The following is a 461,373-nucleotide window of genomic DNA, read 5'->3' as shown; positions in this document are numbered from 1 at the left end:
TTTTAAAATGTGAAAACAATTAGTTGAAGGTTATAGGATACACATTTTTCAAGGGCGAATGGCAAGTGTTTAAGAAAGATACATATTATTAAATATATAAGGAGAGTTTCATGAAAAAAATCATTTCAGGTATGTTAATTTGTACCGTATTATTAAATAGTTTTAGTGTGATTGCATCAGGAGAAGAGCTTGTAAAAACAGAAACAACGGGGGAGACTGGCTTGGTCACTCAAGCTACGTCAGAAACAACGACTAATTCAACGGAGGATACATCTTCTGTTACAGAAGAAAATACCTCTGAAAGAGATAGTTCTGCTTCAAGCACAAAAGAAGAGTCTCTTGATTCTTCAACAAATAGTACAACGGAAGAACATTCTTCTGTTTCAGAAACAAACACAACAGATAGTAAAACAGAAGCATCACAAAGCTCTGAAGTAGAAAAAAAGACCATTGACCAAGATGAAGCGGATTATCAAGAAGCAGCACGTGAAGGAACGAACCATAAAAAAGGAACATATGCTATGAAAAACGGCCTTTCTTCTAGGGTAGCGCGAGCAACAGTTGCGAACGTCTATGCGAATGATCCTAATTTGCCTGGCAAGAATTTTATTGACGTTTCTAGTTGGAATGGAGACATTTCAGTAGCTGAATATCAAAAAATTAAAAGCTATGGTGTAACAGGTGTCTCGGTTAAATTGACAGAAGGAACTTGGTATGTTAATCCATATGCTGCGGGCCAAATTAGAAATGCCAAAGCTGCTGGCTTAAAAGTTTCAGCATATCACTATAGTATGTATGTCTCTGCTGCGACAGCACAAGATGAAGCAAGATATTTTGCTCAGGCGGCGGCTAACTCTGGCTTAGATAAAAATACCATAATGTTTAATGATGCGGAAGATCCAACGCTTACAAACAATGGACGAAACGCCCATGCTAATTCTATTGCATTTAACCAGCAATTAAAGGCACTGGGGTATAAAAATGATGCGTTGTATGTCGGCAAATGGTGGTTAACAGCTGGTTATATCGATACTTCCGCCTTCGGAAGAGACAGAGTATGGGTAGCGCAATATCCATATACTCCAGATAGTTCCATGCAGTGGAATAATGACCATGGTGCTTGGCAATGGTCTTCGCAAATGTATTTCCCTGGCTTAGCTAACTATGAAGGGCGTCCATTTGATATTTCCATGACCTATAGTAATTTTTTAAATATGGGTAATAGTATTGGCCCTGACTTAAGTAAGTATTACACAACTAATCCAAATAAGGTAGTAGCATTAAACAATGGAAATTATTATACAGATACTTCTTTCAGTGCCAAGAAATCTTCCTATAAAAAAGGAGAGATTATGACTGTTCTTGGAATTGAATACAGCAATAATGGTTATCCAAGGTTATTGACAAGTTTAGGATATGTTAATGCAATTAAAACTAATGTTTTACAAGTGACAACTACTATCGATAATTATATTACTGATAACGTTTCTAAAGTATTATTTTTACAAAATGGAAACTATTATATTGATCCTAATTTTACTAATGTGGTAGGTAGTTACCAAGCAGGAGAAATAGTTGATATTTTAGGAATTGAATATAGTACAAGTGGCTATCCTAGATTAAAAACTAACAAAGGGTATATAAATGGTATTAAGAGTAATGTTGCACCATTAGTACCAAACTATAACGATTACTATTATTTAAACCCGCAAAAAGTGGTCGCCAATATAGAGCTTAATGGATATACTGATGTTAATTTTTCCAAAGTTAAGAGTATTTTGAAAAAAGGAGAGTTACTTGATGTAATAGGGATTGCTTATACAGACAAAGGTTATCCTAGATTAATTACTAACCAAGGATATATAAATGCATCAAAAGCATATGTGCAGAAAGTAATTCCTAATATAAATGATTATATTACAGATATAGATACACAGTTTGTTTATACTTTAAAAGAAGGATCATATTATAATAATTTGGATTTTGATAAAAAAGTTGGTTATTTTAAAAAAGGAGAAGTTATTCCAGTAAAATCAATAGAGTTTACAAATAAAGGTTATCCACGTTTGAAAACTGATTTTGGGTATGTTAATCCACAAAGAACGAACTTAAGTAAATTAGTACCTAATTATACTTCTTACTTTTATGAAAACCCTGAATTACTAGCCAGTTTAAAGGATTTTAATTATTACCAAGATATTGATCTTAATATAAAAAAAGGAACTTATAACAAAGGTGAACTTATAAATGTTCAAAAAGTTGAATTTACTAGAAATGGTTATCCACGGTTAGTGACGGATAAAGGATACATTAATGGGATAAAATCAAATAGTGTAAAGGTAACGCCAACAATTAAAAACTATATTACAAAGGATGTACAAAAAGTATTATTTAAATCCACAGGAAACTATTTTAATAATGTAGCATTTAGTCAAGTTATTGGCTCCTATACTAAAGACGATGTTGTAGATGTAAAGGGAATCGAATATACTACAAATGGTTATCCGAGGTTATTGACAAGTAAAGGATATGTCAATGCTATAAAAGATAATGTGCAAAAAGTAATACCAAATATTGAAAATTATTATTATAAAGATGTCAACTATGTAGTAGCTCTCAAGAATACGAATTTTTATACAGATGTTGAATTTTCTGAACCTGTACAAATATTACCTAAAAATAAATTGATTAAAGTAGAAAGCATTGAATTCACAGAAAAAGGCTATCCGCGTTTAAAAAATGAACAAGGATATTTAAATGCTGTAAAAACAAATGTTGTTAAAGTTATTAATAATTTAAATGATTATTACTACGAAGATGTAAGGACTGTCGAAGCGTTACATGAAGGAGTCTTTTTTGATGATGTTGATTTCACAAAAAAAATAGGAAACTACAAAAAGGGAGATAAATTAGTTGTAAACAAGATAGAGTATAGTCAAACTGGCTATCCTAGGATATTAACGAATATGGGATATATTAATAGTATTAAAACTAATGTTAAGAAGATTAATTAGTTTTAATAACTAAGAACTAATTTATTACCTTGATATGTCTGACTTGGTTAACCAAATCTTACTAAGAATATAGGAGGAAATCCCGGCTCTTTGTCAAATAATGTTGTTAAAGAGAAATTGTAGAATTATGTCGAGTCCAGAGGAGAAAATTCTCTGGATTTTTTTATTTGGTTTGTATGGCTTGTCCATAATTATTTTATTGACGGAATTATAATTTAAGTGCAACACAAAAAATCATAGATAAAATTCTAGCATAATGGTATGGACTAACAAACGCATTAGGAGGGATTTTATCTATGATTTTATATATGCATCTTACTACACAAGAGCGAGAAATGATATTTTTATATCATAGTTTTGGTTTTTCTTTCAGAAGAATAGGGCGGTTAATCAAACGATCGCCTTCGACAGTGATAAGGGAAATCAAACGGAATTCTACAAAAGTAAAACTATATTCACCTTCTTTAGCACAGAAATCCTATCATAAAAATAAACAAAGTGTGGTAGAAAACGAATATTAGATATGGCACCGCTGAAGGAAACGGTGTGTAAACTTTTCCTTGAACACCAATGGTCTCCTAAACAAATAGCGAATAGAATTAAAACGGGAAAACATACAACGCTATGTACCGTTCCATTTATCGCGGTTTGTTTAATAAAGAATTCACTAAAGACAGTCGTGGTGCTCGCAGAAAACTTAGACGAAAAGGAAAATCTAGATTTCTATTAACTTCTAAAGCCGTCAAAAAGGATGCTTTAGCTATTTCGAACGTTATAATTAATCTATTCTCTGAGTTGCCTTTGGATAAAAGAAGAACGATAACTCCTGACAGAGGAAGTGAGTTTTCTTTTTATCAGAAGTTCAATAAAGCTGTTAATATTAATTGTTATTTTTCTGATTCACAGGCTCCTTGACAACGCGAAACCAATGGAAATATGAATGGACTATTACGAGAATACTTGCCGAAAGGGAAAGGTATGACCTTAATTCCAGATAGTTATATTCAATCCTTTATGCATAAATTAAACACTAGACCGTGAAAATGCTTAAAAAGGAAAACACCGTATGAAGTTTTTACGATAAAATGTTGCACTTAATTTGACAATTTGAGTTAAAATAACGAACAAAAATATTTACAGTTCGATTAAGGTCTACGATAAATTATTGAAACTTACTGATAGTTATGAGAAAATGTAAAAGATTGAATGCAGTTTTGGCTGTGTTGATGAATATATAAGTTAAACAAAATTGAAATAAAACTAGTGGTTGACTAGTTAGAGAAAGGATTTTGTATCAAATGATTACAGCTTTAATTATTGCCGGTGGGGTCGGTAAACGAATGGGGCAGGAGATTCCTAAACAATTTATTATGGTAGAGGAAAAACCGATAATTATCTACACATTGGAATCTTTTCAAAAGCATCCACTCATTGATCGAATCTTAGTTGTGTGTAAAAAAGGTTGGGAACAAACACTAGATGCCTATGCAAAAGAGTACCATATTGACAAATTACAATGGATTATTCCAGGAGGAAATTCTGGTCAAGAATCAATTAACAATGGGGTTAATTTCTTAAAAGAACATTCAAACCCAGAAGATACTATCGTTATCCATGACGGAATTCGCCCATTAGTTGATGAATTAGTTTTATCTGATGTAATTGTTAAGTGTCAAGAATACGGAAATGCAGTGACTTCGTTGCCATATAATGAACAAATTTTTGTAAAAGAAACTGAGGAAACAACTCGACAATATATTAATCGTGAAACATTACGTCGCGTGTCAACACCACAAGCCTATAAATTTGAAAAATTAACTTGGGCTTACGAAAAAGCATTCCGTGAGAATATTGGTATTTCTGAATCGTCATACACAAATACTATGATGGTGGATTTAGGCGAAACATTGTATTTTGCTTTAGGCTCAGATAAAAACATTAAGTTAACCACACAAGATGACTTACAGTTATTTAAAGGCTTCTTGAAAATGAAAGAAGAGTAGTGGAGGGATACCATGTTATTTACAGACGATAATTATTTATCAGACGTTGAACGAGTTTTAGAGAAGACACCAGATTGGACGAAAGTAACTAATAAATCTGTTTTTATAACTGGTGCTTCAGGCATGATTGGGACCTTTTTAATTGATGTGCTTATGTACCAAAATAAAACGAGAAATGCGAATATTTCGATCTGGGCGATGGGACGAACATTGTCGCGTTTAGAAGAGCGATTTACTAGTTATCTAGAAGATCCGTTATTCCATATAGTTATCGGAGATGTCACAGAAGAAATTCAGATAGCAGAAGCTTGTGACTATGTGTTGCATTGTGCTAGTAATACACATCCTAAATCATATGCCAGTGATCCAATTGGAACGATTATGACCAATATTGCTGGTACGCAGCATATTTTAGATTATGCGGTTAAAGCGAATAGTGAAAAAGTGTTATTTTTATCAACTGTTGAAATCTATGGAGAAAATCGTGGAGATCTTGATAAATTTACAGAAGACTATTGCGGTTATATTGACTGTAACACGCTACGGGCCGGTTATCCTGAAGGGAAACGAGCAAGTGAATCATTATGTCAAGCCTATATTCAAAAATATGGTATTGATGTTGTTATTCCAAGAATTAGTCGTACGTTTGGACCTACGATGTTACTTTCGGATAGTAAAGCTTCTTCTCAATTTATTATGAATGCAGTCCATAAAGAAAACATTGTGCTAAAAAGTGCAGGGACCCAACTATACTCTTATGCATACGTTGCAGATATTGTATCTGCTCTTCTGTTCTTATTAGTTAAAGGGCAAAAAGGGGAAGCTTACAATGTTTCAAACGAACATTGCGATATTACGTTACGTACTTTTGCGGAAACATTAGCCAATGTGGCTGGAACAAAAGTGATTCATGGAGAAGCCACCGCCCAAGAAAAACAAGGGTTTTCTAAAGCAACAAAAGCACTACTAGACAATCAAAAAATCTACGCATTAGGTTGGCGGCCACTGTACGACAGTATGGAAGAACCATTAAAACATACAATTAAAATTTTAGAAGGTAGCGGAAATTGATATGCCCAAAATTAGTATTATTGTTCCTGTATACAATGTAGAAAAATATTTAGAAAAATGCGTACGCTCTATTTTAGCTCAAACGTTTACTGACTTTGAATTAATTCTGGTGGACGATGGCTCTCCAGACAGTTCTGGAGCAATGTGTGATCAGTTTGCTGAACAAGATCAACGGGTAAAAGTTATCCATAAAGAAAATGGTGGGCTAAGCGATGCTCGCAATGCTGGAATTGAGATAGCGACAGGTGAGTATTTAGGTTTCGTAGATAGTGATGATTACATTGCGGATGATATGTATGAATTATTATATACAAATATCGTAAAAGAAGATGCCGATTTATCAATCTGTGGTATTTATGATGTCTATGAGGGGAAAGAGCCTGTAAAAAAACAACAGCAATATATAGTACTAGATAAAGTAGCAGCAATGAAAATGATTTTAGAAGCTAAAGTTGTATCTGTTCATGCCGTGAATAAGTTATATAAAAAAGAAATTTTTGAAGATATCCGATACCCTGTAGGCATGATTACAGAAGACGGTGCAGTTATTTTATCTATCCTAGAGCATACAGAGAAAATTGTGATTGATACGCAACAAAAATATTATTATTTTCACCGTGCCAATAGTATTTCAACCAATCTTTTTTCTCAGAAAGATTTAGATACAATCAATGTTTGGAAAGAAAATGAAAAATATATCTTAGGCCGGTATCCTGAATTATCTGATGTTGTTCATACACGTGTGTGTTGGGCAAATTTCATTGTTTTAGATAAAATGGTTACTAGTCAGTTAACGGAAGAAGAAGAAATAATTCAAAAAGAGATTATTTCTTTTTTGAGGAAGAATTTTCTGTTCATTATGAAAAATAAATATTTTACTAAGGCTAGAAAGATAGCCATGTGTGCTCTACAATTTAGTAAGTGTGCGTATTCTTGTTTCCCTAAATTACAAGAAGCAAATAATAAAAAGAATAGCTAAAATTTAAAAAGTTGTTAGGAGAATATTATGAAAAAAAAGCTTAAACTGGATATATATACAATTACTCAAACCATCTGTATAATTGTATCGATTATTCTTTTTTTCTATGGTAAAGCTAAGATGTTGTATAATTGGCAACTATTTGGTGTAATGTTTTTTTGGACAGGCAATTTGGTTTATTCATTTAAAAATTTCGGACAAAAATCAGTTTTTTTCTTTTTTAATATTACTATTTTTGTCTTCTTATTAAGTCGTCCATTTATTAGTTTCTTTCGCAATAGAATTTGGTGGCATTGGGGGTATGCAGGATCAAATTTTGCGATGAATGTTCTGTATCTAACTTTAATTGGCATTTTAATAGGTGCGATGTTATTTCAAAGGTTTGGACTTAAAGATTTTGATTCTAAGCTGGAAAAACAAAAGTATCCTACTTATCGAATATATTTAATGAAATTTAGTTTAGTCTTTTATTTCATAACATTGATTGTAAGTGTTTATGGTGATCTGGAAAAACTAATGTTTGTACGTAGTACGTCATATGAAGAGTTCTATGCATCTTTTTCTTCGAACTTGCCAACATATGTGCAAGTATTAGGTTTAATGATGCCTTATGTTGTGTGCATTTATTTAGCTTGTATGCCCAAAAAAGGCATTAGTTACGTGGTACTAGGAAGTTATGTGATAAGCTCTTTTCCAACTTTTTTTATGGGACAGCGAGGCCCGTTAATTTTAAAAATTATCTTTGCGTTACTTTATTTTATTATTAGAGACTATTTACAAGATTCTCAAAAATGGATAAGTAAATTTGAAAAAATTGTAATTATTCTAGCGACACCTTTAATGATTGTATTGATGGGAGCATTTAACTACATTAGAGCGAATTCTTCAATTGAAACAAACGGATTTTTTTCATTAATTGTTGATTTTTTCTTCAAACAAGGAACCTCTTTTGATACAATTATATTCGGGCATGATTTTTTGGACAAACTACCATTTGTCGATGTAAAAAATTATACATTTGGAAGTTTTATTGATTCTTTTAAGTATGGATTTATTGGTCAAAAGCTATTCAATGGTATCGGATTGCCTAGCACTAATAGTCCGGAAAAAGGCATGATTAGTAATAGTTTGGCACATAATTTGGCATATGTTTATCGTAAAGATGAGTATTTAGCTGGAAATGGAAATGGTTCTTCTTATCTATTAGAAATATTTGCAGATTACGGATATTTAGGGGTTTTTATAGCTAGTATTTTATTAGGAATTATTTTGATTTTTCTTGTAGTAAGTTTTAAAAGAAACAATTTACTTTTATCTACGATTGCATTGATTTGTATTTCTAATATTTTGTTTATTCCACGTAGTGATGCTACTAGCTGGTTACAATTTATTATGAAACCAACATTTATTGCACCGATGGTTATATGCTTTGGCAGTTCATTTTTACTTGCTAAGTTAGATAGGTTAAGGAAGGTAAGTCGTAAATGAAAAAAATAATTGGGACAATTCTAACAGTTATTACAGTAAGTATTTTATTGAGTGGATGTAGTAAAGCAAAATATCCAATTATTCATTTCACTCAAAAGGAATTTGTAGCAGATGGCAACGGTGTAGTAGAGATCAAAGGGCAATTTTTGAATGGTGAACCAGGTACTTTAGAAGCTAACATAAACAGGAAAGCAGGCAAAGTTAAAGTCGATAAAGATCAGAATTTTCATATTCGATACCAAATGGATTCCATCAAAGATACAGATTTTTATTTAGGCATTAAGGATGAAAAGAATCGTATTGCTGTGGGGACAACTAAAATTGATTCTTCTGAAGTAGAAGCTGTCCGAGACGATTTTGAAGTTATAAGAACAAGTGATATCATTAGTTATTTTAATAAATATGATATAAAATTTTTAGACTATAATGAGAACAACGTTGCAGAGCTATCTGGTTTAACTAGTTCTGTAGTTTTTAATGTAGGAACAAGAATGGATGGGACTTCAATAAAAGAAGGAGTTTATTTATTTGAAGACCCAGAGTCTTGGAATAAGGCTAATTTATCGATTTTAGATTGGTGGAATAAAAAAGTATCCAATTCATTAAATAAAAATTATAATGATTTAGATAAAGATTCATCTGTAAATTTTTTATACGGACCTAATTTTATCGATTCAGCGGAAGAAAAAATGATTAAACAAATTGATTTTTTTGATAATAATCGTTTTTTATGGACGTATAGAGATAAAGAAAAATTTTTAATATTAGTTTCGGATCCAGAATTAACAAGTATTGAACGCGGCAAGAGTATGCTTGCCATTCAAAGCTTATTAATAGATAAAACTTTTAGTTTAGACAAGGATGAAGAAGATTCAGAAAGAGGATAATTTAGCAAAAATCTATTGAATTTTGTACACATTATTATCATGTTTAAAATCTAAGAAATTATTTAAAATAAAAAGACACTCCTGTGACACAAACGAATATAGGGGTGTTTTTTTGCTCTTTGTTAATAAGGGTTGATGAGTTGTAAAAATGAGCCTGGGACAAAAATCCAAAGTGATTTTTGTCCCAGGCTTAAAAATTGATAAAGAGCGGGAGCAGAAGCAATTCTTTCGGAAATAAGCCGAAATTCTCCAAAAATTAAAGAACAATTTTCGAAAATTCCTTCTTATTTCTCGCAGTTAAACACTTCTGTCCCGACCTCTTGCTACGATTCTACAATATTTATTTATTAACATTTAATAAAAAGCTTTTTTTCATCATATAATAAATAAAACGTATTAATGCCTTTTTTTGAGCTTAGTGATAAGGCTGTTAAAAATACTTATTACAAATTTAAATTCAGCTGTGCGATAAAATAAAATAACGAAGACTATTGCTCCAATAACAATTCCAGCTAAAGATCTCAATATAATACTTAAAAGAGTTGTAGCAGATATCAAACTAAATAATGGATAAGTAGCTAGAATACCTAATCCTAAGGCTATGCAATACTTTAAAGTGACAAACAAATACTTGCCAAATCTATCATGAATACCATATTTTAAGACTACATAAGGTTCATACCAAGAAACTGAGGTTAGAGAAGATAAGATAGTGGCTAAAATAACTCCAGCGATACCCATATCGAAAATTAATAAGAAAATTAAAGAAAATACGATGTTTAAAATGGACTCCACAACAGATTTCCATCTTTGAATCCAAGCTAAACCATATGCAGCTATGAATACTTGCGCAGAATTTCTAAAAACGCCAATAACAAAGTTTAAGATGATTAAAGTGAAAATGAAATTATCTAGTTGGTAAGAAGAGCCTACCCACCAAGATATGAATGGTTGTATAGATAAGAACATAACAATCGTTGCAAAATAAATCAGAATAAAATTTATAAAATAGTGTCTAAAAAATATTTCACGACCATTTTCTCTGTCATCTGAGACGGCTACGCTTCCAATGCTGGCTGTTATAGAATTAGTAAACTGGTTGAAAATACCTTTAATACTATTTACAATTAACACATAGTTGGAGTAACGCCCTACTGCAGCTAAATTAACAAATATGGAAATTAAGATATTATCTGTACTCAAAACAACGACAGAACCAATTTTATTAGAAAGATTTCCAATGGTATTTTGTTTTAAAATCTTAATAGTTTCTCTATCCAATTTTTTTATTTCTTGATATTGAAATACGTGTTTGTATCTTTTTTTTACTCGCAGAGAAATATCAATGTTTGAAATTACTGTACAAATAATTTGAATAAGTAAATAAAGTGCGTAATTGCCCGTTGTGTATAATACGAACACCTGAATAACTGTAGCGACAACTAAATAAGCAAACGTGTTAATCACATTGAGGTATCCAAGCTGATCTGCATTAAGCAATGAGCGATTATAAGTAAAGAAATAGCTGAAAACAGAGTTGGCTAAAAATAATAAATATAAAAGCTGAATATTCGGGATACCTACATCTTTACCGACTATCACAGGTAAAAAAGGAATGAGTAAACAACCTATGATACCTATTGCTATACCGATTATATTGTATATTTTTTTATATAGATGCATTAAAGCTTTAATTGTTGCAGTATCCTCTTGTTGCAATGGTTTGTATAATGAGAAAATGATTGAGGTTCCAACACCTAATTCGGCTAATGACAACATACTAAGTATATTTGTAAATAAGCCGTTTAGTCCTAAGTATTCAATTCCTAAAAAGCGAATGAATATCGTTCTAGAAATAAACTGAATTCCTATGGTCAAAATAAATATTATTGTTGAGATGCTAGAATTAATAATAGAATATTCTAAACGTGATTTTTTTTGCATAATGTTCTGTTCTCCTTATTAAAATGGTTCTACTAAGATAAATAAAAACTTTATTCAGTTGCAATCATAACTTAATGAAGAAAGAATATCAATTCTCTAAGAGATTTTTTCGTAATATATTAATAATTGTTATTCGTTAAGGAACGATGTTTTATGGTTAAAAATATGATAAAATACAATAAATTAATCATTTTAGAAAGTAGGGACAAAAGTGGAATCATTCCTAATCACAGGCGGTGCCGGCTTTATCGGCTCAACCTTAGCAAATTATTATAGTAAAGACAATCAAGTTGTGGTCATTGATGATTTATCAATGGGCCAAACTGAAAATTTAAACACATCTGAAAATATCACGTTCATTGAAGGTAGCGTGATTGATCAACAATTAATGGAAAAAGTACTGCAAGAGTATCAGTTCGATTACATTTTTCACTTAGCAGCGATTGCTAGTGTAGCAGATTCAGTAGCACGTCCAGTGGAAACACACCAAGTGAATTTTGAGAGTGTGTTACAATTACTGGAATTAATTCGGAAATACCAGAAAGATTTAAAACGTTTGGTGTTTGCTTCTTCTGCAGCGGTTTATGGTGATGAGCCAACTTTACCAAAACAGGAAGAATCAGTAATTCGTCCATTAACGCCTTATGCAGTGGATAAATTTGCTTCTGAAAAATATGTTTTAAACTATTGTCATTTATATGATGTTCCAACAAGCGCTGTTCGCTTCTTTAACGTTTATGGGCCAAACCAAAATCCTAATTCGCCTTATTCTGGCGTTATTTCGATTGTGATGGACTCTTACAAACGCTTATTAGCCAATCAAGAAGTGACATTCAATATCTTTGGCGATGGAAAACAATCCCGTGATTTTGTCTTTGTTGAGGACGTGGTTCAAGCGTTGAATCTTGTCGCTCATTCTGACCAATCACTTGGGGAAGTGTATAATGTCGGAACAGGGAAAGCAACCGATTTAAATGAGTTAATTTCTTCTTTAAATGATATTATGAAAGTCACTTTGCCAGTTGAATACAAAGAAGCGCGAGCTGGGGACATCAAAGATTCCTTAGCGGATATATCTAAATTACGTGCCATTGGTTATGAACCGAAATATAGTATTCAGTCCGGTTTGGACAAATATGTTAAGTATGAACTAAAAGATTAAGAGAATAAAAAGACGGATTTGAGACTAAATTGTTTATAAGACTTAGAGAGTGGGACATCATCAGTCGCTTTGATTGATGTCTTGCTCTTTCTTTTCTTTTTCCTATATTTGAACCCACCTCACTCCAATGGTACAATAAACAAGATTGGAGTGAGAGCATGACAGATATTATTGCACATCGAGGAAGTAAGGGCACCCATCCTGAAAATACGTGTATTGCTTTCAGAGAGGCTGTTCGTGTTGGTGCTGAAGGAATTGAATTAGATGTTCACCTTTCTAAAGATGGTTATTTAATCGTTATGCACGATGAAACGGTGGATCGTACGACAGATGGTCATGGTGAAATCCAACAGTTAACATTAAACGAATTAAAACAACTAGATGCTGGAAGCTGGTTTCAGAAAAATCCTTCTGTTCAATGTGTTCCAACATTGGAAGATGTTTTAAATTGTCTTGTAGAAGAACAATTCAATGGTTTTTTGAATATTGAACTTAAAACGGACATTATCCATTATGAAGGAATTGAGAAAAAAGTCGTCCAACAAATGAAGCAAAAAAACTGGCCGTTTCGTTATTTATATTCTAGTTTTTATTTTCCGAGTTTAGTTAAATTAAAAAAAGCTGATCCTAAGACAGAAATTGCCTTTATTTATGAATTTGCAGAGGATTTAAGTCAAGCGGGACCGGCATTCGCGCTTGTCGATAGTTTACATCCAAAAATGTCTTGGGTGTTGGCTCATGAAAAAGAACTTATCACAATTGGGAAACCGCTGCGGCCGTGGACTGTTAATCGGATGGAAGAAATGGAAAATTGTTTTCAGCTAAAATTGGCGGGTGTTCATACGGATTTTCCTGAAGAAGCAAAATTTGCTCGTCAAAATTGGCAAGAAGAAGGAGAAACATAATTGGAGAAAGTATTAGTTATTGTAGGACCCACCGCGGTGGGGAAAACAGCATTAAGTATTGCTTTAGCAAAAAAATTTAATGGTGAAATTATTAGCGGTGACTCCATGCAAGTTTATCGCTCGTTAGACATTGGCACCGCTAAAGTCACAGAAACAGAAAAAGAAGGAATTCCTCACTATTTAATTGATTGCCGTGAAGTCAGCGAAACATATTCTGCCGCTGATTTTCAGAAAGAGGGTCGTCAAAAAATCAAAGAAATTACTGAAAAAGGGAAACTACCAATTATCGTTGGAGGGACAGGGTTGTATATTCAATCACTCCTTTATGATTTTCAACTAGGAAGTCGTGAGATAGATGACTCGCCTGAAATTAGAGAAACGTACAATTTATTTGCGGAAGAAAAAGGGAATCAAGCCTTATGGCAGTTATTACAACAAAAAGATCCTCTAGCGGCTAACAGCATTCATTTTAATAATCGCAAAAAAGTGATTCGTGCGTTAGAGGTCTTTGACAAAACCGGTTATAGTATTTTGACCCCAAAGGAAAAACCAGCTCGTCTCTATGATTATTATTTGTTAGGTTTGGAAACAGATCGCGCTTTATTATATGAACGTATTAATCAGCGGGTGGATCAAATGATGACAGAAGGGCTGTTGGAAGAAGCAAAACAGATGTTTCAGCAACCACATGCACAAGCAGCTCAAGGTATTGGCTATAAAGAATTTTTCCCGTATTTTTCCGGTGAACAATCATTAGAGATGGCGGTTGAAACAGTCAAACAGCAATCGCGGCGATATGCCAAACGTCAATTGACTTGGTTTAGAAATCGAATGGCTGCGCATTGGTGGGATTTGGTTCAGCAGCCAACAGATTTGCCCAAGTTGGAAAAAGAAGTAGCGGAATGGCTACAACAGAAGGAGAGTGAGTAGGCGATGACCACTCATGAAAAAGTTATTTTAGTAGGAGTTGAGACGGAAAAAAATTATCAGACATTTTCTGCATCAATGGAAGAACTGGCGAATTTAACGGAAACCGCTAATGGAGAAGTGGTGTTTGTTTTAACACAAAAACGACCACAAGTCGATCGACAAACCGTAATTGGTAAGGGGAAATTGGAAGAATTAATTCAATTAACAGATGCCTATGAAGCGGATCTTGTGATTTTTAATCATGAGCTCACACCGCGTCAAAATCAACTGTTATCTGAAGCGTTAGCTGTGCGAGTAATTGATCGTGTACAATTAATTTTGGATATCTTTGCTTTGCGTGCGCGCTCCAAAGAAGGAAAGTTACAAGTTGAATTAGCACAATTGGATTATTTATTGCCTCGCTTGGCTGGGCAAGGAAAACAGTTGTCCCGACTTGGAGGAGGTATTGGGACACGCGGGCCTGGTGAAACGAAATTAGAGTCGGACCGCCGACACATTCGGAATAAAATCTTAGGCATCCGTCGTGAGTTAAAAGAAGTCACTGCTCATCGTGAACGAAGCCGTCAGAAAAGACAAAATTCAGAACTATTTCAAATTGGCTTGATTGGTTATACCAATGCTGGCAAATCAACCATTCTCAACATGTTGACAACAGCAGGAACTTATTCAGAGGATCAATTGTTTGCAACGTTAGATCCTTTAACCAAAAAATGGCAATTGCCTCAAGGAATGGAAGTTACGCTGACCGATACGGTTGGCTTCATTCAAGATTTACCAACACAACTGATTGAAGCCTTTCAGTCGACATTGGAAGAAAGTCGGACGATGGATTTACTGCTCCATGTGGTGGATGCAAGTGCGCCAGATCGTTTACAACATGAACGCACAGTTCAAACATTGATGAAAGAATTAGCGTTGGAAAATATTTCATGCTTGACGGTTTATAATAAAAGAGATCAAGTGGACAGCAAAGAATTTGTCCCAACCTTATTTCCCAATGTATTGATCTCAACTAAAATTTCTGAAGATAAAGAACGACTGGTTCAAGCTATCCGTGCCCAAATGATGGAATTACTCGAGCCTTATCAATTAGAAATTAGCCCAACTGACGGACAACTATTAAGTGAACTTCGCCGGATGACACTAATGGTTTCAGAAGAATATGCTGAAAATGAAAATCGGTATATCGTGAAAGGCTTTGCGAAAAAAGAGTCTAAATGGTTGGCTGAATCCGAAAAAGAATAAAAAATGGTAAGTTGATTAGAAATGATTTGTAAAAACAAATCATTTCTATTTTTTTGGTTAGCAGGAGAAAATCAGCCATGAAAAGATGGGAAAGTCCATATTTATCAGGTTTTTTGTTTTATGTTAGAAAATCTAACATAAGTTCTTGACAATTTGTCATTCTATTGTTATTCTAAGAAATAACTAAGAGAGGAGGATGGAGATGAGAGAAAAAGAGTTACGCCGTTCCATGTCGGTTTTTCCGATTGGTACAGTTATGAAACTAACGGATTTGACCGCTCGACAAATTCGCTACTATGAAGAACAGGGATTGATTCATCCAGAACGTAGTGAGGGCAACCGACGCATGTATTCTTTAAATGATATTGATGTTTTGTTAGAAATTAAAGATTATTTATCTGATGGATTGAACATGGCAGGGATTAAGCGTGTGTATGAAATGAAATTAGAGGAACAAAAAAACACCGCCGAGGCGACTCGTCCGTTAACCGATGCAGATGTTCGTCAGATTTTATACGACGAAATCCTTTCGCAAGGAGGACTTACTCAGCAAAATCCGTTCCAATCGAATGTACCAAGGCTTTAACGTTTCAGCAGCCAATAAAAATGAAGGATGGGGATCAGACCGATGACAAGAAAAGCCAAAACGGCAGAAGAGATTAAACATATTGCAGAAGAAGAAAACGTACGTTTTTTACGACTAATGTTTACCGACATTATGGGAACAATTAAAAATGTTGAAGTTCCTGTGAGTCAGCTAGATAAAGTATTAGATAATAAAATGATGTTTGATGGGTCATCCATTGAAGGATTCGTTCGTATCGAAGAAAGTGACATGTATTTATACCCTGATCTATCTACATGGATGATTTTTCCGTGGGAAAGCGACCATGGAAAAGTTGCGCGCTTAATTTGTGATATTTACAATCCTGATGGTACCCCTTTTGCCGGAGATCCCCGCGGTAATTTAAAACGTGCCTTAGCAGATATGAAAGAATTAGGCTTTACTTCTTTTAACTTAGGACCAGAACCAGAATTTTTCCTATTTAAATTAGATGAGAATGGTGAAATTACCACTGACTTGAATGATAAAGGTGGCTATTTTGATTTTGCGCCAACCGATTTAGGTGAAAATTGTCGCCGTGATATTGTTTTAGAGTTAGAAAGTTTAGGCTTTGAAGTGGAAGCTTCACATCATGAAGTAGCACCTGGTCAACATGAAATTGACTTTAAATATGCTGATGTAGTTGATGCTTGTGACAATATTCAAACGTTCAAATTAGTTGTGAAAACTATTGCGCGTAAACATGGCTTGCATGCAACATTTATGCCAAAACCTTTGTTTGGAATTAATGGTTCTGGTATGCACTGCAATATGTCATTATTTAATGAAGAAGGTAATGTTTTTTATGACGAGTCAGGAGAGATGGGCTTAAGCCAAACTGCGTATCATTTCTTAGGTGGTTTATTAAAACATGCCCGTGCCTATACTGCGGTATGTAACCCAACAGTGAACTCTTATAAACGCTTGGTACCAGGTTATGAAGCACCTGTTTATGTAGCTTGGAGCGGCAGAAATCGTTCACCACTCATTCGAGTTCCTGAATCTCGTGGTTTATCGACTCGTTTAGAATTACGTTCTGTCGATCCTTCAGCGAATCCGTATTTAACAATGGCTGTCTTATTACAAGCAGGTTTGGATGGTATTCGTAATGAACTTACGCCACCGCCAGCAGTTGATCGTAACATTTATGTGATGAATGAGGAAGAACGTCAACATGCACAAATTGAAGATTTGCCATCAACCTTACACAATGCCATCAAAGAATTACGTAAAGATCAAGTAATGATTGATGCATTAGGTCGTCATATTTTTGCCAATTTTGTAGAAGCGAAACGAATGGAATGGGCAGCCTTCCGTCAAACCGTTTCTGAATGGGAAAGAGAACAATATTTGGAGTTGTACTAAAAGCTGTTACTTTTAATAATCTTAATGTTTAGAAAGAGGGAGATAAGTCGAAACGCTTATCTCCCTCTTTCATTTTTTAGTTTGTGAACGAATAGATAATTTCTATTTCACAAAATAAAGTAATTTTAATTCAGTGAAATAGTTTGTTTATAGGGGGGAAGGGGGTTTTTCTCAATTTCTCTTTTATTTTTAAGCAAAAAAATTGACAAAATCTTTCATAATTTGTGAAATTCCGCTATAATAAACAAGGATATGCGTGCAACTATTCTATTTTTTAGATATAAAGGATGAGAAAAACATGCGGAAAATGAAAACAATGGATGGGAATGCAGCAGCAGCTTATATTTCCTACGCCTTTACAGAATTAGCAGCCATTTATCCAATAACACCAAGTTCAACAATGGCTGAGCTTGTTGATCAGTGGTCGGCCGAAGGTAAGAAAAATATCTTTGGTCAACCTGTGAAAGTAGTCGAAATGCAATCGGAAGCTGGTGCTGCCGGCGTGGTCCATGGCTCTTTAAAAACAGGCGCGCTTACCACGACCTATACGGCTTCACAAGGGTTACTTTTAATGATTCCTAATATGTACAAAATAGCTGGAGAACTATTACCATCTGTTTTTCATGTGGCGAGCCGAGCTTTAACTACGAATGCTTTAAATATTTTTGGTGATCAAGGAGACGTAATGGCCGCACGCCAAACAGGCTTTGCTATGTTGTCAGAAAGCAGTGTGCAAGAAGTGATGGATTTGGCGCCAGTGGCTCACTTGGCTTCGATTGAAGCGAGTGTTCCATTTATGAACTTTTTTGATGGATTTAGAACAAGTCATGAAATTCAAAAAGTGGCAGTTCTTGACTATGAAGAATTAGCACCCTTAGTAAACCAAGAGAAATTAGCCGAATTTCGTCGTCGGAGCATGAACCCGAATCACCCTTCCGTTAGTGGAATGAACCAAAATCCAGATATTCACTTTCAACAACGAGAAACAATAAATCCTTATTATGAAAAATTACCTGGTATTGTTCAAAAATATATGACAGAAATTAACCGGTTACGGGGAACCAATTATGATTTGGTGACGTATTATGGCGCAGAAGATGCAGAAGAAGTGATTGTTACGATGGGTTCAGTTGCACAAACAATTGAACAGACGGTTGATTATTTACAAGAACAAGGAAGAAAAGTCGGCTTTCTTAATGTCCATCTTTATCGGCCATTTCCAGTTGAAACATTTCTTGAAAAAATACCACAATCAGTTAAAGCAATTGCTGTCTTGGATCGGACGAAAGAGCCCGGTGCTGGTGGCGAACCGTTATTATTGGATGTCCAAAGTGCGATGTATGAAGCGGACATTCGCCCAACAATTATTGGTGGGCGCTATGGTTTAGGTTCTAAAGATGTGCTGCCAAATCAAATTGTTGCGGTTTTTGATGAATTAATGAAAGAACGTTCTGCCATGAAGAAGCGTTTTACAATTGGGATTGATGATGATTTAACTTATACTTCATTAGAAGTTGGCAAACCACTTGATTTGACGAATCCGAAAACCTATCAAGCTAAATTTTGGGGCTTTGGTTCTGATGGGACAGTAGGGGCGAACAAGTCAGCAATTAAGATTATCGGTGATCATACAGACAAGTATGCACAAGGCTTTTTCTATTATGATTCAAAAAAATCAGGCGGGTTGACCGTTTCTCATTTACGTTTTGGCGAGACACCCATTCGTTCAACGTACCTCATTGAACATTCTGATTTTGTGGCTTGTCATACAGCCGCTTATTTGCATACCTATGATTTAGTAAAAGGGTTAAAAAAAGGCGGGACTTTCCTCTTAAATACCATTTGGAATGATGAACAACTAGCACGATTTTTACCCAATCAATTAAAACGGTATCTAGCTGAAAATGAGATTCAGTTTTATACAATCAATGCAGTGAAATTAGCTAGTGAAGTCGGACTAGGCGGGCGAATTAATACCGCGATGGAAACAGCTTTCTTCAAATTAGCGGAAATTATGCCTTTTGAGCAAGTGTTGCCAATTTTAAAAGACGAAGCATTGAAAAGTTATGGTCATAAGTCCATGAAAGTTGTCGAAAAAAATATTCAAGCAATCGATAAGACCGTTGAATTGTTGCATCAGGTACCTGTTCCAGCAGAGTGGAGAACGCTTGAAGTTCAACCGCGAAAACGTTCAGAAAATGTTAGTGATTTTGTTCATGAAATTGTTGAACCGATTAATCGTCAAGAAGGGAATGCGTTATCTGTTGCGACACTAGCGAAAAATGGGATGACAGATGGGCGGATGCCTTTGGGAACTGCGGCAGTTGAAAAACGTGGAGTTGCATTAGAAGTACCTGAGTGGATTAGCGATCGGTGTACTATGTGTAATGAGTGTGCCTTTGTATGTCCTCATGCGGCGATACGACCATTCTTAGCCGATGAAGAAGAAATGACTGAAGCGCCAGAAGGATTCATTGTGCGTGATCTACGTGGTGCCGACGGCTTGAAGTATCGTATCCAAGTCTCAGTCAAAGATTGTACTGGCTGTGGTCTTTGTGTTGAAGCCTGTCCAGCTAAAGGCAAAGCTTTAGTAATGAAACCTTATGAAGAAGAAAAAGAGCAGGCTATGAATTGGGCGTTTGCTATGACGTTACGTCAAAAGGAAAACCCAGCAAAACCGAATACTGTTTTAGGTTCGCAATTTAATAAACCTTTATTAGAGTTTTCTGGTGCTTGTTCTGGTTGCGGCGAAACGCCTTATGTTAAATTATTGACGCAAATGTTTGGTGACCGAATGCTGATTGCTAATGCAACAGGTTGCTCATCGATTTGGGGTGCTGCAGCGGGTGTGACACCTTACACTACTAATGAACAAGGACAAGGTCCAGCTTGGTCAAATTCTCTTTTAGAGGATAATGCCGAGTTTGGTTATGGCATGTTGTTAGCAACGCAAGCGCGTCGCGAACGTTTAGCTAGTAAAATGACCAAAGCTTTTTCTGTAGCCAGTGATTCTTTACGTTTATTGATGGAAGATTGGATAGCACATCTGTCCGAAAGTGAAGGTACGCAACAACGTGCAGCTAAATTACGTGCAGCTTTGCTTGAAGAAAAAACGAATCAACCTTTATTGGAAGCAATTTATGACGATCAAGATCTTTTTGTTAAACCAAGTCAGTGGATGATTGGTGGGGACGGCTGGGCTTACGATATTGGCTACGGCGGGATTGACCACGTGTTAGCTAGTGGCGCGGATGTAAATATGTTAGTTCTAGATAATGAAGTCTATTCCAATACAGGTGGCCAAACTTCCAAAGCAACTCCGGCATCAGCGATTGCGAAATTTGCTGCCAGTGGGAAATATGCCTCTAAAAAAGATTTAGGGATGATGGCAATGACTTATGAAAATGTCTATGTCGCTCAAATTGCCTCAGGTGCAAACCAAATGCAGACGATTAAAGCTTTTGAAGAAGCAGAAAAATTCCCTGGACCATCGATTATTATTGCTTATACACCATGTATTACACATGGTTTAGCAGGTGGGATGAGTCAAACGTTGAAAGAAGCGAAAGACGCAGTTCATTCAGGTTACTGGTCTTTATATCGCTATAATCCATTATTGCGAGAAAAAGGCAAAGAACCAATGACATTGGATTTCAAAAAACCAGATTTTTCATTAATGAAAGAGTTTATGCGCCAACAAGTTCGCTTTGCATCCTTAGAATCTAGTCAACCAGATACAGCGGAATTGTTATTTAATAAAACAATTAATGATGCTAAGAGACGGTTCTATAATTATGCTCGTTTAGCTGGTCAAGAAGAAAAAATTCGAGCAAAACTAGAAAAACAAAGTGAACCAGAAATAACTGCGCCAGAGAACGAGAAGCCGCGAGTGAAAAAAGAACGCGTAGTTGATCCGGAAGCGGAAGCAAGAAGGGCTGCCCGTCGCGCTGAACGAGCAGCCAAGAGAAAACAACGTGGGCAAGATTAAATAGAAATCAAAAAAACGTGTCTGAGCTTTTTGCTTAGACACGTTTTTTAGTTAGAAATGCGATTTTTTGATGAAAAATTTCAGGTTATTTGAAAAAGTTCCTAAATTTTTTTGATGTTTCCGCTTGCGTTCTGTGATGAAAGAAAATAATGTGGTATACTTGTTAGGAAATCTTGAGAGAGAAGTGAGGGGTATGATGTCGTTTCAATTGAATCAATTATTAGATTTGAATTATTGGCAGCAAGTCATCTCAACGGATTTCTTATCTAAGGATTTTGTTATCAATATCATAGATATCCTAGTCGTATGGTACCTCGTTTACAAATTAATCATGCTTGTTCGTGGAACAAAAGCAGTTCAACTATTAAAAGGTGTCGCTGTTTTTATCATTATCCGCATTCTAAGTGAGATAATTGGTCTACATACATTATCTTGGTTAATGAATCAAGTCATCATGTATGGTGTAATCGCCGCGGTTGTTATTTTTCAACCAGAAGTGCGAAGAGGGCTGGAACATCTAGGGAGAAGTTCGTTTTTCCGCCCGAATAAAGGTGCGCAACAAGAAGATGAGCGTATTATTCAGGCCTTTGACAAAGCCATTCAGTACATGTCAAAACGGAAAATTGGTGCTTTGATAACCATTGAACGCAATACCGGTTTAGATGAATACATTGAGACAGGTATTGATTTGGATGCCGATATTACTGGTGAATTACTGATTAATATTTTCATTCCAAATACACCACTACATGATGGTGCGGTGATTATCAAAAATGAAAAAATTGCTGTTGCTAGTGCGTATTTACCGCTATCAGAAAGCAATTTAATTCCAAAAGAATTTGGAACGCGCCATAGAGCCGCAGTCGGTATCAGTGAAGTCAGTGATGCCATTACGATTGTTGTTTCTGAAGAAACTGGTGACGTTAGTTTGACGTTGAACAATGAATTAATTCCTGGTCTAACGCAAGAAGAGTATTTAACAATTTTGCGTAAGGAGTTAATTTCGGAATCATCGGAAGATAAAAAAAGTGCTTTGCAGCATTTTATCGATGATGTAACAAAGGGGGTTAAACGCAAATGAGAAAAGCCTCCCAAAAAAGCTGGTTTAATGGTTTGCTTTCATTGCTGTTTGCATTGTTGTTATTTTTTAATGCCAATGCAACAGGCAATAATCCCTCCAATTCAGGTTCAAGCCAAACGTATAGTGAAACATTGAATAATATTCCGGTCCAAGTCCAATACGATAAAGACAAATATTATGTCTCTGGATTTGAAGAGAGTGTAAATGTTCATTTACGTAGTGCGAACCGCATTCAATTAAACATGGAATCAAATGCTGACACACGAAATTTCCAAGTGGTCGCAGACTTAACCAAATTGCCATTAGGGACTTCGGAAGTGCCTTTGACAGTTCGGGGACTAAGTTCAGCTGTTACAGCTGAAATTGAACCGAAAACAGTGACTGTAACGATTGAAAAGAGAGTAACAAAAAAATTCGATGTAGAAGCACAACTTTCTGATAACATTGAAAAAGAAGGCTACAAAGTAAAAAATATTTCTGTAGATCCAAAAACTGTAGAAGTAACAACTGGAGAAGAAACAGCGAAAGCAATTGACAAAGTGATTGCGCCAGTCTCAAGTGCCAAACAAACAATTGATACGATTAAACAAACGGTAAATGTCCAAGCGCTAGATGCCAAAGGTCAAGTCCTAAGTATCGAAAATCCAGCACCACAAGTCAAAGTAACAGTAGGCTTAACCGCGCCAACGAAAGATGTACCACTGAATGTTAGTATGACAGGTACGCCACCTGCTGGGATCGCTCATTACAATTATAGTTTATCAACGTACCAAGTTAGGGTCAGTGGCCCGCAATCAATTTTAGATACGCTAGAATCAATTGAAGTACCGGTAGATATTTCTGATATTCGCAAAGAAACAAAACAATCAGTGACTATTCCTGTTAATGGAGAATACGTAGTTACACCAGATGAGGTTGACGTTTCTTTGAGCCCCGTGTACAATCAACAACAGTCGTCAAATACAAATGAAACTTCAGGGGAACCTGCAAGTTCAACAACGGTTGGCTCAGGTAGCCAAGCAGTACAACCAAGTACATCCAGTCAAGTAGAATCAAATACTTCTGAAACAACAAGTGAGGGATCAACAGTAGAAAGTACAACTGCTGGTTCAACTGAAAATACAGAGAATCAAGTGACTAAGGAGAATCAAAATGGGTAAATATTTTGGAACAGATGGTGTAAGAGGAATTGCAAATAAGGAGTTAACACCTGAATTAGCTTTTAAATTAGGGCGTTACGGTGGTTATGTGTTGAGTCAACATGAAGATAGTTCAAGAAAACCTCGTGTTCTCGTGGGCCGCGATACACGTATTTCAGGTGAGATGTTGGAACAAGCATTGATTGCTGGGTTATTATCAGTCGGGATTGAAGTTTTCCAATTAGGGGTGATTTCAACACCTGGTGTAGCGTATCTAACTCGTTTACAAAAAGCATCCGCTGGCGTAATGATTTCAGCTTCACATAATCCTGCGGAAGACAATGGGATTAAGTTTTTTGGGGCAGATGGCTTCAAATTAGTAGACGATCAAGAAGCAGAAATTGAAGCATTGTTAGATGCAGAAGAAGACACCTTACCAAGACCTTCTGCAGAAGGCTTAGGCTCATTAGATGAATTTCCAGAAGGCTTACTAAAATATTCGCAATTTTTAGTTCAAAGTATTCCTGGCGATTTAGCAGATATGACTGTTTGTTTAGATGCGGCCAACGGAGCAACTGCAACAGCAGTCAATCGTGTCTTCGCGGATTTAGAGACAGATTTCTATACAATGGGAACAAGTCCTAATGGATTGAATATCAATGATGGTGTGGGTTCCACTCATCCTGAAGCTTTGGCAGAAATGGTTGTTGAAAAAGGCGCAGATGCTGGTTTGGCTTTCGATGGCGACGGTGATAGAATTATTGCAGTCGATGAATTAGGACGAATTATCGATGGTGATAAAATCATGTATATTTGTGCCAAATATTTAGCTGAGAAAAAACGTTTGAAAAAAGATACAATCGTTACAACAGTGATGAGTAATCTAGGTTTCCATAAAGCTGTAGAAGAAATTGGCTTAAAAGATGTGGTAACGCAAGTGGGTGATCGCTATGTTGTAGAAGAAATGCGTAAAAATGATTACAATTTTGGTGGCGAACAATCTGGTCACATGATCTTTTTAGATTACAACACAACAGGTGATGGTATGCTTTCAGGGATTCAATTGTTGAATGTTATGAAGCAAACGGGCAAAAAATTATCTGAATTAGCGGATGAAGTGACGATTTATCCACAAAAATTAGTCAATATTCGTGTCACAGATAAAAATGGTGCAATGGAAGTTCCGGCAATCAAAGCAGTTGTCGAACAAGCAGAAGCAGAAATGAATGGCGAAGGTCGTATTTTAGTTCGTCCTTCTGGAACAGAACCATTGTTACGTGTGATGGCCGAAGCGCCAACACAAGAAAAAGTTGATTATTACGTTGATAAAATTGCCGAAGTAGTACGTGCAGAAATCGGCGTTGAATAAGAACCAATTAGAAACCAGACACTTAATGCTAGCTTGCGTTAAGTGTCTGGTTTCTTTGTTGGAAATCAAAAAAAGAAAATAGCTAATAAGCTCCGTCTATCATTGACATAGAGCGGTTAAAAGGGTACTATTTTAGAAGTAAGATGCACCGCGTATCTTCTTTTTTTATTCGATAAAATCAAGAAGGGAGCGGCTGTAAATCAATGGAGTTATAGAATGGAGGAGCGAAATGAAAGAAAAAATGTCTGTCAAGACAATTGTAGCAATTGGAATTGGCTCTGCAGTTTTTGTTATTTTAGGTCGATTCGTTGTAATTCCAACTGGGATTCCTAATACGAACTTAGAAACGTCGTATCCATTTCTTGCTTTAATGTCAGTTGTTTTTGGACCAGTAGCTGGAGGGCTAATTGGTTTGATCGGTCACACGTTAAAAGATTTTACCACGTATGGTAGCGCTTGGTGGAGCTGGATTATTTGTTCAGGAATTATTGGTATTATTTTTGGCTTCGCTGGTCGTAAAATGGATCTTCAACATGGTGAATTTACAACAAATGACATGGTGCGTTTCAATATTTTCCAAGCCTTTGGTAATATCGTCGTTTGGGGCTTAATCGCGCCTAGTTTGGATATTTTGATTTATAGTGAACCCGCAAGTAAAGTGTTTACACAAGGAGTATTCGCGACTGTTTCAAATATTGTCGCTGTGGGGATTATTGGAACATTGTTGATGAAAGCTTATGCATCAACAAGAACAAAGAAAGGCAGTTTATCAAAAGATTAAGAAACTGTCGAAATAATTTAAATGGTTAAGGGTCTGCCCTAGTAATTACTTTGCTAATGCTCAGACCCTTTCTTTTATGGAGAAACTGAGGTGAGGCCGAATGAAAAAACCAATCATTACTTTTAATAATTTTTCCTTTCAATATCATAGCCAATCTGAACCAACATTAAAGGGGATTCAATTAACCATCTATGAAGGAGAAAAGGTTTTAATCGTTGGGCCTAGTGGTAGTGGTAAATCAACATTGGCGCAATGTATCAACGGGTTAATTCCCAATATTTATGAAGGTGAGATTCAAGGAACAGCTACGGTTGCTGGTAAAAATATCCAAGAAACAAGTCTATTTGATTTGTCTTTTGATGTAGGAACTGTTTTGCAAGATACCGATGGGCAGTTTATCGGTTTAACGGTTGCTGAGGATATTGCTTTTGCTTTAGAAAACGATGCAGTTGAACAAGCAGAAATGAAAAAAGCGGTCCACAAATGGTCCGAGATTGTTGAGCTGAATCAGTTATTGCAACACCGTCCACAAGATTTGTCAGGTGGTCAAAAACAACGTGTATCTATGGCGGGCGTTCTAATTAACCAATCAAAAATTTTACTTTTTGATGAACCTTTGGCTAATCTTGACCCACGAGCGGGACAAGAAACAATGACTTTGATTGACACCATTCAACAAGAAACAAAAGCAACTGTTTTAATAATAGAACATCGCTTAGAGGACGTTCTTTGCGAATCAGTTGATCGAATTATTGTCATGAATGAGGGCGCAATTATTTCTGATACAACGCCAGATGAATTGTTACGTCAAGATACGTTGACCCAACAAGGGATTCGTGAACCTTTGTACGTTACAGCCATGAAATATGCTGGGATTGATTTAACACAAGTTAGTCATTTAGACAAATTAGCCGAAGTATCAGGCGAAACGGTTTTGCCTAAAATGACACAGTGGTCTGTCCAACCTAGTTCAGTTAGTGCAGTCAAAGGAGCTGAACTATTACGTTTGGAACAAGTGTCCTATCAATATGATCGTCACGGTGAAAAAGTGTTAGATGACTTCTCAGTAACTATTCATCATGGAGAAATGATCAGCATTGTAGGAAAAAATGGTGCCGGGAAGTCTACACTTTCTAAAATAATTTGCGGGTTCATCACGCCTCAATCGGGTAAGATTTTATGGGAAGGACAGGATTTTTCCAATTATTCAATCAAAGAACGTGCAGATAAAATTGGTTATGTGATGCAAAACCCCAATCAAATGATTTCTAAAAAAATGATTTTTGAAGAAGTAGCTTTAGGATTAGTTTTACGAGATGTGCCACAAGCAGAAATTGAGGAACGTGTGACGAATATTTTACATATTTGTGGGCTGTATCCCTTCCGGAACTGGCCGATTTCTGCGTTGAGTTTTGGGCAGAAAAAACGGGTAACTATTGCATCGATCTTAGTTTTAGAACCTGAATTATTAATTTTAGATGAACCAACAGCTGGGCAAGATTTTAAACATTATACAGAAATGATGACATTTTTAGAAGAATTGAACCGCTTAGGTGTGACTATTTTAATGATCACTCACGATATGCACTTAATGTTGGAATATACAACACGTGCGTTAGTAGTTTGTGATGGACGTTTACTAGCAGATGCGACTCCAGTTGCTGTTTTAACAGATGAAAAATTAATTCAAGCAGCTTCTTTAAAAGAAACGAGCTTGTTTACCTTTGCTAAAGCGTTAGGCTTGGAAAATCCCTTGCTATTTACGGAAAAATTTGTTGCTTACGATCGTGAGGTGCGTTTTGGATGAGTGAACGACAAATGTTAGGCTATCATCCTGATTCAACCTGGATTCATCGCTTAAACGGCACAAGCAAATTAGTCTTTTTAATCGTTGTCTCTGTGGCTTGTATGACCACGTATGATACTCGTTATCTGTTAGGAATGTCTGTGGTTTCGCTTGTTTTGTTAAAATTATCAAATATTAAATGGCATCAAATATCTTTTGTTATTAAATTTATTGCTATTTTTTCTTTGTTAAATATCTTAACGGTTTACCTTTTTGCACCTGAATATGGGGTTGATTTATATCAATCACGTACCGTGATTTGGGAAGGAATCGGACGGTTTACTTTGACACAAGAAGAATTATTTTATGAATTTAATTTAGTTTTAAAATATTTCTGTACGATTCCGTTGGCATTAATCTTTTTATTAACAACAAATCCTAGTGAATTTGCCTCCAGCTTGAATCGAATTGGTGTGAGTTATCGGATTAGTTATGCAGTAGCGCTGGCTATTCGTTATATTCCCGATATCCAAGAAGATTTTTTTAATATTTCTTTAGCACAACAAGCGCGAGGCTATGAGATGTCTAAAAAGGGACGGTTAGGCCAACGAATCAAAGGCGTAGCACAAATCGTTTTACCCTTAATCCTATCTAGTTTAGATCGAATTGAAACTGTGAGTACCGCTATGGAATTAAGGCGTTTTGGTCAAAAGAAAAATCGAACGTGGTATGCGCAACAACCTTTTCATCTGCGTGATTTTTCGGTAATGATACTTGCCTTATGCTTATTAGGAATCAGTTTCTGGTTGTTCCATGTGAATGGTGGCCGGTTTTATAATCCATTCCAATAAATAACAAATTGATAAGGTTCTATAAATAGAACGGATATTTTTTTATTATTAAGAATCTAGTACTTTCTCTTACTATGAGTGTACTAGATTCTTTTTTTACAACTTTAAAGAACTAGACCAATTTTCGGTTTTTAGATTTTTGTTGACAAGTACCTACTTTTAATTGTATGATTGTTTATGTTTCTACGGAATATATTTACAAAGGAGGTATATAGACCAATATCGGATAGCGCCAGACCTGAACGTTCAGGTGACGAGGAGAGAGCTTATCGAAGATTCGGCGGGTGGCTCTAGGGACTGCACTCTACAGATAACAAAGAAAAACTAATTGTGAAGTTAGAACAAAGCGGTTATCACGCAGGTAGAAACATATAATGGGATTTGCTAGTTAAACAGGACCTAGTAAATACAGAATTTCAATTGGAAAGTAGGAATTAGCATTATGTGTGGAATTGTCGGAATGATTGGAAAAGAAAATGTCACGGAAAGTTTGATTCAAGGATTAACAAAATTGGAATATAGAGGTTATGATTCTGCTGGGATTTGTGTGAATGATCAAAGCCAACAGCCCCATGTAGTTAAGGCAGTTGGGGGCATTGCCGATTTAGCAGCAAAATTAACGCCAGAAATCGATGGAACAGTTGGTATTGGTCATACTCGTTGGGCCACTCATGGCGAACCAACTGTCGCCAATGCACATCCCCATGTTTCAAGCGATCAACGCTTTGCATTAGTGCATAATGGTGTCATTGAAAACTTTGAAGAATTAAAAGAACAATTTTTAAGTGGTGCTCACTTAATTGGTGATACAGATACTGAAATCGTCGTTCAATTAATTGCTCATTTTGCTGAAAATGGTTTTTCAACAAAAGATGCTTTTAAAGCGGCTTTAGCCGAAATTAAAGGTTCATACGCTTTTGCATTAATGGATAAAATGGACCCCAATACTATCTACGTAGCGAAAAATAAAAGCCCGTTACTTATCGGTCTAGGTGAAGGCTTTAATGTTATTTGTAGTGACGCGATGGCGATGATTAAAGAAACCAATCAATTTGTTGAGATTGTTGATGGTGAAATTGTAACTGTTACAGCGGACAAAGTAGTAATCGAAACGCCAGAAGGACAAGTAATCAACCGAGAACCTTTTGAAGCGCAATTAGATTTAAATGACATTGAAAAAGGAACATATCCGTTTTATATGCTCAAAGAAATTGATGAACAACCTGCAGTGATGCGCAAAATTGTTCAAGCGTATACTCAAGGTGAAAAAGTGACTTTAGATGAGGCGTTACTTGAAAAAATTAATCAATGTGATCGAATTTACATTATTGCTTGTGGAACAAGTTATAATGCAGGTTGGGTCGGAAAATCTTTAATTGAAACGATTGCCAGTATTCCTGTGGAAGTTCATTTATCAAGCGAATTTGGCTACAACATGCCTATTTTATCTGAAAAACCGTTCTTCATTTTCTTAAGCCAAAGTGGTGAAACGGCAGATAGTCGCCAAGTACTGGTACAGGTTAATGAATTAGGGCATCCATCACTTACATTAACAAATGTTGCTGGCTCAACATTATCACGTGAAGCGGACGATACCTTGTTATTATACGCAGGACCAGAAATTGCTGTCGCTTCCACCAAAGCTTATACTGCTCAAATCGCTGTCTTAGCTATTTTAGCAAAAGCAATTGGCGAAGAACGCCAAACATTAGCAGCCGTCTCATTTGATGTGGCTCACGAATTGAGCGTGGTAGCAGCTGTCATGGAAACCTTGATTGATGAAAAACAACAAATGAAAGCCTTGGTGGAAGATTATCTGACGTATACTCGAAATGCCTTCTATATCGGGCGAGGAGTCGACTATTATGTGTCGATGGAAGCGGCCTTGAAGTTGAAAGAAATTTCCTACATTCAAGCAGAAGGTTTTGCGGCAGGTGAATTGAAGCATGGAACGATTGCCTTAATTGAAGAAGGAACACCTGTGATTGGGATTGTGACAGATGCCAAAGTCGCAGCCCATACAAGAGGCAATTTAAAGGAAGTCGAAAGTCGTGGAGCAAGAAATATTGTAATTGCCTTGGAATCCTTGGCAAAACCACAGGATCAACTGATTATTCCAGATGTGCATCCGTTACTTTCTGCCTTAGTTAGCATTGTTCCAGGCCAATTATTAGCGTACTATGCAACCTTACAAAGAGGCTACGATGTTGATAAACCAAGGAACTTAGCCAAAAGTGTAACTGTTGAGTAAATCAAGAACCTGAGAGAAAGATGTTTAACGGGTTCTCATAAGTTTTAATATCTGAGGTCGGGACAGAAGCGTTTAACTCCGAGAAATAAGAAGGAGTTGCTTCTGTTCCCGCCGTTTATAAGTTTTTGAGCGTGGAGCAAAAATCCAAAGTGATTTTTGTCCCACGCTCAGATATTTTTTATAAAAGAAAGATATTCAGTCAAAAATGAAAGATTCCAAAGAAATTCTTTTTTTCCGTTGAAAACTGTTTGCATTTTAGCAAAATTAGATATAATTAATAAGAACCGAAAAATAAGAATTAGCCAGTGAGGTAACTTTGTTTGAAAGAAAGCAAAAAGTAGGTTAAGCTGAAAAGTGCTAATTTATTTAACAAAAAAAGATTGTGAGTTGTTTGATATGGATCAGTTTAGTACATTAACTGAACAAGAATTTACTACCTTTGCAATGACACATCCTGCAGGTAACTTTTTAGAAACACCCGAAATGAAACATTTATTGGAACGACGTGGCTGGCATTGTGAATACGTTGGCGTCAAACGAGAAGGCCAACTAATTGCTGCGTGTATCCTAAGCAAGAAAAAAGTCAAAATTGGTTATGCTTTCGACATTGACGGCGGAATTTTGATGGATTATACAGATAAAAAATGTGTAGAAGCCTTTTTCACAGGCTTAAAAAAATATGTGAAAAAAAATGATGGCCTTTATTTAACCTTTACTCCCAATAAACAAATTTGTTTACGTGATTTTAATGGCGGTGAAGTTGAAAAGGTCAATCAAGAAACATTTGACTATTTCACATCAATTGGTTTTGAACACCAAGGGTTTGATGTGCACAATTTTGATGGCGCGCCACGTTGGCTGTTTGTCAAAGATATGGCTGGATTAACAGAAGAAGATCTTTGGAAATCTTATGGAAAAGATGCTAAATATGACATCAAGAAAACATGGGAATATGGAGTGACAACCCGAGAACTTCGTTACGAAGAGTTACCTCTCTTTAAGAAATTAACGGAAGAAACAAGTGCACGACGTAATTTTGAAGATAAGGATTTAGCTTATTACCAAGCTGTTTATGAAGAGTTTGGTGAACGAGCGAAATTTATGGTAGCGGAACTAAACTTTGCTACTTATTTAGAAAATCTTCATGAGAAATTACGCAAATTACAAGAGACGCTCAACGAAGTCAATGAAGCGTTAATTGCCAATCCTAAAAGCCGTAAAAAAAATAACCAGAAACGTGAATTTGAAGATGAAGTTCGTACCGTGCGCAAACGGATTGACGAGGCTAAAGAAATGAAAACATCAGATGAACCTGAAATTTTAGCAGGCGCCTTATTCATTGTTCATCCACAAGAAGTTGTTTACTTGTTTAGTGGTACGTATGAAAAATATAAACAATACTATGCACCGTATTTAATTCAACATAAAATGTTAACTTACACAGTAGAAAATAACATTCCCAAATATAATTTTTATGGCGTTGACGGTGTCTTTGATGGAAGTGATGGGGTTCTTAAATTCAAACAATCCTTTGGCGGTCATGTCGAAGAATTAATGGGCAATTTCCAATGGAAAGCCAAACCAATGAAATATGCCTTATATCACGCATTAAAAACAATTAAAGAAAAAGTCTAAAATTAAAACCCAATCCTTAAAAAGGAATGGCAAAGTGAGGCGTTTAAATGGAAAATCAAGTCGAGGTTATGACGTATGCACAGTTAAAAGAAATTATGCAGGCGTTAGAAGCAAACGAAGCGATTACAGAAGATACAAAAGTCTTTATTGATACAGGCTGGGATAGCGTACAAGAAGTAGCACCAGATGCAGTCAGTATTGAAAAAGTTGCTAAATTTACAGTAGCAGATGTTTTAACAAACGAAAGTTTTGCTGGGTATAGTTTAGAAGAAAAGGCGGAGAAAATGAACGCTGAGGGCGACCTAGAAACGGCAATTATTATTCGTAATCTTTACTAAAAAAGTCCGTTTGAATAGTTAAAATCGAGGTCGGGACAGAACCGTTTAGCTCCGAACAACGCGTAGTGTTGGTTCTGTTCCCGCCGGTTATCAGGTTTTGAGCCTGGAGCAAAAATCCAAAGTGATTTTTGTCCCAGGCTCATCTGCTTTATAAGAAATAAAGGAGGTTAGATATGAGTACCATTCATGAATTTCCAAAAAACTATGAACGTTTTATTGCACAAGGAGAAGAAGCACTTGTAGAACATAATCAGATTGCCGCTTTAGAAAATTTTCAACAAGCCTATCAGCTACAACAAACGCCGCCAGTAAACCAAAAAATTGTCCAATTATTGTTGGAAATGGGTGAAGCTGACGAAGCACTAGCATTGGCAGAAGCGTTCCAAGAGACTTATTTTGAGAACCTTGAAACAGCGGCAATTTATATGCAAATTTATAGTCAAAGTCGTCGCTTTATTGAAGGGTATATTTTATTGAAGCAATTACTTCAAACTAAAAAAATAACGCTAGCACAACAAAAAACGTTAGAACAGCAATTAATGCAAGTGGAAGAGGCGTATCAACAATTAGAAACGCAGCAAATTCAAGCAATTAAAAGGAACTTGTTAGTAAGCGATCAATTGCCCGTTTATCAACAATTAGCGAACATTAAAACCAGTTTATATTTGCCTAAACCAGTATTTGTGGAAGTCGCAAAAGATTTAGTTATGAACCAAGCACTTAGTTATTTTGCTCGGGAATGGTTTATTGAAGAATTAGCACTGTTGAAATTTTCAGAACCACTGACTTTTCTTTGGTATAGCAATCAGCCTCAGACAGTCTTACTAGAAGGAAAAACTGGACCGTTAAATACGCCGATCTATTCCGAAATTTGTACTGAACTTAGGAATCGTTTAGAAAATGATGATCCAATTATGCTGCAGCATTTGGAAGAAGAAATTCGGTTGCATCTTGCCTATTTGTATCCATTAGCAGAGACGGTTATTTCAGATCCAACTATCTGGGTCTTGGGTTATTTGGCAACCTACTATCCTAAATATATTGAAAAAGAATTGACTGAAGCAAAAGGTCATCAAATCGATGCTGTTCAAAATGTTCAACAGGCGATACGAACGGCTTTTACACAAATAATGCTTTAAAAAATGGCACGTCCTAAAAACGAGGACGTGCCATTTTTTCGGTTTCAGAAATTTGCTGAATCTGCTCTAATTGCTTTTCTTGACTGATTATTGCGGATAATAGAAAAAAGCAAGACAGAAATAAGTAAAAAGGATTCCTTGAATCAAGCAAATCACAACGAACAATGGCGTTGCTCCTGGAAAAGAATCAGAAATCCGTGTAATTAAAAATTCAACCAACCACAAAATCATTGAAAATAAAAATAATTTTTTCTGACGAGTTCTCATAGTCCGCAACAACCTTTCTGGTGATTTTCACTTCTCTATCATAACATAGAAAACGAGCTGTTTTTTCTCAAAAATTTTGTTACTTCATAAGAAAAATGGGAAATAAACAAGTTTCAGGAAGTACTAGCTTTATCCGAAAAGAATACTTAATCCATCTTAATCAAACCATACAGTCACGTTTATTGCAAAAGAAGTGTTTTTGGATGGAACAAATTATTTCATAAACACAAATATTTCTTTGTTGTTTGTATAAATGTCATAAAAGTGATTACTTACTACTTTTTGATTTTTAGACATATCCGTATCGGTCAGTGGTGCCATCTCTACTCCTAAATTCGATGAAGTATTGAACCAAACGTAATTAGGGAAATATAGACCGTCATTTGGTGGCACAATTTTTGAAAGAATTGGGTAGTTTCGACTTGTATTAGCATAAACAGTTGAATTTTTGAAAAACGTATTTAAATAAACTTTTTTTCGTTCGTTTGTTACAACATTTTTTAAATCATCTGTTAAAACAGCTGCTTGGCGATTGAATGCTTCTTTTTGATAGTTTAATGTGGAAGAATACACCAAAACAAACGATAAAATATAATAAGATAACAAGCTGGCCACAAGTAACGAAGTTAGATAAATTGCTTTCACTTGTCGATTGTTAAATAAACTTAACATGCTGATTGTAACAAAAACAGCAAATCCGTAAATATAGCGAGGCGCATCACCTGCGATATTTCTTGAATAGACAATAAAAATACCAAAACTTAAGAGAGAAGCAAGTCCTAAATACAAGATACAATAAAGGAAACTTAGGCCTAAGTTGATTTTGCTATTTGATAGATGACTAATAAAAAATAAAACAAGCAGTAGGAGCAGTAATAAGAGCCATAAACGATTACTCTGGTTCAATAGCTCTGAAAAATAATGGTAACTATTTTGATAAGCCACACTGGGAATATCATGCAAACTTGGTAAGGCCTGACTGCCCCCAATGTTGTTTGTTGCGGAAGGTACAAATTTTAACTCTATAAGGTAGCTCACTATAGAAAGTAGATAAGCGATAGCAGCAAGTGCGACTTTTTTACAAAGAGCAATGAAATTTTCTCCAGCAAGCAACTGCTTGAAAGTAAGGAATAAGACGATAACTATATAAATTCCTGACGAGGCTTGGTAAGTATTAAACATAACAAACAGTGAAAAGACAGAAACCAAGAAAAACGTAAAAGAATTACGCTGCCACCAATAAAAAGGAAGAAACGAACAAAAAATACTCAATGCCATATAGGGACTATCAAACCTGAAACTAAGACATTGGAGGAACCAAGGATTGAGGCCAATTAAAGTAGCTACTAAAGAGGAACCCCAGCTAATTTTTTGGTCATTGATGATATAAATAGCTAGTATGCTTGTGAGAGATAAGATAAGACCTGTCAGAATCGGTGTGGTCAAGCCCAGATCTGTCAAATGACGACTTCCTTGAACAAACCATGAGAGAAATTCACTGCCCCAACGTGCGTAAGTCGTACCAAAATCTGTCATTCCAGCGACTTGGCGAGCATTATCATCTAAATAAGGGAAATTGATAATGCCGATGGATAAAACTGCCACTTGATAAATTAAAATGATCAATAGAAGATAGGTTTTATTTTCAATACACCAATTCTTTAAATCAAATTTTTTTGATTCTGTAGGTAATTGTTTCATGATTGTACTCCACTCCAATAATTATTTAACAATTAAAATATACCATAACGAGTGGAATGAAGAAATTGCTTTTGTTATTTTCTCATCTTGACAGAACACTAAGGGTAGGCAAAACAAAAAAATCCCAACTCTTTATTAAAGAGTTGGGATTTTACCAAAAAGCCACCTGCCGGGCTTGAACCGGCGACCCCCACCTTACCATGGTGGTGCTCTACCAACTGAGCTAAGGCGGCACTTTCAAAGGCTAAACTAACTCGAGGATTGCAACGAAGTGAAACCCATAGAGTTCATTTTCAAAGGCTACACTGCGACGAGTAATCGTCAAAGTTCCTTTTGAAAAATCGTACAAATCTCGTGCACAAGAAATAGAATAACGTATAGACGAAAGTTTGTCAATTGCTCTTTCGTAAAAAAAGAAAAATGATTTTTTTCTAAGAAAAACTGTTGACAATCTCTTTTTTCTCTAGTAAAGTGTAAATCAACATCACAGATAACTATTCATTCGTTGAAGAGAAGAGTAAATTTTGATGACCTTCAAAAGAGAGTCCTGATTGGTGAAAAGGGACAAGGTTCAGAAAAGTTGAAGATGGCCTCTGAGAATAAATTGCTGATAAGTAAGCAATTTCGGCTAAGCACCCGTTACCATGTGCACCAAGTTAATAAAGACTTGGATAAGAGATGAGATATAAAGAATCAGTTATATTTCGAAAAAAGGTGGTACCGCGAATCATTCGCCCTTTACTAGCAAAACGCTAGTGAAGGGCTTTTTGCTGTGAATCACTACGACTGGCGCGAAGCGACAGAGCAGATGATGTCTGCGATTACTCGACGCAGGATGGCCTTTGTGAGTGATGAACAGTACAAGGTGACCGAAGGGCAAGTTGTGTCATTTGCACGAAAGTGTTCCTACGATTCTCGTCACAGTCAAATCCTGTTGAGCACTACGACTGATGCAAAGAGAGAGAGTAGCTATTATCTGCGATTACTCGATGCTTGAAGGGGTAGTAACTCTAGTCTGTTTGATTTTGAAAATAAACGAAAATCAGTTTAAAATGAATAGAAATAAAAAAGCAGTGATATAGTAAGTACAAGACTTGATTTGTCTAACAGAGAGCCTAGGTAGCTGAGAATAGGTGACAAAGACGTTTTGGAAAATGGCTATTGAGCAAGCGCTCCGAGTGTTAAACACAAGGCGGCGACGGGGGCTCCCGTTATCGAGCTAGGGTATCGAACATATTGTTCCGTACTTGAAAAGGGAATTTGTGTGAGCAAATTCTGAACATGAGGTGGTAACACGCAAAAAAGCGTCCTCAACGATACAACTCGAGTTGTGTCGTTGAGGATGCTTTTTTCTTTTTTATGAAAAAATGCAGGTTGGTAAGAATGAAGGGGGATAAAGAATGATTGAACTAAAAAATATCAGTGTGACATTTCAACAAAAAAAACAAGAAATTCAGGCTGTCCAAGATGTTTCTTTGACAATTGATAAAGGGGATATCTACGGAATCGTTGGTTATTCCGGTGCTGGAAAAAGTACGCTAGTACGGGTAATTAATTTATTGCAACGACCAACAGCGGGCACCGTTATTATTAACAAAGAAAATATTTTAACTTTTTCTAAAAAGGAATTACGACAACAACGAAAAAAGATTGGAATGATTTTTCAACATTTTAATTTGATGAAAGAGCGGACTATATTTAGTAATATCGATTTTTCATTAAAATATTCTGGGCTAAGTAAAAGTGAACGGCGTCAAAAAATCAGCCATTTATTAGAGCTAGTTGGACTAAGTGAAAAACGGGACGCTTACCCCAGTCAACTATCAGGAGGGCAAAAACAGCGGGTTGCGATTGCCCGCGCTTTAGCAAATGATCCTGAAATTTTACTTTGTGATGAAGCGACGAGTGCGTTAGATCCAAAAACAACGGGACAGATTTTAGCCTTGTTAAAAAAGTTAAATCAAGAACTGAACTTGACGATTGTCTTAATCACCCATGAAATGCAAGTGGTTAAAGAAATTTGTAATAAAGTCGCGGTGATGGAAAATGGCTGCGTTGTCGAATCAAACGATATTGTTTCGATTTTTAGTCAACCCCAACAACCTTTAACCAAAGATTTTATTCGGACAGCAACTCATATTGACCAAGCATTAACCACGATTCTTGAACATCCTAAATTAGCTGATTTAGATAAAAATCAAGAATTAATTGAATTTTCTTATGTGGGAGATCAAACGAACGAGCCATTAATTGCACAATTGTATAGCCAATATCAGGTATATACAAATATCCTTTATGGCAATGTCGAAATTGTTCAAAACGTTCCTATTGGCCATTTAATTGTGGTGCTTTCTGGTGATGAGGCCCAGCGTCAACAAGCCCTTACTTATTTAGCGAAACAAGGCGTGCGAACCAATGTTTTGAAAACCTATCAGCAAACGAAGCAAAAGCAGAATTTACAGGTGATTTAAAAAAGGAGTGAACTGAGAATGTATCAATTATTTGAGAAATATTTTCCGAATGTCGTTCAATTAAAACAAGAGTTTCTTCAAAGTACATGGGAAACATTATACATGGTTTTTTGGACAGCCTTAATTGCTGGTGTGTTAGGAGTCTTGTTGGGTGTTGTGCTTGTCAGTACTGGACCCAGTGGTGTTTTGAAAAATCCACCCCTGTATAGCGTCTTAGAAAAAATTATTAATGTTTGTCGTTCTATTCCTTTCATCATTATGCTCGCACTGATTCAACCATTAACACGAATTTTGGCAGGAACGACAATTGGTACAACCGCAGCGTTAGTCCCATTAGTTATTGGCGTAATTCCGTTCTTCGCGCGCCAAATTGAAAATGCGTTATTAGAAGTGGATCCTGGCGTTATTGAAGCGGCAGAAGCCATGGGGACGAGTCCCTTAGGGATTATTTTTCGGGTTTATTTAATTGAAGGGTTACCAAGTATTATTCGTGTTTCAGCAGTGACAATTATTAATTTGATTGGATTAACAGCCATGGCAGGAGCGATTGGAGCCGGTGGTCTGGGCAACTTAGCGATTACTCGAGGATACAATCGGTTTCAAACCGATGTGACATTTATGGCCACGTTAATTATTTTAATTATGGTATTTATCAGTCAAGCCATTAGTAATCAATTAATCAAAAAAACATCACATTAGAAAAAAGGAGAAATGACAAATGAAAAAATTTAGTAAATTAATTGGACTTATTGGGGTATTAGCTTTTACGATTGCAGGTTGTGCATCGGGGTCTGCGAAGGATACTAAGGCAGAAACCGTTAAACTAGGGGTTGTAGGAACAAAAAATGATGAATGGGAATCGGTCAAAGACCGTTTGAAAAAGAAAAATATTGATCTACAATTGGTAGAATTTACAGACTATACGCAACCAAATGCAGCATTAGCAGAAAAAGAAATTGATTTAAATGCCTTTCAGCATCAAATCTTTTTAGACAATTACAATAAAGAACATGGGACGAAATTAGTATCAATTGGCAATACAGTCAATGCACCATTGGGAATTTACGCTAATAAATTGAAAGATATCACGAAAATTAAAGACGGCGGAGAAATTGCTATTCCTAATGACCCAACGAATGGTGGGCGGGCGTTAATTTTATTACAAACTGCAGGACTGATAAAAGTTGATCCTGCGAAACAGCAACTACCGACTGTCAGTGATATTACTGAAAATAAACGCCAATTGAAAATAACTGAATTAGATGCTACGCAAACAGCGCGCGCTTTACAAGATGTCGATGCTTCAGTGATTAATAGCGGCATGGCTGTCGATGCTGGGTATACACCAGATAAAGATGCTATTTTCTTAGAACCTGTAAACGAAAAAGCGAAACCTTATGTGAACATTGTCGTGGCTCGAGAAGAAGATCAAGAGAATAAACTTTATCAAAAAGTTGTAGAAGAATATCAACAAGAAGAAACGAAAAAGGTCATTGCGGAAACATCAAAAGGCGCCAATGTTCCGGCCTGGGAAACATTTGGTAAAAAATAAAGGAGGCATTTATAATGAGTACAACAACGATTCAAATAATCCAAGAAGCTATTGCTACAGAAAAGGAATGGATAATCCATTTAAGACGTCATTTTCATCAATACCCTGAAGCAAGTTTAAAAGAATATGAAACGATTAAGCGAATTAAAGAAGAACTACTAGCCTTAGCTATTCCTTTTGTAGAAGTAGGGGAAACGGGTGTTTTAGCAACCATTGAAGGAAGTCTTGGCGCTGGCAAAACGATTTTGTTACGTGCAGATATTGATGCGTTGGAATTGCCAGATGCAACAGGTGCTGCCTATGCTTCTAAAAATCCAGGACTCAATCATGCTTGTGGACACGATGGTCATGCGGCAGCATTGCTAGGTGCAGCTAAAGTGCTCAAAAAACATCAGGATACCTTTTCAGGAACGATTAAACTGGCCTTCCAGCCAGCTGAAGAAATTGGTGCAGGCGCTCGACAATTTGTGGAAGGAAATTATTTAGAAGCAATCGACCAAGTGTTTGGGATTCATTTAGATTCCAGTGTGCCGGTCGGAAAATTAGTCGCTACCAAAGGCGCCACCAACGCCTCTTGTGATATTTTTAAAATTGAAGTCAGTGGTCAAAGTAGTCACGTCGCCCAACCACAGAATGGCCGGGATGCTGTTTTAGCAGCGGCCAGTATCGTTGTGGAATTACAAAAAATTGTAGCTCGCGAGATTGATCCTTTAGATTCTGTCGTAGTAGGAATTGGCGTTTTACAAGCAGGAACACGCTATAATATTGTAGCAAACCAGGCAACCATTGAAGGTACTGTTCGAACATTTAGTCAGGAAACGCGCCAATTTGTTTTACAACGAGTCGAAGAAATTGCCCATGAAATTGCCCAGTCTCATCGCACAGAAATTGCTGATTTTTCTGTTTATGCGGCAGCGAATCCATTAATTAATGAAGAACAAGCAACCAACCGTGCACAGCAGGTAGCCAGTGAAATTGTTGGTTTTGAAAATGTTGTGACCGATCATCCTAAAAGTTTAGGGGCGGATGATTTTGCTGATTACTTAGCGGTAATTCCTGGTATCTATGGACGGGTCGGTTCACGAAACCCTGAAAATCCTGCTACTCATTTTGGACACCATCATGAACAATTTGATATTGATGAACGTGCCTTACTTTTAGCAGCAGAGTACCACGTACGCTATGCATTAAACTATTTGTCAGAATAATAGGGATAGGGAGCCGACAAAATGATTGTTTGTGGGCTCCTTTCGTTATAAACCAACGTGGCTTGCTTTCTTGTCATTCTATGGTAGAATACAAGCATAAGAAAGGTGATTCACATGTTTTTTGTTTTAACTGATAAATTAACAAGAAAAGTAGCTCCCGATAGTTTAAGAACAGATGAAGCACTGTTGTGGAGCCGAGCAATTAATTTCTTCATCGCTTGATAGGACATTTTTTGACTAGAAAAGCTAGTCTTATTTGAGTGTACGTACAAGCGGTTGTCGGGATTTCTGTCAGGATGGACGACGTGCATACGTGGTTCTTTTTTTGTTGTCCCAAAATAATCAGTTAACAAGAAAGAAGTGACGAAAATGAGTATTTTAACTATTGAACATTTAACGCATCGATTTGGCGAAAAGGTCTTGTATGAAGAGGCTTCATTGCAAGTGAATAAGGGGGATCATTTAGGCTTAACTGGCCAAAATGGGGTCGGCAAATCCACCTTAATTAAAATTTTAACGGGGGAAGTATTGCCAGACGAAGGAACGATTCAGTGGCAAAAAAATTGCAAGATTGGGTACTTGGATCAGCATGTTTCTGTAGAACAATCACTAACGATGGTTGATTTTTTGAAACAAGCCTTTCAAGAACTTTTTGATAAAGAAGCGAAACTGACAAAACTTTATGAAGAATACAGTCAAACGGCTTCGGAAAAACTTTTAGAACAAGCAGGCAAATTACAAACAGATTTAGATGAAAGTAATTTTTACCAAATCGACACGATTATTCAGGATTTAGCCAATGGGTTAGGACTACAAGCAATTGGTTTGGATAAAAAGTTAGGGGAGCTAAGCGGTGGTCAACGTTCAAAAGTGATTTTAGCAAAATTATTGTTAGAGGCCCCTGATGTGTTACTTTTAGATGAACCCACCAACTATTTAGATGATACACATATTCAATGGCTTGTTCGCTATCTGAATAATTTTGAAGGAAGCTTTCTATTAGTCTCCCATGATTATCAATTTTTAAATGAAGTGACGAATTGCATCGCAGATATTGAGTTTGGCAAATTAACCAAATATACTGGAAATGTAGAAAAATCTTTTGCACAAAAAGAGCAGAATAAACAAACCTATTTGAAACAGTATCAGGCCCAACAAGAAAAAATTGAAAAAATGGAAGCCTATATTCGTAAATACAAAGCTGGAAATCGAGCAACGATGGCTAAAAGTCGACAAAAACAATTGGACCGGTTGGAACGATTGACTCCGCCAGGTTCCTTGACTAAGCCAGCGATTGAATTTCCTTATCAAGGGTTAGTTGCAACGCAAGCACTAACGACCCAGAAGTTAGTTGTCGGCTATCCGGAACCTTTGTTAGAACCGTTAGATTTAATGGTTCATGTCGGTGAAAAAGTCGCATTGAAAGGCTTTAATGGGATTGGCAAATCAACATTAATTAAAACATTGACGAAAGTGATTCCTTCATTAGATGGAGAATTTCATTATCCGCTGAATACAAAAATTGCTTATTTTACCCAAGACTTAGCGTGGCCTAATGAGCAGTTAACGCCGCTAGACTATTTATCAGATCGTTTTCCAGATACAACGATTAAAGAGCGAAGAAGTCATTTGGCTAGAGCAGGTTTACCAGATAAGTTAGCAATGCAGTCGTTAGCCCTGTTAAGTGGTGGTGAGCAAACAAAAGTAAAACTAGCGGAACTAATGATGCAAACTAGTAATTTGTTATTTTTAGATGAGCCAACCAATCATATTGATGAAGCGGCCAAAAAAAGTTTACAAGAAGCAATTCACGTTTACCCAGGAACGGTTTTTCTGGTTTCCCATGAAGCAGATTTTTATGAGGAAATTGTGGATCGAGTAATTGATATTGAGGAATTAGTTAAATAAAGAAGAAAGAACCAAGTTGAGGGGGAGTCAACTTGGTTCTTTCTTCTTTATTATTTATTTACTCATTAAGCCATCATGGATTTTTGTTAAATTCCAGTTCATCATGCTGTAGTACGTATCGCCTTCTGTTCCTTCTTTGGCAAGAGAGTCTGTGAAAAGTGTATCGTAAATTGGTCGTTTCACTTCTTTTGAGACCCGTTCCATACTACGTTTATCGACACTGGTTTCAACAAATAACACAGGTGCTTTTGATTTCTTAATGGTATCAATAATCGTGGTCATTTGTTCAGGTGTTCCTTGACTTTCTGTGTTAATTTCCCAAATATAAGCGGCATTTAAATCATAAGCTTTGGAGAAATATTTAAAGGCACCTTCACTTGTAACTAATAATTTTTTATCATCAGGAATATCAGCAAATTTAGCTTTGGCTTCCTCATGTAGTTTGCTAAGTTTTTCGGTATAATTTTTCGCGTTTTCTGTATAGAAATCTTTATTTTTTGGATCTTTTTCTACTAACACGTCACGAATGTTTTCTACATATTTAATGCCATTTTCAATGTCTAACCAAGCATGTGGATCTTCTGTTTGTTCTTGACCGGCACTTGTTAAATATTGTGGCGTAACATTTTTGCTTGTAGAAAAGTAATCTTTATTCTCAACTTTTTTGGCCGTTTTCATTAATTTGTTAAACCAGCCATTTCCGCCTGTTTCTAAGTTCAAGCCGTTAAAGAATAAAATGTCCGCTTCAGAAGCTTTCGCAATGTCTTCTGGTAACGGTTCATATTCGTGAGGGTCTGTCCCAATTGGCACAATACTATGCAGCTCAATTTTGTCTTCCCCAACATTTTTCACTAAATCGGATAAGATCGAGTTCGTTGTCACAATTGCTAATTTTTCTTTCTTTTCAGCGGCTTGATTCCCGCAAGCAGCTAACGTTAACCCTGCTAAAAGTGTTAAAAAAAATAAACTAAATTTTTTCATTCGTTGATTCCTCCATTTCTTTCTCACGGTTTACAAATACTAGGCCTTTCTTTGGTGAGAAAAAGAAAGCCAATAAAAAGAATAAGGCGGCGGTTAAAACAATCGTCGCACCAGAAGCTAAGTTATAAGAATAACTAAAGAATAGGCCAATCACTGAACTTAAAATCCCAAAAGTAGAGGCTAAGCCAATCATTGTCGGTAAGTGATTTGTTAATAGATAAGCTGTTGCCGCTGGCGTAATCAGCATGGCAATGACTAAAATAGTTCCGACGGTTTGCAAAGAAGAAACAGCGACTAATGTTAGTAAAAACATCAATGCATAGTGGAAAAATTGAATATTTAAACCATAGGCCTGAGCCATTGTGGGATCAAAAGAAGTGAGTTGCAACTCTTTATAAAACAATGCCACAAAAATCAAAACAATCACGCCGACGACACAAGTAATTAAAATATCGGTATCTGCGACCGCTAATACATTTCCAAACAGAATATGATATAAATCGGTGGAACTTTTTGCAAAAGAGATAAAAATAATCCCTAAAGCAAAAAAAGAACTAAAGACAACACCAATGGCAGTATCATTTTTTAGTGGACTTTTTTGGGTAATAAAGCCAATCGATAATGCAGCTAATAAGCCAAAAATAGAAGCGCCAAAAATATAATTAAAACCAAACATATAAGAAACAGCGACCCCTGGTAAAACAGCATGGGAAATCGCATCACCCATCAAAGACATCCCACGTAAAATAATGAATGAACCAATTACCCCTGAAATGAGTCCGACAATTACAGACGTCAAAAGGGCATTTTGTAAAAATTGATAACGGAATAAACCATCAATAAATGCAGCAATCATTTTGCAACCCCCTGTATTAATAAATCACCTAACAAATCACCGTATGCTTCTTGGAGCGTTTCTGCAGTAAACGTTTGTTCAACAGGACCCGCAGCAATTAGCCGGTTTTTCAAAACGATTAATTCATCAAAATAGTGGGACACTTTGTGCAAATCATGGTGAACAATGATAATCATTTTACCTTGATTTTTTAATGATTTAAGAATATCCATAATCACTTTTTCACTAGACATATCAATGCCGACGAAAGGTTCATCTAAAAAAATCACCTCAGCACCTTGGGCCAAAACACGGGCAATAAACACACGTTGTAATTGGCCACCAGAAAGTTCGCCAATCTGGCGTTGCGCATAGTCTTCTAATTGCACCATTTTTAATGCAGCCATGGCTGCTTGCTTTTCTTTCTTTCCTGGGCGTTTTAATAGTCCCAAGTTTGGATAGGTTCCTAGCAAGACCGTTTCAAAAACGCTAATTGGGAAACTAAGATCCAAGGCGCTACGTTGTTCTACATAGGCAATGGTTGTTTTTTGTTGGTCAATCGCTTGATTATTTAACAAAACATCACGTTCCTTTGTTTTAATCAAGCCTAATAACCCTTTAATAAATGTTGACTTTCCAGCACCATTTGGTCCGATAATTCCAGTAATTTTACCGGAGGGAATAGTAACGTGGATATTATTTAAAGCGGTCCGTCCTTGATATTGAACGGTTAACGCTTGAACAGCTAAGTTAAAGCTTTTTCTCATGAAATTCCTCCTTTTTAGGTTTGCCTTAAAATCAGTATAAGGGATAGTTTAAGAAAATGCAAATAATTTTTAGGTGCACCTAAATACAAGCGCTTTTTTCACAAAGAAAACCGTTTCTTTCAATAAATTAAGGAGGATCCCATGATTTTTATGACAAAAAATGGTAGAATATGAATGAAAACGACTATTATTTTATATTGACGGAGGATATCATGACCGAAAACTATCAAGATGACACCTTACGCATCTTCAGTTTAAATGCAAATCGACCACTTGCTGAAAAAATCGCAGCATCAGTAGGAACAGAATTAGGAAAAAGCACCGTGCGCCAATTTAGTGATGGCGAAATTCAAATTAATATTGAAGAAAGTATTCGTGGCGATCATGTCTACATCATCCAAGCAACGAATGCTCCTGTAAATGATCATTTGATGGAATTGCTTATTTTAATTGATGCATTAAAACGTGCTAGCGCAAAAACAATTAATGTTATTTTGCCTTACTATGGTTATGCTCGCCAAGACCGCACAGCGAAACCAAGAGAGCCCATTACTGCGAAATTAGTTGCTAATATGTTGGTAGAGGCAGGCGCAACACGTTTGTTAACATTAGACTTGCATACTGTTCAAGTCCAAGGATTTTTTGATATCCCAGTAGATAATTTATTTACAATGCCTTTGTTTGCTCATTATTATCGTCAACAAGCATTAGTAGGGGAAGAAATTGTGATTGTTTCGCCTAAAAACAGTGGCGTTCAACGCGCACGTAGTTTATCGGAGTACTTAGATGCGACCTTAGCAATTGTCGACCATGAAGAGATTGATGGGGTGCGTCAAGAAGGTTACGTTATTGGGAATGTCGCTGGGAAAAAATGTATTCTTGTTGATGACATTTTGAATACTGGTCAAACGTTAGCCACAGCGGCGGAAGTTTTAATGAAAAATGGTGCGCAAGAAGTGTATGCTTGCGCCTCGCATGGTTTGTTATCAGAAGGCGCAAAAGCAACCTTAGAAAATGCGCCAATTAAGGAAATTAGTATTACTGACTCTGTTTATACGACAGCAGACCGCCAACCAGCAACCTTGAATATTATTTCTTGCGCTGAGTTAATGGGGGAAGCGTTACTTCGTATCCATGAAAATAAACCAATGAGTCCATTATTCCGTTTAGAACCAAAAGGAGAATAAGTGATTCCTTAAACTAGAAATAGGTCTAACAACTTTAATAGTGTTGGGCCTATTTTTCTTATCTCTTTTATAAATAGAAGAGAAAGTATTCTGATTTTGTGTTTTAAGCTTTTTATGCTAGAATAACGCCAGAACATAAGGAAAGGGACGAGTCATTTGGAACCCATTTATTTAGATCATGCGGCAACAACACCGCTTCATCCAACGGTCATTCAAGCGATGACTGAAAATATGCAAACGACTTTTGGCAATCCATCAAGTATTCATCAGTTTGGACGAAAGGCACACGGCCTTCTGGAAGAAGTGCGTCAAACGATTGCCGAGAGCTTACAAGCCAAACCCCACGAAATTATTTTTAATAGTGGTGGCACAGAAGGGGATAACACAGCCATCTTGGCAGTTGCTTTTTCTCGTCAAAAGGAAGGAAAACATATTATTACTACGGCAATTGAACATCCCGCTGTGTTACGAACGATGGAATACTTAGAAACGTTAGGCTTTGAAGTGACTTACTTACCTGTGAATGAAAATGGTCAGATTTCAATGGATCAATTCAAAAAGTCTTTACGCGAAGAAACGATCTTGGTTTCAATGATGTATGGCAATAATGAAATTGGAAATCGATTACCGATTGCTGAAGTTGGTGCAATTCTTAAAAATCATTCGGCGATTTTTCATACAGATGCCGTCCAAGCTTATGGAAGTGAAGTCATTTTACCTCATGAATTAGGGATCGACTTATTAAGTATTTCCGCTCATAAAATCAATGGTCCAAAAGGCGTAGGTTTTTTATTTAAAAGCGATGCAATCCAATTACCACCTCTTTTACATGGTGGGGAACAAGAAGAAAAACGACGTGCGGGCACGGAAAACTTAGCTGGAATTATTGGCATGGGTACTGCCGTTTCATTACTAACTTCTGCAGAAAAGCAAGCAAGAAAAACAGCCTATCAAAGTTTTCAAACGATTATTTTAAAAGCGTTAGAAGAAGCCAATATTGATTTTTCAATTAATGGTGAACCAACGAATCGTTTAGCGCATGTCTTAAATCTTCATTTAAAAGGAATTCCCAGTGATTTGCTCTTAATGCATTTGGACTTAAGAGGTATTGCGATTTCAACAGGCTCGGCTTGTACAGCGGGAACTGTGGATCCTTCGCACGTGTTGACAGCGATGTATGGAGAAAATTCCTCAGCTATTAAAGAATCAATCCGGATTAGTTTTGGCTACGGGAACACACCAGAAGAAATTGCGACTTTTTCTGAAGTACTAGTTGCAGTGATTCAACAATTGAAAAAATAATCTGATTGCGGCAGCTACAGGTTTTCGCTATAATGAAGATAACAATGAAAATAATGAGGTGGAACCCATGGCATTTACAACAACGGCTGCTGTTGAAGGCTCAACAGTTTTTTACAAAGTACATCCTAGTGCAAAACGCTATACATTAAAAGATAACGGCTTTACTGAAACAAAATCAGGGAACTTTCAATTGATTCGTTCCTTAGATCCAACGCCTCAGAGAAATGAAGGCTTCAAATTGAAAATTACGATCACTGCTGATCTAAAAGAGTTGAAAATGTCCATTACAACGGCAAATGGTTTAAAACCAATGAATATTTTCAAGAATGAACAACATGAAATGAGTAAAGAAAAATACTTTTTCTTAATGGATGGCTTAATTAGCCGTGGTGTATTAGAGAAAGTAGAATAATTTAGAGAAACCTGAAGAAACAAGTGAAAGTAGCTTGTTCCTTCAGGTTTTCTGTTTATTTGAAAGCAATAGCTTGTTGGCTGTGTCTTTGTTCCAAGTGTTTTCTCATTATACGCCCGGCTTGCTTTACTTATTTCAAAAAAATAGTATAATGAAAAGCACTGAAAAGTTACGACCTTCAAATCGTGGATGATTTCAGAATCTAATTGAAATGATGGTGATAAAATGGCAGATAACAGCAAAACGCGTGTCGTGGTAGGCATGAGTGGCGGTGTCGATTCATCTGTCACAGCGTTGCTTTTAAAAGAGCAAGGCTATGATGTAATTGGGATCTTTATGAAAAATTGGGACGATACAGACGAAAATGGTGTCTGTACCGCAACTGAGGATTATAAAGATGTCGCAAAAGTAGCGGATCAAATTGGGATTCCGTATTATTCGGTCAATTTTGAAAAAGAATATTGGGACCGTGTGTTTGAATATTTTTTAGCAGAATATCGGTTAGGACGGACACCAAATCCAGATGTCATGTGTAATAAAGAAATTAAATTTAAAGCATTCCTAGATTATGCTATGCAACTAGGCGCTGACTATGTTGCAACTGGCCACTATGCGCAAGTAGAAACGGATGAAAATGGCGTAGTGCATATGTTACGTGGAATTGATAATAATAAAGACCAAACCTATTTTTTAAGCCAATTATCACAAGCCCAATTGGCAAAAACAATGTTTCCATTGGGTGGCTTGGAAAAATCAGAAGTTCGTGCAATTGCTGACCGTGCTGGATTAGCCACAGCCAAGAAAAAAGACTCAACGGGCGTTTGTTTTATTGGTGAAAAGAATTTCAAAGAATTTTTGAGTAATTATTTACCAGCTAAAAAAGGCAACATGGTGACAGAAGATGGCGAAATCAAAGGACAACATGATGGTCTGATGTATTATACTATCGGTCAACGCCAAGGCTTAGGAATTGGTGGCGGCGGTAAAACACAAGAACCATGGTTTGTGATTGGGAAAGATTTAACTACCAATACATTATATGTGGGACAAGGATTTCACCATGAAAAACTATATGCAACACATTTAGAAGCCAGTGAGGTTCATTTTACTGTTGATACACCAATGCCAAAAGAGTTTGACTGTACGGCTAAATTCCGTTATCGTCAAGCAGATATTCCAGTGCATGTTTCCTTATCTGAAGATGGCACAAAAGCAACCGTTACGTTTAAGGAACCAGCGCGCGCAGTTACTCCAGGCCAAGCTGTTGTTTTTTATGATGGAATGGAATGCTTAGGGGGCGGCTTAATTGATCGCGCCTACCAAGATGAAAAAGAACTACAATACGTCTAAAAAGTTTCACGAGTTGTGAAACAAAAAGGATGAAGTTAACCAAAAGAAAAGCAGATATGCTGGTCATAAAACCAGTAAATATCCGCTTTTCTTTTTTGTTTTATATGCCTATTTTTTTTGAAATAAGAAAAAGAGAAAAATTAAAAATTCAAATTGTGGATAACTTTTCTGTGTATAACTTAGTCATCATTTTTCTCTTTTTTTAATTCGGCGGTGCTTCGACGAACCCATAGAAGGTTAAGGAGAACCAGACAAGAAGTGGAAATAAAGACCCCACGATAACCGAAAGCGGCAGATACGCTTGAACCAATCATAGGACCAATCACATTTCCTGTCGCTTGGAAAGATTGATTGTAACTGAAAATACGACCTGCAGCGTCACTTGGGGAATAACGAGTGATCAACGTTTGAACAGCTGGTAGTAAACAGGCATCGGAAATCCCAACTAAGAAACGAAGCATGGCAAGCTGCCAGACATTTTGAACAAAGGCCATTGGTAGGTAAACGAAAATGGCTAAAATTAAGCCAATTGTCAAGATGCGTTCACTGCCAATACGATCGCCTAACCGGCCGAAACGAGGGGCGGCTATTAACGTTGCAATCCCTGGAATAGAAGCAATGACTCCGCTAATTAAGGTGACATTTCCGTGACCACCCAACAATTGTTGAATATATAAACTGATGATGGGACTAATTGAATTATTGGAAGCTTGAATGATTAATGTCGTAATAAACATTCCAAGAATCACGTGGGGATGTTCTAGTTTTTTTAAAATTTGTTTCCCAGATGCGGCTTGATTTTTTTCAATTGGCACAAACTCTTCATGAACAAAGACGAGACTCAAAACAAAAACGAGTAATAAAATCGTACCAGTAATGAAAAAGGTTGGCCGATAACCGAAAATAGACGCAGTGACACCGCCCAAAAGAGGACCAAGCAACGTTCCGGTAACAGAACCAGTGGCTAAAGTACCAAGCACTTGACCGCTTTTTTCCTTAGGTGTGCCTGTAGCAACTAACGCAGTTGCATTACTGATATAACCGGAAAAAACACCTTGTAATAAGCGCAAGCCAATCAATTGATAAACACTTGTGACTGCGCCCATTAAACTAATGACGATAGCCATCCCTAATGAAGCACGTAATAACATTAACTTGCGTCCTTTTCGGTCGGCTAAACGGCCCCACCAAGGAGAAACAATGGTCGTGACTAAAAAAGTGGAGGAGAACGTGATTCCGCTCCAAAAATTCAATTGTTGGTGGGTAAAAGTACCTAATGTGTTGATATAAAGAGGCATGAATGGCATCACTAAGCTAAAGCCAATACCAGCCATAAATGTGCCAAACCATAAAACAAGCAGATTTTTTTCCCAAGGTTGTCTTGGACGGAAAATTTTACTTTTAATTAATTCATACATTCTATTTCCTCACTTTCTAGTAAAGAAATTCAAATTTGGCTTTGGCGAGTAGTTGATCATTCAATGCTTGATGCAATTCATTCGCAAAAAAGCCTTCTTTTAAATTTAGTGGATTTTTTGTAGCGTACACATATAACGTATAGGTGTGCACACCAGAGCGAGGGCTTAACCCCAGATAACGTTCGGTTAACTCAGGTAACGTTTCAGTGGCAAGCGCAGGAATCATCTGTTTCCCCAAAGGAGAAGCAAGACTATTTTTTCCTTGAATGGTAGGCTTGAGTGCTGTTCGACTAAAGTCTTCAGGAATCTCATTGGTTACAGGAACATTGGCAGCTAACCAATGAATAAAAGGGAAACCGATTAGAGGAATCGTGTCATAATCAATTAATTCCCAGGATAAATAGCGGGCTTCTTTAGGAATGGCCGCTAAAGAAATAGGAAAAGATAAAATAGGACGTTCGTGTAATAAAAATTCTGCACTGGTTCGTTTGCCATAACGATCGGCCAAATGAGAACGGTTGGTAATATGCATGCCAAACAGCCTTCTTTCAAAAATAATGTTTACAAATTATTATTATAAACTATAATTTATAGTTTAAAAAGAGTCAATAGATATGATAAACTAATACTTGTCCAAAATTTAAGAATTGGAGGCGTCAGAAAGATGGCAAAAAAACGGAATTTAACGAAAGCCAAAATCCTTGAAAGTGCCCGCAACCTAGCGGAAGAATTGGGCGTTCAACAATTAACCTTTCAAAATTTAGCCGTTGATTTAGGCATCAAGTATCCTTCACTCTATAATCACTTTAAAAATATTGCTGAAGTAAAAAATGCTCTAGTGGACTTGTTAATTCAAGAATTAAATGATGCATTGAGAAGAGCCTTAGTGGGTAAGAGTGGCGCAGAAGCAATTCGGATATATGCTGAAACGTACCAACAATTTGCTTTTGAAAATTCTGCAGTCTATGAATTACTTATCAGTGTGCCGAAAACGCAAAACCAACAATTAATTGAAGGCATCCATGAAACCAATCAAATTATCTTACAACTTTTAGCTTTTTATCCATTTAATAATGAAGAACGACTGCATAAAAGCCGAGAATTACGTAGTTTAATCCATGGCTATATTACCTTACGTTTTTTAGGTTATTTTCAACGCGAAGAAGCCACGCCGGAAGAAAGTTATCGTCGCATGATTGAAGATTTTATTGCTTCTTTAGAAGTGGCAAGATAAAATAAATTTCAAAAATTTCTCAGTCCGAAACCAAATCCTTGCAACTTTTTCAGAAAGTGACTATGATACCTACAGTAGCAAAAAAAGGAGCGGTTCAATGTATCAAGTAATTACAATGTATGGCGACAATGAACCTTGGTGGTTTTTTGATGATTGGCAAGAGGACATTGTTCAAGAAAAAACCTTCGATAACTTGACCGATGCAGAGACATATTATGTGGAAGTTTGGCAAAAACTTTCTCAGAATTATACATACGTCAACACAAAGCCTAATTATTTAACGGCTTTCTGGAATGATGGGGAAGAACGCTGGTGTGAAGAATGCGATGAAGATTTACAACAATACTTCGGTTTAGCATTACTAGAAAATCATCATGCAGTTACTTTTGAAAATAAAGCTGAGTTTACCACAATATCCAATCATTTTGGCAAAACAAAATTCTGCAAACGGAAAGTTATTTGAAACGCATGAGTTTAAAGAAAAACCTCAGGGAATTTTCTTTAAACTCTTTTTCTATTCTCGGAATTTAGAGAAAATCGAGCTAATATTTGGTATAATACGAAAAGATAGCACTCAAAAAGGAGCGAAACTAGTGGTTGCAAAACAATTAATTATTGCTGAAAAACCTAGCGTAGCAAAAGATTTAAGCCGCGTTTTAGGAGCAAATCAAAAAAATAAGAATTATTATGAAGGACCCAACGTGATTGTCACCTGGGCTTTAGGCCATCTCTTAGGACTAAAAATGCCAGAAGATTTAAACAAAGAATGGCAAACGTGGCAAATGGAAACTTTACCGATGATTCCTAAGAATTTAGGGATTAAACCGTTACCGAAAACGGGACATCAATTAAAAGCGATTAAACAATTAGCTAATCGTAAAGATGTTTCTGAAGCCGTGATTGCCACCGATGCTGGTCGTGAAGGTGAATTAGTGGCCCGCTGGATTTTAGAATATGTCCGTTTTAACAAACCAGTCAAACGCTTATGGATTTCATCTCAAACAGACAAAGCCATTAAAGACGGGTTTAAGAAAATTCGCCCAGCGAAAGACTACGATAATTTGTATTACTCTGCCTTGGCGCGCGCAAAAGCTGACTGGTTAGTTGGGCTAAACGTCACACGGGCCTTGACAGTTAAATATCAAGATAACTTATCCGCAGGTCGTGTTCAAACACCAACTTTAGCAATGGTACGCCAACAAGAAAAAACGATTGAACAATTTAAGCCTCAAACTTATTTTACTATCTCGTTAACTGTTGAATCAGAAAAAGCAAAGATGACCCAAAAAAATCCATACGCTTTAAAAGAACGGCAGGAAGCAGAACAATTAGTCAAAGAACTCTCAAAACAAAAGGGCTTAGTTACCGATATTCAAGAAAAAGTTAAAACAGAAAATGCGCCGTTACCATATGATTTAACCGAAATCCAGCGTGAAGCCAACCAGCGATTCCAATTTTCTGCAAAGAAAACGTTGTCTCTTGTACAAAGTTTATACGAAACCCATAAAATTGTTTCCTATCCTCGAACTGACAGCAAATATCTAACAACGGATATGAAAGGAACGATGAAAGAACGACTTCAAGCCATTGCTGATTTTTCACCTGAAGTGAAAGGCTACCTTAAAAATGGGGCTGTTGTTAAACAACAAAAAGTTTTCCAAAATGCAAAAGTCACGGATCACCATGGGTTGATTCCAACTGAACAACGTCCTCGTTATGAAAAGCTAAGTAATGATGAACAAAAAATCTATCAAATGATTGTTCAACGATTCTTAGGTTTGTTTGCTGAGCCAAACCAAACCAAACAAACAAAAGTTACAGTCGCTTTTGGAAAAGAAATATTTGTCTTTCATCAAAATAAAGTAGTTGTTGCTGGCTGGAAAACAACAGCCGAACAGCCGCTATCAACTGTCCAATGGCAAAAAGGCATGACCGTTGCGCCAAACTTTACCATTAACAAAGAATTAACGTCGCCGCCAAAACCATTAACCGAAGGAACGTTGTTAGGAAAAATGGAGAAACACAGTTTAGGCACACCGGCAACGCGAGCTGAAATCATTGAAAAACTGATTAAATCAGAATTGATGGAACGAACCAATAGCGGTTTAAGTGTGTCTGCCAAAGGAAAGCAACTATTAGACTTGGTGAATCCATCACTTGTGACACCTGAACTAACGGAAAAATGGGAAAAGTCGCTCGAAGCAATCGCTTCGGGTCAACAAAAGAGTCAACTTTTCTTAAAGGATATTGAAGAGGATACGAAAAAATTAGTCCGTGAAATTAAACAAAGCGAGAAAAAATATCAAGATTTTTCCATTACGCAAAAAAAATGTCCAGATTGTGGCTCAAACTTACGGGAAAAAAATACGAAAGATGGGAAGATTTACGTTTGTACAAACCAAGAATGTTCTTATCGTCGGCGAAAAGATCCTAAAGTATCCAATCACCGTTGCCCACAATGCCATAAAAAAATGGTCATCATAGAAGGAAAAAATGGTCGTTCTTTCAAATGTAAATTCTGTTCGATTACTGAAAAAATTCCCGATAAAAAAGAACGAAAACAAAAAATGACTAAACATGAAGAACGTCGTTTGATGAAAAAATATTCACAACCAGACGAACCAGAAGAAAGTGCTTTAGCGCAGGCCTTAAAAGCCGCTATGAATCAAGAGTAGCGACTTGACGAATGTTGGCTCTAAATAATCAAGTCATCCATGTTGGTCTTTAGTAAACTTTCAAATAGAAAGAGAGGGACACGGATGCTCGCAAATTTAAATCAAGCAATGGATTATATTGAAGAACATTTAACGGAAGAAGTATCCTTCGATGAATTGGCAAAAAAGACAGGGATTTCTGTTTACCATTTTAAACGAACTTTTTCGTTTGTTGCGGGGATGAGTCTGGCTGAGTATATTAAAAAGAGACGTTTGGCGGAAGCAAATTTAGCATTACTTGCTGGTGAAAAAGTGACAGATGTAGCTTTTAAATATGGTTATCAAAGTATTGAAGGATTCTCAAGAGCCTTTCGCGATTGGTCAGGACAAGCCCCTTCTGAAGTAATGAAAACACAAATCCAAAAAACGTTCCCTAAATTCTCTTTCTATATTGATATTAAAGGAGGACAATCAATGGATGTTAAATTGATTGAAAAACCAGCGTTTCAAATAGTCGGAGTTAGTCAGAAGGTTCCCTTGCAGTATCAAGGGGAAAATCAAGCAATCATGGAATTAGCACAGCGCATTACACCACAACAACGAGCGGAAATGCATACATTTGATGATGTATATCCTCATCAAGTAGTAAATGCTTCTTTTGACTTTCAAGAGGGACGAACAACAGAAGGTGGAGAAATGACACACATGATTGGCTTTGCCACTTCGCAAGAAAATACCTATGAAGATTTGGAGCAACTAAGCGTACCTGCTCATACATGGGCGGTTTTTCCAAATGAAGGTCCTTTCCCACAAACTTTACAAGAAACCTGGGCAAGGATATTCTCTGAATGGTTGCCTTCATCTGGTTACCAAGTCGTTGCAGCACCAGAAATTTCGTTTATGCAATATCAAGGACCAGCAGAAGCTAAGTATAGTGAAATCTGGCTCGCTGTTACAGCTACTAAATAAAGAAAACCCACCATTGAATAATGGTGGGTTTTTCCGCCAAGAAGGAGAAAGTTTGGTATAATAAACGTGAAGAAAAAATTCAGACCTTCTAAACTGAAATCTAGCTATGGATAAGTGATGCGAATACGGAATCATGGAGAAAAAAATAATTCTCCGAGGTTTTAGAGTCATGTTGTTTAGAATGGTACCAAAACTTTTATTCTTCGATTAAATATTCTAATTCTGTTTTAGAGTCATGTTGTTTAGAATGGTACCAAAACACCAGAAAGAGTTTTACGATACTATGATGAGTTTTATAGCCATGTTGTTAAAAAACAAACTATCACCACAAGCAATCCGTAATTTTCATCACAAGATTAGAATTTTTATCATCAAAGACGAGCTGCTTCAATTTTCGAAAACTAATCAAGTGATAAGTCAAAATGTTGATAGATTGAGATTAGTTCTTCCTTTTTTTAGGAAGGGCTTTTTTTATTGATAGAAGAAAGGGAAGAAATCTTGGGAGCACCTAAAAAAATTGTGAGAAATGCTTCTGTATTGTTTGGTTTCTGCCTCAGAAAGTTGTATACTTAGATTGGAATTATTCTATATTACATGCATTTTCACACTTTTTGGAAAAGTTCACTTGAATTTTCTTTTAGTTTCGTAGATAAAAGGAGTCATCGCTAATGGAAATGAACAATTCAGGTAAGCTTGTTTCTTTGTGTGGAGGCAAATCAGGGAGGAAATAATATGTTTGATATTGTAACATTGGCGAGAATCCAATTTGCGATGACAACAGTTTTCCACTTTTTCTTCGTACCGTTTTCAATAGGATTAGCACTTGTTGTAGCAATTATGGAAACAATGTACGTTGTGAAAAAAGAGGAACGTTATCGTAAAATGGCCAAGTTTTGGGGAAATATATTCCTATTAAGCTTCGCTGTTGGGGTTGTAACCGGGATTATTCAAGAATTTCAGTTTGGAATGAACTGGTCTGATTATTCTCGATTCGTCGGAGATATTTTTGGGGCACCGTTGGCGGTAGAAGCGCTCTTAGCTTTCTTCTTAGAGTCAACATTCTTAGGTTTATGGATCTTTACTTGGGATAAAATGAATCCAAAAGTTCACGTAACGTTTATCTGGTTAGTCGTATTCGGTTCAATGATGTCTGCTTTCTGGATTTTAGTTGCCAATAGTTTTATGCAACATCCAGTAGGTTATGTCATCAATAATGGCCGTGCTGAAATGGTGGACTTTGTAGCTGTCATCAGCAATCCAAAAGTTTGGTATGAATTTTCACACGTTATCATGGGCGCCTTTACATTGGGCGGCATGGCAGTAGCTGGTATGGCTGCTTTCCAATTGTTGAAAAAACGGGATATTTCATTCCACAAAGCATCTATGCGCATTGGCTTATGGGTTACTTTGTTCGGTTCAATCGGCGTTTTATTAGCTGGCGACTTGCAAATGAAAGCTCTAATTGAAGGACAACCAATGAAATTTGCGGCGATGGAGGGGGCCTATGAAGACTCTGATGATCCTGCTGCTTGGACATTGATTGCTTGGGCAGATGAACGAGAACATAAACTAGTTTTTGGTATCGATATTCCATATATGCTAAGTATTTTATCGTATAACAAATTATCAGGTTCGGTTGATGGGATGGATACAGTCAACAAGCGCTTGGTAGAAAAATATGGGGATGATAAAAATTATTATCCACCAGTTAACACTTTATTCTGGAGCTTCCGTATCATGGCTGGTTTTGGTGCCTTAATGTTATTGGTTGCTGCCTTAGGACTATTCTTTACAAGGAAGAAAAAACCATCTCTGTACGAGAAGAAATGGATGCTGTGGATTGTTGCTTTATGTACGTTCGCACCATTCCTTGCGAATACAACAGGTTGGTTAGTCACTGAATTAGGTCGTTATCCGTGGACTGTCTATGGATTATTTACGATTGAACAAAGTGTTTCACCAAATGTATCGGTTGCTTCATTAATTACGTCAAATGTCATTTATTTCTTATTATTTGCTGGTTTAGGTAGTGTCATGGTTTACTTGGTCATTTTAGAATTACGTAAAGGACCAGACTATGAAGCGAAAAAATTAGCGAAAGAAAATGAACCAGCGTTGGATCCATTTGATAAGGGGGTATTTGGCGAATGAGTACACTACAATTATTATGGTTTGTCCTTATCGGCGTCTTGTTCTCAGGTTTCTTCTTCTTAGAAGGATTTGACTTTGGTGTTGGAATGGCCGTTCAAACGTTGGCACACAATGACGACGAAAAAGATCAAGTCGTTGCAACAATTGGACCTGTCTGGGACGGAAACGAAGTTTGGCTATTAACAGCGGGCGGCGCAATGTTTGCCTCTTTCCCATATTGGTATGCTTCATTATTTAGTGGCTACTATTTAATTCTATTTACGATTTTATTTGGCTTAATTATTCGCGGAGTTTCCTTTGAATTCCGCCATAACATGCCGGAAGGTAAACGTCGTCGGATGTGGAACTGGACGCTATCAATTGGTAGTTTCCTTGTACCGTTCTTCTTTGGTATTTTGTTTATCAGCTTAGTCCAAGGAATGCCTTTAGATGCAAACGGCAATATGCATGCGCAATTTACGGATTATTTTAATCTGTTTTCAATTGTTGGTGGAGTAGCCTTAACATTACTTTGCTACTTACACGGCATGAACTATATTGCTTTAAAAACAGAAGGCCCAATTCGCGAACGTGCTCGAAATTATGCAGAAATCTTATACGGCGTTTTATATGTCGGTTTAGTTGTTTTTGCAGTGTTGATGTACTTCAAAACGGACTTTTATGAAAAGAACTTTGCGGTCACTTTAATTTTAACGTTAGCAATTGTGGTCTTAACGGTCATTGCTAATGTTGGGGTGTTTAAACGCAAAGAGATGTTAGCTTTTCTAGCGAGTGGTTTAACATTAGTTGTACTAGTTGCTCTCTTGTTCAGTGGCTTGTTCCCACGTGTTATGATTGGTAGTGAAGGTTTTGATTTGTTGATTAAAGATGCAACAAGCACACCATATACACTAAAAATTATGACGTGGATTTCTTTAAGCATTTTACCATTCGTGTTAGCTTATACTGCTTGGTCCTATTATATTTTCAGAAAACGTATTTCACAGACAGCCGTACCAGAGGGGTATTAAATCTATGATTGATAAAGACATCTTACAGATGCCTAAAATCAAAAAAATTCTTGTCTTGCTTGCAGGTTTTTCTTTCCTGCAAGCAGTCTTTATAATTGGGCAAGCTTTTTTTCTTTCAAAAGCCATTGTCGGCCTTTGGAGTGGCGGGCATCTTAACCAACAACTACAGAGTATTTTACTCTTTTTTATTTTTTATCTTGGTCGACATGTTATTACGTATTTTCGTGAGAGAATGCTCGATACATTTAGTTATGAACGCTCGAAAGAATTACGCGAACAATTATTAACTAAAATTTTCCGTTTGGGGCCAAATGTTGTTCAAAAAAATGGAACTGGAAATATGGTTACCATGGCTTTAGAAGGCATCAGTCAAACCGAAAATTATTTACAATTGATTTTGACAAAAATGATGAATATGATGATTATTCCTTGGATTATTTTGGCCTTTGTTTTTACACAAGATATTCGTTCAGGCGTAACATTGCTGATTGTTTTTCCGATTATTATTATTTTTATGATTGTGTTAGGTTATGCAGCACAAAGTAAAGCGGACAAGCAATATGCGGCGTTTCAAATGCTTTCCAATCATTTTATTGATTCCTTGCGAGGAATTGACACGCTGAAACTGTTTGGGTTGAGCAAAAAATATGCTGGGAGTATTTATCATACAAGTGAACGATTCAGAAAAGCGACCATGAGTACATTGAAAATTGCTATTTTATCAACCTTTGCGTTAGACTTTTTTACGACATTATCGGTAGCTGTTGTGGCAGTTTTCCTTGGATTAAGTTTATTAAACGGCACGATTTTATTATTTCCTGCCTTGGTTACTTTAATTTTAGCACCTGAGTTCTTTTTACCGATTCGTGATTTTTCAAGTGATTATCATGCAACCTTAGATGGAAAAAACTCTTTTCAAGCGATCCAAGCGGTATTAGCATTGCCAGAAGCAGAACAGACCGATGTGCTCACGTTAGATGATTGGCATCAAGAAAGTCAGTTGTCAGTCACAGCGTTAAATTTTTCCTATGAAGATGCAACGCAAGAAGCAATTCAATCGTTGCAATTCTCTGTTGATGGTCGCAAAAAGATTGGAATTATTGGGGCGAGTGGTTCTGGTAAGTCAACGTTAATTAATTTATTAAGTGGCTTTTTATTGCCAACAGAAGAAACGAGTCAATTGGCGATAAATGGCCAAACGATTCCACATTTTTTACAAAAAGACTGGCAAAAACAAATCCTTTATATTCCGCAAGCACCATATATTTTCCAAGATACTTTGGCAAACAATATTCGCTTTTATACACCTGAAGCGACAGATGAGGCAATTCAGCAAGCGATTCAGTTAGTTGGCTTAGACGAGCTAGTTAAAGACCTTCCCGAAGGAATTCATACCTTAATTGGGGAAAGTGGTCGAATGTTAAGTGGGGGACAAGCGCAACGAGTAGCGTTGGCCCGCGCCTTTGTTGATCAAAAACGCCACGTCTTGCTGTTTGATGAGCCGACAGCGCATTTGGATATTGAAACAGAAGTTGAAATGAAAGAGCGCATGTTGCCATTAATGAACAATCATCTCGTCTTCTTTGCGACACATCGTCTTCATTGGATGGAAGAAATGGATTACATTTTAGTGATGGAAAAAGGTCAATTAGTGGAACAAGGAACGCTAGCAGAGTTGATTGAAAAAGATGGCTACTATGTTCAATTAATGAAGCAAATGAGAGGAGGACGCCAATGATGGAAAAACAGCCGACAACGAAAGACGTTTGGAAAAACGATCAATGGGTTCGTCCTTTCTTAAAACGCTATAAAAAAACCTTGTATTTTGCCTTACTTTTAGGCTTCTTGACGTTCTTTAGTGCAGGGGCATTAATGTTTACGTCTGGTTACTTAATCAGTCGTGCGGCTTCCTTACCAGAGAATATTTTATTAATTTATATTCCCATTGTTTTAACAAGAGCATTTGGGATTGGCCGTCCTGTTTTTCGTTATGTGGAACGTCTAACGAGTCATAACTGGGTGTTAAAAATGACCTCTGACCTGCGCTTGAAACTTTATAATGTGCTAGAAAAAGATGCGATTTTCTTTAAGACAAAATATCGCACTGGGGATATCTTAGGTTTGCTTTCGGAGGATATTAATCATATCCAAAACTTGTATTTACGAACGATTTTCCCAACCGTTATTGCTTGGATTTTGTATATCTTTTTAGTGATTGCATTAGGTTTCTTTTCTTGGTGGTTTGCTTTATGCATGTTACTGATGTTAGGAGTGGTTGTTTTTCTATTACCACTTGTTTCAGTTCTAGTGAATGGTGCGCGTCAAGAAAAACATAAATATGCCAAAAATGAGTTATATCAAACACTAACCGACAATATTCTAGGTGTGTCTGATTGGGTATTTAGTCAACGTGGCTCTGAATTCGTTGCTCGTTATGAAACAGATGAAGCGAATGTTCGTGCATTAGATGAAAAAATGAAGCAATTTAACCGTGGCCGAGACTTTGTTTTACAACTTCTGTTTGGCGTGATTGCGATTGCTGTCTTAGCTTGGACTAGTGTGCGGTTTCCAGGTAATCATGGGGGCGCAGCCAATTGGATTGGTGCCTTTGTTTTAACCGTTTTTCCGTTAATTGATGCTTTTGCTCCGCTACCTGCTGCAGCACAGGAAACAACGATTTATAAGGATTCCATTCGTCGTTTTAATGAGCTTCCTGAAGGGGAAGATGACTCAACAGAAGCGCCTGTTCAGCCAAATGGCACCAGTTTATCGATAGAACATTTGTCTTTTGCATATGAAAATCAAGAGAAAAAGGTATTAAATGACTTATCGTTAACAATTCCTGAAAAACAAAAATTAGCGATTTTAGGGCGCAGTGGTTCCGGAAAGAGTACGTTGGCTTCGCTCATTCGTGGTGATTTACGGCCTACTTCGGGAGAAATCCTTTTAGGAAATATCCCAACTGAGGCATTTGGTGAGACGATGACTGAATATATTGGGGTTATGCACCAAGCACCGTACCTATTTCGAACAACCATTTTAAATAATATTCGGATTGGTAGAGAAGAAGCAAGCGAAGCAGAAGTTTGGGCAGTTTTAGAAAAAGTTGGCTTAAAAGAAATGGTTACCCAATTACCAGAAGGTTTACAAACAATGGTGGATGAAGCAGGTTTGCGTTTTTCTGGTGGCGAACGACATCGCTTGGCACTAGCGCGGATTCTTTTGCAAGATACACCGATTGTGTTATTAGACGAACCAACTACTGGTTTAGATCCAATTACAGAACAGCAATTGCTGGAAACCTTTTTTGAGGCATTAAAAGATAAAACCGTCATCTGGATTACCCACCATTTGCAAGGCGTAACTTTGATGGATCAAGTGATCTTTATTGAAGATGGCCAATTAGAGATGAGTGGTACGCCAGAAGAATTACTTGCAACCAATGCGCATTATCAGAAACTTTACCGAATTGATCGTGGCATTAGTTCTTTCGAGGAATAAAAAAACGACTGGTTGTTGATTAAAGCAAACAATCAGTCGTTTTTCTATTTCAATTAATGGCAATTCTTCTATAAAACGTTTAAAATGAACGATGTAATAAGAGCTCAGTTAAGGAAAGTAAGGTTTCTTTTGCTGTGCCATCAGGCAATTGTTGAATATCAGTGATTGCTTTGTTGGTTACTTTTTTAGCAAAAGCTTGTGCTTCTGTAACGCCATGATAGTCATTGACTAGCGCCGCAACTTCAGCTGCCTCTTCTAAGGTAATGGCACGTCCTTTATCCAAATAAGGGCTGAATACGTCAGGTGCTGCTTGATAAGCGAAGAGAAGAGGTAACGTATAAACACCTTGTGACAAGTCTTCTAAAGCGGGCTTTTTCAAGGTTTCCGTGTCGGCAGTATAATCTAAAATATCATCATAGACTTGAAAAGCAATGCCAATATGACGGCCAATTCGTTTAGCTAAACGTTGGACTTCTTTTGAACTATGACCGAAATAGGCCCCTTCAAGACAGCTTAGTGAAAAAAGTTCGGCTGTTTTGCCGTTGACACTTCTTAAATAAGCAGGAATCGACATGCGGCGGTCAAATCGATGACTCATTTGATCGAGTTCACCAAGTAATAACCGTTTCATTCCTTGTGCATTGATTTTCATAAATTCAGAGCCATTCATGGCATCTGCAATCAAAGTAAAGAATTCAGTGAATAGTAAATCACCTGTGTAAACAGCCACGTCTTTACCATATTGTGATTGAATAGTCACAGCGCCTCGGCGCAATGGAGAATCGTCAATAATGTCATCGTGAATCAACGTAGCCATATGTAGGATTTCCAAAGATGCAGCTATTTTTAATAGTTGTTGTTTCTCTTGTTTTTCTTCATCACCCAGTTGAGCAAAAAGAAAGAAAAAAGCGGGGCGTAATAATTTGCCGCCAGAACGAGCCAAAGTTACTAAGGCTTCTTCAATGTCTTCGTTGCGTGTATGCAACGTTTGTTCAATTAATTCACATGTTTCCGTTAAAGAACGTTCAACGTCAGGAAACGACTTCCAAAATGTGTTCATAAATATACTACGATCCTTTCAGTGGTTCAATACTATTTGATTGTATACGAATTGGCGACAGAAATACAGTAATTAAGTTTTAAAAGTAACAAAGTTTGTAAAAAAGTAGCGGAGGGATAGTTTGAATCGAGAAATATTTTTTGAATTAGTAGAATTAAAAGCAAAAACAGCTAGTGTTTTGCCATTTTTGTTAGGAATTTGTTTTAGTTGGTACCAATATGGGCGGCTCCATGTTGGTTATGTTTTAATTTTTTTCATTGCGATGTTTATTTTTAATATGGCGGTCGATATTTTAGATAATTATAATGATTACCATCATGCCACAGAAGTTCATGATTATAAGGAAAAAACGAATATTATCGGTCGAGAAAATTTATCTTTGCCATTAATACGCAAAATGATTTTTTGGATGATTCTCGTTTCTGCTTTGATGGGGATTGGGTTGTCATTCATTGTCGGCTGGCCGCTATTAATTATGGGTCTTTATTGTTACTTAATTGGTATTTTTTATTCATCGGGACCGAAACCTTTGTCCAGTCTACCATTAGGGGAAGTTTTCTCAGGATTTACAATGGGGTTCATGATTACCCTTATTTGTGTCTACATTAATACGTTTGAAGTTTTCAATTGGTCAGCAGCTAATTTATGGGGGATTTTCTTAGTCGCCTTACCTAACACTTGTTACATTGCTAACTTAATGTTAGCAAATAATATCTGTGACTTAGAGGAAGATGAAAATAACAAGAGATATACATTAGTTCATTACCTTGGCAAAGCAAGTTCTTTGAAATTATTCGTCGGATTAAATACAATAGCAATGTTAGCCATTTTGTTAGCTGTCGGTTTAGGATTAACCCCGCCAACAATGTTACTCATGCTTTTAACTTTACCTTTTGTACGGAAACAAACCCAAGCCTTATTGAAGGAACAAGTGAAGAGTAAAACATTTGTTTGTGCTGTGAAGATCTTAGCTGTGGGAGCAACTGCACAAGTGCTATTTTTTGCCATAGGTTTGTGGTGGCTGTAAATTTTTTATAGAGTGGAAGGGAATCAAAATGAATAAGAAACATGTTGTTATTTTAGGTGCTGGTTACGCAGGCTTAAAAACATTACGCGAATTACAAAAAGGCGCCAAAGACGTCGAAATTACTTTAGTGGATCGTAACAACTATCACTACGAAGCAACGGATTTGCATGAAGTTGCTGCTGGAACACAACCAGCTGAAAAAATCACATACAATATTATGGATGTTGTCGATGAAAAAATGACAACCTTTATCCAAGGAACAGTTAAAACAATTGATGCTGCAACACAAACAGTTGCTTTAGAAGATGGCCAAACAATCAATTATGATTACTTAGTTGTTTCTCTTGGGTTTGAATCAGAATCATTTGGTATCCCTGGTGTGCAAGAACATGCTCTACAAATGGTAGATGTGAAAACGGCTTTAAACGTGTATGAACATATCCAAGAACAAATGCGTCAATACAAAGCAACTCAAAACGAAGAATTCTTAAAAATTGTTGTCTGCGGAGCAGGCTTTACAGGGATTGAATTATTAGGTTCTCTTGTTGAAAACAAACCAAAATTTGCTGAAATCGCAGGTGTCTCAGCAGATCAAATCCAAATTTATTGTGTCGAAGCAGTTACTCGCCTATTGCCGATGTTTAACGAAAAACTTGCGAACTATGGTGTGCAATTATTAAAAGATTCAGCTATTCATTTATTATTAGGTAAACCGATTAAAGAAATCAAACCAGGCGCAGTTGTTTATCAAGATAACGAAGCAGGCGACTTGGCAGAACTTTCTGCCAAAACAATTATTTGGACAACGGGTGTTAGTGGAAGCCACGTTGTAGGCGATTCTGGCTTTGAAGCTCGTCGTGGTCGTGTCATGGTTCAACCAGATTTAACAGATGCGAACCATAGCAACGTCTATATTATTGGTGATTGCTCAGCAGTTATGGATACAGAAACCAATCGACCTTACCCAACAACAGCACAAATCGCCTTGAAGATGGGCGCTCATGCTGCTAAAAATATTCAAGCACAATTGAAAGGGGAAGCAACTAAACCTTTCAGCTTTAAATCACAAGGTTCTGTTTGTTCTGTCGGAAATACACGTGCTTTAGGAATTGTTGGTAAAACAGACATTAAAGGATACCCAGCTTCATTCATGAAAAAAATTATCATGAACAAAGCGCTCTTTGAAACAGGTGGTACCAAAGAAATGATGGCTAAAGGTCGTTTCGACTTATACCATTAAGAATCAGCAAAATAAGAAATAATGAGGTCGGGACAGAACCGTTTAGCTCCGAGAAATAAGAAGAAATTTCCGAAAATTGCTCTTTAATTTTTGGAGAATTTCGGCTTATTTCCGAAGGAGTTGGTTCTGTTCCCGCCGTTTATCAGTTTTTGAGCGTGGAGCAAAAATCCAAAGTGATTTTTGTCCCACGCTCATTTTTCTTAAATGAAAGTTTTTAAAAAATTTCCATGATTTTTCAAGTAAAATGAGGTGGGCACTTTTGTTCGATTCCATTTTTATGTATAATGAGAAGTGATGGAAAGAGGGAAGTTAAATGGCACAAAAAAGAGCAACAAATAAGAAAAAAAGTACGACAAAGAAAAAGACTAAAAAACAACAGCAACAACAAGAACGTTTAAATTATATGTTTCTTGGCCTGATTTTTATTTTATTCGGTGTCTTTGGACTCTTTCGCTTAGGGTTTTTAGGCACGTTATTAGCGAATTGTTTACGCTTAGTTGTAGGTAATACCTTTCCATTTGCAGCGATTTTACTAATCCTGTATGGCTTATTAGTCATGATTTATGGGAAAGATTTTCCGTTAAAAAGAGGGCGCCCTATTTTTGGGGCTGTTCTGATTTATATTAGTGTTTTGTTATTTTTCCATGCCTTTATGTTTCGAAATGTTAGTGGCAGTCAACCAGATATTTTAGGTAACACTTGGGAGTTTTTGCAAAGTGATTTAAAAGCCAACCAAGTGACGCAAAACGTAGGGGGCGGTATGATTGGCGCGCTGCTTTATCAAGGAACGTACTTTTTGGTGGCACAATTTGGCAGCTATTTAATTGCTACATTGCTACTGTTAGCGGGTATTTTCTTGATGAGTATGTGGGATTTTCAGCAAATTGTTGATCATTTCCAAAGTATTCAAGATCGCCTAAGTCATGTTTCGGCAAAATCACAGGCGCGACAAGAAGAAAAAGAGGCGAAGCGAGCAGCGAAGAAAGAAGCCAAAGCTGCAGAACGCCAAGCAAAAATTGAAGCCGCTGCCCAACAAAAATTACAAGAGCGGGAACGTATGGAACAAGCGGCAGCCGAGCGCTTAACAAAAACACCAGTTGAAACCCACCAACCAATGGTGGAAGAACCGGCTGCACCAACGCCTGTTCAAATTGATTCGTTTCAACAGCAAAATCAGGCGATGCCTGTACCACCAATTGCAGCAACAAAACCGCAACGAGAGCAGGAAGAAGAGGCGGCAGATGAAGCTGGTGTTCTCGAATTTGAAATTTCTGAAGAAGCGGAAGATCGTGATTATCAACTACCACCAACTGATTTGTTAGATACAATTCAAGCAACGGATCAAAGTGGTGAATATGAAAAAATCGAAAAAAATATTGGCGTCTTAGAACAAACTTTCAAGAGTTTTGGCGTTGATGCTAAAGTGGTCAAAGCTAGTTTAGGACCATCTGTCACAAAATTTGAAGTTCAACCCGCTGTTGGGGTAAAAGTTAGCAAAATTGTTAACTTGACGGATGACATTGCTTTAGCGCTTGCGGCCAAAGATGTTCGTATGGAGGCCCCGATTCCTGGGAAATCACTAATCGGGATTGAAGTTCCTAATAGTGCAATTAGTACAGTATCCTTTAGAGATATTGTTGAGGCACAACCAAGTCATCCAGATAAACTATTAGAAGTACCTTTAGGTCGAGATATTTCAGGGATGGTTCAAACTGCGGATCTATCAAAAATGCCGCATTTATTAATTGCGGGATCGACAGGGAGTGGGAAATCGGTTGCTATCAATGGCATCATCACAGGTATTTTGATGCAAGCGAAACCCCATGAAGTAAAATTAATGATGATTGACCCGAAAATGGTGGAATTGAATGTGTATAACGGGATTCCTCATTTATTAACGCCAGTGGTTACTAATCCGAGAAAAGCGGCACAAGCCCTACAAAAAGTAGTTCAAGAAATGGAATTTCGTTATGAAAAATTCGCAGCAACAGGCGTCCGAAATATTACTGGTTACAATCAACTAATTCAACAGAAAAATGCGGAAGATGGCGAAAATCGTCCGATTCTGCCATTTATTGTTGTCATTGTTGATGAGTTAGCTGATTTAATGATGGTGGCAAGTAACGAAGTAGAAGATGCGATTATCCGCTTAGCCCAAATGGCACGGGCAGCGGGTATTCATATGATTTTAGCGACACAACGGCCAAGTGTGGATGTTATTACAGGAATCATCAAAGCAAATGTCCCTTCTCGAATGGCTTTTGCGGTCTCAAGTGGGACAGACTCGCGTACCATTATTGATACCAACGGGGCGGAGAAACTATTAGGTCGAGGCGATATGCTCTTCTTACCAATGGGAGAAAATAAACCAATTCGTATCCAAGGGGCCTTTATCTCTGATCAAGAAGTCGAACGAGTGGTTGCGTTTGTAACGGACCAACAAGAAGCTGAATATCAAGAAAGCATGATGCCAACAGATGAACCGACCACTTCAGGCGGTGGCGAAGCTCCTCAAGATGAGTTGTTTGAAGAAGCGAAAAACTTGGTGGTTGAAATGCAAACAGCTAGTATTTCATTGCTACAAAGACGTTTTAGAATTGGCTATAATCGTGCGGCTCGCTTAGTAGATGAATTGGAAGCACACGGAGTTATTGGACCATCAGAAGGTAGCAAACCAAGAAAAGTCTTTCTACAAGCGGAATCAGAAGAGGCAGCACCTGAAACACCAGAACAATAAACAAAAAGAACAAAAATAGATAAATTTATCTATTTTTGTTCTTTTTTTATAATTTCAGCAAAGCATCATGTTATAATCATCATTTTCTGGTAAAATAGAAAGGAATAGTGCGGTTGGGAGGGAGCGTATCATGAGAAGAAAGAGCGTGCTTTATTTAGAAGTAGCAGATCAGATTAAAGAAGATATTTTGAGTGGCAAGTATCCAGTAGGAACGTTTTTACCAACAGAAACAGAATTGGAAGAGATGTTTAACGTTAGTAAAATTACGATTCGGCGGGCAATCGAAATGTTAGCAACAGAAGAATTTGTTGAGAAAAAAAGTGGCCGAGGCACAACTGTGTTAAGCAATCGTCCCTATAATAAACTATCAAAAGCAGGGACATTCACTGAATTTTTGAATGAATCAGGTCAGAAAGTAACCAAAAAAGTTTTACAAGTTGAAAACTTGACGTTGTCAAAAGAGATGCCGGCTTATCAATTTTTAGGAGAAGAAGTGGTTCACCTTTCACGGTTATATCTAATCGATGAACAACCCTATATTTATTTTAATTACTATTTGCCAGCTGCCATGAAAGACGTATCATTGACTGAATACAAAGAAGAATCCTTGTATCGTTTGATGGATCGACATGCCATTGAAATTTATAAATTTGAAGACCGTTTTGAAGTTGCAACTTTGACAGAAGCAGAGCAAAAGATGTTGCAAACAACTGAAACAACGGGCTTAAAAAGAATTCGGCGTTCGTTAAGCCCAACAGGTCGTTGCGTAGAATATTCAGAAGCTATTTATAATACGAAGATTCATCCTTATGTGATTGAATATGAAGCATAACTTTTAAAAGAATAACAGTGCACTTACAGTAATGTAAGTTCATTGTTATTCTTTTCTATTGTCGTTTTTTTTCGTTTTCGATACACTAAATGAGTGAGAAGAATAGGAGTGGAAAATATGTTAGAAGTACAAAATTTGAAAAAAGTTTACGGAAACGAAATTAAATATGAAGCTTTAAAAGGGATTAATTTAACTGTCCAAGATGGTGAATTTATTGGTATTATGGGACCTTCTGGAAGTGGGAAAAGTACACTTTTAAATTTATTGGCAACAATCGATAGTCCAACAGACGGTGAAATACTTTTAAATGGAAAAAATCCAAACAATTTGAATCAAGAACAAATTGCTAAATTCCGTCGTACAGAATTAGGATTTGTTTTTCAAAGCTTTAATTTAATGCCAACATTAACTGTTGAAGAAAATATTATTTTACCATTGACACTTGATGGAGAAAAAGTCTCTGTAATGAAACGACAATTAGCAGAATTAAGTGAGCGTTTAGGTATCAATCATCTGTTGAAAAAACGAATTGCAGAAATTTCTGGTGGACAAGCACAACGGGTCGCCGTTGCTCGGGCAATGATTCATCATCCACAATTATTATTGGCTGATGAACCAACAGGAAACTTAGATACGAAATCATCTAAGGATGTGATGGGCTTGTTACAACAATTAAACGAAGAAGAAGCGGCGACTATTTTAATGGTGACCCATGATCCGCTAGCCGCAAGTTATTGCAAGCGCATTGTCTTTATTAAAGATGGTGAATTAATTGATGAAATTATCCAAAACGGCAACCAAAAAGAGTTCTACGATTTAATCATGGTGAAACTGGCTGAGATTGAAGGTGTCGATAATGAATTTTAATCAGTTTGTTATAAGAAACACGATTCGAAATAAGCATTTATACTTGGCTTATTTCCTAAGTACAATGTTTTCTGTGATGATCTTTTTTACGTTCACTGGTTTTGTCTTTCACCCAGCCTTAGCTAATGGTTTAAATCCTAAAGCACAAATGGGAATGACGGCTGCGGCAATTATAATCTATGGTTTCTCTTTCTTATTTGTTTTATACTCGATGGATGTCTTTATCCAATCTCGAAAAAAAGAGTTTGGAACCTTGATGATTCAAGGGATGAGTCCAAAACAGTTAAAGAAAATGATTTTTATTGAAAACTTAGTGATTGGTTTCTTTGCTACAATTTTTGGTAGCATTTTAGGTGTTGGATTTTCACAGTTTATTTTATGGATTAGCAATTTATTGATGCATCTAGGTTTAGGTTTTTATTTGCCAGTGATGCCGTTTATCATTACTGTCATTTCATTTGCGGTCTTGTTCTTAGTAATTTCTTTCTTTATTCAATTCCGCTTGCCAAAAGCGACACTTCAAGAGCTATTAAAAGCAGGGGAAATGGGTAAAGGTGAAATCAAAAGCTCTAAAGTTAAATCTTTCTTAGCCGTGTTGCTTTTAGTTGTCGGTTATGGAATTGCTTTAGTTGCTAAGGGACAGTTAGTTTTAATGGTGATGTTCCCAGTAATTTTCTTAGTTATTTTAGGGACAAAATTCTTATTTGACCAATTGAGTGTTTCTGTCATTGAACGTTTAAAACGGAAACCAAAAATCTTTTGGAAAAAAACCAATATGGTCGTTTTATCAGATTTAGCATTCCGCATGAAAGATAATGCACGTTCGTTCTTCTTGGTTTCGGTGATATCAACGGTTGCTTTTGCTGCCATTGGAACGTTATACGGCGTGAACGAGATGATTTTTAAAGGAATAAGTTCTGTACCGTACGAACTGACATTGTCTGATTCGACCAACCCAGAAAATCAAGAAATGAAACAATTTGCGACAAAAACATTCCAAGAAAAAAATATTCAGTTTGATCAGATTGATTACACAATGTACAAAACAAGTGCCGGTATCCAATTAATCAAAACATCTGAATATAATAAACTCGCAAAATTTATAGATGAACCAACTTTAACAGGTGAGAAAGTAGTTAATTTATCACAAAAAGATGCTCCTTCTGCTGCATCAGTAGATGTCAAATCTGTTCAATTGGGAAATGATCAAGTTTTAAACATTGATAAAACAGAAGAAACCAATGTATTACCGACTTTTGGCGGTGTGGTTGTTATCCCAGATAGTACCTCAACAGATGGAATTAAAGAGGAAACAGAAACAATTTGGCAACCAAAAGAAGGCACAGATAAAGATAACTTAATTGATGCTGAAAATATTATTGGTGAAAAATACCCAATGTTACTAGGAACCGCGGCTACAGTTGCAGGTATTACGCAATTTTATACGCCAGTTCTTTTTGTCGGACTATTTATCGGTATCGTGTTCTTTGTTTCGGCGGGTAGTTTCTTATACTTCCGTTTATACAGTGATATGAATACGGACGTTGAAAAATTCAAGATGATTTACAAACTTGGCTTGACGAAAAAAGAATTGAAGAAAATGATTTACCAACAAGTAGGTATTTTATTCTTTACCCCAATTGTTGTTTCATTTATTCATGGAGCTGTTGCTTTGAAAGCAATGTATGCCGTGTTAGATCAGCCAATGCAATTAGCTGGCTGGCAAGTTTTAGGCGTTTTCTTATTGATTCAGGTCGTTTACTATTTAATTGCCAGAACGTTCTACTTCAAAAAAGTTTATCACTTAGTGAAAGATTAATTATAAAAAATCGTTAAGCATGTACGCTTAACGATTTTTTTTTGAGGTTCTTCGTGATATTGCATTCAAAGTGAGAATACGTTATAGTTATGAAGCGAATGTAATAGCAGAAATGAGGAAAAGAAATGCAGAAAGAATCCATTTATGGACTGACGAGAGAACAGCTTGTGGACTGGTTTTTAGCCCATGGCGAGAAGAAATTTCGCGCAACACAAGTGTGGGAATGGTTGTACACAAAACGTGTTGCTTCATTTAGTGAAATGTCGAACATTTCTAAATCGTTGATGACTTTATTAGAAGAAAATTTTTCATTAAATCCATTAAAACAAGTCATTGTGCAAGAAGCGCAAGATGGTACCGTGAAATATTTATTTGAATTACCAGATAAAAATATGATTGAAACAGTCTTGATGCGTCAAGAATATGGATTATCTGTTTGTGTGACCACTCAAGTTGGCTGCAATATTGGGTGTACATTTTGTGCTAGTGGGCTATTAAAAAAACAAAGAGATTTAACTGCTGGCGAGATTGTTGCCCAAATTATGTGGGTGCAACATTATTTCGATGAACGTGGGTTGGATGAACGTGTTAGCCATGTCGTTGTGATGGGAATTGGTGAACCATTTGATAATTACGCCAATGTCATGAACTTTTTACGAACGATTAATGATGATAAAGGTTTGGCCATTGGTGCCCGCCATATTACAGTTTCAACAAGTGGTTTAGTGCCAAAAATTCGTGAATTTGCAGACAGTGGACTACAAGTAAACTTAGCAATCTCATTACATGCTCCTAACAACGAGGTCCGTACATCAATTATGCGGATTAATCGTAGTTTTCCAATTGAAAAATTAATGGCATCAATTGATGAATACATTGAAAAAACCAACCGACGTGTTACATTTGAATATATTATGTTGAGTCAAGTGAACGACCGACCAGAACATGCTCAACAATTAGCAGATTTACTACGGAATAAGAAAAAACTTTCTTATGTTAATCTGATTCCGTATAACCCAGTGAGTGAACACGATCAATATAGCAGAAGCTCTAAAGAAGCGGTTTTAAAATTTTATGATGTACTCAAAAAGAATGGCATCAATTGTGTTATTCGTAAAGAACACGGAACAGATATTGATGCGGCTTGCGGACAATTACGCAGTAAACAAATGAAAAAAGAAAAAGTCAAAAACCAATAACGTAGTTAAAATCGGATCAGAAAGGTTTCTTTTTGATTCGATTTTTCGTTTATTTAATAAAAAATCGTCGGTTTTTCAATTCTTGTTTATAAACAAAAGATGAATGCTCTAAAACTTTTATGACAAATTTTCTTTTTGTGGTTTTCAAACTTGAAATTCTAAAAGAAATAGCTATACTGAAAAGAGATCGTTACAGAATTTTTCATGAAAACAGCTATTATTTTCGTTATCTTTTCAAAAAAGTGGAAATTTTGTTACGCTTGTTTAGTTTAAATGAAATGAGGGAGTCTATGGAGAAAAAGCAATTAAAAAGAGAGATAACAACGTTTGGTGCGTTATCCACGGTAATGGGTACGGTGATTGGCGCTGGTGTTTTCTTTAAAGCTGCGAGTGTCGTTGGACACGCACAGTCAGCTAGTTTAGCTATTTTTGCTTGGGTGTTAGGTGGTGCCTTAACCATTTGTGCAGGATTAACCAGCGCCGAACTTGCTACAGCAATCCCTGAAACAGGTGGCGCAGTGAAGTATATTGAATATACATATGGTAAATTAGCTGGTTTTCTTTTAGGGTGGGCACAAAGTATCATTTATTATCCTGCCAACATTTCGGCGTTATCCATTATTTTTAGTACACAACTAATCAATTTGTTTCATTTATCGGCAAATTTATTGATTCCAATTGCCATTCTTGCGGGAACCAGTATCACGATAATTAATTTATTAGGAACAAAAATTGCTTCTTTGGTCCAATCAACGACATTGGTAGTAAAACTGATTCCAATTGCCTTGATTTCTTTAGTAGGATTATTTACTCCAGGACAGGTAGCTGTTTCACTTTTTCCTGTTGAAACAACAGCGAATACTGGCTTTTTAGTTGCTTTTAGTGGCGCCTTAGTCGCCACCATGTTTGCTTATGATGGCTGGTTAGGTGTGGGTAACGTGGCTGGTGAAATGAAGCGACCAGAAAGAGACTTGCCTAAAGCCATTATTTTTGGTTTGTTATTGATTACTTTAATTTATGCTTTAATTAATTTTGTGTTTTTAAAAACATTACCAATTGAGCAAATCGCTGGGAATTTGAATGCAGCTTCCGATGCTTCTGTGGCTATTTTTGGACCAATTGGCGGCAAAATCGTAACTATTGGGATTTTAATCTCTGTATATGGTGCGTTAAACGGCTACACAATGACAGGGATTCGGATTCCTTATGCCTTAGCCTTAGATAATCTGATGCCTTTTAGTCGTCAGTTTCAAAAGTTGTCTAAACGCTTTGTTGTTCCTTACGTTGCTGGAATTTTCCAGTTAGCTGTAGCCATTATCATGATGTTTTTCGGGACCTTCGATTTATTGACGGATATGTTAGTTTTTGTTATGTGGCTGTTTAATCTATTAATTTTCTTAGCCGTTTTTATTTTAAGAAAACGAGAACCTGAATTAAAACGACCGTATAAAGTTCCTGGCTATCCAATTATTCCAATTATCGCAAGTCTAGGTGGTATCTTCATCTTGGTTACAACAAGTATTACACAGCCTATTCTAGCATTGATTGGTATAGGGATTACGCTTTTAGGAATTCCAGTTTATTTAGTTAATAAACAAAAAACGAAGCCAAAAACGTAAACGATCCGATCTGATTCTGATAGTTTTTCTCAAAAATTTTGTGATTCAGAGAAATTTTTGAAAACTAAACGCAAGATTTTTTTAGTATAATATTAAGTGTCTAGGAGTTCCACTATTTTGGGGAAGATAGATGGACAGCGCAAACTTCAAAAAAAGAACCTTCATCTTATTGGTGAAGGTTCTTTTTTTTGCTGAAATCATAAAATAAATGCGTAGTTTATTAGTGAGAGGAGGAAATGAATGACTGAAAATGTAAAAAAATTAGCCCATCAATTAATTGAATGGGGCGTCCTTCATGGGGCGCAAGACGTTTATTTTTTACCCAATGATACCGAAATAGCCATCTCTTTTCGGACAGGGATGCAACGGACACTTTACACACAAGTTTCCGCAGAAATAGGCGAAAAGTTAATTTTCCACTTTAAATTTATAGGCGGCATGGATGTCGGAGAAAGACGAAAAGCACAATTAGGCGCGACAACTTATCTAATTGGCGAGACGAAGCAACGCTTGCGTTTATCATCTGTGGGAGATTTTCAGAATCGAGAGAGCTTGGTAATTCGTTTTTTGCACCGATTTGGTGAACAAGCTGAACATTTTTTCTTTCCCCACCAGCTGAATGAAATTGAAGCATCTTGTCAGAAACGAGGACTTTATTTATTCAGTGGGCCAGTTGGTTCTGGGAAAACAACAACCATGTATCGTGTGGCTAAACAAAGAAGTGGCGAACAACAAGTGATAGCGATTGAGGATCCTGTTGAAATTGAGGAAAAGCAGTTTTTACAGTTGCAAACAAATGAAAAAATTCAGTTAACGTACGAAGCCTTGATAAAAGTTTGCTTACGCCATCATCCTGATATTTTGATTATTGGTGAAATTCGTGATGGCGAGACGGCTCAAGCAGTTATTCGAGCCGCCTTAACGGGTCATACTATTTTTGCGACAATTCACGCCCGTAACTTATTGGGGGTGCAACGGCGTTTGATAGAATTAGGTGGCCCAGAGCATGAATTGGCTGAATGCTTGCAAGGTATCATTTATCAACAGATTTTGACAACCACGATTAATAAGGAACAAGTAGCGGGAATTCTTTATGATTATTTCTTCTTTAAGGAAGCCGTTATAAAGAGTAGTTGGCAAAAGAATCTAAGAAAGGCGTGGGCGTATGGGTTTATTACAGAAAAAACGTATTTTCAAGCCATCGAATAAATTAACGAAAAAACAACAGCAGCTTTTTCTGAAACTATTAGCGGATTTGCTTGCAAATGGTTTTAATATACAAGAAAGTTTTTCCTTCATGAAAAAATCAAACGCCTTACCTCAGCACAGTATAACTTTTTTAGTTGAAGGCTTTTCCTCAGGCATTGCCTTACAAGCTTTAGTCGAAGAATTAGGGTTTTCAACAATGGTCTCGGCACAATTGTCGTTTGCTACTGCACACGGGGATTTGTTAGGGACACTACAAGCGATTTCCGAACATTTTTTTCAAACGGAAAAATATCGGCAACAGTTCTATAAAATAATTAGTTATCCGCTGCTCCTGATTGTTTTTTTGATTCTCGTCATTGTTGGTATTCGGCAATTTTTATTGCCCCAATTAATGGAAAATGATGCCAATAGTTATTCTAAAAATATTGGGATTCTTCTGATTGTTTACAGTCCATACATTCTGGTTACCTTAGTTTTTGTCCTCTCATTTAGTTTCTTCATTTTAAACCGTTATTTGAAGCATCAGTCTGCTATTCAGCGGGCCTTCGTATATCTAAAACTGCCAATTATCCGTGGCCTCTATCGGGAATACGTCAGTGCTTTTTTTGCACTAGAATGGGGGAAGTTGCTTGCACAAGGATTAGAAATGAAAGAGGTCATCGATTTGATGCGCCATACAACCAATTACCCCTTAATGAAAGAATTAGCTGGAGCAATTAGTGAAGGACTGCTAGTTGGTGAAACTTTACATAGACAATTAGCTGCTTATCCTTTTTTTACGAAAGCATTGGGTTTAATGATTCGACAAGGGGAAGTAAAAGGAAAATTAGGCAAGGAGTTGATGGTTTATAGTAATGTCTGTTTCCAAGGTTTTTTCAAAAAAATTGAACGAGTCATTACCCTTGTTCAACCATTTATTTTTATCATAATTGCTTGTTTAATTATCGGTGTCTATGGGGCAATGTTGCTGCCTATTTATGGCAATATGGAAGGAGTTTTATAATGAAAAAGAAACAAAAATACGCAGGGTTTACATTATTAGAAATGTTGATTGTCTTATTGATTATTTCCGTATTGATTTTACTTTTTGTTCCTAACTTAGCGAAACATAAAGAAACAGTTGATAAAAAAGGCAATGAAGCAATCGTAAAAATTGTAGAATCACAAATCGAGCTCTATACACTAGAAAAAAATAAGACGCCTTCTTTAAATGAATTAGTCAACGAAGGCTACATTACTAAAGAGCAGTTAGATAAATATACAGCAGAAAAGCAATGAACAAGTCAGCAGGATTCACATTAATGGAAACACTTGCTAGTTTAACGATTGTTTGCTTTATGACTATGCTCCCAACACTCGCTATTCACCGCTGGCAAGAAACATTAAAAATTGAACAGTTTCTTGCTACGGTAGAAAAACAACTTCGTTTTGCGCAACAGCAAGCAATTGTTTTAGAGGAAACACAAGAAGTTTGGTTTTTTGAAGAACAACAAAGCTTTTCATTTCCTGATAAATTGAACCAATCAGCTCGAAGGACTTCGCTAGCTGTACCTGAAAAAATGACAGTGAGTGGCCCAACCAAACTCAGTTTTCTTCATTCGTCAGGGAACAATGGCCGTTTAGTAGAATATATTTTTACTTGGACTGAAAAGAAACAGCAACTTATTTTACAATTTCAGATGGGGAGTGGTAGAGCGTTTATATATCAATGGTTTTGAGTGTTTTTGCCACAGATTTACCACAAATCACAAGTTCTCAATAAGTTTATCCATCATATCAGCTGTTTCTTTTTCTTCTTCTTTTAGCACATCGCTATAAACATCCAAAGTTATATTAATATTCTTGTGTCCTAACCGAGTTGAAACGTACTTAATGTTTGCTCCTGCTTCAATTAAAAACGTTGCATGGGTATGTCTTAGGCCGTGTACGGTTATGTTTTGAACTTCTGCTTTTTCACATAACAGGCGAAACATATACGTAATTCTTGATTGTTTGATAGGTAAATTTCGAGAACTTAAAATAAAATAGTCCTTATCGCTTAAAATTATCCCTTCTCTAAAAAGCCGTTCTTTCTCATGATTTTTGTATTTTTTTATTAAAGTGAGTAATGAGTTGTCAAAATAAACTTTACGAATACTAGTTTTTGTTTTCGGCTTATTTTCACCATAATCGCCACGTGTAGAATTGATATCGAAATATTTTTCGTTTAAATCAATATCACTCCAACGCAGCCCCATCAATTCACCTTTTCTCATTCCAGATTTTAGCAGAGTCAAAAATATAACTTGCGTTTGAATATCTTCGTTTTCTAAAACCGCTATAAATCGCTGTAATTCCTTTTTAGAGAATGAACGAACATTATTACTTAAATCAAATTTAAAGCCTGTTAGCGTGTTGCTAGGGATGATTTGATTGTGTACCGCAGCGTTAATCATCCTCATTACAATTTTATGCCACGTTTGAATCGTGGATTCTGTATATTTGTTTTCTTGTCTTAATTTGTCAATAAATTCTCGCTTATAGGTAATCTTATTTAAAGAAGATAGTTTCTGATTTCCAATTAATGGTGATATGTGAAATTTGATAGCAGATTCAATATTTTGTTTTGTTGAAACACTCCAATTGTCTTGGGCGTAAGGTATCCAGACTTTGATCCATTCATCTATGGTGAGTTGTTTATTTTCGATGAAGGAAGTATTTTGTGTTTCTAAATCATATTGGATTTTTAGCAATGCTTTATTCGCCGCTCTTTCACTTTCAAATCCACGTTTGCTAGCTTCTTTTCGGTGTTTTAGAGAGTTGTAATAAGGATAGCGATATCCCCAAAAAGTTCCTTTTTTGTTTGAGTACGAAAAAACATATTTGTATTTTTTGGACCAATTTAGTTTCGCCATAGTTTCACCTCCAATATTCATTTAAAGCCCCTAACATGAATCGAACATGCTAGAACTCACCAGAGAGGGGAGAATTATTTTTTATCGAAAGTAATTATCCAAGACCCCATAAGGTTTTCAACTTTCTTTATTTTTGCAATTACTTTATCCCCTGTTCTTACATCTGGATTTTTGCTTGAAACAAAGTTTAAATGATCTCCAGTTTGAATTGTATATCCTAATGAGCCATCAGGAACATATTTATCAACTGTAAATTGCACAGTTTTACCTGTTAAATCTTCGCCGTTATTTAGTGCTGTTTCAGCTTCTTTACTAGTATAATCAGGCTTAACTTCTTTAGTTCCGCATGCAGTAAATACAATAAGCAATAGTAGTGTATAAATAAAATATTTAATCTTTTTCATAAAAGTTCTCTCCTTTATTTAATTCTTAGTGGTTGACCAGGATAAAAAACAGAGGTGTCAATGCCTGGATTTAGTGCAAATAGTTGTTCTAAGGTTAATCCATTCCTCTCAGCTACTTGTCGAGCTCCTTCGCCGCTTCGTACTTTGTCATATACGGGTTGTTCAACTTCAGAGCTTTGAGGTTGTTCAATTGCTGAAGATGATTGAGTAGATGGCAATGGTTGTTGTGATGTAGAAATTTCCGTGTTAACAGCAGCTAATTCGGTATACAAGTCTGTTAACTTATTTGCTTCAGCAGTATAAACATCTGTTAGTTTATTTGCCCATGATTCATATAATGAATAGTCGTCTTTATTAGAAAGTTGTATGCTTGCCATTTCCGAAATTCCAGCATTTGAAATATCTGCTAATTTTCCTATTTTAGAGTTTAAAACCTCAGCTAATGCTGAAACATTGCCTTTTATAGGTTCTCCTTCATTTCGCAGTTCTTCAATCAATATAGGTGTAGTTGTAGTCAACTTTTGAGTATAAGTCTCTAAAATTTGGGAATAGGTAGACCCACCTAATTCCATTTGAGTTGTTTCATCTGTTTGTGTACTTGAATAATGTATAGTTGATGACTCACTACTTGAGCTATTAATTTTTTTAGAATCAGAAATATCTTTCTTTTCGGATGTAATTGTGGTAGAGCTTGAGTTTTGCTTTGAAACCTGTTTAGTTTCGTTAGAACAAGCAGTCAGCAGTAATAATGATAAACTTAAAGTAACAATTTTTTCATTTTTAAATTAATCCTCATTTCTGTTATAATATACTTGTCAGTAAATCTCAAAATGAGGTTTAAGTCCGTGTGCCCAGCACGGACTTTTTTTGTTTTAATTTTACCATTGCTAAAAATCTATAAAACCATCTTCACATAACTAATTAATTTTGTTGAATCATAGTTATATCTATATTGATTAATAGCTGATCTAGCTAAGCATGGATTTAATAAGAATATTTTTGTTAAAAAATCATATAACCTTACGTATAGTGCTGCAGCACTCATTTCAAATTCTTCGCAAATTTGACGGAAAGACATTTGTTTTTGTAAACATTCTTTCAATGCTTCATTGTTTATTAAAGCAAGGGATGCAAATATATTAGCTCTTATTTCTTTTGGTTCATCTTCGCTAGTGTATCCTTTTCCAGTAATTAAATCTGAAAAACTTTGAGACTTGCATTCCTTATTCATATCAAAAAAATAATGTGCAGATTCATGAAGTATTGAGAAATTTTGCCTTCCTTTAACCATTGTTGAATTATAGGAAATTCCGCATTTATCGTGAAATCTTATTATATTTCCTGAAAATATTTTTCTTGAAACATCACCGAAACTATAGGGAATTATGTCAACATTTTCTACGTCAATCATATAATCTTTGTAGTGTTTCCATCTTAACTCTTTTAATTCAATTCCATAGTAATTAGCAACTTTTTCAATAATAATATATGTCTGGTCATGATATTCAAAATAAGTATCGTAGTCTAAATACATAGGGGTCATCCAATCATTTGTTTTTAAGTCTTGATTTCATGAATTCTAAGTACTCTTTTAACTCTTCTCTGAGCTGATCTTTTTCGGATTCGGTTAAATCTTCTGTATTTACACGGAAGAAAGTTGCAATTTCATCTTCTTCTAAGTTATCAGAATTTGGATTATCAGTTCGTCCAAGCAAATAATCTACAGAAACATTAAAATAATTGGCAATTTCTTGTAGTTTTTCTGCGGTTGGTTGTTTTCCTGCATTTAAACTATAAAAATAATTTTCACCGTATTTTAACTCTCTAGCAACTTGTTGAAGGCTTTTGTCTTTTTGTTTTGCTAAATTTTTTATCCTTTCAAATGTTGTCATATCAGTATTCCTTTCCAACACGAAAAAATAATTTACTAAAAAGAGTAAAAAAGTCTTTACAAAATTACTCTATAGAGTTATTATTGATTCGTAAGTTAATTTGATAGAAAAGAAACAAACTAAAACACACCTTATTAGCATTGAGTTTGGCGACCAAGTGCATATGAAAGGCTTTGTTATAGGTTTATTTCTTTATGTATCCATTTTACTCTATAGCGTAAAAATGTCAACAATATTTTTTTATTTCTATCAAATTAACTTATTTAATACTAAAGAAAGGAGCATCAAAAATGCCAGACACATCAGTAAGTCGTCAAAAAATTCGTGATTACTTTGAAAGTAAGGGAATTTCGTTGGTTAGTGTTGCTACCTATTTTGATATTCCAAGACAAGATTTGATCGATTATCTGAACGGAAAAAATAAAAGTAAAAAAGCACACGAAACACTTTTGGCAATTATCGACTTTTACAAAATCAGATAGGAGGAATGAAAATGGAAAATTTCTTAGATACATCTTCAAAAAACTTTCTATACAACATTATTGAAAAAATCCTGAGAAAAATGTTTGAACAAGTCATAAATGAAGCTAGTCAAGGATTAAATGAACGTGCTGAGTATTTAGACATCAAACAATTATCGTCTAGATATTCAATGTCTGTTCCTGAAGTTGAACAAAATTTTGTAAAAGACAAACGTATGCAAATAATCGAAAAAAGAAAGCCTGGTACTAGCAAGGGAAAAAGATATTGGCCTGCTAAAGAAGCTATAAAAATTTGTAATGACATCATGAATCATTGGGATTAAAGGAAAGAGCAATACAGAAACAATTTAAGGAGGAAAAAATGGACAACTTAGTAATTATGAAAAACCAACAAGCAGTAACAACTAGTTTACAAGTTGCTGAAACGTTTAATAAAAATCATCGTGATGTTTTAGCAGCGATTGATGATCTAAAAGAGGGGGTTGCGGAAAATTACGCAGACCTATTTTACGAAGATAGTTATATTCATCCACAAAACAAACAAAAATATAGACAAATCATTATGAACCGTGACGGATTCACACTGCTAGCAATGGGATTCACTGGTCAAAAAGCTCTTAAGTTTAAACTGAAATACATTGAAGCTTTCAACCAAATGGAGGAACTGCTCAAAACTCAATCAAACTTACCGATGAATAACACAGAATTGTTATTAGAAGCTGCGTTAAAACATGAACGTGGATTGACTCTTGTAAATCAACGTTTAGATAAGCTAGAAACAGAAACAACAATTAATAGAAGCCAACAACGAAAGATACAAGGCCTAGTTTCATCAACTGTTATCAAAGTATTAGGTGGCAAAAAAACATCGGCTTATAAGGATTCAAGTATTAAGCAATCAGCATTTAGTAATTGCTATAAACAATTGAAAGCATTATTCGATGTAGCCTCTTATATAGATATTCCAAAAGTTCGATATGAAGAAGCATTAACTCTAATTCCTAAATGGAAGCCTGACTTGGAATTACAAGCAAGAATTGATATGGCTAATGGAAACGGAGATATGTTTAAAGAAGTGAGCTAGATCAGTAAATAAAAATAAAAGGATAAGCCTAACTTATCCTCAGTTAAAAGTAGTATCAACAATGATTGCTTTTGGATTCATATCATTCTTAATGGATTCAATGATTTCTAAAACAGAAGATTTGTAGTAGTAAGTTTTGCTTGATGCGATTATTTCATTTTCTTCAGTTTTAATCAAAAAATAGTATTTTTTATCAGAAGCTCGTTTAATCACAAAAAACATTTTTGCACCTCACTTTCAATTGAATTATATCAAAATATAGGAGGTTAACAACATGAAAGCAATCCGAGAAACACGATTAGTAGGCGCATTTTTATTGATGATTGTACTAGGAGTATTGCTGAAAAGCCACTTTTCAATGCCAATACTAGCAACACTAAGTGCACCTTTCTTTATCCATTGGTTTTTTAACTGGGATGAAGCAAAGTATCAATACTCTAAAAAAGGAGGCGATAAAAAATGTATGTAGCTATAGGCGAAGCTAGTAGAGAAACATATGTGATTGGAGAAACACAAGCGGAAGTCATGCGAAAGTTGTTTGAAGAATATCCGTATGTTTCAGCTGATAAAAACGTTTATCCAGAGAGATTAAGCATAGTACAAAAAGAGCCCCGAACGTCTGCAAACGAACAGGGCAAATATTGAACAAAAAAATTCAAAATTTATTAACTAAGGAGAGTATATCAAAATGAACGATAAAATTCAAAATTTATTAATGGAACTTGTTAAAGAATGTCGGAAAGGAAAAGTTACGATTGTTTTGTCAACTGTTGATTCAGAAATGATGGAAGCATCCAGTGTTTTACTTGCAGGTTCTTTGCCTGAACAAGCAATTGCATTTAGTGAATTATTTGAAAAATTTAAAGAGGAAGCACTTGCTCATGATTGTGATTGTCCGCAATGTAAACAAATAAAAGAATCATTTATTGGTGCAGAATCATCTTCAACTAAACAAAATAATGAGGAAAAACTAGATATATTGTTAAAAGATTTTTTACGAGGTGAGTTGTAATGATTGAAGTAAGAGGTTTAGGTAACGACATTTACGAATTAATGCTAGCAAACGCACAGAATAACATTATTCAATCTGTTCGGACATCTGCATCTTATGGCAATACAAGTTGTGTGGTAAGCAGTAAAGGAGCTACAAAACCATTTTTAGATCAATTACAAATGCAAGGTGTCGATTATATCGAATTGGAAGATGAAAAAATAAAACTATTTTGGGAGGGATTGTAATGCCTGAATTTGATTCGCTAGGGGCAAGACAAGAGCCACCTGAAGAAAAAGAAGTGTTAGAGCTAACGTGGGAATACGATGAGGAGGAAGACGAAAGATGATTCAATCTACTTTATCCATGAGCCATCAAGAATGGCTTGAGGATAGGCGTAAAGGAATTGGAGGATCAGACGTTGCAACAATTTTAGGCTTGAATCAATATAAATCAGCTTATCAATTATGGCTAGAGAAAACAGGTCAAGTTGAGCTGAAAGATACAGAAAGCGAGCCAGCCTATTGGGGAAATGTTTTAGAAGAAGTTGTTGCGAAAGAGTTCCAAGAAAGAACAGGAAAAAAAGTTCGTCGTAGAAATCAAGTCTTCGAACATTCGCTCCATCCTTTTTTAAGAGCAAATATTGATAGAGAAGTGGTTAGAGAAAATGCCATTCTAGAATGCAAAACTGCAAATCAATTTTTAGCGAAAGAATGGGCAGGAGACGAAGTGCCATTGAGTTATCTTTGCCAAGTTCAGCATTATATGAATGTTTTGAATAAAGACTATTGTTATATTGCAGTTTTAATTGGTGGTCAGAAATTTATTTGGAAACGGGTAGAACGTGATCAGGAATTAATCGATGTACTGACCGAGCAATTAGTTGATTTTTGGGAAAATAACGTAATCAAAGGCGTTGAACCTATTATTGACGGAAGTAAGGCAACAGCTGACTTTTTAAAGGATAAGTATAGCGACATAGAAGAAACGCAAACTACTTTACCTGCTTCGTTTGATGAATTGTTAGACCAAAAAAATGAAATGAAGAAAACCAAAAAAGAGTTGGATGTAGCTATTAGAAAAATTGAAAATGAAATAAAAAGCGAATTGGGAAAAAGAAATGCAAGCATTGGTATTACTAAAAAACATATTGTTGAGTGGAAGGAAATACCTACTAAAAGATTGAACAGTAAAAAGTTTGCTGAAAAATATCCTCAAATTGCAGAAGATGAAGAAATATATATGGTTACTACGCCACGAAGATTAATAGAAAAGGAGATTAAGTAATAATGGCAACAAACGAGACCTTAAAAAATCAATTATCACAACAAAATCAAAAACAAGTTCCTGCGAATCAATTAGGTTTAAAAGGATTAATGAATACTCCTACTATGAAGCGGAAATTTGAGGAAGTTCTTCATGAAAATGCTAATGCTTTTATGTCAAATGTCATGACCTTAGTTTCTAATGATAGCTACTTGGCAGAAAGCGAGCCAATGTCTATTTTAAGCGGGGCTTTAACAGCTGCTACATTAAATTTAGGATTAGATAAAAATCTAGGTTATGCCTATCTCGTACCATTTAATACTAAAAATAAGCAGACTGGCAAATGGGAGAGGAAAGCCCAATTTATTTTAGGATATAAAGGGTATATTCAATTGGCTCAACGGTCAGGTAAATATAAAGCATTAAATGTTATTGAAGTCTACGAAGGAGAGTTACTGAGTTGGAACAGGTTAACGGAAGAATTTGAATTTGATCCAAATGGTAGACAATCAGACGATGTAATCGGATATGTTGGATATTTTGAACTATTAAATGGATTCAAGAAAACTGTTTATTGGACCAAACAAGAAATTGAAGCTCATCGAATTGCAAATAGCAAAGACAAAGAAAAAACAAAATTGAGCGGTGTCTGGGCTACAGATTATAATGCGATGGCTCGTAAAACAGTATTAAGAAATATGTTATCAAAATGGGGGATTTTGTCCATCGAAATGCAAGAAGCGACAACTTCAGATGAAAAAGTTCAACAAATGCAAGAAGATGGAAATATTATTTCCGAAACGGAAGTAGAAGAAAATACTACGATGAAAACAGCAGAAGTAATTAATGAAGCTGATTCAGATTCATTGAATCAAACAGATTTATTTGATACTAAAAATCCACCATTAGAGTAAAGAAGGAGATGTAATGGCAAGACCTGCAAAAGAAGGTTTGGATTATTTTCCTCTTGATGTTGGAATTTTTGAAGACGAAAAAATAGAAGCTATTGCTGGGGAATTTGGTATTAAAGGAGAACTTGCGGTAATCAAACTGCTTTGTGCGATATACAAAAAAGGATATTTCATTTTGTGGGATGATTTATCGCAAGCAACTCTTTTAAAACGCCTGCCTGGAGTAAGTAAGGAAATGCTCAATCAAATAGTGAACCGCTTAGTCTTATGGGGATTTTTTGATAAAGAACTGTTTGACTCGGTCAAGGTGCTTACGAGTGAGAATATCCAAGCGACATTTTTCGAAGCGACAAAAAGACGGAAAACACCAAAACCAACTAAATATATAGTTAATGTCAACAGTAACTCTCAAAATGAAACAGTTAATGCTGACATTAATACACAAAGTAAAGTAAAGGAAAGTAAAGTAAATAAAAGTAAAGTAAACAAAAAAGAAACAGAAAGTTGCATCAATCCGTTGTCACCTGAAACGTCGGTTGAGAAAGCATTCTTTGAAGAGCCGTTAGGTGAAGAAAAACTAACGGAGTTAATCCGCTATTATTCACAGAATGTAAGTCCTGCTACTCCTGTTAATATCACTGATTTACAATATGATCTTGCTGATTTTGACGGAGACCTCGAGTTATTGAAAGAGGCTGTTAATATCTGTGCTAGAAATAATGAACGAAGATATAGCTATTTTGCTGGTATTTTGAAAAATTGGCGAGCAAATGGTGTAAAAACATATGCTGATTATCTAAATAACGAGAGAGAACGAGCAGATAAAAAAACACAAAATAAGCAATATCAAAATAAACCTGTTCGGCAAGAAAAGGTGCCTGAATGGATGAATCAAGCGAACGGTGAAGAAGAAAAGCTATCACCAGAAGAGCAAGCTGAATTTGAAAGACAAATGCAAGAATTGTTGGGAGGAGAGTAAATCATGATTGAAATGAGAGTACTTGATTATCGAATTACTAGTGATGATAAGCAAGTAATCGTAAATAAAGCGAGACGAAACGAACACGGAGAGTTAACCATTTTGACTGATAAAGACGGTACACAAAAAGAATCACTCGCTTTGATTGGTTATTATGGCAATTTAAGTAAGGCTCTCGTCGCAATAGAACGCGATTATGTGCTTTCTAGTGGTAAAACAATACAAACAGTCAAAGAATACAAAAAAGAGCTAGAATCGATTCACAGCAAGCTAAAACGTGAATTAGATTTCGGGGAGGAATTTTAGATGAATGAATTAGTTAAATTAGTGGAAGAATGGGCGAAAGAAAAGCGTTTAGATAAAGCGGAACCTGAAAAGCAAATGCTAAAAGTGATTGAGGAAGTCGGAGAAGTTGGCGCTGCATTGGCAAGAAACAACGAAAACGACTTAAGAGATGGTATCGGGGATATGGTTGTGACGTTAATTATTCTCGCTATGCAAAATAACATGGATTTATACGAATGCTTAAATCAAGCATATAGCGAAATTAAAAACCGCCAAGGAAAAATGGTAAACGGAGTATTCGTCAAAGAAGCCGATTTGTAAGGTTCGAGGTGGAAGAGATGCGAATTATTCTACCGATTGAGCCCAAGCCACAAAGTCGCCCGAGATTTGCAAGGCGTGGAAATTATGTTAAAACTTACGAAGATCGAGCGATGAAAGAATACAAAAATCAAGTAAAGAATTATTTTCGTAAATCAAGAGCAAAGTTGATTGAAAAAGGGCCAATTTCCGCACATGTGACGTTTTACATCCATCCGCCTAAATCTGCCTTAAGTAATAAACAGAAACGCTTAGAAGTGGAATTAGAGCGAAAATATTGCGATAAGAAACCTGACTTGGACAACTATTTCAAAGCAGTCACTGATGCTGCCGAAGGTATTTTATATAAAAACGATGGTCAAATTGCTGTGATGGTTTGCCAAAAGTTGTACAGTATGCGACCACGAACAGAACTAGAAATTACAAGTTTGGAGGAACAAGTGTAGTGGGTAAAACGGGTAAACAGATCAAAGAGAATTATTCGGTTAGAAAGCGAGTAAAGAAGATGATTAAATTTAAAGAATTTAATATTCAATTATTCGACGTTCACATTTATATAAAAAGGCTAAGTAGTTTTAAAACCAACAAAAATAGTATAAAAAAACTAACTAGTTTCCGCTAGCTAGTTATAGATACATTTTCATCTCAGATAGAGACAATTAATAATACATTACTATGAAATTTAAGGCAACAAAAAAAGCCAGCTGACCACTAGCTGACTTATGTGGTAGAAACAACTGTTTTCCGCCAGTTGTTCTTTAGGTGTGAGTTAGCACTTTCCCCAAATAAAGTGCTATTAAATAGCCGATTAAAAATCGACAATAAATCTCTTGTAGAGACGTGTACTACTATTAACTGTTTACCAGAAGTTAATGTAGAAAAGGAGGAAATTTATTTCATAAATAAAATCCCCAAGAAAGTTAAAGTGATTATACCATTGAAAAATAGATTTGAAAATACTTTCTATGCCAAAAATATTTATTAGATGGAAAATATCAAATGAATAAAGATGATGTGAAAGATGACGAATGGAAGATTGTAAAATACTGTAGAATTATTATTGTTTTCTTTATAGTCAACCAATAATTTGTTGACTACAAACATGTATGAGTGATGAATATTTTGATAAATAAATAGCCAGTCGGTTTCCGCCGACTGGCTGAGAAGTGAATAGCTATTGGAATAGTATTCTTAGTATAATTTATATCATATAGAGTCGCTGATGAGCAAAGGATAAGCATTACTTATATATATTTGGATAAATAAAAAAAGCTACTTAGTTTCCGCTAAGCAACTCTTAAATGATGATATGTTTATTATAAATTATTATACCACAAAAGGAGCGATTTCACTTGATTAAATTGCTAAGAGAAGTAGATTTTCGACAAACAAAAGCGAATGCCAGAAATGTGTTGAAGAACTTTAGACGTTTAGAGCGAATAGCTGGTCGCTCTTTGATAGATTTAAAATCACCAATTATTACAGATATGCCTAAAAGCCAAAGTCACGGGAATAAAGCAGAAGATGCGCTAGTACAATTAGCAGATGCAGAAGCAGAAAGAGACGCAATTTTATCTGCGCTTATGGCATTGAGCCTAACTAGCAGACAAATTTTGCATTATAGTTTCTGTGTGCAGGATCATTACTCTAATTACAAGATAGCTAGGGAAGTTGGATATTCCGAAAGAAGTATTCAACGAATGAAATCAGAGGCTTTAATTGAATTTGCCGAAGCGTATCGAAATGGAAAAATAATTGCATATAAATAAAATTTTTGGCGGTTTTTTGGCGGAAAGTTGGCGGTTTTTATCAATATTTAGATGTTACTATGGTAGTGTCGAAAGATAAGGAAACGAGGTAAGGCATGCATTACCTATCTTAGCTCCGTTTCGCTTATCTTTGGAGGCTACCTACAAAAAAATAAAGAATAAGGATGTGGAAAGTCCAGTTCTTTCTGTCTCGTTTAGTCTAGGTAGCAAATATTGCAATAAACTTGGCATTAAGCTTACACGTAGACGTACGCTGAAAGCACTTGTCAAGATAGCGCTATGTAAGTTTAAGTTGCAATGATCACTCACAAATCAGACGTTCTCAAACTAAAAGAAATGGGGTGTAATTCCTCTCTCTTTTTTCTACAGGTTTGTGAGTGATTACTATTAAAAATTGAAAAATCAATAGATTTAAACCTAGTGAAGAGCATTTGAACAATGTGCTAGGGTAGTATGGGATAAGTCGATAACTAAAATGAATTGGGATACTGATTGATTTTAGTGGTGGATTTTACAGCAATGTAAAAAGGACTAATAGTAAAAGCTATTAATCGCAAAGTACTACGTGGAATTTGTGCAGGTGTAAGGTACGAAACTTTCGAGTGTGACAATAGACGCTCCAGTGGAGAATAATCTAAGTTAGGTGGAAGTGTGAGAAGCTTGGCAGACCTTAGAAAACTCAAACCAAGCGCTTTGCAGAGAAACTGAGAAATCAGTGTTTAACGAAAGAAGTCGGTACGAGTAGCTTAATGCAGCAATTTATTTACAGATGACAAATAATAAAAATGGGACTCTTATGTAAATGCTGAATGTTCAAGTGAAAGTTATTAGCCAGTAGAGCTAGATCATACAGAAAAAGCAAAGAGAAGCTATTGGGTAGCGCCCGATAGTTCAGCCTCTTTGGGTATGTGACTGAATAACACTGTAAACAAAGGAAGCAGGAAGAAAAGCCTAAATCTGTTGATTTTTGAGTTTTTAATCATTGCTGTGGCGGAATAGGTAGACGTTACTACGTAGAATAATCGGCTTTGGTGTTCGGTGTTTATATAGGCGTTAGTCTGTAAGAGTATAAGAGGACAATCACAAGAGCCTGTAAACAGCTGAGTAATGCGGTTTGAGAGAACCTCCTATACTCCATAAAATATATAATCTTGTGATCATTTGGTGCGGAGGCTTTAAACATTATTCGGTGATATCCGATGTAAATCTAAAGGGAGATAAACGGTAAAGATTATTCATGCAAGGTGCAAATCCTTGCCAGCGATATTGAGATTACGGTAGACAATCTCAAAAATGGCATAGTGGGAAAATCCTTTCGGTTGGCGTGTAGCATCTGGGATGCAACGAGCATATTGTGAGATAAGAGGCAGGTTCGATTCCTGCCACGCCAATAGGTAGCTTTGCTACTTAAATAAAAGAATCGTCAATAGATGTTTCTGCTACATTCACGTGAGGCACTAGCTTAAAAGTGCCTCTTTTTGTTTGGAGGTATTGTTATGTTTAAGTTATTTGAAATCATTAAGCAAGAAGATGCAAAAAAACTAAATCGTTTGAAAAAAGAATTAAAGCAGGCTACTCAACGTAAATGAGTGGTCTTTTTTTCGTACATAAAAAAACCACTAGACTATGGGTTCTAGTGGCTAGGTAGCATTCGTGAAAAATTAGTTGGTTGCTATTTACAAAAAGGAGTTGCTACCTAAAAGAATTATATCAAATAAGAATAGAGAATAAAAGAGTGCTTATTCACACCAAAACTTATTTTTATATAAAAAACCACTAGAAATGGGATCTAGTGGCTAGGTAGCGTTAGTGAAAATCTCGTGTCATTTGTAGTTTATGAACTTTAGCTATTATGAAAGAGTGCTACCTAAAACAAGTGTAACACAGCTGTCAAGTTTTGTCGGATATTTGGATTGTTTTCGCATGAAAAACCACCAGATAAAATATCTAGTGGCCAGACAGCAGATTATGTTTTGAAATAACTGGAAGTGTTACATGAAGCAAAAAGGAGTTGCTGTCTTGCAGTGAGTATAACAGGAATTGAAGCGTTTGTCTTACAATAAACAAATATACATAAAAACAATTAGGAGAGAGAACATGAAAAGTTATTGGTATGTATCGTTAACACATAAATATCCACAGCCGAACCGCTCAACTGGTTCAATGCGTGTTGTAATGTCTGTGCAGATAAAAAAGAATGTATCTATTGTCGAAATGACGAGAGAAGCCACACCAAAGGAAATTGATGCGTGCAAGCTTGTTTATTGTGGGCATGGTAGTTGGAAAGATAAGCATATACAAGAGAATGTAGAGAGGTATATTTAAATTACAAATAAACGTTGTAAGATGTTACTGATTTAATATTGAAATATATTTCAAAGTAAGATATTCTTTTTCTAAAAAAGGGGAGTATTATAATGGATATTCTTACTCTAATTCTACTTTTACCATTAATGTTTTTATTGTGTAGTCTTTTGTTTATTGTGTGTTGGCCAATTTATTTTGTAATAATAATGACTTATTATTACATTCGTTTGTTTTGTAAAATTATCAAAAAATTAGTTAGTGAAGAGTGGACCCCTCCAAAAATAGTTTTGGAAAGATATTATAGTTTATTTCGAACACCGTTAATTTTTTATTTTAGTTTACCAATGACAGGTGCAATTTTGGAAGAAATAATAACTACGTATTTTTTTAAACATAATTATGGGGGAGGTTCAAGTTTACGAATGTTTGTGGAGTGTGTAATTGTGTTAGCTATATTTTGGGGAAGTGTCTATTTGGTTTTTTCTTTTGAAAATAAGAAAAAAGAAATTAAAAAGACGACTAAAGCACATAAAAAATTTATAAAAGCTACTATGTTTCCATTGGGATTACTTAGCATTCTAGTATCAGTAACTTCAGTAATTAATATGTTTATTGATGCTGAAGTTAAGAAAGAATTTTTATCGGAACTTAGCAAGGCTGATTTTAACCCATTATATGTAGCATTTTGTATATTATTTATTATTATTCTATTACTGGAGGGAATTAGCTTAGTTTTTATTGAATTGATAGAACATTTTTACGACAATGAAAAGGAGTATGGATACTATATAAAAACTGTGTTCAATTGTCTGAAAAGACTAATTTAACAAAACAAAACTTAACTTAAAAAGAATGCGAGGTGGTGTGTATTGAATGGCAAGGAAACGTGATCCTAGACGTGACAAAGCTAAAAAGATTTGGCTAGAATCCAACGGAGAGAAGCAATTAAAGGAAATTGCTTCTGAGTTAAATGTTTCAGATTCTCAAATTAGAAAATGGAAATCGATTGATAAATGGAGTGCTGAATTGAAAGGTAATGTTACCAATGCAAAAGGTAACGTTACTAATCGAGGAGGCGCTCCTTTTGGTAATCAGAACGCAGTAGGCAACAAAGGTAATAGCCGAGCCTCGCCACCACTTGGTAATAAGAACGCTATTAAAACTGGCGAATACGAAATAATATTTGCCGATATGTTATCTGATGAAGAAAAGGACATCTATTCTAATCTGAATGATGATCCTTTTTTTATTTTGAATGATGAGATTCGCTTATTAAAGGTACGGCAGTTTAGAATGATGAAACGTATCAAAGAAGCTGAAAAAGGACTAAATGATGAAGAAGTTGAACGGTTACAACAGCTAAGGAAAATTAAAACACCGATTGAAAAAGACGGTAGAAAGCTAGAAATAAAACGTGAAGTTATGCAAGACGTTCAAGTAACTCGTAAAACATTTAGAAAGTTAGATGACATCTTAGCTATTGAAGATGCGTTGACTAGAATTAGCAATCAGTTAACAAAGGCTGTTAAGCAACAGAATGCCTTGCTAGCAAATGATGCCAAATTACAATTGTTGAAAGTTCAAACTGAAAAAGCTAAAGCTAGTTTAGGTGCTACAAGTGGAGACATGGATATGCCAGTTTTTATTGATGATATATCAGGTGATGGATATGAGTAAAAAACTATCTGAATTTCTTCCTAAAGCATTTCATACTACTTGGAAGGTAGCATTAAACTCAAATATATTACATGTTGTTGAAAAAGGTGGCCGTGGGTCAGGTAAATCATCTGGCATAGCGCACATAATCGTTCAATTGATTATGAGATATCCTGTAAATGCTGTGGCCATTAGATACGTTGATAATACGATTGAGCTATCTATTTTTGAACAGATTAAGTGGGCAATTGAAGAACAAGGTGTGTCTAAGTATTTTAAAGTAAATAAAAGTCCTATGAAAATCACCTATAAGCCTAGGGGGAATTATATTGTTTTTCGTGGCGCACAGAATCCAGAAAGAATTAAGTCATTAAAGGATTCAAGATTTCCATTTGCTATAGCTTGGATTGAGGAATTAGCCGAGTTTAAAACAGAAGATGATGTAAAAACCATAACTAACTCATTGCTACGTGGTGAATTAGCAGATGGTCTTTTTTATAAATTCTTTTATTCGTACAATCCTCCTAAGCGACGACAATCATGGGTTAATAAGAAATATGAATCTAGCTTTCAACCTGAGAATACTTTCGTTCATCATTCAACATATAAGGATAATCCATTCATAGCTCAAGCATTTATTGAAGAAGTTAATGCTACGAGGGCTAAGAATCCGAAACGTGCTGAGTGGGAGTATGACGGCAAAGCTATTGGTTCAGGAGTTGTTCCTTTTGATAATCTACGAGTAATAAAAGGATGTATTACTGATGAAATGGCTGCTAACTTTGACAATATCAGAAATGGTCTTGACTTTGGTTATGCTACTGATCCATTAGCATTTGTTAGATGGCATTATGACAAAAAGAAAAATGGCATCTATGCTATTGATGAAATTTATGGTGTGAAAATTAGTAATAGGGAATTTGCTAATAAAGCTAAGTCTAAAGGATATATATCAGATAGAATTGCAGCTGATTCAGCAGAGCCTAAATCAATAGCAGAGCTAAACAGTGAACATGGTATGCCACGAGTTTTCGGAGTAAAAAAAGGTCCTGATTCTGTTGAGTATGGCGAAGAATGGTTAGGCGATTTGGATTTTATTTGTATTGATCCATTAAGAACTCCTAACATTGCTAAAGAATTTGAGAATATTGATTATCAAACTGATAAAGACGGTAATCCTAAACCTAGGTTAGAAGATAAAGACAACCATACAATTGATGCGACAAGATATGCTTTCAGTGAAGATATGGATAAAAATAATGTGAGATTTATCCAATATTAGGAGGTGGGAAAATGTTTCAAAACAATTTAAGTTTGAAGCGGTATAAAAGAGTGCGAACAAAATATTCTACACAAATTAATGAAGAAGTTTTCGATCCTAATGATTTTATTACTGAAATGAAGCCATTTTTTGATGATAGAGAGCGTAAGTACAAAGCCTATACAAGCGAACAAAATGAGATCGATAGAAGACCTAAACCAAACACAGAGATTATAAAAGTGAATAATAAACTTCATGCTGGTTTATACAATACTATTGTCGACCAAGCAGCTGACCATTTCACAGGCATTCCAATTAAGTGGGATTATGATATTACCGAACAACGCAAATCTATATTGCAAAAAATGGGTTCAAAGGTAAAAGACTTGTTTTCAGGGAATGTCAGAAATGAGACAAAAACTCCTGAAGAATTCGACAAATTAGCAGAGTTAGTAAACGATATGCGGTTTGCCATGCTTGATTCTGATACAGCTCGGTTTCAAGGAGCTTGTGGTGTTGCTTTTCGTTTGTTAGAACCTGTTGAAACCGTGGAAGGTTGGCAATTATGGGCGAGCAATATCGAACCATGGAAAGCTGAAAAATACGAAAATGCAGATATCTTTATTCGTGAAAAATACGATACACATCAAAAAAAATTTTTCGAAGAAATGAAAGTCATTACTAAAAAAAGAATATGTATATATAGCAGATATGTTGAATCTAATTTAGTCAGTGCATCTGGAACATTTAAATTGATTGAGGAAGTAGAAAACCCGCTAGAAACGTTTTACTTATCAGAATTTAAAAATAACACGAATCGTTATTGCGATTTTGAAGTGGCGGAAGAACTTTCTGATGCATTTGATAGAAGCTTATCAGACCAACAAAACGAAGTTGAACAGTTTAAACTTGCTTATATGGCCATTAGTGGCTCACGATTAGATGAAAAAGAAGCACAAAGAATGATGGAACAATTAGGTATTATTAATTTGCCAGATCCACAAGCTAAGGTTGGGTATGTAACGAAAGACATTAATAAAGATTTCAACGAGTATCATCTTGATAAGCTGAAAAAGCTTTATTACACGGTAACTAAGTCAATCGATTTCAATGATGAAGTATTTAAGTCTAATAGCTCTGGCGAAGCTCGCAAATGGCAAATTATTGCACTAGAAGCTAAAACAAATACTAAAGAACAGTATTTTAAAGAAGGATTGAAAGAAGCAGCTGAGACGATGTCTGCCTTTATTAAATTTAGGGATAAATTAGATGTTGATGTGTCAAAAATTGTATTCACATTCAGTCGTAGCTTGCCAACAGACATCGGTTATCTTGCTGATGCATTGCCTAAACTTTCACCGTTTGTATCCAAACGAACAATTATTAATCAGATTCCATTTGTTAAAGACCCAGATTATGAAATGGACTTGATGAATTTAGAACAAGGTCAAGATTATCCTAGCGGTGAATATGATGAACTAGGTGGTGCAGGTAATGACGAAGAAGAAAACAACGGCTAGTGAACGTTATTGGGAAAAACGTCGTGAATTAGAAGATAAAGCACGTTTGAAACTGGAAAAGAAAACTCTTAATGAGCTAGAATCTGTTTTCGAACGTGCTTTAGTTAAAATTCAAAGACAGCTGTTGTCACAAGCAGATTTACACGATATCACTCAAAGTGAAATGCTAGAAGACTTTAGCAAACAAGATCAAGAGAAGTACCGCAAGTATATCGAAAAAAACTATGAAAAGTTGATGGAATCAGATGAAGCTTATAAACAATTCATTGATGAATATTTTCCATCCTTTGACTATGCGAAAGTTAATCGCTTGTTACAATTACGAGCAGACATTTTTTCTACCCTTGCAGGTGAAGCAATAACTAGTGATGTTAACGGTAAATTTAATAACGACTTAGAGAATATCACAAAACGAATCTACAATTCTAATTCTAATGCGTTGATACAATTATTAGGCGGTTCAGCACCTGGTTTAACTAAGAATGAACTAGAAAACATCATGAACTATCCGTGGAGCGGAAAAACATTTTCATCTCGTTTATGGGGCAATATATCAACCTTAGAGCAACGTTTGAGCAATTCCATTATTAATTCATTGGCAAGTGGTGAAGGAGTTGTGGAAGCTCTTAGAACGATGAAAAACGATGGTGTTATTAGCGGTATGTTTAAGTTGGAACAAGGAAAGTTTAATCGTTCGATTGAAAATCTTGTTAGAACGGAATATTCACATTTTGCGGTAGAAGGTGTAAGAAAATCGCTAAAGGATATAGGTGTTAAGCAAACACAAAGCTGGTCGGCAGAAGATGAGCGTGTTTGTTCTATTTGTGGTGGACGTCATGGAAAAGAGATTAAAGATGATTGGCATCCACCGTATCATGGACGTTGCCGTTGTACTGAAATACCAATTGTTCCTGAAATTAGCGATGACATAGATAAATTGTATGAAGAGATGTTTGGTGATTTATTGGATGAATTCGCAAGTAAGCAGTGGGGTATTAAATTAAATCATCCAAAAGTTAGTGCAACTAAACTCGATTTAAAATCCGTATTAGACAAAACAAACATGCAAGAAGCTTTAGGAAAAGAAAATTATTCTAATTTTTTAGATCATTTAGATGGGATAACTGACCAAAGGGTGCTAAACTTAATAAATGTGATAGGGCATAAGTTGGAGTTTAAAGACATCAAAGAAGTAAGAGCATTTGCACAAGGAAAATCAATTCAACTTAGTCAAAAATCATTTGATGGGGATAGGGGTGTTAATCCTTATCAAACAGTTTATCATGAGATAGGACATGCTTTGGATCATCTTGGGCTTGAAGTATTAACAGGAAAAAATACGATGCCGACAGGAAAACTGATAAAAAGAAAGCTAGGAAGACGAACCACTTTTATAGAAGTGCATATAACACACGCATCGTCACTTTCTGAGTATAACATTAAAGAAGCGCTAGAACGCGATTTTTGGAAATATGTAAACGGAGATTTGCCATCCTATAATGATTTAGGTAATAGACCTAGAAATGCGGATAAGAAAAAGGCTTATGATGACTTAAGGGCGGAAATTTATAAAAAAAATACAGAGAACTTACAAAAAACTAGAGAACGATTATCAAAAATAGTTAGGGAAAATCCTAACTCAGTATCCGCTATTTCAGATATGATTGAATCTATAGGTTCTCTAGGAGACTATCCGTTAGGTTTTGGTCACGGCAAGCGCTATTGGCAAACAACAGGTAGCACAGAAACGGAATTTTTTGCACATATGACAGAAGTGGTTGCTAACGATAAGTCAAGAGAATTAATGAAAGAGATTTTTCCGACAGCAGTAAGCCAATGGGAAAAATTAGTAGATGATATTTTAAAGGCGGTGAAATAAGTGTTTAGTTGCGAAGATGGCGCATGGTCTATTATTGATGATGCAGTTAAAAAGTATGAACAACATTTCCATGATGAGTTTCCAATATATGAATATATCGATGTAACAAAGAGTGATGACTTCGATTTTTCTATTCTAGGTGCAAAAAAATTAGCGAAATTCATTGATGAGCATATTAAAGAAAATAAATCGGTCCACGTCCCGTCAGATTACCATAGCAGACTTTACTAAGCACTTAAAGGATAACTTTGAGTGCTATTTTTATACCCTAAATTGGAGGTGAGATCATGAAAGGATTATTCGAAGCAGTATTAAATCTAGAAGTTACCAATGGTACAGAAAAAGCCTATAAAAAAGCTTTTGAACAAGAAAACGAACGATACTTAACCAAACACACTTTGAGAGATGGCAACGGTAATATCGTCAAAGATGAGCTTAAATCAGTTTGGGGTGGTAATTATTGTCACGTTGATATTTTGTATTCGTTACCAGGTAAAAAAAGTAAATTAACTATTTCGATTGTGTCTAGGACTCTGCAAAACGTAAAAGATGCTGTCACTGATTATCAAATGTTAGGTGCTGAACTGGTCCATAAGAATTGGAAGTGATTAGATGGATCCCTATGATTACTTAGATGCAGATTATGAAGAGCATTTACTAAGAGAAGAAAAGCAATTAAAGTCTGACGAAAGTTAGGCTTTTTATTTTGTCCGAAATGACGTTAAACTAGCGCAATGCTGGGCTTAATTGAATGGTGGGGCGCAATAAATAAATCTAAAGCAATGCGGGGCGATTAGTCGAATCGTGGAGCGAAAGGAGAAACAAAATGAAACCAAACCTATTACCAATGAATTTACAAATGTTTGCTGAAGAAGACGGTGGTACAAACTTCACTTTCGATGATTTTAAGGCATTTGTAGAATCAAATGAGGAAGCACAAAAATTTGTACAATCACAGTCACAATCAGCTGCAGATAAACAATTAGAAGCTTGGAAACAAAATAATCTTGAAAAAATCAAGGAAACAACAATCAAGGAGTATGAAGAATCTAAGAAAAATAAAACTCCTGAACAAATTAAATTAGAAGAATTACAGGCTGAATTTGAAGCTGAAAAGGCATTACGTGTGACTAGTGATAATAAGGCTTTTGTTGCAGAAAAAATTGCTGGCTTAGATTGGGACGGGGATTTGAAAGATTCTATTTCTCAATTTATGTTAAATAATCTTGTTAGTTCAGATACTGAATTTACTAAGAAGGCTGTAGAAGGCTTTACAGAGCTTTTAGAAGCAATAAATGATAAGCATGCAGAAGCTATTAAAAATGTAGAAATGACTAAAGCTTTTGGTAATAAATCGCAACAAACCAACATGGTAACTGGTAATCAAACAAAATCGTTTGAAAATCCAAAGGCAGCATTAGGACAAAAATTACAAGCATTTATCGATTAGGAGGAAACTACAAATGAAAAAAAGTTCATTAAATAATCTTGAGTATTTAGATATTTCACAGGAAGTTAATGCATTACAAGTTCCAAATACACCATTTTTAAGCTATTTGTTAGGCGCAGGCAAAGTTGAAGCTGCCAAGTCAACTGAGATTAAATGGCGAGAATACGGCATGAATAATGATGATTCATCTGCTCAATTAGAAGGCGGAGAATACGCAGATGCGGAATCTGATCGTACATGGTTTAACAACTATACTGAAATTTTCAGAAAATCAACTTCTGTATCTGGCACATTAGATGCTATTAATGTAGATGGTGTAGGAAATGAATTGAATAGCCAAGTAGCTCTTCGTGCTACAGAAATGAAAATTGACTTAAATCGTAAATTGATTGTTGGTGTAAAGGCTGATGAATCTGGTTCTAAAGGTCGTCAGATGAACGGAATTTTAAATTTGATTAGCTCAACGAATAAAGTCGAAACAGCAGCTGCGGGGGCAGTAACAAGAAAAGATATTGATGCCTTATTTAAAACAATGTTCCAAAAAGGATACATGGGCGAAAAATTATGTTTAGTAGCACCTGATATGCAAGAATTAATGACTGATCAGTTGGATGAAAAATCAACAAAAATTGTGCAATTTGGCGATAAACTTACTTTTGGATTGCAACTTGGAAATATTGTCTCAAATTACGGCTCAGGAATTGCGTTAATTGAACCTAATTTACCTAATGGAACAATCGCAGCTATTGATACTAATTATGTAAAATTACGTCCACTACGTGAATGGCGTGCGGAAGAATTAGCAAAAACAACAGATTCAAGACGGATTGGATTAGTTGGTGAGTATTCAATTGAATACAAAGCTTCTAATTCTGGAGCAATCTTGAACTTGAAAGCCTAAAATATAATAACGAAGGAGGAAATTAAAAATGGCAACAGCAAAAAAAGAAGTAACCTATCGTGTGCTTGACAAGAAAAACTTTGTGGGCTTTATGCATCCTAAAACAAAAAAATTTATCACAGCAAACGAAAATAATGAATTTGTAGTTTCAGAAGATGACAAAGAAGCTATTGAGATATTAGAACGTGCTGCAGATACTTTTAAAGTTTAGGTAATGATGCTTTATGGTTGATGAAAAAAAAGAAGAAATCGTTGAGAAAATTCAATTGATGCTACCTAACGCTTCTGAAGATAGGATTTTGTCTGTTTTAAACCTTGTTATCTTTGAAATCAATTCTTACAATACTTGCAAAATTGATATTGCTTGGGACGAGTTTGAACAACTTATAATTGAGGTTATCTACAAAGCTTTAAAAAACGAAATAGATAAGTCTGTAGCTAGTGTAAAACGTGGTGATACATCAATTAGTTATGTAGTTGAATCAAAAGACATACAATCACTCATGAAGAACTATAGCAGTGCTATTAAACGTATTTTAGGCTGTGATAGCGGGGTGTTTTTCTATTGAATGAAGCAGAAATTTTAGCAGCTACTTATTTTGATACCTGTGTTATTGAGAGAATGAGCGATATTGAAAATACGGAAAGTGGGATTACTGAACAAGTTTATTTTCCAATTCATGTTGGCAAGTTACCCTGTGCTTTCTCTCAAGGAAGTATGGGGAACTTACCTGTAATAGAAAACAAAGAAGCGTTTAATATCTCTTATGAAGAACAAAAACTTTTTTTAGAACCTAATATAAAAGTTAAAAAAGGAGATAGAATAACTATTACTCAAGGTACAGGTCAAAAACATGTGTTATTTTCAAAAAAACCTTTTTATTATCCAAGCCATATAGAAGTAGTGCTATCAGGAAGTTCAATTGATGAGTAAAAGCGATCTTAGAATGAAATCAAATGCTGATAAAGTTATTGCAAATTTAAAGAAAATGACACCCATTGCTGAAAAAGAAGGTGCTGCAATGGTGAATGATTCGTTAGCTAAAATTTATCAGTTAATTGTACCTATGACACCAATTAAATCGGGTGATTTAAGACGAGGCTATCGAATCATTAAAGCTAGAAAGTTGTCTAGTGGTCGTATCGTGGGAGCATTGATTAATAATGAAAAATACTTTAGATATGTAAACGATGGCCACCGAACAAAAAATGGCGGATTTGTTAAAGGCAGATTTATGTTGCAAAAATCTAATAAATTAGCTAATGCAACATATATTCCGAAACGATTTAAACAAATGGCGATTATCATTGTTAAGAAAGGTTAGATATGTACGATAAAATTTTAAAAATGCTTACTGACACAATAAAACAGTTCTCGAATGCGCCTATCTATCTTGATGATGTAATGCAATCGTCAGAACCGTTTTATTTTGTGTTAAGTCTTGAAGAGAGTCTGACTGATAATGTAGGTCAAAACGTTCAAAATAAAGCATACAATGTTGATATTGCACTGGTTGATAGTAAGAAAGATAAACAATTAGTAACAAGCCTAACAGAAAGCTGTGGGGCTTTTTTTAATGTGTTGAATTTGGACGGAAATGAATTGTTTCCAGAAGATTATCAAACGTTTAAAACAGACGGAATTCAACATATCAATTTTAATGTTGCGTTCCCACAATTAATTGAATGGAGTGAAAAATAGATGGCAAAAATGAAAAATGTAAGTGTCATTTCTGTAGAGAAGCCAACGTGGTTCCCACTAAAAGACGAAACGGGCGCTTTTCCAGTTTACGGAACGCCAATTACAATCGGTACTGCTGTCAGTATCAAACCAGATGTTACAACAGAAACAACGCCTGACTATGGCGATAGTGTAGTTCAAGATCAGTATGTTGCATTTGGTGGTGCAGAAGTTACTTTAGAAACAAACGGCTACCAAAATGAAGTTTTAGCTGAAATTACAGGGGGAAAAAAATTAAAGGGTGGCGTATTGCGGTCTGCGGATGATATTGCATCAGATGGAGCATTTGCTTACCGTCGCCGAAAATCGAACGGTAAATATCGCTATACGATTTTCTATAAAGGAAAATTTGCTTTAACATCTGATGAAACATCTACATTAGAAGGAAGTTCAGTATCTTATACTCATCCAGAATGGACGGGGTCTTTCGTTGATGTTCCAGGGTTGGGTTATATGTATTCCGTGGATGAAGACGATGAAGGTGTCGACTTAGAGATGATTAAAAACTGGTTTACTGAGGTAATGGATCCACGTAAAGAAAATACTACTGCTGTTACTGGTGTAACTTTAGACCAAACAGAGTTAAATTTAAAAGTTGGCCAAACAGCAACCTTAACACCGACAATTACACCAGATAACGCCTCAAATAAAAAATATCAGTTCCGTTCAGAAAGTGAGGCTATTGGAACTGTAACACCAATTCAAGGGAAGGTTACTGCTGTAGGAGAAGGGACAACGGAAATCGTAGTCACAACAGAAGATGGTAACTTTACCGCAAAATGTACATTAAATGTAACAACAGCAGATTAAAAATAACAGTTTAGGACGACCTTGTCGTCCTATTTTATATGGAGGAATTAAAATGGCAAGTAAATTTCAACAAAAAATTAAATTAATGATTAAAGATGGAAGCAAATATACTACAAAACAATTCACGTCGGCAGAATTTTTACCAGGTTCAGTCATGGATACAGGTACGGATTTACAAATCAGGTTAGAAGAAGCAACAAAAACAAATGATATGGAAGCAATTCGTCCTATTTTAAGAGAATGCTATGACTTTATTGCTGACGTTATTTTTGAAAAACAGTTTACTGGACAAGAATATATTGACGGTATGGATGCTCGTGAATTATTGAAAATTACAGCTCAATTGTTAGGTTCTGTTACTTCTGGTTATGATGCAATTTATTCTGAACAGAAAAAAAAGTAACGGAACTTTTATATCATCCTCATTTTAAGTACACGCCACAATATCGAGAAGCAGAACTAAAAAGTTCGCTTCTTGAGAATGGGTGGACTTTAAATGAGATCGAAAACACAGATTTAAACGAGCTTTTGAAAATTTATGCATTTAAAGATGCTGTAGACGAATTTGAAAATATCAAATATCTTGATGAAAATACTATGTTCTAAGAGGGAGGGGGTACTTTTTGAACAATGAAGACTTAGTCTTAAAAATGATACTGGATGAATCTGGCTTTTCACAAGGATTAAATTCAGCAGTAAAAAAGTTACAAGGCTTTGATGTTGAAGTTGATAGAACAGGACAAAAAGGCGGCCGATCTCTTGGGAGCATATGGACGTCTTTTGTTGGTAACTTTTTAGCTAGCGGAGCAACTAAAATTATCTCTAAAGGTATTGGATTGATTACCAGCAACATCGACGGGGCCATTAATCGTGTAGATACGTTAAATAACGCAAATCGTGTGTTTGAAAATATGGGCTTTTCAGCTGGTGAAACATCTAAAACAATGGATAGCTTAAAGAAAAGTATCCAAGGGCTGCCTACGCCGTTAGATAGCGCTATTAAAGGTGTTCAATTAATCGCTTCATCAACAAATGATTTAGGGAAGTCAGAACAGATTTTCGCAGCTTTAAATAACGGTATCCTCGGTTTTGGTGGTTCTGCTGAAATGGTAGAAAATGCTATTATTCAGCTTTCACAGTCATTTTCTAATGGTAAAGTAGATGCGCAAACTTGGAACTCAATGATTAACAGTGGTTTGGGTCCAGCGTTGAATGCTTTGGCGAAACAAATGGGATTAACAGCTGGTCAGATGAAAGAAGGTCTTTCCGATGGCTCAATTTCAGTTGAAGAATTCCAAGATGCTTTAATCAAATTAAATAAAGAAGGCGGTGGCGGTCTTAAATCATTAGAACAGATTGCTAAAGATTCTACCGCTGGTATTAAAACAGGTTTAGCTAACATGAAGACTGCAATCGTCCGTGGTGTGGCCAACGTTGTAACTAAAATTGACGAAGGTTTAAAAAGTGCGGGTTTTGGAAGTATAAGTGAAATCATTGCTGACAAAGGGGCAAAAATGGAAGCAGCTTTATCTAAATTTGCCGAGATGATTCCGCCAATGATAAAAACAGCCAAAACATTGTATGATACGTTAAAACCTTATGCACCATTGCTTGCAGGTTTAGCTGGCAGCATTGGAACGTTGATGCTTGTGAATAAAGTGAATGCAGCATTTAAAGCTTGGAGGGAAGGTACAGAAGCACTTTCGATAGCTCAAGCAATTTTAAATAAGACAATGCTATCAAATCCTTTTGTCGCAATCTTAACTGCTGTAGTAGGGTTAGTCACAGCGTTTATTTATCTATGGAAAACTAATGAAGGCTTTAGAGATGTTGTCAAAAACATTTGGAAAAATATACAGGAGGTCATCTCAAGCGCTGCTGATGTAGTTGTAAAAGCCTGGAATTCCACAATGGAATTTTTCAGCAACATGTGGGATGGCACAAAAGAGGCTTTTTCGAATGCTGGCACATGGATGAAAGAAGCACCTGGAAATGCAGCCGACTGGGTTAAAAATAAGTGGAACGGTACCAAGGAATTTTTCAGTGGACTTTGGAATTCAACAAAAGAAGGCTCAAAAAATACATGGGAAAATATTAAACAAAGTGCTGCTGACAGTGCTAAAAGTGTTGGAGAAAGTTTTAAAAATGGCTTTGATAATGTGAAAGATTGGTTTAAGGGTGTTGGAAAATCAATATCAGATGTTTTCACAACAGCATTTGATTTTGTTTGGAAATATATTGGTCCATATGTAACAGGAATCAAAAATGCGTTTAAAATGGTTGTTAACGCTATGAAAGCGAACATTGAAAATGTCAAAATGATCGCTGAAAATGTCGTCACCATTCTAAAAAATGTTCTATTAGCTCCAATTCTTTTCATTACATCAATGATCACAGGTGGATGGGAAGAGGCAAAAGAAAACATGATTGCCGTTTGGGATAATATTGCTGAAGCTGCTCAGACTATTTGGTTCGGGATTAAAAATATCTTTTATAACACTGTTACAGCTATTTCCTATTCAGTCACTTCTATTTTCAATGGATTGATGTTGACAATTAAAAAGATTTGGATTGATGTGAAGTTATTTTTCACCTTACTCTGGATTGACATTAAATATGGAGCAATCAACGTTTGGATTGAAATTAAATATTCTATCATCGAAACGTGGATAAATATTAAATTTGAAGCAATTAGAATATGGGAAAGTTTGAAAACTTGGTTCTTTGAAACAGTAGAAAACATTAAAAATGGTGTAATTGATGGTTGGAATAGCTTAAAACAAGGCACAGTTGATACATTTAACGCAACTGTTCAATGGTCAAAAGATACCTGGAATAATTTTAAACAGTGGATTGTTGATCTTGTGACAGGTATAAAAGACGGCATCATTAACGGTTGGGAAAACTTAAAACAGGGAACAGTTAATATTTTCAACAATTTGGTACAAGGTGCTAAAAATGCGTGGAATAATCTTAAAAGAAGCGTTAGTGATACAGTTGAAAATGTGAAGCAAACCTTTAATGATATGCGCCATATCGATTTATTTGAAATTGGTAAAAATATTATCCAAGGATTAGTTAACGGTATTGGTTCAATGATTGGTGCTGTGAATAAAAAAATTAAAGAAGTTGCTGGTAATATTAAAGAAAAAATCAAAGGTGCTTTAGGCATTCATTCACCTTCAAGATGGATGCGGGATATGATTGGTAAAAATATTGTATTAGGTGTTGTAGCTGGTATTGACCAAGAAAAAGGAACGCTTGACAAATCAGTGAAAAAAATGACTGATTTACCAACAGAGTTACCAAATTTTTCTACTACTGGCAGATATATCAACCAACAAGGAGCTCAAACAGAAAGCTTAGCTAAAAATAAAGGTAATGCTACGACTAATATTGGCGGTGATACTTTCAATATCAATATACAAGCTATGGGAAAATTAAATGAAAAACAATTAATGGATATGGCTAAAGACCTCGTTAAGTATATTCAAATTGTTAAAAATAGAGATAGTGATGCAACGGGGGGTGCTTTTGGTGGAATTTAAAAGAGGACAGTTTTTTCTTAATGGAAAACATAGTTCTGAATTCAATGTATTTATGAGAGAAAGACCTGAACGACTTTCTGCAGGACGTGTGGTAGAGCTTAGGGAGCGAATGGGTAATGATTCAATAGCCGTTGATTTTGCATATTATAAAAATGTAGAACGTACCATTACATGCTATGCGAAAGCAAATACTTTACAAGAAGTTTCTTTTTTAGAAGATGAAATTTCCTTTTGGCTCGATATGGGAAACTATTCTGATTTTATTGTCTATTTTGATGAGCATTATATTTATCAGGCGATTGTAACGAGTCCACCAAAATTTACAGGAACAAGAAAAAGCGGGGTTTTAATTCCTTTTGAATTTACTGTAAGTATCCGACCTTTTAAGAAAAATCGTATTGGCCAATATTGGATAAGTAATCCTAATCAGTTAATCAATACAGAAAAATATCCTTCAGAACCCATTATTCATATTTTGGGGTCTGGGGATATTTCTTTTTTTATCAATAATCAATCATATTCATTAAAAGCAATTAACGGTGACATCATTATAGATTCAGAAAAACAAGAAGCTTATAGAAAATCAGGTGGAGCATTTGAAATCTTGGATCATAAAACACTTTTTAAAGATTATCCGATTTTAAAATGTGGAGAGAATAATTTTCGCTGGACTGGTAAAGTAACAGAGTTTAAGGTTCAGCCGAATTGGAGGCGAAAGGTTTGATTCCAGTTATTTTTAAACCTGGAGAAAAAGATTTTTCAACAAATGGATTAGGACGTCTTGTTGATGCGACACGTTGCGAAATCACTGAAGAAGCAAACGGAAAATATGAACTAGAAATGGACTATCCAGCGATTAGCAGATTTAGTGATTATTTCGAAAATGGCTATCAAATTAAAGCAAAGCCAAATGACTTAGAAGAATACCACATTTTTGAGATCAAACAAACGTTTAAAGATACTTTTACTAATAGCATTGTTATTTATGCCCAATCTCGTACTTATAAGCTAGGAAACAGACAAGTGAGGCTAGTAACAGTTGATAATCGTAATGGTGCAGAAGCAATGAAATTAATCGAACAGAACATGGACGAACCTTGTGATATCAAACTATATTCTGATATAAATACAGCTTCTAGCACTACATTTGAAGCTAGAAATGTATTGAATTGTATTGCAGGGGAACAAGGTTCTCTACTTCAATACTGGGGCGGAGAAATAAAACGAGAGCCTTTTAAATTATCTTTGCTAAGGCGTAGAGGACGAGATAACGTTGGAACTGTTCGTTATGGTAAAGATTTAAAAGGATTAACCATTAAATTTGATTGGCAATCAATTGTTACTAAAGTTTTGCCATTTGCAGAGCTTCAAAGTGGAGCAGACGGAACTTCTCAACGGATTTATGGAAATGCAGTTAAAAGCGAATATATCAGTAAGTATCCTGATGTTTACGCTCAATACATTCAGTTTACTGAAGATCAAGGAGTAAAAGATATAGCTAGCTTAAATAAAGTGGCAAGTAAATACTTCACTACATTATATCCAGGAAGTGATAAGCCTAAAGTTTCTATTGAATTAGAAATTGAGAAACTTACAGATTCAGAAGAAGCAAAAGAATTTGCTAAGATGCGTAACTATAATTTATTCGATACATTCACTGTATACCACAAGCTTTATGATATTGACATTCAAACGAAAGTTACAGGAATTGTCTATGATGCTTTAGCAGAAAAAACAATAAAAATCACTGCGGGAGATATCCAAGTTGCTTTTTATAAACAGCAAAGCCAAGACTTTCAAGAAGCTATAAAAACATTGACAAAAAAAGAGTATATGAGTGATTTTGTAGATTATATTACTAATTTGATTAACGGTGTTGAAGGTGGAAGTATACTTCAATATCCTAAAAATCGACCTAATACCCATTATTACTTAGATACGGAATCCACGGATACTGCAAAAGATGTGATTGCAATTAATAACAAAGGAATTGGATTCTCAAGAACTGGCTGGAAAGGTCCATTTAAAAATGCGTGGGGAATTAATGGAGTATTGAATGCGGACTTTATAGGAGCTGGCAAAATAAAATCTAATATTTTTGAAACATCATTTAATAGCTGTGGAGATATTTTACGTATGGTAAACGGTACTTTACAAGCTTGGAATAATAAGAAAAAAATCATGGAATTAACTAAAAAAGGGATGGAGTTTTGGAATGGTAATAGTCACGTTGGCACGATGGGAACAAAGGGAAATCCTTTTCCAGGGTTAGCAGATAAAAATGGAAATCCTGTAGTTTCTGATGGGAATTCATTACTATTAGTCGCAGATAATCCCCAAAAAATTATTGGTTTGTCTAACCAATCAGGCACAGGACATTTAATTACTGGTCCTACACAGTTTTTTGTTGGAAATAATTTTAACTTTTTTGGTCCAAATGGAAGTAAAGCAATTCTGACAGTTGATCGATTGATTGTGGGCGGCAAAGAAGTTATACCTGGTCAAAATGGTGGTGGCGGTTCTGGAGCTGGAACAGGTGGTTATCCATCAGAAGTTACAAGCGATGCAGATAAATTTGCTTGGGACTTATGGAGTTACCTATTAGCTAACGGATACAGCAAAGCAGCTGCTGCAGGTATCCTTGGAAATGTACAAGGAGAAGTTGGTCCAAGTATGAACCCAGATACCGAACAAATAGGCGGTCCAGCTTACGGATGGGTTCAATGGGACGGTTCAGCATATCCATTGGTAGGTGCACCAACTTGGAATGGCCGAGAATATGTACAACGCTTAATCGCAGCTGCAGGTATCAAACAAGACTATAGGACGTCATTAGCCCAAGCTCAATTAATTAATTGGTGTATGTTCAATGGGCAATGGTTAGGACAAGTAAGTCCATTAACAGTTGATGAATTTAAAGTTGTCAGCTCGCCTAAAACAGCTGCTTATGCGTTTGAATTAAACTTTGAACGTCCAGCTGCAGCACATCCAGAAAGACAAACCTATGCACAAGTATGGTATGACAAATTCAAAGATTTGAAAGCTTCTACTGCAACAGGAAAAGCTGGCATAGAACATTTGGAGACCTTAATGGGCAAATGGCTTGGTAATGGGCAATGTTATGCCGTTCCAGCCGAATATTCTGGTTTTATGGGCGGCTGTGGTTTAGGTGCAGGAACAATTTATGGCTTTTCACATGTAATTGGTGATACATCATCTGCTGCAGATATTGGTGAAGCATATGATTGGAATGCGGTAGGTTGGCGAGTAATCCAAAATCCAACGTATCAAGATTTAGTGGTAGGAGCAATCGTCAATATTAGACGAGGTGGCCAATGGGGAACAGGTTGGACAGTAGACCCAACATATGGTCACACGGGCGTGATTTACGGCTTAAATAACGGACGTATCCAAACCATAGAACAGAACGCCGAGCAAGGGCAAATTGTCGCAAAATATGACCGATTATATTTTGCTAATTCTATTCAATCGATTGTTATTCCACCAAAATAACGAAAGGAGGATTTTTCAATGGTTAAATGGCAAGCAACGCTAAGTACAACTGAACCTTACAATTACATTGGGATTCAGAATGTACGACAAGGAAATCGAAACACAGAAGTCTTAGAAGCCATACTAGTTGAAAATGCTTGGCCACTTGATTTAACAGGTTGCGAAGTTTTTTTTGAATCGGTTATTGATAATAAATATCCGATTCAACGTTCAGCAAAAATTGTGAATGCCAAAAAAGGGATTATTCAGTATACCTTTGATGAATATTCTATGCAGTCGTTACACAGACAAGAAGCATATTTCAGTATTCATAAAGGTGATAACCTGATTGGTGCAACGCAAAACTTTTCTTACTTTGTAGTGAATGCTGCTTCGAAAACAGAAGGTGAAATGGGTTCTTATTGGCAGTCCATTGAAGATTTAATCGCGGACATGAACGCTTTTATCAACGAAAATAAGGGTGATTTTACTGATTGGATGAATGCTAGAAAAGAAGAGTTCGAAGCGTGGCGAGATGCGCAAAAAACAGATTTCACTTCATGGTTCGAATCAATCAAAGATATTTTAAAAACGATTGATCCTGGCGGTACGATGTTAGCCGAGCTAATGGATGCACGTGTAGACATTCAAGGAGTGCGCCATAATTCAATTTCTGAACGTTTATTGGCAGATATGGAATATTTGTATCAGAAATTAGAGAAACGCTTATATACGTTAGAATATGGCGAAATAAGTGACTTGATTATTTTACAAGATGATGCTTTTTCACTGAATCATGAAACAGAAATTGTTGGAACAGTTGATTATCCTGCGATCGATGGGGCATTGGTTATCGCAACAGTTGATGATACAAAACAGAACGCTTATGTGTTTGAAAAAGTGGGTGAAATAAGTGGTTAAAGCAAAACGAATGATGGAAACCGATGAAAATGGCGTGGAACGTCAGTTTTATCCTATTACACATGCATCCGCTGTTCGAGGATTAGAAAAAATTATTGCGGGTCAATCAAAAGTATTATCTGTTAATGGATATACTGGGGCAGTAATTATCACTAAAGCAGATCTAGGCTTAGAAAATGCACTGACAGAACTTCCTTATGCGACAGAAGAAACAGACGGTATTATCACTGCTGAAATGTTTCAACGGTTGTCAAATGGCGAGGGAGGCGTGTACATTCTTCCAATCGCTACCGCAGATGAACTGGGCGGAATAAAGGTTGGCCAACTGTTAGAAATTACAGAAGACGGAACGTTGTCTGCGGTAAAGCAAACAGATCAAAATTTCACCACTGAACTAAAATCGAAACTGGAAGAGTTGAAAGGTTATACTGCTGGAGCGAATATTTCTATTTCAGAAGATGGTGTTATTTCAGCAACTGGTGGTGGCGATGGCGGCGGAGTGAATCAACAATATGTTGACCAAAAAGTTCAAGAAGCCATTGACAGAATACCTGATATTACGTTTGAGAGAGTAGGGGAAGTTGAATGACAGATATTGTTAAAGTAAAACAAGGAGGAACACAGGTATTTCCTCAAACACATTGGAATGCTGTGGAAGGGAAACCAGAAGTATTGAAAGGTGAAAAGGGAGACCCAGGTCCACAAGGTCCAAAAGGAGATAAAGGAGACGTTGGTCCGCAAGGTCCAGCAGGGCAAAATGCAACAACGACAGACGTTGCAACCTCAATAAAAAATGGCTTGATGTCTAAAGAAGATAAAACAAAGCTAGATGGATTGCCAGCAATTACGTTTGAAAAGGTAGGGGAAGTGTAATGACAACAGATATTGTTCAATTAAAAGAAAAAGGAAAACCAGTCTATCTTAAAACACATACTGCCGCAATTGATGGGCTTGAATCTTATATAAAAAAAATAGATGCGGACAAAGCATATCAAAAAATTACCAAAAAAGAACCGTTGTGGACAGGTGCATGGTATGGCGGAGCTGCAGGAAATGGGCAAGTACCTTCTAAGTCTCTTTCACAGTGTGAGAATGGTTGGATTTTACAATGGCAAGAATATACCAAAGAAGGAGCTTTGAACGGTGCGTGTTATCACTTTTTCTTAGTGCCTAAACAGCATGCGCAGAATCCAGGTTCTGGGGGAGTTATTTTCCTTTTACATGGATACTATACTAATTTAGTACGGAAATATTTATATATTAAGGATACTAAAATTACTGGAAACGACTTAAATGCCTCTTCTAGTGATACGGCTGGTTCAGGCAGTAAAATGTTTGCGTTAAGTGCGATTTATGAATACTAGGAGGAAAGAGAACATGAAAATTTGGATTGATGATATTCAAGGTTATTTAGACGGATATTCCACAATGGAACAACCGAATAAAATTGAACTTGAAGTAGAAAAAGAGCCAACAGATTTTTTTAATTATCGCTGGGACGGAACAAGCTTAATATACGATCCTGATAATGTGCCAGAACCAGAGCCAACGCCACCTACGGAATTGGAACTTTTACAAAAGCAAAATGCGGAATTAATGAAGCAAGTTTCTCAGCAGAATCAAGTTATTCAACAAACACAAAGAATGACTGGCGAATTGATGAAACAAGTCGCTGAACTTACGAAAGGAGCGGAATAAGATGAAAACGAATGCTTTTCCAGGTTTCGATAATATTAAACAGTTGTATGATTGGAATTGTTATACAAAACAAGATTTAGTAGATTACGTGAATATGAATTGCTTAACAAAAGAAGAATACACAAAAATTTGTGGGGAACCGTTTAGCGAAAGCTAAGCGGTTTTTCTTGTAAGTAGAAAGTAGGTGCAGGATGAACTTAACAGTAGAACAATGGTTAGCAGTGATTACATTCTTAGGCGGAATTATTTTCGCATTAATGAAATTTTATCATGTCTTTTCTCAATTAGAAGATAGCATGAAAGAACTAAAGGAAGCTGTTGAACGTTTAAATAACCATGAAATACGCATTAGCCGATTGGAAGAGCAAAATAAAACCCTCTTTAGAGGGATTGGAGGAAATAAAAATGATTAATTGGAAATCAAGAATAAAGAACAAACAATTTTGGCTTTCGATTATTCCAGCAGTTCTATTATTAATTCAAGTAGTAGCCGTTCCTTTTGGATATAAATTTCAAATTGAAATGATTAATAAGCAACTGCTAGATGTTGTTAATGCATTATTTGTTGTGCTAACTATTCTAGGTATTGTGACAGATCCCACAACACCTGGATTATCAGATAGGAAAGGAGATAAATAAATGAAAAAGAAACTATTGGCAACATTACTGGTAGTCTTATTTTTTGTATCACCAGTTAGCACATTTGCTGCAAAAGGAGACCAAGGCGTTGATTTGTCTATTTGGAATGGGTATCAAGCAACATTTGGTTATGCACATGATAAATTCTCAATTTCACAAATTGGTGGGCAAAACAACTATGGGATTTATGATCAAGTTACTTATTCTAGTCAAGTAGCTAGTACGATTGCTCAAGGTAAACGAGCGCATACGTATGTATGGTGGCAAAATGTTCTTACCTATGAAAATGCAAAGCAAGTATTAGATTACTTTTTACCTAAAGTTCAAACACCAAAGGGATCAATTGTCGCCTTAGATGCGGAAGACGGCGTTCAATCGACGGATGTAACGCTATGGGCGTTAGACTACATCAAAGAGGCTGGATATACACCGATGCTTTACGGATACAAAGGGTATCTTACTTCAGCTTATGATCTATCACGAATTGCAAAGAAGTATCAATTATGGATGGCAGAATATCCAGATTATGAAGTGACACCTTATCCAAATTACAATTATTTTCCTTCATTTGAAAATATCGGTATTTTTCAGTTCACGTCAACCTACGTTGCAGGAGGGCTAGATGGTAACGTTGATTTAACAGGTATTACCGATAATGGTTATACAAAAAATAACCAACCAGAAACAAACACACCAGCTATTGAAGAAGGTAAAGAAGTTGAAAAAACACCTACTTCTGCAGTAAAAGTTGGTGATACCGTCAAAGTAAAATTTAATGTAGATGCTTGGGCAACTGGCGAAGCTATTCCAGATTGGGTAAAAGGAAACAGCTATAAAGTGCAAGAAGTAACTGGAAGCAGAGTATTGCTAGAAGGTATCTTGTCATGGATTAGCAAAGGCGATATTGAATTATTGCCAGATGCGGCAACTGTTCCTGATAAACAACCAGAAGCGACTCATGTGGTACAATATGGCGAAACATTATCAAGCATTGCTTATCAATACGGAACAAACTATCAAACATTGGCTGCATTAAATGGATTGACAAATCCAAATCTTATTTACCCTGGCCAAATTTTGAAAGTAAATGGATCAGTAGTAAGCAACATTTACACAGTTCAATACGGTGATAATTTATCAAGTATTGCAGCTAAGCTTGGTACGACTTATCAAACCTTAGCTGCATTAAACGGATTAGCAAATCCTAACTTGATTTATCCTGGTCAAACATTGAGCCATTGATTTTTTGCAAAATCAGTTGAAATTTAGAGGTAGCTCATTTACAATAGAGTTACCTTTTCATATTATGACTCTTTTCGATTTAGAAAAGAGGTGCTCCTATCTTATGACAAGTTCTTAGGTAGGAGCATTTTAATTTTACTAATAAGTAGCTTAGTTTAAAGCTATTGTATTACATAAGAAAACACCTACCACAGATGCACGTACTTCCCCAAGCAGTTGACTGTGCGGTAGGTGTTTTTTTTAGATTTTACTTGTTAATCATAACCGATTTTCTTTTTTTATAACAAGGTTAAGCTTGAATTTATGAAAAGGATAATGTGTACGGAATTTATCCTAATAAAAATAGAATTAGACTATTTCTAAGCTACTATTACTTGAGAACAGTTTCCTTTTAAATAAGTGGAAAAGTGTAGTATAGCTACTTTAGCGATATTCCTTAATATCCCAGTTCTAATTTAAAGCCAAACACAATTTTGTTAATAAGTCGTGAATGATTTTATTGGTTGAATTAACAAAACTAATTTGCTAGAATAATAAAGCAATTACTTGTAGTAAAAGACTACAGGCCCCTTGTATCATAATTGTGCAAGGGGGTTTTTGTATCGTATATTTATATTTCATGTCTAGAGTAGATGGATTATAACCTTTTTATAGTATTGGTCCATCATGTTTTAATACACTCATTTGCTTTATAGGAAATAGTATGGTATTATAAATAAGTAATCAATTTTGACATGTAACGAGAGCGCTATACATAAGACTATAATTCTCCTTTTGCTTATCAAACATTTTTTGCAACAAATCGCATACAGGGTATGCACAAGGAGGAAACATATATGAACAACGGTACAGTAAAGTGGTTTAACTCAGACAAAGGTTTTGGATTTATTACAGGTGAAGATGGCAATGATGTATTTGCTCATTTTTCAGCAATTCAAGCGGATGGTTTTAAGTCATTAGAAGAAGGACAAGCAGTAACTTTTGATATTGAAGAAGGACAGCGCGGTATGCAAGCTGTTAATATTTTTAAAGCATAATAAAGGTTTTGGTAAAACGTTCCAATTTAATTGGAACGTTTTTTTTATAAGATTAAATTGATAGGCTCTGAATGTTGAAAACGAAAGGAGATCATCATATGGGATTTGGAACATGGAAAGAAGTTATACCATCAGATAAAAGTAAACAGTTTGAAGAAGGACAGAAAGTATCATTTATTTACAGAAAAGAAATTAGAAGTGGTATAATAGCTGTTTTATTAATTAATTCAGCAGTAATTAATATTATAGACAGTTCTAAGCCAAAAAACAAAAAAGAAAAAACAGTAATTAGTTATGAGAAACTATTATCGATGTACCAATAAAAAGACCCTAGTTTAGATTAGGGTCTTTGTGTTAAACTTAAGACAAGGATTTATGGCATACTCTTTTTTCTAAACAGATTCTTTACATGTTAAAGGATCTGTTATTTTTTATTTAAAAATTGTTAGCTTAGCTAGTTAGAGCATACGGCTCATGACCATTAGGTTGATGGTTCGAATTTATCATAGTAGTTAAAACGAAATTATCTTGTGTATATAGAAAACACCTACTTAAGACGCACAATACTTCCCCAAGTTGTGTATGTTTAGTAGGTGTTTTTAATACAGTTGTATATTTGAATTATAAATAAAATACAATTGTTTTGTAAAATGAAAACTTGAAATTAAAAAAAGAAAGAGGTAAAATATCTTTACCAAACAATTTTATTTTTCATTTTATTACTACCTCTTGTCGCCTTACCCCAATGAGGCGGCTTTTTTTACATAAAAATATTGAACTCAAAAAATAGATATTGTAAAATATCTATACATATTTAAACTCTTATTTTTTCACGCAGACCGCCTTTTCTCAATAAGGTGGTCGTTTTTTTGTTGAAAATTGAAAATCAGTAAAGTAAAATTGTTATATATTAAGCTATAACTAGTAAGAACTATTTTATCCCCAATAAGCTAGTTATTACTTGGACCATTAGCTCAGCTGGTTAGAGCAAATGGCTCATGACTATTCGGTCGATGGTTCGAATTCATCATGGTCGATAATAGAATTAGACAGGTAGTGAATTATTTTGAAAAGAACAGGAATTCTCTTAGTGAATTTAGGAACACCAAAAGATTCTTCCAAGACGGAAGTAAGGAAGTATTTAAAAACTTTTTTATCAGATAGAAGAGTAATAAAAATACATCCTATAATTTGGAAACCGATTTTGAACGGTATTATCTTGAATATACGTCCAAAAAAATCAGCAAAACTCTATCAAAAAATTTGTACTGAAAATGGATTTCCTCTTTTGGAATATACTGAGAAACAAATGGAAAATTTGAAAAATATATGTCCAGAAGTGGAAGTTACAATCGGAATGTCATATAGTGAACCGAGTATAGAAACTGCTCTAGATACATTATTATCAAAAGAGATTGAAGAACTCAATGTCATACCAATGTATCCGCAATACTCTGGGACAACGGTAGGATCAGTGTTTGATTCCGTTATGAATTATTTTATAAAAAGTGATAGGATAGTGGATATTAAATTTATTCGATCATTTTACAATAATCCACAGTATATAGATTACTTTTCAAAAAAAATAAATGAAGCTTTGAATGAAAGTCCAATAGATGCTATCGTTTTTTCATACCACGGAATTCCTATGTCTTATGTAAAAGATGGGGATAACTACCCGAAGGAATGTACTAAAACAACAAAATTAATAATGGATAAATTAGGAGATATTCGTTATTATCAAACCTATCAATCGAAATTTGGGCCATCTGAATGGTTAAAACCAGCAACTGATGATACCTTGAAAAAATTACCATCAAAAGGTATTAAAAATATATTAATTGTTGCACCAGGTTTTGTTGTAGACTGTCTAGAAACAATAGAAGAATTGGAACACGAAAACAGAAACTATTTTTTAGAAAATGGCGGGGAAGTCTACAAATATGTTCATCCATTTAATGGAGATATTGAATTTGCAAAATTAGTAAAGGACATTATTTCTTTGTAGTAATTTGTTTTAGTTTTTTATTTTAGTTTGAATTTGTTAAACAATTTATTCAGGGTTTGCACGAATATATTTACTGGTATAGCATATAGTAGAATTAAGCAAAAATTAAACGGCTTATCTCCAGTTCAGTTTAGGAAATAAGCCGCTTAAAAAAGCTTGATTTTTTTGCACTGCAGTTCGAGTCCTGTATGGTCCATAAAAATACGTTGTATGAAAAGTCAATTTTTTTTAGATATTTTTGACTTCCCAATTTGATATACTGCGGAAAGTATCTGAGAATTTATTTAACACATTTTTTATTTACTAAAGAAAGTAAAGATCAGAGCTGTGCAAATAGAAATGATTAAAAACATCCCAATATCATCATCTAATGTTTCAAAAACTTCAACAGGTTTCATAAAATGTTTAATTATTTTTTTCATTGTATTCACCTCAAAAAGAGAATAGAATGAAATATTCTACTTATCCATTGATATATCTAACGATTGACTTACAAAATTGAAATAAAAGTCTAAAAGTCAGTTGGTGTGATTATTATTATAATACAAAAAAGACCTCCATTCTTTTAAGAATAAGGTCTTTTTTTTCGTAGTCGCCTTCTAGGCAAACTAATTCAGTTAGCCGTATTCTAAACTCAATAAAATGTCAAATACTCATAGGTGTATTTTTACCACAAAATTTACCACAGATTTGCGGTATTATTTACATATCTTAGATTATTAAAAATGACAAAACAGCTATTTAATGCGTATTGTATGATTTTTTTGTTCCTTAAATTGTTATGGAATTTCAGATGGGGAGTGGCAAATATACGAAGAAAATTAACTATTTATAGCGGTTTTATTTTATTAGAGAGTCTCGTTAGTTTTAGTATTGTATGTGTGGTAGCAGGGATATTCTCCCTGACTATTACACAATTAATTCAGCAAAATTATCAACGGGAGCAAGAATTAACGCGCACTCGTCTAGGATACGAAGCAATTTTATTTTTAGAGCAGACGAGTGATTTACGTTTCAAAGAGCGGATATATCAAGGAGAAACTTACCGATTTTCTTTGATGGAGAACGATGGAAGAAGGATACTAAAAGTCACAGATTCAAGAGGAGCGATTTTGATTGGTCAATAAAAAATATGCGGGTTTTACGATGTTAGAGTGTTTAGTAGCACTAGTCGTTTTAAGTTGTATGTGTCAATTGTTTCAGTTGATGATTCAACAAAGTTTTATCGGAAATCAATATTTGAAAAACAATGATTCGAAATCCTGGCATATTTTTTTAATTCAATTAGAAAAAGAATGTCAAAAGCTCGTTTTCCAAACAGGCTCTGCTCAAGAGATTTCTTTCCTCGACTCAGAAACAAACAAGACTATTTCAATTCAAATCAAAGAAGATAAAATTATTAAGCGAGTCAATGGTAAAGGCTATCAACCGCTGTTAATTGGTATCAAAAATGGCCAGTTTAAAAATGAAAAACAATCGTTTACTTTGGAAGTTACTTTTACTTCTGGAAAAACATTTGATAGTTCTTTTCCAATAAAGGGAGAATTTTAATGAGGCAAAAATATTCAGGAAACTTATTGTTCACGGCCGTGGCATTTGTTTATTTGATGAGTTTTCTCGCCCTTCAGTTACTAGAAGAACGTCAGTTAACACAAAAATTTACGCAAGCTACCCAGGAATACTATGCAGGGAAAAGTATCCTTCATTTATTTCTTGCAGATGTTAAACAAAATAGACGAAAGTTAAAAACAGAAGAAAGGCTCGTATACGCGCAAGTGACCCTCGATTATACATACAAAAATGAACAATTAAGAATAACTGTTTTATTAAACAAATCTGGTCGAAAATACCAATATCAAGAGAGAGTTTCTCATCAAAAAAAAGCGGAAACAATACTGGAATAGCGTTGTTTTTCTACAAATTATTAGATTTTAGAAGAAAGACAGTAAAGGCATTGATTATTCTTTCTTTTTTCGTTAAAATAAAACAGGTATGGAAGTTGTTACATTTTGAATAGAATAGAGGTGCTAATTTGTTCCCAGAAAAAATTGAAGAGGCTTTCGAGCCAATGGAACAAGCAATCCAGTTATTGCAACAGTCATTGGATACTTCTTTTTTAGATGCGTATATTGAAAATGGTGAAAATATTTTAGATGATTTTCAAGTACGAGTACTTGACGGAGTACCTAATCCAGAGACAGTGAAACAATTAGAAACGCTGTATCATACGATTAAAAAAATTGATTTAGCTCCTGAAGATGTGCGACGCTTGTCCCAATTACTTTTGTTAAAAGGAACGAGAAAAGAGCAGCTTCAAGCAAATCATCAATTGACGCCAGACGGTATTGGCTTTTTGTTTGTTTATTTAGTAGAACAATTAACAAATAAATCAGAGCCATTAAAAATTTTAGATCCTGCTTCAGGAATGGGAAATTTACTGTTAACGGTTCTGCTGAACCTTGAAACAGCTGGTTACAAAGTTTCTGGTTATGGTGTGGATATCGATGAAACACTTTTGGCAGTATCTTCTGTGAACAATGCTTGGTCACAAGCCAATATTCAGTTGTTCCATCAAGACGGATTGCAAGATTTGTTATTGGATCCAGTTGATTTAGCATTAAGTGACTTGCCGATTGGCTATTATCCAAATGATGAGCGAGCAAAGGGATTTTCTGCTGCTGCTGAGGAAGGCCATAGTTATGCGCATCATTTATTAATGGAACAAGCCATGAAATACGTGAAGCCAGCAGGGTTTGGCTTATTCTTAATCCCGACCAATATTTTAGAGACTGAGCAAAGTGAATTCTTTAAAAATTGGTTGACAAAAAATGTCTATTTACAAGGAATGATACAGTTACCTGATGAATTGTTTAAGTCAGAACAATCACGTAAAAGTATCTTGCTTGTTCAAAACAAGGGTGCAGATGCTGAGCAAGTGAAGGAAGTTTTGTTAGCAAAACTTGCCTCTTTGAAAGATATCAATAAAGTAACGGAGTTCTTTAAACAATTTGAAGCTTGGAAAGCTTCAAATTTAAAATAAAATAGTAACGAAGAGGAGAAAATTATGTCTAAAACAATTGCAATTAATGCAGGTAGTTCAAGTTTAAAATGGCAATTATACCAAATGCCAAATGAAGAAGTGATCGCTAAAGGAATCGTTGAACGTATTGGCTTAAAAGATTCTATCTTCACAATTAAATATGGTGAAGGACAAAAATATGAAGTAATTGTTGATATTGATAACCATGAAGTGGCAGTAAAAATGTTACTAGACCAATTAATCGACTTAAACATTTTAGGTTCTTATGATGAAATTACTGGTGTTGGTCACCGTGTAGTTGCTGGTGGAGAAGAATTTAAAGATTCTGTTGTTATTACAGACGAAGTATTAGAAAAAATTGAAGCTTTATCTGAATTAGCACCTTTACACAACCCAGCGAATGCAATGGGAATTAAAGCATTTAAACATATCTTACCAGAAATCATTAGCGTGGCAGTCTTTGATACGTCGTTCCACACAACAATGCCAGAACACAACTATTTATATAGTGTACCGCGTGAATACTATGAAAAATTTGCTGCACGTAAATATGGGGCACATGGAACAAGTCATCGTTATGTCTCTCAACGTGCTGCAGAAATGTTAGGTCGTCCAATTGAAGACTTGAAAATTATCACTTGTCACTTAGGAAATGGTGCTTCAATCACTGCAGTTGATGGTGGTAAATCAGTCGATACATCGATGGGCTTCACTCCCCTTGCTGGCGTTACAATGGGGACTCGTTCAGGGGATGTTGATGCGTCACTATTGCCTTATTTAATGACAAAACTTGGCTTGACTGATGTACAAGACATGGTTGATATTTTAAACAAAAAATCTGGTTTATTAGGTTTAACAAATGGTTTATCAAGCGACATGCGCGATATTCAATCAAACTTAGATAAACCTGAAGTTCAAACAGCATACAACATTTTTATCGATCGTATTCGTAAATACATTGGTAGCTATGTCACTGTTATGAATGGCGTTGATGCGATTGTCTTTACTGCTGGAATCGGTGAAAATGCAGTGGGCGTTCGTAAAGATATTATTGATGGCATGACTTGGTTTGGTTGTGAAATCGATGATGACAAAAATAATGAACACGGTGAAGAAGCAGTTATCTCAACTGATGATTCAAAAATCAAGCTTCTATTAGTACCAACTGACGAAGAGTTAATGATTGCCCGTGACGTAGAACGTCTAAAATAATTAAACGAACACACCTTGTGAGACGCTCTCACAAGGTGTGCTTAATAGGTCAATAAAGAGAAACTGAGCCAACTATCAAAAGTGATAGTTGGCTCAGTTTCTTTTTATTCTTTATTTTTCTTCATTTTTTGGTAATTTGTTGTCTAAATCCGTCCGTACAACGAGAACATCGCAGCTAGCGTTACGGATAACTGACTCAGAGACAGAGCCAATAAATAAACGCTCAACGGCATTTAATCCAGTTGCTCCTAACATAATTAAATCAATGTTGTATTCTTTTGGTAATTCTTTGGCAATAATGTTCTTAGGAGAACCATAGGCTAGAACGCTAGAGACTTTTGTTTGTCCCATATCCACCGCTTGTTGTTGGTAGGTGTCTAAGGTTTCTTTTGCCATTGACATTGCTTCTTCTGCTAGCGCACCATCAAAAGAGGACACTGATTGGAAAGAGCGCGTATCAACAACATGTGCTAATAGTAATTCAGCATCGTTTCGTTTAGCGACGTTGACCGCTTTTTTAAAGGCTAAGTCTGCTTCGTCAGAACCATCGATTGCTATCATAATTTTTTGATATTGTTGTAACATAATAACCGCTCCTTTCAGCGTAAAAAAAATCATTAATTGTTTCTATAATAATTGTAAAACAAACAAAGAAAAAAAGAAACTGAAACCGCTTCTTTTTTTTCTGAATATTGGCATTTTTTTGTAAAAAAAGAACCTGGGACAAAAATCACTTTGGATTTTTGTCCCAGGCTTAAAAATTGGTAAACGGCGGAAACAGAAGCAACTCCTTCGGAAATAAGCCGAAATTCTCCAAAAATTAAAGAACAATTTTCGGAAATTCCTTCTTATTTCTCGGAGTTAAACACTTCTGTCCCGACCTCTTTAAATTCATCGTCTTTTATGACATTTTTTTTGCAAAATTTAAACTAAACAACGTTGAAAGTAATAAAACAAAAAAGATAAAACCAATTGATAATAACGGGCGATTAAAAATAGCCGCTAGAACACCTAGAATGGCGATAATCAAGTAATAACGCCCAAAACGTTCGATAAACTGTTGACTTTCTGTTGCAGTTTCTTTTTTTAAGAGTGGTAAAAAAGCTGCACTTTTCTTCATCAAATAATAACTGGCTACGCCTGTGACAACGGCGAGTAATAGTACGAGTATACGAATCATCTTGTCCTCCAAAAAAAAACAACTTGCCAGAGCAAATTGTTTAGAAATCTTCATAAAAATGGTAAAATCCGTCGATGCCGGTAATCGTCCTAGAGTATTGAACCCGCAAGATAAGCAGGTGGGTTCCTCGATCGCAGTATTGAACTACCAAAAGAAAAGGCATGTTACCAACTTTGATACAAGCAGGATCCCTAGATATCAATAAAAATGTTCGGTCAACACAGTGAAAGGACAACGCGTACATCACAGATTTACCATCTTTATAATAGCATACTCTCTCAAAATCGGCAACGAGATTGTTTCTTTTTTTGAAAGCGTATTATTTTGTTATTTTTTCTGTTTCCATTCTTGGATACGCTTGAGTTGCTGATGTAAGGCTTGTTCATATTTACCAATATCAATCGGTTCGTAATAACGTGCCTCTTTTAATTTGTCAGGTAAGTATTGCTGATTGACCCAACCGTTTTCAAAATTATGTGGGTATTGATAACCAATACCACGGTTTAATTCTTTGGCTCCAGCATAGTGGGCATCACGCAAATGATCAGGAACGTCTCCCGCAGAGCCTTGTCGAATATCTGCCAAAGCAGCATCAATCGCTGTGACTGCAGAATTTGATTTTGGCGATAAACATAAATCAATGACGACACTGGCTAGAGGAATCCTAGCTTCTGGAAACCCTAGCTTTTCGGCGGCTTGAACAGCGGTGACTGTCCGAGCGGCGGCCGCAGGATTCCCAAGACCGATATCCTCGTAAGCAATGACCATTAAACGACGACAAATAATCGGTAAATCACCTGCTTCAACTAAGCGACCCAAATAATGAAGTGCAGCATCTACATCGCTTCCTCGAATTGACTTTTGGAAAGCGGAAATCACGTCATAATGGGCATCGCCATCTTTATCATGGGTTAAGGCTTTTCGTTGCACGCACTCTTCAATAATCGGTAAGGTGATCTTAATTTCGCCTTGTTCATTTTTTGGTGTTGATTTAACAGCTAATTCTAGTCCATTTAGCGCACTACGTAAGTCACCGTTCGTTGCGCGTGTCAAATGTTGTAATGCTTTTTCTTCTAAGTGGACGGGATAATCGCCTAAGCCACGTGTGCTATCGGTTAAGGCTTCTTGAATCGCTTGCTGAATGTCTGTTTCTGTTAAGGGCTTTACTTCAAAAATTTGCGTGCGACTACGAATCGCAGGGTTAATTGTAATATATGGATTTTCGGTAGTGGCTCCAATCATAATAATTCGTCCGTTTTCTAAATGAGGGAGCAAAAAATCTTGTTTTGTTTTATCTAATCGGTGAATTTCATCAAGCAGTAAAATCACTGTGCCACTCATTTTGGCTTCTTCAGCAACGATTTGTAAATCTTTTTTAGTGTCTGTGGCCGCGTTCAACATGCGAAAGGCATAATTTGTTGAACCAGCGATTGCGCTGGCAATACTGGTTTTTCCAGTGCCAGGCGGCCCATAAAGAATCATCGATGAAAGCATTTTGGCTTCGACCATCCGACGAATAATTTTACCAGGGCCGACTAAATGTTGTTGACCAACTACTTCGTCTAAGTGACGAGGTCGCATTCGATAGGCTAAAGGTTGTTGCATAAAAGGACCTCCTTTTTCATAATCATCTTATTATAACATAAAGAACGTACATTCGCTTTTTGGTGGTTTTTTGGGTTTTAGATGGATATAGCGGAAGGTTTCGTGTATGATAGGGAGTGGTGAAAGAAATGAAAGAAACGATAGATATCTTTAACACAAAAACAACTGAAGAAGTGGCACAATACTTGTTAGGGATGTATTTAGAGCACGAAACAGCAACAGGCGTTTTAGGTGGGTACATTGTGGATGCAGAAGCTTATTTAGGTCCTGATGATGAGGCGGCCCATAGCTTTGGCTTGAGAAAAACGCCACGCTTACAAGCCATGTATGACAAACCAGGCACGATTTATTTATATACTATGCACACGCATTTAATTTTAAATATGGTGACACAAGAGCAAGGCAAACCACAAGGGGTGATGATCCGCGCGATTGAACCTGTTGAAGGTGTCGATAAAATGATTGAAAATCGCCAAGGACGTCAAGGCGTGGAATTGACCAATGGACCAGGTAAATTAGTTGCAGCCTTAGGAATTGATAAGCAATTATATGGGCAGTCGATTTTTTCTAGTTCGTTACGGCTCGTGCCAGAAAAACGAAAATTTCCGAAAAAAATTGAGGCACTACCACGAATTGGAATTCCCAATAAAGGTCGTTGGACAGAGTTGCCTTTAAGATACGTCGTGGCTGGCAATCCATATATTTCTAAACAAAAAAGAACAGCAGTAGACCAAATAGATTTTGGCTGGAAGGATGAAGAAAATGAAAAAAGCAACAATGCTCACATACTTAGAGGAACAACTTGAAAAACACTTAGGAGATTACGAAGTAGGCCTTGATTGGGATCGCAAAAACCATACCATCGAAGTCATTGTTCGTTTATATGCAGAAAACAATGAGCAAGTGGCGATTGATGATGTTGATGGTACGCTTTCAGAAGAAGAATTCATTGAATTTGAAGATGGTTTGTTATTTTACAATCCGCAAAAGTCTGTCGTTGATGACGAAGAGTATTTAGTCACAATTCCTTATGAAGGAAAAAAAGGGCTACGCAAAGCAGTTTTAGACGGATTCATTCACTATTTAAAAGTGGTTTTAGATGAAGGGCAAAGTGATTTGTTAGACTTTTTATCAGATGAAACAGCGGAAGTTTTTGAATTGCATTGGGAGCCAGCAGATTTTGAAGCGATGATTAAAAAAGTGGCAGAAACAGAAAAAGAACAATGGATTGCGTATCCAAGTTATTAATTTAGAGGTGAGAACATGAAGTGGACAGAAGTAAAAGTAGAAACGGCTAGCGAAGCAGTTGAAGCAATTTCAAACATTATGATGGAAGCTGGCGCAAGTGGTGTGGCCATTGAAGATGCGTTGGACATTGAAAATTTTGAAAGTGATCTGTATGGGGAAATTTTAGATAAAGAGCAATTCACCCACATTAAAGAAGGGGCGATTGTGATGGCTTATTTTCCTGAAACAACCTTCTTACCAGAAATTTTACCATTTATGAAAGAAAATATTTTACGCTTGCCTGAGTACGGCTTATCCATTGGTAAAAACGAAATGACAATTAGTGAAGTAGCAGAAAGCGACTGGGCAACTGCTTGGAAAAAATATTATCATCCTGTCCGTGTCACACGATTCTTAACGATTGTGCCAAGTTGGGAAGCCTATCACGCACAAGATGAAGCAGAAAAAATTATCACATTGGATCCGGGCATGGCTTTCGGTACAGGCACGCATCCAACGACTCGTTTAACCTTGCAAGCTTTAGAAACTGTTTTACGTGGTGGCGAAACAGTTCTAGATGTAGGAACGGGCTCTGGTGTTTTGAGTATTGCAAGTCGCTATTTAGGGGCTAAAGACGTCTACGCATATGATTTAGATGAAGTAGCAGTTGCAGCGGCAAAAGAAAATATGGATTTAAATCCCATTGCGGCCGATGTTCATGTGTCAGCCAATGATTTACTAAAAGGGATTGACCATTCTGCTGATGTAATCGTCGCAAATATTTTGGCAGATATTATTGTGTTAATGATTGAAGATGCTTGGCGTTTGCTAAAACAAGACGGTACCTTCATTATTTCTGGAATTATTGAAGATAAAAAAGCAATGGTTTTAGAAGCACTAACGAAAGTCGGGTTTGTGGTGGACCAACTCTTTAATCAAGGCGATTGGTATGCGATTATCTTGAAGAAACCAGAGGAAGAGTAAAATGCAACGGTATTTCATGAAAGAAGATTATCAAGAAAAAGATTTGTATAAAGTCGCAGATGAAAACTATCATCATATTGTGCGAGTTATGCGAATGACGCCGAATGATCGTTGTTATTTAGTATTTCAAAATAAAACTGCCATTTTAGCTGAGATTGTGGAAATTGATTCAACATCTGTTTACTTTAAAGAAATTAGTAAAGAAGAAATGGACAAAGAATTGCCAATTGAAGTGACGATTGCGTGTGGGTTACCAAAAGGGGACAAGCTAGAATGGATTGTTCAAAAAGGCACGGAGCTAGGTGGCAATCAGTTTATCGGCTTTCCTGCGAAAACTTCCGTTGTCAAATGGGACCACAAAAAAAGAGCAGCCAAAGAAAAAAGATTACAAAAAATTGCCACAGAAGCGGCGGAGCAATCGCATCGGCAGCAGACACCAAGTGTTTCTTTGGTGGAAAAAACACAAGAAATCATTGCGCAATTTGACTCATATGACACAGTCTTGGTTGCGTATGAAGAATCAGCAAAACAAGGAGAAAAAAGTCAATTAGCACAAGTATTATCCACTTGCCAGCCAGGCGCACGTTTGTGTGTGCTCTTTGGACCTGAAGGTGGCTTTGCACCGCAAGAAATTGAACAATTTCTGCAGGCTGGGGCGAAACTTTGTGGGTTGGGTCCGAGAATTTTACGAGCAGAAACAGCACCGTTGTATCTTTTAAGTGCAGTTAGCTACCAAATGGAACTTTTAAATTAAACGAAAGCCCGCCTGTAAAATTCTTGTAGGCATTCTCTTTGAATAAACAGAGAGTAAAAAAGCGACAGTGATTGAAATTTAAGGGAAATTTAGTATAATAGAGTTGTTGAAAGTGCTACTGTTTCAAGTGGTACTTTTCTTTTTTATTAAAATAGATAAAAAGTGAACGAAGTGTTCTTTATCCAAAGGTCACCTTCATAGAGGAGTGAATACCATGCCAAAAGAAGAAATACTGACAGGCCCAGCGGTCATCAAAATTGTAAGTACCTATATGGGACCAGAACATGTTGAGTTGGTTCAAAAAGCATTAACTTATGCTGAAAAAGCACACGAAGGTCAAGTCCGACAATCAGGTGAACCTTACATCATCCATCCGATTCAAGTGGCAGGCATTCTGGCTGAATTACATATGGATCCCCATACTGTAGCAACAGGATTTTTACATGATGTTGTCGAAGATACGGACGTAACACTGGACGATTTAAAAGAAGAATTTGGCGAAGACATCGCAATGTTAGTCGATGGCGTAACGAAACTAGGAAAAATTAAATATAAATCTCATGAAGAACAATTAGCCGAAAACCATCGGAAAATGTTATTGGCAATGGCGCAAGATTTACGGGTCATTATGGTGAAACTAGCCGATCGTTTGCACAATATGCGCACATTAAAACATTTACGTGAAGATAAGCAACGACGGATTGCACAAGAAACTTTAGAAATTTATGCGCCTTTAGCACATCGCTTAGGGATTAGTCGAATTAAATGGGAATTAGAAGATACTGCCTTACGTTATATTAACCCCAACCAATACTATCGAATTGTTAATTTGATGCAAAGCAAACGCGATGAACGTGAAGCTTATGTGGCAGAAGCAGTCGAAGATATTCGTTTAGCTACGGAAGATTTAGAAATTTACGCAGAAATATATGGTCGACCAAAACATATTTATTCAATCTATCGTAAAATGAAGGACCAAAAGAAACAGTTTAATGAAATCTATGACTTATTAGCCATTCGTGTTATTGTCGATTCCATTAAAGATTGCTATGCCGTGTTAGGGGCGATTCATACACGTTGGACACCAATGCCAGGTCGCTTTAAAGATTATATTGCTATGCCAAAAGCGAATATGTATCAATCTATCCATACGACAGTTATTGGGCCAAAAGGGAATCCAGTAGAGGTCCAAATTCGGACCCATGAGATGCACCAAATCGCCGAATTTGGGGTAGCGGCTCACTGGGCCTATAAAGAAGGCAAAGCGGAAAAAATTGAAACAGATGAACTGACGAAGCAAGTCGATTGGTTCCATGAAATTATTGAATTACAAGATGAAAGCTATGATGCTTCTGAATTTATGCAAGGTGTGAAAGAAGACATTTTTAGCGACAAAGTCTATGTCTTTACGCCAAGTGGAGATGTAACCGAACTGCCAAAAGGCTCCGGACCACTAGATTTTGCTTACAGTATCCATACTGAAATTGGGAATAAAACAACCGGTGCGAAAGTCAACGGCAAAATGGTACAGTTAGACTATGTCCTAAAAAATGGGGATATTATTGAAGTCCTAACATCACCGAATTCTTTCGGACCTAGCCGCGACTGGCTGAAAATGGTTAAAACAAGTAAAGCCAAAAATAAAATCAAACGTTTCTTTAAAGAACAAGACCGTGAAGATAACATTATTAAAGGGCATGATGCTGTCATTAAATACATGACAGAAATCGGCTTTACACCAAAAGAATTTTTAACGAAGAATAAAATGGCGGAAGTGCTAGATAAATTTAAATTTCAAACGGAAGATGATTTATTTGCGGCAGTAGGTTATGGCGAAGTAAGTGCGCAAGTAGTGTGCAATCGTTTAACAGAAAAAGAACGCCGCGAACAAGAGTTGGAACGCCAACGTCAAGAAGCAGAAGAGTTGCTAAATCAGCCAGCTAAAAAAGAATCAGAAAAAATGAAAGTTCGTCATGAAGGCGGCATCGTGATTCAAGGGGTGGACAACCTATTGATTCGTTTAAGCCGCTGTTGTAATCCAGTGCCTGGTGATGAAATCGTTGGTTACATTACCAAAGGACGTGGTGTTTCAATTCATCGTGCGGACTGTCCTAACGTACAACATCAAGAAGAATTAGCACAACGTCTAATTGAAGTTGAGTGGGAAGATACCGAGCACAGTCGCAAAGAATACGCTGCCGATTTGGAGATTTACGGCTATGATCGTAGTGGCTTACTAAGTGATGTTTTACAAGTCATTAGTTCGATGACAAAAAATTTAGTCGGCGTTGAAGCTCGTCCATCCAAAGATAAGATGGCCCAGATTCATGTCACTGTGAAAATTCAAAACCTTTCTCATTTAAAAACCATCGTTGACAAAATTAAAAGTGTACCAGATGTTTATAGTGTTCGTCGAACCAATGGGTAAGTGTTAAAAGTGAGGCAAAAAAGATGAAAGTAGTTATTCAAAGAGTTAGTCAAGCACAAGTTGCGATAGAAGAGCAGATAGTGGGACAAATCAAACAAGGCTTCATGGTGCTAGTGGGCATCCATCAAGAAGACACGCCAGAAGATGTGGCTTATGTTGTTGGCAAAATCAGTAAATTACGTGTTTTTGAAGATGACGAAGGAAAAATGAATCGCAGCATTCAAGAGATTGAAGGATCAATTCTAAGTATCTCTCAATTTACCCTCTATGCAAAAACTAAAAAAGGCAATCGTCCCAGTTTTATTGAAGCGGCTCGTCCAGATGTGGCGATTCCTTTGTATGAATTATTTAATCAACAATTAGAAGCAGAAGGAATAGCGGTAGCCACAGGAGAATTTGGCGCGGATATGCAAGTGTCGTTGACCAATGATGGTCCAGTGACCATTGTGATTGATACACGAGAAAAATAATTGATTTTCCTGTCGGAACCCCTTGACTTTCTAAGAGAACTTTAGTAGTTTATAGATAATATTAAAAATCTACGAAGGAACGAGTAAGTTTCATCTGTCTGCGAAGAGAGAGTTGCCGTGGCTGAGAGCAACTTCAACAGTGAAAGTGAAAGACATTCTGGAGATGGACGGAAGAAAAGCCGTCCCGTTACGAGCGTTAATCGTTGAGGAAAGAGTAAAATCTTTCAAAACTAGGTGGTACCGTGTAAAAGAGACTTTTACGCCCTTGTATGTTCAACATACAAGGGCTTTTTTCATTTTTAGAAAAAAGAAAATGGCGCACACATTTTTGTGGAATGATAGAAGGAGAGAAAGACAATGAGTTATCAAAAACCAAAAGGAACAAACGATATTTTGCCAGGAACTTCTGAAAAATGGCAATTTGTGGAAGAAACAGCTCGTTTGATTTTTAAAGATTATCAATACCAAGAAATCAGAACCCCGATTTTTGAACATTATGAAGTGATATCTCGCAGTGTTGGCGATACTACAGATATTGTTTCAAAAGAAATGTATGATTTTTATGATAAAGGAGACCGTCACGTGACGCTCCGTCCTGAGGGGACAGCACCAATTGTTCGGGCCTTCGTTGAAAATAAATTATATGGTCCGGAATATACGAAACCATATAAAACCTATTACATGGGGCCGATGTTCCGCTATGAACGCCCACAAGCTGGTCGTTTGCGTCAATTCCATCAAATTGGTGTGGAAGCATTTGGTAGTGAAAACCCAGCATTGGATGTTGAAATCATGGCTATGGCTTTGGACTTCTTCAAACAATTAGGCATCCAACAAATCAAATTAGTTATTAATTCCTTGGGGGATAAAGAAACACGTGCTACGTACCGTCAAGCATTAATCGATTATTTAGAGCCCCATATGGCAGAATTAAGCGAGGATTCACAACGTCGCTTACACGAAAATCCATTGCGGGTGTTAGACAGCAAAGATAAAAAAGATAAGGTGATTGTCGCAGAAGCGCCCTCCATTTTAGATTATTTAAATAAACCATCTAAAGCACATTTTGAAGCAGTAACTGATATGTTAGATTTACTAGAAATTCCTTATGAAATTGATAGTAATATGGTTCGCGGCCTGGATTATTACACACACACAATTTTTGAAATTATGAGTGAAGCGCCTAAAATGGGGGCGCAATCAACTATTTGTGCAGGAGGCCGATACAATGGTTTAGTTGAAGAATTAGGCGGCCCAGACACACCAGGTTTTGGTTTTGGTATGGGCATTGAGCGAGTGTTGTTAACAATGGAAGCTGAAGAAGTTGTGATTCCAGCGTTATCTGAATTAGACGCATATGTGGTTGGGATTGGTTCAGAAACCAACGTCGCAGCTTTGCAACTTGTTCAAAGCATTCGTAACTTTGGTTTCTCAGCTGATCGTGATTACATGAATCGCAAACCAAAAGCGCAATTTAAAACGGCCGATAAATTACAAGCAAAATTAGTTTTAACAATCGGTGAAAATGAATTGAATGAAGGCATTGTCAACGTAAAATCAATGGCAACACGCGAAGAAAAAGCCTTCCCGTTAAGTGCTATTCATGATTCATTTGATGAAGTGTATGACGAAATGATGACAAAAATGATTGAAGAATAAAAAGGAGAGATTGAGAAATGGCAAAACGCACAACCTATTGCGGCAATGTATCTGCCGAATTTATTGAAAAAGAAGTTGTATTAAAAGGATGGGTTCAAAAACGTCGTGACTTAGGAGGCGTTATCTTTATTGATTTACGTGACCGTGAAGGAATCGTCCAAGTGGTCTTTAACCCAGAAAAGTCAAAAGAAGCATGGGAAATTGCTGATAAATGTCGTAGTGAATACGTCATCGAAGTTAAAGGTCAAGTCGTTTATCGTGATAAAGAAGCGATTAATCCCAAAATGAAAACTGGCGAGTTTGAAGTGATGGCGACTGACATTACGATTTTAAATACTGCGAAAACAACGCCATTTACCATTGAAGATGACAATAACGTTAATGACGAATTGCGCATGAAATATCGTTATTTAGATTTGCGTCGTCCATCAATGACAAACAACATTAAATTACGTCACCAAGTAACGAAAACAATCCGTCACTATTTAGATAATCATGACTTTTTAGACATTGAAACTCCTTATTTAGGCAAATCAACACCAGAAGGCGCTCGCGATTATTTGGTTCCTTCTCGTGTCCATGCCGGTCATTTTTATGCTTTACCACAATCACCACAACTCTTTAAACAATTATTAATGGGGGCAGGCTTCGATCGCTATTACCAAATCGTTCGCTGTTTCCGTGATGAAGATTTACGAGGCGACCGTCAGCCAGAATTTACACAAATCGATATCGAAACGACCTTTTTAACACCAGAAGAAATTCAAACATATACAGAAAATATGTTGGCTGAAGTGATGAAAGAGACAAAAGGAATTGAGATTTCTGTTCCGTTTCCACGAATGAGCTATGACGAAGCGATGGCACGCTATGGTAGCGATAAACCCGACACTCGTTTTGCTATGGAATTAATTGATGTTGCAGATGTAGTGAAAGACGTAGACTTCAAAGTTTTCCAAGCAGCGTTGGAAAATGGCGGACATGTGAAGGCTTTGAATGCAAAAGGCGCCGCAGATAAGTATTCTCGTAAAGATATGGATAACTTAGGTAAGTATGTGAGTCAATTTGGCGCAAAAGGCTTAGCTTGGTTAAAAGTTGAAGAAGATGGCTTAAAAGGACCGATTGCTAAATTCTTAACAGAAGTTAGTGATGAATTAATTGCTGCTACCAATGCAGAAGTCGGTGATATTTTAATGTTTGGTGCCGATAAACCTGAAATCGTAGCCGCTGCTTTAGGTGCGGTACGTACACGTTTAGGTAAAGAATTAGGTTTAATTGATGAATCGAAATTCAATTTCCTATGGATTGTGGATTGGCCGTTGTTTGAATATGATGAAGAAGCTGGTCGCTATGTTTCTGCTCATCATCCATTTACACAACCAAAAGCAGAGGATGTGGCCCGCTTAGCAACAGACCCAGCCTCTGTGTATGCTGAAGCTTACGATGTTGTCTTAAACGGCTACGAATTAGGCGGTGGCTCATTACGGATCCATACACGAGAATTACAAGAAAAAATGTTTGAAACGTTAGGTTTTACAAAAGAAGAAGCACAAGACCAATTTGGTTTCTTGCTAGACGCATTAGATTACGGCTTCCCGCCACATGGAGGGATTGCTTTAGGGCTAGACCGCTTAGCAATGCTATTGGCTGGGGAAGAAAATATTCGTGAAGTGATTGCCTTCCCTAAAAACGGGAAAGCAATTGACCCAATGAACAACGCACCAAGTTTAGTTTCTCCATTACAATTGTTTGAATTAAACATTGATGTAACAGCCATTGACGAATAAGTGTTAAATCCAAAGAAAGAGTGACTTCATTGACGGATGAGGTCACTCTTTTTTTGGAAAGGAAAAAGATAACGAAAGACTTAAAAAGTGGCTGAGCTAAAAATCTGCCAATTGGCTGTTTTTTCTTTTTAGAAAACTTTGTATGATAACTGAGTGCATAAAGGAGCGAAACAAATGACAAAAATAATTTTAACAATTGGCGGTTCCGATCCTTTTTCAGGTGGCGGGATTCAAACAGATTTAAAAACGTTTGAAAATCATCAAGTCTTTGGCTTATCAACTTTAACTTGCCTTGCTACAGCCCCTAAGAATCATTTTCAGATTCATGACCTGGAGACTTCTTTGGTGAAAGAGCAACTCGCTTCCATACCTGCCGGGAGTTTAGACGGCATCAAGATTGGCTTGATTCACAGTGAAGAAAGTATGTTACAAATTGCAACCTTTTTGAAAAAACATGCAGGTCTGCCGGTGGTGTTGGATCCTGTCTTGGCTTTTAAAGAAACGACTTCAGTTTATGAAAAAAGATACATGCAGTTATTGATTGAAAAACTTTTTCCATTCGCAACGATTATAACGCCTAATTTAAAAGAAGCAGAATTACTCATTGGCAGAAAATTAACAACCGTCGAAGAAGTCCAACAAGCGGCGGAAGAGTTAAACTCTTTAGGAGCGGCAACGGTGGTGATTAAAGGTGGTAATCGTTGGCTTGGCCAAGAAGCACGTGACTTTTTTTATGATGGACAACAACATATTCAATTGGTCAAAGAAAAAGTAATGGCCCACACCATTGATGGCGCTGGTTGTTCCTTTGCCTCTGCAATTGGGGCGAATTTAGTTAAAGGATATCCGTTAATTGAAGCAGTTGATTTAGCAAAAACATACGTTCATGAAGCCATTGTTTCTGGAGTCCAGCTAAATGCAGCTTTTGGAAGTGTGTGGCATGAAGGATTACTAGCAGGAGGTGTGGCGGATAATGACAAGAAAAATTAGTCTATATGCAGTAATTACCGCTTTAACAGTGGCTGTGTCAATGGTCTTTATTATCCCCGTCCCAGCAACAAATGGCTTTGTTACATTGGCGGATGCAGGGATTTACATTGCTAGTTTACTTTTTGGTCCGATCGGTGGCTTGACAGTCGGAGCTTTAAGCGGTGGCTTAATTGATTTATTGTCAGGCTATCCACAATGGTTCGTTTTTTCGTTATTGATTCATGGCGGACAAGGTTGGTTAGCAGGGCACTTCTTTAATAAAAATAAAAAGATGCAAACGCTAGGATTACTTTTAGCCAGTCTCCTCATGATTAGCGGGTATGCTTTAGCGACTAGCTGGCTTTACGGCGTGGGTGCGGGGATTGCCTCTTTACCAGGGAATATCATTCAATCCTTATTTGGGGTGATTGTAGCATTGCCTCTTAGTCAAACATTAAAACGTGTGTTACCAAAAAATGGTCGTTTAGAAGAAAGAAGGATGAACAAATGACTATCGATGAAAAAATGTTAAAAGAACAGTTAGTGACAATTACAGAAGAAGTCATTACAGCAGGAAATTTACAAAAAGGGGACCTATTTGTTTTAGGTTGTACCACCAGCGAGGTAGTAGGTGGCGTCATTGGTAAAAATTCCAGTGCCGAAGTAGGACAATGGATTGTCTCAACCTTAATTGAACAATTAGATAAAAAAGGCATCTCTTTGGCTGTCCAGGGATGCGAACATATTAATCGTGCTTTAGCGATGGAACGTCGTGTGGCTGAAGAAAAAGGCTTTGAAATTGTCTCGGTAGTACCGCAATTACATGCTGGCGGTTCTTGTTCAGTGGCTGCCTTTGAAAAATTTGATGAACCTGTGGAAGTTGAACATATTGTTGCTCAAGCAGGGATTGACATTGGCGATACATCTATCGGTATGCATGTAAAACATGTGCAAGTTCCTCTTCGCTTGAGCATTCGAACGTTAGGTGCGGCCCATGTTACAGCATTATATTCTCGTCCTAAATATATTGGTGGACCAAGAGCCCATTATGAAACCACCCAAGAACGAAATCGTTAAGATTTCGTTCTTTTTTCATTTCTATAAACATTTGATGAATCTTCCGTAATTATTATAGGAATCTCTTTTTTTCTCTCGGTAAACCACGTATAATATGAAAAGAAATGTAATTTATTGAAAACCTGAAACGAGGCTATTATTTATGAAAAAAATTTATGACGGACTGCCAGTTCATGACTATACAACAAAATTTTCTGTGTCGATTGTCTATGCTATTCTTGCATCAATTGCCATGAACTTTTTCTATCAACCAGGAAATATTTATTCCAGTGGCTTAACAGGCTTGGCACAAATTTTAACAACCCTCTCAACAAAAATTGTCGGTTTTAATGTGCCTGTCTCTATTACATTGTATCTGTTAAATGTGCCGTTATTCTTTATTGCGTGGAAGAAAATAGGTAAGAAGTTTACAATTTTTACTTTCATTACCGTGACTTTAACTTCATTATTTATGCATATTGTTCCGCAAACGGTGATGACCCAAGATCCAATTATCTGTGCTATTTTTGGTGGGGCGATTTCTGGATCAGGAATTGGTTTTGTCTTAAAAAACGGGGTTTCTTCTGGGGGCTTAGATATTCTAAGCATTACCATTCGGAAAAAAACGGGGCGTTCAGTTGGCTCGATTTCAATTTATTTTAACGCACTAATTGTCTTCGTTGCAGGTTATTTATTTGGCTGGCAGTACATGTTCTACAGTGCGTTATCAATTTTTGTAAGTGGGAAGGTCACAGATGCTGTTTATACTAAGCAAAAGAAAATGCAAGTTATGATTGTCACTAAAAACCCAGATCGAGTCGTGGATGAGATTCAAAAGAAAATGCGCCGTGGTATTACAATTATTCATGAAGCGGAAGGGGCATATCGCCACGACCGCCAAACTGTTTTGCTAACTATTGTGACACGCTTTGAGTTGCCAAGTTTAGAAGCAGCCATGAAAGAAAGTGATCCGAATGCCTTTGTCAGCATCTCAGATAATGTTAAAATTTTAGGACGTTTTTACGAAGAAGATTACAAATAAAAGGGTATGAAGCAACGAGAGAATGGCTGTGTCTATTCCTTCGTTGCTTTTTTTGAAAAATAAGTAAAAAATGCTTTGTGAGAGGACCTGAAATTCCCATTTAAACAAGAAGTTAATTGAAAGACGTTCGTGAATTCCTTTGCTTTTGGTTTAATTAGATCTAATTATTCGGAAATAAGTCGCTATTGTTTCCCACAAACGAATGCTTTGTTTGGATTTGAAAGAAAACGATGAAAAAAGAATCATTTTTATTGAAAAGACCTAAAAAAACTGGTACACTAAGTGTGTAATTGATAAGTACTTTTAATACTGTTATGAATAAATAGTAGGAAAAACGAACATCAATTCTATTTTTTTAAAGTTCATAGGTCGTTTTCAGTCTTACTTGGACATATTTCGACCCACAAAAGGAGCGCATCATGTTAAAAGAATTTAAAATGATTGAAGCAGTTGCTCCAGATATGCTCGATGTATTACAAGAAAGATTCCAAATTCTTCGCAATATTTATTGGATGCAACCTATTGGACGTAGAAGTTTATCAGAAACGATGGGAATTACAGAGCGAGTCTTGCGTACAGAAACAGATGTTTTGAAGCAGCTCAACCTGATTGAACCTTCAAAAAGCGGAATGACATTAACAGAACGCGGTTTGGAAGTCTATCAAGGCTTAGAATTAGTCATGAATCAATTGCTTGGCATGCACCAAATCGAAAAAGAAATGACACAGTACTTTGGCATTCAACGTTGTATCGTTGTTGCAGGAGATAGTGATATCCAAAAGAAAGTTCTTTCGGACTTTGGAGATGTCTTAACCAATACGCTGAATTTACTCTTACCAAATGGTGAGAATACAATTGCGGTTATGGGTGGGACAACAATGGCCATGGTGGCCGAAAATATGGGATCACTAGAAACTGAAAAACGTCATAATTTGTTTGTTCCAGCCAGAGGAGGGATTGGTGAAGCAGTTTCTGTCCAAGCCAATTCAATTAGTGCTGTAATGGCCAACAAAACGGGTGGTAACTACCGGGCGTTATATGTCCCAGAACAATTGAGTCGTGAAACGTATAATAGTTTATTACAAGAACCCTCGATTCAAGAAGTTCTTACGTTAATTAGTCATGCCAACTGTGTGGTGCACAGTATTGGTCGAGCGTTGCACATGGCGGCACGCCGAAAAATGTCTGATGACGAAATGGTTATGCTCAAACAAAAAAATGCCGTGGCAGAATCGTTTGGTTATTTCTTTGATGAAGAAGGAAAAGTGGTCTATAAAATTCCACGAATTGGCCTTCAATTAAAAAACTTACAAGAAATTCCCTATGTCGTCGCAATTGCGGGCGGCAAAACGAAAGCCAAAGCCATTCGCGCATATATGAAAAATGCACCAAAACAAACGTGGCTCATCACAGATGAAGCTGCCGCAAACGAGATTTTAAAAGGGGTAACCCTTTAAAATAAAAAATTTTTGATTTTCATAAGGAGGAAATCTTTAATGACAGTTAAAGTAGGTATTAATGGATTTGGACGTATCGGACGCTTAGCTTTCCGTCGTATCCAAGATGTAGAAGGAATCGAAGTAGTTGCAATCAACGACTTAACAGATGCTAAAATGTTAGCACACTTGTTAAAATATGACACAACTCAAGGCCGTTTCAACGGTACAGTTGAAGTTCACGAAGGTTCATTCAACGTTAACGGCAAAGAAATCAAAGTTTTAGCTAACCGTAACCCTGAAGAATTACCATGGGGCGAATTAGGCGTAGACATCGTTTTAGAATGTACTGGTTTCTTTACTTCTAAAGAAGCTGCTGAAAAACATTTAACTGCTGGTGCAAAACGTGTAGTTATTTCAGCTCCTGGTGGTAACGATGTACCAACAATCGTTTACAACACAAACCATGAAACATTAACTGGAGAAGAAACTGTAATTTCAGGCGCTTCTTGTACTACAAACTGCTTAGCTCCAATGGCTAAAGCTTTACATGACAACTTTGGTGTTGTTGAAGGTTTAATGACAACTATCCACGCTTACACAGGTGACCAAATGACATTAGACGGACCACATCCTAAAGGCGACTTCCGTCGTGCGCGCGCTGCTGCTGCAAACATCGTACCTAACTCAACTGGTGCTGCTAAAGCAATCGGCTTAGTAATCCCAGAATTGAACGGTAAATTAGATGGCGCTGCTCAACGTGTTCCTGTAGCAACTGGTTCATTAACTGAATTAGTTACTGTATTAGACAAAGAAGTTACTGTTGATGAAGTGAATGCAGTAATGGAAAAAGCTGCTAACGAATCTTATGGTTATAACACAGACGAAATCGTTTCTTCTGATATCGTAGGTATGACTTACGGTTCATTATTCGATGCAACTCAAACAAAAGTTATGACAGTTGGCGACAAACAATTAGTTAAAACTGTTGCTTGGTATGACAACGAAATGTCATACACTGCTCAATTAGTTCGTACTTTAGAGTACTTCGCTAACTTATAAGATTCATTCTTATCATTAGTGAAATTTGAACAATTGTGAAATAATAAGCGGGGAAGCAACGCGCTTCTCCGCTTTCTTTTTTTAAAAAAGAAAAATCCTAAAATTGACAATACAGGAGGTCTACTCATGGCTAAAAAGACAATTAAAGATGTAGATTTAAAAGACAAAAAAGTCCTTGTCCGTGTTGACTTTAACGTTCCGTTAAAAGATGGCGTGATCACAAACGATAATCGTATCGTAGCGGCTTTACCAACAATCAAATACGTGATTGAAAATGGCGGAAAAGCAATTCTTTTCTCTCATTTAGGTCGTGTAAAAACAGAAGAAGACAAAGCTGGCAAATCATTAAAACCAGTGGCTGAACGTTTAAGCGAATTACTAGGTCAACCAGTTACTTTTGTTCCAGAAACACGTGGTAAAGAATTAGAAGACGCTGTTAACAATATGAAAGATGGCGACGTTTTAGTATTTGAAAACACTCGTTTTGAAGATGTTGACGGCAAAAAAGAAAGCGGCAATGACGCTGAATTGGGTAAATACTGGGCTTCTTTAGGCGATGTATTTGTCAATGATGCTTTTGGTACTGCACACCGTGCACATGCCTCAAACGTTGGAATTGCTTCAACTGGTATCCCAACAGTTGCTGGTTTCTTAATGGAAAAAGAAATTAAATTCATCGGCGAAGCTGTTGAAAATCCAAAACGTCCATTCGTAGCAATCTTGGGTGGCGCAAAAGTTTCTGACAAAATCGCTGTCATTGAAAACCTAATTGAAAAAGCCGATAAAATTTTAATCGGTGGCGGTATGGCTTACACATTCATGAAAGCACAAGGCTATAGTGTTGGTTTATCTTTACTTGAAGAAGATAAAGTGGACTTAGCGAAAAGCTTAATGGAAAAAGCTGGCGACAAATTAGTTTTACCGGTTGATACAGTTGTCTCTAAAGAGTTCAGCAATGACGCTCCTTTCCACACGGTTCCTTCAACTGAAATCCCAGATGATGAAGAAGGCTTGGATATCGGTGAAAAAACAATTGAATTATTCGCTAACGAATTACAAGGTGCGAAAACAGTTGTTTGGAATGGTCCAATGGGCGTATTTGAAATGAGTAACTTTGCCAAAGGAACAATTGGTGTTTGTGAAGCGATTGCTAATTTAGAAGACGCAACAACAATCATCGGTGGCGGGGACTCTGCTGCTGCAGCAATTCAATTAGGCTACGAAAACAAATTCTCTCACATCTCAACAGGTGGCGGAGCAAGTTTAGAATTATTAGAAGGCAAAACTTTACCAGGTTTAGCTTCTATTAACGATAAATAATCAGTTTAAAAGACAATATTTTTAAAAAAAGAAAAGGATGTGCTTTTCATGCGCAAACCAATTATCGCTGGTAACTGGAAAATGAACAAAACTTTAAGCGAAGCACAAAGCTTTGCAGAAGCAGTAAAAAATGCTGTTCCATCAAACGACGTTGTTGACGCTGTGATTGGATCTCCAGCATTATTCTTAGCTCCTTTAGCTTGGAACCTAAAAGATTCTGAAGTGAAATTAGCTGCACAAAACTGCTACTGGGAAAACGCTGGTGCCTTCACTGGTGAAAACTCACCAGCTGCAATTGCAGATTTAGGTGTGAACTATGTGATTATCGGACACTCTGAACGTCGCGAATATTTCCACGAAACAGATGAAGATATCAATAAAAAAGCCAAAGCAATCTTTGCAAATGGTATGACACCAATCTTCTGTTGTGGTGAAACTTTAGAAACGTATGAAGCTGGTAAAACAGCGGAATGGATCGAAGGTCAAATCACTAACGGCTTAGTTGGTTTATCAAACGAACAAGTTGCTTCAATGGTTATCGCTTACGAACCAATCTGGGCAATCGGAACTGGTAAATCTGCAGATGCTAATATTGCAGATGAAATCTGTGGTGTTGTTCGTTCAACAGTTGAAAAATTATACGGCAAAGAAGTTTCTGAAGCTGTTCGTATTCAATACGGTGGTTCTGTTAAACCAGAAAACATCGCTGAATATATGGCAAAAGAAAACGTTGACGGTGCTTTAGTCGGCGGCGCAAGCTTAGAAGCAGACTCATTCCTAGCTTTATTAGATGCTGTAAAATAAGAAATCACTAACGGTAACGTTTTCTCAATGACTTTTGCAAAAAAATGTTTGCATAGTTTGCGAGAATTAACTACAATCATACATGAGGGAATCCCCTTAGTATAAATACAAACTCAAAGGAGAGACAAAACATGTCAATTATTACTGATATTTACGCACGCGAAGTCTTAGACTCACGCGGTAACCCAACAATCGAAGTAGAAGTTTACACTGAAAGCGGAGCTTTCGGCCGTGGAATGGTTCCTTCAGGAGCTTCAACTGGTGAATACGAAGCAGTTGAATTACGTGATGGCGACAAAGCTCGTTACTTAGGTAAAGGTGTTACTAAAGCTGTAGATAACGTAAACAACATCATTGCTGAAGCAATCATCGGTTACGATGTACGCGATCAAATGGCTATCGATAAAGCAATGATCGATTTAGATGGAACTCCTAACAAAGGTAAATTAGGTGCTAACGCTATTCTTGGTGTGTCTATCGCTGTAGCTCGTGCTGCTGCTGATTACCTAGAAGTGCCTTTATATCACTACTTAGGCGGATTCAATACAAAAGTATTACCAACTCCAATGATGAATATCATCAATGGTGGATCACATGCTGACAACAGTATTGACTTCCAAGAATTCATGATCATGCCTGTAGGTGCGCCTACATTCAAAGAAGCTTTACGTATGGGTGCAGAAGTATTCCACGCATTAGCTTCAATCTTAAAAGGTCGCGGTTTAGCTACTTCAGTAGGTGACGAAGGTGGTTTCGCTCCTAACTTAGGTTCAAACGAAGAAGGTTTCGAAGTAATCATCGAAGCTATCGAAAAAGCTGGCTATGTTCCTGGTAAAGACGTTGTTCTTGCTATGGATGCTGCTTCTTCAGAATTCTACGACAAAGAAAAAGGCGTTTACGTTTTAGCTGACTCAGGCGAAGGCGAAAAAACAACTGAAGAAATGATCGCGTTCTACGAAGAATTAGTTTCTAAATACCCAATCATTTCAATCGAAGACGGCTTAGACGAAAACGACTGGGACGGATTCAAAAAATTAACTGAAGTATTAGGCGACAAAGTTCAATTAGTTGGTGACGATTTATTCGTAACAAACACAACTAAATTAGCTGAAGGTATCGAAAAAGGTATCGCTAACTCAATCCTAATCAAAGTTAACCAAATCGGTACTTTAACTGAAACATTTGAAGCAATCGAAATGGCTAAAGAAGCTGGCTACACTGCAGTTGTATCTCACCGTTCTGGTGAAACAGAAGATTCAACAATCTCTGATATCGCTGTTGCAACAAACGCTGGCCAAATCAAAACTGGTTCATTAAGCCGTACTGACCGTATTGCTAAATACAACCAATTATTACGTATTGAAGATCAATTAGGCGATGTAGCTGAATACAAAGGCTTAAAATCTTTCTACAACTTAAAAAACAAATAATTCATTTAATGAATAACGCTTAAAGGGACAATTGGTTAATGAACCAATTCTCCTTATACTCGGACGTAAAAACACGCCTTTCTGCAAAGAAAGGCGTGTTTTTTTATATTTATAAAAATATTGAAAAAAATAGATTAGAAATAACTTCAACCGTACATCGCTCTATAATCACTTGTTTAAAAATAACAAAACATTAACAAAACAACATTATATAAAAAATTAATAAAACAAAATAATTGTTATTTTATAATTTTAGTATTGACTGGTTTCAGATAACGCTGTACGCTTAAAGAAATAGTATAGAATTTCACAAAAAAATGAAAACACAAATTTAACTTGGAGGATGTTGAGTAGTGAGCAACGGGAAAAAGATTTTTATTAGTCATAGTTCAAAGGATCAAGAATATGTGGATGCGTTTATCCAATTATTGAAAAAGTTTGGGTTTCGAACACAGGATATTTTTTATAGTTCCACTATTGAAACAGGTGTACAGCCAGGAGAATTAATTTTTGACACGATTAAAAGGGAGCTAACCAATCAACCTGTCATGCTGTATTTTTTATCTGATCATTATTATCAGAGTATTCCATGTTTAAACGAAATGGGTGCTTCTTGGATGCTATCAGATAAACACTATCCAATTGCGTTAAATAATTTTTCTATGAAAGATATGAAAGGTGTTATTAGTAGTGAGCGTTTGGCGATTGCGTTTAATGATAAGACAAGTACTAATGAAATAAACTGCTTATTAAAAAAGTTATCTCATGACACAGATGTACAAGCTGAGCCAGATTTTGAACTAAACGTTGAAAAAAATATTCAGCCATTCCAAAATAAACTGACACAACTGATTCGGCAAGCAAGTTATTTAAAACCTGATGAAAAGGGATATTTTGAAACGACTCTTAGCACTCATCGTCCTGTGTATGGCCCAGCAAAAGGGGTGTATGACTGTTTTAAATTACCTAGCTTAATTGAGCCTAAAAGTTTAGGTTTAGACACGCTATCAGAGGATGAAAGTCATTGGCTATTCTTTTTTCTTACGTGGGGAACTTTTCAAGAAGGCGAAAAAGTGCGGTTTAAATTGAAAAAGGATAAGGCGTATAACAATCGGGAATTTAGTGATATTGGTAAATGTAAAAATATTTACGTCTCTTATTTAGAGAAGGTAGAGTAATTGGAGGAGGTAATAAATGAAAATGAATTGGCGTCAGTTGGTTGGTACATATCGTATTTCTGATAATGGTAAACAATATCAAAATGACTGGTTAAATAAGCAAGTTGATTTAGCCACAGAACTTCGTAAATCTTTTGATAGTGACTATCGTAGAGTAATTAAAAGTGATGCATTTAGACGTTTACAAGACAAAACACAAGTTTTTCCTTTAGAACGTAATGATTTTGTAAGAACACGTTTAACACATAGCTTAGAAGTGGCAATGCATAGCAGGGATATACTTAGATTAGTTATTTCACAGTTGAACGAACGAAAAATTGAGGTTATGGAATTATCAGAATGCTATCGGTTGTTAGAAACAGCTGCATTAATCCATGATATCGGCAATCCCCCTTTTGGACATTTTGGGGAAGAAGCCATTCGTATTTGGTTTGAAAAAAATGGTCCTTTGTATGCTTGTTGGTCTGATTTTTCGGAGCAACAACAAAATGATTTTCTTAACTTTGAAGGCAACGCTCAAACCATCCGACTTTTAACAAAACTGCATCATGATAATGGGACTTCTAAAGCAGGAATGAAACTAACAGCCACGACATTAGATACAGTTATCAAATATACGGCATCTTCAGATCAATTAAATAAGCAACAGCTTTTGTCTAAAAAAGTTGGCTATTTTTACTCGGAAAAACAAGTGTTTAACGCCATTAAATTTGCGACAGAAACACAAAATAAGCGACACCCATTAGTCTTTTTGTTAGAAGCTTCAGATGATATCGCCTATACTTTTTCAGATATCGAAGATGCCTATAATTATGGTTTATACAGCTATCAAGATTTAAAGCAGTTTGTTGATGCGCAAACAGGAACAAAAAAATTTTTAATGTTAGAAAAAGATAAAACAGAAGAAGCTACCTTACAAGAATTTTTGAGAAAGACACAAAGGGCTGTTTGTCAAAGCGTAGCGAAAAATTTTGCTAATCATTATGACTTAATTATGAGTGGTATCTATCAAAATGAAATTATCATTGAAGATTGTGATGAAGTGAAATGCTTTCAGGCATTAAAAAACTTTTCTAGAGCCTATGTTTTTCAAACAAAAACAATTTTGGATCAAGAGGTATTGGGCTTCAATATCATCAATCGATTACTAGATGAATTTGTTCCAGTCGTACTGAAATACGAAAAAGTTTCCATGAATAAGTATGAGGAGCGAATCTTTAATAATATTTCGGAAAGCGCGAAAGCGTTGTATAGAAGAGAAGCAAAGAACGCTACAGAAGCAGAAAAAGACTATTATCGTTTGAAAATGGCGGTGGACTTTGTATGTAATATGACGGATGGATATGCCAAAAAAGTTTATGATACATTATTCACTTAAAATTTGAGAAAAAGCTTCTCAGCGGTTGCCGCCGCTGAAGAAAACTAGTTCATTGCACAGGCTGATCGTTTCAGTAAAAATTTTAAAGATGCTAGTAATTTCACTGAAAATCGGGTACACTAAAATTAGCTAGTGTAACTAGCAAAAAAGGCAACTGGAATAGATAGGTTGTGCTGTCTATGAAGGGCTTTGTTTGTCAGGTGGTGCTGACATGCAAAGTGCCTTTTTTCTTTTTCTCAACATTTTAAGGACAAAAAACGATTGCAACATGTCACAATCGCTAACCTCGGAGAAAAAGGAATTTTTCTCCAATGGCCATTTCGATAACCTGTTGTGTGTTTCGAAACATTCAGAACGGTGGTGCGTTCTTTCAGTGCCTAATTATCCAATTCGTTTCTTGTTCCTCTATTTACAGTATACTGAATGAAAGCCTATTCTGCAATGATAGAATCAGGTTCCTGTGATTAAATAACATAAAAAATGGGCTCCTTATATAAAGAAAAATAACAAAAGAAATTTTTACTAGAAGCGTCAATTTTACTGCTTTTTAAAATTTTTTACGGCACTTATTCTTTTAACATGTATTAAAGTTTAAATTTAAGAGAAGTATAGTATAATGAGAAGGAGTTATTTTTTCAGAAAGTAGGAAAACCAATGACAAAACCGAAAATCTATACAATGACCTTTGCCAGTGTTTACCCGCTATACATCCAAAAAGCAGAACGTAAAAATCGAACGCAAGCGGAGGTTGACGAAATTATTTACTGGTTAACTGGTTATGATGAAAAAGGCTTGCAACAACAATTGGCTCAAAAAGTAACGATGGAAACATTTTTTGAAGAAGCACCCAATTTTAATGAAAACGCCCAATTGATCAAAGGCGTAATTTGTGGCTATCGCGTGGAAGAAATTGAAGATCCTTTAATGCAAAAAATCCGTTACCTAGATAAATTAATTGACGAATTGGCCAAGGGAAAAGCGATGGAAAAAATTTTAAGAACATGAAAACAGGGTCTCATTGAGACCCTGTTTTCATGTTTTCTTGTACACGGAATTTAACTATTTCCTGTATTAATGAAAGAGGTAACTCTTGCGTGTAGGGAAATTGAATGGCACCTTTCGAGGTTTTAAAAGGGCGTAATTCTTTGCTGAAACGTTGGATGGCTGATGGCGTAGGATAGAAACCTAAATGTTGCTTGGCCGCCGCAAAATGCACTAAATTGCCATTTAAGTAAAAGGTCGGCATTCCATAAGCGATTTTTTCAGTAGTCTCCTGAGGAACAACCGCTAAAATTGCTTGGTAGATTTCTGTTAACTGTGTTTGATGTTGGGGTTGCTGGCGAATATAGTTTGCAATGATGGTCATCTAAAAACACCTCCGTTTGTTTCAGTATACTATGTAAAAAATAAAAGGCGAAGAGGATACAAAAAAACCGTCTAGTATTTTTTCTTTACTAAACGGCTTTTAGCTTAAATAACTACCTAAAGGGTCTTGCATGGAAATGTTTGTCACTCCTTAGTTTAATTGTTTTAAGTGTGCAATTGCTTCTTCAATTGTGTGACCAGTTGCTGTTTTACTTTCATTTTTTGCATCAAAAACAATGAAAATATTTTTGTCTGTGTCTAATTGAATACGGTATTGAATGTTTTTTACTTTGTAAGTCATAGTTATTCTCCTTTCATAAAGTACTCTAAAAAGGCGACGATAACTGATAACGAAATTCCATTGTTACTATACCACTGGAAAATTATTTTTGCAACAAATAACATTTTTTCTTTACCATTCCTTAGACTTCTTTGCTAGCTACTTCTTTACATTCTTTTTCAAGAAGCATAAAATAAATACATTACTAGTTTTTGAATAGGAGATCGATGTGAAAAAGAGAGTTGAGAAATTTAGACGATGGCCCTACCGCTACCTTTTGTATGGAATCGGGTTCATCTTATTAATTATTTTTAGTAATTTATATTTGCAATGGTGTCAGAATAACTTGTCTGTTGATTTAGCCTTCAAGTTTGCTTTTTCGTGGCATACGGAAAAGTTTTTCTTAGGTTGTTTTGTGCTAAGCGTTTTTTTACTTTTTTTATGTAGTTTGGCAGGTTCATTAGGAGTTGGCGCTCTTTTATATAGTGTCATAATAGGTGTTTTAGGATTTGCGGACTATCAAAAGATGTTTTATCGTGTCGAACCTATTTACCCAGACGACTTAAAAATGATCACAGAAGTTAGTTTATTAAAAGAAATGGTTGGTTTATGGCCGTTTATTTTTGTGGTTGCGTTAGGTTGTGTAGCACTTTTTTTCTTAGGAAAAGCCTTTTATAAAAGTTTCTTTTTATCGAAGAAAAAACAAACGATTCGTGTGTTAAGTCTTGTTCTTTCGATTGGTCTATTTTCATATATTGGTGATTTTAACAATCCGCAAAATTTGTTACGTAAAGCCTATAATAAAACCGCGTTATGGATCCCTTACAGCCAAAAAATGAATTACTACAATACAGGATTTATTGGTGGTTTTCTATATAATTTAAAAGTAGAGGCTATGGACCAACCAAAGGGCTATTCAAAAGAAGCTATTTCAGAAATTACTCAGAAGTATCAAAAGTTGGCCGAGGCGAAACCAGTGCCGAGCAATGAGCAACCAAATATTGTGTTTGTCATGAGTGAAAGTTTTTCAAATCCAGATCATCTGAAAGGTTTGTCCATTATTGGTAACCCTTTAGCTGATTATCAGCAAATCGCTGATAAAACTTACAGTGGCCAGATGCTTTCACAAAACTACGGGGGCGGAACTGCGAATATTGAATTTGAAGCCCTAACAAGTTTTTCGATGGAATTAATGAATGCCCAAATGACTACACCTTATACGATGATGATTCCTAAGATGACGGAATTGCCTTCCATTGTTTCATTACTTAAGGAACAAAAGTACCAAACAACGGCTATTCATCCGTACAATACATCTATGTATAAACGAAAAGATGTGTATAAAATTTTAGGTTTTGATCAATTTATCAATGAAAAAACAATGAACTATACGGATAAACTAGAAAATAATCCTTACATTTCAGATCAAGCAGCGTATCAGGAAGTGACGACACTGCTTAAAGAAAAAGAGCAACCGCAATTCATTCATTTAGTTACTATGCAAACACATATGCCCTATGAAAATAAATACACAACGTCCAATTATTTTTCTCAAGGAAACGGCAATCAAGTCGCGCTCAATAATTACTTGCAAGATATTGCCTACAGTAGCGAAGCTTTGAAAAATTTCCTACAAGAAATCGAAAAAATGCCCAAACGCACATTAGTCGTTTTTTGGGGAGATCACTTACCAAGTATTTATGATGAAAACATTCAAGCGTTGAATGAAGGAGCAGCCCTTCACCAGACAGAATTTCTAATGTATGATACGGCGAACCAGTTAACAGAAAAAAATCAGCATCAAGCAACTATTAGTCCATTTTATTTTGCTCCCTCACTTTTCCAACAAAGCGGCTTACCGCAATCGGGATTTTACGCTATGCTAAATGAGGTACAAGAACAATTGCCTGCTTTTGAAAAGGGGAATTACTATCTCGGTGGGGAATGGAAAAAAACAGTAGAAATGAATAAAAAGCAAGAACAACTATATGAGGAATACCGACTGATTCAATATGACATTGTTTCAGGGAAGCAATATAGTTTAGAAAATCAATTTTTTAGCTAAAAAAAACACACGAAAAATATTCGTGTGTTTTTTGATTTTTATTTTAAAGTTTTACGATAAACAATGACATAATAGCTGAAAGCTAACAGGCAGGCAAAACTTAAAAAGTAAAGCGGTAAGACCCAAATGGTGCCATTGTGAAAGTAACTAATCAAATAGGTAAAGAAACTAACAAACAAGTAATAGACAAAACTAAAAATCCCACTGGCAGTACCAATTACAGATTCATAGCCTTTTAAGGCCATACTTAAGGCATTGGGCAAAGTAATATTAATCCCTAAGAAAAAGAGAAAAATAAACAAAATAAGACCAATGATTGATTCAAATTGTGTCATTATTAATAAACAGCAAGCCGCAAAGATACTTAGCAGCAAACCAGCAAAGGCAATTTTTTCCGCTGACCAATATCCTAGCAACCAATTGATAAGAACCGCAGCAAGAATACTAGACACAGCTAAAACTAAACCAAGAAAGCCATATTGGACACTGCTAAAGCCAAAGTGATTGATGAAAATAAACGGAGCTTCTGCATAGTAGCTAAACAATAAACCATTAATGCCCCCAATCAATAAGCCGTAGCACCAAACTTTCGAGTCGAAGGAAAGGCGTTTCGCCACGGACCAAAAAGGCGCTTTCGTTAAGGTATTTCCTAAGTGAAAGGTTTCTGGTAAACGATAAAAACTATAGAAAAGTAATAGAACAGCCATGACAATTAAGGTGCTAGAGACATGCTGATAGCCAAAATAGGTTTGAACAAGTCCGCCGACTAAGGGTCCGATGGCAGGAGATAGCGATAGAGCAGCGCTTGTTTGAGCAAAAATTTTCCCTCTTTGAAGATCGTTAAAGCTTTCCCGCATCATCGATTGGGTAATAACAGAACCAACGCTTGCACCAAATGCTTGAATTAAACGGAAGAATAACAGCCAAGGAAATGTCGGACTCAAAAAAAGGCCAATATTTCCAATTAAATAGCATAAAATTCCTAATAACATAGCTGGGCGACGTCCAATCGTATCGGATAGAATTCCCCAGAATAAAACGCCAACGGCAAAGGCAACAAAATAAATACTCATGGTTAATTGTGCCACGCTATCGTGAATGTTAAAAGCAGAACTAAGCGCTGGTAAAATGGGTGTGAAAATCGACTCGCTGATTTGTGGAAATCCCACAAGCAAAATAATAATTAGTAATGATGGGACGGTGTTTCGGGTGTTTTTCATGATTTTTCTCCTTAAAAGTTTAATCTAATCAAAAACACCCATTGTCTTTTACAACCGCCAAATTTAAAATAAGTAAAATAATGTCACCAACTTTCCTTGAAATTTTTTATTATACAAAGTCTAAATGAAGAAGCGCTTCTTCTTGACTAAATTCATAAGTGTAGCGACCGGATAAACCGGCAAGCTCACCTGATGCTTGAAATAGTTCACCTGGGCAGTCTAAAAGACCCTGTGTAAACGTCCCTTTTTCGCAAGCAGTAAAGGTGCCTTTTTTTCCTAAATAAGTTCCTTCGAAATGTAGGAAACCGACCACTTGAGCCACAGCTTCAAGCCCATCTGCCATTGAAGAGCCTTGATAAGTCATTAAGTATTCCACAGAAGCTGTCCCAGATAAGGCGCCTGACAATTGATAAGTAGCGCTCGCTTGATTTACTGGGAAATTTTCATTAAGATTGTCAATCGGTTGTTCTTGCCAACTAGATACAGTAAATGATGCTTGCTCCATTGCTGTCCCTTCTTTCTTATTAATAAGAATAGGGTAGCGGGAAGCGCACTATTTGTCAACAATCCACCACTTTAACTCTTCATTTTTTGAACAAAAGAATGTAACGCTAAGCGGTTGATGTGATAAGCAGTTCCTTGTTTTTGAATAAAGCCGAGCTCTCGAAATTGTTTGAAGGTATAAATAAGATGGCGATAACTAACCCCTAAGTATTCGGCAATCTCAGTATGTTTTTCTTTATAAACATCTTCGTGATTAGCGGCAACCAATAGCAATTCCGCTAGCCGATAACTTAGTTCATAGGTCTGATTCGTTGTAAAGTGGTCCACCCGTTGGAGCATTTTTTTCCCTAGATAATGGCTGAGTTGCTGCATAAAAAGCACCTTGTTTTTTAAAACAGTTTCTGCGTAAGCTAAAGGAATAGCCAAACAACAGGTTTCACCTAAGGCGATAACGTCCTTGGTTATCGTTTCCGCTTGGACTAATGTTAAATCGCCAATTAAATCACCTGTCGTTAAAAACTGAACAATGGATTGGCGGCCATTGCGTTCTGTTTTTAAAATTTTCGCTTTTCCTTTGATTAAATAAAAAAGATAATTTAATGGCTCTGCTTGGTGATGAATGAATTCTTGATTTTCAAAATCGATAATAAAACTGTGTTTTAAATCAGTTTCATTAAAAAAAGGCGTATTTTTAGCTAATTCTTGTTTCGGTGATCGTTGGTAGGCTGTTTTAAGCATTTTTTCTCCTTATAATAGGAGATATCTCCTATTTGTTTCTTCTATTGTAGCACATAATAGACGTATCAAGAGTAGAGGAGTTTTTATAATGTGGAAGAAAAAAATTGTGCTATCGTTTCTTTTTTATTTAATTAGTGCATTGGGCATCAGTTTGACAATTCAAGCAGGCATTGGAGTTAGTAGTTTTAATGCGTTTAATGTGACCTTTGCAACACTTACTCATTTAAAAGTTGGAACTGTTACCACAGCTATTAATTTCGCTTTTTTAGGCACGTGTTGGTTGTTAGATCAGCAGCGTAAAATTCAGGACTATTTGATTATTTTGGTGGCGTTAATTGGCTTTGGTTTTGTCATTAATTTTTTCTTATATCAATTATTTGGTTCGCTTGTTTTTCAAAATTATTTGGTTAAAATTGTTCTATTTATTTTAGGGACAATCATAGCAGGAATCGGGACAGGACAGGTAGTTGCGCTAGGTGTTTTGCAATTTCCCATTGAAAAATTTTGTACACTTATTTCTGAAAGAACGCGCTATAGTTTTCAGGTTTATCGTTATTTAGTTGATATTTTTTGTGTCAGTTTAGCACTAGGATTGTCCATTAGTTATCATTTGCCGATTTTTGTTCGTGAAGGAACCGTGATTAGTCTTTTCTTACTTTCTTGGGTTATTAGTTGGTCGAGAAAGCGGGGACAACAGCGTATTTTACGAATACAAATCAAGAAACTGGAATCCGAATGAAAGGATTTCAGTTTTTTTCAAATGAGCAGAACTTTTATTTGAAAAAAAGAGTGGAAAACGGTATACTAATTAAGTAATTATTCATAACATTGGTTCTCCAATCAATGTTAAATAGTTTTTTCATGAGGGAGTAACTGACAGTATTTATGCTGTGACAACATCACCAACTCCGAAAGCAATTTCTGGTGTTGTCTTAAACGGTGAGACTTATGTATGTTCGACGAAGTAGCATACACAAGTCTATTTTTTTTCATTTATTTTTGATGAAATGTAAAATAGTACTTGAAGGATGCTGCAAAAAATAGAGGAGGAAGAACATGTCAGAAGAAAAGAAAACACAATTGTCTGAAGCGTTTTACGCACAAGACGACACAGTTGTTTTGGAGAAAATGAACACAACAACTGATGGATTAAGTGCACAGGAGGCTCAAAAGCGTTTAGAAACGTACGGGGAAAATGTGCTAGATGAAGGGAAGAAAAAATCACTTGCCGTGAAATTCTTTGAGCAATTCAAAGATTTTATGATTATTGTTTTATTAGCGGCAGCGGTCATTTCAGCCGTCTTTTCCCATGATGTGGTAGACTCGATTATCATCTTAGTGGTTGTTATCTTGAACGCCATCTTTGGGGTCATCCAAGAAGCTAAAGCGGAACAAGCCATTGAAGCATTAAAAGAAATGTCTTCACCAAATGCGAATGTTCGCCGTGATGGACACGTCATTACTGTTAAAAGTGATGAATTAGTGCCAGGTGACATTGTTTTATTAGAAGCAGGGGATGTCGTTCCAGCCGATTTACGTTTATTGGAAGCGAATAGCTTAAAAATTGAAGAAGCAGCGTTAACCGGTGAATCTGTTCCAGTTGAAAAAGAAGTAACCATCTTAGAGGGAACCGATATTGGTATCGGTGACCGAATCAATATGGCTTATTCCAATAGTAATGTGACGTATGGACGTGGTCTTGGCGTTGTGGTTGGCACAGGAATGAATACAGAAGTCGGTAAAATTGCTGGCATGCTAGCAAGCGAACAAGAAACGGAAACGCCTTTAAAACAAAACTTAAACCAATTGGGTAAAATGTTAACAATTGCCATTTTAGTCATTGCAGCGGTGATGTTTGTGGTAGGAATGATGAATGGTCGTTCATGGATTGACATGTTATTAACGTCAATTTCGTTAGCTGTAGCGGCAATTCCAGAAGGATTACCAGCGATTGTCACGATTATTTTGGCTTTAGGTACCCAAAAAATGGCCAAGAAAAATGCGATTGTCCGTAAGTTACCAGCCGTTGAAACATTAGGAAGTACAGACATTATCTGTTCAGATAAAACAGGTACGTTAACCTTAAATCAAATGACCGTTGAAGCGTTGTATACAGATGGTCAAGTTTTATCTGCTTCCACAGAAATCCCTGCCGATAATATGGCTTTAAAAATCATGAACTTTACGAATGATACAAAAATCGCTCAAGATGGTTCATTAATTGGTGACCCAACAGAAACTGCCTTAGTACAATTTGGTTTAGATCATGCGTTTAACGTAACCGAAAAAGTAGCAGCTGAACCTCGTGTGGCAGAGATTCCTTTTGACTCTGATCGTAAATTAATGACTACTGTTCATGAATTAAAAACAGGTGGCTTCCTAGTTTCTGTCAAAGGTGCACCAGATGAATTATTGAAACGTTGTACGGAAATCTTATCAAATGGAGAAACAAGTCCATTAGATGAAACAAAACGTCAAGAAATTTTGAAAACCAACACCTCATTAGCGAAACAAGCCTTACGTGTTTTAGGAATGGCTTATAAATATGTTGAGACGATTCCAGCCGAAATGAGTTCTGAACTTGTGGAAAAAGATTTAACATTTGCTGGTTTAGTCGGTATGATTGACCCAGAAAGAAAAGAAGCTGCAGATGCTGTAAAAGTCGCGAAAGAAGCGGGTATTCGTCCAATTATGATTACGGGTGACCACCGTGATACAGCAGAAGCAATTGCGGCACGTTTAGGCATCATCAAAGAAGGCGACGACGATGCAGTCATTACAGGCGCTGAATTAAATGAATTGTCAGATGAAAAATTCGCACAAGTCGTGGGACACTACTCTGTCTATGCTCGTGTTTCACCAGAACACAAGGTTCGGATTGTTAAAGCGTGGCAACAAGAAGGAAAAGTGGTTGCGATGACTGGTGATGGCGTAAATGATGCCCCAGCCTTAAAAGCTGCTGACATCGGGATTGGTATGGGAATTACCGGAACAGAAGTATCAAAAGGTGCTTCAGATATGGTCCTTGCCGATGATAACTTTTCAACAATTATTGTGGCAGTAGAAGAAGGACGTAAAGTCTTCTCAAATATCCAAAAAACGATTCAATATTTACTTTCAGCTAACTTAGGGGAAGTATTAACCTTGTTTATTGCAACAATGCTCAATTGGGATACCTTGTTACCTGTTCACTTATTGTGGATTAACTTAGTAACGGATACTTTCCCAGCGATTGCGTTAGGTGTGGAACCAGCAGAACGTGATGTGATGAGCCATGAACCTCGTGGTAAAAAATCGAACTTCTTCTCTGGCGGCGTTTTAAGCAGTGTTGTTTATCAAGGGATTACGCAAGGGGCATTGACTTTGATTGTGTATAAAATGTCAATTATGTTCCCAGCACATACCGCAGCTAACACAAACTTATCGGCGCAAGCGTTGTATGATTTACAACACGGCGATGCTTTAACCATGGCCTTTGCTACTTTGGGATTAATTCAATTGTTCCATGCCTTTAATGTGAAGTCGATTTATCAATCAATTTTCAAAGTTGGCTTATTCCGCAACAAATCATTTAACTATGGGATTCTTGTTTCGTTCTTGCTATTAGCTGCAACGATTGTTATTCCAGGATTTAATGATTTATTCAGCGTTACACATTTAGATGCATATCAATGGGCAATTGTAGCAGGTACTTCTTTTGCTATCATCCCAATTGTGGAAATTGTGAAGTTCTTCCAACGTAAAGCAGGTAAAGGTGCTTAATAAATAAGAAAAGAAAATTGGCTGGTACTTAAACCAGTCAATTTTTCTTTATGTAAGGAGTGAAAGGGCTTGAAACGGAAAATTATTTTCGAAACACAACGACTTATTGTCAGAGAATGGCAGTCGGAAGATGAAGTGGAATTGAAAAAATTTTTGCAAGATGAAAATGTGATGTATGCCTATGAACACGCTTTTTCTGATGAAGAGGTTGCAAACTGGCTAAAGTGGAACTTACAGTCCTATCAAGAATACGGCTACGGCTTATGGGCGTTAGAGAAGAAGCGAACAGGCGAAGTCATCGGCGAGTGTGGTCTCACCAATCAATTAGTAAAAGGTAAGAGCTATCCAGAAATTGGTTATCATTTATGTGTGAAAGAATGGCACAAAGGGTATGCGATTGAAGCTGCCGCAGCGGCAAAACAGTACGCATTCGATGTATTAAATTTTCCAGAAGTTATTTCAACGATTCGTGATACGAACTTAGCCTCTATGAATGTCGCTATTCGAAACCAGATGCTTGTTAGGGATCGATACATTAAAACATACCGTGGCAAAACGATGCCTCACTATGTTTTCTCTGTTAAAAATCAAAAGAATGAAGACTGAAAAAGTGCCACTTGTCAGATGGAATAGAAAAAGTGTAAAATGGAGTGAAAGAGAAAAGGGAAAAGAGGGATGGTTATGAGACCAAATTTAGGATTTTACGTTCAAACAATTAATGATATCGTTAAAACAACAGAAGACATTGGCGAAGTCATGAATCCATATTACGAAGAAGTTCGTCAAGCGATCGATAAGAATAAAGTGAATGATTTAACAGCCGAACGAATTGCAGAAATTCAAGCAAAATTTAAAGAAGGTACTGAAAAATATGAATTAATGCTCAAAAAAGTCGGAACATTAAAACCGACGCCACAAGTACTTGGCATTCACAAAAAATTTCAACATGCTTATACAGAATATGTAGCAGGATGCAATGAAATGATTTTAGCAACAGATCCAGAAACAGGTATTGATGCAGATTTATTTAATGCTTCAGAGGAAAAGCAGGATCAAGCAACGGATGAATTAACCTTTGCCATTACGCGGATGAGCAACATTCTTTTGAAAAAATAAAAAACTAATAAAAATAACTAACGAATTTAATATTTTTTTCATGTCTTTTTTATGGACAAAAGAGAAAGTGTATTGTATTATTAATTCATACCAACAACAACCTTTTTATTTTTCATTTTACTCTTATTGAGTAAATACTCCTTTTCCATCGGCAAAACTGCCGGTGGTTTTTTTGTTATTTTTTTTATTTAATAATAAAACAACCTTTGATTTTATTAAAATCAAAGGTTGTTTTAGCTTGTTAATTTTCAACATTTCGCACATAATCATCAAAGTATTGAATTAACTCTTTCTTGATTTGTTGATAATCTGCTTCAGAATAGTTCTTTTCTTCTAGCGTACCATTAAAAAATGGCAAATTTAGTTCTTCTTTTAAACGTTCAATCACTTCTTCTTGCTTCATAAGGACCCCTTCTCAACGAATTGTTCTCTTCTATTATAGAACATTGTAGTCATCCGTCAATTGTTCAAAGGCAATTTTCATTTCCTCTAGACGTTCATTCAATTGATGGGTTTCATCTTCTTCATTGAAAAAATGTTGTTTTAATTCAAAATAAAAATTTTCGAAGGCTTGGAAAAAAGGCTCAGACTTGTTGTTTTCAAGAGCAGGAACACTTGTGTAGAGAACACGAGCGCTATGGTAGTAAGTGAAAACCTCGTTAATATTTAATAAAATACGCGCTTCTTCTGGGCGTGGTCGACTTGTAACTAAGTCATGTAAAGATAAACTTTTTGTATGGGTTTCAGATAAATAAAATAAAAATAGTTCCAATTGCTCTTTTGTTGCAGACATGAAAACTCCTCCTCAAACAGTAGTAACATTTATTATAAATGAAAATGAAAGTGCTTGAAAAGCAATGCGCTCAGCAAAAATAATTATTTTAAGGGAAAACTATAGTTGTTGCTTTAGCATTCTTTTTAATCATGATAAACTGAGAGAAGTATAATAGGTCCTGACAGAGGAGGAAACAAATGAAAATTGTGATTATTGGTGCATCATTCGCAGGTATTTCCGCAGCAATTGCTTCAAGGAAAAAATATCCCCAAGCAGAAATTTCTTTAATTGACAAGCAAGCAACAGTGGGGTATTTATCTGGTGGCTTAAGTGCGTATTTTAATCATACCATCAATGAATTACACGAAGCACGTTACATAACGGAAGAGGAATTACGTCGTCAAAAGATTCAGCTGCTTTTAAATAGAGAAGTTGTGGCAATGGATGTTGAGAACCAATTGATTGCTTGGACACGAAAGGAAGAGCAACAGTGGTATTCTTATGATAAATTGATTTTAGCGACAGGCGCGAGCCAGTTTTCCACGCAAATTCGTGGTAGTCAAACAGAAAAACTACTCAAATATAAATTTTTATCAGGTGCTTTAGCGGCTGTTCCATTACTGGACAATAGCCAGACAGTAGCCGTCATTGGTGCAGGACCCATTGGAATGGAAGCTATTGATTTTCTTGTGAAAATGAAGAAAACGGTCCATGTCTTTGAAAGCTTGGAAAATCTATTGCCTAAATATTTTGATAAAGAAATGGTCGCAGAAGTTCAAAAATCTTTGGAAAAACAAGCAGTAATTTTCCATTTTGAAGAAACGGTCCTAGGAATTGAAGAAACGGCCAATGGTATTGTTCTTGAAACAAGCGAGCAGGAAATTTCTTGTGACAGTGGGATTTTTGCTTTAAACTTACATCCTCAATTAGCCTATTTGGATAAAAAAATTCAACGGAATCTGGATCAGACAATCGCGGTGGATGCTTATTTACAAACTTCAGTGCCGAATGTTTTTGCCATCGGTGATTGCATTTCAGTTATTAATGAACCAGTCGCGGAAACTTTTTATGCTCCGTTAGTGAACAATGCGGTACGAACTGGCTTAGTAGTCGCCAACAATTTAGAAGAAAAAAAACACCGATTCATCGGCTCTTTGCGAACAATGGGAACAAAAGTGGGGGACTATTACCTTGCTAGTACAGGTCTAACCGAAACGGAAGGTTTATTTTTTCCGCAAACACTTGCTTCCGTAATTGTTAGACAGCCAGCGCCGCCTCTACAACATGGGACAGAAATTTTAGGCAAATTAATCTATGATAAAGTGACGCAACGGGTCCTTGGGGCGCAGCTTTGTTCAAAAAACAATTGTTTAGAAAAAATAAATACTTTAGCATTAAGTATCCAAACAGGTCAGACACTGACAGACCTATTACAAAAAGATTATTTTTATCAACCTTCCTTAACCAATATTTATGATATTACAAATTTGATGGGTGCTTCGGCTTATTGGAGAGAGAACGATGAAAGTTGAGACGTTATTAGAAAAGAAAGCGATGCGACAATTATTAACGGTGCAACAAACCATCTTAGCAGGCGGCACCTGCTCAGTCTCTGATTTAACAGCATTATTAGCGGTCACAAAAGCCTCCTTTGAAAAAGACTTGGAGGATTTACATTATTTTTTGAAACCTTTTGGACAGGATTGTCAGCTTACTTATGATGGCCAACAGCTATCAATCACCTTATCGGATTTTTTTTCGTTGAATCATTTAATTGAAGCATTTGTAAAAGAGTCTCTTAAATTTCAACTTTTAGATTATTTATATCGTAATAAAGAGTTTTCTATTGTTCAATTAACGACTAAATTTATGATTAGTGAGTCTTCTTTATTTCGAAAGATTAAGGAACTCAATCAATTGTTAGCCGCCTTTGATTTGCAAATAAAAAATGGACAACTACAGGGAGAAGAATTGCAGATTCGTTACTTTTACTTTCAGTTGTATTGGTATATTACCCCCTATGAAACACACCAGAAAAAAACGATGTCCCCGTTAAATAAACGGATAATTGAAGGGATTGAGACTGGCTTAGGTTTTACTTTTAATGAACATAATGCGTTAAAAGTTAGCCTTTGGTTGAGTATTACGAAAAAGCGCCTAGCGGTCACTTCAAAAAAATATCAACAATTGAGAAAGAAAATGATTGATTTTAAAGAAGATCCGTTATTTAAGCAAGTTCGACAATTGTTTTTCCGTTTTTCTAGTCGCTATTCATTAGAATTAGACGAAGGAGAAAGCATGATTCATTTTGTTTTTCTAATCACAATGTCGGTCTTACCAGAATCAGCTTTTGATGAATATTCCTTAATTCGGGGACGTCGTTCCGCTGTTTCTTTAGCTGATACGTTTATCTTGGAAAATGTGGTCTTGTATTATCGGCCCCATAAATTTGAACCTACTCTTGAGAAAACCATGGCTTACTATTTTTCACAAATTCATGGAAAACTGTATTTTTTTAAAGGAGAATTGGAAGTTTTTGATCGGGCCCATATCTGGGAAAAAGAACAGCAATTATCTAGTCGGGAATTAGCTTCTTTTTCAACAACGTTATTAGAAAAAGCTTTAGCTTGTTTTGATGAAACGTATCAACCAGGAGATAGTTTGCATGAACTTTCTCTGGTCAAATATTTAAGCGTGTTGGCATTAATTGAATTTAAAATGATTGGTGAAATAAAAATTGGAATTCACTTAGCAATGGATGCTCTTTATCAAGCGGCGTTAACACAAGTATTAATGCTTAGTCTTAAAAATATGAATGGCACGCTGGTGGAGAGGTATCAGCCTGAACAAACATATGATTTAATTGTGACCAATTATCAGCAAACGAGCTATCAAGGAACACCAGAAGTCTATGTTTTGTCAGAATTAAGTTCGACCTATGATGTGCAACAATTAAAAAAGAAAATACGCACCTTGCGGGAGAAATAAACAAAAGGTTGGTGTGACGGAAATTGTCTGATCCTCGCACCAGCCTTTTTACAATTAAAAGTCGAAAATTAGGCTTTTTTAAACAAAAATGTTTCTTTTTATTGAAAAATTAGAGATAATAAAAGTATTATTGAAAGCGTTGTCTTTGTTGGTTTTAGTAGAAATCCTTTCAATTTTTTTAAAATAAAAAAAGTTTTTGACATGTTTAGTTATTCTTTTGTTTGTAAGATAGGAACATAAAGAAAACGATTTCAAAAACGTTTAGGAGGAATTATCATGGCAGAAGAAAAATACATTATGGCGATTGATCAAGGAACGACTAGTTCTCGTGCAATTATTTTTGATAAAAAAGGAAACAAAATTGGTAGTTCACAAAAGGAATTTACTCAATATTTTCCTAATGCAGGCTGGGTGGAACATAATGCCAATGAAATTTGGAATTCTGTTCAATCCGTTATTGCAGGTTCTCTAATTGAGTCAGGAGTGAAACCAACGGATATTGCCGGAATTGGGATTACAAACCAACGGGAAACAACCGTTGTTTGGGACAAAGCAACTGGGTTACCCATTTATAACGCAATTGTTTGGCAATCACGCCAAACGACACCTATTGCTGATCAACTAAAAGAAGATGGCTACAGCGAAATGATTCATGAAAAAACTGGGTTAATCATTGATGCTTATTTCTCAGCAACGAAGGTTCGTTGGATCTTAGATCACGTAGAAGGTGCGCAAGAACGTGCAGAAAATGGAGAATTGATGTTTGGAACAATTGACACTTGGCTCGTTTGGAAATTAACGGGAGATACTCATGTCACTGATTATTCAAATGCAAGCCGGACGATGTTGTTTAATATCCATGATTTAGATTGGGATCAAGAAATTTTGGATCTTTTAAATATCCCACGAGTGATGTTACCGAAAGTCGTTTCGAACTCTGAAGTGTATGGATTAACAAAAAATTACCATTTTTACGGAAGTGAAGTTCCTATCGCTGGGATGGCTGGTGACCAACAAGCCGCTTTATTTGGTCAAATGGCCTTTGAACCTGGGATGGTTAAAAATACCTATGGAACAGGCTCATTTATTGTCATGAACACTGGCGAAGAACCTCAACTTTCTAAAAATAATCTGCTTACCACTATTGGCTATGGCATTAACGGCAAAGTATATTATGCCTTGGAAGGAAGTATCTTCGTGGCTGGTTCAGCGATTCAATGGTTACGAGATGGCTTAAAAATGTTGCAAACGGCTGCTGAATCTGAAGCAGTAGCCAAAGCGTCAACAGGGCACAATGAAGTTTATGTGGTTCCGGCATTCACTGGTTTGGGCGCACCATATTGGGATTCACAAGCGCGTGGGGCTGTCTTTGGATTAACACGCGGTACCACGAGAGAAGATTTTGTCAAAGCGACACTTCAAGCAGTTGCGTATCAAGTTCGTGACATTATTGACACGATGAAAGAAGATACAGGCATAGACATTCCTGTCTTAAAAGTAGACGGTGGAGCAGCAAACAATGATTTCTTGATGCAATTCCAAGCAGATATTTTAAACACTGCTGTTCAAAGAGCCCATAACTTAGAAACAACGGCCTTAGGCGCAGCTTTCTTGGCGGGCTTAGCGGTTGGCTTCTGGAAAGACTTAGAAGAAATCAAAGCATTCCAAGAAGAAGGACAACAATTTGAACCAATTATGGCGGAAGAAGAACGAGAAGATTTATATGAAGGTTGGCAACAAGCAGTAGCAGCTACCCAACAATTCAAACGTAAAAATAAGTAAATGGAAAAGGGGAATTTTCTATGACTTTCTCAATAGAAACACGCCGACAATCAATCGACGCTTTAAAAACACAACACTTAGATGTCTTAATTATTGGTGGTGGCATTACTGGCGCAGGCGTTGCCCTGCAAGCCAGTGCCGCTAAAATGAAGACAGGGTTAATTGAAATGCAGGATTTCGCAGAGGGCACCTCTTCACGATCAACCAAATTAGTTCATGGTGGTATCCGCTATTTGAAAACGTTTGACGTGGAGGTGGTGGCAGATACAGTGAAAGAACGAGCCGTCGTTCAATCCATTGCGCCACACATCCCTAAAGCGGATCCCATGTTATTGCCGATTTATGATGAGCCAAATGCAACATTTAATCTATTTTCTGTCAAAATAGCAATGGATTTATATGATCAGTTAGCTGATGTAACAGGTACCAAGTACGCCAACTATCTGTTGACAAAAGACGAGGTTTTGGCACGTGAGCCACAACTAAAAAGTGAAGGTCTACAAGGTGGCGGTGTTTATTTAGATTACCGAAATAATGATGCTCGTTTAGTTATTGAAAATATTAAACAAGCAGTAGCTGACGGGGCACATGCTGTGAGTCGGGTTCAAGCGGTGGGCTTTTTATACAATGATGAAGGTAAAATTACTGGCATTCAAGCAAAGGACCTACTAACTGACGAACAGTTTGAGATTCACGCAGATGTTGTGATTAATACTACTGGTCCTTGGTCAGATAAATTAAGAGGCTTAGACAAAAATGATTCATTTACACCACAAATGCGTCCAACCAAAGGGGTTCATTTAGTTGTCGACAAAAGCCGTTTAAATGTTCCTCAACCAACGTATTTTGATACAGGTAAACAAGATGGCCGCATGGTCTTCGTTGTTCCAAGAGAAGAAAAAACATATTTTGGGACGACGGATACAGATTACCATGGAGACTTTCAACATCCAACAGTAGAACAAAGTGATGTGGATTACCTATTGGAAGTAGTCAATAATCGTTATCCAGAGGTACAATTGACAATTGATGATATTGAAGCCAGCTGGGCTGGCTTACGACCTTTAATTTCTGCTAACGGTGGCTCAGATTATAACGGGGGAAACAATGGCAAACTTTCAGATAAAAGTATTGATGAAGTCATTGATGTCGTTGACAGATACCAAAAAAATCAAACAGATAAACGAGAAATTGAAGAAGTCCTAAACCATCTAGAAGACAGTTTGGTGGAAAATAAAGTCAATCCTTCAGCTGTCTCTCGAGGCAGCTCATTGGAAAGATCAGCGGATGGCTTGCTCACTTTGGCTGGTGGGAAATTAACAGATTATCGTAAAATGGCAGAAGGTGCGATGAAAATGATTCAAACCATCTTAGCAGAAGAATACCAGAAAGAATTCACCTTAATTGATTCTAAAAACTATCCAGTTTCAGGCGGGAAATTGAACCCTGCAACGGTAGACGAAGAATTAGAAGCGTTGGCAAAACATGGCGTGTCTAAAGGGTTAAGTGAAAAGGATGCACTATACTTAGCTCATTTATATGGCTCCAACGTACCAACTGTTTTTGAAATGATTGATGGTGCCAAAGTAATTCCTGGTTTAACCTTAACAGAAACTGTCTCTTTAAACTATGCGATGGAAGAAGAAATGGCTTTAACACCCGTCGACTTTTTATTGCGACGGACCAACCACTTATTATTTATGCGTGATCGTTTGGACCAAGTGAAAGCGGGAGTCATTGAAGAAATGGCACAGCATTATAAGTGGACAGCGGAAGAAAGAGCACGACACATTGAAACATTAGAAAAAGTAATTGAAGAATCAGATTTAAAAAATTTGAAAGTAGGGTGAAGAAAAAATGGGAACTTCGATGATGACACAATTATTCGGTGAATTTTTCGGAACGATGATTTTAGTTTTACTAGGGGATGGCGTCTGTGCCGCAGTTAACTTGAAGAAAAGCAAAGCCTTTGCTTCTGGTTGGGTCGTTATTGCTTTAGGTTGGGGCGCTGCTGTTACATTAGCTGTTTACATGTCTGGGTATATGAGTCCAGCGCATTTAAATCCTGCTGTAACAGTTGCGATGGCAATTACTGGAAACTTTGAATGGGGCATGGTTTTACCTTATATCGTAGCTCAAGTCCTAGGCGGTTTTATTGGTGGTTTAGTTGTCTGGTTAGCTTATTTACCCCATTGGAACATTACAGAAGACAAAGGTGCTATTTTAGGAACCTTCGCCACTGGTCCAGCTGTCCGTAACTATCCAGCCAATGTTTTAACAGAAATTATCGGCACATTTGTCTTGGTTTTTGGTTTACTAGCCTTTTCTCAAAACGACTTAGCGGCTGGCATTAACCCAATGCTTGTTGGGATTTTGGTCTTAGGACTAGGTCTATCATTAGGCGGACCTACAGGTTATGCAATTAACCCTGCACGTGATTTAGGACCTCGTTTAGCGCACCAAATTATTCCTGTGAAAACAAAAGGTGATTCTGATTGGGCTTATTCTTGGGTGCCAATTGTGGGACCTATCTTAGGTGCTTCATTAGCTGCAGTAATTTATTTATTCACTATTTAATAAAATGAAATGTAAATAGTTGTTTTAGACAATAAAAAACGCTTGTGAGAAGTAATCAATTCTTGCAAGTGTTTTTTGCTATATATTAAACAAAAAAAGATTCCCTTAGACATTTAGACAATTTGTCCAAATGCGGAACAGAACAATTTTCCTATATGATACAATAAAAGTGCACAAGTAATTGGGGGAGTAACATTTCATACTTATTTGTCAATTTTAAGCTGGACAATGTGTTCAGTAATATATACTAATTTAAAAAGGAGTACATGATTTGAATGGGATAATGGTTTTGTTAGTGGGCGCTGGGTACATTGGTTGGGTTATTTATAGAAATGGTCGTACGTATTTCCGTTATAAAAAAAATCTAAAAAAATATCAAACGACGCACCATCTAACGGACAGTGACCTAGAGATGTACCAAAGAATTATGGACGAATTAAAAAAACAAATTATTTATTTAAACGAACTAACGAATAAGTCACGAAATTTAAAAAAAATTGAACAAGTAGAACTGGGTGTTGCTTCCGCTAAGGGCATCTTTAAACACTTAGTGAAGTATCCTGAAGCAATTACTCATTTTAGTGATTTTTTATATCATAAGGTACCAGAGATTTTACGAGCATCAGAACGGTTTTTAAGCATTAAAGAAGATAAATTGTCAACAGAAGAAATAACACTTGCAACCAATGGTATCTTAAGTACCATACGAGTGTTGTCGGAAAGTATCACAGATGATTATGAAAGATTAGTCTCCGAAGCATCTGAGGAAATTGCCTTATCAAAAAAATTAGTGGAGAGAAAAAATGGCTAAACAAAAGAATTTTTATGATACATATGATGCGCTTTTTCAAAAGCCAAAATGGTCGTTTTTTCCTGTCACAAGAACAGACACAGTAAAGCAACTTCCTAACCCAAATAAAAAAGTGGTAAAACCACAGACGAAAAAAAAGAAAAAACAAAAAAAGAACAAAAAAATTATTTGGATAGGCATTGCTGTAGCAATTGGCTTTATAGTATATATTGATCTTGCGGAGAAAGATGATTATTGGGATTACTCCGCTTCATCAGAAGATGTTTATCCTTTAAAAGAAGCTGGACTTACCACAACTGGACCTGTTGATTTAGAAAAACCACTAAAAGTCACAATAGAAGAAAATAAACTTTTATTTAATCAAGGCTATCAAATAGAAATTATCGGCGATGCCGATATTGAAACCAGTGGCGGAAAGAACTTTTTAATTTTACCTTCTACAGAGGAGTATCCAGATACAAAATATCTAGGCAATATCAGTTTTTATGAAAAAAGAGACTATTATACATCGGCAGGTATGTACCTTTCTGGCAATCTTGTCAACAGTCTTTCTGATTATTTGGATACAAGTAAAGAGTTTATCAAAGCATACCCAATTGATAAAATTGCTGATGTACAAACCGGCTATATTTTAAAACGGAATCAAGGATATACAGACATCTCAAAATATTATCTCTTTAAAGATGGAACAGGATTTGAATTAGAAGTCTCTGTTGACCAATTGGAAAAGGTCAAAGATCCCAAAGACTATTCTTCTTTTGTAAAAACATACGCAAAAGAAGTCGCTTTTATAGAAAAAAGTTTTAAATTTGAGTCTACTGATGAGGAATCTCGATAGAGAAAATAGTTTTCAGCTTCAAGTAGCGCCTAGCAATACCTTTGTTGAAAAAATGTAAGAGCCTGAGACAAAAAACACTTTGGATCTTCGTCTCAGGCTTAAAAACTGATCAGCGGTGGAAGCGTAGCACTTTAAGGACTGAAGTACGACGTGTACCCACTTACTAGATTGTCTTTGAAGGTAACGTAGAAAAGAACAGCAATATACAAGCGACCTACAAACTATTTTCTGTCAGACTAAAACTGGCAGAAGTGGTTTGTAGGTCGCTTGTTTTCATTATGGTTGGTGAGACAAGTTAGCGCTTGATGTTTGTTTTAATATTGCAAATCAAAAATGGCGATACTTATTTTACTGAAAATTAGTTCCCAATCTTCTCGGGTTAATTCTTCTTCTAAAATGTAAATTCGGTCTATTTCTTTTGGTAAATCAAATAAGGGATAGTCAGTAATCACAATATCACAACTAGAAAAATCGGTTCGTTCAAAAATAATATCCTCACTAAATGCTTGCTTGATTTTCATCATAATAAAGCTAGCAATGTAAAAATCGCGAGAATATGCAACACCAATTTTAATTTTTTTGCGGGGACTATAGTGCTTATAAATTCGTAACAACAATTCACATGTCCAAATTGGGTTCTCCTGATCCTTAAATCTTAGCTGATAAGGGGAATGCGCTGAAAAATTTTGATAAAAAGCATAAATTTCTTTCTGTAAATCTTTTTGATAAGTACTATTTTTATTGACTAAAAAATCTAGAATTGCGGTATTTGGTTGCTGTGAAATAAATAATTGGTTATAGATAATATTTTTAAATAAAATAAGTAAGAAGTAATGACGATCAAATTCACGCATTTTTGGAATTTGAAAAACTTCGCAAAAATTGGTTAATAAAGAATCAACGTAGAAATATTCTGGGCAAGAAATTTCATTTAGAGCAGCCAGTAAATCTTTGGCTCGTTTTGCTGAATCAAAATTATCAATGGCAATGGGTGCAATGATATCTACAACCCGCTGTTGATCTTCTGAAAAATTTGATTGGGAACAAAAAATAGTTTGTTTTGAGTCTGAGAAAAGCCTTAAATAAGGATGTTCTTCAAATTCTTTTTGGAGATCATCTTCACAAGTATATGGAAAGCGATATTTTGCGATGTGTAAAAGTAAATTTAATTTTAGTAGAGAAGCGTGTTCCAAGCGTTCAAGAATTTCTGGTTTAATATGCTGCGTCAGTATATCTTCAAAATAAGTAGAGGTATAACGTGGTAAGGCTAAGGTATTTAAAAAGATGGTCCAGTAGACATCAAGAAAAGCATATAGGACTTGAAATTCAGAACCTGTAATCACTTTACTCGCGGAGGGGGAAAAATGGACGGAAATTCCATACAAACCAAATAGTTTATTAATGTTATTTAACCGTTTGTAAATGTAAGATGAGCTAAAATTAGTTTCTTGACTCACTTTCCAGACAGAATTGTTTTCTTTTTTGATAATTGCTTGAAAAAGAATGAAGTCAGTAGAATGGACACAGTAATAATTAAATAATAAAAAATAGTGGGAAAGAAAATCATTGGAAGTCGTATGTAATGAAATTTTTCCGTGATGGATCTGAATCTCTAAGGTATTTTCAGGAAGGGTTGCTAAGTCTTCTTGAATTTCACGAAGATAAATTGATAAATTTTTAGTAGAAAGATCGAATTTTCGGGCAACACTAGATAAATCAAGGTTCGTTTGTTTTGCTAAGTATAAAAAGACAGCCAATTTTTTTTGTGTTTTCTTTGAAAGTAAAAATGTTTTTATGGCATCTTGTGTTTTGATGAGACTCACTCCTTAGTAATAACTTCTCTTTTATTATAATAGTTCACCTAATAAATTGTAATAAAAAAGAACAATTCTCATTGGTTTATGAGAAAATAACAAGATATTCAGCAGGAAAACACCTGTGTCAGTCGACACAGGTGTTACGATGAGCAAAAAGAGCGGGTTCTTTTTTTATCAAATAATTTTCCAAAGTGACGTGATCAACTAAAGAATCAATCACCCCTTCTTTAGAAACTGAAAATCCTGCAGCCTGAATTGCTATTTGAATGGCTGCTTCAGTCGGATAACCTTTCGAAAGATAGGAGGCGAGCGCGCTGATAAAGCTGTCACTGGCACCAGTGCTATCCACAGCTATATTTTCTGTTGCAGGGAAATAGTGGCACACTTGGGGTGTTTTTAATAACACGCCTTTTTTTCCTAAAGTAACAATGACATTTTTTACGCCCATTTCTAAGAAGTACGCCGCTTTCTCTTCTAATGAACCAGTATCTGGTTGAAGTTCCAATAATTCATCTTCATTGGGAATGAAAAAATCAACCTTTTCTAGTATATTCACTGGAATATGATGAATAGCAGCTGGTTTTAAAATAATCGGTACGCCTGAATGTCGGGCGATTTCACAAGCTTTCTCTACAGCAGACAAAGGAATTTCTGTTTGAATGAGACAAAAACTGGCATCCATAAATAGGTGTTTTTGCTGTGCGATTTTTTTAGGTGTAAGCGCTGTGTTTGCACCAGGTAAGATTGAAATCATGGAGTCGCCGCTTGTCTCAACATAAATATAAGCTTGACCAGTCTCAGCATCTTGAATACGTGTGACACCATCTGTCGTAACGTGGTATTTTTCTAATTCTTTATATAAGTAATTCGCATCTGTGTCTGAGCCTAAACAACCAATTAAGGTGGCCTGATGCCCCAGTTTGGTTAAGCCAACAGCTTGATTTAATCCTTTTCCGCCGGGGAATTTAGCATAGCTAGACAAAAAATTTGTTTTGCCGTTATGTGGTAAATTTGTTGAATACAGATAATTATCAACGTTTAAACTACCTACTACAATCATTTTGCTATGTGGATTAACACTAGACATGCCTAATGTATTTTTGTGATCTAGCACCAATTTTTCAGCGTCATTAATCAAGGCTGTTTTTTCTTTGCGTTTGTTAAGCAATAATAAGGCTAACTGGCTGCCAAACGTCTCTGTATCTAATAAGACGGAAGAAATATGATCAGGTAAAAATGAACGATCAATTTTTCGCTTAATTGCGAGTAAAGAGTAATTATCGGGGGTTCGCAAACCGCTCTGCTTTAAAAGCTGTTCCAAAAAAACAGCCTGGGTATAGTCATCAGTAAGGATACCCGTAATCCCATCTGTGATAAGCTGATTACTGAAATCAGCAGGGATAGTAGTTAAAATATTTTCTTTACTAAAGGGTAAATTGACATCAAACAAGGCTTTTTTATAGCCTGCAATAATTGCTTCTTTATATTTTTGGTTAGTGACGAAATAACTAATTTTTTTATGGTTATTCTGTAATAATTCTTGGGTTAAAACATAACTAGCTTCTTCATAAAGACCCGCTAGAGAAGGTAATTCGTTAGTTGAGTGATTGACGAAATAGTAAGGAATCGTTAATTCTTCTATAAATTTCGCGTATTGTTTACTGTTTTCATTGATTGGGTCCCAAATAATGCCACTGGCTTGTTTTAAAGTTGGCGAGGTAATATTTTTCAGTTCTTGTTCTAAACTACCGTGACTATTTAAAATCAAGCAGTTATAGCCATTTTCTTGAGCTTTATCAATAAAGCTCGTAACCCAAGCCTCAAAAGTTTCATGGCTATTTAATAATAACACGAAGGTTTTTGTAGTACTATTTGTGACGAGATTTGCTGAGTAAGGTGTGTAGTTGTAATCTCGAACGATTTTTAAGACACGCTCACGGGTTTCTTTACTAATAGTTTGATCTTTATTATTTATAATTTTGGATACAGTTGAAGCGGAAACACCAGCTAATTTTGCAATATCTTTAATATTCATCATTTTCGTCCTTTCACTGAACTCTTTTTTATAGTAAGCATTCTAAAAGCAGAAAGTCAAGAAAAAGCCTAATTATTTATTATTTAGAAATTCTGCTTGACTTTTAATGAAAGCGCTGTTAATCTCGAATTAAGAAAACGTTTCCGGAAATGTTTTTCCTAAATGTGAATGGAGGAAGAAAAATGGATACAAAGAAAAGACCGATCATTATTGATACGGACCCAGGAATTGATGATGCTGTAGCTTTAGCGATTGCACTGAATCATCCTAACCTAGAAGTTCGCTTAATAACGACGGTTGCAGGGAATGTAGATGTAGAAAAAACAACAAATAATGCCTTGAAACTTGTCGATTTTTTTGGGAAAAAGGTTCCTGTAGCCAAGGGGTGTAATTGTCCGTTACTTATTCAATTGGAAGATTCTGCTGAGATTCATGGGGAGACTGGCATGGATGGCTTTGAGTTTCCGCAACCTATCTCTACGTGTTTAGATATTCATGCAGTGGAAGCTATGCGAAAAGAAATTCTGTCTAGTGATGTTCCTTTGACCATTGTTCCAATTGCTGCATTAACGAATATTGCTTTGTTACTGACCCTCTATCCAGAAGTCAAAGAAAATATTGCAGAAATCGTCATGATGGGTGGCTCATTAGCAAGGGGAAATACAAATACAAGTGCCGAATTTAATACGTATGTCGATCCACACGCTGCACAAATTGTTTTCCAATCAGGTGTCCCGCTAACAATGGTAGGATTAGATGTTACAAGTCAAGCTGTGTTAACGAATCATGAAGTAACAGCCATCAGAGCGCTTGGTAGAGTTGGGGAAATGTTTTATGGTCTTTTCCGTCATTATAGAGGCGGCAGTCTAACTACAGGTTTGAAAATGCATGATGTCTGTGCGATTGCCTATTTAACTTCACCAGAATTATTTGAGACAACTGAAACGTTCATTGAAGTTGCTTTGGAAGGTCCAGCTGCGGGAGCTACTGTTGCGGATTTAAAAATGAAGTATCATAAAAACACGAATGCCGTTGCCTGTATAGATGTAAATGTTGAAGCTTTTCAAAAATGGGTTGTCGAAAAAATGAAAGCGGTTAATTAACTGAAGGAGGATAAGTATGATTGAAAGTTTATTGGTATTGGTCGTTTTAGTTGTTGTAGCCTATTTGATTGTAAAAAATTATCATCCCGCACTCAGCTTAATTATTGGTGCGCTTGTTCTACTTGCATGTGCATGGATGTTAGGACATCCCATTTATCCTGCAGGAGAAGGAACCGGTTTTGGATTATTTGATATTTTCTTGAAGTTTAAAGATACAATTATTGCACAAGTGAGTTCAGCAGGAATTGTAATTATGATTCTTTTTGGTTATTCAGGCTATATGAATGCAATCGGGGCCAATCAGATGGCTGTCAACTTTTTGGTGAAACCATTAATGAAGATTAAACGTAAATCGTTATTTGTCCCTGTGGTCTTTTTAATTGGAAATTTAATGTCACTGGTAATTCCTAGTGCATCAAGCTTAGCGATTATTTTAATGTCTATATTATATCCGATGCTAGCCAGCATGGGGATTTCATCATTAACTGCTGCAGGTGTGATTGCAATGACGGCAACTATCATGCCAACACCTTTAGGCGCGGATAACGTAATCGCCGCAAATACCCTTGGTTATGATGTGTTAAATTATGTTGTATGGAATGCCAAAATTTCGCTGCCATCGTTATTAATCATTGCGGTTGCACAGTACTTCTGGCAAAAATACTGCGATAAAAAAGAAGGTGATGCTGCCTATGTCTCATTAAATGAAGAAGGCTTAAGCAAACAAAAAGAATTTGATGTTCCTAAATTTTATGCAATATTGCCAATATTACCGCTATTATTAATTGTTGGAGTGGGAATCGCAGGAATGTTTATTAAAGGAATAACGATGGATATTTTTGTTCTTACATTTATTTCTTTCTTCATTGCTGTATTGGTTGAGACGCTTCGCTTGAAATCTTTTAAAAAGGTTCAAGATACAGCTGTCGAGATGTTTAAAGGAATGGGGCAAGGGTTTAGTCAAGTTGTGATGCTTGTCGTAGGTGGTTCATTATTCACGTCTGCGATTCAAACGTTAGGAATTATTGATAGTATTATGGCCTCTGTCGAAGCGTCAAGTTCAGCAGGAATCGTTACGACCTTAATTTTCAGCGGTGCAACGACCCTTTTTGGAATTTTAAGCGGTGGTGGACTGGCAATGTTTTATGCGGTTATCGAACTAATCCCTGGGATTGCCGAAAAAGCTGGGATTGATGGTATTTTAATTTCCTTGCCAATGCAGATGATCGCGAATTTAACTAGAACGATTTCTCCTGTAGCAGCAGTTGTCATGATTGTCGCATCAACAGTAGGAGTTAGTCCCATCAGAATTTTAAAACGGACGAGTGTACCGACCATCATTGGCATTATTAGTGTGATTGTCTTGTCGATTCTATTGTTACCCTATTAAGAGAATAAACAATGAAAATTAGAGTGGCTGATGAGAAAGAGTTACCGATGATTCTTCAATTTTTAACAGAAGTAAAGGCATACATGGACGTTGTGGGCATTACGCAGTGGACAAAGGACTACCCTTCTCAAGAAGATATCCAAGAAGACATTACAAAAAAACGGTTGTATTTGCTAGTGCACGAAGAAATGATTTTTTCAATGGCAACGTTATGTATGGATCAGGAACAAGACTTTGTTTGGCTAAAGCGCTTTGCAACTTCGCCTAATTATATTGCCAAGGGTTATGGCAGTTTATTGCTCCATGAATTGGAGAAACGGGCAATCTGGGAAGGAAGACGTAAAATGTATGCTCAAACTAATCATACTAACCATAGAATGATTCGATTTTTCGAAAGTAAAGGGTTCACAAAAATTCATGAATCTTTACAAATGAATCGCTTAGACTTTGGCTCTTTTTATCTATACGTTAAAGAATTAGAGAAGCAATCCATCGTTTAAAATAAGAAAACAGGAGTCAGATGCAAAAATTATTTAGCATCTGACTCCTGTTATTTTCCAAGGAAATAGTCAACTTAATTATACAAACAAAACACAAACACATTCGGGAACAGCAACATCTTTTTGAATCATTTCTAATAAGCCTGTTTCTTGGTTCCGACGATAAAGTGTTAAGTTATCAGAGTCTTGATTAGCGACAACAACGAAATCTTCAGACGGATCTAAATCAAAATCTCTCGGAATATCGCCTTCTGTTGAAATTAATTGAATTCGTTCAATCGCTTCGCCATTTTCTGAAACAGCATAGACAGCAATTGAGTTATGGCCACGGTTTGAAGCATAAAGGAAACGGCCATCAGAAGAAATACGAATTGCAGCACCACCATTAAACGCATCATAATCAGCAGGCAAAGTAGAAACTTTTTGTAATTCAGTAAAAGAACCATCTGTTTCATCATATGAAAGAACTGAAACAGTGCTATCTAACTCACCAAATAGATAAGCCAATGATTTTGTTGGGTGGAACACTAAATGACGTGGACCAGTCCCTGGCTCAGTCACGAATTGAGCGATTTCAGAAAGCTTTCCATCTAAGCTAACATTATACGTATACACGCGATCGGTTCCTAGATCACAGACGACTAAGCGTTGATCAGGCGTCAAATCTGTGTAATGAACATGGGCATTGTTTTGATTTTCATGAGGACCAGTTGGCTCTGTATGAATCACTTTGTCAGCATCTTCCAAAGCACCATCTTCTAAGATACGATACACGTGAACGATACCTTGGTGATAATTTGCTGCATAGACAAGTTGTCGGTTTTCGTCAACAGCTACATAACATGGCGGTGCACCTTCTTCAGTTACTTTATTCAATAAATTAAAATGGTCCATTTCTGGTTGATAAGCGGCAGTGCCACCTTCACCGTCAACACTAGTGACGCTAAAAAGTTCGCCCTTTTGACTCAGAGCAAGATAGGTAGGACTCGTTTCTTCTAACAAAAGTGTCGCTTCTGTTAAACGACCTTGTGTCGTATCTAATGCAATTTTATAAATGCCTTGGCTGGCTCTTCGAGTATAGGTACCTAGTAAAATTTGTTCTAACATCACAATTCCTCCAATTTGTTTCAACACAATCACTTTTTATGAAAGTGCTTTTATATAATGTAGTATACCATAAGAAGTCTAAGAACAATAAAACTTTCTATCTGAGATGTTCGCATTTTAAAGTGGTTTGTGCTATTATGATGAGAGACTGTGATGACAGTCATTTTTTGATTTTTAGAGGGGTGACGAACATGTACGACAATACGGATAATAACGGGACCGTTCGTTGTTCATTTTGTGGGAAAACACAAGAAGAAGTAAAAAAAATTGTTGCTGGTCCGGGTGTCTATATTTGTAATGAATGTATTGATCTATGTAAAGAGATTATTGATGAAGAATTTTATGATGAAGCAGTCCGAGAATTAACGGATGTGCCAAAACCCCAAGAAATTTTAAATGTTTTAAATGAATATGTTATTGGACAAGAACGTGCAAAACGCACACTTTCTGTTGCTGTTTACAATCACTATAAACGTGTGAATCAATCAGAAACAGCTGCAACTCAAGATGAAGTTGAATTGCAAAAAAGTAACATTTGTTTAATTGGACCAACAGGTTCAGGTAAAACTTTCTTGGCTCAAACGTTAGCAAAAACATTAAATGTACCTTTTGCAATCGCTGATGCGACCAGTTTAACAGAAGCAGGTTATGTAGGGGAAGATGTTGAAAATATCCTTTTAAAATTACTACAATCTGCTGACTATAATGTTGAACGTGCGGAAAAGGGCATTATCTATATTGATGAGATTGATAAAATTGCCCGTAAGAGTGAAAATGTTTCGATTACTCGAGATGTTTCAGGTGAGGGTGTTCAACAAGCCTTACTAAAAATTCTTGAAGGAACAGTTGCAAGTGTACCACCACAAGGGGGCCGCAAACATCCACATCAAGAATTTATCCAAATTGACACAACGAATGTTCTCTTCATCGTTGGTGGAGCATTTGATGGAATTGAAACTATTGTTAAAAACCGCTTAGGCGAAAAAACTATTGGTTTTGGTAAAACTAATTCTGCTTTAAATGAAGAAGAAAGCATCATGCAACATATTATTCCAGAAGATTTATTGAAATTTGGTTTAATTCCAGAATTTATTGGACGCTTACCTGTAATGGCTGCGCTTGATAAATTAACGAATGATGATTTAGTTCGAATTTTAACAGAACCGAAGAATGCCTTGGTGAAACAATATCAAAAATTATTGTCTCTTGATGACACTAAATTAGAATTTGAACCAGAAGCATTAAAAGCCATCGCAGCCAAAGCCATTGAACGTAATACTGGCGCACGCGGACTTCGTTCAATCATTGAAGAAATTATGATGGACGTAATGTTTGATGTTCCTTCAGATGAAAGCATTGAAAAAGTTATCATTACTAAAATGGCCGCTGAAGGTACCGGTAAACCAACAATTATTTATAACAAAAAAGATAAAGAAGCTGTATAAGATTGAAGCTGAAAACAGCTCTTTCGGCGGATCTCCGAAAGAGCTGTTTTTGTTAAGCTTTTGAATGAAAGACTGAACAGAAGAACGGAGGAAAACAATGAACGTACATAATGCAGAAATCGTGATTAGTGCGGTATCCCCTAAACAATATCCTGAATCTCAGTTACCGGAGATTGCTTTAGCTGGACGTTCGAACGTTGGGAAATCATCTTTTATTAATACCTTGATTAATCGTAAAAATTTAGCAAGAACTTCGGGTAAACCTGGTAAAACGCAAACGCTAAACTTTTATTTAATTGAGGATGCCTTACACTTTGTGGATGTTCCTGGCTATGGTTATGCCAAAGTTTCTAAAACAGAACGTGCGAAGTGGGGAAAAATGATTGAAACGTATATCACGCAACGTGAGCAATTACGTGCAGTCGTTTCTTTAATTGATTTACGTCATCCGCCGACCCAAGATGATATCCAAATGTATGAATTTTTGAAATACTATGATTTGCCAGTTATTATTGTGGCAACTAAGGCAGACAAAATTCCGCGGGGCAAATGGAACAAACACGAGAGTGTCATCAAAAAAGCCTTGAATTTTGATAAACAAGATGACTTTATTATTTTCTCTTCTGAAACAAAAGAAGGAAAAGAAGCAGCTTGGACAGCAATTGAAAAGTTTCTATAGAAAAAAACAAGCAAAATTACTCTTTTGCTTGTTTTTTTGCTTCTTCTTTTTTTGCTTCTTGTCGTTGTTTTGCCAGTTCTTCAAGAGGTACTTCTTTCTTTAATGGATCAACGGCGAAAGAATCGAAGAGTTTATCTAAGTCATTGGAACGTTCAAATTTTAATCCCATTTACTAAGCCTCCATTCCTTTTTTTATAGTGTAGCACGTTTTTTTTCATTTGGATAGCAACAGAAATGTAAGAATTCGTCATAGGTGCACCTGGTGTAATTTCTCGTAACTAAGACTTGCCAAACATGAAAAAACAAGCTATTCTTTAGTAAGAATTAGTTAGAAAGAAGGCACTTTATGAAAAATCCGTTAATCGGCGGTGTTCGTTTTTATCAACGATTTATTTCTCCAGGATTGCCTGCACGTTGTCGCTATTACCCAACGTGTTCACAATATATGATTGATGCAATTCATACACATGGAAGTGTCAAAGGAACAACGATGGGGGTAGCACGGATTTTACGATGTCATCCTTTTGTTAAAGGCGGCATTGACTATGTTCCGTTGAAATTTCGCTTGACGAAAAATCCTGATGAGACCTATCATGGACCGTATACGTATCGAAGAAATAAGAAAACAGAAGTAGAAAAGGATGGATAAATATGGCAATTTTAGCATTTGATCTTGGCGGTTCTTCCGTGAAATACGGCGTTTGGACAGGCAAAGAATTAACAAATCAAGGGAGCTTTCCAACACCTGGCTCTTGGGAAGAAATGAAAGCGCATTTATATTCGGTTTATGCAGACAAAAGAAATGAGTCGATTAGTGGTGTTGCTTTTAGTTCACCTGGAGTAGTTGACGAAAAAAGTCAACAGATTTTAGGGATTTCCGCCATTCCATATATTCATCATTTTAACATTTATGAAGAATTAGAAGCGTTGTTTGGCTTACCAGTGACTATCGAAAATGATGCGAATTGTGCTGGTTTAGCTGAGATATATGAAGGCGCAGCGAAAGGAAAAAAAGAAGTGCTTTTTGTCGTTATTGGGACAGGAATTGGTGGAGCGATTTTTCGCAATGGCGAATTGTACAAAGGCGCTCATTTATATGGAGGCGAGTTTGGACTGAACTTTTTAAGTAATGGCCAAACATTCAGTGAAATTGGCACAGCTGTCAAAATGGCTCAGCGCTATTGTGAACGAATTGGAGTCGAAAAACAGGCGGTGACAGGAGAAGAAGTTTTTGAACTGGCACAACGAGGGGATGAGGTTGCTCGCGAAGAAGTCAATAATTTTTATGATTATTTAACACAAGGATTATTCGGCTTACAGTTTTCTTATGATCCTGAAATGATTGTACTCGGAGGCGGTGTTTCTGCTAAAGAAGGCTTATTAGCAGAGATTAATCGCCGGATGCTAACGCATTTACAAACCTTTGAATTAAAAGATTTTGTTCCAGAAATCGTGACCTGCCATTATCAAAATGATGCCAACTTGATTGGCGCAGCCGCCAACTTTCAAGCAAAAACGAATTGGGAACTATAAAGAAACAGCCGATTGTTGTTCTCTTCAATCGGCTGTTTCTTTATTTATTTGCCTTGTCGTCAGTGTTTTCTTCTGCGGCAATCCGCGCTTGAACTTGTTGGCGTAAAGCTTCTAGTTCTTTTTCTTTCTTTTCTAATTCAGCTAAATCTTCAGAAATTTCATGGGCTTCTTCTGCTGGCTTAGGTTGTAAAAAGACGTTTAAACCAATCGCTATAAAGGTCCCAATGAATGTATCCAACACACGTTCCATTGCATATTGAAAGGAATCGCTTTGCGGAATACTTAAAGAAATCATTAAAAGTGTCGCAGTTGCAGAAATGATTCCAGCATTGTTATTAATCCCATCAGAAACAACGATGACGATAATGACTAAAAGTGGTAGTAGCAGTAATTCTACTAAGTGTTGATTAGGAAAATAATCTTGTGCTAATACATAAAGCAAAGCTAAAAAGCCACCCAATGTGTTTCCAATAATGCGCGATTTTCCAAAAGACAAACTAGTATTTAAATCTTGTCTTAGCGAAAAAACAGCTGCTAAACAGGCAATCATAGGTGAGCCACGATGGAAAAATTGAAATAAAAGAATACACAGCATGACAGCAATTGCTGTTTTTAACGTTCGCATGCCTAAACGAAATCGACCCACTATCATAAATATTCGCTCCTAAATAACTTTTCTCTTTAATGATAACCGAAATAGAGGTAAAATTACTAGAGAAAAGTGAAGAATTATTATTTTTTAAGGGGAGTATGCATGAAAATTGGTTTACGAACAGTCAAGACAGCCATTAGCGCTGCATTAGCAATGATTATTGCGGAAAAACTGGGATTACTTTATGCCCCTTCGGCAGGGATTATTTCGGTTTTAAGTGTTACTAGCACGAAAAAAACATCTGTCATGACAGGGATTTATCGTTTGTTATCCTTAGCTTTAGCAACTATTTTAGCGTATATTTGTTTTACTTTTTTAGGTTTTACAGCGATTGCTTTTGGTTTTTTTTTGTTATTATTTATTCCAGCAGCTGTGTATTTTCAATTATCTGATGGGATTGTTGTGAGTTCCGTTTTGGTAACTCATTATTTAGTCGAAAAAAATCTTTCTTGGGCGATTATTGGAAATGAGTTTTTATTAATGAGTATTGGTGTGGGACTAGCGTTATTAGCTAATTCTTATATGCCTGATACAGAAAAACGTTTAAGAGAAGACCAAGAAGTCATTGAAACAATGTTTCGTAAAATTTTAAGGGAAATGGCGCTACATTTAAACAACGCTGCAGGAGAGCGAAATTTGGTCATGCATTGTGCAGATTTAAAAACCTTTATTCGCACAGGCGAGACGTGGGCCAAAAATCATGCCGAGAATCAATTGCTGTCTACCAATACGTATTATTTAGAGTACTTTGCGATGAGAAAAATGCAAAGTAATATTCTAAAAAACATGTTGGAATTATTAGAAGATATTACTGTTGATGCGCAACAAGTTCGTTATATTCAACAATTGTTGGAATATACGGCAGAAACATTTGCAGAGAATAATGATGGACAAGAAATTATGAATCGAATTAAGACCGTTTATGAAACCTATCGCACAAAACCATTGCCGCAAACAAGAAGTGAATTTGAAAATCGGGCGCGACTCTTTCAGTTTTTACAATTGTTTCAGTCATTCATTCAAGTCAAAGCGGACTTTGCCAAATTACAACTAGATAAATAAACAAAAAAGAAACCTTTTTAAACGGAGGTTTCTTTTTTTGTTCTCTTAAAAATTCAGGCAAGTTCTTTAGTATTCATTGAGAATGTGTTAAACTAATGAGAAAGAAAAATAAAAGGAATGACCGCAATGGATAATGCTCAAGTGAAGAGAAAACATTTCCGTTTTCCAGCATATGATGATGAACAGGGCGTAAAATTACCAACAGATAATGAACGTAACTTATTTCAAGATGATCTGATTGGTAAAGCAATGTCAGGTAGCAGAAGAACTGCAACATCTGCCGAAGATACCAGACAAAGCACACCATCCGTCCAACAACCAACAACGAATCAATCAACTACAAATAAACAAACACAACAATTAACAGCAGCACAACAAGAGCAATTAGCACGTCATCGTTCTAATTTGCCAGACTACACAAAACATGCTAGTAAAGCAACGAAAAATAAACAAGCAACGAAAAAAAATAATAGCCTTTTTGGGACGCCAAAAGGAAATGGCTGGACACAAACGTATAAAAAAAAAGAAGTCGTAGCGAAACCAAGTAGACCTGCCGCATCACCATTAGTGCAGAAAACGACACCTTCTTATTTTGTTCCTAAATATATCCCGGCTTCTGTGATTCCTGAGGAACAGGAACCTAGTTTTACTGAAGAAGAGTTGCTAAAAGCAATGAAAAAAGATCGGCGTTCATATGTCATTCTTGATGATGAACCAACGGCTTTTCAAGTGAAAGATACGGAAGAAGATCCAACGGTGCGGAAATTTAATATTCCAACCTCAGAACCTGAGATTCCTTTAACTAGACGACAATATCAACAAATCAAACCAGACTTAGAACGTTTTGGCGAAGATGCGTTGGATTTACGTTCGCGTTCCCGTTTGAATGCCGCAAAGAAAAATGCTAAAAGTCAAACGGCTTATGGGAAAAAATTAGCTAAAGCGAATGCTCAAGTGGAGCCGGAAGCACCTGTGACAGAAGAGAAGAAAAAGGGCATCTTGGATAAACCATTAAGTGGGATGCTAGAAGATTCAAGTTCTGTATTAGAAAACAGTAAATATTTTAGTTAAGAGATGAAACTTGCATGTGGAATTGAAACATGTAAGTTTTTTATTCTGTTTTAATAGTTGATTATTTTTTTGTTTTATACGATAATGAATCTCGTATGATTGAAATTTTTTTAAAAAAGGTATGTTTTATATAGTGACAGAGAAGAGGATTATAATGGGAAATCAAGAGAACAAATTATACCATTTTGTCGGAATTAAAGGTTCTGGCATGAGCTCATTAGCGTTGGTCTTACACCAAAAAGGCTACAACGTTCAAGGATCAGACGTAGAAGAGTATTTCTTTACACAACGGGATCTTGAAAAATCAGGTGTCCCTATTTTACCATTTAATGCAGATAATATTGATAAAGACATGATTGTTATTGCTGGAAATGCTTTTCCAGATACCCATGAGGAAATCGCCCGCGCCATCGAATTAGGCGCAGAAGTAATTCGTTACCACGATTTCATTGCTCGTTTTATCGAACCGTATACAAGCATTGCTGTAACAGGGTCACATGGGAAAACAAGTACGACTGGTTTGCTAGCACATGTATTAAGTGGTATCAATCCAACTAGTTATTTAATAGGGGATGGCACTGGCCACGGCGAACCAGATGCTGATTTCTTTGCATTTGAAGCGTGTGAGTATCGCCGTCATTTCTTGGCTTATTCACCAGATTATGCGATTATGACGAATATCGATTTTGATCATCCAGATTACTACAAGAGCATTGAGGACGTTTTTTCAGCGTTCCAAACAATGGCTCATCAAGTCAAAAAAGGAATTTTTGCTTATGGTGATGATAAGTATCTTCGTCAGTTAGAATCAGAAGTGCCAGTTTATTATTATGGCGTTAGTGAAGAGGATGATATCCAAGCCCGAAATATTCAACGAACAACGGAAGGCTCATCTTTTGATGTTTATCACAAGGATGATTTTGTAGGTCATTTTGTCTTACCAGCATTTGGCCATCACAATATCATGAATGCGCTAGGTGTGATTGCTGTGGCTTATTTTGAAAAACTTGATATGCAAAAAGTCGCAGAAGAAATGCTAAGTTTTAAAGGTGTGAAACGTCGTTTTAGCGAGAAAAAAGTCAGTGACATGATTATTGTTGATGATTATGCGCACCATCCAGCTGAAATTAAAGCAACGATTGATGGCGCCCGCCAAAAATATCCTGACAAAGAAATTATTGCTGTCTTCCAGCCACATACATTTACACGAACAATTGCCTTAATGGATGAATTTGCTGAAGCACTGGATTTGGCAGATGAAGTATTCTTATGTAATATTTTTGGCTCTGCGCGTGAAACACAAGGCGAGGTACGCATTGAAGATTTAGGTGAAAAAATTCAAAAAGGTGGACAAGTAATTACCGAAGATAATGTGTCGCCTTTACTAGATTTTGAAAATGCAGTGGTTGTCTTTATGGGCGCTGGCGACGTTCAGAAATTTGAACAAGCCTACGAAACATTACTAAGTAACACAACTAGAAACGTTTTATAAGAGAACATAAATAAAATCGGGACAGGGGTATCTGGCTTCAAAAAATAAGAAGCTGCTCCTGTTCCGTTGTTTGTTTTTAGAATGCTAGCATGGTAGATAAGTTGGTTTTGTTTAAACATCCTTTAAAGACTACTTTTTAACTTGCCTTTTAAGTACATTTTGGTACAATTATCTTATCAATAACGGAGGTGTACTAATTTGAATATCGGAAAACCGAGAAAATTAGGCAAAACCATCGAAGATATCGAAGAGGGAGATTCGTTGTCCTTGACAGAGTCAATTGAAGACAAGGACTTATTACTTTACTTGGGCTTGACCAATGATGCGAATCCTTTATATATCCAACATGATTATGCCCAAAAAACAGAATATGAAAAACCAATCGTACCATCAATTATGCTGATGGGAATTATCACTAGTGCGATTTCAAAACATTTACCAGGACCAGGTTCACATGTTGTGAATTTCTCTGTGAACTTTGTGGAACCCGTTTTTCATTACGAAACATTGACTTTCCAATTAGAAGTAATCAAAGTCGACAAAATGAAAGATGTGATTACTATTTCAGTTGAGGCTGTTAATGAGCAAGAAAATCGCGTGTTAGATGCAGTGGTGATGGTTCAACCACCCCAAGTGACGATTGATGAACTAACAGAGAAAGAAGGGACTTTAACTTATGAATAATCAAGAGTATATCCAAACTGGCACAGGTTTGAATAAATTTTATGCCAAAATTTACGGATTTTTAGCGTTAGGAATTGGTATTAGCGCAATCATGGCTTATGCAATGACGACTGTCTTTTTACCTGTTCTAGCTACTTTATTCAAATCAAGCTTAGCTTTTTGGATGATTTGGCTTGTTGAAATTGGCTTAGTTTTATATCTAGGCGCAAAAGCACAGAAGAATCCAACCATTGCGATTGCAGGATTTGTTGCGTATGCATTATTAAATGGTGTCACTTTATCCGTGACGTTATTAATGTATACTGGTGGAACAGTGGCCGGCGCATTTTTAAGTGCAGCAGCTACCTTTGGCGCGATGTCATTAGTAGGTGTCTTTACGAAGAAAGACCTATCAGCAGTTGGTCATGCCGCTTATAGTGCCTTAATCGGAATCATCATTGCGATGTTGCTAAATATGTTCCTTTTACACAGTAGTGCTGTAGAATTCTTTATTTCCATTTTAATGGTCCTAATTTTCTCAGGGATTACTGCTTACGATAACCAACGTATTCGCCAAGTCTATGCGCAAACAGGTGATCAAGCAGGTACTGGGATGGCCGTTTTCTTCGCATTACAATTATACCTTGACTTCATCAACCTATTCTTAGCTTTCTTAAGAATTTTTGGTAAAAACAACTAACATGAACGTAAAAGAGCCAATCTGCTCAGCAGATTGGCTCTTTTTTTAACCCATTCCAATAGCGAAATTCAACAGTTTATCGGAGTATGTTGGGTTTTCTAAATCGGTTTTCATTGTTTCGTTCAGTAGACTGAGCTGATCGGTAATGATGCCATCGACACCATAAAAAATCATTCGTGTCATAACATCTTCATCATTTGCTGTCCAAGCATAAACTTTTTTCCCATCATGATGAGCGGCATTTACAAAGTTACGATTCATTGTACTGTTTTCCATAGTAAAAAAGTCAACTGGCATTTTAGGCGGTCCCACAATGTTGAAAGGAATAACGTAGCCTACATAAAAGCGTGGTTCTTCTTTCTTTAAGGCCATCGCCGTATCATAGGTTAAGGTATGAAGGATATGGCCGTTTTCTAAAATATTTTCACGGTATTGTTTGACAAAGCGCTGTACTAAATCAGGGCTATCTTGAGGCGTGGTTTTGATTTCAATTAATAAACGTTGTTTTAATTGATTGGCTTTGGCTAAATAATCATCGAAAGAAACCATTTTAGCAGTTTGACCATTTTCTGTGACATTCATATTCGTTAATTCTTTAAGTGTTAATTGATTCGGTCGTTTATTAACGCCCGTTAACGCCCGTAAATTAAAATCGTGCATGACAATAAATTGATGGTCTTTGGTTTCTTGAATATCCATTTCAACATAATCAGGTTTTGCCTTATTGGTCTCGATTAAAGAATCCAAGGTGTTTTGAACGCCATTGTTACCATTAACACCACGATGGGAGATGGTAACCGGTTTTCGGTCAGGTGTATGACTTAGGTAATTCGTATTATAGGTGCCTACACCAATTCCGAAGATGATTGCAATCAAACAAAAAAGAACGACTCTGAAGGTGGTCCATTCTACCCGAACCTCTGATTTCGGGGTGAACCATTCTGGCGTGTCAGGCAAAATCCCTTCATCCTCCATATCATCAACAATAATGTAAAAAATAGCAACACTAGACAACACCAAGTTTAAGAGCATCATAACCTGAAGGAGTGTCATAGCGATGACAGCGCTAGGTAAAGACCACTCAGGTTTAAACGTTTCGACTGCGGTTTGACCTAAAAATATCAAGAAATAGCCAGCCGTAAAAATCCCTAAAACAGTTCCTCCAATGATAATAAACTGCCCTAAAATCTGGAAAAAGCGCCGCTTTGTAATTTGCCAACTACGTTTTAAAGACTCACGAAAACCAACATCACGTAAAATCAACTCTGGAAGGGCAAAAGCAAGTCGAATCGCTAAATATAATATAATCAGTTCTAACAATACGAAACCAATAATAATAATGACGCGATTTGCAAAAATAAAATCTAAGATAAAGGCTGGAATCTTAACTCTTGTTAATAAATAAGAGCGGAAGGTTAACCCACTTAATGGTAAAATCAAAAAGAAATATGCCAGGAAAAACAGAAAGGTAATTCCTCGAACTTTTTTGATCTGAAGCAAGGTGCCGTGCAATAATTGCGTTAGAGTAATTGGCTGCTTTTTCTTAATAAAATAGACACTAAGCAATAAAAAGGTAAATTCAAAAAAGAGCGCCAGTAAAATTAATAGCCCAATTAGTAGAAAAGTCAAAAGGACATAGGGATGTTGCGTAGCAATTGCCCCTAAGTTATCGTAGGAAATATAATCAATCCCACCTTCTTTGAGTACCAATTTGGACAAACTTGTCAATAAAGGCAATAGAACGAATAACATAAATCCGTGCATCAAGAGCACATCGCGAAAATACGCCGTTGTCCCTTTAAGAAAATCTAGCGTATTCACAATACTATTTTTAAAATAACTAAACATCAAAAGTCCCCCAGTTTCTACCAAAATTCCATAATAAAAGGACTAAATCAAACTGACACAGGCAGAGTTTTGATTTAGTCCGTTCGCTTTTTTATTTATTTTACATTCCCAGTAAGCTAGTTAAAAATGTACCGCCATAAATTAACGCAAGACTATATAAATAGATAGAAGCAGGTTTTGCTAATAGAATAATCAGAGTAAATTTTTTCACAGACATTTTTGTTAAACCGGCCATTAAACAAAGCGCATCATCCGGTGCAATCGGGAAGAAAATTGCTAAAGCAAACAATCGTTCAAAACGTTTTTCATTGTCTAACCAACCGATATACTTGTTATATGTTTTATCACTGACAAGGCTCATAATGAATGGTTTCCCATAATTACGACCTAATAAGAAAATGATAATAGAGCCAAGTGCAATACCAACGTAATTATAGACGAAGCCCATTGTTGGCCCGAAAATCAAGACCCCTGCAGCACAGCTAACACCACCAGGAATAATCGGAATAACCACTTGAATAATCTGAATTAACATGAAAATAATCGGACCGAGAATGACAGATTGCCCTACTAGTCCTCTTAGTGCATTGATGTCCTTGAAGACACCTAATCGGATAAAATAGATGGTTGCAATTATGGTTGCAACAATGCCCAAAATGGAAATAATATTAACAATTTTTCTAGATAGGGTAACACTCACATTTCTCATCTCCTTTAGTTATACTCATCGTACTTTTAGTATATAACTTTTTATCAATAAAAAACATCGTTTGTTCTTTCTGCAAACGAACAAAGTTGTAAGATACACATCATTTGATAAGTTTATTATACAAAAAAAGAGACAGAAAAGACATCCTACTTAAGACCCATTCTGCACTGATCTTTCGAAAGAGAGTTAAAGAAACGAAAGTGGCGCATCTTTTAGGAATATTATAGAGGGGCAAAGAGTGAAATTAAATTTGCATCCACGTCTTTAATGATTGCGTATCGTTGGCCCCAAGGTGCATTCCAAGGTTCTTTAAAAACAATGTAACCAGCTTGGCTCATTTTTTTCACGGTTTTATCAACTTCTGCGGCCGTTTCACAAAGAAAAGCAAGTTCAATTTTATCGCCTTGTTGGCTAGGCGCAAACCCATAGACACCAGTAATCATTTGTAGTGAATTTAAAGAAATCCTGACGCCATTGTTTTGTAATTCTGTGTAATCAGGCGAAGCTTCTCCCAGCACGTTAAAACCTAGCGTTTGGTAAAAAGAGAGTGCTTGTGTCATATCGTTGACGATAATACCGACCATATCTAACTTCATCCTCATAACCTCCGATCTATGATAAAATAAGTGTAAGGGATTTTTTGGTAAAAACCAAACGATTTATAGCGAAAGTACTTAAAAAATTAGAATGTAACAGTTTACAACGAAGAATAAGAAGACTATAATTATGTTAACTAGTTTTAGGTGTACCTAAAAGTGAAATGTGTGAACAAGATAGATTGAGGGATGTTGGATGAAAGAAAAGAAAACGGAAAAAATGCTTAATTATGCAAATGGACCTAGTTTAGAAGAGATAAATAATACCGTCGAGGTACCTAAAAACGCAAGCTTTTGGCGAACTTTGTTAGCCTATAGCGGACCTGGCGCTTTAGTGGCTGTTGGTTATATGGATCCAGGAAATTGGATTACGTCAATTGCTGGCGGAGCGGAATATAAGTACACGTTACTTAGTGTGATTTTGCTTTCTAGTTTAGTTGCCATGTTACTACAAAGTATGGCTGCGCGCTTAGGAATCGTGACAGGAATGGATTTAGCCCAAGCGACTAGAGAGCATACAAGTAAACGAACGGGCGTTGCCTTGTGGGTGGTGACGGAGTTAGCCATAATGGCAACAGATATCGCTGAGGTAATTGGTGGTGCCGTTGCTTTGCAATTATTATTTGGTTTTCCATTATTAATTGGTGTGTTGATAACAACGTTTGATGTTTTATTATTGTTGCTACTGACAAAGTTAGGCTTTCGCAAAATCGAAGCAATTGTTTCTTGTTTAATTGCAGTCATCTTTTTTGTTTTTGCTTATGAAGTGGCATTAGCAGATCCAAATGTTGGTGAAGTATTACGAGGTTTTATTCCAGACACAAAAATAGCGACAGATAAATCCATGTTATTTTTAGCCTTGGGAATCGTTGGAGCGACAGTCATGCCTCATAACTTATATTTGCATTCTTCCATTGCGCAAGCACGGAAATTTGATCGTAACGATGATGCTGAGAAAGCCAAAGCAATTCGTTTCACTACTTGGGATTCAAATATTCAATTAACTGTCGCTTTTATCGTAAATTGTTTGTTGTTAATTTTAGGAGGGGCATTATTTTATGGAACCAACAGTGAATTAGGTAAATTTGTTGATTTATTTGATGCTCTGAAAAATCCAGATATTGTTGGTAATATTGCTAGCCCAGTGTTAAGTATTCTTTTTGCAATTGCTTTACTGGCTTCGGGTCAAAATTCAACGATTACAGGTACGCTGTCAGGACAAATTGTAATGGAAGGCTTTATCCATTTAAAAATGCCGTTGTGGGCACGACGAGTGTTAACTCGTTTGTTAGCAATTGTGCCAGTCATTATCTGTGTCATTATTTATGGCGGTAGCGAAACGGCTGTTGAAGACTTGTTACTTTATACGCAAGTTTTCCTAAGTATTGCTTTGCCAGTGTCGATTATTCCTTTAACGATGTATACAAGTGATAAAAAATTAATGGGCCAATTTGCGAATCCATCGTGGGTGAAATTTTTAGCTTGGATTATTGCTATTGCCTTGACGTTATTGAATTTATTTTTAATTTATGGCACATTAACCGGTTTAACGAATTAATAAAAACAAAGGCTAACTGGAAAAGTTGGCCTTTGTTTTTTCATAGAATTTGCGCGTAAGAAATGGTAGAATAGGAAAGATGAAATACAAGGAAGAGAGGATTTCACGTGACAGATTATTTAAATGTAGGAAAAATTGTGAACACACAAGGAATCAAAGGGGAAGTTCGGGTCATTTCGAAAACGGATTTTCCAGAAGAACGTTATCAAAAAGGGGCAACGTTACTGTTATTTCAAGAGAAAAAAGCACCAATTGAATTGGTCGTGAAGTCCCACCGCAAGCATAAGAATTTTGACATTTTAAGCTTTGAAGGACATCCAAATATCAACGATGTTGAAAAATATCGTGACGGTATTTTAAAAGTTGCAAAAGACAATCTCGCTGAATTGGCAGAGGACGAATTTTATTATCACCAAATCATTGGTGCTACTGTTTACGATGAAACCGGCAGTGAACTAGGAAAAATTAAAGAAATTTTATCTCCTGGCGCGAATGATGTGTGGGTCGTCCAACGACCAAAGAAAAAAGATTTACTTTTACCGTATATTGAAGGCGTTGTTACAAAAGTCGATGTCGAAAATCAACGGATTGATGTGGATATTCCAGAAGGATTGATTGACGATGAGAATTGATGTATTAACTCTTTTTCCTAGAATGTTTGAAGGACCAATGGGGGAATCAATTATTGGGAAAGCTCGGGAAAAGCAGTTATTAGAATTGAATGTCTCTAATTTTCGCGATTTTTCAGATAACAAACACCAAACGGTCGATGATTATCCGTATGGCGGTGGCGCGGGGATGCTTTTAAAAGTACAACCGATCTATGATAACCTAAAAGCAATTGAAGAAGAGACAAACCAGCAACCAAAACGGGTCATCTTATTAGATCCGGCAGGAAAACCGTTTAATCAAAAAATGGCCGAGGAATTTTCACAAGAAGAACATTTAGTTTTTATTTGTGGACATTATGAAGGCTATGATGAGCGAATTCGCACGATGGTCACAGATGAAGTTTCATTGGGGGATTATGTCCTAACAGGTGGCGAATTAGGTGCGATGGTTATGATTGATGCAACAGTCCGTTTATTACCTGATGTCTTAGGTAACAATCTTTCTGCACAAACGGATTCACATTCCACTGGCCTATTAGAGCATCCACAATATACCAGACCTGCTATTTTCAATGATATGGAAGTCCCTGCCGTGCTAACGAATGGTAACCATAAATTAATTGCAGAATGGCAACTAAAAGAATCATTACGACGGACCTTTTTGCGTCGACCTGACATGTTGGAATCAGTAGAAATGACGCCTGAAATGTTGAAGTTATTAGAGGAAATTAAACAAGAAGAGCAAAAATAAGGGAACTTTCAAGAAAATTCTCTTTACAGCTTATTTTGTCTGTGGTAAACTAATTTGGTGAGTGCAATGCGCTCTAACTATTACAATATTCCGCTGTGGCAGAAGTGACCATAAGAATATTTGGGAATAAGGAGAAGGATAAAATGAATCCATTAATTCAAGAATTAACACAAGAACAATTACGTACGGATATTCCTGCGTTCCGCCCTGGTGACACTGTTCGCGTTCATGCGAAAGTAGTCGAAGGTACTCGTGAACGTATCCAGTTATTCGAAGGTGTTGTAATTAAACGCCGTGGTGCTGGAATCAGCGAAACTTACACAGTACGTAAAGTTTCAAATGGTGTTGGTGTGGAACGTACATTCCCATTACACACACCACGTGTTGCTCAAATTGAAGTGGTTCGCTACGGTAAAGTACGTCGTGCAAAACTTTACTACTTACGCGCATTACACGGAAAAGCAGCTCGTATCAAAGAAATCCGTCGTTAATCTTTACTATTCGACAAATGAACACCCTCTTGCTCAGCAAGAGGGTGTTTTTGTGTGTAATTAAACAGAAAATCAACATTGACTAAGACCAGAAATGCTTTCTTTAGTTGTTCCGAGTTGCTCTAATATAAGACACCAAATTGATAACCATTTGCTTGATAAAACTCTATTAATTGTGGCAATGCTTGTTTTGTTAATTCCTTATCTACTGAATCATGCATTAAGACTACTCTAATATTATAATCTGGATAAACCTCAAGTGAATGTTGATGGAAAGCGAGCATTTCTGCGACTGTAGTAGGCTGTCTGTCTAACGGCTCCGCATCCCCAACCATCGCATTCCAGTCAATCCAATGGATGCCAAGTTGTTTGAATAATTCATCAGATTTTTCTGTACCTCCCCATGACATATGACCTCCTGGGTATCGCCAGAGAGTTGTTTGAAATGTTTCGCCCAATATTTTTTTAAGCGAGTTCTCCATGGTTGCTATTTCCGCTTGTATTTCTTCAGTGTTGACAATCCCGTTTGGATATAACGTTGCATAATCATGAGTTGAACTATGAAAGCCTATTGAATGCCCTTCTGCAACTTCGCGTTTCACTATGTTTTGATTTTCGGAAGTTAGGGTATTTCCTACAAGAAAAAAAGTTGCGTGGACGTTATACTTTTTTAATGTATCTAGGACTTGTGGGGTTATTTGATTATTAACGCCATCATCAAAAGTCAAGAAGACTAATTTTTCATCTTTGTAAGGTTCTTCTCCAGTTATATATTTTCTGATTTTGTCTGCTGAGTAAGCATATTGTTTTGATGAAATAGTCATGTGTGTTGATTCCTTTTCTAACTTGGTCGGGGAATCTTTTTTTGCAGTTGAATTTTTAGTCAATGTCTGCACAGTATCATCATTTTTACTTGTTATCTTGGGTTGAGTTAAAGGGAACGTTTGAATGAAAACAAGAACAATGAGGATTAACGCACTAAATAATACATACCCGTTTATTTTGAATTTTCTTTTCTTATGTCGCATACTTTCACTCCTCTTTGGTTAATGAAAAAGTTAAAAAATACACCTCCACGTTATACAAAATTGAACGTCCTATTAGTTATAGACGAATTTGAGGACCAAAAAGTTTCAATTTTTTCAATTTAGTTAGTTGTTTATTTAATAAAAAATAAAAGGTTGCTAGAGGATGAAAGGAGTATACTTTATTTATCTAGAAGAGTAATCGGAATGAGAAAGGGCTGTGGAAATGGATCATCAACAGGTGTTGAAAAATGAAATTAAACAATATTTAGTGAGTAAAAACTGTGAGAAGACGTATTATCATTGTATGGAAGTTGGAGAGTATGCCTATCAACTCGGTGAAAAATATTTAACTAGTCCAGAAAAAGTAAGTATTGCAGGATATTTACACGATATCTCTGCGATTTATCCAAATAATCAGAGAATTAATGTCGCACAAAAATATGGGATTGAATTAAACGAAGCAGAAATGGCCTTTCCAATGATAATTCATCAAAAAATTTCTAAGTCTATTGCGAAAATGGATTTTGGTATTGAAGACAATGAAATTTTATCAGCTATTGAATGCCATACAACATTGAAGAAAAACTATTCGGACATAGATTTAGTTTTGTTTGTCGCTGATAAAATAAAGTGGGATCAAGAAGGTAAACCACCATACTTAGATGGTTTATTACAAGCTTTAAATTGTTCTTTAGAAAATGCCGCATATTTCTATATTGATTATATTTTGAAACACGATATTAAAGTTGTGCATCCTTGGTTATGGGATGCTTACAATCAACTTAATTTGACAATTAAATAACAAATAAATATAGCCGTTTTTAGTCGAGTTTTGCTGGTGAGAAAAGGGGAAAAATAGTACAGTATTCTTGTCAGAAAGAAGGGATTCCCAATGAAAAAAATAATCTTGATAGGTCTTTTATTGAGTATTTTATCAGGATGTTCTTCCAACAAAAATGGCGACAGCACTGCAAGCAAGCCGACAGCAACATCAGAAATGAAAGCACCTACTACCGTTAACAGTAGCCAAGCGAGTCAAATGAGCACGGAGTCAAAATCTAGTACAACTCAAAGTAATTCTTCTGCTTCTACTAAAACTGAAAATCAGTTGTGGTCTGTGCAAAAAAAAGGCACAACTACAACAATTTATGGCTGATTGGGGGCAACGGATGAACCAAACGTATAAAGAATATACACCAGGAAATTCAATCAATTTTAATGGTGTTCAAGCGCCTGATGGTCTAGTAGGAGAGGTTACTATGCAACCAGCGATTGGTCAGCATCCCATTTATTTAGAATGGTCTGAAAATGGACAAGTGAAGGATGGATATGCGTTAGTTGCTGTTTACTCTGATGCAGAAACGCAACCAGAAATGCAAAAGCATTTGTATTTATTCACCATCGTTAACAATCAGCCCTTAGTTTTAGTGACGATGCAAAATCAAGGAGATCCTTATGGCTATCTGTATTTTGGAGCAACAGATAATGCAGAGTTGAGGGCTGGCTTTGAAAAAATTGTAGGTACCCCGTCAATTACTAAAGAACAAATCCCCGATATTTCAGTCAATCCGTGGTCTTCAAAAAAAGTTTTAAGGACTTTGAATCAGTAATAGGGGAAATACATCGTTTACTTAAACATAGGCAAAGGCAGGTTACTTACCTTTTTATAAGTAACCTACCTTTGCCTATGTGCTATTTTTTGGGATAGAGGTGCTCAGAGTAGGGGATGTTTTTCTGGGAAGTTTTTATGCTAGATCTCTATTTAACTAGGCTCAAATAGATCTAAATCAATCGTTGGAGTGATATCTGTTTATATAAAGATAGGCTAAATCGTCAATTTTTTACAAATCGTCGTTCATGTTAAAATAAATGGAGAAATGTTTTAGTATTCATAGTAAGTATTTTATCGTAGAATAAAAGATATACTAACAATGGAGCGATGAAAATGCTAAAAGAAGAAAGATTAAATGCGATAGTCTCTCTAGTAGATCAAAAAGGGGCAATCAAAGTTACTGAAATTATGGAACGATTAAATGTTTCGGATATGACTGTTCGTAGAGATTTGACAGAATTAGAAGCAGCGGGGCGTTTAAAACGAGTACATGGAGGAGCTAGCAGTTTAAATACATATCGTCCACATGAATTGTCTCATGCTGATAAACAAATTATTAATAGTGTTGAAAAAAAAGAAATTGTCCAAAAAGCATTAAGTTTAATTCACGAAGAAGAAACTATCTTCCTAGGACCAGGAACAACTATTGAACTTTTGGCCGAGGCAATGGAATTTAAACATTTAAGAGTAGTAACAAACTGTTTGCCTGTGTTTGAAACGTTAAGTAAAAAAAAGAATGCGTTAACCATTTATTTAATTGGTGGAGAAATGCGACTTTTAACTAAATCTTTTTTTGGCGAAATCGCTAATAAAGCATTAGAAGAAATGCATTTCCATAAAGCATTTTTTAGTTGCAATGCGTTAAAAGATAATAAAATTATGACAGCCACTATTGAAGAAGGACAAACACAAGCAATTGCATTAGATAACTCAATAGAAAAATATTTGTTAATGGATACTTCTAAAGTAGAGAAACAGGATTTTTATTCTTTTTATCAATTAGAAGAAGTGACAGCGGTAGTTACAAATAAAGATAAATTTGACACATCTAAAGTATTGGAAAAAGTTGTCAGAGTGATCTACTAAAAAGAAGAGGTGCATCTGCACCTCTTCTTTTTAGTTCCCCTTATTGAGCTTTTTGAGCATAAATAATATTTCGCTTCTTCATTTGTTTTGCATACCAAATGAAAATCAGTAGATAGGCGACTAGCGCCAGACATGCGTATAAAATAAATTCGAGTTGACCTTGTGATGCATTGCCGACTAAGTATCCTAAGAATTTTTCCATTGGCCCTTCCATGGTAGTATGTGAAATTAAAGTATTATTATTTAGACCCGCTGGGAAAGCACCAACTTTTTTTGCGGTTTCGGTAACGAACGGTGCAATTAGGGTACCAGACCATAAGAACAAAGGTAATTCGATTGCTCCAATGATAATCATTCGGATGAGTTTACCTCTTGTAACTACTAGTAGAGCAGGGGTTACACCCATTGCAATAATTCCGCCAAGTGGTAAAAGTTTGTTGCCAGGTAGGACAATGGCTTCTAATAGCATAATTGGAGCCAATACGTTAGCTGCTGCCCAGATTTCAGCACGACCAGCTAAGAAAGGCCAATCTAAACCAATATTAAGTGTACGTCCTTTTAATTTATTCGAAGCAAAATCAGTGATACCTTGTGATAAAGGCTCAACTGCAGCGATAAACCAAGTTCCAATTAAAGAGAATAGTTCCAAACAGACTGCAGCCGTAAAGGATAGAGAAAAAATTTGCGTGGGTGTTTGGCCAGCTAAAAGACCCACAAAAATCCCTAAGTAAATCCCGATGGCAAATTTTGATCCCCAAAAGCCAATTTTACTATTCAATTTGGCAGCGTCAAAATCGTATTTATCTAACCAAGGGAAAAGCTTATCAAAAATTTTATCAAAAACCATAATGATTGGGTTCATCATATAGTTCATATGCGTGGTAGTCATAGGATTGGTATCTGGGGCGTTAAGTAAATCGTTAAACGTTGGTTTCATTAAGTCAGAATTGATAATTTTTAAAACACCTATGAAAATAACTAAGATTGTTGCAATTATTAAGTTTGCGCCACAAAAAATAGCAAATAAACCAACAATCGATAGATGCCAAATATCGAAAATATCCACATCTAATGTGTTTGTTTTATTTAGAATTAACATAATGACATTGACAATCACCATAATTAAAAGAAAGTAAAGGGTGTAAGGAGATCCCCAAGTGATGGTGGCTAAAGGTGCCCAACCAACATCGGTAATATTTAAAGAAATTCCTGTACGTTCTACGAAAGAGGCCATTGCATCTGAGAAAGCAGTAGTTAAAATTCCTATAATAGCACTGATACCAGTTAAAGCAATTCCTAGTTTAAGACCACCTTCTAATGCGCGAGTGGGTTTTACCTTAAAACAAAGGGCAATCAGTGTTAAAACAATAGTCATTAAAGGAGCAGCACCTAAATCAATTAAAGGTTTAAAAATTGTATTTGCTAGGTCAATAATCGTATTCATTTATTTTCTCCTTCATAAGCTAAGATAACAAAATTTTTATCTTAGTTTTGTTATTGTTGACAGTGAAGCGTAAGTAATTAGTCTGAAAAGGAAATCATTTGTTTAAAGAGTGAATGATACTTTCCATTTGTTGATAAACAGGTTCAGCCATTGCTGGAATTCGATAAAGAATTGCGCCTGCATCAACTACAGGAATCGTGATTGGGAAACCTAAATCTGTTTTGGCGATTTGGGCGAAAATATCATAGTGGGATAGCATCTCTTGATTAATATCTTTAATCATTACCGCATCGCAAGAAACTTGGTAGCCTCTTTTAGATAATTCTGTTTCTAATGCAGATTTGATTTGATGGCTAGAGTTTACCCCAGCCCCACATGCAGCTAAAATTTTAATCATGTTAAATCTCTCCTTTAAAATTTTTTTGTAAAAAACGATAAACTTCTTCTTTATCTTCATATTGAAAAAAAGCCAATAGTGATGAACGGTCTGTCGTGTTAATAAAATCCATGATAGTCGCTAAAAGACCCGTTTGTTCAATACCGTTTTCATTTAAAATCATGAAAAGAAAGGAAACAGAGAGCGTTTCATCTGGGATAATCATGTTATGAAATGATAAGGATTGTTTCAATTTAATCGGGATAATTCTTGTCGTCCGTACAAAGGTACTTTCGGTATGCGGAATGGCGATATTCGGTAGTGCAGGATCAATCGGTGTTAAACTTAAACCAGTCGGATAGTTGTGTTCTCGTTCCAATAAATTAGTTAGAAAATCAGGTGTAACTAATTTCTTTTTTAACAAGTCTAAATAAACTTCTTCAAAAACTTCTTCTTGTGTTTTTTTGTTTGAAATATAGGTAGTATCTAATGAAAAAATCGATGTTTTAATAACCATAGAACCCCTCGTTTCTTTAATATATTATTATTTATTTACAAGTATAATATAAAACGCTTTCAAAAAGATGTCAACACAATATTAAACAATAATAAACAAAAAAGAAAATAAATGTTGAATAAAGTTCGATATTGTTTTATTATGTTTTCGAGAAGGGGATTTGAGTTTAAAGAAAGGGACAGAATTTTAATAGTAGATACACGAGGTAAGGAGGGAAACAAAATGCGTGTCATACTTGGTTCAGATTTAGATGGAATAAAATTAAAAGCAGAAATGAAACAATACTTATTGCAAGAAAAAGTTGAGGTAATCGATAAAAGTGAAAGTGCTTCGGAAGACTTTATAGAAGCAACGCTTGCTGTTGCTCATGAAGTTTTAAAGGATACTGAAAGTTTAGGAATCGTTTTTGATGGTTATGGGGCAGGTAGTTTTATGACTGCTGCTAAAATTAAAGGAATGATTGTCGCTGAATTGTCAGATGAGCGTTCTGCATATATGGCGCGAGAACACAACAATGCTCGGATGATCACGGTGGGCGCAAAAATTGTTGGAACGGAACTAGCCAAAAACATAATAAAAGAATTCTTAACAGGTCATTATGCAGGCGGGCGTCATCAAATACGTGTAGATATGTTAAATAAAATGGCTTAACAAATAATAGAAAGGAAGCGTTTTTATGAAAATTGCCATTGGTTGTGATCATATTGTGACGGATACCAAAATAGCAGTTTCTGATTTTTTGAAAGCAAAGGGATATGAAATTTTAGATGTAGGCACGTATGATTTTACTCGAACTCACTATCCTATTTTCGGAAAAAAAGTGGGAGAAGCCGTAATGAGCAATCAGGCTGATTTGGGTATATGTATTTGCGGAACAGGCGTTGGAATTAACAATGCGGTTAACAAAGTGCCGGGTATCCGTTCTGCTTTAGTTCGCGATATGACTACAGCGTTGTATGCGAAAGAGGAATTGAACGCAAATGTTATTGGTTTCGGTGGGAAAATAACAGGAGAATTCTTGATCTGTGATATCGCTGCTGCTTTTATTGAAGCACACTATCATCCAACAGAAGACAACGAACAACTAATTGAAAAAATTAATCAAGTTGAAAAACAACATCCAGAACAACAAGATGCGCACTTTTTCGATGAATTTTTAGATAAATGGCAACGAGGAGTCTATCACGATTAGTACGTAATCAATGAAGGTTATTTGAGAAAGTGGTCTTAAATAATAATCATTGGTATTTGAGTTAAATTCCCCTTCAGTAATTTTTATTGCTGTTTTAACGTAGCACTGTAAAGAGCATTATTAAGAAAAAGAAGTAACAAAGGAACAAATTTAAGGCTATACAGGTAACCATAAAAAGTACACGATTTCTTTTCTCGTGTACTTTTTATGGTTTTACTGCTTGTTTTATTTTAGTAATTATTTTTCTATAAAAATAGTCCCAGAATTATTAAAATAATCCCGATAACTAAACTGCCGATGCCAGAAGCCATACCATATTTTTTACTTAGATGTATATCAGTAGTATTTTTAGGGATCAAGTTTGAGAAAAAATAAAATTTTTTTACCAAGATTAGATATGCAACAAGTAAAAGTAATAATCCTAAGAGAAGATAACTAAGATTTTCAGCTAATAAATCTAGATGAGCTAATAATAATATCCCCAAAAAGAGACCTACCAATCCATATTTCATCGTTTTTTCTTTTGCTGACATATAAATATCCCTACTTTACTTTTTAATTTATTAAGAGCATAAAACCATAGATTCGATATAAGTTCATTTTGTTGTATCCAAAAGAGGATGACCTGGAATGACCTATATAATTAGAAAATTGGAGTGATATATAGTTATTTTACCATAGCTTAAATGAGTTGATTAACTCCGAATAATGTACAACTATATACACCTATTGTGGGTGGAATGTGTGTTGGGACTTTGCTAACCTAATAGTTGAAAAAATGAATCAATAAATTTAGAAAAGGGACTATTCAAAAGCAACTTTTTTGGGAATTGCTATATTATTTATTTTTTTAAGCGTAATCAACTAAATGTTTTTATGGATAAAGAAAGTCATTGTTCCTTGTCATCAAGCTACAACAGCAAAATTCATTAGAACTTTTTTAGTGAATGACTTTAATTTTAGAAAGGTACTGTTGTTAAACATTCATGCTATCAAAGGAGTGTGAGGCGAACGAAGCAAGTATTTTCATTTTATAAAAGTTGTATTATGGACTCTTAAAAAGAGGTGATTTAAAAAAATTTGAAGTGGAAATGTTAAGAAAGGTGAGAGGAAATGACTTATTTAGTTCTGGTCAGTCATGGCGATTTTGCTAGAGGGTTAAAAAATTCATTAGGGATGTTTGCTGGCGATGAGATAGAGACAGTCAGAGTGTTTGGCTTACAACCTGGTGAATCTACCGATAATTTTGGTAAGCGGTTTCTTTGTGAAGTTGAAAAATTACCGCAGGAAACGAGGCTAATCGTTTTGGCTGATATTGTAGGCGGGAGTCCACTTGCTACTATTTGTAAAGTATTAGATAAGCAAAAAATGCTAGAAAATTCTCTGATTGTTGGAGGAGTGAATTTTCCAATGGCTTTAAATGCGCTTCTATTGAAAGAAACTAGTGAATTATCTGATTTGAAAAAAATGATAGTAGCAGATGCTTGTCATGGCATTAGAGAGTTAACTGTAACTGAAGACGATGTAACTGAAAACGATATAACTGAAGAGGATATCTAAAGGAGAAGATGAACATGTCAATTTCTTTTGTTCGAATCGATGATCGAATGATTCATGGCTTAATTACTTTACGTTGGACTAAAGAAATGCCTTGTGATGGCATTATAGCTGTGAATGACAAAGCAGCAAGTAACCCTATTTTAAAGGAAGCTTATAAAGCAGCTGCACAAGATAAAAAAACCTTTATTTGGACAATGGCGCATTTTTTTGATGTAAAGGATAAAGTATTAGCGTCTAAGTCAAAATACTTTTTGATTACAAAGAGCCCTTTGGATATGAAAAAAATTTTGGTGGATTGGCATTTTGTTCCAAGTGAAGTAAAAATGATTAATGTTGGACCGGGGAATGACCGCGAAGGGACAATTAAATTAGGGGATAACCAATCCTTTACAGCAGAAGAAGCAGCGGCTTTTGAAGAAATTGAAAAGGCTGGTTACAAAGTGGATTTTGCCTTGTTACCTGATCAACGAATGGGTTCTTGGGCGCATTTTAAAGCTAAATTTGGTTACTGATTCTAGAAGTTTTGAAAAGAGGAGAGTAGTATTATGACAATCAACTGGATACAAGCGGCTATTTTAGGCCTATTTGCTTGTCTTTGTTCAAATTCTTGTATGGCTGGACAAGCGGTGGGAAATTATACGATTGGGCGTCCTTTAGTCGGCGGATTAGTTTGTGGCATTATTTTAGGAGATTTAAAATTAGGAATCGCTTGTGGCGTAGCGATGCAATTAGTTTACATTGCTTTAGTCACACCTGGAGGAACAGTGTCTGCTGACGTGCGGGCAATTTCATATATCGGGATTCCTTTGGCGATGGTGGCGATTTCGACCAAAGGGTTAGATCCACTTGGCGGCTCTGCAGCCGACCTGGCTAAATCGGTCGGCACATTAGTTGGAACGATCGGAACGGTATTATTTTATTCTGTTGCCGCGTTAAATTTAGTTTGGCAATCGTTTGGTTGGAAAGATATAAAAAAAGGCAAGCTTGATCATTTATATGCCATTAATTTTGGTTGGCCGTGGATTTCTCATCTACTTTTTTCCTTTTTGCCAACCGTGATTTTAACCTATTTTGGGGCTACGGCTGTTACAGCAATGAGAGATGCATTACCTATGGATGGTCTTGCAATGAAAACGCTTTTTACTGTAGGTGGCATGCTTCCGTGTGTGGGAATTGCAATTTTGTTACGTCAAATTGTTAATAAGAACATTGATTTTGTCCCTTTTTTTGTAGGGTTCACATTAGCTGCTTCATTAAAACTTAATTTAGTCTCAATAACGATTATTGCGCTTCTTTTTGCTGTAATTTTTTATAAAATTGCTTTGATTAAAAACAATACTAAACTGGTTGATTCAACAGGAAGTCTGACGAATGATGATGAAGAGGAGGACATATGAGATGGAAGAGTTGAAAGCAAATAAATTAGATCAAAAAACGTTAAAGCATTCTTTTCATTTATGGTTTTGGGGAGCGTTAACTTGTTTTTCACAACAGCATATGCAAACGTTCGGCTATCTTTCTTCAATGCTTCCTATTATCAAAAAACTTTATCCAAAACATGAAGACCAAGTGAAAGCCATTCAAGCATATACAGCTTTTTTTAACACAAATCCAATGCTTGGAACGGTCATTGTTGGTGTGACTGCTAGTATGGAAGAGGCTAGAGCAAGTAAGAATGAAATTGATGGAGAAACCATTAATGATATGAGGGCAGGATTAATGGGGCCAATTGCAGGGATTGGTGATTCATTAGTTGATGGTACCTTGATTCCTATCTTGTTAGGAATTTCCTTAGGAATGTCCACGGGCGGTTCGCCAATTGGTGCCATATTTTATATTATTGTTTGGACGTTAATTTCCTATTTTGGCCAACGCTTTTTGTATTTTAGAGGCTATCATTTTGGTGATAAAGCAGTAAGTTTCTTAGTTGGGAAAGAAGGAGCCGCCGTTAGAGTTGCTATCGGAGTTATTGGTAGTATGGTTGTCGGTGGGGTCCTTGCATCTTGGGTAAATGTGACTACTTCTTTTAAATTAATAGGTGCTGACGGAAAAGTTTTCCTTAAACTGCAAGATAAAATTGACAGTATTTATCCAGGACTATTAACGATACTTGTTACCTTGTTTTGTTGGTGGTTAATGTCAAAAAAACATGTTTCCGCTATTTGGACGATGCTTATTTTAGTTGTTATTTCTCTCGTTGGCGTTTTATTAGGTGTTTTCAATCCAGGATTAACTTACTGAACAATCACCAAAAAGGACTCTAGCTGTTAGAGCAAACTGACTTTTGCAGAAAATCGATGACGAAAAAGCTAATAAATTAAATTCTTACTCTCTAAGACACAGAAAAAATCTTGTGATTAAAATAAAAATATATAAAATAGAAGAAATTTAGAGACTAGCTTCTATTTTATATATTTTTTTGTTTTAGAAATTTAGTTGGTTTATTAGAATTTTAGGAAAAATTTTACGAAAAGTGTCGCGAAAATGGCTCCTAAAAACGGTGCAGTTCCGGGAACAATCAAACCATATTGCCAATCATTATTGGTTTTATTTTTGATTGGTAAAAGTTGATAGGCGATACGAGGACCTAAATCACGTGCTTGATTCATTGCGAATCCTGTAGTACCACCTAGCCCCATGCCGATTGCCCAAACAAGCAAACCAACAGCAATGGGTAGTTGTGTTTCGTAGGAATGTGCAATCGCTAAAATAGATGTTAAAAAAATGAATGTTGCAAAAGTTTCAACAAAATAGTTTCTTGGTAAATTTCGTTGGTTCGGATTTGTAGAAAAAATATTACGAATAGCGATTGGATCGACACTATCGGCGGATAGCTTGAAATGATCAGCATACATAATATAAACAATGACGGCGCCACAAATGCCGCCTAACATTTCAGCGATGACATAGGGAATGAAGTAAGACCATGGAATCATTCCTAAAATAGCTTGAGCGAGGGCCATTGCTGGATTAATACAGACTCCGCCAAAGACGAACAGAACAACAGAGATTCCAAAAGCCCAAGTAGTGATTGCAAACATGTGACCAGAACCAGCGTATTTTGTTCGTTTTAGGACATCGTCGCAGTGAACACCTACCCCAAATACGATCATTAATGCAGTTCCCATAAATTCTGATAAGATATGATGAAACATAAGATAAAGCTCCTTTAATCAATAGTTTTGTTATTTAATGTTTGGACGAGGCGATAGACTTCCTCAATTGTAAAATTATATTGTTTAGCAATTCGTTCACAATCTTGGTATTCAATAGACTCTTTCAATAGGCCATGATAATGATTTTTTTTAATATGGACCTTACCAAAAGGTGTTTCCAAGATTTTGAAAGAACGGTCCATCACACTACGTTCCATTGTTTGAAAACGCATACCAATTGTAGAAGTATGTTTAAAGAGTAGTTCTGTAAAATATTCTTTTTCCTCTGTTGTTGTTAAAACCGTTAATAGAATGGCACTTCGGTTTTTTTTCATATGAATGGGCGTGAAAAAAACATCTAGAGCACCATGCTCCAATAATAGATCCATTGCGTAACCTAACTGTTCAGGTGTTTGATTGTCTATATTTGTTTCAATTTTTAAAACTTGGTCATGGTGTTCTGTCCTCTTTTTTTTACTATGTGTTTCAGTAAAGATCGATCCTCTGAGGGCATTGAACTTGCCTGTTTCCCGTTTGCCGAATCCGTAACCTATTTTTTCAATTAATCGTTGTTCTGGTGCGACAAATAGAGGACTAAGTTCTTTAAAAATAGCTAAGCCAGTCGGTGTGACAAGTTCAGTTTTTATCTCAAAGTCTTGTTGAATGATTAAATTCGTTTCTTTACGTAATTCCATCACCGCGGGAACTGGTATTGGCATGACTCCATGGGCAATTGTGATAGTACCACTTCCATCTGTAATTGGCGTTGAATAGACTTGTTCAATCTCTAACTGTTCCCATAGGATAAAAAAGCCAACGATGTCAACAATTGAATCAATTGCTCCGACTTCATGAAAATGAATAGTGTCAATTGTTTGTTGATGAACAGCAGCTTCAGCTTTTGCAATGTCATAGAAAACATTTTTACTATGTTTTTTTACAAAATTGGACAAGTCGCTTTTTTCAATTAATGTATAAATATCTTTTAAATTTCTAGAATGGCTATGATGATGTGCATGTTCTTTCGTTTCATGATGTTCATTTTCGTGGTGAGGAGAGAGACTGTGTTTTATACCGTAATCCTTTTTTCCATGTTGTAGGAGAACATCGAAATCTGTTCCGTAAATACAACTTTTAGCAATTCGTTGGGCTTGAATGGTGAACCCATCGATGGGAAGTTTTTTTAATTCGATTAACAGTTTGTTTAAATCCCCGCCTAAGTCAAGCAACAATCCATTTAACATATCACCACTAAGACCAGAAAATGGTTCTAAAAATAAGCTTTTCATAGTGAAGACTCCTTTATTTGATTAATCATACTTGCATTATAAGCGGCACCAAACCCGTTATCTATGTTGACTACACTAACGCCAGAGGAACAACTATTTAGCATTCCTAAAAGAGCAGTCAGTCCTTGGAAATTGCTGCCGTAGCCTATGCTAGTAGGGACGGCAATCACTGGCACGCTAACTAGTCCGCCTAGCACGGATACCAGTGCGCCTTCCATGCCTGCAATCACAATAACCACCGAAGCCTGTTGAATCTCATCTAGGTGAGCGAACAAACGATGAATGCCAGAAACGCCTACATCATAGATACGTTTTATTTGATTCCCGAAAGTTTCTGCAGTGATTGCTGCTTCTTCAGCAACGGACATGTCTGACGTTCCAGCAGTAACTATCGCAATATAGTTTTTTGTTGTAGTCTCCATTTGGTTGATAACGAAACAACGTGCAAGTTCATAGTAGGTTCCATGAGGAAAGTTCGACTCTAAAGGTTGGGCTTTTTGTTGTGAAACGCGAGTAACTAGGATTGTATTGTTTTCTTTTTTTAAGCTATTGATAATTTTGATGAGTTGCTCAATTGTTTTCCCTTCCCCATAAACGACTTCTGGATACCCAGTTCTTTCTTTACGCTGCGTATCAATTTTTGCAAAGTCTAATTCGCAAAAGCCATTTAATTTGTTTGTTGCTTCTTCTAAAGATAATTTTCCCTCTTTAAAAGCTCCTAAAATTTCTTTCGGTTGCATAATACAACGCTCCTTATTCCTGATTTCTCAAGGATCATTATTCTACAATGACAGACAAGCCATCTCGAATCACAGTCACTTTTGCATTTAGACCTTCTCTTTCAAATGCTCGCTCTAATGCTTCATCAAACGTTTTTGCTATTTCCATATGCATCGAAGTGATAAGCTCAGGATCAACAAGATCTGAAACAAAAATTATATGATGATGAACTAAAATTCGCGCTAAAATTTGCGAAGTCCATTGATCTGGCACGGTTTCTAATCGTGGTGTATGGATGGCTGCTTCTAAAAATTCGTTTGGATTTTTAACATTGGCAATATTTTCATAAAAACCTTCACCACCGTGACCATCACGACACCCAGCGACCATAATAATGACACCGCCGTCTTTATTGGTTGCTTCTGCAGCGGTCATCCCTTTAACTGCTTGATAAATGTTTTGATCAAGTGGAAATCCGCCGTTCGTTGAAACCGCAATGTCGCAAGGTATTTTTTTGACACGGGCAATTTCTTTTACAAAGTTACAACCAACTTTATGCGCTTCAACCATATCGCCTGCAAAGGAACCAATAATTTTTTTGTCACCATCTAAAACGACATTAACAATAAAAGCTAGATTCGCTTTAGCGGCAGCGTAGACCATGTCATTATGAATCGGATTATCCGTTAAATTTCCTGTCCGTGAGTTGGAGGAATCAATAAATTCTCCAGAATGGTTAGCCATGATGGTTTTATAAGAAGCAATTCCAGGTAAAACAGATTTACGTCCACCAGAAAATCCTGCAAAAAAGTGTGATTCAATAAACCCTTCGGCCAGCAGTAAATCTGCTTCTGCTGCAATGCGATTAATGATACAATCGCCCCCTGAAGGTAGTTGACCGATTTTGACCATTGAGGAATCATCAGTAGAGATATGCATAACGATTTCTTCATTCTCTACGATCTCTTTACCATATTTATTAATCAGTTCTTCTCGTGTAGAGGGGCGATGAAAGCCTGTAGCAACTAAAATCCGGATTCTAGCTGTTTTGTTCACTGAACGAATTCTACGCAAAATAATTGGGGTGATAATATGTGAAGGAACGGGACGTGTGTGATCGGAACTAATAAGGACAATGTCTTTTTTACCCTTAGCTAATTCTTCTAATGGAAGGCTTCCAATAGGATTGTCCAGCGATTTTTCGACTGTTTCTTTCTCGGTATATGGATTTGAAAAATGTTCAGCTTTTGATTCGAGAAGCCCAATAAAATTTTTATCGGGAATTCTTGCAGTAATCATTTTCTTGTCATAAGGTAGGTTAATTTCTACCATAGCAATCATCTCCTAAGTAATATTTTACGAGACTAAGTATAATGAAATTTAGGAATCACACAGTCCTTATTGTGGGTAACATTTGCTAACAAAAGGTTGGTGAGAGTGTTTATAATAGTTAACGAATCAAACAGAAACTTAGTCAAAGGAGTGACAATTATGGAGTCAGATTATCTTACAGCTTTCTTAGATAGAAAGAAGACGCCGATTATCAAAAAAAAACGCCATACTTATCTCGCTTATCATGGATTGGAGGAAGCGTACACCTATGTATTAAAGAAAGGGGTCGTTAAGACGAGTATTATTTTAAAGGATGGACGAGAATTTAATCTGTCGTATATTGTGTCTCCTGACATTATTTCATTGTTACGTGATGAAGTATCAAATTATACATCTGCTCCTTTTAATATCCGCATTGAGTCGGAAGAGGCTAGCTTTTATCGGATACCAAGGACTGTATTTTGGGAATATGTTAGAGAAGATGCTGTTCTTCAAGATTATGTACGGGATTACTACCGAGCAAAATTATCGGAGAGTATTAGTTCCTTACAGAATATGACAATGAATGGTAAGAAAGGGGCTGTTTGTACTTTTATTTATCAATTAATTGATTTGTTTGGTGTACAGACAGAGGAAGGAATATTAATTGATTTTCAAGTAACTAATGAGGATATTGCGGGGTTTTGCGGGATTTCAACGAGAAATAGCGTAAACCGAATTATCCATGATTTAAAAGAGGAAAAAGTCATCGATATCAAAAAACAAAAAATTGTGATTTACGATCAAAGTTATTTAGCTGATTATATTGATCGATAAGATAGGAGTCTGACGAACATGCATATTCCAGAAAATTATTTAAGCCCACAAACTTGCGCAGTGATGGGCGCGATTATGGTACCTGTCTGGTACCGCGCGGTAAAAAAAGTTGACGTTCAAATTAAATTAAAAAAAGATACAGGGACCATGTTAGGGATTTCCTCCTCCTTGTCATTTTTAATAATGATGTTTAATTTGCCAGTACCTGGTGGAACAACTGCGCACGCTGTTGGGGCTGTTCTCATCGCATTATTGATGGGACCTTGGGCCGCGACGCTGTCTGTTTCGGTGGCTTTACTATTACAGGCTTGTTTATTTGGTGATGGTGGTATATTAGCTTTTGGTGCAAATGCCTTTTCTATGGCGTTTGTGATGCCATTCGTGGGATATGGAGTTTATAAGCTAGTTACGCGTGTAAAAAAATTTGAAACAATGGGTCTTTTCTTAGCTGGGTATCTTGGTGTAAATGTTGCGGCATTTTCTACTTCTGTATTATTAGGTATCCAACCTTTACTATTCCATGAAGCGAATGGTACGCCACTTTATAACCCATATGGTCTTTCTATAACTATACCAGCAATGATGAGTGTCCATCTGTTAGTAATAGGAATTGTTGAAGGTCTCTTCACCGTGTGTGTCTATAATTTTGTAAAAAGTGTGTCAAAAGATGCAATTTTTATCGAAGAAAAGAAGAAAAGGACTCCGTTGTTGCGATTAAAGAGACTGTTATTGGTCATGGTAATTTTATGTCCATTAGGTTTGATTGATCATGCCACCGCTTGGGGTGAATGGGATTTATCTGAATTAGTTAAGAATTTAAAACAGAATCATTTGCCTGCGGTACAACCAAAAGGTATGGTGAATGGTTTTTCATTTCATGCACTTTTCAGTGATTACTTTATTCCAGGACTGCCATTAGCACTTGGGTATATTTTAAGTGGCGTAACAGCCATAATCGTTTTTTTACTCATTTTTCGTTTATTTAATGGAAGAAGGCAAAGTTGATGCCTGAATGGATGAAAGAATCTTCCACGTCCTTTGAACCTAATAAAAAAGAAACCTTTATACTTAAAAATCGAAAAGGAATCCTTTTTTTATTAAATAAATTTCAGGTGAGCGGGAAACGCAATAAGACTATTCTCAGTGATATACACCCAGCAATTCAACTGATCAGTACTTTTTTACTAATTGTTTTAATCAGCACTACACAAAAAGTTCTTGTTTTGTGGCTCGTAGGCATCTACCTAGGCATGTTACTTTTAGTTGAAAAACCAACTATTCTACGAAACATTGTCAAAAAAGCTAGTATCCTCATTTTGATGCCGCTGATTATCTATTTACCGATCTTTTTTTTAGGTCAATTTAGTTTATTATTTATTGTTCATTTGTTTTTTTTAGCCATAGCGATTAGTCAATATATGGAAACAACCAACATGAATCAATTTATAGCAGCATTAAAAATCTTTCATTTTCCGAATATAATACTTTTACAATTAGATATTACGATTAAATATATCTTTTTCTTTGGAAATCTCTTAATCCAACTGCTTGCCGCTGTAGAAGCTAGAGCAGTTGGTGGGAATATCCAGTTGAGTACGGGTAGTAATTTAATCAGTCTTATTTCTTTAAAATCTTTTACGTATGGGAAAAAGTTGGACATGGTGATGGAAGCAAGAGGATATACTGGTCAATATTATCGAGTAAAGCAACCATTAAAAACGAAAGATTTTTTGGTTAGTATTGTCTATCTTTTATTTTTCGGGGGGTTGCTTTATTTAGGGAGGAACTAATATGTATCGAGTAAATCATTTGGTTTATCGCTATCAAACGAAGCCTGTTTTTTCGCCTTGTAATTTGGAAATAGCCAGAGGAGAATATCTGGTTTTGATGGGAGATAACGGCAGTGGCAAATCCACTTTTTTAAATTTGCTCGCAGGTTTTTTAAAACCTTCCGAGGGAACGATTTATTTTATGGAACAATCATTAACGGCCTGGAAAAAAGACCCTATTCATAAAAAGAAGTATTATGCTCATTTGGGTATATTATTTCAAGAGACGGACACACAATTATTTAATGCAACAGTTTATGACGAATTGGCATTTGGCCCTAGACAGCTCCAACTATCTGAGCATGAAACAGCAAAAAGAATTAATGATTGTTTGAATTTATTAAAAATTACCCATTTAAGCAATCAAGTGCCTTATCAATTATCGGGCGGAGAAAAGAAAAAAGTGGCTTTTGCTAGTCTGTTAGTAATGAATCCAGACGTGTATTTATTAGATGAGCCGTTTGCTGGGTTGACAAAAGAATCGGAAAAATTATTTAAAAAGATAATAAAAAATCTGCATCAACTTGGTAAAACAATTATCCTTTCCACCCATGACTATTTGAGTATTTGCGAGGAAGCTGATTCCATTTTATTGTTTGATTCGGCTGTTACAAGGTACTCAAAGGAAGAGATAGAAGCCAATGCTAACTTGTTACAACATTTAAAACGGTATTAAGTGTACAAATATTGACAATAATTGATACTATGAATCGTGATTTTTTCTAATGTGGAGATGTCTATAATTAATTATGTAAAAGAAAATCAATAGGAGATGGTTTAAATGTCTGTCATGAAAACGAAAGAACAAAATTTAGTTCGCGAATTACAAAAAATGGATAAGTTGGCTGTTGCATATTCAGGTGGAATTGATAGCTCTTACTTGCTAAAAAAAGCTTTGGACACTTTAGGTTCTGAAAATGTACTTGCGGTTGTTGTAAATTCAGAATTATTTTCTGATGATGAGTTTGATAAAGCGGTCGATTTAGCTAATGGATTGGGAGCAAATGTGTTAGGCCTTGAAATGAGCGAATTAGCGGATGATAGAATCGTTGCAAATAACCCTAATAGCTGGTTCTACAGTAAAAAATTATTATATAAAACTATTCGTTCGGCTATTCAGAAAGAGGGATTTGATGTTCTTGCCGATGGGATGATTATGGATGATAATACTGACTTTCGTCCTGGATTAAGAGCAAGAGATCAAGAAGGGGTCATCAGTCCGCTACAACAAGCTAAATTATATAAAATTGAAATACGTCAACTTGCTAAAGACGCAGGTATTTCCAATTGGAGTAAAGTTGCCTCATGTAGCATTGCTTCAAGAATTCCTTATGGCATTAAGTTAACACGCTCAGCTATTGATCAAGTATTTGCTAGTGAAAAATATTTACGGGAAATAGGTTTTCCAATTGTCCGTGTCAGAGCACATCATGATTTAGCACGGATTGAAATTCCAGAAGACAAACTTTCTCTGTTATTAGAAAACAGAGAAAAAATTGCAGATTATCTTAAAAAACAAGGATTTAATTATGTAACTTTTGACTTAGAAGGATTTAAATCTGGCCGAATGAATGATATCCTCACAGAAACTGAAAAAAAAGTTTTTTGTGAATGTTAGAGAGATAAGTTTATAAAATTGAGTCGGTGTAACGGAGTCAGGACAGGGGTATTCCGTTACAAAAACCAAGTTTTCTGCTCGATTAGATCGGTTGTTTTCATTGATTACTCTGCCAGTAGATTATCAACTTTTAAGCCTAGGAAAAATTCCCTTTGGATTTTTCCTAGGCTTTTTGTCTATTTAATCATTTGATATTTGCTAAAAAGAAATTAGCTGTAGAATTTTTTAAGATTACCAGTGATTGTTCAATTTGAGGAAAATAAATGGATTGTTTGGACTGGTTGATTAGTCGATTATTTTGGGGATTCGTGAGTGAAAGTATTTGCTGTGAATAGTTAAATAACTCAGTGTTTAGTGTATCCGGCTTAACTGGTGCTAATTTTTTTAAGTAGTGTTGTGTTTTCATAAGTTCTAAAAGAAGCTCTTCCATAGCAGTTTGCATTTCCAACAGTTGATCATTTAGTTGTTTTTGTTGCATTAAGCTTTCAGCAGAGGCATCGTTACTATAAATAGGAGATTCAAGAACAATTTCTTGAATAGAATAGTTTACTCTACGTTGTACTCGATAAGCTAGTACCCAAGCATCACTAGGCAACGTGGTCTCTTCATTGATTAACGCTAGCAAAATAGAGCTGATCGTTTTTGACCAACTATTGATATTTTTACGTAATACTTGACTATGCCATGTTGGGAAAATAAAAAACATAACAAAAGCAATCAGCGCACCAATAATTACATCAAAAACTCTTGTATAGCCTGCAGAACTACCACCTAATGTGAAAGTTAACCAAGTGGTCACACTTAGCATTAGAAATGCTTGACTTAATTTACGGACGGTTTCATACAATATAACTAGCAAACAAGACAATAGCATTGGCCATAAAGGATTTAGGTTTGTTAAGTTAGCAATTAATTGAGACAAAAAGATGCCTAAACAACCACCTAAAATAGAGCCAATAGTTCTTGAAGTGATTTTGCCGAGTGTACCATGATAACCTGGCATAACCATCAAACAACCAGAAATAACTACCCAGAATTCGTGATTAGCTAAAGGCAAAGGGTACATGTAATTAAGTATAAGCGAACAAAAATGACACACTAAACCTGTTAAAGCTAAACGAATTGCGAATCTAGCAGAGCTGCCTTTGTAAGAATGAAGGATCTCTTTGGCTTCTGCAAGTCCTTCTTTTGTGGGTAAGAAAGATTTAAATGAGATTTTTTTAAAGGATTGTTTGTTTTGTATCAAAAGGATTGCTGATTTTATTTCGGTGTTTGCTGAAGCAAATTCTTGAAGAGGCAGGGTTAATTGTTCTCCTTTTAAAAAGAGTAGAATTGCTTTTAAAGCAGGAAGATTTTCAGCTGCATTGGTTGAATCTAACGAGCCTGCAATTGCATCTGCTTGTGAAACCAAGGGATAAATCCATGGTGTTTTTTGATGATTGACCCATGGCATCGTTTCAACAGATTCGCGTACTTTTATTCTGAAATGGACATAGCGTGCGGGTTTTCCTTGTGCTAATAAATATAATTGTTCATATAAATCGGCTACTAATTTTCGTGCTTCATTATTTTGCGGCTTAGAATAAAGACAATAGAACAAACAAAGGATGGACATACCTAAAATTATTGCACCCAGACCTTCAAAAGTTTGACCAATAGACAAATTGCCTTTTAATTGCGCACCAGCTAGTAAAGAAATGGTCCCAAAGAGACATCGAATATACAGACCAATACTAAAGTTTCTTACAATCCCTGAAAAATACAAACCAAGGACGAATAATAAAATAATGAATATACTTGACGACTGTAAAAGTATCCCCAGACTGGCACCAAGAAAAATCATTAAAATACCATCTATGGCACTTCTTTGTGGAGAGCTATGTCGTGGTAAGACACAAATTACAGTGCCCAAAAAGCTACCAACATTTACTAAAACAAAAGCGAAAGGAAAGACTATTGTTAGAACAGCACCAACAGCATTTGCAATAATGATACTAAGAACAAGAGCAAACCAGTTCTGTCTTGTATCAAAAGTTAGTATAGGGCGACTATACGCCCAAGACGATTCTAAGAAAACCTCAAAAAATTTTTTGATAGATAATTTCACAAAACATTCCTTCTTTAAAAATTTATTAGAAGCTAAAAAATTATTCCTCTGCTAGTATACACCTCTAAAATTTTTTTTCAAATTTGCTCTTTTTAAGAAAACTCACAATTATAAGCCAACATTAAGTTTAGCCATATATTTTTGTTGAATAAATTCTGTAAGCTCATGCCAACTTTCTTCATTTTCAATGGAATCTAAGTAGAAAATATCTTGATTAGAAGTAGCTTTTTCGAAGGAATCTGTGATGATGATATCCGCATTTGTGAAGTCTTCGGTAATAGAGATTGCGTTTGTATTATATAAGGAGGATAACCGTGTTTTAATAAAATAATTTGCATAAAAATCTTTGATAATTTGTAAATAGATTCTCACTTGTACTTTTTTTTCGGATACAGACAATGTGTAAAGCAGTTGACTGAGTAACTCTAAATGCGTTTCTTGGTGAACTAATTTTGCCACCGTTCCTTTTATTCGATTAAAGTATGCCACATCTGACGGAGTACAAATTTCTGGCTGCGGTAAATAAAGTGTTAAAAAAGTATAATAATTGCCCTCCGTTAAAAAGTACCAAGCATTAAAAATAGAAAGATAGTAAACGTATTGATAATTATGCTGATTTGTCAGTAAGTAGGCTACTTGCTTAAATAATTTTTTTGATAAGACACAATAAGGATGGTTAGATTCTATAAATAATTTTTCTATTTGTTTCGTTTGCTTTTCCGAAAAGATATAAGGGATAAAAATGCGAGATAAAAAATTAAAGTATAAAATTTCAGTTTTTCTTGTTTTGCATTGAATGTCAGCGAAGGAGTGTTCAAGAAAAAATAAAGTCATATGACTGTATTGATTGATCAGAATAAAAAAAGAATGCAGGTTTTTAGAGTGCGGCATCTTTAAGAAGTTTTGTGCACTTGTTCTAGTTTTAAATATCGCATATAAAATATAAAACGCTCTTTTCTTCATTCGGACATTTTTATAGGATCGTTCAAGAAGTTCATCGGGTAGACTTTTTTTTATTTCTTCAAGACTTATTTTAGAGAAAGGCCAAGCCAATTCTTGAAAGGAATCTTGTAGGAAAATGAAAGAAAACACTCGAATCGATAATTCATTGCCAGTTAATTGATAAATACCCTTAATACTAACGATTACTATATCAAAAATTTTAAAAAAGTTATTCAGTTGTTTCGTGATTTTTACCAGATAATGTTCAGAAATATATAAAACTTTAATTAATTCGTTTTTATCAATGGAAGAATGTGTGACTAATTGTACGCAATAATTAAATTGTACATTGTTTTTTAAAAGATTGAGTTTTAACGTGTAGGCGTATTCGACCGCGCTTTTTCGGTACGCTGGATTTACACAAACAATGCCATTATTGTTAGAGACAATAAAATGTTGGATTTGATAAGTATCCTCGAATTCTTGATTTATTTTTATCAGATTTTCCTTGACCGTTCTTTTTGAAATTTTTAAATTGGAAGAAATTTCATTTAATGACGTATGAGCTCGCTTCACTATATAAAATAAAATTTCTAGCTCATTCGTTAGGTAGGATGGAAACATGTTATGGACCTCCAAAAGTAAAATTTAGGTTCATTGTAGTCTACTTTCTTTAAATTTTTGTATTGATATGTTAACACAAGCGCAATAAGAAGCGGCCATCACAATTAATGTACAGCCTTATACATTAATTGTGTGTGGCAAAGCAATTTCAATGTTGATAAGCTAGCAGTAGTTAGAATAATTATTATTTAGTTTCTAATTCCAAAAAAGGTCAAGGTGAGTAAGCAATGAAAAAAATCAACGAACAATTAAAAATTAAAATGCCAACCTGCAAAAGAAAAAAAAGCATTGCTTATTTCTTTTACTCTTGTCTACTATTGGTAACGATTTCTTGTTTTTTGAGCGTGCATTTTCAAGAATGTGAGGCAGCTTCACTCTATCAAGCGGGAGGGATAGCCATTGATTTGAGAACTGATTTACCTTATGGAATGGAGATAAGCCATGACGATGGTGGTGGTCCTGATGGATCATTTGGAGGAAAATTACACGTAAAATTATCCGGAACAGTGGACACTTCTCATACACAAAAAATTACTGCTCTTGCTTTCGATACCGATGGGATGCAATATGGTCTGATGTTTCATTTACCAGAAAATATAAGTGCAGATAATTTTAAAGCGGCTTATGACAAGGCTTATGCGGATAATCCAGAAAATTTTTATTCAATTAGTGGACAAAAAAATACACGAATATCAATCATCAACACAAAAGGAATGCGGACGTTTAACGGTTTTTCAGAAGATGGTTCACCAGGGTGGGGTGATCCCGAACAAGACTATAGTGGGGTTGATACTGAGCATCAGGTGATGTTTTGTGAACGTGGAGATTCTATTGATTTGTCTCTTGGGAAAATTTATGACATTTGGAGTAATGAACCTGATAAAACTAAAATAACATTTGAGCTTCATTTTGATTTAGATGTGGCAACTTTGATGAAAGATGGCGATTCGAAGGATTATTCCCTCAATAAAAGTTTAACGAAACATCGCTTACCTGTATCAAATGTTTTGTCGGATGGTAATGAGAGTGATCAATTTTTGTTATCGGCAGATTTTTTTGGCCGGACGTATGAATTGGGTAGATTTTCAGATACAACGAATACAGTTAATCATAATATGGTAACGGCTAGTGCAGACATGTGGTTACGTGCGACAAGTTTAGCGGCAGCAGCAAAGCAAGATCCAAATAATTTGAATCATCAAATTATTACTGGAATCACCGGGAAAGTGGCTACTTGGTCTTCTTATATCTCGCCATGGGACAGCGGTGATAAAGACAATCCATTATCCAATTACAATACCCAAGATGCCTCTAAATATCCTGAAATACCTGAAAGCACAACGATGTTACCAGGGGAGTTTTTATCACCAAAGTTTACGATGAACCAAAGACAAGACAATCCGCTTAATTGGACAGATGGGTATGTTGCTCAACGGTTTGCGCGCGTAGTTAATTTTCATACTCACACAGTTGATCCTAAGGCCAATGTGAATGTCTCTTCACAACAGCAAAACGGGTTAACAACTTATTTGTTTAGTGGCAAAGATGGTTGTGGGCTGCCGTTAGTCAATCCGCCAGGAACGGATTCTTCAGAGCCCACAGATAAAACATATATGCGCGTCACAATAGATCCATACCAAGTGCCAAGTTTAGAAAGGGCAGCTTTTGTTAAAGGTCAAACAACATTTCACCCGCAACAAAAGATACCAGTAGAACTAACCGTTAAGGCTCCGACAACTAGAAAAGTTCAGATTGAAGAAAAAATTTCAGGTGCTGCCCAAACTGATTTTCATAAAATTGGGGAGCAAGATTTAAAAAATTTACCAGTCACAGATGATTGCGTTAGTTTTAACTGTTTAGCAGATGCTTTACCAACTTCAGGAGATTACACATTAACATTTAGAATTCTTGATGTTGATGATACATCTAAAAGCTACTCAAATGAGAAAAGTTTAGCTGTGCACATTGATCAAGCGCAAATTAAAGTTAAATCTCAAGATACGATTTATCAATATACTCAATGGCAACCAGAAAGTGAAGTGACTAGCTTACAAACACCAGATGGTAAAAAAGGTGATTTTCGAGGCGTAAGTGTCACCATATATAAACTGGACGGAGAGCAAAAGGTCCCAGTAGATGCGGTGGATACAAAAGTGGTTGGTAAATATGAAATTGATTATAACTACCTAGGATTAGAGGCGCAGACTGCACTAGAAGTCATTCCCTCTTCAGCTCATATTGGTGCACATAACGACAGCTTTTCTGTGGGGACGCCCTTCGATCCAAAACGTCTTTTTGATAGTGCAACAGATAATGATGGGCGGTCCATTCCTTATAGCAAGATAACGATTCGCTATACGCCTGATCAGGTAAACGATGAAGTAGCGGGCGTCTATAAAATTACTTATGATATCTCTAAAATAGTAGGTTTTAGTAAAAGTATTACTGTTGATTGGACCTACTATTACTCTAATCGTCTAGACTTTTATCACTTATCTGAACAACTAATGCCTTTTGAGAACGTAAAATTTAATGGCCAAGATCAAACACAGACATTAAAAAGTTGTGAGATGAACATTGAAGATACGGGGGATCCTAATCGGACAACTGGCTGGCAGCTTGAAGTAGCCTATAATTTAAATGATCAGAAAACACAAGCGTGGAAAGACGCAGGGCTTGATCTCACGCTAAATCCAAAGTCAGTCGATTATGTAACAACTGAGCAAAATATTATGGTTAACGATGAGCAACAATTAGTAGCTGATGTAAGTAACCAATCTATCAAAAATAAAAAAGTTTTGACGAAATTACAATTATTGCCCACATTAACTATTTCAAAAGTCACACCTGCTGATAAATATGAAGCTCAGTTAATTTGGAACTTAGAAGCAACACCGTAAGGGAAGAGGGAATAGCTGTGAAATGGTTTATCTATGATTTATTGTTTGTTGCCTTTATTCTCGGTTTGCCAATTCAAGCACAAGCTGAAGACAAGACAACTGACGCACAAGCTGGCACAAAAGTCATGGTAATAGTGAAAGAGAGTGAGGATATTGTTCCGCATCCCAATGAGCTTATACCGCAGACTAACGATATGCCAACTTCACGAGGACAACCTAATTTTTTACCAAAAACAAACGAGATTACGTCTCAAGAGACGCTTTTAGGAATCGTGGTACTCGGAAGTACATTAATCGTCGGACTTTATAAAGAAAAGAGGAAAAATAATGAATAAAAAAATAATTGGTTTAACTATCACTTTAGGAACAGGGATCTTTTTAATTGGACAACAAACTGTGAATGCGGCTGATAATACCAATACCACAGCGAATGTGTCGGTTTTAGGTGGCGGATTAACCATTACACCATTAGCACAAATTAACTTTGGGACGGTGACAAAAGACGGCCAAGATCATACGCAACCAGATCAAAGCAAGTCGCAACTTATAATTAATGATAATCGTGGGACAACGAATACAGGTTGGTATCTGACAGCGAATTTAGAAGATAAAGGAAAAGGTGTCACTGGCTTAGACGGAATGACACTTCATTTAGACACTAAAAAACCTGACGGATCTTCTGAAAAAGGTACCTTTACGGGCGTTGATTTAACCACAGATGCTTCAACCATTATTTCGCTAGATAAAAGTGATATCCGTTTATCAGACACTGTCACGACAGCCGATTTAAATGCAACGTTAAATATACCTAAAAGTATTGCTGCAAATACCTACTCTGGGACCATCGTCTGGAATGCCATCGATGGAGCACCCGCCTAAGAATTTAACATAAAACGATGTAAGAAAACGAGGCAGATAAATTGAAAAGAATTTTAAAGATACTTTTTATATTGACTATTCTCTGTTTAGGTGGAGCGATGCGTGCCTGGGCAGAGCCGTCTAATACCAATAGTTCAGCAACAATTGACAATGCGAATGCGTATACAGTCACACCCGTTTTCGGAGCAACTCAAAATAACAAAACCAGTAATTTTTTTGATATGACATTAACTCCGAAACAAAAAGATACATTCAAATTAACGATAACCAATACTACGCCGAACCCTCAAAAATTTAAAGTTCAGGTAAATACAGCAACAACAAATAGTAATGGGATAGTTGACTATACAAAAAGTAGCTTTGAAAAAGATCCATCGATGAGTTTGGTACTTAGTGATTTGATTAGTCCCAATAGGAAGGACATTAGTGTTCCTGGTAAACAATCACAAACGATTGATTTTCAAATAACGATGCCAGAAAAGTTATTCTCAGGAATTTTATTAGGTGGAGTGACGATTCGACCTGTAGAGATAGCTGGGGACCAAAGCAAGGGTGGGATTCAAAATGTTTATATGCATACGATTGCTATTCGGGTGAATGAAACAGCAGAGACCATACCTGCAAAATTGGAAAGTGGTTCTGTTAAAATTGGGCAAATTAACCGCCACAATACTGTTTCGATGGAAATTAAAAATCCACAGCGGAAGTTATTGTCAAAAGTCGAAGGAGATTTTTTTGTTAAAGAAAAAGGAACAAACAAAACGATCATTCACGAAAAGAAAAATAATCTTAGTTTTGCACCAAACACAAGGTTTGACCTGCCTATTTTACTGAAAGATTCGTTTAAACCTGGAGACTATACCTATACCATTAAGTTGAAAAACCATGAGGGGAGCTGGACGTTCTCAAAAGATTTCACGATAAACAAAAAGCAAGCTGATCAGTATAATAAGCGTTCTGTTGATCATAAAGTCAAAAACCTTCACTGGCTTAAGTACCTCATGGCCTTTTTAATTCTAGTTATTTTAGGTACCGTCTGCTATATCTTGGGAAAAAAGAAGGGAAAAATGAGGTTATAAAACCTGCCTTTAAAATAGTTGACAATTATGCAGAAAAAATCATGCCAGTATGAATTATCTATGACATAAGGGAAGAATAGCTGTCTAGCAAGGATAAATTGTCAAATTAGCGTTAATTTACGCAAGTCATTGGTGTTCCTTATTTTGGAAAGTAGTATTATACTATTATTGTTCAATGATTCACAATAGAAACAAGGAGGAAAGAACCATGTATAAAGCAATTGTCGCAGCAAAAGGAAAAACAACAAAAATTGTTGAAAAAGAATCGCGTCCATTGAAAGATAATGAAGCGCGGTTGAAAATGGAAGTCTGTGGTGTCTGTCATACGGATTTACACGTTAAGAATGCAGATTTTGGCGATGTTAGCGGTTGTACCTTAGGTCACGAAGGAATTGGGATTGTGACGGAGGTTGGAAAAGACGTTACTAGTTTAAAAATTGGTGATCGTGCATCTGTTGCATGGTTTTATGAAGGCTGCGGGCATTGCGAATATTGTACTTCTGGTCGAGAAACGCTTTGTCGTTCAGTAAAAAATGCTGGATATACAGTTGATGGTGCCATGGCCGAAGAATGCATCGTCACAGACGGTTATGCAGTGAAAGTGCCAGAAAATTTAGCATCAGAGCCAGCTTCCTCTATTACTTGTGCAGGGGTAACAACCTACAAAGCGATAAAAGAATCTGGGATTCGTCCAGGTCAATGGCTAATGATTTCAGGATTAGGTGGGCTAGGTAATCTAGCTTTACAATATGCCAAGCATGTCTTTAATGCAAAAGTAGTAGCTGTTGATGTGAATGATGATCAGTTAGCTTTTGCGAAAGAAATGGGTGCTGATCTTTTAATTAATCCAGTTAAAGATCCTGATTTTGCTGCACAACTTCAAAAAGAAATTGGTGGTGTCCATGCAGCAGTAGTCACTGCGGTAGCTAAATCAGCATTTAATGGCGCAGTCGATGCAGTCCGTGCGGGAGGAACGGTTGTCGCTGTTGGATTGCCTGTTGAGACAATGGATTTATCTATTCCACGTCTTGTTCTTGATGGCATTCACGTAGTCGGATCGTTAGTTGGAACCCGTCAAGATTTAAGCGAAGCTTTCCAATTCGGTGCAGAAGGAAAAGTTGTTCCTGTTTGTCAAACACGCCAACCAGAAGAAATTAATGCTATTTTTGAAGAAATGGAACAAGGAAAAATTCGCGGGCGCATGGTCATTGATTTTCGCAGTTAATTTAGTTTTTAGTGATTCGTTGATTTAATCTGAAAACCATGAAAGGATGGATGGAATGTTTGCGAATCTTACTCTCCGTGAGAGACGACTGCTTAAGCAAGCACAAGTGGGAGCCACAATTAGCTTTATTCTTTTGTTTGTACCAATTCTGACAATCAGTCTTTTGCATACTAGTGACTTATTAGCAAAATGGCTAGGTATAGTTGGGGTAATTATGGTTTTACCATTGTTGTATTTTGCGTGGCAGATTTTAAAGATAGCCTATAAAGATCAAAAAGATAATCCAACGCCTCCTTTGTGGGTTCCGAAAGTTTATGGGATTGGGCTTTCGATCAATCCCTATCACCGGTTTGGAAAGTTAATTTTTATATTGCTAGCGGTACTGATAGTTGGCATCATCATTAGTTTGCTTTTCACACCAGCAAGTCAAATCAATCACTAAAAAACGAGTAATCAACACCCTCTTGCTGAGCAGGAGGGTGTTGATTGTTTTTAAATAGACTAAATTTGAGCAACAGGTATTAGATTTTTGAAAAAAGTCTTTCTTTTTCTGATGTAGATATTTTCGCAATAAAATCATCATTATAAGTGAATTAACAGGTTTATCAAGGGTTAATACTTGTTAATGGTGGCTGCTATAATTAACCGTTGACAAACACAAAAAAACCATCATACGATAATTATGTTATTAAAAAAGTGAAAAATTGGTAGTCAATAAATGAAAACGCATTCATCAGGAAATTGTGATTCTGTACTAAAATTTTTATATAAGATGAAAATGGATTGTTTTCATTTAATAATTTATTGAAAGGATGTGTTTAGGAAGGGGTTACTGAAACTGACTTTCTAACAGTCTCAGTAAACTAAGAAAATCGTTATGACTTTTCATCTGGATAAAACTTTGTTGGGTTTTGGATTTTGTGAGTAATTGTGTCGGAACTATTCTATGGGGAGCAATTTTAAGGAGGAAAAAATGAACAAAGAGTATCAGGGTAAAAAAATTTACGGTAAAAAGCACTGGTTGACATTTTTATTAGTGAGTTCGTCTGTATTGGCGTTCCATTCGTTTGTTACGATGGATTCTCAAGTGGTTGATGCGCAAGAGCAAACAGCAAAAGAAGACGTAGCTGATTCAGCAAAGTCAGTCGGAGCAATTGTGTCGATTGAAAAAGCGGAGAAAAACTTTGTCATTACGTATGCTTCTGGCAAAAAAGCACAAATTAGTATTTTAAACGACCATCTTTTTCGCTATCATCTAGATCCAACTGGTAAATTTGAAGAATATCCAACGCCAAATGATCCAAAGCATGTTGCGAAAATTACGGCTAAAACAATGGCCGACTATGGCACACAAGCCTTTGAGCAAACGAACATCACAGAATCAGGAAACCAATTTATTCTAGAAAATAATGGTTTAAAAATTATATTCGAAAAAAAAGCGCTTTAATGAAGGTTCTAGACAAGAAAAAGAATCAAGTTATTTTAGAAGAAACCGCTCCGCTATCCTTTAAAAATGATAAAGCTACACAAACGTTAAAACAAAGTAGTCAAGAAAATTATTTTGGCGGAGGAACTCAAAATGGTCGATTTACGCATAAAGGAACAGCTATCCAGATTGTCAATACGAACAATTGGGTAGATGGCGGAGTAGCATCGCCTAACCCATTTTATTGGTCAACTGCAGGGTATGGCGTTGTTCGAAATACATGGAAACCTGGCAACTATGATTTTGGAAGTCATGATCCACAAACAACCACAACAACGCACGAAGGAACAGATTTTGATGCTTTTTATTTCTTTAATGATTCCTCAGCAGGTATTTTAAAAGATTACTATGAATTAACCGGGAAACCAGCTTTGATGCCAGAATACGGGTTCTATGAAGCGCATTTAAACGCGTATAATCGGGACTATTGGGTGAAAGTAGCAGAAGGAACCGCGGGAGCAGTTAAGTTTGAAGATGGTAATTTTTACAAAGAATACCAACCAGGCGATCTAGGAAACTTAAATGGCACGCTAGAATCTTTAAATGGAGAAAAAGAGAATTATCAATTTTCTGCACGCGCAGTTATTGATCGATATAAGAAAAACGATATGCCGTTAGGGTGGTTCTTGCCAAATGACGGCTACGGTGCTGGCTATGGCCAAACAGATTCATTGGACGGCGATGTACAAAACTTAAAAGAATTTACAGAGTATGCTCAAGCCAATGGTGTTGAAGTGGGGCTGTGGACTCAATCTAATCTCCATCCAGCGGATCCTAAAAATCCTAAAAAAGGAGAACGGGATATTGCGAAAGAAGTTAGTGTCGCTGGTGTTAAAGCTCTCAAAACTGACGTGGCGTGGGTCGGGTATGGGTATTCCTTTGGCTTAAATGGTGTAGAAGATGCCGCGAATGTTTTTGTAAAAGAAACAGACGGCGCAGTTCGTCCGATGATTGTTTCATTAGATGGTTGGGCCGGAACCCAACGGCACGCTGGTATTTGGACAGGCGATCAAACGGGTGGTCAATGGGAATATATTCGCTTCCATATCCCAACATATATCGGGACTTCGTTGTCTGGACAACCAAATGTCGGTTCAGATATGGATGGAATTTTTGGTGGAAAAAATAAAGAGGTCAACATACGTGATTTCCAATGGAAAACTTTTACACCAGTGCAGCTAAATATGGACGGCTGGGGCTCCAATCCAAAAACGCCATTTGCTTTTGATCAAGAAGCCACAGATTTGAACCGAGCGTATCTAAAATTAAAATCAATGATGATGCCTTATAACTACAGTATTGCCAAGGAATCAGTTGATGGACTACCAATGGTACGGGCCATGGCTTTAGAATTTCCTAATGAAGGAACAGCATATACAAAAGATTCTCAATACCAATATATGTGGGGACCCAATTTACTCGTTGCCCCAATTTATAATGGCAATCAAGATGAGGCAGGAAATTCAATCCGTGATGGAATCTACTTACCAGATGAAAAACAAGTCTGGGTTGACTTATTTACAGGCGAAAAATATCAAGGTGGCCGTGTCTTAAATGGAGTAAAAACACCGCTGTGGAAGGTGCCCGTTTTCGTCAAAGATGGCAGTATTATCCCAATGACGAATCCAAACAACAATCCAAAGGAAATCCAACGGGATCAACGATCTTTCTTGATTTATCCAAATGGCGCCACTTCTTTTAATATGTATGAAGATGACGGAATTTCAACTAGTTATGAAGCTGGGCAATCAGCTACGACTAAAATAAATAGTCAAGGCCCTAAATCAAACGAAAAAGGGGATCTGACCGTTACTATCGAACCGACAAAAGGAAGTTATAGTGGCTTTGTTGATGAACGAAGCACCACGCTTGATTTGCTAGCTTCAGAAGCGCCCGAAAGCGTAACAGCAATGGTGGGGGGAACAGAAGTAACCTTGAAACAAGCAGCTAATAAAGAAGAATTTTTAGCTGGCACAAATCTATATTATTTTGATAAAGAATTCCAAGTGAATCAGTATCTTTCTGAAGCTTCAGGAGAAAAACTGAACCAATCAGCGTTATCAGTAAAACTAGCGAAACAATCTGTGACCGCCAAAGATGTTCAAATAACTGTCAAAGGTTTCATTAATAAAGGAACGGTTGACGGAGGAAATACAACGGTCGATGACCAGTTAACTATTCCGGCAAATGTCGCAATCAATGAAGAAAAAACAACGCCATCTTCTTTGACTCTTCAATGGGATCAAGTAACTGAGGCAACAAGCTATGAAGTAGAGCGTGACGGGACTGTTTTCGGAAATATTCAAACGAATACAGCAACATTTGATGGATTTTCCTTTTTAAGCGAACATACTTTTCGAGTTCGAGCTGTTGGAAAAAACGGGGTCTCTGAATGGAGTGAACCGATTAAAGGAAAAACACAAGATGATCCCTATAAAGAAACAATTAATCAAGTCAAAGCAACAAGTAATTTACCAGAACAACCAGGCGCAGAATTGAAGAAATTAACAGATAAAGATTTGAGTACAGGTTGGCATACGAACTGGTCAACCGGCATCGCTAATCCAAGTGATGGAAATTTCTTGTCTTTAAAATTTGATCTTGGTGCGGAGTATCAAATGGATAAAATTGAATACTTGCCAAGAGACAATGCCGGCAACGGAAATATTTTGCAGCTCCAGTATCGGACGTCGAAAGATGGAGCTAATTGGACAGAGTTTTCAGAACCTATTAACTGGAAGCAAGATGCTTTGACAAAAACCATTGAAACGAAGGACCAAGCGTATCGTTTTGTTGAAATGAAGGTATTAAAATCGGTGGGTAATTTTGGCTCTGGTCGTGAGATGCTCTTTTACAAACAACCAGGAACAGAAGGAATCTTACATGGAGACATTACTAACGATGGAACGATTGATGAAAATGATGCAATGAGTTATCGAAACTATACAGGCTTAGAATCGGTGGACAGTGACTTTAATGGCTATGTTGAAAAAGGTGATTTAAATAAAAATGGGGTAATTGATGCTTATGATATCAGTTATGTTTTACGACAATTAGATGGTGGGATTGAGATACCTGATGTCGAAGAAATTGCGGGCGGTTTATCCCTTGCTGTGGTTAATGAAAATGGCAAGGATACTTATCTTCCTGGCGATACATTAACCTTTACACTTAAAGGTCAAGACTTAAAAAACATTAATGCGTTAAGCACAAAAATGTCCTTTGATTCTAGCAAATTTGAACTTGTCGGTCAGCCTGCAACCACGAATAATACAAAACAAATGGAAAATTATTCTAAATATCGGAAACATTCAAATGATGTGGAGAATCTGTATTTAGTTCTTAGTAATCAAGGAAATAAACAATTGTTAAATGGTTCAATGGACTTAGTTACCTTTAAAGTTAAAGTAAAAGAAACAACTCGCGTAAAACGTGCGACAACTGTTGAGCAGCCATTACAATTTGATATGAGTCAAGGCTTATTAGTGGGCCAAGGATTCCAACAAGCCACACTTTCAGATTTTTCTGTAACGGTGAAGCCAACAGAGCTAGTAGATAAAGAGTTATTACAAGCGCTAATTACGCTAAATCAAGCACGTGTCGAAAAAGAATATACGCCTGAAACTTGGGCAATCTTTAAACCAATCTTAGATGAGGCAGTAGCTGTTCTAGCCAATGAACAAGCCACACAGACAGAAGTTTCTGCTGCTGTGGAAAACCTAGAAAAGGCTGCAAGTCAGTTGGAAAAAATGCCTGATGTAGCGAATAAAGCTGATTTAGAAAAAGCAATTCAAGAGGGGCTGGCGAAGAAACCAAGTGATGGGCAAGAATTCACCGAAGAAACTAAAAAAGTTCTCGAAGAGTCATTAGCAGCAGCTCAAAAAGTATTTGCTCAAGAAAAAGTTACCCAAGAAGAAATAGACCAAGCGACTAAAACATTGCGTGAAGCAATTGCACAATTAAAAGAACAACCCGTCGCCGTTGATAAGGAAACTTTAAAAGAGCAAATCGCTCAAGCCCGAGGAATAAAGCCGGAAGAAGGATACCAATTTACAAAAGAAACAGAAAAACAATTGCAAGAAGCAATTCAAGCGGCTGAAGCAATCGTAGCGAAAGAAACGGCGACAAAAGAAGAAGTCTCAGCGGCTCTAAACGCATTGGAAACTGCAATGGCTCAATTAAAAGAAGTACCCCTTGTAAATAAAGATCAATTACAAGAAGTTGTCAAACGAGCGCAGCAAGTCACTCCAAGTGAAGGGCACCAATTTACTGCCTCCTCGTTACAAGATTTACAAAAAGCGCTTTTAGCAGCTAAAAACACATTGGAAAACCCAGCAGCTAATCAAAAAATGATTGATGAAGCGGTTGCTGAATTAACTAGTGCCATCGATGGGTTACAAGAAGAAGCGTTAGTTACAGATAAAAAAGCCTTAGAGGCAATGATAGCCAAAGCAAAAGCAATCAAACCATCTGCCGGAAAAGAATTTACCAGCGAGTCTAAAGCGCGCTTAACTGAAGCAATTGACCAAGCGGAAGGGATTTTAGCTGATAAAAATGCTCGGCAAGAACAAATTGATACTGCTGAAAAAAATGTAAAAACTGCTTTGGATAGTTTAGAGGAACAAGTCCTTCAAACGGATAAAACAAAGTTGAAAGAACTGCTTCAAAAAGCAGAAACATTGAAACCTAAAGCAGGAAAACAATTTACAAAAGCATCGCAAGAAGCTTTAGCTGAAGCAATTAAACAAGCAAAAGCACTTGTTGAGGACCCAAGTGCGACGCAAGAAGCTGTGGACAAATGTTTAAGTATTTTAGCACAAGCCATTGAAGCAATGGCAGAAGAGCCAATCAGTAGCAACTCTACAGGCAACAATGGAAATCATGGCACGGTTAGCGGGACTGGTAGCGTAACCAGCACAGGAAAGGGCACAGCAACAGGTGGAACGACAACGAAAACCAGCACTTCTGGCACTTTGCCAAAAGCAAATGAAGTTGTTTCGCCAATCTGGTCAATCAGTGGTTTTCTATTGATAGTAAGTATTGGTTTAGGAAAATTATTCTTCAAAAATAAAAAAGACCAAAATTAGCGTATCATTAACTTACAAGGCGCATTTGTACAAAAACAGTGTGCAAATGCGCAAGTAAGTAATAGGAGAGGATTTTTACGAATGAAAAGAAAGAAAATCAAGAATCAACTACTTGTTTTAACAAGTATTCTCGTTCTTCTGAGTTTGGAAGTCGCTCCAGTTGTTACGTTGGCTGCAGAATTACCAAGTAGCTCGCTACAAACAGCTCTGTCCTCGGAAACGACAATTACTTCGGAAGAAAAAGTAATTGAAACAACCAAAACAACCGAAACAACCGAAACAACCGAAACAACTGTTGCTACATCTACAACGTCCACTAGTAGTTCGTCATCTGAATCAAGTAGTTTTACCGATACGACTACCGAATCAACGAGTCATTCAACGACAGAAACGACAACCACAAATACTAGTTCTGAAACAAAAAAAGAACCTACAGAGCCAACGGTATCATCAGAAATCATGCAGCCTGTTGAACAATCGCAACCACCACAAGTTCCTGTGACCAAGCAAGAACCTGAAGAACCTATTCAAGTTCCTGAAGCCACCAATAACGTTGTTGAAGAAAATCAGGCTGTATCGTTAAATCCGTCCCTCAAAGTAGATGAAATAGCTTCTTCAAATTTAAAAGGCTACGAACTTCCACTGTTGTCGTCTTTTGACGAACAGAAACGGGCAGTTGTGGTGGCTGAAGCATTAAGACACATTGGGAAAACAAAAAAAGAATTTAATTTGACGGAGCAAGCATTAACCAGTAGTTTCCTTGCCCAAAAAATTTACCAACAATTATTTAAAATAGACATTGGCAGTACGCCGCAAGAACAAATGACATTTGGTAAAGCTCGTTCTATAGAGGAGGCAGAACCTGGTGATCTGATTTTTTGGCAAACAGCTGAAGGAAAAACGCTTCAAAATGGTGTTTATCTTGGCCAAGGAAAATATTTAATTGCCGCAGCGGAATCGGATTCTAAAGAGAAACCAGAAGTAATCGCTCAGTTAGAGAATATCTATACTGCCAAACAACAACCAGACTCAAAAGAGGAAAAACGCTTGGTAGTGACTAATCCTTTTAAGGAGTTCACATTAACGGAGTATGGTAAAGAAGTTTTAGCAACATATGGTGCGTCATTTGAAATGCAGAAGTCAGAACAAACCACAGCGTTTATTAAAAAAATTGGTGAGACAGCCAGAGAACTTGGCGAAAAATATGATGTTTTTGCATCAGTGATGATAGCTCAGGCTATTTTAGAAAGTGGCTCTGGCGAAAGTCAACTAGCCAAAGAACCTTATTATAATCTCTTTGGCGTGAAAGGTTCGTTCCAAGGAAATAGTGTTAGCTTTTCAACAAAAGAGGCTGATCAGAGGGGCCAACTTTATACAATTTCCGCTGGGTTTCGCGATTACGGTGGCTATAATGACTCACTGCAAGATTATGTTCAATTATTCCGACAAGGGATTGATGGAAACCAAGATTTTTATAAACCGGCGTGGCGTTCGGAAGCCAAAAACTACCTTCAAGCAACGCGTTTTTTAACAGGTAAATATGCAACAGACAAGCAATACGATAATAAATTAAATTCGTTAATTGCGGTTTATAACTTAACGCAATTTGATTTACCAAAAACAGTGGACGGTTTGATTATCCAATCTAAAAATGAGCTGTCGGAAGCGGAACAGCAACAAATGCATTTTCCAGTCTATGATGGGATCAATTATAATCGAAGTGGTAGCTATCCCGTGGGCCAATGTACGTGGTATGTCTATAATCGTTTCAAACAGTTGGGCACTTCTTTGGATGAATTTATGGGAAATGGCAGTGACTGGGGAAGAAAAGGACGTGCATTAGGCTATCAAGTTAGTTCATTGCCTAAAGCTGGTCGTGCGATTAGTTTCCAACCAGGAGTTGCTGGCGCAGATAATCAATATGGACATGTTGCTTTTGTTGAAGCGGTCACTTCTGATGGAATCATTATTTCTGAAAGCAATGTCATCAATGATCAAACGATTTCGTATCGTGTCTTACCTAATGTAATTGCTTATAGTAGTGGCGTGACCTACATTGGCGCTTAATCGACTCATTCAACAGGAAGAAGTGTGGATGTTTAAGTAAAAAATTAGCACAATGATCCATGTGTGAACTAACAAATTAAAATAACCAGAATCGACCAATGAATTGATTTTGTCATGTATAAAATGACAAGAACAGTTTGGCGGTTGATTCTTTGTTTTTCATCAACGAAGAGACAATAGTCCTCATGATTCGTTAGAAAAAGATGAATAGTCCAAAGTACTCTTTCTTGATGCTTTGTTATTTTATGTTTTTGTTTGCAGGAAACTACTGAAATCGCTATACTAAATTTATGTGAATATACTAACAGACAATCAATTTTTTATCTCTTTTATTGTTGCATAAATTGATTGAACATTATAATCATTTGTCTTTTGTTGTGTAATTTTATATCTTCTTGAGAAAGGGATGAGTGAACAAATGGCTATTTATATATTAGAAGACCAAATTATTCAAGCAAAAGCGTTAGAAGCATTGGTAACAAATATCCTACATTCAAGAAATATTTATAATGAAACAATCCATTTATTTTCACGTTCAGATGAATTATTACAAGTGGCACACCAGGACGCCCAACTAAATATCTTTTTCCTAGATATTCAAATGAACAATCATATCCAGGCAGGATTTGAGGTTGCTAAAGAAATTAGAAAAACAGACAGTGAAAGTCTGATTGTATTTATTTCTACTCACACAGAATTAGTTTTAACTTCCTACAAATATATGGTTTCAGCTCTTCAATTTATTCAAAAGAACGTGGATTTTCTAGATTTCCAAAAAGAGGTCGAAACATGTGTCGATGCATATATTCAACAAAAAGAAAATATAAAGACAAAAAGTGAATATATTATCATTAACTTAAAAGCGTCTTCTATAAAAATGGATATTAATGATATTTATTTCTTTCAAACGGAATACGATCATCGTGTGTCAATGGTTGGAAAAAATTTTAAAAGAGAATTTTATGGAACGTTATCAAAAATTGAACAACTGCATCCAGATTTGATTAGAGTCCATCAATCAATCATCATCAATAAAAAATATGCGTCAAAATTAAATTATAAAACGCATCTTTTAACTATGAGAGACGGAACGGAAGTACCAGTCTCAAGAAGATATTATACTCAGGTCAAGGCGCTATTTCTTACTTAGGGAGGGATAATGACTAATTAAGGAATTATCTATCTATTAGTCGCTATATTCGTTATAATTTAGTGCAATACTTGAAGAGGAGGGCGATATGCTAATCGATTGGATTCTAAAAAATATTATGGATATGGATCAGGAAGATCAATCAGGAAAAACACAATGGACAAAGTATTATCTAACCGTTTATTTTTCTGGCTTATTTAATTTTCTGATGATTCTGATTTTATCAGTTTTATTTGGGACGTTAAGCGAAACCTTTATTGTATACGTCGTACTGATTTTTTTACGGCCTGTCGCAGGTGGCTGGCATGCAAAAACTAAATGGCTCTGTCGTCTAGAAAGCATTGTTATCTATGTCGCCATACCATTTGTATTGAAAAATTCTTCTGTGAGCTTACCGTTTATTTATAAAATTCTATTGATGTGCCTCTTAGTCGTATTATTTTATTGGTATGCGCCACAAGGAACAGCGATTGAACCTGTTCAGCCATCTGATTTAAACGTGCTCAAAAAGCAAAGCCTTATAAGGGTGTGTTTACTTATTTTATGTAGTCTGTTTGTCAAAGAAAAGATTGCTTCAGTAATACTCTACGGTCTCGTCATCCAAGGTCTGATGATACTCCCTGTAACAAAAAATTTAATTGAAGGAAGTGTTTTTATGAAATTTGGTAAAAAAATAATTAAAAATGTTATTGAAAAAAGAGTTGCAAAAGTCAGTGATGGTGTGGGAACTAAGCCTAGATTAAATCAAAATTCGCCCAATATATTTGGACAATGGATGGGACAAACTGAAAAACCTAAAAAGAATATTGAAAAATGATTTTGTCGTTATTAGCTACTAACGTTTTGCTGGCATCTAGCTTTATCGTTTTTGTCTTTTTACGAGTAACATTGATCAAGATTGAATGTAAAATACCGTTACTTTCATTGCTTATTGTCATTAATCTTTGTTCGTTTGCGGCATTAATGTTGGGCTACTCTTGGTTGATTTATGCGCTGACAGTCGTTATTTTTACAGGATTTTTACTCATTCACAAAAAGAGGTTCTCAATTTTTAAAGCGATATTTTTATCCGTTTTTACATTGCTTATGGTTTCGTTTATCAATTACACGGAGCAAACGATTTTAAGTGTTTTTTTTCAACAGATTTATCAAAATAAATTATTATGGATTGCCTCAAATGTTATTCTGTTGCTTATAAATATCTGGATTGCTTTAAAAATTCCCAATAGTGTTTTTTTAAGGTTAAATCGTGTGTTAGAAAATAGCCGAATTTTTTTTGGTTGTTTACTTTTATTGTTGATTCTGTTGTTACTTTTTGTGTTTTTGATTTCGCCAGAGATTTCACCTGACTTTATGCGAGGATTTGTCACGGTAAATAGTTCTAAATTGGAGTTATTAATAAGTGTAGGTTTATTTTTAATTCTGATTGGCTTAGTCATTGAAGCTTATTTGGAAGAACAACGTATCAACATTCAATTATTGAATAATTTAACGATTTATACTGAAAAAATAGAATCCATTAACGAAGAGCTAGCGATGTTTCGTCATGACTATAAAAATTTATTGTATAGTTTACAAATTGCTATTTCATACGAAGATATTCTGGAAATCAAAAGAATTTATGAAGAAACGATTGCACCAACCAAAAAAATTATTGATAATGAAGAATTTGAACTTATGAAGTTAAATCGTTTGAAAAATATGGAACTTAAGGCACTCATAAGTATGAAAATTAATACCGCAAAGCAAGCAAAACTAAAAGTGATTGTTGATGTGCCAGAAGTATTTATTCTTGATACATCAATCGACTTAGTGGTTGTGATTCGTTTGTTGGCTATTCTATTAGATAACGCGATTGAAAACAGTGCAAAATCAGAATTGAAAATGTTCGCTATCTCAATTTTCAATAAAAATGAAACACAAGAGTTTGTGATAACAAATAGTGTCCAAGCCGAATTTGATTTTAAGGTTATGAAGAAAACCAAATTTAGTTCTAAAAGTAACCCAGAAGAGCACGGTTGGGGATTGTTATATGTAAAAGAAATTGTTGATTTTTCAGATCAATTTGATTTGCAAACATCCTTCAATGAAGGATCGGTTACTCAACATTTAATTATTGAAAAAAATCATAATAGTAAAAAAGTTGTTAACGAATGAATTTGTTAACAACTTTTTTGCTATGGTATTGAGTTATGAGGGGCAATACAGGGAAAAATGTCGGCTGATTAAGGAATTTAGATAGTGCCGGTTAGGTAGTTGTCTATAATGAAAATAGCAACAAATATTTACGCAGGGAAAGGGGCGGTCGTTTAACGGGAAAGATTAGGGAGGATAAAGCAATACTTTTGTTGGGAAAAGAAATAAAAGGAAACTGGGGAAGGAGTTAATCGTTTGATGAAGGGAAATAAAATTTTATACATTTTAGGTACAGGCATCTTTGTTGGAAGTTCATGTCTATTTTCTTCACTTTTTGTAGCAGCAGAAGAACAAGTTTATTCAGAAAGTGAAGTTTCAACAGTTTTATCGAAGTTGGAAAAGGAGGCAATTTCTGAGGCAGCTGCTGAACAATATACGGTTGTAGATCGAAAAGAAGATGCGTGGGGGATGAAGCATCTTAAGTTAGAAAAGCAAACGGAAGGCGTTACTGTTGATTCAGATAATGTGATTATTCATTTAGATAAAAACGGTGCAGTAACAAGTGTTACAGGAAATCCAGTTGATCAAGTTGTGAAAATTCAATCGGTTGATGCAATCGGTGAAGAAGGAGTTAAAAAAATTATTGCTTCTGATAATCCGGAAAATAAAGATCTTGTCTTTTTAGCTATTGACAAACGTGTAAATAATGAGGGGCAATTATTTTATAAAGTCAGAGTAACTTCTTCACCAACTGGTGACCCCGTATCATTGGTTTATAAAGTGAACGCTACAGATGGAACAATTATGGAAAAACAAGATTTAACGGAACATGTCGGTAGTGAAGTAACGTTAAAAAACTCTTTTCAAGTAACGTTTAATGTACCAGTTGAAAAAAGCAATACGGGAATTGCTTTACACGGAACGGATAACACAGGGGTTTACCATGCAGTAGTTGATGGCAAAAATAATTATTCTATTATTCAAGCACCATCACTAACAGCATTAAATCAGAATGCTGTTGACGCCTATACGCATGGAAAATTTGTAAAAACATATTATGAAGATCATTTCCAACGACACAGTATTGATGATCGAGGGATGCCCATCTTGTCAGTTGTTGATGAACAACATCCAGATGCTTATGACAATGCTTTTTGGGATGGAAAAGCAATGCGTTATGGTGAAACAAGTACACCAACAGGAAAAACGTATGCTTCCTCTTTAGATGTAGTTGGTCATGAAATGACACATGGTGTGACGGAACATACTGCCGGTTTAGAATATTTAGGACAATCAGGTGCCTTGAATGAATCTTATTCTGATTTGATGGGTTATATTATTTCGGGTGCATCTAATCCAGAAATTGGTGCGGATACTCAGAGTGTTGACCGAAAAACAGGTATTCGAAATTTACAAACGCCAAGTAAACACGGACAACCAGAAACCATGGCTCAATACGACGATCGAGCACGGTATAAAGGAACGCCTTATTATGATCAAGGCGGTGTTCATTATAATAGTGGAATTATTAATCGGATTGGTTACACCATTATCCAGAACTTAGGCATTGAAAAAGCACAGACTATTTTCTACAGCTCGTTAGTAAATTACTTAACACCTAAAGCACAATTCAGTGATGCTCGTGATGCGATGCTTGCTGCTGCAAAAGTTCAATATGGCGATGAAGCAGCTTCAGTGGTGTCAGCAGCCTTTAACTCTGCTGGAATCGGAGCTAAAGAAGACATTCAGGTAAACCAACCAAGTGAATCTGTTCTAGTCAATGAATAAAAAAAATTCCCCAATTAAATAAAAATGGATAAGGAGTGGCATAATCTTATGAAAAAGTTCTCCATACGAAAAATTAGTGCTGGTTTTTTGTTTCTGATTTTAGTAACTTTGATCGCCGGTTTTAGCTTGTCTGCAAATGCAGAAGAGTATATCGTTCCTGCCGAAAGTCATTCACGACAAAAAAGATCGTTACTGGACCCTGAAGACAGAAGACAAGAAGTGGCAGATACAACCGAAGCGCCTTTTGCGTCAATCGGAAGAATCATTTCCCCTGCCAGTAAACCAGGCTATATTTCTTTAGGAACAGGCTTTGTTGTTGGAACTAATACAATTGTCACCAATAATCATGTGGCTGAAAGTTTTAAGAATGCCAAAGTATTAAATCCGAATGCCAAAGATGATGCTTGGTTTTATCCAGGTCGAGATGGCAGTGCGACACCATTTGGCAAATTCAAAGTGATTGATGTAGCTTTTTCCCCGAATGCGGATATTGCGGTAGTGACTGTCGGCAAACAAAACGATCGTCCAGATGGCCCAGAGTTGGGAGAAATTTTAACGCCATTTGTTTTGAAAAAGTTTGAATCTTCAGATACCCATGTCACAATATCAGGCTATCCAGGTGAGAAAAACCACACGCAATGGTCGCATGAAAATGATTTGTTTACATCTAACTTTACAGACTTAGAAAATCCATTACTATTTTATGATATCGATACAACAGGTGGTCAATCTGGTTCCCCAATCTATAATGCTCAGTTTGAAGTAGTTGGTGTTCATTCCAATGGCGGCATTAAGCAAACAGGAAACCATGGTCAAAGACTAAATGAAGTGAATTATAACTTTATTGTCAATCGAGTGAATGAAGAAGAAAATAAACGTTTATCCGCTGTGCCAGCAGCGTAAAGAACCATAAAAATACTCGAAATTTCCAGGATCACGGGAAATTTCGAGTATTTTTGTTTTTTAAGATAGTGTAAGTTACGATATAAGTACCTTGTAATTATCGGTTAAAAGCATATAATAGTGCTGAAAAGAAGGCAAATAATCCGATTAAGTTAGTATTTCTAAACCATCATAACTCGTAATGATTTCATGCTTTTGAGATAAAGCCGCCATCTCCGCATAAGACAAGCCGCCATTGTGAGAAAAATGGTTGGCAACGTAAATCGTTTTATCTGTGACGAGTTTTCTTTCTTTTAATTCTGCAATTAATTTTAAATTTTCTTCCCAATTCATATGACTATTGCCAGTTTCGTTTGTTTGACTAGTACAATCTAAAGAAACAATACTAAGAAGTAAATGGCTCTTTTCAAGATATTCAAACATTTCTGACGTAAAGTAACCTGTATCATGGGTGGATAAAAAAGCATCTTTACCATCGTCTATAACGAAAATAAAACAATCTTCGCTGAAATTTCCATGTTGTGCAGGAAGGGGATAAATCGTATAGTTCGCAATAGTAAAACATTTGTAGGGCTGAATAACCTGATAATGTAATCGGGTATCGTCTTGACGACCTTCTAAATCAAAGGCGCGCTGATAAAACGTCTTAACTGCTTCATTTCCGTAAACAGTTAAACGATTTGGAATATCTAATGCATAACCAGACATTCGATAAGCCAAATCCTCGCCGTAAAAATGATCGGAATGCCAATGAGAGATTAGTAAAGAGTCAAAGTCTGCAAAACACAAGTCGTACTGCAACAGGTGTAAATAAGAATCCCCTGGAAAATCAATCAGTAGGACATCATCAATAATTAATTGAGTTTGTGTACGAATTTCTCGTCCTTTTTTCTCTCGAGCGTACTTACATAATTTACAATTACAAAAAATTCCTGGAATCCGTTCTGCTGCACCCGTACCTAAATAGTTGATTTTCATTGGGAGTACCTAACCTTTCTTTGACATTCTTCATACTTAGTAGATAACGCTGAACCTTAAAGTAAATGGGCATGGAAACTGAAACATTTGTTGTGTCCATCTTACCTTTTTTAGAGAAGAATTGAAATGGAATTTCTTAAGTAAATTTGCGTAAAATAGAAAAAGCTAGACGCCTTTTTTAATAAGCTGAATTTGTTGCGAATGTTCATGCTATTTCCGAGAAAAAGTTTTACCAAAGGCACTTTCATATCCATCTGCTATTAGTTATAGAAAAATAACAAGATGGACATAGCTTATTAGAGCAAAAATAACTACGCTATTGATAAAGAGTGAGGCGTGTTTTGAACAGGTTACGTGGGCAAATGAATTTGAATAAAAGGGATGACAAAAGATGACTATTGAAAAATTAGAATATTTTTATACCATTGCAAAATATAATAGTATTTCCAAAGCAGCCTCTGAACTCCATGTTAGTAAATCAACCTTAAGTGCGTCATTAAAAGATTTGGAAAGTGAATTGGGCCATTTACTTTTTGACCGTAACGGGAATTCTTTGACGTTAAATTCCTATGGTGATAAAATCGTCCAATCTGTATATATCATTTTAAACGAGGCTAAGAAAATGAAACTTAATTTGCATGAAATGATTGAGAATCCAGTGATGCGTTTAGGTTTTGGAAATACGTCCTTGATGTATAAAGTGACAGAAAATGAGGATCAACTGAATCGTTTTTGGGAATGTTACCATGGTTCATCGTTTGAGTTATTGAATAAATTGGAGAATCATGAGTTGGATTTTGTGATTACTTCTGCAGATGTGAATAGTCCAGTTTTAAAGAAAGAACAATTAATTGAACTAAAAATGTATCTTTGTGTTTCAAGAGAAATTAAACAAGAAATTGAGGAAGAAGGCTTCAGCTGTTTGACCAACTATCCATTTCTATTTTTGCCGCATCACTTAGATCATTTAGAAGCTACCAAGAGTGTGCTAGAAATGTTGCAATTAACAAGTCCGCTTGTTTGTTGCTACGATACGTTGATGCTTACTCGTCTCATTGAAAAAAGTAAAGGAGTTTATGCGGTAATCTCTCTTCGGAAAGAACAACTGCAGGAAATTGATTCTAAACTCTTCTTTTTACCGATTGAACGAAAACAAAAATTTTATTTATACCGAAATGTTTCCAGTTCGGTTTTTGTCCAACCTGGTCAAATCAAGGCAACTTTACAAAAGTTGCTAGAGACTTAGCCATTAAAATTACTTTGGAATAGTTACCAAAAATAGCTTTATTCGCTTAGATTTACTTTTGCTGCGGATAAGGCTATTTTTGTTGTTCATTGTTTAAAAGAGATGCTCAATTATGGGGCTGTTCGATATTTCTGAACAGAATGTTCAATTATTTAATAACTTAAGAATCGATAAATCGTATCTATTACGGTTCAATTTAAAGGGGTTCTGGTGTATAGTTTGGCTATCTAAAGATTTACTTTTTTAAATATAAAATAACTAAATGGCAAGGAATATAAAGAACTGTTGATACGTGAGTACTTGCGATAACTGTGTCGTTAGAAGTTTAAGTGTCATTGTTGCTTTTCCTGTTTTATGTAGTTGCTAGAAAGGACTGTTTTTATGATCGATAGAAAAAAAGTTATTTTGTATACTTGTTGCATGAGTTTGTTTGTAGTGACCATGGATGTTACGGTTGTCAATGTGGCGTTACCATCCATTCAAAGTGATTTTCACACGAATCTGTCTACATTACAGTGGGTAACAGATGGCTACACTTTAATGGTAGCATCCTTATTATTGTTGTCTGGGTCTACAGCAGATCGAATTGGCCGTAAACGAGTCCTTCAATTGGGCTTAGCCTGTTTTGGTTTAGCGTCTTTCCTATGTGGGATTTCGCAAACCCCAGGGCAATTGATCGCGTTTCGCATGTTGCAAGGGATTGGCGGTTCTATGTTAAATCCGGTAGCAATGTCTATTATTACACAGGTATTTACCGAAAAGTTAGAAAGAGCGAAAGCAATTGGCTTGTGGGGCTCTGTTACAGGGATTTCCTTAGGCATGGGCCCGATTATTGGCGGACTAATTGTTTCTTATTTTAGCTGGCGGTATGTCTTTTTTGTAAATGTACCGATCATTGCTGCGGCAATTATCCTTACACAAAAGTTTGTACCTGAGTCAAAAGTAGAGAAAACGGCGAAAAATGATTTTGTTGGTCAAGCATTGATGATTCTTTTTCTATTTAGTTCTATCTATTCCATTATCGGACTACCTAGAAAAGGGCTTTTCGCGCCAGATATTTTAAGTACTGGGATAATCGGCTGTTTAGCCATTGTCATTTTCTTTATTTATGAATATAACATTGACAATCCGTTAATCAACCCGCGTTTCTTTTTATCTATTCCATTTACATCGGCTTCTTTTTTAGCTATTTTTGGCTTCATCATATATAACGGCTATTTATTTTTAAACACGCTATATTTGCAAGAAATGAGAGGCTTCAGCCCGTTGGAAGCTGGCTTATCAACCATTCCTTTGGCTTTTGTTAGTTTTCTTGTTGCACCGAGAGCCGGCGAAATGGTAGGGAGAATAGGGACGAAACGTCCTATTATGCTTTGTGGTATTTCAATGTTGGCTGTTAGCTTTTTACAATTATTTGTAACTAAAACAACGCCTATGATTATTTTATTTATTATTTATATCTTTTTAGGCATTGGGTTTGGGATGTTAAATTCACCGATTACCATTACAGCGATTGAAGGAATGCCACTTTCTCAGTCAGGAACGGCAGCAGCCATTGCGGTGACATGTAAGCAAATTGGCAATTCTTTAGGGGTTGCGCTACCAAGTCTTTTAATTACAAAGCCTATTACTAGTTCGCTTACTCGAACACCTTTTACAAACGTATGGCTTTTATTTGGATGTTGCGCCATTGCGATTATCTTTTTAAGTTATTTATCCAATTCTCCGCTAGCGAAAAAGTCATTGCGCAGAGTTAGGTTTTATTTTTAACAAATCAAGATTTTTTTGAAGGGAAAGGAAGACAAACTTAGATGAAAAAAATAAATAACCGATTAGGACTCTTTTTATTTTTTGTTTTACTCTTTTGGGCAAAAACGATTCTGGCGTATTACCTAGATTTCTCATTGGGCGTTAAGGGCAGTCTCCAGCGAGAAATTTTATGGTTCAATCCAGTTGCTACTACGCTGTTATTATTTGGTTTTAGTTTGTATTTTAAAAAGCATAAAACATTTATGCTTAGCTTAACTCTTTTAAATGTTTTAAATACATTAATTTTATATTTGAATATTATTTTTTATCGTGAATTCACTGACTTTATTACCATCCAATCTGTTTTTGGCTTTTCAAAAGTTTCAGAAGGGATTTCTGGTGATTTACTTGCTTTAATGAGAGTCCACGATGTCTTTTATTGGCTAGATACTTTAGTGCTGCTCGTTTTGGTATTTTACTCTTTTAAACAGCGACGGAATCATCAAGTCTTTGTGACCAAACCTATCAACAGAAGATTGGCGATCTCAATTAGTTGTTTAAGTGTCTTGCTCTTTTCGGTTAACTTATTTTTAAGCGAAACCGATCGTCCTCAATTGCTTCAAAGAATTTTTGATCGTAATTATATTGTAAAATATCTTGGCTTGGATGCATTCACAGCCATCGATGGTGTCAAAACAGCCATGTCAAATGAGGTAAGAGCAGAAGCTAGTTCAAACGAATTACCTGAAATCATGAAATTTACCAAGCAAAACAATTTACCGCTTAATCCGCAGTATGCCGGGATTGCCAAAGGAAAAAATGTATTTGTGATTCATTTAGAAAGTTTTCAACAATTTTTGATTAATATGAAAGTCCAAGGCCAAGAGGTTACACCGTTTTTAAATCAGCTCTATCAAAACAAAGCGACAATCAGTTTTGATAATTTCTTTCATGAAGTAGGGCAAGGAAAAACGAGTGATGCGGAGAACATGTTAGAAACAGGAACATTCGGGCTCCCGCAAGGCTCTCTTTTTACACAATTAGGATCAGACAATACTTTCGAAGCGGCTCCCGCTGTTTTAGGACAAAAAGGCTATACAACCGCTGTTTTCCATGGAAATGTGGGGAGTTTTTGGAATCGAGACCATGTGTATAAAAACTTAGGTTATCAATACTTTTTTGATCGGTCATATTTTTCAAAAGATGACAAAATGCTAGGTTACGGTATTTTAGATAAACAATTGTTGCGTGAATCAGCTAGTGAGCTTGAACATTTACAGCAGCCATTCTATGCGAAGTTTTTAACTGTGACCAATCATACCCCTTATTATACGGATGACCAAAACTTCCCGTTTCCTAAATTGAACACAGGCAATTCGATTGTGGATGATTATGTTCGAACAGCGCACTATTTGGATCAATCGCTAGAACAATTTTTCCATTACTTGCAAACAACAAGTTTATACAATCATTCTATTTTTGTTATTTATGGTGACCACTTCGGTATTTCAGATGCAAACAACAAGGACTTATGTAAAGCCTTCAACCGCGATCCAAAAACGTGGACAAACTATGACAATGCGCAATTGCAAAGAGTACCTTTGATGTTTTACATGCCAGGCTATACGCAAGGGAAAATCATGCACGAATATGGTGGGGAAATTGACGTTTTACCGACACTGTACCATCTTTTAGGTGTCGATGATAAAAATTATATCCATTTTGGCACGGACCTTTTATCTCCTCAATATAAACAAGTGGTTCCTTTTAGAAATGGCGATTTTGTAACGCCTCAATTTTCTTATCTAGGTGGGGAAATCTACAATAATCAAGGAAAAAAATTAGACCAAGTTCCAGCAGATTTAAAAGCAGAAGTCACGAAAGATAACGATTGGGTGAAAAAATCGTTAAGTTTATCTGACAAATTAAATCAGGAAAACCTTTTACGTTTTTATAAACCACAAGGATTCCAAGAAGTGCAACCAAAGGACTACAACTATGATGTGGCTTTTGAAAAAAACAAAGTCTTAGAAGTAGAAAAACAAAAAAATGCACAATCAACTAGCTTGTTTAGTCAAAATGGCAATCAAACGACAGTCCAAAATTATCCGACTACGCCATAGATCATTTAAGAAGGATAACTTTTGGAAGGGAAAGAGAATCATATATGAAGTGAAGGAGGTCAGGACAGAACCGTTTATTTTCGAAGGAATTGGTTCTGTTCTCGCCATTTATCAGGTTTTGAGCCTGGAACAAAAATCCAAAGTGATTTTTGTCCCAGGCTTTTTCGCTCTTTTATTGAGTAAGAAGTCAGTTTAGAATTTATATTAAGTTTCGCTGTACATTTTAAAATTATCATCAACAGAAAATACAACAGGCGAATTTTTAGATAAAAAAATTAGTAAAACAAGTATTAAATAAATAGTATTTTTGAGGATAAAGTAAGAGAAATGTTGTTTTTTTAATAGTTGTTAACGGAAAACAAAATTATTTTATAGCCATAAAATATATTTTTATTATAATTATATTATAAAATAATGAGCATATGATTTGCAGATAAGTTTTTCAGGGCCTATTCTGAATAGGAACTTAGCTATAAAAATAAAAGAGGAGAGTGGTTTTGATGAGAAAAACTCAGAAGATTGTGCCAATTGTGACAGCTTCAGACGAAAATTATGCTCCTTATTTGAATGTAATGATGACAACTGTTTTAGAAAATTGTCATGCGGAGAGACCTGTTCATTTTTATGTGATTGATGATGGGCTGTCGCTATCTAGCAAAAAAGCACTCCGAGAAACGGTTAGTAGTAACTCACAAAGTGCGACTGTTGAATTTCTAACAGCAGACAAAGAAGTTTATCAAAATTTTTTAGTGAGTGATCATATTACAACGACCGCATACTTACGCATTTCTTTACCGTCACTTTTACAAAAATATAGCTATAAAAAGGTTCTTTATTTAGATGCAGATACGCTGGTTTTAGATGACATTGTCCAGTTGTATGATACGCCATTAGTGAACCAAACGATTGGTGCGGTTATTGATCCTGGTCAAGCATATGCCTTGAAACGTTTGGGCATCCATTCCTCCGATTATTATTTTAATTCAGGAGTCATGATGATTGATATTGACCGATGGAACGAGAAAGCAATCACTCAAAAAACAATTCAGTATCTAGAAGAAAATGGGGACCGCATAGTTTATCATGATCAAGATGCTTTAAACGCTGTTCTTTATGAAGATTGGCTAGCTCTAGAACCAAGATGGAATATGCAGACGTCTTTAGTTTTTAATCGTCATGAAGCGCCTAATGAAGCCTATCAAAAATTATATACAGCGGGAAATCAAGAGCCAGCGATTATTCATTTTACTGGTCACGATAAACCCTGGAATACGTTAGAAAATCATCCTTATACAGCTCTTTATCTAAACAAGTTAAAGAAAGTAGGTGCAAGAAATGGAAAATAGAAAAGAATTAGCGATTGTCTCCTGTTGCAATACCAACTTTGTGCCGCATCTTGCTGCTATGTTTGTTTCAATTTTAGAAAATAGTCCTTCAGCGGCAGCTGTTCATTTTTATGTGATTGATGACAATATTAATTTTGAAAGCAAGCAACTACTGTATTTTACGATTAAACATACCCAAATCAATGCAGAGTTAACATTTTTAAAAATCAACCCCCATTTTTTCAAAAATGTTGTAACCAGTGAACGAATTCCCAAAACAGCTTACTACAGGATTGCTATTCCAGAGCTGTTTAGAGGAAGCCAGATCGAACGGCTGTTGTATATGGATTGTGACATGATTGCCTTAGACGATGTCGCAAAATTATGGACAGTTGATTTAGGTGAAAATATCATCGCTGCTGTTGAAGATGCAGGGTTCCATCAACGTTTGGAAAAAATGGCGATTCCTGCAGAATCTATGTGTTATTTTAACTCAGGCTTGTTGCTAATCGATGTTAAAAAATGGTTGAATTTAGATGTAACCACTAAAGTCTTAAGATTTATTGAAGAAAATCCAGATAAATTACGTTTCCATGATCAAGATGCATTGAATGCGGTTTTACACGACCGTTGGACCCAGTTACATCCTAAGTGGAATGCCCAAGGTTATATTCTGTCAAAAGCGAAAAAACATCCGACTATTTATGGAGAAAGACAATATGAAGAAACGAGAAGAGCACCATCCATTATTCACTTTACTGGCCATGTCAAACCTTGGACGAAAGAATTTCAGTGGTATACCAAGCGTTATTATGATCAATATGCGAATAGGACGGCCTTTCGTTGTGTCAACACATTCAATCAATATTTATCTTATACGAAAATTAGCAGAACGATTGAATATGCTCAATAATGAATATTGTCATGGATTTCGTAAAATCAGTTACTTGTTAGTTGTTGCCAGAACCAAACAATAGAAATGAAGAAGTCGGTATAGAACTGTTTTTCAGATTTTGAGTATGAGACAAAAATCTAAAGTGATTTTTGTCTCATACTCTTTTTTGTCTATTTAAAATAAAGCCAGCAACTGGTATCATATTTAAGGATGGTTTTTTATAAAAAAATGATTTCTTGAGGAAAAAAATATTACAATAAAGAAAAATAAAAAAATGTAAACGTTATCATTTCAAGGTTATAGCGGTATGAAGATATTTATTAATACTTTTTATTGACAAAATAAAAAAAACCACCGTACTATTGGTTTGTGGTTATAACCAGTTAGGGTAAAGGAGAAAGTTATGGAAAATGCCTTTAAAAACAAAGCTTTGTATCATCAACTTGTCGATTTACTGCAGGAACGAATCGAAACATGCATGATTCCTCATGACAAGTTGCCCTCTGAACGTGAATTGACTGCACAATATGGAGTGAGTCGGACGACGGTCCGGTTAGCGCTACAAGAACTAGAAAATAGAGGTTCCATCTATCGTCGTCATGGCAAAGGAACATTTGTTTCAGATATAAAAAAAGAGGCCGCTGATTTAGCTGGCGCATATAGTTTTACAGAACAAATGAAAGGGCTGGGCCGAAAACCACATACCCGTATATTATCTTTCGAAAAATTGGAAGCGGATAAATTTATTTGTCAGCATTTGAATCTGTCGTTAGGAGAGGCAGTTTTTAAATTAAGTCGGTTGCGGATTGCTGATAACGAGCCATTAATGGTTGAAGACACATACTTGCCTGTGAAATTTTTCTTATCACTCACGGATCAATTACTACGTAGCAAACCATTATATGATTTGTTTTCGGAAGATTTTAAGCAAACCGTTCGTTTAGCTGATGAAGAATTATACGCTAGCATTGCGTCAAAAGAAGATGCCAAATTATTGATGATTCCAGAAGGAGCGCCAGTCCTTCATTTAGCACGCCAGACATATAACATGAAAAATGAAATTATTGAATTTACGTTGAGTGTGGCACGAGCAGACCAATTTCATTATCAGATACGCCATATTCGGAATAGTTAGGAGAGTTAAGTATGTTTACAGCAGAAAAAGAAGAACTAGAACAACTAGGAGCGGAAATCACGACACGTGAAATTCGTCAGCAACCTGAGCTTTGGCAAGAAACTGTGACACTTTATCATGAAAATCAAACAGCTTTGGAAAACTTTTTAAAAGAAGTCCAAGCCAAAGCGCAAGGAAAACGCACAAGAGTAATTTTTACAGGAGCAGGGACTTCGCAATATGTCGGTGATACGGTTGTACCTTATCTCCGAGCACACGGCGACACACAAGCCTTTTCATTCGAAAGTATTGGGACAACGGATATTGTGGCCAAACCAGAAGATTATCTGATTAAAGACGAACCAACATTGTTAGTTTCGTTTGCAAGAAGTGGAAATAGTCCTGAAAGTTTAGCGGCAGTTGAAGTAGCTAATCAAGTGGTTGAAACAATTCATCATTTAGCGATCACTTGTGCCGAAGAAGGACAACTGGCACAAATAAGCCAAAAAGAAGAAAACAGCTTTTTATTCTTAATGCCAACACGTTCCAATGATGGTGGTTTTGCGATGACTGGTAGCTTTTCTTGCATGACCTTGGGTACATTACTACTCTTTGATCAAACAGCCTTTGAGCAAAAACAAGATTATGTAACCGCTCTAATTAAATTAGGTGAAGAAGTGCTATCCCGTGAAGAAGAATTAAATGAAATTGTTAACCTTGATTTTGAACGAATTGTTTATGTTGGTTCTGGAAGTTTAGCTGGTTTGACAAGAGAAGCGCAATTAAAAATCTTAGAACTAACAGCCGGCAAAGTTGCCACAATTTTTGACTCTTCTATGGGCTTCCGTCATGGACCAAAATCATTTATTAATGAAAAAACAATAATGTTTGGTTTTGTTAATAATACACCATACACAAGAGATTATGACTTGGATATCTTAGAAGAAGTTCACGGTGACGAAATTGCGGCGGGTGTTTTTGCGATTGCTCAACCTGGCAAACGTAATTTCTCAGGTTCAACTATTGAATATTCCGCAGAAACTGCTCTATTACCTGATGGCTATTTAGCATTAGCAGATATCATGGTAGCCCAAACAGTCGCACTTTTAACATCTATTAAAGTTGGAAATAAACCGGATACCCCTTCACCGACAGGTACAGTGAATCGTGTGGTTAAAGGCGTAACGATTTATGACTATAAATAATACAACATTTGGAGGAGGAACTATGCTTACGTTAACAGCTGGAAAAAAAGCGGCAATGGATCGTTTGTCAACCCAAGAAGGAATCATTAGCGCATTAGCCATTGATCAACGAGGTGCCTTGAAAAAAATGATCAAAGCACTAGATGTAGAGCCAACCGATGAACAAATTGAAACGTTTAAAGAATTAGTCTCGAAAGAATTGACACCTTATGCGTCTGCCATTTTATTGGATCCAGAATATGGATTGCCTGCTGCAAAAGCACGCGATACCGAAGCTGGATTGTTACTCGCTTATGAAAAAACGGGCTATGATGCAACAACTCCGGGACGATTGCCTGATTTACTAGCAGATTGGTCTGTTTTACGCTTGAAAGAAGAAGGCGCAGACGCGATTAAATTTTTACTCTACTATGATGTGGATGAGGATCCAGAAATCAATCATCAAAAACATGTATTCATTGAACGCTTAGGAAGTGAATGTGCAGAAGAAGACCTACCATTTTACTTAGAATTAGTTTCTTACGATGCACAAATAGCAGATGCGACTTCTTTAGAATATGCAAAAGTTAAACCGCATAAAGTGAATGAAATGATGAAAGAATTTTCTAAACCCCAATATAAAGTAGATGTATTGAAAGTGGAAGTTCCAGTTAATATGAATTTTGTAGAAGGTTTTGCGCCGGCTGAAACAGCGTATACAAAAGATGAAGCGGCGAATTATTTCTTAGAACAAAGTCAAGCCACTGATTTACCATTTATCTTTTTAAGTGCCGGTGTCTCAACAGAGCTATTCCAAGAAACACTACGTTTCGCTAAAGAAGCTGGTTCAACATTTAATGGTGTTTTATGTGGCCGTGCTACGTGGAAAAATGGCGTGAAACCTTTCGTTGAAGCAGGAGAAACTGCGGCTTGTGATTGGTTAAAAACAGAAGGCCGAGAAAACATTGAAAGTTTAAATGAAGTCATCGCGGCAACCGCCAGCTCTTGGCATGCAAAAGTTCAAGTAAACGAAGGATAATTGGGAGGCATAGCTGTGATAGTAACAGTAACAATGAATCCGTCAATTGATATCTCCTACCTATTAGATCATCTAAAGCTTGATACCGTTAATCGGACCAGTCAGGTGACTAAAACCCCTGGTGGCAAAGGACTAAATGTCACTCGCGTTATTCATGATTTAGGTGGAGATGTTATAGCTACCGGCGTTCTTGGTGGTTTTCATGGGGCGTTTATTGCAAACGAGTTAAAGAAAGCAAACATCCCCCAAGCATTTACGTCAATCAAAGAAGAAACACGTGATTCGATTGCGATTTTGCACGAAGGGAATCAAACTGAAATTTTAGAAGCTGGACCAACTGTTTCCCCAGAAGAAATCAGCGACTTCCTTGAAAATTTCGATCAATTAATTAAGCAAGCAGAAATTGTCACAATTTCTGGCAGTTTAGCGAAAGGATTACCATCAAATTTTTATCAAGAATTAGTTCAAAAAGCTCAAGCACAAGAGGTTAAAGTACTACTAGATACTTCTGGTGATAGTTTAAGGCAAGTTCTTCAAGGACCATGGAAACCGTATTTAATTAAACCTAACTTAGAGGAACTAGAAGGATTACTAGAGCAAGATTTTTCAGAAAATCCATTAGCAGCTGTGCAAACAGCTTTAACAAAACCAATGTTTGCTGGAATTGAATGGATTGTCGTATCTTTAGGAAAAGATGGTGCAATTGCCAAACATCACGATCAATTCTATCGTGTAAAAATTCCAACGATTCACGCTAAAAATCCTGTTGGTTCAGGAGATGCAACCATTGCTGGTCTTGCATATGGACTAGCCAAGGATGCCCCAGCTGCCGAACTGCTAAAATGGGGCATGGCGGCTGGAATGGCTAATGCCCAAGAAAGAATGACTGGGCATGTAGACGTAGAGAACGTGAAGAAACATCTTATGAACATCCAAGTAGTTGAAATTGCTAAATAAAGAGGTTTCTTTATTTAGCAATTATCCAGCAATTGAAAGCGTTTACTAGAAAGGGTGACAATGTGGACAGATTTGAAATTAAAGAGGAGTTTCTTTTAAATGGTCAACCATTTAAAATTTTATCAGGCGCCATTCATTATTTTCGTGTAGATCCCTCAGATTGGTATCATTCACTTTATAACTTGAAAGCTTTAGGCTTCAATACAGTTGAGACATATGTACCATGGAATTTACATGAACCGCAAAAAGGAACATTTCATTTTGAGGGAATATTAGATTTGGAGCGCTTTTTAAAATTAGCACAAGAACTTGGACTATATGCGATTGTGCGGCCGTCTCCTTATATTTGTGCAGAATGGGAGTTTGGCGGTTTTCCAGCATGGCTATTAAATGAACCAGGACGAATGCGTTCGAATAATCCAACCTATCTGAAGCATGTCGCGGAATATTATGATGTTTTAATGGAAAAAATTGTTCCGCATCAACTTGCTAACGGTGGCAATATTTTAATGATTCAAATCGAAAACGAATATGGTTCATTTGGCGAAGAAAAAGCGTATTTACGGGCGATTCGCGATTTGATGATTGCACGTGGCGTGACAGCACCATTTTTTACTTCTGACGGGCCATGGCGCGCAACATTGCGGGCAGGCAGCATGATTGAAGATGATATTTTAGTAACTGGGAATTTTGGCTCAAAAGCCAAAGAAAATTTCGGTATGATGCAAGCCTTTTTTGAAGAACATGGTAAAAAATGGCCGCTAATGTGTATGGAATTTTGGGATGGCTGGTTTAATCGTTGGAAAGAGCCAATTATTAAACGAGATCCGCAAGAATTGGCTGAATCAGTTAGAGAAGCATTAGCATTAGGCAGTATCAACTTATATATGTTTCATGGCGGCACCAATTTTGGGTTTATGAATGGCTGCTCCGCACGAGGAACCATTGATTTACCACAAATCACTTCCTATGATTATGATGCGCCACTGGATGAACAAGGGAACCCAACCGAAAAGTATTTCGCCTTACAAAAAATGCTTCACGAAGAGTACCCTGCGTTACCACAAGCTGAACCATTAGTAAAAGATTCTTTTGCGCAAACAGCAATTCCTTTAACCAACAAAGTGAGTTTGTTTGCGACTTTAGAAACGATTAGTCAGCCAGTGGTCAGCGTTTATCCGCAAACCATGGAACAATTAGGACAAAATACCGGCTATCTTCTTTACCGAACAAGCATTGAAAAAGATGCTGCAGAAGAGAAGCTAAGAGTGATTGACGGTCGTGATCGTCTGCAATTATTTGTCAATCAGATACATCAAGCAACGCAATATCAAACGGAAATCGGCGAAGATATTTACGTTACACTGCCGCAAGAGAATAATCAAATCGATGTTTTAATGGAAAATATGGGTCGTGTCAATTACGGGCATAAACTATTCGCAGATACTCAGAAAAAAGGGATTCGAACGGGTGTCATGGCAGATTTACATTTTATGACGCAATGGCAACAATATTGTTTACCTATGACAAGCTGTGAACAGGTAGACTATTCAAGAGAATGGCAACCTGATCAACCAAGCTTTTACCAGTATCATATGGAGTTAGCAGAAGTGAAAGATACATTTATTGATGTTTCTAAATTCGGCAAAGGAATTGTTTTTGTTAACCAAACCAATCTTGGTCGTTTCTGGAATGTTGGTCCGACGCTTTCCTTATATATTCCCAAAGGATTATTAAAAGAAGGGCAAAATGAGATCGTCATTTTTGAAACGGAAGGAACGTACCAACCAGAAATTCAGTTAGTAAAAGAACCACTATATAAAGAAATGAAAGAGGGATTACAATGAGTATTATTGGCGTAAGAATTGATGGACGTTTGATTCATGGACAAGTGGCAAATTTATGGGCGACAAAATTGAATATTTCCAGAATTATGGTCGTTGATGATGAGGTTGCAGGGAATGCCATTGAAAAAAGCGGCTTGAAATTAGCAACACCAGCTGGCGTGAAACTAAGCGTGTTACCAGTTGAAAAAGCTGCTCAAAATATTTTAGCAGGAAAATACGACTCACAACGTTTACTTATTGTGGTACGGAAACCAGATCGTTTATTAAAACTAGTAGAACTTGGGGTGCCGATTAAAGAAATCAATGTTGGGAACATGTCACAAACAAACGAAACACGGTCGATTACTAAGTCAATCAATGTGGTCGATCAAGATATTGAGGTTTTTAAAGAGTTAAATGCTAAAGGTGTCCATCTGATTGCTCAAATGGTGCCAAGTGACAAAGCGGAAGACTTTATGAGTTTGATAACAAAATAGGAGGGAACAAAAAATGAATATCTTATGGTGGCAGATCTTATTATTAACATTATACGCAGGATACCAAATTTTAGATGAATTACAAATTTATTCTTCATTAAGTGCGCCAGTGTTTGCAGGTCTTTTTGCAGGATTAGTGATGGGGGATATTAAAGCAGGACTTATTATTGGTGGAAGCATGCAATTAACTGTATTAGGAGTTGGGACTTTCGGGGGTGCCTCCAAAATTGATGCTAACTCAGGTACGATTCTTGCCACAGCATTTTCTGTGTCTTTAGGAATGAACCCTGAACAAGCAATCGCTGCTATTGCAGTACCAGTTGCTAGTTTAATGATTCAATTAGACATTTTGGCTCGTTTTGCGAATACCTACTTTGCACATCGGATTGATAAAATGGTCGAAGATATGAACTACAAAGGAATTGAACGTAACTTCTTAATGGGTGCTTTACCATGGTCTCTTTCTCGAATGATTCCAGTCTTCTTAGCACTTGCTTTTGGTGGTGGTTTAGTACAAAAAGTTGTATCTGTCCTAAATGGCGATTTGAAATGGTTAGGTGATGGCTTGTCTGTTGCTGGGGCGGTCTTACCAGCGGTCGGTTTTGCAATTTTACTACGTTACTTACCAGTGAAAAAACATTTCCCTTATTTAATTCTTGGTTTCACTGTAACTGCTTTACTAGGAACAATCTTTACAAACATGCAACTTTTAGGAACATCTGTTGCGAGCGTTGTGAAAGACTTCAGTGGTGTATTTAACGCACTACCAATGTTAGCAGTCGCTTTAATTGGTTTCGCTTTAGCCGCAATTAGCTACAAAAATGGTCAAATGATTCCGAGTGGGCCAGCAGCCAAAAAAGAACATGCAGCGAATGATTCAGACGAAGGAGAGATTGAAGATGACGAAATCTAATTATAAATTGACGAAAGAAGATTTTAAACAAATTAATCGCAGAAGCTTGTTTACTTTCCAATTAGGTTGGAACTACGAAAGAATGCAAGGATCAGGTTACTTGTATACGATTTTGCCACAATTGCGTAAAATTTATGGGGATGATACGCCTGAATTAAAAGAAGTAATGAAAACACACACGCAATTTTTCAATACTTCAAACTTCTTTAATACAATTATTACAGGGATCGATTTGGCCATTGAAGAAAAAGAAGGCATTGCTGGAAAACAAACAGTTTCAGGTTTGAAAACTGGTTTAATGGGACCGTTTGCAGCAATTGGGGATTCAATTTTCGCAGCTTTAATTCCAACTATTTTTGGGGCGCTAGCTGCCAACATGGCGATTAATGGTAACCCAACTGGTATCTTTATCTGGATTGTTGCTCAAATTGCCGTGATGGTCTTCCGTTGGAAACAATTGGAATTTGCGTATCGCGAAGGAATTTCTTTGGTAACAACTATGCAACACCGCTTAACTGCCTTAACAGACGCTGCAACTTTACTAGGGGTCTTCATGGTTGGCGCTTTAGTAGCAACGATGGTTAATGTGAAACTATCATGGGCACCAAGCATTGGGGATGTAACACTTAACATGCAAAATAACTTGGATATGATTTTACCACGTCTACTTCCTGCAGGAATTGTCGGTGGCGTTTATTGGATGCTAGGTAAAAAGAATATGACGTCTACTAAAGCCATTTTTATCGTATTAATTGTCTGTGTCGCATTGTCTGCGTTAGGTGTTATTTCAAAATAAGTAAGACAGGAGAAAATCGATGAGTGAACATTTAGTTTTAGTAAGTCATGGCCGTTTTTGCGAGGAATTGAAAAAAAGTGCGGAGATGATTATGGGACCGCAAGAAACAATTTCCACTGTTGCTTTATTACCAGAAGAAGGTGAAGCTGACTTTTTAGAAAAATTTGAAGCGATTACGGAATCGTTAGAAGATTTTGTTGTCTTTGCTGATCTATTAGGGGGAACACCTTGTAATATTTTATCCAAAAAAATTATGCAAGGTGCTTCGTTTGACTTATATACTGGGATGAATTTACCGATGGTTATCAGCTATGTAAATGCAAGTTTATTAGCGATCGAAGGTGACTATGTTAAGGAATCAGCAGAAAGTATTGTGAAAGTCAACGAATTGCTGCTAAATGTTGCAGTAGATGACGAGGATGAATAATTCTGACTTGTTGTCGTAAGTAATCAAAGTTTTTAAGAGAATGATTTAGAGATGGACGTTCCAAAAATAAAAGAATTTATTTTTGGAACGCCCCTTTAATTGTTAATGATGAAAGCGTGTTCAAAAATGTTAGGGGGCTGATTTATCAGATGAAACATGGAAAAATAAAACGATTTAGTACATTGACACTATTGGCAAGCGCAACGATTTTAGTACCATTAAGTACGTCTGCAGAAGAAACAACAAACAGCAGCACTGAAACAAGCTCATCAATGGTGGAACCTACCGCAACAGAAGAAAAATTGTGGCAATCTGATTTTCCAGGAGGGAAAATTGGTGAGTGGCAAGATGTGATTGGTAAAACAAATCGAGAATTAGCAGGAGAGTCATTGGCGATTTCACGAGATGCAGCAGCAGGTAATAATGCCGTATCTTTAAATTTAGATTCCCCTAAATTAGCTGATGGTGAAGTAGAAACAAAGTTTAAATACACTGCTGGAAACGGTCGAACGGGTGTGATTATTCGTGGTAATACCAAAGATAGCTGGGTTTTTGTAGGCTATAACGCGAATGGCAAATGGTTAGTTGAAAGCCCTAATTCGTGGAATGATTCGATTTCTGGGCCAACGTTAAATGAAGATACGAATTATTTGTTGAAAGTACGTTATGTTGGTGAAAAAATTACTATCTGGCTTAACACCACGTTGATTTACGAAGGAGAACCTGTTTTAGCCAATGGAGACAAAATTCCAACAGAAGCCGGACATGTGGGTGTCCGTTTGTGGTACGACAAAAAAATTGTCAGTTATGACTATTTTAAAAATGGCCCCGTAGATAGCATTCCGGAAATTGTGCCAGAAGTGACACAAATTGCGCCAGTCAAAGTTTTTACAAAAATTGGTGTCGCACCAAAATTACCGAAACAAGTAAAAGTGACCTATAATACTGGTAAAGAAGCCAATGAAGCAGTCCGTTGGGATGAAATCGATCCTGATGCATACAAAGAACCAGGAACTTTTGAAGTCGACGGTACTTTGGAAAATACAAACATCAAAGCAAAAGCCAGCATTGTTGTTGCTAAAGACAATGAAGCTGAAAAAGGCGACAAAATCTCTTCTGCAGATTTAACAGCCGTGGTTGACCCACAATTTCCACGAATTATTCGTTACGAAGACCCTCAGAGTAATCAAGTGATTTTTAATGGCCAACACGAGAAAATTGACCAAGTAATGATTGATGGCAAAGCATATAAAGCAACTGCTGAAAAACAAAAGAGTGAAGCAAATCAAGCCGTTTATAACGTAGCTGTCCCAGAAATTGGTCTGCGTTTCACAACGACATTGACTGTTTCCGAAGGCCAAGAATTAGCTATGAAACTCTCAGATATTCGTGAAGAAGGAACCAAAATACACACAATTTCAATTCCAAATCAAGGCTTGATTTCTGTCAATAGTACAGATGAAGGGGCGACTTTTGCTGGCGTTGTGATGAATACTGGGACAAATGCAAATAACGGAAATAAAAATGGTGATACTATCCAAGATTTAACTACAACAAGCCAAGAAGAAACGAAAAAATATATGTATGGTTTCTTAAATACGGCGAATTATGCTGCAAGTTTTTGGACGAACGCCTATGGAGACGGCTCTGTCGATGGTAGTGACAACAATCGAATCCATAAACAAACAAAAGAAGCGGCGACTGGTTTTGTAACAACCTTGTCAAGTGGGGCATGGACCTATCGACCATTTGATGCACCGGAAGATTACACAACTGGGGAAACGCCAGAAGTGAAAGTTAAATTCTCAAAAGATAGCAATGACGACAAGCGGGTGGATTGGCAAGATGCGGCAATTGGGTTCCGTTCAATTATGAATAACCCAATGGGCGCGGAAAAAGTCCCTGAATTAGTCAACCAACGGATTCCTTTTAACTTTGCTAGTCAGGCGACAAACCCATTCTTAGTGACGTTAGACGAATCAAAACGCATTTACAATTTAACAGATGGATTAGGACAAATGAATTTACTAAAAGGGTATCAAAATGAAGGACATGATTCTGCGCATCCAGATTACGGTGCTATTGGTCAGCGACCTGGCGGGGAACAAGCGTTGAATCAATTAATTGATGAAGGCCATAAATTAAATGCCGTTTTCGGTGTGCATATTAATGACACCGAGTCTTACCCAGAAGCAAAAGGATTTAATGAGGAATTAGTTGATCCAACGAAGCGTGGCTGGGATTGGTTAGATCCGTCTTATTTTATTAAACAAAGACCCGATGCATTGAGTGGTCGTCGCTATGAGCGCTTTAAAGAATTAAAACAAAAAGCACCGAATCTAGATTATATTTATGTTGATGTTTGGGGCAACCAAGGCGAATCAGGTTGGGCAAGTCGTCAACTAAGTAAAGAAATTAATTCACTCGGTTGGTTTACAACCAATGAATTTCCGAATGCTTTAGAGTATGACTCGGTTTGGAACCATTGGTCTGCAGAAAAAGATTACGGCGGTACAACAACGAAAGGCTTTAACAGTACAATCGTTCGTTTTATTCGGAATCACCAAAAAGACACTTGGATTATTTCCGACAACCCTTTGTTAGGTGGAGCTGAATTTGAAGCCCATGAAGGTTGGGTGGGTAAAACCAATTTTAATACCTATCGCCAAAAAACTTTTGCCATTAATGTCCCAACTAAGTTCTTACAACATTACCAAATTACGAATTGGGAAACTACAACAGCAGAAGATGGTCAAATCTATGGCACGATTAAATTAGCGAACGGTGCTGAAAAAGTGACCGTTACTCAAGCAGATGCTAATTCGCCAAGAAGCATTACGTTAAATGAGACAGAAGTTCTAAAAGGTGATGCGTATCTACTGCCTTGGAATGTCAATGGTCAAGACAAACTATATCACTGGAATCAAAAAGGCGGTACCAGCACTTGGTCATTGGATAAGAAAATGCAAGGAAAAACGAATTTACATTTATATGAATTAACAGATCAAGGGCGTATTGACAAAGGCGCAATTGCCACTACAAATAACCAAGTGACCATCCAAGCCGAGGCTAATACGCCGTATGTCATTGCTGAACCTGACAGTATTGAACCGATGACATTTGGAACAGGAACACCATTTAAAGATCCTGGATTTAATGAAGCCAATACCTTGAAAAATAACTGGAAAGTTTTCCGAGGTGATGGAGAGGTTAAAAAAGATGCTAACGGTGATTATGTCTTTAGTTCAGAAAAAGAAAGAACCGAAATCAAACAAGACATCAATCTTCCTAAACCAGGAAAATATAGTTTGTATCTAAACACAGAAACACATGATCGCAAAGCCACAGTAACTGTTAAAATTGGTGGTAAAAAATATACGCGGACAGTGAATAATTCGGTTGCCCAAAACTATATTCAGGCAGATATTAACCATACAAGCAGGAAAAATCCGCAGTATATGCAAAATATGCGAATTGATTTTGAAATCCCAGATAATGCCAAAAAAGGCTCGGTGACGTTAGCGGTTGATAAAGGCAATTCCGTTACAAAATTTGATGATTTACGAATTGTTGAGCGTCAAACGGATATCATGAACCCAGACAAACAAACAGTTATTAAGCAAGATTTTGAAGACACACAAGCAGTTGGATTATATCCTTTCGTTAAAGGCTCAGCTGGTGGTGTAGAAGATCCACGGATTCATTTATCAGAAAAAAATGAACCTTACACACAATATGGTTGGAATGGAAACCTTGTTTCAGATGTATTAGAAGGCAACTGGTCCTTGAAAGCCCATAAACAAGGAGCAGGTTTGATGCTTCAAACAATTCCGCAAAATATTAAATTTGAACCGAACAAGAAATATACGGTCCAATTTGATTATCAAACTGATGGTGAAAATGTCTTTACTGCTGGGACCATTAATGGGGAGTTGAAAAATAGCAATGACTTTAAGCCAGTCGGTGAGTTGACTTCGACAGCAGCAGATGGTCAAACCAAGCATTATGAAGCAGAAATAATTGGGGATGCTTCAGGAAATACTACGTTTGGTATTTTTACAACAGGTGCCGATAAAGATTTCATTATGGATAACTATACGGTCACAGTGGAATCAAAAAAATAAATTTAGTCTATCTAGAAGAGGTCGGGACAGAAGTGTTTAACTCCGAGAACCAAGTAGGTACTGTTCAACATCTATTTGCTTTGCAAATAGTGTTTCTCAGCAATAAGAAGGAATTTCCGGAAATTGTTCTATAATTTTTGGAGACCAAGTAGGTATTGTTCATCATCGAATCACTACGTTCTTCGTGATTCTCAACAATTTCGGCTTATTTCCGAAGGACCTTCACCAAGTAGGTACGATGATTTCATCTGTTCATGCTTCACAGTGAAACATCGCAACTCTTAGAGCTGTAGCTCTTTTGAAGGCTGTACTGTGACGAGACGCATGTCGAGAAAACACCTTAGAAGTTGTTGAGATCGGGGCAACGCGTAGTGTTGCTTCTGTTCCCGCCGTTTATCAGTTTTTGAGCGTGAAGCAAAAATCCAAAGTGATTTTTGTCCCACGCTCTACTTCTTTTATGAGAAGAAGCAAGGTCTAGTGCCTCATTTTTATACTGCAGAATAAACAGACACATTTTTTAAAGTGTCAGGCTTCTTTGTGTATTTCATCAAGAACGAATGGACAAACTTGCCTTTTGCCACAAATCGTTTACAATTACAATGATAGGCATAATTTATTTAGAGGTGAAGTGATTGAAGAAATACAATGTTGATTGGAATTACTGGGTTGTCCGCTTTTTATTTGTAATGGCGCTGATTGTTGGCTATTTATTAATCACGAATTATCAGCACTTTGTCCATAGTGTTTCGGGTTTATTAGGCATCTTATCCCCATTCATTACTGGGTTTGTGATTGCTTATTTATTGAGTGGAAGTCAGAAAAAAATCGAGGGATTACTAGAAAGAGTTCCTTTACCAGTCGTTAAAAAAGCGAAACACGGCTTGAGCGTACTCCTTTTGTACCTGATTATTTTGTTTATTTTTGTTTTGACATTAAACTATATCGTTCCGCTACTCATTAGTAATTTAGTAGATTTAGCAAACTCTTTACCCACTTTTTATGATCACATGGTTCAGTTTGTGATGAGTTTAGAAGATAAAGGGATTTTAAAAACAGCCGCGATTGAAAAATATTTAAATAGTGTCCTTAAAGATTTGTCGCCAGAACGTTTTTTAAATCAATGGACACAAGCGTTGTTTTCATTAGGAACGTTGACTAAAAATGTTTCTTCATTCTTTTTAAATGCATTTTTGACGTTGATTATCTCAATATATGCGCTGGTATTTAAGCAATCTATTTTGACATTTGTTGAAAAGGCTGCCCACAAATTGCTGTCTGAAAAAGTGTACAAGCAAACACAAACCTGGTTAAATACAACGAATAAAATTTTCTATAAATTTATCAGTTGCCAATTTCTTGATGCTTGTATAATTGGCGTTTCATCAACGATTTTGTTAAGTATTTTAAATGTGAAATTTGCTGTGACTTTGGGGATTTTATTAGGTATTTGTAATATGATTCCTTATTTTGGTTCGATTTTTGCGTCAATTGTTGCTGGTGTGATTACGCTTTTCACGGGTGGTGTTACTCAAGCAATTACGGTGTTACTAGTTTTATTATTTTTACAACAAATTGACGGCAATATTATTGGTCCTCGAATTATGGGAGATGCCCTAAATGTCAATCCGATTTTAATTATTGTTTCAATCACGATTGGGGGAGCGTACTTCGGCGTCTTAGGGATGTTTTTAGCAGTTCCTGTTGCTGCAATCATTAAAATTATTGTCTCGGAGTGGCTAAATGAATCAAAAGAAAATGATAAGATTGTAGATTCTATTGAATCCTAAAGTAAAACTTTTCGTCTCGCGCTGACGAAAAGTTTTTTAGTGGAAAAGAAAGTTTCATTATTTGGAATTTTTGGTATGCTATACTTGAAGTAAATAGAAAATCAAAATTGAGGTGAATAGATGCAGTTTTTAAAAAAATATGGCGGCTATTTTTTAGTTTTAGGGGTCTTACTTGATTTTTTTACACCTTATTATGTCGGATTCAAAGATCAAGGTTACAATCAATTGACAGAAGTAATTAGCTTATTAGGTGATGTGAATAGTCCAGTTAGGGAAAACTTTAATCGGTTAACTATCATTGCGGGAATGTTGATGTTAGCAAGTTTACCTAGGATATATGCTATTTTTTCCAGAAAAACGAAAAAAGGTGCTTGGTTAGTAGTGGCAATGATTGGCGCTTATGGTTTATTTGATTGTATTTTCAGTGGGCTCTTCAGCGTAGACACTTCAAGCGCTGGCACAGTTGCTGCCGCGCTTCATAACGGAGGATCAGCAGTCGGTTATACAGGCTTTTTGTTATTATCAGGCGTCTTAACCATTATCTATAGTAAAGACGGTTCGCAAAAAAATAAAAACCTTTTTGGCTTTTTGTTTATTTTATGTATGCTTGCAGCCGGCTTATATGGCTTAGCAAGGATTCCACAGCTACAACAGGTAAAACCATTTAATTATTTAGGCTTATGGCAAAGAGTGAGTTCATTTTGTAATTATCTACCAATGCTGGCACTGTGTTTACAAACTAAAACCAATGACAAATTTGATTGAACATTTGTCATTGGTTTTTTACTAGTTAAAATTGTCTGGTAATAACTTAATTATTGGCTACGGTGACTTCACCAGTAACAGTGGCACCATCTTTTTCTAAGTCAGCAGAATCTTTGTATTCTTGTTTATCAAAAGTAATATTGCCATTAACTTTGGTACCATTTAAAGTAAAGCCATTTGCTTTCACCTCAATATCACCTTTGACAGTCCCGTGAACGATGTTGAAATTTTCAGAAGAAACGATTAGCTTAGGAACCGTGATTTCATATTCAGCAGTTACTTTTTTATTATCATCTTGAGAATAAAGCGCTAATTTACGATAGACATCGTTGGAATCTTTCCCCTTATCATGGAAAGTACCAGCAACTGTTACCTCGTTATCAAAAGTGACATTGTCAGTAGCTGCGACAATCCAATTTCCTTTATCACTTAACGCCATTTCGAGCTCTTCAGGCTTGGCACTAATTGAAGCACCAGAGACTACTTCTGTACTTGAATTAGCTGTTTCTTTGCTACTAGAACTACTATCTGTTTTTTTATCAGATGAACAAGCACTAAGCAGCACAAGAGCAGCAGTTGCCGTCAAAACAGTGGTGAGTACTTTAGACATTTTCATGAAAATCCCTCCAAAAAATTTATTTATTTCTTCCTTTATCATAACTGATTCAAAGGGAAATGAGTAATCATACACACAAAGATTGAGAAGTTTGGCCAACGGGAAATTAGGTTTATTCTCTCAAGAATGTTCAGGAAATATTCAAAGTAATCATTTCTTTTTCAAATGTTCCTTTTCTGTAGTAAGCTAGTAATAGACAGAATTTAAGGAGGAGATTTTGATGCCTTGGAATATGAATGATTATCCTACATCAATGAAAAATTTAGCACCTTTGATTCGGAAAAAAGCGATAGATATTGGCAATGCGTTGCTTGCGGATGGCTACCCTGATGATCGTGCCATTCCAATTGCGATTAGTCAAGCGGAGAAATGGTATCAAGAGGCAAGTGCAGCAGACAAAAAGGCCTTCGAACATGAAGCAAATCCTACGAAACAAGATTCGCATAAACAGGATAAACATGCTGGAAAATTATTAACGGCGGCTGTCAACGTTAAATATAAAGACGACCAATGGTTGGTGATTTCAGACAGCGCTGAAAAAGCAAGCAATACATTTACCCACAAACAAGAGGCGGTTGAACGAGCTCAAGAAATTGCTCGGAATAAACAAACAAAGCTGAAAATCTATAAGCAAGATGGTACGTTACAAGAAACCAAAGAGTATACTGAATAATTTTTCGAAACCTTGATATTCCGTTGCAATTCAAGAAACGGTTATCAAGGTTTTTTTGCGAGGGAGAAATGGACAAGTAAGAAAAAATAACAAAAGTTAAGAATGAGAATAAGACTTGCTTTTCTAGTTTTTGGTGGGTACAATTACACTAATTAAGATAAAAAATCAAAATAATTGAGGTGCTACGACAATGGAAAAAGCCAATCTTGATTGGAATAATTTAGGATTTTCTTACATTAAAACGCCCTTTCGTTATATTAGTTATTGGCGAGATGGCAAGTGGGAAGAAGGCACGCTAACAGATAACAATCAGTTAACGATTAGTGAAGGTTCGCCTGCTCTACATTATGGCCAACAATGTTTTGAAGGATTAAAAGCGTATCAATGTGCAGATGGTTCTGTCAATTTGTTTCGTCCAGATGAAAATGCCAAACGACTACAAAAAAGTTGTGCGCGTCTACTGATGCCACAAGTACCAGTAGAAACCTTTGTTTCTGCATGTCAAGAAGTGGTGAAAGCCAACCTTGCTTATTTACCGCCATATGGAACGGGCGGTACGTTGTATCTTCGCCCTTATATGATTGGTGTCGGCGATAATATTGGTGTAGCACCTGCCAAAGAATACATTTTTTCTATTTTTTGCGTGCCAGTTGGTTCGTATTTTAAAAATGGTTTAGCACCAACCAACTTTATTGTTTCTGACTATGATCGAGCGGCGGGTCGAGGAACTGGGGCCGCTAAAGTGGGGGGCAATTATGCAGCTAGTCTTTTACCAGGTGCAGAAGCACATGAGAAAGAATTTAGTGATTGTATTTATTTAGATCCGTATACGCATACGAAAATTGAAGAAGTTGGTGCAGCTAATTTCTTTGGCATAACCAAAGATGGTACTTTTATTACGCCGAAATCAGCGTCTATTTTACCAAGTATTACTAAATATTCATTATTGACGCTAGCAAAAGAACGTTTAGGGATGACGGCGCTTGAAGGAGATGTTTACATTGATCGATTAGCGGACTTCTCCGAAGCGGGTGCTTGTGGCACAGCGGCGATTATTTCTCCTATCGGTGGGATTCAAAATGGTACAGATTTCCATGTATTTTATAGTGAAACGGAAGTTGGACCAGTGACTAAGCAACTATATGATGAACTGGTTGGCATACAGTTTGGTGACAAAGAAGCGCCAGAAGGCTGGATTGTAAAAGTTTAAAGAGACAAAAAAGAGAGAATTCATGCTCTCTTTTTTTTGTGTAGAATATTCAGAATTTTCTATAAAAAGATTGACTTTAATACTATTTAAAGGAATAATGGAAGATACAAGATTTAAAAAAGGAGGGTGACAACAGTTAATGATAATGTATAAATATCTATAAATATATTATTATGAATATCGATATATGGGATAATCATGTTGAGGTGAAGATGATGACTATGTATTCGATAGGGGAATTTGGAAAACAAATAGGTGTAACGCCACAAACATTGAGAAATTGGGATAAAAAAGGGGAATTGAAACCTGCTCATGTTTCGAAAGGTGGCACTCGTTATTATTCTGAAGAACAACGAAATCAATTCTTAGGAATCACTGGAAGAAAGAAACCAAATCGGATAACTATAGGTTATTGTAGAGTAAGTTCAAATAAGCAAAAAGACGATTTAGAACGTCAAATTGAGAACGTTAAGACTTACATGATTGCACGAGGGTATCAATTTGACATTATTCAAGATATTGGTAGTGGAATCAACTACAATAAAAAAGGATTAAATCAATTAATCAATAGAATTACTAATGGCGAAATAAACAAGGTAGTGATTCTGCACAAAGACCGTTTAATCCGATTTGGTTATGAACTTATTGAAAATCTTTGTAATAAATATGGTACAGAAATAGAAATCATTGACAATACAGAAAAGATTGAGGAACAGGAACTAGTCGAGGACTTAATCCAGATTGTCACAGTTTTTAGTTGCCGATTACAAGGAAAACGAGCGAATAAAGCTAAGAAGATGATTAAGGAGTTGATGGAAGATGATACGAGCGAAAAAAGTAAGGTTGCGCCCGACTGAAGAACAAGAAAAGCAACTATGGCAATCGTCTGGTACTGCACGATGGATTTTCAATTGGACGTTAAAAATGCAAGAAATGAACCATCGGTTTGGCGGAAAGTTCATCAGTAACAACGATTTACGAAAGCACATCACAAAAATGAAGCAATGTCCTAAGTATGCTTGGTTAAACAATGTATCCAATAATATTGCTAAACAAGCCGTAAAAGATGCTTGTAACGCCTATAAAAAGTGGTTTGATGGTATGACAGGTAAAAGTCGTTTAAAGGCTGAAAAGCCACGATTCAAGGCAAGAAAGAAGTCGAAACCAGCTTTTTATAATGACAATATCAAACTGAAAGTAAAACATAAATCGGTCTTACTTGAAAAAATTGGTTGGGTAAAGACAAGTGAAAAGTTGCCGGTGAATACGAAGTGTTTTAATCCACGAATTAGCTTTGATGGAAAGTATTGGTATGTATCAGTTGGCATTGATGAAGTACAACCAGCGCAGAGCTTAACAGGTGAAATTATTGGAATTGACCTAGGTATCAAAGATTTAGCGATTGTTTCTAATGGCAGAGTCTACAAGAATATTAATAAAACAGGAAAAGTAAAGAAGATTGAGAAACGATTACGTCGGTTACAGCGTAAAGTCTCACGAAAATACGATATGAATAAGGAGGGAAACCGATTCGCCAAAACTTGTAACATCTATAAATTAGAAAGAGAAATTCGACATACACATCGAAAACTAGCGAATATTCGTCAGAACCATTTACATCAAACAACAACGGAGATAGTGAAAACCAAGCCATCGAAAATCGTTGTAGAAACCTTGAATGCAAAAGGCATGATGAAAAATAAGCACTTAGCAAAATCAGTTGCACAACAAAAATTCTACGAGTTCAAAAGCCAACTCCAGTACAAGTGTGAAGATTATGGTATTGAATTAGTGGAAGCTGATAAGTTCTATCCAAGTTCTAAATTGTGTCACGAATGTGGACACAAAAAAGTAGACTTAAAACTGTCTGACCGTACCTATTACTGTGAAGAATGCGGATATACAGCGGATAGAGATTATAATGCAAGTCTGAATTTAGCAAGTTATAGTGCGTAATCTACGAGCTTCTACTGAAACAGAAACGTAGATATGTAGGATTCGTTGTATCCGAATTAACGCCTGCGGAGTGTTATAGCAAACGAGAGTAGCGAGCAAGTGGCAAAATCGGACACGTAGAAACAGGAAATAAACATAAATCTGACAACTTTTATAGTTGGTTAGAAATATTTATAGATTTTTGGCAACGGGAAAGCTATTGCTTATTAAATCAGCAGAATCAGAAGAAATGACGATTTTTTTTGATAAAGAAAACCAACCAAATGCACAAGTTCAAATGGGCATTATTACATTACAACCTGGTGAAAAACGGCCTTTAGCTGGATATGCTTGCCATGAACAGGATGAATATTCTTATGTGATTTCTGGCGAAGCACATACGATTTTAGAAGATGGTCAAGACTTAGTCGGAAAAGCTGGACAAGCCCAATTAATTGAAGCTGGTGAGGGGCACATTAATTATAATAATGGGTTGGAGCCGGCGGTCGTTGTCTGGATGCTTGTGGAAAGGACAGAATAAAAGGGGAGCTGTCTTTCTGTAAGTAAAAGCATAAAAAATGAAGAGTTATAGGAGAAAGAAGATGAAAAAGTATTTAAAAATCACAATGGTTTGTATTTTATTGGTAGGATTTTTAGCTGGGTGTACCAATAAAAATGAAAATAAAAAGAAACAGAAAAATACCAAAGAAGCCGTTCAACTGATGTCACCCTCGGAATTAACAACGCTCAACACCTCTGTATTATTGGATTTTCCAGATGCTATTGTCCAAACTGCAGCGTTTGAAGGGTTATATAGTTTAGATGAACAAGACCAATTGGTACCAGCCGTAGCAAAAGCATTGCCGATGATTTCAGAAGATGGAAAAACCTACACGATTTCTTTGAGAAAAGAAGCGGTTTGGAGTAACGATGATCCTGTCACAGCACATGATTTTGAATATGCTTGGAAAAAAATGATTGATCCTAAAAACGGATTTGTTTATAGCTTCCTCATCGTTGAAACAATTCAAAATGGTGCAGAAATCTCAGCGGGAAAATTAGCACCCAATGAACTTGGTGTCACAGCTGTGGATGATTATACATTAAAGGTGACGCTCAAAGAGCCAAAACCGTACTTTACGTCCTTGTTAGCTTTTCCTACATTTTTCCCGCAAAATCAAAAAGTAGTCGAACAATTTGGTGCGGACTATGGAACTGCTAGCGATAAAGTCGTCTATAATGGCCCGTTTGTGGTAAAAGATTGGCAGCAAACAAAGATGGACTGGCAACTAGCAAAAAATAATCGCTATTGGGATCACCAGAACGTGCGCTCAGACATTATCAATTATACGGTTATCAAAGAAACATCTACTGCATTGAATCTTTTTGAAGATGGACAATTAGATGTGGCTACACTAAGTGGTGAACTGGCGCAACAGAATAAAAATAATACGTTGTATCATTCGTATCCAACAGCGACAATGAACTATTTGCGCTTAAATCAAAAACGGAAAGGGCAAGCAACGCCGCTTGCAAACGAAAACCTGCGTAAAGCATTGGCTTTAGGAATAGATAAAGAAAATCTAGTCAATAATATTATTGCAGATGGTTCTAAAGCGCTACATGGTGCGATTACGGAAGGCTTTGTGGCGAATCCCACAACGGGTCTCGATTTTCGTCAAGAAGCAGGTAATTTAATGGTTTATAACAAAGAAAAAGCGCAAAGTTATTGGAAAAAAGCACAAGCAGAATTAGGAGAAAAGGTTAACGTTGAATTGATGGTAACAGATGATGGTTCTTACAAAAAAATTGGTGAAAGTTTGCAAGGCTCGCTACAAGAATTGTTTCCTGGTTTGACAATAGAGCTAACCGCATTGCCGACTGAAGCTGCATTGAACTTTGGGCGAGAAAGTGACTATGATTTATTCTTAATTTACTGGACACCAGACTATCAAGACCCTATTTCTACCCTGATGACTTTATACAAGGGCAATGATCGCAATTATCAGAACCCTGTCTATGACAAATTATTAGATGAAGCAGCCACAACCTATGCCTTAGAGCCAGAAAAAAGATGGGCGACACTGATTGCAGCTGAAAAAGAAGTGATTGAAACGACTGCTGGCATGATTCCACTTAGCCAAAATGAACAAACAGTCCTGCAAAATGATAAAGTCAAAGGCTTGAATTTTCATACCTTTGGCGCTCCATTAACGTTAAAAAATGTTTATAAGGAAAAATAAAAAGAGAGCCTGGGCTGAAAATCGCTTTTGATTTTCGGACCAGGCTTAAATCCTGCTTTTTAACCCAAAATTTGTCACCATTTAGCCTTTTCGGGTTTTATCTCGAACGCTTCTGTTCTAATAGTTCAAAATCAGGTGCAGTGTGGGGCTGGGCATATTTTTTCATATATGTCGGCAAGGCTTGACTAATCTTCGTTGGTAAAACAACATAGTCGGTTTTGGCCAAATCATCACCAATGAGACTGTGTAAGTAGACGGCGCCAGCAATGGTTTCAATTGTCGGCTTAAACTGAGCTAAAAAACCAGCAATGATGCCAGCCAAGGTATCCCCAGTTCCGCCAGTAGCCATCCCAGGGTTGCCGCCTGTATTTTGAAAAGGTTCTCCTGCGTGGAAAATTGTGGTGCGATGACTTTTTAAAACAATCGTACTGCCTAATTTTGCTTGTTGGCGCTGGTTATTTGCCAGTGTTTGTTGCTCGATAGGTAAGTGACTCAAACGTTGCCATTCCATTTGATGAGGTGTGAAAACAACTTTTTCAGGATAGGTAAGGGAAAAATTGCCTTGGCTAAACAGGGTAATTGCTGAGCCATCGATAATTAACCATTGTTGTTTTTGATGTTGGGCGAGTACCATCTTTAATATTTGTTGTGCAGTAGCATCTAAGCCTAAACCTGGACCAATTAAAATAACATCCGCTTGCTCTACGACGTTCGTCAGAAGGACTGTTTCTTCAAAGCCCACGACCATCGCTTCTGGGCATCTTGCATGTAAAGGCCCGTGGTTTTTAACATCAGTAATCACAGTGGTGAGACCAGCGCCACTATTGATACACGCTTCGGTACTCATGATGATGGCTCCGCCATATTGACGGTTTCCTCCGATTAATACGACACGCCCAAAATTGCTTTTATAAGAGTCGGAGGGACGTTGAGTGATGACTTTCTCTAAAATGTCCTTGCTTAAATAGCGCATTCTATCACTCCTTTTCTTGGGATTTCTTTGTTCTCAGTATACTACAAGAGCACCAAAAAAATCAGTTTATTTAATGTTAAAAGTTACTCTATTGAAGGCAATGAGGTGTATAATAAGGACCAGATAAATGAGTTAGGAGAGTGAAACAGATGGAAGAGAAAAAAACATTTTATATGAGTGGCTACGTAGGAATTGCGAGCTTATTAGTTATTTTAATTGCGGGAATTGGTTTATTTATTTATGGAGCGAGTCATACCAATGGAGTTCTTGTTGTTTTAGGTATTATTTTGTTAATTGGGGCTATTTTATTTTTAAGTTCCTTAACTATTGTTAGTCCCAACCAGGCGAAAGCTATTTTATTTTTTGGTCGTTACTTAGGTACGATTAAAGAAAATGGGTTGTTTATTACCATTCCATTTACGCAAAAAATGAACATTTCTTTGAAAGTACGGAATTTCAATAGTTCTTTATTAAAAGTCAATGACTCTGACGGGAATCCAATCGAAATCTCTGCGGTCATCGTTTTTCGGGTAGTCGATACAGCTAAGGCGTTATTTAATGTCGATTATTATCAAGACTTTGTGGAAATTCAAAGTGAAACGGCAATCCGGCATGTAGCAACACAATATCCTTATGACACTTTTTCAGATAATGATGTAACTCTGCGAGGAAATACCGAACAAATTTCCGAGGAGTTAACCAAAGAATTGCAAGAACGCTTAGCAGTGGCTGGTGTAGAGGTTATCGAAACACGGTTGAATCATTTAGCTTATGCAACTGAAATTGCTAGCTCCATGTTGCAAAGACAGCAAGCAAAAGCAATCTTAGCGGCTCGACAAACAATTGTTGAAGGTGCGGTAAGCATGACACAAATGGCCTTAGAACAGATCGAAGAAGGGCAAGAAATTAATTTTACCGATGAACGAAAAGTACAACTTATTAATAATTTATTAGTCTCAATCATTACTGATAAAGGCACACAACCAGTTATTAATACAGGCGACGTTTCTTCTTAAAGAGGAAGCAACGCTAAAAATAGCAAAAAAGAGTCATCTTTCCGATGACTCTTTTTTTGATAAACACGAACATTATATAATTTTAATCTATAATATTTCGGTTTTTCTTTGACATCTCTTTTTCTCATTGTTAGAATAACAGTGAAAAAAGGCGGAAGGAGTTATTACATTCATGAAACCATTAGTCGCTGTGATTATGGGAAGTACCTCAGACTGGGCAACGATGAAAGCTACTTGTCTTGTGTTGGAAGAGTTGAAAATTACTTATGAAAAACGAGTGATATCAGCACATAGGACCCCTGATTTGATGTTTCGTTTTGCAGAGGAATCACGAACAAAAGGATTGAAGGTTATTATCGCTGGGGCTGGTGGAGCGGCCCATTTACCAGGGATGGTAGCTGCAAAGACAACCTTACCTGTCATTGGTGTTCCAGTTAAAACACGAACATTAAACGGTATTGATTCACTGTTGTCTATTGTGCAGATGCCAGGGGGAGTTCCTGTAGCAACAACTGCGATTGGCTCAGCAGGTGCTATCAATGCTGGGTTATTAGCTGCAGAAATACTAAGTATTGATGATTTACAGTTAGCAGAAAGAATCCAAGCAAGACGACAATCAGTGGAAAAAGCGGTTATGGAAAGTGGGGAACAACTTGAATAAACCTTTAAAAGTCGGAGCAACTATTGGCATTATAGGCGGGGGACAGTTAGGGCGAATGCTAGTCATGAGTGGTAAAAAAATGGGTTTCCAAATGATTGTGTTGGACCCGACGCCTGATAGTCCAGCTGGTCAAGTAGCTGACCGTCAAATTGTGGCAGCCTTTAATCAGCCCTCTGCTTTAACTGAACTAGCAGAGTTATGCGATGTGATCACCTATGAATTTGAAAATATTGAAGCGGCCTCCCTAGAAAAGGCCATTCCACTAGAAAAGCTGCCACAAGGAACAGAATTGTTAAAAATTACTCAAAATCGATTGCTTGAAAAAACGTTTCTTCAATCGATTGGCTGTAAGATTGCCCCTTTTGCGGAAGTAAAAAGCCAGAAAGAGCTGCCACAAGCAATAGAAAAGATTGGTTTTCCATGTGTCTTAAAAACTATTCAAGGTGGATACGATGGAAAAGGACAGATCGTCTTAAAATGCGCAGAGGATTTCTTCCAAGCGACTGAATTATTAGCTAACGCCACTTGTGAATTAGAAAAGTGGGTGCCTTTCACTAAAGAACTTTCAATCATCGTTGCAGGGAATAAGCATGGTTACCAAAGCTTTCCTGTATCTGAAAACATTCATCGAAAGAATATCTTGCATGAATCAATTGTGCCAGCTCGAATTTCTGAGAATGTGCAACAAAAAGCAGCGGAATTGGCGCAACACATTGCTGAGGAATTAAATTTATCTGGGGTTTTAGCTATCGAACTGTTTTTAACGGATTCAGAAGAGTTGTACGTCAATGAATTAGCGCCACGGCCTCATAACTCAGGTCATTACTCTATTGAAGCTTGCTCATTTAGTCAATTTGATGCGCATATTCGAGGGATTAGCAATTGGGGCATTGGGTTACCCCAGTTACTTCAACCAGTGGTTATGGTAAATCTCCTAGGCGAACACTTAGAAAAAAGCTACCAGTTATGCACGTCAAAACCCACTTGGCAAGTCCATTACTATGGAAAAGCCGAATCAAAAGTGGGCAGAAAAATGGGCCACGTCACCATTACAACACCTTGCTTATCAGAAACGTTAAAGGAAATTGAGACTGTTGGTATTTGGAACGTAACTTAATAAATGCTTGATCCAAGCAAGTTTTTTATTTTTACATTCGACAAACACGAACGATTATTGTTTTTTTTGTAACTAATGTAAGTTTTTGTCTGATGTAAATCAGCTGACTTAGAAAGAATAGGGTTCATGAAGCTAACGAGAAGAGGGAAAGAATGGAAAAGAAAGCACTTGTGTATACAGGAAAAGCGAAGAATTTGTATCAAACAGAAAATGCAGCGGTTCTTTTTGTGGAATATCTTGATCAAGCAACAGCTTTAAACGGTCAAAAAAAAGACAAAGTTCTTGGGAAAGGCGCTTTGAATAATCAAATCACTAGTCTAATTTTTGAACATTTACAGCAACAGAAGATTCCCAATCATTTTATCAAAAAAGTATCTGAACACGAACAATTAATTCAGGCCGTAGAAATGATTCCTTTGGAAGTTGTCGTACGTAATTATGCGGCAGGAAGTTTTTCAAAACGTTTAGCGATTGAAGAGGGCACTAAATTAGTGACGCCCATTATTGAATTTTATTACAAAGAAGATCGTCTGGATGATCCTTTTATTAACGAAGAACATATTCAATTTCTAAAAGTAGCCACTCCTGCTGAAATTGTGGAGATTAAAGCATTGGCTTTACAAATTAATCAGGCGCTTAGTCAACTCTTTCAACGCCTCAATATTTGTTTGATCGATTTTAAAATCGAGATTGGTCGGACGAAGGCCAATCAATTGTTACTGGCAGATGAAATTTCTCCAGACACCTGTCGTCTATGGGATTTAAACACAAACGAACATCTGGATAAAGATGTTTATCGCCGTGAATTAGGAGAAATAGTTCCTGTATATGAAGAAGTTTTACAACGTTTACTAACAGCTAATTGAGGAGGAAGCGCGTATGTATTTTGTCAAAGTCTATGTTACGTATAAAGAATCAATTTTGGATCCCCAAGGTGAAGCGGTTAAGGAAGCAGTCCATCGGCTTGGTTTTACAGAAGTAGCCGAAATCCGTGTCGGTAAGTATTTTGAAATGCACGTCCAGCAGACAGAAGCAATTGAAGAGAAAATTGAACAAATTTGTGATCAACTATTAGCCAATGTAAATATGGAATCCTATCGTTTTGAAATTTTATCTTTGGAGGAAATTTAAATGAAATTGGCAGTGATTGTTTTTCCAGGATCCAATTGTGATGCAGACTTATTGTGGGCTGTCAAAGAGGTGATGGGCATCGATGCAGAATTTGTCCGACACGATGCCACTTCTTTAGCAAAATTTGATGGCGTATTGTTGCCTGGTGGTTTTTCTTATGGCGATTACTTACGTTGTGGTGCAATTGCTCGGTTTTCGCCAATTATCAATGAGGTGATTCGCTTTGCTACAGAAGGCAAAATGGTTTTTGGTACTTGTAATGGCTTTCAAATTTTAACAGAAATTGGCTTGCTTCCTGGTACGTTGTTAAGAAATGATTCGCTTCGTTTTATTTGTAAAAGTGTCCCATTGAAAGTGAATACGCACACAAAGTTTACAAGCGAGTATCCTGAAAATGTTTCGATACATTTACCAGTAGCACATGGCGAAGGGAATTACTATTGTGATGAAAAAACGTTGCAAGAGCTGAAAGAAAAGAACCAAATTGTTTTTACGTATCAAGAAAAGGTGAACGGTAGTCTTGCGAATATTGCTGGTATTTGTAATGAACAGGGCAATGTTCTAGGAATGATGCCTCATCCGGAACGAGCGATGGAAGAATTGTTAGGTTCAACAGATGGGCGCAGCTTTTTTGCTTCAATCATTAAAAACTTTGGAAAGGAATTAAGCCAATGATGAATGAACCAACACCAAAAGAAATCAAGGAGACACGGTTGTATGCAGAATGGGGACTAACAGATGAAGAATATCATCAGATTGAGACCATTTTGCAAAGAGAACCTAATTATACAGAAACTGGCTTATTCTCCGTGATGTGGAGTGAACATTGCTCTTACAAAAATTCCAAGCCTGTTTTAAAAAAGTTTCCGACGGAAGGGCCACAAGTGCTTCAAGGCCCTGGTGAAGGAGCTGGGATTGTCGATATTGGTGACGGATTAGCTGTTGTTTTTAAAGCAGAGAGCCATAATCATCCTTCTGCAGTAGAACCTTACGAAGGAGCAGCTACAGGCGTTGGTGGAATTATTCGCGATATTTTCAGTATGGGGGCGCGGCCGATTGCTTTACTGGATTCGCTAAGATTTGGCGAACTGACGGATGCACGAACACGTTATTTGTTTCAAGAAGTTGTGGCGGGGATTAGCGGTTATGGAAATTGTATTGGTATTCCAACCGTTGGCGGCGAAATTGCTTTTGAGCCATGTTATCAAGGAAACCCACTTGTTAATGCTATGTGTGTGGGATTGATTCGTCATGATGAGATTCAAAAAGGCCAAGCAAAAGGCGTCGGAAATAGCATTCTTTACGTAGGTGCGAAAACAGGACGAGATGGAATTCATGGTGCGACCTTTGCTTCAGAAGAATTTAGTGAAGGTGAAGAACAGCAACGATCTGCGGTACAAGTAGGTGATCCGTTTATGGAAAAATTATTATTGGAAGCTTGTCTTGATTTAATCAAAAATCATCAAGATATTTTAATCGGCATCCAAGATATGGGGGCGGCTGGCTTGGTTTCTTCAAGTGCTGAAATGGCATCAAAAGCAGGTTCAGGCTTGATTCTAGAGCTAGATAAAGTTCCGCAGAGAGAGACGCAGATGAGCCCCTATGAAATGCTCTTGTCTGAGTCCCAAGAGCGGATGTTAATCTGTGTGGAAAAAGGAGCAGAACAGCAAGTTTGTGAATTGTTTCAAACGTATGACTTAGAAGCGGTAGCGATTGGCTCCGTAACAGATGATGGACAGTATCGTGTCTTTCACAGTGGCAAAATAGTCGCAGATGTACCAGTAGATGCTTTGGCAGAAGAAGCCCCTGTCTACCAGAAAGCCTATCAAGAACCAGAGCGGATGCGTGCTTTTAAAAAATTAGCGCCCTTCATTCCAGAAATTACGAATAGTACGGAATTATTAAAACGCCTATTGCAACAGCCAACGATTGCATCAAAAAAATCAGTTTACGAAACCTATGATAGTCAAGTACAAACGAATACAGTGGTGCAACCAGGAAGTGATGCAGCTGTTTTAAGAGTGCGAGGCACCAATAAAGCCTTAGCGATGACGACAGATTGTAATAGCCGTTATTTGTATTTAAATCCTGAAATTGGTGGGCAAATTGCGGTTGCAGAAGCAGCCCGTAATATTGTAGCAAGTGGAGCACAACCTTTGGCTATCACTGATTGCTTGAATTATGGTTCCCCAGATAAACCAGAAAGTTTTTGGGAATTATGGACGTCGGCGGATGGAATCGCCGCAGCCTGCCGTCAGCTAGGAACACCCGTGATTTCAGGGAACGTCTCTCTTTACAATGAAACAGATGGTCAAGCCATTTATCCAACGCCAATGATTGGCATGGTGGGCGTGATTGAAGATGTTTCACAAATTACCACACAAGCGTTTAAACAAGTTGATGACTTAATTTATCTCATCGGTGAAACCCACGCAGATTTTAACGGCTCAGAAATTCAAAAAATGCAACTGGGTCGAATTGAAGGGCAATTACGCTCATTTGATTTAAAAGAGGAAAAAGCAAACCAAGAATTAGTTTTAAAAGCAATTCAAGCAGGCCTAGTTGCTAGCGCGCATGATTGCGCTGAAGGCGGCGTTGCCGTTGCTTTAGCCGAGTCGGCTTTTGCTAACGAACTGGGGCTACAGGTGACACTGCCATTAACAAAAGAATATCTATTTGCGGAGACGCAATCCCGTTTTATTCTTTCAGTTAGTCCCCAGCATCAAGAAGCGTTTGAAACACTTATCGGAAAAAAAGCCCAACATATTGGGAAAGTGACTGAAACTGGTTTGGTCATTCATGCGTTAGATGATGTGATCAATTGTTCAACAAAAGAAGCCAAAGCCTTATGGGAGGATGCGATTCCATGTCTTATGAAGCAAAAAGCTTAAATGAAGAGTGTGGTATTTTTGGTATTTGGGGTCATCCTGATGCGGCACAAGTGACCTATTTTGGCTTACACAGCTTACAGCATCGAGGCCAAGAAGGCGCGGGAATTGTGGCGAACAATTCTGGGAAATTAGATGGCCATCGTGATTTAGGTTTATTAGCAGAAGTATTCCAAAAGCAAGAACAACTGAATGCGTTAGAAGGAACGGCGGCTATTGGTCATGTACGCTATGCAACCGCTGGTACGGGTAGCGTGGATAATATTCAGCCATTTTTATTTAAATTTTATGATAGTCAAATTGGGTTAGCACACAATGGCAATTTGACAAATGCCAAGCGTTTACGAAAACAACTAGAAAGAGAAGGAGCTATTTTTCATTCCAATTCAGACACTGAAATTTTAATGCACTTGATTCGAAAAAGCACTGCTGCCTCGTTTCTCGATAAATTAAAAGAGAGCTTGAATTTGGTTAAGGGTGGCTTTGCTTATCTTTTATTAACAGAAACGATGATGATTGCTGCACTGGATCCCAACGGCTTTCGCCCTCTCTCCATCGGACAAATGAACAATGGGGCGTACGTTGTGACATCCGAAACGTGTGCATTAGAAACAGTTGGGGCTCGCTTTATTCAAGATGTGGCGCCTGGTGAAGTAGTCATCATTTCTGATGAAGGCTTGAAAATAGAGGTTTTCACTACGGAAGTCCAACCGGCAATTTGTGCAATGGAATATATTTATTTTGCACGGCCAGATTCAAATATTGCTGGAGTTAATGTGCATACAGCTCGTAAAAGAATGGGAAAGAACTTGGCGATCGAAAGTCCAGTCGCAGCTGATATGGTAATTGGGGTACCGAACTCGTCATTGTCTGCAGCTAGCGGCTATGCAGAAGAAGCACAGATACCTTACGAACTAGGTTTAGTAAAAAATCAATATGTCGCTCGAACGTTCATCCAGCCGACACAAGAATTAAGAGAACAAGGTGTCCGTATGAAACTATCGGCAGTTCGTGGCGTAGTCAAAGGAAAAAAAGTCGTTTTAGTAGATGATTCGATTGTTCGCGGAACCACTATTCGGCGCATTATCCATTTATTAAAAGAAGCAGAAGCGCAAGAAGTTCATGTCAGAATTGCTTCACCGCCATTAAAATATCCGTGTTTTTATGGCATTGATATACAGACAAGGGACGAACTAATTGCGGCAAACTATTCAATTGAAGAGATCAAAGAGCAGATTGGCGCAGATTCGCTGGCTTTTTTGAGTGAAGCAGGGCTGATTGATGGGATTCAATTAAATTATGATGCTCCTTATTCTGGGCTGTGTATGGCTTACTTTAATGGAGACTATCCAACGCCTTTGTATGATTATGAAGAACAATATCAAGCATCCTTGAAAAAAGAAACTAGGAGGAATTGACATGGAAAATGCCTATTCAAAAGCTGGCGTAAATGTTGAGGCAGGATACGAAGTAGTGGAACGAATTCAAAAGCATAGCCAAAAGACACAACGGACGGGAACGTTGGGCATGCTTGGTGGTTTTGGTGGTTGTTTTGATTTAAGTAGTTACAAGCTTAAAGAACCAGTTTTGGTATCAGGAACGGATGGCGTAGGCACAAAGTTACTCTTGGCAATTGAAGAACAGAAACACGAGACAATCGGAATTGATTGTGTAGCAATGTGTGTAAATGATGTCGTCGCACAAGGCGCCGAACCGTTATATTTTTTAGATTATTTAGCGTTAGGGACCGTTAATCCAGCTAAAGTTGAAGCAATTGTTGCGGGTGTTGCGGCTGGCTGTTGTGAGGCGAATGCAGCCTTAATTGGGGGCGAAACAGCTGAAATGCCTGATATGTATGAAGCAGATGCTTATGACGTGGCTGGTTTTGCCGTGGGTATTGCTGAGAAAAGTCAACTCTTGACTCCAAGTAACGTAAAAGAAGGCGATTTCTTGATTGGTCTTCCTTCAAGTGGTCTTCATTCTAATGGTTACTCTTTAGTAAGAAATGTTTTTTTTAAGAAACATTCGTTTAAAACAACGGACAAGCTTCCAGAATTGGCACCCAAAACGTTAGGGGAAGAATTATTAACACCAACAAAAATTTATGTGAAGGAATTATTGCCATTGTTAAAAGCAGGACTCGTGCATGGGGCTGCGCATATTACTGGCGGCGGGTTTTTAGAAAATCTACCAAGAATGTTTTCTTCTTCATTAGCTGCAGAGATTCAATTAAATAGTTGGCCAGTGCTACCAATTTTTAAATTGCTTCAAAAATATGGTGAAATTCCATCTGAAGAAATGTATGAAATTTTCAATATGGGCTTAGGGATGATTTTAGCGGTGAGTCCAGAGCATGTTGAAAAAGTTCAGGAGCTTTTGCCAGAAGCTTTTGAAATTGGTCGTTTGGTACCTAGGAAAACGAAAGCCGTTATTTTTAAGGAAGCCTTATGAAGATAGCTGTTTTTGCATCTGGCAATGGTAGCAATTTTGAGGCGATTGCTGCAGCTTTTTCCCAGAAAAAAATTGCAGGGCAGTTGAGCCTAGTCTTTTGTGACCAGCCTGAAGCCTATGTATTGACCCGTGCCCAAAAACGCAAGATTCCCGTTGTTTGCTTTTCACCATCTGATTTTCCATCTCGTGGGCAGTATGAAGAACAAGTATTGAAACATTTAAAAGAGCATCAGATCGATTTAATCGTGTTAGCTGGTTATTTGAGAATTATCGGCAAGACTTTACTGGAGGCTTATCCAAAGAGAATCGTCAATATTCATCCTTCTCTGTTACCTAGTTTTCAAGGTCTTCACGGAATTGAAGAGGCATTTCATTATGGAGTGAAAATAACAGGAATCACTATCCATTATGTTGACTCTGGGGTTGATACAGGACCGATTATTTTTCAAACAACAACCAAGATTGATACTGAAGATACATTGGACACATTAGCAGAGAAAATTCATGCTCTTGAGCACGAATGGTACCCAAAAATAATTTCACAAATTGTAAAGGAGACAATGAAATGACCAAAAGAGCATTGATTAGCGTTTCAGACAAAACAGGAGTGACAACATTTGCAGCAGGCTTAGTTGCAAATGGCTTTGAAATTATCTCCACTGGGGGAACAAGGACTGTCTTGGAAGAAGCGGGGGTACCGACACTTGCTATTGACGACATCACTGGCTTTCCAGAAATGTTAGATGGCCGTGTCAAAACGTTACATCCGAATATCCATGGCGGACTTTTGGCAAAAAGGGGAAACCAAGCGCATCAAAAAGCACTGACTGAACAAGGCATTCACTTTATTGACCTTGTAGTAGTGAATCTTTATCCATTTAAAGAAACAATTTTAAAACCAGCGATCTCTGAAACAGAAGCAATTGAAATGATTGATATTGGCGGTCCTAGCATGTTACGTTCAGCGGCAAAAAATTATCAAGACGTAACAGCAGTGGTTGATCCTAGTGATTATGAACAGGTATTAAGTGAAATTAGCAGCACTGGAACTAGCCAGTTAGCCACTAGAAAAAGATTAGCAGCAAAAGTCTTTCGTCATACCGCTGCTTATGACGCGCTTATCGCTGACTATTTAACGACGCAAGTGGGTGAATCTGAACCAGAGAAACAGACGCTTACTTATGAACGTAAGCAAACATTGCGCTATGGCGAAAATAGCCATCAACAGGCCACCTTTTATCAATCCGTTGTACCTGTATCATTATCCGTTGCTTCCGCTCGACAACTTCATGGCAAAGAACTGTCATATAACAATATTCGAGATGCTGATGCAGCACTCCAGATTGCTAGCGAGTTTACAGAACCTACGGTCGTCGCTGTTAAACATATGAATCCATGTGGAATTGGAACAGGAAAAACGATTTTGGCGGCTTATCGTCAGGCATTTGAAGCAGATCCAGTTTCAATTTTTGGTGGCATCGTCGTTTTGAATCGTCCAGTGGACCAAGCGACTGCGGCTGAAATGCATCAAATCTTTTTAGAGATAATTATTGCGCCTAGTTTTGAGGAAGAAGCTCTGGCACTGTTATCTCAGAAAAAGAATCTTCGTTTGTTAACGTTAGATTTTCATGCTCAAGAAAAAAAAGCGGTGGAATTAGTTTCTGTTATGGGTGGGTTATTAATTCAAGAACAAGATACAGTTGTTGAAAATGAACAAGCATGGCAAGTAGTTACAGAGCGCCAACCCACACCAGCCGAAAGAGACGCCTTGAACTTTGCTTGGAAAGCAGTCAAGCATGTAAAATCAAACGCTATTGTTTTAGCCAATGAAAGCCAAACGGTGGGGATTGGCGCTGGTCAAATGAATCGAATTGGTTCAGTAAAAATTGCAGTTGATCAAGCCCAAGCAGCTGGAAAATTACAAGGGGCCGTCTTAGCAAGTGATGCCTTTTTCCCTATGGCAGATAGCGTGGAATATGCTGCACAACATGGCATTCAAGCAATTATTCAGCCGGGCGGGAGCATTAAAGACCAAGCATCAATCGATCTAGCGAATCATTATGGTATTGCGATGATTTTTACTGGGACTCGTCATTTCAAACATTAATTTTTAAAGGAGAAACCGATGAATATATTAGTGATTGGGCGTGGTGGTCGTGAACATGCAATCGCCAAAAAATTACAGCAAGAAGACAAAGTCAAGACTGTTTATTGTGCACCAGGTAATCCTGGTATGAGTGGTGATAATATTCGGACTGTACCTATCAGTGAAGAGCAACAAACGGAACTAATTCAATTTGCGAAGAATAATCAGATTGATTGGACATTCGTCGGACCGGAAACGCCATTAATTGAAGGGATTGTAGATGCCTTTCAAGCAGCGGGATTACTGATTTTTGGCCCGACAAAAGCAGCTGCAATAATTGAAGGTTCAAAAAGTTTTGCGAAAGATTTTATGCAAAAATACCAGATTCCAACGGCAGAATATCGGGTCTTTCAACGTTTGGCACCTGCCTTAGAATATATTGAACAGCAAGGAGTACCAATTGTTATTAAGGCAGATGGTTTGGCAGCTGGAAAAGGAGTAGTAGTTGCCGAAACAAAAGCAGCCGCAAAACTGGCGCTAGTTGCGATGATGGAGGACCAACAATTTGGAGCAAGCGGTCAAACGGTCGTAATCGAAGAATTTTTGCAAGGAGAAGAATTTTCCTTAATGGCTTTTGTTTCTAATGAGAAGGTATATCCGATGGTGATTGCTCAAGATCATAAGCGGATTTTCGATGGGGATGCTGGTCCGAATACAGGGGGGATGGGTGCTTACACACCAGTGCCTCAGATTCCAGAAGAAGCGGTTCAGCAAGCCATTAGCCAAGTCCTGAAACCGACTGCTAAAGGAATGGTGGCTGAAAAACGTCCGTTTCAAGGGATTTTATATGCTGGTTTAATCCAAACAGCAACTGGCCCCAAGGTTATTGAATTTAATGCTCGATTTGGGGATCCAGAAACACAAGTTGTGTTGGCGCGTTTAGAGAGTCCCCTTTCAGAAATAATTTCTTCATTGCTGGTGAAAGAGCAACCAACGATTGCATGGAATGAGTTAGCGAGTGTTGGTGTTGTTGTAGCTGCAGAAGGCTATCCTAATCAATACAAGACAAATCTACCATTGCCCGAAATGTCTGGTGAAACCATCTATTATGCAGGGGTAACTCGTTCAGAACAGGCTCTGGTTTCGGCTGGCGGACGAATCTTTTTAGCAGAAGCAACTGCTTCGACTCTTGAAGAAGCCCGCAAAAAAGTTTATCAAACATTGGATAATTACTCATTTCCTGGAATGTACTACCGAAAAGATATAGGTGTGAAAGGCTTGATTTAGGATTTTCAAAAACAGAGGCAAGGACATTTAATCGAATGTTTCCTTGTCTTTTTTTTATTGCAAATTCAGATAGGGAGGCATAAACTGAAAGTATATCCATCATTAAACTAGAGGAGAAAGCTAAGATAATGAGAGAGAAGCAGATTGAAAAAGTTAGTCAGGGGTTATTTATTGTTACAAGTGTCTTGGCAGTCAGTTTACTGTTATTAAGTGCGGTGGTTTATCCTGATTTACCAGCTCATGTGCCCATTCATGTGAATTTTTGGGGCGAGGGTAATTCGTTTGGCCCAAGATATAGTATATTTATGTGGCCAGCGGTCCTGTTTGGCTTGAGTATTTATCAACGAAGTTATCAATCAGTACAACCATACGGTGGATGGCTGAAGGTGTTCTTAATCATTGTTAATCTTGGCGCTTTGTTTAGTATTCTGCGTCTATTTATTCATTTGTTGGTTTGAAGGGGGCGAAAGGTGAGAAAATGAGAAAGCTAATTTTGGTTTTTGTGGGCTGTGTCATGGCCTTTTGTTTATGGCCTAATCAAGCGGCGGCTGTAGCTGGTGGCTATGGCGGTGGACGTGTAGAAAGTCCTAGCGGAGGTAATCCCTCGAATGGTTTTTCGCCAAGCGGTGATGGATCAAGAAGTTATGTTCATCATAACGAGACTGGGACCAGCAACACAACGCCACTGGAAGGCTTAATTTCAACAGTGTTTTTTGTTCTTTTTGGGGGCGCGATGATTTGGCAAAGACGCCGTAGAAATCAACCAGTCGATGAAGGTGCTTTTCAAGAAATGTGGGCAGCATTACCTGGAACATCAAAAGAAAAAAAGGCACTCTTAAAAGAAATACAACAAACGTTTTTAGAAATACAACAAGCGTGGGATCAAGAAAACTTGTCTGTAGTCAAAGATAACTATACAGAAAAACTTTATCAAAAACATTTTGCAGTATTACAAGCAAATCAACAAGCGGGCATCAGAAATCATGTAAAAAAAGTGAAAGTAGCGCCAGCTTCGAATTATCATCCTATTAGTGAAACCAGTTTTTCACTGATGCTTCATTTTTCTTGTATTGACTACGAGGAAGATACTCAAAGCGGTCGTGTTTTATCAGGATACAAGCATCAAAAACAATATTTTTCACAACTTTGGTATTTTGATTACAATCCATCCCTTGGAAAATGGCAAGCAGACTTCATTCAACCTAAAGGATAGTGCTAAAAAGCGCTTGGGGTTTAAATCCCAAGCGCTTTTTTATTCTTCGATGCGTTTTACAAGCTGTATTTTTTTATTTAATACGTAAATCAGGATACCGCCGACTGTCATTGAAAGAAGTTCACCAAGTCCAACGGTCAACCATGTGTACCAAAAAGGTAACTGATAAAAGAACGTTAAGGGTCCGGCGACAGTGAACATGGACAAAGCAAAAAGAATGGCCGCCAGCATTAGTTTAATCAATAAATTTTGCTGATTTTTTGTCGCAAAATAGGCAATCCATAAGACTGCACACGTCCCAGCGCTACCGATGACTATATCGATGATACCAAGAGGCGAAGCGGTGTTGGCAATTGCAACCCCTAACGTAATGGACCAGATATATCGCTTGTTAAAAACGCCTAAATAATTAAATAATTCGGCAAGACGAAGCTGTATCGGACCAAAACTAAGCGGAGCGAGAAATACAGTGACAACGACATACAAAGCGGTAACCAGCGCCATTTTAGCCAAAGCCGTAGCTGACCACGTACTGGTTTGTGGATTTGATGAATGATTCATTTGAGATTCTCCTTTATAAAACAACGACGTGTTTTAGTGATAACCATAACCAAAGGAAGGGCAGCAAAGCCAACTGAAGTGTTATGGTGTGAGTTGCCTCACTGTGTTACATGTTACTGAAGAACAGACACTCTGTAAAGTCTTTTTATTTCATGGTCCAACCACCATCAATGGTCATAACTGTGCCATGGATATAATCAGCGTCATCACTAGCTAGAAATAATGAAAGTTTTGCTACCTCTTGTGGCTGTGCCCAACGGCCCGCGGGTGTTTCACGTGCTACCCAAGTAGCCATTTCACCTTCTCCTGCAAAATCAGCTGCGTTCATGGGTGTTTGGATGGCACCTGGCGCAATCGCATTTGCTCGAATGCCTAATTTGGCATAATCGTAGGAAAGTTGTTTTGTATACCCGATGATTGCGTGTTTGGAGGCAGTGTACGCTGCGCCGCCGCCCCCAGCTACTAAGCCGGCGATAGATGCCATATTAACGATTACTCCTTTTTTTTGTTGGAGGAAATAAGGTAATATGGCATTGGTCACTAAAAAGACACTTTTTAAATTGGTTGCTAAAATTTGATCCCATAAAGCTTCCGAAGTTTCTAGAGAAGGACGATAATCATCTAAAATACCTGCCGTATTTAATAAAATATCAATTTGGCCGTTGTTTTTCACAATTTGTTTCATCGTGGCTTGCACAAATGAGGGAGAAGACACATCACCGACAAAATAAGTAAATGGCTTAGTAGAATCTGGGTTAACCAGTGCGGCTGTCTGTTTTAACCCCGTTTCGTCTAGGTCGATGCCAATAACTTCAGCACCTTGCTCAGCAAAGGCAATTGCTTGTGCTTGGCCAATCCCTGAAGCTGCACCGGTTACAAGCACCCGTTTTGTTTCAAATTCTTTTGGCATAAGAAAAACTCCTTTAAACATTTAAAAATTAAGGTCTGGAAGAACGAGCAATCGCCGTAATCTGCCAGACCTTATGTGTATAATTATGCTTCAACAATCACCCAATCTTCTGCTAAGACATCACAAGGTGTTGGTGAAAACATGCTGTAGCCTTCATCAGAAGTTTTGATTAAAAAATACGGGGTAACTTGTAAAAATTCACCTTCGGAGGTGCCAATTTCATCACGTAATTCAATAAAAAGTTCAAAACCGCTCCAGCCTTTACGTACGGCTTTTTTTCCTGCTTTAATCTGTGGCAATACTTCTTCAAATGTCATTTGATTGTGCTCCTTTTTCGTTAAATGGTAGTTCGTGATAGCTCGTTGTGCCTTTTTCAATTGTCAACTGACCGTTAAGTAGATCCGTCATTTCAGCTATAAATGTTTCTGTTGCTTGTTCATCTACTAAACAAATTAACTGAATAGACTCTGTGTAAATAGTTTCTTTAAGCGTGTAGGGACTATGTTCCAAAAAGGCTTGGGCTTTTCCTAATAAAGGATAGGCGATCGTAATCAATAGTTCTTGTTGCAATTTGCCAATGACTAAACCAATTTCATCTAAAGTGTGGGAAAGAGCATGACTATATGCTCGGATTAAACCACCAGTGCCTAATTTTATTCCGCCAAAATAACGAGTGACAACAGCCACTACGTTGATTAACTCTTTTTTCTTTAAGACTTCCAGCATTGGAACACCAGCAGTGCCACTAGGTTCGCCGTCATCGCTGCTCCGCTGAATGTCATTTTTTTCGCCGATCACAAAAGCACTACAATTATGATTGGCTTTCCAATGTTCTTTTTTTATTGCGGCGATAAAGGCTTTTGCTTCTTCTTCTGATGTTACGCGCTTTACAGAACAGATAAACCGCGATTTCTTGATTTCAATCTCGCTGAAACCATCTTGTTTGACTGTAATATAGCTTTCTAACATATGGGCATCCTTTTCTCTCGTAATAAAGTCAGTATAAAAAAGAATCAACTGAATAGCAACTTTTTCTCTCATCTTTTTTGTGAGATTTTTGGAAAAAAACGTTATAATAAGGTATGATAGAGAAAAGGGAGGCGCTGGAAAATGGTACATACACGACAGAAAAAATATGATACAATTACTCATTATTTGAAAACGAATGGCGGTTCCCAAGTTACCTTGACCTTTACCCAGTTTGATGAATTGTTATTTCCTCATTCTGGTTTACCAAAAACTGCTAAGACAGATGTCGATTGGTGGGCAAACGATTATAAGCATCCAGAAAAAGGCGCTTATGGTTGGTTGAATGCGAGTTACCAAGTAGTTCAAGTGAATTTGGAAAAAGAATATGTGGTATTTAATAAATTACTGAAATCAGCATGGTACGTTTAAACCAAGATTGTATCCGCTTTAAAAAAACAAGAATGATTGACAAAAATTAACTTTACACTATAATATTTTTAATAGATAATGTTGAAAATTGAAAAAGGCAATGGTAAAAGGGGCTGTTAAAATGTCAAAAAAAACAATTATGTTAGTTTGCTCTGCAGGAATGAGTACTAGTTTACTTGTTACAAAAATGCAAAAAGCAGCATTTAATCAAGGCTTAGATGCCCATATATTTGCGGCTTCTGCATCGGAAGCAGAAACAAATTTAGAAAATAATCCAGTCGATGTGTTATTGTTAGGTCCACAAGTTCGTTATATGAAGAGTGATTTTGAAAAGCGTCTATCACCAAAAGGTATCCCAACAGATGTCATTAGCATGTCTGATTACGGCTTAATGAACGGGGAAAAAGTGTTGGAACAAGCCTTGGGTTTGTTAGCACAAGCAGATAAAAAAGAGTAAAAAAACAAGTTGTTTTTTCGAGAATCTTCGAAAAAGCAACTTGTCTTTTTTTATGATTTTAGTTAATTGGAATTGAGCTGAGGCAGTCATTCTGGTTTATCAGTTCCATAAATTATAGAGCCGAAATTAGTCCTGTGAGCTAGAGAAAGATAACTGTCTTTAATTTTTTACTTTAATCTAGATACTAAAAAAGCATACTTAACAATCTATTTTCTGAATAATAAACGCCTTTTTCCGTAGTCTAAAAGTAGTAATTCAAAGAATGATTAACAATATTTTTATATACGAGTCATTATAGTATGGCATAAGCAATTCGAATAACAGACTTATTCAGCAAATAAATGAGAGAGAATTCTGTTTTTGTTGTTTAAAAATAATGAGGTTATTTCATAAGGCATACTTTCTTCATACGTGATTTCTAAAGGACTATCTTTATCAAAAGAAATAATTTGTGAGTCAGGCATTGCAAGTAATATAGGTGAATGAGAGACAATAATAAACTGAGACCCCTCATCAATTAGTTTTTTTATAGATATCATTAAGGCTAGTTGGCGTTGAGGTGAGAGAGCCGCTTCAGGTTCATCTAACAGGTACAGACCATTTCCTCTAAACCGATGGTTCACCAGATTCAAAAAACTTTCGCCGTGTGATTGATGATGTAGGGATTTATCGCCGTATTCAGAAAAATCTAAGTCTATATTTTCTGCATATGTAGCAACATTGTAGAAACTTTCAGCTCTTAAAAAGAAACCATCCGTAGCACGTTCTACACTTTTTCCAACAGTTAAATAATTATGTAAATCCAAGTGAGTATCGTTTGTAGAGAAATTAAAATTAATACTACCGCCTTCAGGATTAAATCCCCAGTTGACTGCGATTGCTTCTAATAAAGTGGATTTTCCAGTTCCATTTTCACCTGAAAAAAAAGTAATAGGTTTTTTAAAATTTAGTGAATTAAATTTATTCAGCCCTTCAATTTTTGAAAAAACAGAAGCTTCTTCAAAAGCTTTGAATTCTAGTCTTTTTAAAAAAATATTTTCCATGATAAAGCTTGCTCCTTTCTAGTCTTTTCAAATTAAAGCTTGGATTACTAGATATACTTTAACATTAATTTTTCTTTAAAGGTAGATAAATTTGTTTATAAAAAAGCTGCATATAGGTAAGTCGAAAGTAGAAGATTCGTGTAAACAATAAAGCGTATCAAGAGTTTGTTTAGTAGGTAACGACTAGATAAGAATAGAAAGATAACGGTGGGAGATCTCCTTTTTCGCAAAAAAAGCTAGAGAAATGCGTATTTTATAATTGAGGTGGTTAACATGGAAGATTTGCATGGACGTAAAATAATTCTTGAAGAAACAGAACCTTCAATACAGACAAAACTGGTTTATTTACCAACAATGTTAGAGCGTTCACCCCTAACAATTCAATGTCAGCGGTGCGGGGAAGTCGTATCCAAAAAAGAAAACAGACTGGCGACAAATGTATACTACTGTCATGCGTGCATTCAATTAGGCCGTGTGACTTCTTGTCAAAAATTTTGTCATTTACCAGAAAGGCCCAATAGCCCAAGAACTGTCTTTTTTGAGTGGTCTGGACAATTAACAAAGGGACAGCAAGCGATCTCAGTTGAACTTTGTGAGACGGTAAAAATAAGGGAGAATCGCTTAGTGTGGGCAGTTACAGGTGCAGGTAAAACAGAAATGTTATTTGCTGTTTTGCACCAAACCTTACAAGAAGGGGGACGAATTGCGCTGGCTTCGCCGCGTGTCGATGTTTGCTTAGAACTGTTTCCCAGAATCCAAGCGGTTTTTCCTCACGAAGCAATTGCTTTACTTCATGGAAACAGTCAAGAAGCGTATCGTTATACGAAACTAGTGATTTGCACCACCCATCAATTATTGAAATTCCATCAAGCGTTTGATTTACTTATCGTTGATGAAGTCGACTCTTTTCCTTTTGTTAATAACGAGCATCTTTATTATGGAGTGCGTAACGCACGAAAAAAAAGAAGTAGTTTGGTGTACTTAACAGCAACCCCTACGAAAGAATTACGGAAGCTTTTACAGCAAAAGAAGTTAGCGGCCAGTATTTTGCCAGCAAGATATCATCGTAGGCCATTACCTGTGCCACGCCGATTTTGGGTTCAGTCGTGGCAACGTATTTCTACCAAAAATATTAAAATCATTGCACATCATTTGAAACGTTTATTGGTGCGTAATTCAGTTTTACTATTTTGCCCAAGCATTTCATTAATTCATCAATTGCATGCATTAATAGCTGAGCGATTTTCCGACAAGGAAGTTGTCGCTGTTTATGGTAGTGATGAGCTTCGCCTAGAAAAAGTTCAAGCAATGCGTCAGCAGAAAACGGATATTTTGATCACTACAACCATTTTAGAACGTGGTGTGACTTTTGATGCAGTCTCAGTTATTGTTTATGGTGCCAATCATCGAGTCTTCACTTCTTCAACACTTGTCCAAATTGCAGGCCGAGTCGATCGAAGACAAGAATTCAATTACGGCGAAGTTTTATTTTTACATGATGGGGAAACAAGAGACATGAAAGAGGCAATTCGGCAAATAAAGCAAATGAATCGCTTGGCTAGCAAACAAGGGATGTTAGATGGATTGTAAAAATTGCGCAAGCCCCATTCGTTTGGAGATAACATTAAAAATGCTCTTACGTTTTAAAAAATGGGCGAGGCCTTCACTTTGCCAGCACTGCCAAGCAAAGTTCCAGAAACTGCCAATGACAGGCACTTGTTTTGGCTGTAGTCGCGTCAGCCAAGAGCGCTATTGTTTTGATTGTCAAAGGTGGCAGCTGCTTTATCCAGAGTATTCTTTTCATAATGCAGCGTTGTTTCATTATGATGAAGGAATGCAAGAGTGGATGGAACGCTATAAATTTCAAGGAGACTATCGCTTAAGAATGTGTTTTAACGAGGAAATCAACTTTTACTTTCAGCAACAATCTGCGGACTATATTATTCCGGTGCCCTTATCCGAAAAACGAATGCAAGAACGAGGCTTCAACCAAGTAATTGGCTTACTAGAAGCGGCTGATGTTCCGTACAGCCCTTTTTTAATTAGAAAAGAGGAAAATGTTCCGCAATCTAAAAAAACTAGAAAGGAAAGGATGCAGTTGCAACAACCATTTGCCATCCAAAAAGAAAACCAAAAAAAATTAAAAAATTGTTCTGTTATTTTGGTGGATGACATCTATACCACTGGACGAACTCTTTTCCACGCAGCTGCTGTTATCAATGACTGTTATCCTAAAAGTTTGAATACGTTTACTCTCGCGCGGTAAAAAGAAAAGAATTCATAAATTTGATAACTATTTTGTTGGCAAAACCCAGATTATTCGATATAATGAAATTAAGAAGAAGGGAATTAAAGAGTGGTCCTTTAATCTTTTCTTTACTGGTAGATGAAAGGGGTAATTGTTATGTTTAGATATAATGTACGTGGAGAAAATATCGAGGTAACCGAAGCGATTCGAGACTATGTTGAGAAAAAAGTCGGTAAATTAGAAAGATATTTCAGCGATTCACCTGAAGCAACGGTTCACGTGAATTTGAAAGTGTACACTGAAAAAACAGCCAAAGTCGAGGTTACTATTCCTCTTCCTTATCTAGTTTTACGAGCTGAAGAAACGTCACCTGATTTATACGCAAGTATTGATTTGGTTGTCGATAAATTAGAACGACAAATTCGTAAATTTAAAACAAAAATCAACAGAAAATCTCGTGAAACAGGACGTAACAATACAAAAGCCGCTGTCTTCTTAGTTGGTGAAGAAACAGAAGAAACACCTTCAGAATTAGACATCGTTCGTACAAAACGTCTATCATTAAAACCGATGGACAGTGAAGAAGCTGTTTTACAAATGAACATGTTAGGACACAACTTCTTTATTTTTGAAGATGCTGAAACAAATGGAACAAGCATTGTTTACCGTCGTAAAGATGGCAAATATGGCTTGATTGAAACAGACTAAAGCTTAAAATAAGAGCTGAAATGCCTTCGTGCATTTCAGCTCTTTAAACATCTTTAAAGCACGGAGTAAAGAAAAAATAAAGAAATACATAAAATAACTTTAAAAGTTCATCTTTTAAAGGAAAATGTCTGTAAAATAGAGAGAAATGGTTTTCTTTCTCGTCAAGTAATGATAAAATAAAACGGATAGATTGTGCTTCTTGTACAAAAAGGATACAAAAATAAAAAGAGGTAATTGAAAGGAACACAGATACCAATGGCAAATTTTTTGAAAAAAATGATTGAAAACGATAAAAAAGAATTAAGACGATTAGAAAAAATCGCCGATAAAATTGATGCACATGCAAGTGCAATGGAACAACTAAGCGATGAACATTTACGTGAAAAAACAGATGAATTTAAAGCCCGTTATCAAAAAGGGGAAACCTTAGACGAACTATTACCAGAAGCGTTTGCGGTTGTCCGTGAAGCTGCTAAACGAGTACTAGGTTTATTCCCATACCGTGTCCAATTAATGGGTGGGATTGTGCTTCATGACGGGAACATTCCTGAAATGAGAACAGGTGAAGGGAAAACCTTGACTGCCACAATGCCTGTATACTTGAATGCACTATCTGGCGAAGGAGTACACGTTGTTACAGTTAATGAATACTTAGCAACCCGTGACTCTAACGAAATGGGAGAATTATATAATTTCTTAGGCTTAAGCGTTGGCTTAAACATTAACTCTAAATCTTCTGATGAAAAACGTGAAGCGTATAACTGTGATATCACTTATAGTACAAATAACGAATTAGGATTTGACTATTTGCGTGATAACATGGTTGTTTATCGCAGCCAAATGGTTCAACGTCCATTAAACTATGCAATTGTCGATGAAGTGGATTCAATCTTAATTGATGAAGCAAGAACCCCATTAATTATTTCTGGACAAGCTGAAAAATCGACAGCACTCTATACGCGTGCCGATAATTTTGTCAAACGCTTAAAAGAAGACGAAGATTACAAAATTGATATTCAGTCTAAAACAATTGGTTTAACAGAAGCAGGGATTGAAAAAGCGGAACAAACTTTTGGATTGGATAACCTTTACGATATTGAAAATACAGCATTAACGCACCATTTAGATCAAGCGTTACGGGCAAACTATATCATGTTACTAGACATTGATTACGTGGTTCAAGACAATAAAGTCTTAATTGTTGACCAATTTACTGGTCGTATCATGGATGGTCGTCGTTATTCTGATGGCTTGCATCAAGCGATTGAAGCAAAAGAAGGCGTCGAAATTGAAGATGAAACAAAAACAATGGCGACGATTACGTTCCAAAACTACTTCCGGATGTACAAAAAACTAGCCGGGATGACTGGTACTGCTAAAACAGAAGAAGAAGAATTCCGTGAAATTTACAATATTCAAGTCATTCAAATTCCAACCAATCGTCCAATTATCCGTGACGATCGTCCAGATTTACTTTATCCAACCTTAGAAAGTAAATTTAATGCAGTGGTGGAAGATATTAAAGAACGTTACCACAAAGGACAACCAGTGTTGGTGGGGACTGTTGCGGTAGAAACGTCAGAATTACTTTCTGATAAATTAAACGCAGCTAAAATTCCTCATGAAGTATTAAATGCGAAAAATCACTTTAAAGAAGCCGAAATCATTATGAACGCCGGTCAAAAAGGCGCAGTTACAATTGCAACAAATATGGCTGGTCGTGGAACGGATATTAAACTTGGTTTAGGTGTACTTGAACTAGGTGGTCTAGCGGTTATCGGGACAGAACGTCATGAGTCACGTCGTATTGATAATCAGTTGCGTGGACGTGCAGGACGTCAAGGGGATCCAGGGGTTTCACAATTTTATTTATCTTTAGAAGATGACTTAATGAAACGCTTTGGTTCAGAACGAATTAAAACATTCTTAGAACGAATGAATGTGCAAGAAGAAGATGCAGTTATTCAAAGTAAAATGTTTACTCGCCAAGTAGAATCTGCTCAAAAACGTGTGGAAGGAAATAACTATGATACACGTAAAAATGTCTTACAATACGATGACGTGATGCGCGAGCAACGTGAAGTTATTTATGCGCAACGACAAGAAGTAATTATGGAAGAAAATGACTTGTCTGATGTATTGATGGGCATGGTAAAACGGACGATTGGCCGAGTGGTGGATAGCCATACACAATTAGAAAAAGAAGAATGGAATTTAGATGGGATTGTCGATTTTGCAGCCTCAACACTTGTCCATGAAGATACGATTTCTAAAAAAGATTTAGAAAATAAATCAGCTGAAGAAATCAAAGACTACTTAGTGGCACGTGCGCAAGAAGTATTTGAAGAAAAATCTCAACAATTGAATGGCCAAGAACAATTGCTAGAATTTGAAAAAGTAGTCATCTTGCGTGTTGTCGATACTAAATGGACAGATCACATTGATGCAATGGATCAATTACGCCAATCTGTCGGCTTACGTGCGTACGGTCAAAACAACCCATTAGTAGAATATCAAACAGAAGGTTATTCTATGTATAACAATATGGTTGGTTCAATCGAATATGAAGTAACACGTTTATTCATGAAATCGGAAATTCGCCAAAATGTCCAACGTGAGCAAGTAGCTCAAGGACAAGCGGAACATCCAGAAACAGAACAAGATGCAGCTGCACAAAGCAACACAAGTGCGAAGCGTCAACCTGTGCGTGTAGATAAAAAAGTGGGCCGTAATGATTTATGCCCATGCGGAAGTGGCAAAAAATTCAAAAACTGTCATGGAAGAAACGCTTAATTAAAGAAAAAACGCAGGGTGGGGCAATTTGTCCCGCCTTTGCTCTTTTTACAATAAAGAGAAAGAAGGAATCATTTTGGAAAACCCAGAAATTCGTACATTATTAGACGAAATGACACAAAAAATTACTAGCTTCAGGAGGTCTCTTTGACTTAGACCAGTTAGAAGAAGACATTGCCGAGGCGGAAAATCGGATGGGAGAACCTGGTTTTTGGGACAACACAGAAACGGCTCAAAAGCTAATTAACGAAACCAATAGTTTGAAAGAAAAATATCAACAATTTCATCAGCTCTCTGAGGAACTTGACGAATTAACGGTGATGTTTGAATTACAACAAGAAGAATATGATGCAGAGATTCAAGAAGAATTGGAAGAAAGAATTCATCTCTTGCAAGAACGTTTAACAACGTATGAGCTATCCTTACTACTAAATGAGCCATATGATCATAATAACGCCCTAATTGAATTACACCCTGGTGCCGGTGGTACTGAATCACAAGATTGGGGAAGTATGCTTTTACGAATGTACACACGTTGGGCAGAAAGTCACGGTTTCCAAGTTGAAACGTTGGATTACCAAGCTGGAGATGAAGCAGGGATTAAAAGTGTCACCTTATTAATCAAAGGTTACAATGCTTATGGCTACCTAAAATCTGAAAAAGGTGTCCATCGTCTTGTGCGGATTTCGCCCTTTGATTCCGCCAAACGCCGTCATACTTCGTTTTGTTCAGTTGACGTAATGCCTGAATTAGACGATACAATAGAGATTGCGATCAATCCAGATGACTTAAAAATTGATACCTATCGAGCAAGTGGTGCCGGTGGTCAGCATATTAATAAAACAGAATCGGCTGTTCGAATCACACATATTCCAACAGGCACCGTTGTCGCAAGCCAAGCACAACGTTCTCAATTAAAAAACCGTGAGCAAGCAATGAGTATGTTAAAAGCCAAATTATATCAATTGGAAATGGAAAAGAAAGCCCAAGAAGCAGCAAGTTTACGTGGTGAACAAATGGAAATTGGCTGGGGCTCACAAATCCGTTCTTACGTGTTCCATCCGTATTCAATGGTCAAAGACCATCGGACAAATTACGAAACCGGCAATGTACAAGCTGTGATGGATGGAGACCTTGATGGTTTCATTGATGCCTACTTAAAACAGCGCTTAAGTTAAGCTCTTCATTAAATTGAAATAAAAATGTAACTTAATGCAAGAAGTTTGCAATATTGACATGTTATAATGAGTAGGATTGAAGAAAAAAGAGATGGAGAGAACGCCATGATTGAAATGAAAGATGTAATGAAGAAATATTCGAATGGTACAACAGCGATTCGGAATATTTCAGTAGAGATTGACCAAGGCGAGTTCGTCTATGTGGTTGGTCCCTCAGGTGCAGGGAAATCAACCTTTATTAGATTAATGTATCGTGAAGAAAAAGCAACAAAAGGTAATTTGACAGTTGCAGGTCATGATTTAATGAAAATAAAAAATAAAGAAGTTCCTTATTTACGTCGTGAAATCGGCATCGTTTTCCAAGACTATAAACTATTACCGAAGAAAACTGTGTATGAGAATGTGGCCTATGCGATGCAAGTTATCGGACGACGTCCTCGCGAAATCAAAAAACGCGTGATGGAAGTTTTAGATTTAGTCGGTCTAAAACATAAGGTACGTGTTTTTCCAAGTGAACTTTCTGGTGGGGAACAGCAACGGGTATCCATTGCACGAGCAATCGTAAATACACCGAAAGTTTTAATTGCCGATGAACCAACTGGGAACTTAGATCCAGAGAATTCATGGGAAATCATGAAATTGTTGGACCGGATTAACGCACAAGGAACAACAGTCGTGATGGCAACGCATAATAGTACAATTGTAAATACGATTCGTCACCGTGTTATTGCCATTGAAAATGGTCGCATTATCCGTGACCAAGTGGAAGGAGAATACGGCTACGATGATTAGAACATTCTTTTCTCATTTATTTGAAAGTATCAAAAGTTTAAAACGGAACGGTTGGATGACTGTTGCCTCAGCAAGTGCGGTTACAATTACATTAGTTTTAGTTGGTATTTTTATGGGCGTTATTTTTAATGCAACGAAACTTGCTGATGATATCGAAAAAAACGTGACAGTGTCAGTTTTTGTCGATATTGGTACAAAACAAAATGAAATGAAAACATTAGAAAAACAACTTAAAGGATTAGACAATGTTGAAGATATTTCTTATTCAAACAAAGATCAACAATTGAAAAAAATCCAAGAACAAATGGGGGATGCTTGGAATCTTTTCGAAGGCGACAGTAACCCATTATACGATGTGTATTATGTCCGTGCGAAAACACCAGAAGACACGAAAGATATTGCGAAACAAGCAGCTAAATTCCCAAGTGTTTTTAAAGCCGATTACGGTGGTGTAAACTCAGACAAAATCTTTAAAATCGCTCAAACCGTTCGAACTTGGGGCCTAGCAGCTGCTGCATTACTTTTATTCGTTGCAGTGTTCTTAATTTCCAATACCATTCGGATTACGATTTTATCTCGTCAAAAAGAAATCCAAATTATGCGTCTTGTAGGAGCGAAAAACAGTTTCATTCGTTGGCCGTTTTTCTTAGAAGGTGCCTGGATTGGCTTGATTGGCGCAATCGTGCCAGTCATCATTATGACGTTAGGCTACCATCAAGTTTATAACATGTTCAATCCGCAGTTATTGCGCTCGAATTATTCATTAATTCGTCCAGAAGATTTTATCTGGAAAGTCAATCTATTAATGATTGCAACAGGAATGATTATTGGATCACTAGGTTCAGTTATTTCAATGCGTCGTTTCTTGAAAATTTAAACGAAAAAAAGCTCTCCATTTTGGAGAGCTTTTTTTGTTTTAGTTTTAAAATACTTGTTATTTAATTTAAGAGTTTTCTCAGTTGTACCAACAAATTGATAACTTATAATTTTCAAGTCCTACATATAATGGTAAAATAGAATAGATTGAAATTAATTGGAGGAATAATGAATCGATGAAAAAAAGATTGCTATTATTTATTGGTTTGGCAAGTATACTTACTTTGACAGGATGTGCAAAATGGATTGATCGTGGTGAATCCATCACAGCGGTAGGCTCATCAGCTTTACAACCATTAGTAGAGACAGCGAGTGAGGAATATCAAAGCCAAAATCCGGGAAGATTTATTAATGTCCAAGGTGGCGGAAGCGGAACAGGTCTGAGTCAAGTCCAATCTGGTGCGGTAGACATTGGTAATTCTGATTTATTTGCAGAAGAGAAAAAGGGCATCAAAGCGGAAGACTTAATTGATCATAAAGTTGCTGTCGTTGGGATTACACCAATCGTTAACAAAAATGTCGGTGTCAAAGATATCTCAATGGAAAATTTAAAGAAAATCTTTTTAGGTGAAGTAACAAACTGGAAAGAACTTGGCGGGAAAGACCAAAAAATTGTTATTTTGAACAGAGCGGCCGGTAGTGGTACGCGTGCGACTTTTGAAAAATGGGTCTTGGGAGATAAAACAGCCATTCGTGCGCAAGAACAAGATTCCAGCGGCATGGTTCGTTCCATTGTTTCTGATACACCAGGAGCGATTAGTTATACCGCATTTTCATATGTTACTGATGAAGTAGCTACGTTAAGCATTGATGGTGTTCAGCCAACAGATGAAAATGTAATGAACAATAAATGGATTATTTGGTCTTATGAACACATGTACACCCGTAAAAATCCAAGTGATTTAACCAAAGAGTTTTTAGACTTTATGTTGTCAGATGATATCCAAGAACGTGTGATTGGTCAATTAGGGTATATTCCTGTTTCGAAAATGGAAATTGAACGGGATTGGCAAGGAAATGTCATTAAATAATTCTCTTAACACAAAATTTACAAACTTAACATAAAATTTACATGTTATTAAAAACAAATTGATGTAAAAAAGGTACACTATTTTTATCTGTAAAAGTTGGATTGTTTGAGGAGGAAATATTCTTGGAAGATGTACAGAAAAAATTATTAACAAAATCGAAAAGAGCCAAGATGGAGCAACGAGGGAAATTTATTAGTTTCCTATGTATTGCCTTAATTGTAGCAGTGGTTGTTTCAATTTTCTATTTTGTTGCAAGTAAAGGACTTGCTACATTCTTTAAAGATAAGATTAACGTGTTTGATTTCTTATTTGGAACAAACTGGAACCCAAGTGATATCGGCGCAGACGGTAAACCCATGGTTGGGGCTTTACCAATGATTGCGGGTTCCTTTATTGTAACGTTTTTGTCAGCGATTGTTGCGACGCCATTTGCGATTGGAGCGGCTGTTTTTATGACAGAAATTTCACCTAAAAAAGGAGCGAAATTTTTACAACCAGTTATTGAATTACTTGTAGGGATTCCCTCTGTTGTTTATGGATTTATTGGTTTATCTGTCATTGTTCCTTTTGTCCGTTCAATCTTTGGCGGAACTGGCTTCGGTATTTTAGCTGGTACGTTTGTGCTATTTGTTATGATTTTACCAACGGTTACTACGATGACCGTAGATGCATTAAAAGCTGTGCCTCGACATTATCGTGAAGCGTCGTTGGCGCTTGGTGCTACGCGTTGGCAAACGATTTATAAAGTTGTCTTGCGGGCAGCTGTGCCTGGTATTTTAACTGCGGTTGTCTTTGGTATGGCTCGTGCGTTTGGTGAAGCCTTAGCAATCCAAATGGTAATCGGAAATGCAGCTGTGATGCCAACTAGTTTAACAACACCAGCTTCGACACTAACAAGTATTTTGACAATGGGGATTGGGAATACGATTATGGGAACAGTTGAAAACAACGTTCTTTGGTCTTTAGCTTTGATTCTATTGTTGATGTCTTTACTATTCAACATTGTTATCCGAATTATCGGTAAGAGAGGAGCCTTAAAATAATGAATGCAAAAAAAGCAGATAAAATCGCAACAGGTATCTTATATGCCGTATCTGGCGTCATTGTTTTAATTTTGGCGGCCTTACTGATTTACATTTTAGCTAGAGGAATTCCACATATTTCGTGGGAATTTTTAACACAACCATCCAGAGCCTATCAAGTTGGTGGTGGGATTGGTATTCAGCTGTTTAACTCACTATATTTACTATTGATTACAATGATTATTAGTATTCCAATTTCATTGGGTGCTGGAATTTACTTATCGGAATATGCGAAAAAGAATTGGTTAACTGATTTAATTCGTACCTCGATTGAAATTTTAAGTTCATTGCCTTCCGTTGTTGTTGGGCTGTTCGGCTTCTTGATTTTCGTTGTACAAATCGGATATGGCTTTTCAATCTTATCAGGTGCGTTAGCATTAACATTTTTTAACTTACCATTATTGACTAGAAATGTTGAGGAATCTTTGAAAGCCATTCATTATACACAGCGTGAAGCGGGGTTAGCCTTAGGTCTTTCACGTTGGGAAACAGTTAAAAAAGTTATTTTGCCAGAAGCATTACCAGGAATTTTGACAGGTGTTATTTTGAGTTCTGGTCGGATTTTCGGTGAAGCCGCTGCGTTAATTTATACAGCAGGACAAAGCGCACCTGCCTTAGATTTCAGTAATTGGAATCCATTGAGCGTTTCAAGTCCAATTAGCATTTTCCGTCAAGCGGAAACGTTGGCTGTGCATATTTGGAAAATTAATACCGAAGGAACGATGCCAGATGGCGCTGCGGTCTCAGCAGGTGCCTCCGCTGTGTTAATTTTAGTAGTTTTACTTTTCAATTTCGGCGCTCGTTTTATCGGCAACCGTCTTTATAAGAGAATGACATCAGCTTAATGTTAGGGGAATTAGCATGAAAGAATACAATTTAAATGATACCCATTTACTTCAACTAGATAGCCAAAAAGACCCGATTGCGTTACACACGGAAGACTTACATGTCTTTTACGGGGACAATGAAGCTATCAAAGGTGTTGATTTACAATTTGAAAAGAACAAAATAACCGCCTTAATTGGACCTTCTGGTTGCGGTAAATCCACGTATTTACGTTCGCTAAATCGTATGAACGATGGCATTGCCAATTCACGTGTTACTGGAAAAATTATGTATAAAGATGTCGATGTCAATACGAAAGAAGTTGACGTCTACGAAATGAGAAAACGCATTGGCATGGTTTTTCAGCGGCCCAATCCATTTAGTAAATCTATCTATGAAAATATCACATTCGCGTTGAAACAGCATGGCGAAAAGGATAAGAAAAAATTAGATGAAATCGTTGAAACAAGTTTGAAGCAAGCCGCACTTTGGGATCAAGTGAAAGATAACTTAAACAAAAGCGCCTTAGCTCTGTCTGGTGGGCAACAACAACGTTTGTGTATCGCTCGGGCAATTGCGATGAAACCAGATATTTTATTGTTAGATGAACCGGCAAGCGCGTTAGATCCGATTTCAACAGGAACGGTTGAAGAAACGTTAGTGAATTTAAAAGATGATTACACTATCATCATTGTGACACATAACATGCAACAAGCGGCGCGGATTAGTGACTATACAGCTTTCTTCTATATGGGCAAAGTCATTGAATACGACCATACAAGAAAAATCTTTACACGACCAAAAATTCAAGCAACGGAAGACTACGTTTCAGGACATTTTGGTTAGGAGGAGCAAGATGGGCAAAGAAATTATTTCATCAAAAGATTTACATTTATATTACGGGAAAAAAGAAGCATTGAAAGGCATTGATTTAACTTTTAATCAAGGAGAATTAACTGCCATGATTGGTCCTTCTGGTTGCGGGAAATCAACGTATTTACGTTGCTTGAATCGTATGAATGATTTAATCCCAGACGTAACAATTACTGGAAGTGTTGTATATAAAGGAAAAGATATTTATGGACCGAAAACAGATAACGTTGAATTACGTAAAGAAATTGGGATGGTTTTCCAACAACCTAATCCATTTCCATTTTCAGTTTATGAAAATGTGATTTATGGCTTGCGCCTAAAAGGAGTCAAAGACAAGCAAGTTTTAGATGAAGCAGTTGAAACCAGTTTGAAAGCAGCTGCCGTTTGGGAGGATGTCAAAGATAAACTTCACAAAAGTGCACTTTCACTTTCTGGTGGACAACAACAGCGGGTTTGTATCGCTCGTGTTTTAGCTGTGGAACCAGATATTATTTTATTAGATGAACCAACTAGCGCCTTGGACCCAGTTTCTAGTGGTAAAATTGAAAACATGCTGTTAACATTAAAAGAGAAATATACCATGATTATGGTGACACATAATATGTCACAAGCATCACGGATTTCTGATAAAACGGCCTTCTTTTTACAAGGTGATTTAATTGAATTTAATGACACGAAAAAAGTATTTTTAAATCCAAAAGAAAAACAAACAGAAGATTACATTTCTGGTAAATTTGGTTAAAAGGGGGAAAAAGAATGTTACGGACACAATTTGAAGAAGAACTATTGAATCTGCACAATCAATTTTATGAAATGGGTATGATGGTTAGTAGTGCCGTCCATAAATCCGTGAAGGCATATATTAATCATGATAAAAAATTAGCTCAAGAAGTGATTGATCGCGATATTGAAATCAATGATATGGAAGTCAAACTTGAGAAAAAGAGTTTTGAAATGATTGCGTTACAACAACCAGTGACAACAGACTTACGTATGATTATCACTGTTATGAAAGCTAGTTCGGATTTAGAAAGAATGGCGGACCATGCCGTTTCAATTGCTAAATCAACGATTCGCTTAAAAGGAGAAACACGTATTCCTGAAATCGAAAAAGAAATTTCAGATATGTCTGATTATGTGAAAAAAATGGTGGATAATGTTTTAATCGCCTATGTTAAAACGGATCAAAAAGATGCACGAATGATTGCACAAATGGATGATCGTACTAATGAATATTTCGATAGTATTTACAAACATGCCGTAGAAGCAATGAAAGCTAATCCAGAAACGGTCATTAGCGGAACTGATTATCTACATGTGGCACAATACTTGGAAAGAATTGGCGACTATGTCACAAATATTTGTGAGTGGATTGTTTACTTGGCAACTGGTAAAATTACCGAATTGAATAGTAATCGTGACGAACAATTTTAAGAAAAACAAATAAAAAAACTAGGAGACGGCCTTTTTTAGACCAATTCCTAGTTTTTTTAGCGTAAAATGAACTGATTTTATAAAACTAGTCCTTACTAATGAGAAGAAATCGTTCTTAAGTCCTATGACAAATGATCAAAAACAAGGCATAATAATGCATGTAAGGAAAACACTATTGAGTGAAAAATTTGCTAAGGAGGCAATATCCATGAAAGAAAGAGAACGCGTATTAGAATTAGTGAAAAAAGGTATTCTAACGTCAGAAGAAGCGTTAATTTTATTAGAAAATATGGCAACTGAAAAAGATGAAAAACAAATCGAAAAAGCTGCTGAAAAAGTTGATACACAAAATATTGGAACAACAAATAAAGAAGATCAAGTCGCAGATTTAATGGATGCATTAGAAAAAGGCGAATCAGAAGGACCTACTGTTGATTCGTTTGAAGAAAATAAACAGGACAGTGCAGAAAAAGATCGTGAAAACTTAGAAAGAATTCTTGATGAGTTAGCAACAAAAGCCAATCGTGCTTCGGCTGAATTGGACGAAGTCAACGCAGAAATTGCCGGCGTCAAAGAAGAAATTAAAGAAGTCGCAGAAGAAATTGGAACATTAGATACAAAAGAAGAATTAGATGCATTGACAGAAGATGAACAAGTTCAACGAAAAGACTTGCACGTTTTACTTGCACAATTAGAAGAAAAATTAGCGACTCAAAGTACTGAAAAAACAGCACTGGAAGAAGAACTAAAAAACATTCGCAAAGAACAATGGAAAGGTCAATGGAATGATACAAAAGAAAAAGTTTCTTCTCAATTCTCTGAAGAGTGGAAAGATCAAGCCACAGATACCTTTAACCAAGTCGGCGGCAAAGTTGCCGAAGTTGGCGGTCAAGTGGGAGAATTCTTGAAAAAAACATTTAATTCTTTCAGTGATACCATGAATGATAATGTGGAATGGAAAGACATTAAAATGAAAGTTCCTGGTGTGGCAACAACTAAGTTTGAACATGAGTTTAACTATCCAAATCCACAAGCAAGTTTAATTGATGTCAAGGTAGCAAATGGTACCGTGGTTTTCAAAACTTGGGATCAAGAAGATGTGAAAGTCGAAGCAAAAATCAAATTATATGGTAAAATGGCAGGAGATTCACCAATGGAAGCTTTCTTAGAACGAAGTGACATTGATGTGGATGATGAAACAATTTCTTTCCAAGTGCCAAACAAACGGGTGAAAGCAGATTTAACGTTCTATTTACCAAAACGCACTTACGATCATGTATCTGTTAAATTATTAAACGGAAATGTCTTAGTAGAAGAGTTAACAGCGAAAGATGTTTACACAAAATCAACGAATGGGACGATTACGTTTAAAAAAATTGATGCAACTATGTTAGAAATTGAAGGCGTGAATGGTGAAATTAAAGTCCTAGAAGGAACGATTTTAGATAACATTATTGAAACAGTCAATGGTGATGTGTCTATTTCCGCGGCACCAGAAAGTCTAAGTGTCTCTCTGATTAATGGAGATATCCGCATTACAGCTAAAGAAAAAACGCTTCGCCGTGTTGAAGCAAGCTCTGCAAATGGGAATATCAAGTTGGCCTTGCCAAATGACTTAGGCGTTGAAGGGCAAGTGAAAACGAATTTAGGTAGTATTAACAGCCGTTTAACAGATATTGAAGTTGTTCGTGAAAAGAAAGATCGCGGCAATCAACAATTACATTTTAGACGTGTACTGGAAGAATCAATGGCTCAAATTAATGCTTCTACAACAACGGGAAGTATTTTCCTAAAAGATACGGATAAATAATTAATAATTTTAAGCTAGATGGGCTGACGAATCAGCCTTTCTAGTGTAAAATTTAGTAGACGAGGTGAAAACATATGAAAAGAAAACTAACAAAATCTCCGAATAACGTGGTTTTAACAGGAAGCTTAGCTGGGATTGCTGATTGGCTAGGAATTGACCCAACAATTATTCGTGTCGTTTATGTCTTGCTCAGCTTTTTCTCAGCAGGATTTCCAGGCATTCTCTTATACATTGCCTTAGCAGTCTTGATCCCTTCTGGAAGAACAGGAAGCGATCGCGGCTACGGCCATCAAAATCCTTATAATAGAAATGTTCGCAATGAAAATCCTTATGCTGCCAATAAAAAGCAACGTAAAGAAGCGGAAAAAATTGATGATGACGAATGGAGTGACTTTTAATGACATATTTTCAGCGATTGGTTGTTAATACACTGACATTCATTTCTTTATCAGTTGTTTTTCCTGGCATGATTCATGTGAGAGGCATAATGCCTGCAATTATTGCCGCCTTTGTTCTCTCAATCCTAAATATGTTGGTGAAACCAGTCTTAACAATCTTGTCGCTCCCATTTACTTTATTAACGTTTGGTCTATTTAGCTTTGTTGTCAATGCAGCGATTTTACAAATGACCTCGTTTTTTGTGGGGGAAATGAACTTTGGCTTCTCAAGTTTTTGGGCAGCGGTGCTAATGGCTGTAATTATGTCAATTGTCAATACGATCGTTACGGATCACAATTTATCTAAATATGAATAAAAAAGCCTGAAGAACGTAGCATAAAATGCGTTCTTCAGGCTTTTTCGATGGTTAAATTTTCTAGGTGACATTCTGGATGACGGCTGATATAGCCATATAAAATGTTTAAAAAATCAACTTGTTGCTTCGAGTAATGCTCAATTGTTTTCGGTGATTTTTTGGGCATGATTTTTTTTGCTAGTTCAAGCGGTGAATATTTTTGAAACGTTTGTTTAGTTACAACACGTGTTGCTACCACCAAGCCTTGGTAAATTAAATAGTATTTGATTTTTTTCTGACAAGGTAACCACATCAGTTGCCAATCTCGTTGGTTAGCTTGACTAATTCGTTGATTTTGGTTTGCAAAGCGCGTCAAAAAGAGCCAATCTTCTTTGAGTTTTGCCGCTTTTTCGAAGGCTTGTTTTTCAGCAGCTTCTTGCATTTGTTGAGCAATTCGTTTGATTGGTTCTCGTCCTTGATTATGGAAAAAGTCGAACAATTCTTGTTGAAATAGTTCGGTCGGAATGGCACTCTCTTTTTGAAAGGTTTGATGCCAATAGTTGGTTGGGACGAGATCGTAGATACTATCCAAAATTATTTTTAAACGGTTTAATTTTCGACGAATCGAATAAGGACCAAAACAGTTCTCTTTAGTGGGAATATTTAAGAGTTTAATCTCTAATTGCCGCTCATTAACGGCTACCGATACATAAGAATATTGTTCATAAGCATTCATTTGGCGATTGTAACGCGGTCGATACTGTTGAATCAGTTGACATTCTAGAAGGAGTGCATCCAATTCTGTGTCAGTATGGAGAACATCGAAGTCTATAATTTGTTTGACTAAACGCATCGTCTTTCGAGAATGTTGATTACTATTAATAAAATAGCTCGACACGCGATTTTTTAATTTTTTGGCTTTACCCACATAAATAATTGTGTCGGTTGCGTCTTTCATTAAATAAACACCCGGTGTTAACGGTAATTGATGGGCTTTTTCCTTTAAATATTCTTTCATAAGTTTCCTCTTTTCTTAAAAGGATCGGCTTCAAGTATACAAAGTTTTCTGAAATAGTCAAGTGACAGAAATAGCATAGGTAATTTCACTGAAAAATAGTTTCATTTTTTTGAAATATGATAATTCTAGGAATTATCTAGTGAATAGCTAGAAACTTGTATTTTTAAATGATAAAATATAACAAGTAGCAGAAAGGACTGACATTCGATATGACAGAAGTGGTAAAGATTTATCAACTGGTAGAAAATCTTTCTTTAGAAGTAGTATACGGAGATGAAGAAAGCTTAAATAGAACAATTAAAACTGGTGAAATTTCCCGGCCAGGTTTAGAATTAACTGGGTATTTTAATTATTATTCCCATGACCGTTTACAATTATTTGGGAGCAAAGAAATTACCTTTGCAGAACGAATGATGCCTGAAGAGCGTTTATTAGTGATGCGCCGTTTATGTGCGAAAGATACTCCAGCCTTTATAGTATCCAGAGGACTAGAAATCCCCGAAGAATTAATTACAGCAGCAAAAGAAAATGGCGTTTCTGTATTGCGTTCACCGATTTCAACTTCCCGTTTACTAGGGGAACTATCCAGTTATTTAGATGGCCGTTTAGCTGTTCGGACAAGTGTCCATGGGGTTTTAGTTGATGTTTATGGACTTGGTGTTTTGATTCAAGGAGATAGCGGTATTGGTAAAAGTGAAACAGCTTTAGAGCTTATTAAACGTGGACATCGGCTAATCGCAGACGATCGTGTCGATGTTTATCAGCAAGATGAATTAACCGTGGTGGGAGAGCCACCAAAAATTTTGCAGCATTTAATTGAAATTCGTGGTATCGGAATTATTGACGTCATGAACCTGTTTGGAGCTAGTGCGGTCCGCGGCTTTATGCAAGTTCAATTGGTCGTTTATTTAGAGGCGTGGGAAAAAGACAAGAAATATGATCGCCTCGGTAGTGATGATGCAATGGTTGAAATAGCTAACGTTGATGTCCCTCAGATTCGTATTCCTGTTAAGACCGGCCGAAATGTGGCCATTATCATTGAAGTAGCAGCAATGAACTTCCGCGCGAAAACAATGGGCTATGATGCAACAAAAACGTTCGAAGAGCGCTTAACCCGTTTGATTGAAGAAAATTCAGGAGAATAGAAGGAGAAGATGTGATGATGTTAGCTCAAGTAAATTCAATTGCATTTCGCCTTTTCGGTATTCCCGTCTATTGGTATGCAATTATTATTGTTTCAGGGATTGCTTTAGCTGTTTGGCTAAGTAGTCGTGAAGCCGTTCGTGTTGGTTTAAAAGAAGATGATGTCTTTGACTTTATGCTCTGGGGATTACCTGCAGCAATTGTTGGCGCGCGCTTGTATTACGTCGCTTTTCAATGGCAAGACTATGTAGACAATCCGATTGAAATTTTCTTTACTCGAAATGGTGGCTTAGCGATTTATGGTGGTCTTATTGGTGGGGGACTGGCGCTGTTTTTCTTTACGCGTCATCGTTTCATTTCTACATGGACTTTTTTAGATATTGCCGCACCTAGTGTGATTTTAGCGCAAGCAATTGGTCGCTGGGGCAACTTTATGAATCATGAAGCCTATGGGCCAGCGACCACCAGACAATTTTTAGAAAATCTCCATTTACCAACGTTTATCATTGATAACATGAATATCAACGGAACGTATCATCAACCAACATTTTTATATGAATCTGTCTGGAATGTTTTAGGCTTTATCGTTTTAGTGTTATTACGCAAAAAGCCACACTTTTTAAAAGAAGGCGAAGTCTTTTTAGGTTATATAATATGGTATTCTTTCGGCCGTTTCTTCATCGAAGGCTTACGGATGGACAGTTTGTATGCGTTTAGTAACATTCGTGTCTCACAATTGTTGTCTTTAGTGATGTTCGTGGCAGCAATTGTTATTGTGATCGTTCGCAGAAGAAATCCCAATTTGAAATTTTACAATCGGGAGAAACAAAAGAAAAAAATAACAACTTCTTAATCCAACTTGATTGAAGAATATGGTAAACTAAAGAAGTAACGTTGTTTAGCGAAAGGAGAGTTTCACCGATGAAACAAAAAGTCGCTGTTTTAGGTCCAGGTTCCTGGGGGACAGCTTTAGCTCAAGTATTAGCCGAAAATGGACACGAGGTCTGTATTTGGGGAAATAAACCAGAGCAAATCGATGAAATAAATACAAAACACACCAACAAACATTATTTACCAGAATTAATCTTACCTACTTCAATTCAGGCAACCACTGATTTAGCCCCTGCTTTAGTAGATGTTGATGCGGTACTGTTTGTGGTACCAACTAAAGCCATTCGCTCAGTAGCACAAGAAGTGGCCCAACATTTAAAAACAAAACCAATTATTATTCATGCAAGTAAAGGGCTCGAACAAGGTACACATAAGCGGATTTCAGAAGTGATAGCGGAAGAGATTCCAGCAGAAAAACGGCAAGGGATTGTGGTTTTATCTGGTCCAAGCCATGCAGAAGAAGTCGCTGTTCATGACATCACAACCATTACAGCAGCAAGCGAAAATTTAGCAGACGCTGTGTATGTGCAAGAGTTGTTTATGAATGATTACTTTAGAATTTATACGAATGATGATGTGATTGGTGTAGAAACAGGGGCGGCCTTAAAAAATATTATTGCTTTGGGCGCCGGAGCGATTCATGGCTTAGGCTTTGGTGATAATGCCAAAGCGGCAATTATGACTCGTGGTTTAGCAGAAATTAGTCGTTTAGGGGTTGCGATGGGAGCAAACCCATTAACATTTATTGGTTTAAGTGGTGTTGGGGATTTAATTGTTACTTGTACAAGTGTCCATTCTCGAAATTGGCGTGCGGGTAATTTATTAGGAAAAGGCCATAAGTTAGATGAAGTCTTAGAAAACATGGGTATGATTGTGGAAGGTGTTTCAACAACTAAAGCAGCCTATGAATTGGCACAACAACTAGAAGTTGAAATGCCAATCACAGAAACAATCTACAATGTCTTGTACAATGACGAAGATGTACAACAAGCAGCAAAAGAAATCATGTTGCGCGATGGCAAAACCGAAAACGAATTTACACTTGATTTTTAGGAGGAAAAAAGATGAAAGTTAAAAAGGCAGTTATTCCAGCAGCTGGGTTAGGAACACGTTTCTTGCCGGCTACCAAAGCGATGGCAAAAGAAATGTTACCGATTGTTGATAAACCAACGATTCAATTTATTGTAGAAGAAGCACTAGCTTCAGGAATCGAAGATATTTTAATTGTGACAGGCAAAGCCAAACGTCCGATTGAAGATCATTTTGATTCAAATGTTGAATTAGAAAATAACTTAAAAGAAAAAAATAAAACCGATTTATTGAAATTAGTCGAAGAAACAACGGATGTTAATTTACATTTTATTCGTCAATCCCATCCGAAAGGCTTAGGACACGCTGTTTTACAAGCGAAAGCATTTGTTGGCAATGAACCTTTTGTCGTGATGTTAGGCGACGATTTAATGGAAGATAAAGTGCCATTAACGAAACAATTAATGGATGATTACGAACAAACACATGCTTCGACAATTGCGGTAATGAAAGTACCCCATGAAGATACTTCAAAATATGGTATTATCAACCCAGAAAAAGAAATCGAAAAAGGACTATACAATGTCGAGAATTTTGTTGAAAAACCAAAACCCGAGGAAGCACCAAGTGATTTAGCGATTATCGGCCGTTATTTATTAACCCCTGAAATTTTTGATGTACTTGAAAATCAAAAACCAGGCGCTGGTAACGAAATTCAGTTAACAGATGCGATTGACACTTTAAATAAAACACAACGCGTTTTTGCTCGTGAGTTTAAAGGAGAACGTTACGACGTTGGCGATAAATTTGGGTTTATGAAAACAAGCATTGAATATGGTTTGACTCATCCAGAAGTAAAAGATAATTTACGAGAATACATTATTAATTTAGGTGCTCAATTAGCGAAAAAAGAGCAACCAAAAGAAAAATAAATAAAAATAAGCGTAAAATTTCAATTCGTTAGAAGGAAATTTTACGCTTATTTTCTTAAAGAAAAGGGCATGAGAATTTTATAAAATAAATTGGCATTCTTAGCTTTATGAGTTGTGAAAAATATAAGTTGGTGTTATCCTAAGATTATAAATAAAATTTCAGAGGGGAGTAATGATATGTCAGGTGGGGAAATTGCTGCCTTAATTGCAGCGGTAGCATTTGTTGTTTTAGTCATCTTTTTAGTACTTGTGTTATATAAAGTTTCTCAAGTTGTTTCAAAAATTGAAGATACAATTGATGAAACAAACACAACAATCAAAGTCGTGACTAGCGATGTGAATGTATTGAGTCGCCAAGTGGAAGGCTTGCTTGTTAAAAGTAATGAACTATTGACAGATGTGAATCAAAAAGTGGCAACGATTGATCCGTTGTTTACGGCCGTTGCTGATTTAAGCGAAAGTGTCTCTGAATTGAACACCTCAAGTAAACATTTGATTACAAAGGTAGGAACCGTAGGGAAAGGCACAGCGAAAGCTGGTTTAGTGAGTAAAGTAGGCGGTTCTGCTTTTAGAGCAATGCGTTCAAAAAATAAAAAAACAAATAACTAATTGGAGGAGATTTTTATGGCTAAAAAAGGCGGATTTTTCTTAGGAGCAGTAATTGGTGGAACAGCAGCAGCCGTTGCCGCATTATTACTTGCACCAAAATCAGGTAAAGAATTACGTGATGATTTATCAAATCAAACAGATGATTTAAAAAACAAAGCGCAAGATTACACAGATTATGCTGTTCAAAAAGGAACAGAATTAACAGAAATCGCAAAACAAAAAGCCGGCGTTTTATCAGATCAAGCCTCTGATTTGGCAGGTTCTGTCAAAGAAAAAACAAAAGATTCATTGGATAAAGCACAAGGTGTTTCTGGCGACATGCTTGATAACTTTAAAAAACAAACAGGTGATTTATCTGATCAATTTAAAAAAGCAGCTGACGATGCTCAAGATCACGCAGAAGATTTAGGTGAAATTGCCGAAGATGCAGCAGAAGATATCTATATTGACGTTAAAGATTCTGCGGCAGCGGCCAAAGAAACTGTTTCTGCTGGTGTCGATGAAGCAAAAGAAACCACCAAAGATGTTCCTGAAAAAGCTGCAGAAGCAAAAGAAGATGTTAAAGATGCAGCGAAAGACGTAAAAAAAGAATTTAAAGGGTAACAAGCGTTTAGCTTATGAAAGTTAGCAACGGATCGTGTTGCTTTTGTTCAGCGGCTTACCTTAAAATTTAGAAATGAGGCCATCAGTCCGGTTGACTGATGGCCTCATTTTATTTTTATGCTATTCAATAATTTGCAATTCTTTGGTTGTCTTAGTGAATGGTTCGGAGCCTGTTTTCGTTACGTGTAAACAATCTTCAATACGAACGCCTACTTTTCCAGGAATGTAAATACCGGGCTCAATAGAGAAACACATACCTTCTTCAATGACTAAATCATTGCCATGAACCAGCGATGGGTATTCATGGACAGTAGTTCCAATGCCATGGCCTAAGCGATGGTTAAAGTATTCACCATAACCAGCTTTTGTGATTACACCTCGAGCAATATCATCTAATTCGCCTGCTGTAACACCAGGTTTCACCGCTTCAGTTGCTGCTAATTGTGCTTCTAAAACAATTCCATAAATTTCTTTTTGGAAATCAGAAGGTTCCAAGTAGCTGACTGTTCGTGTGGCATCACTACAATAGCCATTATGAACGACACCTAAATCAAATAACACTAAGTCATGGGGCTCAATTTTTGTTTCGCCAGGTACCCCGTGAGGACTAGCTCCGTTTTTTCCTGTTAAGACTAACGTATCAAAACTCATTGAGCGAATACCTTGACGTTTTAATTGATACTCGATTTCTGCAACAATTTCTTGTTCCGCAACGCCTGCTTGAATTGCTTTGAAGCCAATCTCAAAAGCGACATCCGCCCAACTACCAGCTTCTAGTAAACGTTGAATTTCAGGTTCTGTTTTAATTAATTGAAGTTTTTCAATTAAAGGCGTAACATCATGCGAAAAATCGCTAGCTGGGAAATAGGTTTTCAATTGATCAAAACGAGCTAAAGAAAGAGCTTGTTTTTCTAAAGCAAAGCGTGGTGTGCCTTGTGTTCGTTTATTTAATAAAGCCGCAATTTTTTCCCAAGGATTTTCGCTATCTAAATAACCATAAACGGGATAAGTCCAACTACTATTTTCGGCATCTTCGACTTCTAATGCAGGTGTAAATAAAAATGATTGGTCGTCCGCAGCGATAAACAAAGCTAACACGCGTTCATGAGGTTCGCTTTCGTAACCGGAAAAGTAAGCGATATGACCAGGATCACTAATATAAGTGAAGTCAATCTTTTCTTGGTGCATCCAATTTTTTAAATCGGCAATTTTTTCTTGATTCATAAAACATCCTTCTTTCTTTTATTCTGAAGTGAATCACAGTACTATCATAACATGAAATGACAAAAAGTTCCTTTTGAAATGGAAAGTAAATTTTCATGAAAAAACGATAAAACGGTTGCAAAAATAGAAGAATTTTGATATTCTAGGCTAGGAAAGAAATGTAAACAGTGTTTTCAGAAAATGAGAACAAATTCATATTTATAGGAGAAGAAACATGGAAAAACAAACAATTACAATTTATGATGTTGCTAGAGAGGCAAATGTATCTATGGCTACTGTTTCTCGTGTTGTCAATGGTAATCCCAATGTAAAACCAGCAACGCGTAAAAAAGTCTTAGAAGTGATTGATCGCTTAGATTACCGTCCTAACGCAGTCGCACGTGGTTTAGCAAGTAAAAAAACGACAACAGTGGGTGTTATTATTCCAGATGTTAGTAATGCATTTTTTGCTTCATTAGCACGTGGCATTGACGACGTGGCTACAATGTATAAATACAATATCATTTTAGCTAATTCAGATGGAGATGATCAAAAAGAAGTTACTGTATTAAACAATTTACTTGCCAAGCAAGTAGATGGGATTATCTTTATGGGTCATCGCATTACAGATGATATTCGTGGTGAATTTTCACGTTCAAAAACACCTGTTGTCTTAGCAGGTTCAATTGATCCAGACGAACAAGTCGGTAGCGTTAATATTGATTACACAGAAGCAACGAAAGATGCAACAGCGACTTTAGCGAAAAATGGGAACAAAAAAATTGCTTTTGTTAGTGGTGCATTAATCGATCCAATTAATGGTCAAAACCGAATGAAAGGCTACAAAGAAGCTTTAGCGGAAAATGGCTTATCTTATAATGAAGGCTTAGTTTTTGAATCTGAATATAAATTTAAAGCAGGCATTAATTTGGCTGAGCGTGTCCGTAATAGTGGGGCAACTGCTGCCTTTGTTACAGACGATGAGCTAGCGATTGGTTTATTAGATGGGATGCTAGATGCTGGTGTGAAAGTTCCAGAAGAATTTGAAATCATTACAAGCAATAACTCATTGCTTACAGAAGTCTCTCGTCCACGTCTATCAAGTATTACACAACCTTTATATGATATCGGTGCCGTGTCAATGCGCTTATTAACAAAACTAATGAACAAAGAAGAAATTGAAGAAAAAACAGTTGTTTTACCTTATGGAATTGATCAAAAAGGTTCAACAAAATAAATTGAATTAAACGGCTAAACTAAGAGCGTTAACTCTTAGTTTAGCCGTTTTTTGATACCTAAAAATGAGCCAGAAAAATACGTTTTCTGGCTCATTTTAGCAAGTTAATTATTGTTCTTTTTATTATCGTTGTTTTTATTGTTGTTATTATTTGTAGTGGCACGTGGAGCAAGATTTCCCCAGTAAGAAGCGTAATTGCTGTCTGTTCCACCGATCCCAAATTTATAGGTACTTTGTGGTGCACCATCTTTGGCATAGTATGAAGTCGTTGTTTTGCCAGGTGTATTGAACTTGGCACCATTATAGGTAATTGAGCCAGGTTTTTCACCAGTAAATTCAGAAACTTTTGATTTAATAACGCTTGGATCTAATTCAAATTTTTGACCAATGCCAAACAATTCTGGATTCGCATAGTACAGCGCGTTGGCTAAGTTCGCCATATAATTCCCGTTATTGTCGCCGCTGGTCGTCGTCATTGGCGCTGGTAGATCATGTCCTGACCAAGAACTTAGTGTCACAGTCGGGGTAGAGACAATTAGCCATGAATCTTTATAGTCATTAGTTGTCCCAGTTTTTCCGACCCAATCAGCACTGGCTAAATGAGGATTCAAGCCAGCTAATGTTGGTTTGAATTTTGTCGTATTCGCAGAATCCACCACTGAGCGCAACAAGTCATTCATAATAGAAGCGGTCGCCGGTGAATAAACTTGCGTTCCTTCATCTTTGTGTTCGTAGACCACATGTCCGCTATTGTCTGTGATTTTTTCAATCATGTAGGCTTTTTGATATTTACCTTTGTTAGCAAGCGCTTGGAAGCCGTTTGTTTGTGTTACAACATTTGTTTCTACTGAACCCAATGGCGCAGATTCGTAAGCCCAAGCATCTGAAGCTGGATAGTTCATTTTACTTAAGTAGTGATTGTAAGAGAAATTATCATCACCCATTTTTTTCCTTAGCTCATTATTAACATGAACGACAGGGATATTGAAAGACCAATTCAAGGCATTCCGAACAGTCACGAATTGATTTAAATCCACATTTGTGGAATTAACAAATTCTGTACCATCAGCATAAGTCGTTGGGTAGTTGGCCAGACGACTTTCAGAACCAATGATTCCTTGATCAATCGCAGGGCCATAGACAGAAATTGGTTTAATCGTAGAACCAACTTGACGATCGGCATTAAAGGCATGGTTGTTTTGATTAATATCGAAGTTTCTGCCGCCGATAAAACCGAGGATACGACCAGTAGCGTTATCCATTAAAATATTGCCAGTTTCAATCATTGTATTCCCATTGACATCTGCAGTGCCATCATCAAGCAAATAACCATAATTTGCGACAGCGGTTTGCATCGTGTTATAAATATTCTGGTCAATGGTCGATTGGATTGTATAGCCTTGCGACTGGATTTCGCGACGTGCCTGTTCTTCATATTGATCTAAACCAACTTGATCTAAATCATCACGATTAACTTTAGCTTTTTTCATATCTAAATCCATGACAATCTCAACTGCTTTATCTAACACCGTATAGTATAGATAGCCTTCTGTATTGACATTGGCCTGTTCAGTTGGTAAAAAGTCTTTTTTCAAGTCGTAAGCTTTGGCTTCTTCAAATTCCTTTTGCGAAATAGCTTTTTCTCGGTACATACTGAAAAGAACAAAATCTTTTCTCTTCATTCCTAAAGACAAATCGTCTTTCAAGGCACCAGTGTTAGTATAGGGCGTGTAAACAATGGGACTTTGGGGAAGTCCTGCGATAAAGGCCGCTTGAGGAAGATTCAAGTCCTTGGCACTTTTACCAAAGAGTCCTTTGGCTGCTTCTTCCACGCCTGCAATATTTTCACCTTTGTTATTACGACCAAAAGGGGAGACATTTAGATAAGTTGTCACGATTTCGTCCTTAGAAAAGTATTTTTCAATACGTAAAGCTAATAAAATTTCGTTGGCTTTCCGTTTAAAAGTCGTTTCGTCAGTTAAAATCTGTTGCTTGACTAATTGCTGAGTCAATGTTGAACCACCAGAAGAACCGCCGATACCTGTCGCATCAGAAATCAACGCTCGAACTAGCGCTTTTGGTACCACCCCATGATGTTCTTCAAAATATTCATCCTCTGTTGAAATAATGGCTTTTTTTAGCAATGGAGACATTTGATCGCCATTAATTCGTGTCCGAATTAAATCTGATTTGATGTTAGCAATCGGAGTACCATCTGCGTAAGTCATTTTTGACACTTCGGTAATATCACTGATTTCTTTTTGCAATTCTTCCTTCGTTGGGGGCTGTGTATCTTCAACTAGAAAAGCAAAATAGCCCATTCCAATACCTAAGCCAAGAGAGCCACCTAAGACAATCAGAATAACCCCAAAAACCACTAATGACTGAAAAACGCGAATAATGACATTTAAAATAAGTAAAAAGACATTGCCGCCAGAAGAGGTCGTTGGTTTTTGCTTATTGTTACTTGAATTATTTTTCAAAAGCTTCACCTCAATAAAATGATACATTCTGTGTTATTATAGCAAAAAAAAGCTTCTATGAATAGTTTCTACACCAATTGCCATTTTTTGTTGAAAAAACATAAGAGAAAATAGGGAAATCTCATTTTTTGACTTTTCAAGTGTGACAGAATCGGTTACTATGAATAGGGGAATTTGATCTATTATTATGTTTTACTATAGGAGGAAAATCATGAATTCAGCTTTTTTTGAAGAATTAAAAGCCCGTGGGTTGGTCTACCAAGTCACAGATGAAGAAGCCTTACAAAAACAATTAAATGAAGAATCTGTTAAATTATATATCGGCTTTGATCCAACGGCAGACAGTTTACACATCGGGCATCTACTGCCAATTCTTATGTTACGTCGTTTCCAACAAAATGGCCATGTGCCCATTGCTTTAGTTGGTGGCGGAACAGGCATGATTGGTGATCCATCATTCAAAGATGCAGAACGTAGTTTAAACACACTTGATACAGTGAAAGCTTGGTCTGAAAGTATTAAGGGCCAGTTGTCACGTTTTATCGATTTTGAAGATGAAAAAAATCCAGCGATTCTAGCAAATAACTATGATTGGCTTGGAGAGCTTTCATTAATTGATTTCTTACGTGATGTTGGAAAAAACTTTACAATTAACTATATGATGAGTAAAGAAAGCGTGAAACGCCGAATCGAAACAGGAATTTCTTATACTGAATTTGCGTATCAATTATTACAAGCGTATGATTTCTTGAAATTGTACGAAACAGAAGGCTGTTTATTGCAATTAGGCGGCAGTGATCAATGGGGAAACATTACTTCAGGGATTGAATTATTACGCCGAGAACAAGAAGTTCAAGGATTCGGCTTAACTATGCCTTTAATTACAAAAGCAGATGGTACCAAATTTGGTAAAACAGAAGGAAACGCAGTTTGGTTAGATGCGGAAAAAACTTCGCCATATGAATTTTATCAATTCTGGATTAACACAGATGATCGTGATGTCGTGAAATTCTTGAAATACTTTACTTTCTTAACATTGGATGAAATTGCAACAATTGAAGAAGAATTTACAGCGAACCCAGGTCAACGTGCTGCGCAAAAAGCGTTAGCCAAAGAAGTCACTACTTTAGTCCACGGTGAAGCAGCCTATCATCAAGCGGTTAAAATTTCAGAAGCTTTATTCAGCGGAGATATCCAAAGCTTAACAGCAGAAGAAATTAAACAAGGCTTTAAAGATGTACCAACGTACGAGGTGCAACCAGAGGATCAATTAAGTTTAGTCGACTTATTAGTTACCTCAAAAATAGAACCATCCAAACGTCAAGCCCGTGAAGATGTTCAAAATGGAGCGATTTACGTCAATGGAGAACGTAGACAAGATTTAGCAGCTGAATTGACAGAAACTGATAAAATCGAAGGACAATTTACTGTGATTCGTCGCGGTAAGAAAAAATATTTCTTGTTAAAATACTAAAACAGGGTATAATGCTTTGTATATATGGATTTCTGAAACGTTGAATACCAATTTGAATACCATATTTAGAAATTAGCATAATTAGACAATTTCTCGATTGCATTTCTTTCGGAGGACTTGGTTACATGAGTGTAAATATCCATAGTGGTGTTTACATTGGTGTGACCAAGTCTTTTTTGAACGTCTTTAATTGTAGCCCCAGATTCAAATAATAACGAAGCGTGAGTATGACGAAATGAATGAGGCGATAAAGCAGTTTGCAAATTTGAAGATAGTAGATGATTAATGTGTTCTAAATAATGTACAGTATTATTCTTTTTATGAAACACTAGTTGTTCACTATCCTTTTTTATTCTTAAACCATATTTTAGAAGTTCTTGTTTTTGTTGTTTTTTCCAAAAGCTTAATTCAGATACTGTTGTTTGATCAAGTCCGATAGTACGTTTTGATGCTTTGGTTTTAGGTTCGGAAATAATATATTTTTTTCCAATTCTGGTTAATGTTTTATTCACAGTTAACTGTTTTTGTGAAATATTAATATCATCCCAAGTTAAAGCATACAATTCGCCTTTTCGTAAGCCAGTAAAAGCTAGTACACGAAACATTAGATAGTCTTGAAAAGATAACTTGCTTTTGGCTTCTTCTAAAAACTGTTTTAACTCTGTAAGTTCTAAGAATTGTTTTTTGTCAGAGTTGTTTGTTTGATTTTTTTTAGGCATCACGACATATTGCATTGGATTCACTTCAATAATATCTTGAGAAACAGCATAGTCTAACATCTTTTGAGTAATTGATTTAAGTAAATGGAAAGCAGAGTATTCTTTACTCCACTTGTTAACGGCTTTTTGGCACATCAATTTAGTTATTTTATTTATTCTAGTATTACCAAACTCTGGTAGTATATGAAGCCGAAACATACGCTCTGTGTGACCTGCTGTGATGGGTTTAACTGTATTTACATATTGAGCATACCAAAGCTCGTAAACGTCTTTAAATGTGCTGTAATTTTGTTTTACAAAGCCTCTTGTGTTTACTTCCAATTCTAAACGAGAAAGAGCAAGTTTTGCTTCTTTTTGAGTTTTAAAGCCACGCCTAGTCGTACGTTTAGATTTTCCAGTTAATGGATCAATGCCTAAATATGCATTGAACATATAGGCGGTTGATCCATCTTTCTTTGTATATTTTTTTATCGTAGCCATATTTGTTAATTCCTTTCTTAGCTGTAATTTTATGTATATAGGAAAGAAAAGCAAAAGCTATTCTTTCCTATAATTTATTTATTTCTCCATTGATCATATCCCATTGAGCATGCATAGAATCAAAGTTCGCTCCTGGAGAACTCATAGTACCAGAAAATATTACTTGATCACCTATCGCAAATGAACTTGTATCATCAATGTTTTTCACAAATATGACATATGATGATAGTGGAGTTGCTGCTACAGAAGTGGTCCAAGATTCATTATTAAACTTACTATTAGCTATAATGGCTACTCTATGATTCATTGGTTCTATAACTGTACCAGTAAACGTAAATTCTTTATTTCTAATTAATTCATCAAACACTTTTATTTGGTCCGTTGATGGATTAATAGAATAATATTGTTCAACAAAATTACCAAAGTCTAGATTATCTGTAGAAAGAAATTGTTTGAATTTATCTATATTTTTTGTTGTAGTTTCATTATTTTTTTCAGAAGAAGTATTTGTAAGAGTTGAGCTTGTCGTTGATGTAGAATCATCGTCAGTTGATGGTCCCAAAATACCTCCTACTATCATTAATAAAAAAGCGATTGCAATTGCTTTAACAATATTCTTTTTTGATATATCTTTTTTTGAAAATAAAGAATATATCAAAAAAATTACTCCTAATAAAATTCCTAAGAACCCAACTAAAAATAAAAAAAATCCCATGTATAAATCACCTTTATCTGTTATGTTTTTGTTCTAATTTCTTTTTCAATCTTTCTTCAATTACTATATTCAATTTTTCTAAATCATTTTTACTTAAATATAGAAATTTCATACATTTTTCATCAATTTTCTTTTTCTTGTAAGTTTGAAAATCATAAATTGACAATTCAAATAATTTTATCCAGCCTCGTGATTCGTAGAATCATTTTTTTCAGTATCAGATAGCATTTCTTCAAATAAGCTGTCAAGCGCATCAATACCAAATTCTTCTGCATAACGTTGAAGATTTTGAAGCGTTCGTTCGTCAAAATTTGATAATTTATCTTCTCTTTTTTGTTCCATTAATTGAGATTCAGCAAAATCGTAAACTTTTTGTTGGCGAGGTGGAGAAAGCTGATTGTAAATAGTTTCGATAGAAGATTTTTCGTCTAATCCTAAGATATATTCAGGTTTTAAATCTAAAATAGAAGAAAAATTTTGTATTTCATCAAGAGGATATTGATGTTTTAAATTTTCATATCTAGAAAGAGTTGATTTTGGTATGTTAAGTCGTCTCGACATTTCTGATAATGAAATACCTAATTCTTTTCTTCGAGCAACTAAAATATCTCTTATTTTTTCGTTGTTATTCATAAGAACCTCCTTTCTGTTTTGTAAATATTATAGCATAAAGTTCCAAAAATGAAACATAATTTAAGAAAAGTTAAAAAAAGTGTTGCAAAAATGGAACAACAATGATAATATCTAAATGTATTCGAAAGTAAAATATTTATAATAATTGAAAGGAGTGATTGTATGTTTAATACAGATAGAGTTAAAGCAGAACGAATTGCGGCAGGATTGACTCAAGAAGAAATAGCTAATGAATTGGGATGGTCAAGAACTAAATATGTAAAGTTTGAAAATGGAAAATCTAAAACAGGAGCTGATGATTTAGCAGATTTTGCTAAAATTGTAGGAGTTACAGATATGAATATTTTTTTTAAATTTAATGTTCCGAAAACGGAACAACGATTAGCATAGGAGGTGAGAGGGATGGAAGGGACAATACGTATGATAAATAATCAAATAATTATTGAGTCAGGAACAGGAATTTTACTTTTTGATAAACATGGCTTTAGCTATGAAGTTAAAAAGGGATAAGTTCTATTAGGAGGTATTCAGAGAATGTTAAGTAAGGAAACATACAAGTCAATTGAAAAGTTTATTCAAGAATATTTGAATTCTAGTAAAAAGAAAAGCCCTGCAATGATTTGGGCCATTGCAAAGCTAATTGAAAGTATTACGTTTTAATTTTAAATAATATTAACAAACTTAACTGTAGAGAGATTGATAATTTTACTATCAATATAATCATCTAATTTAACATGAATATAATTATTGTCATTTGGTAGTTCATCAATCAAAGTAGTTGCAGAAAAACGAAAATCTTTATCAAAAACAAAGGTAACTCTTTTTTGCTTTGATAAAGCATCCATAATAGTTTGCTTCATTACCAATAATCCTCCTTATCAGTTATTTCAGTGGACCACTCACTGATAAGGAAATTTTATCAAAAAAAATAAATAGAAATCAATCATCGTGAGGTGAAAAAATGCAGGGAATCGACTTTCTAACAGAACAACTAGACAGCGAAATAAAAGAAGTATCTGAACAGATTATTGATTGCCAAAAATCTGCATTGGAACTTCAAGAAAAATATCAACGTTTAGTTGCAAAACGTGAATATATATTGCTGAACGAAGAAATATATGTAGCTAGTAAAAAAACTAGTTTTACTAAAAAAGAATTACAAAAGAAATTTAAGTTGGGTGATGACACATTTAACATGATCAAAAAAATTGGTCGTTTAGAAGAAATTGACAAAAGAGGTAACGCAAAGATTTATGATTTAGAACAATTTATGCAAGCAAGAGAAGAGTACAAATTGTGGAAATCGAAACGATAATGAGTTTTGAGTTAAACGACGTAATATAAGGAGAATATTATGGCTTATACGATTGATCAAGAAGCTTGGATACTTAAACAAATCAAAAAAGAACGTAAACAGCTTCAAGATGATAGAGCAGCACTCAGACAATCTGAACAATTAACGGAAAATAAAGCAGCTCAAATCGAAATAGAGCTTGAATTTTTAAGGGATTTAGAAATTCAAAATAGAATTCATTTATAGGAGGTTAACAACATGAAAGCAATCCGAGAAGCACGATTGATAGGCGCATTTTTATTGATGATTGCGCTAGGTGTGTTATTGAAAAGTCACTTTTCAATGCCAATACTAGCAACATTAAGTGCGCCTTTCTTTATCCATTGGTTTTTTAACTGGGATGAAGCGAAGTATCAATACTCTAAAAAAGGAGGCGATAAAAAATGTATGTAGCTGTGGGTGAAGCTAGTAGAGAAACATACGTGACTGGAGAAACACAAGCGGAAGTCTTTAGAAAATTGTTTGAAGCATATCCATATGTTTCGTTTGATGAAGGTGTTTATCCAGAGAGATTAAATGTAGTACAAAAAAAGCCCCGAACGTCTGCAAACGAACAGGGCAAATATTGAACAAAAAAATTCAAAATTTATTAACTAAGGAGAGTATAACAAAATGAACGATAAAATTCAAAAATTGATTAAAAAACTATCAAAAGAATGCCAGAAAGAAGACGTAGGTTTATCTTTGGCTGCTATCGATTTAGAAGGAGAAGCAACAATAGCCCAAATTGGAGAAGATGTGATGGTAGCTATCGCTGCACATAACATAGCCAATACACCCGAGTAAAAGAAGCACTAGCTGAATTAGATTGTGATTGTCCAATGCATCATCATTTGAAAGAAATGTACGGTATTGAAACAGAAACTACAGCTAAAAATAAACATACTTTTGTCACAGATGATCCAAACGATTTGATAGATATATTATCGAAAATTTCTCGAGGTGAGTTTAAATGACTAGAAAAGAAAAGATAAACCAAGCAAAAAGATTAGCTGATTTATGGTACAAACAACAAAAAAGTCAATTATACATTGCGCAACAAAAAGAGCGCAGAGGAATTGCATGATGAAAAAAGCGACTATGCCGCCAAGCAATTAGTCGCATACAAAAATTACACTAGAAAAATTGTAACACAGAAAAGAGGTTTTGTGAATGAATCGTAGAGAAGCAAATGCACTAGATAGATATTTAATAGAATCGCCTGAAACGCTTAGTGAAGAGGATAATGAAGAAATTAGAGATTGGAAAGACAATGTATTGACAATCTATGACGAAGTATTGGAAGTAACGCTTAGGGATACTATTTCAGGGAAAACAATTGAAAAGATTACGAAATCAGAAGATTACATGGAACTTATTCTTGATGAGTATAAAGATTGTATTCCCATTAAAGTTACCTTTTTTGATGCAGGAGACTATATTCGATTAAATTCTTGTCGTTGGTCAGTTTGTTATAAAGAGGAGAGAGAACATGTCAGAAGATAAAAAAACATTTGTAGAAAAACTAATTGCTGTGCAAACAGCATTAAAAGCTCCTAAAGGGCAATATAACTCGTTTGGAAAATATAAGTATCGATCAGCAGAAGATATTCTAAATGCTGTGAAGCCACTAAATGCAGAGCAAGGATTACTTTTGACACTATCAGATGAACCTTTGCTAATCGGAGATTGGCATTACATTAAGGCAACTGCGACTATAACGGATGGCATTATAAAAGAAAGTTTCACCGCGTACGCTAGAGAATCACTTACCAAGAAAGGGATGGATGATAGCCAAATCACTGGAACTGCTTCTTCGTATGCACGGAAGTATGCGCTAAATGGATTATATCTAATTGATGATACAAAAGATGCGGATACAGACGAATACAAGAAACAAGAAAAAAATGTAAAGAAAATTACTAAAAAACAATTGGAACAATTGAGAGCAAATTTCCAAAAAATAGCTGCCTTAAAAAAAGTTTCAGAAAAAAGTGTAGAAGCTCAATTTCTGACGATTATAAAATTTGATGGAAAGATAGAAGAATTAGACACAGAAATACATCATAAGCTAATGGAATTAACCAATAGAAATATTCATAAACTAGAAAATGAACAATTTTTTAATGATGTGATGGAATGATTGGAAAAATCATAAAACATAAAGGAAATAAATTAGCTATCGAGTTCGAGGAAGAAATTAACTCAAATTTCCTCGATCTCTTAGCTAACAATGATGACAATTTGGCAAAAGTTGAACTGTTAGATAATCGGCAAATGTCTCAAAAACAAAATGCACTTTCTCATGTTTTAATAGCCGACATCGCTCGTTGGAGTTATGACGAGCCTAAATGGATAGAAGGGGTTTTAAAATATTACTACGAAGCTAAAAGCGGTGTGTATTTTGAACACAGTAAGGCTACACGACATGAAGCAACAGAATGGATTAGTTTTTTAATCGAATTTATTCTAAAAAACGATGTGCCACTAGAAATGAGATACCAATACTTACTAGAAAATAATAAATGGTTTTATTACTGTCTTAAATATCGTAAGTGTTGTATTTGTGGGAAACATGCCGATGTTTGTCATATCGAGGTAGTCGGTATGGGGCGAAATCGTCAAAAGATTAATCACGAAACATTTACTTTTTACGCTGGTTGTCGACAACATCATCAAGAAGAACATCAGATAGGTACTAAGAACTTTTTAAACAAGTATCAAATTAAACCAGTAAAACTAAACGTTGAAGAACGTAAGAAGTTGAATATTGGAGGTTAACAGTTTGGTAGAGGAATTACTTGAAAAATACAGACAATTAACATCGAGTCAAAAACTATTTTTTGAACTATTAGCATTTGTCTATATCGGTTCAAGAAATGGTAAAGGAATAGCTATTGAAGCACAAACAATAAAAAAAGTCGTTAACGGAGAAATTAAGCATAAATATGTTTATACGGTCGTTGTTGATGAGGAGGATAACTAGTGAATAAATAAAGAGGGGATTTTCCCCTCTTATCTAGGGAGGTGCGATGATGGACTATATTAAGCAGATTTTAGCGTTTGACGATTATTTAATGTACAATCAGGGACTTTCATCTGGGCAAATTGCTTTATGGCGCGCATTGATGAGCATAAACAATAAAACAAGATGGAGTGAGTGGTTTACGGCAAGTAATCAAACGCTTGAAACTCTAGCTGGTCTTTCACGCCAAGGAATAAATAAAAATCGAAATGTATTAAAACAACTAGGATTAATTGATTTTCAAACCAATGGAAGAAAAGCAACTTCTTACCATATATGTAAACTTTATACATCAGATAGTGTACAAGGAAGTTTACAAGAAGATGTACGTAAACTTTCTACGTCAAATAGTTTACAAGAGAGTGTACAAGACAGTTTACAAAGTAGTAGCGAAACAGTAGCGGAAAAGTGTACAACACAGTTGCGCAACAGTGGCACATTATATAAACATAAACAAAACATAAATATAAACGAAAACACAAACATAAATAATCATGAAGAAGATGTCGGTGTGTATGAGTTTATTCAAAGCCATTGGGAACAACAGCCTAATAACTTGTTGAAAGGTGCTTTAGGCCCATGGATTAGAGAATGGGGTCCAGAGCTAGTTTTGTATGCTGTTAAACAGGCTTATGAGTACAGCGTAGATATGAGATGGCTAAAATCATACGTGGATAAAATTTTTGCGAATTGGAAAGATAAAAGCATAACCACGCTTGAAGAAGCAATAGAAGCGCAGAAAGCATTTAAGGCAACAAGCAAAAAAAATACAGGGATCAGTAGCTATCAAAATAAAGCTGTTCGGCAAGAAAAGGTGCCTGAGTGGATGAATCAAGCGAACGGTGAAGAAGAAAAACTATCACCAGAAGAACAAGCTGAACTTGATAGACAAATAAAAGATTTTTTGGAGGGAAAATGATGAATGAATTAGTTAAATTAGTGGGAGAATGGGCGAAAGAAAAGCATTTAGATACAGCAGAGCCTGAAAAGCAAATGCTAAAAGTGATTGAGGAAGTCGGAGAAGTTGGGGCTGCATTGGCAAGAAACAACGAAAACGACCTAAGAGATGGCATTGGTGATGTGGTTGTGACGTTAATTATTCTCGCTATGCAAAATAACATGGACTTATACGAATGCCTAAATCAAGCATATAGCGAAATCAAAAATCGCCAAGGGGAAATGGTAAACGGAGTATTCGTCAAAGAAGCCGATTTGTAAGGTTCGAGGTGGAAGAGATGCGAATTATCCTGCCGATTGAACCAAAGCCACAAAGTCGCCCGAGGTTTGCAAGGCGTGGGAATTATGTCCAAACCTATGAAGATAGCGCAATGAGAGCTTATAAACAAAAGGTAAAAGCGTATCTACGAAAGGCAAAACCAGAATTGATTGAAAAAGGGGCTATTTTTGCGCATGTGACGTTTTACGTTCCTGCACCTAAATATCTATTAAGTTCTAAAAAGAAACGCTTAGAAGTGAAATTAGAGCGGAAATATTGCGATAAAAAGCCCGATTTAGACAATTATTTTAAGGCAGTGACAGATGCTGCCGAAGGTATTTTATACAAAAACGATGGTCAAATTGCTGTGATGGTTTGCCAAAAGCTGTACAGTATGCGACCACGGACAGAAATTGAAATTATGAGTTTGGAGAATAAAAAAAATAATTAAGATAACAGGAGATGAATGCATTATGAGAACAGTTATTCAAGGAGCAGAGCTTACAGTAACGATTAAAACGGATAGAGAATTATCTACACAAGAAATTATTGCAGCTCATCAACTTGCAACTGGGAATTTTGAAGCGTTATTTATCAAAGAGGAAGAAGAGCCTAGAGCTGAAGTTTTTGAACCTCTTGAAAAAGAAGTACCAGAATGGGTGCAAGTAGAGATTACCTGCCCAGTTTGTGCTTATCAAGGACGTAAAAATACAAAATTCACGAATGTATACACTAAGTGTCCTGAATGTAAAACCGCATTATTTAATCAGTATGCTACAGGGATAAGAGGGGAAAAAGACAAAGCTGGTAATTATTTCTATGCACAAGAGATAATTCGCCCAAAAAATGGTGAATTAACAGCTGATGAACAAGAATTATTAGCTGAAATGAGTAAAGAGAATGAAAATTGATATTGGCAAAACCTATGAAATTATTCCTCATAATCGCTTTCAGCACGCTTTACATGGAACAGTACAAAAAGTCTATGATAATTCGGTGTTAGTCAAAGTTTGTCACGTGCATCAAGATGAGGAAGAAATGATAACAGATTCTAACAATCAAATCATTGTTAGTAAAAAATATCTATCCAAGCAAATTAAAACAAAAGAAACGAAGGAGACAAAACACATGAAATTTAATTTAAATACAGCAACGTTACTTATTTCAGGAAATTTTGGAGTAAAAGCAGAGGAATGTTTAACGATCTCAAAAAGCGGTCTGGCTTTAAGTGGTCCAGTAGTTCAACGATTGAACAAACCAGAATGGGTTCAACTATATTTAGACGAACAAAACAAAGCGTTATTTGTTTTGCCGTGTGAAGCCACTGCGGAAGGTGCAAGAAGTTGTGTAAGTCCTAAGGCAAATAAAAAAACAGGCTACCGAAAAAGCTGGAATGGTCATGTGTTAAGAAAAGCTGCCGAAGTTGGAGGCTTTAATATCGAAACAGATGTTTACCATGTAAAACCAGAAGAAGTGGAAGGACATCCAAATGCTTTAGGATTTGATTTAACGAAGGCGGTCAAAGTGAATGGGTAAAACTAAATCTAAAATCAAAAAGAAAAAACGTAGATTAAAAGAAAAAGCTATTGCAAACGGCACATACAGTAAGCGAGGGAAAAGCGATGGTATGTATAAAATGCAAGGGACAGATGATTGTCTGGGAAAAAGATAAGTTGAAACATCAAAAAGGTTTTTATTGTCCGTTATGCAACAAAAACGGGCAAAGTGTTGCGAAAAAGTTAGCTGAGATAAAGAAAAAAGCCCTTCGATAATTGAAGGGCACCTATTTAAATCAAAGATATTGAATTATTTTTTTCTTTGTTTGAAGTTATTTTCTTGGGAAGAAGTGAAGCCAACCCAAAATAATAAGCAAACAGGAATCAATGAGAAAAATAGGATTGAACTAAAGTTGAGTAATAGAAAAACTAGAGAAAAGCAGACAAAAGAAATAAATAAGATAAAAATAATTTTTCTCATATCATCCCGTCCTTTTAGTATTATTCAAATGTTCGTTATTAGCATAATACTAAAACCGGATAATTACAAATAATTTAGTAAAAAGCAATTACTAGTTTAGATAACAAGCAACAAGCGCAAGTATTACGAGCTTTTGCTGATTGGATTGAACAGGAGGAAAAATAAATGGCTTATGAAAAATTACGTTTAGTAACAGCATTATTAAGTGGAGATATTTATCTTGGTAAAGCCAAAGACGGCTTGATGGACGTAAATTATCGTCGAGTAATTACAGATGAGGCTATTCAAGCAGTGGCAGATTGGTTTTTTTTAAATAAAAAAAAGACAGTCCAATTTGAAGGTGTTGATGGCAAAGAGCATAGCTTGTTTTATACATCTGATAAAGAAAAAGCGAAAAAAATTCTAGCTATTTTAAAGGAGGAAGCGGAATGAGCTACGAAATAACATATGACGAAAATATTAGTAGGCAAGAAAAATCTATTATTGTTAATAATAAAGACTTATACAAAATTTGTTTAGGAAAAAAAGCTTCTCGAAAAAATAGAGAAATAGATGTTAAGTACACGTTAAGTATTGAATGTGATGAAACTGGTGTTTATATACAGGAAGAGTTACCAGGTGAAATTATGCTTGAATTAAACAAAATGATTAACGACAGTCGTAAATTTTAGGAGGAACAGCGATGAATAAACAAGAATTGATTGAAGAATTAGAATGTTTAGAAGTTCCTACAGATAGTGTTGATTATTTACAAGGCGCTAACTATGCTACCGAAAGAGCAATTAGTTTAGCAAAACAACTAAAAGAATCGGAAAAAGCTGTATTGCCCAAAACGGCTGATGATTTTATTGAAGAAAGTTTAGGAATGGGTTCTGATAAAGTTGATATTATCAGTTCTGCAGATTCTTTCTCAAGCTCAATGCCCGATGATGAATTTTCTTTGTGGTTTAAGTCGAACAGAGATTTATTTGTTAATGCATTAGCTAACGGTTACGAAGTCGAGAAGGAACCATTATATCACGTTTTATTATCAGACAAAGGGGCGACTAACACAGGTTATACTTTTTTAAATTTAGCGGGAACAATTGATTTTACGATATGTAAGGAAAATGTGGATATGTTAACAGAACAAGAAATCAAAGCAATTGACGAGCGCTATTGGCCGTTTGCTGTGAAGGTGGAGGAAGAATAGATGAAAGATAAGAAATTTTCACCTCTAACAATTGTTTGTGTGATTATAGGCATATGCTGGATTGTCTCAATTGTGGGAATCGGATATTTTATTTCACATCCAGAAATGATTGGACACTGGTTTAGTCGTTTAATAAGTGGGTTCAAATAGTTTTGAAACCAATGTATTTTAGTTTTTACAATCGATAGTATAAAAAACTACCTAGTTTCCGCTAGGTAGTTCTGTAAGAAATAATATTAAGTTTATTTTTTATAGTATTTTTATACCAAACCCATTATAAAAAATCAAGTACAAAAAAGCCAACCGACCACTGGTTGACTAAGAAGAATATTTTACCAGAAAAGTGGTAGCTTGTGATATGTGAGGTTACTCTACCCCAAACATTGGTCACAATAAAAATATTTTATCATAAATAGAAAAACTCAACTAGTTTTTTCTAGTCGAGTTTTCTAGATGACACCACTCAAGATGAATTGAGTTGTCCATATTATATCATGATGAAATATGAAATTTCAATAAGAGTAAATAAAAACAGCCGGATTGCTCCGACTGTTTAGATAGATTTGGAATAGAATTCCTATGCTTCATAAGTATTTTATAGCAAATTACTGCTAATTTGTAAAGAAAAACTAGTCGTTGAGAAAACGACTAGTTCCACCACTTATTAAGTGGTACAAAAAATAAATGGATAACTTTATTATAAAGATAAAATAAAAAAATGCAAAATTAAAGACCAACCAGTTTACTTTAGTTGATCTTTAAAAAAATGGATATTTAGTTTGTGGATAAGTTGTTATTATTATACCACAAATCGCAAACGGAGGAATCATAACATGGTACTTTTTGATGTAGAAAAATATCAAATTCCAGACCCAGAAGAAATCGATATGAAAGCGACAAGAAAGAATTTTGAAACCTTTATGACAGCCTATGGTTCTGTTCGAGAAAAAGTTGGAAAAAATAGATTACCAAAAATGACTCAATCATTTAGTTTGATTCCTTCCACAACAAATAAAGAATATTCAAGTGATGCTGAACGTTTTATGATAGAACGAGAAGAATATATGAATGAATATAAAGAATTAGAGGAACTATTTTCATTAGGCTATTTAGCAATTTGTAATCCTTTAAAAAATGGCGGTACTAATCGAAGAAGGCAAATTTTTATGCTTCGATATGTTCATGGTATAGCTGTACAAGATATAGCGGAAAGCAAGTATCTTAGTAAAACAACTGTTGTTGAAGAGAGTCGTTTAGCATTGATTCAATTTTGTAAGGAGATAGAATTATTGATTTACAGTGATGAGACAGAACCTCTTATTGAGGAGAAGAATACTCTTGATTCTGAAAAATAAAATTTTTGGTCTTTTTCCGACTTTTTCCGACGCAAATCGGTCGAGCAATGTTGTAATATAATAGTGTCGAAAGATAAGGAAACGAGGTAAGGCATGCATTACCTTTCTTAGCTCCGTTTCGCTTATCCTTTGAGGCTACCTACAAAAAAATAAAGAATAAGGATGTGGAAAGTCCAGTTCTTTCTGTCTCGTTTAGTCTAGGTAGCAAATATTGCAATAAACTTGGCATGAAGCTTACACGTAGACGTACGCCGAAAGCAATTGTCAAGATAGCGCTATGTAGTTTGCAATGATCACTCACAAATCAGATGTTCTCAAACTAAAGAAATGGGGTGCAATTCCTCTCTCTTTTTTCTACAGGTTTGTGAGTGATTACTATTAAAAATTGAAAAATCAATAGATTTAAACCTAGTGAAGAGCATTTGAACAATGTGCTAGGGTAGTATGGGATAAGTCGATAACTAAAATGAATTGGGATACTGATTGATTTTAGTGGTGGATTTTACAGCAATGTAAAAAGGACTAATAGTAAAAGCTATTAATCGCAAAGTACTACGTGGAATTTGTGCAGGTGTAATGTACGAAACTTTCGGGCGTGACAATAGACGCTCCAGTGGAGAATAATCTAAGTTAGGTGGAAGTGTGAGAAGCTTGGCAGACCTTAGAAACCTCAAACCAAGCGCTTTGCAGAGAAACTGAGAAATCAGTGTTTAACGAAAGAAGTCGGTACGAGTAGCTTAATGCAGCAATTTATTTACAGATGACAAAATAATAAAAATGGGACTCTTATGTAAATGCTGAATGTTCAAGTGAAAGTTATTAGCCAGTAGAGCTAGATCATACAGAAAAAGCAAAGAGAAGCTATTGGGTAGCGCCTGATAGTTCAGCCTCTTTGGGTATGTGACTGAATAACACTGTAAACAAAGGAAGCAGGAAGAAAAGCCTAAATCTGTTGATTTTTGAGTTTTTAATTAGGGAGGTTAATGCCATGAAAACAGGATTTTTCAAAACAAAATATCGTACAGAAAAAGGTTTATTTACGTGTAAATGGTTAATGTTGTTAGGTAAATGCTTTTTTGTAAAACACAAGAAAGTAGCTTAAAAAGCTACTTTCCCTATTAGTTATTTTCTGTATTTAGAATTATCGCTGTGGCGGAACAGGTAGACGTTACTACGTAGAATAATCGGCTTTGGTGTTCGGTGTTTATATAGGCGTTAGTCTGTAAGAGTATAAGAGGACAATCACAAGAGCCTGTAAACAGCTGAGTAATGCGGTTTGAGAGAACCTCCTATACTCCATAAAATATATAATCTTGTGATCATTTTGTGCGGAGGCTTTAAACATTATTCGGTGATATCTGATGTAAATCTAAAGGGAGATAAACGGTAAAGATTATTCATGCAAGGTGCAAATCCTTGCCAGCGATATTGAGATTGCGGTAGACAATCTCAAAAATGGCATAGTATAAAAATCCTTTCGGTTGGCGTGTAGCATCTGGGATGCAACGAGCATATAGCGAGATAAGAGGCAGGTTCGATTCCTGTCACGCCAATAGGTAGCTTTGCTACTTAAATAAAAGAATCGTCAATAGATGTTTCTGCTACATTCACGTGAGGCACTAGCTTGCAAGTGCCTCTTTTTGTATGTACTAAAAAAGACTGAGTTTACTAAATATTAAAGTCAAATGAAAATCAAAATTAGCATTTCAATTATTTCTAGATACTTTTTTTAGAAAGTGTTAGTATAGTTGGCGAGGTGGTTTATGTTGAAAAAAGTAATGAAAAAAAGCTTGTTAACTCTACTACTATCAATAATACTAATTTTTATGTTTTGGCAAAAAAATTACAATATTTGGATATTCACAATAACTATTTTTACTATTTTCATGGTGTGGTTTTTTGATGCCAATACGATTTCAAGCTTATCATTTGATCTAAAGCAAAGTAAGATTGAGATGAACAGGAATGTTGAAACAACAAAGAAAATAGCTAATGAAGTCGAAGTGACTGCTAAAACCTTTAACAAAACAATTAAGGCGTTTATGAATTTCAATTTAGCAGATTTACAATTGCAAGGTAGAGTTTTTGTTGCTATAGACTGGAAAGATGCAGCGAAGTTCGTCGAAGAATCTATAGAATTGAATGCTATTATAGGAGAAATGGATGAAGAAACGTCATTATTAATAATGAAAAGTAAATGTAAAGTTATTGACTTATTTCAAATACATGCCAATAGTTTTTTCAAAGAAGCAGAAATTGAAATAAATCAATACATTTCATGTGGTTTTGAAATGAAAAATGGACTTGTTTCTTATGATATTAACAACGTAGCCATAGATTTTGATGGTTTATATAATTTGGTTAATCAAGTTCCAGAAAATAATAAGTTGTTATGGAATAAAGAAGTATCAGAACTTAAGAAATTCTACACCAATAATTTTTAAAGCAGACTACTCAACATAAGTGAGTGGTCTTTTTTGTACATAAAAAAGCCACTAGACTATGGGTTCTAGTGGCTAGGTAGCATTCGTGAAAAATTAGTTGGTTGCTATTTACAAAAAGGAGTTGCTACCCATAAATAGTATATCAAGAAATAATTTATTGAATCAAGTACATAAAAACAACTAGGAGAGAGAACATGAAAAGCTATTGGTATGTATCGTTAACACATAAATATCCACAGCCGAACCATACAACTAATTCAGTACGTGTTGTAATGTCTGTGCAGATAAAGAAGAACGCATCTATTGTCGAAATGACGAGAGAAGCCACACCAAAGGAAATTGACGCGTGCAAATTAGTTTATTGTGGATGTGGCAGTTGGGGAGATAAGCATATACAAGAGAATATAGAAAAGTATGTGAGATAAATAATATAAGGGAAGGGGAGAGGAACAGTTTGAAAAGCAAAACCTTACGTGATTATGTTGAAGATGGCAGATATACAATAGTTGCTTCTTCTTGTAGTACTGCAAAAGAAATACAACGGCTGTATCCTAAAGCAATTGTTACACATGGTAGAGCTGATGGGATAGGAGGGAAAAAAATATTAATAGATACATCTGTATCTAAACAACCAGCTGTATTAGGTGCTTTGCCACAATTTAAAACAGAAGATATTGCAATTGAAACTTTTACGTATGATTTCATTCATAACATTATTGATACAGAAATAAGCGAATCAAAAGAGATAGACAATGAACACTTCTATAGAAATAAAAAGTGGATAAAGAAAAAGAATAGAATCCTGAGACAATATCAATATGAATGTCAAGAAAGTAAAAGATATGGTTTAAGTGTAAAAGCTGAAATGGTCCATCACATCTACCCAAGAAAAGAATATCCTGAACTAGCATATGTTGATTGGAATCTATTACCTTTAACGCATCAAAGGCATAATACTTTTCACGATAGAGAAAACAACAAAATTATCGGAGAAGGGTTGTATTGGCAAAGAAAACGAAGGAAAGAATTTGAAAAATGGAAAAGTGAACGCTTGAAGCCCCCCTCCTTTTGAAAAATGAAAAAGAGCTTAGGGAAAACGGTTATGGGAACTTTTTCCAATAGCGAGAGGATCTTGAAAAAATTTTTTCCTGAATGAAAAATGTTTAAATATCAACGCTTAGCGTTATTTTTAGTCGTCAAAACCGTGCAGAAAAAAGCCCTTTTTTTCGCAGTAATATATCTTAGTTTGAGGAGGTGACAACTTGGCTAAAAAAATTCCAAAACGAGAAAGCATTAAAAAACGTACAATCAAGTATATGAAAGAATTAGGAACGTATAAGCCACAATACAATCAAATTATTGAGGTTTATGCAGATATGGTTTATCAATATAACTATTTAAGCCGTGAATTTGAAGAACAAGGGTATGAAATTATTTTGGAAACAGAAAAAAGCGGTGGGAAGAAGTCACCTATTTTAGCAAGTTTAGAAAACCTCAGAAAAGATATAGGTACGTATTCAGATCGGTTGATGTTAAATGCTAGAACCTATCAAGCTGAAGTAGAAGTGCCGAAAAAAGAAAAATCAGCTTTTGCTAAACTTTTAGAGCAACAAAAGATGTGATTTGATGGATTTATCGAAAATTACATCTAAGCATTTTGAAACAGCTTTAAATTATGCGAGGGCAATTGTTGATTGTAAAATATTAGCAAATTTAGATAGAAGGCTAGCCTGCGAAAGGTTTTTGAAAGACTTAACACGAACAGATATTGATTTTAGGCAAGAACAATTTGATTTTGTTATTAATTTAATTGAAGGAACGATTCATCACGTCCAAGGAGAAGATAGAAATGGTATAAGTTATAAAGGACAACCATTATTGTTAACAGACTGGCAAAAATTTGTCTGTGTGAATCTATTTGGTTTTTTTGAAAAAGATTCAGATATTCGGCGGTTTAAAGAAGCGCTTATTTTTTTGCCTCGAAAACAAGGGAAAACAGCATTTAGTGCGGCCCTAACTGAAGCAAAGAGTATTTTAGATAGACGTTCTGGTTCAAAAGCCTATATTGTCGCAAATTCAGTGAAACAAACACTAGAGTGTTTTAATTTTTTAGTGGATAATGTGAACGAATTGAAAGAAGATGTCGAGAAATTACGAATACGTGATAACAATCAAGAACATTCGATTTCAATTAATTTTGGAGATGGGACAAGTGACATCTATGCAATTGCTAACCAAGAAGATAAATTGGACTCTTTAAACTGTAATTGTTTGGTATTAGATGAATTGCATTCTTGGAAAAGAGCTGGAGCTAAAAAGTACACGTTGATGAAAAATGCGATGAAAGCTTATCGTAATAAATTATTGATAGGTATTTCAACGGCAGGCGATATTCCTGATGGCTTTTTAGCCAATCGTTTAAAAACTTTACAGAAGGTATTGAATGGGTCAATTACTGATTCTGCGTATGACTCTTATTTCATTTTTATTTGCAAAGCAGATCAAGATGAAGAAGGGAATATTTTAAATAGTAAAGGAGAAATCACCACAATTGATGATCCTGAAGTTTTAGAAATGTGTACACCGTCCATTAATGTCACAGTTACTTTAGAAGAGTTATTGGATGATGCTTCACAAGCAATGAATGAACCACAATTAAAAACAGAGTTTTTAAATAAAACGCTGAATGTCTTTACGAATGCAATGGATGCCTATTTCGATATTAATGAGTTTAGAAGTTCGGATATGCAATACGATTGGACATTAGATGATTTAGCAAGATTACCTATTGTTTGGTACGGCGGTGCGGACTTATCAAAACTACATGATTTAACGGCAGGTGCTTTATACGGCTCATATAAAGGAATAGATATTTGTATTACGCATGCCTTTTTCCCGAAATTAGCAGCAGTAAAGAAAGCAGAAGAAGACGGTATTCCTTTATTTGGTTGGAAAGAAGATGGTTGGTTAACGATGAGTAACACGCCTACCGTTTTACATGATGATATTGTTAATTGGTTTATTTCTATGAAACAAAAAGGCTTCAAAATTAAACTTGTTGGTTTTGATAAAAAGTTTGGTCGAGAGTTCTTTTTTAAAATGAAAAAAGCAGGATTTAAAATTAAAGATCAACCACAATACTTTTATAAGAAATCAGAAGGCTTCCGTCATATCGAGGTGAAAGTCAAAAATAAACAGTTCTATTACTTACATTCCGATGCCTACGAATATTGTGTTCAGAATGTGCGAGCGATTGAAAAAACAGATGATATGATTCAGTACGATAAATTAGATGGTGATGGTGGGGTACAACGTATTGATTTATTTGATGCGAGTGTATTTAGCTGTTGCCAGATGTTGGAAGATATGGCTTATGGAAATGTCGGAACAGAGTGGTTAAATCGTAAATATTAAATAGTAAAGGATGATTATTGTGGCAAAAAAGAGAAAAAAAGCAAATAAAATACGTTCAGAACCAAAAATCCCCCAACCATCAGGCTCAAGTGATCCTACGGTTGGTTTTTTTATGTCTGATATTTCTCGAGAAATATTAGTACCAGGCTATACAAGGCTTTCAGATAATCCAGAAGTAAAAACTGCTTGTCAAAAAATAGCCGATTTGGTATCGGGAATGACCATTCATTTAATGGAAAATTCAAAAAATGGCGATGTTCGTGTGAAAAATGAACTATCTAGAAAAATTGATATTGAACCTTATTCATATATGACTAGAAAAAATTGGGTCTATAACATTGTTTATTCTATGTTATTGCCTGGCGATGGAAATGCTATTGTCTTTCCCGAAATGAAAGATGGTTTTATTCATGAATTAAGACCCTTGAAACCATCTAAAGTTAGCTTTATTGAACTTGAAGATGGCTATTCTGTGAAATATGGTTCAACGACTTATTCACCAGATGAAGTCTTACATTTTGCAATTAATCCTGATCCAGAACAACCATGGAAAGGAACGGGTTATCGAATCCCTTTAAGGGATATTACCTATAATTTACGACAAGCAAATGCAACAAAAAAATCATTTATGAGTGGGCAATATATGCCGAATGTTATTGTGAAAGTAGATGCAATGAATGAAAATCTTGCAAGTGAAGCAGGAAGAAATCAAATTAAAGAAAAATATTTAGGAGAATCTAGACCAGGTGAACCTTGGGTTATTCCAGCAGAACTATTAGATGTCCAACAAGTAAAGCCATTATCTTTAAAAGATATTGCGATTAATGAATCAGTGGAAATAGACAAAAAAACAGTAGCAGCTTTATTAGATGTTCCAGCATTTATTTTGGGCGTTGGTTCATTTGATAAAGATGAGTATAACAATTTTGTTCGTACAAGAATTAAAGCTATTGCAGATATTTTTCAACAGACGTTAACGAAGGGCTTGCTTGAAAATCCGAATTGGTATTTTAAATGCAATTCTAAGAGTTTATTGGCTTATGACACGAAAGAATTAGCGGAAATTGGGATGAATTTGTATATTCGAGGAATCTATACAGGGAATGATGTCTTGAATATGATAGGAGATTCCCCTAAGCCTGGTTTAGATGAGCTAATTATTTTAGAAAACTTTATTCCTCAAGGAATGATTGGAGAACAAAGTAAACTTAAAGGAGGTGACTCTGATTGACAAAAGAAAATCAAACACGCTCTATGGCAACGAATTTTTCTACCAGAGAAGAAACTTCAGGGGAAAAAATCATTGAAGGCTATTTCGCTGTTTTTAATCAAGAAACAGAGCTTTGGCCAGGTGCTTTTGAAGAAATTTCACCAGAAGCATTTAACGGCTCTTTGAGCAATGATATACGAGCGTTGACCAATCATGAAACCACTTTGGTTTTAGGTAGAAACAAATCAGGAACACTAAAGTTAAGTGTTGATTCTAGAGGCTTGTGGGGCCAAATTACTATTAATGAAAATGATTCAGATGCCTTAAATCTCTATGAACGTGTAAAACGAGGAGACGTTGATCAATGCTCGTTTGGTTTTAATATTCTGAATGAAGAAACAGATTGGAGAGAAGATGGCACGGTTAAATGGCTATTAAAAGAAATCGATCTTCACGAAGTTTCAGTCGTAACGTTTCCTGCATATGAAGATACAGGTGTACAAGCTAGACATACACAATTAGAACAATATCGTGAAAAACAAACAAAACAATGGCGTAAAAAATTATTGAGCCAATTAAAAAACAGGGGGAATTAATCATGGCATTAAGACAAATTATGTTACAAAGAAAGATTACTAGTAAAACAGAATTACTTCGATCATTAGAAGAAAAAGATGCTGAATTTGAAATACGAGAAAAGAATTTAGAGGCTGCCATTGAAGAAGCAGAAACGGAAGAAGAACAACAAGCGGTTGAAGATGAAGTGAATAAATTTAACGAAGAAAAAGAACCTCATGATCAACAAAAAAAAGAATTAGAGGAAGAAATCCGTTCCTTACAAGAAGAATTAGACGGATTAAATGAAAAGAAACCAACAGGTAAAGGAGAAGAAAGAAAAATGGGAGATAAAAAAGAAACTCGAAACAAAAACCTTATGGATTATCATGAACGTTCAGATGTAAAAGAATTTTATAATGAATTACGCGAAAGATTACAGATGCGTGCTAATGGGCAAGTATTGCCAGATGGACCAAGCGGCGCAGAATTGATTATTCCAGATATTATTGTAAATCGTATTCGTGAGCGTATTGGTGATTTTACTACTCTTTATCCATTGGTAGATAAAGTAATTGCCAAAGGACGTGTGAAATTAATTTTAGATGTAGATACTAGCGAAGCTACTTGGTTAGAAATGCGAGGCGCATTACCAGAAGAGGATGATTCTAAATTAACAGCAGTTGAATTTGATGGATTCAAAATTGGTCGAATTGTCTATATTGATAATTCTCTGTTAGAGGATTCTGTTATTAATTTAGATGATTATTTAACGAAACGAATTGCACGCTCTATCGCAAAAGGATTAGATAAAGCAATTGTTACAGGAACAGGGAAAGATGATAAACAACCAGATGGTATTCTTCCTAAAATTCCTGGTAAAAATAAAGTAACGAAAAAACCAACGTATGAAGAATTGATTCCAGTATTGGGCTTAATTGATACAGGGGAAGATGCCACAGGAGAAATCGTTGCAGTAATGCATCGACAAACTTATTATAATCGAATTGCAACGTTAACATTACATGTAAATTCTAATGGTGTAGATGTTGTTCAATTACCAAACTTGGCTGAACCTAATTTCTTAGGATTAAAAGTAGTTTTCAATAATTACTTACCACAAGATAAAATTTTGTTTGGTGTATTTGATAAATATACTTTAGTAGAACGTGAATCTGTTCGAGTTGATATGTCAGGTCACTATAAATTCAGAGAGGATCAAACGGCTGTTCGAGGATTAGGACGTTATGACGGTAAACCAGTTCTTCCAGAAGCGTTTGTAGAAGTAACATTAGATCCAGCGGGGGAGTAACAATGCCAGAGTCAAGACTGGCAGAAACTTCATTAAGTAAACTGACTATTCCTGAATTAAAAACTATTCTTGACGAAAAAGGCATCGAGTATAAAAACAATGTTAGCAAAAAAGAGTTACTAAAATTATTAGAGGGAACAGAATAGTTCCCTCTTTTTATTAGGTGATAAATATGAGTGATCAAACACTAGAGTTATTAAAAGTAAATTTAGGAATTATGTCAAAAAATCGTGATACTTATTTATCAACGATTATTGAAAGTGTCGTCAACGAATTGCAAACAGAACAAGGAATATCCATTGATTTAGATAATGAACTTCATGTGATGTTTATTGTGGATTATTCTGCTTGGCGTTATCGCTCCAGAGGAGAAGGTATTCTTCCTAGAAATTTACAATTTCGTTTGCATAATCTAGTACTTTCTGAAAAGGAGAATAAAAATGGATAGAACATGGGATTTAGATATTGTTCTTCTAGAAAATGATGGCTTTACAAGTGATGATATAGGCAATCAGATACCAAAGTATAAGCGTACTCCTGTCATGGCTTGCAAAGAAAACGTCAGTAGAGGAGAATTTTATCAAGCTGGCCAAAATGGAATAGAAAATATTCATTTATTTATTATTCATCCTTATGAATATTCTGGAGAAAACTATCTTGAATTTGAAGAGAAAAAATACAAAATTATTCGCACGTACCAAAAGAGTTACGAAGAACTTGAAGTGGTTTGTCGTTTGAGCTTAGGTGATGCTAATGGCTAAGGCAATCCATATTAGTGAACTTTCTAAAGAAATCAGTAAGATGGTTCGAGAATACACGGAAGAAGTTGAAACCAACGTAGGAGAAGCTACTGAAATAGTAGCGAAAGAAACGCTTCAAGAATTGAAGCAAAATAGTCCAAAACGTTCAGGAAAATATGCACGGAATTGGCGAAAGAAAAAACAAGGGCCAACAAAACAAGTAATTTATCAAAATGATCCAACCTATCGTTTGACTCATTTATTAGAAAATGGGCATGCATTAAAGAGGGGTGGTCGAAAAGTCGGCCAGGTAGTCGCTAAACCGCATATAGAAGCTGCGGAAGAAAAGGCTATCGCTTCTTTAGAAAAAGAATTGGTTAGGAGATTGACGTAACAATGACTTTAAAAGAATTGAAACATTTATTAGACAAAATGGAATTACCAATTTCTTATCGTGAATGGCAACCTGGGCAAGTTCCAGAGTTGCCCTATTTACTTTATTACGAAAATACAAGTAATAATTTTTTCGCAGACAATGAAGTCTATTGTAAACAAACAGAGATTGTTATTGAACTATACACGAATACGAAAAATATTCGTGAAGAAAATAAACTAGAGGAATTGTTGAACACAGCAAAAATTCCATTTGATACTTACGAAACGTATCTAGCATCTGAACAGATGTATTTAAAAGCATATGAAATTACAATTTAATAAGAGGTGAAGAAAAATGGCACAAAAAGAAAGAGTAGGAAGTCCTGAAAAAAATCGTGTAGAGTTTGGCTTAGAAAACGTATATTATGCAAAAGCAATGTTAAATCCAGAAACAGGGGAAATTACTTATGGTACACCTGTTCGTTTTCCTGGGGCGGTTGAATTGTCTATTGAGCCTTCAGGAGATTTAATCAAATTTAAAGCAGATAATGTAGATTACTATACTTCTCCAAACAATCAAGGATATGACGGAACATATACATGCGCTAGAATCCCTGAAGATTTTGCAGTGGAAATTTTAGGAGAAAAAGTAGATGATGCGGATAAAGTTCAAACAGAGTATGCAAATGCTGAAACCTCTCCTTTTGCGTTAATGTTCCAATTTGAAGGAGATAAAACAGCAACTCGCCATGTGTTATATTATTGCACTGCAAACAGACCAACTATTGGCTCTACAACAAAAGATTCTGGCGATCCAAACACTTCTGAGCTAACGTTTAGTGCTGGTCCACGTCCTTCAGATAAAGCCGTAAAAACTAAAACACGACCTGATACTCCATCAAGTGTTTATGATAAATGGTTTACAAAAGTTTATGAAAAAGGAGCAGCTGCTTAATCATGGAAAAAACTATTGAAATTGGCACGACTAAAATCAGGTTGGCTTCTAATGCAGCTACTCCTTTACGGTATAAAATGCAGTTTGGGAGCGATTTTTTTGCTGATTTATTAACTTTGGCAAAAGCATTAGACAATCAAAATGAGGATGGGGAGTTTGAATTAACGAATATCTCATATGATGATTTAAAACGAGTTGAGTTAACTTTGTTGTATAATTTTGTATGGACATTTGCCAAAGCAGCAGATTCAAGTATTCCAGATCCAATTACTTGGTTAGAAAGTTTAGATTCTTTACCTTTGTCAGATTTTGCCAATGAACTCCAAGAATTAATTTCACATAGTATTCAATCAAAAAAAAAGTAAATGATGAAATGGCTTCTAGTGATGAAGTACTCACCACGGAGTCATTTCTTTTTATATGTAAACAAGTAGGATTATCTAACGAAGAAATGCAATTAATGGAAATAGGTGCATGTTTAGATTTTGTTCAAGAATGGATAGATAATCATCAGGAAAAATCAGAACCAAAAATTAAAACAAGAAAAGCAACTCAGGCAGATTTTGATGCATTTTAGAAAGGAGGAGAATTTATGGCGAAGAAAAAAATCTCAGGTATTACAATTGCGCTTGATGCGGATACAAAAGGCGTTACAAGTGGTTTAAAGGATATTGTTGATCAATCGGTGAATGTATCAAAGGAATTAAAAGATGTCGAACGGCTTTTAAAGTTAAACCCGAATAATGTAGAATTATTATCGCAAAAACAAGAATTGCTTTCTCGGCAAATTGAATTGACCACGAATAAGCTAGATGCTTTGAAAGGCGCTCAAGCAGATGTTGAACGGCAATTTAAATCTGGAGAAATTGGCGAAGAGCAGTATCGGAAGTTTAAACGAGAAATCGAGGCAACTGAAGGGGCTTTAAATGGGTATAAAGGCCAATTATCAAGTATGAAAGTGGAACAAGAAAAATTAGCTCAAAATACCCAACGCTTATCTACATTTTTTGAAGCTACAGGAACGGATATAAACGATTTTTCTGATGTTTTAGGTACTCGTTTAGTAGCCGCAATTAAAGAGGGAAAAGCCAATTCTTCTCAACTAGAAAATGCATTAAATAAAATCGGTAGAGCTGCGTTAGGTCAAACTGCAGATATTAACAAAATGAAGCAAACGCTTGATTCCATTGACGATGGGAACTCTGTGCAAAAAATTTCTTCTGATTTGAACGGTTTAAAAAGTGATGCAAATAAAGCAGATGATGCTTTAGATAAAATTGGTGATACTTTAGAAGAAATCGATGACAAAATAGGTAAAGGAAATTTGTTAGATGCAGGAGAAGCTTTAAGCGGTATGTCTGATAAAGCCAAAGATATGGCTGGAAAAACAATTGAAGCTTTTACAGAAGTAGAAGATGCTCAAAAGAAATTAAACGCTTCTATGGGTGTAGCAGGCACGGCATCTGCTAAAAAATACGAACAAGCATTAACAGATGTTTTTCGTAGTGGCTTATTTGAGGATATGTCAGAAGCAGCAGATGCTGTTGCTTTAGTGTCTAAAAATCTTGGGGATATGAGCAATCAAGATTTAAGTCAGTTAGTTCAAGATGCCAAAGTGTTAGAAAATACTTTTGAAGTAGATTTAAAAGAAACAATTCGTGGTGTTGCAGCAATGCAAGAAAACTATGGAATTACTGGAAAGCATGCCTTAGACATGATTACAGTAGCACTTCAAAGAAATGGAAGTACATGGGCAGATGAAGTTGGCGATAATATGGCAGAGTATTCTCAATTATGGGCTCAAATGGGCTTCACTGCTTCTGAAACTTTCCAAATTTTAGAAAATGGTACTCGAAATGGAGCATACAACTTAGATAAAGTAAATGATGTTGTTAAGGAAATAGGAATTTCTTTAACAGATGGGAGAATTGAAGAAAATATTGATTCATTCTCTCAAAAATCAAAAGAATTGTTTGAATCATTTAAAAATGGTGGAGCTTCTCAAGCAGAAGTTATCCAGTCACTTCTTACTGATTTAGGTGAGATGGAGAATAAAACTGAGGCACTATCTTTAGCTTCCACTGTCTGGAGTGCTCTAGGAGAAGATAATAGTTTAAAAGTATTAACTTCTCTAATGAGTGTTAAAGGTGGTTATGAGGATGTTCAAGGAGCAGCAGATAAATTAAATGAAGATACGACAACGACTAGTCAAAAAATGCAAGGTGCATGGAATGATTTAAAGCTAGCATTAGTACCAATAGGAGAAGAGTTAGCTCTTGCATTGCAACCATTATTATTAGGATTAACAGAAATTCTTAAAAGCTTTCAAAATTTACCAGGGCCAGTTAAAACTTTTATAGCGGCTTTTTTAGGTGTAGGAACAATAGTAGGAATTTTAGCTGGAGTTGCAGGTGCATTAACTGCTTTAGTAGGAATATTAGGCGGACCAGTCACTTTAGCACTTATTGCTGTAACAGGAATTATTGCAGGAGTAATTGCTGTGATAAAAAATTGGGGTTCAATAACAGAATGGTTCTCAAAACAATGGGATAGGCTACAGAAATGGTGGACTGAATTTTGGGCACGTTTTTCAGACCCTGCTGATTCGGCATTTAAAATCTTATCTTCTTCAGTTAAGACAGTTACTAGCTTTTTATTTGGTTCTTTCGAGGACAAAGTAAATGCTGTAAAAAATATTTTTAAATCTTTAAGGTTAAAATTTCCAAAAATTGAACTACCACCAATGCCTCATTTTGATTTGAAATGGAGTTCGAAAAAGATATTTGGTAAAAATATTTCTTATCCATCAGGTATTGATGTGAAATGGTTTGCTGATGGAGGGATTTTAACTAAGCCAACAATCTTTGGCGCTTCTGGAAATAAGTTGTTAGGTGGCGGTGAAGCTGGAAAAGAAGCTGTCGCACCGTTAGATAAGTTAATGGGCTATATCCAAACAGCGGTAGATAAAAGTTTATCTAAACAACAAGCAAGTGATGAAATTCATTTACATTTAACAGCTTACGGGAATTTACCAAAAGAGACATTGGATCAAATTGCAGAATATTTGACCTATAAATTTGTTGATTTAAAAAATAAAGAAGTATTTGGTGGGTGATAATATGTTAGATGGTTGGTTTAAATTAGGAAATCATTGGAGCAAAGAGTTTAATGCATTTATTACTGAAAGACCAAAAAAGAAAAAAGCAAAAAGAGTGTTTACTCTTGAAGAAGTTTCAGGATTAAATAAACTAGCTGTCAATGATGGTGGTTACTATACCAATGTAGAACAAACCTTGGAGTGTTTTTATTTATCACCTACTATGGATCGTATTCAGCATTATGAAGATTTAATCACTGAAGCACTAGATACCAAAGGCGAGTATGTAGATTTTGTAGCTTATTGGGACCCTAGTTATATTTACCAAGCAATTGTAATAAATGAACCTAATTTTGAAGGGACTTCTCAGACATTAAGAGGAGTTCCTTTTTCGTTTGATTTGAGTATTGCTCCATTTAAGAAAAATGTTTTTGGTATGCATCCAATTTATCTTGATAAGCAAGGTTCTATTTTTAATCCAGAACGTTATATTTCTTATCCTAAGATTAAAATATATGGTTCTGGCAATATAACTATTTCAATTAACGGAAGAGAAACAAAATTTTCTAACGTTACATCAGATATTATTATCGATTCTGATCCTGATGTAATGGAAACGTACCGAGAAGTAGATGGAATCTTAGTAAATGAACATAAAAAGTTATTGAGCAATCAAACGTATCCGTATTTAGATGCAGGAGAAAACCATATTACTTGGAGTAGTAATGTAAAAAAGATTAGTTTAGAACCGAGGTGGCAAACAAAGATATGAAGCCTATTTTATATAGTCCAACAGATACCGATTTTGAAGCAGGAGGAATTGGCGTTCTTGTTGATTGTAAAAAGTGCTTGGTGACAGAAGAAGGAAATGGAGCTTATACTGCTGAATTAGCTTTTCCAATTAATGCTAAGTATTCAGAGCAATTAGAAGATCATAATTATCAAATAAAATGTAAGCCTAATGCAGAAGATAGTTACCATATTTTTTATATCTATAATCATTACAAAGATATGGCTACAGGTGTTTTATATGTTTATGCAAAATCTCGAACAATGAAATTAGGAAATCGTGCGGTTAAAAAATTAACGTTTGAACGAGCCACATGTGAAGAAGCAATGGAACATTTAGAAAAAGCAATGGACCAACAAAGTGATATTCGATTATTTAGTGATATTACTCGTGTTGGCTCTACAAATATTGAAGTGACAAATCCTTTGCAGTGCATAAAAGGGATAGATGGTTCTTTCAACCAAATTTATGGCGGTGAAATGAAACATGAACCATTCAAACTTTCTTTATTGAATAGACGAGGAAAAGACCATGTTACAACATTTAGATATAGAAAAAATCTGTCAGGATTAAAAGTAGATATTAATTTTGATGGTTTATTAACAAGAGTTTTTCCATATGCAGATGTTCAGAATAACGAAGGGCAAACCGAAAGAATATACGGGAATAAAGTGGATTCTCCCTATATTAATCATTATGATGGAGAGATTTATTCAGAATATGTGCAATTTACAGAAGAACAAGGAGTTACGAATCAAACTAGTTTAAACAACGTTGCAAAAAAATATTTCTCTTCACTAAATCCTAATTGTGACAAACCTAAAGTATCCATTGAATTAAATATAAGAAAAATGGAAGATTCAGCTTTAGCAAAACGATTTAAATCGTTTCGAACAATTGGTTTATTTGATACGTTTGATGTTTTCCATGAAAGATATAATATAAAAATCACTGCACAAGTAACAAAAATTGTTTATGATTCTTTAGCTGAAAGAGTAGAATCCTTAGAAGCAGGAGATACAAAATATACGTTTTTTGAGAAACAAAAGCAAGAAATTGCTGAAACATTAAAAGGTTATACAGGTAAACAATATGCAAGTAATTTTATTGATGTTGTGACAAATATTATTTCAGGAAATGATGGTGGTCACGTGATTTGGTGGCCAAAAAACAGACCTACAGATTTATTTTTCTGTGATAATGCTAAATTAGAAAAAGCAAAATTAGTACTAAGAATTAATAAAAGTGGCATAGGTTTTTCTTCTAAAGGCTGGCAAGGTCCATTTTCTACAGCATGGACTTTAGATGGTAAGTTTAATGCGAACTTTATTAAAACAGGAATTATCGATGCAAATGTATTTCAGAACTCTTTTAACAAAACAGGCGATGTATTGAGATTAGTAAATGGTTTGTTAGAAATCAGAAATAACAGTAAAAAAATTATGCAGTTAACCAAAAAAGGAATGGAGTTTTGGAATGGGGCTAATCACGTTGGTTCAATGGGAACAAAGGGAAATCCTTTTCCTGATTTAAGAGATGAAAACGGAAATCCAGTTATAAAAGATGGTAACTCACTTCTCATAACTGGTGATGATCCAAAGACCAACGTTATTGGTTTTTCTAATAAAAAAGGTACTGGAATAGCTATTGCAGGGGGACAGCAATTTCATTTGGGAAATGATTTTTATTTTATTGGAATAGATGGTCAGGATAGTACGATTCACGCTAAAAAGTTATTTTTAAATGGCAAAGAAGTTATACCTGGTCAAAATGGTGGTGGTGGTTCTGGAGCTGGTACAGGTGGTTATCCATCAGAAGTTACAAGCGATGCAGATAAATTTGCTTGGGACTTATGGAGTTACCTATTAGCTAACGGATACAGCAAAGCAGCTGCTGCAGGTATCCTTGGAAATGTACAAGGAGAAGTTGGTCCAAGTATGAACCCAGATACCGAACAAATAGGCGGTCCAGCTTACGGATGGGTTCAATGGGACGGTTCAGCATATCCATTGGTAGGCGCACCAACTTGGAATGGCCGAGAATATGTACAACGCTTAATCGCAGCTGCAGGTATCAAACAAGACTATAGGACGTCATTAGCCCAAGCTCAATTAATTAATTGGTGTATGTTCAATGGGCAATGGTTAGGACAAGTAAGTCCATTAACAGTTGATGAATTTAAAGTTGTCAGCTCGCCTAAAACAGCTGCTTATGCGTTTGAATTAAACTTTGAACGTCCAGCTGCAGCACATCCAGAAAGACAAACCTATGCACAAGTATGGTATGACAAATTCAAAGATTTGAAAGCTTCTACTGCAACAGGAAAAGCTGGCATAGAACATTTGGAGACCTTAATGGGCAAATGGCTTGGTAATGGGCAATGTTATGCCGTTCCAGCCGAATATTCTGGTTTTATGGGCGGCTGTGGTTTAGGTGCAGGAACAATTTATGGCTTTTCACATGTAATTGGTGATACATCATCTGCTGCAGATATTGGTGAAGCATATGATTGGAATGCGGTAGGTTGGCGAGTAATCCAAAATCCAACGTATCAAGATTTAGTGGTAGGAGCAATCGTCAATATTAGACGAGGTGGCCAATGGGGAACAGGTTGGACAGTAGACCCAACATATGGTCACACGGGCGTGATTTACGGCTTAAATAACGGACGTATCCAAACCATAGAACAGAACGCCGAGCAAGGGCAAATTGTCGCAAAATATGACCGATTATATTTTGCTAATTCTATTCAATCGATTGTTATTCCACCAAAATAACGAAAGGAGGATTTTTCAATGGTTAAATGGCAAGCAACGCTAAGTACAACTGAACCTTACAATTACATTGGGATTCAGAATGTACGACAAGGAAATCGAAACACAGAAGTCTTAGAAGCCATACTAGTTGAAAATGCTTGGCCACTTGATTTAACAGGTTGCGAAGTTTTTTTTGAATCGGTTATTGATAATAAATATCCGATTCAACGTTCAGCAAAAATTGTGAATGCCAAAAAAGGGATTATTCAGTATACCTTTGATGAATATTCTATGCAGTCGTTACACAGACAAGAAGCATATTTCAGTATTCATAAAGGTGATAACCTGATTGGTGCAACGCAAAACTTTTCTTACTTTGTGGTGAATGCTGCTTCGAAAACAGAAGGTGAAATGGGTTCTTATTGGCAGTCCATTGAAGATTTAATCGCGGACATGACCGCTTTTATCAACGAAAATAAGGGCGATTTTACTGATTGGATGAATGCTAGAAAAGAAGAGTTCGAAGCGTGGCGAGATACGCAAAAAACAGATTTCACTTCATGGTTCGAATCAATCAAAGATATTTTAAAAACTGTTGATCCAGGCGGAACAATGTTAGCAGAACTAATGGATGCACGTGTAGACATTCAAGGAGTGCGCCATAATTCAATTTCTGAACGTTTATTAGCAGATATGGAATATTTGTATCAGAAATTAGAGAAACGCTTATATACGTTAGAATATGGCGAAATAAGTGACTTGATTATTTTACAAGATGATGCTTTTTCACTGAATCATGAAACAGAAATTGTTGGAACAGTTGATTATCCTGCGATAGATGGGGCATTGGTTATCGCAACAGTTGATGAAACAAAACAGAATGCTTATGTGTTTGAAAAAGTGGGTGAAATAAGTGGTTAAAGCAAAACGAATGATGGAAACCGATGAAAATGGCGTGGAACGTCAGTTTTATCCTATTACACATGCATCCGCTGTTCGAGGATTAGAAAAAATTACTGCGGGTCAATCAAAAGTATTATCTGTTAATGGATATACTGGGGCAGTAATTATTACTAAAGCAGATTTAGGCTTAGAAAATGCACTGACAGAACTTCCTTACGCAACAGAAGAAACAGACGGTATTATCACTTCTGAAATGTTTCAACGGTTGTCAAATGGCGAGGGAGGCGTGTATATTCTTCCAATCGCTACTACAGACGAATTGGGCGGAATAAAGGTTGGCCAACTGTTAGAAATTGCAGAAGACGGAACGTTGTCTGCGGTAAAACAAACAGATCAAAATTTCACCACTGAACTAAAATCGAAACTGGAAGAGTTGAAAGGTTATACTGCTGGAGCGAATATCTCTATTTCAGAAGATGGTGTTATTTCAGCAACTGGTGGTGGTGATGGCGGCGGAGTGAATCAACAATATGTTGACCAAAAAGTCCAAGAAGCCATTGACAGAATACCTGATATTACGTTTGAGAAAGTAGGCGAAGTACAATGACAGACATTGTTAAAGTAAAACAAGGAGGAATACCGGTATTTCCTCAAACACATTGGAATGCTGTGGAAGGGAAACCAGAAGTATTAAAAGGTGAAAAGGGAGACCCAGGTCCACAAGGTCCAAAAGGAGATAAAGGAGACATTGGTCCGCAAGGTCCAGCAGGGCAAAATGCAACAACAACAGACGTTGCAACCTCAATAAAAAATGGCTTGATGTCTAAAGAAGATAAAACAAAACTAGATGGATTGCCAGCAATTACGTTTGAAAAGGTAGGGGAAGTGTAATGACAACAGATATTGTTCAATTAAAAGAAAAAGGAAAACCAGTCTATCTTAAAACACATACTGCCGCAATTGATGGGCTTGAATCGTATGTAACTAAAGCAGATACGGATAAAATGTATCAAAAAATTACAAAAAAAGAGCCATTATGGACGGGCGGATGGTATGGCGCGGCAGCAGGAAACGGACAAGTACCTTCTAAGCCGCTTTCGCAGTGTCAAAATGGTTGGATTTTACAATGGCAAGAATATACAAAAGAAGGAACTTTGAACGGCGCATGTTATCACTTTTTCGTTATTCCTAAACAGCATGCACAGAATCCAGGTTCCAAAGGTGTTATTTTTCTTTTGCATGGTTACTACACTAATTTAGTTCGGAAGTATTTATATATCACTGATACTAAAATTACTGGTAATGACATGAATGCATCATCTAGTGATACAGCAGGGTCTGGTAGTAAAATGTTTGCTTTAAGCGCAGTTTATGAATGGTAGGAGGAAAGAGAACATGAAAATTTGGATTGATGATATTCAAGGTTATTTAGACGGATATTCCACAATGGAACAACCGAATAAAATTGAACTTGAAGTAGAAAAAGAACCAACAGATTTCTTTAATTATCGCTGGGACGGAACAAGCTTAATATACGATCCTGACAATGTGCCAGAACCAGAGCCAACGCCACCTACGGATATTGAGCTATTACAAGCCGAGAATAAAGAATTGAAAAAACAAGTGTCTGAATTAACGGATTCAGTGTTGTTCTTATCTGAACAAGTGTTAGGAGGGGCTGAATAATGGAGGGACTTTGTCAAATTTGGGCAAAAGCAATTACACAAAAAACAAAGAAATTAACTGATTGTCCGAAAGTGTTAGTTAAACGAGTGAAAGAAATCTTAAATGAGCAAGAAGCGGCTGAATAGCTTCTTGTTTTTCTTTTTTCGGAAAGGAGGGAATTTTGTGACGCATAATAAAATTGGTCAATTAAAGGTGCGGACTTCTGTAGCGAATCATCATGACATAGAAACAAATTATATTTTTTATAGCTATGATAAAGGTTCAGCTGCTTTCGATTTTCGTTTGAAAAATCAAAAAAATGAAGCGTTGGATTTAACCAATGTTACTGTAAAACTTTTATTTACAGGCATACAAGATGGCAAAGAACGAAAATTTACTTACTTAGACAGTCAACCAATTATAGAAAATCCAGAAGAAGGAAGAATCCTTTATCCTTTATCAGATAAGCTTTTAAACTATGAAGGAGAAATCAAAGGATACTTGTATTTAGACTTTGAAGATGGCTCGCATAGTGATGAATTGTCCTTTACTTTCACGGTCGTACGCTCAAAAATTGATAGCGATATGGAAGAAATTAGCGAGGTTTACATTAAAGATTTTGAACAAATCAAGCAAGAAATTTTTGAGTTAGCGGAACGAGAAAAAGAAGCAATCGAAGCGTTAAGACCAAAATTAGAATCGAGTATTTCTCAGTTAAATAAACAAGTAGAAGAACTAGACCAAAAAGTAGAAGTTAATCAAATAGAAGTTTCGAAATTATTGCAATTGATTGGAGATAATGAAGTAATTACTCGAAATGAACTGGCTAACATATTTCTAAAAGGATACTTTGATTTGGAAAAAGAATTAACTTTTGAAGGTAAAATTGTGGGAAGTTTAGTAGAAAATCCTAATATCTCCTCTTCTGTAGTATACATTGACTATGAAAAAGGCCAGTTGCCAACTCCAGAAACGCTTTTGAGTGAACAAGGAGTATCAGGCTATCGTGCATTAAATGGTGAAAAAACGGAGTCATCTAGCAAATCAAGTACTTCTTCAATGTATCTACCTTGTTTACGTATACAATGGAATTTTGTGGAAGAGATGAAACGTTGGTTAGGAGAAGAATATTTTAAAAATTTACGAGGTATTGATTTAGAAAAACAAATTGAAATTCTTGAGAAAAATCTCATTGATATTACACCGTCTACTTACGGTTGGGCACGTCATAGTGATACACCAAATGATTGGTCTGGAGGTGATGGAGGATTAAGTAGTTTATGGTACAACAATAAAGATAGTCAATGGATAGAATTTGCTAGGAATAATGAAAGGGATGTGTTCAAAGCTATGTCAAATACTGTTCTTAAAAAGAATAACTATCAATTTTTAGATAAGTATGGTCGAGTTTCAATTTTAATGAGGGGGGAAAAAGGATATTCAACCTCATTATATTATGGAAAAACATCAGTGAAGTTTACTTATAGGATTTATTTGTCCGATCTTATTTATTACAAACGAGATCCTATAATTGATCGAATGCAAATGCAGATTCAAGAATTATGGAGTGAAGTGTTTGGAGGAAAAGAAGCGAAAAAAATTCTCACTGAATAGAAAGAAGGTGAGAAGGTGTGAAAGGAATCGATCAGATTTTTGCGAAGCTAGTCACAATCGATGGGCTTATTTTTTTACCTTTAACGGTGATTTTGGTTGGAGTAATCCTTTTTTCAGCGTGGCGGTCAAATGGTTATTATCGAACGGAATTGAAAGAAGAACGAGAAAATGCAAAACAAGACCGACGAGAGTTTTTAGCCACGTTGAGCGAGATTAAAAACGAATTGATCAATACACGTTCAGATGTAAAACGGATTGATGACAAAGTGAATGAGATAGAAAGAGAAGTACGAAAATAATTTCGTGCTTCTTTTTAGGAGGTGATCTTATGCAAAATTTTTCTACAGAAATGTTATTAGCGATGTTTGGCATATTTGTTGTAGGAAAAGTGTTTAAAGAAATCCCAAAGTTTCCTAACTGGTGTATCCCGCTAACGTTAACATGTTTTAGCTGTTTATTTACACCGTTGTTATTCGGAGGCTATAGTCCTTACAACTTTTTTGTAGCTCTTGTTGCAGTAGGAATTACGGTATACGGTGACCAATTATGGAAACAAACCATTTATGGTATCAAAAAATCAGGAGAAGAAGGAGGTCAAACAAATGGTTAAAAAAAGCGATGTCGTAAACTATGTAAATAGTTTAATCGGCAAACAAGTAGATATGGACGGCGTATATGGCTCGCAATGTATGGATTTGACCGTCCACGTGATGAATAAGTTTTTTCATTGGTGGCCAACAGGAAATGCAATTGCGTTAACGACCCAAGCAATTCCAGCTGGATTTCAACGGTTACGCGTGTATCAAGCAACAGACATTCAAGCAGGAGATGTGATGATTTGGGGCTTAGGTGCTTATGCGCAATATGGGCATACTGCAATTGCAGTAGAAAACGGACGGCCAGATGGTACATTTGTGAGTGTAGATCAAAACTGGGTCAATGCTAGTTTGGAGGTAGGAAGTTCCGCTCAACCAGTAAAACACACAATGGACGGTGTTTGGGGTGTTATTCGACCAAATTACGAAGCTCCACAACAAGTAGTTAATCAAACAATACAAAGACCACAAAATACAATAAAAGGGAGAGAAGCAACGATGTTTTGTTTATATCAACGACCAATTAATAGTAAAACAGGAAAATTAGAAGATAACGGTGATCACTGGGCTACCTTCTTTTGCAATGGAGTGAACTGTAGACGATTGTATCATCCAGACGAAGCAGAAGTAATAAAAACAGTATACAGAGAGAACAACGGAAAAGAAATACCGTTCTTTGGTAAAGATAAATGGCCTAAAAACGCACCATGGTACAAACGCTTAGAGACTGTTTGTCCAGTTGTTTAATAGCTTGAAATTTAGAATAAAATTATGTAAAATTTAGTTAGGCTTTCAAGTGAGGTTTACTCCCTCCTAACAAATCCATTGAAAAAACAGGTATCCTTTTAGATGTCTGTTTTTGTACATAAAGGTATTGAAATTTAAAAATATTTGATTTAAAATATAATTACCTTTTGACATTTCCATATTTGACTTTCTTTTATGAGAGTAAAAGAAGGGTGCATCTATCTTTTTCCGAGTCCTAAGATAGGTGCATTTTTTTGTTGAAATAAAAAAAAGAAAGCGGTAAAATATGTTTACCAAACTTTTTGTTTTATTACTACTTATTGTCGCCTTTCCCAAACGAGGCGGCATCTTTTTACATAAAAATTATTGAACTCAAAAAACAGATATTGTAAAATATTGATACATATTAAAACTCTTATTTTTTCATACAGACCGCCTTTTCCCGATAAGGTGGTCGCCTTTTGATTTATAAGTATAATTAGCTGCTAATTCAATTATTTAATTGGAAAATTTGATAATTAATTTTATTCTATTATTAAATGAAAGGTGAATGATTATTTTGAAAAAGGTTTTATTAGTAGTTGGTTTGGCAACATTTTTATTTATGGGATGTGGACAGAAAAAGGTTGAATTAGAGAAAAGTAGTTCATCAGATGCTGTAACATTGGAAAGCGAACAGCAGGAGTTTGATTCGTCAGAATCAAGTGATAAATTATCTAGCAGTACGACGTTCAGCGAGGAAAATAGTAGTACATCAATGAGTTCAGTGGAAGATTCATCTGTGAATGTTACTTCCGAAGAATCTTTGGATACTGATGCTATTACTAAAGGAGATTTTAGTTCATTAGTAGGGACATGGGAAAATAGCGAAGGTAAACGATTGGAAATTAAGAGTGATGGGACTGTTAATGAAAATATGAAAGTAGAAATTGATACAATAGGTCAATCAGATACTAGTATTCCAACCGTATCAGTACAACCCAAAGAACCTGCTGCTGGTGGTTTTCTTTTATTCCTATTTGAAAAAGATGTAGAAAATCCTAAAGGAGACAATTCAGATGTATCAAAAGACAGAATTGTTGGGTCTCAAAATAGTATAGGACCTTTTCAATCTGAGGCATACTATTATCGAGTATCTGCATGAATTTGAGTAACCTTTTCCTAGGTTGCCATTTTTTGTTATTTAATTAAATTTAATATAGTTTTCAATCGGCTTTTGTTGAACTATATATTCGTATTTTAAGTTGTTTTGTTCTGTTTTGTATGTTTGTATGCTGTGTTTTTTATTATTTGTATGCTATATTTTTATTGCATACAGAGTAATTAGATGTTATATTGTTTATGAGAAAAAGTGACGTCACTTTCTGACTCAATTGAAGAAATATTTTAGAATAAAATTTTTCTTCAATTGAGTTGGTTTAGTATTATTCTATGTGGGCGTTATTTTATTTTTGTGTGGATAATTGAATGGAGGTAAGCTGTTATGGCTACTAAAAGTTTTCAATCTGATTTTAAATTTAATGCTAAGTCAAGTATTAAATTACTTGATGCTATTGAAAAATCAAGAAGAGTTGATCATAATATTAATCAAAGTGTAAAAACTGTGAGAGACAGTAACAAAATTAATGATATTATGAAATCTTTTCTTGGAAAGTAGGAAGCTTTAATGGCATTAACAGTGTTACCTTTATTAGATTTGATTAATTCAGATAATACTGAAGAGGAGATTAAAAATCTCCTTTTTTCTTTTGAATGTAAATCTTTATCTTTTGGTGCCAGTGATGTTGAATATTTTTTACATAATAAAGCTGTAAATTTTGAAACAATGGATATGGCTCGTACCTATTTGGTATTAAGCACCTATCAAAGTAAATTTTATTTAGCTGGATATTTTTCAATATCTAATAAGCCTTTAGTGATTCCTAAAAAACAATTTAATAGTAAAAAAATAAGTAATTCTCAACGGAAAAGATTAATGGGATTTGGGCATCGAACAGATATGAAAAATTATGAATGTAAAGGTTATTTATTAGGGCAATTGGGAAAAAATTATAGTGAAATAGCGAAAAAAGCTAATCAAATTTCAGGAAATGATTTACTTGCTTTAGCATATGAAAAAGTAAAAGAAGCGCATTCATTAGTGGGAGGAAGAGTACTACATTTAGAATGTGAAAACAACGAAAAAATAAAGACCTTTTATTCGGAAAATGGTTTTGTACAATTAGAAGATTATGAGTCTCCCAATAATTATTGTTTATTTGTAAAGCAAATCAGTGATTTATAATTAATGTTACTTAGAAATAATTGTATAAAGTGCTCAATTAATATATTGAACACTTTTATTTTTGTATTGGACCATTAGCTCAGCTGGTTAGAGCAAACGGCTCATAACCGTTCGGTCGATGGTTCGAATCCATCATGGTCCATAAAACTAAAATTACACTTGGCATGAGTAATAGTATAGAGCATTCTTGTATAGAAGGGCGGTGAATTGAATGGAAAATAAAGTACAAAAAGGATTATCCATGGCTATAAAAGGATACAGCAATTTTTTATATGGATTTATTAAAGTTATTTCTATTCATAGTAATTATATCTTAGATAATGTAGTAAGATCGGTTTCAACTAGTATGGGAACCAAATCAGATAAAAAAAATATACAATCAGATTATAGAAAAATTGGAAATGATATAAGGAAAGCGATTGGAGAATATGAGAGAACGAAATCATAATTTATCTGAAGATGTTGTAGAAGAGGTTGGAGAAATACTTGATAAAGTTGATAGACTGGGTCCAAAGCAAAAGGAGCAAGCTATGTTAACTTTGGAAATGCACTATGGACCTATACCTCATCCAGAGATATTAAAAAAATATGAAGAGCTAGACAAGGGTGCTGCAAAATTAATAATTGAAAATGGAGTGCAAGAGTCGGTTCATAGGCGAGAGATGGAAAAATCTCGTTTAGAAAATTCAGATCGTAATAAAAAAAGAGGTCAATATTTAGGTTTTCTGATAGGCGTGATAGTTATTTCAGGAGGCGTTTGGCTTATAAATGGAGGTCACGCAATTACAGGAACGCTATTATCTGGAACTTCTTTATTAGGTTTAGTAGGTTCGTTTACCAACGATGACTCGTCTAATCAATCTAAAGAAGATTCTAAAGAAGATTCTAAAGAAAAAAAGAAAGAAGATGAATAATAATCTCTGGTAATTGATTTTGACGATTAAGCTATTAAAAAAATAAAAACTATTCCTTTTAAGGAATAGTTTTTTGTATTTTCCGCACACACATTTTCACCACAACTAGTTGGCTTTTTTGATTATACCTACCATAAACAGCAAGCTCTGTGCCATCAGGTAACATAAGCAATTCATCTGCCAATTCTTTTTTAGAAATAATGCAGTTGATAGTCTCTTTTTGAGTTTGTAAAGAAAAGCGGACTAACATTTCTGGATAAGTAGTTAATACCTTGATTTTATGAATTGTTCCTACATAATTTGGTTTCATAGAAATCAACTCCTTGCTAGCAGTTAACTATATTATATTAAGATTATTTTTATTCGTCTAGGTATGAAATTGAATACCATTTGAATACCAAAATTAGAATAAAAACCACACAAGAAAGAATAGACTTAGTTTTAAAATGCTGATAAATAAAGGTTTAGAATGGAACGGAATGCTTAAGAATAAAGAAATATATTTCTTGTTAAAATACTAAAACACTGTGAACTTCAATCTTATGCGGTTTATAAATTAAAAATAATAGTTAACAGTTAATAATAGCTTAATATTTTGCTTTAGGAAGACTTGTTTACCTTAATGTAAGCAAGTCTTTTTATAAAGTTTTGCTTATAGTACTAGAATCAATAGTCACCAACATTATCTTGAACGGTTTATTATATAAAAATACCGACCAAGTTTCTCTGGTCGGTATTCTGTCTAATTTTTAAGTCTCACTACAGATAGCCAATCCTTACTTGTATAATATTACTGTATGGAAACCTTCCATAGATCCTGACAGACCTTGATTTTGTAGTGAATCAATTTTTATATCAACAATTTCATAACCATCTAACTGCATAGAAGATATTATTTCATCAATTTGCGTAGTGTATTTGTCCTCACAGCCAAAATTTTGATTAATCCATTTACTAAAACTATTTACCATAACTAGATGAGTTAAACCATCTTTAGGTTTTAAAAATTTTTTTATTTCTTTTTGATAAATAGATTCTGCAGCACTTTTTTGTCCTTTTGTAAACATTCCCACTCTATTTCACCACCTTTCCAGTAAAATTATTATTGCTAATATATTTATTGCTTCAAGCTTTTTGTAAATGTCCAAAGTGTTAATCACTAATAAAGTTAGACTATTATTCCTCTCTATGGTGATTCATTAAGGAAAAGTATTGGTTAAAGCATATAGACGTTAAAGATAGTATATCAATGTTCACAAAAGTCTACAATAAAAATTCAAATTTGTTATAGACTATATTAGAAAAGTAATGGGTGGGTACTGTTGTATCAACAATAAGGAGGACTGTAAGAAAAGTCCTTTGTTATGATAGTATTGAAATAAAAAGCTGAAAATCAAAAGGACAAATGTTACAAAAAACTCTTTTTTACTATTGGGCATATTCAATTACAGATAACTTGTGCTATGCTAGAATAAAAAGTGCAGTCGCTATAAGGAGTAGGTTATGAAATCAATTGTCGAAAAGTTAAACTTAACGAAGTATCAGCACCCAGTTATTTTAAATAGACCACAGGCAGAGTATCTATCTGAATTTGTTTCAGCCGCGCAGCAATTACCTTCAGAACCAGTTGAGCTGATTTTTGCATTTGTGAAAACGATGGCGGAATTTCAAGAGATTGTTTCAATGGTGATTGAAGGTCAACATTTAGTAGAAAATGGGTTGTTATATGTGGCTTATCCGAAAAAAGGCAATAAAATGTATCCAACCTTTGTCCACCGAGATGAAATTTTTCCAACATTACAAGTAAACGAGGCAGATGGGTATATTAAAGGCTCAACCTTAAAATTTAATCGCATGGTTAGTTTAGATGAGACTTTTACGGTTGTCGGCATGAAGAATGTTCTTAAAAAGCCAGCGAAGAATCAGACCAGTTCTGCTGTTGGGGATTATGTTCAATATTTACCAGAAATTGAAGCGTTGGTACAAACAGAACCAGCTGCTGCAGCGACATTCGCTGCATTAACGCCTGGTTATCAAAAAGAGTGGGCGCGGTATGTATTTAGTGCAAAGCGAGCGGAGACACGGAAAAAGCGGCAAACTGAAATGTTAGTCATTTTAAAAGAAGGCTATAAAACCAAAGCGCTTTATCAGCAAAGGAAGAAATAATGGCGCAGTCAATTGAAACAGTTACAGCATACATCGAAACAGTTGAACCAAACTGGCGAATTGCTTATCAGCAAGTATTAGATGTCGTTTCGCAAAATTTGCCAGCAGGATTTGAATTAACAATGCAATATGGCATGCCAACCTTTGTTGTGCCGCTTTCAGTATTTCCAGAAGGCTATCTTAACCGTGGTGATGAACCGTTACCATTTATCAGCTTAGGCGCTACTAAAAGGCAAGTAGCTTTATATCACATGGGATTAATGGGAAATGAAGCCGTCCGAAGTTGGTTTCAAGAAGCCTATCAGGAACAAGTGTCAACAAAGCTAAACATGGGGAAAAGTTGTCTTCGCTTCACTAATCCTAAGCGAATACCCTATGAACTAATTGGCGAATTAGTAACAAAAATCACGCTTGAAGAATGGCTGCAACAGTATCAATACCACCAAAAGAAAAAGAAGAATTATTAGGAGGAACCACATGTTATTAGGATCACACGTTAGTATGAGTGGCAAGAAAATGCTATTAGGCTCTGCCGAGGAAGCGGCTAGTTATGGCTCAACAACCTTTATGATTTATACAGGTGCGCCACAAAACACGCGCCGGAAACCGATTGAAGAAATGAATATTGAAGCTGGGCAAGCTTTTATGAAGGAACACAATTTAAGTAATATCGTCGTTCATGCCCCGTATATTATTAATTTAGGTAATACAATTAAAACGGAAAATTTCGGTTTTGCCGTAGAATTTTTGCGTCAAGAAATTGAGCGAGCACAAGCGTTGGGAGCAACGCAAATCACGTTACATCCAGGTGCGCATGTTGGTGCAGGTCCAGAAGCCGGCATCAAACAAATTGTTAAAGGTCTAAACGAAGTCTTGTGGAAAGAGCAAATCCCTCAAATCGCTTTAGAAACCATGGCTGGTAAAGGGACCGAAATCGGCCGTACGTTTGATGAACTAGCTGCGATTATTGACGGAGTTACGCTAAATGATAAACTTTCTGTCACTCTGGATACTTGCCACATTAATGATGCAGGTTATAATGTAAAAGATGATTTTGATGGCGTATTAGTTGAATTTGATAAAATTATCGGATTGGATCGTTTAAAAGTTATTCATGTGAATGATTCTAAAAATCCTATGGGCTCACATAAAGATCGTCATGCCAATATTGGCTTTGGCACTATTGGTTTTGAAGCTTTAAACGGTGTGGTTCACCATGAAAAATTAGCTGCTTTACCAAAAATTTTAGAAACACCTTATGTCGGAGAAGACAAAAAAAATAAAAAGGCCCCTTACGGCTTTGAAATTGCGATGTTAAAAAATCAAAAATTTGATCCAGAATTATTAGAAAAAATTCAAGGACAAAACTAAAGCAACAATCGCTCTTAAAGGTCCTATTGACATTTAAGAGCGTATATTTTTGACTTTTAATCACTATTTTGCAAAAAAATCAGACTTTTTTCATTATTTAAGAGAAATCCCGCAAAAAGAACTTTTCTTTTTTTGCTATTTCTAGTAAAATAATTCATTGAGAGCAAAACTATACGGAGAGGAGAGAGTTTCAATGGCAACAGGTTGGGTAGTATTAATCGCAGTAATCGCTTTATTAGTAGGCGCTGCAGGGGGCTTTTTCCTTGCACGCAAATATATGCAAGATTATTTCAAAAAAAATCCTCCCGTTAATGAGGATATGTTACGCATGATGATGGCATCAATGGGTCAAAAACCGTCAGAGAAAAAGGTTAGACAAATGATGCAACAAATGAAAAACCAAGGAAAATAGTAAAGGTTATTCAGGTAATCATGAATAAGTGTAAAAACGGGCTGATTTTCAGTCCGTTTTTTTGTTGTTTTGCGGGAGAATAGGATAATCTAGGAGGAAAAGAGCGAGACGTTTAATCAAAAACAACAATAACGAAGAAACCTTCTAGCTCGAAAGTAGTCTTCGTAGAACAACAAAGTAAAAGGAGGGACAACTGAATGTCCATATTCAAAAAATTAGGCTGGTTTTTTAAGCAAGAGAAAAAAAGTTATATTATTGGGGTTTTCTCATTAATGATGGTCGCTCTTGTTCAATTAGTCCCGCCCAAAGTTATTGGCGTCGTTGTAGATGAAATCGTTAACAAAGAAATTCGCTTAACGAAAATTATCGTGTGGGTTGCACTCTTGATTGGTGCTGGGCTTGCCCAATATCTTTTTCGCTATATTTGGCGGATGCATATTTGGGGGAGTGCCGCTCGTTTGGAAAAAGAGCTACGGACTCAATTATTTCATCATTTCACAAAAATGGATAGCATCTTTTATCAGAAATATCGGACAGGTGACTTGATGGCGCATGCAACCAATGATTTAAATGCCATCCAAAATGTGGCTGGAGCTGGGATTTTAACGTTTGCCGACTCTGTGATTACGGGAGGAACAACGATTATCGCAATGGTTCTATTTGTTGATTGGCGCTTAACATTAATTGCTTTATTACCGCTGCCTTTATTAGCCGTCACTTCACGAGTTCTAGGTTCTAAGTTGCATGATGCCTTTCGAGATTCACAAGCTGCTTTTTCAGCGATTAATGATAAAACACAAGAAAGTATCACTGGAATTAAAGTCATTAAAACATTTGGGCAAGAAAAAGAAGATCTTGCTGATTTTACAGAGAAAATTGATGATGCTATCGTCAAAAATAAACGAACGAACTTTTTAGATGCACTATTTGATCCGTTTATTACGCTGATTATTGGTGTTTCTTATGTTTTGACAATTATTATTGGTGGTCGTTTCATCATGGAAGGAACGATTAGTTTAGGTCAGTTGGTCTCTTTCATTGCCTATATTGGGATGCTAGTTTGGCCAATGTTTGCGATTGGGCGCTTATTTAATGTGTTAGAACGTGGGAATGCTAGTTACGATCGTGTGAACGAATTATTACATGAAAAAACGCATATTATCGAACGAAAAGATGCCATCAAAACAATGGCGCAAGGGACAATTTCAATGAAGATTGATTCTTTTTCTTATCCAAAAGATGAGACGGTGGCGTTGGAAAATATCCAATTTTCGTTGCAAGAAGGAGAAACCTTGGGGATTGTTGGCAAAACAGGCGCTGGTAAAACCACTATTTTGAAATTGTTGATGCGTGAATATGACCAATACCAAGGAACGATTTCCTTTGGAAAACATAACATTAAAAATTACACATTAGATGCATTGATGGGTGCAATGGGGTACGTGCCACAGGACCATTTTCTCTTTTCCATGACGGTACGAGATAACATTCGTTTTGCTAAACCAGACTTAGAACAAGCAGCAGTTGAACAAGCGGCAGCATTAGCATTTATTAACCAAGAAATTAAAGCATTCCCTGAAGGCTATGACACAATGGTTGGGGAACGTGGCGTTTCGCTTTCTGGAGGACAAAAACAACGGATTTCTATTGCACGGGCCTTGATTGTTGAACCAGAATTGTTAATTTTAGACGATGCCTTATCTGCAGTCGATGCGAAGACTGAAGAGGCGATTTTATCAAATCTAAAAGAAACACGCCAAGAAAAAACCACTATTATTACAGCGCATCGTTTAAGTAGTGTCATGCATGCAAAAGAAATCTTAGTGTTGGATGAAGGGAAAATTATTGAACGGGGGACACATCAGGAGTTACTGGCTCAGAAGGGTTGGTATCAGCGGATGTGGGAAAAACAGCAATTAGAAGCGAAAATTGAAGGGAGTGAGAGTTAATGGAAGAAAGGTATCAATCCGAATGGTCCAGAGAGTTACCGCTGAAAGAACAATTAACGATTGTTCAGCGTTTGTTTCGTTTTGCCAAACCGTTTCGACGCATGTTTTACACAGCTATTCTCTTTGCATTTGGCTTATCAATTATCAATATTCTTTTGCCTAGAGTCATTCAAGTTTTTATGGATAATTATTTAACGCCTAAAACTGCTACAATGCAAGTGATTCTAACCTTTGCTGCTATTTATTTTTTTGGTGTCATTCTCAAAAGTATTGTTTGGTTTTTCCAATGGTATTTGTATTCGATGGCTTCTTTAAAAACGTATCAATATATACGAGTGAAATTATTTGAAAAATTACACACTTTAGGTATGCGTTATTTTGATCAAACACCAGCGGGTTCGACGGTGTCTCGTGTTACAAATGACACAGAAACATTGTTTGAATTCTGGTATGTATTCCTAATGGTGATTACAGGAATTTTTGCCGTAATCTCGTCATTTTTTGCAATGTTTCAACTCAGTCCAGAAATCTCATTTTATTGTCTAATTTTCTTGCCAATTTTATTAGTTGTGATTTGGTATTACCAAAAATTTAGTTCAAAATTATATCGCAGTATGCGGGAAAAATTAAGTCAATTAAACACCAAACTAAATGAATACATCTCTGGTATGCAAATCATTCAACAATTTCGCCAAGAAAAGCGTTTGGAAAAAGAATTTGAGGAAACCAATGATGATTATTTAAAAACACGAGTAGCAATGATTCGTATGAATTCGTTATTATTAAGTCCCATCATTAATTTGTTGTATACGTTGGCGATTGCATTGGCCTTAACTATGTTTGGCATCGATGCTTTACATTCTCCTGTAGAAGCGGGGATGATTTATGCTTTTGTAACGTATGTCCAAGCTTTTTTTAATCCGATGACACAAATGATGGACTTCCTAAGTATCTTTACAGATGGGATTGTCGCAGGTAGTCGTATTTTAAAAATTATGGATACGGAAGAATTAACGCCGCAGCAATCAGTAGGTGCGAATGGGGAAATTATTCGCGGGAAAATTGAATTTCGCAATGTTACTTTTTCTTATGACGGCAAAAACGAAGTATTGAAAAATATTAGCTTTGTCGCAAATCCCGGGGAAACCGTCGCTTTAGTCGGTCATACAGGAAGTGGTAAAAGTTCAATTATTAATGTACTCATGCGTTTCTATGAATTTTATGAAGGGCAGATTTTAATTGATGATCGTGATATTCGTGATTTTCCCATGACAGAATTACGGGAAAAGATGGGCTTAGTATTACAGGACGCTTTCATGTTTTATGGAGATATTGCTGGAAATATCCGTTTACTGAATCCCAATATTACAGATGAGCAAATTAAACAGGCTGCGGAATTTGTTCAGGCAGATAAATTTATTCACACGTTACCCAATACCTATCATGCGAAAGTCATTGAACGAGGAGCGAGTTATTCTAGCGGACAACGTCAATTAATTTCGTTTGCACGAACGATTGTGACTGATCCCAAAATATTAGTTTTAGATGAAGCAACCGCTAATATTGATACAGAAACAGAAGGATTGATTCAAGAAGGATTAGCCAAAATGCGTCAAGGGAGAACGACAATTGCGATTGCGCATCGCCTTTCGACGATTCGTGATGCAAACTTGATTTTAGTTTTAGACAAAGGACAGATTGTAGAACGAGGAACGCACGAAACGTTACTGGCAGAAGGTGGCCTTTATGCGGATATGTATCAGTTACAAAGTACGGAAGTTTAACGTAACAACTGAAAGAGTTAAATAACCCAAACAAAGGCATTTAGTGTTAGGAAATTCCTAATTCTAGGTGTCTTTGTAGCTCTTTAAATTGCAAAAAAGAATAGAAATGGTATGATATGAAGAGAGAAAAACAAACGAGGAAGTTAGGTGGAACTGTGAAGCCAGTTATAGTCAAAAATGTGCGAATAGGTGAAGGGAATCCCAAAATTGTGGTGCCCATTGTTGCTCCAACAGCCGAGGATATTTTGGCCGAAGCAACGGCGAGCCAAACACTAGATTGTGATTTGGTAGAATGGCGTTTAGACTATTATGAAAATGTCGCTGATTTTTCCGATGTATGTAATCTTTCACAACAAGTAATGGAACGGTTGGGGCAAAAACCGTTATTGTTAACTTTTCGTACACAAAAAGAAGGCGGCGAAATGGCTTTTTCTGAGGAAAATTATTTTGCTTTGTATCATGAATTAGTGAAAAAAGGTGCGTTGGATTTATTAGATATTGAATTATTTGCGAATCCGCTGGCGGCAGATACGTTAATTCACGAAGCTAAAAAGGCGGGGATTAAAATTGTTCTCTGTAATCACGACTTTCAGAAAACACCGTCGCAAGAGGAGATTGTCGCGCGGTTACGCCAAATGCAAATGCGTCAGGCGGATATTTGTAAAATAGCTGTGATGCCACAAGATGCGACAGATGTACTTACGTTACTTTCAGCAACCAATGAAATGTACACCCATTATGCATCTGTTCCAATCGTTACTATGTCAATGGGACAGTTAGGGATGATTAGTCGCGTAACAGGTCAACTGTTCGGATCGGCACTAACTTTTGGCTCCGCCCAGCAAGCGTCTGCACCAGGCCAACTATCCGTACAAGTATTAAGAAATTATTTAAAGACATTCGAACAAAACAAGTGATTCAGAAGGTGAAAAAGTGGCAAAGAAAAAAACACAACAAAAAACGAATGCGATGCGCATGGTAGAACAACATAAAGTACCATATAAAGAATATGAATTCGCTTGGAGTGAAGATCATTTAAGTGCAGAAAGTGTCGCTGAAAGTTTAGGTATTGACAAAGGGCGAATTTTAAAAACCTTGGTTACAGTAGGTAATAAAACAGGTCCAGTCGTGGCTGTCATTCCTGGTAATCAAGAATTAGATTTAAAAAAATTAGCGAAAGCTAGTGGTAACAAAAAGGTAGAAATGCTTCACTTAAAAGATTTAGAAGCAACCACAGGCTATATTCGTGGGGGCTGTTCACCAATTGGGATGAAAAAACAATTTCCCACCTATTTGGCTGAAGAAGCTCAACAATATTCTGCAATTATTGTTTCTGCAGGCAAACGTGGCATGCAAATTGAATTAGCGCCTGAAGCAATCCTTTCGCTAACCAATGGGCAATTTGCGGAAATAACGACAAAAGAATAAGTGGCTATAAGAAGAAGTCGAGACAGAACCGTTTATCTGTTTTTAAACGTGGAGCAAAAATCACTAGGAATTTTTGCTCCACGTGTTTAACTATCAAATTAATAAAGGAAAAGCATTAAGTAAACAGTGCTACTTTTTATTGGGATAAAATTTTTGTAATGCTTGCCGTGCGAGCATATCGGCCGCTTTGTTTTGACTTTCAGGTAGCCATTTGATTAAGAGCAAAGGGAAATTCTTTTCTAGTTGTTGATATTCTGCTAAATAAGGCTGGTACTTTTCATTTTTAGCATAGTTTTTTTCAATTGTTTGGACAACAATTTTACTATCTGAGTGGAGAAGAACGGTTTGTTGATTGTCTTCATTGGCAATCGCTTGTTTTAAAGCTTCAATCAGCACTTTAAATTCGGCTTCGTGATTACTAACAATGCCTAAAGGCACATGCAATTGTTGCCGCGATTGGTCGGTGAGGTAAACGATACCGCCGCCAGATTCACCTGGATTGCCTTTTGTTGCAGCATCTACATAAATTCTTAACATAAAATTACTCCTAATTTCTTTTTGTTCTTAAAAAAAGTATGTTACTATTATAACATATTTAAATTTAGCGGCGTTGATCCAGAAGTAGTGAGGGTACTTTATGAAAAAACAGAAATTTTATTGGCAGCCAGAATTAGCATCAACAATTATTTACTGGTCTTGCACATTTTGTATATTATTTATTAGTTTAATTTTAGCATTGGAAAATAATGGTCCTTACTTGATTAGTAATCTGGTGATGGTTCCATTTTTTGTGTTTGCGTATCTAGGAATTGCGCGGTCTTTTAACATGACAGAAACATCTTTAATTGTCAGAGATGTTTTATGGTTTCGCAAAAAAGCACTTCCGCTTTCTCAGATAGAAAAAGTAACCTACAATGAAAAAAGCATCGAAATTTTTTCCTCAGAATTTAAGGAAGGTTCAAAAGTCTTTTTAATGAAAAAGAAAACGATTCCGTTATTTCTTGAGGCACTTAAGGTAAAAAAGCCTGAATTGAAGGTAGCAGAAGATCATTCTTTGGGCCTTCATAAAAAAGAAGAAAAAAACAAGAGTGAGTCATAAGTCGAAACGACTGGTGACCCACTCTCAAAATCTTAAAATAATCAGCTGAAACAAACGCTACGTTTACTTACTTTTTGGAGCTAAGCGCTGTTGGTTCAGCTTTTTTAGTTATCTATTTTTTTGACATGTGCTGCTTGTAGCCCACGATTGCCTTCCATTATCTCGAACTCTACAGATTGATTCTCATCAAGTGATTTGAATCCGTCACCTTCTATAGCAGTGAAGTGGACAAAAATCTCATCTTCTTCGTTGTAAACGATAAAACCATAACCTTTTCTGTTATCGAACCATTTGACAATTCCTTTTTGCATCCAATTCACGCTCCTTTTAGATTTGTAAAGACACTTTCATTATACGAGAAAAGGCTACCAAACGTCAATGGTTGGGTTGTTTAAAAAAGGTTATTCTAGCCATTCTATTCAATACAAGCTATAATTTAAAAGAAACAATGTGTCACAAAGACGATAAAGAATTGAAAAGGGGTCCGTTATGAAGACAGATATTAACATTGCACAAGCAGCAACATTAAAACCTATTCAAGAGATTGCCGAAACAATCGGTCTTTCAGAAGATTCGCTAGAACTTTATGGGAAATACAAAGCGAAAATAGATTTTCCAACGCTTCAATCCTTAGAAGCGAAACCAGAAGGTAAATTAATCCTCGTTACGTCGATTAATCCAACGCCAGCAGGAGAAGGAAAGTCAACCGTGACCATTGGTTTAGGAGATGCATTAAATCAAATCAATAAAAAAACCGTTATTGCCCTAAGAGAACCATCATTAGGTCCTGTGATGGGGATTAAAGGTGGCGCAACAGGTGGCGGTTACGCACAAGTATTACCAATGGAAGAAATCAATTTGCATTTTACTGGTGATATGCATGCGATTACGACAGCCAATAATGCCTTAGCTGCGTTACTAGATAATCATTTACAGCAAGGAAATGAATTAAAGATTGATTCTCGACGGGTGATTTGGAAACGGGCAGTGGATCTAAATGATCGTGCGCTCAGACAGGTCGTTGTTGGTTTAGGCGGTCCTTTCCAAGGTGTACCAAGAGAAGACGGTTTCGATATTACTGTGGCGAGCGAAATTATGGCGATTCTTTGTTTAGCGCAAAATTTAACGGACTTAAAAGAACGCTTAAGTCGGATTATTGTCGCCTATAATGACCAAAGAGAGCCGGTGACGGTTAAAGATTTAAACGTGGCAGGTGCCCTGACTTTATTATTAAAAGACGCCTTAAAACCTAATTTAGTTCAAACGATTGAAGGAACTCCAGCTTTTGTTCACGGTGGTCCTTTTGCCAATATCGCTCATGGATGTAACAGTATTTTAGCGACAAAAACGGCTTTGCATCTAGGTGATTATGTTGTAACAGAAGCGGGTTTTGGTGGTGACTTAGGTGGCGAAAAATTTTTAGATATTAAAGTACCTTCTTTAGGAAAAGCACCCGATGCCGTTGTGATTGTGGCAACGATTCGCGCGTTGAAAATGCATGGCGGTTTGGCGAAAGATCAGTTAGCAGAAGAAAATTTACCAGCGTTACAAAAAGGCTTTGCCAACTTAGAAAAACATATTCAAAACATGCAACGTTATGATATACCAGTAGTTGTTGCAATTAATGAATTTACACAGGATACAGAGAAGGAAATTCAACTGTTGAAAGAAGCTTGCCAAGCGTTAGGCGTGCCCGTCGAGTTAACAAGTGTTTGGGCGCAAGGTGGCGCAGGTGGCACGAATCTAGCGAAAACAGTGGTAGCAGAGATTGAAGCCAATACAAAACAGTTTCAACCTTTATATAATCCTCGCCAAACTATTGAAGAAAAAATTCAAGCCATTGTACAAACGATTTACGGCGGGGAACAGGCGATTTTTTCTCCGAAAGCGCAAAAACAAATCGCAGATTTTACAAAAAATGGTTGGGATCAATTACCAATTTGCATGGCGAAGACACAGTATTCACTTTCTGACGATCCTCAAAAATTAGGACGGCCAGAAGGATTTACGATTACGATTCGTGAGCTAGTTCCAAAAATCGGTGCGGGGTTTATCGTGGCGTTAACGGGTGACATTTTAACGATGCCTGGCTTGCCGAAGGTCCCTGCTGCGTTAAATATGGATGTGGACGAAACGGGTCAAGCGAGCGGTCTCTTTTAAAGCCGCTCTTTCCTGAGACCTATTTTTAGTATATACTTGAAAGTAGCTCAATAAAAAATAATGACGGAAATTTATTGCGTAGTTTATTATAAGGAGCAACGACTATGGGGGAACGAGCAGATACATTTTTAGCACACTTTAATCGCATTGAAAAGTGGATGAGAGAGAGACTGAACAATCCTGTCAATATGGGATTCAGTGAAATGACAAGACGTCTTTCCCGAAAAGAAAAAGGACAGATTGCTCAATTTGAAGAGGATTTGCTTCAAATGGCTCAGTTAAGAAATGCCATCGTTCATGAGCGAATTGCTGATGATTTTGTAATTGCAGAGCCAAACGAATGGGCAGTTCAACGAATTGAAACGATTGAACAAGCTTTAACAAAACCAGAAAAAGTAGTGCCTAAATTTGCGAAACGTGTTACAGCTTTTGAAATCACCACTTCTTTAGAAACGTTATTAACGATTATTGCAAAAAAACAATATTCTCAATTTCCGATTTATGAAAAAGGTGTATTTAAAGGATTAATCACGGTTCGAGGGATTGGTGTATGGTTTGCCATTGAGAGCACCAAAGGAGAAGTTCACATTGCCAACCGAACGGTGCGAGAATTGTTGGCATCAAATTATAAACGCAGCAACTATCAATTTGTTTCAATTGAAGCAACCGTTTTTGAAGTTGAACAAATGTTTCGGGAGCAGCCACGCTTAGAAGCTGTGCTTATTAGTAAAAGTGGCCATCCTAATGGTGAGTTAGTAGGCATTGTTCGACCAAGAGATTTAGCAAGTATTCATAGAGAAAAGGAATGACGCGATTGTTAGTAGTATATTTTTTAATCAGTGCCTTATTAGTAGGGCTTGACCAATGGAGCAAATATTTGACGGTCCAAAACATTTCTTTGGGTGAAACAAAAGAATTCATTCCTGGATTTTTGTCGCTGACCCATTTAAGAAATACCGGAGCCGCTTGGAGCTTATTAGAAGGAAAGATGATATTCTTTTATGTCATCACAGTAATTGTTAGTGTCGTGATTATTTATTTATTAATTAAGAATTATAAAAAAAGTATCTGGTATTCTGTAGGTTTATCTTTTGTCTTAGCAGGTGCCATTGGGAATTTTATTGATCGTGTACGTTTAGGCTACGTGGTGGACATGCTCCAAACGGATTTTATGAATTTTCCTATTTTTAATGTTGCAGATAGTACGTTAGTGGTCGGCGTTATTTGTATATTTATTTATTTGATTTTAGATGAAAAAGCAGCAAAGGAAGGCAAAAATGGAACAAATTAACGTAACGATTCAAACAGAAAAAGGCCGGATTGATAAAGTATTAAGTGAACATTTACCCAATCATTCCCGCTCGCAAATTCAACAATGGTTAAAAGAAAAACACGTAACAGTTAATGGTGAAACGGTCCGCGCAAATTACAAAGTTACAGCAGGCGATGAAATTGTTGTAACAATTCCTGAACCAGAAGTTCTAGATATGGTAGCAGAGGATATTCCTTTGACCATTGTTTATGAAGACAATGATGTGATTGTTGTCAATAAACCTCAAGGCATGGTTGTTCATCCTTCGGCAGGGCATCCCAATGGTACATTAGTGAACGCGTTACTTCATCATGCGGATCACTTATCGGCGATTAATGATGTGGTGCGACCGGGAATTGTTCATCGAATTGATAAAGATACTTCGGGGCTATTGATGGTGGCTAAAAATGATCAAGCCCATGAATCATTAGCGAAACAGCTAAAAGAAAAAACATCATTACGTAAATACGTTGCCTTGGTCCACGGTGTTATTCCTCACGATAAGGGAGAGATAAATGCGCCTATTGGTCGTTCCAAGGTTGACCGCAAAATGCAAGCGGTCATTGAAGGCGGTAAAGAAGCAGTCACGCATTTTACTGTTTTAGAGCGTTTTGATGCATTTACCTTAGTTGAATTACAACTAGAAACAGGCCGGACACATCAAATCCGTGTTCACATGAAATATATCGGTTATCCATTAGCTGGAGATCCATTATATGGACCGAAAAAAACGTTGCCTGGCAATGGACAATTTTTACATGCGAAGTTATTAGGCTTTACACATCCTACTACAGGTGAACAATTAGTCTTTGAAGCGCCTTTACCAGAAGTTTTTGAAAAAACTTTACACCAATTAAGAAATAATCATTGATTTTTTTCTGAAGAAGAGGTAAACTCTTTTTTAAGAAGAAAAATAACTAAATAACTGTAACCTTTAAGTTTAGTCCCGTGAGGCTAAGAAGGAATCATGCAAAAGAACACTAGGTGCGCTTAGTTAGTAAGTTGTGTGGGCTACATGGTACCCTTGTACCTTTTTAAACTGTAACCAACATCCTCCTATCCTCATACGGGTAGGAGGATTTTTTGTTGGAAAAAATAACAGGACAATTTCAATAAAAACCCACTTATTTTTCAGCTGCTCAATTGAAGGAAGAATCGCTGACCCCAAGACAGCGAGGACGTAGATAAAAAAGAATGAGGAGGAAATTATTATGTCAAAGAAAGAAGTTGTTGACGCAGTCACAATGAAACGAGCGCTTACTCGAATCTCGTATGAAATTATTGAAAGAAACAAAGGAATTCAAGACATTGTTTTAGTAGGAATTAAAACGCGTGGGATATACATTGCACAACGTCTAGCCGAACGCTTAAAACAATTAGAAGATATTGACGTGCCAGTTGGTGAATTAGATATTACTTTGTATCGTGATGATGTGAAAGATATGGAGGAACCTGAATTACATTCTTCTGACGTACCAGTCTCAATTGAAGGTAAAGAAGTTATTTTAGTGGATGATGTCTTGTACACGGGCCGGACCATTCGTGCTGCGATGGACGCTGTTATGGATTTAGGTCGTCCGAGAAAAATCTCTTTAGCAGTCTTAGTAGATCGTGGGCATCGGGAACTACCGATTCGTGCCGATTATGTAGGAAAAAATATTCCAACATCAAAAACTGAGGAAATTATTGTGGAAATGGAAGAGCGTGACGGCGCAGATCGTATTATGATCAGTAAAGGAAACGAATAAAAAGGAGTGAACAACGTTGTCAGAAAAAGAATTTCGAAATGAGGATGCAGTCTTAGATATTAAAGACAGACCGCAAGCTTTTCACTGGGTTGGCCTAAGTTTACAACATTTATTTACGATGTTTGGCGCAACGGTTTTAGTACCAATCTTAGTGGGAATTGACCCAGGGATTGCGTTAGTCAGTTCAGGATTAGGAACAATGGTCTATCTGATTACTACAAAAGGAAAAATCCCCGCTTATCTTGGCAGTAGCTTTGCTTTTATTGCAGCGATGCAGATGTTAATGAAGAGTGATGGTTATCCAGCCATTGCCCAAGGTGCTATGACAACCGGCTTGGTATACCTAATCGTTTCATTAATCATTAAAAAAATTGGTTCCGACTGGTTGGATAAAATTTTACCGCCTATCGTTGTAGGACCTGTCGTGATGGTTATCGGTTTAGGCTTGGCAGCTAATGCCGCAAATAACGCAATGTATAACAACAACGTTTATGATTTTAAATATATTGCCGTAGCCTTAATTACTTTAGGTTTAACCATTTTTTACAACATGTTTTTCAAAGGCTTCCTAGGATTAATTCCAATTCTTTTAGGAATTGTCAGTGGGTACCTAGTCGCTTTAGCTTTCGGAATTATTGACTTAACCCCTATTAAAGAAGCTGCTTGGTTTGCTTTACCGAATTTTGAAGTACCTTTTGTTCAATATGAACCGAAATTGTATTTAAATGCCATTACAACAATGGCACCAATTGCCTTTGTAACAATGACAGAACATATTGGTCATTTAATGGTCTTGAATAAATTAACCAAGCGCAACTTTTTCCAAGACCCAGGCTTATCTAAAACTTTAATGGGAGATGGCTTAGCGCAAATTGTAGCAGGTTTTGTTGGTGGACCGCCAGTTACAAGTTATGGTGAAAATATCGGCGTGTTGGCAATTACAAGAGTACACAGTGTCTTCGTGATTGGTGGAGCCGCGGTGTTCGCTGTAGCTTTAGGCTTTGTTGGAAAATTAAGTGCCTTGATTCTAAGTATCCCAGGACCAGTTATTTCAGGAATTAGTTTCGTCTTGTTCGGTGTGATTGCCGCAAGTGGTTTGAAAATCTTAATCGATAATAAGATTAATTTTGATAAGAAAAAGAATTTATTGATTGCTTCAGTAATTTTAGTCATCGGCATTGGTGGCTTAGTCTTCAAAGTAGGAACTTTTGAATTGTCTTCAATGGCATTAGCAACTGTCTTAGGAATTGTTTTGAATTTAATTTTACCGGAAAACGCACGTAGCGAAGAACAGTAGGAGGACTGGACGAATGATTATTACATCTGAACGAATTAGTTTAAAACATCTTTTAACTGCTGAGGCTTTAACCGACCGTGAAGTCATGGGGTTAATCCGTCGCGCAGGAGAATTTAAACAGGGAGCAAAATGGCACCCAGAAGAACGTCAATATTTTGCAACAAACTTGTTTTTTGAAAATAGTACTCGAACACATAAAAGTTTTGAGGTAGCTGAGAAAAAATTAGGCTTAGAAGTGATTGAGTTTGAAGCAAGTAGAAGTTCTGTTCAAAAAGGAGAAACGTTATACGACACAGTACTAACGATGTCGGCAATTGGTGTAGATGTAGCAGTCATTCGTCATGGTAAAGAAAATTATTACGATGAATTGATTCAAAGTAAAACGATTCAATGTTCTATTATTAACGGTGGGGACGGGAGTGGACAACACCCTACACAATGTTTATTGGATCTGATGACTATTTATGAAGAATTTGGTGGATTTGAAGGCTTGAAAGTGGCGATTGTGGGAGATATTACACATTCTCGCGTTGCTAAATCAAATATGCAGTTATTAAACCGTTTAGGCGCTGAAATTTATTTTTCAGGTCCAGAAGAGTGGTACGATCATCAGTTTGATGTCTATGGACAATATGTGCCACTAGATGAAATTGTTGAAAAAGTCGATGTGATGATGTTGCTTCGCGTGCAGCACGAACGTCATGATGGTAAGGAAAGTTTTTCAAAAGAAGGCTATCATTTGGAATATGGTTTAACCAACGAACGGGCAACTCGTTTACAGAAACACGCAATTATTATGCATCCAGCGCCAGTCAATCGGGATGTTGAACTGGCAGATGAATTAGTGGAAAGTCTGCAATCAAGAATCGTCGCGCAAATGAGTAATGGAGTCTTTATGCGCATGGCAATTTTAGAAGCAATTTTACATGGAAAGGCCTAGGTGGAGAAATGAAGACGTTAATTAAGAATGGAAAAATCATCAAAAAAGAGAATCAATTGATTGAGGCAGCACTTTGGCTAGAAAATGGTGTGATTCACGCAATCGGAGAATCGTTTGACGAAGCAGATTTTGAGCAAGTGTTTGATGCGAACGGGCAACTAATCACGCCAGGCTTGGTGGATGTGCATGTTCACTTTAGAGAACCAGGCTTTACGTATAAAGAAACGATTAAAACGGGTAGTAAAGCTGCTGCTCGCGGTGGTTTTACTACGGTTTGCGCAATGCCCAATTTGAATCCAGTACCAGATACGGCTGAAAAATTAAGTGAGGTTTACGACTTAATTCAAAAAGATGCAGTCGTGAAAGTTTTACAATATGCCCCCATTACAGAAGAGCTACGGAGTGAAGTTTTAACCAATCAGAAGGCCTTAAAAGAAGCGGGCGCCTTTGCATTTACGAATGATGGTGTTGGTGTCCAAACGGCAGGAACGATGTACTTAGCCATGAAAGAAGCGGCTGCATTAAATATGGCACTTGTTGCGCACACGGAAGATGAATCTTTATTATTTGGTGGTGTGATGCATGAAGGAGAAGTTTCTAAGAAATTAGGCCTACCAGGGATTTTAAGTGCAACGGAAGCTTCGCAAATTGCTCGGGATATTACTTTAGCAAAAGAAACAGGCGTTCATTATCATGTTTGTCATGTTTCAACAGAAGAAAGCGTGCGCGTTATTCGAGATGCTAAAAAAGCAGGGATTCACGTAACAGCCGAAGTTTCGCCACACCATTTAATTTTAGTCGATGAGGATATTCCTGGTGACGAAGGGTTTTGGAAAATGAACCCGCCATTACGTGGTTTAGCAGATCGACAAGCATTGATTGACGGCTTGTTAGATGGCACGATTGACTGTATTGCTACCGACCATGCGCCCCATGGTTTAGAAGAAAAGCAACAATCATTTTTAAACGCACCTTTTGGCATTGTCGGTAGTGAAACGGCCTTCCAATTGATTTATACGAACTTTGTCGAAACAGGCATTTTCACATTAGAACAAGTGATTGATTGGATGGCAGTGAAACCGGCAGAAATTTTTGGATTAAACGCAGGAACACTAACAATTGGTGCACCAGCAGATATTGCAGTTTTTGACTTAGCAACAGCTGCACCAATTGATGCAGAAGCATTTGAATCAATGGCTGTCAATACACCATTTACAGGGTGGACAGTCAAAGGAAAGACACTTATGACATTTGTTGACGGAGCATTAGCTTGGTCGGAGGAGGCGCAGTAGGTTTGAAAAGGTTATTGATTTTAGAAGACGGAACAGTATTTGAAGGAAAAGCGTTTGGTGCAGAAGGCAATGTAGTAGGAGAAGTTGTTTTTACTACTGGCATGACAGGTTACCAAGAAGCAATTACTGACCAAAGTTTTAATGGACAAATGATTACTTTTACGTATCCATTAGTTGGAAATTACGGGGTCAACCGAGATGATTATGAATCCATTGCACCAACCTGTAAAGGTGTCATTGTTAAAGAGCATGCGCGGGTTGCTTCAAATTGGCGTCAACAAATGACCTTGGATGAATTTTTAAAGCGCAAAGGGATTCCGGGAATTTCAGGAATTGATACGCGTGCGCTGACTCGTAAGTTACGATCAGCTGGAACAATGAAAGGGAGCATCATTGATGCCGTGGATGATTTGCCGCATGCATTTGATCAACTAAAAGCGACGGTCATGCCGAAAAATCAAGTGGCACAAGTCTCCACTACTAAACCTTATCCGAGTCCAGGTATTGGGCGTAATGTAGTCGTCGTTGATTTCGGGTTGAAACATAGTATTTTGCGAGAATTATCAAAACGGCAATGCAACTTAACCGTGTTGCCTTATAATACAACGGCCGAAGAGATTTTAGAATTAAGTCCCGATGGTGTCATGTTGACAAATGGGCCTGGAGATCCCAAAGATGTGCCTGAAGCTATTGAAATGATTCAAGCAATCCAAGGAAAAGTTCCAATTTTCGGCATCTGCTTAGGTCATCAGTTATTTTCATTAGCAAATGGTGCGGATACGTATAAGATGAAGTTTGGACATCGCGGTTTGAATCATCCTGTACGAGAAATTGCAACAGGACGCATTGATTTCACTTCACAAAATCACGGATATGCCGTAGATGAAGCAACAATTGATCCAGAAAAATTACTTGTGACCCACGTGGAAGTCAATGATGGAACGGTTGAAGGCGTGCGTCATCGAGATTATCCAGCTTTTACTGTGCAATATCACCCAGATGCGGCTCCAGGACCGCACGATGGTCTTCATTTATTTGACGAATTTATGGAATTAATGGATGCATGGAAGGAGCAAAACTAATGCCAAAACGAACGGACATCAAGAAAATCATGGTGATTGGTTCAGGACCAATCATTATTGGACAAGCAGCAGAATTTGACTATGCAGGCACACAAGCCTGTTTAGCGCTAAAAGAAGAAGGGTATGAAGTTGTCTTAGTAAACTCAAATCCAGCGACTATCATGACCGATAAGGAAATCGCGGATCATGTTTATATCGAACCGATTACTTTAGAATTTGTTTCAAGAATTTTGCGAAAAGAACGTCCTGATGCTCTTCTACCAACATTAGGTGGTCAAACTGGATTAAATATGGCGATGGAATTATCGGAATCAGGAATTTTAGATGAGCTAAATGTAGAATTGCTAGGAACAAAGCTCAGTGCGATTGACCAAGCGGAAGACCGTGATTTATTTAAACAATTGATGGAAGAATTAGAACAACCGATTCCAGAAAGTGAAATTGTCAATACGGTGGAACAAGCCGTGGCTTTTGCCAAACGAATTGGCTATCCAATTATCGTTCGTCCCGCATTTACTTTAGGTGGAACAGGCGGCGGAATGTGTGATACGGAAGAAGAACTCCGCCAAATTGCCGAAAACGGTCTGAAATTATCACCAGTTACACAATGTTTAATTGAAAAAAGTATTGCTGGTTTTAAAGAAATTGAATATGAAGTGATGCGTGATTCGGCTGATAATGCGATTGTGGTTTGTAACATGGAAAACTTTGATCCTGTCGGCATTCACACTGGGGATTCGATTGTTTTTGCTCCGAGTCAAACCTTATCAGATTATGAATACCAAATGTTGCGAGATGCGTCCTTGAAAATTATTCGTGCATTAAAAATTGAAGGTGGCTGTAATGTTCAATTAGCTTTGGACCCGCATAGCTTTAATTATTATGTGATTGAAGTGAATCCTCGTGTTTCTCGCTCATCTGCACTTGCTAGTAAAGCCACAGGGTATCCCATTGCGAAGTTAGCTGCAAAAATTGCTGTTGGTTTAACATTAGATGAAATGAAAAATCCAGTTACTGGAACCACTTATGCCGAATTTGAACCGGCTTTGGACTATGTTGTTTCCAAAATTCCTCGATGGCCTTTTGACAAATTTGAAAAAGGTGCTCGAGAACTAGGAACGCAAATGAAAGCAACCGGGGAAGTCATGGCAATTGGCCGCAATATTGAAGAATCCTTATTAAAAGCAGTTCGTTCTTTAGAAATTGGTGCTTATCACAACGAGTTAGCAGAACTAAGTCATGTCAGTGATTTGGAATTAACGAAGAAAATGGTCCATGCGCAAGATGATCGATTGTTCTACTTATCAGAAGCCATTCGCAGAGGATATAGCATTGAAGAATTACAAAGTTTAACGAAAATTGATTTATTCTTCTTGGATAAACTTTTACACATTATCGAAATTGAAACGACCCTTGAAAGTCACGTGGACAACGTAGCTGTCTTGAAAGAAGCCAAACAAAATGGCTTTTCTGATCGGAAAATCGCAGCACTTTGGGGACAAACAGAACAAGCCATCGCTGACTTCCGCAGAGCCAATCAAATTGTGCCCGTCTATAAAATGGTGGATACGTGTGCTGCAGAGTTTGAATCACACACGCCTTATTTTTATAGCACGTATGAAGTGGAAAACGAAAGCAATGTTTCGAAAAAGCCTTCTGTACTAGTATTAGGTTCTGGTCCCATTCGCATTGGTCAAGGGGTCGAGTTTGATTATGCAACGGTTCATTCTGTCAAAGCGATCCAAGCGGCTGGTTATGAAGCAATTATTATGAATAGTAATCCTGAAACAGTTTCAACAGATTTCTCTGTTTCTGATAAATTATACTTTGAGCCATTAACTTTAGAAGACGTCATGAATGTGATTGATTTAGAAAATCCGATTGGCGTGATCGTCCAATTTGGTGGACAAACAGCAATTAATTTAGCTGAGCCGCTCACAAAACAAGGCGTTAAAATTCTTGGAACAACGATTGAAGATTTAGATCGTGCGGAAAATCGTGATTTATTTGAACAAGCTTTGCAAGAGTTAGCGATTCCTCAACCACCAGGAGATACGGCCACAAGTGCAGAAGAAGCAGTCGTGATTGCTGATCGTATCGGCTATCCCGTTTTAGTTCGTCCAAGTTATGTTTTAGGTGGTCGTGCAATGGAAATTGTCGAAAATCAAAAGGATTTGGAAGATTATATGCGACACGCAGTCAAAGCTTCTCCAGAACATCCTGTCTTGGTTGATAGCTATTTATTGGGACAAGAATGTGAAGTTGATGCCATTTGTGATGGTGAAACAGTACTAATTCCAGGGATTATGGAACATATTGAACGAGCTGGCGTTCATTCTGGCGATTCAATGGCGGTTTATCCACCACAGTATCTTTCTCAAGAAATTCAGGCAACAATTGCCGATTATACAAAAAAACTAGCACTTGGTTTAAACTGTGTAGGCATGATGAATATTCAATTTGTTATTCATGAAAATCGTGTTTATGTGATTGAAGTGAATCCTCGTGCGAGTCGAACAGTTCCTTTCTTAAGTAAAATCACAGGGATTCCGATGGCCCAAGTTGCTACAAAAGCGATTCTTGGTGAGAAACTGACTGACCTAGGATATCAAGATGGATTATACCCTGAAAGTAAACAAGTTCATGTGAAAGCCCCTGTGTTCTCCTTTACGAAACTACAAAAAGTAGATACGTACTTAGGGCCTGAAATGAAATCAACTGGGGAAGTTATGGGTAGTGATTATTATTTAGAAAAAGCCTTGTATAAAGCCTTTGAAGCATCTGGCTTGCATTTGCCAAGTTATGGAGCTGTACTTTTCACCATTGCTGATGAAACAAAAGAAGAGGCGTTAGAAATTGCTAAGCGTTTTTCAGCAATTGGCTATAGTTTAGTCGCAACGGAAGGAACCGCTGACTTTTTAGCGAAGCATCAGTTGCCTGTTAAGAAAGTGACGAAAATTTCTAATCCTGAAGGGGAAACCGTGCTGGATGTCATTCGTAATGGGAATGCACAAGTGGTAATCAATACCATGGATAAAAATCGTTCCAGTGCCAACCAAGATGGGTTTTCAATCCGTCGGGAAGCAGTCGAACATGGGATTCCATTGTTTACCTCACTTGACACAGCGAATGCGATTTTAAAAGTTTTAGAATCAAGAGCCTTTACGACAGAAGCCATTTAAGCAAAAATCTGGAACAATCGTCTGAGGAGGACTGTTCCAGATTCTTTTACGAAGAAATAGAAAATCATTTATAGGGGAATCAGAGAATAAAGGAGTGAAGGATACTGATGCAGAGAAAGCAAGAAATGATGACCATTGTAGCTCAAAAACAGTTAGCGCCACGGATTTATCAGTTAGACTTACAAGGCGAGTTAGTGAAAGAGATGACACGACCTGGACAGTTTGTGCATATCAAGGTTCCGCGTGCAGATTTACTTTTGCGGCGACCGATTAGCATCAACCAAATTGATCATTCGAACGAAACCTGTCGTTTGATTTATCGAGTCGAAGGCGCTGGAACGGAAGTGTTTGCCACCATGAAGGCTGGTGAACAATTAGATATTTTAGGTCCTTTAGGAAACGGCTTTGATATAACTACCGTAGCAGCTGGTCAAACTGCTTTTATCGTTGGCGGAGGAATCGGGATTCCCCCATTGTATGAATTATCAAAACAACTCAATGAAAAAGGCGTGAAAGTGATTCATTTTCTTGGTTATGCATCAAAAGAGGTTGCTTATTACCAACAAGAATTTATGGCATTAGGAGAAACACATTTTGCCACAGATGACGGCTCGTTTGGCGCTCATGGCAACGTGGGCCGTTTATTGTCAGAAGCGTTAGCAAAAGGACGGATCCCTGATGCAGTTTATGCTTGTGGTGCGAATGGTATGTTAAAAGCAATTGATTCTTTATTTCCAACACATCCACACGTTTACCTTTCTTTAGAAGAACGGATGGCCTGTGGAATTGGGGCTTGCTATGCCTGCGTTTGCCATAAAAAAGGAGACACTACTGGAGCAAAAAGTGTCAAGGTCTGTGATGAAGGTCCGATTTTTAAAGCAAGTGAGGTTATCTTATGATGAAAAATCCTTTAGCTGTTTCAATTCCAGGTTTAACATTAAAAAATCCAATTATTCCCGCCAGTGGTTGCTTTGGGTTCGGGGAAGAATATGCTAACTATTATGACCTTGATCAATTAGGTTCAATTATGATTAAGGCAACAACCCCCCAAGCACGATATGGAAATCCCACACCACGTGTAGCTGAAACACCTAGTGGTATGCTAAATGCCATTGGATTGCAGAATCCAGGCTTAGACGTGGTTATGCAAGAAAAATTACCAAAATTAGAAAAATACCCTAACTTACCGATTATTGCAAATGTTGCAGGTGCTTGCGAAGAGGATTATGTGGCTGTTTGCGCAAAAATTGGGCAAGCGCCTAACGTCAAAGCAATTGAATTGAATATTTCCTGTCCTAATGTGAAACATGGCGGCATAGCTTTTGGTACAGATCCAGAGGTTGCTTTTCAATTAACACAAGCAGTCAAAAAAGTCGCCTCTGTTCCGATTTATGTTAAACTATCACCAAACGTAACGGACATTGTGCCAATCGCCCAAGCAATTGAAGCAGGGGGTGCAGACGGTTTTTCTATGATTAATACATTGCTAGGGATGCGCATTGATTTAAAAACGAGAAAACCTATTTTAGCCAATCAAACTGGCGGACTATCTGGCCCAGCCATTAAACCTGTTGCTATTCGCTTAATCCGACAAGTCGCCAGTGTTTCTCAGTTGCCAATTATTGGAATGGGCGGTGTTCAAACAGTGGATGATGTCTTGGAAATGTTCATGGCAGGTGCTAGCGCTGTCGGGGTTGGTACGGCCAACTTTACAGATCCATATATTTGTCCGAAGTTGATTGACGGATTACCTAAGCGAATGGAAGAGTTAGGCATTGAATCGTTGGAACAATTAATTAAAGAAGTGAGAGAGGGGCAGCAAAATGCACGATAGACCAATTATTGCGTTAGATTTTCCCACGCAAAAAGAAGTGGCTGTTTTTTTAGAAAAATTTCCTAAGGAAGAAGCCTTGTTTGTTAAAGTGGGGATGGAACTTTTTTACGCAGAAGGACCAGCGATTGTTCGCTGGCTTAAAGAACAAGGACACGATGTTTTCTTGGATTTAAAATTACATGATATTCCGAATACTGTGGAAAAAGCGATGACAAATTTAGCAAAATTAGGCGTTGCCATTACCAATGTCCATGCAGCAGGGGGCGTTCGAATGATGCAAGCAGCTAAGGAAGGTCTAATCAAAGGGACTCAGCCAGGCGCTAAGGTTCCTGAGTTAATTGCTGTAACCCAGTTGACTTCTACTAGTGAAGAAGAGATGCAGCACGATCAATTAATCAACGTTCCTTTAGAGACAAGTGTCATTCATTATGCTAAATGTGCGGAAAAAGCGGGTCTGGATGGCGTGGTTTGTTCAGCATTAGAAGCTCGTGGTATTCAAGAAGCAACCAAGCAAACGTTTATTTGCTTAACACCTGGTATTCGTCCAGCAGGAAGTGCAGTAGGTGACCAACAACGGGTCGTTACGCCGCAACATGCTCGCGAAATCGGGTCCACATATATCGTTGTTGGCCGACCTATTACCCAAGCAGAAAATCCTTATGAAGCCTATCAAGAAATCAAAAAAGACTGGAGCGGAAAGTAACATGACAAAAGTAGCAAAAAAAATTGCCAAAGATTTATTAGATATTGAAGCGGTATTTTTAAACCCTAATGAGCCGTTTACCTGGGCTAGTGGCATAAAAAGCCCGATTTATTGTGATAACCGTATCACGATGAGTTATCCTGCTGTGCGTAAAGAAATTGCAGAAGGCTTAGCGGCAAAAATTAAAGAAACTTTCCCAGAAGTCGAAGTGATTGCTGGGACAGCTACCGCAGGGATTCCACATGCGGCATGGGTAGCCGATATTTTAGGATTACCAATGGTTTATATCCGCAGTAAAGCCAAAGACCACGGCAAAGGGAATCAAATTGAAGGCCGAATTTCTGAAGGACAAAAAATGGTAGTTATCGAGGATTTAATTTCAACCGGCGGTAGCGTGTTAGAAGCGGCAGAAGCGGCGGAACGTGAAGGAGCAACGGTTTTAGGCGTTGCGGCAATCTTCACTTATGAGTTACCCAAAGGAACGGTAAATTTTGCAGATAAACAGATGACGTTACTAACGTTAACCAATTATTCAACTTTAATTGATGCTGCATTAGAAGCAAATTATATCGAAGAAAAAGATGTTACCTTATTACAAGAATGGAAAAAAGATCCTGAAAACTGGGGCAAATAAACGTTGAACTAAAGATAGTTCTTGTCGTCTGATTTTTAGTGTCATTTTCAGTAACCAGATTTAACGGTAGGAGAACTTAGGTCATTTGCCGAGGAGCGTAATGATCTAAGTTCTTTTGTTTGACGTAGAAAAGATGTTAGGATAGAGTTTTAACATGAGTTTTACCTGATTACTATGTGGAAATGAAGGAAGAGTGTATGAAAAAAATAAAAAATATGGACGTTGAATGGAGCTATACAGGCAACGATGGACCGGAACATTGGCATACGCTATGTGACTGGTTTGCAGAAGGTGCTAAGTTTGCTTATCAATCGCCAATTGCTTTAGAAAAAGAAAGTGCTGAGACAGTAAATTCTCAGATTACGTTTCATTATAAAAAAGAAGAATTCACTGAAAAGGAATTCAAAAATACGTTTCATTTTGTACCACCAAATACGGAAAGTTACGTAATGTTTGAAAATGTTGCGTATCATTTAACCGATATTCATTTTCATATGCCTAGCGAACATTTGCTATCGGGAAAGCAGTATCCGCTAGAATTCCATTTGGTTCATATGAACGATGCTGGCGAAAATTTAGTTGTCGGTTGCCTGTTTACCATCACTGAGGAAGAAAATCGTTTTTCAGAAGCGAATCATCCGATGGACTGGGAAAACGGCACGCACCAACAATGGTTTAATCCGTCAATCTTTTTACCAGAGGAGCGTCTACACTACCATTATGTAGGCTCGTTAACAACACCGCCAACTAAGGGTCCAGTGAAATGGTTTGTATTTGATACCATTCAAAAAATGGATCAAGCCTTTTTAAATAAGATCAAGGAAGGTATGTTGGCCTTTAACAATCGGCCCCTTCAGCCGTTGAATGGGCGTAAGATTTATTTTTCAAATGATTAGTGTGTGGAGGAAAAAGTGTTGAATATTCAACAAATGAAGTATGTTGCTGCCATAGCTAACAATGGGAGTTTTCGGGAAGCAGCCAAAAAACTATTTATTACACAACCTAGCTTGTCAAATAGTATTCGAGAATTAGAAGAAGAACTAGGAATTTCCCTCTTTTTACGTACTAATAAAGGCGCTTTTTTAACAGAAGAAGGAATGGTTTTTTTAGAACAAGCAGAGAAAGTCTTAGTTCAAATGGAGTTATTGGAAAATCGCTATCGCGAGACAGTGACCAGCGAACGATTCTCCATCTCTTCGCAACATTACGATTTTTTAGGTGAGGTAATTGCCAAAGTTCTTAAAAAGTATGGGGATCAATATAAAGATTTTCGTGTCTTTGAAACCACGACCTTAAAAGTAATTGAAGACGTCAAAGGATTTCACAGTGAGCTGGGGATTATTTATTTAAATGAACAAAATAGTGTCAGTATTGAACGGTATTTAGAACAAGCTAATCTAGCCTACGAGGTAATTAGTACTTTTAATACACACATTTTTTTAGGAAATCATCATCCTTTAGCCAAGCAAAAAGAAATTCATTTAGAGGAATTAGTTCCCTATCCACAAGTTCGCTTTAATCAAGAAGGAAGCAATTTTTCCTATTTTTCTGAAGATTTAGTTGAAATTCCTGAACAGGAATCGGTCATTCATACTACGGATCGTGGAACCTTGATGAATTTGTTGGTAGAAACCAATGCTTATGCTTCTGGTTCAGGAGTCGTAACGGGTTTTACGAAGAAAGAAATTCGGTTAGTGCCATTGGCGCCAGCTTTGGAAAATCGTATTTGTTTACTCTTTCCCAAAAATCGGGAAATCAGTCCAATTGGTCGCTACTTTATCAAAGAATTAAAAGCGTTGTTTAAAAAAGAGGTAGATACCAAAACGTTTAGCACTAAGGAATAAAAAGAAGGAACTATCAGTGATTTGACTGATAGTTCCTTCTTTTTTGGCTCATTTTGAAACAGTAGAAATGGTTTCTCTTTCAATTAATGTTACAGGCACTTGAATGTCTTCTATGATTTGAAGGTCTTGTTGCATCGTTTGTAATAACACTTCGCCAGCTAGTTTTCCCATTTCTTTAAAGTCTTGCGCCATGGTTGTTAATGGAGGTTCGACAAATGCTGCTGCTTGAATATCGTCAAAACCAATAATCGATAATTCTTCTGGCACATGAATACCTAGGTTTTTACAGTTTCGTAAACAATGTAACGCGCTGAAGTCATTATCGCAGACCACGGCTGTGAGTTGGTGCGCCTCAAAATACTGTTTAAAGTTGTGTTCATCTAAGAGATTGGTTTCCGTGATTGCTGTATGAAATGCCAGATTGGCTTCTTTTAAAGCTTGGAGATAACCTAAATAACGTTGCCGAACGGATTGTAGGGCTGGACTTCCTGAAAGGATATATCCAATTTTCGTATGTCCTAAGCCAATTAAGCGTTCGGTTGCTGTTTTACCACCAGCAAAGTTGTCTGATTGAATGGTTGCAAAAGGCAAATCATGGATCTTTTTATCCAAGACAACGACTGGAAAATTCATCAGAGCCAACTCGAACAGTAAGTCGAGATAGTCATTACTAGTAGCAGCATAATAGACAAGCCCGGCAAACTCATTCACAATGTCCGCAGCATTTTTCTCTCTCAAAAAATTAGGCGAGGTCATAAAGACTTCTAAACCAGCTGCTTGAATAGTAGGGGACAAACCGCTATAGAAATTTCCTACTGATAAATCGTCTGCAAAAGGCAATAAAAAAAGAACTTTATTTAAAGAGGTATGGAGAGGGTGCTTTGGTGCTTGAACAAAACTTCCTTTTCCTTGGTGACGTTGGATTACGCCTTGCGTTTCCAACTCAGTTAGCGCTCGTTTGGACGTAATTCTACTGACGTTAAACTGAGCCGATAATTCTTTTTCGGTAGGCACTTGCGCTCCAACAGGCAATCGCCCTGAATCAATTTCATTTTGTAAATAATCAATAATTTGTTGATATAATGGTTGCTTCATTCATTTCACCTCACAATAAGATATATCTTATTTATAGTTTACCATAAATTAATTGGTTTTAAAATGAAAAAAATGATCGAAATCACTAGACAAAGTGAAATGTAAACGCTATAATTCAATTATGAAATGATATATCAAATTTAAGAGGTGACGAGAATGGTTTATACAGAAGTTCCAAAATCCGTAGCAACATTTATGGAGACAATTACAGAAAAATGCGGTGAAGCACATCAAGATTGGGCAAAAAACTTTCAGGCGGCCTTTGCCAATACTTTATTAACAACAGTGAAACGTCAAGAAGATGGTACTACCTTTTTATTAACAGGCGATATTCCAGCAATGTGGTTGAGAGACTCAACAGCACAAGTTCGTCCCTATTTAGTGATTGCGAAAGAAGACGAAGACCTTGCTCAAATGATTGCTGGTTTGGTTAAACGCCAGTTTCGTTATATTTGCATTGATCCTTATGCCAATGCGTTTAATGAAACAGATAATCATGCAGGCCATCAAACTGATAAGACCGAAATGAATGGCTGGATTTGGGAACGGAAATATGAAATTGATTCATTATGTTACCCGGTCCAATTAGCCTATTTACTTTATAAAAATACTGGGATGACCGAACAATTTAATTCAGATTTTGTGGAAGGCGTTAAAAAAATTCTCAACGTTTTCACAACAGAACAAGATCACGCACAGTCACCTTATTTATTTGAACGAGATACGTGGCGTCAAGAAGATACGTTGGTTGAAGCAGGGAAAGGAACACCAGTTGGCAAAACAGGGATGACATGGTCAGGCTTCCGTCCTAGTGATGATGCCTGCCAATATGGTTACTTAGTTCCTTCTAACATGTTTGCAGTCGTAATTTTAGGCTATATTCAAGAAATTTTCTCTGATGTTTTAGAAGATGCTACGATTGTGGCGATTGCTAAAAAATTACAAGAAGAGATTGAAGAAGGCATCCAAACATTTGGACGAACAAAAAATCAAAATAACGAAACGATTTATGCGTATGAAGTGGATGGCTTAGGCAATGCAAGCGTGATGGATGACAGTAATGTTCCCAATTTAGTAGCAGCCCCTTATCTGGGTTATTGTTCAACAGAGGATGAACAATATTTAACAACGCGTCAAACCTTATTAAGTAAAGAAAATCCTTACTTCTATGAAGGCAAATACGCGAAAGGGATTGGTAGCTCGCATACACCAGAAAATTACGTGTGGCCGATTGCTTTAGCAATGGAAGGAATGACAACCAAAGATAAAGCAGAAAAAGAACGAATTTTAGATTTATTGGTTGCCACAGATGCGGGGACTCATTTGATGCATGAAGGTTTTGACGTAGATAATCCTGAAAATTATACAAGAGAATGGTTTTCATGGGCTAATATGATGTTTTGTGAATTAGTTATGGATTATTTTGACATCCGAGTGGAAAAATAGGAGGAAAAGTGATGACAAAGAAAAAAGTCTATATTGTTTCCCATAGTCATTGGGATCGTGAATGGTATCTTCCTTATGAAGAACATCATATGCGCTTAATTGAATTAGTGGATAATGTATTAGATTTAATTGAAAATGATCCAGAGTTTAACAGTTTCCATTTAGATGGACAAACGATTATCTTAGACGACTATTTACAAGTTCGCCCAGAGAAAAAAGAAGCCGTGAAAAAAGCTGTCCAAGCAGGCAAACTAAAAATCGGACCATTTTATATTTTACAAGATGACTTTTTAATTAGCTCTGAATCCAATGTTCGAAACATGCTGATTGGGCATTTAGAAAGTCAAAAATGGGGAGCACCAGTTCAATTAGGTTACTTCCCGGATACATTTGGTAACATGGGTCAAACGCCTCAAATGATGCAATTAGCAAATCTGCCTGCGGCTGCCTTTGGACGCGGGGTGAAACCGATTGGCTTTGATAACCAAGTCTTAGAAAGCGACTATAGCTCACAATATTCTGAAATGTGGTGGGAAGGTCCTGACCAAACGAAAATTTTCGGCTTGCTTTTTGCGAACTGGTATAGTAACGGGAACGAAATTCCTTCAGAAAAAGAAGCGGCAATCGCTTTTTGGAAACAAAAATTGGCTGATGTGGAACGTTATGCTTCCACAAACCATTTATTGATGATGAATGGGGTCGACCACCAACCTGTACAAAGAGATATTACTAAGGCCATCGCTTTAGCCAATGAACTATTCCCAGAATATGAATTTATTCATTCCAATTTCGATGACTATTTGAAAGCTGTTCAAGAGGAGTTACCAGAAGATTTAGGAACAGTAACAGGCGAATTAACGAGTCAAGAAACGGATGGCTGGTACACATTAGCCAATACTTCTTCTGCTCGCGTCTATTTAAAACAGTGGAACACAAAAGTCCAACGCCAATTAGAAAATATCGCAGAACCTTTAGCAGCGATGGCTTACGAAGTAACTGGCGACTACCCACATGACCAATTTGATTATGCTTGGAAAACATTGCTTCAAAACCATCCGCACGATAGTATTTGTGGCTGTTCTGTCGACGAGGTTCACCGAGGCATGATGACTCGCTTTGAAAATGCCAATGATGTCGGGCATTTCTTAGCAGATGAAGCAACACGACAATTAACAGAAGCAATTGATACAAGTGTTTTCCCAGAAAAAGCGCACCCGTTTGTTTTGTTTAATACTAGTGGCTATCAGAAAACGGAGGTTGTCACTGTGGAAGTGGAGATTGAACGATTGCCATTTTATACAGGAAAACCTGAAGATCTTTATCATGAATTAAAACAAAAAGCAACCCCAGATTATCAAGTGATTGATCCAACTGGAAAAGCCGTTGCAAGCCGTATTGTCAAAGAAGATGTTCGTTTTGGTTACGATTTACCTAAAGATGCTTTCCGTCAACCGTACATGGCTAAATACTTAACGGTCGAATTATCTGTCAAAGAAATGGCGCCATTCTCTTGGGATAGCTTTGCATTGATTCAAGGAGAAACGAAAGCTTTTGAAGGAAGTCTTTTGGCTCAACCAGCAACAAATGAAATGGAAAACGAATTTATTCAAGTGAAAATTGAAAACAATGGTAGCTTAACCATTGCTGACAAAAAAACAGGAGAAACATTTTCAAAATTGTTAACATTTGAAGATACTGGCGACATTGGGAATGAATATATCTTTTTCAAACCGACCGAAGACCAAGGAATTACAACCGAAAATGTAACGGCTGAAATTACGAATAAAGAAAATTCCCCTGTAAAAGCAAGTTATCAAATTAAACAAACCGTCATGTTACCAGTTTCAGCAGATGAACGATTAGAAGAAGAACAAAAGGCTGTTCGTGAGTTTAGAGAACGCCAGGCACAACGTTCAACGACGCTTCGCCCGTTCGAAATAACGACAGTGGTTACAATGATCAAAGAAAGTAACCAATTATTCTTTGAAACAACCATTAATAATCAAATCAAAGATCATCGTTTACGCGTGCTTTTCCCAACTGGCATGGTCACAGAAACACACGAAGCGGATAGTATTTATGAAGTCGTGACACGACCAAATCAAGTAAGCGACACATGGGAAAATCCAACAAACCCGCAGCACCAACAAGCGTTTGTGAATGTTCATGACCAAAACAAAGGCGTGACTATCTTCAATGAAGGCTTAAATGAGTATGAAGTCTTGGCAGATGGAACCATTGCGGTCACATTAATTCGTTGTGTTGGGGAACTAGGTGATTGGGGCTATTTTGCGACACCAGAAGCACAATGCCAAGGAGAATATACCTTTAAATATGGTTTGTCATTGCATGGAAAACCAGAAGAACGCTTTGCTACGTATCAACAAGCCTATAGTGCACAAATTCCTTTTACTGCAGCTACTACTGCGCGTCATGAAGGTAAACTAGCACCGAACCATGTCTACTTGACAACGGCAGAAGGACCAATTGGTTGGACAGCCGTTAAACGTCAAGAGCAAACAAATCATTTAGTCGTTCGTGGCTTTAATCTAACAGCGCAAAATATTCCTTGTGAACTTCACAAAGAGACTCAACCAGCGACTTGTTTAACAAATGTATTAGAAGAACCGTTGACACCAGCGATAGAAGTTGATGCACCATTACGTCCGTTTGAAATTCGGACATGGCGTTTCGAAAAATAAATAAATAGGAGAACTTTGTTGAAAAGGACAAAGTTCTCCTATTTTCTTTTCTGCCGTTTTTTTGAGATATTTATAATAAAAATCTAGCGAAACAATGAGAAAATCATTCATTTTACGGTCAATTTGTGCTACTATAACGTCAACTGAAGGAGTGAAGCTAAATGGATTTAACCAATCGTTTTAATCGTCAAGTAAATAAAATTGCTGTTTCTTTAATTCGTCAATTTGACGAACAAGTCTCAGGAATTGAAGGTATTTTAAAATTAACGCTAGGAGAGCCAGATTTTAACACACCTGAGCATGTCAAAAAAGCAGCCAAAGAAGCAATTGATGCGAATTTTTCTCATTATACAGGGATGTCTGGTTTGTTAGATGTTCGTGAAGCAGCCGCTTATTTTATGAAAGAAAAGTACCATTTGACTTACCAGCCTGGGACAGAAATTTTAGTAACAGTTGGAGCAACAGAAGCGATTTCAGCTTCGTTATTAGCAATTTTAGAACAAGGTGACAAAGTGCTATTGCCAGCACCTATTTACCCAGGGTATGAACCAATTATTACATTGGCGGGGGCGGAACCGGTATATTTGGATACACGAGACAACGATTTTGTCTTGACCCCTGAAATGATTGAAGCGGCAATGGCCGGGCATGGGGAACAAGTCAAAGCAATTATTTTAAATTATCCTAGCAATCCAACTGGTGTCACCTATAACCGCCAAGAGTTGCAAGCAATTGCTGATGTTCTAAAAAAATACGACATTTTTGTGATTAGCGATGAAATTTATAGTGAGTTAACTTATGATGAGAGTCATGTTTCGATTGCTGAAATGTTACGTGACCAAACGATTTTAATTAACGGTTTGTCGAAATCACATGCCATGACAGGCTGGCGGATTGGCTTTATTTTTGCACCAGCGATTTTAACAGCGGAGATCATTAAAGTTCATCAGTATTTAGTTACTGCGGCTGCCACTGTGTCTCAAAAAGCGGCTGTTCGTGCCTTAATCGAAGGAATGCATGATGCTGAAATTATGAAAGAAGAGTATCGGAAACGGCGCGATTTTGTTTATGAACAGATGACTCAATTGGGGTTTGAGGTTGCACGTCCAAATGGCGCCTTTTATATTTTTGCTAAGATTCCTACTGGTTATGAACAAGATTCTATGAAATTTTGTATTGATTTAGCGCAAAAAGAAGCAGTAGCGTTGATTCCAGGTATTTCTTTTGGTCCAGAAGCAGAAGGATACGTCCGAATTAGTTATGCGTCCGATATGGATAAATTAACAACGGCCATGGAACGAATCGCACATTACATGGCGACACAACGCGTAACGCACTAGCCTTTATAGATTCTTTACACACCTTTACCTTTTATTTACATTTAATTGAAACAGAATTAACAGAGTCTTGGTAGACTAAACTTGTAACTAATTGAAAAGGAAGTGCAAAGATGAAAAAACGTGTAATTGCAGCAACTATGCTGAGTCTAGGGTTATTATTAACTGGGTGCGGAGCTCAAGGAGGCACAACTGAAAAATCCAGCGAAGCGGATAGTAACAAACCAGTTAAAATTGTCGCTGTTGGTTCCACCGCTTTACAACCGTTAGTAGATGCTGCGAAAGATCAATTTACACAAGAACATCCTAATTATACAGTTTCTGTCCAAGGTGGCGGCAGCGGAACAGGACTTTCGCAAGTTGCAGATGGCGCAGTGACCATTGGAAATTCCGATGTGTTTGCCGAAGAGAAAGATGGCGTGGATGCCTCTAAATTAGTTGATCATCGGGTGGCCGTGGTCGGTATGGGACCAGTGGTCAACAAAGAAGTCGGCGTGAAGAATTTAACAAAGCAACAATTGATTGATGTCTTTACTGGCAAAGTCAAAAACTGGAAAGAAGTGGGCGGCAAAGATCAAGAAATCGTCGTAATAAACCGCGCAAACGGAAGTGGCACCCGAGCAACATTTGAAAAATGGGGCTTAGATGGAGCTAAACCAGTTCAATCACAAGAACAAGATTCTTCGGGAACAGTTCGTAAAATTGTTGAACAAACACCAGGAGCAATCAGCTATTTAGCTTTTTCTTATATGGATGATTCCACCGTTGCCTTAAGCATTGATGGTGTTGAACCAAAAGAAGAACACGTGAAAGACAATTCATGGAAAATCTGGTCTTATGAACATATGTATACAAAAGGGGAGCCTAATAAAGAAGTAAAAGCCTTCTTAGACTATATGGTCACCGATGATGTTCAAAAGACAATTGTCAAAGACTTAGGTTATTTAGCCATCACAGACATGCAAGTAGAACGTGATGTAAATGGAAAAGTAACTGAAAAATAAACAAAAAAACTCAGCCAATTGAGCCGACCCCCAAAAGTTAGACCTAGAAATCTAACTTTTGGAGGTTTTTTTGTATGGCAAAATACAGTTTTGAATTTAAACTTAAACTTGTTCATGACTACTTATCTGGTCAAGGAGGTCTAAGGTTTCTCGCAAAGAAGTATGGGTTTAAAGATAGTTCTCAAATAAGCAAATGGATAAATGCCTATAAAGAACTTGGTGAAGAAGGCCTACTTCGCAGTCGAAAAAATAAGAATTACTCTGTTCAATTTAAGCTAGATGCGTTAGAGTTATATTTAACAACAGAGTTGTCCTATCAAGAAGTAGCTAATCTTCTAAAAATGAACAATCCATCATTGATTGCGAATTGGCTTAGAACGTATCAGAAGTTTGGTATAGAGGGACTCTCTAAACAGAAAGGACGTCCACCTACCATGTCTAAAAAGAAACGAAATGAACCCCAATCACTACCAAGTGAACGATCTCAAGTAGAGAAACTAGAAAAAGAAAATAGAATGTTAAAAATTGAGAATGCCTATTTAAAAGAATTGAGGAGACTGCGTTTAGAGGACGAACAAAAAATGAACGAATCGCACGAATCATTCACAGTCTCCGAAGACACTTTCGATTAAAAGATATTTTGGAAACCCTAAGGTTTCCAAAATCTACTTACATGTACTGGCAAAAACGCCTCGACAGAACAGCTTCAACACAAATCATTGAAGAAGAAATTCAAGCGATTCGTAAAAAACATCAACATTATGGCTATAGAAGGATGACCCAAGAATTGAAACGACGTGGATTTCAAGTGAATAAAAAGAAAGTCCAGCGATTAATACAAAAGTTAAAGTTACAAGTCAAAGCTTTTACTAAGAAATCCAGAAAATATAATTCCTATAAAGGAACCGTTGGTAAAATCGCTAAAAATTTGATTCGTCGCCGATTTAAAACTTCTGTTCCTCATCAAAAAATTACAACTGATACAACTGAATTTAAGTACTTTGAAGCAGATAACGCAGGCATCTTTCGTCAGAAAAAACTATACTTAGATCCATTTATGGATATGTATAATAGTGAAATTCTAAGCTATAGCCTTTCTACTCAACCAAATGGTAAAACAGTTATGGGAGGTCTGAAAGAAGCAATTTCTCAAACAAATGATTGTCCCTATCGGCGCACCTTTCACTCTGATCAAGGCTGGGCTTATCAAATGAATGTCTATATACAAACATTAAAGGACAACAATATCTTTCAAAGTATGTCTCGAAAAGGAACCTGTTTAGATAATTCTCCTATGGAGAATTTCTTCAGTATCCTAAAACAAGAAGTGTACTATGGAAAAATCTATCAAAGTCAAAATGAATTGAGAGAAGCAATTGAGAACTACATTTATTATTACAATCATCACCGAATCAAGGAAAAACTTAACTGGAAAAGCCCAGTAGAATTTCGACAATTCAATCAAAAAACTGCATAAAAAATAGAGTGGAAAAATCCACTCTATAAAAGTCTAACTTTTTGGGGTCACTACAAATAAACAGGATTGGCTGAGTTTTTTTAGGCTTCTTTTTTTGTTAAAGGCAAGGTGATTGTAAAAGTGGTCCCTAAGCCTAAGTGACTATCAATGGCGATTTTACCGCCTAATAATTCTGTGTAATTTTGGACAATAGCTAGACCTAGACCGGTGCCACCAGAATGACGGCTACGTGCTTTATCGACACGATAGAACCGTTCAAAGATCCGTTCTTGGTCTTTTTGACTAATGCCAATGCCAGTATCTTGAACAGATAAACGTAATTGCTGATTTTCAATAGCATAAGAAATAGTAATCTGTCCATTTTCTTGGGAATACTGAATGGCATTTTCAATTAGATTCTTCACGATTGGATAAAACAATTCGTATTTGGTGAAAAATTGGCTCTCTGGCAGACCATGAACGACTGTTTTCAGCTGTTTTGCTGCCAATTGTTGCTGATAAGAACCGAGAATTTCTGTAATGAATTTTTCTAAAGTAATTTCTTGTTCTGCATAAGGAATTGTTGCGCTGCCCCGAGAAAGTTCTAAAATTTCTTGAATTAATTGTTGCAGACGCTGGGCATCTTTTTGCATGATGTGCAAAAATTGATCAAGGACTTCCGGATCTTCTTTGGCGCCATCTATGAGTGTCTCGGTAAAGCCCAAAAGAGAAGTGACAGGCGTTTTTAATTCATGAGACACGTTTGATACAAAATCTTTTTGCATTTTTTCTAGTTGGCGAACGCGCGTTAAATCATAGGCAATTCCTAACACTTGATAATCATTGGCGCTTTGATCATCCAAGTAACGAAGAGAAAGATCTAAGCGTAAAGGTGTTGGTCCTTGTGTCACAGTGATTTCTTGATGTAAGCTGTTTTTTTCAGCGACGACTTGATGGATTAAATGAATCAAATCGGCGTCTTGAATCACTTCAAGATAATTGCTTTGCATATTTTTAGCAGAGAGTCCTAACATTTCCTGCATTTTAGGATTCAACAGACGAAGCCGTCCTTGCGTATCAATGATAAAGACACCAATCATCAACTCATCTAAAAGTTCGTGAAATTGCTCATCCGCAGACGTATACGCTTTATACGTTTGACTTACTTGTTGACTCAGTAAGTTAATAGTTTCGTAAAGTTCATTCCATTCAGAAGATTGCTGGATAATGGATCGATTTTCATCTGGATGTTTAAGCATTCGTTTCAGAATCGGTAAGACAGTCACTAGCGGTTGATTTTTTTGCCGTAACAGTAAAAAGATAAACAAGGTAATTAGTAGGAACAAGATGCCGAATGTAAAGATAATATAGCGACGAAAAGATTGGATATTTTTAGAAAATAGCGCGGTTTGTTCCGAAATCCGAATAATACCAACGATTTCTCCTGATTTTAAAACAGGCGTGGCAACGTACAGAAGTTCTTTATTTAACGTTTTACTCTTTCGTAAGGCTGAACCATAGGTAGCTCCTGATAGAACCGCAGCGATTTCAGGTCGTTTTTTGTGCGACTCTAGCGGTTCATTTTGGCTGCTGTCAAAAAAGACGGTACCATTTTTTTGCAACAAAGTTACCCGTTCTTCTGCATCATCTAACGCATGGGTGACAAGGAGTTGTTGTTGGTTTGTCAGTTGCCTTTTTTCGAAAACGGAAGGGGGCAACTGGTCTGTTAAAAGGGTATTTTTTCTTCTTAAATAGGTTTCTTGCTGAGCAACCATTTCTTTTTGAAAGAAAAAATTGGTCGCTGCAATACTCCCGACAAATAATAAAAGCATGACTGCCGCAACTAAAAAATATTCAATTCGCAGTCTCTTTTTCATCGTTTTGGCTCCTGAAAACGGTAGCCAAAGCCACGGACAGTTACTAAGTAAACGGGCCGTTTGGGATCGGGCTCGATTTTATCACGTAAATGACTAATGTGGACATCGACGATGCGACTTTGTCCAGCGAAGTCATATTGCCAAATTCGTTCCAACAAGGTTTCCCGATTAATGACCCGATCTTTGCGTTTCATGAAGTAAACGAGTAATTCAAATTCTTTCGGTGTTAGCTCAATGGGCTGATTGCGCACAAAGACTTCATAATTTTGTTCATCCACACGAATCTCGCCAATCACAAGCGGAGCTTTAGGTGTGTCCTCTTGAAGCGGTTCGGTCGTGGTAGGTTTTAAACGACGGAAAATAGCTTTCATGCGTGCTAGGACTTCTCTGGGACTAAAAGGTTTTGTTAAATAATCATCTGCCCCAATTTCTAAGCCGATGATTTTATCTACTTGTTCATCTTTGGCAGTTAAAATCAAAATAGGCGTGTCAATTTTTTCTCGACGAAGTGCTTTGGTAATTTCTAAGCCATCCATACCAGGAAGCATTACATCTAAAATTATAAAATCATATTGATTAGACAAAGCTAATTCGAAGCCGTTTTTACCATCTTCGGAAGTAGTCACCTGATAGCCTTCTTTTTCCAAATTAAAGGTTAACAAAGTTAAAATCGATGGTTCATCATCGACGACAAGAACTTTTTTCATTTACATAACTCCTTCAAGAAATTTCTGAAAATAAGTGTATATTTCACTATTGTTAGTTTAACATATTTTTAGAGGAAGAACGTACTTTAAAGTAAGCAAGAATGCTACTTTTGAGAAAAGTCAACTCATGGTATAATAGAGAAATGAAATGAGGAGAAGCGAATGATTGGTATTAGTAGTTGCTTAGGTGGGATTTGTTGCCGTTACGATGGAAAATCTCAAGAACAAGAAGCGTTAAAACAACTTGTAACTAATGGAAAAGCAATAATGGTTTGTCCCGAAGTTTTAGGAGAGTTGCCCATTCCACGTCCGCCAGCAGAAATCATTGGCGGGGACGGCTTTGATGTTTGGGCGAATACTGCTTATGTATATACGGATAACGGGGAAGATGTGACTGAGGCATTTAAAGCAGGGGCACAACGCGCGTATCAAAAATTAAAAGCCCAACAAATTACAACCTTGATTTTGAAAGAAAAAAGTCCCAGCTGTGGCAGCCAGCTGATTTATGATGGACAATTTTCTGGCATTAAAAAAGCTGGAGTTGGAGTCGCAACTGCTTATTTTATTCAACAAGGAATGACTGTTTATTCTGAAGAAACATGGCAACTTGCGGACATTTCTTTTTAAAAGGTAAAAACTTAGTAAAAAAAGATTGACTATTCCCTATGAAATCGGTAACCTATAAGGGATTGAAGATGGGAGCACGGCTCATGGAAATGGAAAAAACAAACCGCATGAATGCGTTATTTGAATTTTATTCGACATTATTAACGGAAAAGCAGATGAATTATATGGAGCTTTACTATGCTGATGACTTTTCTTTAGGAGAAATTGCGGAAGAATATGAGGTTAGTCGCCAAGCGGTTTATGATAACATTAAACGAACCGAAAAAATTTTAGAAGAATACGAAAAAAAGTTACATCTTTATTCAAACTATGTTGTACGGAAAGAATATCTTGAACAACTACAGCAGTATGTTCAAGAAACTTATCCCAAAGATAGTGAAATCAAAAAATATATTGAACAAATTCAAGAAATAGAGGAATGAAACTATGGCTTTTGAGAGTTTAACAAACCGCCTACAACAGGCAATGAGTAAAATCCGTCGTAAGGGAAAAGTTTCCGAAGCCGACGTAAAAGAAATGATGCGAGAAATCCGTTTGGCTTTATTAGAAGCCGACGTTAATTTACAAGTGGTCAAAGATTTCACAAAACGTGTCAGAGAACGGGCAGTAGGAGTCGAAGTATTAGAAAGCTTATCACCAGCCCAACAAATTGTAAAAATTGTTGATGAAGAATTAACGAAAACGTTAGGTTCAGAAACGGTTGAACTGAATAAATCTCCAAAAATCCCAACAGTGATTATGATGACAGGGTTACAAGGGGCTGGTAAAACAACTTTTACTGGTAAATTAGCCAAACACTTAATGAAAACTGAAAACGCTCGTCCGCTTTTAATCGCTGGTGACGTTTATCGTCCAGCAGCGATTGATCAGTTGAAGGTTTTAGGTCAACAATTAGAAGTTCCCGTTTTTGATATGGGAACAGATGCTAATCCAGTGGAAATTGTTCGTCAAGGGTTAGCGTTAGCAAAAGAAAAGAAAAATGATTATGTCTTAATTGATACGGCCGGCCGTTTACACATTGACGAAGCTTTAATGGACGAATTGAAACAAATTAAAGAGTTGGCTAATCCCAATGAAATTCTGTTAGTTGTTGATGCGATGACGGGGCAAGATGCTGTCAACGTTGCAGATAGTTTTAATGAACAGCTTGGAATTACTGGGGTTGTTATTACCAAAATGGACGGCGATACTCGTGGGGGGGCTGCGCTGTCAATTCGGGCAGTAACGGGGGCTCCGATTAAATTTGTCGGTTCTGGTGAAAAATTAACCGATTTAGAAATTTTCCATCCCGATCGTATGTCGAGTCGTATCCTAGGTATGGGGGACATGTTGACGCTAATTGAAAAAGCGCAACAAGATTACGATGAGAAAAAAGCAGAAGAACTTGCTCAAAAAATGAAAGAAAACAGTTTTGACTTTAACGATTTCATTGAGCAATTGGATCAAGTTATGGGCATGGGACCGATTGAAGACTTATTAAAAATGATCCCTGGAATGAGTAACATGCCTGGTATTGAAAATGTCAAAGTCGATCCAAAAGATGTGGCACGGAAACGGGCGATGGTCCTATCAATGACCCCTGCAGAACGTGAAAATCCTGACCTATTAAATCCTAGTCGCCGCCGCAGAATTGCAGCTGGTTCAGGAAATAGTGTGGTTGAAGTCAATCGTATGATTAAACAATTTAAAGAATCCAAAAAAATGATGCAACAAATGTCCAAAGGGGATATGAACATTCCTGGTATGGATCAAATGTTAGGTGGCGGCGTTAAAGGCAAGCTAGGTAAAATGGCAATGAATCGTATGATGAAGAAAAACAAAAAGAAGAAAAAGAAAAAAAGATAAACAGGCTTTAGTTAATTATTGTAAGAAACAGAAAGTGCGCCATCAGTCTCTTCGACTGATGGCGCACTTTCTGTTTAAGCGTAGTTTTGGATAATTGCGTTTAACGCTTCGGCAAAACCAGCGCCGTGTTGTTCATAATATGACGTAAATCGTTCATCACCAACATACATAAGCCCTAACCCTTTATGTGCTTCTGGCGAATAGCTTGACCAAGAGTACATTAACCAATCTTTGTGTAATTGGAAAATTTCTTGCGCAAGTTGACTAGTCAACTTGGGTGATTTTTGATACATGGCTAACTTAGAAAATAAATCTTTTTCCGCGTTCTGCATTGCTTGCATGTCTTTTTCCGTCAAGTTTAAATATTTTTTGTTGGCTTGTTCAATCGTTTCGTTGCCATATTTTTCCCGAATCTCTTTACCATATTTTTCTTCGTTTTCTTGAACTCGTTGTTGTTTGAATGCTTCGAATTTTTGCTGATCTGACATGTTTATCTCTCCTTTGTAATGGTGTAAGGTTTGTTGAACAGAGGCTAAAAGACGATCAATTTCATTGCGCTTTTCCAATAGCTTTTGTTGATGCTCGTATAAAGCCTGTTCAACATTAAAGTCAGGTTGCTCCAAAATTTCTTTAATTTCATCTAGTTTCAGATCCAATTCACGGTAAAAAAGAATTTGTTGCAAACGATTCACCTCGGCTTGCCCGTAAATTCGATAACCAGAAGAATTAATTCTGGCTGGTTGAAGAAGACTAATTTCATCATAATATCGTAACGTCCGTGCACTGACGCCAGATAGTGAAGCCATTTTTTTAATTGTATATTCCATCATTCATTCCTCCTGACAAAATCTATCATAAACCTTTACGTAACGAGAAGGTCAAGCAAAAAATAAAAAAAAGAGACAACCTGTTAAAAGTTGCCTCATTTTTTCTCGATTGATTCAATTAGGCAGTTAAGCGATTAAAGAAATCCACGTAAGCATCTACAATTGATTGTAAGAAACCAACAGTGCCATCAATAATTTTACCATCTTCACCAATTAAGTTCGTAATGCCGCCAATATAGGCTTCAGGTTGTTGTAAAGTTGGAACATTTAAGAAGACTAATGATTGTCTTAAATGATGGTTTGCACCAAATCCGCTAATTGCACCTGGTGAAACACTCACCACAAGTCCGGGTTTTTTATCCCAAACGCTTTCGCCATACGGACGTGAACCGACATCCAATGCATTTTTTAAAACAGCTGGTACTGAACGGTTATATTCTGGTGTTACAAACATCACACCATCTACTTGTTTGACTTCTTCACGGAATGTTGTCCAAGCTTCGGTGGGGGTTCCTTCATCATCCAAATCTTGATTGTATAATTCTAAATCACCAATGTTAATAAAAACAGGTTCGAAATCAGCTGGAAATAAGTCCGCCATTGTTTTTGCTACCAATTTGTTAAATGAATCTTTTCTTAAACTCCCTACAAAAATACCAATTTTTTTTGTCATGTAAATCCCTCCATTTTTCTTTTACTTACTTTATGATAGTACTTTTTCGAAAAAAGCGCAAACGTTTTATCCTTGTACATTGTTGAACTTCGTAACTTCACGTATAATAGCTAGTAAAAGGATGAGTAAAGGAGCAACTGCTTGAATAAAAAAATAAATTGGCGCCGACAATTAACACCGTCGGAGAAACAAACATTGACTGAATTAAGAAACAAGGAAATGATTAAACAAGAAACTTTTTATAAATTGGAACAAACATTTCCTGAGGAATCAGCTTATACTTATTATGGTTTATACAGGAAGGAACAAACCATTCAAGCATATATCGTAGGGTATTGTTTTGATGGGGAAACCTTGGAAGCGACGATTGTTGCGCCAAATGTAGGGCCATTTTTTGAAGAACTTGTTCAAGAACTCGAAAAGCAAGCAGCTTTGTGGGGAATGAAAGAAGTCTTTCTCGTGATGGACGACAAGCAATCTGTTGGCCTGAATTATTTTAATAGACAAGGAATTGTGCCAGCTTTTTCAGAACAGTATCTGGTTTTTCAAAGAGAAACTTACTCACAGGCGTTGGCGAAGCTGACACTTCTCCGACCACAAGTGGCTGATTTGCATTCCTTGGCTAGGTTACTCGAAGGTACGCCTTTGCCGGAGGACCTTCAACGAACACTTATTTATAAAGAAAACAATCAACTTTTAGCCACGCTACGTTTGGATCATTTTGAAAACGAATGGGGGATTTATGGCTTTGTTGTGACAAAAACGCAACGAGGTCGCGGTCTTGGCCGTCAAGTGTTACAGTCCGCGCTCCGAATGATTTTAGACAATTCAGCTTCAGCGACTATTTTTTTAGAAGTTGAAACAGAAAATCAAGCAGCGCTTCATCTCTATCAAACAGAAGGCTTTCAAGTGAGAAACCAGTACAACTATTATCAAATTTTGTAAAAATTCTTCATTATTTCGTTTGTTTTCCTGCAAATTGGCTAAAAAAATTGAAAAAAAGTAAAGGTGTCAAGAAAAAACTCTTTACAGGTTGTTGTTAATCTGTTAAACTAACTCTTGTGATTAAGTTAATGGAGGTGTATTTAATAATGGCAGTTAAAATTCGTTTAAAACGTATGGGTTCTAAAAAGAGTCCTTTTTACCGTATTGTAGTAGCTGATTCTCGTTCTCCTCGTGATGGACGTTTCATCGAAACTGTAGGTACTTACAACCCTTTGAAAGACCCTGCAGAAGTAGTTTTAAAAGAAGATTTAGTTTTAGATTGGTTATCTAAAGGTGCGCAACCTTCTGATACAGTTCGTAACATCCTTTCAAAAGAAGGCGTTATGAAAAAACATCATGAAGCTAAAAACGTTAAGAAATAAGGTGATTGAATATGGCAGATGTGAAAGAGTTAATTTTAACTATTGTCCGTCCGTTAGTCAGTCAACCTGAAGCAGTCTCATTAGAAATTGAGGAATCAACTGATTTCCTCGAGTATAATTTGACTGTGGCCAAAGAAGATATTGGACGTATCATTGGTAAACAAGGGCGTGTTGCAAAAGCAATTCGGACAATTGTTTATAGTGTACGTATCGATGGTCCGAAAAAGGTCCGTTTAAATATTCTTGATGGTAAATAAGCAGCAACAAGGAGGTAGCCTAGCTATCTTCTTTTTTTATACATAACCAAAAAGTTTTCATTGCTAGAGACAGGCCTTTCTTGCTAAAATAGATGTATCCAGAATAAAGGAGCGATTTGTATGGCAAAACGAATTATCATTATGAACTTTGATATTGAAAGTAAATCGTACCAAGCATTTTCCGAAATAAAAAAGATGCAGGCAGAAAGACAGCTTAAAGGTGAGCAAATGGCGGTTGTTACGCATGTTAATGATGGCCAGCATCAATTTAAAATCAATGATTTTATCGATTTTACAGGCAACAATCATACATCAAAAGATAGCATGATTGGGATGCTAGTAGGCATATTAGGTGGTCCTCTGGGCATTCTTTTTGGCTGGTTTGCTGGAAGTATGTATGGTGCAAGCAAAGACGCCAAAGAAATTCAAGAAGCACAAACGGTTTTTGAACATGTGATTCAAAAGATTGATGAAGGACAAACGGGATTGTTATTAATTGCAGAAGAAGAAGACAACCGTCCGCTCAACCAATTGGTTATGTTTGACTTAGGTGGCGAAATCACGCGGCTTGATTTAGAGGAAGTCCAACAAGAAATTAACGATGCGAACGAAGTTGCAAATGAAGCGAAACAATCGTGGCAAGCAAAAAAAGAACAACACAAAGAAGCGACATCGAAAGAAGAATAAGGATCAAAGACTGTTTTCTGAATAAAGGGAAACAGTCTTTTAAAATACTAAGAAATCACGGTTTTTTATGGTAGTTTGCTAATTTTTTGTTATTTTATCGTAAAATACGGTAAACTAAGAAGAAAACTTTGAGAAAATAGATAAATTATTATTTGCTAAAGGAGCAAACTTCTTCTAAAATAAAAAGGAAGTTTAAAAGAAAGTATGGTAGCAGATGGAAATACAATTTTTAGGAACAGGCGCTGGTGTGCCAGCAAAACATCGCAATGTCACAGGGATTGCGTTGAAATTATTAGATGAACGAAATGCAGTTTGGCTCTTCGATTGTGGGGAAGGGACTCAATTGCAAATTTTAAAAAGTAGTATTCGCCCAAGAAAAATTGAAAAGATTTTTATTACACATTTACATGGGGATCATATTTTTGGTTTACCTGGTTTGTTAAGTAGTCGTTCTTTTCAGGGCGGGACAGAACCTTTAGAAATCTATGGACCAGTTGGGATTGCTGATTTTGTCAAGACTTCTTTACGGGTCTCGCAATCGCGGTTGTCCTATCCACTGAAATTAATTGAATTAACGAAAGAAAATGACGTTATTTTTAAAGATAAACAATTCACTGTTCGCTGTAATATCTTGGACCATGGCATCACGAGCTTTGGCTATCGAATTGAGGAAGCAGCGCATGAAGGAGAATTACAAGTAGAGAAACTTCAAGCTTTAGGGATTCCTTCTGGGCCATTGTATGGCAAACTCAAACGTGGTGAAACGATTGTTTTTGATGGACAGGAAATTAATGGACAAGCGTTTGTGGGAGAGCGTAAACCTGGACGAATCGTGACGATTTTAGGAGACACTCGCAAAACTAAAAATAGTGTAACCTTAGCACGACGAGCGGATGTTTTAGTCCATGAAAGTACGTTTAATAAACACGAAGCAAAAATGGCAAAAGCCTACTTCCACTCAACCAGTCAACAAGCAGCTGAAGTTGCAAAAGAAGCGCAAGTAAAACAACTTATCTTAACGCATATTAGTGCCCGTTATTTAACCAAAGAGGCCTATCAGCTTCAAGAAGAAGCCCAAGAAATTTTCCCCAATACAAAAATCGTAAAAGATATGGATATCATTGAGATTCCATTTGCCAATGAAGGAGGAGCTTAGATGGATTTAACAAATAAAGTCGTTGTCGTAACTGGAGGTTCAGCTGGTTTAGGTGAACAAATTTGTTATGAAGCAGCTAAACAAGGGGCGGTCGTCGTTGTCTGCGCCCGCAGAATTAATTTGATTGGTAAAGTTCGCGAGCAGTGTGCTGCTTTGAGCGGACGAGAAGCATTTTCTTATCAATTAGATATTGCCGATCCAGAAAGCGTTGAACGTGTGGTTGAAGCTATTTCAGCAGAAGTTGGTCCTATAGATGTTTTAGTCAACAATGCTGGTTTTGGCTTGTTTGAAAATTTTGTTGAGATTGACTTGGCTGTTGCACGCCAAATGTTTGATGTCAACGTTTTAGGAATGATGACGTTTACTCAAAAAGTAGCTATTAAAATGATTGAAGCTGGGCAAGGACATATTATCAACGTTGCTTCAATGGCTGGGAAGATGGCTACAGCTAAATCAACCGTTTATTCTGCAACGAAATTTGCTGTGTTAGGTTTTTCAAATGCTTTACGTTTAGAATTGAAACCGTTGGGTGTAGCAGTAACGACTGTCAATCCAGGACCAATCCAAACAGAATTCTTTGATAAAGCGGACCCGACAGGCACTTATCTAGCTGCGGTGGATAAAATTGTTTTAGACCCTACGAAATTAGCGAAAGAAGTGGTTGGGAGTATGGGGACTTCTCGACGTGAGATTAATCGTCCGTTTGTCATGGAAGCAGCTGCCCGCTTTTATACATTGTTTCCACATTTAGGAGATTTCATAGCGGGAAATATTTTAAATAAAAAATAAAGGAGTCGATCAAGTCATGAAAAATCAATGGCGTGTTATTTTGGGCCTTGTGTTGGTCTTAATTGTTGTTATTTTTGCTGTTTTAAATAATCAAGCTGTTCCAGTAAACTTTGGTTTTACTAAAATTAGTGGACCGTTAATCTTAATTATTTTAGGTTCTGCAATTATTGGCGCACTAGTTGGGTTACTAACCTCCACAACCACCATTTGGAACCAACGTAAGGAATTAAAAGCTGTACAAAAAGAGTTGGATATTTATAAAAATGATATGGATAAATTAGTCAAAGAAGAAACGGAAAAAGTTCAACGTTCTTTTGATAATCAATTGGCTGATTTGCAAGCCAAACAAGCGGCAGCACCACAAGTCGCAGAACCAGTGGTCAACGAACAAACATCAAACACAGAAGTAGACGCAACGCCTGTGTCAGGTAGTCGTATTGATCGTTATGTGAAACCTCGTGTGAATGAAGAGGAACAAAAATAAGGAAGAGACTTTATCGCTAAGTTTCTTTTAAAATAAAACTGTGATATCTGCTATTTATCTAACAGATATCACAGTTTTTTTCTCAGATTTAAAAAAATGCTTTCTTTAGTTTTTGGAAAAATTTTGCTATAATTACTTGGTTAGGAGTGACGTCGTGAAAAAATCAAACTATCAATGGCAGTTACAGACAAAGACAGAATTACCTGTAGAATTTATAGAACAATTAAAAAAAGAACAAATTAATCCATTAATTGGCCAACTTTTATGGCACCGCAATATCCGGACAGAAGAAGCATTACGTAAGTTTCTACATCCGACTATCGAAGATATTTATGATCCGTTCTTAATGCATGATATGGAGAAAGCGGTAGCCCGCATCCAGCAAGCCGTCGAAGCGGGTGAACAAATCCTTGTCTATGGGGATTATGATGCAGATGGTATCACTAGTACCACGGTTATGAAAGAAGCAATCGAATTAGTCGGTGGCATGGTTCAGTACTTTCTACCGAATCGTTTTGTTCATGGATATGGACCTAATAAAGACGTATTTGCTGAACAAATTGAACAAGGAGTCCAATTAATTGTAACCGTTGATAATGGTGTAGCCGGACATGAAGCAATTAACTACGCTATGGCACAAGGAGTAGATGTAATCGTTACTGACCATCATGAATTGCCTGAACAATTACCAGAAGCCTTTGCGATTGTCCACCCTAGACATCCGCAAGGTGACTATCCTTTTGGAGATTTAGCTGGTGTTGGCGTGGCTTTCAAAGTCGCTACTGCGTTACTTGGTGAATTGCCAATTGAGTTATTAGATTTGGTAGCAATTGGGACAATTGCTGACTTGGTTTCATTAACCGATGAAAATAGAACGTTTGTCAAAATGGGCCTGCAAATGATTCAAACTGGTGATCGAATTGGTTTAGACGTTTTACTACAAGAAGCGGGTGTGAAAAAGGAAGCTGTTTCAGAAGAATCAATTGGCTTTACCATCGGACCCCGTTTAAATGCGTTAGGTCGATTAGGGGAAGCCGCACCAGGTGTTGAATTGATGACTACATTTGATGAAGAGCAAGCACTGGAAATCGCTAAATATATCGATCAACAAAACAATGAACGAAAAGACATTGTAACGACGATTGCTAAAGAAGCGCTGGATTTAATCGATCCGAATGCGCCGGTCCACATTTTAGCGAAACAAGGCTGGCATGAAGGCGTCTTAGGGATTGTCGCGGGCCGTATTATGCAAGAAACGGGGAAACCAACCATTATTTTAGCAATAGATGAATCTGGTACGACCGCTAAAGGCTCTGGACGTAGCATTAGCGCATTGAATCTCTATGAGGCGTTGAACGAAGTGCGTGAGCAATTCACTCATTTTGGTGGGCATCATATGGCAGCGGGAATGACTTTACCTGTTGAAAATATTCCTTTTGTTCAAGAACATTTGGCACACTTTATTGAAAAAAATCAAATTGATATGGCTAATGGACAAGAGTTGCTCATTAGTGAGAGCTTAGCGGTTTCGCAGGCAACGACTACTTTTATTGATCAATTGCGTATTTTGGCGCCTTTTGGGACTGATAATACTGTGCCAACTTTTGTATTTAAGGAAATCACGCCTACGCAAATTCGGCAAATTGGTGCAGATAATGCACATCTGAAATTTCAAATGAATCAAGAAGGGGCACAATTGGATGCAATTGCTTTTCAAATGGGGCCTCAAGCGGATGAACTAGCACAAGGAACCGCCGATGTGGCAGGCCAACTTTCCATCAATGAATGGAATGGTCGTAAGAAACCACAATTAATGGTGACTGATTTTGCTGTATCGGGAAGACAATTATTTGATTTTCGTGGCAAAAATAATCAAACGAAACCAATTCCTTCAGAAGCAACAGCTTATCTTTTGTTTGATGAAAAAAATCAAAAATTCATTTCAGATCCAACCGCTAATATTATTGTTTGGTCAAACCAAGAAGAATTGGTGGAAGCTGTTTCTCAAAATCAAATCGAACAACTGGTTTTTGTCGACTGTCCTGTGGAAGCAATCACGGTTAAAGAAATTGTTGAAGCGACTGAGGTACAACGTATATACATGATGTTTATTTCACCAGAAGAAGCTTATTTAAACGGTATGGCTTCACGTGAACAATTTGCAACATTGTATAAATTTATTTTGCAGCAAAAAGAAGTAAATCTACGTTCCCAGCTATCGAAGGTGGCAAATTACTTAAATATCCAAGAAAAATTATTAATTTTCATGATACAGGTGTTTTTTGACTTAGGATTTGTTACAATAGAAAGCGGTGTTTTAAACAGTATTGAGAAACCCGACAATCGACCATTGACTGAAAGTCAAGTGTACCAACAACGATTGAAAAAAATAAAAACAGAAGAATTTCTACTTTACAGTGATTGTCAAACAATACAACAATGGCTGTGGAATGAGGAGGACAAATAAAAATGGATTTAAGAGATTACATTGCAAGCATTCCAGATTATCCTGAGAAAGGGATCGTGTTCCGTGACATTTCTCCATTAATGGCTAATGGGGATGCATACCGTGAAGCAACGAAACAAATCGTGGATTACGCGAAAGAAAAAAGAATTGATATGGTTGTAGGACCGGAAGCTCGTGGCTTTATTGTTGGCTGTCCAGTGGCTTATGAATTAGGGGTTGGCTTTGCTCCGGTTCGTAAAAAAGGAAAACTTCCTCGTGAAACCATCGAAGTGACTTATGACTTAGAATATGGTTCAGATACATTGACGTTGCACAAAGATGCCATCACACCAGGTCAACGTGTTTTGATTTGTGATGACTTGTTAGCAACTGGTGGTACAATTAAAGCAACCATCGAATTAGTCGAACAATTAGGTGGTATTGTGGTTGGTTGTGCGTTCCTAATTGAATTAATGGATTTACATGGCCGCGATAAAATTGATGGCTACGATATTGTTACCTTAATGGAATACTAATCTAATTTAATTAGAAAGAGCGAAGGATTTAATCCTTCGCTCTTTCTTTGACATATTTATAAAAACGGAGCGTAGCTTGGGGGGAACACACCGTTTTATTATTTATTAAGGGAACTTACGATAAACGTATCTTGCTTGCTGTTGTTTACGTGTACGTGTATAACGCTTCTCATCCCATGACATAAACCAAAGAATAAATAACGGCGTCACGATCATAAAAGCAAGACGTAATCCTAATGTTCCCAAAAAAATACCTATAACCAATACAAAAAATAAAAATCCAACACGACGAATTGCTTCCATGTGTATCACCTCTTCATTTGATTCGAACGAGTGTTCGTATTGTTATTATACGAATGTATGTTCGTTTTGTAAAGTCTTTTCTACTAATTTATGTTAAAATAATTCGAAAAGAAGAATAATCCTTTATAATAAAGAGATTTAGGGCAATAAAAGAACACGATGCTTTGAGCATCGTGTTCTTATTGTGCTGTGGTTACGTATAAAAGAGAACAGAAAAATACATGAGGATCGCTGCAAGCATGACGAACAAATGCCAAACTACATGCATAAACCGCACATTTTTCAATGAATAGAAGGCTGCACCTAATGTGTAAGACACGCCTCCTGCGACCAATAACGCTGTTCCTGTAAATCCAAGAGATTCATATAACGGACGAGCAGCGATGATACAGAGCCAACCTAAAACAATATAAATAATCGTTGAAATGTTTTTCACTGTTTCTTGTTTATGCAACGTGAGGGATTTATAGACAATACCGACGATGGCGATTAACCAGACTAAACTAAATAAGGTCCAACCTAACCAACCGCCAATACTAATTAAGCAAAAAGGCGTATAGCTGCCAGCAATCAATAAGAAAATAGAACTATGATCGAAGACCTGAAAGACCTTTTTGGCTCTTGTAAAAATTAAACTATGAAATAACGTTGAAGATAAAAAAAGTAGAATCAACATGGAGCCATAAATAGCATAAGATACCACGTGAATTGGTGAACCTAAACGAGCTCCTTTAACAAGTAAAATGACTAAGCCAGCAATACTTAAACCTGCGCCTATGCCATGTGTAACTGCATTTAAGACTTCGTTCACGATTAGGTATTTTTTTGAGAAATGCGTTTTTTCCAATAAATTCACTTCCTTTATTTTAATTTGATGAAAAATTCGGCAGTGTCTGTTATACTATAACTAGATAATTAACCGTTTAATGGTATTCTACCATGAAAACAGGTTCCTTTTAAAGAAAGAGTGATAAATTTATGACAAACGTTAAAATCGTAACGGATTCTTCATGTACGATGGAAAAAAGTCTTAGAGATGAATTAAATATCCATATGATGCCTTTATCAATTATGGTTGATGGCGTTGTTTATCCAGATGATGATCATTTGCCAGGCGAAAAATTTATGGACATGATGGCTAATGCGAAGGCCTTACCCAAAACCAGTCAACCACCAATTGGTGAATTTGTAGAATTATATGATCGCTTAGGTGAAGATGGCAGTGAAGTAATTTCGATTCACATGACAAAAGGCTTAAGTGGAACGGTTGAAGCGGCCCGTCAAGCTAGCAACTTATCATCAAGTAAAGTAACGGTGATTGATAGCGATTTTACAGACCAAGGTTTGTCTTTCCAAGTCATTCAAGCAGCAAAATTGGCACAAGCGGGAGCGGGTGTTCCAGAAATTTTAGCTGAAATTGAACGCGTCAAACAAAATACTAAATTATACATTGGCATTTCAACATTAGATAATTTGGTTAAAGGTGGACGAATCAGCCGTACAACAGGATTATTATCAAACATTTTTAATATGAAAGTTGTCATGGACTTTGAAAATACGGAATTGATTCCTGTAGCGAAAGGCCGAGGCGTTAAAACGTTTAATAAATGGTTTGACGAATTGAAATCAGAATTAAGTAAGATTCCAAATGTTCGACAAATTGGCATTTCTCATGCGGATGGGCTAGAACTAGCAAATGGATTCAAAGAAGGATTACAAGCAATCTTTAAAGACATGGATATTCCCGTATTACATACGAATCCAGTCATTGCAACACATACAGGAAAAAATGCCTTTGCTATTATGTACTATACAGACTAAGAAATAACGAGGTTGGGTCTCACTCTTAAATGAGTAGACGCAACCTCTTTCTAACAAGAAAAGGAAAATTTCTTGTTAGTTTATTTAAAAGGAAGTGACGAAGATGAAAAAACAAACACAGCATATTTTGCTGACCGTCTTAACACCTATCCTCATTGCGCTAGGTGTTTTTACATTGTTAAGTGTGGCCATCCCCAAAGCAAAACCACTATTAAAGCAAGAGAAAGTGACCACAACTGCTCAAAAAAATCAAAAAGAAGTCATTCATTATACAGCAATCGGTGATTCTTTAACTGAAGGAATTGGGGATTTGACGAATAGTGGAGGCTTTGTTCCTATTGTGGCAGATGATTTAAAAGAACACTACAACTTGAACGGTGTTCAAACAGACAATTTTGGGAAAAATGGGGATCGTAGTGATCAAATTTTAAAACGAATCAAAGAGAAACCTGAAATTCAAAAGGGCCTTGCCTCTGCGGACGTGATTACGCTAACGGTTGGCGGAAATGACTTAATGAAAGTAATTAGTAGTAATATTTTCGACTTGAAAGTCAGCTCGTTCAATCGTCCACAAAAAGCCTATCAACGCCGAGTAAGACGACTACTTGAAGAAATCCGAGAGTACAACGAGAAGGCCCCTATTTATGTCTTAGGAATTTACAATCCCTTCTACTTAAACTTTTCCGAAATTACAGAAATGCAAGAAATCGTTGATAGCTGGAATCAAGCAACCGAAGAAATGGTTCAAGAGCAAAAACGAGCCTATTTCATTCCTATCAATGATTTACTCTATAAAGGTCGTGGCGATGAAGTTGGCGTAACTGGTGGCGACTCAGAAACTACAGGAAGTAGTGCTAGCAAAGAGGATTTAAACAATTTGTTATATGAAGAAGATCGCTTCCATCCAAATAATCTTGGCTACCAAATTATGGCCGGAGCTGTCCGGGATGAAATGGTCAAGACAGAGAAAGAATGGATAACAAAATCAGAAGGTAGTGAATAAAATGAATGAAGAAAAGCCAAAAACAAGTAAATCAATTAAAAAGACACAACCAACCAATCCTAAACGAAATCCCTGGAAAATCGCTTTTCTTGTTCTAGTGGGTTTAGTCATTGGTAGTGTAGCTTTCGTGACATTTCGAGCAACACAAGTTCGCGAACCAGATTTAAAGAAAATACCAGCAATTGTTGAAAAAGAAGGCGAGCCAGTCGTCACCATTCAGTCAAAAAAACAACAAGTGAACAAACTGATTGACTTTTATTTAGCCGACTTTCAAAAAGGTTCGGAGATCAAATATAAATTTTATTTAGAAAATGATGCTTTATTAAATGGAACATTTCAGGTGTTGGGGCATGACATTCCTTTTTACTTATATTTTGATCCTTACGTGATGGCGAATGGTAATGTACAATTAAAAGCAAAAAGTTTATCTATAGGAACGTTAGGCTTGCCAATTAAAGAAGTATTGAAATTTGCTAAACGTTCTTACAAACTACCTAAATGGGTTGAAATCAATCCAGATGATCAAACTGTTTTATTACGTTTAGATCAGTTTAGAATGCAAAATGGTCTATTTGTTCGAGCAGAAAAGATTAATTTAGTTGACGATGACATTCGGATGAATATATACTTGCCAAAAGAGAAATAAAAAAGGAGTGTTAGAGATGGAAGAAAAAGCAATTTTTGCAGGCGGTTGTTTCTGGTGTATGGTGCAGCCTTTTGATACACAACCAGGGATTATCTCAGTTGTTTCGGGTTATACAGGTGGGCATGTGCCTAATCCAACATATGAACAGGTTCTAACACACACAACAGGCCATACGGAAGCAGTAGAAATCACTTTTGATCCAGCGATTATTTCTTACGAACAATTAGTGGATATTTATTGGCAACAAACGGATCCTACTGATGCTTTCGGTCAGTTTCAAGACCGCGGCGATAATTATCGGCCAGTTATTTTTTATCGTTCTCAAGAACAAAAAGAAATTGCTGAGAAAAGTAAAGAACGTCTAGCTAATAGCGGTCGTTTTACAGAACCAATTGTTACTACCATCGAACCAGCAGCACCATTTTATCCTGGTGAAGAATACCATCAAGACTTTTATAAAAAAGACGCTTTGCGTTATGGATTGTCCCATCAACGTAGAAGTGAATTTATCGAAGAAAAATGGAGTGATTAATTTACATGAGACGAAGCTTTTACCATTACTTAATGACATTAAAAGGTCCGGCTAAAGATCCTGAAACTGATTTTGCCAATGAAGCGGCCAAAGATATTCAGTTTCCAAAACAAACCGAGGATTATCATGAACTTTCTTCTTATTTAGAAATGAATGCTGACTATTTAAGCAACATGGACATCTTTGATGAGTTATGGGAAAAGTACCTTGAAAACAATAAATAAATCCAGAGGAAAAGCAAACAAAGCTTTTCCTCTTTTTTCATTCATGTTATAGTAAACAAAAGTAGTGACGAATTTGTTAGAAATGAGATGAAATCTATGAAGAACAAACGAACTGTTCCTTTTTATCAATATATTATTTCGCTCCTCTGTGTCGCATTTTTAGCTGGAGGAAGTAGTTATATTTATTTTGATCATCGTGTTAAAAAGATGAGTCAAGAAGGGGCAATTACCAATGCTGATTTAAGCAAAGTGCAGGATTTATATAATGAAATTAGTACCAATTATGTAGGTGAAGTAGATAAAAATGAATTAGTTGAAGGCGCCTTAAAAGGCATGTCTGAAGCCATTGGAGACCCATACTCAACTTATCTAAATGAATCTGCTGCCAATGATTTAAACGAAAGCTTATCTGGTGATTTTGAAGGAATTGGTGCCACTATGACAATGAAAGATGGCGAACCAGTTGTAGCAGAGGCCCCTGTAGCAGATTCCCCAGCTGAAAAAGCGGGAATCAAAGAAGGCGATATTATTGAAAAAGTTGATGGTACAGCTACAAAAGGGATGAAACTAGCAGAAGTCGTCTCAAAAGTCCGAGGTAAAAAAGGAACTTCCGTTGAATTGACTATCCAAAGAGAGGGAGAAACTAAAAATATCTTAATCAAACGTGGGAAAATTCCCGTTAAAACAGTGACAGGTGAGTTAGACAAAAAAGATGCACAAATTGGCTCGATTAAAATTACGTCCTTTGGTAAAAAAACATATCAAGAATTGAAAGAAACAATCACGAATTTACGTGACAAAGGAGCTAAATCCTTTGTAATTGATGTACGCCAAAATCCTGGTGGACTGCTAGATCAAGCAGAGCGAATGGCCAGTATGTTTTTAAAAAATGGCGAAACAATTGTTCAATTTGAAGACAAAAAAGGTCGTACGATGAAAGAAGTTGCTTCCAAAGAATTAGACGACGGCTTTAAAGTAAAAGAACCTGTTGCAGTTATCATTGATGGCAATAGTGCCAGTGCATCCGAAATTTTTGCTGCAGCACTGCATGAATCTGCGAATGTCCCATTAATTGGAACGAAAACATTTGGCAAAGGAACGGTCCAAACGGTGAAGGATTTAAATGACCAAACCGAAATAAAATTGACTGTTTTAAAATGGTTAACACCAAAAGGCGAATGGATCAACGAAAAAGGAATTGAACCAACCATCAAAGCTGATTACCCCGAGTATGCCTATTTAAAATTGATTCCTCGCGATAAAACGCTAAAAGAAGGAGATCAATCTGAAGATATTCAGAACTTAAATGCTATTTTAGCTGTATTAGCGTATCCTGTTGATGAAAACAATGCAAACTACACCGCAGAAACAAAAGCAGCGGTTAGCGATCTTCAACAGAAAAATGGCTTGCCTGTAACTGGAGAAATCGACAATGAAACAGCCACAAAAATTGAAGCCACTTTAGGTAAATTAATTCTTGAAAATGACGCTGCCTACGATAAAGCAGTCAAAGAAATTCAAAAAAACTAGAAAAAAGGTGGCACGAAGTTGAAGAAGAAACGTGATTATGTTGGGTATTTAATGTACTTTCTGAAAATTTTAGTACCAGCAATCGTAGCCGTTTTTATTTTAAGAGGATTTTTCCTGATTCCTGTTCGGGTGGATGGCCATTCCATGCAAAAAACCTTGAATCAAGGAGATATGATTGTGATGGAAAAATTCTCCGCAATTAAACGGTTTGATGTGGTGGTCTTTAAAACAGACACAGGATCGATTCTGATTAAACGTGTGATTGGTTTACCAGGAGAAGCTGTGCGTTACGAAAACGATCAATTATATGTCAATAATCAGCCAATCGCTGAACCGTATTTAACTAAAAACAGAAAAAAAGATCATGAAACGATGCCTTACACTACGAATTTTGATTCAAAAGAATTGTTAATGCAAGAAAAATTACCTAAAGATAGCTATTTTGTGCTTGGTGATAATCGCCGTATGTCCAAAGACAGCCGTTCTTTTGGTGCAATACATGCAGATCAAATCTTAGGGAAAGCACAATTTGTTTATTACCCACTCACTCATATGAAGATCATTCCTAAATAAGTAAGACCACTAGTTCGTTTATTTAAATAACGACTAGTGGTCTTTTCTAATCTGAAAAATTGTTCTCTTAGCTGAAAAATGTTAAGGTTAAAGTAATGATAGATGTAGGAGGTCATGCAAATGATTAGAAAAACTATTTTAGCAAGTTCTATCTTAGGTGTTGGATTACTGATTGGTGCATGTGGAAACCAAACCCAAACCCAAATGAATTCAACTAATACCAGTGAATCATCACAGCCTAAAGTAACCGAATCAAGTCGCAAGTCATCTGAAAGTGCGTCTAATAACGAAGGTGTATCAAGCGATTCTAATAAACCCACAAGTTCCACTACAGAATCAGAAATCTTAAAAGGTCTGGCGGAAGAAAAAACGCTAAAAGAAAAAATTCCGTCCTTGAATCAAACAACGATTAAGCAAGTCACTGATAATGAGTATAAACGCATTCTTGTGATGGAAGAAAAGGCTACAGGAACAACCTATAAAAGTATTTTGATCAAAAAACAAAATCGCTTAAAAATTGTCAACGAAACAACCGATGAATTGTTACACAATGGAACCCTATAAGAACGAAACCATTCAATAAACTCAAAAGTATAGCCATTGTTTTCAAAGAAAAATTTCTTTGGAAACAATGGTTTTTTTGTTGACAAAAGAATTTCTAAGATATATAGTTAGTTACATAAGTAGTTAACCGTTTAAGCGAGGTGTAAAAATGGAATTTAATTTTTCGGGGGAAAAGCCTTTATTTCAGCAAGTAGCCGATCAGATTGCCGAAGGAATTTTTAATGGCGCTTACTTAGAAGGCGAACAAATTCCCTCAACCACAGAAATATCAAAAAGTTACCAAATCAATCCAGCCACCGTTTTAAAAGGAATGAATTTATTAGTAGAACGACAGTTGATTGAAAAGAAACGGGGGATTGGCATGTTTGTCTTACCAGGCGCTCAAGAGAGAGTAAGAAGTGCACGGAAAGAAGAATTTTTAAATAAAGAAGTCTTAGAAGTTGTCGCAGAAGCTAAAAAATTAGGGATTACAGCTGAACAATTAAAACAACTAATTGAAAGAGGGTATGACGCATGAGTTTGCGGGTGGAATCAGTAAGCAAAAAATATCATCAAAAAAAAGCACTAGATAATATTTCAATTACTTTTGAAAAAGAAACGATTTATGGGCTCTTAGGCAGAAACGGGGCTGGTAAAAGTACGTTATTAAATATCATAAATAATCGAAGTTTTGCCACTTCAGGTTCCGTTAAATTGGCGGGAGAAACAGTGACCGATAATGAGGCTGCTTTGACTCATATTTACTTAATGAGTGAAGATAATTTGTTTCCTCCTCAGTTAAAAATTAAAGATATTTTTAAAACGACTGAAGGTTTTTATGGATCCTTTGACTGGTCTTTGGCCGAACAAATGTTAAGCGATTTTGGTTTAGATAGTAAAAAGACATTCAAAAAATTATCAACTGGTTATCGGAGTATTGCTAAACTAATAGTGGCGCTATCCGTCCCCTGTGAGTATATTTTTTTAGATGAGCCAGTCTTAGGTTTAGACGCCAATCATCGGGAATTATTTTATACTTATTTAATTGAGACATACCAAGAACGTCCCCGTACGTTTGTGATTTCCACCCATTTGATTGAAGAAATTGCGAATTTATTAGAAGATATTATCATCATTGATCAAGGAAAATTGATTCGCGCAGAATCTATTGAAACAATTTTGAAAAACGGTCGCATTGTTTCTGGGCCGAAAGAACAAGTAGAGCGCTATACTCAGTCATTGGAAATCTTAGGCATGGACACTTTAGGTGGAGCAGTTACGGCTTACGTGTACGGCGACTTGCCGACTGAAAAAGCAGAGGTTCAAATTGCGCCGCTAAATTTACAAACATATTTTGTACAATTAACCAATAGAAAGAAGGAAAAGTAAAATGAAATTTAAAACAGCTTTGCAGTATCGTGTTATTTATCAAGTCCGTTCCTTAGCAATTTATTTTGGCTTTTATGCTTTGTTCGGCATTCTTTTTCCTCTTATTGGGTTGCTCTTTTCTAACGACGTGAATACTGTCAGCTCTGATGCAGTAATTCCTTGTCTGGTTTTTATGGGGATACTATCATTTTTAGGGGTAAACACAGATTTTAAACTGTTTATTCAAAACGGGCTTTCCCGCTGGACGATTTTTTTGGTGAATTTTGTAAGTAATGCTATTTTATCTTTGGTTGGATCCTTGGCTGTACTTGTACTGATTAAAGTATTTAGCGGCAATTTCATTTCTCATTTTCAATTATCAATGAAATTAATTGATGTCTATGCGCAAGGAAACTTTTTCATGTCGTGGTTGCTCTTTTTTATCTTACTAATGCTTAGTGGCTCACTTGGCTTGTTAGCAGGTGTCTTTAATGATCGGATAGATGGCGTAAAAAAACTCATTGTTTTATTGCTGTTATTAATGATTCCTATTTTACTGGGCACGATTGCACAATTAGGGGGGGCACCAATGCGCCTGAGAATGCTCCATGTCTTGCAAACAATGGTTGGTTATCAATCCACTGGTTTTACTGTCCTGCCACTTCTTCTGACAATCAGTTGCTTTGTTGGTATTAATCTTGGCTTGGCCTATTTATTGAATAAACATCGTGAAATTAAACGCGTAAATGCATAACTAATTAAATTAAAACAGATTGAGATTAATAATAAATACACTTTCTCTCAATTTAACTAAAGCATATTCTTATATAAAAAGAAGGCAATAGGCGTATACTAAAAGTGTGAAAAATGAAACAAATGAGAGGAAGTTGGTTTATGAAAGCTGTTGTGATTAATCAGTACGGAAGTAAAGAGGTACTTGAAGAAGCAGAAGTAACACTGCCAGAATTATCGGAACATCAAGTGTTGGTAAAAGAATACGCGACATCAATTAATCCGATTGATTGGAAATTGCGTGAAGGATATTTAAAACAGATGTTTGATTGGTCCTTTCCGATTATTCTTGGTTGGGATGTCGCTGGTGTGATTACAGAGGTGGGGAGTCAAGTAACGGATTGGCAAGTTGGCGATAAAGTTTTTGCTCGTCCTGAAACTACTCGTTTTGGTACCTATGCAGAAGTAACGATTGTGGATGATCATTTATTAGCAAAAATCCCTGAAACAATTAGCTTTGAAGAAGCTGCTGCCGTTCCGTTGGCTGGTTTAACCGCTTGGCAAGCATTGTTTGATCATGGTCACCTTAAAGAAGGAGAAACTGTTTTAATTCATGCTGGTGCAGGTGGGGTCGGTACTTATGCGATTCAACTAGCAAAAGAAGCGGGCGCACATGTCATCACGACCGCTAGCGCAAAAAATCATGCCTTACTGAAAAAAATTGGTGCAGATGAAGTGATTGATTATCATACAACGAATTTTGCAGAGGTATTAACTGATGTTGATTTGGTTTTTGATACAATGGGTGGTGAGGTTCAAAAAAATAGTTTTGACGTCTTAAAACCAAACACAGGTCGTCTTGTTTCAATTGTGGGCATTGAAGATAAACAATTGGCAGCCGAAAAAAATATTTCTGCTGAAAGTATTTGGCTTCAACCAAATGGAGAACAATTACAAAAAATTGCTGATTTGATGGCAGCTGGAAAAGTTAAATCAATTATTGGTGAAGTTTTCCCTTTTTCTAGACAAGGGATTTATGATGCACATGCACTCAGTGAAACGCACCATGCAGTTGGTAAAATAGTTGTTCAAATGGCAGAATAAAAAGAAGCTCAGACAGTGAATTATCTTAAAATAGAAAAAGTGGGTCCTAAGTCATTTCGACTTAGGACCCACTTTTTTGTTAAGAGGACAGATGTGCCAACCAAGTTTGTGTTTCCTTAATTTCTTGATAGGTTAATTGATGACTTTGTGTCCAAACCTCTTGTACGGTTGCTCCATGATTCTGAAATAATTGAATCACACGCATACTCTCAGGAAGTGGGACAATCGGGTCATGCTCTCCTAGAGATAATAAAACAGAGGTGTCGGTCAAGTCTGGTTGATTGGTCAATTCAACAGGAAACATGGGATGATAGAGGACAGCTTGATGGTAACTATCGGGATGAGTAAGCAATAATTGAATAGCGATATTGGCCCCATTTGAATAGCCAATAAAAATAATTTTATCCAATGAAAATTGATGCTCGTTAGCGGCTTGTTGAATAAACTTATGAAGCGCCTCGCCGCGTTTTTCTAGATCTTCTAAGTCATAATGACCTTCCGCTAGGCGCTTAAAATAACGATTCATTCCATTTTCTGAAACATCACCACGAATACTTAGCACAGTAGCTTGTTTATTTAGTTCTTGAGCAATTGGCAGGAGAGATGTTTCATCACCACCTGTACCGTGAAGTAGCACAAAGACAGGTGCTTCAGGATGTCCTTTTTTAAAAATTGAATGCATGTTTTTTCCTCCTTAGGCTCGTTTTGTATTGAAAGGCTTGATCACGCTCTCAATATATTCACGACGGTTTTCTAAAAATGGCGCAAGAGATAACTTTTCTCCTAATGTTTCGTAAGGTTCATCCCCCATAAATCCTGGTTCATCGGTGGCTAATTCGACTAAAATATGCCCAATGCGAACATACAATGATTCAAAATAATAACGATCGACATAGCCAGAGTTTTGTAAGCCTAAATGATCAAAGAGCGCTTGCCAAGTCCCAAGTGATTTACGATCCGCTAGGCGGAATGCAACGTGATGTACTTCACCATATCCTTGTTGCGCTTGTGAGCTAGTATCATCGTCTACCAAAACGACTTGGGCACCATTGCCACCTTGGCCAACTTCTAGTAAATAGCGATTGCCTTCTTGTGCCACTAGGTGAAAGCCTAGAATTTCTTCAAAGACTTCTTTGAATTCATGAAAATAGGAAATAGCTATTTCGACAGGTCCTAAGCCATAAATCGCAAATTCTGTTGGAACAGGTCCTTTTTTCCAAGGGGTGCCCGCTGCAACGCCCTGATTTAATTCATCAGAGATTAATTGATACGCTTGATCATCAAAATCCCAGAAGCGAAGGACTTTTTTGCCAAATTCTTCAGAAATACCTGTGTGTTTGACCGCAAATTTATTAAAGCGATTTTCATAATAAGTCAAAGCTGCATCTGAAGGAACCCGGAACCCTGTTCTTGAAATTGTATTGGTTCCTTTTAATCCTTTAGGGTTATTGGGAAAATCGAAAAAGGTCATGGTTGTACCTGGTGTACCCAAATCATCAGCAAAATAGGTATGGTAAGTATAGATATCATCTTGATTCACTGTTTTTTTGACTAAACGCATCCCTAAAACGTCTGTAAAGAAGTGATAGTTTTTTTCTGCATCACTTGTCATAGCTGTAACGTGGTGGATTCCTAATAATTGATCTTCTTTTTTCATCATTATTTCCTCATTTCGTTTCATTTGTTATTTTTCGTAAAGTTTTTTGAAGAAGTGTTAATTCTTCGGAAGAGAGTTGTTCAAATGCTTCTGCAATTCGCTTTGCATGCGTCGGGAAAATTTCTTCAATTAATGTTTTTCCAGCTTCTGTTAATTCGACGTAAGTAATGCGTCGGTCTTTTTCACTGGGGGTGCGCGTTACATAGCCTTTTTTATGTAATTGGTCAATAACATAAGTGGTGCTACTGCTAGCAATTAAAATTTTCTCCTTAATTTTTTGGATGGTCTGAGGACCTTTATGGAGTAACAGCTCTAATACTGAAAATTCTGTAATGTTTAAGTCATAACAAGTAACATCTTGCTTGGCAAGTTGCTCTAGTTGATGGCTGGTTCTTAATAAACCGATATAGGCTTTTAAAGCTTCTTGCTGTTGGCTCATTGTTTCACCTCTTTTTATTTCGAATTCGAGATAAATATAACTTACTTTTGGTAAGTAATCAATTAATATGCTTAAAAAGACAGCCAGCAAAAAATGTGAATTTTTGCTGGCTGTCTTTTTTGTTTAATTTAGAAGATCGTTGGAACTAAGCCGCCATCGATTCTTAAGGCTTCGCCTGAGAATGAAGAAGAATCCGGGCTGGCCACAAAGGTAACAAAACGACCAATTTCTTCTGGTCGAATGAGCCGTTGGATTTGTGAACGAGAACGATGATTTTTCATGAAATCTTTTTCCCAATCCTCTTTGGGAATGTCTGAATCAGCGTACATATCTTCCAACATTTTTTCTACACCTTCGGTAAGGGTTGAGCCAGGCATAACCGTGTTAACGGTGACATGTGTGCCGACAGTTAAGTTGGATAAACTTTTAGCTAAGGAAAGATTCATCGTTTTTGTCATGCTATATTGGGGCATTTCGCCAGAAGGCATCACCGCTTCTTCGCTAGCGATGAAAATAATGCGACCAAAATCTTGTGCAAGCATTTTAGGTAGATAAGCTTTTGCTAATGCATTGCCTGACAACACGTTCACAGTAAAAAATTTTTCCCAAGTGGCGTCATCGATATCCCAGTATTCCATTGGTTCAAAAATCCCCATATTGTTCACTAAAATGTCGACTTTAGGGAATTTTTCAAGCAAAGTAGCTCGTTGACTTTCAATGGAAATATCGGCAGTCCCTGCTTGAGGATGAGTGTCTGGAAACATTGTTTGTATTTCTTCAACAACTTTGATTACTTCGGCTTCATTGCGCCCATTGATAATGACATCGGTCCCTTCACGAGCCATTTCAATCGCAATTGCTTTGCCAATTCCTTTGGTTGAACCAGTAATTAATGCTAATTTATTCGTTAAGTGTAAATCCATTTAAATCCCTCCAACGTTTGTCTATCTCTAGTGTAGGTCTTTTTCTGGACTTTTAAAAGGAAAAAGTTTTTTTGGCCTGCGAGAAACAAGCCCCAATAATTACTTAACAGCTGAATTTTCACTTTTTGGGCGTAAAACGAGTAATTATTGTCAGTAAAAAAGCGTCATTTTTTTGATAGAATAACTAGAGACGAAATTGGCTAAGACCAATTTTGTAAAATTGTACATAAAAAAGAAGAGTGGGAATGCTATGAAGAAACAATATTACTGGAATATACCCGATAACTTACTAAACTCGTTAAAACAGCGGAAAAAGTTATACAGCTTTTATAAAAATGAACAAAATAAGGCAAGAGAATTAGTAGAGAATTGTCAGTCGGTTCTTTTTCCTGAATTAGTCGCTTCGCTGAATAAAATAGATGAGCGGATTAAATTATTGATATTCTATCAAAATTTAGAAGATTGTGAGCTTTCAGAAGAAGAAATTATTACTGTGATTGAGCGAGAATATTTTGTGACTTTTTATGAAACAATTGAAGAACCGACCACTGAAATTATTAGTAGTCATTCTATGTATTATTTATTGCAACAGCCGACTAAAGAAATGCTTTGGGATTTAGACTTTAGTAACATGTTAAAACAAGGTCAGTTAGTTGATTTAATGGATTATCAAAAATTGACCAAATGTTATCAAAAGCTGCAGAATCAAGCTAAAAATTTGATTGAAAAATTAAATAAAGAAACATTTTACACATTCTATAGTCAACTTTTATTGATTGACTGCCAATGCAAATTATTAATAGAAGAGGCGCTTCTGAAAGAAGAATCATTGATGACGGTCGATGAATGCTTAATAGCCATTAAGCAAGAAATTCGAAAAATTCATTTTGAACAATTTAAATACCAACATTATTTATTTGAAGATTTATCTTTGCGGTACCAAGTTTAACAAAAGTGACAAAAAGAATGGTTGAATCTAACAAGAATGTTCGTTGTTTTCTGTTATATAAAAAGATATGATAGTTTCTGTAGAAAAAATAAAGGAGACGATTCATGAACGCAAATCGCTTAAAGTTATTGATGATGGGGTTAATGGTTCTTGACCATATTAGTTATTTTGTTCCGCCAGAATGGGCACTGATTTTTCATGTAATTACTCGTTGTGTCGGTGTGTTTTTTGGTTACATGGCTGTAGAAGGTTTCAACTATAGACGGAATGTTTATCGTTACAATGGTCGTTTGTATATTTGGGCAGCAATCATGTTTGTTGGAAATACGCTTCTAAATCATTTAGTGAATAATCCAGCTGTCGCTGTTCACAACAATATTTTCTTCACCTTAGCCCTTGGTGTCAGTATGTTAATTGTGACAAAAGCGATGCTAGAGATGCCAAAAATCAGTTTAAAAATTGTTTTATTGATTAGTATACTAGCAATTTTAGGAATAGGAGCAATGTTTGCTGAAGGTGGCATTGTGATGTTACCTTTTATGTTGATTACGTATTTAGCCAGAAAGAGACTTGTCTTACGGAACTGTTTATATGGTGCATTAGCGCTCTTTTTCTTAGTTACAAGTTTTCAATGGTTGGGAGATTGGCCAACGACAATTGAAATGTTAGCTTATAATTCTGATTTTATGTTTATCACTGTGTTACCCTTTATATCGCTTTACAATGGTGAGAGAGGGAGCAAAGCACCATTTTTCAAATATTTATTTTACGGATTCTATCCGCTCCATTTATGGCTGATTGCATTGATAGCCAATTACGTTCATTAAACCTTTTTATATTAAAAGAATAAAAACAGCGACTCACAAAAATGTGAGTCGCTGTTTTTTTAGATGGGTAAGATACTGATTCCTAAAAGAAGAGTGACAAGTAGAAAAACAAAAAGCACAATTCGCTTATCATGAACCAGTAAGGCAATGTATTCTCGGATTAGAGCAGTTGGTAAAAAATATAAGGCAGTTGGCGCCCCGACACCTTCAGCTTTTAAGCCGACACGATGGGCATACATAGCTCCTCGTAAGACATGATAGTTATTTGTTGAAAAAATAACAGAGGGTTTTTTAGAATCAGACGGCATCTTTTGCCAATCTGCCTGAATTATTGCTTTAGAAAACAACATATTTTCATAAGTGGTTGTGGATTGGTCCTCCATCAAAATTGCTTCTGCAGGAATATTTTGTGAAAGCAAATATTTTTTCATTGCGAAAGCTTCGGCCACAGGTTCGTCAGGACCTTGACCACCGCTGACTACAAATTTAGCGGTGGGATTTTTTTCATAATATTCAATTCCTTTATCTAACCGACTCTTCAAAAGTGGAGGTACTTCCTCGCTACGAATTCCCGAACCTAAAACAATGATATAATCAACCGCTTTTTTTAAAGGAATCATTTGGTACATCCATGAATACAAGACGTAAGCAGCAAATAGAAAGGTCAGCAAAAGATCCATTAACAATAGAAAAAGTAAGAACAGAAAAAGGACATAGGGTACTTGCATTGTGCCAATCGATAATAAATAAAGAAAGGCTGGTAAAGCAATTAATAAGTTCAACCCTAAGCCCGCCGACAATTTAGCCGTGACACTTTTGCCTTCTTTCGTTTGCATCGTACGTGAGTTAAAAATAAAGTAAAGGCAAATGCCGATAAACACAGCGGGAATTAATAGATAAGCAATGGCCAAGGTAATTAGGTCGCCATTCTTAAAATGTAAATAAATTTTGTCTAGTCCGATAAATAGTAAGGTGACTAATGACAATAAGGTGCCGGAAGCCAAAGTGATACCGCCGAGGATACTGCGGTTATTAATTTTTAATATACCAAATCCTAGTAGGGCGATAAACAAAAAGAATAGTAGTAGTGCCATTTAATTCCTCCTAAAAATAAGTATCTAAAGTATAACATGGTTTAGAATCTGACATAAATAAACAGCTGTGCCGAAGCATAAGTTTTCCTTTCATTCTTAGAAAAGAAGTTTTTTCATGGAAAGTAAATTAGATAACAATTGTTTAGAGAAGGAAAAGCTTGATTTACTAAGATTTTCCTTCTCTATAAAAAATATTAATAAGGACATAAAAATTAACAATTTGTATGCGCTTACATAATAAGGTAGATTTAAAGTGTAAAGAAGAAAAAATGAGGTGAGAAAATGATCACTGTTTCAATTGCAGGAGGTTCACAACCAGAGATTTTACAGCTAGTTAAAAAAGCACTAAAAGAAGCCGAGCAACCGTTGCAGTTTATTGTATTTGATACAAATGAAAATCTTGATACTGAAAATATCTGGAAATATGTTCATTGCTCAGATGAGGCCGCGGTCGCACAGGAAGCTGTCAGTCTAGTTGCAACCGGTCAAGCACAAATTTTATTGAAAGGAATTATTCAGACCCACACATTACTAAAAGAAATGTTGAAAAGTGAGCATCAATTAAAAAATAAACCGATTCTTTCCCATGTAGCAATGGTGGAGCTGCCTGCGGGGAAAACCTTCTTGTTAACCGATTGTGCGATGAATATCGCTCCCACTCAAGCGACCCTCATTGAAATTGTTGAAAATGCTAAAGAAGTCGCCCAAAAATTGGGACTGCATCACCCGAAAATTGCTTTGTTAAGCGCAGCGGAAAATTTCAATCCTAAAATGCCTTCGTCTGTTTTAGCAAAAGAAGTCACGGCACATTTTAATGATCAAAAAGAGGCTACGGTTTTTGGTCCACTTTCGCTTGATTTAGCGACCTCTGAAGAAGCGGTTGCGCATAAACGTTACAGCGGTCCTATCATGGGGGATGCAGATATTTTAGTGGTCCCAACTATTGATGTTGGAAATTGTTTATACAAATCATTAACCTTGTTTGGGCACGCCAAGGTGGGAGGAACGATTGTTGGCACAAAAGTCCCAGTCGTTTTAACATCTAGAAGCGATTCGACAGAAAGCAAATTCCATTCATTAAGATTTGCCATGAGACAAGTTTAAAAAAAGGAGCAGAAAACAATGGAAACAGTATTGGTTATTAATCCTGGCTCGACCTCCACGAAGTTAGCGCTTTTTGCTAATCATGATTGCTTGGCAGAAGAAACGCTTAGACATAGCGTCCAAGAATTGGCACCTTTTGAAAATGTTGTCAGTCAAACATCATTTCGAAAACAAATGATCGCGGAATTTTTAGAAACACATAACATCACACAATTAGCCGCTGTTGTAGGGCGTGGTGGTTTGCTTAAGCCTATTCCTGGCGGTACGTATCTTGTCGACCAACAAATGCTAGAAGACTTGCGGACAGAACGCTTTAATACCCATGCTTCAAATTTAGGGGCGATTTTAGCTAATGAGTTTGCAGAAAAATATCACGTGCCAGCCTTTATTGTCGATCCTGTTGTTGTAGATGAGCTACAGCCATTAGCCAGGATTTCTGGATTAAAAGGCATTCACCGGCGTAGCGTTGGTCACGCCTTAAATCAAAAAGCGGTCGCTCGAAAAATCGCTGAGGATTTAGGAAAAACATATGAGCAAAGCAATTTTATCGTTGTTCATTTAGGTGGGGGCATTAGCTTGGGGGCGCATCAAAAAGGCCGCATGGTGGATGTGGTAAATGGGCTTGATGGTGAAGGTCCTTATACGCCAGAACGCAGTGGTGCCTTACCGCTCGTTGAATTTGCGCAACGGATACTTGAACAGGAGTTAACGATTAACGAAGTGAAAAAGCTAATTGCGGGGAATAGCGGTCTTAAATCATACCTAGGTGAAACAGATTTACGGCATATCCAAGCACAAATAGCTGCAGGTGATCAAACAGCAAATTACTATTTAAAAGGAATGTGTTACCAAATCGCAAAAAGTATTGGCGAGATGGCCGTGGTTCTTGAAGGCACAATTGATGCAATTATTTTAACAGGGGGTGCAGCCTATTCGCAAACCGTTGTTCAAGAAATTAGTCAAAAAGTCACTTGGATTGCACCAATTAAGGTTTACCCAGGTGAAATGGAGATGGCTGCTTTATATGAAGGCGTCAATCGAGTATTAACAGGGGAAGAACAAGCTTTAAATTATAGTGAAGCAAAAATTGAGCAGGAGTGATCAAAATGGCGGAACAAACAGATTTACTGATTTTAGGTGGCGGAACAGGAGGCTATGTAGCAGCAATTCGAGCTGCACAAAAAGGGCTAAACGTCACAATTGTTGAAAAATACAAATTAGGTGGCACTTGTTTGCACAAAGGCTGTATCCCTACAAAAGCTTTATTAAGAAGCGCAGAGGTTTTTGATACCTTAAAACAAGCGGCTTCTTTTGGGATTGAAACAGAGGCAGCGTCCATTGATTTTTCTAAAATACAACAACGGAAAGAAGGAATTATTGAGCAGTTACACAAAGGTGTTGAAGGCTTATGCAAGAAAAATAAAATCAAAATTTTAGCAGGCGAAGGTGCGATTTTAGGTCCCTCTATTTTTTCACCAGTCTCTGGCGCAGTGGCAGTTACGTTTAATGATCCAACACGGGAAGAAGAAATTATCGTTCCTAAAAATGTCATTATTGCGACAGGCTCTAGTCCTAAAACGTTACCTAATTTGCCATTAGATGAAGAATTTATCTTATCTTCTGATGGGATGCTTGAATTAGAAGAATTACCAGAATCAATTGCAATTATTGGTGGTGGCGTTATTGGTGTCGAGTGGGCTTCTTTATTAAATAGTTTAGGTGTCAACGTAACTATCATTGAATTTTTGGATCGTTTACTTATAAATGAGAGTGCAACAATTTCTAAAGAATTAAAGAAACGTTTAGAGCAACGAGGAATCAACATTTTATTAGGTAGCAAAGTCCAAGAAGCGAAAGTTACTGGACAAAAGGTTCAAGTAGAAGTTGCAGGACAAGAAACCCTCACCGTTGACAAAGTCATGGTAGCAATTGGGCGTCAACCCAATATCAATAAGTTAGGGTTACAGAATACCTCAGTGAAATATACTGACAAAGGCATTGAAGTAAATGAATTTTATCAAACCACAGAAGGACATATTTATGCGATTGGTGATTGTATCGATACACTCCAACTAGCACATGTGGCTATGAAAGAAGGAGAGTTAGCTGTTCAGCATCTTTTAGGCGAGACAGTTGAACCTTTAAATTATACAAACGTGCCTCGAGGTGTTTATACAAATCCTGAAATAGCAAGTGTCGGCTATACTAGAGAAACTTTGCCAGCAGAAAAAGAAGTAGTAATTGGCACCTTTAATTTTAATGGTAATGGTAAATCACTTGTTTATGGAGAAACAGATGGCTTTATAGAAGTAATTCGTGACAAGAAGACCGATGATTTATTAGGGGTTTCTATGATTGGGCCACATGTCACGGATTTAATTGCCGAAGCAAGTACTGCCATGTATTTAGATGCCGCACCCATTGAAATTGGTGAAGCAATCCATGCGCATCCAACAATGACAGAAGTATTGCAAGAAGCAGCCTTAGATACTTATGGCTTAGCGATTCACAAATAGAGAAAGGTTGATGAAAATGAAAACGCTTAAAAAATCGGGTTTATCAAAAGAAGAATTGATTCAGGCATATCGTCAAGTACTACGAGGACGTCGTTTAGACGAACGGTTGTGGCAATTAACAAGGATTGGTAAGACCTCTTTCAATATTTCTGGTCAAGGGGCAGAAGTTGCACAAGTAGCGATGGCGATGGCTTTTGATCCTCAAAAAGATTATTTTTTACCGTATTATCGTGATATGACCGCGTGCTTGGTTTGGGGCATGACCTCCAAAGATATTTTAATGGGTTCTTTTGGAAAAGAAGCGGATCCTTCTTCCCATGGTCGTCAAATGCCGAATCATTATGGTTCAAAAGAGCATAATATTGTTTCCTTCTCTTCAACAGTAAGTACACAAATGCCATTAGCAACAGGTGTTGGTTATGCAGCGCAACTTCAAAAAGCTGATTTTGTTGCATTGACCACCACTGGGGAAGGCTCTGCCAATCAAGGAGAAGTCCAAGAAGCTATGAACTTTGCAGGCGTAAAAAAATTACCAGTCATTTTTGTGGTTGAAAATAATGAATATGCGATTTCTGTCCCAATCGAAGAACAGTATGCCAATAAACGAATGGCCGATCGCGCGAAAGCTTATGGCTTTGAAGGTGTAACCGTTGATGGTAGTGATTTTACTGAAGTCTATCTAGCATTTAAAGAAGCAGTAAAAGCGGCTCGCGGGAAAAAAGGACCAAAATTGATTGAATTAATGGTTTCTCGCTTGACTTCTCATTCCGCTGACGATGATCAATCTGTTTATCGTTCAAAAGAAGAAATTGAAGAAATGAAAAAGAACGATGCAGTGAAGCTTTTTGAAAAACAATTATTAGAAGAGGGCTATTTAACAGACGAAGACATTGCCAAAATTGATGAAGAAATTCGTGCAGAAATCAATCAAGCAACGGATGAAGCAGAAGCAATGCCAGATCCTGTACCGACATCAATTTTAGAAGAAGTGTATGCAAAATAAGAGAAGAGGAGAAGAAATATAATGGCTGAGATGACTTATTTAGAAGCAATTAACTTAGGAATTTCTGAAGAAATGGCTCGTGATGAAAAAGTAGTTATTTTTGGAGAAGATGTCGGCGGCGACAAAGGCGGCGTGTTCGGTGTAACAAAGGGCTTGGCTGCTAAATACGGTGACGAGCGTTGTTTTAATACACCGTTAACAGAAGGCTTAATTGGTGGTTTAGCTGTCGGCTTAGGTTTAATGGGCTATCGCGCAATTGGTGAATTTCAATTTGCGGATTACATTTTGCCTGCAACCAATCAATTGTTATCAGAGGCTCGGACAATGCGCTATAGAACAAAAGGCGATTGGACTGCGCCAATCGTTTATCGGACCCCTTATGGCGGCGGTGTTCGTGGTGGGCTGTATCATTCTCAGTCTACAGAAAAAGTTTTTTGTGGACAACCAGGATTGAGAGTGGTGACCCCTTCTAATCCTTATGATGCAAAAGGGATGATTAAAGCAGCGATTCGTTCCGATGATCCAGTCATTTTTTACGAACATAAGCGTTTATATCGTTTACTAAAAGATGAAGTGCCTGCAGATGATTATATCGTACCAATTGACAAAGCCAATGTCGTTAGAACGGGTAGTGATTTAACCGTGATTAGTTACGGCATGACCTTGCAATTAGCTTTAGCTGCGGCGGAAAAACTAGCCGCTGAAGGAATTGATGCCGAAATCGTCGATGTTCGCTCATTATATCCTTTAGATCGCGAAACATTAGTGGCTGCAGCTAAGAAAACAGGGAAGGTCTTACTCGTAACAGAAGACAATAAAGAAGGCAGCGTGATGAGTGAAATTGCGGCAATGATTTCAGAAGATGCTCTCTTTGATTTAGATGCACCGATTCAACGACTTGCAGGACCTGATTGTCCAAGCATGCCTTATGCATTACCTTTAGAAAGAGAATTTTTAATCAATGAAGAGCAAGTATTAGCAGCAATGAAAGAATTAGCAGAATTTTAATTGAAGCAAGGAGGAAAAAATAAATGGCCACAAAAGAAATCAAAATGCCTCATCTAGGCGAAAGTGTCACAGAGGCAGCCATTGTCCAATGGTTAGTTAAACCAGGAGATTCAGTGAAACGCTATGATCCCTTAATGGAAGTCGTTTCTGATAAAGTCACCACGGAAGTCCCATCAGATTTTGATGGTGTAGTAAAAGAATTTCTGATTTCTCTAGATACAGATGTGCCCATCGGAACAGCGGTGATGACGTTAGAGACAGAAGAAACAACCGAAAAAACAGAAGAAGCTACTTTAGCACCAGTGAAAGAAGCAAGTGCGGAACAAGCACAAGAACATGAAACGGTTGAAACAACAAGCACTGCGACGTCCCATCAAAAAAATAATGGTCGTTATTCCCCAGCAGTCCTTAAAATTGCCCAAGAAAAAAAGATTGATTTAACACAAGTTACAGGGACAGGTCGTGATGGTCGAATTACTAGAAAAGATGTTACAAACTTTACACCAACACAGGCAAGAACACCTGAGAAAACAGTGAGTCCAGGAACTAGCCCTTCAATTTCAGAGGAGCCAGTTGCTTCGCAAAATGAAAGCGCCGCAACAGCTAGTCCAACTGAAACAAGCACAGATAAAATTGTCTCTGCAGATCCTGTACGTAAAGCAATTGCTAAAAAAATGGTCCAAAGCGTCAACGAAATCCCTCACGCTTGGTTAATGGTGGAAGCGGATGTGACCAACTTAGTCCAACTTAGAAATTCATTAAAAGATGAATTTAAACAACAAGAGGGCCTATCTCTAAGCTTCTTCCCATTTTTTGCCAAAGCAGTCATTCAAGCGTTAAAGAAAAATCCAAAAATCAATACATCTTGGGATGATGGCTCAATTATTTATCATAAAGATGTTAATTTATCCATAGCTGTAACGACAGACGAGCATCTTTATGTGCCAGTGATTCAACAAGCGGATAACTATTCAATTGCAGGGCTAGCTAAAGAAATCAATCGCTTGGCACAAGAAGTCCGACAAGGAACGCTAGCAAGCAAAGAAATGCAAGGAGGGACCTTTACTCTTAATAATACTGGAACACTAGGTTCCGTCCAATCGATGGGAATTATTAACCATCCACAAGCTGCGATATTACAAGTAGAGTCAATTAATAAACGCCTTGTGCCAACCGCAGATGGAGGCTTTAAAGTGGCAGATATGGTTAATTTATGTCTTTCTATTGATCATCGAATTTTAGATGGACAACAAGCAGGTAAGTTCTTGCGAGATGTTAAAGATAATTTAGCGAAATATAATGCGGATACGGATGTATATTAAAAATCGTTCCTTGCTTTAGTTAAATAAAAAGCGCCTCAAAGAAATAAGCGCTCTTCTTTGAGGCCGCTCTTTATCTAACAGAAAGTTCAATCATTCTCAAACTTGTTTTAAAAAAACAAAAATAATCAATAGGAGTGTTGAAAATGCCCACTGATAAACTGGATGCTCAATTAACCCCAAGAATATTTTTTAACAAAGTGTTAGCTGGAACAGCTTCCGGCACCATTATCGCTTTAATTCCCAATGCTGTATTAGGAGCCATTTTAAAATATTTTGCAGAATACAAGATTATCGAAATGATTATTCATGCGGCGCAAATTTTCCAACTAGCCACCCCTTTAATTATTGGTGGACTGATTGCTTTTCAATTTGGCTTAACGCCACAGAAAATGATGATTGCTGGCGGTGCAGCGTTTGCTGGCTCTGGCGTGATTAAATTTAATTCAGAAGTGAAAGGCTTTATTGGTGCAGGCACTGGTGACATCATTAATATTATGATTACCGCTTCTGTTGCAGTCTTACTTTTATTAGTCATCGATAAAAAATTCGGTTCAGTGGAAATCATTGCTTTACCGATCGTTGTTGGAGTAGGTGCAGGTTTGTTTGGCATGTTGATTTATCCATATGTGACACAAATTACGGTCGCCATTGGGAAAGTGATTAACAATTTTACTGATTTCCAGCCAATTATCATGAGTATTTTAATTGCTTGTTCATTTGCTGCACTGATTATTTCGCCAATCACTACTGTGGCAATCGGTTTGGCGATTCAGTTGAATGGCTTGTCTGCAGGTGCTGCTGCAATGGGAATTGCAGCCACAACTGTTGTTCTTGTGATTAATTCTTGGAATGTCAACCAATCGGGAGTGACACTGGCTGTCTCTTTGGGCGGCATGAAAATGATGATGCCTAACTTATTTAAATACCCAATTATTTTAATTCCTTGTTTATTTACAGCGACTATTTCAGCAATTCCTGTGGTTCTATTCAACATTTCAGGAACCCCACAATCGGCTGGATTTGGCTTGGTTGGACTCGTGGGACCACTTGCTTCATTGGATGCGGGCTTAGGGATCTTACCCTTACTCTTTTCTTGGTTTGTTGTTCCAATTGTCGCGGGTTTATTCTCAAAATTCTTATTTGAAAAAGTGTTGAAACTTTATGATAGTAAAGTCGTCTTTGCTTATCAAGGCTAGATTATCCATTAATTTTCTTTAATGATTTGGATAAAATCTCTAACATCTTCTGTCAGACTAAAATCGCGGCGCAAAGCAATGCCGATGGGGAAATAGTCAAACTTATCTTTTAAAGGAATCCATTTCAGTCCTTGACTTTTTCCCACTTCATAATATTCAATCGGCAGCAAACAAATCGAATTATTTTTTTGTAAACTATAAAGAAGTACTTGTAAATCATCGTTATGCAAAATGATATTCGGCTCATAACCGAAGCTCCGAGTCCGATCTAGTAGTAGGCGACCAATCATAAAATTATCACTTAACGATGAAAATCGTTGATCTTTCAAATCTTTAAAAGTTAATTTTTCATATTGGGAGAGAGGATTTGATTCTGGTACCACGACATAAACATGGTAGCCTTTGGTAGTCGTTTCTAAAGGTTCAATATGAATAATTTCAGGTAAGGTATTTGGGAAAGAAATTAGTCCCATATCAATTTCTTTATTTGCTAACATCGTTTGTAATTTTGGCGAGCCGTCTTGCTGTAATATTAAATTCACATGTGGATGGGTTGTTAAAAATCGTGAAATTTCTTTCATAAATTGTACAGCAAATAAAGTAGTTAACCCTAAACGCAATTGCTTTTTAACTGGTTTCTGGTTCATTTCACGAATATCTGTTACCAATTGATCGAATTGAAAAACAACTTCTTGGCCATGTTCATATAAATAAACACCAGTATCGGTCAATTGAAACGGTTGATCAGAATGATCAAACAACGCTGTGCCTAACTCAGATTCCATTTTTTTCAATGCTAAAGAAAGTGTTGGTTGGGTGACAAATAAATTGCGAGCGGCCGCCGATAAACTGCGGGTATTAACAATTTCAATGAAGTACTTTAAAAGCTGAATATTCATCAGAAACTCCCTTTCTTTTTAAAAGCGCTTACACAAATGTGCTTGGATAAAAAATAACAAATAGATCACTTATAATATAACATATGTTTTGCCTTTTTATTGCTATAAAAGTAAGAGATAGAGATTTTCTTAGCAGATTTTTACCTAAAAATAAAAAATTGAACGGAGGAAAAGAAATGAAGATTATTATCGCAGGTGCTGGCGCTATGGGCAGTCGCTTTGGACTAATGTTACATCAAGCAGGAAATGACGTTATTTTTGTTGATGGTTGGCCAGAACATATTGAAGCAATAAGAAAAAACGGGTTAGTTGCTGATTTTAATGGCGAAGTGATGACCGCTAAAATTCCTATTTATCCTCAGACAGAAGTAGCAAGCATCGATTTTACAGCAGACTTAGTTATCCTATTTACAAAAGCAATGCAACTGGAAGGAATGCTTGAAGCATTAGAACATTTCCTTAATAAAAATACGAAAGTTTTATGCTTGTTAAATGGAATTGGTCACGAAGATATTATCAAAAAATACGTGCCATACGAAAATATTTTATTAGGAAACACAATGTGGACCGCTGGGTTAGAAGGACCTGGCAAAGTAAAATTATTTGGCAATGGTTCGATTGATTTACAAAATTTAGGAGCGCAAAGTGAACAAGCGGCAGAAGCAGTCATTAAGGTATTAAATAACGCTGGCTTAAATGCACGTTATTCTGAGAATATTTTATCATCCATTTATAAGAAGGCCTGTGTGAATGGAACAATGAATGGTTTATGTACTTTGTTGGATTGTAATATGGCAGACTTTGGCGAAACAGAGCAAGCAGATCAAATTGTTCAACAAATAGTTAATGAATTTTTAGCAGTCGCTGAAGCGGAACAAGTTACGTTAGATAAACAAGCAGTCCTTCAACAAATCCGCTCGTGTTATAATCGAGAAACAATTGGTCTGCACCATCCATCGATGTATCAGGACTTAATAACCAATCATCGTTTAACCGAAATTGATTATATCAATGGAGCAATTGTTCGCAAAGGGAAAGTCTATGGGATTGCTACACCGTACTGTCAGTTTTTAACAGAGTTAATTCATTGTAAAGAAAATTTACTTCATGCTAAATAACAAGTAAAAACAGAAATATTTTTGAGTCAGTCTTGAGAAGAGCTTGACCTACTAATTTCTATACTTTGCCAGTGTACAAGGCTGAGACAAAATCCAAAGTGATTTTGTCTCAGCTTTTTTGTTTTTTTAAGAACACTGCAGAAAATAAATCAAATCCGTGAAAAATATGTTAAACTAGAGAAGGTGTTTTTTCGCAAGAATCTACGCGGAACACAGGACTCGTTGAAGAATTGAATCAAAGAAACAATGTGTTAAAGAAGGGATTTGAACAGATTATGACCATTCAATGGTTTCCCGGCCATATGGCCAAAGCAAGAAGAGAAGTTTCTGAAAAAATCAAATATGTCGATATTGTATTTGAACTAGTTGATGCGCGGTTACCGCTTTCTTCCCGTAACCCAATGATGGACCAAATTGTCCAACAAAAACCACGATTAGTCCTTTTAAATAAAGGGGACTTAGCAGATAACGACCAAAATAAAAAATGGCAACATTACTTTCAAAAGAAAGGGTACCAAACCCTAGTCATCAATGCCCAACAAAATAAAGGAATCAATAAAATTGTGCCAGCAGCCAAGGAAGCGTTAAAAGAAAAATTGGCTCGTGAACAGGCGAAAGGCTTGAAACCGCGTGCGATTCGCGCCATGTGTATTGGGATCCCCAATGTTGGTAAGTCAACCTTAATGAATCGTTTAGTCGGAAAAAAAATTGCGCAAACTGGGAACAAGCCAGGTGTGACAAAAGGACAACAATGGTTACGCTCTGGTTCCCAATTGGAATTACTGGATACACCAGGAATTCTTTGGCCAAAATTTGAAGATGAAGAAATTGGGAAAAAATTAGCTTTAACTGGCGCTATAAAAGATCAATTATTGCATTTAGATGATTTGGCGATTTATGGATTAGAATTTTTTGCACGTTTTTATCCGCAACGTTTGACGGAACGATATGGTTTAACAGAGGAAGAGCTATTTTTACCTGCCCCAGAACAATTGATGTTAATTAGCCAAAAACGTGGTTTTAGAGATGATTATAATCGAGCCAGCGAAATGATTATTTTAGAAATTCGCAGTGGAAAATTAGGTACGTATACTTTGGACCGCTGGGAAGAACTAGGAGACGAATAACATGGCAAAAGAGTCGATTCAGGCAATCAAAGAAGCGTTGCTAACTGTCACTGATGCAACCGATGAACGATTAGCAAGCTGGCGAGAAGATGAACGTTCAGGAGTGCAACAAGCGATCAAACAATGGGAACGTCGCCAGTTAGCCAAAGAAAAAGAATGGCAACTTTTTAAAGAAATGAGTCAATTTGAGGAAGCGGCCTATAAAAAAGGCCATCGTTTAATTGCGGGAATTGATGAAGTAGGCCGCGGACCATTAGCTGGCCCTGTTGTGACAGCTGCAGTTATTTTACCGAAAGATTGTCAATTATTAGGTTTAAATGATTCAAAAAAACTATCTGCTAAAAAACGGGAAACGTTATATAACCAGATTCAAGAACAGGCTGTCGCTATCGGGTTAGGTATCGCTGATCAAGGAGTCATTGATCAAATTAATATTTATCAAGCAACTAAACAAGCGATGAAAATGGCAATTGACGATTTAGCTTTTGCACCAGATTATTTATTAATTGATGCAATGCAGTTAGACGTTCCCCAACCACAAGAAAGTTTGATTAAAGGGGATGCGCGCTCCATTTCGATTGCAGCAGCCAGTATTATTGCAAAAGTAACAAGAGATCGATTAATGGAAGAATATGATGAATTATATCCTGGATATGGATTTAAAAACAATGCAGGTTATGGAACAAAAGAACATCTTCTCGGGTTAGAAAAATACGGTGTAACACCCATTCATCGACGTACGTTTGCGCCAATAAAAGATATGATTTAAAAATAAAACACTTTTTTTACGTATTCTTATTTTAAGAAGATGTGAAAGAGGTGTTTTTTGTTGGAAATTTTACAACGACAATTATTATTTAAATTAGCGGTATGCCAAGGAATTGGCAATTTAGGGATCTTAAAAGTGTTACAAGAAGCTATCGCACAAAAGCGTGTTGATTTTTCCAGTACAGAAATTATTAGAATTGCTGAAATCAAGAAATATCGTGAATTATTTGAACAATCTTGGTTACACCATACGATTCATAGTGAAGCGTTATATATACGACAATGCCAACACCAATTTATGACAATTTTAGATGCCGTCTATCCTAAATTATTACGAGAAATTTATAATCCACCAGCAATTCTTTTTTATAGAGGAAATTTACAATTGTTAAGTAGAAGGAAAATTGGCATCGTCGGCGCTCGCTATGCCACTTCGTATGGGTTAAGAGTGACTGAAGCTCTGGTTCCTAAAATAGTCAAAGAAGGATTCACAATCGTCAGTGGTCTTGCCAAAGGCATTGATAGTCGTAGCCATGAGATGGCCATCCAGAACGGGGGTCAGACAATTGGAATTTTAGGCACTGGATTAGATGTATATTATCCGTATGAAAAGAAAGAATTACAGCAAACTATGAAGCAGAATCAGCTTGTTTTAACAGAATATGTGAATGGGAGTGGGCCGAAAAAATATCATTTTCCTGCACGTAATCGCATTATTGCTGGATTATCTTTAGGGGTCTGCGTGATGGAAGCTCGTAAGAATAGTGGCTCTTTAATTACTGCACAAGCGGCGATGGATTACGGGCGCGAGGTATTTGCCGTACCGGGAAGTATTTTCCAGTCTTTTTCAACAGGCTGCCATGAATTAATTCAGGACGGCGCTAAATGTGTTCAGACAATTGATGATATTTGTGAAGAATTGTGACTTTTACTAATTGTGAATTGACAACCTACGTTCACTTCGGTACTATTTAATCAGATTTTAATCTTTTGGTTGGTAGTTAGGAGTGTCTAAATGGAAACGGTTGTTAGAAAAAGATGGTTGTTTGGTATGCAGCTACTGGGCTTTTTGATTTTGGATCAAATTCCTTTGATGATGGTCTCAGTTGTTCAATTTTCTACAGAAAACTTTTGGTTTCGCTTTGTTAGTGGATTAGTGGCTGTTGGACTTGGTGCCTATTTTGTCTATCTATTTGTTGCTTTTTTGAAAAAGAAAAAGCTCATAACTTGGACTTTTTTAGGAATCAAAGAAACCTTGCCAGTGGCCTTGTTAGGTTTGGTGATAATCTTTTGTGTGGGAATATTTGGTGATTTCTTATTACGTCTGGAAGGACTAGAGACGACCTCTAACCAACAAAGTGTTGAAGAAATTGTCCAAGCCATTCCTAAAGGGCTTATACTTATTTTTGCAGGTGTGATTGGGCCAATTTTCGAAGAGGGAATTTTTCGTGTCGGGATTCAAGCGTTTTTCAAGCCAGCTTCAAAAATAGGCATACTCGTTTCTTCTATTTTATTTGTACTTGTGCACACGCCCACAGATATAGGTAGTTTTATTATTTATTGGGGCATGGGTTTAGCGTTAAGTTGGGTCTATCTACGCACGGGTCGCTTTGAAGCTGCTGTCTTGACTCATTTTATTTGGAATGTTTTGGGTATTTTAATGCTTTAGGATAAAATCTATAAATCATAGGCATTTTTTATTTATAAATTCGGACAGTCAAACAGAAATGACAGAAATGTTAGAAAGCCTAGTCTTGACAAACCTGTTCTATATAGCATATGATGTATTACGATTTGTGCGTTTTTTACATATATTATATAGTAGGAAAGCGAACGCGAAAGGAGCTAATTGAATGGCCTATAAGTATCTCGTGATTGTAGAATCACCTGCCAAAGCCAAAACAATTGAAAAATATCTAGGAAGAAACTACAAGGTGGTTGCCAGTGTTGGTCACATTCGCGATTTACCAAAAAGTAAAATGGGGATTGATATTGAAAATAATTATGAACCTCATTATATTTCGATTCGCGGAAAAGGCGATGTCATCAAAAGTTTAAAAGCGGCTGCAAAAAAAGCTGAAAAAGTCTATCTCGCAGCCGATCCGGACCGAGAAGGTGAAGCAATTGCTTGGCATTTAGCTTATCTTCTTGGCCTTGATTTAAAAGATAAAAACCGTGTGGTATTCAATGAGATCACTAAAGAAGCGGTAAAAGCGGCATTTAAAGAACCTAGAACCATCAACGTTGATTTAGTTGATGCACAACAAGCACGGCGCATTTTAGACCGTTTAGTTGGATACTCGATTAGTCCTATTTTATGGCGTAAAGTCAAAAAAGGTTTGAGTGCTGGTCGTGTGCAATCTGTTGCTTTAAAAATGATTATTGATCGAGAAAATGAAATTCGAGAATTTAAACCTGAAGAATATTGGAGCATTGATGGGAATTTCCAAAAAGGTCGCAAGAAATTCAAAGCAAATTTCTGGGGCGTAGATGGTAAAAAGAAAAAATTACCAAATGCAGAGGCGGTGAAAGAAATCACTTCTCGGATTGACGGTAAAGATTACGATGTTACAAAAGTTGAGAAAAAAGAACGGAAACGTAATCCTGCGTTACCTTTTACAACCAGTAGTTTACAACAAGAAGCGGCACGTAAATTAAATTTCCGTACCCGTAAAACCATGATGGTTGCGCAACAATTGTATGAGGGGATTGCTTTAGGGAAACAAGGCACTGTGGGGCTGATTACCTACATGCGTACAGACTCAACCAGAATTGCCGATTCCGCCAAAGCAGAAGCTGCTGAATTCATTGAAAAGACCTACGGAGATGAGTTCTCAGCACATGGCGGCCGCAAAGCAAAAAATACGCAAGGTGCACAAGATGCCCATGAAGCGGTTCGTCCGTCAAGCGTTTTAAGAACACCCGATGAAATGAAGAAGTATTTAGATAAAGATCAATTAAAATTATATACTCTTATTTGGTCGCGCTTTGTAGCTAGTCAAATGACACCAGCGATTTTAGATACCATGAAGGTCACGCTTCAACAAAACGGCGTAACGTTTATTGCCAATGGCTCCAAAGTGAAATTTAAAGGGTTTATGCAAGTATATGTTGAAGGTCGCGATGATGGTAAAGAAGACAAGGAAAATATTTTACCTGAATTAGTAGAAGGTGACGTTGTCAAATCGGTCGACATCGAACCGAAACAACACTTTACTCAACCACCGGCTCGTTTTAGTGAAGCCACGTTAATCCGGACTTTAGAAGAAAATGGTGTGGGCCGACCATCAACATATGCGCCAACATTAGAAACCATTCAACGACGTTATTACGTGAAGTTAACCAATAAACGGTTTGAACCAACGGAATTAGGTGAAATTGTGAATTCCTTAGTTTCAGAGTTTTTCCCACAAATTGTCGATACACATTTTACAGCGACAATGGAAACGGACTTAGATAAAGTCGGTGAAGGCCAAGAAAAATGGGTTGAAGTTGTCGATCGCTTCTACAAGCCCTTCGAAAAAGAATTAACAAATGCCGAAGAAAAAATTGAAAAAATCCAAATTAAAGATGAACCAGCAGGCTTTGACTGCGAACTATGTGGACATCCAATGGTGATTAAACTGGGTCGCTACGGAAAATTTTATGCATGTAGTAATTTCCCAGATTGTCGGAATACAAAAGCGATTGTCAAAGAAATTGGCGTGACGTGTCCTGTGTGTCACGAAGGACAAGTTATCGAACGCAAATCAAAGAAAAATCGGATTTTCTATGGCTGTAGTCGGTACCCAGAGTGTGACTTCACTTCTTGGGACAAACCAGTAGGCCGGCCATGTCCAAAATGTGGGCAATATTTAGTAGAGAAAAAAGTTAAAGGCGGCAAACAAGTCGTTTGTATCAATGGCGATTATGAAGAAAACGTCCAAAAATAAGAAAAATTGAGACCGAAGAATTTACTTCGGTCTTCTCTTTTAGTAAAATGAATTGAGTTTGTAAGAGACAGCTCTTAACTTCTTGACATAGAAAGGAATTTTTATACATGACAAAAAAAGTCACAATTATTGGTGCCGGTTTAGCCGGAAGTGAAGCGGCATGGCAAGTGGCCAATGCTGGCGTACCAGTTGATTTATATGAAATGCGCCCTGTCAAAAAGACACCAGCGCATCAAACAGAAAATTTTGCAGAGTTAGTTTGTTCTAATTCATTACGTGGAAATAGTTTAACCAATGCGGTAGGTGTTTTGAAAGAAGAAATGCGCCGTTTAAATTCAATCATTATTGGTAGTGCAGATCAAACCGCTGTACCAGCTGGCGGCGCCTTAGCAGTTGACCGTGATTCTTTTTCTGAAACAATCACTGAAAAAATTAAAAGTCATCCATTAATTACAATCAAAAATGAAGAGATCACCGATATTCCGGAAGGGATTGTAATTATTGCAACGGGTCCCTTAACCTCTGAAAGCTTATCTCAAAAAATTCAAGAATTTAATGGTTCTGAAGGCTTTTATTTTTACGATGCAGCAGCACCAATTATTGATAAATCAACAATTGACATGGATAAAGTTTATTTAAAATCTCGTTATAACAAGGGAGAAGCGGCTTACTTAAATTGTCCGATGACTGAAGAAGAGTTCAATGCTTTTCATGAAGCGCTAGTCAATGCAGAAGTGGTTCCTTTACGCACGTTTGAAAAAGAGAAGTTTTTCGAAGGCTGTATGCCCATCGAAGTAATGGCGCAACGTGGCATTAAAACCATGTTGTTTGGCCCAATGAAACCTGTCGGACTAGAAGACCCTAAAACAGGTAAACGCCCTTATGCTGTAATTCAATTACGTCAAGACAATGCTGCAGCTTCTTTATACAATATTGTTGGTTTCCAAACGCATTTAAAATGGGGTGAACAAAAACGAGTATTCCGTATGATTCCGGGATTAGAAAATGCTGAATTTGTTCGCTATGGCGTCATGCACCGTAATAGTTTTATGAACTCTCCAGAGTTGCTAAAACCAACCTATCAATCAAAAAAACGTGACGATCTGTTTTTTGCTGGACAAATGACTGGTGTTGAAGGATATGTTGAAAGCGCGGCAAGTGGTTTACTCGCAGGTATTAACGCAGCTCGTCTTGCCAAAGGGGAAGAGCCGATTGAATTCCCTCGCGAAACGACTTTAGGAAGTATGGCTTATTATATTACACATGCAGAAGGCAAACATTTCCAACCAATGAATGCAAACTTTGGGCTTTTCCCAGAGTTACCTGAACGAATTCGTGACAAAAAAGAACGCTATGAAGCAATTGCTAATCGGGCCTTAGATGTCCAAGCTCAAGTTATCCAATCTTTAGACTAAATTAGAAAAAATATGAGAAAAGACCGAGAATCATTGCTAAGAAATGCGATGATACTCAGTCTTTTAATTTTTAGAAAAAAATAACAAAAGCTAAAGAATAGTTAAAATTGTGAACATATTTAGAAATATTGATTAAATTCTGACAACTTAATTGTCTTTTGAAAAAGGTTATGCTAAAGTTACTTTGTAATCGAATGAGGAGGGCTATCACATGGAAGAAAAGAATTGGCCTGAGTTATTTGCTCGTTATCTTATTGTCGAAAGAGGCTATTCAGAAAAAACAAAAAAAGCATATCAAGAAGATATACAACATTTTTTTTCGTTTTTAAAGACTTCAGGTAATGACAATTATTTGACTGTGGAACATTTGGATGTTCGGGCTTATTTGAGCGAATTATACGATCAGGAATATAGCCGCAATTCGATTAGTCGAAAAATTGCCAGTTTGCGTTCTTTTTATCAATTCTTATTAAAAAATGAAGCAATCCAAGAGAATCCTTTTTCCTATGTTCATATGAAAAAGAAACAGTTACGGTTGCCCCGTTTTTTTTATGAAAAAGAAATGGATGCATTATTTGAGAGCGCACAAGGGGAGCAACCGCTTGATTTGAGAAATCAAGCGTTGCTAGAAGTTCTGTATGGGACTGGCATTCGGGTCAGTGAATGTGCGAACTTAACGGTGGACGCAGTTGACTTTCAAGCTTCTGTTTTATTGGTTCACGGAAAAGGAAATAAAGACCGCTATGTGCCTTTTGGTTCATTTGCACAAGACGCCTTAAAGGATTACTTAGAGAATGGCCGCGCGCTATTAATGACAAAATATCAAAGAAAACATCCGTATGTCTTTGTTAATCATCATGGTGAACAAATCACGCCAACAGGGATTGAATATGTCTTAAACCAACTAATTAAAAAAAGTTCATTAAACGCGGAAATTCATCCCCACATGTTACGCCATACATTTGCGACGCATTTATTAAATAATGGCGCCGATATGCGGACAGTTCAAGAATTATTAGGACATGCTAATTTATCAACAACTCAGATATATGCGCATGTGACAAAAGAAAGTTTACAAAAAAATTATCGAACGTTTCATCCTCGTGCATAATGGAGGTAAACGTCTAGGAGGAACAACAATGGTTGAATCACAATTTCACTCTACAACAATTTGTGCAGTCGAAAAAGATGGAAAATTTGCAATGGCTGGTGACGGCCAAGTAACAATGGGCGAATCTGTCGTTATGAAAGGTACGGCCAAAAAAGTGCGCCGTATTTACAATGATGAAGTCGTTGTCGGTTTTGCAGGGAGTGTGGCAGATGCCTTTACATTAGAAGAAAAGTTTGAAGGAAAATTAAATGAATACAACGGAAACTTAACGAGAGCTGCGGTTGAGTTAGCCCAAGAGTGGCGTACACAACAGTCTATGCAAAAATTAGAAGCTATGCTGATTGTGATGAATAAGGAAGAAATGCTCTTAGTTTCAGGAACTGGGGAAGTCATCACACCAGACGATGGTATTTTAGCAATTGGTTCTGGCGGTAATTTTGCTTTGTCCGCTGCAAGAGCCATGAAAAACTTTGGCGATAAAGAAATGCCAGCGAAAGAGATTGCTAAAAATGCCTTAAATATTGCTGCAGATATCTGTGTATTTACGAATCATAATATCATTGTAGAAGAATTATAAGCGAGGGAAAATCCATGAATGAATTAAACAAAACACCAAAAGAAATAGTCAAAGAACTAGATCAATATATTGTTGGACAGCAAGCTGCCAAAAAATCAGTGGCGGTAGCTTTACGTAACCGCTATCGTCGCTTGCAATTAGAAGAAAATATGCAACAAGATATTACGCCTAAAAACTTACTAATGATTGGACCAACAGGTGTTGGTAAAACTGAGATTGCTCGTCGTCTCGCAAAAATTGTCAATGCGCCTTTTGTAAAAGTTGAAGCAACCAAATTTACAGAAGTAGGCTATGTTGGTCGGGATGTCGAATCAATGGTTCGAGATTTAGTAGAAAATGCGATCCAAATTGTTGAAAAACAACAATACAGTCGCGTGTATGCGCAAGCCTTGAAAAAGGCCAATCAACGTTTAGTAAAAGTATTAGTGCCTGGAATTAAAAAAGAACAAAAACAGGCTGGCGGTAATCAATTTGAACAAATGATGAACATGTTTAACATGGCTCAGCAACAGCAAGAAGCACAAGAAGAAGTAACGGAAGATATTCGAGCGAATCGCCGAACAATTTTGGAACAGCTGGAAAAAGGTCTATTAGATAATCGTGAAGTAACAATTGAAATTGAAGAACCGAAGAAAACGATGCCAGCTATGAACAATGGCCTAGAACAAATGGGTATCGACTTAAATGAAACGTTAGGCGCTCTGTCACCAAAGAAAAAAATCGAACGTACTGTAACGGTGAAAGAAGCACAAGAATTATTAGTGAAAGAAGAATCAGCAAAAATTGTCAATGACGCTGATATCCATAGTGAAGCTATTCGTTTAGCTGAATCAAGCGGAATTATTTTTATCGATGAGATTGATAAAATCACCTCTAAAAGCCAACAAAATTCGGGCGAAGTCTCTCGTGAAGGAGTACAAAGAGACATTTTGCCGATTGTTGAAGGCTCCCAAGTTAACACGAAGTATGGTCCTTTACAAACGGATCACATTTTATTTATCGCTTCAGGTGCTTTCCACTTGTCAAAACCAAGTGACTTGATTCCAGAATTACAAGGCCGCTTCCCAATTCGAGTTGAATTAGATGATTTAACGGCGGATGACTTCGTAAGTATCTTAACTGAGCCAAACAATGCTTTAATTAAACAATATGTAGCATTAATCGGTACAGAAAATGTTTCAGTCATCTTTACCAAAGAAGCAATTGAACGGTTAGCACACATCGCTTATGATGTAAACCGTGATACAGATAATATTGGGGCGCGTCGTTTACACACAATTTTAGAGCGTTTATTAGAAGATTTATTATATGAAGCACCAGATATGCAAATGGGTGAAATTACGATTACCGAAGCATATGTCAATGAAAAATTGAATGACATTGTTCAAAATGAAGATTTAAGTCGTTACATCTTATAAAAAAGGCTGGAGGAGAAAAGATGGCTACATTATTAGAAAAAACACGTCAAGTGAACGAGCTTTTGCAAAAAAACAATCTGTTTGACGTACAAGCAGAACTTCCGTACAACAAAATGGCAATGATTTTAGGGGATATTTTAGAAAGTAATGCGTATATTATTAGTAGTTCAGGGGATTTGTTGGGGTATACTGAAAAATTAGATGTTAATAATGCCCGTATCAAAAATATGTTTAAAGAGAAAAAATTTCCTCAAGGATACACCGAGGCCGTGGATATGCTCAAAGTAACCGAAGCCAATATTCCAATAGATAGTGATTTAACTGCATTTCCTTTTGAATCACGAGAGCTGTATCCGTTTGGTTTAACCACTATTGTGCCTTTGTACGGTGCTGGCAAACGCTTGGGTACGATTATTTTAGCGCGTGTTGAAAAATCCTTTAACGAGGATGATTTAGTGTTAGCTGAATATAGTGCGACCGTTGTCGGCATGCAAATTTTGTATCATCAATCCAGAACAATTGAAGCAGAAGTTCGCAGTGCGACTGCCGTGCAAATGGCCATCAACACTCTTTCCTATAGTGAATTAAAAGCCGTCCATGCTATTTTTGAAGCCTTAGATGGCGAAGAAGGTCGTTTAACTGCTTCAAGTATTGCAGACGAAATAGGCATTACTCGTTCCGTAATTGTGAATGCCTTAAGAAAATTAGAATCAGCTGGAATTATTGAATCACGTTCTCTTGGTATGAAAGGGACTTATTTAAAAGTGTTAAATCAACAATTTATTAAAGAGTTGGAAAAATAAGCAATTGCTCGTATCAACTAGGAGGACAACGCAATGACTGTACAAATTGAAAATGAATTTCTAATCGCAACATTTGCTGAAGAAGGAGCAGAATTAGTAAGTTTACAATCAAAAGAAACCGGCATTGAATATATTTGGCAAGGAAATCCTGAATTTTGGGCCCGCCATGCGCCCGTACTTTTTCCGATTGTCGGTCGTCTAAAAGAAGATACGTATATATACCAAAATCAAGCGTATCATTTAACTCAACATGGTTTTGCTCGTGATCAAGTATTTGATGTGATTGAAAAAGGTGGAGAAGAAGTTTCTTTTTCACTAAAATCAACAAAAGAAACCAAGAAGAAGTATCCTTTTGATTTTGAACTAGTGATTACTTATACATTAGAACACCAAGAATTGACTGTAAACTACCAAGTAGAAAATACAGGGAAAGAAGAGATGTATTTTGGGATTGGTGGTCATCCAGCCTTTAATGTACCTTTAGAATCTTCACTAACGTTTGAAGATTATTATCTAAGTTTTTCACCTAAAAAATCACGGACACAAATTCCCTTAGCAGGCTCGTTTATTGATTTAGCGAATAAAACGCTAGCCCAAACGAATACCAGCTTTGACTTAACGCATCAATTATTTGAAAATGATGCAATGATTTTTGAAACAAAAGGTCAAACAGCAATTACGATTGCCACAGACGAAAGTGACCATCAAGTCACTTTGAGTTATCCAGAAATGCCTTTTGTGGGGATTTGGTCACCGACACCGAAAGAAGCGCCTTTTGTCTGTATCGAACCTTGGTGCGGGATTGCTGATGCTGTCGACGCAACTGGCCAACTTGCTGAAAAATTTGGCATCAATAAGTTACCAGCTAACGAACTATTTAAAACACAGTATATGATTAGTGTAAAATAAAGAAAAAGGCTGTGAACATTATTTGTTCACAGCCTTTTTCTTTATTTTTTTGCACGTAAGCCAAAAGAAAGACGACTTTCTGTTCCATTTTTAATTCGCTGAATGTTTTCACGATGACGGACAAAGATAAAAGTAGTCAAAGCAATCGCAATCACGGTTAATAACCAGTTAAATGTTGGTAAAATAGCTGGGACAGTGAAAGGCAAAATAATAGTAGAAAGTGTAATTAGTACAGCGCTAATCATACTTGTTAAACTCACCATACTGGTTAGATACAGACAAATCACAAAAATAAGAGCAGAATAAATAAAAAATGTGGGGCTGTATGCTAATAACATGCCAGCGCTAGTGGCTACGGCTTTACCACCTTTGAAATTGGCAAAAATAGGGAAGGTATGCCCTAAAACAGCTGCTACCCCAAAGAAGAGCGGGTTCACGCCTTGCAAACCAAACAAATAGGGTAATGAAGTGGCTAACGTTCCTTTCAAGATATCCATTAATAATACCGTAATTCCGGCAGGTTTCCCTAAGACACGAAATGTATTGGTTGTTCCTGTATTCCCACTCCCAAATTGGCGTATATCTTTTTTAAAGAAAAGTTTACCAATCCAAACACCTGAGGGAATCGAACCTAATAAATAGGCAACAAGTAACAAAATGACGATTTTCATCAAGTTAACCTCTTTCTTATTCAAACTAGGATTTATTTTATCATGAATAGAAAAACGGAACAACGTCTAATAACTAAAACAAGAAAAGTTTTTCTTTTGCTTGAGGAAGCGTTGACAAATGGTTGATAACCGTTATAATAAATGTGTGTCATTAGACAAAGACGTCTAATCACTGGTTTGAAAATTAGTTATCAACGAAGATACAATATATATGTACTTATGAAGTGTCAGGGAAAGAGGTGCGAATCCTCTACAGACCTACCTACTGTATGGTGGATGAAACCAATAAGACCACAGATTATTCTGGAAGGATTGGGAGTAAGAAGAAGCTAAGTCAGGATACCGGCTTGATAAGTCTAATCATTCTTTTGTAGGAAAAAGAAGGGGCTTTGAAGATAACTGGCTGAGTATATCATTAGCATAGTTAAGTGACTGCTTTTTTTCTATTGGAGAAAAAAGTGGTTTTTTTGTATTGTTTTGACGTTGAGACAAAGGAGGTTCATTTCAGAAAATTTTCCCCAAAATAAAATAGACGAATGCGAGGATGAAAAAATGAAAAAATTTACTTTAACAATGATGACTTTAGGTTTAGTAGCAACACTTGGCTTAGCAGGGTGTGGTAAACAGGAAAAGAAAGCAACTACCTCTTCTGAAAAAACAGAAGTAACGTTACCAACCAAAGACCGTAGCGGCAAAGAAATTACTTTACCCAAAGAAGCAACCAAAATTATTTCTCTAGTGCCATCAACAACAGAAGTGATTGAAGACTTAGGTAAAACCGATCAATTAATCGCAGTTGATACTCAAAGTAGCACAATGATGACTGATTTAAAAAAATTACCACAAATGGATATGATGGCTGTCGATGCAGAAAAATTGATTGCCTTGAAACCACAAATTGTTTATGTGAATGACATCAATTTAGCTAGCTCAGAAAGTGTTTGGAAACAAGTGGAAGATGCTGGAATTACAGTCGTTAATATCCCCACTAGTACAAGTATCAAAGCAATCAAAGAAGACGTCCAATTCATCGCGGATAGCTTATCTGAACATGAAAAAGGACAAAAGTTAATCAAAACAATGGATCAAGAAATCGACGAAGTAGCCAAAATTGGGAAAACTATTAAAAAACCAAAAACTGTTTTGTTTGAAGTAGCTGCCTTACCAGACATTTATAGTTTTGGTAATGGGACATTTTTAAATGAAATGATTGAAACAATTGGGGCAAAAAATGTTTTGGCAAATGAAAAAGGCTGGTTACCAGTGACAGAAGAAGCGGCCATTGCTGCAAAACCAGAAGTCATTTTAACCAATGTTAACTATATGAAAGATCCCGCCAAAGAAATTTTAGCTCGTAAAAACTGGGAAAACGTTCCTGCAGTTCAAAACAAAGAAGTTTTCGAAATTGACAACATGTCTAGCTCTTTACCAAATAACCATATTACCAAAGCATTAAAACAAATGGCAAAAGCTGTTTATCCAGAGGAATATAAGGATTTAAAAGATGAGTAAAAAAACGTGTCTCATGCTGATGCTCTTGATCAGTATGAGCATGCTCTTTTTGGGTATTAAAATTGGAAGTGTTCAGATTTCGTTAACGGATTTGCTTCAAATTTTAGTGAAAAAGACGGTTTCAGAAGACGGGATTTTAGAGGGAATCATCTGGAATGTTCGGTTACCGCGTGTCGTGATGGCCTATCTCGTGGGCGCAGGCTTAGCAGTAAGTGGCACGGTGATGCAATCACTCTTAGGTAATCCTTTAGCTTCTTCGTATACTTTGGGCGTATCAGCGGGAGCATCTTTAGGCGCTGCGTTAATCATGGTAACTGGAGTAACTGCTTCGATCTTAGGGGCGTTTTTATTGCCTTTAACTGGTTTTATCTTTGGCTTAGCAACGGTCTTTTTAGTTTTGTTATTTACGCAAACAATGGATAGTCAAATGTCCAATCAAACAGTTGTTTTAGTGGGAATGATTATGACCTTGTTTGTCGGTGCTATTTTGACGTTGATTACAGCACTTTTCCAAGATTATTTGAAACAATTAGTCTTTTGGCAAATGGGTAGTTTTTCTGGCAGTAATTGGCAAAAAATTGCTATTTATTGTCCAATCTTGCTTGTCAGCAGTCTGTTTCTTTGGTTTGATGCCAACGCATTGGATGTTCTCGGTTTAGGAGAAGAACATGCGATGTTAGCGGGAGTAGAAGTCAAAACAGCAAAACTACGCATTATTCTTTTGGCTAGTTTATTAGCAGGAAGTGCGGTTTCATTTGTCGGTGTGATTGGTTTTGTTGATTTAATAGCACCACATATTGTCCGTCGCTATTTAGGGGCGACTCATCGCTGGCTGATTCCCGGTTCGGCAATTTTAGGTGGGACCATCATGGTAATAGGGGACACAATTGCTCGCACGATTTTATCACCAAGAGAAATTCCCATCGGGGCCGTAACAGCCTTGATTGGAGCGCCATTCTTCTTGTATATTTACTTTAAAAAAAGGGGCGTTGCTGCATGATTGAATTAAAAAAAACAGCTGTAACACTCCAACAAACCCCCATTTTAAAAGATATTTCCCTCGTTTTTCCGACAGGTAGTAAAACTTGTATTTTAGGTCCAAATGGTTGCGGTAAAACGACACTTTTAAAAACGATTGCCGGACTTGTCCCTTATAGTGGTTCTGTTTTAATTGATGGTCAAGAAGTTCATGGACAAAAGCGGAAGGAATTGGCAACGAAAGTAGCGATGATGAGTCAATTCACGACAGTTGCTTTTGATTATACGGTTTACGAAACAGTTTTGATGGGGGCGTATCGACAACAAGCACAACGTTTTTTACCTATTGTTTCTAAACAAGAAAAAGAACGAGTCCTTTATTATTTAGAACGCACGGGTTTATTGCCTTTAAAAGATAAAGTTGTCAATCAGCTTTCAGGAGGACAACAACAACGAGTATTTTTGGCTAAATTATTTGTACAAGATCCAGAAATTATTTTATTGGATGAACCCAATAATCATTTGGATATTCGGTATCAACAAGAATTGATTCAGCAGTTAAATGAGTGGAGTGCGCAAGAAGGGAAAACGTTAATCGGGGTGTTTCATGATATCCGTTTAGCGTTAACGCTAAGTGAAAAAATTGTGTTTATGAAGCAAGGGAAAGTGGCCGCGCAAGGTGATTTTCAAACGTTGGCTTCCAAAGAATTTTTACAAACGATTTTTGAAACAGATATTGTCTCCTATTTTCAGAAACAACATAAAGTTTGGGAAACTATTCAATAATTTTGACAAGTTTTTTGGAAACAGGTAAGATAAAGGCAAAGAATCAGAAACACAATGGCGTGTTTTAACAAATCGGCAAAGGAGCCCAAGACTAAGTACGTGATGGTACTTGCTTTGGGCTCCTTTTTTATGGAGGTAGCGATGAAACGAATCATTTTAATGGGAGCTATCGGTTGTGGCAAAACCACGTTATGTCAAGCTCTGCAAGGCAAAGAATTAATTTATGATAAAACACAGGCGGTGGAATTTCATACAGAAATGATTGATACACCAGGCGAGTTTATTTTGCATCGACAATATTATAATGCATTAAACGTCACAGCGGCAGAAGCAGATGTGATTGGTTTGGTTCAAAGTGCTGTAGAAACACAACAAGTTTTTTCACCAGGATTTGGTAGTATTTTCCCGAAAGAAATCATTGGTATTTTAACCAAGATTGATTTAGCACAAGATTCTCAGCAGTTAGAGATTGTTCGGCAACAATTAAAAAGTGCGGGTGCAACAAGAATTTTTGAAATTTCTTCTGTTGAAAAAATTGGCTTGCAAGAATTAGTAGATTATTTAGAGGAGGATGAAGCAGAATGAAAATTTATACAAAAACTGGCGATAAGGGAATGACGAAATTAGTCGGCAGCTCAACCGTCGCTAAGGATTCTGATCGAGTTGAAAGTTATGGAACGATTGATGAATTGAATTCTTGGGTGGGCTATATTATCAGCCAACTTCCGCAAGAAAATCAAGGAATTAAAGAAGAACTAGAAGCTTTACAACATTTACTTTTTGATGCGGGAACAGATTTGTCAACACCGATTGAAGCACAACGACCATTTAAATTACAAAAGGAAAGTGTGCATTGGCTAGAACAGCGGATTGATTTCTACACTGCACAATCACCAGATATTGATCGTTTTATTTTACCTGGCGGAACCCCAGCAGCCAGTATGGTTCATGTGGCTCGGACGATTGCACGGCGCGCAGAACGCATCATTGTTCGTTTAAATTGGACAGCCAAAATTAACGAAGAGGTATTAATTTTTACCAATCGTTTATCAGATTATTTTTATGCGTTGGCTCGCTATTTAAATGTTCAAGCACAACGACCTGATGTTTTTTATGAACGAAGCGAAAAGGTTTTCCATAAAATTAAAGAAGATGGATTGTAAACAGTTGCTTTTCTAAAAAACTTATGGTAAATTTCAGATAGATTAAACGAATATTTTATGAAAAATATGAATGGAAGCCAGTGAGAATCTGGCACGGTCCCGCCACTGTGAAGAAGCAAGGTTGCTTTTAAGTCAGGTCTTTTCATTTTTTCATTATTGGGCATGCTGTTTCGAGGCAAAACAGGATGTTTCTTAACAACGCTTGTGTTGAAAATCCAGCCCAAGATATTTGTATTAATCCAATTAATGGCACGAGGAAGTGCTTTTGGGAATTTTGGGCTGGTCTTTCAATGTTGAAGGAGATTTCAGGTACAATGACGTACTGCTATATTCCCTTTTTTTATTGACAATTAATTAAAGGCGTTGTACTCTATGGATAAGGTTTCGTGTACAATGGCGTATACATAAGGAAGCAAAGACGCTTCAGACAGATGATTTTTCGTTTGTTTGAAGTGTCTTTTTGTATTTTATTAAGGAGGAATTGAGATGAGAACAATTCATTTCCCTACCGAACTATGGGTAGGAGAAGGCGCATTAGCCAATTTGGAAACACTTCATGATAGACGTGTTTTCATTGTCACAGATCCATTCATGGTTGACTCTGGATTTGTGAATGAAGTGACAAAGCATTTAACAAAAAGTGAATGGCAAATTTTTAGTGATATCATCCCCGATCCACCAATTGATAAGATCGCTGCGGGAATTAAGCAGTTAGCGACATTTCAAGGAGATACGATATTAGCTTTAGGTGGGGGATCCGCTATTGATGCGGCCAAAGCAATGAAATTTTTTGGCAAACGTACTTTGCAAACTCAGATTGCTGAGTTTATTGCGGTTCCTACAACTAGCGGGACTGGTTCAGAAGTTACAAATTTTTCAGTGATTACGGTTGCTGAAACTGGCACCAAAATCCCGCTTGTAACGGATGAAATTCAACCAGAAATTGCGATTTTAGATACAAATTTAGTGATGAGTGTCCCACCAAAAATCACAGCGGATACAGGAATGGACGTCTTAACGCATGTTATTGAAGCGTATGTTTCAACAGAAGCAAATCCGATTTCAGATTCGTTGTGCGAAAAAGTCGTTCGCCTGGTATTCGACAATTTAGAAATAGCCTTTAATCAGGGTAGCAACCAACAAGCCCGTGAAAATATGCATTTAGCTTCATGTATGGCAGGGATGGCGTTTAATGTTACTTCGTTAGGCTTGAATCACGGTATTGCTCATGCGGCCGGTGCGCGTTTACATGTGCCACATGGACGAATGAATGCAATGCTCTTACCTGAAGTCATTGCATATAACAGTGGCTTAGCGAATGGCAAAGTCACCAACGAACCAACAGCTAAACGTTATGCGCAGTTAGCAAATTGTCTAAATGATACACAGACAACCAATGCACGAATTGGTGTTCAACAATTTATTCGACAAATCAAGCAACTCCGTCAAAAATTAGACATGCCTGCCACTTTTAGTGATTATGGTTTACCAAAAGAAGAAGTCCAAGCTGCGATCCCAAAAATAGCTGAAGGCGCATTGATGGATGGCTGCACCAAAACAAATCCTGTCCAACCAACAGCAGCAGAAGTGACAAAAATTTTAAATTCTATCTTATAAGCGATTGACAGGATGAAATCGATAACATATAATGTGGGTAGCACAACGGCGTGCTTCAAAATTTAAGAGCAAAGAAGCTCCTTAGTAGAAAGCGAAAGTGGAACCTTTACGTTTTTTATTGAGGATTTTTTATTTGCTAAATTAAAGGAGCGAGTCTGGTTGGAAGAAAAACAACGAATGATTCAAGAATATGTTCCTGGGAAACAAGTAACGTTAGCGCACATCATTGCTAGTCCTAATAAAGAAATTTATACAAAATTAGGGTTGCCAGAAGGCACCAGCAATGCACTAGGTATTTTGACAATCACTCCGAGCGAAGCGGCAATTATCGCTGTTGATATTGCGACTAAAAGCGGAGATATCCAAATCGGTTTTATTGATCGTTTTTCTGGATCGGTAGTCATTTCTGGTGACGTAAGCTCAGTGGAAGCAGCCTTACAAGCGGTGATTGAAGGTTTACAACAGATTTTAAACTTTTCTGTAACTTGTAAAATTACCAGAACATAGCGTTGAAAGGACAAGGGCGTGAAGAAAATGGATGGACGAATTGTAATAGTCGATGATGAACCTATTACGAGACTCGATATTCGTGATATTGTGATAGAAGCAGGGTACGAAGTAGTCGGTGAAGCAGCCGATGGTTTTGAAGCAATTGAAGTATGTAAAAAAACACAACCTGACCTAGTATTAATGGACATTCAAATGCCAATTTTAGATGGTCTAAAAGCAGGTAAAAAAATTGTTCAAGACCAACTAGCCAGTAGTATTGTCTTTTTATCTGCATACAGTGACGTACAAAATACGGACAAGGCTAAAAAATTAGGTGCACTGGGTTATTTAGTTAAACCTCTAGACGAAAAATCATTAATACCTACAATTGAAATGAGCATTGAACGAGGCAAACAAACGCAGCTGTTACTAAGTCAAATCGATAAATTAAGTTTAAAATTAGAAGAACGTAAAATTATCGAAAAAGCCAAAGGGATTCTTGTAAAAGAAAATCATATATCGGAAGAAGAAGCCTACCAAATGTTGCGTACGTTAAGTATGAACAAACGCGCACGTATGAGTGAAATTGCAGAATTGATTGTAATGGATGATGAATAAATGAAACGATTAGAGCAATTATGTCACCAATATACCAATCTTTCAGAATCAGACATTAAAGAATTACAACGTACAGCACGTTATCTTTCTTCGACGACACTCTATCAAAGTGCAGATGTTTTTATTGATGTGTATAAGGAAATGTCACAGCAAGCACTAGTCGTTTATCATAAGCCGCCTGCGAAGACAACTTCTTTATATAGCGGAGATGTCGTCGGGATGGAAGCTTTATTAAAAAATGAACCTGGTGTTCTGCGTACCATGCAGACTAGCTTAAATAGCATTGGTTTGTTAGCAGTGACTCAGGAAAATCGTTTGATTAAGCAAAATATCTATCCCATTCGCAATGAACATCGAACGATTGGTGTCATTATTGTCGAGATTGCGGCAGATGAAGAGATTCAAGCGGACTTACAAAAAGAGGAGCTAAATAACTGCCAGTTAGCAAAAGTAGCGAAATCAACTAGTCAAGTCGACGCATTATTTATTGATCAATTGGCAGAAGCCGTTTTGATTTTTGATGCGGCGGGTCACTTATTAATTACCAATCACAATGCACAAGAGCTTTATCGCAAACTTGGTTATCGGGATAATATCATTGGAATGAGTTATGACAATTTGTCCATCGATTATACAACTTTTGAATATGTGTTGTATCAAATGAAATATAAAATGAGTAATCAACCAATTGAAAGCAAAACGACCTACCTTAATTATTATTTTAAGGTTCGGAAAGTGTGGTTGGCATCAGAAGAACAACTGATTATGATTATTCAAGACAATACAGAATTTAAAGAAAAAGAAGCGGAAATTATTTCCAAATCTGTTGCGATTCGTGAAATTCATCATCGTGTTAAAAATAACTTGCAATCGGTGGTTTCCTTATTGCGTATTCAAGAACGGCGAACGCAAAGCCCCGAAGCAAAGAAAGTCCTTCATGAAAGTGTCAATCGAATTATGGCGATTGCAGCCACCCATGAATTGCTGTCAAAACAAGTCAAAGATGACGTTGCTTTACGGCAAACATTGGAAGCAGTGATGTATAATTTTAGACATCTTTTTCAAGGCGCACAACCCATTGAGATGATGATGGATGTTGATCCAGCCATTATGGTTTCTAGCGAACAAATGGTCACCATTTCCCTTGTTGTCAACGAACTATTACAAAACATTTTTGATCATGCATTTGAGCCACAAACAAGTGGCGTTGTTAAACTTAGTGGAACATTAGATAATAAAATGATTACCATTACTGTTACAGATAATGGTAAAGGCTATGACGTTCATCAAAGTAACGAGACCAGTTTAGGTTTGATGATTGTCAAAAGCTACGTAAAAGATAAATTAAAAGGAAAAATTACAATTGAATCCAATAAACAGGGAACTAAAACCTGTTTCTATTTCGAACAGAACACCAGTGATGTTGTTCATTGATTAAGCAAAGGCGCTTAAAGAAAAGTAGAAAGAAATTTTCTAACGATTCTTTAAGTGCCTTTTTGTATGCAAAAGGAGGCGAGTCAGGCGATGTCGAAGGAAACACTTTTAACCGTAGGGATTGATTTAGGGACGTCTACAACCCAATTAGTCTTGTCAGAATTAACTGTTGAAAATTTTGCCTCTGCGTTTACAGTACCACGTATCAGCATTTCTGATAAAAAAGTCATTTACCGAAGTGACATTATCTTTACACCCTTACTTAACCAATCAGAAATTGATGCAGAACCTATCAAAGCGTTTGTAGCGGAGCAATATCGCCAAGCAGGTATTCATAAACAAGATATTCAAATGGGTGCGGTAATTATCACAGGTGAAACTGCTCGAAAAAGCAATGCTAACAATGTGCTACGAGCACTTAGTGGCTATGCAGGTGATTTTGTCGTTGCTACGGCTGGTCCTGATTTAGAAAGTATCATTGCCGGGAAAGGCGCTGGTGCTCAAACTTATTCTGAAACGAAACGCAAACCGGTGGTTAATTTAGACATTGGTGGTGGAACGACAAATTTAGCTGTCTTTAAAGATGGCGAAGTGATTGACACGGCTTGTTTTGACATTGGCGGACGCTTAATTAAATTAGATCAACAACAAAAAATCACCTATATAGCTCCGAAGATTCAAGAAATTATAAATAAAAAAGGGCTAACCTTGCACCTTGGTGACCAAGCCACCGAACAAAACTTACTGCCAATTATTTCGGAATTAGTTGACGTGTTAGAAAATAGCATTGGCTTGGGGACACAAAGTCCGTTCTACCAGTTATTAGTAACCAACCATCCACTACGAAAAGGTGAGGAATTACCAATTGTAACATTTTCTGGTGGTGTGGCTGATTGCTTAAATACGACAAGTACGAATCTCTTTAAATATGGGGACATCGGCTTACTTTTAGGAAAATATCTGAGAAAGTCACTGATTTTTTCGGAAAAAGAAGTCTTAGAAAGCGCAGAAACAATCCGAGCGACGGTCGTCGGAGCAGGTTCACATACTGCTGAAATTAGCGGAAGTACGATCGCTTATCGTGAGCAAATTTTGCCGGTAAAAAATATCCCAATTCTAAAATTAGCGCAAGAGGATGAAACCCTTACTGTGACAGAATTAGGCCAGCGAATCCAAGAAAAACTCAATTGGCATCGTATTGAAGAAACGCCCCAGATTGCCCTAGCAATTAGAGGCATGAGTAATCCAACATTTGCTGATATTCAACGCTATGGTCAAGGGATTGTGGAAGGATTAGCTAGTTTAGTTGCTGAACAAATTCCCATTATTGTTATGGTGGATGAAGACATGGCGAAAGCTTTAGGGCATGCCTTAAGTGCCCATCTGCCAAAAGACTATCCGTTTATCTGTCTTGATTCGGTCAAAGTAGAAAACGGTGATTATGTAGATATCGGTTTACCAGTGGCAGAAGGAGCCGTCCTTCCAGTCATTGTTAAGACCTTAGTATTTAATTAAAAAGGAGCGACACAAAGATGATTTTAAAAACCAAACTATTTGGCAAAGTCTATCAATTTACATCCGTTAAAGAAGTCTTAGCCAAAGCCAATGAAGAAAAATCTGGCGACAAGTTAGCTGGCGTAGCTGCTAATTCAGCCGAAGAACGCGTGGCGGCGAAAGTCGTTTTATCGGAATTGTCCTTAAATGACTTGTTTAACAATCCCGTTGTTGATTATGACGAAGACGAAGTGACACGCATTATTATTGACCAAGTCAATATGCGAATTTTTGAAAGTATTAAACATTGGACAGTTGCAGAATTACGCGAATTTATCTTATCTTCGGAAACAACCGATTTTGATATCAAACGAATTTCCCGTGGACTCACTTCTGAAATGATTGCTGCTGTCTGTAAATTAATGTCCAACATGGATCTAATTGTTGGCGCAAAAAAAATCAATATTGAAAAAACCGCCAACACAACAATTGGCCGTCCCGGAACTTTTTCAAATCGTTTACAGCCGAACCATCCAACCGATAATGTCGATGGCATTATGGCATCAGTTATGGAAGGTCTTTCTTATGGCGCCGGTGATGCGTTAATTGGTTTGAATCCTGTTGATGATTCTACAGAAAGTGTTAAACGGATCTTAAACAAATTTGAAGAGTTCCGCAGCGAATGGGAAATTCCAACACAAACTTGCGTGCTTGCTCACGTAACGACACAAATGGAAGCCATGCGTCAAGGCGCGCCAACTGGCTTAGTCTTTCAATCCATCGCTGGTTCAGAAAAAGGGAACACAGCATTTGGTTTAAATGCAGAAATTTTAGCTGAAGCACAAGATTTAGCGCTTCACAGTGGTCAAGCAGCTGGTCCTAATGTGATGTATTTTGAAACAGGTCAAGGCTCAGAACTTTCTTCTGAAGCAAACTTTGGCGCAGACCAAGTGACAATGGAAGCGCGTTGTTATGGCTTAGCCAAAAAATTTGATCCGTATATTGTAAATACCGTTGTCGGCTTTATTGGACCAGAATATCTTTACGATTCAAAACAAGTCATCCGCGCTGGTTTAGAAGATCATTTCATGGGCAAATTAACAGGAATTTCAATGGGTTGTGATGTCTGCTACACCAACCATATGAAAGCTGATCAAAATGATATGGAAAACTTAGCAATGTTATTAGCAACAGCTGGTTGTACGTATATCATGGGGATTCCTCATGGCGATGATGTCATGTTAAATTATCAAACAACTGGGTTCCATGAAACTGCGACGATTCGTGAAACATTAGGCTTACGTCCAATTAAAGAATTTGAAGAATGGATGGAAAAAATGGGCTTAATGGAAAACGGAAAATTAACAAGTCGCGCTGGCGATGCATCTGTATTTATTAAATAAACGAGGTGAGAATACAAATGAACGAAAAAGAATTAAAAGAAATGATTGCCGGAATTTTAACAGAAATGGTCGCTGACAATCAAGCGGTTTCGACTGCCACTGTGACTGCTGAAGAAAAACCAGTCACAACACACGTCACTGAAACGACAGAAATTGAAGAAGGCCTAATTCCTGACATTACTGAAGTAGATTTACGTAAACAATTACTATTGAAAAATGCCGTAGATCCTGAAGCACTATTAAAAATGAAAGCTTTCTCGCCAGCTCGTTTAGGCGTTGGTCGTGCAGGGACGCGTTATATGACTAGTTCAACATTACGTTTCCGAGCGGACCATGCGGCAGCACAAGATGCGGTCTTTTCAGACGTAAGCGAAGACTTGGTAAAAGAAATGAATTTTATTTCTACAAAAACAATCTGTAACAGTAAAGATGAATATTTAACACGTCCAGATTATGGTCGTCAATTTGATGAAGAAAATAGTGAAATCATTCGGAAAAATACGACACCAAAAGCCAAAATCCAAATGGTCGTAGGGGATGGCCTTAGTTCAGCTGCTATCGAAGCGAATATTAAAGAAGTCCTACCAGCAATTAAACAAGGATTAAACATGTACAACTTAGATTTCGACAATGTTGTTTTTGTTAAATATTGTCGCGTGCCAGCAATGGATAAAATTGGTGAAATCACTGACGCTGATGTTGTTTGCTTGCTAGTTGGCGAACGTCCTGGTTTAGTAACAGCTGAATCTATGAGTGCCTACATTGCTTACAAACCAACTGTCGGTATGCCAGAAGCACGGCGGACAGTTATTTCAAATATTCACAAAGGTGGGACACCGGCTGTTGAAGCAGGGGCCTACATTGCCGAAATTATTAAAAAAATGTTAGACAAGAAAAAATCTGGTATTGATTTAAAAGAAGCTGAATAAAGGAGGATTTCTCATGAAAAATGATCGTCTAGGCGCAAATGTCCTAAGTATGAAAGTCATTCCCAATGTCGATCCGGCATTAGCAAAAGAATTATCATTGAAACCAGAACATCGCTCATTAGGAATTGTTACTTCCGATTGTGATGATGTCACTTATGTTGCATTAGATGAAGCAACCAAAGCCGCCGATGTTACTGTAGTTTACGGTAAAAGTATGTATGCTGGCGCAGCAAATGCTTCAACCAAATTAGCCGGTGAAGTGATTGGCATTATTGCTGGTCCGAGTCCTGCCGAAGTCAATAGTGGCTTGAGTGTCATTACGCAAGTCATTGAAGAAGAAGCCAGCTTCTATAGTGCTAACGAAGATGACAGTATTGTTTATTTTGCACATGTAGTATCAAGAACGGGTAGCTTTTTATCTGAACAAGCGAATATTCCTGAAGGTGAAGCGATTGCTTATCTGATTGCACCACCGCTAGAAGCAATGGTTGGCTTAGATGCAGCAATGAAAGCTGCCGATGTTCAAATGGGTGTCTTTTATGGCCCACCTTCTGAAACGAACTTTGGCGGCGCCTTATTGACAGGTAGTCAATCTGCATGTAAAGCTGCTTGCAGTGCGTTTGAACAAGTCATTCAAAATATCGCTGACAATCCGTTGAGTTATTAAGGATGTGACCTGAATGAAAGCATTAGGAATGGTCGAAGTCAAAGGATTTTTAGGTGCCATTAGTGTGGCCGATGCGGCATTGAAAGCCGCCGACGTTACTTTGTTAAAAGCTGAAATTATTAATGGCGGTTTAACAACTGTGGAACTGATTGGTGACGTTGCCGCGGTCCAAGCTGCCGTTGAAGTAGGCACGGAAGTAGCTAAAGAATTAAATTGTTTAATTGCTCATCATGTGATCTCACGGGTTGATGCTCAAACGGAAGTAATTTTATCAGATCCAGAACCCAAGTCAGCACCTGAACCGATGGAACAAATAGAAGTAATTGAAGAAGAGATTGAAACACCAGATTTGGAAGAACACACAGGCACACGCCAAAAATTAGAAACACAACGCGTGGTTGATTTACGCAAACAAGCCTACAAAATGAACCTAAGTAGTTTAAAGAAAAGTGAGATTAAATTTGCCAATAAAGAAGCTTTAATTCAAGCAATCATGGCTGAAATAGAAAGAAGTGAAGACGAGTGGAATTAGTAGATAAAGACTTACGTTCCATCCAAGAAACAAGAAATTTAATCAGAAAAGCCAAAGAGGCACAGCAAGTATTAGCAACATTTTCGCAAAAACAAATCGATGCGATTGTCCAAGCAGTTTCAGAGGCTACGTTTAACCAACGAGAAAAGTTAGCGAAAATGGCCAATGAAGAAACAGGATTTGGTATTTATGAAGATAAAATCATCAAAAATGCTTTCGCTTCAAAAGTAGTATATGACGAAATGAAGGACAAAGCTACAGTTGGTGTGATCCATGATGACGCTGCCAAAAAAGTCACTGAAATTGCTGTCCCAGTTGGTGTAATTGCAGGATTAATTCCTTCTACCAACCCGACATCAACAGTCATTTACAAAGCATTAATTTCATTAAAAGCGGCCAACAGCATTGTTTTTTCACCACATCCCAATGCGTTGAAATCGATTATTGAAACAGTGGAAATTATCCAAAAAGCGGCTATTGCTGCAGGGGCACCAGAAGGTTGTGTCTCGGTCATCAAAACGCCAACTATGCAAGCGACCAGCGAATTAATGAAAAATAAAGAAACAAATTTAATTTTAGCTACTGGTGGAAACGCAATGGTTAAAGTAGCGTACTCTTCTGGAACACCAGCAATCGGTGTTGGGCCTGGTAATGGACCAGCCTACATCGAACGAAGCGCAAATGTTCCTCATGCAGTGAAACAAATAATGGATTCAAAAACTTTCGATAACGGTACAATTTGTGCATCGGAACAATCAATTATTGTTGAAACTGTCAACCGTGAAGCGGTCAAAGAAGAGTTAATTAAGCAGGGAGCGTATTTCTTAAGTCCAGCCGAAGCCGACAAATTAGCTAAATTTATTTTACGACCAAACGGTACAATGAACCCGCAAATCGTGGGTCGTTCCGTTCAACATATTGCTTCATTAGTTGGTTTATCTATTCCAAAAGATCGCCGCTTAATTGTTGCCGAGGAAACACATGTAGGCTTGAAATATCCATTTTCAAGAGAAAAATTGGCACCGATTATTGCTTTCTATACAGTTGAAAACTGGGAAGCAGCTTGCGCGTTATCAATTGAAATTTTGAAAGGTGAAGGTGCGGGTCATACGATGGGTATTCACACAGAAAACAAAGAAGTCATTCGTGAATTTGGCTTAAGAAAACCCGTCTCTCGTTTGCTTGTTAACACCTCTGGTACACTTGGCGGAATTGGTGCTTCAACTAACTTAGTGCCAGCATTAACACTTGGCTGTGGCGCAGTTGGTGGCAGCTCAACTTCTGATAATATTGGGGTTGAAAATCTGTTCAATTTACGTCGTGTTGCATATGGCGTGCGTGATTTAGAAGAGATTCGTCAAGAATTTGGACAAACATCAACCACATCTGTGGCTACTTCTTGCGAAACAACCAATCAAGAAGAACTAGTAAATGCCGTGGTGGCTCAAGTTTTAGCTCGCTTAAACTAACAAGAAACGAGCGAGTAAGAGTAAAACAAATGAATTATTGGATTTAGGGTTTGGGACCTAAGTCAAATTGATAATTGTCCCAAATTTTTAAAAATAAAACATACATCTTAGGAGGAAATTATAATGTCAAGTACAAATGCTTTAGGAATGATCGAAACTCGTGGTTTAGTAGGTGCTGTTGAAGCAGCCGATGCAATGGTGAAAGCGGCAAACGTTACTTTAATTGGAAAAGAACAAGTCGGTGGCGGTTTAGTTACAGTAATGGTTCGCGGTGACGTTGGTGCCGTGAAAGCAGCAACAGATGCTGGTGCTGCTGCAGCAGAACGTGTTGGCGAATTATTATCTGTCCATGTAATTCCACGTCCACATACAGAAGTAGACGCTATTTTACCACACGCAACAACTGAATTATAATTTTGATTTTTTGGGGCAGAGGTAGGTTCATTACTTCTGTCCTAAACTTTCATTGAGGAGGGGTGTTATGACAGTTATTACAGAAGATATGCTTCGCATCAAAAGGCTAAAAAAAGAACTAGAAGATGGCACGGATTTTGTGTTTCCTGTAGGCAGTTTTCTGACGCCAGCCGCCAAAAGCTATCTACGCGAGCATCGGATTAATAGCAGCTTCTCTTCAACAAACCCATTGCTTTCTGAGGTTCATTCAGTGAAGGCCTCCTCACAAAAACAAGAACATTTATCGAAAGAAACAATTTATGAGATTCGGCACTTAAGCCATCTATTGTATTTGCCTTTCTTAACGAATGAAGCGTTATCAACAGAAGGTTGGTTATATTTCGAACAACAACAACAGTGGTTAGAGAAATTTATTTTAGAACAGTCGCTTGTAATGGAACCAGTCATTTTGGAATCAAAGGTAACTATTCTAACTAACCAACAGAGACAATGGCGCTATTCCTCAAAAGAAATTCAATTACAACTAGATAAAATTATTCTCCAGTTAAAAGGAGAATCACAACTGTTCGGCCTTTTTCAATCTTGGGCTACAGAATTAATTAGCACCATGGCTGAAATATCACGAAACTAGGAGATGAACAAATTGGATTCAATGAATGAAATTGTTGAAGAAGTTGTTAAACGAATTCAGCAACAACAACAAAATACTTTTGAAGTTGAAGCTTCTGGCCGACATGTTCATTTGTCTCGTCAAGAGATTGATGCATTATTTGGACCAGGATATCAACTAACAAAAGTGAAAGATTTATCACAACCTGGACAGTTCGTTTGTAAAGAACGAATTACGGTTGCTGGACCTAAAGGACTTTTTCAAAATGTGGTTATTTTAGGCCCTGAACGTAGCGAATCACAAGTCGAAGTTTCTATGACGGATACGCGTATTTTAGGAATTAATGCCCCAGTTAGAGAGAGTGGCAAGACAGAAGGGACACCTGGCGTCACGCTGATGAACGGATCAGCAGTTGTGACATTAAGTCACGGCTTAATTGTTGCCAAACGTCACATTCACATGACACCTGAAGACGCCTTGAAAAATAAAGTAAGCAATAGCCAAATTGTGCAAGTCAAAGTGGAAGGCACACGTCCGTTAATCTTTGATGATGTGGTTGTGCGAATCAGTCCGCGATTTGCAACGTACATGCACATTGACTACGATGAAGCCAACGCTTGCGGCTTAACCAAAGGAGCTCGTGGCTATATTCTTAAGTAAAAGGAGGCAAGACAATGAACGTTTCTGAAATGGAAAATTTGATTCAACAGATTACTGATCGAATTTGCCAACAATTGCTGTCGTCGTCTTATTCAGTGGCTTTAGCAGAAGCAAAAGAAGCATTTCCTGAAGAAATGTTTGTTCGTTTTCCTGATGTAAATTGGGTAACCAAGGAGCAGAAGCTAGCACGAGGCTTGGTTGTAAAGAGGCTAACGATTTCCCAAGTAAATGCGATTGCGCATTTACAGGAAACGGATGAATTAGTCAAAAACATCTTAGCATTCTTATTTGAAGGTAAGCCGGTATTGGTTTTAACCCCAATACCTTCAGTGAGTAAAAATTCACGATTGAAGTATCGTTTGAAACAAACGATTCAGGAAAACGTGGACATGTGCCAACAGTTTGGGCTGATTTTTTATCATGATTCAGAAAATTACGCTGTGTTTCAGGCGGCCTGTCAAAAACAACTTCGTTCTTTAGCTGAGACCAAACGAACCTACATTACTGAAAAACAATTGATAAGAATGACAGAATCAGGTGTTTCTTTAAGTAAAAACGCCTATTTAACCCCGTTAGCGAAAGATTATGCTAGGAAACATCAATTGCTGACGTAAGGAGGAAAAACGATGCTTTTAGGAAAAGTGACTGGTAGCCTTTGGTCAACAAGAAAAGATGAAAAATTAAATGGCTGGAAATTTATGATGGTTGATATTTTGAATCAAGAGGACGAAAAGCAAGGATTTCTAATTGCTGCTGACAACGCTGGAGCTGGTGTCGGGGACAAAGTGTTAATTAGTCAAGGCAATGCTGCCCGTATTTCGGCAGAAGATCCGAATGTCCCAATTGATGCAATGATTGTTGGTGTCATTGATTCTACAGAGGACGAATAGGGAGGACGAGACATGAGCATTAATGAAATTATTATGTATATTATGGTTCTTTTCATGATTATTGGAGGAATCGATAAATGTATTGGCAACAAACTAGGTTTAGGGGAGCAATTTGAGGAAGGGATTATGGCTATGGGTTCTCTAGCGCTTTCTATGGTAGGGATTATCACTTTAGCGCCTGTCTTAGCCAATCTTTTAAGCCCGATTGTCGTTCCTGTCTATGAATTACTAGGGGCTGATCCAGCAATGTTTGCCACAACCTTATTGGCTAATGATATGGGCGGCTTTGCGTTAGCGCAACAATTAGCCAATGATCCACAAGCTGGTTTATTTGCGGGGGCAATCTTAGGCGCAATGATGGGGCCAACGTTAGTCTTTACAATTCCAGTAGCGCTTGGCATTATCCAAAAAGACGACCAACAATTCTTAGCAACGGGTGTTTTGAGCGGGATTATTACAATTCCTTTTGGTTTATTAGCAGGTGGTTTAACAGCTGGCATGCCATTGTCATTGATTATTCCTAACTTAATTCCAATTATTATTGTTGCCGCTTTAATTATTTTAGGTTTATGGTTAGCGCCAAAGGGCATGATTAAAGGCTTCCAAATTTTTGGCCAAGGCGTAGTGATTGTCGCTATCTTTGGTTTAGTTGTCGGGGCGATTCAACTATTATTAGGAATTACAGTGATTCCTGGCATTGCACCAGTTACTGAAGGAATTGAAGTCGTTGGCGGGATTGCTTTAACTTTAGCTGGCGCTTTCTGTTTAGTAGCAGTGATTACGAAAGTCTTTAATAAACCATTGATGAAACTAGGAAAAGTTTTAGGAATGAATGAAGTAGCGGCTGCAGGAATGGTTGCTACATTAGCTAACAATATTCCCATGTTCCAAATGTTAAAAGACATGGATAATCGAGGAAAAATT

469 protein-coding genes, 5 tRNA genes, 1 other RNA gene, 6 pseudogenes, 2 riboswitches and 2 other annotated features (1 of these 485 only partly in view) are annotated in these 461,373 nt (G+C 36.6%); of the genes and pseudogenes, 401 read left to right on the top strand and 80 right to left on the bottom strand.

What is annotated here, in order from left to right:
• Nucleotides 1–110: 110 nt before the first annotated feature.
• The 7 genes and pseudogenes from IGJ24_RS08905 to IGJ24_RS08875 all read left to right on the top strand — a co-directional run bounded on the left by IGJ24_RS08905 (nt 111) and on the right by IGJ24_RS08875 (nt 9,442).
• On the top strand, nt 111–3,014 hold the full coding sequence (locus tag IGJ24_RS08905; RefSeq protein ID WP_219930869.1) for a DUF5776 domain-containing protein: 2,904 nt from the start codon (nt 111–113) through the stop codon (nt 3,012–3,014).
• Nucleotides 3,015–3,310: 296 nt separating this feature from the next.
• Nucleotides 3,311–4,117, top strand: a pseudogene (locus IGJ24_RS08900) (IS30 family transposase).
• Between the two features lie 195 nt (nt 4,118–4,312).
• Entirely contained in the window at nt 4,313–5,017 is a 705-nt protein-coding gene (locus tag IGJ24_RS08895) for an IspD/TarI family cytidylyltransferase (protein WP_002378508.1), read from the top strand.
• Between the two features lie 12 nt (nt 5,018–5,029).
• Complete coding sequence (locus IGJ24_RS08890; RefSeq protein ID WP_002378507.1) at nt 5,030–6,088, top strand: NAD-dependent epimerase/dehydratase family protein; 1,059 nt, start codon at nt 5,030–5,032, stop codon at nt 6,086–6,088.
• A 1-nt stretch (nt 6,089) separates the two neighbouring features.
• Nucleotides 6,090–7,067, top strand: coding sequence for a glycosyltransferase family 2 protein (locus tag IGJ24_RS08885; RefSeq protein WP_109537982.1), 978 nt, complete (start codon nt 6,090–6,092; stop codon nt 7,065–7,067).
• Between the two features lie 27 nt (nt 7,068–7,094).
• Nucleotides 7,095–8,555, top strand: a complete 1,461-nt coding sequence (locus IGJ24_RS08880; protein WP_109537981.1) for an O-antigen polysaccharide polymerase Wzy family protein — start codon at nt 7,095–7,097, stop codon at nt 8,553–8,555.
• The gene (locus IGJ24_RS08875) at nt 8,552–9,442 is read left to right on the top strand and encodes a hypothetical protein (protein ID WP_129193845.1); all 891 of its coding nucleotides are present in this window, start codon (nt 8,552–8,554) and stop codon (nt 9,440–9,442) included. Before IGJ24_RS08880 ends, IGJ24_RS08875 begins: the two co-directional genes overlap by 4 nt.
• Nucleotides 9,443–9,838: 396 nt before the next feature.
• Here the strand turns inward: IGJ24_RS08875 and IGJ24_RS08870 are convergent, their stop codons facing one another.
• Nucleotides 9,839–11,386: an oligosaccharide flippase family protein gene (locus tag IGJ24_RS08870; protein ID WP_002411414.1), complete on the bottom strand. Its 1,548-nt coding sequence runs from the start codon at nt 11,384–11,386 to the stop codon at nt 9,839–9,841.
• 211 nt (nt 11,387–11,597) lie between these two features.
• Here IGJ24_RS08870 and IGJ24_RS08865 point away from each other — a divergent pair, with 211 nt between their 5' ends.
• The 17 genes from IGJ24_RS08865 (at nt 11,598) to IGJ24_RS08785 (ending at nt 33,955) form a co-directional block, all read left to right on the top strand.
• On the top strand, nt 11,598–12,548 hold the full coding sequence (locus IGJ24_RS08865) for a GDP-mannose 4,6-dehydratase (protein WP_109537978.1): 951 nt from the start codon (nt 11,598–11,600) through the stop codon (nt 12,546–12,548).
• A gap of 158 nt (nt 12,549–12,706) precedes the next feature.
• On the top strand, nt 12,707–13,453 hold the full coding sequence (locus IGJ24_RS08860; RefSeq protein ID WP_289865395.1) for a glycerophosphodiester phosphodiesterase: 747 nt from the start codon (nt 12,707–12,709) through the stop codon (nt 13,451–13,453).
• Entirely contained in the window at nt 13,454–14,383 is a 930-nt protein-coding gene (miaA, locus tag IGJ24_RS08855) for a tRNA (adenosine(37)-N6)-dimethylallyltransferase MiaA (protein WP_002395447.1), read from the top strand.
• 3 nt (nt 14,384–14,386) lie between these two features.
• A complete protein-coding gene (hflX, locus tag IGJ24_RS08850; RefSeq protein WP_002395449.1) occupies nt 14,387–15,628 on the top strand; it encodes a GTPase HflX in 1,242 nt (413 codons plus the stop codon).
• A gap of 202 nt (nt 15,629–15,830) precedes the next feature.
• Nucleotides 15,831–16,214, top strand: coding sequence for a MerR family transcriptional regulator (locus IGJ24_RS08845; protein ID WP_002388239.1), 384 nt, complete (start codon nt 15,831–15,833; stop codon nt 16,212–16,214).
• A 42-nt stretch (nt 16,215–16,256) separates the two neighbouring features.
• The gene (gene glnA / locus IGJ24_RS08840) at nt 16,257–17,597 is read left to right on the top strand and encodes a type I glutamate--ammonia ligase (RefSeq protein WP_002356929.1); all 1,341 of its coding nucleotides are present in this window, start codon (nt 16,257–16,259) and stop codon (nt 17,595–17,597) included.
• A gap of 256 nt (nt 17,598–17,853) precedes the next feature.
• Entirely contained in the window at nt 17,854–21,585 is a 3,732-nt protein-coding gene (gene nifJ / locus IGJ24_RS08835; RefSeq protein ID WP_270785645.1) for a pyruvate:ferredoxin (flavodoxin) oxidoreductase, read from the top strand.
• A gap of 196 nt (nt 21,586–21,781) precedes the next feature.
• The gene (gene cdaA / locus IGJ24_RS08830; protein WP_002389035.1) at nt 21,782–22,666 is read left to right on the top strand and encodes a diadenylate cyclase CdaA; all 885 of its coding nucleotides are present in this window, start codon (nt 21,782–21,784) and stop codon (nt 22,664–22,666) included.
• Nucleotides 22,663–23,826 (top strand): CdaR family protein, encoded by a 1,164-nt coding sequence (locus tag IGJ24_RS08825; RefSeq protein ID WP_002374494.1) that lies wholly within the window; start codon nt 22,663–22,665, stop codon nt 23,824–23,826. Before cdaA ends, IGJ24_RS08825 begins: the two co-directional genes overlap by 4 nt.
• Entirely contained in the window at nt 23,819–25,174 is a 1,356-nt protein-coding gene (glmM, locus tag IGJ24_RS08820) for a phosphoglucosamine mutase (protein WP_002356936.1), read from the top strand. The genes IGJ24_RS08825 and glmM overlap by 8 nt, the downstream gene beginning before the upstream one ends.
• Nucleotides 25,175–25,403: 229 nt before the next feature.
• A complete protein-coding gene (locus IGJ24_RS08815; protein ID WP_002356937.1) occupies nt 25,404–25,955 on the top strand; it encodes an ECF-type riboflavin transporter substrate-binding protein in 552 nt (183 codons plus the stop codon).
• Nucleotides 25,956–26,055: 100 nt separating this feature from the next.
• Nucleotides 26,056–27,762 carry an ABC transporter ATP-binding protein gene (locus IGJ24_RS08810; RefSeq protein WP_002356938.1) on the top strand — a complete coding sequence of 569 codons (1,707 nt, stop codon included), beginning with the start codon at nt 26,056–26,058 and terminating at the stop codon, nt 27,760–27,762.
• Nucleotides 27,759–28,592, top strand: coding sequence for an energy-coupling factor transporter transmembrane component T family protein (locus IGJ24_RS08805; RefSeq protein ID WP_002356939.1), 834 nt, complete (start codon nt 27,759–27,761; stop codon nt 28,590–28,592). The genes IGJ24_RS08810 and IGJ24_RS08805 overlap by 4 nt, the downstream gene beginning before the upstream one ends.
• 442 nt (nt 28,593–29,034) lie before the next feature.
• Complete coding sequence (glmS, locus tag IGJ24_RS08800; protein WP_002381698.1) at nt 29,035–30,843, top strand: glutamine--fructose-6-phosphate transaminase (isomerizing); 1,809 nt, start codon at nt 29,035–29,037, stop codon at nt 30,841–30,843.
• A 396-nt stretch (nt 30,844–31,239) separates the two neighbouring features.
• Complete coding sequence (locus IGJ24_RS08795) at nt 31,240–32,478, top strand: aminoacyltransferase (RefSeq protein ID WP_002359935.1); 1,239 nt, start codon at nt 31,240–31,242, stop codon at nt 32,476–32,478.
• Between the two features lie 47 nt (nt 32,479–32,525).
• Nucleotides 32,526–32,816, top strand: coding sequence for a hypothetical protein (locus tag IGJ24_RS08790; RefSeq protein ID WP_002359936.1), 291 nt, complete (start codon nt 32,526–32,528; stop codon nt 32,814–32,816).
• A gap of 173 nt (nt 32,817–32,989) precedes the next feature.
• Entirely contained in the window at nt 32,990–33,955 is a 966-nt protein-coding gene (locus tag IGJ24_RS08785; RefSeq protein ID WP_438775394.1) for a hypothetical protein, read from the top strand.
• A gap of 87 nt (nt 33,956–34,042) precedes the next feature.
• Here IGJ24_RS08785 and IGJ24_RS08780 read toward each other — a convergent pair whose 3' ends face one another.
• The 3 genes from IGJ24_RS08780 to IGJ24_RS08770 all read right to left on the bottom strand — a co-directional run bounded on the left by IGJ24_RS08780 (nt 34,043) and on the right by IGJ24_RS08770 (nt 36,156).
• Nucleotides 34,043–34,222: a hypothetical protein gene (locus tag IGJ24_RS08780; RefSeq protein ID WP_002383739.1), complete on the bottom strand. Its 180-nt coding sequence runs from the start codon at nt 34,220–34,222 to the stop codon at nt 34,043–34,045.
• A gap of 213 nt (nt 34,223–34,435) precedes the next feature.
• Entirely contained in the window at nt 34,436–35,923 is a 1,488-nt protein-coding gene (locus IGJ24_RS08775; protein WP_010817461.1) for a glucosyltransferase domain-containing protein, read from the bottom strand.
• A 160-nt stretch (nt 35,924–36,083) separates the two neighbouring features.
• A tRNA-Thr gene (locus IGJ24_RS08770) sits at nt 36,084–36,156 on the bottom strand.
• A 263-nt stretch (nt 36,157–36,419) separates the two neighbouring features.
• Nucleotides 36,420–36,665 (top strand) — a binding site (T-box leader).
• Between the two features lie 322 nt (nt 36,666–36,987).
• Nucleotides 36,988–37,238, top strand: a binding site (T-box leader).
• An 85-nt stretch (nt 37,239–37,323) separates the two neighbouring features.
• Between IGJ24_RS08770 and IGJ24_RS08765 the strand changes: the two genes are divergently transcribed.
• From IGJ24_RS08765 to IGJ24_RS08745, 5 genes are all read left to right on the top strand, one after another.
• Nucleotides 37,324–38,394: a methionine ABC transporter ATP-binding protein gene (locus tag IGJ24_RS08765; RefSeq protein ID WP_002356948.1), complete on the top strand. Its 1,071-nt coding sequence runs from the start codon at nt 37,324–37,326 to the stop codon at nt 38,392–38,394.
• A gap of 18 nt (nt 38,395–38,412) precedes the next feature.
• Nucleotides 38,413–39,093 (top strand): methionine ABC transporter permease, encoded by a 681-nt coding sequence (locus IGJ24_RS08760; RefSeq protein ID WP_002359998.1) that lies wholly within the window; start codon nt 38,413–38,415, stop codon nt 39,091–39,093.
• A 19-nt stretch (nt 39,094–39,112) separates the two neighbouring features.
• The gene (locus IGJ24_RS08755) at nt 39,113–39,946 is read left to right on the top strand and encodes a MetQ/NlpA family ABC transporter substrate-binding protein (RefSeq protein WP_002359999.1); all 834 of its coding nucleotides are present in this window, start codon (nt 39,113–39,115) and stop codon (nt 39,944–39,946) included.
• Between the two features lie 14 nt (nt 39,947–39,960).
• On the top strand, nt 39,961–41,154 hold the full coding sequence (locus IGJ24_RS08750; RefSeq protein WP_033786364.1) for an amidohydrolase: 1,194 nt from the start codon (nt 39,961–39,963) through the stop codon (nt 41,152–41,154).
• Nucleotides 41,155–41,523: 369 nt separating this feature from the next.
• Entirely contained in the window at nt 41,524–43,062 is a 1,539-nt protein-coding gene (locus IGJ24_RS08745) for an ABC-F family ATP-binding cassette domain-containing protein (protein WP_289865396.1), read from the top strand.
• 54 nt (nt 43,063–43,116) lie between these two features.
• Here the strand turns inward: IGJ24_RS08745 and IGJ24_RS08740 are convergent, their stop codons facing one another.
• From IGJ24_RS08740 to IGJ24_RS08730, 3 genes are read right to left on the bottom strand one after another with little or no spacing between them, the layout of a single operon-like run.
• Nucleotides 43,117–44,043, bottom strand: a complete 927-nt coding sequence (locus tag IGJ24_RS08740; RefSeq protein ID WP_002360002.1) for a metal ABC transporter substrate-binding protein — start codon at nt 44,041–44,043, stop codon at nt 43,117–43,119.
• Nucleotides 44,030–44,899, bottom strand: a complete 870-nt coding sequence (locus tag IGJ24_RS08735; RefSeq protein ID WP_002369145.1) for a metal ABC transporter permease — start codon at nt 44,897–44,899, stop codon at nt 44,030–44,032. The genes IGJ24_RS08740 and IGJ24_RS08735 overlap by 14 nt, the downstream gene beginning before the upstream one ends.
• Nucleotides 44,896–45,645 (bottom strand): metal ABC transporter ATP-binding protein, encoded by a 750-nt coding sequence (locus tag IGJ24_RS08730; protein ID WP_002360005.1) that lies wholly within the window; start codon nt 45,643–45,645, stop codon nt 44,896–44,898. Before IGJ24_RS08730 ends, IGJ24_RS08735 begins: the two co-directional genes overlap by 4 nt.
• Nucleotides 45,646–45,857: 212 nt before the next feature.
• Here IGJ24_RS08730 and IGJ24_RS08725 point away from each other — a divergent pair, with 212 nt between their 5' ends.
• From IGJ24_RS08725 to mnmA, 4 genes are all read left to right on the top strand, one after another.
• Nucleotides 45,858–46,832: a ribose-phosphate diphosphokinase gene (locus tag IGJ24_RS08725; RefSeq protein WP_002362076.1), complete on the top strand. Its 975-nt coding sequence runs from the start codon at nt 45,858–45,860 to the stop codon at nt 46,830–46,832.
• 156 nt (nt 46,833–46,988) lie between these two features.
• Nucleotides 46,989–48,134 (top strand): cysteine desulfurase family protein, encoded by a 1,146-nt coding sequence (locus IGJ24_RS08720; protein WP_002360007.1) that lies wholly within the window; start codon nt 46,989–46,991, stop codon nt 48,132–48,134.
• 67 nt (nt 48,135–48,201) lie between these two features.
• On the top strand, nt 48,202–48,546 hold the full coding sequence (locus IGJ24_RS08715) for a DUF1831 domain-containing protein (protein ID WP_002356959.1): 345 nt from the start codon (nt 48,202–48,204) through the stop codon (nt 48,544–48,546).
• A 225-nt stretch (nt 48,547–48,771) separates the two neighbouring features.
• Entirely contained in the window at nt 48,772–49,896 is a 1,125-nt protein-coding gene (mnmA, locus tag IGJ24_RS08710; protein WP_128705169.1) for a tRNA 2-thiouridine(34) synthase MnmA, read from the top strand.
• 179 nt (nt 49,897–50,075) lie between these two features.
• Here mnmA and IGJ24_RS08705 read toward each other — a convergent pair whose 3' ends face one another.
• Together IGJ24_RS08705 and IGJ24_RS08700 are read right to left on the bottom strand one after the other, a co-directional pair.
• Nucleotides 50,076–51,314, bottom strand: coding sequence for a multidrug efflux MFS transporter (locus tag IGJ24_RS08705; RefSeq protein ID WP_002362074.1), 1,239 nt, complete (start codon nt 51,312–51,314; stop codon nt 50,076–50,078).
• A gap of 16 nt (nt 51,315–51,330) precedes the next feature.
• Nucleotides 51,331–51,846: a YbhB/YbcL family Raf kinase inhibitor-like protein gene (locus IGJ24_RS08700; RefSeq protein WP_002356963.1), complete on the bottom strand. Its 516-nt coding sequence runs from the start codon at nt 51,844–51,846 to the stop codon at nt 51,331–51,333.
• Between the two features lie 132 nt (nt 51,847–51,978).
• Between IGJ24_RS08700 and IGJ24_RS08695 the strand changes: the two genes are divergently transcribed.
• From IGJ24_RS08695 to cydC, 8 genes are all read left to right on the top strand, one after another.
• On the top strand, nt 51,979–52,548 hold the full coding sequence (locus IGJ24_RS08695; RefSeq protein ID WP_002364252.1) for a TetR/AcrR family transcriptional regulator: 570 nt from the start codon (nt 51,979–51,981) through the stop codon (nt 52,546–52,548).
• 97 nt (nt 52,549–52,645) lie between these two features.
• Nucleotides 52,646–53,011 (top strand): DUF1033 family protein, encoded by a 366-nt coding sequence (locus IGJ24_RS08690; protein WP_002356966.1) that lies wholly within the window; start codon nt 52,646–52,648, stop codon nt 53,009–53,011.
• 130 nt (nt 53,012–53,141) lie between these two features.
• The gene (locus IGJ24_RS08685; RefSeq protein WP_002378482.1) at nt 53,142–55,223 is read left to right on the top strand and encodes a DNA topoisomerase III; all 2,082 of its coding nucleotides are present in this window, start codon (nt 53,142–53,144) and stop codon (nt 55,221–55,223) included.
• 84 nt (nt 55,224–55,307) lie between these two features.
• Nucleotides 55,308–56,171 carry an AraC family transcriptional regulator gene (locus tag IGJ24_RS08680; protein ID WP_202564886.1) on the top strand — a complete coding sequence of 288 codons (864 nt, stop codon included), beginning with the start codon at nt 55,308–55,310 and terminating at the stop codon, nt 56,169–56,171.
• Nucleotides 56,172–56,903: 732 nt separating this feature from the next.
• The gene (locus tag IGJ24_RS08675) at nt 56,904–58,322 is read left to right on the top strand and encodes a cytochrome ubiquinol oxidase subunit I (RefSeq protein WP_438775392.1); all 1,419 of its coding nucleotides are present in this window, start codon (nt 56,904–56,906) and stop codon (nt 58,320–58,322) included.
• A complete protein-coding gene (gene cydB, locus IGJ24_RS08670; RefSeq protein WP_002356976.1) occupies nt 58,319–59,332 on the top strand; it encodes a cytochrome d ubiquinol oxidase subunit II in 1,014 nt (337 codons plus the stop codon). Before IGJ24_RS08675 ends, cydB begins: the two co-directional genes overlap by 4 nt.
• A 4-nt stretch (nt 59,333–59,336) precedes the next feature.
• Nucleotides 59,337–61,070 carry a thiol reductant ABC exporter subunit CydD gene (gene cydD, locus IGJ24_RS08665; RefSeq protein WP_002364369.1) on the top strand — a complete coding sequence of 578 codons (1,734 nt, stop codon included), beginning with the start codon at nt 59,337–59,339 and terminating at the stop codon, nt 61,068–61,070.
• Nucleotides 61,067–62,833 carry a thiol reductant ABC exporter subunit CydC gene (gene cydC, locus IGJ24_RS08660; protein WP_016627602.1) on the top strand — a complete coding sequence of 589 codons (1,767 nt, stop codon included), beginning with the start codon at nt 61,067–61,069 and terminating at the stop codon, nt 62,831–62,833. Before cydD ends, cydC begins: the two co-directional genes overlap by 4 nt.
• Nucleotides 62,834–62,912: 79 nt before the next feature.
• On the opposite strand, the gene IGJ24_RS08655 is transcribed toward cydC, so the two are convergent.
• Nucleotides 62,913–63,893, bottom strand: coding sequence for a polyprenyl synthetase family protein (locus IGJ24_RS08655; RefSeq protein WP_002360015.1), 981 nt, complete (start codon nt 63,891–63,893; stop codon nt 62,913–62,915).
• Between the two features lie 121 nt (nt 63,894–64,014).
• Here IGJ24_RS08655 and IGJ24_RS08650 point away from each other — a divergent pair, with 121 nt between their 5' ends.
• From IGJ24_RS08650 to comGD, 12 genes are all read left to right on the top strand, one after another.
• Nucleotides 64,015–64,920, top strand: a complete 906-nt coding sequence (locus tag IGJ24_RS08650; RefSeq protein WP_002360016.1) for a prenyltransferase — start codon at nt 64,015–64,017, stop codon at nt 64,918–64,920.
• 28 nt (nt 64,921–64,948) lie between these two features.
• A complete protein-coding gene (locus tag IGJ24_RS08645; RefSeq protein ID WP_002360017.1) occupies nt 64,949–66,160 on the top strand; it encodes an NAD(P)/FAD-dependent oxidoreductase in 1,212 nt (403 codons plus the stop codon).
• A gap of 313 nt (nt 66,161–66,473) precedes the next feature.
• On the top strand, nt 66,474–68,897 hold the full coding sequence (locus IGJ24_RS08640) for a DNA translocase FtsK (RefSeq protein ID WP_002369164.1): 2,424 nt from the start codon (nt 66,474–66,476) through the stop codon (nt 68,895–68,897).
• Between the two features lie 130 nt (nt 68,898–69,027).
• Nucleotides 69,028–69,729 (top strand): GntR family transcriptional regulator, encoded by a 702-nt coding sequence (locus IGJ24_RS08635; protein WP_002356983.1) that lies wholly within the window; start codon nt 69,028–69,030, stop codon nt 69,727–69,729.
• A gap of 117 nt (nt 69,730–69,846) precedes the next feature.
• Nucleotides 69,847–70,596, top strand: coding sequence for an ABC transporter ATP-binding protein (locus tag IGJ24_RS08630; RefSeq protein ID WP_002384339.1), 750 nt, complete (start codon nt 69,847–69,849; stop codon nt 70,594–70,596).
• Nucleotides 70,586–72,415: an ABC transporter permease gene (locus tag IGJ24_RS08625; RefSeq protein ID WP_289865397.1), complete on the top strand. Its 1,830-nt coding sequence runs from the start codon at nt 70,586–70,588 to the stop codon at nt 72,413–72,415. The genes IGJ24_RS08630 and IGJ24_RS08625 overlap by 11 nt, the downstream gene beginning before the upstream one ends.
• Nucleotides 72,416–72,540: 125 nt before the next feature.
• Nucleotides 72,541–73,614, top strand: a complete 1,074-nt coding sequence (gene rlmN / locus IGJ24_RS08620; protein WP_033594523.1) for a 23S rRNA (adenine(2503)-C(2))-methyltransferase RlmN — start codon at nt 72,541–72,543, stop codon at nt 73,612–73,614.
• 290 nt (nt 73,615–73,904) lie between these two features.
• Complete coding sequence (locus IGJ24_RS08615) at nt 73,905–75,233, top strand: APC family permease (RefSeq protein ID WP_002362058.1); 1,329 nt, start codon at nt 73,905–73,907, stop codon at nt 75,231–75,233.
• Between the two features lie 240 nt (nt 75,234–75,473).
• Complete coding sequence (gene comGA / locus IGJ24_RS08610) at nt 75,474–76,442, top strand: competence type IV pilus ATPase ComGA (RefSeq protein WP_002364362.1); 969 nt, start codon at nt 75,474–75,476, stop codon at nt 76,440–76,442.
• Nucleotides 76,399–77,445: a competence type IV pilus assembly protein ComGB gene (gene comGB, locus IGJ24_RS08605; protein ID WP_289865398.1), complete on the top strand. Its 1,047-nt coding sequence runs from the start codon at nt 76,399–76,401 to the stop codon at nt 77,443–77,445. The genes comGA and comGB overlap by 44 nt, the downstream gene beginning before the upstream one ends.
• Nucleotides 77,445–77,720 (top strand): competence type IV pilus major pilin ComGC, encoded by a 276-nt coding sequence (comGC, locus tag IGJ24_RS08600; RefSeq protein ID WP_002356991.1) that lies wholly within the window; start codon nt 77,445–77,447, stop codon nt 77,718–77,720. The genes comGB and comGC overlap by 1 nt, the downstream gene beginning before the upstream one ends.
• A complete protein-coding gene (gene comGD, locus IGJ24_RS08595) occupies nt 77,717–78,160 on the top strand; it encodes a competence type IV pilus minor pilin ComGD (protein WP_438775391.1) in 444 nt (147 codons plus the stop codon). Before comGC ends, comGD begins: the two co-directional genes overlap by 4 nt.
• A 27-nt stretch (nt 78,161–78,187) precedes the next feature.
• Here the strand turns inward: comGD and IGJ24_RS08590 are convergent, their stop codons facing one another.
• The 5 genes from IGJ24_RS08590 to IGJ24_RS08570 all read right to left on the bottom strand — a co-directional run bounded on the left by IGJ24_RS08590 (nt 78,188) and on the right by IGJ24_RS08570 (nt 81,632).
• Nucleotides 78,188–79,336 carry a tyrosine-type recombinase/integrase gene (locus IGJ24_RS08590; RefSeq protein WP_002389015.1) on the bottom strand — a complete coding sequence of 383 codons (1,149 nt, stop codon included), beginning with the start codon at nt 79,334–79,336 and terminating at the stop codon, nt 78,188–78,190.
• A 74-nt stretch (nt 79,337–79,410) separates the two neighbouring features.
• On the bottom strand, nt 79,411–79,740 hold the full coding sequence (locus IGJ24_RS08585) for a hypothetical protein (RefSeq protein ID WP_002369911.1): 330 nt from the start codon (nt 79,738–79,740) through the stop codon (nt 79,411–79,413).
• A 14-nt stretch (nt 79,741–79,754) separates the two neighbouring features.
• Entirely contained in the window at nt 79,755–80,312 is a 558-nt protein-coding gene (locus IGJ24_RS08580; RefSeq protein WP_254287068.1) for a LysM peptidoglycan-binding domain-containing protein, read from the bottom strand.
• 323 nt (nt 80,313–80,635) lie between these two features.
• A complete protein-coding gene (locus IGJ24_RS08575; protein ID WP_002372050.1) occupies nt 80,636–81,283 on the bottom strand; it encodes an ImmA/IrrE family metallo-endopeptidase in 648 nt (215 codons plus the stop codon).
• 4 nt (nt 81,284–81,287) lie between these two features.
• The gene (locus IGJ24_RS08570) at nt 81,288–81,632 is read right to left on the bottom strand and encodes a helix-turn-helix domain-containing protein (RefSeq protein WP_002385819.1); all 345 of its coding nucleotides are present in this window, start codon (nt 81,630–81,632) and stop codon (nt 81,288–81,290) included.
• 290 nt (nt 81,633–81,922) lie between these two features.
• Here IGJ24_RS08570 and IGJ24_RS08565 point away from each other — a divergent pair, with 290 nt between their 5' ends.
• The 3 genes from IGJ24_RS08565 to IGJ24_RS08555 are packed head-to-tail and all read left to right on the top strand — an operon-like array spanning nt 81,923 to nt 83,198.
• The gene (locus IGJ24_RS08565) at nt 81,923–82,114 is read left to right on the top strand and encodes a hypothetical protein (RefSeq protein WP_002356998.1); all 192 of its coding nucleotides are present in this window, start codon (nt 81,923–81,925) and stop codon (nt 82,112–82,114) included.
• 5 nt (nt 82,115–82,119) lie between these two features.
• The gene (locus IGJ24_RS08560) at nt 82,120–82,437 is read left to right on the top strand and encodes a hypothetical protein (RefSeq protein WP_002364228.1); all 318 of its coding nucleotides are present in this window, start codon (nt 82,120–82,122) and stop codon (nt 82,435–82,437) included.
• Nucleotides 82,438–82,475: 38 nt separating this feature from the next.
• Nucleotides 82,476–83,198 (top strand): Rha family transcriptional regulator, encoded by a 723-nt coding sequence (locus IGJ24_RS08555; RefSeq protein WP_002364225.1) that lies wholly within the window; start codon nt 82,476–82,478, stop codon nt 83,196–83,198.
• Between the two features lie 39 nt (nt 83,199–83,237).
• Here the strand turns inward: IGJ24_RS08555 and IGJ24_RS08550 are convergent, their stop codons facing one another.
• Nucleotides 83,238–83,420 carry a YegP family protein gene (locus tag IGJ24_RS08550; protein ID WP_002364224.1) on the bottom strand — a complete coding sequence of 61 codons (183 nt, stop codon included), beginning with the start codon at nt 83,418–83,420 and terminating at the stop codon, nt 83,238–83,240.
• 52 nt (nt 83,421–83,472) lie between these two features.
• Here IGJ24_RS08550 and IGJ24_RS08545 point away from each other — a divergent pair, with 52 nt between their 5' ends.
• The 45 genes from IGJ24_RS08545 (at nt 83,473) to hemH (ending at nt 117,827) form a co-directional block, all read left to right on the top strand.
• On the top strand, nt 83,473–83,667 hold the full coding sequence (locus IGJ24_RS08545; RefSeq protein WP_002364223.1) for a hypothetical protein: 195 nt from the start codon (nt 83,473–83,475) through the stop codon (nt 83,665–83,667).
• Nucleotides 83,658–83,843, top strand: a complete 186-nt coding sequence (locus IGJ24_RS08540) for a hypothetical protein (protein WP_002364222.1) — start codon at nt 83,658–83,660, stop codon at nt 83,841–83,843. Before IGJ24_RS08545 ends, IGJ24_RS08540 begins: the two co-directional genes overlap by 10 nt.
• A 43-nt stretch (nt 83,844–83,886) precedes the next feature.
• A complete protein-coding gene (locus tag IGJ24_RS08535) occupies nt 83,887–84,210 on the top strand; it encodes a hypothetical protein (protein ID WP_002380444.1) in 324 nt (107 codons plus the stop codon).
• Nucleotides 84,210–84,437: a hypothetical protein gene (locus IGJ24_RS08530; protein ID WP_002364220.1), complete on the top strand. Its 228-nt coding sequence runs from the start codon at nt 84,210–84,212 to the stop codon at nt 84,435–84,437. The genes IGJ24_RS08535 and IGJ24_RS08530 overlap by 1 nt, the downstream gene beginning before the upstream one ends.
• A gap of 97 nt (nt 84,438–84,534) precedes the next feature.
• Nucleotides 84,535–85,476 (top strand): YqaJ viral recombinase family protein, encoded by a 942-nt coding sequence (locus IGJ24_RS08525; protein WP_002364219.1) that lies wholly within the window; start codon nt 84,535–84,537, stop codon nt 85,474–85,476.
• A gap of 2 nt (nt 85,477–85,478) precedes the next feature.
• Entirely contained in the window at nt 85,479–86,369 is an 891-nt protein-coding gene (locus IGJ24_RS08520; protein ID WP_002364218.1) for a recombinase RecT, read from the top strand.
• A gap of 13 nt (nt 86,370–86,382) precedes the next feature.
• Nucleotides 86,383–87,345 carry a Lin1244/Lin1753 domain-containing protein gene (locus IGJ24_RS08515; RefSeq protein WP_002372048.1) on the top strand — a complete coding sequence of 321 codons (963 nt, stop codon included), beginning with the start codon at nt 86,383–86,385 and terminating at the stop codon, nt 87,343–87,345.
• A 3-nt stretch (nt 87,346–87,348) separates the two neighbouring features.
• Nucleotides 87,349–87,651 carry a hypothetical protein gene (locus IGJ24_RS08510; RefSeq protein WP_002368214.1) on the top strand — a complete coding sequence of 101 codons (303 nt, stop codon included), beginning with the start codon at nt 87,349–87,351 and terminating at the stop codon, nt 87,649–87,651.
• Nucleotides 87,652–87,951, top strand: a complete 300-nt coding sequence (locus IGJ24_RS08505; RefSeq protein WP_002372047.1) for a MazG-like family protein — start codon at nt 87,652–87,654, stop codon at nt 87,949–87,951.
• Between the two features lie 8 nt (nt 87,952–87,959).
• Nucleotides 87,960–88,394: a RusA family crossover junction endodeoxyribonuclease gene (locus tag IGJ24_RS08500; RefSeq protein ID WP_002372046.1), complete on the top strand. Its 435-nt coding sequence runs from the start codon at nt 87,960–87,962 to the stop codon at nt 88,392–88,394.
• A gap of 906 nt (nt 88,395–89,300) precedes the next feature.
• Nucleotides 89,301–89,717, top strand: coding sequence for an ArpU family phage packaging/lysis transcriptional regulator (locus IGJ24_RS08495; RefSeq protein ID WP_002372045.1), 417 nt, complete (start codon nt 89,301–89,303; stop codon nt 89,715–89,717).
• A 1,320-nt stretch (nt 89,718–91,037) separates the two neighbouring features.
• Nucleotides 91,038–91,108 (top strand) — tRNA-OTHER (locus IGJ24_RS08490).
• Nucleotides 91,109–91,814: 706 nt separating this feature from the next.
• Nucleotides 91,815–92,042: a hypothetical protein gene (locus IGJ24_RS08485; protein WP_002372042.1), complete on the top strand. Its 228-nt coding sequence runs from the start codon at nt 91,815–91,817 to the stop codon at nt 92,040–92,042.
• A 92-nt stretch (nt 92,043–92,134) separates the two neighbouring features.
• The gene (locus IGJ24_RS08480; RefSeq protein ID WP_002372040.1) at nt 92,135–92,851 is read left to right on the top strand and encodes a hypothetical protein; all 717 of its coding nucleotides are present in this window, start codon (nt 92,135–92,137) and stop codon (nt 92,849–92,851) included.
• A 46-nt stretch (nt 92,852–92,897) separates the two neighbouring features.
• A complete protein-coding gene (gene terS, locus IGJ24_RS08475; RefSeq protein ID WP_002372038.1) occupies nt 92,898–93,701 on the top strand; it encodes a phage terminase small subunit in 804 nt (267 codons plus the stop codon).
• Nucleotides 93,673–94,962 (top strand): PBSX family phage terminase large subunit, encoded by a 1,290-nt coding sequence (locus tag IGJ24_RS08470; protein WP_002393615.1) that lies wholly within the window; start codon nt 93,673–93,675, stop codon nt 94,960–94,962. The genes terS and IGJ24_RS08470 overlap by 29 nt, the downstream gene beginning before the upstream one ends.
• Nucleotides 94,963–94,973: 11 nt before the next feature.
• Nucleotides 94,974–96,461, top strand: coding sequence for a phage portal protein (locus tag IGJ24_RS08465; RefSeq protein ID WP_002393614.1), 1,488 nt, complete (start codon nt 94,974–94,976; stop codon nt 96,459–96,461).
• Nucleotides 96,436–98,340 (top strand): hypothetical protein, encoded by a 1,905-nt coding sequence (locus IGJ24_RS08460; protein WP_002393613.1) that lies wholly within the window; start codon nt 96,436–96,438, stop codon nt 98,338–98,340. Before IGJ24_RS08465 ends, IGJ24_RS08460 begins: the two co-directional genes overlap by 26 nt.
• On the top strand, nt 98,341–98,571 hold the full coding sequence (locus IGJ24_RS08455) for a hypothetical protein (protein WP_002380437.1): 231 nt from the start codon (nt 98,341–98,343) through the stop codon (nt 98,569–98,571).
• A gap of 56 nt (nt 98,572–98,627) precedes the next feature.
• Nucleotides 98,628–98,948: a hypothetical protein gene (locus tag IGJ24_RS08450; RefSeq protein ID WP_002380436.1), complete on the top strand. Its 321-nt coding sequence runs from the start codon at nt 98,628–98,630 to the stop codon at nt 98,946–98,948.
• Between the two features lie 218 nt (nt 98,949–99,166).
• On the top strand, nt 99,167–99,790 hold the full coding sequence (locus IGJ24_RS08445) for a capsid assembly scaffolding protein Gp46 family protein (RefSeq protein WP_289865399.1): 624 nt from the start codon (nt 99,167–99,169) through the stop codon (nt 99,788–99,790).
• 13 nt (nt 99,791–99,803) lie between these two features.
• On the top strand, nt 99,804–100,691 hold the full coding sequence (locus IGJ24_RS08440) for a DUF5309 domain-containing protein (RefSeq protein WP_002357030.1): 888 nt from the start codon (nt 99,804–99,806) through the stop codon (nt 100,689–100,691).
• Nucleotides 100,692–100,719: 28 nt separating this feature from the next.
• A complete protein-coding gene (locus IGJ24_RS08435) occupies nt 100,720–100,902 on the top strand; it encodes a hypothetical protein (RefSeq protein WP_002357032.1) in 183 nt (60 codons plus the stop codon).
• Nucleotides 100,903–100,915: 13 nt separating this feature from the next.
• Nucleotides 100,916–101,260 (top strand): hypothetical protein, encoded by a 345-nt coding sequence (locus IGJ24_RS08430; protein WP_002357033.1) that lies wholly within the window; start codon nt 100,916–100,918, stop codon nt 101,258–101,260.
• Nucleotides 101,257–101,625 (top strand): hypothetical protein, encoded by a 369-nt coding sequence (locus IGJ24_RS08425; RefSeq protein ID WP_002357034.1) that lies wholly within the window; start codon nt 101,257–101,259, stop codon nt 101,623–101,625. Before IGJ24_RS08430 ends, IGJ24_RS08425 begins: the two co-directional genes overlap by 4 nt.
• A complete protein-coding gene (locus tag IGJ24_RS08420) occupies nt 101,618–102,016 on the top strand; it encodes an HK97 gp10 family phage protein (RefSeq protein ID WP_002357036.1) in 399 nt (132 codons plus the stop codon). Before IGJ24_RS08425 ends, IGJ24_RS08420 begins: the two co-directional genes overlap by 8 nt.
• Nucleotides 102,017–102,018: 2 nt before the next feature.
• Nucleotides 102,019–102,393 (top strand): phage tail terminator family protein, encoded by a 375-nt coding sequence (locus IGJ24_RS08415; protein ID WP_002357037.1) that lies wholly within the window; start codon nt 102,019–102,021, stop codon nt 102,391–102,393.
• Nucleotides 102,394–103,242: a major tail protein gene (locus IGJ24_RS08410; protein ID WP_002384363.1), complete on the top strand. Its 849-nt coding sequence runs from the start codon at nt 102,394–102,396 to the stop codon at nt 103,240–103,242.
• A 52-nt stretch (nt 103,243–103,294) separates the two neighbouring features.
• Nucleotides 103,295–103,645 carry a phage tail assembly chaperone G gene (gene gpG / locus IGJ24_RS08405; protein ID WP_002357039.1) on the top strand — a complete coding sequence of 117 codons (351 nt, stop codon included), beginning with the start codon at nt 103,295–103,297 and terminating at the stop codon, nt 103,643–103,645.
• Nucleotides 103,646–103,892: 247 nt separating this feature from the next.
• Nucleotides 103,893–106,790, top strand: a complete 2,898-nt coding sequence (locus tag IGJ24_RS08400; RefSeq protein ID WP_025192830.1) for a tape measure protein — start codon at nt 103,893–103,895, stop codon at nt 106,788–106,790.
• Complete coding sequence (locus IGJ24_RS08395) at nt 106,780–107,514, top strand: hypothetical protein (RefSeq protein WP_002380434.1); 735 nt, start codon at nt 106,780–106,782, stop codon at nt 107,512–107,514. The genes IGJ24_RS08400 and IGJ24_RS08395 overlap by 11 nt, the downstream gene beginning before the upstream one ends.
• Nucleotides 107,496–110,303 (top strand): phage tail spike protein, encoded by a 2,808-nt coding sequence (locus IGJ24_RS08390; RefSeq protein WP_002384367.1) that lies wholly within the window; start codon nt 107,496–107,498, stop codon nt 110,301–110,303. Before IGJ24_RS08395 ends, IGJ24_RS08390 begins: the two co-directional genes overlap by 19 nt.
• A gap of 18 nt (nt 110,304–110,321) precedes the next feature.
• The gene (locus IGJ24_RS08385) at nt 110,322–111,203 is read left to right on the top strand and encodes a phage baseplate upper protein (RefSeq protein ID WP_002357044.1); all 882 of its coding nucleotides are present in this window, start codon (nt 110,322–110,324) and stop codon (nt 111,201–111,203) included.
• Complete coding sequence (locus IGJ24_RS08380; RefSeq protein WP_002357045.1) at nt 111,196–111,792, top strand: hypothetical protein; 597 nt, start codon at nt 111,196–111,198, stop codon at nt 111,790–111,792. Before IGJ24_RS08385 ends, IGJ24_RS08380 begins: the two co-directional genes overlap by 8 nt.
• Nucleotides 111,789–112,076, top strand: a complete 288-nt coding sequence (locus IGJ24_RS08375) for a collagen-like protein (protein WP_002357046.1) — start codon at nt 111,789–111,791, stop codon at nt 112,074–112,076. The genes IGJ24_RS08380 and IGJ24_RS08375 overlap by 4 nt, the downstream gene beginning before the upstream one ends.
• Nucleotides 112,076–112,567, top strand: coding sequence for a hypothetical protein (locus IGJ24_RS08370; protein WP_002364194.1), 492 nt, complete (start codon nt 112,076–112,078; stop codon nt 112,565–112,567). The genes IGJ24_RS08375 and IGJ24_RS08370 overlap by 1 nt, the downstream gene beginning before the upstream one ends.
• 13 nt (nt 112,568–112,580) lie before the next feature.
• Nucleotides 112,581–112,901 (top strand): hypothetical protein, encoded by a 321-nt coding sequence (locus tag IGJ24_RS08365; RefSeq protein ID WP_002389262.1) that lies wholly within the window; start codon nt 112,581–112,583, stop codon nt 112,899–112,901.
• Between the two features lies 1 nt (nt 112,902).
• Nucleotides 112,903–113,058 (top strand): XkdX family protein, encoded by a 156-nt coding sequence (locus IGJ24_RS08360; protein WP_002364192.1) that lies wholly within the window; start codon nt 112,903–112,905, stop codon nt 113,056–113,058.
• 34 nt (nt 113,059–113,092) lie between these two features.
• On the top strand, nt 113,093–113,314 hold the full coding sequence (locus IGJ24_RS08355) for a hypothetical protein (protein ID WP_002364191.1): 222 nt from the start codon (nt 113,093–113,095) through the stop codon (nt 113,312–113,314).
• Nucleotides 113,307–113,540 (top strand): phage holin, encoded by a 234-nt coding sequence (locus IGJ24_RS08350; RefSeq protein WP_002384371.1) that lies wholly within the window; start codon nt 113,307–113,309, stop codon nt 113,538–113,540. The genes IGJ24_RS08355 and IGJ24_RS08350 overlap by 8 nt, the downstream gene beginning before the upstream one ends.
• Nucleotides 113,541–114,782, top strand: a complete 1,242-nt coding sequence (locus IGJ24_RS08345) for a LysM peptidoglycan-binding domain-containing protein (protein WP_002394567.1) — start codon at nt 113,541–113,543, stop codon at nt 114,780–114,782. It begins immediately after the preceding gene.
• An 836-nt stretch (nt 114,783–115,618) separates the two neighbouring features.
• A complete protein-coding gene (locus IGJ24_RS08340) occupies nt 115,619–115,819 on the top strand; it encodes a cold-shock protein (RefSeq protein WP_002357053.1) in 201 nt (66 codons plus the stop codon).
• 71 nt (nt 115,820–115,890) lie between these two features.
• Nucleotides 115,891–116,142, top strand: a complete 252-nt coding sequence (locus IGJ24_RS08335; RefSeq protein ID WP_002364188.1) for a hypothetical protein — start codon at nt 115,891–115,893, stop codon at nt 116,140–116,142.
• A gap of 640 nt (nt 116,143–116,782) precedes the next feature.
• Nucleotides 116,783–116,856: transfer RNA gene (locus tag IGJ24_RS08330), tRNA-Ile, on the top strand.
• Nucleotides 116,857–116,885: 29 nt separating this feature from the next.
• On the top strand, nt 116,886–117,827 hold the full coding sequence (gene hemH / locus IGJ24_RS08325) for a ferrochelatase (protein WP_002364185.1): 942 nt from the start codon (nt 116,886–116,888) through the stop codon (nt 117,825–117,827).
• 296 nt (nt 117,828–118,123) lie between these two features.
• On the opposite strand, the gene IGJ24_RS08320 is transcribed toward hemH, so the two are convergent.
• Nucleotides 118,124–118,249 carry a hypothetical protein gene (locus tag IGJ24_RS08320; RefSeq protein ID WP_002364184.1) on the bottom strand — a complete coding sequence of 42 codons (126 nt, stop codon included), beginning with the start codon at nt 118,247–118,249 and terminating at the stop codon, nt 118,124–118,126.
• A gap of 333 nt (nt 118,250–118,582) precedes the next feature.
• On the opposite strand from IGJ24_RS08320, the gene IGJ24_RS08315 reads away from it, so the two are divergent.
• The 5 genes from IGJ24_RS08315 to IGJ24_RS08295 all read left to right on the top strand — a co-directional run bounded on the left by IGJ24_RS08315 (nt 118,583) and on the right by IGJ24_RS08295 (nt 122,079).
• Nucleotides 118,583–118,954 carry a type II secretion system protein gene (locus IGJ24_RS08315; RefSeq protein WP_241408339.1) on the top strand — a complete coding sequence of 124 codons (372 nt, stop codon included), beginning with the start codon at nt 118,583–118,585 and terminating at the stop codon, nt 118,952–118,954.
• The gene (gene comGF / locus IGJ24_RS08310; protein WP_025187790.1) at nt 118,944–119,378 is read left to right on the top strand and encodes a competence type IV pilus minor pilin ComGF; all 435 of its coding nucleotides are present in this window, start codon (nt 118,944–118,946) and stop codon (nt 119,376–119,378) included. The genes IGJ24_RS08315 and comGF overlap by 11 nt, the downstream gene beginning before the upstream one ends.
• Nucleotides 119,378–119,731, top strand: coding sequence for a competence type IV pilus minor pilin ComGG (gene comGG / locus IGJ24_RS08305; protein ID WP_002395221.1), 354 nt, complete (start codon nt 119,378–119,380; stop codon nt 119,729–119,731). The genes comGF and comGG overlap by 1 nt, the downstream gene beginning before the upstream one ends.
• 128 nt (nt 119,732–119,859) lie before the next feature.
• Nucleotides 119,860–120,867 carry a class I SAM-dependent methyltransferase gene (locus IGJ24_RS08300; protein ID WP_289865400.1) on the top strand — a complete coding sequence of 336 codons (1,008 nt, stop codon included), beginning with the start codon at nt 119,860–119,862 and terminating at the stop codon, nt 120,865–120,867.
• Between the two features lie 24 nt (nt 120,868–120,891).
• Complete coding sequence (locus IGJ24_RS08295; RefSeq protein ID WP_289865401.1) at nt 120,892–122,079, top strand: acetate/propionate family kinase; 1,188 nt, start codon at nt 120,892–120,894, stop codon at nt 122,077–122,079.
• Between the two features lie 111 nt (nt 122,080–122,190).
• Here the strand turns inward: IGJ24_RS08295 and IGJ24_RS08290 are convergent, their stop codons facing one another.
• The 4 genes from IGJ24_RS08290 to IGJ24_RS08275 all read right to left on the bottom strand — a co-directional run bounded on the left by IGJ24_RS08290 (nt 122,191) and on the right by IGJ24_RS08275 (nt 124,864).
• On the bottom strand, nt 122,191–122,664 hold the full coding sequence (locus tag IGJ24_RS08290; RefSeq protein ID WP_002357065.1) for a universal stress protein: 474 nt from the start codon (nt 122,662–122,664) through the stop codon (nt 122,191–122,193).
• A 316-nt stretch (nt 122,665–122,980) separates the two neighbouring features.
• Nucleotides 122,981–123,313 (bottom strand): hypothetical protein, encoded by a 333-nt coding sequence (locus IGJ24_RS08285; RefSeq protein ID WP_104866481.1) that lies wholly within the window; start codon nt 123,311–123,313, stop codon nt 122,981–122,983.
• A gap of 7 nt (nt 123,314–123,320) precedes the next feature.
• Nucleotides 123,321–123,514: non-coding RNA, 6S RNA (gene ssrS, locus IGJ24_RS08280), on the bottom strand.
• A gap of 72 nt (nt 123,515–123,586) precedes the next feature.
• Nucleotides 123,587–124,864, bottom strand: a complete 1,278-nt coding sequence (locus IGJ24_RS08275; RefSeq protein ID WP_129193819.1) for a replication-associated recombination protein A — start codon at nt 124,862–124,864, stop codon at nt 123,587–123,589.
• 128 nt (nt 124,865–124,992) lie between these two features.
• Here IGJ24_RS08275 and IGJ24_RS08270 point away from each other — a divergent pair, with 128 nt between their 5' ends.
• The 22 genes from IGJ24_RS08270 (at nt 124,993) to IGJ24_RS08165 (ending at nt 146,853) form a co-directional block, all read left to right on the top strand.
• Nucleotides 124,993–125,670 (top strand): DNA-3-methyladenine glycosylase, encoded by a 678-nt coding sequence (locus tag IGJ24_RS08270; RefSeq protein WP_010708145.1) that lies wholly within the window; start codon nt 124,993–124,995, stop codon nt 125,668–125,670.
• Entirely contained in the window at nt 125,627–126,112 is a 486-nt protein-coding gene (locus IGJ24_RS08265; RefSeq protein WP_002388170.1) for a DUF3013 family protein, read from the top strand. Before IGJ24_RS08270 ends, IGJ24_RS08265 begins: the two co-directional genes overlap by 44 nt.
• Before the next feature lie 15 nt (nt 126,113–126,127).
• Complete coding sequence (gene prmA, locus IGJ24_RS08260) at nt 126,128–127,075, top strand: 50S ribosomal protein L11 methyltransferase (protein ID WP_002357075.1); 948 nt, start codon at nt 126,128–126,130, stop codon at nt 127,073–127,075.
• A gap of 1 nt (nt 127,076) precedes the next feature.
• A complete protein-coding gene (locus IGJ24_RS08255) occupies nt 127,077–127,829 on the top strand; it encodes a 16S rRNA (uracil(1498)-N(3))-methyltransferase (RefSeq protein ID WP_002357078.1) in 753 nt (250 codons plus the stop codon).
• 214 nt (nt 127,830–128,043) lie between these two features.
• Complete coding sequence (locus IGJ24_RS08250; protein ID WP_002357079.1) at nt 128,044–130,257, top strand: RelA/SpoT family protein; 2,214 nt, start codon at nt 128,044–128,046, stop codon at nt 130,255–130,257.
• A gap of 23 nt (nt 130,258–130,280) precedes the next feature.
• Nucleotides 130,281–130,727, top strand: coding sequence for a D-aminoacyl-tRNA deacylase (gene dtd / locus IGJ24_RS08245; protein WP_002357080.1), 447 nt, complete (start codon nt 130,281–130,283; stop codon nt 130,725–130,727).
• 139 nt (nt 130,728–130,866) lie between these two features.
• The gene (locus IGJ24_RS08240) at nt 130,867–131,088 is read left to right on the top strand and encodes a hypothetical protein (protein ID WP_002383130.1); all 222 of its coding nucleotides are present in this window, start codon (nt 130,867–130,869) and stop codon (nt 131,086–131,088) included.
• The gene (hisS, locus tag IGJ24_RS08235; RefSeq protein WP_010825345.1) at nt 131,085–132,386 is read left to right on the top strand and encodes a histidine--tRNA ligase; all 1,302 of its coding nucleotides are present in this window, start codon (nt 131,085–131,087) and stop codon (nt 132,384–132,386) included. The genes IGJ24_RS08240 and hisS overlap by 4 nt, the downstream gene beginning before the upstream one ends.
• 17 nt (nt 132,387–132,403) lie before the next feature.
• Nucleotides 132,404–134,173, top strand: coding sequence for an aspartate--tRNA ligase (gene aspS, locus IGJ24_RS08230; RefSeq protein ID WP_002360034.1), 1,770 nt, complete (start codon nt 132,404–132,406; stop codon nt 134,171–134,173).
• A 153-nt stretch (nt 134,174–134,326) separates the two neighbouring features.
• A complete protein-coding gene (locus tag IGJ24_RS08225; RefSeq protein ID WP_002394562.1) occupies nt 134,327–135,163 on the top strand; it encodes a bifunctional hydroxymethylpyrimidine kinase/phosphomethylpyrimidine kinase in 837 nt (278 codons plus the stop codon).
• A complete protein-coding gene (locus tag IGJ24_RS08220; protein WP_002357086.1) occupies nt 135,147–135,653 on the top strand; it encodes an ECF transporter S component in 507 nt (168 codons plus the stop codon). Before IGJ24_RS08225 ends, IGJ24_RS08220 begins: the two co-directional genes overlap by 17 nt.
• The gene (locus IGJ24_RS08215) at nt 135,650–136,219 is read left to right on the top strand and encodes a TIGR01440 family protein (RefSeq protein WP_002365825.1); all 570 of its coding nucleotides are present in this window, start codon (nt 135,650–135,652) and stop codon (nt 136,217–136,219) included. Before IGJ24_RS08220 ends, IGJ24_RS08215 begins: the two co-directional genes overlap by 4 nt.
• A gap of 142 nt (nt 136,220–136,361) precedes the next feature.
• Nucleotides 136,362–137,240, top strand: coding sequence for a YitT family protein (locus IGJ24_RS08210; RefSeq protein WP_002357090.1), 879 nt, complete (start codon nt 136,362–136,364; stop codon nt 137,238–137,240).
• 419 nt (nt 137,241–137,659) lie between these two features.
• The gene (locus IGJ24_RS08205) at nt 137,660–138,697 is read left to right on the top strand and encodes a sugar-binding transcriptional regulator (protein ID WP_002357092.1); all 1,038 of its coding nucleotides are present in this window, start codon (nt 137,660–137,662) and stop codon (nt 138,695–138,697) included.
• A gap of 39 nt (nt 138,698–138,736) precedes the next feature.
• Nucleotides 138,737–139,738: a type I glyceraldehyde-3-phosphate dehydrogenase gene (gene gap / locus IGJ24_RS08200; RefSeq protein ID WP_002357093.1), complete on the top strand. Its 1,002-nt coding sequence runs from the start codon at nt 138,737–138,739 to the stop codon at nt 139,736–139,738.
• A 126-nt stretch (nt 139,739–139,864) separates the two neighbouring features.
• Complete coding sequence (locus IGJ24_RS08195; protein WP_002357094.1) at nt 139,865–141,058, top strand: phosphoglycerate kinase; 1,194 nt, start codon at nt 139,865–139,867, stop codon at nt 141,056–141,058.
• Nucleotides 141,059–141,106: 48 nt separating this feature from the next.
• The gene (gene tpiA, locus IGJ24_RS08190) at nt 141,107–141,862 is read left to right on the top strand and encodes a triose-phosphate isomerase (protein ID WP_002362045.1); all 756 of its coding nucleotides are present in this window, start codon (nt 141,107–141,109) and stop codon (nt 141,860–141,862) included.
• 131 nt (nt 141,863–141,993) lie between these two features.
• Complete coding sequence (gene eno / locus IGJ24_RS08185; protein ID WP_002357098.1) at nt 141,994–143,292, top strand: phosphopyruvate hydratase; 1,299 nt, start codon at nt 141,994–141,996, stop codon at nt 143,290–143,292.
• A gap of 353 nt (nt 143,293–143,645) precedes the next feature.
• The gene (locus IGJ24_RS08180) at nt 143,646–144,470 is read left to right on the top strand and encodes a toll/interleukin-1 receptor domain-containing protein (protein ID WP_129193815.1); all 825 of its coding nucleotides are present in this window, start codon (nt 143,646–143,648) and stop codon (nt 144,468–144,470) included.
• 16 nt (nt 144,471–144,486) lie between these two features.
• Nucleotides 144,487–145,848 carry a deoxyguanosinetriphosphate triphosphohydrolase gene (locus tag IGJ24_RS08175; RefSeq protein WP_289865402.1) on the top strand — a complete coding sequence of 454 codons (1,362 nt, stop codon included), beginning with the start codon at nt 144,487–144,489 and terminating at the stop codon, nt 145,846–145,848.
• A 211-nt stretch (nt 145,849–146,059) separates the two neighbouring features.
• The gene (locus IGJ24_RS08170) at nt 146,060–146,275 is read left to right on the top strand and encodes a hypothetical protein (protein ID WP_002357102.1); all 216 of its coding nucleotides are present in this window, start codon (nt 146,060–146,062) and stop codon (nt 146,273–146,275) included.
• A gap of 227 nt (nt 146,276–146,502) precedes the next feature.
• Nucleotides 146,503–146,853, top strand: coding sequence for a DUF2200 domain-containing protein (locus IGJ24_RS08165; RefSeq protein WP_002360043.1), 351 nt, complete (start codon nt 146,503–146,505; stop codon nt 146,851–146,853).
• A gap of 10 nt (nt 146,854–146,863) precedes the next feature.
• On the opposite strand, the gene IGJ24_RS08160 is transcribed toward IGJ24_RS08165, so the two are convergent.
• Nucleotides 146,864–147,214 carry an iron chaperone gene (locus IGJ24_RS08160; protein ID WP_002387299.1) on the bottom strand — a complete coding sequence of 117 codons (351 nt, stop codon included), beginning with the start codon at nt 147,212–147,214 and terminating at the stop codon, nt 146,864–146,866.
• 150 nt (nt 147,215–147,364) lie between these two features.
• Complete coding sequence (locus tag IGJ24_RS08155; RefSeq protein ID WP_002357118.1) at nt 147,365–147,514, bottom strand: hypothetical protein; 150 nt, start codon at nt 147,512–147,514, stop codon at nt 147,365–147,367.
• A gap of 208 nt (nt 147,515–147,722) precedes the next feature.
• Here IGJ24_RS08155 and IGJ24_RS08150 point away from each other — a divergent pair, with 208 nt between their 5' ends.
• On the top strand, nt 147,723–149,558 hold the full coding sequence (locus tag IGJ24_RS08150) for an LTA synthase family protein (RefSeq protein WP_002370980.1): 1,836 nt from the start codon (nt 147,723–147,725) through the stop codon (nt 149,556–149,558).
• A 38-nt stretch (nt 149,559–149,596) separates the two neighbouring features.
• Here the strand turns inward: IGJ24_RS08150 and IGJ24_RS08145 are convergent, their stop codons facing one another.
• The 3 genes from IGJ24_RS08145 to IGJ24_RS08135 form a co-directional block, all read right to left on the bottom strand.
• Nucleotides 149,597–150,778, bottom strand: a complete 1,182-nt coding sequence (locus IGJ24_RS08145) for a multidrug effflux MFS transporter (RefSeq protein WP_289865403.1) — start codon at nt 150,776–150,778, stop codon at nt 149,597–149,599.
• A 109-nt stretch (nt 150,779–150,887) separates the two neighbouring features.
• A complete protein-coding gene (locus IGJ24_RS08140; RefSeq protein WP_002362038.1) occupies nt 150,888–151,283 on the bottom strand; it encodes a DUF3224 domain-containing protein in 396 nt (131 codons plus the stop codon).
• 71 nt (nt 151,284–151,354) lie between these two features.
• Nucleotides 151,355–152,020, bottom strand: coding sequence for a cyclic nucleotide-binding domain-containing protein (locus tag IGJ24_RS08135; protein WP_129193812.1), 666 nt, complete (start codon nt 152,018–152,020; stop codon nt 151,355–151,357).
• 88 nt (nt 152,021–152,108) lie between these two features.
• Here IGJ24_RS08135 and IGJ24_RS08130 point away from each other — a divergent pair, with 88 nt between their 5' ends.
• The 4 genes from IGJ24_RS08130 (at nt 152,109) to IGJ24_RS08115 (ending at nt 156,898) form a co-directional block, all read left to right on the top strand.
• Nucleotides 152,109–152,759 carry a YczE/YyaS/YitT family protein gene (locus IGJ24_RS08130; RefSeq protein ID WP_002366868.1) on the top strand — a complete coding sequence of 217 codons (651 nt, stop codon included), beginning with the start codon at nt 152,109–152,111 and terminating at the stop codon, nt 152,757–152,759.
• A 317-nt stretch (nt 152,760–153,076) separates the two neighbouring features.
• Nucleotides 153,077–155,782, top strand: coding sequence for a cation-translocating P-type ATPase (locus IGJ24_RS08125; RefSeq protein WP_002377094.1), 2,706 nt, complete (start codon nt 153,077–153,079; stop codon nt 155,780–155,782).
• A 69-nt stretch (nt 155,783–155,851) separates the two neighbouring features.
• Nucleotides 155,852–156,388, top strand: a complete 537-nt coding sequence (locus tag IGJ24_RS08120) for a GNAT family N-acetyltransferase (RefSeq protein WP_002364151.1) — start codon at nt 155,852–155,854, stop codon at nt 156,386–156,388.
• Between the two features lie 69 nt (nt 156,389–156,457).
• Nucleotides 156,458–156,898, top strand: coding sequence for a hypothetical protein (locus tag IGJ24_RS08115; RefSeq protein WP_002385841.1), 441 nt, complete (start codon nt 156,458–156,460; stop codon nt 156,896–156,898).
• Nucleotides 156,899–157,139: 241 nt separating this feature from the next.
• Here IGJ24_RS08115 and IGJ24_RS08110 read toward each other — a convergent pair whose 3' ends face one another.
• Nucleotides 157,140–157,301, bottom strand: a complete 162-nt coding sequence (locus IGJ24_RS08110; RefSeq protein WP_002357133.1) for a hypothetical protein — start codon at nt 157,299–157,301, stop codon at nt 157,140–157,142.
• A gap of 33 nt (nt 157,302–157,334) precedes the next feature.
• Nucleotides 157,335–157,691, bottom strand: a complete 357-nt coding sequence (locus IGJ24_RS08105) for a hypothetical protein (RefSeq protein WP_002365807.1) — start codon at nt 157,689–157,691, stop codon at nt 157,335–157,337.
• A gap of 179 nt (nt 157,692–157,870) precedes the next feature.
• Between IGJ24_RS08105 and IGJ24_RS08100 the strand changes: the two genes are divergently transcribed.
• The 7 genes from IGJ24_RS08100 to IGJ24_RS08070 all read left to right on the top strand — a co-directional run bounded on the left by IGJ24_RS08100 (nt 157,871) and on the right by IGJ24_RS08070 (nt 166,669).
• Complete coding sequence (locus IGJ24_RS08100) at nt 157,871–159,205, top strand: FAD-dependent oxidoreductase (RefSeq protein WP_129193808.1); 1,335 nt, start codon at nt 157,871–157,873, stop codon at nt 159,203–159,205.
• A complete protein-coding gene (locus IGJ24_RS08095) occupies nt 159,195–160,661 on the top strand; it encodes a helix-turn-helix domain-containing protein (RefSeq protein ID WP_289865404.1) in 1,467 nt (488 codons plus the stop codon). Before IGJ24_RS08100 ends, IGJ24_RS08095 begins: the two co-directional genes overlap by 11 nt.
• Before the next feature lie 276 nt (nt 160,662–160,937).
• Entirely contained in the window at nt 160,938–162,443 is a 1,506-nt protein-coding gene (gene glpK / locus IGJ24_RS08090; RefSeq protein WP_002357138.1) for a glycerol kinase GlpK, read from the top strand.
• A 20-nt stretch (nt 162,444–162,463) separates the two neighbouring features.
• Entirely contained in the window at nt 162,464–164,293 is a 1,830-nt protein-coding gene (glpO, locus tag IGJ24_RS08085; RefSeq protein ID WP_289865405.1) for a type 1 glycerol-3-phosphate oxidase, read from the top strand.
• A gap of 7 nt (nt 164,294–164,300) precedes the next feature.
• Nucleotides 164,301–165,020, top strand: a complete 720-nt coding sequence (locus IGJ24_RS08080) for an MIP/aquaporin family protein (protein WP_002357140.1) — start codon at nt 164,301–164,303, stop codon at nt 165,018–165,020.
• A 283-nt stretch (nt 165,021–165,303) separates the two neighbouring features.
• On the top strand, nt 165,304–165,831 hold the full coding sequence (locus tag IGJ24_RS08075) for a 5-bromo-4-chloroindolyl phosphate hydrolysis family protein (RefSeq protein ID WP_048737323.1): 528 nt from the start codon (nt 165,304–165,306) through the stop codon (nt 165,829–165,831).
• Nucleotides 165,824–166,669 carry a hypothetical protein gene (locus IGJ24_RS08070; protein WP_002369202.1) on the top strand — a complete coding sequence of 282 codons (846 nt, stop codon included), beginning with the start codon at nt 165,824–165,826 and terminating at the stop codon, nt 166,667–166,669. The genes IGJ24_RS08075 and IGJ24_RS08070 overlap by 8 nt, the downstream gene beginning before the upstream one ends.
• 314 nt (nt 166,670–166,983) lie before the next feature.
• On the opposite strand, the gene IGJ24_RS08065 is transcribed toward IGJ24_RS08070, so the two are convergent.
• Both IGJ24_RS08065 and IGJ24_RS08060 read right to left on the bottom strand, forming a co-directional pair.
• Nucleotides 166,984–168,492 (bottom strand): helix-turn-helix domain-containing protein, encoded by a 1,509-nt coding sequence (locus IGJ24_RS08065; protein ID WP_002357145.1) that lies wholly within the window; start codon nt 168,490–168,492, stop codon nt 166,984–166,986.
• A gap of 118 nt (nt 168,493–168,610) precedes the next feature.
• Nucleotides 168,611–170,524 (bottom strand): PfkB family carbohydrate kinase, encoded by a 1,914-nt coding sequence (locus tag IGJ24_RS08060; protein WP_289865406.1) that lies wholly within the window; start codon nt 170,522–170,524, stop codon nt 168,611–168,613.
• 146 nt (nt 170,525–170,670) lie between these two features.
• Here IGJ24_RS08060 and rihC point away from each other — a divergent pair, with 146 nt between their 5' ends.
• The 3 genes from rihC to IGJ24_RS08045 are packed head-to-tail and all read left to right on the top strand — an operon-like array spanning nt 170,671 to nt 173,514.
• The gene (gene rihC / locus IGJ24_RS08055; RefSeq protein WP_002383111.1) at nt 170,671–171,624 is read left to right on the top strand and encodes a ribonucleoside hydrolase RihC; all 954 of its coding nucleotides are present in this window, start codon (nt 170,671–170,673) and stop codon (nt 171,622–171,624) included.
• A gap of 16 nt (nt 171,625–171,640) precedes the next feature.
• Nucleotides 171,641–173,014, top strand: coding sequence for a C4-dicarboxylate transporter DcuC (dcuC, locus tag IGJ24_RS08050; protein ID WP_289865407.1), 1,374 nt, complete (start codon nt 171,641–171,643; stop codon nt 173,012–173,014).
• 11 nt (nt 173,015–173,025) lie between these two features.
• Complete coding sequence (locus IGJ24_RS08045; protein ID WP_129193803.1) at nt 173,026–173,514, top strand: GNAT family N-acetyltransferase; 489 nt, start codon at nt 173,026–173,028, stop codon at nt 173,512–173,514.
• Between the two features lie 78 nt (nt 173,515–173,592).
• On the opposite strand, the gene IGJ24_RS08040 is transcribed toward IGJ24_RS08045, so the two are convergent.
• Nucleotides 173,593–174,621 (bottom strand): lactonase family protein, encoded by a 1,029-nt coding sequence (locus IGJ24_RS08040; protein ID WP_129193802.1) that lies wholly within the window; start codon nt 174,619–174,621, stop codon nt 173,593–173,595.
• Nucleotides 174,622–174,812: 191 nt separating this feature from the next.
• Here IGJ24_RS08040 and clpX point away from each other — a divergent pair, with 191 nt between their 5' ends.
• Both clpX and yihA read left to right on the top strand, forming a co-directional pair.
• Complete coding sequence (gene clpX, locus IGJ24_RS08035; RefSeq protein WP_048737302.1) at nt 174,813–176,066, top strand: ATP-dependent Clp protease ATP-binding subunit ClpX; 1,254 nt, start codon at nt 174,813–174,815, stop codon at nt 176,064–176,066.
• Between the two features lie 97 nt (nt 176,067–176,163).
• Nucleotides 176,164–176,745 (top strand): ribosome biogenesis GTP-binding protein YihA/YsxC, encoded by a 582-nt coding sequence (yihA, locus tag IGJ24_RS08030; protein ID WP_002357155.1) that lies wholly within the window; start codon nt 176,164–176,166, stop codon nt 176,743–176,745.
• A 16-nt stretch (nt 176,746–176,761) separates the two neighbouring features.
• Here yihA and IGJ24_RS08025 read toward each other — a convergent pair whose 3' ends face one another.
• On the bottom strand, nt 176,762–176,914 hold the full coding sequence (locus IGJ24_RS08025) for an SPJ_0845 family protein (RefSeq protein ID WP_002362024.1): 153 nt from the start codon (nt 176,912–176,914) through the stop codon (nt 176,762–176,764).
• Nucleotides 176,915–177,091: 177 nt separating this feature from the next.
• On the opposite strand from IGJ24_RS08025, the gene yidD reads away from it, so the two are divergent.
• Together yidD and IGJ24_RS08015 are read left to right on the top strand one after the other, a co-directional pair.
• Entirely contained in the window at nt 177,092–177,394 is a 303-nt protein-coding gene (gene yidD, locus IGJ24_RS08020) for a membrane protein insertion efficiency factor YidD (protein WP_002357157.1), read from the top strand.
• A gap of 2 nt (nt 177,395–177,396) precedes the next feature.
• A complete protein-coding gene (locus IGJ24_RS08015) occupies nt 177,397–178,278 on the top strand; it encodes an ROK family protein (RefSeq protein WP_002365792.1) in 882 nt (293 codons plus the stop codon).
• Between the two features lie 40 nt (nt 178,279–178,318).
• On the opposite strand, the gene IGJ24_RS08010 is transcribed toward IGJ24_RS08015, so the two are convergent.
• Nucleotides 178,319–178,930 carry an FUSC family protein gene (locus IGJ24_RS08010; RefSeq protein WP_002365791.1) on the bottom strand — a complete coding sequence of 204 codons (612 nt, stop codon included), beginning with the start codon at nt 178,928–178,930 and terminating at the stop codon, nt 178,319–178,321.
• Between the two features lie 102 nt (nt 178,931–179,032).
• On the opposite strand from IGJ24_RS08010, the gene IGJ24_RS08005 reads away from it, so the two are divergent.
• The 5 genes from IGJ24_RS08005 (at nt 179,033) to IGJ24_RS07985 (ending at nt 183,918) form a co-directional block, all read left to right on the top strand.
• Nucleotides 179,033–179,992, top strand: coding sequence for an aromatic acid exporter family protein (locus IGJ24_RS08005; protein ID WP_438775390.1), 960 nt, complete (start codon nt 179,033–179,035; stop codon nt 179,990–179,992).
• 117 nt (nt 179,993–180,109) lie between these two features.
• Nucleotides 180,110–181,063 carry a hypothetical protein gene (locus IGJ24_RS08000; RefSeq protein WP_002360064.1) on the top strand — a complete coding sequence of 318 codons (954 nt, stop codon included), beginning with the start codon at nt 180,110–180,112 and terminating at the stop codon, nt 181,061–181,063.
• Between the two features lie 154 nt (nt 181,064–181,217).
• Nucleotides 181,218–182,555, top strand: coding sequence for a UDP-N-acetylmuramate--L-alanine ligase (gene murC / locus IGJ24_RS07995; protein ID WP_002357163.1), 1,338 nt, complete (start codon nt 181,218–181,220; stop codon nt 182,553–182,555).
• Nucleotides 182,556–182,753: 198 nt separating this feature from the next.
• The gene (locus IGJ24_RS07990; RefSeq protein ID WP_002357164.1) at nt 182,754–183,239 is read left to right on the top strand and encodes a MaoC/PaaZ C-terminal domain-containing protein; all 486 of its coding nucleotides are present in this window, start codon (nt 182,754–182,756) and stop codon (nt 183,237–183,239) included.
• The gene (locus IGJ24_RS07985; protein ID WP_010818422.1) at nt 183,232–183,918 is read left to right on the top strand and encodes a Bax inhibitor-1/YccA family protein; all 687 of its coding nucleotides are present in this window, start codon (nt 183,232–183,234) and stop codon (nt 183,916–183,918) included. Before IGJ24_RS07990 ends, IGJ24_RS07985 begins: the two co-directional genes overlap by 8 nt.
• A 45-nt stretch (nt 183,919–183,963) precedes the next feature.
• On the opposite strand, the gene IGJ24_RS07980 is transcribed toward IGJ24_RS07985, so the two are convergent.
• The 3 genes from IGJ24_RS07980 to IGJ24_RS07970 all read right to left on the bottom strand — a co-directional run bounded on the left by IGJ24_RS07980 (nt 183,964) and on the right by IGJ24_RS07970 (nt 187,071).
• The gene (locus IGJ24_RS07980; protein ID WP_289865408.1) at nt 183,964–185,766 is read right to left on the bottom strand and encodes a glycerophosphodiester phosphodiesterase; all 1,803 of its coding nucleotides are present in this window, start codon (nt 185,764–185,766) and stop codon (nt 183,964–183,966) included.
• A gap of 100 nt (nt 185,767–185,866) precedes the next feature.
• Nucleotides 185,867–186,475 carry a TVP38/TMEM64 family protein gene (locus tag IGJ24_RS07975; protein WP_002383106.1) on the bottom strand — a complete coding sequence of 203 codons (609 nt, stop codon included), beginning with the start codon at nt 186,473–186,475 and terminating at the stop codon, nt 185,867–185,869.
• A gap of 221 nt (nt 186,476–186,696) precedes the next feature.
• Nucleotides 186,697–187,071, bottom strand: coding sequence for a VOC family protein (locus tag IGJ24_RS07970; protein WP_010822937.1), 375 nt, complete (start codon nt 187,069–187,071; stop codon nt 186,697–186,699).
• A gap of 196 nt (nt 187,072–187,267) precedes the next feature.
• Between IGJ24_RS07970 and IGJ24_RS07965 the strand changes: the two genes are divergently transcribed.
• From IGJ24_RS07965 to rplS, 4 genes are all read left to right on the top strand, one after another.
• Nucleotides 187,268–188,629, top strand: coding sequence for an Nramp family divalent metal transporter (locus tag IGJ24_RS07965; RefSeq protein WP_010822936.1), 1,362 nt, complete (start codon nt 187,268–187,270; stop codon nt 188,627–188,629).
• A 107-nt stretch (nt 188,630–188,736) separates the two neighbouring features.
• Complete coding sequence (rimM, locus tag IGJ24_RS07960) at nt 188,737–189,261, top strand: ribosome maturation factor RimM (RefSeq protein WP_002360070.1); 525 nt, start codon at nt 188,737–188,739, stop codon at nt 189,259–189,261.
• Nucleotides 189,251–189,991: a tRNA (guanosine(37)-N1)-methyltransferase TrmD gene (gene trmD, locus IGJ24_RS07955; protein WP_002381776.1), complete on the top strand. Its 741-nt coding sequence runs from the start codon at nt 189,251–189,253 to the stop codon at nt 189,989–189,991. Before rimM ends, trmD begins: the two co-directional genes overlap by 11 nt.
• A 143-nt stretch (nt 189,992–190,134) precedes the next feature.
• The gene (gene rplS, locus IGJ24_RS07950) at nt 190,135–190,482 is read left to right on the top strand and encodes a 50S ribosomal protein L19 (protein WP_002357176.1); all 348 of its coding nucleotides are present in this window, start codon (nt 190,135–190,137) and stop codon (nt 190,480–190,482) included.
• 122 nt (nt 190,483–190,604) lie between these two features.
• Here the strand turns inward: rplS and IGJ24_RS07945 are convergent, their stop codons facing one another.
• The gene (locus tag IGJ24_RS07945) at nt 190,605–191,510 is read right to left on the bottom strand and encodes a polysaccharide deacetylase family protein (RefSeq protein ID WP_289865409.1); all 906 of its coding nucleotides are present in this window, start codon (nt 191,508–191,510) and stop codon (nt 190,605–190,607) included.
• A 223-nt stretch (nt 191,511–191,733) separates the two neighbouring features.
• On the opposite strand from IGJ24_RS07945, the gene yqeK reads away from it, so the two are divergent.
• From yqeK to IGJ24_RS07930, 3 genes and pseudogenes are all read left to right on the top strand, one after another.
• On the top strand, nt 191,734–192,312 hold the full coding sequence (yqeK, locus tag IGJ24_RS07940; protein ID WP_289865410.1) for a bis(5'-nucleosyl)-tetraphosphatase (symmetrical) YqeK: 579 nt from the start codon (nt 191,734–191,736) through the stop codon (nt 192,310–192,312).
• A gap of 90 nt (nt 192,313–192,402) precedes the next feature.
• A pseudogene (locus IGJ24_RS07935) lies at nt 192,403–193,096 on the top strand (DUF4767 domain-containing protein); the annotation flags it as partial.
• Between the two features lie 359 nt (nt 193,097–193,455).
• Nucleotides 193,456–194,208 (top strand): DeoR/GlpR family DNA-binding transcription regulator, encoded by a 753-nt coding sequence (locus IGJ24_RS07930; protein WP_002374588.1) that lies wholly within the window; start codon nt 193,456–193,458, stop codon nt 194,206–194,208.
• A gap of 40 nt (nt 194,209–194,248) precedes the next feature.
• Here IGJ24_RS07930 and IGJ24_RS07925 read toward each other — a convergent pair whose 3' ends face one another.
• The 3 genes from IGJ24_RS07925 to IGJ24_RS07915 all read right to left on the bottom strand — a co-directional run bounded on the left by IGJ24_RS07925 (nt 194,249) and on the right by IGJ24_RS07915 (nt 196,545).
• Entirely contained in the window at nt 194,249–195,652 is a 1,404-nt protein-coding gene (locus tag IGJ24_RS07925) for a PTS galactitol transporter subunit IIC (protein ID WP_002357183.1), read from the bottom strand.
• 94 nt (nt 195,653–195,746) lie between these two features.
• Nucleotides 195,747–196,049: a PTS fructose transporter subunit IIB gene (locus IGJ24_RS07920; protein ID WP_002357185.1), complete on the bottom strand. Its 303-nt coding sequence runs from the start codon at nt 196,047–196,049 to the stop codon at nt 195,747–195,749.
• A 1-nt stretch (nt 196,050) separates the two neighbouring features.
• Nucleotides 196,051–196,545: a PTS sugar transporter subunit IIA gene (locus IGJ24_RS07915; protein WP_002397416.1), complete on the bottom strand. Its 495-nt coding sequence runs from the start codon at nt 196,543–196,545 to the stop codon at nt 196,051–196,053.
• 222 nt (nt 196,546–196,767) lie between these two features.
• Between IGJ24_RS07915 and lacA the strand changes: the two genes are divergently transcribed.
• Entirely contained in the window at nt 196,768–197,196 is a 429-nt protein-coding gene (gene lacA / locus IGJ24_RS07910; protein WP_002357188.1) for a galactose-6-phosphate isomerase subunit LacA, read from the top strand.
• A 25-nt stretch (nt 197,197–197,221) separates the two neighbouring features.
• Nucleotides 197,222–197,737, top strand: a complete 516-nt coding sequence (gene lacB, locus IGJ24_RS07905) for a galactose-6-phosphate isomerase subunit LacB (protein WP_002374591.1) — start codon at nt 197,222–197,224, stop codon at nt 197,735–197,737.
• A gap of 245 nt (nt 197,738–197,982) precedes the next feature.
• On the opposite strand, the gene IGJ24_RS07900 is transcribed toward lacB, so the two are convergent.
• A complete protein-coding gene (locus IGJ24_RS07900; RefSeq protein WP_002371945.1) occupies nt 197,983–198,270 on the bottom strand; it encodes a hypothetical protein in 288 nt (95 codons plus the stop codon).
• Between the two features lie 580 nt (nt 198,271–198,850).
• On the opposite strand from IGJ24_RS07900, the gene IGJ24_RS07895 reads away from it, so the two are divergent.
• From IGJ24_RS07895 to IGJ24_RS07880, 4 genes are read left to right on the top strand one after another with little or no spacing between them, the layout of a single operon-like run.
• Nucleotides 198,851–199,297, top strand: coding sequence for a PTS sugar transporter subunit IIA (locus IGJ24_RS07895; RefSeq protein WP_024041531.1), 447 nt, complete (start codon nt 198,851–198,853; stop codon nt 199,295–199,297).
• 14 nt (nt 199,298–199,311) lie between these two features.
• Complete coding sequence (locus IGJ24_RS07890) at nt 199,312–199,809, top strand: PTS system mannose/fructose/N-acetylgalactosamine-transporter subunit IIB (RefSeq protein ID WP_289865411.1); 498 nt, start codon at nt 199,312–199,314, stop codon at nt 199,807–199,809.
• Nucleotides 199,810–199,842: 33 nt separating this feature from the next.
• The gene (locus IGJ24_RS07885) at nt 199,843–200,694 is read left to right on the top strand and encodes a PTS mannose/fructose/sorbose/N-acetylgalactosamine transporter subunit IIC (protein ID WP_002357194.1); all 852 of its coding nucleotides are present in this window, start codon (nt 199,843–199,845) and stop codon (nt 200,692–200,694) included.
• Nucleotides 200,669–201,538 carry a PTS system mannose/fructose/sorbose family transporter subunit IID gene (locus IGJ24_RS07880; protein ID WP_025190088.1) on the top strand — a complete coding sequence of 290 codons (870 nt, stop codon included), beginning with the start codon at nt 200,669–200,671 and terminating at the stop codon, nt 201,536–201,538. The genes IGJ24_RS07885 and IGJ24_RS07880 overlap by 26 nt, the downstream gene beginning before the upstream one ends.
• Before the next feature lie 203 nt (nt 201,539–201,741).
• Here the strand turns inward: IGJ24_RS07880 and larD are convergent, their stop codons facing one another.
• Genes larD through larA form a run of 4 tightly spaced genes read right to left on the bottom strand, consistent with a single transcriptional unit; the run spans nt 201,742 to nt 205,793 of the window.
• On the bottom strand, nt 201,742–202,452 hold the full coding sequence (gene larD, locus IGJ24_RS07875; protein ID WP_002357197.1) for a D/L-lactic acid transporter LarD: 711 nt from the start codon (nt 202,450–202,452) through the stop codon (nt 201,742–201,744).
• A gap of 14 nt (nt 202,453–202,466) precedes the next feature.
• Entirely contained in the window at nt 202,467–203,741 is a 1,275-nt protein-coding gene (gene larC, locus IGJ24_RS07870; protein WP_002401400.1) for a nickel pincer cofactor biosynthesis protein LarC, read from the bottom strand.
• Nucleotides 203,738–204,481 (bottom strand): nickel pincer cofactor biosynthesis protein LarB, encoded by a 744-nt coding sequence (gene larB / locus IGJ24_RS07865; RefSeq protein WP_024041534.1) that lies wholly within the window; start codon nt 204,479–204,481, stop codon nt 203,738–203,740. The genes larC and larB overlap by 4 nt, the downstream gene beginning before the upstream one ends.
• Before the next feature lie 37 nt (nt 204,482–204,518).
• Nucleotides 204,519–205,793 (bottom strand): nickel-dependent lactate racemase, encoded by a 1,275-nt coding sequence (gene larA / locus IGJ24_RS07860; RefSeq protein WP_024041535.1) that lies wholly within the window; start codon nt 205,791–205,793, stop codon nt 204,519–204,521.
• Between the two features lie 159 nt (nt 205,794–205,952).
• Between larA and IGJ24_RS07855 the strand changes: the two genes are divergently transcribed.
• From IGJ24_RS07855 to larE, 5 genes are all read left to right on the top strand, one after another.
• Nucleotides 205,953–206,609 (top strand): Crp/Fnr family transcriptional regulator, encoded by a 657-nt coding sequence (locus tag IGJ24_RS07855; RefSeq protein ID WP_002361998.1) that lies wholly within the window; start codon nt 205,953–205,955, stop codon nt 206,607–206,609.
• An 18-nt stretch (nt 206,610–206,627) separates the two neighbouring features.
• The gene (gene cbiM, locus IGJ24_RS07850) at nt 206,628–207,614 is read left to right on the top strand and encodes a cobalt transporter CbiM (protein WP_002361997.1); all 987 of its coding nucleotides are present in this window, start codon (nt 206,628–206,630) and stop codon (nt 207,612–207,614) included.
• A complete protein-coding gene (locus IGJ24_RS07845) occupies nt 207,614–208,399 on the top strand; it encodes an energy-coupling factor transporter transmembrane component T family protein (RefSeq protein ID WP_289865412.1) in 786 nt (261 codons plus the stop codon). Before cbiM ends, IGJ24_RS07845 begins: the two co-directional genes overlap by 1 nt.
• Nucleotide 208,400: 1 nt before the next feature.
• Nucleotides 208,401–209,114: an ABC transporter ATP-binding protein gene (locus IGJ24_RS07840; RefSeq protein ID WP_002361995.1), complete on the top strand. Its 714-nt coding sequence runs from the start codon at nt 208,401–208,403 to the stop codon at nt 209,112–209,114.
• 105 nt (nt 209,115–209,219) lie between these two features.
• The gene (larE, locus tag IGJ24_RS07835; protein ID WP_202564829.1) at nt 209,220–210,056 is read left to right on the top strand and encodes an ATP-dependent sacrificial sulfur transferase LarE; all 837 of its coding nucleotides are present in this window, start codon (nt 209,220–209,222) and stop codon (nt 210,054–210,056) included.
• A 184-nt stretch (nt 210,057–210,240) separates the two neighbouring features.
• On the opposite strand, the gene IGJ24_RS07830 is transcribed toward larE, so the two are convergent.
• Both IGJ24_RS07830 and IGJ24_RS07825 read right to left on the bottom strand, forming a co-directional pair.
• Nucleotides 210,241–212,163, bottom strand: coding sequence for an FUSC family protein (locus IGJ24_RS07830; protein ID WP_113793632.1), 1,923 nt, complete (start codon nt 212,161–212,163; stop codon nt 210,241–210,243).
• Nucleotides 212,164–212,271: 108 nt separating this feature from the next.
• The gene (locus tag IGJ24_RS07825) at nt 212,272–213,729 is read right to left on the bottom strand and encodes a helix-turn-helix domain-containing protein (protein ID WP_010822932.1); all 1,458 of its coding nucleotides are present in this window, start codon (nt 213,727–213,729) and stop codon (nt 212,272–212,274) included.
• A gap of 227 nt (nt 213,730–213,956) precedes the next feature.
• Between IGJ24_RS07825 and IGJ24_RS07820 the strand changes: the two genes are divergently transcribed.
• The 13 genes and pseudogenes from IGJ24_RS07820 (at nt 213,957) to sprE (ending at nt 234,429) form a co-directional block, all read left to right on the top strand.
• Nucleotides 213,957–216,629, top strand: a complete 2,673-nt coding sequence (locus IGJ24_RS07820) for a bacterial Ig-like domain-containing protein (protein ID WP_202229514.1) — start codon at nt 213,957–213,959, stop codon at nt 216,627–216,629.
• A complete protein-coding gene (locus IGJ24_RS07815) occupies nt 216,605–216,964 on the top strand; it encodes a hypothetical protein (protein ID WP_002401395.1) in 360 nt (119 codons plus the stop codon). Before IGJ24_RS07820 ends, IGJ24_RS07815 begins: the two co-directional genes overlap by 25 nt.
• Nucleotides 216,957–217,508 (top strand): hypothetical protein, encoded by a 552-nt coding sequence (locus IGJ24_RS07810; protein WP_010822930.1) that lies wholly within the window; start codon nt 216,957–216,959, stop codon nt 217,506–217,508. The genes IGJ24_RS07815 and IGJ24_RS07810 overlap by 8 nt, the downstream gene beginning before the upstream one ends.
• 98 nt (nt 217,509–217,606) lie before the next feature.
• On the top strand, nt 217,607–218,587 hold the full coding sequence (locus IGJ24_RS07805) for a DUF916 and DUF3324 domain-containing protein (protein WP_016616293.1): 981 nt from the start codon (nt 217,607–217,609) through the stop codon (nt 218,585–218,587).
• A gap of 208 nt (nt 218,588–218,795) precedes the next feature.
• Complete coding sequence (gene adhP / locus IGJ24_RS07800) at nt 218,796–219,812, top strand: alcohol dehydrogenase AdhP (RefSeq protein ID WP_010707468.1); 1,017 nt, start codon at nt 218,796–218,798, stop codon at nt 219,810–219,812.
• A 46-nt stretch (nt 219,813–219,858) separates the two neighbouring features.
• The gene (locus tag IGJ24_RS07795; RefSeq protein WP_002361986.1) at nt 219,859–220,254 is read left to right on the top strand and encodes a hypothetical protein; all 396 of its coding nucleotides are present in this window, start codon (nt 219,859–219,861) and stop codon (nt 220,252–220,254) included.
• Nucleotides 220,255–220,758: 504 nt separating this feature from the next.
• A pseudogene (locus tag IGJ24_RS07790) lies at nt 220,759–226,385 on the top strand (TIM-barrel domain-containing protein).
• Nucleotides 226,386–226,466: 81 nt separating this feature from the next.
• Nucleotides 226,467–228,452 carry an amidase domain-containing protein gene (locus IGJ24_RS07785; protein WP_289865413.1) on the top strand — a complete coding sequence of 662 codons (1,986 nt, stop codon included), beginning with the start codon at nt 226,467–226,469 and terminating at the stop codon, nt 228,450–228,452.
• Between the two features lie 418 nt (nt 228,453–228,870).
• Nucleotides 228,871–229,602, top strand: coding sequence for a response regulator transcription factor FsrA (gene fsrA, locus IGJ24_RS07780; protein WP_073340375.1), 732 nt, complete (start codon nt 228,871–228,873; stop codon nt 229,600–229,602).
• Nucleotides 229,603–229,690: 88 nt separating this feature from the next.
• Complete coding sequence (gene fsrB, locus IGJ24_RS07775) at nt 229,691–230,419, top strand: quorum-sensing system protein FsrB (RefSeq protein ID WP_016626960.1); 729 nt, start codon at nt 229,691–229,693, stop codon at nt 230,417–230,419.
• A complete protein-coding gene (gene fsrC / locus IGJ24_RS07770) occupies nt 230,416–231,759 on the top strand; it encodes a sensor histidine kinase FsrC (RefSeq protein ID WP_085443827.1) in 1,344 nt (447 codons plus the stop codon). Before fsrB ends, fsrC begins: the two co-directional genes overlap by 4 nt.
• Before the next feature lie 234 nt (nt 231,760–231,993).
• Entirely contained in the window at nt 231,994–233,526 is a 1,533-nt protein-coding gene (gene gelE, locus IGJ24_RS07765) for a gelatinase GelE (protein ID WP_075578545.1), read from the top strand.
• 48 nt (nt 233,527–233,574) lie between these two features.
• Nucleotides 233,575–234,429, top strand: coding sequence for a serine proteinase SprE (gene sprE / locus IGJ24_RS07760; protein ID WP_002364098.1), 855 nt, complete (start codon nt 233,575–233,577; stop codon nt 234,427–234,429).
• A 147-nt stretch (nt 234,430–234,576) separates the two neighbouring features.
• On the opposite strand, the gene IGJ24_RS07755 is transcribed toward sprE, so the two are convergent.
• Nucleotides 234,577–235,407: an MBL fold metallo-hydrolase gene (locus tag IGJ24_RS07755; protein WP_002369253.1), complete on the bottom strand. Its 831-nt coding sequence runs from the start codon at nt 235,405–235,407 to the stop codon at nt 234,577–234,579.
• A 391-nt stretch (nt 235,408–235,798) separates the two neighbouring features.
• On the opposite strand from IGJ24_RS07755, the gene IGJ24_RS07750 reads away from it, so the two are divergent.
• The 17 genes from IGJ24_RS07750 (at nt 235,799) to IGJ24_RS07670 (ending at nt 258,174) form a co-directional block, all read left to right on the top strand.
• Nucleotides 235,799–236,653, top strand: coding sequence for a LysR family transcriptional regulator (locus IGJ24_RS07750; protein ID WP_002361978.1), 855 nt, complete (start codon nt 235,799–235,801; stop codon nt 236,651–236,653).
• Between the two features lie 381 nt (nt 236,654–237,034).
• Nucleotides 237,035–238,423 (top strand): MFS transporter, encoded by a 1,389-nt coding sequence (locus IGJ24_RS07745; RefSeq protein WP_002391405.1) that lies wholly within the window; start codon nt 237,035–237,037, stop codon nt 238,421–238,423.
• 41 nt (nt 238,424–238,464) lie between these two features.
• Nucleotides 238,465–240,525 carry an LTA synthase family protein gene (locus tag IGJ24_RS07740; RefSeq protein WP_002361977.1) on the top strand — a complete coding sequence of 687 codons (2,061 nt, stop codon included), beginning with the start codon at nt 238,465–238,467 and terminating at the stop codon, nt 240,523–240,525.
• A 500-nt stretch (nt 240,526–241,025) separates the two neighbouring features.
• The gene (locus tag IGJ24_RS07735; protein ID WP_289865415.1) at nt 241,026–241,871 is read left to right on the top strand and encodes a glycosyltransferase family 8 protein; all 846 of its coding nucleotides are present in this window, start codon (nt 241,026–241,028) and stop codon (nt 241,869–241,871) included.
• Nucleotides 241,861–242,763: a glycosyltransferase family 8 protein gene (locus IGJ24_RS07730; protein ID WP_289865416.1), complete on the top strand. Its 903-nt coding sequence runs from the start codon at nt 241,861–241,863 to the stop codon at nt 242,761–242,763. Before IGJ24_RS07735 ends, IGJ24_RS07730 begins: the two co-directional genes overlap by 11 nt.
• Nucleotides 242,764–243,148: 385 nt before the next feature.
• The gene (locus tag IGJ24_RS07725) at nt 243,149–243,880 is read left to right on the top strand and encodes a GntR family transcriptional regulator (RefSeq protein WP_002360115.1); all 732 of its coding nucleotides are present in this window, start codon (nt 243,149–243,151) and stop codon (nt 243,878–243,880) included.
• A gap of 11 nt (nt 243,881–243,891) precedes the next feature.
• Complete coding sequence (gene agaS / locus IGJ24_RS07720; RefSeq protein ID WP_002357242.1) at nt 243,892–245,064, top strand: SIS domain-containing protein; 1,173 nt, start codon at nt 243,892–243,894, stop codon at nt 245,062–245,064.
• Nucleotides 245,065–245,086: 22 nt separating this feature from the next.
• Nucleotides 245,087–246,082, top strand: coding sequence for a tagatose-bisphosphate aldolase (gene lacD / locus IGJ24_RS07715; RefSeq protein WP_289865417.1), 996 nt, complete (start codon nt 245,087–245,089; stop codon nt 246,080–246,082).
• A gap of 15 nt (nt 246,083–246,097) precedes the next feature.
• Entirely contained in the window at nt 246,098–247,039 is a 942-nt protein-coding gene (locus IGJ24_RS07710; RefSeq protein ID WP_289865418.1) for a hexose kinase, read from the top strand.
• Between the two features lie 32 nt (nt 247,040–247,071).
• Entirely contained in the window at nt 247,072–248,886 is a 1,815-nt protein-coding gene (locus IGJ24_RS07705; RefSeq protein ID WP_289865419.1) for a glycoside hydrolase family 35 protein, read from the top strand.
• The gene (locus IGJ24_RS07700) at nt 248,883–249,362 is read left to right on the top strand and encodes a PTS system mannose/fructose/N-acetylgalactosamine-transporter subunit IIB (protein ID WP_002361968.1); all 480 of its coding nucleotides are present in this window, start codon (nt 248,883–248,885) and stop codon (nt 249,360–249,362) included. Before IGJ24_RS07705 ends, IGJ24_RS07700 begins: the two co-directional genes overlap by 4 nt.
• A 13-nt stretch (nt 249,363–249,375) precedes the next feature.
• Nucleotides 249,376–250,275: a PTS mannose/fructose/sorbose/N-acetylgalactosamine transporter subunit IIC gene (locus tag IGJ24_RS07695; RefSeq protein ID WP_002357253.1), complete on the top strand. Its 900-nt coding sequence runs from the start codon at nt 249,376–249,378 to the stop codon at nt 250,273–250,275.
• Nucleotides 250,262–251,071: a PTS system mannose/fructose/sorbose family transporter subunit IID gene (locus IGJ24_RS07690; protein ID WP_002357254.1), complete on the top strand. Its 810-nt coding sequence runs from the start codon at nt 250,262–250,264 to the stop codon at nt 251,069–251,071. Before IGJ24_RS07695 ends, IGJ24_RS07690 begins: the two co-directional genes overlap by 14 nt.
• A gap of 19 nt (nt 251,072–251,090) precedes the next feature.
• Nucleotides 251,091–251,498: a PTS sugar transporter subunit IIA gene (locus IGJ24_RS07685; RefSeq protein WP_002361967.1), complete on the top strand. Its 408-nt coding sequence runs from the start codon at nt 251,091–251,093 to the stop codon at nt 251,496–251,498.
• Nucleotides 251,499–251,647: 149 nt separating this feature from the next.
• Nucleotides 251,648–255,622 carry an endo-alpha-N-acetylgalactosaminidase family protein gene (locus IGJ24_RS07680; protein ID WP_289865420.1) on the top strand — a complete coding sequence of 1,325 codons (3,975 nt, stop codon included), beginning with the start codon at nt 251,648–251,650 and terminating at the stop codon, nt 255,620–255,622.
• 632 nt (nt 255,623–256,254) lie between these two features.
• A complete protein-coding gene (locus IGJ24_RS07675; RefSeq protein WP_129194027.1) occupies nt 256,255–257,409 on the top strand; it encodes an AI-2E family transporter in 1,155 nt (384 codons plus the stop codon).
• A 120-nt stretch (nt 257,410–257,529) separates the two neighbouring features.
• A complete protein-coding gene (locus tag IGJ24_RS07670) occupies nt 257,530–258,174 on the top strand; it encodes a DUF998 domain-containing protein (protein WP_016616304.1) in 645 nt (214 codons plus the stop codon).
• A gap of 46 nt (nt 258,175–258,220) precedes the next feature.
• On the opposite strand, the gene IGJ24_RS07665 is transcribed toward IGJ24_RS07670, so the two are convergent.
• Nucleotides 258,221–258,832: a hypothetical protein gene (locus IGJ24_RS07665; protein WP_002381806.1), complete on the bottom strand. Its 612-nt coding sequence runs from the start codon at nt 258,830–258,832 to the stop codon at nt 258,221–258,223.
• Between the two features lie 178 nt (nt 258,833–259,010).
• Here IGJ24_RS07665 and IGJ24_RS07660 point away from each other — a divergent pair, with 178 nt between their 5' ends.
• The 6 genes from IGJ24_RS07660 to IGJ24_RS07635 all read left to right on the top strand — a co-directional run bounded on the left by IGJ24_RS07660 (nt 259,011) and on the right by IGJ24_RS07635 (nt 264,851).
• Entirely contained in the window at nt 259,011–259,463 is a 453-nt protein-coding gene (locus IGJ24_RS07660) for a DUF2188 domain-containing protein (protein WP_002374668.1), read from the top strand.
• Between the two features lie 190 nt (nt 259,464–259,653).
• Entirely contained in the window at nt 259,654–260,673 is a 1,020-nt protein-coding gene (locus tag IGJ24_RS07655; RefSeq protein ID WP_002366823.1) for a branched-chain amino acid aminotransferase, read from the top strand.
• A gap of 215 nt (nt 260,674–260,888) precedes the next feature.
• A complete protein-coding gene (locus IGJ24_RS07650; protein ID WP_129194047.1) occupies nt 260,889–261,530 on the top strand; it encodes an IS607 family transposase in 642 nt (213 codons plus the stop codon).
• Nucleotides 261,493–262,629, top strand: coding sequence for an RNA-guided endonuclease InsQ/TnpB family protein (locus tag IGJ24_RS07645; protein ID WP_129194025.1), 1,137 nt, complete (start codon nt 261,493–261,495; stop codon nt 262,627–262,629). Before IGJ24_RS07650 ends, IGJ24_RS07645 begins: the two co-directional genes overlap by 38 nt.
• 199 nt (nt 262,630–262,828) lie before the next feature.
• Nucleotides 262,829–263,149 carry a cupin domain-containing protein gene (locus tag IGJ24_RS07640; RefSeq protein ID WP_289865421.1) on the top strand — a complete coding sequence of 107 codons (321 nt, stop codon included), beginning with the start codon at nt 262,829–262,831 and terminating at the stop codon, nt 263,147–263,149.
• A gap of 61 nt (nt 263,150–263,210) precedes the next feature.
• The gene (locus IGJ24_RS07635) at nt 263,211–264,851 is read left to right on the top strand and encodes a peptide ABC transporter substrate-binding protein (RefSeq protein WP_002369267.1); all 1,641 of its coding nucleotides are present in this window, start codon (nt 263,211–263,213) and stop codon (nt 264,849–264,851) included.
• Between the two features lie 97 nt (nt 264,852–264,948).
• On the opposite strand, the gene IGJ24_RS07630 is transcribed toward IGJ24_RS07635, so the two are convergent.
• The gene (locus IGJ24_RS07630) at nt 264,949–265,824 is read right to left on the bottom strand and encodes an NAD(P)H-hydrate dehydratase (RefSeq protein ID WP_289865422.1); all 876 of its coding nucleotides are present in this window, start codon (nt 265,822–265,824) and stop codon (nt 264,949–264,951) included.
• 149 nt (nt 265,825–265,973) lie between these two features.
• On the opposite strand from IGJ24_RS07630, the gene IGJ24_RS07625 reads away from it, so the two are divergent.
• The 14 genes from IGJ24_RS07625 to IGJ24_RS07560 all read left to right on the top strand — a co-directional run bounded on the left by IGJ24_RS07625 (nt 265,974) and on the right by IGJ24_RS07560 (nt 279,674).
• Nucleotides 265,974–266,840 (top strand): SPFH domain-containing protein, encoded by an 867-nt coding sequence (locus tag IGJ24_RS07625; RefSeq protein ID WP_002366818.1) that lies wholly within the window; start codon nt 265,974–265,976, stop codon nt 266,838–266,840.
• Nucleotides 266,841–267,012: 172 nt separating this feature from the next.
• The gene (gene purE, locus IGJ24_RS07620; protein ID WP_010824720.1) at nt 267,013–267,501 is read left to right on the top strand and encodes a 5-(carboxyamino)imidazole ribonucleotide mutase; all 489 of its coding nucleotides are present in this window, start codon (nt 267,013–267,015) and stop codon (nt 267,499–267,501) included.
• Nucleotides 267,494–268,618, top strand: coding sequence for a 5-(carboxyamino)imidazole ribonucleotide synthase (gene purK / locus IGJ24_RS07615; RefSeq protein ID WP_010824719.1), 1,125 nt, complete (start codon nt 267,494–267,496; stop codon nt 268,616–268,618). Before purE ends, purK begins: the two co-directional genes overlap by 8 nt.
• Before the next feature lie 152 nt (nt 268,619–268,770).
• Nucleotides 268,771–269,484, top strand: a complete 714-nt coding sequence (gene purC / locus IGJ24_RS07610; protein WP_289865423.1) for a phosphoribosylaminoimidazolesuccinocarboxamide synthase — start codon at nt 268,771–268,773, stop codon at nt 269,482–269,484.
• 13 nt (nt 269,485–269,497) lie between these two features.
• Nucleotides 269,498–269,749 carry a phosphoribosylformylglycinamidine synthase subunit PurS gene (gene purS / locus IGJ24_RS07605; RefSeq protein WP_002357271.1) on the top strand — a complete coding sequence of 84 codons (252 nt, stop codon included), beginning with the start codon at nt 269,498–269,500 and terminating at the stop codon, nt 269,747–269,749.
• Complete coding sequence (purQ, locus tag IGJ24_RS07600; protein WP_010824717.1) at nt 269,750–270,424, top strand: phosphoribosylformylglycinamidine synthase subunit PurQ; 675 nt, start codon at nt 269,750–269,752, stop codon at nt 270,422–270,424.
• Nucleotides 270,421–272,640, top strand: coding sequence for a phosphoribosylformylglycinamidine synthase subunit PurL (gene purL / locus IGJ24_RS07595; RefSeq protein WP_010824716.1), 2,220 nt, complete (start codon nt 270,421–270,423; stop codon nt 272,638–272,640). Before purQ ends, purL begins: the two co-directional genes overlap by 4 nt.
• Nucleotides 272,616–274,055: an amidophosphoribosyltransferase gene (gene purF / locus IGJ24_RS07590; RefSeq protein ID WP_289865424.1), complete on the top strand. Its 1,440-nt coding sequence runs from the start codon at nt 272,616–272,618 to the stop codon at nt 274,053–274,055. The genes purL and purF overlap by 25 nt, the downstream gene beginning before the upstream one ends.
• A 1-nt stretch (nt 274,056) precedes the next feature.
• Nucleotides 274,057–275,088 carry a phosphoribosylformylglycinamidine cyclo-ligase gene (purM, locus tag IGJ24_RS07585; protein ID WP_129194020.1) on the top strand — a complete coding sequence of 344 codons (1,032 nt, stop codon included), beginning with the start codon at nt 274,057–274,059 and terminating at the stop codon, nt 275,086–275,088.
• On the top strand, nt 275,085–275,657 hold the full coding sequence (purN, locus tag IGJ24_RS07580; protein WP_289865425.1) for a phosphoribosylglycinamide formyltransferase: 573 nt from the start codon (nt 275,085–275,087) through the stop codon (nt 275,655–275,657). Before purM ends, purN begins: the two co-directional genes overlap by 4 nt.
• On the top strand, nt 275,609–277,195 hold the full coding sequence (purH, locus tag IGJ24_RS07575; protein WP_424273927.1) for a bifunctional phosphoribosylaminoimidazolecarboxamide formyltransferase/IMP cyclohydrolase: 1,587 nt from the start codon (nt 275,609–275,611) through the stop codon (nt 277,193–277,195). Before purN ends, purH begins: the two co-directional genes overlap by 49 nt.
• 18 nt (nt 277,196–277,213) lie before the next feature.
• Nucleotides 277,214–278,461, top strand: coding sequence for a phosphoribosylamine--glycine ligase (gene purD, locus IGJ24_RS07570; protein ID WP_289865427.1), 1,248 nt, complete (start codon nt 277,214–277,216; stop codon nt 278,459–278,461).
• Between the two features lie 128 nt (nt 278,462–278,589).
• Entirely contained in the window at nt 278,590–278,919 is a 330-nt protein-coding gene (locus IGJ24_RS07565) for a DUF1648 domain-containing protein (RefSeq protein WP_002360145.1), read from the top strand.
• Nucleotides 278,920–278,939: 20 nt separating this feature from the next.
• The gene (locus IGJ24_RS07560) at nt 278,940–279,674 is read left to right on the top strand and encodes a TIM44-like domain-containing protein (RefSeq protein ID WP_002360146.1); all 735 of its coding nucleotides are present in this window, start codon (nt 278,940–278,942) and stop codon (nt 279,672–279,674) included.
• Nucleotides 279,675–279,713: 39 nt separating this feature from the next.
• On the opposite strand, the gene IGJ24_RS07555 is transcribed toward IGJ24_RS07560, so the two are convergent.
• From IGJ24_RS07555 to IGJ24_RS07540, 4 genes are all read right to left on the bottom strand, one after another.
• Complete coding sequence (locus IGJ24_RS07555; protein ID WP_129194016.1) at nt 279,714–280,235, bottom strand: QueT transporter family protein; 522 nt, start codon at nt 280,233–280,235, stop codon at nt 279,714–279,716.
• 145 nt (nt 280,236–280,380) lie between these two features.
• Complete coding sequence (locus tag IGJ24_RS07550; protein ID WP_016616315.1) at nt 280,381–281,166, bottom strand: 3-oxoacyl-ACP reductase; 786 nt, start codon at nt 281,164–281,166, stop codon at nt 280,381–280,383.
• A gap of 62 nt (nt 281,167–281,228) precedes the next feature.
• Nucleotides 281,229–281,462: a DUF2829 domain-containing protein gene (locus tag IGJ24_RS07545; RefSeq protein ID WP_002357284.1), complete on the bottom strand. Its 234-nt coding sequence runs from the start codon at nt 281,460–281,462 to the stop codon at nt 281,229–281,231.
• Nucleotides 281,452–282,114, bottom strand: coding sequence for a YigZ family protein (locus tag IGJ24_RS07540; protein WP_002366803.1), 663 nt, complete (start codon nt 282,112–282,114; stop codon nt 281,452–281,454). Before IGJ24_RS07540 ends, IGJ24_RS07545 begins: the two co-directional genes overlap by 11 nt.
• Nucleotides 282,115–282,255: 141 nt before the next feature.
• Here IGJ24_RS07540 and IGJ24_RS07535 point away from each other — a divergent pair, with 141 nt between their 5' ends.
• Both IGJ24_RS07535 and IGJ24_RS07530 read left to right on the top strand, forming a co-directional pair.
• On the top strand, nt 282,256–282,543 hold the full coding sequence (locus tag IGJ24_RS07535; RefSeq protein WP_002357286.1) for a DUF7662 domain-containing protein: 288 nt from the start codon (nt 282,256–282,258) through the stop codon (nt 282,541–282,543).
• 121 nt (nt 282,544–282,664) lie between these two features.
• Nucleotides 282,665–283,000 (top strand): PTS sugar transporter subunit IIB, encoded by a 336-nt coding sequence (locus tag IGJ24_RS07530; protein WP_002360150.1) that lies wholly within the window; start codon nt 282,665–282,667, stop codon nt 282,998–283,000.
• 326 nt (nt 283,001–283,326) lie between these two features.
• Here IGJ24_RS07530 and IGJ24_RS07525 read toward each other — a convergent pair whose 3' ends face one another.
• Nucleotides 283,327–284,043, bottom strand: coding sequence for an AAA family ATPase (locus tag IGJ24_RS07525; RefSeq protein ID WP_289865428.1), 717 nt, complete (start codon nt 284,041–284,043; stop codon nt 283,327–283,329).
• 273 nt (nt 284,044–284,316) lie between these two features.
• Between IGJ24_RS07525 and IGJ24_RS07520 the strand changes: the two genes are divergently transcribed.
• From IGJ24_RS07520 to IGJ24_RS07445, 16 genes are all read left to right on the top strand, one after another.
• Nucleotides 284,317–285,633 carry a DEAD/DEAH box helicase gene (locus tag IGJ24_RS07520; RefSeq protein ID WP_289865429.1) on the top strand — a complete coding sequence of 439 codons (1,317 nt, stop codon included), beginning with the start codon at nt 284,317–284,319 and terminating at the stop codon, nt 285,631–285,633.
• Nucleotides 285,623–286,309 (top strand): ComF family protein, encoded by a 687-nt coding sequence (locus IGJ24_RS07515; RefSeq protein WP_002361937.1) that lies wholly within the window; start codon nt 285,623–285,625, stop codon nt 286,307–286,309. Before IGJ24_RS07520 ends, IGJ24_RS07515 begins: the two co-directional genes overlap by 11 nt.
• 138 nt (nt 286,310–286,447) lie before the next feature.
• Nucleotides 286,448–286,999 (top strand): ribosome hibernation-promoting factor, HPF/YfiA family, encoded by a 552-nt coding sequence (gene hpf / locus IGJ24_RS07510; RefSeq protein WP_002357293.1) that lies wholly within the window; start codon nt 286,448–286,450, stop codon nt 286,997–286,999.
• A gap of 255 nt (nt 287,000–287,254) precedes the next feature.
• The gene (gene secA / locus IGJ24_RS07505; RefSeq protein WP_289865430.1) at nt 287,255–289,792 is read left to right on the top strand and encodes a preprotein translocase subunit SecA; all 2,538 of its coding nucleotides are present in this window, start codon (nt 287,255–287,257) and stop codon (nt 289,790–289,792) included.
• 76 nt (nt 289,793–289,868) lie between these two features.
• Nucleotides 289,869–290,970, top strand: a protein-coding gene (gene prfB / locus IGJ24_RS07500; protein ID WP_111997025.1) for a peptide chain release factor 2 whose coding sequence is annotated in 2 segments (ribosomal slippage) — nt 289,869–289,940 and nt 289,942–290,970 — 1,101 coding nt in all. Because the reading frame shifts where the segments join, the coding sequence is not laid out codon by codon here.
• Nucleotides 290,971–291,075: 105 nt separating this feature from the next.
• On the top strand, nt 291,076–291,762 hold the full coding sequence (ftsE, locus tag IGJ24_RS07495; RefSeq protein ID WP_002361935.1) for a cell division ATP-binding protein FtsE: 687 nt from the start codon (nt 291,076–291,078) through the stop codon (nt 291,760–291,762).
• Nucleotides 291,755–292,639: a permease-like cell division protein FtsX gene (gene ftsX / locus IGJ24_RS07490; RefSeq protein WP_002364071.1), complete on the top strand. Its 885-nt coding sequence runs from the start codon at nt 291,755–291,757 to the stop codon at nt 292,637–292,639. Before ftsE ends, ftsX begins: the two co-directional genes overlap by 8 nt.
• Nucleotides 292,640–292,814: 175 nt before the next feature.
• Nucleotides 292,815–293,669: a phosphate ABC transporter substrate-binding protein PstS gene (locus IGJ24_RS07485; protein ID WP_002357298.1), complete on the top strand. Its 855-nt coding sequence runs from the start codon at nt 292,815–292,817 to the stop codon at nt 293,667–293,669.
• A 122-nt stretch (nt 293,670–293,791) separates the two neighbouring features.
• Complete coding sequence (gene pstC / locus IGJ24_RS07480) at nt 293,792–294,712, top strand: phosphate ABC transporter permease subunit PstC (RefSeq protein ID WP_002357299.1); 921 nt, start codon at nt 293,792–293,794, stop codon at nt 294,710–294,712.
• Entirely contained in the window at nt 294,712–295,596 is an 885-nt protein-coding gene (gene pstA, locus IGJ24_RS07475) for a phosphate ABC transporter permease PstA (protein ID WP_002357300.1), read from the top strand. Before pstC ends, pstA begins: the two co-directional genes overlap by 1 nt.
• Nucleotides 295,597–295,612: 16 nt before the next feature.
• Nucleotides 295,613–296,422, top strand: a complete 810-nt coding sequence (gene pstB / locus IGJ24_RS07470) for a phosphate ABC transporter ATP-binding protein PstB (protein WP_002357302.1) — start codon at nt 295,613–295,615, stop codon at nt 296,420–296,422.
• A gap of 10 nt (nt 296,423–296,432) precedes the next feature.
• The gene (pstB, locus tag IGJ24_RS07465; protein ID WP_002357303.1) at nt 296,433–297,191 is read left to right on the top strand and encodes a phosphate ABC transporter ATP-binding protein PstB; all 759 of its coding nucleotides are present in this window, start codon (nt 296,433–296,435) and stop codon (nt 297,189–297,191) included.
• A 14-nt stretch (nt 297,192–297,205) separates the two neighbouring features.
• Nucleotides 297,206–297,883 (top strand): phosphate signaling complex protein PhoU, encoded by a 678-nt coding sequence (gene phoU, locus IGJ24_RS07460; RefSeq protein ID WP_002357304.1) that lies wholly within the window; start codon nt 297,206–297,208, stop codon nt 297,881–297,883.
• Between the two features lie 208 nt (nt 297,884–298,091).
• A complete protein-coding gene (gene liaX / locus IGJ24_RS07455; protein WP_289865431.1) occupies nt 298,092–299,693 on the top strand; it encodes a daptomycin-sensing surface protein LiaX in 1,602 nt (533 codons plus the stop codon).
• A gap of 74 nt (nt 299,694–299,767) precedes the next feature.
• Nucleotides 299,768–300,091: a PspC domain-containing protein gene (locus IGJ24_RS07450; RefSeq protein WP_002357306.1), complete on the top strand. Its 324-nt coding sequence runs from the start codon at nt 299,768–299,770 to the stop codon at nt 300,089–300,091.
• Nucleotides 300,091–300,447 carry a phage holin family protein gene (locus IGJ24_RS07445; RefSeq protein ID WP_002357307.1) on the top strand — a complete coding sequence of 119 codons (357 nt, stop codon included), beginning with the start codon at nt 300,091–300,093 and terminating at the stop codon, nt 300,445–300,447. Before IGJ24_RS07450 ends, IGJ24_RS07445 begins: the two co-directional genes overlap by 1 nt.
• A 34-nt stretch (nt 300,448–300,481) precedes the next feature.
• Here the strand turns inward: IGJ24_RS07445 and IGJ24_RS07440 are convergent, their stop codons facing one another.
• Nucleotides 300,482–301,444 (bottom strand): GIY-YIG nuclease family protein, encoded by a 963-nt coding sequence (locus IGJ24_RS07440; RefSeq protein ID WP_002364069.1) that lies wholly within the window; start codon nt 301,442–301,444, stop codon nt 300,482–300,484.
• A gap of 209 nt (nt 301,445–301,653) precedes the next feature.
• Between IGJ24_RS07440 and hprK the strand changes: the two genes are divergently transcribed.
• The 6 genes from hprK (at nt 301,654) to IGJ24_RS07410 (ending at nt 306,651) form a co-directional block, all read left to right on the top strand.
• Nucleotides 301,654–302,589, top strand: coding sequence for an HPr(Ser) kinase/phosphatase (gene hprK / locus IGJ24_RS07435; RefSeq protein WP_002357309.1), 936 nt, complete (start codon nt 301,654–301,656; stop codon nt 302,587–302,589).
• Between the two features lie 17 nt (nt 302,590–302,606).
• Complete coding sequence (gene lgt / locus IGJ24_RS07430; protein WP_002381830.1) at nt 302,607–303,440, top strand: prolipoprotein diacylglyceryl transferase; 834 nt, start codon at nt 302,607–302,609, stop codon at nt 303,438–303,440.
• Between the two features lie 68 nt (nt 303,441–303,508).
• Nucleotides 303,509–304,531 carry an NAD(P)H-dependent glycerol-3-phosphate dehydrogenase gene (locus tag IGJ24_RS07425; RefSeq protein ID WP_010822900.1) on the top strand — a complete coding sequence of 341 codons (1,023 nt, stop codon included), beginning with the start codon at nt 303,509–303,511 and terminating at the stop codon, nt 304,529–304,531.
• An 11-nt stretch (nt 304,532–304,542) separates the two neighbouring features.
• A complete protein-coding gene (gene galU / locus IGJ24_RS07420) occupies nt 304,543–305,439 on the top strand; it encodes a UTP--glucose-1-phosphate uridylyltransferase GalU (protein ID WP_002357314.1) in 897 nt (298 codons plus the stop codon).
• A 177-nt stretch (nt 305,440–305,616) separates the two neighbouring features.
• Nucleotides 305,617–306,048, top strand: coding sequence for a DUF948 domain-containing protein (locus IGJ24_RS07415; RefSeq protein ID WP_002357316.1), 432 nt, complete (start codon nt 305,617–305,619; stop codon nt 306,046–306,048).
• A 15-nt stretch (nt 306,049–306,063) separates the two neighbouring features.
• Nucleotides 306,064–306,651 (top strand): YtxH domain-containing protein, encoded by a 588-nt coding sequence (locus IGJ24_RS07410; protein ID WP_002381831.1) that lies wholly within the window; start codon nt 306,064–306,066, stop codon nt 306,649–306,651.
• A 120-nt stretch (nt 306,652–306,771) separates the two neighbouring features.
• On the opposite strand, the gene IGJ24_RS07405 is transcribed toward IGJ24_RS07410, so the two are convergent.
• Entirely contained in the window at nt 306,772–307,875 is a 1,104-nt protein-coding gene (locus IGJ24_RS07405; RefSeq protein ID WP_002366790.1) for an aminopeptidase P family protein, read from the bottom strand.
• Nucleotides 307,876–308,089: 214 nt separating this feature from the next.
• On the opposite strand from IGJ24_RS07405, the gene ccpA reads away from it, so the two are divergent.
• The gene (gene ccpA, locus IGJ24_RS07400) at nt 308,090–309,091 is read left to right on the top strand and encodes a catabolite control protein A (RefSeq protein WP_002357319.1); all 1,002 of its coding nucleotides are present in this window, start codon (nt 308,090–308,092) and stop codon (nt 309,089–309,091) included.
• 104 nt (nt 309,092–309,195) lie between these two features.
• Here ccpA and IGJ24_RS07395 read toward each other — a convergent pair whose 3' ends face one another.
• Entirely contained in the window at nt 309,196–311,601 is a 2,406-nt protein-coding gene (locus IGJ24_RS07395; protein ID WP_289865432.1) for a transglycosylase domain-containing protein, read from the bottom strand.
• 184 nt (nt 311,602–311,785) lie between these two features.
• Between IGJ24_RS07395 and tyrS the strand changes: the two genes are divergently transcribed.
• Nucleotides 311,786–313,048, top strand: coding sequence for a tyrosine--tRNA ligase (gene tyrS, locus IGJ24_RS07390; RefSeq protein ID WP_002357324.1), 1,263 nt, complete (start codon nt 311,786–311,788; stop codon nt 313,046–313,048).
• A gap of 65 nt (nt 313,049–313,113) precedes the next feature.
• Here the strand turns inward: tyrS and IGJ24_RS07385 are convergent, their stop codons facing one another.
• From IGJ24_RS07385 to IGJ24_RS07375, 3 genes are all read right to left on the bottom strand, one after another.
• On the bottom strand, nt 313,114–314,247 hold the full coding sequence (locus tag IGJ24_RS07385; protein ID WP_438775388.1) for a tyrosine-type recombinase/integrase: 1,134 nt from the start codon (nt 314,245–314,247) through the stop codon (nt 313,114–313,116).
• 67 nt (nt 314,248–314,314) lie between these two features.
• Nucleotides 314,315–314,962, bottom strand: coding sequence for a DUF3221 domain-containing protein (locus IGJ24_RS07380; RefSeq protein ID WP_438775387.1), 648 nt, complete (start codon nt 314,960–314,962; stop codon nt 314,315–314,317).
• Between the two features lie 177 nt (nt 314,963–315,139).
• Entirely contained in the window at nt 315,140–315,595 is a 456-nt protein-coding gene (locus IGJ24_RS07375; protein ID WP_438775386.1) for a helix-turn-helix domain-containing protein, read from the bottom strand.
• A gap of 162 nt (nt 315,596–315,757) precedes the next feature.
• Here IGJ24_RS07375 and IGJ24_RS07370 point away from each other — a divergent pair, with 162 nt between their 5' ends.
• Both IGJ24_RS07370 and IGJ24_RS07365 read left to right on the top strand, forming a co-directional pair.
• On the top strand, nt 315,758–315,985 hold the full coding sequence (locus tag IGJ24_RS07370; protein ID WP_438775385.1) for a helix-turn-helix domain-containing protein: 228 nt from the start codon (nt 315,758–315,760) through the stop codon (nt 315,983–315,985).
• 144 nt (nt 315,986–316,129) lie between these two features.
• Nucleotides 316,130–316,255, top strand: a complete 126-nt coding sequence (locus IGJ24_RS07365; protein ID WP_277992524.1) for a hypothetical protein — start codon at nt 316,130–316,132, stop codon at nt 316,253–316,255.
• Between the two features lie 2 nt (nt 316,256–316,257).
• On the opposite strand, the gene IGJ24_RS07360 is transcribed toward IGJ24_RS07365, so the two are convergent.
• Nucleotides 316,258–316,455, bottom strand: a complete 198-nt coding sequence (locus IGJ24_RS07360) for a hypothetical protein (protein WP_242384544.1) — start codon at nt 316,453–316,455, stop codon at nt 316,258–316,260.
• 101 nt (nt 316,456–316,556) lie between these two features.
• Between IGJ24_RS07360 and IGJ24_RS07355 the strand changes: the two genes are divergently transcribed.
• The 56 genes from IGJ24_RS07355 (at nt 316,557) to IGJ24_RS07080 (ending at nt 352,064) form a co-directional block, all read left to right on the top strand.
• On the top strand, nt 316,557–316,910 hold the full coding sequence (locus tag IGJ24_RS07355) for a hypothetical protein (protein ID WP_128704549.1): 354 nt from the start codon (nt 316,557–316,559) through the stop codon (nt 316,908–316,910).
• A gap of 39 nt (nt 316,911–316,949) precedes the next feature.
• Nucleotides 316,950–317,135 carry a hypothetical protein gene (locus IGJ24_RS07350; RefSeq protein WP_242384543.1) on the top strand — a complete coding sequence of 62 codons (186 nt, stop codon included), beginning with the start codon at nt 316,950–316,952 and terminating at the stop codon, nt 317,133–317,135.
• Between the two features lie 12 nt (nt 317,136–317,147).
• Nucleotides 317,148–317,342: a hypothetical protein gene (locus tag IGJ24_RS07345; RefSeq protein WP_242384542.1), complete on the top strand. Its 195-nt coding sequence runs from the start codon at nt 317,148–317,150 to the stop codon at nt 317,340–317,342.
• Entirely contained in the window at nt 317,333–317,518 is a 186-nt protein-coding gene (locus IGJ24_RS07340; RefSeq protein WP_438775384.1) for a hypothetical protein, read from the top strand. Before IGJ24_RS07345 ends, IGJ24_RS07340 begins: the two co-directional genes overlap by 10 nt.
• Nucleotides 317,519–317,561: 43 nt before the next feature.
• Nucleotides 317,562–317,735, top strand: coding sequence for a hypothetical protein (locus IGJ24_RS07335; RefSeq protein WP_438775383.1), 174 nt, complete (start codon nt 317,562–317,564; stop codon nt 317,733–317,735).
• A 366-nt stretch (nt 317,736–318,101) separates the two neighbouring features.
• Nucleotides 318,102–318,434: a hypothetical protein gene (locus IGJ24_RS07330; RefSeq protein WP_242384538.1), complete on the top strand. Its 333-nt coding sequence runs from the start codon at nt 318,102–318,104 to the stop codon at nt 318,432–318,434.
• Nucleotides 318,421–319,071 carry an ERF family protein gene (locus IGJ24_RS07325; RefSeq protein ID WP_174114269.1) on the top strand — a complete coding sequence of 217 codons (651 nt, stop codon included), beginning with the start codon at nt 318,421–318,423 and terminating at the stop codon, nt 319,069–319,071. Before IGJ24_RS07330 ends, IGJ24_RS07325 begins: the two co-directional genes overlap by 14 nt.
• Complete coding sequence (locus IGJ24_RS07320; protein WP_438775382.1) at nt 319,068–319,709, top strand: putative HNHc nuclease; 642 nt, start codon at nt 319,068–319,070, stop codon at nt 319,707–319,709. The genes IGJ24_RS07325 and IGJ24_RS07320 overlap by 4 nt, the downstream gene beginning before the upstream one ends.
• A 4-nt stretch (nt 319,710–319,713) precedes the next feature.
• A complete protein-coding gene (locus tag IGJ24_RS07315) occupies nt 319,714–319,914 on the top strand; it encodes a hypothetical protein (protein WP_002357010.1) in 201 nt (66 codons plus the stop codon).
• Nucleotides 319,915–319,963: 49 nt separating this feature from the next.
• Entirely contained in the window at nt 319,964–320,872 is a 909-nt protein-coding gene (locus tag IGJ24_RS07310; RefSeq protein ID WP_242384537.1) for a DnaD domain protein, read from the top strand.
• Complete coding sequence (locus tag IGJ24_RS07305; RefSeq protein WP_438775381.1) at nt 320,872–321,171, top strand: MazG-like family protein; 300 nt, start codon at nt 320,872–320,874, stop codon at nt 321,169–321,171. Before IGJ24_RS07310 ends, IGJ24_RS07305 begins: the two co-directional genes overlap by 1 nt.
• Before the next feature lie 17 nt (nt 321,172–321,188).
• Nucleotides 321,189–321,620: a RusA family crossover junction endodeoxyribonuclease gene (locus IGJ24_RS07300; RefSeq protein WP_289865435.1), complete on the top strand. Its 432-nt coding sequence runs from the start codon at nt 321,189–321,191 to the stop codon at nt 321,618–321,620.
• A 22-nt stretch (nt 321,621–321,642) separates the two neighbouring features.
• Nucleotides 321,643–322,080, top strand: coding sequence for a hypothetical protein (locus IGJ24_RS07295; protein ID WP_289865436.1), 438 nt, complete (start codon nt 321,643–321,645; stop codon nt 322,078–322,080).
• Nucleotides 322,070–322,705 carry a hypothetical protein gene (locus IGJ24_RS07290; protein WP_016619063.1) on the top strand — a complete coding sequence of 212 codons (636 nt, stop codon included), beginning with the start codon at nt 322,070–322,072 and terminating at the stop codon, nt 322,703–322,705. Before IGJ24_RS07295 ends, IGJ24_RS07290 begins: the two co-directional genes overlap by 11 nt.
• Nucleotides 322,698–322,841, top strand: a complete 144-nt coding sequence (locus IGJ24_RS07285; RefSeq protein ID WP_010708408.1) for a hypothetical protein — start codon at nt 322,698–322,700, stop codon at nt 322,839–322,841. Before IGJ24_RS07290 ends, IGJ24_RS07285 begins: the two co-directional genes overlap by 8 nt.
• Nucleotides 322,842–323,311: 470 nt before the next feature.
• Nucleotides 323,312–323,578, top strand: a complete 267-nt coding sequence (locus IGJ24_RS07280; protein WP_289865437.1) for a DUF7446 family protein — start codon at nt 323,312–323,314, stop codon at nt 323,576–323,578.
• Nucleotides 323,575–323,817 (top strand): hypothetical protein, encoded by a 243-nt coding sequence (locus IGJ24_RS07275; RefSeq protein WP_142960663.1) that lies wholly within the window; start codon nt 323,575–323,577, stop codon nt 323,815–323,817. Before IGJ24_RS07280 ends, IGJ24_RS07275 begins: the two co-directional genes overlap by 4 nt.
• A gap of 11 nt (nt 323,818–323,828) precedes the next feature.
• Nucleotides 323,829–324,338, top strand: coding sequence for a DUF1642 domain-containing protein (locus tag IGJ24_RS07270; protein ID WP_438775380.1), 510 nt, complete (start codon nt 323,829–323,831; stop codon nt 324,336–324,338).
• Nucleotides 324,339–324,488, top strand: coding sequence for a hypothetical protein (locus IGJ24_RS07265; protein ID WP_438775379.1), 150 nt, complete (start codon nt 324,339–324,341; stop codon nt 324,486–324,488).
• A gap of 683 nt (nt 324,489–325,171) precedes the next feature.
• Complete coding sequence (locus tag IGJ24_RS07260) at nt 325,172–325,693, top strand: ArpU family phage packaging/lysis transcriptional regulator (RefSeq protein ID WP_016632872.1); 522 nt, start codon at nt 325,172–325,174, stop codon at nt 325,691–325,693.
• Between the two features lie 1,482 nt (nt 325,694–327,175).
• Nucleotides 327,176–327,246, top strand: a tRNA-Arg gene (locus tag IGJ24_RS07255).
• Between the two features lie 210 nt (nt 327,247–327,456).
• Nucleotides 327,457–328,137, top strand: a complete 681-nt coding sequence (locus IGJ24_RS07250; protein WP_438775378.1) for a hypothetical protein — start codon at nt 327,457–327,459, stop codon at nt 328,135–328,137.
• Between the two features lie 194 nt (nt 328,138–328,331).
• Entirely contained in the window at nt 328,332–328,562 is a 231-nt protein-coding gene (locus IGJ24_RS07245) for a hypothetical protein (RefSeq protein ID WP_271095805.1), read from the top strand.
• Between the two features lie 320 nt (nt 328,563–328,882).
• On the top strand, nt 328,883–329,209 hold the full coding sequence (locus tag IGJ24_RS07240) for a hypothetical protein (protein ID WP_010708334.1): 327 nt from the start codon (nt 328,883–328,885) through the stop codon (nt 329,207–329,209).
• A 190-nt stretch (nt 329,210–329,399) separates the two neighbouring features.
• Nucleotides 329,400–329,759, top strand: a complete 360-nt coding sequence (locus tag IGJ24_RS07235) for a P27 family phage terminase small subunit (RefSeq protein WP_010708335.1) — start codon at nt 329,400–329,402, stop codon at nt 329,757–329,759.
• 4 nt (nt 329,760–329,763) lie between these two features.
• The gene (locus IGJ24_RS07230) at nt 329,764–331,551 is read left to right on the top strand and encodes a terminase large subunit (protein ID WP_010708336.1); all 1,788 of its coding nucleotides are present in this window, start codon (nt 329,764–329,766) and stop codon (nt 331,549–331,551) included.
• A gap of 10 nt (nt 331,552–331,561) precedes the next feature.
• Nucleotides 331,562–332,782, top strand: a complete 1,221-nt coding sequence (locus IGJ24_RS07225) for a phage portal protein (protein WP_016632552.1) — start codon at nt 331,562–331,564, stop codon at nt 332,780–332,782.
• 23 nt (nt 332,783–332,805) lie between these two features.
• Nucleotides 332,806–333,357: an HK97 family phage prohead protease gene (locus IGJ24_RS07220; protein WP_016622766.1), complete on the top strand. Its 552-nt coding sequence runs from the start codon at nt 332,806–332,808 to the stop codon at nt 333,355–333,357.
• A 2-nt stretch (nt 333,358–333,359) separates the two neighbouring features.
• On the top strand, nt 333,360–334,628 hold the full coding sequence (locus IGJ24_RS07215) for a phage major capsid protein (protein ID WP_192411247.1): 1,269 nt from the start codon (nt 333,360–333,362) through the stop codon (nt 334,626–334,628).
• Nucleotides 334,629–334,630: 2 nt separating this feature from the next.
• The gene (locus IGJ24_RS07210) at nt 334,631–334,774 is read left to right on the top strand and encodes a HeH/LEM domain-containing protein (protein WP_010708340.1); all 144 of its coding nucleotides are present in this window, start codon (nt 334,631–334,633) and stop codon (nt 334,772–334,774) included.
• Between the two features lie 26 nt (nt 334,775–334,800).
• Nucleotides 334,801–335,076 carry a phage head-tail connector protein gene (locus IGJ24_RS07205; RefSeq protein WP_192411248.1) on the top strand — a complete coding sequence of 92 codons (276 nt, stop codon included), beginning with the start codon at nt 334,801–334,803 and terminating at the stop codon, nt 335,074–335,076.
• Entirely contained in the window at nt 335,069–335,389 is a 321-nt protein-coding gene (locus tag IGJ24_RS07200; RefSeq protein ID WP_010708342.1) for a phage head closure protein, read from the top strand. Before IGJ24_RS07205 ends, IGJ24_RS07200 begins: the two co-directional genes overlap by 8 nt.
• A complete protein-coding gene (locus IGJ24_RS07195; RefSeq protein WP_010815464.1) occupies nt 335,382–335,762 on the top strand; it encodes an HK97 gp10 family phage protein in 381 nt (126 codons plus the stop codon). Before IGJ24_RS07200 ends, IGJ24_RS07195 begins: the two co-directional genes overlap by 8 nt.
• Before the next feature lie 2 nt (nt 335,763–335,764).
• Nucleotides 335,765–336,082, top strand: a complete 318-nt coding sequence (locus IGJ24_RS07190) for a hypothetical protein (protein ID WP_192411249.1) — start codon at nt 335,765–335,767, stop codon at nt 336,080–336,082.
• 16 nt (nt 336,083–336,098) lie between these two features.
• Nucleotides 336,099–336,698 (top strand): major tail protein, encoded by a 600-nt coding sequence (locus tag IGJ24_RS07185; protein WP_010708345.1) that lies wholly within the window; start codon nt 336,099–336,101, stop codon nt 336,696–336,698.
• A gap of 2 nt (nt 336,699–336,700) precedes the next feature.
• Nucleotides 336,701–337,063 carry a hypothetical protein gene (locus tag IGJ24_RS07180; protein ID WP_010708346.1) on the top strand — a complete coding sequence of 121 codons (363 nt, stop codon included), beginning with the start codon at nt 336,701–336,703 and terminating at the stop codon, nt 337,061–337,063.
• Nucleotides 337,064–337,071: 8 nt separating this feature from the next.
• Nucleotides 337,072–337,275 carry a hypothetical protein gene (locus IGJ24_RS07175; protein WP_010708347.1) on the top strand — a complete coding sequence of 68 codons (204 nt, stop codon included), beginning with the start codon at nt 337,072–337,074 and terminating at the stop codon, nt 337,273–337,275.
• Nucleotides 337,276–337,290: 15 nt separating this feature from the next.
• Nucleotides 337,291–339,813, top strand: coding sequence for a phage tail tape measure protein (locus IGJ24_RS07170; RefSeq protein ID WP_438775377.1), 2,523 nt, complete (start codon nt 337,291–337,293; stop codon nt 339,811–339,813).
• 4 nt (nt 339,814–339,817) lie between these two features.
• Complete coding sequence (locus IGJ24_RS07165; protein WP_029660012.1) at nt 339,818–340,567, top strand: hypothetical protein; 750 nt, start codon at nt 339,818–339,820, stop codon at nt 340,565–340,567.
• Nucleotides 340,564–343,362: a phage tail spike protein gene (locus IGJ24_RS07160; RefSeq protein WP_438775376.1), complete on the top strand. Its 2,799-nt coding sequence runs from the start codon at nt 340,564–340,566 to the stop codon at nt 343,360–343,362. Before IGJ24_RS07165 ends, IGJ24_RS07160 begins: the two co-directional genes overlap by 4 nt.
• A gap of 18 nt (nt 343,363–343,380) precedes the next feature.
• On the top strand, nt 343,381–344,262 hold the full coding sequence (locus tag IGJ24_RS07155) for a phage baseplate upper protein (RefSeq protein ID WP_438775375.1): 882 nt from the start codon (nt 343,381–343,383) through the stop codon (nt 344,260–344,262).
• Nucleotides 344,255–344,851, top strand: a complete 597-nt coding sequence (locus tag IGJ24_RS07150) for a hypothetical protein (RefSeq protein ID WP_438775374.1) — start codon at nt 344,255–344,257, stop codon at nt 344,849–344,851. Before IGJ24_RS07155 ends, IGJ24_RS07150 begins: the two co-directional genes overlap by 8 nt.
• The gene (locus IGJ24_RS07145) at nt 344,848–345,135 is read left to right on the top strand and encodes a hypothetical protein (protein ID WP_368568054.1); all 288 of its coding nucleotides are present in this window, start codon (nt 344,848–344,850) and stop codon (nt 345,133–345,135) included. Before IGJ24_RS07150 ends, IGJ24_RS07145 begins: the two co-directional genes overlap by 4 nt.
• Nucleotides 345,135–345,626 (top strand): hypothetical protein, encoded by a 492-nt coding sequence (locus IGJ24_RS07140; RefSeq protein WP_014862403.1) that lies wholly within the window; start codon nt 345,135–345,137, stop codon nt 345,624–345,626. Before IGJ24_RS07145 ends, IGJ24_RS07140 begins: the two co-directional genes overlap by 1 nt.
• Nucleotides 345,616–345,930, top strand: a complete 315-nt coding sequence (locus IGJ24_RS07135; protein WP_438775373.1) for a hypothetical protein — start codon at nt 345,616–345,618, stop codon at nt 345,928–345,930. Before IGJ24_RS07140 ends, IGJ24_RS07135 begins: the two co-directional genes overlap by 11 nt.
• On the top strand, nt 345,930–346,055 hold the full coding sequence (locus tag IGJ24_RS07130) for a hypothetical protein (protein WP_438775372.1): 126 nt from the start codon (nt 345,930–345,932) through the stop codon (nt 346,053–346,055). Before IGJ24_RS07135 ends, IGJ24_RS07130 begins: the two co-directional genes overlap by 1 nt.
• A 37-nt stretch (nt 346,056–346,092) precedes the next feature.
• The gene (locus tag IGJ24_RS07125; RefSeq protein ID WP_438775371.1) at nt 346,093–347,523 is read left to right on the top strand and encodes a BppU family phage baseplate upper protein; all 1,431 of its coding nucleotides are present in this window, start codon (nt 346,093–346,095) and stop codon (nt 347,521–347,523) included.
• A 17-nt stretch (nt 347,524–347,540) separates the two neighbouring features.
• A complete protein-coding gene (locus IGJ24_RS07120; RefSeq protein ID WP_289865833.1) occupies nt 347,541–347,822 on the top strand; it encodes a hypothetical protein in 282 nt (93 codons plus the stop codon).
• 29 nt (nt 347,823–347,851) lie between these two features.
• Entirely contained in the window at nt 347,852–348,133 is a 282-nt protein-coding gene (locus tag IGJ24_RS07115; protein ID WP_289865834.1) for a phage holin family protein, read from the top strand.
• Entirely contained in the window at nt 348,126–348,866 is a 741-nt protein-coding gene (locus tag IGJ24_RS07110; RefSeq protein WP_438775370.1) for a CHAP domain-containing protein, read from the top strand. The genes IGJ24_RS07115 and IGJ24_RS07110 overlap by 8 nt, the downstream gene beginning before the upstream one ends.
• A gap of 550 nt (nt 348,867–349,416) precedes the next feature.
• Nucleotides 349,417–350,010 (top strand): DUF6287 domain-containing protein, encoded by a 594-nt coding sequence (locus IGJ24_RS07105; RefSeq protein WP_202530205.1) that lies wholly within the window; start codon nt 349,417–349,419, stop codon nt 350,008–350,010.
• A gap of 339 nt (nt 350,011–350,349) precedes the next feature.
• Nucleotides 350,350–350,523 carry a hypothetical protein gene (locus tag IGJ24_RS07100; protein ID WP_202575924.1) on the top strand — a complete coding sequence of 58 codons (174 nt, stop codon included), beginning with the start codon at nt 350,350–350,352 and terminating at the stop codon, nt 350,521–350,523.
• A 9-nt stretch (nt 350,524–350,532) separates the two neighbouring features.
• Nucleotides 350,533–351,150: a GNAT family acetyltransferase gene (locus tag IGJ24_RS07095; RefSeq protein ID WP_202575925.1), complete on the top strand. Its 618-nt coding sequence runs from the start codon at nt 350,533–350,535 to the stop codon at nt 351,148–351,150.
• Nucleotides 351,151–351,218: 68 nt separating this feature from the next.
• Nucleotides 351,219–351,292 (top strand) — tRNA-Ile (locus IGJ24_RS07090).
• Between the two features lie 69 nt (nt 351,293–351,361).
• Complete coding sequence (locus IGJ24_RS07085; protein WP_202575926.1) at nt 351,362–351,598, top strand: hypothetical protein; 237 nt, start codon at nt 351,362–351,364, stop codon at nt 351,596–351,598.
• Nucleotides 351,579–352,064, top strand: coding sequence for a DUF2335 domain-containing protein (locus IGJ24_RS07080; RefSeq protein ID WP_202575927.1), 486 nt, complete (start codon nt 351,579–351,581; stop codon nt 352,062–352,064). The genes IGJ24_RS07085 and IGJ24_RS07080 overlap by 20 nt, the downstream gene beginning before the upstream one ends.
• Nucleotides 352,065–352,122: 58 nt before the next feature.
• On the opposite strand, the gene IGJ24_RS07075 is transcribed toward IGJ24_RS07080, so the two are convergent.
• Both IGJ24_RS07075 and IGJ24_RS07070 read right to left on the bottom strand, forming a co-directional pair.
• A complete protein-coding gene (locus IGJ24_RS07075) occupies nt 352,123–352,374 on the bottom strand; it encodes a hypothetical protein (protein WP_202575928.1) in 252 nt (83 codons plus the stop codon).
• 466 nt (nt 352,375–352,840) lie between these two features.
• Nucleotides 352,841–353,131 carry a hypothetical protein gene (locus IGJ24_RS07070; protein WP_002393362.1) on the bottom strand — a complete coding sequence of 97 codons (291 nt, stop codon included), beginning with the start codon at nt 353,129–353,131 and terminating at the stop codon, nt 352,841–352,843.
• 436 nt (nt 353,132–353,567) lie between these two features.
• Here IGJ24_RS07070 and IGJ24_RS07065 point away from each other — a divergent pair, with 436 nt between their 5' ends.
• The 8 genes from IGJ24_RS07065 to ybaK all read left to right on the top strand — a co-directional run bounded on the left by IGJ24_RS07065 (nt 353,568) and on the right by ybaK (nt 361,174).
• Entirely contained in the window at nt 353,568–354,230 is a 663-nt protein-coding gene (locus IGJ24_RS07065; protein ID WP_033592453.1) for a YdeI/OmpD-associated family protein, read from the top strand.
• Nucleotides 354,230–354,697 (top strand): DUF1801 domain-containing protein, encoded by a 468-nt coding sequence (locus IGJ24_RS07060; protein ID WP_289865849.1) that lies wholly within the window; start codon nt 354,230–354,232, stop codon nt 354,695–354,697. The genes IGJ24_RS07065 and IGJ24_RS07060 overlap by 1 nt, the downstream gene beginning before the upstream one ends.
• A 10-nt stretch (nt 354,698–354,707) precedes the next feature.
• Nucleotides 354,708–355,601 carry a deoxyribonuclease IV gene (locus tag IGJ24_RS07055; RefSeq protein ID WP_289865851.1) on the top strand — a complete coding sequence of 298 codons (894 nt, stop codon included), beginning with the start codon at nt 354,708–354,710 and terminating at the stop codon, nt 355,599–355,601.
• A 193-nt stretch (nt 355,602–355,794) separates the two neighbouring features.
• Nucleotides 355,795–356,013 (top strand): YneF family protein, encoded by a 219-nt coding sequence (locus IGJ24_RS07050; RefSeq protein ID WP_002357397.1) that lies wholly within the window; start codon nt 355,795–355,797, stop codon nt 356,011–356,013.
• A 197-nt stretch (nt 356,014–356,210) separates the two neighbouring features.
• Nucleotides 356,211–357,962: an ABC transporter ATP-binding protein gene (locus tag IGJ24_RS07045; protein WP_289865852.1), complete on the top strand. Its 1,752-nt coding sequence runs from the start codon at nt 356,211–356,213 to the stop codon at nt 357,960–357,962.
• Nucleotides 357,962–359,746, top strand: a complete 1,785-nt coding sequence (locus IGJ24_RS07040; protein ID WP_289865853.1) for an ABC transporter ATP-binding protein — start codon at nt 357,962–357,964, stop codon at nt 359,744–359,746. Before IGJ24_RS07045 ends, IGJ24_RS07040 begins: the two co-directional genes overlap by 1 nt.
• 155 nt (nt 359,747–359,901) lie before the next feature.
• The gene (gene aroD, locus IGJ24_RS07035; protein ID WP_002357400.1) at nt 359,902–360,663 is read left to right on the top strand and encodes a type I 3-dehydroquinate dehydratase; all 762 of its coding nucleotides are present in this window, start codon (nt 359,902–359,904) and stop codon (nt 360,661–360,663) included.
• Between the two features lie 16 nt (nt 360,664–360,679).
• Complete coding sequence (gene ybaK, locus IGJ24_RS07030; protein WP_435367076.1) at nt 360,680–361,174, top strand: Cys-tRNA(Pro) deacylase; 495 nt, start codon at nt 360,680–360,682, stop codon at nt 361,172–361,174.
• Nucleotides 361,175–361,303: 129 nt separating this feature from the next.
• On the opposite strand, the gene IGJ24_RS07025 is transcribed toward ybaK, so the two are convergent.
• The gene (locus IGJ24_RS07025; protein WP_002357402.1) at nt 361,304–361,711 is read right to left on the bottom strand and encodes a ribonuclease HI family protein; all 408 of its coding nucleotides are present in this window, start codon (nt 361,709–361,711) and stop codon (nt 361,304–361,306) included.
• Nucleotides 361,712–361,811: 100 nt separating this feature from the next.
• Here IGJ24_RS07025 and IGJ24_RS07020 point away from each other — a divergent pair, with 100 nt between their 5' ends.
• Entirely contained in the window at nt 361,812–362,273 is a 462-nt protein-coding gene (locus IGJ24_RS07020; RefSeq protein WP_002357403.1) for an EbsA family protein, read from the top strand.
• A gap of 104 nt (nt 362,274–362,377) precedes the next feature.
• Here the strand turns inward: IGJ24_RS07020 and IGJ24_RS07015 are convergent, their stop codons facing one another.
• A complete protein-coding gene (locus tag IGJ24_RS07015; protein WP_002357404.1) occupies nt 362,378–362,584 on the bottom strand; it encodes a cold-shock protein in 207 nt (68 codons plus the stop codon).
• Nucleotides 362,585–362,762: 178 nt separating this feature from the next.
• Between IGJ24_RS07015 and IGJ24_RS07010 the strand changes: the two genes are divergently transcribed.
• The 16 genes from IGJ24_RS07010 (at nt 362,763) to IGJ24_RS06935 (ending at nt 380,301) form a co-directional block, all read left to right on the top strand.
• Nucleotides 362,763–364,433 carry a formate--tetrahydrofolate ligase gene (locus tag IGJ24_RS07010; protein ID WP_024041787.1) on the top strand — a complete coding sequence of 557 codons (1,671 nt, stop codon included), beginning with the start codon at nt 362,763–362,765 and terminating at the stop codon, nt 364,431–364,433.
• A 104-nt stretch (nt 364,434–364,537) separates the two neighbouring features.
• Nucleotides 364,538–365,242 (top strand): CBS domain-containing protein, encoded by a 705-nt coding sequence (locus IGJ24_RS07005; protein ID WP_002360173.1) that lies wholly within the window; start codon nt 364,538–364,540, stop codon nt 365,240–365,242.
• A gap of 5 nt (nt 365,243–365,247) precedes the next feature.
• Nucleotides 365,248–365,724: a signal peptidase II gene (lspA, locus tag IGJ24_RS07000; protein ID WP_002360174.1), complete on the top strand. Its 477-nt coding sequence runs from the start codon at nt 365,248–365,250 to the stop codon at nt 365,722–365,724.
• On the top strand, nt 365,711–366,616 hold the full coding sequence (locus tag IGJ24_RS06995; protein ID WP_002371061.1) for an RluA family pseudouridine synthase: 906 nt from the start codon (nt 365,711–365,713) through the stop codon (nt 366,614–366,616). The genes lspA and IGJ24_RS06995 overlap by 14 nt, the downstream gene beginning before the upstream one ends.
• 334 nt (nt 366,617–366,950) lie before the next feature.
• The gene (gene pyrR, locus IGJ24_RS06990) at nt 366,951–367,493 is read left to right on the top strand and encodes a bifunctional pyr operon transcriptional regulator/uracil phosphoribosyltransferase PyrR (RefSeq protein WP_373419613.1); all 543 of its coding nucleotides are present in this window, start codon (nt 366,951–366,953) and stop codon (nt 367,491–367,493) included.
• Between the two features lie 16 nt (nt 367,494–367,509).
• A complete protein-coding gene (locus IGJ24_RS06985; RefSeq protein ID WP_002357410.1) occupies nt 367,510–368,790 on the top strand; it encodes a solute carrier family 23 protein in 1,281 nt (426 codons plus the stop codon).
• Between the two features lie 13 nt (nt 368,791–368,803).
• The gene (locus tag IGJ24_RS06980; protein ID WP_002357411.1) at nt 368,804–369,730 is read left to right on the top strand and encodes an aspartate carbamoyltransferase catalytic subunit; all 927 of its coding nucleotides are present in this window, start codon (nt 368,804–368,806) and stop codon (nt 369,728–369,730) included.
• 8 nt (nt 369,731–369,738) lie between these two features.
• Nucleotides 369,739–371,022, top strand: a complete 1,284-nt coding sequence (locus IGJ24_RS06975; RefSeq protein WP_002357412.1) for a dihydroorotase — start codon at nt 369,739–369,741, stop codon at nt 371,020–371,022.
• A gap of 2 nt (nt 371,023–371,024) precedes the next feature.
• On the top strand, nt 371,025–372,104 hold the full coding sequence (locus tag IGJ24_RS06970) for a carbamoyl phosphate synthase small subunit (protein ID WP_002360175.1): 1,080 nt from the start codon (nt 371,025–371,027) through the stop codon (nt 372,102–372,104).
• The gene (gene carB, locus IGJ24_RS06965; RefSeq protein ID WP_002357414.1) at nt 372,104–375,286 is read left to right on the top strand and encodes a carbamoyl-phosphate synthase large subunit; all 3,183 of its coding nucleotides are present in this window, start codon (nt 372,104–372,106) and stop codon (nt 375,284–375,286) included. The genes IGJ24_RS06970 and carB overlap by 1 nt, the downstream gene beginning before the upstream one ends.
• Nucleotides 375,287–375,393: 107 nt before the next feature.
• Nucleotides 375,394–376,185, top strand: coding sequence for a dihydroorotate dehydrogenase electron transfer subunit (locus tag IGJ24_RS06960; protein ID WP_002365731.1), 792 nt, complete (start codon nt 375,394–375,396; stop codon nt 376,183–376,185).
• On the top strand, nt 376,182–377,120 hold the full coding sequence (locus IGJ24_RS06955; RefSeq protein WP_002379493.1) for a dihydroorotate dehydrogenase: 939 nt from the start codon (nt 376,182–376,184) through the stop codon (nt 377,118–377,120). The genes IGJ24_RS06960 and IGJ24_RS06955 overlap by 4 nt, the downstream gene beginning before the upstream one ends.
• Nucleotides 377,110–377,823 carry an orotidine-5'-phosphate decarboxylase gene (gene pyrF, locus IGJ24_RS06950; RefSeq protein WP_002374722.1) on the top strand — a complete coding sequence of 238 codons (714 nt, stop codon included), beginning with the start codon at nt 377,110–377,112 and terminating at the stop codon, nt 377,821–377,823. Before IGJ24_RS06955 ends, pyrF begins: the two co-directional genes overlap by 11 nt.
• Before the next feature lies 1 nt (nt 377,824).
• On the top strand, nt 377,825–378,457 hold the full coding sequence (gene pyrE, locus IGJ24_RS06945) for an orotate phosphoribosyltransferase (protein ID WP_033594785.1): 633 nt from the start codon (nt 377,825–377,827) through the stop codon (nt 378,455–378,457).
• A gap of 182 nt (nt 378,458–378,639) precedes the next feature.
• The gene (locus tag IGJ24_RS06940; protein WP_002382382.1) at nt 378,640–379,353 is read left to right on the top strand and encodes a carbonic anhydrase; all 714 of its coding nucleotides are present in this window, start codon (nt 378,640–378,642) and stop codon (nt 379,351–379,353) included.
• A gap of 18 nt (nt 379,354–379,371) precedes the next feature.
• Nucleotides 379,372–380,301: a LysR family transcriptional regulator gene (locus IGJ24_RS06935; protein ID WP_002361904.1), complete on the top strand. Its 930-nt coding sequence runs from the start codon at nt 379,372–379,374 to the stop codon at nt 380,299–380,301.
• Nucleotides 380,302–380,349: 48 nt separating this feature from the next.
• Here the strand turns inward: IGJ24_RS06935 and IGJ24_RS06930 are convergent, their stop codons facing one another.
• On the bottom strand, nt 380,350–381,396 hold the full coding sequence (locus tag IGJ24_RS06930; RefSeq protein ID WP_289865854.1) for a GntR family transcriptional regulator: 1,047 nt from the start codon (nt 381,394–381,396) through the stop codon (nt 380,350–380,352).
• A 156-nt stretch (nt 381,397–381,552) separates the two neighbouring features.
• Here IGJ24_RS06930 and IGJ24_RS06925 point away from each other — a divergent pair, with 156 nt between their 5' ends.
• The 5 genes and pseudogenes from IGJ24_RS06925 (at nt 381,553) to IGJ24_RS06905 (ending at nt 389,362) form a co-directional block, all read left to right on the top strand.
• Nucleotides 381,553–382,842 (top strand): glycoside hydrolase family 125 protein, encoded by a 1,290-nt coding sequence (locus tag IGJ24_RS06925; protein WP_002357422.1) that lies wholly within the window; start codon nt 381,553–381,555, stop codon nt 382,840–382,842.
• An 11-nt stretch (nt 382,843–382,853) separates the two neighbouring features.
• Nucleotides 382,854–385,544, top strand: a complete 2,691-nt coding sequence (locus IGJ24_RS06920; protein WP_010820022.1) for an alpha-mannosidase — start codon at nt 382,854–382,856, stop codon at nt 385,542–385,544.
• A gap of 161 nt (nt 385,545–385,705) precedes the next feature.
• Nucleotides 385,706–386,884: a pyridoxal phosphate-dependent aminotransferase gene (locus IGJ24_RS06915; protein WP_289865855.1), complete on the top strand. Its 1,179-nt coding sequence runs from the start codon at nt 385,706–385,708 to the stop codon at nt 386,882–386,884.
• Nucleotides 386,885–386,994: 110 nt separating this feature from the next.
• The gene (locus IGJ24_RS06910) at nt 386,995–387,885 is read left to right on the top strand and encodes a phosphate ABC transporter substrate-binding protein PstS family protein (RefSeq protein WP_002357425.1); all 891 of its coding nucleotides are present in this window, start codon (nt 386,995–386,997) and stop codon (nt 387,883–387,885) included.
• A gap of 74 nt (nt 387,886–387,959) precedes the next feature.
• A pseudogene (locus tag IGJ24_RS06905) lies at nt 387,960–389,362 on the top strand (IS3 family transposase).
• Nucleotides 389,363–389,442: 80 nt separating this feature from the next.
• Here IGJ24_RS06905 and pnpS read toward each other — a convergent pair.
• Nucleotides 389,443–391,218: a two-component system histidine kinase PnpS gene (gene pnpS / locus IGJ24_RS06900; protein ID WP_289865530.1), complete on the bottom strand. Its 1,776-nt coding sequence runs from the start codon at nt 391,216–391,218 to the stop codon at nt 389,443–389,445.
• Nucleotides 391,215–391,925 (bottom strand): response regulator transcription factor, encoded by a 711-nt coding sequence (locus tag IGJ24_RS06895; RefSeq protein WP_002360193.1) that lies wholly within the window; start codon nt 391,923–391,925, stop codon nt 391,215–391,217. The genes pnpS and IGJ24_RS06895 overlap by 4 nt, the downstream gene beginning before the upstream one ends.
• Before the next feature lie 162 nt (nt 391,926–392,087).
• Between IGJ24_RS06895 and IGJ24_RS06890 the strand changes: the two genes are divergently transcribed.
• The 3 genes from IGJ24_RS06890 to ffh all read left to right on the top strand — a co-directional run bounded on the left by IGJ24_RS06890 (nt 392,088) and on the right by ffh (nt 394,397).
• Nucleotides 392,088–392,552, top strand: coding sequence for a DUF523 domain-containing protein (locus IGJ24_RS06890; protein ID WP_016633246.1), 465 nt, complete (start codon nt 392,088–392,090; stop codon nt 392,550–392,552).
• Between the two features lie 83 nt (nt 392,553–392,635).
• On the top strand, nt 392,636–392,974 hold the full coding sequence (locus IGJ24_RS06885) for a putative DNA-binding protein (RefSeq protein ID WP_002357429.1): 339 nt from the start codon (nt 392,636–392,638) through the stop codon (nt 392,972–392,974).
• A 4-nt stretch (nt 392,975–392,978) separates the two neighbouring features.
• Nucleotides 392,979–394,397 carry a signal recognition particle protein gene (gene ffh, locus IGJ24_RS06880; RefSeq protein ID WP_002360194.1) on the top strand — a complete coding sequence of 473 codons (1,419 nt, stop codon included), beginning with the start codon at nt 392,979–392,981 and terminating at the stop codon, nt 394,395–394,397.
• A 74-nt stretch (nt 394,398–394,471) separates the two neighbouring features.
• Here ffh and IGJ24_RS06875 read toward each other — a convergent pair whose 3' ends face one another.
• Both IGJ24_RS06875 and IGJ24_RS06870 read right to left on the bottom strand, forming a co-directional pair.
• On the bottom strand, nt 394,472–395,227 hold the full coding sequence (locus IGJ24_RS06875) for a MerR family transcriptional regulator (protein ID WP_202452858.1): 756 nt from the start codon (nt 395,225–395,227) through the stop codon (nt 394,472–394,474).
• Nucleotides 395,228–395,342: 115 nt separating this feature from the next.
• The gene (locus IGJ24_RS06870; RefSeq protein ID WP_002357432.1) at nt 395,343–395,897 is read right to left on the bottom strand and encodes an NADPH-dependent FMN reductase; all 555 of its coding nucleotides are present in this window, start codon (nt 395,895–395,897) and stop codon (nt 395,343–395,345) included.
• Nucleotides 395,898–396,038: 141 nt separating this feature from the next.
• On the opposite strand from IGJ24_RS06870, the gene IGJ24_RS06865 reads away from it, so the two are divergent.
• From IGJ24_RS06865 to IGJ24_RS06825, 9 genes are all read left to right on the top strand, one after another.
• Nucleotides 396,039–396,842, top strand: coding sequence for a GNAT family N-acetyltransferase (locus tag IGJ24_RS06865; protein WP_164884912.1), 804 nt, complete (start codon nt 396,039–396,041; stop codon nt 396,840–396,842).
• A gap of 146 nt (nt 396,843–396,988) precedes the next feature.
• Nucleotides 396,989–397,264: a 30S ribosomal protein S16 gene (gene rpsP / locus IGJ24_RS06860; RefSeq protein ID WP_002357434.1), complete on the top strand. Its 276-nt coding sequence runs from the start codon at nt 396,989–396,991 to the stop codon at nt 397,262–397,264.
• 11 nt (nt 397,265–397,275) lie between these two features.
• Entirely contained in the window at nt 397,276–397,521 is a 246-nt protein-coding gene (locus tag IGJ24_RS06855; protein WP_002357435.1) for a KH domain-containing protein, read from the top strand.
• A 120-nt stretch (nt 397,522–397,641) separates the two neighbouring features.
• Nucleotides 397,642–398,208 carry a hypothetical protein gene (locus IGJ24_RS06850; protein ID WP_002357436.1) on the top strand — a complete coding sequence of 189 codons (567 nt, stop codon included), beginning with the start codon at nt 397,642–397,644 and terminating at the stop codon, nt 398,206–398,208.
• Nucleotides 398,209–398,422: 214 nt separating this feature from the next.
• Complete coding sequence (gene rnz / locus IGJ24_RS06845; RefSeq protein WP_128437497.1) at nt 398,423–399,364, top strand: ribonuclease Z; 942 nt, start codon at nt 398,423–398,425, stop codon at nt 399,362–399,364.
• A complete protein-coding gene (locus IGJ24_RS06840; protein ID WP_002364028.1) occupies nt 399,365–400,153 on the top strand; it encodes an SDR family NAD(P)-dependent oxidoreductase in 789 nt (262 codons plus the stop codon).
• A gap of 16 nt (nt 400,154–400,169) precedes the next feature.
• Nucleotides 400,170–400,637, top strand: a complete 468-nt coding sequence (locus IGJ24_RS06835) for a LapA family protein (RefSeq protein WP_002357439.1) — start codon at nt 400,170–400,172, stop codon at nt 400,635–400,637.
• A 154-nt stretch (nt 400,638–400,791) separates the two neighbouring features.
• Nucleotides 400,792–403,104: a single-stranded-DNA-specific exonuclease RecJ gene (gene recJ, locus IGJ24_RS06830; protein WP_289865531.1), complete on the top strand. Its 2,313-nt coding sequence runs from the start codon at nt 400,792–400,794 to the stop codon at nt 403,102–403,104.
• 2 nt (nt 403,105–403,106) lie between these two features.
• Nucleotides 403,107–403,619, top strand: coding sequence for an adenine phosphoribosyltransferase (locus IGJ24_RS06825; protein WP_002357441.1), 513 nt, complete (start codon nt 403,107–403,109; stop codon nt 403,617–403,619).
• Nucleotides 403,620–403,724: 105 nt separating this feature from the next.
• On the opposite strand, the gene IGJ24_RS06820 is transcribed toward IGJ24_RS06825, so the two are convergent.
• Complete coding sequence (locus IGJ24_RS06820; RefSeq protein ID WP_002360203.1) at nt 403,725–403,922, bottom strand: hypothetical protein; 198 nt, start codon at nt 403,920–403,922, stop codon at nt 403,725–403,727.
• Between the two features lie 193 nt (nt 403,923–404,115).
• Complete coding sequence (gene trhA / locus IGJ24_RS06815) at nt 404,116–404,769, bottom strand: PAQR family membrane homeostasis protein TrhA (RefSeq protein WP_002357443.1); 654 nt, start codon at nt 404,767–404,769, stop codon at nt 404,116–404,118.
• A 131-nt stretch (nt 404,770–404,900) separates the two neighbouring features.
• Here trhA and IGJ24_RS06810 point away from each other — a divergent pair, with 131 nt between their 5' ends.
• The 12 genes from IGJ24_RS06810 to IGJ24_RS06755 all read left to right on the top strand — a co-directional run bounded on the left by IGJ24_RS06810 (nt 404,901) and on the right by IGJ24_RS06755 (nt 413,998).
• The gene (locus IGJ24_RS06810) at nt 404,901–405,743 is read left to right on the top strand and encodes a DegV family protein (RefSeq protein WP_002357444.1); all 843 of its coding nucleotides are present in this window, start codon (nt 404,901–404,903) and stop codon (nt 405,741–405,743) included.
• A 103-nt stretch (nt 405,744–405,846) separates the two neighbouring features.
• A complete protein-coding gene (locus IGJ24_RS06805; RefSeq protein ID WP_289865532.1) occupies nt 405,847–406,746 on the top strand; it encodes an SGNH/GDSL hydrolase family protein in 900 nt (299 codons plus the stop codon).
• Nucleotides 406,739–407,392 (top strand): YpmS family protein, encoded by a 654-nt coding sequence (locus tag IGJ24_RS06800; protein ID WP_002377303.1) that lies wholly within the window; start codon nt 406,739–406,741, stop codon nt 407,390–407,392. The genes IGJ24_RS06805 and IGJ24_RS06800 overlap by 8 nt, the downstream gene beginning before the upstream one ends.
• 16 nt (nt 407,393–407,408) lie before the next feature.
• Entirely contained in the window at nt 407,409–407,924 is a 516-nt protein-coding gene (msrA, locus tag IGJ24_RS06795; protein WP_289865533.1) for a peptide-methionine (S)-S-oxide reductase MsrA, read from the top strand.
• Between the two features lie 5 nt (nt 407,925–407,929).
• On the top strand, nt 407,930–408,148 hold the full coding sequence (locus IGJ24_RS06790; RefSeq protein WP_002357449.1) for a YozE family protein: 219 nt from the start codon (nt 407,930–407,932) through the stop codon (nt 408,146–408,148).
• Nucleotides 408,149–408,235: 87 nt separating this feature from the next.
• Nucleotides 408,236–409,678: a S41 family peptidase gene (locus tag IGJ24_RS06785; RefSeq protein ID WP_289865534.1), complete on the top strand. Its 1,443-nt coding sequence runs from the start codon at nt 408,236–408,238 to the stop codon at nt 409,676–409,678.
• Between the two features lie 18 nt (nt 409,679–409,696).
• On the top strand, nt 409,697–410,251 hold the full coding sequence (gene lepB / locus IGJ24_RS06780) for a signal peptidase I (protein ID WP_002382369.1): 555 nt from the start codon (nt 409,697–409,699) through the stop codon (nt 410,249–410,251).
• 114 nt (nt 410,252–410,365) lie between these two features.
• Nucleotides 410,366–410,815 (top strand): hypothetical protein, encoded by a 450-nt coding sequence (locus tag IGJ24_RS06775; protein ID WP_165481972.1) that lies wholly within the window; start codon nt 410,366–410,368, stop codon nt 410,813–410,815.
• Nucleotides 410,816–410,963: 148 nt separating this feature from the next.
• Nucleotides 410,964–411,332 carry a GntR family transcriptional regulator gene (locus tag IGJ24_RS06770; RefSeq protein ID WP_002357453.1) on the top strand — a complete coding sequence of 123 codons (369 nt, stop codon included), beginning with the start codon at nt 410,964–410,966 and terminating at the stop codon, nt 411,330–411,332.
• On the top strand, nt 411,329–412,183 hold the full coding sequence (locus IGJ24_RS06765; protein ID WP_002409464.1) for an ATP-binding cassette domain-containing protein: 855 nt from the start codon (nt 411,329–411,331) through the stop codon (nt 412,181–412,183). The genes IGJ24_RS06770 and IGJ24_RS06765 overlap by 4 nt, the downstream gene beginning before the upstream one ends.
• Before the next feature lies 1 nt (nt 412,184).
• On the top strand, nt 412,185–412,916 hold the full coding sequence (locus IGJ24_RS06760; protein WP_002398322.1) for a hypothetical protein: 732 nt from the start codon (nt 412,185–412,187) through the stop codon (nt 412,914–412,916).
• A 113-nt stretch (nt 412,917–413,029) separates the two neighbouring features.
• On the top strand, nt 413,030–413,998 hold the full coding sequence (locus tag IGJ24_RS06755) for an NADP-dependent oxidoreductase (protein ID WP_002398751.1): 969 nt from the start codon (nt 413,030–413,032) through the stop codon (nt 413,996–413,998).
• 79 nt (nt 413,999–414,077) lie between these two features.
• Here IGJ24_RS06755 and IGJ24_RS06750 read toward each other — a convergent pair whose 3' ends face one another.
• The 4 genes from IGJ24_RS06750 to IGJ24_RS06735 form a co-directional block, all read right to left on the bottom strand.
• Nucleotides 414,078–414,680, bottom strand: coding sequence for an alpha/beta hydrolase (locus IGJ24_RS06750; RefSeq protein WP_002361880.1), 603 nt, complete (start codon nt 414,678–414,680; stop codon nt 414,078–414,080).
• A gap of 12 nt (nt 414,681–414,692) precedes the next feature.
• Entirely contained in the window at nt 414,693–415,655 is a 963-nt protein-coding gene (locus IGJ24_RS06745; protein ID WP_033594769.1) for a ring-cleaving dioxygenase, read from the bottom strand.
• Nucleotides 415,656–415,665: 10 nt separating this feature from the next.
• Nucleotides 415,666–416,094 (bottom strand): MarR family winged helix-turn-helix transcriptional regulator, encoded by a 429-nt coding sequence (locus IGJ24_RS06740; protein WP_033594768.1) that lies wholly within the window; start codon nt 416,092–416,094, stop codon nt 415,666–415,668.
• Nucleotides 416,095–416,222: 128 nt separating this feature from the next.
• Nucleotides 416,223–417,017: an SDR family NAD(P)-dependent oxidoreductase gene (locus IGJ24_RS06735; RefSeq protein WP_002409468.1), complete on the bottom strand. Its 795-nt coding sequence runs from the start codon at nt 417,015–417,017 to the stop codon at nt 416,223–416,225.
• A 196-nt stretch (nt 417,018–417,213) separates the two neighbouring features.
• Between IGJ24_RS06735 and IGJ24_RS06730 the strand changes: the two genes are divergently transcribed.
• Both IGJ24_RS06730 and IGJ24_RS06725 read left to right on the top strand, forming a co-directional pair.
• Nucleotides 417,214–417,966 carry a DUF7006 family protein gene (locus IGJ24_RS06730; RefSeq protein ID WP_002398752.1) on the top strand — a complete coding sequence of 251 codons (753 nt, stop codon included), beginning with the start codon at nt 417,214–417,216 and terminating at the stop codon, nt 417,964–417,966.
• Between the two features lie 104 nt (nt 417,967–418,070).
• Nucleotides 418,071–418,793, top strand: coding sequence for a TraX family protein (locus IGJ24_RS06725; RefSeq protein WP_438775368.1), 723 nt, complete (start codon nt 418,071–418,073; stop codon nt 418,791–418,793).
• A gap of 59 nt (nt 418,794–418,852) precedes the next feature.
• Here IGJ24_RS06725 and IGJ24_RS06720 read toward each other — a convergent pair whose 3' ends face one another.
• Nucleotides 418,853–419,887 (bottom strand): YdcF family protein, encoded by a 1,035-nt coding sequence (locus IGJ24_RS06720; RefSeq protein ID WP_010820013.1) that lies wholly within the window; start codon nt 419,885–419,887, stop codon nt 418,853–418,855.
• A 282-nt stretch (nt 419,888–420,169) separates the two neighbouring features.
• On the opposite strand from IGJ24_RS06720, the gene ptb reads away from it, so the two are divergent.
• The 8 genes and pseudogenes from ptb to IGJ24_RS06680 all read left to right on the top strand — a co-directional run bounded on the left by ptb (nt 420,170) and on the right by IGJ24_RS06680 (nt 428,036).
• A complete protein-coding gene (ptb, locus tag IGJ24_RS06715; RefSeq protein ID WP_131750601.1) occupies nt 420,170–420,991 on the top strand; it encodes a branched-chain phosphotransacylase in 822 nt (273 codons plus the stop codon).
• An 18-nt stretch (nt 420,992–421,009) separates the two neighbouring features.
• Nucleotides 421,010–422,092 carry a butyrate kinase gene (gene buk, locus IGJ24_RS06710; protein ID WP_289865536.1) on the top strand — a complete coding sequence of 361 codons (1,083 nt, stop codon included), beginning with the start codon at nt 421,010–421,012 and terminating at the stop codon, nt 422,090–422,092.
• Nucleotides 422,093–422,097: 5 nt separating this feature from the next.
• Nucleotides 422,098–423,507 carry a dihydrolipoyl dehydrogenase gene (gene lpdA, locus IGJ24_RS06705; protein WP_289865537.1) on the top strand — a complete coding sequence of 470 codons (1,410 nt, stop codon included), beginning with the start codon at nt 422,098–422,100 and terminating at the stop codon, nt 423,505–423,507.
• A 10-nt stretch (nt 423,508–423,517) separates the two neighbouring features.
• Nucleotides 423,518–424,510, top strand: coding sequence for a thiamine pyrophosphate-dependent dehydrogenase E1 component subunit alpha (locus IGJ24_RS06700; RefSeq protein WP_002360226.1), 993 nt, complete (start codon nt 423,518–423,520; stop codon nt 424,508–424,510).
• A 21-nt stretch (nt 424,511–424,531) separates the two neighbouring features.
• Entirely contained in the window at nt 424,532–425,518 is a 987-nt protein-coding gene (locus IGJ24_RS06695; RefSeq protein WP_002357475.1) for an alpha-ketoacid dehydrogenase subunit beta, read from the top strand.
• 23 nt (nt 425,519–425,541) lie between these two features.
• Nucleotides 425,542–425,712: pseudogene (locus IGJ24_RS06690) on the top strand (biotin/lipoyl-containing protein); the annotation flags it as partial.
• Nucleotides 425,713–425,904: 192 nt separating this feature from the next.
• Nucleotides 425,905–426,840 (top strand): annotated as a pseudogene (locus IGJ24_RS06685) (dihydrolipoamide acetyltransferase family protein); the annotation flags it as partial.
• Between the two features lie 143 nt (nt 426,841–426,983).
• Nucleotides 426,984–428,036 (top strand): PTS sugar transporter subunit IIC, encoded by a 1,053-nt coding sequence (locus tag IGJ24_RS06680; RefSeq protein ID WP_002384478.1) that lies wholly within the window; start codon nt 426,984–426,986, stop codon nt 428,034–428,036.
• An 8-nt stretch (nt 428,037–428,044) separates the two neighbouring features.
• Here the strand turns inward: IGJ24_RS06680 and IGJ24_RS06675 are convergent, their stop codons facing one another.
• On the bottom strand, nt 428,045–428,935 hold the full coding sequence (locus IGJ24_RS06675) for a LysR family transcriptional regulator (RefSeq protein WP_002369350.1): 891 nt from the start codon (nt 428,933–428,935) through the stop codon (nt 428,045–428,047).
• A gap of 176 nt (nt 428,936–429,111) precedes the next feature.
• Between IGJ24_RS06675 and IGJ24_RS06670 the strand changes: the two genes are divergently transcribed.
• The 12 genes from IGJ24_RS06670 to IGJ24_RS06615 all read left to right on the top strand — a co-directional run bounded on the left by IGJ24_RS06670 (nt 429,112) and on the right by IGJ24_RS06615 (nt 442,113).
• The gene (locus tag IGJ24_RS06670; protein ID WP_048736835.1) at nt 429,112–430,053 is read left to right on the top strand and encodes a 2-dehydropantoate 2-reductase; all 942 of its coding nucleotides are present in this window, start codon (nt 429,112–429,114) and stop codon (nt 430,051–430,053) included.
• A 275-nt stretch (nt 430,054–430,328) separates the two neighbouring features.
• The gene (gene ylqF / locus IGJ24_RS06665) at nt 430,329–431,180 is read left to right on the top strand and encodes a ribosome biogenesis GTPase YlqF (RefSeq protein WP_002357480.1); all 852 of its coding nucleotides are present in this window, start codon (nt 430,329–430,331) and stop codon (nt 431,178–431,180) included.
• Between the two features lies 1 nt (nt 431,181).
• Nucleotides 431,182–431,949 (top strand): ribonuclease HII, encoded by a 768-nt coding sequence (locus tag IGJ24_RS06660; RefSeq protein WP_002357481.1) that lies wholly within the window; start codon nt 431,182–431,184, stop codon nt 431,947–431,949.
• Between the two features lie 60 nt (nt 431,950–432,009).
• Nucleotides 432,010–432,873, top strand: a complete 864-nt coding sequence (dprA, locus tag IGJ24_RS06655; RefSeq protein WP_002382350.1) for a DNA-processing protein DprA — start codon at nt 432,010–432,012, stop codon at nt 432,871–432,873.
• A gap of 90 nt (nt 432,874–432,963) precedes the next feature.
• The gene (locus IGJ24_RS06650) at nt 432,964–433,617 is read left to right on the top strand and encodes a CPBP family intramembrane glutamic endopeptidase (RefSeq protein ID WP_289865539.1); all 654 of its coding nucleotides are present in this window, start codon (nt 432,964–432,966) and stop codon (nt 433,615–433,617) included.
• A 184-nt stretch (nt 433,618–433,801) separates the two neighbouring features.
• Nucleotides 433,802–435,880 (top strand): type I DNA topoisomerase, encoded by a 2,079-nt coding sequence (topA, locus tag IGJ24_RS06645; RefSeq protein ID WP_002357484.1) that lies wholly within the window; start codon nt 433,802–433,804, stop codon nt 435,878–435,880.
• Between the two features lie 107 nt (nt 435,881–435,987).
• Complete coding sequence (trmFO, locus tag IGJ24_RS06640) at nt 435,988–437,295, top strand: FADH(2)-oxidizing methylenetetrahydrofolate--tRNA-(uracil(54)-C(5))-methyltransferase TrmFO (RefSeq protein WP_002357486.1); 1,308 nt, start codon at nt 435,988–435,990, stop codon at nt 437,293–437,295.
• A gap of 211 nt (nt 437,296–437,506) precedes the next feature.
• Nucleotides 437,507–438,406: a tyrosine recombinase XerC gene (gene xerC, locus IGJ24_RS06635; protein WP_129194197.1), complete on the top strand. Its 900-nt coding sequence runs from the start codon at nt 437,507–437,509 to the stop codon at nt 438,404–438,406.
• 28 nt (nt 438,407–438,434) lie between these two features.
• Complete coding sequence (hslV, locus tag IGJ24_RS06630) at nt 438,435–438,983, top strand: HslVU peptidase proteolytic subunit (protein WP_002357489.1); 549 nt, start codon at nt 438,435–438,437, stop codon at nt 438,981–438,983.
• Between the two features lie 14 nt (nt 438,984–438,997).
• Entirely contained in the window at nt 438,998–440,401 is a 1,404-nt protein-coding gene (hslU, locus tag IGJ24_RS06625) for an ATP-dependent protease ATPase subunit HslU (RefSeq protein WP_002366731.1), read from the top strand.
• A gap of 20 nt (nt 440,402–440,421) precedes the next feature.
• Nucleotides 440,422–441,204 carry a GTP-sensing pleiotropic transcriptional regulator CodY gene (gene codY, locus IGJ24_RS06620; RefSeq protein WP_002357492.1) on the top strand — a complete coding sequence of 261 codons (783 nt, stop codon included), beginning with the start codon at nt 440,422–440,424 and terminating at the stop codon, nt 441,202–441,204.
• Nucleotides 441,205–441,237: 33 nt separating this feature from the next.
• Entirely contained in the window at nt 441,238–442,113 is an 876-nt protein-coding gene (locus IGJ24_RS06615) for an aldose 1-epimerase family protein (RefSeq protein ID WP_289865540.1), read from the top strand.
• 41 nt (nt 442,114–442,154) lie between these two features.
• On the opposite strand, the gene plsY is transcribed toward IGJ24_RS06615, so the two are convergent.
• Nucleotides 442,155–442,784, bottom strand: coding sequence for a glycerol-3-phosphate 1-O-acyltransferase PlsY (gene plsY / locus IGJ24_RS06610; protein WP_002360243.1), 630 nt, complete (start codon nt 442,782–442,784; stop codon nt 442,155–442,157).
• A 205-nt stretch (nt 442,785–442,989) separates the two neighbouring features.
• Nucleotides 442,990–443,149: riboswitch (cobalamin riboswitch) on the top strand.
• Between the two features lie 118 nt (nt 443,150–443,267).
• Between plsY and IGJ24_RS06605 the strand changes: the two genes are divergently transcribed.
• From IGJ24_RS06605 to eutH, 21 genes are all read left to right on the top strand, one after another.
• The gene (locus tag IGJ24_RS06605) at nt 443,268–444,296 is read left to right on the top strand and encodes an ABC transporter substrate-binding protein (RefSeq protein ID WP_002384486.1); all 1,029 of its coding nucleotides are present in this window, start codon (nt 443,268–443,270) and stop codon (nt 444,294–444,296) included.
• On the top strand, nt 444,289–445,296 hold the full coding sequence (locus tag IGJ24_RS06600) for a FecCD family ABC transporter permease (protein ID WP_141439395.1): 1,008 nt from the start codon (nt 444,289–444,291) through the stop codon (nt 445,294–445,296). Before IGJ24_RS06605 ends, IGJ24_RS06600 begins: the two co-directional genes overlap by 8 nt.
• Nucleotides 445,293–446,060, top strand: coding sequence for an ABC transporter ATP-binding protein (locus IGJ24_RS06595; protein ID WP_002357498.1), 768 nt, complete (start codon nt 445,293–445,295; stop codon nt 446,058–446,060). The genes IGJ24_RS06600 and IGJ24_RS06595 overlap by 4 nt, the downstream gene beginning before the upstream one ends.
• A gap of 141 nt (nt 446,061–446,201) precedes the next feature.
• The gene (locus IGJ24_RS06590) at nt 446,202–446,645 is read left to right on the top strand and encodes a EutP/PduV family microcompartment system protein (protein ID WP_002363995.1); all 444 of its coding nucleotides are present in this window, start codon (nt 446,202–446,204) and stop codon (nt 446,643–446,645) included.
• Nucleotides 446,642–447,223 carry a cob(I)yrinic acid a,c-diamide adenosyltransferase gene (locus tag IGJ24_RS06585; RefSeq protein WP_010822842.1) on the top strand — a complete coding sequence of 194 codons (582 nt, stop codon included), beginning with the start codon at nt 446,642–446,644 and terminating at the stop codon, nt 447,221–447,223. Before IGJ24_RS06590 ends, IGJ24_RS06585 begins: the two co-directional genes overlap by 4 nt.
• 44 nt (nt 447,224–447,267) lie before the next feature.
• Nucleotides 447,268–447,417: riboswitch (adenosylcobalamin (AdoCbl) riboswitch) on the top strand.
• Nucleotides 447,418–447,709: 292 nt separating this feature from the next.
• Nucleotides 447,710–448,840: a 1-propanol dehydrogenase PduQ gene (locus IGJ24_RS06580; RefSeq protein ID WP_438775367.1), complete on the top strand. Its 1,131-nt coding sequence runs from the start codon at nt 447,710–447,712 to the stop codon at nt 448,838–448,840.
• 159 nt (nt 448,841–448,999) lie between these two features.
• The gene (eutS, locus tag IGJ24_RS06575; protein WP_002345864.1) at nt 449,000–449,347 is read left to right on the top strand and encodes an ethanolamine utilization microcompartment protein EutS; all 348 of its coding nucleotides are present in this window, start codon (nt 449,000–449,002) and stop codon (nt 449,345–449,347) included.
• A 27-nt stretch (nt 449,348–449,374) separates the two neighbouring features.
• Entirely contained in the window at nt 449,375–449,947 is a 573-nt protein-coding gene (locus tag IGJ24_RS06570) for an ANTAR domain-containing response regulator (protein ID WP_002384488.1), read from the top strand.
• Nucleotides 449,948–451,381 carry a sensor histidine kinase gene (locus IGJ24_RS06565; protein ID WP_002357504.1) on the top strand — a complete coding sequence of 478 codons (1,434 nt, stop codon included), beginning with the start codon at nt 449,948–449,950 and terminating at the stop codon, nt 451,379–451,381. It begins immediately after the preceding gene.
• Between the two features lie 66 nt (nt 451,382–451,447).
• A complete protein-coding gene (gene eutA, locus IGJ24_RS06560) occupies nt 451,448–452,896 on the top strand; it encodes an ethanolamine ammonia-lyase reactivating factor EutA (protein WP_002415553.1) in 1,449 nt (482 codons plus the stop codon).
• Nucleotides 452,897–452,913: 17 nt separating this feature from the next.
• Nucleotides 452,914–454,278 (top strand): ethanolamine ammonia-lyase subunit EutB, encoded by a 1,365-nt coding sequence (locus tag IGJ24_RS06555; protein ID WP_002357506.1) that lies wholly within the window; start codon nt 452,914–452,916, stop codon nt 454,276–454,278.
• A gap of 17 nt (nt 454,279–454,295) precedes the next feature.
• On the top strand, nt 454,296–455,207 hold the full coding sequence (gene eutC / locus IGJ24_RS06550; protein ID WP_002363986.1) for an ethanolamine ammonia-lyase subunit EutC: 912 nt from the start codon (nt 454,296–454,298) through the stop codon (nt 455,205–455,207).
• A gap of 13 nt (nt 455,208–455,220) precedes the next feature.
• On the top strand, nt 455,221–455,874 hold the full coding sequence (gene eutL, locus IGJ24_RS06545; protein WP_002357509.1) for an ethanolamine utilization microcompartment protein EutL: 654 nt from the start codon (nt 455,221–455,223) through the stop codon (nt 455,872–455,874).
• Nucleotides 455,875–455,887: 13 nt separating this feature from the next.
• Complete coding sequence (locus tag IGJ24_RS06540; RefSeq protein ID WP_002360254.1) at nt 455,888–456,406, top strand: BMC domain-containing protein; 519 nt, start codon at nt 455,888–455,890, stop codon at nt 456,404–456,406.
• Nucleotides 456,397–457,875: an acetaldehyde dehydrogenase (acetylating) gene (locus IGJ24_RS06535; protein ID WP_289865541.1), complete on the top strand. Its 1,479-nt coding sequence runs from the start codon at nt 456,397–456,399 to the stop codon at nt 457,873–457,875. The genes IGJ24_RS06540 and IGJ24_RS06535 overlap by 10 nt, the downstream gene beginning before the upstream one ends.
• A gap of 123 nt (nt 457,876–457,998) precedes the next feature.
• Entirely contained in the window at nt 457,999–458,289 is a 291-nt protein-coding gene (locus tag IGJ24_RS06530; protein ID WP_002357513.1) for a BMC domain-containing protein, read from the top strand.
• A gap of 67 nt (nt 458,290–458,356) precedes the next feature.
• Complete coding sequence (locus tag IGJ24_RS06525; protein ID WP_002363983.1) at nt 458,357–458,920, top strand: hypothetical protein; 564 nt, start codon at nt 458,357–458,359, stop codon at nt 458,918–458,920.
• Between the two features lie 3 nt (nt 458,921–458,923).
• Complete coding sequence (eutD, locus tag IGJ24_RS06520; RefSeq protein WP_002357516.1) at nt 458,924–459,559, top strand: ethanolamine utilization phosphate acetyltransferase EutD; 636 nt, start codon at nt 458,924–458,926, stop codon at nt 459,557–459,559.
• 14 nt (nt 459,560–459,573) lie between these two features.
• Entirely contained in the window at nt 459,574–460,173 is a 600-nt protein-coding gene (locus IGJ24_RS06515; RefSeq protein ID WP_002369364.1) for a TIGR02536 family ethanolamine utilization protein, read from the top strand.
• A 12-nt stretch (nt 460,174–460,185) separates the two neighbouring features.
• Nucleotides 460,186–460,449: a EutN/CcmL family microcompartment protein gene (locus IGJ24_RS06510; protein ID WP_002389016.1), complete on the top strand. Its 264-nt coding sequence runs from the start codon at nt 460,186–460,188 to the stop codon at nt 460,447–460,449.
• Nucleotides 460,450–460,461: 12 nt separating this feature from the next.
• Nucleotides 460,462–461,373: the 5' portion of an ethanolamine utilization protein EutH gene (gene eutH / locus IGJ24_RS06505; RefSeq protein WP_002357520.1), read on the top strand. 189 nt of this gene lie beyond the right edge of the window; the window shows 912 of its 1,101 coding nt (coding positions 1–912); it begins with the start codon at nt 460,462–460,464; the stop codon falls past the right edge of the window.

Source organism: Enterococcus sp. DIV0546, from assembly GCF_051712785.1.
Taxonomy (GTDB): Bacteria; Bacillota; Bacilli; order Lactobacillales; family Enterococcaceae; genus Enterococcus; species Enterococcus faecalis.
The sequence above is the reverse complement of the archived record's forward strand: the minus strand, read 5'-3'. Positions and strand labels throughout refer to the sequence as shown.

What these genes read in the sequence shown, in the direction of transcription:
- IGJ24_RS08905 (WP_219930869.1), top strand. Translation starts at nt 111, where the DNA reads ATGAAAAAAATCATTTCAGGTATGTTAATTTGTACCGTATTATTAAAT.
- IGJ24_RS08895 (WP_002378508.1), top strand. Translation starts at nt 4,313, where the DNA reads ATGATTACAGCTTTAATTATTGCCGGTGGGGTCGGTAAACGAATGGGG.
- IGJ24_RS08890 (WP_002378507.1), top strand. Translation starts at nt 5,030, where the DNA reads ATGTTATTTACAGACGATAATTATTTATCAGACGTTGAACGAGTTTTA.
- IGJ24_RS08885 (WP_109537982.1), top strand. Translation starts at nt 6,090, where the DNA reads ATGCCCAAAATTAGTATTATTGTTCCTGTATACAATGTAGAAAAATAT.
- IGJ24_RS08880 (WP_109537981.1), top strand. Translation starts at nt 7,095, where the DNA reads ATGAAAAAAAAGCTTAAACTGGATATATATACAATTACTCAAACCATC.
- IGJ24_RS08875 (WP_129193845.1), top strand. Translation starts at nt 8,552, where the DNA reads ATGAAAAAAATAATTGGGACAATTCTAACAGTTATTACAGTAAGTATT.
- IGJ24_RS08870 (WP_002411414.1), bottom strand. Translation starts at nt 11,386, where the DNA reads ATGCAAAAAAAATCACGTTTAGAATATTCTATTATTAATTCTAGCATC.
- IGJ24_RS08860 (WP_289865395.1), top strand. Translation starts at nt 12,707, where the DNA reads ATGACAGATATTATTGCACATCGAGGAAGTAAGGGCACCCATCCTGAA.
- hflX (WP_002395449.1), top strand. Translation starts at nt 14,387, where the DNA reads ATGACCACTCATGAAAAAGTTATTTTAGTAGGAGTTGAGACGGAAAAA.
- IGJ24_RS08845 (WP_002388239.1), top strand. Translation starts at nt 15,831, where the DNA reads ATGAGAGAAAAAGAGTTACGCCGTTCCATGTCGGTTTTTCCGATTGGT.
- glnA (WP_002356929.1), top strand. Translation starts at nt 16,257, where the DNA reads ATGACAAGAAAAGCCAAAACGGCAGAAGAGATTAAACATATTGCAGAA.
- cdaA (WP_002389035.1), top strand. Translation starts at nt 21,782, where the DNA reads ATGTCGTTTCAATTGAATCAATTATTAGATTTGAATTATTGGCAGCAA.
- IGJ24_RS08825 (WP_002374494.1), top strand. Translation starts at nt 22,663, where the DNA reads ATGAGAAAAGCCTCCCAAAAAAGCTGGTTTAATGGTTTGCTTTCATTG.
- glmM (WP_002356936.1), top strand. Translation starts at nt 23,819, where the DNA reads ATGGGTAAATATTTTGGAACAGATGGTGTAAGAGGAATTGCAAATAAG.
- IGJ24_RS08815 (WP_002356937.1), top strand. Translation starts at nt 25,404, where the DNA reads ATGAAAGAAAAAATGTCTGTCAAGACAATTGTAGCAATTGGAATTGGC.
- IGJ24_RS08810 (WP_002356938.1), top strand. Translation starts at nt 26,056, where the DNA reads ATGAAAAAACCAATCATTACTTTTAATAATTTTTCCTTTCAATATCAT.
- IGJ24_RS08805 (WP_002356939.1), top strand. Translation starts at nt 27,759, where the DNA reads ATGAGTGAACGACAAATGTTAGGCTATCATCCTGATTCAACCTGGATT.
- glmS (WP_002381698.1), top strand. Translation starts at nt 29,035, where the DNA reads ATGTGTGGAATTGTCGGAATGATTGGAAAAGAAAATGTCACGGAAAGT.
- IGJ24_RS08795 (WP_002359935.1), top strand. Translation starts at nt 31,240, where the DNA reads ATGGATCAGTTTAGTACATTAACTGAACAAGAATTTACTACCTTTGCA.
- IGJ24_RS08790 (WP_002359936.1), top strand. Translation starts at nt 32,526, where the DNA reads ATGGAAAATCAAGTCGAGGTTATGACGTATGCACAGTTAAAAGAAATT.
- IGJ24_RS08785 (WP_438775394.1), top strand. Translation starts at nt 32,990, where the DNA reads ATGAGTACCATTCATGAATTTCCAAAAAACTATGAACGTTTTATTGCA.
- IGJ24_RS08780 (WP_002383739.1), bottom strand. Translation starts at nt 34,222, where the DNA reads ATGAGAACTCGTCAGAAAAAATTATTTTTATTTTCAATGATTTTGTGG.
- IGJ24_RS08775 (WP_010817461.1), bottom strand. Translation starts at nt 35,923, where the DNA reads ATGAAACAATTACCTACAGAATCAAAAAAATTTGATTTAAAGAATTGG.
- IGJ24_RS08765 (WP_002356948.1), top strand. Translation starts at nt 37,324, where the DNA reads ATGATTGAACTAAAAAATATCAGTGTGACATTTCAACAAAAAAAACAA.
- IGJ24_RS08760 (WP_002359998.1), top strand. Translation starts at nt 38,413, where the DNA reads ATGTATCAATTATTTGAGAAATATTTTCCGAATGTCGTTCAATTAAAA.
- IGJ24_RS08755 (WP_002359999.1), top strand. Translation starts at nt 39,113, where the DNA reads ATGAAAAAATTTAGTAAATTAATTGGACTTATTGGGGTATTAGCTTTT.
- IGJ24_RS08750 (WP_033786364.1), top strand. Translation starts at nt 39,961, where the DNA reads ATGAGTACAACAACGATTCAAATAATCCAAGAAGCTATTGCTACAGAA.
- IGJ24_RS08745 (WP_289865396.1), top strand. Translation starts at nt 41,524, where the DNA reads ATGAGTATTTTAACTATTGAACATTTAACGCATCGATTTGGCGAAAAG.
- IGJ24_RS08740 (WP_002360002.1), bottom strand. Translation starts at nt 44,043, where the DNA reads ATGAAAAAATTTAGTTTATTTTTTTTAACACTTTTAGCAGGGTTAACG.
- IGJ24_RS08735 (WP_002369145.1), bottom strand. Translation starts at nt 44,899, where the DNA reads ATGATTGCTGCATTTATTGATGGTTTATTCCGTTATCAATTTTTACAA.
- IGJ24_RS08730 (WP_002360005.1), bottom strand. Translation starts at nt 45,645, where the DNA reads ATGAGAAAAAGCTTTAACTTAGCTGTTCAAGCGTTAACCGTTCAATAT.
- IGJ24_RS08725 (WP_002362076.1), top strand. Translation starts at nt 45,858, where the DNA reads ATGACCGAAAACTATCAAGATGACACCTTACGCATCTTCAGTTTAAAT.
- IGJ24_RS08715 (WP_002356959.1), top strand. Translation starts at nt 48,202, where the DNA reads ATGGCATTTACAACAACGGCTGCTGTTGAAGGCTCAACAGTTTTTTAC.
- mnmA (WP_128705169.1), top strand. Translation starts at nt 48,772, where the DNA reads ATGGCAGATAACAGCAAAACGCGTGTCGTGGTAGGCATGAGTGGCGGT.
- IGJ24_RS08705 (WP_002362074.1), bottom strand. Translation starts at nt 51,314, where the DNA reads ATGTATGAATTAATTAAAAGTAAAATTTTCCGTCCAAGACAACCTTGG.
- IGJ24_RS08700 (WP_002356963.1), bottom strand. Translation starts at nt 51,846, where the DNA reads ATGCATATTACCAACCGTTCTCATTTGGCCGATCGTTATGGCAAACGA.
- IGJ24_RS08695 (WP_002364252.1), top strand. Translation starts at nt 51,979, where the DNA reads ATGGCAAAAAAACGGAATTTAACGAAAGCCAAAATCCTTGAAAGTGCC.
- IGJ24_RS08690 (WP_002356966.1), top strand. Translation starts at nt 52,646, where the DNA reads ATGTATCAAGTAATTACAATGTATGGCGACAATGAACCTTGGTGGTTT.
- IGJ24_RS08680 (WP_202564886.1), top strand. Translation starts at nt 55,308, where the DNA reads ATGCTCGCAAATTTAAATCAAGCAATGGATTATATTGAAGAACATTTA.
- IGJ24_RS08675 (WP_438775392.1), top strand. Translation starts at nt 56,904, where the DNA reads ATGTTTGATATTGTAACATTGGCGAGAATCCAATTTGCGATGACAACA.
- cydB (WP_002356976.1), top strand. Translation starts at nt 58,319, where the DNA reads ATGAGTACACTACAATTATTATGGTTTGTCCTTATCGGCGTCTTGTTC.
- cydD (WP_002364369.1), top strand. Translation starts at nt 59,337, where the DNA reads ATGATTGATAAAGACATCTTACAGATGCCTAAAATCAAAAAAATTCTT.
- cydC (WP_016627602.1), top strand. Translation starts at nt 61,067, where the DNA reads ATGATGGAAAAACAGCCGACAACGAAAGACGTTTGGAAAAACGATCAA.
- IGJ24_RS08655 (WP_002360015.1), bottom strand. Translation starts at nt 63,893, where the DNA reads ATGAACACATTTTGGAAGTCGTTTCCTGACGTTGAACGTTCTTTAACG.
- IGJ24_RS08645 (WP_002360017.1), top strand. Translation starts at nt 64,949, where the DNA reads ATGAATAAGAAACATGTTGTTATTTTAGGTGCTGGTTACGCAGGCTTA.
- IGJ24_RS08640 (WP_002369164.1), top strand. Translation starts at nt 66,474, where the DNA reads ATGGCACAAAAAAGAGCAACAAATAAGAAAAAAAGTACGACAAAGAAA.
- IGJ24_RS08635 (WP_002356983.1), top strand. Translation starts at nt 69,028, where the DNA reads ATGAGAAGAAAGAGCGTGCTTTATTTAGAAGTAGCAGATCAGATTAAA.
- IGJ24_RS08630 (WP_002384339.1), top strand. Translation starts at nt 69,847, where the DNA reads ATGTTAGAAGTACAAAATTTGAAAAAAGTTTACGGAAACGAAATTAAA.
- IGJ24_RS08625 (WP_289865397.1), top strand. Translation starts at nt 70,586, where the DNA reads ATGAATTTTAATCAGTTTGTTATAAGAAACACGATTCGAAATAAGCAT.
- rlmN (WP_033594523.1), top strand. Translation starts at nt 72,541, where the DNA reads ATGCAGAAAGAATCCATTTATGGACTGACGAGAGAACAGCTTGTGGAC.
- IGJ24_RS08615 (WP_002362058.1), top strand. Translation starts at nt 73,905, where the DNA reads ATGGAGAAAAAGCAATTAAAAAGAGAGATAACAACGTTTGGTGCGTTA.
- comGA (WP_002364362.1), top strand. Translation starts at nt 75,474, where the DNA reads ATGACTGAAAATGTAAAAAAATTAGCCCATCAATTAATTGAATGGGGC.
- comGB (WP_289865398.1), top strand. Translation starts at nt 76,399, where the DNA reads ATGGGTTTATTACAGAAAAAACGTATTTTCAAGCCATCGAATAAATTA.
- comGC (WP_002356991.1), top strand. Translation starts at nt 77,445, where the DNA reads ATGAAAAAGAAACAAAAATACGCAGGGTTTACATTATTAGAAATGTTG.
- comGD (WP_438775391.1), top strand. Translation starts at nt 77,717, where the DNA reads ATGAACAAGTCAGCAGGATTCACATTAATGGAAACACTTGCTAGTTTA.
- IGJ24_RS08590 (WP_002389015.1), bottom strand. Translation starts at nt 79,336, where the DNA reads ATGGCGAAACTAAATTGGTCCAAAAAATACAAATATGTTTTTTCGTAC.
- IGJ24_RS08585 (WP_002369911.1), bottom strand. Translation starts at nt 79,740, where the DNA reads ATGAAAAAGATTAAATATTTTATTTATACACTACTATTGCTTATTGTA.
- IGJ24_RS08580 (WP_254287068.1), bottom strand. Translation starts at nt 80,312, where the DNA reads ATGGAATTAGGTGGGTCTACCTATTCCCAAATTTTAGAGACTTATACT.
- IGJ24_RS08575 (WP_002372050.1), bottom strand. Translation starts at nt 81,283, where the DNA reads ATGACCCCTATGTATTTAGACTACGATACTTATTTTGAATATCATGAC.
- IGJ24_RS08570 (WP_002385819.1), bottom strand. Translation starts at nt 81,632, where the DNA reads ATGACAACATTTGAAAGGATAAAAAATTTAGCAAAACAAAAAGACAAA.
- IGJ24_RS08565 (WP_002356998.1), top strand. Translation starts at nt 81,923, where the DNA reads ATGCCAGACACATCAGTAAGTCGTCAAAAAATTCGTGATTACTTTGAA.
- IGJ24_RS08560 (WP_002364228.1), top strand. Translation starts at nt 82,120, where the DNA reads ATGAAAATGGAAAATTTCTTAGATACATCTTCAAAAAACTTTCTATAC.
- IGJ24_RS08555 (WP_002364225.1), top strand. Translation starts at nt 82,476, where the DNA reads ATGGACAACTTAGTAATTATGAAAAACCAACAAGCAGTAACAACTAGT.
- IGJ24_RS08550 (WP_002364224.1), bottom strand. Translation starts at nt 83,420, where the DNA reads ATGTTTTTTGTGATTAAACGAGCTTCTGATAAAAAATACTATTTTTTG.
- IGJ24_RS08545 (WP_002364223.1), top strand. Translation starts at nt 83,473, where the DNA reads ATGAAAGCAATCCGAGAAACACGATTAGTAGGCGCATTTTTATTGATG.
- IGJ24_RS08540 (WP_002364222.1), top strand. Translation starts at nt 83,658, where the DNA reads ATGTATGTAGCTATAGGCGAAGCTAGTAGAGAAACATATGTGATTGGA.
- IGJ24_RS08535 (WP_002380444.1), top strand. Translation starts at nt 83,887, where the DNA reads ATGAACGATAAAATTCAAAATTTATTAATGGAACTTGTTAAAGAATGT.
- IGJ24_RS08530 (WP_002364220.1), top strand. Translation starts at nt 84,210, where the DNA reads ATGATTGAAGTAAGAGGTTTAGGTAACGACATTTACGAATTAATGCTA.
- IGJ24_RS08525 (WP_002364219.1), top strand. Translation starts at nt 84,535, where the DNA reads ATGATTCAATCTACTTTATCCATGAGCCATCAAGAATGGCTTGAGGAT.
- IGJ24_RS08520 (WP_002364218.1), top strand. Translation starts at nt 85,479, where the DNA reads ATGGCAACAAACGAGACCTTAAAAAATCAATTATCACAACAAAATCAA.
- IGJ24_RS08515 (WP_002372048.1), top strand. Translation starts at nt 86,383, where the DNA reads ATGGCAAGACCTGCAAAAGAAGGTTTGGATTATTTTCCTCTTGATGTT.
- IGJ24_RS08510 (WP_002368214.1), top strand. Translation starts at nt 87,349, where the DNA reads ATGATTGAAATGAGAGTACTTGATTATCGAATTACTAGTGATGATAAG.
- IGJ24_RS08505 (WP_002372047.1), top strand. Translation starts at nt 87,652, where the DNA reads ATGAATGAATTAGTTAAATTAGTGGAAGAATGGGCGAAAGAAAAGCGT.
- IGJ24_RS08485 (WP_002372042.1), top strand. Translation starts at nt 91,815, where the DNA reads ATGAAAAGTTATTGGTATGTATCGTTAACACATAAATATCCACAGCCG.
- IGJ24_RS08480 (WP_002372040.1), top strand. Translation starts at nt 92,135, where the DNA reads ATGGATATTCTTACTCTAATTCTACTTTTACCATTAATGTTTTTATTG.
- terS (WP_002372038.1), top strand. Translation starts at nt 92,898, where the DNA reads ATGGCAAGGAAACGTGATCCTAGACGTGACAAAGCTAAAAAGATTTGG.
- IGJ24_RS08470 (WP_002393615.1), top strand. Translation starts at nt 93,673, where the DNA reads ATGATATATCAGGTGATGGATATGAGTAAAAAACTATCTGAATTTCTT.
- IGJ24_RS08465 (WP_002393614.1), top strand. Translation starts at nt 94,974, where the DNA reads ATGTTTCAAAACAATTTAAGTTTGAAGCGGTATAAAAGAGTGCGAACA.
- IGJ24_RS08460 (WP_002393613.1), top strand. Translation starts at nt 96,436, where the DNA reads ATGACGAAGAAGAAAACAACGGCTAGTGAACGTTATTGGGAAAAACGT.
- IGJ24_RS08450 (WP_002380436.1), top strand. Translation starts at nt 98,628, where the DNA reads ATGAAAGGATTATTCGAAGCAGTATTAAATCTAGAAGTTACCAATGGT.
- IGJ24_RS08445 (WP_289865399.1), top strand. Translation starts at nt 99,167, where the DNA reads ATGAAACCAAACCTATTACCAATGAATTTACAAATGTTTGCTGAAGAA.
- IGJ24_RS08440 (WP_002357030.1), top strand. Translation starts at nt 99,804, where the DNA reads ATGAAAAAAAGTTCATTAAATAATCTTGAGTATTTAGATATTTCACAG.
- IGJ24_RS08435 (WP_002357032.1), top strand. Translation starts at nt 100,720, where the DNA reads ATGGCAACAGCAAAAAAAGAAGTAACCTATCGTGTGCTTGACAAGAAA.
- IGJ24_RS08430 (WP_002357033.1), top strand. Translation starts at nt 100,916, where the DNA reads ATGGTTGATGAAAAAAAAGAAGAAATCGTTGAGAAAATTCAATTGATG.
- IGJ24_RS08420 (WP_002357036.1), top strand. Translation starts at nt 101,618, where the DNA reads ATGAGTAAAAGCGATCTTAGAATGAAATCAAATGCTGATAAAGTTATT.
- IGJ24_RS08415 (WP_002357037.1), top strand. Translation starts at nt 102,019, where the DNA reads ATGTACGATAAAATTTTAAAAATGCTTACTGACACAATAAAACAGTTC.
- IGJ24_RS08410 (WP_002384363.1), top strand. Translation starts at nt 102,394, where the DNA reads ATGGCAAAAATGAAAAATGTAAGTGTCATTTCTGTAGAGAAGCCAACG.
- gpG (WP_002357039.1), top strand. Translation starts at nt 103,295, where the DNA reads ATGGCAAGTAAATTTCAACAAAAAATTAAATTAATGATTAAAGATGGA.
- IGJ24_RS08400 (WP_025192830.1), top strand. Translation starts at nt 103,893, where the DNA reads ATGATACTGGATGAATCTGGCTTTTCACAAGGATTAAATTCAGCAGTA.
- IGJ24_RS08385 (WP_002357044.1), top strand. Translation starts at nt 110,322, where the DNA reads ATGGTTAAATGGCAAGCAACGCTAAGTACAACTGAACCTTACAATTAC.
- IGJ24_RS08375 (WP_002357046.1), top strand. Translation starts at nt 111,789, where the DNA reads ATGACAGATATTGTTAAAGTAAAACAAGGAGGAACACAGGTATTTCCT.
- IGJ24_RS08370 (WP_002364194.1), top strand. Translation starts at nt 112,076, where the DNA reads ATGACAACAGATATTGTTCAATTAAAAGAAAAAGGAAAACCAGTCTAT.
- IGJ24_RS08365 (WP_002389262.1), top strand. Translation starts at nt 112,581, where the DNA reads ATGAAAATTTGGATTGATGATATTCAAGGTTATTTAGACGGATATTCC.
- IGJ24_RS08360 (WP_002364192.1), top strand. Translation starts at nt 112,903, where the DNA reads ATGAAAACGAATGCTTTTCCAGGTTTCGATAATATTAAACAGTTGTAT.
- IGJ24_RS08355 (WP_002364191.1), top strand. Translation starts at nt 113,093, where the DNA reads ATGAACTTAACAGTAGAACAATGGTTAGCAGTGATTACATTCTTAGGC.
- IGJ24_RS08350 (WP_002384371.1), top strand. Translation starts at nt 113,307, where the DNA reads ATGATTAATTGGAAATCAAGAATAAAGAACAAACAATTTTGGCTTTCG.
- IGJ24_RS08345 (WP_002394567.1), top strand. Translation starts at nt 113,541, where the DNA reads ATGAAAAAGAAACTATTGGCAACATTACTGGTAGTCTTATTTTTTGTA.
- IGJ24_RS08340 (WP_002357053.1), top strand. Translation starts at nt 115,619, where the DNA reads ATGAACAACGGTACAGTAAAGTGGTTTAACTCAGACAAAGGTTTTGGA.
- IGJ24_RS08335 (WP_002364188.1), top strand. Translation starts at nt 115,891, where the DNA reads ATGTTGAAAACGAAAGGAGATCATCATATGGGATTTGGAACATGGAAA.
- IGJ24_RS08320 (WP_002364184.1), bottom strand. Translation starts at nt 118,249, where the DNA reads ATGAAAAAAATAATTAAACATTTTATGAAACCTGTTGAAGTTTTTGAA.
- IGJ24_RS08315 (WP_241408339.1), top strand. Translation starts at nt 118,583, where the DNA reads ATGATTTTTTTGTTCCTTAAATTGTTATGGAATTTCAGATGGGGAGTG.
- comGG (WP_002395221.1), top strand. Translation starts at nt 119,378, where the DNA reads ATGAGGCAAAAATATTCAGGAAACTTATTGTTCACGGCCGTGGCATTT.
- IGJ24_RS08295 (WP_289865401.1), top strand. Translation starts at nt 120,892, where the DNA reads ATGTCTAAAACAATTGCAATTAATGCAGGTAGTTCAAGTTTAAAATGG.
- IGJ24_RS08290 (WP_002357065.1), bottom strand. Translation starts at nt 122,664, where the DNA reads ATGTTACAACAATATCAAAAAATTATGATAGCAATCGATGGTTCTGAC.
- IGJ24_RS08285 (WP_104866481.1), bottom strand. Translation starts at nt 123,313, where the DNA reads ATGAAGATTTCTAAACAATTTGCTCTGGCAAGTTGTTTTTTTTTGGAG.
- IGJ24_RS08275 (WP_129193819.1), bottom strand. Translation starts at nt 124,864, where the DNA reads ATGCAACAACCTTTAGCCTATCGAATGCGACCTCGTCACTTAGACGAA.
- IGJ24_RS08270 (WP_010708145.1), top strand. Translation starts at nt 124,993, where the DNA reads ATGAAAGAAACGATAGATATCTTTAACACAAAAACAACTGAAGAAGTG.
- IGJ24_RS08265 (WP_002388170.1), top strand. Translation starts at nt 125,627, where the DNA reads ATGAAAAAAGCAACAATGCTCACATACTTAGAGGAACAACTTGAAAAA.
- prmA (WP_002357075.1), top strand. Translation starts at nt 126,128, where the DNA reads ATGAAGTGGACAGAAGTAAAAGTAGAAACGGCTAGCGAAGCAGTTGAA.
- IGJ24_RS08255 (WP_002357078.1), top strand. Translation starts at nt 127,077, where the DNA reads ATGCAACGGTATTTCATGAAAGAAGATTATCAAGAAAAAGATTTGTAT.
- IGJ24_RS08250 (WP_002357079.1), top strand. Translation starts at nt 128,044, where the DNA reads ATGCCAAAAGAAGAAATACTGACAGGCCCAGCGGTCATCAAAATTGTA.
- dtd (WP_002357080.1), top strand. Translation starts at nt 130,281, where the DNA reads ATGAAAGTAGTTATTCAAAGAGTTAGTCAAGCACAAGTTGCGATAGAA.
- hisS (WP_010825345.1), top strand. Translation starts at nt 131,085, where the DNA reads ATGAGTTATCAAAAACCAAAAGGAACAAACGATATTTTGCCAGGAACT.
- aspS (WP_002360034.1), top strand. Translation starts at nt 132,404, where the DNA reads ATGGCAAAACGCACAACCTATTGCGGCAATGTATCTGCCGAATTTATT.
- IGJ24_RS08220 (WP_002357086.1), top strand. Translation starts at nt 135,147, where the DNA reads ATGACAAGAAAAATTAGTCTATATGCAGTAATTACCGCTTTAACAGTG.
- IGJ24_RS08215 (WP_002365825.1), top strand. Translation starts at nt 135,650, where the DNA reads ATGACTATCGATGAAAAAATGTTAAAAGAACAGTTAGTGACAATTACA.
- IGJ24_RS08210 (WP_002357090.1), top strand. Translation starts at nt 136,362, where the DNA reads ATGAAAAAAATTTATGACGGACTGCCAGTTCATGACTATACAACAAAA.
- IGJ24_RS08205 (WP_002357092.1), top strand. Translation starts at nt 137,660, where the DNA reads ATGTTAAAAGAATTTAAAATGATTGAAGCAGTTGCTCCAGATATGCTC.
- gap (WP_002357093.1), top strand. Translation starts at nt 138,737, where the DNA reads ATGACAGTTAAAGTAGGTATTAATGGATTTGGACGTATCGGACGCTTA.
- IGJ24_RS08195 (WP_002357094.1), top strand. Translation starts at nt 139,865, where the DNA reads ATGGCTAAAAAGACAATTAAAGATGTAGATTTAAAAGACAAAAAAGTC.
- tpiA (WP_002362045.1), top strand. Translation starts at nt 141,107, where the DNA reads ATGCGCAAACCAATTATCGCTGGTAACTGGAAAATGAACAAAACTTTA.
- eno (WP_002357098.1), top strand. Translation starts at nt 141,994, where the DNA reads ATGTCAATTATTACTGATATTTACGCACGCGAAGTCTTAGACTCACGC.
- IGJ24_RS08175 (WP_289865402.1), top strand. Translation starts at nt 144,487, where the DNA reads ATGAAAATGAATTGGCGTCAGTTGGTTGGTACATATCGTATTTCTGAT.
- IGJ24_RS08170 (WP_002357102.1), top strand. Translation starts at nt 146,060, where the DNA reads ATGCAAAGTGCCTTTTTTCTTTTTCTCAACATTTTAAGGACAAAAAAC.
- IGJ24_RS08165 (WP_002360043.1), top strand. Translation starts at nt 146,503, where the DNA reads ATGACAAAACCGAAAATCTATACAATGACCTTTGCCAGTGTTTACCCG.
- IGJ24_RS08160 (WP_002387299.1), bottom strand. Translation starts at nt 147,214, where the DNA reads ATGACCATCATTGCAAACTATATTCGCCAGCAACCCCAACATCAAACA.
- IGJ24_RS08155 (WP_002357118.1), bottom strand. Translation starts at nt 147,514, where the DNA reads ATGACTTACAAAGTAAAAAACATTCAATACCGTATTCAATTAGACACA.
- IGJ24_RS08145 (WP_289865403.1), bottom strand. Translation starts at nt 150,778, where the DNA reads ATGAAAAACACCCGAAACACCGTCCCATCATTACTAATTATTATTTTG.
- IGJ24_RS08140 (WP_002362038.1), bottom strand. Translation starts at nt 151,283, where the DNA reads ATGGAGCAAGCATCATTTACTGTATCTAGTTGGCAAGAACAACCGATT.
- IGJ24_RS08135 (WP_129193812.1), bottom strand. Translation starts at nt 152,020, where the DNA reads ATGCTTAAAACAGCCTACCAACGATCACCGAAACAAGAATTAGCTAAA.
- IGJ24_RS08130 (WP_002366868.1), top strand. Translation starts at nt 152,109, where the DNA reads ATGTGGAAGAAAAAAATTGTGCTATCGTTTCTTTTTTATTTAATTAGT.
- IGJ24_RS08125 (WP_002377094.1), top strand. Translation starts at nt 153,077, where the DNA reads ATGTCAGAAGAAAAGAAAACACAATTGTCTGAAGCGTTTTACGCACAA.
- IGJ24_RS08115 (WP_002385841.1), top strand. Translation starts at nt 156,458, where the DNA reads ATGGTTATGAGACCAAATTTAGGATTTTACGTTCAAACAATTAATGAT.
- IGJ24_RS08110 (WP_002357133.1), bottom strand. Translation starts at nt 157,301, where the DNA reads ATGAAGCAAGAAGAAGTGATTGAACGTTTAAAAGAAGAACTAAATTTG.
- IGJ24_RS08105 (WP_002365807.1), bottom strand. Translation starts at nt 157,691, where the DNA reads ATGTCTGCAACAAAAGAGCAATTGGAACTATTTTTATTTTATTTATCT.
- IGJ24_RS08100 (WP_129193808.1), top strand. Translation starts at nt 157,871, where the DNA reads ATGAAAATTGTGATTATTGGTGCATCATTCGCAGGTATTTCCGCAGCA.
- IGJ24_RS08095 (WP_289865404.1), top strand. Translation starts at nt 159,195, where the DNA reads ATGAAAGTTGAGACGTTATTAGAAAAGAAAGCGATGCGACAATTATTA.
- glpK (WP_002357138.1), top strand. Translation starts at nt 160,938, where the DNA reads ATGGCAGAAGAAAAATACATTATGGCGATTGATCAAGGAACGACTAGT.
- glpO (WP_289865405.1), top strand. Translation starts at nt 162,464, where the DNA reads ATGACTTTCTCAATAGAAACACGCCGACAATCAATCGACGCTTTAAAA.
- IGJ24_RS08080 (WP_002357140.1), top strand. Translation starts at nt 164,301, where the DNA reads ATGGGAACTTCGATGATGACACAATTATTCGGTGAATTTTTCGGAACG.
- IGJ24_RS08075 (WP_048737323.1), top strand. Translation starts at nt 165,304, where the DNA reads ATGGTTTTGTTAGTGGGCGCTGGGTACATTGGTTGGGTTATTTATAGA.
- IGJ24_RS08070 (WP_002369202.1), top strand. Translation starts at nt 165,824, where the DNA reads ATGGCTAAACAAAAGAATTTTTATGATACATATGATGCGCTTTTTCAA.
- IGJ24_RS08060 (WP_289865406.1), bottom strand. Translation starts at nt 170,524, where the DNA reads ATGATGAATATTAAAGATATTGCAAAATTAGCTGGTGTTTCCGCTTCA.
- rihC (WP_002383111.1), top strand. Translation starts at nt 170,671, where the DNA reads ATGTTTTTCCTAAATGTGAATGGAGGAAGAAAAATGGATACAAAGAAA.
- dcuC (WP_289865407.1), top strand. Translation starts at nt 171,641, where the DNA reads ATGATTGAAAGTTTATTGGTATTGGTCGTTTTAGTTGTTGTAGCCTAT.
- IGJ24_RS08045 (WP_129193803.1), top strand. Translation starts at nt 173,026, where the DNA reads ATGAAAATTAGAGTGGCTGATGAGAAAGAGTTACCGATGATTCTTCAA.
- IGJ24_RS08040 (WP_129193802.1), bottom strand. Translation starts at nt 174,621, where the DNA reads ATGTTAGAACAAATTTTACTAGGTACCTATACTCGAAGAGCCAGCCAA.
- clpX (WP_048737302.1), top strand. Translation starts at nt 174,813, where the DNA reads ATGTACGACAATACGGATAATAACGGGACCGTTCGTTGTTCATTTTGT.
- yihA (WP_002357155.1), top strand. Translation starts at nt 176,164, where the DNA reads ATGAACGTACATAATGCAGAAATCGTGATTAGTGCGGTATCCCCTAAA.
- IGJ24_RS08025 (WP_002362024.1), bottom strand. Translation starts at nt 176,914, where the DNA reads ATGGGATTAAAATTTGAACGTTCCAATGACTTAGATAAACTCTTCGAT.
- yidD (WP_002357157.1), top strand. Translation starts at nt 177,092, where the DNA reads ATGAAAAATCCGTTAATCGGCGGTGTTCGTTTTTATCAACGATTTATT.
- IGJ24_RS08015 (WP_002365792.1), top strand. Translation starts at nt 177,397, where the DNA reads ATGGCAATTTTAGCATTTGATCTTGGCGGTTCTTCCGTGAAATACGGC.
- IGJ24_RS08010 (WP_002365791.1), bottom strand. Translation starts at nt 178,930, where the DNA reads ATGATAGTGGGTCGATTTCGTTTAGGCATGCGAACGTTAAAAACAGCA.
- IGJ24_RS08005 (WP_438775390.1), top strand. Translation starts at nt 179,033, where the DNA reads ATGAAAATTGGTTTACGAACAGTCAAGACAGCCATTAGCGCTGCATTA.
- IGJ24_RS08000 (WP_002360064.1), top strand. Translation starts at nt 180,110, where the DNA reads ATGACCGCAATGGATAATGCTCAAGTGAAGAGAAAACATTTCCGTTTT.
- murC (WP_002357163.1), top strand. Translation starts at nt 181,218, where the DNA reads ATGGGAAATCAAGAGAACAAATTATACCATTTTGTCGGAATTAAAGGT.
- IGJ24_RS07985 (WP_010818422.1), top strand. Translation starts at nt 183,232, where the DNA reads ATGAATAATCAAGAGTATATCCAAACTGGCACAGGTTTGAATAAATTT.
- IGJ24_RS07980 (WP_289865408.1), bottom strand. Translation starts at nt 185,766, where the DNA reads ATGTTTAGTTATTTTAAAAATAGTATTGTGAATACGCTAGATTTTCTT.
- IGJ24_RS07975 (WP_002383106.1), bottom strand. Translation starts at nt 186,475, where the DNA reads ATGAGAAATGTGAGTGTTACCCTATCTAGAAAAATTGTTAATATTATT.
- IGJ24_RS07970 (WP_010822937.1), bottom strand. Translation starts at nt 187,071, where the DNA reads ATGAAGTTAGATATGGTCGGTATTATCGTCAACGATATGACACAAGCA.
- IGJ24_RS07965 (WP_010822936.1), top strand. Translation starts at nt 187,268, where the DNA reads ATGAAAGAAAAGAAAACGGAAAAAATGCTTAATTATGCAAATGGACCT.
- trmD (WP_002381776.1), top strand. Translation starts at nt 189,251, where the DNA reads ATGAGAATTGATGTATTAACTCTTTTTCCTAGAATGTTTGAAGGACCA.
- rplS (WP_002357176.1), top strand. Translation starts at nt 190,135, where the DNA reads ATGAATCCATTAATTCAAGAATTAACACAAGAACAATTACGTACGGAT.
- IGJ24_RS07945 (WP_289865409.1), bottom strand. Translation starts at nt 191,510, where the DNA reads ATGCGACATAAGAAAAGAAAATTCAAAATAAACGGGTATGTATTATTT.
- yqeK (WP_289865410.1), top strand. Translation starts at nt 191,734, where the DNA reads ATGGATCATCAACAGGTGTTGAAAAATGAAATTAAACAATATTTAGTG.
- IGJ24_RS07930 (WP_002374588.1), top strand. Translation starts at nt 193,456, where the DNA reads ATGCTAAAAGAAGAAAGATTAAATGCGATAGTCTCTCTAGTAGATCAA.
- IGJ24_RS07925 (WP_002357183.1), bottom strand. Translation starts at nt 195,652, where the DNA reads ATGAATACGATTATTGACCTAGCAAATACAATTTTTAAACCTTTAATT.
- IGJ24_RS07920 (WP_002357185.1), bottom strand. Translation starts at nt 196,049, where the DNA reads ATGATTAAAATTTTAGCTGCATGTGGGGCTGGGGTAAACTCTAGCCAT.
- IGJ24_RS07915 (WP_002397416.1), bottom strand. Translation starts at nt 196,545, where the DNA reads ATGGTTATTAAAACATCGATTTTTTCATTAGATACTACCTATATTTCA.
- lacA (WP_002357188.1), top strand. Translation starts at nt 196,768, where the DNA reads ATGCGTGTCATACTTGGTTCAGATTTAGATGGAATAAAATTAAAAGCA.
- lacB (WP_002374591.1), top strand. Translation starts at nt 197,222, where the DNA reads ATGAAAATTGCCATTGGTTGTGATCATATTGTGACGGATACCAAAATA.
- IGJ24_RS07900 (WP_002371945.1), bottom strand. Translation starts at nt 198,270, where the DNA reads ATGTCAGCAAAAGAAAAAACGATGAAATATGGATTGGTAGGTCTCTTT.
- IGJ24_RS07895 (WP_024041531.1), top strand. Translation starts at nt 198,851, where the DNA reads ATGACTTATTTAGTTCTGGTCAGTCATGGCGATTTTGCTAGAGGGTTA.
- IGJ24_RS07890 (WP_289865411.1), top strand. Translation starts at nt 199,312, where the DNA reads ATGTCAATTTCTTTTGTTCGAATCGATGATCGAATGATTCATGGCTTA.
- IGJ24_RS07885 (WP_002357194.1), top strand. Translation starts at nt 199,843, where the DNA reads ATGACAATCAACTGGATACAAGCGGCTATTTTAGGCCTATTTGCTTGT.
- IGJ24_RS07880 (WP_025190088.1), top strand. Translation starts at nt 200,669, where the DNA reads ATGATGATGAAGAGGAGGACATATGAGATGGAAGAGTTGAAAGCAAAT.
- larD (WP_002357197.1), bottom strand. Translation starts at nt 202,452, where the DNA reads ATGTTTCATCATATCTTATCAGAATTTATGGGAACTGCATTAATGATC.
- larC (WP_002401400.1), bottom strand. Translation starts at nt 203,741, where the DNA reads ATGAAAAGCTTATTTTTAGAACCATTTTCTGGTCTTAGTGGTGATATG.
- larB (WP_024041534.1), bottom strand. Translation starts at nt 204,481, where the DNA reads ATGCAACCGAAAGAAATTTTAGGAGCTTTTAAAGAGGGAAAATTATCT.
- larA (WP_024041535.1), bottom strand. Translation starts at nt 205,793, where the DNA reads ATGGTAGAAATTAACCTACCTTATGACAAGAAAATGATTACTGCAAGA.
- IGJ24_RS07855 (WP_002361998.1), top strand. Translation starts at nt 205,953, where the DNA reads ATGGAGTCAGATTATCTTACAGCTTTCTTAGATAGAAAGAAGACGCCG.
- cbiM (WP_002361997.1), top strand. Translation starts at nt 206,628, where the DNA reads ATGCATATTCCAGAAAATTATTTAAGCCCACAAACTTGCGCAGTGATG.
- IGJ24_RS07845 (WP_289865412.1), top strand. Translation starts at nt 207,614, where the DNA reads ATGCCTGAATGGATGAAAGAATCTTCCACGTCCTTTGAACCTAATAAA.
- IGJ24_RS07840 (WP_002361995.1), top strand. Translation starts at nt 208,401, where the DNA reads ATGTATCGAGTAAATCATTTGGTTTATCGCTATCAAACGAAGCCTGTT.
- larE (WP_202564829.1), top strand. Translation starts at nt 209,220, where the DNA reads ATGTCTGTCATGAAAACGAAAGAACAAAATTTAGTTCGCGAATTACAA.
- IGJ24_RS07825 (WP_010822932.1), bottom strand. Translation starts at nt 213,729, where the DNA reads ATGTTTCCATCCTACCTAACGAATGAGCTAGAAATTTTATTTTATATA.
- IGJ24_RS07820 (WP_202229514.1), top strand. Translation starts at nt 213,957, where the DNA reads ATGAAAAAAATCAACGAACAATTAAAAATTAAAATGCCAACCTGCAAA.
- IGJ24_RS07810 (WP_010822930.1), top strand. Translation starts at nt 216,957, where the DNA reads ATGAATAAAAAAATAATTGGTTTAACTATCACTTTAGGAACAGGGATC.
- IGJ24_RS07805 (WP_016616293.1), top strand. Translation starts at nt 217,607, where the DNA reads ATGCGTGCCTGGGCAGAGCCGTCTAATACCAATAGTTCAGCAACAATT.
- adhP (WP_010707468.1), top strand. Translation starts at nt 218,796, where the DNA reads ATGTATAAAGCAATTGTCGCAGCAAAAGGAAAAACAACAAAAATTGTT.
- IGJ24_RS07795 (WP_002361986.1), top strand. Translation starts at nt 219,859, where the DNA reads ATGGATGGAATGTTTGCGAATCTTACTCTCCGTGAGAGACGACTGCTT.
- IGJ24_RS07785 (WP_289865413.1), top strand. Translation starts at nt 226,467, where the DNA reads ATGAAAAGAAAGAAAATCAAGAATCAACTACTTGTTTTAACAAGTATT.
- fsrA (WP_073340375.1), top strand. Translation starts at nt 228,871, where the DNA reads ATGGCTATTTATATATTAGAAGACCAAATTATTCAAGCAAAAGCGTTA.
- fsrB (WP_016626960.1), top strand. Translation starts at nt 229,691, where the DNA reads ATGCTAATCGATTGGATTCTAAAAAATATTATGGATATGGATCAGGAA.
- fsrC (WP_085443827.1), top strand. Translation starts at nt 230,416, where the DNA reads ATGATTTTGTCGTTATTAGCTACTAACGTTTTGCTGGCATCTAGCTTT.
- sprE (WP_002364098.1), top strand. Translation starts at nt 233,575, where the DNA reads ATGAAAAAGTTCTCCATACGAAAAATTAGTGCTGGTTTTTTGTTTCTG.
- IGJ24_RS07755 (WP_002369253.1), bottom strand. Translation starts at nt 235,407, where the DNA reads ATGAAAATCAACTATTTAGGTACGGGTGCAGCAGAACGGATTCCAGGA.
- IGJ24_RS07750 (WP_002361978.1), top strand. Translation starts at nt 235,799, where the DNA reads ATGACTATTGAAAAATTAGAATATTTTTATACCATTGCAAAATATAAT.
- IGJ24_RS07745 (WP_002391405.1), top strand. Translation starts at nt 237,035, where the DNA reads ATGATCGATAGAAAAAAAGTTATTTTGTATACTTGTTGCATGAGTTTG.
- IGJ24_RS07740 (WP_002361977.1), top strand. Translation starts at nt 238,465, where the DNA reads ATGAAAAAAATAAATAACCGATTAGGACTCTTTTTATTTTTTGTTTTA.
- IGJ24_RS07735 (WP_289865415.1), top strand. Translation starts at nt 241,026, where the DNA reads ATGAGAAAAACTCAGAAGATTGTGCCAATTGTGACAGCTTCAGACGAA.
- IGJ24_RS07730 (WP_289865416.1), top strand. Translation starts at nt 241,861, where the DNA reads ATGGAAAATAGAAAAGAATTAGCGATTGTCTCCTGTTGCAATACCAAC.
- IGJ24_RS07725 (WP_002360115.1), top strand. Translation starts at nt 243,149, where the DNA reads ATGGAAAATGCCTTTAAAAACAAAGCTTTGTATCATCAACTTGTCGAT.
- agaS (WP_002357242.1), top strand. Translation starts at nt 243,892, where the DNA reads ATGTTTACAGCAGAAAAAGAAGAACTAGAACAACTAGGAGCGGAAATC.
- lacD (WP_289865417.1), top strand. Translation starts at nt 245,087, where the DNA reads ATGCTTACGTTAACAGCTGGAAAAAAAGCGGCAATGGATCGTTTGTCA.
- IGJ24_RS07700 (WP_002361968.1), top strand. Translation starts at nt 248,883, where the DNA reads ATGAGTATTATTGGCGTAAGAATTGATGGACGTTTGATTCATGGACAA.
- IGJ24_RS07695 (WP_002357253.1), top strand. Translation starts at nt 249,376, where the DNA reads ATGAATATCTTATGGTGGCAGATCTTATTATTAACATTATACGCAGGA.
- IGJ24_RS07690 (WP_002357254.1), top strand. Translation starts at nt 250,262, where the DNA reads ATGACGAAATCTAATTATAAATTGACGAAAGAAGATTTTAAACAAATT.
- IGJ24_RS07685 (WP_002361967.1), top strand. Translation starts at nt 251,091, where the DNA reads ATGAGTGAACATTTAGTTTTAGTAAGTCATGGCCGTTTTTGCGAGGAA.
- IGJ24_RS07680 (WP_289865420.1), top strand. Translation starts at nt 251,648, where the DNA reads ATGAAACATGGAAAAATAAAACGATTTAGTACATTGACACTATTGGCA.
- IGJ24_RS07670 (WP_016616304.1), top strand. Translation starts at nt 257,530, where the DNA reads ATGCAGTTTTTAAAAAAATATGGCGGCTATTTTTTAGTTTTAGGGGTC.
- IGJ24_RS07665 (WP_002381806.1), bottom strand. Translation starts at nt 258,832, where the DNA reads ATGATAAAGGAAGAAATAAATAAATTTTTTGGAGGGATTTTCATGAAA.
- IGJ24_RS07660 (WP_002374668.1), top strand. Translation starts at nt 259,011, where the DNA reads ATGCCTTGGAATATGAATGATTATCCTACATCAATGAAAAATTTAGCA.
- IGJ24_RS07655 (WP_002366823.1), top strand. Translation starts at nt 259,654, where the DNA reads ATGGAAAAAGCCAATCTTGATTGGAATAATTTAGGATTTTCTTACATT.
- IGJ24_RS07650 (WP_129194047.1), top strand. Translation starts at nt 260,889, where the DNA reads ATGACTATGTATTCGATAGGGGAATTTGGAAAACAAATAGGTGTAACG.
- IGJ24_RS07645 (WP_129194025.1), top strand. Translation starts at nt 261,493, where the DNA reads ATGATACGAGCGAAAAAAGTAAGGTTGCGCCCGACTGAAGAACAAGAA.
- IGJ24_RS07635 (WP_002369267.1), top strand. Translation starts at nt 263,211, where the DNA reads ATGAAAAAGTATTTAAAAATCACAATGGTTTGTATTTTATTGGTAGGA.
- IGJ24_RS07630 (WP_289865422.1), bottom strand. Translation starts at nt 265,824, where the DNA reads ATGCGCTATTTAAGCAAGGACATTTTAGAGAAAGTCATCACTCAACGT.
- IGJ24_RS07625 (WP_002366818.1), top strand. Translation starts at nt 265,974, where the DNA reads ATGGAAGAGAAAAAAACATTTTATATGAGTGGCTACGTAGGAATTGCG.
- purE (WP_010824720.1), top strand. Translation starts at nt 267,013, where the DNA reads ATGAAACCATTAGTCGCTGTGATTATGGGAAGTACCTCAGACTGGGCA.
- purC (WP_289865423.1), top strand. Translation starts at nt 268,771, where the DNA reads ATGGAAAAGAAAGCACTTGTGTATACAGGAAAAGCGAAGAATTTGTAT.
- purS (WP_002357271.1), top strand. Translation starts at nt 269,498, where the DNA reads ATGTATTTTGTCAAAGTCTATGTTACGTATAAAGAATCAATTTTGGAT.
- purQ (WP_010824717.1), top strand. Translation starts at nt 269,750, where the DNA reads ATGAAATTGGCAGTGATTGTTTTTCCAGGATCCAATTGTGATGCAGAC.
- purL (WP_010824716.1), top strand. Translation starts at nt 270,421, where the DNA reads ATGATGAATGAACCAACACCAAAAGAAATCAAGGAGACACGGTTGTAT.
- purF (WP_289865424.1), top strand. Translation starts at nt 272,616, where the DNA reads ATGTCTTATGAAGCAAAAAGCTTAAATGAAGAGTGTGGTATTTTTGGT.
- purM (WP_129194020.1), top strand. Translation starts at nt 274,057, where the DNA reads ATGGAAAATGCCTATTCAAAAGCTGGCGTAAATGTTGAGGCAGGATAC.
- purN (WP_289865425.1), top strand. Translation starts at nt 275,085, where the DNA reads ATGAAGATAGCTGTTTTTGCATCTGGCAATGGTAGCAATTTTGAGGCG.
- purH (WP_424273927.1), top strand. Translation starts at nt 275,609, where the DNA reads ATGGTACCCAAAAATAATTTCACAAATTGTAAAGGAGACAATGAAATG.
- purD (WP_289865427.1), top strand. Translation starts at nt 277,214, where the DNA reads ATGAATATATTAGTGATTGGGCGTGGTGGTCGTGAACATGCAATCGCC.
- IGJ24_RS07565 (WP_002360145.1), top strand. Translation starts at nt 278,590, where the DNA reads ATGAGAGAGAAGCAGATTGAAAAAGTTAGTCAGGGGTTATTTATTGTT.
- IGJ24_RS07560 (WP_002360146.1), top strand. Translation starts at nt 278,940, where the DNA reads ATGAGAAAGCTAATTTTGGTTTTTGTGGGCTGTGTCATGGCCTTTTGT.
- IGJ24_RS07555 (WP_129194016.1), bottom strand. Translation starts at nt 280,235, where the DNA reads ATGAATCATTCATCAAATCCACAAACCAGTACGTGGTCAGCTACGGCT.
- IGJ24_RS07550 (WP_016616315.1), bottom strand. Translation starts at nt 281,166, where the DNA reads ATGTTTAAAGGAGTTTTTCTTATGCCAAAAGAATTTGAAACAAAACGG.
- IGJ24_RS07545 (WP_002357284.1), bottom strand. Translation starts at nt 281,462, where the DNA reads ATGACATTTGAAGAAGTATTGCCACAGATTAAAGCAGGAAAAAAAGCC.
- IGJ24_RS07540 (WP_002366803.1), bottom strand. Translation starts at nt 282,114, where the DNA reads ATGTTAGAAAGCTATATTACAGTCAAACAAGATGGTTTCAGCGAGATT.
- IGJ24_RS07535 (WP_002357286.1), top strand. Translation starts at nt 282,256, where the DNA reads ATGGTACATACACGACAGAAAAAATATGATACAATTACTCATTATTTG.
- IGJ24_RS07530 (WP_002360150.1), top strand. Translation starts at nt 282,665, where the DNA reads ATGTCAAAAAAAACAATTATGTTAGTTTGCTCTGCAGGAATGAGTACT.
- IGJ24_RS07525 (WP_289865428.1), bottom strand. Translation starts at nt 284,043, where the DNA reads ATGGAAAATATTTTTTTAAAAAGACTAGAATTCAAAGCTTTTGAAGAA.
- IGJ24_RS07520 (WP_289865429.1), top strand. Translation starts at nt 284,317, where the DNA reads ATGGAAGATTTGCATGGACGTAAAATAATTCTTGAAGAAACAGAACCT.
- IGJ24_RS07515 (WP_002361937.1), top strand. Translation starts at nt 285,623, where the DNA reads ATGGATTGTAAAAATTGCGCAAGCCCCATTCGTTTGGAGATAACATTA.
- hpf (WP_002357293.1), top strand. Translation starts at nt 286,448, where the DNA reads ATGTTTAGATATAATGTACGTGGAGAAAATATCGAGGTAACCGAAGCG.
- secA (WP_289865430.1), top strand. Translation starts at nt 287,255, where the DNA reads ATGGCAAATTTTTTGAAAAAAATGATTGAAAACGATAAAAAAGAATTA.
- ftsE (WP_002361935.1), top strand. Translation starts at nt 291,076, where the DNA reads ATGATTGAAATGAAAGATGTAATGAAGAAATATTCGAATGGTACAACA.
- ftsX (WP_002364071.1), top strand. Translation starts at nt 291,755, where the DNA reads ATGATTAGAACATTCTTTTCTCATTTATTTGAAAGTATCAAAAGTTTA.
- IGJ24_RS07485 (WP_002357298.1), top strand. Translation starts at nt 292,815, where the DNA reads ATGAAAAAAAGATTGCTATTATTTATTGGTTTGGCAAGTATACTTACT.
- pstA (WP_002357300.1), top strand. Translation starts at nt 294,712, where the DNA reads ATGAATGCAAAAAAAGCAGATAAAATCGCAACAGGTATCTTATATGCC.
- pstB (WP_002357302.1), top strand. Translation starts at nt 295,613, where the DNA reads ATGAAAGAATACAATTTAAATGATACCCATTTACTTCAACTAGATAGC.
- pstB (WP_002357303.1), top strand. Translation starts at nt 296,433, where the DNA reads ATGGGCAAAGAAATTATTTCATCAAAAGATTTACATTTATATTACGGG.
- phoU (WP_002357304.1), top strand. Translation starts at nt 297,206, where the DNA reads ATGTTACGGACACAATTTGAAGAAGAACTATTGAATCTGCACAATCAA.
- liaX (WP_289865431.1), top strand. Translation starts at nt 298,092, where the DNA reads ATGAAAGAAAGAGAACGCGTATTAGAATTAGTGAAAAAAGGTATTCTA.
- IGJ24_RS07450 (WP_002357306.1), top strand. Translation starts at nt 299,768, where the DNA reads ATGAAAAGAAAACTAACAAAATCTCCGAATAACGTGGTTTTAACAGGA.
- IGJ24_RS07445 (WP_002357307.1), top strand. Translation starts at nt 300,091, where the DNA reads ATGACATATTTTCAGCGATTGGTTGTTAATACACTGACATTCATTTCT.
- IGJ24_RS07440 (WP_002364069.1), bottom strand. Translation starts at nt 301,444, where the DNA reads ATGAAAGAATATTTAAAGGAAAAAGCCCATCAATTACCGTTAACACCG.
- hprK (WP_002357309.1), top strand. Translation starts at nt 301,654, where the DNA reads ATGACAGAAGTGGTAAAGATTTATCAACTGGTAGAAAATCTTTCTTTA.
- lgt (WP_002381830.1), top strand. Translation starts at nt 302,607, where the DNA reads ATGTTAGCTCAAGTAAATTCAATTGCATTTCGCCTTTTCGGTATTCCC.
- IGJ24_RS07425 (WP_010822900.1), top strand. Translation starts at nt 303,509, where the DNA reads ATGAAACAAAAAGTCGCTGTTTTAGGTCCAGGTTCCTGGGGGACAGCT.
- galU (WP_002357314.1), top strand. Translation starts at nt 304,543, where the DNA reads ATGAAAGTTAAAAAGGCAGTTATTCCAGCAGCTGGGTTAGGAACACGT.
- IGJ24_RS07415 (WP_002357316.1), top strand. Translation starts at nt 305,617, where the DNA reads ATGTCAGGTGGGGAAATTGCTGCCTTAATTGCAGCGGTAGCATTTGTT.
- IGJ24_RS07410 (WP_002381831.1), top strand. Translation starts at nt 306,064, where the DNA reads ATGGCTAAAAAAGGCGGATTTTTCTTAGGAGCAGTAATTGGTGGAACA.
- IGJ24_RS07405 (WP_002366790.1), bottom strand. Translation starts at nt 307,875, where the DNA reads ATGAATCAAGAAAAAATTGCCGATTTAAAAAATTGGATGCACCAAGAA.
- ccpA (WP_002357319.1), top strand. Translation starts at nt 308,090, where the DNA reads ATGGAAAAACAAACAATTACAATTTATGATGTTGCTAGAGAGGCAAAT.
- IGJ24_RS07395 (WP_289865432.1), bottom strand. Translation starts at nt 311,601, where the DNA reads ATGTATCATTTTATTGAGGTGAAGCTTTTGAAAAATAATTCAAGTAAC.
- tyrS (WP_002357324.1), top strand. Translation starts at nt 311,786, where the DNA reads ATGAATTCAGCTTTTTTTGAAGAATTAAAAGCCCGTGGGTTGGTCTAC.
- IGJ24_RS07385 (WP_438775388.1), bottom strand. Translation starts at nt 314,247, where the DNA reads ATGGCTACGATAAAAAAATATACAAAGAAAGATGGATCAACCGCCTAT.
- IGJ24_RS07380 (WP_438775387.1), bottom strand. Translation starts at nt 314,962, where the DNA reads ATGGGATTTTTTTTATTTTTAGTTGGGTTCTTAGGAATTTTATTAGGA.
- IGJ24_RS07375 (WP_438775386.1), bottom strand. Translation starts at nt 315,595, where the DNA reads ATGAATAACAACGAAAAAATAAGAGATATTTTAGTTGCTCGAAGAAAA.
- IGJ24_RS07370 (WP_438775385.1), top strand. Translation starts at nt 315,758, where the DNA reads ATGTTTAATACAGATAGAGTTAAAGCAGAACGAATTGCGGCAGGATTG.
- IGJ24_RS07365 (WP_277992524.1), top strand. Translation starts at nt 316,130, where the DNA reads ATGTTAAGTAAGGAAACATACAAGTCAATTGAAAAGTTTATTCAAGAA.
- IGJ24_RS07360 (WP_242384544.1), bottom strand. Translation starts at nt 316,455, where the DNA reads ATGAAGCAAACTATTATGGATGCTTTATCAAAGCAAAAAAGAGTTACC.
- IGJ24_RS07355 (WP_128704549.1), top strand. Translation starts at nt 316,557, where the DNA reads ATGCAGGGAATCGACTTTCTAACAGAACAACTAGACAGCGAAATAAAA.
- IGJ24_RS07350 (WP_242384543.1), top strand. Translation starts at nt 316,950, where the DNA reads ATGGCTTATACGATTGATCAAGAAGCTTGGATACTTAAACAAATCAAA.
- IGJ24_RS07345 (WP_242384542.1), top strand. Translation starts at nt 317,148, where the DNA reads ATGAAAGCAATCCGAGAAGCACGATTGATAGGCGCATTTTTATTGATG.
- IGJ24_RS07340 (WP_438775384.1), top strand. Translation starts at nt 317,333, where the DNA reads ATGTATGTAGCTGTGGGTGAAGCTAGTAGAGAAACATACGTGACTGGA.
- IGJ24_RS07335 (WP_438775383.1), top strand. Translation starts at nt 317,562, where the DNA reads ATGAACGATAAAATTCAAAAATTGATTAAAAAACTATCAAAAGAATGC.
- IGJ24_RS07330 (WP_242384538.1), top strand. Translation starts at nt 318,102, where the DNA reads ATGAATCGTAGAGAAGCAAATGCACTAGATAGATATTTAATAGAATCG.
- IGJ24_RS07325 (WP_174114269.1), top strand. Translation starts at nt 318,421, where the DNA reads ATGTCAGAAGATAAAAAAACATTTGTAGAAAAACTAATTGCTGTGCAA.
- IGJ24_RS07320 (WP_438775382.1), top strand. Translation starts at nt 319,068, where the DNA reads ATGATTGGAAAAATCATAAAACATAAAGGAAATAAATTAGCTATCGAG.
- IGJ24_RS07310 (WP_242384537.1), top strand. Translation starts at nt 319,964, where the DNA reads ATGGACTATATTAAGCAGATTTTAGCGTTTGACGATTATTTAATGTAC.
- IGJ24_RS07305 (WP_438775381.1), top strand. Translation starts at nt 320,872, where the DNA reads ATGAATGAATTAGTTAAATTAGTGGGAGAATGGGCGAAAGAAAAGCAT.
- IGJ24_RS07300 (WP_289865435.1), top strand. Translation starts at nt 321,189, where the DNA reads ATGCGAATTATCCTGCCGATTGAACCAAAGCCACAAAGTCGCCCGAGG.
- IGJ24_RS07295 (WP_289865436.1), top strand. Translation starts at nt 321,643, where the DNA reads ATGAGAACAGTTATTCAAGGAGCAGAGCTTACAGTAACGATTAAAACG.
- IGJ24_RS07290 (WP_016619063.1), top strand. Translation starts at nt 322,070, where the DNA reads ATGAAAATTGATATTGGCAAAACCTATGAAATTATTCCTCATAATCGC.
- IGJ24_RS07285 (WP_010708408.1), top strand. Translation starts at nt 322,698, where the DNA reads ATGGGTAAAACTAAATCTAAAATCAAAAAGAAAAAACGTAGATTAAAA.
- IGJ24_RS07280 (WP_289865437.1), top strand. Translation starts at nt 323,312, where the DNA reads ATGGCTTATGAAAAATTACGTTTAGTAACAGCATTATTAAGTGGAGAT.
- IGJ24_RS07275 (WP_142960663.1), top strand. Translation starts at nt 323,575, where the DNA reads ATGAGCTACGAAATAACATATGACGAAAATATTAGTAGGCAAGAAAAA.
- IGJ24_RS07270 (WP_438775380.1), top strand. Translation starts at nt 323,829, where the DNA reads ATGAATAAACAAGAATTGATTGAAGAATTAGAATGTTTAGAAGTTCCT.
- IGJ24_RS07265 (WP_438775379.1), top strand. Translation starts at nt 324,339, where the DNA reads ATGAAAGATAAGAAATTTTCACCTCTAACAATTGTTTGTGTGATTATA.
- IGJ24_RS07260 (WP_016632872.1), top strand. Translation starts at nt 325,172, where the DNA reads ATGGTACTTTTTGATGTAGAAAAATATCAAATTCCAGACCCAGAAGAA.
- IGJ24_RS07250 (WP_438775378.1), top strand. Translation starts at nt 327,457, where the DNA reads ATGTTGAAAAAAGTAATGAAAAAAAGCTTGTTAACTCTACTACTATCA.
- IGJ24_RS07245 (WP_271095805.1), top strand. Translation starts at nt 328,332, where the DNA reads ATGAAAAGCTATTGGTATGTATCGTTAACACATAAATATCCACAGCCG.
- IGJ24_RS07230 (WP_010708336.1), top strand. Translation starts at nt 329,764, where the DNA reads ATGGATTTATCGAAAATTACATCTAAGCATTTTGAAACAGCTTTAAAT.
- IGJ24_RS07225 (WP_016632552.1), top strand. Translation starts at nt 331,562, where the DNA reads ATGATTATTGTGGCAAAAAAGAGAAAAAAAGCAAATAAAATACGTTCA.
- IGJ24_RS07220 (WP_016622766.1), top strand. Translation starts at nt 332,806, where the DNA reads ATGGCAACGAATTTTTCTACCAGAGAAGAAACTTCAGGGGAAAAAATC.
- IGJ24_RS07215 (WP_192411247.1), top strand. Translation starts at nt 333,360, where the DNA reads ATGGCATTAAGACAAATTATGTTACAAAGAAAGATTACTAGTAAAACA.
- IGJ24_RS07210 (WP_010708340.1), top strand. Translation starts at nt 334,631, where the DNA reads ATGCCAGAGTCAAGACTGGCAGAAACTTCATTAAGTAAACTGACTATT.
- IGJ24_RS07205 (WP_192411248.1), top strand. Translation starts at nt 334,801, where the DNA reads ATGAGTGATCAAACACTAGAGTTATTAAAAGTAAATTTAGGAATTATG.
- IGJ24_RS07200 (WP_010708342.1), top strand. Translation starts at nt 335,069, where the DNA reads ATGGATAGAACATGGGATTTAGATATTGTTCTTCTAGAAAATGATGGC.
- IGJ24_RS07195 (WP_010815464.1), top strand. Translation starts at nt 335,382, where the DNA reads ATGGCTAAGGCAATCCATATTAGTGAACTTTCTAAAGAAATCAGTAAG.
- IGJ24_RS07190 (WP_192411249.1), top strand. Translation starts at nt 335,765, where the DNA reads ATGACTTTAAAAGAATTGAAACATTTATTAGACAAAATGGAATTACCA.
- IGJ24_RS07185 (WP_010708345.1), top strand. Translation starts at nt 336,099, where the DNA reads ATGGCACAAAAAGAAAGAGTAGGAAGTCCTGAAAAAAATCGTGTAGAG.
- IGJ24_RS07180 (WP_010708346.1), top strand. Translation starts at nt 336,701, where the DNA reads ATGGAAAAAACTATTGAAATTGGCACGACTAAAATCAGGTTGGCTTCT.
- IGJ24_RS07175 (WP_010708347.1), top strand. Translation starts at nt 337,072, where the DNA reads ATGGCTTCTAGTGATGAAGTACTCACCACGGAGTCATTTCTTTTTATA.
- IGJ24_RS07170 (WP_438775377.1), top strand. Translation starts at nt 337,291, where the DNA reads ATGGCGAAGAAAAAAATCTCAGGTATTACAATTGCGCTTGATGCGGAT.
- IGJ24_RS07165 (WP_029660012.1), top strand. Translation starts at nt 339,818, where the DNA reads ATGTTAGATGGTTGGTTTAAATTAGGAAATCATTGGAGCAAAGAGTTT.
- IGJ24_RS07160 (WP_438775376.1), top strand. Translation starts at nt 340,564, where the DNA reads ATGAAGCCTATTTTATATAGTCCAACAGATACCGATTTTGAAGCAGGA.
- IGJ24_RS07155 (WP_438775375.1), top strand. Translation starts at nt 343,381, where the DNA reads ATGGTTAAATGGCAAGCAACGCTAAGTACAACTGAACCTTACAATTAC.
- IGJ24_RS07145 (WP_368568054.1), top strand. Translation starts at nt 344,848, where the DNA reads ATGACAGACATTGTTAAAGTAAAACAAGGAGGAATACCGGTATTTCCT.
- IGJ24_RS07140 (WP_014862403.1), top strand. Translation starts at nt 345,135, where the DNA reads ATGACAACAGATATTGTTCAATTAAAAGAAAAAGGAAAACCAGTCTAT.
- IGJ24_RS07135 (WP_438775373.1), top strand. Translation starts at nt 345,616, where the DNA reads ATGAATGGTAGGAGGAAAGAGAACATGAAAATTTGGATTGATGATATT.
- IGJ24_RS07130 (WP_438775372.1), top strand. Translation starts at nt 345,930, where the DNA reads ATGGAGGGACTTTGTCAAATTTGGGCAAAAGCAATTACACAAAAAACA.
- IGJ24_RS07115 (WP_289865834.1), top strand. Translation starts at nt 347,852, where the DNA reads ATGCAAAATTTTTCTACAGAAATGTTATTAGCGATGTTTGGCATATTT.
- IGJ24_RS07110 (WP_438775370.1), top strand. Translation starts at nt 348,126, where the DNA reads ATGGTTAAAAAAAGCGATGTCGTAAACTATGTAAATAGTTTAATCGGC.
- IGJ24_RS07105 (WP_202530205.1), top strand. Translation starts at nt 349,417, where the DNA reads ATGATTATTTTGAAAAAGGTTTTATTAGTAGTTGGTTTGGCAACATTT.
- IGJ24_RS07100 (WP_202575924.1), top strand. Translation starts at nt 350,350, where the DNA reads ATGGCTACTAAAAGTTTTCAATCTGATTTTAAATTTAATGCTAAGTCA.
- IGJ24_RS07095 (WP_202575925.1), top strand. Translation starts at nt 350,533, where the DNA reads ATGGCATTAACAGTGTTACCTTTATTAGATTTGATTAATTCAGATAAT.
- IGJ24_RS07085 (WP_202575926.1), top strand. Translation starts at nt 351,362, where the DNA reads ATGGAAAATAAAGTACAAAAAGGATTATCCATGGCTATAAAAGGATAC.
- IGJ24_RS07080 (WP_202575927.1), top strand. Translation starts at nt 351,579, where the DNA reads ATGAGAGAACGAAATCATAATTTATCTGAAGATGTTGTAGAAGAGGTT.
- IGJ24_RS07075 (WP_202575928.1), bottom strand. Translation starts at nt 352,374, where the DNA reads ATGAAACCAAATTATGTAGGAACAATTCATAAAATCAAGGTATTAACT.
- IGJ24_RS07070 (WP_002393362.1), bottom strand. Translation starts at nt 353,131, where the DNA reads ATGTTTACAAAAGGACAAAAAAGTGCTGCAGAATCTATTTATCAAAAA.
- IGJ24_RS07065 (WP_033592453.1), top strand. Translation starts at nt 353,568, where the DNA reads ATGAAATCAATTGTCGAAAAGTTAAACTTAACGAAGTATCAGCACCCA.
- IGJ24_RS07060 (WP_289865849.1), top strand. Translation starts at nt 354,230, where the DNA reads ATGGCGCAGTCAATTGAAACAGTTACAGCATACATCGAAACAGTTGAA.
- IGJ24_RS07055 (WP_289865851.1), top strand. Translation starts at nt 354,708, where the DNA reads ATGTTATTAGGATCACACGTTAGTATGAGTGGCAAGAAAATGCTATTA.
- IGJ24_RS07050 (WP_002357397.1), top strand. Translation starts at nt 355,795, where the DNA reads ATGGCAACAGGTTGGGTAGTATTAATCGCAGTAATCGCTTTATTAGTA.
- IGJ24_RS07045 (WP_289865852.1), top strand. Translation starts at nt 356,211, where the DNA reads ATGTCCATATTCAAAAAATTAGGCTGGTTTTTTAAGCAAGAGAAAAAA.
- IGJ24_RS07040 (WP_289865853.1), top strand. Translation starts at nt 357,962, where the DNA reads ATGGAAGAAAGGTATCAATCCGAATGGTCCAGAGAGTTACCGCTGAAA.
- IGJ24_RS07025 (WP_002357402.1), bottom strand. Translation starts at nt 361,711, where the DNA reads ATGTTAAGAATTTATGTAGATGCTGCAACAAAAGGCAATCCAGGTGAA.
- IGJ24_RS07020 (WP_002357403.1), top strand. Translation starts at nt 361,812, where the DNA reads ATGAAAAAACAGAAATTTTATTGGCAGCCAGAATTAGCATCAACAATT.
- IGJ24_RS07015 (WP_002357404.1), bottom strand. Translation starts at nt 362,584, where the DNA reads ATGCAAAAAGGAATTGTCAAATGGTTCGATAACAGAAAAGGTTATGGT.
- IGJ24_RS07010 (WP_024041787.1), top strand. Translation starts at nt 362,763, where the DNA reads ATGAAGACAGATATTAACATTGCACAAGCAGCAACATTAAAACCTATT.
- IGJ24_RS07005 (WP_002360173.1), top strand. Translation starts at nt 364,538, where the DNA reads ATGGGGGAACGAGCAGATACATTTTTAGCACACTTTAATCGCATTGAA.
- IGJ24_RS06995 (WP_002371061.1), top strand. Translation starts at nt 365,711, where the DNA reads ATGGAACAAATTAACGTAACGATTCAAACAGAAAAAGGCCGGATTGAT.
- IGJ24_RS06980 (WP_002357411.1), top strand. Translation starts at nt 368,804, where the DNA reads ATGATTATTACATCTGAACGAATTAGTTTAAAACATCTTTTAACTGCT.
- IGJ24_RS06975 (WP_002357412.1), top strand. Translation starts at nt 369,739, where the DNA reads ATGAAGACGTTAATTAAGAATGGAAAAATCATCAAAAAAGAGAATCAA.
- carB (WP_002357414.1), top strand. Translation starts at nt 372,104, where the DNA reads ATGCCAAAACGAACGGACATCAAGAAAATCATGGTGATTGGTTCAGGA.
- IGJ24_RS06960 (WP_002365731.1), top strand. Translation starts at nt 375,394, where the DNA reads ATGCAGAGAAAGCAAGAAATGATGACCATTGTAGCTCAAAAACAGTTA.
- IGJ24_RS06955 (WP_002379493.1), top strand. Translation starts at nt 376,182, where the DNA reads ATGATGAAAAATCCTTTAGCTGTTTCAATTCCAGGTTTAACATTAAAA.
- pyrF (WP_002374722.1), top strand. Translation starts at nt 377,110, where the DNA reads ATGCACGATAGACCAATTATTGCGTTAGATTTTCCCACGCAAAAAGAA.
- pyrE (WP_033594785.1), top strand. Translation starts at nt 377,825, where the DNA reads ATGACAAAAGTAGCAAAAAAAATTGCCAAAGATTTATTAGATATTGAA.
- IGJ24_RS06940 (WP_002382382.1), top strand. Translation starts at nt 378,640, where the DNA reads ATGAAGGAAGAGTGTATGAAAAAAATAAAAAATATGGACGTTGAATGG.
- IGJ24_RS06930 (WP_289865854.1), bottom strand. Translation starts at nt 381,396, where the DNA reads ATGAAGCAACCATTATATCAACAAATTATTGATTATTTACAAAATGAA.
- IGJ24_RS06925 (WP_002357422.1), top strand. Translation starts at nt 381,553, where the DNA reads ATGGTTTATACAGAAGTTCCAAAATCCGTAGCAACATTTATGGAGACA.
- IGJ24_RS06920 (WP_010820022.1), top strand. Translation starts at nt 382,854, where the DNA reads ATGACAAAGAAAAAAGTCTATATTGTTTCCCATAGTCATTGGGATCGT.
- IGJ24_RS06915 (WP_289865855.1), top strand. Translation starts at nt 385,706, where the DNA reads ATGGATTTAACCAATCGTTTTAATCGTCAAGTAAATAAAATTGCTGTT.
- IGJ24_RS06910 (WP_002357425.1), top strand. Translation starts at nt 386,995, where the DNA reads ATGAAAAAACGTGTAATTGCAGCAACTATGCTGAGTCTAGGGTTATTA.
- pnpS (WP_289865530.1), bottom strand. Translation starts at nt 391,218, where the DNA reads ATGAAAAAGAGACTGCGAATTGAATATTTTTTAGTTGCGGCAGTCATG.
- IGJ24_RS06895 (WP_002360193.1), bottom strand. Translation starts at nt 391,925, where the DNA reads ATGAAAAAAGTTCTTGTCGTCGATGATGAACCATCGATTTTAACTTTG.
- IGJ24_RS06890 (WP_016633246.1), top strand. Translation starts at nt 392,088, where the DNA reads ATGATTGGTATTAGTAGTTGCTTAGGTGGGATTTGTTGCCGTTACGAT.
- IGJ24_RS06885 (WP_002357429.1), top strand. Translation starts at nt 392,636, where the DNA reads ATGGAAATGGAAAAAACAAACCGCATGAATGCGTTATTTGAATTTTAT.
- ffh (WP_002360194.1), top strand. Translation starts at nt 392,979, where the DNA reads ATGGCTTTTGAGAGTTTAACAAACCGCCTACAACAGGCAATGAGTAAA.
- IGJ24_RS06875 (WP_202452858.1), bottom strand. Translation starts at nt 395,227, where the DNA reads ATGATGGAATATACAATTAAAAAAATGGCTTCACTATCTGGCGTCAGT.
- IGJ24_RS06870 (WP_002357432.1), bottom strand. Translation starts at nt 395,897, where the DNA reads ATGACAAAAAAAATTGGTATTTTTGTAGGGAGTTTAAGAAAAGATTCA.
- rpsP (WP_002357434.1), top strand. Translation starts at nt 396,989, where the DNA reads ATGGCAGTTAAAATTCGTTTAAAACGTATGGGTTCTAAAAAGAGTCCT.
- IGJ24_RS06855 (WP_002357435.1), top strand. Translation starts at nt 397,276, where the DNA reads ATGGCAGATGTGAAAGAGTTAATTTTAACTATTGTCCGTCCGTTAGTC.
- IGJ24_RS06850 (WP_002357436.1), top strand. Translation starts at nt 397,642, where the DNA reads ATGGCAAAACGAATTATCATTATGAACTTTGATATTGAAAGTAAATCG.
- rnz (WP_128437497.1), top strand. Translation starts at nt 398,423, where the DNA reads ATGGAAATACAATTTTTAGGAACAGGCGCTGGTGTGCCAGCAAAACAT.
- IGJ24_RS06840 (WP_002364028.1), top strand. Translation starts at nt 399,365, where the DNA reads ATGGATTTAACAAATAAAGTCGTTGTCGTAACTGGAGGTTCAGCTGGT.
- IGJ24_RS06835 (WP_002357439.1), top strand. Translation starts at nt 400,170, where the DNA reads ATGAAAAATCAATGGCGTGTTATTTTGGGCCTTGTGTTGGTCTTAATT.
- IGJ24_RS06825 (WP_002357441.1), top strand. Translation starts at nt 403,107, where the DNA reads ATGGATTTAAGAGATTACATTGCAAGCATTCCAGATTATCCTGAGAAA.
- IGJ24_RS06820 (WP_002360203.1), bottom strand. Translation starts at nt 403,922, where the DNA reads ATGGAAGCAATTCGTCGTGTTGGATTTTTATTTTTTGTATTGGTTATA.
- IGJ24_RS06810 (WP_002357444.1), top strand. Translation starts at nt 404,901, where the DNA reads ATGACAAACGTTAAAATCGTAACGGATTCTTCATGTACGATGGAAAAA.
- IGJ24_RS06805 (WP_289865532.1), top strand. Translation starts at nt 405,847, where the DNA reads ATGAAAAAACAAACACAGCATATTTTGCTGACCGTCTTAACACCTATC.
- msrA (WP_289865533.1), top strand. Translation starts at nt 407,409, where the DNA reads ATGGAAGAAAAAGCAATTTTTGCAGGCGGTTGTTTCTGGTGTATGGTG.
- IGJ24_RS06790 (WP_002357449.1), top strand. Translation starts at nt 407,930, where the DNA reads ATGAGACGAAGCTTTTACCATTACTTAATGACATTAAAAGGTCCGGCT.
- IGJ24_RS06785 (WP_289865534.1), top strand. Translation starts at nt 408,236, where the DNA reads ATGAAATCTATGAAGAACAAACGAACTGTTCCTTTTTATCAATATATT.
- IGJ24_RS06775 (WP_165481972.1), top strand. Translation starts at nt 410,366, where the DNA reads ATGCAAATGATTAGAAAAACTATTTTAGCAAGTTCTATCTTAGGTGTT.
- IGJ24_RS06770 (WP_002357453.1), top strand. Translation starts at nt 410,964, where the DNA reads ATGGAATTTAATTTTTCGGGGGAAAAGCCTTTATTTCAGCAAGTAGCC.
- IGJ24_RS06765 (WP_002409464.1), top strand. Translation starts at nt 411,329, where the DNA reads ATGAGTTTGCGGGTGGAATCAGTAAGCAAAAAATATCATCAAAAAAAA.
- IGJ24_RS06760 (WP_002398322.1), top strand. Translation starts at nt 412,185, where the DNA reads ATGAAATTTAAAACAGCTTTGCAGTATCGTGTTATTTATCAAGTCCGT.
- IGJ24_RS06755 (WP_002398751.1), top strand. Translation starts at nt 413,030, where the DNA reads ATGAAACAAATGAGAGGAAGTTGGTTTATGAAAGCTGTTGTGATTAAT.
- IGJ24_RS06750 (WP_002361880.1), bottom strand. Translation starts at nt 414,680, where the DNA reads ATGCATTCAATTTTTAAAAAAGGACATCCTGAAGCACCTGTCTTTGTG.
- IGJ24_RS06745 (WP_033594769.1), bottom strand. Translation starts at nt 415,655, where the DNA reads ATGAAAAAAGAAGATCAATTATTAGGAATCCACCACGTTACAGCTATG.
- IGJ24_RS06740 (WP_033594768.1), bottom strand. Translation starts at nt 416,094, where the DNA reads ATGAGCCAACAGCAAGAAGCTTTAAAAGCCTATATCGGTTTATTAAGA.
- IGJ24_RS06735 (WP_002409468.1), bottom strand. Translation starts at nt 417,017, where the DNA reads ATGGATTTACACTTAACGAATAAATTAGCATTAATTACTGGTTCAACC.
- IGJ24_RS06725 (WP_438775368.1), top strand. Translation starts at nt 418,071, where the DNA reads ATGAACGCAAATCGCTTAAAGTTATTGATGATGGGGTTAATGGTTCTT.
- IGJ24_RS06720 (WP_010820013.1), bottom strand. Translation starts at nt 419,887, where the DNA reads ATGGCACTACTACTATTCTTTTTGTTTATCGCCCTACTAGGATTTGGT.
- ptb (WP_131750601.1), top strand. Translation starts at nt 420,170, where the DNA reads ATGATCACTGTTTCAATTGCAGGAGGTTCACAACCAGAGATTTTACAG.
- buk (WP_289865536.1), top strand. Translation starts at nt 421,010, where the DNA reads ATGGAAACAGTATTGGTTATTAATCCTGGCTCGACCTCCACGAAGTTA.
- lpdA (WP_289865537.1), top strand. Translation starts at nt 422,098, where the DNA reads ATGGCGGAACAAACAGATTTACTGATTTTAGGTGGCGGAACAGGAGGC.
- IGJ24_RS06700 (WP_002360226.1), top strand. Translation starts at nt 423,518, where the DNA reads ATGAAAATGAAAACGCTTAAAAAATCGGGTTTATCAAAAGAAGAATTG.
- IGJ24_RS06695 (WP_002357475.1), top strand. Translation starts at nt 424,532, where the DNA reads ATGGCTGAGATGACTTATTTAGAAGCAATTAACTTAGGAATTTCTGAA.
- IGJ24_RS06680 (WP_002384478.1), top strand. Translation starts at nt 426,984, where the DNA reads ATGCCCACTGATAAACTGGATGCTCAATTAACCCCAAGAATATTTTTT.
- IGJ24_RS06675 (WP_002369350.1), bottom strand. Translation starts at nt 428,935, where the DNA reads ATGAATATTCAGCTTTTAAAGTACTTCATTGAAATTGTTAATACCCGC.
- IGJ24_RS06670 (WP_048736835.1), top strand. Translation starts at nt 429,112, where the DNA reads ATGAAGATTATTATCGCAGGTGCTGGCGCTATGGGCAGTCGCTTTGGA.
- ylqF (WP_002357480.1), top strand. Translation starts at nt 430,329, where the DNA reads ATGACCATTCAATGGTTTCCCGGCCATATGGCCAAAGCAAGAAGAGAA.
- IGJ24_RS06660 (WP_002357481.1), top strand. Translation starts at nt 431,182, where the DNA reads ATGGCAAAAGAGTCGATTCAGGCAATCAAAGAAGCGTTGCTAACTGTC.
- IGJ24_RS06650 (WP_289865539.1), top strand. Translation starts at nt 432,964, where the DNA reads ATGGAAACGGTTGTTAGAAAAAGATGGTTGTTTGGTATGCAGCTACTG.
- topA (WP_002357484.1), top strand. Translation starts at nt 433,802, where the DNA reads ATGGCCTATAAGTATCTCGTGATTGTAGAATCACCTGCCAAAGCCAAA.
- trmFO (WP_002357486.1), top strand. Translation starts at nt 435,988, where the DNA reads ATGACAAAAAAAGTCACAATTATTGGTGCCGGTTTAGCCGGAAGTGAA.
- xerC (WP_129194197.1), top strand. Translation starts at nt 437,507, where the DNA reads ATGGAAGAAAAGAATTGGCCTGAGTTATTTGCTCGTTATCTTATTGTC.
- hslV (WP_002357489.1), top strand. Translation starts at nt 438,435, where the DNA reads ATGGTTGAATCACAATTTCACTCTACAACAATTTGTGCAGTCGAAAAA.
- hslU (WP_002366731.1), top strand. Translation starts at nt 438,998, where the DNA reads ATGAATGAATTAAACAAAACACCAAAAGAAATAGTCAAAGAACTAGAT.
- codY (WP_002357492.1), top strand. Translation starts at nt 440,422, where the DNA reads ATGGCTACATTATTAGAAAAAACACGTCAAGTGAACGAGCTTTTGCAA.
- IGJ24_RS06615 (WP_289865540.1), top strand. Translation starts at nt 441,238, where the DNA reads ATGACTGTACAAATTGAAAATGAATTTCTAATCGCAACATTTGCTGAA.
- plsY (WP_002360243.1), bottom strand. Translation starts at nt 442,784, where the DNA reads ATGAAAATCGTCATTTTGTTACTTGTTGCCTATTTATTAGGTTCGATT.
- IGJ24_RS06600 (WP_141439395.1), top strand. Translation starts at nt 444,289, where the DNA reads ATGAGTAAAAAAACGTGTCTCATGCTGATGCTCTTGATCAGTATGAGC.
- IGJ24_RS06595 (WP_002357498.1), top strand. Translation starts at nt 445,293, where the DNA reads ATGATTGAATTAAAAAAAACAGCTGTAACACTCCAACAAACCCCCATT.
- IGJ24_RS06590 (WP_002363995.1), top strand. Translation starts at nt 446,202, where the DNA reads ATGAAACGAATCATTTTAATGGGAGCTATCGGTTGTGGCAAAACCACG.
- IGJ24_RS06585 (WP_010822842.1), top strand. Translation starts at nt 446,642, where the DNA reads ATGAAAATTTATACAAAAACTGGCGATAAGGGAATGACGAAATTAGTC.
- IGJ24_RS06580 (WP_438775367.1), top strand. Translation starts at nt 447,710, where the DNA reads ATGAGAACAATTCATTTCCCTACCGAACTATGGGTAGGAGAAGGCGCA.
- IGJ24_RS06570 (WP_002384488.1), top strand. Translation starts at nt 449,375, where the DNA reads ATGGATGGACGAATTGTAATAGTCGATGATGAACCTATTACGAGACTC.
- IGJ24_RS06565 (WP_002357504.1), top strand. Translation starts at nt 449,948, where the DNA reads ATGAAACGATTAGAGCAATTATGTCACCAATATACCAATCTTTCAGAA.
- eutA (WP_002415553.1), top strand. Translation starts at nt 451,448, where the DNA reads ATGCAAAAGGAGGCGAGTCAGGCGATGTCGAAGGAAACACTTTTAACC.
- IGJ24_RS06555 (WP_002357506.1), top strand. Translation starts at nt 452,914, where the DNA reads ATGATTTTAAAAACCAAACTATTTGGCAAAGTCTATCAATTTACATCC.
- eutC (WP_002363986.1), top strand. Translation starts at nt 454,296, where the DNA reads ATGAACGAAAAAGAATTAAAAGAAATGATTGCCGGAATTTTAACAGAA.
- eutL (WP_002357509.1), top strand. Translation starts at nt 455,221, where the DNA reads ATGAAAAATGATCGTCTAGGCGCAAATGTCCTAAGTATGAAAGTCATT.
- IGJ24_RS06540 (WP_002360254.1), top strand. Translation starts at nt 455,888, where the DNA reads ATGAAAGCATTAGGAATGGTCGAAGTCAAAGGATTTTTAGGTGCCATT.
- IGJ24_RS06530 (WP_002357513.1), top strand. Translation starts at nt 457,999, where the DNA reads ATGTCAAGTACAAATGCTTTAGGAATGATCGAAACTCGTGGTTTAGTA.
- IGJ24_RS06525 (WP_002363983.1), top strand. Translation starts at nt 458,357, where the DNA reads ATGACAGTTATTACAGAAGATATGCTTCGCATCAAAAGGCTAAAAAAA.
- eutD (WP_002357516.1), top strand. Translation starts at nt 458,924, where the DNA reads ATGAACAAATTGGATTCAATGAATGAAATTGTTGAAGAAGTTGTTAAA.
- IGJ24_RS06515 (WP_002369364.1), top strand. Translation starts at nt 459,574, where the DNA reads ATGAACGTTTCTGAAATGGAAAATTTGATTCAACAGATTACTGATCGA.
- IGJ24_RS06510 (WP_002389016.1), top strand. Translation starts at nt 460,186, where the DNA reads ATGCTTTTAGGAAAAGTGACTGGTAGCCTTTGGTCAACAAGAAAAGAT.